This window comes from Arthrobacter sp. 10T419, from assembly GCF_056394105.1.
This window is the reverse complement of the sequence record NZ_JBFTHF010000002.1, coordinates 1-459,595: the sequence shown is the minus strand read 5'-3', so window position 1 is coordinate 459,595 and position 459,595 is coordinate 1. Positions and strand designations below refer to the sequence as shown.

The following is a 459,595-nucleotide window of genomic DNA, read 5'->3' as shown; positions in this document are numbered from 1 at the left end:
CTGATCCGGGCGGGATCGACGGTTTCGGTCCCGAAAGTCTCCACGTAGGTGCCCACGGGGCGGGCCTGCCCGATCGCGTAGGCGATCTGGATTTCCGCACGCTTGGCGAGGCCGGCGGCCACCACGTTCTTGGCAACCCAGCGCATCGCGTAAGCAGCGGAGCGGTCCACCTTGGACGGATCCTTGCCGGAGAAGGCGCCGCCGCCGTGCCGGGCCATGCCGCCGTAGGTGTCGACGATGATCTTGCGGCCGGTCAGGCCGGCGTCACCCACCGGACCGCCGATCACGAAGGCGCCGGCCGGGTTGAGGATGTTGCGGGACCGGGAGATGTCCAGGTTGGACAGCGCCATGACCGGGTCGACGACGTGCTCGGCGAGGTCGGCGCGGAGCTGGTCCAGGCTGGCGCCTTCCGCGTGCTGGCTGGAGATCACGACGGTCTCGACCGAGACGGGACGGTCGCCGTCGTAGCCCACCGTGACCTGGGTCTTGCCGTCGGGGCGCAGGTAGCCCAGCTGGCCCGACTTGCGGACCTCGGTGAGCCGTTCGGAAAGCCGGTGCGCGAGCCAGATCGGGACCGGCATGTAGGACGGGGTCTCGTCGCTGGCGTAGCCGAACATGATGCCCTGGTCGCCGGCGCCCTGGAGGTCGTAATCGTCTTCCTGGCGGCCTTCGCGTGCCTCGAGGGAATTGAACACGCCGCCGGCGATGTCGTTGGACTGCTGGCCGATGGAGACCGACACGCCGCAGCGGGCGCCGTCGAAGCCGTTCGCGGAAGAGTCGTAGCCGATCCCGAGGATGGTCTCGCGGACGATCTGCGGGATTTCGACGTAGGCGTCCGTGGTGACTTCACCGGCCACGTGCACGAGGCCCGTGGTGGCCAGGGTCTCGACGGCGACGCGGGACTCCGGGTCCTTGGCCAGCAGGGCGTCGAGGATCGCATCGCTGATCTGGTCACAGATCTTGTCGGGGTGTCCTTCGGTCACCGACTCGGACGTGAAGAGCCGGAGCGAGGCGGGCGTGGACCCATGGAAGTCTGGGATGTGCAGCGGTAAAGTCACTCAACTACCTTACTGGTTGGGAAACGGACGTCCGGCGGCGTGTGTCCCCCTGCTAAGGAGACCTTGATTACGCCAGCGCTTATGCGGGCGGGACAACCCGGCTTAGCTCGGCGCTGATGCGGTCAATGACGGCAGCCGCGACGTCGGATTTGGAACCCGACGCCTCTTGGGGTTCGGAGCCGGACCGCGAAAGGATGACTACGGCGTTGCTGTCCTGGCCAAAGACCTGGTTCTGGCCCACCTGGTTGACCACCAGCAGGTCGCAGGCCTTGCGGCGCAACTTGGCCTGCGCGTATTCGAGGACGTCCCCGTCGGCGTCGCCGGTTTCGGCAGCGAAACCCACGATCAGCTGGTTCCGGGACGCAGCATCACGGACCTCGACGAGTTCCCGGAGAATGTCCGGGTTGCGGACCAACGAAATCACGGGATCGGCGACGTCGTCGCGCTTCTTGATTTTGGTTCCGGAGACATCCGCCGGGCGGAAGTCCGCCACCGCGGCGGCCATGATGACGACGTCGGAATCGGCGGCGGCGTGCAGGGCCGCCTTGCGCAGTTCCAGTGCGGTCTCAACCTGCACCACCTCGACGCCGTCGGGGGCCGGGACGTCCATGTGGGCTGCCAGCAGCCGAACGCGGGCGCCGGCCTCGCGGGCGGCGACGGCCAGCGCCACGCCCTGTTTGCCGGAGGAACGGTTGCCGAGGAAGCGGACCGGGTCCAGGGGTTCGCGGGTGCCGCCGGCGCTGATGGTGACAGTGAGTCCGGCCAGCGGCCTGGCTGCGGCGGCTGGAAGGGCCGCGTCCGACGTCGACAGGCCGGGGGTGTTGGGCACGGCCGGAGCGCCGGCCAGGGCCAGCGCGGCAGCGAAGATTGCCTCGGGTTCGGGCAGCCGGCCCGGGCCGGAATCCGCCCCGGTCAGCCGGCCGGTGGCGGGTTCGAGCACGGTGATGCCACGGCTGCGCAGGGTTTCGACGTTGGCCTGGGTAGCCGGGTGCCGCCACATTTCGGTGTGCATGGCCGGGGCCATCAGCACCGGCCCGCCGGCCATCAGCAGCGTGTTGGTTAGCAGGTCGTTGGCCTGGCCGGTGGCGGCGCGGGCCAGCAGGTCCGCCGTGGCCGGTGCCACCACGATCAGCTCAGCCTCGTGGCCGAGCCGGACATGGTTGACGGTGTGCACCTCGTCGAAGACGCTGTTGCTCACCGGGTGCCCGGAGAGGGCCTCCCAGGTGGCCACGCCGACGAACCGGGTGGCGGCCTCGGTGGGAATGACGGTAACGTCATGGCCGGCTTCAGTAAAAAGCCGGAGGAGCGACGCCACCTTGTAGGCGGCAATCCCTCCCCCGACTCCGAGGACTATGCGCACGTGACCTCCGTCAGGCAGCAGAGATATTACTCTGCGGCGGCTTCGATCGGCGTGGAAACGAGCTTGCCTTCGTTGATTTCGCGCAGGGCGATGGAAAGCGACTTTTCGTTCAGCTTGGTGTCGACCAGCGGGCCGACGTACTCGAACAGGCCCTCGTGCAGCTGGGCGTAGTAGGCGTTGATCTGCCGGGCGCGCTTGGCACCGAAAATCACCAGTCCGTACTTCGAATCGGCAGCCTTCAGCAGCTCGTCGATCGGCGGGTTGATGATGCCTTCAAGGTTCGTGGACACGAATTCTCCAAATTCTAACGGGCCAATCCGACCCTGCGGTTAGTGCGGGTGCGGCGTTAGCCCCATGAGTGAAACAAGCTCATCCGCTGCCCGACGTACGTCATCATTGATGACTGTGTGATCGAACTCCGGTTCAGCGGCTAGTTCTACTTTACCGGTTTCCAGCCGTCGCTGCTGTTCCTCGGCGGATTCAGTGCCGCGGCCCACCAGTCGGCGCACCAATTCTTCCCAGCTTGGCGGGGCGAGGAAGACGAATTGCGCGTCCGGGACGGCCTGCTTCACCTGGCGTGCGCCCTGCAGGTCAATCTCCAAAAGCACCGAGCGACCCTCAGCAATCGCCGCGTCTACAGTGCTCTTGAGGGTGCCGTAAGTATTTTGTCCGTGCACCACAGCCCACTCCAGGAGTTCCCCTGCCGCGATGAGGGCATCAAACTCTTCCTTGGACTTGAAGTAGTAATGCACACCATCGATCTCACCGGGCCGTGGCGGGCGGGTGGTTGCCGACACTGAAAGCCAGACCTCGGGATAGTTGTCCCGAATATAGGTGGACACGGTGCCTTTGCCGACAGCCGTCGGACCGGCGAGGACTGTCAGTCCGGGTTTCTTGCTCACGTATTCCTTTGGGCGGTGGTGGAAGCTCGGCGGGCCAAGCTATTTCTCGTCTATAAAATCTACCAGCGCCCGGCGCTGGTGGATTCCCAGGCCACGAACCCGCCGGGAGGCTGCGATGCCGAACCGGTCCATGATCGCCGCGGCCCGTACGCGCCCGATTCCCGGCAGCGCTTCCAGCAGCTCCACGACCCGCATCCGGGCGATCGCATCGTCCGTCTCCCCCGCGCTGAGCAGTTCCGCGATCGACAGTTCCCCCGACTTCAGCCGCTCCTTCGCGGCCGCCCGGGCCAGCCTGGCCGCGGCGGCCTTGTGCAGGGCGTCGGCACGCTCCTGCGGCGTGAGGGGTCGCAAGCTCACTGAGGTCCTCCCTGCATTGTCAGCCGGGCCCACGCAAACGGCCCACGCAAACGTCCTGGTCAGACGTGACCGTGAGACGGGCCGCAGACAGCGCCCCGGCCGGTACCGCGGACTTGTCCTGAACTTACAGTCTGAAGTCGCCGGAAAGCAATGGATCGCGTCCGGCGCTAAACCTGCGGCCGACGCCATTGGAGCCAGGCGGCGGACGTGGGGTTCAGCCCGGGCCCAGCACGCCGGAGATGTGGCTGCGGGGCCTGGCGGACAGGCTGGCGGGACGGCAGGCGCCTCGGTTGCCACAGATGGCCGCAATGCCTCGTCCACAGCGGCCTTCTGTGACCAACCGACGCAGCAAACCCGGGGCCGGCCCCGCGGGCGGTTTTCCGCCGAGCCGGGAAGGCCTAGGCTGCGCGGAGTTCGTCGAGCGTGCGCTGCGCGGCGTCCCGGAGCCCTGCAGGCTGCGGCCCGGCGCCGAGGATGTCCCGGCTTGAGGTGCCAAGCACCTGACCGTAAGCGCTGCCGAAGGTGCTCCGCAGATCGGCGGCCGTGGCCCCCTGCGCGCCCAGCCCCGGCGCCAGGATCGGGCCGCGTACCGCCGACAGGTCCAGGTCAAGGTCCGCCAGCGCGGAGCCAACGGTCGCGCCCACGACGAGTCCGACGGAGCCCAGTTTCCCGTCGCCCTGCTCAACACCGTACCGCCGGTTCTCCGCGGCGGCGGCCCGGGCAATCCGCCGCGCCACCGAGTCCGCGCCACCGACATGCTGCACGGAGGCGCCCTCCGGGTTGGACGTCAGCGCCAGGACGAAGACGCCGCGCCCGGACTCCGCCGCGAGGTCAAGCGCTGGCCGGAGCGATTCGAAGCCGAGGTAGGGGCTCAACGTCACCGAGTCCGCGGCCAGGGCCGAGCCGTCCCGCAGCCAGGCGTCGGCGTAGGCAGCCATGGTGGAGCCGATGTCGCCGCGCTTGGCGTCGGCGATGCTGAGCACGCCCGCCTCCGCGCACCCTGCCAGGGTTCGTTCCAGCACAGCCATCCCGGCCGAGCCGTGGCGTTCATACAGCGCCACCTGCGGTTTCACGGCGGCAGCGAGCGGGGCCACGGCCTCGAGCACTGTGAGCGAGAAGCGCTCCAGCCCTGCGACGTCGTCGTTCAGGCCCCAGCGCTGCAACAGCGCCGGATGCGGGTCGATGCCCACGCAGAGCGGGCCGCGCTCCGCCATGGCCCGGCCGAGCCGGGAGCCAAAGGACTCCCGGCCGGACGTCTCAGCTGTGGCAGCCTCAGGCATGCGCTTTCGCTTCCTGCGCGACCCGCTCCTGGGAAGCAGCCAGGGCCGCGGCGTGCTCCTGCAGGCTGGTAACGGACCACTCGTAGGTCCGCATCGCCTCGATGGCCTGGACGGCGGCGTTGAACTCGGCCACCGTGGTGATGCACGGGATGCCGATCGAAGTGGCCGCGGCACGGATTTCGTAGCCGTCGCCGCGGGCTTCGCCGCCGGACGGGGTGTTGAAGACCATGTCGATTTCCCCGGCGATGATCAGGTCCGCGATGGTGCCTTCACCCTCGGCGCTGGAGCCCTCGGCGACCTTGCGGACCGTGGTGGCCTGCAGGCCGTTGCGCCGCAGCACGTCGGCGGTGCCGCCGGTGGAGACGATCTCGAAGCCGAGGTCGGAGAGGCGCTTGACGGCCATGATGACGGCGCGCTTGTCCCGGTTGGCGACCGAGACGAAGACCTTGCCCTCGGTGGGCAGCGCGTTGTTGGCCGCGGCCTGGCTCTTGGCGAAGGCCGTGTCGAAGTGCTTGTCGATGCCCATGACCTCGCCGGTGGAGCGCATTTCCGGGCCAAGCAGGGAGTCAACCACCTTGCCCTCAAGGGTGCGGAAGCGGCTGAACGGCAGCACCGCTTCCTTGACCGCCACCGGGGCGTCCAGCGGCAGCGTGGAGCCGTCGCCGGATTCCGGCAGCATTTTGTAGGCAGTGCGGAGCTGGTTGATGGTGACGCCGGTGCCGATCAGTGCTGCCGCCTTGGCCATCTGCACACCGGTCGCCTTGGAGACGAAGGGCACGGTGCGGGAGGCGCGCGGGTTGGCCTCGAGCACGTAGAGCACGTCGGAGGCGAGGGCGAACTGGATGTTGATCAGGCCGCGGACGCCGACGCCTTCGGCGATGGCCCGTGTGGCGGTCCGGACCCGGTCGATCACGTTGTTGCCCAGGGTGATCGGGGGCAGCACGCAGGCGGAGTCGCCGGAGTGGATTCCAGCTTCCTCGATGTGTTCCATGATGCCGCCGAGGTACATGTCCTTCCCGTCGTAGAGGGCGTCGACGTCGATTTCGACGGCGTCCTCGAGGAAGCGGTCAATCAGCACCGGGTGGTCCGGGGTGATTTCGGTGGCGTTGGCGATGTAGCGGGAGAGGTTCGCTTCGTCGTAGACGATCTCCATGCCGCGGCCGCCGAGCACGTAGGACGGGCGGACCAGGACCGGGTAGCCGATCTCGTCGGCGATCTTCTTGGCGTCCTCGAAGGAGACGGCGGTGCCGTTCTTCGGGGAGATCAGCCCGGCTTCATCAAGCACCCGGGAGAAGGCGCCGCGGTGCTCGGCCAGGTCGATGGCCTCCGGGGAGGTGCCGAGGATCGGCACGCCGGCGTCGGCGAGCTGCTGGGCGAGCTTGAGCGGGGTCTGGCCGCCGAGCTGGACGAACACGCCCATCACACCGCCGGTCCGCTCTTCGGCTGCAATGACCTCGAGGACGTCCTCGAGGGTGAGCGGCTCGAAGTAGAGCCGGGTGGAGACGTCGTAGTCGGTGGAGACAGTCTCCGGGTTGCAGTTGACCATCACGGTCTCGTAACCGGCCTTGCGCAGCGCCATCGAGGCATGCACGCAGGAGTAGTCAAACTCGATGCCCTGGCCGATCCGGTTCGGCCCGGAGCCGAGGATGATGATGGACGGCTTGGCGTGCAGCGCCACCTCGTCCTCCTCGTCGTAGGACGAGTAGTGGTACGGCGTGTACGCGGCGAACTCCGCGGCGCAGGTGTCCACGGTCTTGTAGACCGGGCGGATGCCGAGGGCCTGCCGGACGCCGCGGACGACGTCCTCGGAGTTGTGCGTCAGGGCCCCGATCTGCGCGTCGGAGAAGCCGTGCCGCTTGGCGCGCTGCAGCATCTCCTGGGTCAGGGCGGTGGAGTGGCGGATTTCCTGCGAGATCTCGTTCAGCAGCTGGAGCTGGTCCAGGTACCAAGGGTCGATCTTGGTGGCCTCGAACAGCTGTTCCAGGGTGGCCCCGCCGAGCAGCGCGCGCTGGACCTGGTGCAGGCGTTCGGTGCTGGGGCGCTTGGCCTTCTCGATCAGTTCCGGGACTTCCCATTCCGGGACCGGGCTGAAGTCCAGCTGGGAGCCTTTCTGTTCCAGGGACCGCAGCGCCTTCTGCAGCGCCTCGGTGAAGTTCCGGCCCATGGCCATGGCCTCGCCCACCGACTTCATGGTGGTGGTCAGCGTGGAGTCCGCGGCGGGGAACTTCTCGAAGGCGAAGCGCGGGACCTTGACGACAACGTAGTCGAGGGTCGGCTCGAAGGAGGCCGGCGTCTTCTGCGTGATGTCGTTCGGGATCTCGTCCAGGGTGTAGCCGAGCGAGAGCTTGGTGGCGATCTTGGCGATCGCGAAGCCGGTGGCCTTGGAGGCCAGGGCCGAGGAGCGGGAGACGCGGGGGTTCATCTCGATCACCACGACGCGGCCGGTGTCCGGCTCGACGGCGAACTGGATGTTGCAGCCTCCGGTGTCGACGCCGACTTCGCGGATGACGGCGATCGAGATGTCGCGCAGCCGCTGGTACTCCCGGTCCGTCAGGGTCAGCGCCGGGGCGACGGTGATGGAGTCGCCGGTGTGCACGCCCACCGGGTCGAAGTTCTCGATGGAGCAGACCACTACGACGTTGTCGTTCTTGTCCCGCATCATCTCGAGTTCGTATTCCTTCCACCCGAGGATGCTCTCTTCGAGCAGCACCTCGGACGTGGGGCTGTACTGCAGGCCCTGGCCGACGATCCGGCGCAGGTCCTGCTCGTTGTAGGCCAGGCCGGAGCCGAGGCCGCCCATCGTGAAGGAGGGCCGGACCACCATCGGGTAGCCCAGGTCCTGGGCCGCGGTGAGGGCCTCGTCCATGCTGTGGATGATGTGGCTGCGCGCGGACTCGGCGCCGCAGCGCTCCACGACGCCCTTGAACTTCTCGCGGTCCTCACCGAGCTCGATCGCGGCGATGTTGGCGCCGATCAGCTCGACGTTGTACTTCTCCAGCACACCGTTCTTGTCCAGGGCGATCGCCGTGTTCAGTGCGGTCTGGCCGCCCAGGGTGGGCAGCAGTGCGTCCGGGCGTTCCTTGGCGATGATCTTCTCGACCACCTCGGGCGTGATCGGCTCGATGTACGTGGCGTCGGCGAACTCCGGGTCGGTCATGATCGTGGCCGGGTTGGAGTTGACGAGGATGACGCGCAGGCCTTCCTCCTTGAGGACGCGCAGTGCCTGGGTGCCGGAGTAGTCGAATTCGGCCGCCTGGCCGATGACGATCGGGCCGGAACCGATGACCAGGACGCTCTTAAGGTCAGTTCTCTTGGGCATTACTTCTTGTCCTCAGTCTTGGAGTCGGTGGCAGTCTTGGTGTCGGCAGTCTTGGTGTCGGCGTTCTTGGTGTCCGCCATCAGCTCGATGAAGCGGTCGAAGAGGTAGGCGGCGTCGTGCGGGCCGGAAGCCGCCTCGGGGTGGTACTGGACCGAGAAGGCGGGAATGTCGAGGCAGTACAGGCCCTCGACGACGTCGTCGTTGAGGCTGACGTGGCTGACCTCGACGCGGCCGAAGCGCTCCTCCGGAGCCTGGGTGGCGCCTTCGAGCGGGGCGTCGACGGCGAAGCCGTGGTTCTGCGAGGTGATTTCGACCTTGCCGGTGCGGCGGTCCATGACGGGCTGGTTGATGCCGCGGTGGCCGTAGCGGAGCTTGTAGGTGCCGAAGCCGAGGGCGCGGCCCAGGATCTGGTTGCCGAAGCAGATGCCGAAGTAGGGCAGCTTGGCGTCCAGAACGGAGCGCAGCAGGTTTACCTGGCTGTCGGCGGTGGCGGGGTCGCCGGGGCCGTTGGACATGAAGACGCCGTCGGGGTTGACGGCTTTGACGTCTTCGAGCGTGGCGGTGGCCGGCAGGACGTGGACCCGGACGCCGCGTTCGGCGAAGCGGATCGGGGTCATGCGCTTGATGCCAAGGTCGATCGCGGCGATGCTGAACCGCGGCTCGCCCTCCCAGCCCCAGTCGGCGGGCTCGACGGTGTACGCCTCGTCGACGCTGACTTCCTCAGCCAGCCGGGAGCCTTCCATCGGCGCGCTGGCCAGCACGGTGTCCACCAGCTCCTTGTCCGTGGCGCCGGCGGCCTCGCCGGAGAAAATCCCGGCGCGCATGGTCTTGTGTTCGCGCAGGTGCCGGGTGATGGCGCGGGTGTCGACGCCCTGGATTCCCACGATGCCCTGGTCGACGAGTTCCTCGTCGAGGCTGCGCTCCGAGCGCCAGTTCGACGCGCGGCGTGCGGCGTCGCGGACGATGTAGCCGGCCACCCAGATGCGGCGGGATTCGGCGTCGTCCTTGTTCACACCGGTGTTGCCGATGTGCGGCGCGGTCTGCACCACCAGCTGGCGGGCGTAGGACGGGTCGGTGATGGTTTCCTGGTAGCCGGTCATGCCGGTCGCGAAGACCGCCTCGCCCAGCGCGGTGCCGGTCGCCCCATAGCTGCGGCCGCGGAAGATCCGGCCGTCTTCGAGCACGAGCACGGCGGGGGTAGAGGCTGCTGCAGCGGGTGCAGAGTCGTTTGCTGTCACTGTTTCTTCAATCACTTCTGTTGCTGACACTTCTGTTCCTGACACTGCTGCTTCTGACACTGCTGTCTCTGACACTGCGTGGGAGTCTGTCACGTCGTTACTTTCCACTATCGGCTTCTGCCTGAGGGGCTGCGGAGATCAAATCTTGGAGGGTGGACAGGAGCAGGGACTTGTCCTCGGCACGGCGGGTGCGGAAGCCGGTGTCCAGCTCCTTGGCGCCGAGCATCCAGCTGAGAACCAGGAGACCGTCCTTTTCGACGAACTTCCCGGCCATGCCGCTTTCCTGCCGGACGCCGGTGAGGCTGGCGGCCGGGATGAACACGGGGGCGGCGCCGGAGCGGTCGAACAACACGCCTTCGGGGTGGACGCTGAGTTCGGCGTTGGTGCGCAGGCCCAACTGGTGGACGGCGATCCGGTCCAGCCAGTCGCCGGCGGTGGTGGAGGCGACGTACTGGCCCTCGGCGGCTGCCAGTGTTCCGCCCAGTTCGGCGGGAACGGCCGGGAGCGGATCGACGTCGGCCTGGCGTCGCAGCCGATTGCGCCAGCCGATCCAGATCAGGACCAGCGCGACGCCGATCAGGACCAGCGTGAAGAGCAGGGAGAGTTCCTTGACCATCAGGGGCGGACCGCCGTGTCCGGCACGTCTGTGCTGTCGGGGAGCCACCGGTACGGGGTGTTGAGTTCCCCGTCCAGGACGGTCGGATGACCCTTGAAGAAGGTGGCCACCACCTTGCCCGGGAGTTCCCGGCCGGCAAACGGAGAGTTACGGCCCATGGTTGCCATCTTAGAAGGGTCCACGGTCCAGCGCGCAGCCGGGTCCACGAGTATGACGTTGGCGGGTTCACCGGTCTCCAGCGGCCGGCCCTGGTCCTCCAGCCGGCCGATCGCGGCAGGCGTGGTGGAGGTCACGCGGGCGAAGTCGGCCCACGTCATCAGCCCGGTCTCGATCATGGTGTGCTGCACCACCGACAGGGCGGTTTCCAGCCCGGTCATGCCCATCGCGGCCTGCGCCCATTCGCATTCCTTGTGTTCGCTCGGGTGCGGGGCGTGGTCGGTGCCGACGACGTCGATTGTGCCGTCCGCCAGGGCGGCGCGCAGGGCCTGGACGTCCTCGTCGGTGCGCAGCGGCGGGTTGACCTTGTAGACCGGGTCGTAGCTGCGGACCAGCTCGTCGGTCAGCCACAGGTGGTGCGGCGTGACCTCGGCAGTGACGTTGATGCCGCGTGACTTGGCCCAGCGCACGATTTCCACCGAGCCCGCGGTGGAGACATGGCAGACGTGCAGCCGGGATCCGACATGCTGGGCGAGCAGGACGTCGCGGGCGATGATGCTCTCCTCGGCGACGGCGGGCCAGCCGGTGAGGCCGAGGACCGCGGAGACGACGCCCTCGTTCATCTGCGCTCCCGCGGTGAGGCGGGGCTCCTGCGCGTGCTGGGCGACGACGCCGTCGAACGCCTTGACGTATTCGAGGGCACGGCGCATCAGCACGGGGTCGCTGACGCAGATGCCGTCGTCGGAAAAGACCCGGACCCGGGCGCGGGAGTCGGCCATGGCGCCGAGCTCGGCGAGCTGCTCGCCGGCCAGGCCGACGGTGACGGCACCGACCGGGCGGACGTCCACCCAGCCGGCCGTGCGGCCCAGGGTGAGGACCTGCTCGACGACACCGGCGGTGTCCGCCACCGGCGTGCTGTTGGCCATCGCGTGCACGGCGGTGTATCCGCCCAGGGCTGCGGCGCGGGTGCCGGTCTCGACCGTTTCGGCGTCCTCGCGGCCGGGCTCGCGCAGGTGGGTGTGGATGTCCACCATGCCGGGCAGGGCGACGAGGCCGGCGGCATCGATGACCGTTGCGTTCCCGGCGTCGAGGTCCAGGCCGCGGGCTGCGATGACGCCGTCGCGGATCAGCAGGTCTTCAGCGGCCCCGCCGAGGATCGAGGCTCCCCGGATGAGGTAGGCGCCGGTGCTGCCTGTGTCCTGTTGCTGTGATGCCATCAGTGGCTCTCCTTGGAATAGGCGGCGGTGGAGGTTGCTGGTTCGCGGGTGTCCCCGGAGAGCAGCAGGTACAGTGCGGCCATCCGGATCGACACGCCGTTGCGCACCTGTGCCAGCACGGTGGAGCGGGGCGAGTCGGCGGCGGCCGAGGAAATTTCCAGCCCGCGGTTCATCGGACCGGGGTGCATGATGATCGTGTCCTTCAGGCCCAGGCTGTCGAGGGCGCGGAGGCGGTTGTCGTCGAAGCCCCAGCGCCGTGAGTACTCGCGGGTGGTCGGGAAGAACGAGGCGTTCATCCGCTCGCCCTGTACGCGCAGCATCATCATCGCGTCAACGCCCCGGGCGAGGGTCTCGTCGAGGTCGTAGCTGACCGTGCAGGGCCACTCTTCGACGCCGATGGGCAGCAGCGTGGGCGGGGCCACGAGGGTGACTTCCGCCCCCAGGGTGCGCAGCAGCCAGACGTTGGAACGGGCCACGCGGGAGTGCAGCACGTCGCCGGCGATCGCGACGCGCATGCCTTTCAGGTCCGCGCCGGCGGACGGGCTGCCGGCGAGCTGCGACCAGTGCCGGCGCATGGTGAAGGCGTCCAGCAGCGCCTGGGTGGGGTGCTCATGGGTGCCGTCGCCGGCGTTGATGACGGCGGCGTCGATCCAGTCGGTCGCCGCCAGCCGGTGCGGGGCACCGGAGGCCCAGTGCCGGATGACGACGGCGTCGGCTCCCATGGCGGCGAGCGTCTGGGCGGTGTCCTTGAGGGATTCGCCCTTGGAGACGGAGGAACCCTTCGCAGCGAAGTTGATGACGTCCGCGGAGAGCCGTTTGGCGGCTGCTTCGAAGGAGATGCGGGTGCGGGTGGAGTCCTCGAAGAAAAGGTTGACCACGGTGCGGCCGCGCAGCGCCGGCAGCTTCTTGACCTCGCGCTCCCCCACCGCGGCCATCTCTTCGGCGGTGTCGAGGATGCGGATGGCGTTGGCGTAGCTGAGGTCTTCGGTGGAGAGCAGGTGCTTCATGCGGTGGCCTCGATAACAACTTCGTTCACGGCTTCGCCGTCGGTTGAGTCGGTTTCTTCCAGCCGGACGCGGACCTTCTCCGCGGAGGAGGTGGGGAGGTTCTTGCCGACGTGGTCGGCGCGGATGGGCAGCTCCCGGTGGCCGCGGTCGATCAGGACGGCCAGCCGGACGATCCGGGGACGGCCCAGGTCGATGATCGCGTCCAGCGCGGCGCGGATGGTACGGCCGGAGTAGAGGACGTCGTCGATCAGCACCACTACCTTGTTGTCGATCCCGGTGCGGGGCAACTGGGTGGGGTACGGGGGCCGGGTCGGCTGGTGCGAGAGGTCGTCGCGGAACATGGTGACGTCCAACTGGCCCACGATCGCGGCCGGGTCCACGTTGGGATCGGCGGCGGCAATCTTGGCGGCGAGCCGGACGGCGAGCGGATAGCCCCGCCGCGGGATGCCCAGCAGGACCAGGTCCTGGGAGCCCTTGTTGGACTCAAGAATTTCATGGGCGATACGAGTGAGTGCACGGTCGATGTCAGCCTGGTTGAGGACAACCCTGCTGAGCTGGACCTTGGCCGGAACCGGTGCTTCTGGAACAGAAGTCAACGCTCGTCTCCCCTTTCCCCGCCTCACGGGACGGAATTAAAAAAGGATCATTTGCTCCTTCAAATTACCACACGGGCCGCCGCCTCCCGGCCCCGGAGCAGGCGGCGTGCGTCACACCGGCACGGGCCGTATTGGGCCGCCCGGCGGCGCGCGGCTTAGGCTCATGGCATGACGAGCTTCGATCCTCCCCCCGCCCGGCAGCCGCCCGGAGCGACCCGGCAGCCGCAGCAGGCGAACCCAAGCTGGATGGGCCAGGTCCAGCCGGAGAACTACCGTCCGGCGCCGGGCTTCGGGCAGGCACCGCTGCCGGCGCAGACGTCAGCGCAGGCTCCGGCGCAGCGCCATCCGGTACTGCCGGCAGCCTACGCCGCGGCACCCCGTGCGCGGGCCTCTGCGGGTATGGCGGCCCTCGTGCTGGGCGGCGCGGTTCTCGCCTTTGTGAGCCTGTTCCTGGTGCTGCCGTTCGTGCTGGAGAACACCGGGCCGGGCGGCTTCGTCGTGGGCTTCATCGCGTCGCTGCTGCCGCTCAGCTCGGTCCTGCTGGCCGTCCGCTACATTGACCGCTGGGAGCCCGAACCGAAACGGCTGCTGTTCTTCGCGTTCGCGTGGGGCGCGCTCGTTTCGATTGCCGTGACGATGCTGATCCAACCGTTCTTCTCGCTCGCCGCGGGTCCCGCGTCCGGGCTGGACTACCGGACGTTCGCCGTCACGGTACAGGCCCCGGTGGTGGAGGAATTCGCGAAGTCACTCGGTCTCTTGCTGCTCCTGCTCTTCGCGCGCAAACAATTCGACGGTCCGGTCGACGGCGTCGTCTTTGCGTTCACGGTTGCCGGCGGTTTCGCTTTCACCGAGAACATCCTGTACTTCGGCCGGGCCATCGCCGAGTCCAGCACTCCGGGCACGGACCTGGCGGTCGTGTTCTTCCTGCGCGGCGTGATGTCCCCGTTCGCGCATGCCATTTTCACCGGCACGACCGGGCTCATCCTGGGCTTCGCGGCGCGGCGCTGGCACTCCGGCCTGACGCTGCTCGCCTTCCCGGTGGGTCTGGTCCCCGCCATGTTGCTGCATAGCGGCTGGAACTCAATGGGCCAGAATTTCCTGGCGCAGTACATCCTGGTCCAGGTGCCGATCTTCCTGCTCGCCGTCCTGATCGTGGTGCTGCTGCGCGTGGCGGAACGCCGGCTGACCCGCCAACGGCTGCAGGAGTACGCGGCGGCCGGCTGGTTCACCGGCCAGGAGGTGGCCATGCTGGCGACTCCCGCCGGGCGCCGCTCGGCCCTGCGCTGGGCCAGGACGATCGGCCGGGCCCCGCAGATGAAGGCTTTCCTGCAGGCCGCCACCCGGCTGGCCATCATCCGGCAGCGGATCCTCAGCGGCCGGGACGTGGCGGCGCATCAGCTTGACGAACAGCACCAGCTCGGCGAGATTCTGGCCTTGCGCGACGCCGTCCTGCGCTAACCCCCGGAGGGCAAGCCTAGAGGGAAAGCGGGCCGGGATACGCCAAGGGCCGGTGTCCGCCGTGGGGCGGGCACCGGCCCTTTATGGAACGGCCATCAGGCCAGCAGCGACGGCTTCAGCTGCTGCAGGCGGCCCAGCAGGCCGTTGATGAACGACGGCGACTCGTCCGTGGACAGCGTCTTGGCCAGCGCCACGGCCTCGCTCACGGCGACGCCGTCGGGAACGTCGTCGTTGTAGAGCAGTTCCCAGGTCCCGATCCGCAGGATGATGCGGTCTACCGAGGGCATCCGCTCCAGCGACCAGCCCTGCGAATAGGTTTCGAGGAATTCGTCGATCGCGGCCTGGTGGGACACGACCCCCTCAACGATTTCCAGGGTGTAGGGGTTGATGATCTGATCCGTCTGTTCACGACGGGAACGCAGCACATCGAATGCGGAGACGGAGCGCTGCTCCGCCTCGAAGAGAACATCCAGGGCCCGGTTACGGGCCTTACCGCGTGCACTCACTAGTCGTTGACCCGGCCAAGGTAGCTGCCGTCGCGGGTGTCGACCTTGACCTTGGTGTTGTTCTCGACGAACAGCGGCACCTGGATCTCGTAGCCGGTCTCGAGGGTCGCGGGCTTGGTGCCGGCCGAGGAGCGGTCGCCCTGCAGGCCCGGCTCGGTGTAGGTGATTTCCAGCACGACGCTCGGCGGCAGTTCGATGTAAAGCGGGTTGCCCTCGTGGATGGCGATGTTGACCATCTGGTTCTCGAGCATGAAGTTGGTGGCGTCGCCGACGGTAGCGGCGGACACGGTGAGCTGGTCGAAGTCCGAGGTGTCCATGAACACGAAGTCGGCCCCGTCCTGGTACAGGTACTGGTAGTCGCGGCGGTCAACCGTGGCGGTCTCGATCTTGAGCCCGGCGTTGAAGGTCTTGTCGACGACCTTGCCGGACATCACGTTGCGCATCTTGGTGCGGACGAAAGCGCCGCCCTTGCCGGGCTTGACGTGCTGGAACTCGATGATGTTCCAAAGCTGGCCCTCAAGCTTCAGCACGGTTCCGTTCTTGATGTCGTTAGTGGTTGCCACAGTATCCTCAGGTTTCTTTGTTGACTGGTTCTAGCCGCCAGCCGCTTATGCCAGGCAGGCATGCCGATCCGGCCCGCCAGCGCGTATTTATCAAAAATCCAAAAACCATTCTACCGGTTTTGCCGGTGCGCTGCCGGACGGGCCAGGAACGGCCCCTAGCAGGCCAGGTCCAGCACGTCCCGGGCGCGCTGCAGCGCCACGGTCGAGGAGTAGATCAGCGCGGCATCAGCCGAGCCCGCCACCCGCAGGTCCAGCGCCTTGGCGAAGGACTCGACGGCGGCCGCGATGTTGCCGGCGGCGAAGTAGGACCGGCCAAGGTGCTGCCGGACCACGGCCTCGTCAGGAGTGCCCTGGGCTTCGGCGAGGAGCTGGCGGTAAAGCTCTACGGCGCGGTCGAAGCGGTGCGACACCCGCAGGACTTCCGCCTCGAACATCCGCAGCCGGAACGAATCCGGGTCCTTGTACCGGGCCTCGGCGAGCAGCTCGGCGGCCTCGCCCGGGTGCCCTTCCACGAGGCGCACGAAGATCAGGTCCGTGGCGTCCGTTGAGGCCGCCAGCGCCGCGGCGCAGGCTTCCCCGTTGACCACCTGCGGCATGAGGGTTTCCGGGTTGATCCGGATGCCGGGGAACCCGCCGTCGGGCCACTCGCTCGTGCCACCGCTGTCGCTGATCATCAGGACGCGATTTCCTGGTACGCCGCGAAGAGCAGCGAGGTGTCCGGCACGTCCAGGATGCCCGGGCGCCCGACGCCGTCGAGCACCACGAAGCGCAGCAGGTCGCCGCGGGACTTCTTGTCCCGCCGCATGCCGTCCAGCAACGCCTGCCAGCGGTCGCGCCGGTAGGTGATGGGCAGACCGAGGCTCTCCAGGATGCTCCGATGCCGGTCGGCGTCGGCGTCGCTGAGCCGGCCGACGCTGCGGGCCAGTTCCGCGGCGAACATCATGCCCACCGAGACGGCGGCGCCGTGCCGCCAGGAGTAGCGCTCGGCGAGTTCAATCGCGTGGCCCAGGGTGTGGCCGTAGTTGAGGATCTCGCGCTGTCCGGTTTCCTTCAGGTCCTCGGAGACGACCCGGGCCTTGACCGCGATGGCGCGTTCGATCAGTTCGCGCACGGTTTCGGAGCGCGGGTCCGAGACCGCGGCGGGGTCCTTTTCAATCAGGTCGAGGATGGCCGGGTCGGCGATGAAGCCGCACTTGATGACCTCGGCCATGCCGGAGATCATCTCGTTCTTCGGCAGCGTGTCCAGCGTGTCCAGGTCGGCGAGGACGCCCGCCGGCGGGTGGAAGACGCCCACCAGGTTCTTCCCCTCGGCGGTATTGATGCCGGTCTTGCCGCCGACGGCGGCGTCCACCATGCCGAGCAGGCTCGTGGGCATGTGGATGACCTTCACGCCGCGCAGCCAGGTCGCCGCGACGAAGCCGGCGAGGTCGGTCACCGCTCCCCCGCCGACGGCGACGATTGCGTCCGAGCGGGTGAAGTCGTTCTGGCCCAGCACCTGCCAGCAGAACGACGCCACCTCGATGTGCTTGCCTTCTTCGGCGTCCGGAATTTCGGCCGTCAGCGCCGTGAAGCCGGCGGTGGCGAGCTCCTCGCGGACGGCGTCACCGGTGAGCCGCAGGGCGCGCGGGTGGACGACGAGGACGCGCTTGACGCGCTCCCCCAGCAGCCCGGGCAGCTTAGCCAGCAATCCGCGCCCGACGACGACGTCGTAGTTCTCCGCCGGAGCGTGTCCGGTGACTTTGATGACGGTTGATTCGGTGCTCACTTTTCAACTTTCCTTGTGGCTGCGGGGGTGCGCGTTGCCGCGGTTGCGGCGGCGGCGAGCTGCTCCAGCGCATCTTCAAGCCGGCGCGCGAGCTCCTGGACGGAACCGCTCCGGACATCGAGGGTCAGGTCCGCGAGGCGTTCATAGACCGGCTGGCGGGTGGCGAACAGCGTCCGCCAGCGTTCCATCGCGTCGCCTGCCAGGAGGGGACGCCCGGAGTTCCGGGCAATCCGCTCGGAGACGGTGTCGGCATCGCATTCGAGGTAGACCACGGTGCAGCTGGCCAGCAGCTGCTGCGTTCCGGAGTCCAGCACAGCCCCGCCGCCGAGGGAGATGACGGTGTTGGTGCCTGCGGTGTTGGTGCCTGCGGCCTCCTCGATCGCCTTGGCGACGGCCCGGGCTTCCAGTTCGCGGAACGCGTTTTCGCCGCGGCAGGCGAAAATGTCCGCGATGGTGCCGTGCTGGGCGACCACTTCGACGTCGGTGTCGACGAAGCGGGCGCCGAGCTGCTGGGCGAGCTGCTGCCCGATAGCGGACTTGCCGACCGCCATCGGGCCGATCAGGGCGACCGGGCGGTCCAGTGACTTACGCGCTGCGTGACGACCCGGCACTAGTGCCCGATCGAGTCCAGGGACGCCGGAATGTTGTCCAGGTAACCCTTGATGTTGCGGGCGGTCTCCTGCACGGAGTCGCCGCCGAACTTTTCCGTGACCGCTTCGGCGAGGACCAGCGCCACCATGGCCTCCGCCACCACGCCGGCGGCCGGGACGGCACAGACGTCCGAGCGCTGGTGGTGTGCCTTGGCGGCCTCGCCGGTGCTGATGTCGACAGTCTTGAGCGCGCGCGGCACCGTCGCGATCGGCTTCATGGCGGCGCGGACGCGGAGCACGTCGCCGATGCTCATGCCGCCTTCGATGCCGCCGGCCCGGTTGGACGTGCGGATGATCCTGCCGTCGGCGTCCTTGACGATTTCATCATGGGCAGCCGAGCCGCGACGCGCAGCGGTGAGGAAGCCATCGCCGACCTCCACGCCCTTGATTGCCTGGATGCCCATGAGGGCGGCAGCGAGGCGCGAGTCGAGGCGCCGGTCCCAGTGGACGTAGCTGCCCAATCCGGGGGGCAGGCCGTAGGCGAGGACTTCGACGACGCCGCCGAGGGTTTCGCCTTCCTTGTGCGCCATGTCCACCTCCGCGACCATGGCGTCCGAGGTCTCGCGGTCGAAACAGCGCAGCGGGTCGGCGTCGAGGGCCAGCACGTTGTCCGGCAGCGGCAGCGGCCGGCCCTCCGGGACGGAAACGCTGGCAATGGACACCGTGTGGGAGACGAGTTCGATGCCGAGCTGATTGAGGAACGCGGAAGCGACGGCGCCCAGGGCCACGCGGGTGGCGGTCTCCCGGGCGCTGGCGCGCTCCAGGACCGGGCGGGCCTCGTCAAAGCCGTACTTCTGCATGCCGGTGAAGTCGGCGTGGCCCGGCCGAGGCCGGGTCAGCGGTGCGTTGCGGGCCTGGTCCGCGAGGGCCTCGGGGTCCACCGGGTCCGCAGACATGATCTGCTCCCATTTGGGCCACTCGGTGTTGCCGACCTGGATCGCGACGGGGCCGCCCTGGGTCAGGCCATGGCGCACACCGCCCAGGACCGTCACCGCGTCCTGTTCGAACTTCATCCGGGCGCCGCGGCCGTAACCGAGGCGCCGGCGGGCCAGCGCTTCGACGATCCGGTCGCTGGTGAGTTCAACACCTGCGGGGACGCCTTCGATAATTCCGACCAGGGCCGGACCATGGGATTCTCCGGCAGTCAACCAACGCAACATAAAATCCATCCTGCCATGCAAGGCACTTAGAACACCCGTCGGGGTACCCCGACTGCGTCACACATCACATCTATGACCTCCGCCGGCACGGGTCCTTGGAGGCCGGTGAAATGGCGGACCTGCTCCACCGCCTGGTACAGCAGCATTTCCAGGCCGGGGACCACCCGACCGCCCGCGTCCGCCCAGGCCGCGGCGATCCGGCTCGGCCACGGGTCGTAGGCCACGTCGAGGAGCACCCCGGCGACTGTACCGCCCTTCGCGTCCAATGCTGCGGCGAGTTCCTCCGCGAGGCCGTCAGCGGCGCGGGGCGGCAGGGTGGAGATCACGATGTCCGCTGCTGCGACCGCGGGCGCTGCAGCCGTCAGCGGCAGCACCTGCAGCGGAAGTCCGACGGCGGCGGCCGCTGCCCGGGCTTCGACGGCGCGGCCGACGTCCCGGACGTAAACGGCAGCATCCGGGGCGCCGAGCTCCTTCAGCGCGGCAATGGCGGCCGCGGCGGTTCCGCCGCCGCCGAGGATGACGGCGGACGGCTCAGCGGCCACGCCGGCGTAGCGGACGGCGTTGACGATCCCGGCGACGTCGGTGTTGTACCCCACCAGGCGGACCGGCGCACCGGCGGCAGCGCCCGGCCGCTCAAAGGCCACGGTGTTGATGACGCCCAACTGCCGGGCGACGCCGCGGACCTCGTCCACCTCGGCGGCCATCGCGGCCTTGAGCGGCATGGTCACCGACAGCCCGCGCCAGCCTTCGTCCCCGCGTACGCCCGCCATGAAGGCCGGGAGGGCCTCCTCGGTGACGTCGACGGCGTCATAGGCCACTTCCACGCCGATCTTGGCGTAGGCGGCGCGATGCAGGGCCGGCGACTTTGAGTGGCTGATGGGATGCCCGAGGACGGCGGCCCGCAGCGTCACACGCAACGTCCGGGATTGGCCTCGCACCAGGCGTTGTACTTGGCCACGTAGCCGTTGTGCTCGGCCAGGGTCTTGGAGAACTTCGTCTCCTTGGTGTCCAGGTTGATGGTGACCCAGTAGAGGTAGTCGTTCTTCTTCGGCTTGGCGGCCGCGTCGATAGCCCGCTTGCCCGGCGAACCGATCGGGCCCGCCGGCAGGCCGGCGTTGGCGTACGTGTTGTATTTGTTCGACTTGTCGGCCTTCTGGTCCTCGTCGATGTGGAAGCTCCGGATGCCCAGCCCGTAGGTCACCGTGGCGTCGGACTGGATCAAGCCGTTCGTCTCGGTGTTGTTGGGCTTGAGCCGGTTGTAGATCGCGCCGGCGACGTCTCCGTATTCCGCCTGGCCACCTTCGGCCTGCACGATGCTCGCGACCGTGATGGCGTCGTACTGCTTGGCCGGATCGGTCACGCCCTGTGACTTGAGTTCCTCCAGCGTGCTGCCGACCAGTTTCTGCAGTACGTCCTTCCCGGACGTACCCAGCGGGAAGCGGTACTCGCCCGGGAACAGGAACCCTTCGAGGTTCTTGGCCTTGGACGGCACACCGAACTGCTTCGGGGAGTCGCTGAGTGCCTTGAGCTCCGCCACCGGGATTCCGGTGCCCTCGGATATGGCCTGCAGCGATTCGCTGATCCTCAAACCGGCGCTCAGGGCAACGTACATGACCTTTTCCTGGCCCTTGTTCAACAGGACGGCCACGGCATCGGAGTTGTTCATTTCGTTGCGCATCGTGAATGTTCCCGGGCTCAGGGCGCCGCCCGAGGCGGCGAACTGCTTGACGAAGGAATCGGCGTTCGCAATGACCTTTTTGGATTCCATCTCCGCCGCCACGGACCGGGGTCCGGCACCCGGCGGAACGGTAATCGTCACCGAGCCGGTTCCCGGGCCCGGGTAGTCGGCGACCTTGTCGCCGCCGAGCAGGGGTTTGATGACCTGCGCGCCGACCACGATTGCGACCACGAACACGGCCAACGTCAGGACGAGGGCGAGGAAGCGGCGGCGCCGGCGGACCTTCTTGGAGGGGCCCTTGGCGGTGGGAATGCTGGCGGCGCCGGCCATCAGATCGTGGCCGGGCTCGTCGTCGTAGACATGGTGGGCCTCATCGTCGGGCTGGTCCGCGTAGGCCTGGTGGAAATCCGCCCCGTCATGAAGGCCGTGGCCGTACTGCAGCGCGTCGGCCCGGCGCAGGGTCTCCTCGCGGGACATCCCGCCGGCGTACTCGTGGACCGGCTCCTCGAGCGCGGGTTCCTCGTGCTGCGGTTGATCATGGTGCGGTTCATCGTGACCGGAGTAGCCGTGGACCGGCTCCCCCTGCGCGGGGTCCTCGTGCACAGGCTGTTCCGGCTGGGGTGTGGCGTGCCCGGGCTGTTCAAGCACCGGCTCCGCGCGCACAGGTTCTGCGTGTATGGGTACTGCGTGTGCGGGATCCTCGTGCACGCGCGCGGCGGGGCTCTCGTTCACGGGTTCGTGCACGCGCGCTGCGGGGCTCTCGTTCACGGGTTCGTGCACGGTCGGCGCAGCCTCCGGGGGTTCCGGGGCGTCTGCGGAGGGTTCACGGGGTGCATCAGCCGTGGCCGAAGCGTCGGCTGGCGGCACGGCCGGAGCTTCCGGCCCCGTCTCGAAGGCCTGCGGCGGGATGACGTCGTGACCCTGGGTGGCCAGGAACTTCTCCTGGGCCCTGATCTCTTTGCGCGTCAGCGGTCGGCCGGCGCCGCTCTTGGCAACACCAGAGGAGTCGTCATTGTTGACCGGGCTCACTGTAGCCTTCCATTTTGGGCAGAATGCGTTGTGCAGAATGCGTGTGTACTGCCGGGACGGCCTGAGCGCCGTCACCGGGTGGCCCCGGAGGGAGGTCCGCGCTGACGCGGTTTCCTACATCCGTTCCCCTGGCCTTTTGCATATCGATCGCATGCTGCAGGATACCTGCGGCCGCGACCTGATCAACTACTTTACGGTGGTCCCTGCTGCTCATGCCAGCTTGGTGCAGGTCGCGGTGGGCTGACACGGTGCTCAGCCGTTCGTCAACCAACCTCACCGGCACGCCGGATCCGGCCTCCAATAGTTTACTGACCAGTAGCTTTGCATATTCGGTGGCCATTCGGGCGGAAGCGTGCTCCTCACCTTTCATGGTGCGCGGCAGGCCCACAAAAATTTCCACCGCTCCGAGCTCCACGGCAAGATCCGCGAGGATCCGGACGTCGGTGTTCTTCTTGGCATTGCGGGCCAGCGTACGCAGGGGCGTGGCCAGGATGCCGTCGCGGTCGCACACCGCGACGCCCACCCTGACGGTGCCGACGTCTACCCCGAGTTTCACGCCCTGGGGGTAGGCGCCGGGCACGGCCGATTCAGTCATCCAAGGTCCTGGGTTAGCGCCTGGTAATGGCGTCCACGACGGCGGAGAGGGCCGCGCCGACCTTGGTAGCGTCGGTGCCGCCGCCCTGTGCAACGTCGTCCTTGCCGCCGCCGCCGCCGCCGAGGATACCGGCGGCGAGGCGGACCAGCGCACCGGCCTTGACGCCGGCGGACCGGGCAGCCTCGTTGGTGGCGATCAGGATGACCGGGCGGTCGTTGCTGACACCGGCGACCGCGACGGCGGCCGGCTCGGAGCCCAGCCGGGTCCGGAGGTCAAGGGCGAGGCCGCGAAGGTCGTCGGCTCCGCTGACCAGGCCGGCATCGTGGGCGATCACCTTGACGCCGGCGGCGTCCTTGGCGGTGCCGACCAACTGCGCTGCGGCAGCCGTGAGCTGTTCCTTGCGGAGCCGCTCGAGTTCCTTTTCCGCCGTCTTCAGCTTGTTCAGGGTGCTGGCGATCCGCTCGGTGAGCAGGCCGGAAGGAACCTTGAGCATCTCGGTGAGTTCGGTGACCAGGGCGCGTTCAGCAGCGAGGTGCCGGAACGCGTCCATGCCGACGAAGGCCTCCACGCGGCGGTTTCCCGAACCAACGGACTGTTCGCCGAGCAGCGACAGGCTGCCGATCAGCGAGGTGTTGGACACGTGCGTTCCGCCACAAAGCTCACGGGACCAGGCGCCGTCGATCTCCACGACGCGGACCTCGTTGCCGTAGTTCTCGCCGAACAGCGCCATAGCGCCGAGGGCCTTCGCTTCGGCCAGGCCCATGACCTTGGTCTGCACCTGGAAGTTGTTCCGGATGGCGATGTTGGACACTTCTTCGATCTCGGAGCGGGTGGCGGCGCTGAGGCCCTCACCCCAGGCGAAGTCGAAGCGGAGGTAGCCGGCCTTGTTGAACGAACCGCGCTGCGTAGCCTCCGGCCCGAGGATCTGGTGCAGGGCCGCGTGCACGATGTGCGTACCGGTGTGCGCCTGCTCGGCGGCGTGGCGGCGTTCCCGGTCCACGGCGGCCTGGACCAGTGAGTCGGCTCCGATTTCGCCCTCGCGGACGATTGCCTTGTGCACGCTCAGGCCCTTGATGGGCCGCTGCACGTCAAGGACCTCGACGACGAAGCCGTCTCCGGTGATCAGCCCGGTGTCGGCGGCCTGGCCGCCGGCTTCGGCGTAGAACGGGGTCTCGGCCAGGACCAGTTCGATTTCCTCGCCGGTGGAGGCCTGCGAGACCTTCCGGCCGCCGGCCAGGATGCCGCGCACCTTGGATTCACCGGCAAGCTCGGTGTAGCCGGTGAAGACGGTCTCCCCCGCGGCCAGCAGCTCCTGGAAGGCGCTGAGGTCCGCGTGGGCGCCCTTCTTGCCCTTGGCGTCCGCCTGGGCGCGCTGACGCTGTTCCAGCATGAGTTTGCGGAACTCCGGCTCGTCGACCTTGAGCCCGGCTTCCTCGGCCATTTCAAGGGTGAGGTCGATCGGGAAGCCGTAGGTGTCGTGCAGCGCGAAGGCGTCGGCGCCGGAGAGCGGCTGGCCGGCGGCCTTGGATTCCTTCACGGCGTCCTCGAGCCGCGCGGTGCCGGAGGCGATGGTGCGCAGGAACGCCTTCTCCTCGGCGTAGGCGATCCGGCTGATCCGGTCGAAGTCGGTCTCCACGATCGGGTAGACACCCTTCATGGCGTCGCGGGAGGCGGGCAGCAGCTCGGGCAGGCAGGCCTTTTCGACGCCGAGGAGCCGCATCGAGCGCACCGCCCGGCGGATCAGGCGGCGCAGCACGTAGCCGCGGCCCTCGTTGGAGGGGGTAACGCCGTCGGCGATCAGCATCAAGGCAGAGCGGATGTGGTCTGCCACCACGCGCATCCTGACGTCGTCCGTGTGGTGGGGGTCCGCCGGGGTTTCCGCGGAGGTGTATTCCTTGCCGGAGAGCGCGGCGGCCTTGTCGATCACCGGACGGACCTGATCCGTCTCGTACATGTTCTCGACGCCCTGCAGGATCATTGCGAGGCGTTCCATGCCGAGGCCGGTGTCGATGTTCTTCTTCGGCAGTTCGCCGGTGATGTCGAAGTCCACCTTGGAGCGGACGTTGTCGATCTGGTACTGCATGAAGACGAGGTTCCAGATTTCGATGTACCGGGTCTCGTCGGCCAGCGGGCCGCCCTCGATGCCGTAGGCCGGGCCGCGGTCGTAGTAGATCTCGGAGCAGGGGCCGGCCGGGCCGGGCTGGCCGGTGGACCAGTAGTTGTCCGCCTTGCCCATCCGCTGGATCCGCTCGGCCGGGACGCCGGTGTTCTTGAGCCAGAGTTCCTTGGCCTCGTCGTCCTCTTCGTAGACGGTGACCCAGAGGCGCTCGGGCGGCAGGCCGTAGCCGCCGTCGTCGACGCTCGTGGTGAGCAGTTCCCAGGCGAACTTGATGGCGTCTTCCTTGAAGTAGTCGCCGAAGGAGAAGTTGCCGCACATCTGGAAGAACGTGCCGTGCCGCGCGGTCTTGCCGACTTCTTCGATGTCGCCGGTGCGGATGCACTTCTGCACGCTGGTGGCGCGGGAGTAGGGGGCTTCCTCACGCGCGGTGAGGTAGGGGATGAAGGGGACCATGCCGGCCACGGTGAACAGCAGGGAGGGGTCGCTGGAGACCAGGGAGGCGGAGGGCACGGCGGTGTGGCCCTTGCTGACAAAAAAGTCGATCCAGCGCTTGGTGATCTCCTGCGACTTCATAACCTGGTTACTTACCCTTCAATATGCACTGCGTAGTTGGTTCCGGGCTGGTTGCCTGCCACCGGTTTCTGCCAGCGGTGTGTGCCAGCATGTGGGCGCGGGGCGCCGTGCTGCCAGCCTTCGGAAAATTCTTTGATGCGCCGGCCTGGTTCCGGCAGGCGCCCCGCGGGGCGCCGTTGTTTCCCATTCTCCCCCGGCTAGCGCCGGAGCGCATCCCGGCCGGTGACGGCGCCGTCTGCGCTGGCGTCCACCCCGAGGGCGGTGCGGAGTTCGGTTTCCCGCTCGAGCATCCCGACGCGGACGGCGTCGGCGAAGTCGTACACGCCGTCGGCGAGCCGGCCGACGGCACGGTTCAGGCCTTCGGGGCCAAGGGTCGACTGCGCCTCGGTGAGCTTGCGGAAAGCGATGACACCGATCGCGACGCCGATGCCCATCCAGATGATTCTGTTCATGTCAGATCCTGTCAGCGTGATCGGTTTGGTCAGCGGCTACGGCGGCCGGTGGCGGGCTTCTTGCGGGCTGAGAAGGCGGACCGCACACCGTAGCTGAAGGCGGCAACCTTGATCAGCGGCGAGCCGACGGTCGCGGCGACCAGCGAGGACAGCGCCGAGATGTTGGCGGAGGCGTCTGAGACGTTGGAGGCGATCCCGTCGACCTTCTTCAGCTGCTGGTTGGTGGTGGAGACGGTGGCGGTGACCTCATCCATGAGCGGGGTGGCGCCGTCGCTGATCGAGCGGATGGTGCTGCGGACCTCGTCGAACACACCACCGAGCTTGAGGATCGGTACGGCGAGCAGCAGGACCAGCAGTGCAAACACTCCGGCCGCGATCAGGCCGGCAATATCGCCACCAGACATAGACGTTCATCTCCTTGAAACTACGTGGATTCCTGCGTGGTCCTCCACTGGCCGGGCATGGCAAGCGGAGAACTCCCCCAAGTACCTTACATACAAAGAAGCCCGCGGCGCTTGCCACGGGCTTCTTTGTAAGGTGTCGCGTTGGATCTAGCGTGCGTAGAATTCCACGACGAGCTGCTCTTCGCAGGTCACGGGGATCTCGGAGCGCTTCGGGCGACGGACCAGGCGTGCCTGCAGGGCGTCAAGCTTGACGTCCAGGTAGGCCGGAACCATCGGCAGCACGTCGCGGTGCGCGCCGGCTGCTGCCACCTGGAACGGAGGCATGGTCTCGCTGCGGCTGTGGACGTGGACCAGCTGGCCCTCACCGACGCGGAAAGACGGGCGGTCAACGCGGATGCCGTCAACCAGGATGTGGCGGTGCACAACCAGCTGGCGGGCCTGGGCGATGGTGCGGGCGAAGCCGGCACGCAGCACGAGGGCGTCGAGACGCATTTCGAGCAGTTCGATCAGGTTTTCACCGGTCAGGCCCTTGGTGCGGCGTGCTTCTTCGAAGGCACGGGTCATCTGGGCTTCGCGGATGCCGTACTGGGCGCGCAGGCGCTGCTTTTCGCGCAGACGTACGGCGTAGTCGGAGTCCTGCTTCTTGCGGGCACGGCCATGCTCACCGGGGCCGTACGGGCGGCGCTCCATGTACTTGGCGGCCTTGGGGGTCAGAGCGATGCCGAGTGCACGCGAGAGGCGTGCGGTACGGCGAGCACGAGTGTTGTTAGCCACTTGTGTCCTTCCAATATCTGCGGTGTGTCAGTGTTACTGGCCTCCACGATGGAGAGCATCGGCCAACCGCTGCCTTTTGCTACTGGGCACAGGGCGAACCCATCAAATCAGCAGGAACTGCCGAGAACTGGTGGATTGTGCGTCCGTGCCTTGCCAGACAACGATCAATCCTACCAGAGGTTCACTTGCCCCGGATGATCTTCCGCAGCCGTTCCAGCCGGGTGGAGATGTCGCGTTCGGCGCCGTTGCCGGTGGGTTCGTAGTAGTTCCGGCCAACGAGGTCGTCCGGCGGGTACTGCTGGGTGGCCACCGCATGCGGCGCGTCGTGCGCGTACTTGTAGCCCTTGCCGTGCCCCAGCTGCTTGGATCCGGGATAGTGGGCGTCGCGCAGGTGCGCCGGGATGCCGTTGCCGAGGCCGGCACGGACGTCGGCGATCGCCTGGTTGATGCCCATGTACGCGGCGTTGGATTTCGGTGCGGTGGCAAGGTGGACCACGGCCTCGGCCAGGATGATGCGCCCCTCGGGCATGCCGATCAGCTGCACCGCCTGGGCCGCCGCCACCGCGGTCTGCAGCGCGGTGGGGTCGGCCATGCCGACGTCCTCGGCCGCGGAGATGACGATCCGGCGGGCCACGAAGCGGGGATCCTCCCCTGCCTCAAGCATCCGGGCCAGGTAGTGCAGCGCTGCGTCGACGTCGGATCCGCGGATGGACTTGATGAACGCGCTGGCGACGTCGTAGTGCTGGTCGCCGGCGCGGTCGTAGCGCACCGATGCGACGTCGAGGGCACGTTCGGTGTGCTTGAGCTCGATCCTGACGGGTGCATCTCCGCCCGCCCCGGCGATCCCGTCAGTGTCGTCCGCGTCCCCGAAGGCGACGCCGGCGGCGGCCTCCAGCGCCGTGAGCGCCCGGCGCGCGTCCCCGCCGGAGAGCCGGACCAGGTGGGCGAGTGCTTCCTCGTCCAGTTCCACCTTGCCGTTCAGGCCCCGCGCGTCCGTGGCGGCCCGGCGCAGGAGTCCTTCGACGTCGGCGTCGGTCAGCGGTTTAAGCGTCAGCAGCAGCGAGCGGGACAGCAGCGGCGACACCACGGAGAACGAGGGATTTTCCGTGGTGGCCGCGACCAGGACCACCCAGCGGTTTTCGACGCCGGGCAGCAGCGCATCCTGCTGGGCCTTGTTGAAGCGGTGGATCTCGTCGAGGAAGAGCACGGTGGTGGTCTTGTACAGGTCCCGCGCGGTGAGGGCCTCATCCATGACCCGGCGGACGTCCTTCACGCCGGCGGTGATGGCGGAGAGCTCGACGAACTTCCGGCCCGGGCCCTTGGCAATGACGTGTGCCAGCGTGGTCTTGCCGGTGCCGGGCGGGCCCCAGAGGATCAGCGAGCTCGGTCCGGCCGGTCCGGTGGCGTCGCTGCCGGCCGCCAGCTGGCGCAGCGGCGATCCCTGGCCCAGGAGGTGTTGCTGGCCCACAACGTCGTCGAGGCTGCGCGGCCGCATCCGGACGGCCAGCGGGCTGCGCGGAGTGGAGCGGGCTGTTGTGCCGCTCGGGGAGCTGGCACCTCCGGACTCTTCGGCGTCGACGTCGTTGGTCGCCGACGCGTTGTCCTGCCCTGAGCCAAAGAGATCATCCACATAGATAGGCTACTTCTAGTTCCTGCCCGCCCCGACACGGCGGCCGCCCCTGCACCCTCACAACGGAGATCCGCGCCATGGCCAGCCCCGACACCCGTGTGGCGTTCGTCTCCGGCGGAAGGCTGCCCGGCTGGGTGGAGCGGTTCCGCGCCAGCCACGGGGAGTTGCGGGAGGAGCACGACGATGCCGGCCTGCGGCTGCTCGCGGCCGACGGCGCCACCGCCCTGCTGCTCCCGCCCTGGCCCGACGGCGGACGGCCCGGCCGCGGGAACGATCCCGTGGCCCGGCTGGCGTCGCTGGCCTCTCAGCCTCGCCGGCTCGGCCTGGTGCTGGTGCGCCGCGGCGGCTACTCGGTGGCGGTGGTGTCCGAGGGCCGGGTGCTCGCCGCCAAAACCGGGACCCGGCATGTGCAGTCCCGCACCGCGGCGGGCGGCTGGTCCCAGCAGCGTTTCGCCCGGCGCCGCGCCAACCAGGCCGACGCCCTGGTGGAGGCCGTGGCCGAGCATGCCGCCCGGATTTTCGCGGACCACAGCGTCGAATACCTCGCCCCGGGCGGGGACCGCACCCTGGCCGAGCAGGTACTCGCCGAACCCGTGCTCAAGCGTTACGCGGCGCTGGTCCGGCTGCCGTTCCTGGACGTCCCGGACCCGCGGGCGGCCGTGCTGAAGAAGGCCGCGGCCGACGTGTGTGCGGTGCGGATCATGGTCACAGACCCGCCGGCGTAGGGCGCAGGCTCTCCCTACCCGGCCGTTTCGACGGTTCCGTGCCCGTTCGACGCTGCGAAACACCTTGGTCGCAGGGAACCGTCGAAACGGCCCGAGGGATCCGCGGTCAGCAGCCGGTCAGGTGTCGCTTGGGGCGCTCCTGCCGGTACAGATACCGGCCGGACTCCTCGAAGCCGGCGCGGGCGTAGAGTTCCTGGGCTCCGGTGTTGGCCGCCGTGACGAGCAGCCAGTAGCCGGCCAGGTCCCGGCGCGTTCCCTCACCCAGCAAGGCGTGCAGCACCCTGGCGGCGTAACCCCGCCGGCGCGCGTCGGGACGGGTCGCCATGCAGTAGAGACCACCCCACCGGGCGCTGCCAGGTTCCGCGAGGGGCAGGGCAAGGCGTCCGACGGCGGCGGGGGCGCCGTCGGCGTCCCGCACGAGGGCGTAGAGCGAGGGACAACCGGTCAGGATGCCGCGGGCCACGTCCAGGGCCGGCTCGTCGCCGCGGCCGTCGACGCTCCACCACAGCTGCAGCCACTCGTCGGAGGGTTCCGTGGAGAGCTCGACGCCGCGGGCCGAACCCGGAGCCGGCCTACCTCCGGCCCGGACCAGGACGAGGGTTTCCGACTGGCGGGTGAAACCTTCGGTATCGAGGAGGGCGTTGAGCGGCGCGGAGCGCGGGTCGTCGAAGACCTGGAAGATCAGCGGCTGGCGGCGGTCCCGGTACCAGAGCCGGGCGTCCCGGAGCGCGGCGAGCTGCGCGTTCGGGTCAGCTCCCGGCTGGCGGGGCCACACCGAGTTGGCCCGCTGCGTCACGCCCGAGGCAGCCCGAAGCTCCCAGCCGCCGCAGTCCTCGCGGTCGGCGGCTGGCCACGCGGCGTCCATCAGGGCCTCAAGGCCGGGCACTGCTTCCATGTTCGTGACCTCCGCAAAAGAAATGACCACCGGTTTGAACGGCAAAGGCCCCCCGGTTGCCCGGGGAGCCTTTGCTGCTGATCGGGTCAGGCTACTTTGAGCCCTCGTCCTTCTTGGCTTCCGGCTTGAAGTCGACGCCGGCCTCCTTGCGCTGCTGCGCCGTGATGGGCGCGGGCGCCTGGGTCAGCGGGTCGTAGCCGCCGCCGGACTTCGGGAAGGCAATGACGTCGCGGATGGAGTCCACGCCGGCGAGCAGCGAGACCACGCGGTCCCAGCCGAACGCGATGCCGCCGTGCGGGGGCGCGCCGAACTTGAAGCCCTCGAGCAGGAAGCCGAACTTCTCCTGGGCGTCCTCGTGCGAGAGGCCCATGACCTTGAAGACCCGCTCCTGGATGTCGCCCTGGTGGATACGGATGGAGCCGCCGCCGATTTCGTTGCCGTTGCAGACAATGTCGTAGGCGTAGGCCAGCGCGGTTTCCGGGTCCGTGTCGAAGCTGTCCATGAATTCCGGTTTGGGCGAGGTGAATGCGTGGTGCACGGCCGTCCACTTGCCGCCGCCGACGGCGACGTCGCCGGACGCGACGGCCGCTGCCGCCGGTTCGAACATCGGCGCGTCGACCACCCAGCAGAACGCCCAGTCGCTCGGGTTGATCAGGCCGGTGCGGTGGCCGATCTCGACCCGGGCGGCGCCGAGCAGCGCACGGGACGGGGTCTTCTCACCGGCGGCGAAGAAGATGCAGTCCCCGGGCTTGGCGCCGACGGCGTCGGCGAGGCCGGCGCGTTCGGTCTCGGTCAGGTTCTTGGCCACCGGACCGGCAAGCTCGCCGTCTTCCTTGAAGAGCACGTAGGCGAGGCCCTTGGCGCCGCGCTGCTTGGCCCATTCCTGCCAGGCATCCAGGGCCCGGCGGGCCTGCGAGGCGCCGCCCGGCATCACGACGGCACCAACGTAGGGCGCCTTGAAGACGCCGAAGTTCGTGTCCTTGAAGAACTCGGTGAGCTCGGTCAGCTCCAGGCCGAAGCGCAGGTCCGGCTTGTCCGAGCCGTAGCGGGCCATCGCATCGTTGTAGGTGATGCGCTGGATAGGGGTGGGGATCTCGACGTCGATCAGCTTCCACAGCGCCTTCACGATGCTCTCGCCGAGGCCGATGATGTCATCCTGCTCCACGAAGCTGGCTTCGATGTCGAGCTGGGTGAACTCAGGCTGGCGGTCGGCGCGGAAGTCCTCGTCGCGGTAGCAGCGGGCGATCTGGTAGTACTTCTCGAAGCCGCCGACCTGCAAGAGCTGCTTGAAGAGCTGCGGCGACTGCGGCAGCGCATACCAGGAACCCGGTGCGAGGCGGGCGGGGACGACGAAGTCGCGGGCGCCTTCCGGCGTCGAGCGGGTCAGCGTGGGCGTCTCGATCTCGACGTAGCCGTCCTGGTGCAGCAGTTCGCGGGCCACCCGGTTGGCTTCGGAGCGCAGGCGAAGGTTGCGGGCCGGGCCCGGGCGGCGCAGGTCCAGGTAGCGGTGCTTGAGGCGGGCTTCCTCGCCCACCTCAACGTGCTCGTCGATCTGGAACGGCAGCGGGTCGGAGGTGTTGAGGATGGTGACCTTCTCGGCCATGACCTCGATCTCGCCGGTGGCCAGCGCCGGGTTCTCGTTGCCCTCGGGACGCTTGGCGACGGTGCCGATTACCTGCAGCACGAACTCGTTGCGGAGGCCGTGGAAGACCTCTTCTTCGCGGACGACCACCTGGGCGACGCCCGAAGCGTCGCGCAGGTCCACGAATGCGACACCACCGTGGTCACGACGCCGGCCGACCCAGCCGGCGAGGGTTACGGTTTGTCCAATGTGCTCGGAGCGAAGGGATCCGAGGTCGTGTGTGCGCAGCACAGCTCGCCTTTCAGAAGGAAAACAGGGTGGTGTTAAATGGGACCGCTACGGGAACGATCCCGTTCGAGTTTACCCGTTGGAAAGGCCCCACCCGCCATGGCTAGCCATCCGCCCGTGCCGGGGCAGCTGAAGCGCCGACTCGGCGTCGTCGATTCCACCGCGATCGGTCTCGGCTCAATGCTGGGCGCCGGCGTGTTCGTGGTCTTCTCCCCCGCCGCAGCCCTCGCCGGGCCGCTGCTCACCGTCGCAGTGGCCCTGGCCGGCCTGGTGGCCTACTGCAACGCGGTGGCGTCGGCACAGCTGGCCGCCAGATATCCGTCCAGCGGCGGCACCTACGTGTACGGCCGCCGGCAGCTGGGCGAATGGCCCGGCTTCATCGCCGGGTGGGGTTTCGTGACCGGCAAGACGGCTTCCTGCGCGGCCATGGCTCTAACTTTCGGGCATTACTTGGCGCCCGGCTTCGCTACGCCGGTGGCGGTTGCCGCCGTCGTCGTGCTGACCGGCGTAAACCTGCTGGGCATCACCCGTACGGCGCTGCTGACCAAGATCCTGCTCGCCGTCGTGCTGGCCACGCTCGCGTTCGTTTCCGTGGCCTCGGTTATCGGCCCGCACCCGGAAGGCGCCGGCGCGGCGCTGGGCGGACCGTTCGGGGCAATACCACTCCAGGCGCTACAGCCCGGTGCCACCGGCGGGGCGTGGGGCGTGTTGCCTGCGGCGGGGCTGATGTTCTTCGCCTTCGCCGGGTACGCACGGATCGCCACCCTGGGCGAAGAGGTCAAGGATCCAGCCACCACCATCCCGCGGGCCATCCTCGCCGCCCTCGCCGCGGCCTTCCTGATCTACCTCGGACTCGCGGCCCTGCTGCAGTGGCACCTGCCGGCGGACCAACTGGCCGGCTCATCCGCCCCGCTGCTCGACGCCGTGACCAACTCGTCGCTGCGCGCCGGCGCCCCCTTCGTACAGGCCGGGGCCGCCGCCGCGTGCCTCGGCGCCCTGCTGGCGCTGATCACCGGCGTGGGCCGGACCACCATGGCGATGGCGCGGGAAAGGGACCTGCCCGCCCCGCTGGCCCGGGTCGGCGGGGCGCACACTGTTCCGGTCGTGGCCGAGCTGACCGTCGCCGCGGCCGTGATCGTGCTGTTGCTGACCACGAGCGTGCTGACGGTGGTGGGCTTCTCCAGTTTCGGTGTGCTGATCTACTACGCCGTGACGAATGCCGCCGCGTTCACCCTCACGGGCCCCCGCCGCCTCGCCCCGCGCTGGCTCAATGCCCTCGGATTCGCCGGCTGCCTGGTCCTGGCCGTGACACTGCCGCCCGCCTCGGTGCTGGGCATGGCGGCGGTGCTGGCTGTGGGCGTCGCCGGACGGTTCCTGGTGCTGGCGCACCGAAGGCGCAGCGGACGCTGAAACGGTGCGCGCCGCGGAAGGGCTTAGGCCCTGGTCACGCGGACGTGCAGGTCCTCCTCGGCCGGCGCCCAGCCGGCCGGATCGGCGTCGCCCTGCTCGCCGGTGCGGATGTCCTTGACCTGGTGCTTGCCGTCGTCGTCGGTGAACCAGACGAACGGGATGCCGCGGCGGTCCGCGAACTTGATTTGCTTGCCGAACTTCTCTGCCTTTGCCGCGACCTCCGTGGCGATCCCGCGGGCGCGCAGCTGCGCCGCGACGTCCTGCGCCGCGCCCCAGCTCTCGTCGTTGGTCAGCGCCACCAGAACGGCGGTGGGCACGGCCCGGGACGCCTTGGCCAGCTCCTGGCTGAGCATGCGCGACACCAGCCGGGTCACGCCGATCGACAGTCCGACGCCGGGGAACTTCCGGTTGCCCTTGCTCGCCAGCGCGTCGTACCGGCCGCCGGAGCAGATCGAACCCAGCTGCTCGTGGCCCACCAGGACGGTTTCCACCACGGTGCCGGTGTAGTAGTCCAGGCCACGGGCGATGCTGAGGTCCGCGACCACCTTGCCCGGCGCGCGCTGGACGGCGGCGGCTATGACCTGCTCCAGCTCGTTGAGGCCTTCCTCGAGCAGCTCGTTGCTCACGCCGAGCGCCCGGACCTGCTGCACGAACGAGGTGTCCCCGGTTCGGATTCCGGCCAGCTTGAGCGCTGCCTGCGCCTGCTCCTCGGTGGCGCCGAGCTCGGTCTGGAGCAGCTCAGCGACCTTGGCCGCGCCGATCTTCTCGAGCTTGTCGATGCTGCGCAGGACCCCTGCCGTGTCGGTCAGGCCGATGCCGTTGTAGAAGCCCTCGGCCAGTTTGCGGTTGTTGACCCGGAGCAGGAAGTCCGGGATCGGCAGGGCACCCAGCGCCTCAGCGATCACGAGCGCGATTTCGACGTCGTAGCGGAACGGCAGCTCGCCGTCGCCGACGATGTCGATGTCCGCCTGGGTGAACTCGCGGGCGCGGCCCTCCTGCGGACGCTCACCGCGCCAGACTTTCTGGATCTGGTAGCGCCGGAACGGGAACGCCAGGTAACCGGCGTTCTCCACCACGTAGCGCGCGAACGGCACGGTGAGGTCGTAGTGCAGGGCCAGGGCGTGCGGATCGGCCTTGTGGGACGCGGCTGGGTCGCTCGCAGCGCCGCCGGCCCCCTCGTCGTCCTGCAGCCGGCTGAGGCCGTAGACCTCTTTGTCGATTTCGCCCTTGCGGAGCAGCTGTCCCACCGTCTCCACGGCGCGCGTCTCAATGGAGGAGAAGCCGTGCAGTTCAAAGGTCCGCCGCAGGGTGTCCAGCACATGCAGTTCCACCAGCCGCTCCTCGGGAAGCCACTCGGGGAATCCGGACAGGGAGGCGGTGCGTGCCATGGTGGAATTTTCTCCTCTGATAACGACGGCGGCTGCAACGGCCGCGGCGTCGCGCGCTGACCGGCCAGTCGTGCATAAACTGTGTGCGGCAGTCAGTTTATGCTTTCGGCGCGCGCATCTCTAATGCGCGGCTCTGAAAGGGTTGCCGCCGGCAGTACTGCCGGAAGCTTGCGTGTTGCACCCGGATCGGCGCCGACGGCGCGGCCCGGGGTGCGGCCCTACAACCAGGAGGACTTTTGGCGGCCAGTTCACGGAGCGCCCGCGAAGCCAAGCGGCGCGTCCAGCAGATGGAGGCGAAGCGCGAGCTGCGCCGGGAGCAGGACAAACGCCGGAAACGCGACAATGTCCTCGCGACCGCCGGCGGCGCCGCCGCCCTCGTCCTCGCCGTCGTGCTGCAGCTGACGGTGTTTTCCAGCAATCCCAGCGAGGACGAGTTCAAGGCCGCGGAAGCCGGGCTGCAGAGCCCGTCGGCCTCCGCCACCCCGTCCCCCGCCGCGAGCAACGGCGCGAACATTCCGAAGCCGGAGACCGCGTCCGGCAAGACCTTCACCGGCACCCTGGCCCTCAACCGCGGCAGCCTGGGGGTCACGTTGGACGGCAGCAAGGCTCCGCAGGCGGCCGCCGTGTTCAAGTCCCTCGCGGACAAAAACTTCTACAAGGGCCTCAGCTGCCACCGGCTTACCACCGCCGCGTCCTTCGGCGTGCTGCAGTGCGGTTCCAAGTCCGGGGACGGCAGCGGCGACCCCGCGTACACCTGGGGTCCGCTGGAAAACACCCCTGCCGACAACAAGTACCCGGCCGGCACCATCGCTGTGGCACGGACCGGCGGCAACGCGTACGGCAATGGAACCCAGTTCTTCATCGTTTACAAGGACACCGTGATCCCCGCCGACGCCGCCGGCGGTTACACGGTGGTCGGCAAGGTCACGTCCGGGCTGGACGTGGTCAAGAAGATTGCGGCGGCCGGCGTCAAACCCGGCGCCAGCGCCACGGACGGCGCACCTGTGGAACCAGTCACGATAGACTCGTTCTCTCTGAAGTAACCAGCCGGGGCCCTCGCGGCCGCGGTGCCGGTATTTCCCTCCAAGCGAAAGACTTCTAGCGGTGACAGACAGTCAGAAATCCGACGAAACAGTGGCAGCAGCTGCCAACGAGACCGAAGCCGAGGTTACGGTGACCGAGACGGCCAACGAGCCCGGCGGCGCCAACCCGGCCACGCCGGAAGTACAGGAGACGGGAGCCCCGGAGCCCGCGGCAACGGAGGCCGACGCCGCATCCGCAGAGGCGGACGTGCAGGCCGAGGCCGAGGAAGCAGTCAAGCCCGAGGCCGCCGCCGCCGCAGAATCCGCACCGGATTCCCGCCCGGCCCCGGCTCCCGCGCCCCGTCCGGCCCCGTCACCCGCCGCCTTTGCCGCACGCCCGAAGGCAACGCCATCGCTGGCCGCGCCCGCAGCCACCCCCTCCTCGAGTGCCACATCGCTTGCCGAGGCAGCACGCTGGGGCCGCGTCGAGGGCGACGGCCACGTGTTCCTGACCATCGATGGCGAGGAACACCCCGTCGGCCAGTACCCCGGCGTCAGCGATGATGAGGCCCTCGGCTACTTCGCCCGCAAGTACGACGACGTCGTGGCCCAGATCGTCCTGCTCGAGCAGCGGGTTGCCTCCAAGGCTCCCGCGACTGACATGCAGAAGACGGTCACGCACCTGCGCGAGCTGCTGGCCGAGCGCAACATGGTGGGCGACCTCCGTGCCGCGGAGGGTCGCCTGGACACGCTGTCGGGCCAGATCACCGAACTCGAAAAGACCGAGAAGGCGGAGCACGACGCCGTCCGCGCCGCCGAGCTGGCAGCCCGCGAAGCGATCGTGGCCGAGGCCGAGGAAATCGCCGGGCACGATCCCGCGCAGATCCAGTGGAAGACCTCCAGCGCCCGGATGAACGAACTCTTCGAGAGCTGGAAGACCGCCCAGAAGAGCGGCGTCCGGCTTGGCCGCAGCAACGAGGACGCGCTGTGGAAGCGGTTCCGCGCCGCCCGCACCGTCTTCGACCGCCACCGCCGCGCGTACTTCTCGCAGCTGGACAGCAACAACTCCGCGGCCAAGGCGGCCAAGGAGAAGCTGATCACCGAGGCCGAAGCGCTGTCCTCCTCGACCGACTGGGGCTTCGCTGCCGGCGAATACCGCCGCCTGATGGATCAGTGGAAGGCCTCGCCGCGCGCCAGCCGCAAGGACGACGACGCCCTGTGGGCACGTTTCCGCGCGGCGCAGGACGTCTTCTTCACCAATCGCCAGGCCGCCAACGAGGAGATCGACCAGGAGTACGGGGCGAACCTCAAGGTGAAGGAAGCCCTGCTGGTGGAGGCCAACGAACTGCTCCCGATCAAGGACCTCGCCGCGGCCAAGAAGGCGCTGCAGTCCATCCGTGACCGCTGGGAGGAAGCCGGCAAGGTTCCCCGCGCGGACATGGGCCGGATCGAAGCCGGCCTGCGGAAGGTGGAGGACGCCGTCCGCCACGCCGAGGACGAGAACTGGAAGCGGTCGAACCCGGAAACGAAGGCCCGCACCAACAGCGCCCTCTCGCAGCTGGAGTCTGCCATCGCGGGGCTGAAGGACGATCTGGCCAAGGCCGAGAAAGCCGGCGACGAGCGCAAGATCAAGGCAGCCAAGGAGGCCCTGGAGGCCCGCCAGGCCTGGCTTGAGCAACTCGAGCGGTCCGCCAGCGAACTCTCCTAGGAACAGCTAGCAGCGACAGGCCCCTCCCGGTTATCCACATGACCGGGACGGGGCCTGTTTCGCGTCCGGGGCCACCCGGCACGATGGCTGAATGACCCTGCGCCCCGGCTACCCCGCCGCCAGTTCCCCGGGTGCCGGCCCCGCGGCTGGCAGCCAGCCGGCGTCCGCTCCGGGCCTGCCCGGCGGTGCGCCGTCGGTGCTCTACTCCCCCGGGACGCTGTTCTCATGGGCGGAGCTGCAGGCCATGGCGTCCGACGGCGTGCTGACGCAACTCTCCCAGCGCGGCTACCTCCCGCCCGGCGCCGCGTCCACCCCGCAGCTGCGCGCCCGGGCGGCGGCCTGCACTATTCCGCCGCCAATCCGGCAGCGCGTGGTCGCGGGACGGATGACGGCGGCGTGGATCTACGGCTGCGCCGGGGAACCGGACCGGACGGCCCTGCTCGTGGACGCCAACCGGCGCGTTTCGAGCCTCCGGGCCACCCGCGGCTGCACCTTCCATGAGGTGCGGCTGGGGCCGTTCGACGTCGTCAGCCTCGGCGGGCTCATGGTCTCCAGTCCGCTGCGGACGGCAGTGGACATCGCCCTGCATGTGGACGCAGAGCGGGCAGTGCCCGCCCTCGGAGCCTTCCTGGCCGCGCCGGAGCTGAACGTGCGGCTGCGGTTGCTCATCCGCGCGGTGGAGGCCACGCCCCGGCTGCCGTACCGGAGGTCGGCCCTGGCGAAACTCGCGGCCTTGCTGCCGGAGCAGGACCGCGGCACTGTCCCGGATTGTTAGCCGGTCCGGGATGCTAGCTGCGGCGGCGGTTGCCCGTGGTGCGATAGACGTCGAAGACACCGTCGATGCGCCGGACGGCACTGAGCACGTGGCTCAGGTACTTTGGATCGCCCATCTCGAACGCGAACTTGGAGATCGCCACCCGGTCGGTGGAGGTGTGCACGCTAGCGGCCAGGATGTTGACGTGGTTCTCCGAGAGGATCCGGGTGACGTCGGAGAGCAGGGACTTGCGGTCCAGGGCCTCCACCTGGATTTCCACCAGGAAGACGCTGGACTGGGTCGGCGCCCACTCCACCTCGACGATCCGGTCCGGCTGGTCCATCAGGCCGGACACGTTGGTGCAGTCGGTCCGGTGCACGGAGACGCCGGAACCGCGTGTGACGAAGCCCAGGATCGGGTCCGGCGGCACCGGGGTGCAGCAGCGTGCCAGTTTCACCCAGACGTCATCGACGCCGCGGACCACGACGCCGGAGTCCGAGTACCGCGTCTTGGTGACCTGCGTGGGGATCGAGATTTCGGTGAGGTCGTCCTCGGGAGTTTCGTTCCCTCCGAGGCTCTCGACGAGCCGCTCCATCACGGACTGGGCCGAGGTGTGGCCGTCGCCCACGCCCGCGTAGAGCCCGGAGATGTCCGCGTACTTGAAGTCCTCGGCAATCGCGGCGAGGGCGTCGTGCGTCATCAGGCGCTGCAGCGGAAGGTTCTGCTTGCGCATTGCCTTGGTGAGCAGTTCCTTGCCGCGGTCGATCGCCTCTTCGCGGCGTTCCTTGCTGAACCACTGCCGGATCTTGTTCCGCGCACGGGCACTCTTGACGAAGTGCTGCCAGTCCTGGCTGGGGCCGGCGCCTTCGGCCTTGGAGGTGAAGATCTCCACCCAGTCGCCGTGGTTGAGTTCGCTGTTGAGCGGCACGAGTTTGCCGTTGACGCGCGCGCCGATGGTCCGGTGCCCGACTTCGGTGTGGACCGCGTACGCAAAGTCCACCGGCGTCGAACCGGCCGGGAGGGCCATGACCTCGCCCTTGGGCGTGAACACGAACACTTCGCGGGCGTTGATCTCGAAGCGCAGCGAATCGAGGAACTCGCCGGGGTCGGAGGTTTCCTGCTGCCAGTCCACGAGCGACCGCAGCCAGCCCATGTCCCCGTCGCGCGGGCTCCCCGGACCGGCCGCCGTGCGGTTGGGCTGGTCCTTGTACTTCCAGTGCGCGGCGACGCCGTATTCGGCGCGGCGGTGCATCTCGTGGGTCCTGATCTGGATTTCCACCGGCTTGCCGCCCGGGCCGATCACCGTGGTGTGCAGCGACTGGTACATGTTGAACTTCGGCATCGCGATGTAGTCCTTGAACCGGCCCGGGAGCGGGTTCCAGCGCGAGTGCATGGCACCGAGGGCTGCATAACAGTCGCGCACCGAGTCGACGAGAACCCGGACACCCATCAGGTCGTTGATGTCGTCGAAGTCCTTATCACGGACGATCATCTTCTGGTAGATCGAGTAATAGTGCTTGGGCCGGCCGGTGATCGTGGCCTTGATCTTGGCCGCCCGCAGATCCTCGGTGATCTGGTTGCGGATGACGGCGAGGTTCTTCTCCCGCTCTGGGGTGCGGTCCCCCACCATCCGCACGATTTCCTCGTAGACCTTCGGGTACAGCGCAGCGAAGGAGAGGTCCTCGAGTTCCCACTTGATCGTGTTCATGCCGAGCCGGTGGGCCAGCGGCGCAAAGATCTCCAGGGTTTCGCGGGCTTTGCGGGCCGAGGACTCGGCCGAGACAAAACGCCAGGTGCGGGCGTTGTGCAGCCGGTCCGCAAGCTTGATCATGAGCACGCGGATGTCCTTGGCCATGGCCACGACCATCTTGCGCACGGTCTCGGACTGGGCGGCCTCGCCGAAGCTGACCTTGTCCAGCTTGGTCACGCCGTCGACCAGCATGGCGACCTCCGGACCGAACTCTCCCTTGAGATCATCCAGGGTGTACGAGGTGTCCTCGACGGTGTCGTGCAGCAGCGCGGCGGCCAGCGTCGTCCCGCTCAATCCCAGCTCGGCCAGGATCGTCGCCACGGCCACCGGGTGCGTGATGTACGGGTCGCCGCTCTTGCGCTTTTGTCCGCGGTGGCATCGTTCCGCCACGACGAAGGCGCGCTGGATCAGTTCGAAGTCGTCCTTGGGGTTGTTGGCGCGCACGGTGCGCAGCAACGGCTCGAGAATCGGCGAGTACGACGGCGTTCCGCGGCCGGTCAGGCGCGCCAGCCGGGAGCGGGTGCGTTCGCGGCGTCCGGGGAAGGTGGGCCGGGTTCCGGAGTTGTCGACGGGCACGGCCGTGTCCGGGCGTCCGGCAGCGACCACGCCAGTCTGGGGCCCCTGGCCGGTAACCTTATCCGCCGGGGCTGCAGGCACCGGCGTCGAACGTTCTTCCAATGAAGCACCTCTCACAACCCGTTAATTATTCAAGTCTATTCCCGCAGCAGGACACTTCGATAACCGGGACCAACGGCCACGGGCCGGAGAACGTCGCGGGGACGTTCTCCGGCCCGTCGGGCGGTCTTCTGCGGGCCTGCCGGCTAGGCCGTGGCCGGTGCCGCCTTGGCGGCATTCTCGGTGCGGCGCTGCTGCACGCGCTTGGCCTGCTTGATCAGGTCCGGCTCCCCCTGGCGCAGCCAGGCGTACAGCGGGGCGGCGACGAAGATGGTCGCCGCGGTGCCGATCAGGATGCCTACGAACAGCGCCAGCGAGAGATCCCGAAGGGTGCCCGCGCCCAGCAGTCCGGCCCCGATGAAGAGGATCGCGCCGACCGGGAGGATGGCGACCATCATGGTGTTGATGGAACGCACCAGCGTCTGGTTGACGGCGAGGTTCACTTCTTCGGCGAACGTGCGCCTGGTGGATGCCTGCAGGTCCGAGGTGTTTTCACGGATCTTGTCGAACACCACCACGGTGTCGTAGAGCGAGTAGCTGAGCACCGTGAGGAAGCCGATGATGGCCGAGGGGGTGACCTCGAAGTCGCTCAGCGAATACACCCCGGCCGTGACGAACATCGTTACCGCCATGCCGGCGAGGGCGGACAGGGACATTTTCCAGGTCCGGAAGTACAGCGCCATCAGGACTGCGGCAAGTCCCACGAAGATGGCGAGGCCGAGCAGCGCCTGCTTGGTCACGTCAGCGCCCCAGGTGGGCCCCACGAACGTCGAAGTGACCTCGTTGTCGGTCACGCCATAGGCCTTGGTGAGGCCTTCCTTGACCTTGATCACCTCGTCGTCGCTGAGCTTGTCCGTCTGGATGCGCATGGTGTTGCCGGCGACGTTGGCGACGCGCGGCAGGCTCCCGGAGACGACTTCCTGGACGGCCTTCTCGCCGAGGGCGGCGTCGCGGTCCTTGACGTTGGAGACCGTGAACTCCGAGCCGCCGCGGAATTCGATGCCCAGGTTGAAGCCGCCCTTGGCGATCGGCAGCAGGATGGAAAGCGCGACGGCGGCCGCGGCGATCAGGAACCATATCTTCTTGGAACCGACAAAGTCGTACGAGCGCTTGCCCGTGTAAAGCTCGTTACCGAAAGTGGCGAAGCTGGCCATTTACTTGCCCTCCTTGGACGCGCTCTTGGAGGAACCAGCAAGCTGTTCCTGCTTTTCCGCGAGGCGTCGTTCTGCAATGGTCATCCGGCGTTCGGCCTCGGCCGCGGCACCGGTGTTCTTGGCGCGCGGGGCCGCAACCGGCCGGTCCTCCGGCGTGCGGATGCGTCCGGCTCCCCGGTACAGGGGCACGGCGCCGAGCCGCTTCGGGTCAAGGCCCGAGAACTTGTGGCCTTCGCCGAAGAACTTGGTGCGGGCCAGGACCTGCAGGGTCGGATGGGTGAACATGAAGACCACGATCAGGTCGGCGATTGCGGTCAGGCCCAGGGTGAAGGCGAAGCCGCGGACGTTGCCCACCGCCACGAAGTAGAGCACGAGGGCTGCCAGCAGGTTGACGGCCTTGGACGCCAGCACGGTCCGTTTGGCCCGCTTCCAGCCGTTTTCCACGGCCGAGACCAGGCCGCGGCCTTCGCGCAGCTCATCACGGATGCGTTCGAAGTAGACGATGAACGAGTCCGCCGTCTGGCCGATTGCCACGATGATGCCGGCCACACCGGCGAGCGAGAGGCGGTAGTTCTCGGTCCAGCCGAGGATTGCGATGGCCAGGTAGGTCAGCGCACCGGCGACGACGAGCGAGGCGACGGTGACAAAGCCGAGCGCCCGGTACTGGAACAGCGAGTAGACCACAACCAGCAGCAGGCCGATCAAACCGGCCAGCATGCCCATCCGCAGCTGCTCACCGCCGAGGGTGGCGGAGATCTGCTGGTCGCTCTGGATCTCGAAGCTGATCGGCAGGGCGCCGAAGCGCAGCTGGTCGGAGAGGGCCTTGGCTGACTGCTCGGTGAAACCGCCGGTGATCTGCGGGCGGCCATCGGTAATGACGGCCTGGGCCCGCGGGGCGGAAATGACCTGGTCGTCCAGGACGATGGCAAACTGCGCCTTCGGGTCCGAACCGGTCTCGCCGCCGGCAGCGACGTAGAACTTGTTCAGCCGCTCGGTGACCGTCTTGAACTTGGCGGTGCCCTCGTCGTTGAACTGGATGTCGACGGCCCACTGGTTGGTCACCGCGCCCTGCGCGCCGCGCTGCAGCTGGAAGGAAGAGGTCGTGATGTCCGAGCCCTTTACCTCAACCGGCCCGAGGATGTACTTGATTGCGGGCCTGCCGTCGGAGGCGGGTTCGCAGGTAACCAGCGGCTTGGCCGGATCGGAGCGTTCCTGCTTGTCCTGGGACGGGTTGTCGCAGTCGAGCGCCTCAAACTTCTTGTAGACGTCCGCGGTGACCCAGTTCTCGTCGCTGCTGTTCTTGGGCGCGGCGGTCGGCTTGGGCAGCTTGTTCGCGGGGGTCCGGGACGCGACCGGGACGGCTGCGCCGGCGCCGGCCTGGATGACCGGGCGGAAGTTCATGTCGGCCGACGCCTGGATCAGCGCACGGGTCTCCTTCGACGGAGTGCCCGGAAGGCTGACGACGACGTTGCGGCCGGACTGCGTGCTGATTTCAGCTTCCGCGACGCCGGAGCCGTCCACACGCTGGCGGATGATCGCCACGGCCTGGTTGAGCTGTTCTTCGTTGATGTCCGAACCGCCCTCCACCTTGGGCGCCAGGATCATCTGGGTGCCGCCTTCAAGGTCCAGTGCCAGCTTGGGAGCCCAGCTCGCCTGCCCGGCCATGGTGCCGCCCGCCAGGACGGCAGTCAAGACGGCGAGAATTACGCCAAGCCAGACCAGCACCCTGAGGGCTGAGTTTTTGGGGCCAGTTCGTGCCATTGTCGATCTTTCTATTGTTTACGGAGGAACCGCCGGTGCGGCCTGTCAGGCCTGCACCGGCGGATGCCCGCGCACCGTAGCTTCGCGGGATAGCTCAGGAGGCAGACTAGCTGTCTTTCTTGCCTTCGTCGTTCAGGCGGCGCAGGGTTTCGTCCGGCGTTTCGTGGCGGGGCGCCTCACCGGCGGTGGCGGCGCCGTCGATGGTGGCATCGGTCTTCCCGAGGGTCAGCGAGGAGGCATCGTCGGGAACAACCGTCGGTTCCTCGGCGGCAACAACCGGCTCAACGATCTTGGTGACGGCCTGGCGGTGCACGGTGGCGGTGTTGCCCGGGGAGAGCTCCAAAACAACCTTGTTCTCGGCTTCGTCGATCTCAACGATGCGGCCGAACAGCCCGAAGCTGGTCATGACGTCAACGCCGGTGCCGAACTTCGACTGGAGCTCTGCCTGCTGCTGCTGCGTCTTCTTGTTGCGGCGGAACATCATGAAGACGAACACGCCGAGCATGACGAACAGGAGAATAGTCATTGGATCCAAGGGGAAAGTTCCGTTCTGTACTTGCAAGCTGGTTTCACAGCAACGTCCGTTCCGTTCCGGGGCCGCCTGGTGTGGGCCCTGGCAGTAGACCTGGCAGAAAATCATGCCCGGCCGGCAGCGGCTAGCGGTAGCCGCACACGGAAACAATGGCCCGAACGTGCCGAGCGTCATACCAGTCTAAAGGGAAAAGGTCACTAGCGAGTGCTATTGACTATTACGGATCCATTCCGGATCGACTTCGCCCTCGGCATCCACGCCGAAGCCGGCCGGTCCACTATCGGGGGTGCCGGCCTGGAACAGGTCCAGCGGGTCCTGCCCGAAGGCGCCGGCGGGCACCGCAAAACCCAGGTGGGTCCACGCCGGGGCCAGGGCAATCCGACCGCGCGGTGTCCGGCCCAGCAGACCCTCCCGGACCAGATATGGTTCGGCGACGGTTTCCACCGTTTCGGTTTCCTCGCCGACGGCGATCGCCAGGGTGGACAGGCCCACCGGTCCGCCGCCGAATTTGGTGATCAGCGCCTCCAGGACGGCACGGTCCAGGCGGTCCAGGCCGCGTTTGTCCACTTCGTACATGTCGAGGGCAGCGGACGCCGTCCGGGCGTCGATTTGATCCACGCCGTGCACCAGGGCCCAGTCCCGGACGCGGCGGAGCAGGCGGTTGGCAATTCGGGGCGTGCCCCGGGACCGGCCGGCGATCTCGCTGAACCCGGCCGAATTCACCTTCAGGTCCAGCAGGCCGGCGGAGCGCCGCAGCACCAGTTCGAGCTCCTCGACGGAGTAGAACTCGAGGTGGCCGGTGAAACCGAACCGGTCCCGCAGCGGCCCCGGCAGCAGCCCGGCGCGGGTGGTGGCGCCGACCAGGGTGAAGGGCGGGAGCTCGAGCGGGATGGCGGTGGCCCCGGCGCCCTTGCCGACGACGATGTCGACGCGGAAGTCCTCCATGGCCATGTAGAGCATCTCCTCGGCCGGGCGGGACATCCGGTGGATCTCGTCGAGGAAGAGGACTTCGCCCTCGGACAGCGAGGAGAGGATGGCGGCCAGGTCTCCGGCGTGCTGGATGGCAGGACCGCTGCTGATCCGCAGCGGGGCGTTCATCTCGGCGGCGATGATCATGGACAGCGTGGTCTTGCCCAGGCCGGGCGGCCCGGACAGCAGCACGTGGTCGGCGCTGCGGCCGCGCATCCGGGAGGCCTCCAGGACGAGGGAGAGTTGTTTGCGGACCCGGTGCTGGCCCACGAAGTCGTGCAGGTTCTTGGGCCGGAGGGCGGCCTCGATCGCGCGCTCCTCGGGTTCCTCGCCCCCGGCGACGAGCGACGGCTCAGCCACGGGCGCCTACCCTGTTGCCGGCGCGGGCGCCGTCCTGGCCCAGCCAGCGCAGCGTGGCGCGGAGGATTTCCGCGACGTTGCCCTTCTCGGCGAGCTCCGGGGAATCGGCCAGCGACTTGTCGATGCTGGCGGTGGCGTCCTTCTCGGACCAGCCCAGGCTCGTCATCGCGGCAACCACCTGCGGCTTCCACACGGCTTCGGCGGACACGGCCGGAGCGGAGCCTCCGGGCGTGCCGTGCGGGACCAGCTTGCCGGCCAGTTCCAGCACGATCCGGCCGGCGACCTTGGGGCCGATTCCGGGAACCTTGGTGAAGGCCTTGCCGTCACCGGAATGCGCGGCGACCCGGATCGCCTCGGGCTCATGGACGGCCAGGACGGCCAGGGCCAGGCGCGGGCCGACGCCGCTGACGCTGAGCAGCACGTCGAATACCTCACGTTCGTCGTCGCTGGAGAAGCCGAAAAGGGTCAGCGAGTCTTCGCGCACGATCAGGGAAGTAAAGAGCCTGCCCTCGTCCCCGACGCGGAGCTTGCTGAGGGTCTGCGGCGTCGCGTTGACGCTCATGCCGGCGCCGTTGAGGTCGATCACTGCCGAGGACAGGCCAACGTGCGCTACGGTTCCGCGGAGAAAACTGATCAAGGCCTGGCTCCTGGGTCTACGGCTGGGTTGGCAGCCGGCTATCCGAACATATCTACGAATACCCTAGCAAGCGCCCCGGACATTCAGCGCGCGCGGCGCGCCTTGGCCTCCGCGTTGGCCCAGGCGCGCTGGGCCGGGGTAAGGGACTGGCTTCCCGGCCCTGTGGTGGCCACCGCGGCACCACTGCCGGCCCGCCACGCGTGTGTGATGGCCAGTGCCAGCGCATCGGCGGCATCGGCTGGCCGCGGCGGGGCATCCAGCCGCAGGATCTTGGTGACGAGCTTGGTGACAGCGTCCTTGTTGGACGTTCCACTGCCGGTCACGGCGGCCTTGACCTCCGAGGGCGTATGCAACGCCACCGGGATGCCGCGGCGCGCGGCGGCCGCGATCACGACGCCGGAGGCCTGTGCCACACCCATGACCGTGCTGACGTTGAGCTGGGAGAAGACACGTTCGACGGCGAGGACCTGCGGCTCATACTTGTCCAGCCAGTCGTCGATCGAGGTGGCGATGACAAGCAGCCGCTGGTCCAGGCTCTCCTCCGGGGAGGTGCCGACGACGCCGAACGCCACCATCGTGGCGCGGCGGTTTTTCTCGACGTCCACGACGCCGATGCCGCAGCGGGTGAGGCCCGGATCGACGCCGAGGACGCGAAGGGTCACTCGGCTTCCAGTGCGGCCTGCACTTCGTCGCTGAGGTCTGCGTTGCTGTAGACGTTCTGCACGTCGTCGAGCTCTTCCAGGGCATCCACGAGCTTCATGAACTTCTTGGCGGCGTCGAGGTCCAGCGGCACCTGCATGGAGGGCACGAACTCGGCCTCATCGGTGTCGTAGTCGATTCCGGCTTCCTTGAGCGCATCGCGGATGGCCTGCAGGTCAGTCGGTTCGGAGTGGATCTCGAAGCTGTCGCCGTTGTCCTTGACTTCCTCGGCGCCGGCGTCGAGGACGGCCATCAGCACGTCGTCCTCGCTCAGGCCGTTCTTGGGCAGCGAGACGACGCCCTTGCGGGAGAACAGGTAGCTGACCGAACCGGGATCGGCGATCGTGCCGCCGTTGCGGGAGATGGCGAGCCGGACCTCGGAGGCTGCGCGGTTCTTGTTGTCCGTAAGGCACTCGATCAGCAGGGCCGAACCCTGCGGTCCGCGGCATTCGTACATGATTTCGGTGTAGTCCACGACCTCGCCGGTGAGGCCGGCGCCGCGCTTGATGGCGCGGTCGATGTTGTCAGCGGGGACCGAGGTCTTCTTGGCCTTGGTGACGGCGAGTTCCAGGCTCGGGTTGCCGGCGAGGTCGGGTCCGCCCATGCGCGCGGCAACTTCGATGTTCTTGATCAGCTTGGCGAACGACTTGGCCCGGCGGCTGTCCAGGATGGCCTTCTTGTGCTTGGTCGTCGCCCATTTGGAGTGGCCTGACATGCTTTACGCTTCTCCTCTGATCATTCGAATAAACAATTCGTGCACGCGCTTCTCCCCCGTGACTTCCGGGTGGAAGGAGGTGGCCAGCAGCTTGCCGGAACGCACTGCAACAATTCTAGCCGTCCCGTCGAGGGATTCCGGGTGGCCGGCCTTGGACGGTTCCACCTGGGCCAGGACCTCAACGCCCGCGCCGACGCGCTCCACCCAGGGTCCGCGGATGAACACGGCGTGCACCGGGGCCACGCCGGATTCATCGGCGCTGAACTCCAGCCCCTTGAACTCAAGGTCGGTCTCGAACGATTCCCGCTGCCGGCCGAAGGCGTTGCGGCGGACCGAGATGTCCAGGCCGCCGAAGGTCTGCTGGGGGTTGCCGGAAAGGTCCAGGGCCGGGTCTGCGATGTCCGCCGCCAGCAGGATCATGCCGGCGCAGGAACCATAGACCGGCAGGCCGGCCTGAATGCGTTCGCGCAGCGGATCCCGCAGTTCGAACATCCGGGCGAGCTTGTCGATGGTCGTCGATTCCCCGCCGGGAATGATGAGGCCGTCAAGGCCGTCCAGCTCGGCGGGGCGGCGGACGCCGATGCCCGTGGCGCCGGCTGCCTCCACGGCGTGCAGGTGTTCACGGAAGTCGCCCTGGAGCGCCAGGACGCCGATCCGGAGGCCTGATCCCGCGCCGGAACCAGGCAAAGAAAGGGGGGTGGTCATGGTGCCAGCATAATGCGCCGCGCTCCCCGGGGCCGCACCGGAGCGCGCCCCCGGACCGGGTTCCATGCCGCCGCTGGGATATATTACAAAGCATGCTCTACTTCAGCGTTCCGCTCGGCAAGCTCGTCCGCCGGGTCTCCCGGCTCCGGGGCGGAGGCTCAGCCCTCCCCGGCCTGGTGGTCGAAAAAATCGACCCCGGCTTCATGCAACGGACGCTCTCCACGCTGCCGCTGGGCGTCGCCGTCGTCAGCGGCACGAACGGCAAGACCACCACCACCAAGATGGTCGTGGAACTGCTGGAGAGCCAGGGCCTGAAGGTCTTCACCAACCGCACCGGCAGCAACTTCACCCGGGGCGTGGCCGCGGCGCTGCTCGGCGAGGTGGACTGGCGCGGCCGGCTCGACGCCGACGTCGCCGTCCTGGAACTCGACGAGGCCCACGCCGTGCACTTCGTCAACAAGGTCCCGCCGCGCTACTGCCTGCTGCTGAATGTCCTGCGCGACCAGCTGGACCGCTTCGGCGAGATCGACAAGACTGCCGAGCTGCTGCAGCACATCGCCGCCAAGACCTCAGGGACCGTCGTCCTGAACCGCGAGGACCCACGCGTGGCCCGCATCGCCGACACGCTCAACGGCCCGGCGGCCGGCGGTCCCGAGGTCCGCTACTTCGGCCTCGATGATTCGCTGCTCAGCACGTTCCCCAACGACGACGAAATGCGTGCCACGCCGGGCAGCCCGGTGCCTCCGGCCCCCGCCAAGCCGGGTGCCGACGTCGTCCTCCGCCGGGTGGGCGCGGACGACGCCGACTTCGAGTACGACGGCGCGACGGTCAGCACCGGGATGAAGCTCCGCGGCGTCTACAACATCTTCAACGCTGCGGCTGCCCTGACCCTGGCGCGGGCCATCACTGGCGCCCGCGGCACGGGCACCGACCACGCCGGCCTGCTGACGGCGCTTTCCAACGTTGCCCCTGCCTTCGGACGCGGCGAAAGCCTCGTCGTCGACGGACTGCCGCTGGAACTGGTCCTGGTCAAGAACCCCAGCGGCTTCCGCCTCGGCCTGAAGTCCTTCCCGGCCGCCGGCTACGCCACGATGATCGCCATCAATGACAACTACGCGGACGGCCGGGACATGTCCTGGCTGTGGGACGTCGAATTCGACACCCTGCGCGACGGCGGCGTGGACCAGCTCTCCGGCTCGCGCGCCTACGACATGGCGCTCCGGCTGCAATACGACGACGTGGCGATCGGCGCCGTCGACACGGACATCGCCGCCGCCCTTGCCGCCTTCATCCGCGGCTCCAAGGACAAGCCGAAGCGGATTTTCTGCACCTACACGGCCATGCTGGCCATCCGCCGCGAGCTGTCCAAAATCACCACAGTGGAGGTGGTCTCATGACCCCTGCGTCCCCCGAAACCCCGAACGGGCTCTCCTTCGGGCACGAACTGCCCCCCGAGGACACCCCGGCCCCCAGCAAGGGCAGCATCCGCGTGCTGCAGCTCTATCCACGGGACATGAACATCTACGGCGACTGGGGCAACGCCCTGGTCCTGGCCCAACGCCTGCGCTGGCACGGGTACACCCCGGAACTGCTCGAGTACAACGTCGGGGACGAGTTCCCCGCAGGCGTCGACCTGATCGTGGGCGGCGGCGGCCAGGACAGCGGCCAGCTGGTGATCCAGGATGACCTGCTCTCCCGCGAGACCGTCCTGAAGGAACTCGCCGAGGCCGGCACGCCGATGCTGGTGATCTGCGGGCTGTACCAGCTGTTCGGGAAGTTCTTCAAGACCAGGACCGGCTCCGTCATCCCGGGCATCGGCATCCTGGACGTCGAGACGCACGGCACGGACGAACGGCTGATCGGCAACGTCTCGGTGGCCTCCCCCGAATTCGGCACCGTGCTGGGCTACGAAAACCACAGCGGCCAGACCACGCTGGGCCCGGGCGTCGCGCCGCTGGGAACCACGGCCAAGGGCACCGGCAACAACAGCAGCGACGGCCAGGAAGGCGCCCGCTACCGCAACATCGTCGCCAGCTACCTGCACGGCTCGCTGCTGCCCAAGAACCCCGCGCTGGCAGACTTCCTGATCAAAACCGCCGTCGAGCGCAAGTACGGCAGCTTCTCACCGGGCACCCCGGATGACTCGTACGCCGTCCTGGCCCGCGATCACGCGGCCCGCCGGCCCCGCTGACGCGCGCCGCATGATCAAGGTTGCCCGCGACAACCCGGCGCGCCCGGACGTCCGGCGCCTCCTGGAAGAACACCTCGCGGACATGTATGCGACCTCACCGGCCGAGAGCGTGCACGCCCTGGACCCGGACGCGCTGGCCGGTCCGGAGATCGCCTTCTGGACCGCGCGCGACGGCGGCGGCGCGCTGCTTGGCTGCGGAGCGCTGAAGGACGTCGGCGCGGGCGAGGGCGAGATCAAGTCGATGCGGACAGCGCTCCACGCCCGCGGCCGTGGCATCGCCGCACTCCTCCTGGCCCGGATCCTCGACGAGGCACGGAACCGCGGCTACGGCCGGGTGTGCCTGGAAACAGGGTCGGAGGACTTCTTCGCACCGGCACGGCGGCTCTATGAACGGCACGGATTTGTCCTTTGCCAGCCGTTCGCCGATTACCTGCCCGACCCCAACAGCGTCTTTATGGCCTGCAACCTGTCGGGTTCGCTGACGAACTGAGAAGCGCCGGACGCCGCGGTCAGTTGCCCGCCACCCGGAGGATCTCCAGCCCCTCCGACTCCCCCGGCTCCTCGAAGATTGCCGCCAGGTGCCGGACCCCGGAGTCCTCCAACGCATGGGAACCCGGTTCTTCCGCCAGGGTCCGCCGGCGGACACGCTCAAGGGCGGTGTCCAAGGGCGTCTGGAGATAATGCAGCACGACGTCGAACCCGGCCGCGGTCGCCTTCCCATGCCACAGCGCCCGCCGGGCGCGGCTCCACTGGTTCCAGTCGAGGACCACATCCGTCCCGGCGCGCAGGACCTGCGCAGCCGTGTCCCAGATGAGCAGTTTGCAGCTCTCTGCGCGGCCGCCGTACTCCTCGGCCGCGTAGTGCAAGCCCGGATACAGCCGCAGCATCCAGTCGTCGAGGCTGAACCGCACGGCCGGCAAGGTTGCCTCAAGTTCCCGGGCCAGCGTCGTTTTGCCCGCACCGTTGAGCCCGCAGAGCAAATGGACCGCGGGCGCCGCCGTCGTCGTCATCCTCCGGCTCCGCTGTTCCTGAGCAGCGCCGCGAGCTCGGCCGGCCGGGTAGCCGGCCACCAGTGGCCGCTGTCCACCCTCACCACGCGCAGGTCATCCACCCACGCCTCAAGCCCCTCCACCAGGTACGGGGACAGGAAGGGGTCCCGCAACGGGACCACCACCTGCACCGGCATCGCCACCCGCGCGGGTGCAGGCCAGTTCCGGGCGGACCGGAAGATGCTGCGGTACAGGGCCAGCCCGCGGACCGGGTCGTTGCCGACGCTGCGCTTGGCGCCCCGCTCGTAGCGCCCGGTCAGGAACAGCCGCCAGGCAGCCTCCGGCAGCACCGGGACCAGGAACGCCGCGATGTACCAGCTGCGCAGCAACTGCCCGGCCGCTTGCCGCCAGGACCGGGGGTCCCGGAGCCGTGAGCGCACCCAGCGCGAGAAGTGGCGCAGGTCCGGGCCGGAGATGCTCGTGTAGCGGCGGATCACACCGGCGGCACGCGGATCCTGCACCGCTGCCCAGCCCTGGATCGACCCCCAGTCGTGGCCAACCAGATGCACCCCGGCGGCTCCGACGGCGTCGAGCACGGCAAAAAGATCGTCCACCAGCGTGGCCAGGCTGAAGTCGCCGGGGCTCCCGACGACGACGGAGGCGCCCGCATTGCGGGTGTCGTACGCGACCACGTGGTGCGTTGCGGCAAGCTCCCGGATGACGGGCAGGAACACCCGGTGGTCATCGGGATACCCGTGCACCAGCAGCAACGTCGGAACGTCCGGACCCGGCTGCCGGCCGTATTCGACGACGGCCAGCTCGGCACCGTGCGCGCCGACAGTCCGCCGTCGTTCGCTCAGTGTGTCCAGGGCTACCGCTCCTTCGTGATCAGCAGTTCATGGGCGCCTGCCGCGGCAGCGCCCATCGATTCCACCACGGTTCGGGTCCGGAGCCGGGTGGCCGCGTCCGCGGCGGCACCGGCGCAGGGACCCTGCGGGGCGTCGGAGGCGACCGAACACCAGCGGTAAGGCCCGCGCACAATGACCGAGGGCGCCCAGGCCAGGTCCGAGGCGGACCACTTGCCCGCGGCGTCCTGGCTGAACTGCGCCCGCACCAGCAGCCCCTCGTTGTTCACCACGTACCAGGGCGAGAGTTCGGTGACGCCGTTGCCCAGCCCGTACACGATCCAGGTCCCCTTGTAGCGCTCAATCGGGAGCACCGAGTGGGTGTGGTGGCCGTAGATCATGGTGAACTGGCCGCTGTCCACCAGCGCGTGGGCCACGGTGCGCTGCTGCTCGTTCGGCACGTTGGCGTACTCGTCCCCGGCATGCATGACGCCCAGCACGATGTCCGCCCCGAGTGCCCTCGCCTTGCGGGCCTTGGCGATCATCGCGGCGGGATCGAGCATGTCCACCTGCCAGGCGTGCTCCGGGGTCTGCCCGTTCAAACCGTAGGCGCCCTCGATCACGGCCACCGTGGCGGCGGCGGTATTCAGGATCATCACGCCGCGGGAGTCGGCTTGGCTGCGGTAGGAGCCGGTGTGCTGCAGTCCGGCCGCGTCGAGGGCGTCGAGGGTGCGGACCAGGCCCGCGGTGCCCTGGTCGATGGTGTGGTTGCTGGCGGTGGTGCACGCCTGGTAGCCCACCTGCTGGGCGGCGGTGATGATCTGCGGCGGCACGTTGAACGACGGGTAGGCGGAGAACGGCCCGGTGGGTCCGGAGACCGGCGTTTCCTGATGGCAGACCGCGAGGTCGCTCTTTTCGATGTACTTGCGCTGGCCCGCCAGCAGCGGTTCGAAGTCCAGGCCCTTGGCACCGGTAGCGAGGGCGTCGGCACGGGCCTGCTCCCAGAGCTGGGCGTGGACCAGCATGTCCCCGGTGACCAGGACAGTGGTGCAGCGGATGGCGGCGCAGGCCGGCCCCTTCCCCGGCGTCGGCGTCGGGGTGGGTGTCGGCGTCGCGTCCGGCGTGGATCCCGGGGTTCCAGAGGCAGTGGTCCCGGCAGTACTGGCGGCAGCCGCCGAGGACGGTCCCGCGCTGGAGTCCGGGCGGGCGACGAGGCCGCAGGACGCCAGGGAGACCGCCAGGAGAGCCGCGGCGGACCCGGCCAGCAGCCGTCCGCGCAGCGTGGGGGTGATGATTCGCATTTTGTCATCGTACGGTGGCCCGGGTCACAACACGCCTAGCGGTCCATTGAGAACCGGCGCTGTGCATGAAAGAGTTATTTCATGACCAATCCCCTCCTGAGCCCCAGCACCCTGCCCTACGGACTGCCGCCATTCGCGGACATCGAGGTCCAGCACTACTCCGAGGCCGTCGAGGCCGGCCTCGCCGAACACTTGGCCGAGATCCAGGCCATCGTGGCGGACCCGGAGCCTGCGACCTTCGAGAACACGGCGCTGGCGATGGAACGCTCCGGACAGCTGCTGCAGCGTGCCGCGGCGTCGTTCTTCACGCTGGTGTCCGCGGACGCCTCGGAGGCCATCCGGGAGCTCGAGACCCGCCTCTCCCCCAGCTTCTCGGCCCACCAGGACGCGGTGTACCTGAACCGGGGGCTGTTCGAGCGCTTCGCCGCCATCAACACCGACCGGCTGGACGCGGAATCAAACCGGCTCGTGGAGGAATACCTCAAAGAGTTCCGCCAGACCGGCATCCAGCTCGACGCGGCCGGCCAGGAACGGCTCAAGGCCATCAACGCCGAGCTGTCCACCCTCGGGACCGAGTTCGGCCAACGGGTCAAGGAGGGCATGAAGTCCGCCTCGTTGCTGCTGGACGACGCCGCCGAGCTCGCCGGTCTCCCGGCGGACGACGTCGCCAGCGCCGCCGAAGCCGCGCGCACCGCGGGGCACGAGGGGAAATTCCTGCTCACCCTGATCCAGCCCAGCAACCAGCCCGCGCTGGCCGCCCTGGAGAACCGGGAGGTGCGGCGCCGGCTTTTCGAGGCGTCGGTTGGCCGTGGCAGCGGTGGTGGCGACCTCGATGTGCTGGACCTGGTCAAGGACATGGTCCGGCTCCGCGCGGAGAAGGCCGGCCTCCTTGGCTTCGCCAACTTTGCCGAGCTCAGTGTGGACCAGCAGACCGCCCCCGATTTCGAGGCCGTGCAGGCCATGATGAACCGGCTCGCCCCGGCCGCCGTCCGGAACGCCGACGCCGAGGCGGAGGCGCTGGCGGAGGTCGCCGGCCACCCCCTTGAGGCCTGGGACTGGGCCTACTACTCGGCGCAGGTGAAGCGTGAACGGTACTCGGTGGACGAGCAGGCCCTGCGGCCGTACTTCGAGCTGGACCGGGTGCTCCGGGATGGAGTTTTCTTCGCCGCCACCGCCCTGTACGGCATCACCTTCCACGAACGCACCGACCTTGAGGGCTATCACCCCGATGTCCGGGTCTGGGAGGTAAAGAACTCCGACGGCACCGACCTCGGCCTGTTCCTGGGCGACTATTACACCCGGGATTCGAAGCGCGGCGGGGCCTGGATGAACTCCCTCGTGGAGCAATCCGGACTGCTGAACACCCGGCCCGTGGTGATCAACAACCTCAACATTTCCAAGCCGCCGGCCGGCGAGCCGACTCTGCTGACCCTGGACGAGCTGCGGACCACCTTCCACGAGTTCGGCCACGCCCTGCATGGGCTGTTCTCCTCGGTCACCTACCCGAGGTTCGCCGGCGCCTCGGTGCCGCGTGACTTCGTCGAGTACCCCTCGCAGGTCAATGAAATGTGGATCATGTGGCCGGAGGTGCTCGCCAACTACGCCCGGCACCACGCCACCGGCGAGCCGCTGCCGCAGGAAGCGGTGGACAAGCTCAACGAAGCCGCCCTCTGGGGCGAGGGCTTCGGCACCACCGAGTACCTTGGCGCCGCGCTGCTGGACCTCGCCTGGCACGTGCTCGACGGTACCGAGATCCCCGAGGACGCGCTGGAGTTCGAGGCCAAGGCCCTGGCCGCCGCCGGCGTCGCGCACAGCCTGATCCCGCCGCGCTACCGCACCGGCTACTTCCAGCACATCTTTGCCGGCGGCTGGTACGCCGCGGGGTACTACTCCTACATCTGGAGCGAGGTGCTCGACGCCGAGACGGTCGAATGGTTCAAGGAAAACGGCGGCCTGACCCGGGCGAACGGTGACTTCTTCCGGGCCGAGCTGCTCTCCCGGGGCAACAGCCGCGACCCGCTGGAATCCTTCCGCTCCTTCCGGGGCCGGGAAGCCCGGCTCGAACCGCTGCTCAAGCGCCGCGGCCTCGACTGACCCCCAGAACACAAACGACGGCGGCGGGTCACCTCAGAAAGGTGACCCGCCGCCGTCGTTCAATCAGAAGCGCAAGGCGCGGGGCGGTGTGATCCGGCAACGCGCGTAAAAGGGCCCCCGCCGCCGTCGTCGATCAAAAATCAGGCGACAGACGCGCCTAACTCTCTTGGCTTAATAAGAGAGACTGCAGAGGCTCCATGGACGAGGCGCCTTGGCGCCGAGTCTGTGGAGAAGCAGTCGAACGCTACCAGCCGCGCTCGGCGAGCCGGTGCGGCTGGGGGATTTCGTCGACGTTGATGCCGACCATCGCCTCGCCCAGGCCGCGGGAGGCCTTGGCGATGACGTCCGGGTCGTCGAAGAAGGTGGTGGCCTTCACGACGGCGGCGGCGCGCTGGGCCGGGTTGCCGGACTTGAAGATGCCGGAGCCGACGAAGACGCCGTCGGCGCCGAGCTGCATCATCATGGCGGCGTCGGCCGGGGTGGCGATGCCGCCGGCGGTGAACAGCACCACCGGAAGCTTGCCGGTCGCGGCAACTTCCTTGACCAGGTCGTACGGGGCCTGCAGCTCCTTGGCGGCGACGTAGAGCTCGTCCTCGGGCAGGGCGGCGAGCTTGAGGATCTCGGCGCGGATCTGGCGCATGTGGGTGGTGGCGTTGGAGACATCTCCGGTGCCGGCCTCGCCCTTGGAACGGATCATGGCCGCGCCCTCGTTGATGCGGCGCAGCGCTTCGCCGAGGTTCGTGGCACCACAGACGAACGGAACGGTGAAGTTCCACTTGTCGATGTGGTTGGTGTAGTCGGCCGGGGTCAGGACCTCGGACTCGTCGATGTAGTCCACGCCGAGCGACTGCAGGACCTGGGCTTCGACGAAGTGGCCGATCCGGGCCTTCGCCATAACCGGCACGGAGACGGCGTCGATGATCTTGTCGATCATGTCCGGATCGCTCATCCGGGACACGCCGCCCTGCGCGCGGATGTCGGCGGGAACGCGTTCCAGCGCCATCACGGCCACGGCACCGGCGTCCTCGGCGATGCGGGCCTGCTCGACGTTGACGACGTCCATGATGACGCCGCCCTTGAGCATCTCCGCCATGCCGCGCTTGACGCGGCTGCTGCCCGTAACGTTCTTGGCGGACGCGCCGGCTTCGCTGCTTACATCAGGTGTAGACACAAAAACCCCTATGGGTAGATAGATGACCTCGCCGGGGCGCGGACGGCACGCAGATGACAATCTCGCATACACCGGCTCGCACACACCGGATTACCGGGAACCATTGGCCGGTAAGCCTAATACTAGTCCCCCGCCGCGGCGGGGTTGAATTCCGATTACGGGCTCAGGCGGCCTGTTCCGTGGCGCTTCCCGTATTTTCCTCCAGCGACTGGCGGTGCACGGAGGCGATGCGCTGCACGACCGTCACGAAACTGGCCAGGGCGAGCAGGCAGAGGGTGGCAAACAGGACCACGGTGGGGAGGCCTATCCCGGTGAAGCCGGTGACCACCAGGACCGACACCAGCCGTTCGGCCCGCTCCGCGATGCCCACGTTCGCGTGGTAGCCGAGCGCCTCGGCCTTGGCCCGCGCGTAGGACACCACCATGCCCAGTACGAGGCAGACGACGGCGGCGATGGCGATGGGGATATCGGCGCCGCCGGTGAAAAACCAGATGGCGACGCCGGCGAAGAGGGCGCCGTCGGCGACCCGGTCCAGGGTGGAGTCCAGGAAGTTGCCCCAGCGTCCGCCGCGTTCCTGCATCCGGGCCATGATGCCGTCGATGACATCGGAGAAAATAAACGCCGTGATGAACAGCGTTCCCCACCAGAGCTGGCCCAGCGGATAGAACACGAGCGCTCCGACGACGACGCCGGCGGTGCCGATGATCGTGACGGCGTCGGGCGAGACACCCACCCGCAGCAGCCAGCGGGCCAGCGGCGAGAACAGCGCGGTGAAGAAACCGCGGGCGTGCTTATTCAGCATCCGACGTCCCGGAGGGCCGCTGCCCCGTAGGGCCGGCCTGGTCGCTGCCCTCGTCATTGGCCTGGTCATTGGCCTGGGGCCAGGCCTCGGCGACCTGCTGTCGGACCTCGCCCAGGGTTTGGGTGATCGCCTTGGTCTGCGCGATGATCGGGAAGAAATTGCCGTCCCCGCCCCAGCGCGGCACCACATGCTGGTGCAGGTGGCCCGCGATGCCGGCCCCGCCGGTCACGCCCTGGTTCATCCCTAAGTTGAAGCCGGTGGGGTTCGCGACCTTGCGCAGCACCCGCATCGCCGTCTGGGTCAGCTCGGCGAACTCCGCGGTCTCCTCGACAGTCAGGTCCGTGTAATCGGGGATATGCCGGTAGGGGCAGACCAGGAGGTGGCCCGGGTTATAGGGGAAGAGGTTGAGCACGACGTAGCAGGACCGGCCGCGGAACACGATGAGGGAGTCGTCGTCCTCGCGCTCGGGAGCGACGCAGAAGGGGCAGTCATCCGGGTTCTTGAACTGGTGCTGGCCGCCCTTGATGTACGCCATGCGGTGCGGAGTCCACAGGCGCTGGAAGGCGTCCGGCACCCCGGCCAGGCCAAAGTCGTCGGTTACGCCGTCGTCACCCGGGTAGCCCGGGACAGCGCCTGTGGTCTCCTGCACGTGCTGCTCCCCTAGCTGGTCCGGTTGCGGACGGCGTCGACGATCCGCCGGACGGCCTCGGCAACGGGCACGCCGTTGTCCTGGCTGCCGTCGCGGAAGCGGAAGGACACGGCGCCGGCCTCGGCGTCGTCCCCGCCGGCGATCAGCACGAACGGGATCTTGTCCTTGCTGGCGGTGCGGATCTTCTTCGGGAAACGGTCCGAGGAGATGTCCACCTCGGCGCGGATCCCGGCGGCCTTGAGCTGGTCGACGACGTCGAACATGTAGTCGTTGAACGCCTCGGCCACGGGGATGCCGACCACCTGCACCGGGGCCAGCCAGGCCGGGAAGGCGCCGGCGTAGTGCTCGGTCAGGACGCCCATGAAGCGTTCAATCGAGCCGAAAAGGGCGCGGTGGATCATGACCGGGCGCTGGCGGGTGCCGTCCGCGGCCTGGAACTCGAGTTCGAAACGCTCCGGCAGGTTGAAGTCCAGCTGGATGGTGGACATCTGCCAGGTCCGGCCGATGGCGTCGCGGGCCTGCACCGAGATCTTCGGGCCGTAGAAGGCGGCTCCGCCCGGATCAGGGACCAGTTCCAGTCCGGACTCCTGCGCCACCTCGGCGAGGGTCTGGGTGGCTTCCTCCCAGACCTCGTCCGAACCCACGGACTTCTCCGGGTCCTTGGTGGAGAGTTCCAGGTAGAAGTCCTCCAGGCCGTAGTCCTTGAGCAGGCCGAGGACGAAGTTGAGCGTCTTGGTGAGCTCGTCCTTCATCTGCTCGCGGGTGCAGTAGATGTGGGCGTCGTCCTGGGTCATGCCCCGGACGCGGGTGAGGCCGTGCACGACGCCGGACTTCTCGTAGCGGTACACCGAGCCGAATTCGAAGAGCCGGAGCGGAAGTTCGCGGTAGGAGCGTCCGCGGGAGCGGAAGATGAGGTTGTGCATCGGGCAGTTCATCGGCTTCAGGTAGTAGTCCTGGCCGGGCTTGCGCACGGTGCCGTCCTCGTTCAGTTCCGCGTCGATGTGCATCGGGGGGAACATGCCCTCGCGGTACCAGTCCAGGTGTCCGGAGACCTCGTAGAGGTGGCCCTTGGTGATGTGCGGGGTGTAGACGAACTCGTAGCCCGCGTCGACGTGGCGCTGGCGGGAGTAGTCCTCCATAGCCTTGCGGATGATGCCGCCCTTGGGGTGGAACACCGGCAGGCCGGAGCCCAGCTCGTCCGGGAAGGAGAACAGGTCCAGTTCGGCGCCGAGCTTGCGGTGGTCGCGGCGCTCGGCCTCGGCGATCCGCTCCTGGTAGGCCTTGAGGGCTTCCTTGGTGGGCCAGGCGGTGCCGTAGATGCGCTGCAGCTGCTTGTTCTTCTCGCTGCCGCGCCAGTAGGCGGCCGACGAGCGGGTCAAGGCGAAGGCGTTGGAGATCAGCTTGGTGTTGGGCAGGTGCGGGCCGCGGCACAGGTCGCACCAGACGGTGGTGCCTTCCTTGCGCTCCACGTTGTCGTAGATGCTCAGCTCGCCGCCGCCAACCTCCACGCTGGAGCCGTCGGCGTCCGAGCCGGCGCCCTTGAGGCCGATCAGTTCCAGCTTGTAGGGCTCGTCCTTCATGGCTTCGCGGGCCTCGTCCTCGGAGACGACGCGGCGGACGAACTTCTGGTTCTGGTTGATGATCTTTTGCATCATCTTTTCCAGCTGGCGCAGGTCTTCCGGGGTGAACGGCTCCTCGACGTCGAAATCGAAGTAGAAGCCGTCGGTGATGTACGGGCCGATGCCGAGCTTGGCGTCGGGGCGCAACTGCTGCACGGCCTGGGCCATGACGTGGGCGGTGGAGTGGCGCAGGACGTTGAGGCCGTCCGGGGAATCGATGGTGACGCCTTCAATCGCTGCACCCTCGGGCAGCGGCTGGTCCAGGTCTTTCAGCTCGCCGTTGACGCGGGCCACAACGACGTCGCGGCGCTCAAAAAAGAGTTCCGCGCCGGTGGTCCCGGTAGTCACCTTGGTCTCTTCGCCGTCGACGATAAGGGTGATCTGCTGGGCATCTGACACGGGTGTCTCCTATTCAAAGTTAAGGCTTCGTAGCTTGTGGCGTACGGGGACCACAGCCAGCCTCGTCCATGCTATCGGGTTCCGGATAGGCCAACCAACGCGGCAGGCCGCCGGCCGACAGGCGTTTTGCCGCCGCTTAGCCGGAGAACCCGGTGATGGCCAGGGTCCGGCGGATCCCGTCCAGCGGGCCCTGGACCGGGTGCTCAGGACGGCCCTGCGCGGGGGCGGCAGCTCCGCCGGCGCCAGGCTCGGCAGCAGCCGTCCGGTTGGCGGCGGGCGCCGGGAAGGGCAGCGTCTCGGTCCGACTGAGGTCCCAGGCCATCGAGGCGCTGACGCTGATGCCCCGCGGCCCGGTCCGCCGGGTGGTACCGCGGATCAACAGCAGCCGGGTGCCGAACAGCAGCGGACCGGACTGTTCCTGGGCCTCATGGAAGAAGACCGAGTCCACGCAGCCGGTGCCGTCATCGATGCTGATGAACACCACCCGCCTGCCGCCGCGCATCGGCGGGGTCTGGGTGGCCACCCGCACCCCGGCCACCAGCACCTCGGTACCGTTGCGCAGTCCCAGCAGCTTGTCCGCCGTCGTAACGCCCAGCCGGTCCAGCAAGGGGCGGTGGCTGTCCATCAGGTGTCCGCTGACATCCAGGGCCAACAGGTCCAGTTCGGCGCGCACTGTTTCCACCAGCGTAGGGGCCGGCAGGCCGCCCTTCAGGTTTTTGAGCTCGACGTCGCCCAGCGGCAAGGCCAACTGCCCCTCGATGACCTCGACCCCCTTGCGCTGCGGCCTGCCCTGCAGCTGCTGCAGGTGCTGGACCAGGTCGGCCCGGTTGGCGGTGCTGCCGGAGGAGCGGTGCAGCGAGTCGAAGGCGCCCAGTTGCGCCAGGCGCTGGATGCTCGGCTTGCTGAGCCGGGTGCGGGCACGCAGATCCGCGAGGGAATCATAGGGCTGGCCGGCCACAATCCGTTTCAGCTCGGCCCCGGAAAGCCCGAAAATGCCGTTCAGGCTCAGCCGGATGCCGAGCTTGCCCCGGTTCGGGCCGGTGTCCACCCGTTCCACCCGGTATTCGGCGTGGCTGCGGTTGATGTCCAGCGGCAGGATGGGGATCCCCAGCCGCCGGGCTTCGGCCACCAGCAGCCGCTTGGGGTACATCCCCGGGTCGTGTTCCCAGAGCCCGGCCAGGAAGGCTTCGGGGTGGTGGGTCTTGAGCCAGGCGGACTGGTAGGTGGGCACGGCGAAGGCGGCGCCGTGGGCCTTGCAGAAGCCGAAGCTGCCAAAGGCTTTCAGCGTCCCCCAGACCTTGTCCACCACCTCGGGGGTGTAGTTCCGGGCCCGGGCTTCGCGGCGGAAGAATTCCTCCACCCGTCCCTCGAGCACCTCGTTGCCGAGGGCCCGCCGGAATTCATCGGCCCGGGCCAGCCCGCAGCCGGTCATGACGTCGAAGGTTTTGAGGATCTGCTCATGGAAGACGGTGACGCCGTGCGTCTCCTGCAGCACCGGCTTGAGGTCCGGGTGCGGGTAGACCTCCGGCGCGAAGCCGTGCCGGTGTTCCAGGAAGGGCCGGACCATGTCCGACTTCATCGGCCCCGGCCGGAACAGCGAGATGTCGATGATGAGGTCGTTGAATTCCCGGGGCGCCAGCTTGCCGATGAGTTCCCGCTGGCCCGGGGATTCGATCTGGAAGCAGCCCAGGGTGTGGGTGCTGCGGATCAGCTCATAGGTGGGTTCGTCGTCGAGCGGGACGGCGTTGAGGTCGATGCGGCCGTCGGCTGCGATGTAGCCCGGGCCGGAGCCGTCCGGGCCTGCGGGGTGGCGGCCGGCCGCCACCACCTCGGCCTTGGACGGGTGCAGCCGGATCACCTCCCGGACCGCGAACGCCATGGCACTCTGCATCCGGACGCCAAGGACATCGAGCTTGAGCATGCCCATCGGATCCATGTCGTGCTTGTCGAACTGGCTCATCGGCAGGCCCAGGCCGCTGGGCTGCACGGGGGTGCGGTCCAGCAGTGTCGCATCGCCCAGGATGACCCCGCAGGGATGCATCGAGATGTGCCGCGGCAGCCGGTCCAGCCGTTCGGTCAGGTCCACCAACAGGTCCAGCTGCTGGTTTTCGGTGAAGTCCCGCTGCTCCACCCGGCCGGCGAATTCCTTCAGCTCCGGCTTCTCCACCAGGGCCTCACGGAAGTTCCGGGCCGAAAACCGCCACAGCTGTTTGGCGATCTCGTCGATGTCGCCGCCGTCCATGCCGAGGGCCAGGCCGGCGTCGCGGACGGCCCCGCGGGCGCGGTAGCCGTTCTGCATGCTCATCAGCGTGACGCGTTCGGAGCCGAAGCGCTCAAAGATCCTCCGGTAGACGTTGTGCCGTTCGGCGCTTTCGACGTCGATGTCGATGTCCGGCAGGGTGGCGCGGTCCCGGGACAAGAATCGTTCAAAGATGAGGTCGTGCTGCAGCGGGTTGACCTGGCTGACATCGATCAGGAAGTTGACCAGGCTGGAGGCGCCCGAGCCGCGGGCTGCCGCCCGGACCCCCATGTCCAGGATCATCCGGGACACTTCGGCCACCGTCAGGAAATAGGAGGCAAAACCAAGACTGTCGATGATCCGCAGTTCGTGCTCCAGCCGGGCGCGCATTTCTTCGGCTGGCTTGCCGGCGATCCCGGGGAAGCGCCGGCTGATGCCGGCCTCGCAGCGCTGCGTGAGTTCCACGAGCGGGTCCCCCGCAATTCCGATCACCGAGGCCTCCGGGACCACGGGCTGCTTCCATCCCATGTCCGTGACCGGATCCATCCGGCAGCGGTCCGCGAGCGCCTCGGTGTGTGCCAGCAGGCTCTTGAGGTCCGCGGCGCCGTAGCCGGCGGCGTGCATGATTTCCTGGCCCAGCCGCAGCATCTGCGCGGAGGATTTCAGCCAGGCCTGCCCGTTGGGTTGCAGCTGCGGCGCGGCGGAGAGCTCGGGAAGGGATTTCAGTGTCCGGGCGGAGTCCAGCACGTCCGCCGTCGCGGCACCGTCCTCGGCACAGTAGCGCACGGCGTTGCTCAGCACCGCGGGGACTGCGTGTTCCGCGGCGAGCTTGAGCATTCGCACCGCGTGGGCCGTGCTCAGCGGCTCGCCGGGCGGGCTGAGCTGCGAGACGACCTCAGCGGCGAGAGTTCCCGCCGGCATGGCGTCCAGCCAGCGCTTGAAGAGCGTGCGGGGCCGGAGGTAGCGCCGGCCGCCCATCGCGCGGCCGACGTCGGAGTCCGGGCCGATCAGCACGGTCAGCACCGGTTCGAGGGTCTGCGGGTCGAGGGCACGGGAGGCCAGTTCCGCCCTGGTCACGGCGACGGGCACCGTTCCTCCGGCCTTGCCCGTGGTGCGGGCGTGGGCGTCGGAGACCAGCCGGCACAGCGCCCGGTAGCCGGCGCCGCGGTTGTGCCCGTGCGCCAGTACGACGACGCGGCCGCCGAGCTGGGTTCGGAGGTCGCCGTCGTCGTCGAAGACTGCCAGGTCCACCCCCACGACTGGGTCAAGCCCTGCCGCCATGCAGGCTTTCAGGTGCTTGACCGTGCCGTAAAGCCCGTCACGGTCCGTGCAGGCGAGCGCCGTGGCCCCGTCCGCGGCGGCGGCAGCAGCCAGTTCCTCCGGCCAGGACACCCCGTAATGGGCGCTGAAGGCGGTGGCAACGTGCAGGTGGGTGAAGCTCATGCCGACTCGGGCTTCCTGATAGTGCGCAGGGCATCGTGGATCCGCAGCAGCCGCCAGCGACCGCTGCCCAGATGACGGCTCAGGTCCAGGGTGAGGGTGTCCTCCGGGTTACCGGCGTCCCGGACCTGGATCCGCCAGATCTCGTGGTCCACCAGTCCCGGGCCGCTGCCCAGCGGAGCCCGCTGCTCCTCGGCCCACCACTGCCGCCGCTCAAACCAGCGGACCGGTTCGGCGCAGACGTCGTAGTGCCGGCCGCCCCAGGCAAGGGACAGCGGCTGGCCGGACGGGGTGCACGCGACGTCCACCGACTCGCTGAACATCCCCATGGTGCCTCCCGGAATACGCTGACCTCTGGCAAGAATCTTGAGAGGGTATTCGAATATATCTTCGAACAATTCAAGTCTACGCCGGGCCCGGGACAAAACCTAGATGGGGGTGGACGGACGCAAGCGCAGGTAGCAGGATTGAGCTATGAGCTCCCATAGCGCACTCCTGAAGCACGTAAGCATCGCCGCCAAGGATTCAACCTTGGTGGCGAAGTTCGATATAGACGGGAATATCCCGAGTTCCGGGGCCTATGTGGTGGGGCTCGTGGCGGCCACCCCGGACCATTCGCACCAGCGCCGGATGGAAATCGAGTTCATGAACGGCGAGGCAGTTTCTTTCTTCTGTTTCAGCCATGACGGCACGGAAGAGAACTTCGACCTCAAGGGTGTGGAGCACTCCGGCAACACCATCACCGGCAACTTTCCGCTGAGCACGGTGATGGGGCTGGCCAAGGGCCATCTGATGACGGCCTACAGCGATTGTGAGGGCCGGGAGTACCAGGCCAACGTGCCCGTCGAAGAGTCGCTCTAGCTGAGTCGACCAGCCCTAGCTGGAAGCTTTGTAGACGTCCAGCTCAAGCCGGATGAAGGCATCGATCATGGCCCGGTAGGTCTGTTCGACGATCTCGGTGTCGATGTCCTTCTGCTCAGCCGTCGCCTTGACGTGTTCTAGGACCCGCTCCACGCGGCCGGGCGCCCGCACCTCGGCACTGTCCGCCTTCAGGGTGCCGGCAATCCGGATAAGCCGTTCGCGCCGGCCGATCAGCGCGACGATCTGTTCGTCCACCTCGTCGACCGCCACCCGCACGGCGGCGAGTTGTTCCTTATCGGCCTGGGCGTCTTTGGCGTCACGGTGATGTGTGGACATGTGCATGACAGTATCGAACGATGCAACCACGAGTCGACTTCATCTCATTGGGTGTCCGCAGCGTTGACGCCTCGCGCCGCTTCTACGTGGAGGGCCTCGGGTGGCCGGTCCACCGGGAGGTTTCCGGCGAGGTGCTCTTCCTGCAGGTCAACCACGGGCTTATCCTCTCGCTCTGGGACGCCGGGCAGATGCAGGCCGAGGCCGCCACCGATCCCCCGGCCGGCATCCCCTGCATCACCCTGAGCCACAACGTGGGCAGCGCTGACGAGGTGGACCAGGCGATGCGCCAGGCGGAGGCCGCCGGCGCCGTCGTCGTGGCCGCGCCGAAGACCCAGCCCTGGGGCGGCTATACGGGCTACTTCGCGGACCCGGACGGTTTCCGCTGGGAGGTCGCCTTCAACCCCACTTGGACGGTCGACGCCGGCGGCAAGGTCACGGTCTAGTCGCCGCCGATGACCTGGCTCGAAAACACTTCTGCAGACGGGCCGCCCGCTGCGACGAATTCTTTCAAAAGGGCAAGCCCCACTGAAAGCGGCAGGGAGAGTCTTCCCCGGTACTGGGGCTCGAGCATTGTTTCCGGCGACGATCCCCATTCGCTCGGTTCACCCACAAGCCTGGTGAATGTCCGTCCGCGAACGAACGGTCTCTCGAGTTTCCCCGTCATCCGCTGTTCCAGAACGTGCGAGTCCACGGAGAGCAAACTCAATGTCATGAGTTCGGGACGCGCCGCCTTTTCAAGCCAGCGTCCGAAGCCTAGGAAGTAGCTCTCTTGGATCTCACTGGCCAGAACTCCAGCTTCTTCCTGCAACTCACGGTTGGCCCCGTTGGCCGCCAGTTCCGCCAAGGGAAGCGAAGCGCGGCCCTGAAAATCCTTGGGCTCCAGCGCACCCGAGCCACTCGGAGCCAACTGACCGCCGCTGTTTAGGTTATGAATTCCTTGATCCACTATGAGCAGCTTGCCATCGCTCGTGAATGCCATGACTGAGGTCCCAACCACGTTTACAAGCCATGAGTCGTGGAAGTCCCTGAGCGCCCCGCGTCGGGTAATGAAAAGCCTTCGTCCGTGGTCTTCGGTGAAACGACCGGCCTGGCTTACGTCGTGTAGCGCAAGCTGGTCCGTTGCGATGTGCTGAAAGTAGGTTGCGGGCTGAAAATCTATCCAGCGAGGCAGCTCAGACGCAGCCGGCCCTACCCCAACGTTCGAGTTCCATCCAAGGATAGGCCCGTCAAAGACATGCCTAACTTTGATCTTGTCGTCGAGAAAGCGTTGGCCGAGGGCGCTCAGGGACGGGGGCATCGTGAACGGCTTGGATTCCAGTCGCGCCTCCAGTCCGTCCTGTATGGCCGAGCTCACCAAGTTGTCCGAGAGGAAGGATCCGTGCGGGAACTTGCGATAGGTGAACCGGCCGTGGCTGCTAGTCGTCGGCACGAAACTTTCGAAGGAATCGCTAATGCGCGGTTCAAACACCGTCGAGGCAACGGAACGACGGTGGGCGCGCACCTCCATGTACAACAAGGCAAATGAGATTGCCGCCAGGAGCACGTTGATCCATTCCGGGATGGTAATCCATACGCCGAGAAGGCCCATCACAGCGAGTACGGTGCTTAGGATGATCCACCGCAGCCCACTCGCTTTTCGCCTTATTCGAAAGACCGCGGTAGCCGACTCACGACCCAAAATTGTCACCATTGCCCCCCATGGCAGAACCAGATTCTAATCGAGTCAAATGTACCTTTGTCCCGGCCCTGCAGAGCCAAACATGGCCGGGAACGGAGCCAAGCCTGCCGGCCCGTCCGCTAAAACAGGCTGCCGACCGGCTCGATCAGCTCCGGGGAGTCATTCTTGACGTTCCCGACGGCGGTGCCGACGGCGTCGATCCTCCAGCCCTCGGCGACGTCGTGCGCGCCGGCGCGGACCAGCCCGACCAGCGCGGCGGCGTCTTCCGCCTGCGGATCCAGCCAGGTCTCCATGGTCCTGCGGTCCATCGGCAGCGGGACGCGGTCGTGCAGGGCCGTCAGTTCCGCCAGCATGCCGTCCGCGTAGCCCTCCGGCGGAGAATCGGTGGTGAGGATCGACGTCGAGAGCAGCCAGCGCCCCGGGTCCCCCTCGGTCTTTGACGGGTCCTTCCACCATTCATAGAGGCCTGCGAAGACCACCGGGCTGCCGTCCTTTGGGTGCACGTAGTACGGCTGTTTGCCGCGGCCCTCGCCCTTCCACTCGTAATAGCCGTCGGCCGGCACGGCGCAGCGGCGGGTGCGGGTGGCCTTGCGGAAGGCCGGCTTCTCCAGCACGCTCTCGCTGCGGGCGTTGATCATCTTCGAGCCGATGCCGGGGTCCTTGGCCCAGGACGGCACCAGTCCCCAGCGGGCAATGTGGAGCTGCCGCACGGGTTCACCGTCCACCAGCCGCTCAAGCAGGATCGGCACGTCCGCGGTCGGCGCGACGTTCCAGGACGGCGGAATCACCACCTCTTCCTCGAGTTCGGCGTCGAATTCTGCCAGCAGGTCCCCGACGGCCCGGGCCATCACGTAGCGTCCACACATGGCACCAGCATGCCACCGCGGGCCGCCCAGCGGGAATAGAGCAGGGAATAGCGGGCCCCGGGTTACCGTTATTGGGAGTGACATACGACTTTTGTCGGCAACGGCGATGCCACTCATCATCGCCAACCAGTGCCGTCAACCTGCCTTGAGGAGAACTTCGTGGACTTCACCCCCGATTCCGGCACCATCACCATGTTTTCGACCACCTGGTGTGGCTACTGCAACCGGCTGAAGAAGCAGCTGGACGCGCAGGGCATCGGATACACCGAGATCAACATCGAGGAAGTCGAAGGCACCGCCGAACTCGTGGAGCAGCTCAACGGAGGCAACCGCACGGTCCCCACCGTGCTCTTCCCGGACGGCACCGCCGCCACCAACCCCTCCGCGGCCGAGGTCAAGAGCCGCCTCGCGGCCTAACGCCACCTTTTCAGGACACCCCCCAAACCACTTACGGCGCGGACTCCCGGCTCACCCCAGGGGCCCGCGCCGTGCCGCTTCCCGCCACGGAAGCGGTGATGAAAGGAGCCCACCCCATGGTCCACGAAGTCAAAGGCGCAGTAGTCCGTTCCAAGAACGCACCCGTCACCCTGGAGACCATCCTGGTCCCTGACCCCGGACCCGGCGAGGCCCTGGTGGACATCCTCACCTGCGGTGTCTGCCACACCGACCTGCACTACAAGCAGGGCGCCATTAACGACGACTTCCCGTTCCTGCTCGGCCATGAGGCCACCGGCGTGGTTAGCGCCGTCGGCCCCGACGTCACCGAGGTGGCCCCCGGCGACCGGGTGGTGCTGAACTGGCGAGCCGTCTGCGGCGAGTGCCGGGCGTGCCGCCGCGGCGAGCCGCAGTACTGCTTCAACACGCACAACGCGACGCAGAAGATGACGCTGGCGGACGGCACCGAGCTCACCGCCGCGCTCGGCATCGGCGCCTTCGCCGAGAAGACCCTCGTCGCCGCCGGCCAGTGCACCAAGGTGGACCCCGACGCCGACCCCGCCGCGATCGGCCTGCTCGGCTGCGGCGTCATGGCGGGCCTCGGCGCCGCGATCAACACCGGCAACGTCCAGCGCGGTGATTCCGTCGCCGTGATCGGCTGCGGCGGCGTGGGCGTGGCGGCCGTCGCCGGTGCCGCGCTCGCCGGCGCCACCACCGTCATCGCGGTGGACATCGACGCCAAAAAGCTCGAACGTGCCAAGGAACTCGGCGCCACCCACACGGTGGACTCTTCCGCCGTCGACCCGGTGGAGGCGATCCGCGAACTGACCGGCGGTTTCGGCGCCGACGTCGTGATCGACGCCGTGGGACGGCCCGAGACGTACAAGGAGGCCTTCTATGCCCGCGACCTCGCCGGCACCGTGGTCCTCGTGGGTGTCCCCAGCCCGGACATGACCCTGGAACTGCCGCTGCTGGACGTGTTCGGCCGGGGCGGCTCGCTGAAGTCCTCCTGGTACGGCGACTGCCTGCCGTCGCGCGACTTCCCCATGCTTATCGACCTGTACCAGCAAGGCCGGCTGGACCTGGACGCCTTCGTCACGGAGCGGATCACCATCGACCAGATCGAAGACGCCTTCGAGAAGATGCACTCCGGGGCCGTCCTCCGCTCGGTGGTGGAACTGTGAGCGCCGGTTCCGGAACCGGACTGAGGATCGAGCGGCTGGTCACCTCGGGCACGTTTTCGCTCGACGGCGGCACCTGGGACGTGGACAACAACGTCTGGCTCGTCGGTAATGACCAGGAGTGCGTGGTGATCGATCCGGCCCACGACGCCGCCGCCATCGCGGCCGCCGTCGCCGGCCGGAAAGTCACAGCCATCCTGCTCACCCACGGCCACGACGACCACATCGCCGCGGTGGGCGAGTTCCGCGGCCTGGTCAACGCGCCGGTCTACCTCAACCGGAACGATTGGATGCTCTGGGACCGGGTCTTCACGGGAACCGAGCCGGATCACGGCATCGACGACGGCGACACCTTCGACGTCGGCGGCGCGCGGCTGGTGGCGCTCCACACCCCGGGCCACTCGCCCGGCTCCGTGAGCTTCTACCTGGCCGCCGAGGGCACGGTCTTCACCGGCGACACGCTCTTCCAGGGCGGCCCGGGCGCCACCGGCCGGTCCTTCAGCGACTTCCCCACCATTGTCGAGTCGATCAAGTCCAGGTTGCTGACGCTTCCCGCGGACACGGTGGTCCGCACCGGCCATGGGGACTCGACCAGTGTGGGCGCCGAAGCGCCGCAACTTGAGGATTGGATCGCGCGGGGGCACTGACGTCCCGGTGTTCCGTCATGGGCTGGCCCCGTCCGAAGTCGCGGACGGGGCCAGCCCATGGTGGGGGTGGATGCGGTAAGGGCAGGCCTGCGGGCGCCCGGCGGCAGGGTATTAGGCTGTGGACCCATGAGCACATTCCCCAGCATGGATCCCGGCATCTTCGCGGCCGACCTTCGGGCGCAGTTCGACGCCTTCCTGGACGAGCACCGGACCTCACTGCACGACTGCCTGGATGGGATGAGCGAGCACGAGGCCCGGGCCTCCCTGGTCCCCTCGCGCACCACGCTGCTGGGGCTGGTCAAGCACGCCACGTTCGTGGAAAAGGTCTGGTTCGACGAAGCCATCACGCGCCGTAGCCGCCAGGAGATCGGCATACCAGCCACCCCGGACGAGTCCTTCATCCTGGACGACGGCGACACCATCGCAAGCGTCCAGGCCGCGTACCGGCTGGCCTGCGCTGGGTCGCGCGAAAGGACCCGGCCGCTGGGGCTGGACGACCTGGTCACCGGAAACCGGCGCGGGCCGCTCCCGCTGCGGTGGGTGTATCTGCACATGCTCCGGGAACTCGCCCAGCACTGCGGGCACGCCGACATCCTGCGCGAGCAACTCCTCGCGGCGCGCGCCCCAGTCTAATCCAGCAGGCTGTCGAAGTCGCCGTAGGCCAGGGTGGCGTAGCGGCCGTACGCGCCCAGCACGGCGGCCTCGATAGCGTCCACGCCCAGGTGCGGGACAAGATCGTTGACCGCCCCCGCCGTCGCAGGGTCCCAGTCCAGGCCCAGGGCCGCGTAGCTGGCCTCGAGCACGGCCTTGATCGGCGCTGAGTTCTCCACGATGATCACCGAGCTGAACAGCCAGCCGCCGGAGACCACGCGCTGGGCGGTGCCAATGAGTTTGAGCCGGCGCTCAGGAGCCAGCGGGTCCTGGCCGTGCACGCTGAACTCGCCGGGGCAGTATTCGCCGGGGATCTCCCCGACGGCGGCCTCCACCCCGGCGTCGCGCAGTGCCTGCGCCAGCAGTTCGCCGAAGAAGGAAAAGCGTCCCTTCGCGCCCGCGATCGCATCGGCGTCCGGCTCGAGATGGTCGATCACCAGCGTTCCCCCGTGGTACGCGGCAGCCCGTCCGCCTGCCTTCCGGACCAACGGCTCGAACCCGAGCTCGCGGCAGGCCCGCGCCGCGGCGTCGAAGCCCGGCAGGTGCGTGTCACGCTGACCGAAGGCCACGGTGGGCGCGGGCCGGTAAAGCCGCAGCATGGGTCCCACCGCGCCGGTCTTCACCCGCTGCAGCAGCTCCAAGGCGAGGTCCAGATCCTCCGCGGCGCCGAGGGAGTGCTCCTGCCGGAACGCCGTCAGGCTCCGGGGTCCGGCCGCGGCCTGCTGCATGTTGTTATGCTCCCTTATGGTCATTCTGCAATTCCTAGTGGTAGCCGCCGCGTTCGCCGTCATCGACGCCGTCTGGCTCAAGTCGATGAACAAGTTCTACCGCCGGCACCTGGGCCACCTGATGGCCGACAAACCCCATCTAGGGTACGCCGTGGTGTTCTACGTGCTCTACATTGCCGGGATCGTCTTCTTCGCCCTCCGCCCGGCCCTCGACGGCGGCACCTGGCTGACCGCGCTGGGATACGGCGCCGCCCTCGGCGGGTTCGCCTACGCCACTTACGACCTCACCAACGCCGCGACGCTGAAGAACTGGCCGCTGGCGATCGTCGTGGCGGACATCCTTTGGGGCGCGTTCCTGACTGGCCTGGCCACAACCGTCGGCTGGCTCGTCTTCCACTGACCGGACAGTTTCCCTGCCGGGGCACTCGACTAGCTTTTGCGCAGCGTCAGGATCTGCTCGGCCCGCCCGAAGGGGCCCTGCAGATCGTGCAGCACCGTGGAGGTCAGGCCGATGCCGTCCGTGCCGAAGGACACCTCGTTGTCCAGACCCAGCCACTCCCCCTCCGGGCGCCGGTACATGTGGATCTGCAGGTCCAAGTTGGGAAAGGCATAGCTGCCCTTGCCCGGCGGAACCCGGGCGGCAATCCCGTTGGCTGTGTCCACGAGGCCGATCAGACGGGCCAGGTCGCTGCTGTCCGCCCGGTCCGTGAGCGGGTGGTCGGTGTGCAGCCAGACGGTCCCGGAGCCGGCGCGGTGGCCCTCGGCGATGCGCATCTTGAGCGAGGCGATGTACCCGCCCGGCCAGACCGTTGCGGCGTCATAGGGCTCACAGTCGTCCGGTGCCGGGATCCTCGGGTCTTCGAAGGCGGCAATGGCCGAGGTGTCGGAGGTGATCATGCGCCACGCCGTCGCCCGGATCGCCACGCGGCCGCCGGCCACGAGTTCGGCCTGCAGCAGTTCAATGGTCCGGCCCGGGCGCAGCGTGGTGGTGGTGACCTCAAATTCGCCGCCGGGGATGAGGCCCAGGATCTCGTAGCTGATCCGCGCCATCCGCATGTCGTCCCGCGGTTCGTGCCGGGCCAGGCAATCGGCCATGATGCCGGACGCCGGCGCCATGTGCTGTTCGTGCACGTTCCACGCGCCCTGGGCGTGGATGGTGGAGCGGAAACGCCCGTCCCCCAGCACCTCGTAGTAGAAATCGCCCTCGGCCAGCACGGGTAGTTCAGCAGTCAACGTCGACCCTTTCGCAGCAACAATCAGAGAATCCCAACCACCTTATCGCCTCGGGCCACCACCGCTTCAGCGCGCCATTGCGGCGGCGGTTCCACGGAGCGGCCCGGGCAGTCACCCGGCCAGTCTGGTCCCGTCCGATCCGCCGGACTGGGTAGACTCGGGAGCAGGTTTACCCCGACTATTGCGCGAAGAGGTGCTCCCCCTGATCCGAGTTATCAGCTACAACCTCCGCAAACACAAGGCCAGCGGCGAACTGGAGGCTTTGGCCAGCGGCTATGAGATCGATGCGCTCTGCCTCCAGGAGTGCGACACCGAAGACCTGCCCGAAACCATCGGCGACCTTCACCTCGCGGATGCCACGAGAGGCAACCGGCTGGGCCTGGCCATCTACTACCGCAAGGACCGTTTCACCGCGTACGAGACCAAGACGTTCGCACTGAAGAAGTCGATGCATGATCGGGTGCTGGCACCCGCGCACGAGCGGCTCATCGGCACCCGGGTGGTCGACAACGAGACGGACCACGACCTCGTCATCGCATCCTTCCACGCGGCGCCCCTGACGGCGTCGAACTCGCTGCGCCGGAACCAGATCCACGCCGCGCACGCGGAACTGCTCAGCATGGGCGGCGGGCTGATGACACTCATGGTGGGCGACTTCAACTACCCGTTCTTCACCAAGTACCTCACGGAACAGATGAAGGACGCCGGCTACGAGCTCTCCCTCAGCGACCGGCGGACGTACACCCGGTACAAGGTCTTCAAGGGCCACTTCGACTTCGCCACGTCCCAGGGCCTCATGATCGAGAACGTCGAAACGCTGCCGCGCGGCGCCTCCGACCACCTGCCCATCCTGATCTCGGCGGAGTACGGCCAGAACGCGCCCGGGATGCCAGGCGGCACCGCGCCGGCCTGACCGTTGCCCGGCGGAAGTCCGGGGTCCTGCCCGGATTTCCGCGGCGGTACTGGACCGCCAACACACGGTGAACAGTTCGTGAACCAGCCCCGAAACGGGCCGGGGCCGTAATCTTTCCGTGATCTACTTCTGGGCGTGAACTTAACACGACGTAACTTCATGACCGCCGCCGGCACGGCCCTGGCCGCCAGCACCGCCACGGCCCTGGCCGCCGGCAACGCTTCCCGGGCCGCAGCCGCGGCGACGCTGCCTGCACCCGGTGCCTCCGGCATCGATCACATGATCGTGGTGATGATGGAGAACCGCTCCTTCGACCACTTCCTCGGCTGGATGCCGGGGGCCGACGGGAAACAGTCCGGGCTGAGCTTCACCGACCGCTACGGCATCCCGCACTCCACCCACCACCTGACAGACTTCCAGGGCTGCGGCCACCCGGACCCTGACCACTCCTACGAGGGCGGCCGGATCCAGTTCAACAACGGGAAGAACAACGGCTGGCTCCAGGCCGGGGAGAACGACGAGTTCGCCGTCGGATACTACGACGCCGCCGACCTGGACTTCTGGCGGCAGGCCGGCCCCGACTGGACGGTCTGCGACCAGTACTTCGCCGCGACCATGGCAGAGACCTACCCCAACCGGTTCTACCAGCACGCCGCAGCCACCGACCGGGTCCATAACTCCACGGTCACCAGCACCCTGCCGACCATCTGGGACCGGCTCGCCGCCGCAGGCGTATCCGGCAAGTACTACTACGGCGACATCCCCTTCACCGCGCTCTGGGGGGCCAAATACCAGGGCATCTCGCACCATTACTCCGAGTTCCTTACGGACTGCTCCGCCGGGACCCTGCCCGCGGTGTCCTTCGTGGACCCGCGGTTCACCGACGAGGGCTCCGGCACCTCGGGCGATGACCACCCGCACGCTGACATCCGCTCCGGCGAAACGTTCCTGGCCGAGGTTTACAACGCGGTCACCTCCGGTCCCGGCTGGGCCAACACCCTGCTGGTGGTCAACTACGACGAATGGGGCGGCTTCTACGACCACGTCGCACCGACGACGGCCCCGGACACCGGTGCCGCCACGGCCCTGCGCGGCTTCCGGGTCCCCTCCCTGGTGGTCTCTCCCCGCGCACGACGCCGCTACGTCGCCCACGACGTCTACGACCACACCTCGGTCCTCAAGGCCATCGAATGGCGCTGGAACCTCCCGCCACTGACGCCGCGGGACAGGGCCGCCCGCAACATCGCCGAAGTCCTGGACTTCGCCACACCGGCAAACCTGGCCGCGCCCAAATACCTTGTCCCGCCCTTCGTGGCCGGACCGGCCTGCACCCCCGTCGGCCCGCCGCCGGCCGAGGAATGGTCCGGACTGAAAGAGAAAGCACTCGCCGACGGATGGAAGCTCCCGTGAACCCCACCACCCCTACCGCATCCGCACCCCGGCCGCGTAGCCGCCGCACGCTCAAGCGCTTCGCCGCCGCCGCGCTGCTCGTACTGGCCGCCGCGGCGCTCAGCTACGGCCCCCAGGCCGGCACGGCGGCCACGCCGGCCAACGCTGCCCCGGCCGGCACCACCGCCGGCCAGGGTTACCTGCCCGGGGCCCAGCACGTCTTCGTCATCAACCTTGAAAACAAGGGCTATGACAAGACCTGGGGCCCGGCGTCGGCAGCACCGTATCTCTCCCAGACGCTGCGCAGCCAGGGAGTCCTGCTGAACCAGTACTTCGGAACCGCGCACAACTCGCAGCCCAACTACGTGGCGCAGATTTCGGGGCAGGGACCGAACCCCCAGATGCAAGCCGACTGCCAGAGCTACACCCCCTTTGCCGGCAGCGGAACGGCCAGCCCGGGCCAGGCCGTCGGGGACGGCTGCGTCTTCCCGGCCAGCGTCCCCACCGTCGCCGGCCAGCTGACGGCCGCCGGGAAGACCTGGAAGGGTTACATGGAGGACATGGGCACGCCGTGCCGGCACCCGGCGCTCGGCGCCGTCGATGACACCCAGAAAGCCAAGGTCGGCGACCAGTACGCGGCTCGCCACAACCCGTTCGTATACTTCGCCGGGATCACCGGCTCGCCCGACTGCGCCAAGAACGACGTCGACCTGGCCGCCCTGAAGACGGACCTCGCCTCCGCCGCCACCACCCCCAACCTGTCCATGATCACTCCCAACCTCTGCCACGACGGACACGATTCCCCGTGCGTGGACGGGCAGCCGGGCGGCCTCGCCAGCGCCGACGAGTGGCTCAAGCAATGGGTTCCGGCCATCACCTCCTCCCCCGCGTTCAAGCAGGACGGGGTCCTGGTCATCACCTTCGACGAGTCCGACGGGCCGCAGAGCGACGCCAGCGCCTGCTGCGGCGAAGGCCCCGGGCCGAATGCGCCGCTGCCGGGCATCACCGGCATGGGCGGAGGCCGGGTCGGTGCCCTGGTCCTCTCGCCGTTCACCAAGGGCGGCACCTGGTCCACCACGCCGTACAACCACTACAGCCTGCTCGCCAGCATCGAAGACACCTTCGGGCTGCCCTACCTGGGCTATGCCGGGACACCGGGCCTGAACCGCTTCGGCCTGGACGTCTACAACGCCGGGTCCTAGGACACCCGCGGCCAGTTCTTAAGCGTTTCTTAAGAGCCCCGCGGAAGAGTTGATCAGGACGCGTGACCGCGCGCCGCCGACTCGAGCCGAAGGATTCCATGACTGGGCCCGCCACTGACGACCGCACTGCACCGTCCCGCCTGCCCGACAATCGGGCCGCTGCCGGACCAGGTTTTTGGACCCTCCCCCAGGCCAGGCACTGGCTGGTGGTGGGCGCGCTGCTGTGCGCGGCCGTCATCGCGCTGGGCCTGGCGGTGCAGCTGGTGCCCGGCGAAACCTCCGCCGAGCTGGGCGTGGACCAGGGTCTCAGCCGGCACCACGGCGCGGCGCTGACCGCCGTCGCGATGGGCATCAACGTATTGTTCGGTCCGCTGGTAGGGCTCATGCTGGTCGGCGTCGTCTCCGTTTACCTCTGGCTGGTCCGCCGTGACCTGGTCAAGGCCGTGGCCTTTGGCTTGGTCGCCTGCTCCGGCTGGGTGGCCAGCGAAGCCTTCAAGCTCCTCATCGCCCGGCAACGGCCGGATCCGAAGCTGCTCTTCGACCCGCTGGCGCCGGAGACGGGCTCCAACAGCTTCCCCTCGGGCCACGTCTCCTTCGCCGTCGCGCTCGCCTTCGCCCTGTATTTCCTGGCCCGCGGAACCCGCTGGTCCAAGGCCGCCGCCGTCGCGGGTGCGGCCATGGCGCTGGTCGTGGCCTGGTCGAGGCTCTATGTCGGCGTCCACTACCCCACCGACGTCGCGGCCAGCTTCCTGGCCGCGAGTGCCGCGGTGGTCCTGCTCACCGGACTGTGGAACCGGTTCGCGCCCCGGATCGTGGAGCGCCTGCCGGCCGCCCCATTCCTCCCTTCACACCGACCCTAAGGACGTGACCGTGCACAGCATCCTGTCTTCGGGACTGGCCCCTGCCCTGGCCGCCGCGGCCGGAACCCCCTCCCTGCTGGACCCGGCCAGCCTGCTCGCGGGGCTCGGACCGGCCGCGCTGGGCGTCATTGCCGCCATGGTGTTCGTTGAGTCCGGGGTCCTGTTCCCGTTCCTGCCCGGCGATTCCCTGCTCTTCACGGCGGGGCTGCTGCATCAGCAGCTGCACCTGACGTTGCCGGCGCTGATCGGCGTCGTGACCGGGGCCGCCATCGCCGGTGACCAGGTTGGCTACATGCTGGGACGCACCTTTGGCCGGAGATGGTTCAAGGATGACGCCAGGGTGCTGAAGACGGCCCACCTGACCACCACGGAGGACTTCTTCCGCCGCCACGGGGGCGCCGCCGTCGTGCTGGCCCGCTTCGTGCCGATGGTCAGGACCTTCGCGCCGCTCACCGCAGGCATCGGCCGCTATGGGTACAAGTCCTTCACCCTCTGGAACATCGTCGGAGCCCTCGCGTGGGCCACGTCCGTGACTTTGCTGGGCACCTGGCTGGGACACTACGAGATCATCGCCAAGAACATCGACGTCATCGCCGTTGTCATGGTCCTCGTCTCGGTGGTGCCCTGGGTGATCCAGTTCCTCAAGCGCCGGCGGAGCAACCGCCGCACCGCTGCTGCGGCCGCTCCGGACGAAGCAGCCGGTGTAGACGGAACTGGACACGACACGGCCGGGGGCGTGCTGGCCGGGAAGACCGCCACGGAAGAATAGGCTCCATGACCACCGCTGACCGGCCGTCCCTGCTGCTCGTCGAGGATGACCCCGTCCTGGGCCCGATGATCGCCGAGCTGCTGGAACCGGACTACCGGGTCCGGCTGGTCGCCAACGGCCAGGACGGCCTGCATCTGGGGCTGACGGAGCCCTGGGACGTCATGGTCATCGACCGGGGACTGCCCGTGATGGACGGGATCAGCGTGATCGCTGCCTTGCGGTCCAAGGGCATCGCCGCGCCGATCCTGATTCTGACGGCGCTGGGCGACCCGGACGAAAAGGTCCGGGGGCTCGACGCCGGCGCCAACGATTACGTCACCAAGCCGTTCGACGCCGGCGAACTGGCGGCACGGCTGCGCGCGCTGACGCGCACCTTCGCCCGGCCCGCCGGCCCGGTGAGCATCGGCGACTGGGAACTCGATCCGGCGTCGCGCTCGGTCCGCTCTGTGTACGGAGGCCAGGTGTCCCTCACCGCGAAGGAGGCCGAGGTGCTCGGGGCACTCGCCGCCGAGCCCGGCAGGGTCTTCACCCGTGACGAACTGCTTGCAGGCTTCTTCCACGCCACCGACCAGCCCGGCGTGATCGACACCTACGTCCACCACCTGCGCCGGAAGATCGCCAAGACCGTCATCCGCACCGTCCACGGCGTCGGCTACCAGATCGGCGACGCCAATGACTAGGAAGCCAATGACCAAGGAAACCGTGCCGGGGGGAACGCCGGACCAGTCCACCCTTCGCAGTGCCTCACTCAAGGTGGCGGTGCGGATCAGCGCCGCCTGCGCGGTGATGGTGGTCTGCCTCCTCGCCGTCGCCGCCGTATATCTCATGAACAAACTGGCCCATCCGGAGTTGCCGCCCGCCGCGGCTGCCGGGACTTACGCCTACCTGGATTCCAGGGACCTGCTGGAGGCGATGATCATCGCCGGGGTGGCCGGAATCGCACTCGCCGGCCTCGTGGGCTGGCTCAGTGCCCGCAGCGCCATCCGCCCGCTGGGCGAGGCGCTGGCCCTGCAGCGCCGCTTCGTCCAGGACGCCAGCCACGAACTGCGCACGCCGCTGGCCATCCTGGACACTAGGATCCAGCTCGCGCAGCGCGATGCCGCGCCGGACTCCCAGCCGGGCCGGAACCTGGCCCGGATCCGCGAGGACGCGGCCACGCTGACCGGAATCGTCAACGAACTGCTGCTGGCCGCTACGGCCGCGGCACCCGATCCCGGCGCGGAGCCCGTCGAACTGGCCGACGTCGCCGCTTCAGTCGCTGAGAGCCTCCAGCAGCTGGCGTCGGCGAACGGGGTGCGCCTGGACTTCGCCGCTCTCGGCCGGCCACAGGCCAGGATTGAGCAGAACGCCCTGCGACGCGCGGTGCTGGCGCTCGCGGACAACGCCCTCGCCCACACGCCGCCCGGCGGGCGCATCACCATTTCAACGGGTGCGGAGCAGGACCGGGCCGTCATTACCGTCGCAGACACGGGGACCGGGATCAGCGGCGTAGAGCAGGACCGGATCTTCGAGCGCTTCGTCAGGACCCCCAACGCCGGCGGTGCCCGAAGCCAGCGCAGCTTCGGTATCGGTTTGTCCCTGGTCCGTGAGATTGCCATGGCCGCCGGCGGCACGGTTGAGGTGGCCCGCACCGGGGCCGAAGGAACCGTCATGAAGATCGTCCTTCCCGCCGCCGGCCGCTGAGCCCCGGGGCGCTGGCGTCTCATTCGGGGGCGCCGGACCTCCGACGGACTAGTCTCATTCCATGGCGAAACACCCCAGAATGAGGGCCGCGGCGGCTTCCGTCATCTGGCTGCCTGAACCGGCGGCACAGGCGCCCGCCGCACAGGTGCCGGGGGCGCTTGCGCCGTCAGCGCCGCCCGCCGGGTTGCGTCCACGGTGACGTTCCTGTCCCTGGCGCTGATCGCCGTCGTCGCCCTCGCCGGGCCCGTGCTCGCACTGCCGGTCCGCTGGCGCCTGCCGGTGGTCCTGGGCGAGCTGCTGGCCGGCGTCGTGATCGGCCGGACGGGGCTCTCGCTGGTCGATCCGGGTGATCCCACCTTCAGTCTGCTGGCAAACATCGGCTTTGCGCTGATGATGTTCGTGGCCGGAACGCATGTGCCCGTCAGGGACCCACAGATCCGCTCCGCCTTGGGAAAGGGATCGGGCAGGGCCGCGGTGGCTGCCGGCGCGGCCGTGGTCATCGGAACCGGCATGGGCCTGGCCTTCGGTACCGGCCATGCTCCGCTCTATGTGGTGCTCCTGGCGTCATCGTCAGCCGCACTGGTCCTCCCGATCGTCGACTCCCTGCGCCTGGGCGGACCGAAGGTGGTGGCAATGACGGCCCAGGTTGCGATTGCCGACATCGCCTGCATCGTCGCGCTGCCACTGGCCGTGGATCCGCCGAACGCCGGCCGCGCCGCGCTGGGGGCGCTCGCGGTGGGGGTCGCGGCCATGGCGCTCTTCTTCGCGTTGCGCGCCCTGGAGCGGAGCGGCACCCGGCAGCGCATGCACCGGCTCTCCGAGGAGCGCAAATTTGCCCTGGAGCTGCGAATCCAGCTGACCCTGCTTTTCGCGCTGGCCGGAGTGGCCAACTTCGGCCATGTCTCCGTGATGCTGGCAGGCTTCTCGTTCGGTCTGGTGGTGGCCGCCGTCGGCGAACCGCGGCGCCTGGCCCGTCAGCTTTTCGCCGTCAGCGACGGATTTCTCGGCCCGATTTTCTTTGTCTGGCTGGGCGCGTCCCTGAATCTGCGCGATCTCGGCGGCCACCCGGACATGGTGGTCCTGGGACTCTCCCTGGGGATCGGGACGGTGCTGCTCCATGCCGGCCTGAGAGTGGTCGGACTTCCCCTTCCGCTGGGCGTTCTATCGGCGGCCCAGCTGGGGGTGCCGGTGGCAGCTGCCAGCATCGGCACGCAGCTGAACGTGCTGCTGCCCGGCGAGGACGCCGCCCTGCTCCTCGGTGCCTTGGTGACCATAGCCGCCAGCAGCCTGGCCGGATCGCAGGCGGCCAAGACCTTCGCCCAACCTTTGAAAGCCGGAGACTGAAGCCGGAGACGGCAAGAGCAGTAGCAGCCAGCGGCACTGGGCCAGGGCCGGAGAGGCGCATATGTGCAGCCGCGCTGTCCTGTTACCGGGAAGTACCCTCATGCGGCGAGAAACCGCTGCACAAACGTGCGGAAAAGTCCGCACGTCGGGAAAAGCTATCTAGCGTGAAGGGGTGGACGTGAGCCGGATCGCAAGGGGGCGGTCCCTAACTCACCTCCATCTACACAGACCCCTCAGTGCCGAGGGGCCCAATCGAAGAGGTACTTCCGTGTCCCAGCCCAGCACATCTGCCCGAACCAAGCGCGCCAAGGCCATGTCCGCCGCGGTGGGTGCAATCGCCCTCCTCTGCGGATCCCTGGCGGCTGCACCCGCGGCTAACGCCGACACCGTCGACGTCTCCCCTCCCGGTGCAAACGACTGGTCGTGCAAGCCCACGACGGCGCATCCCTACCCGGTGATTCTGGTACCCGGCACCTTCGAAAGCATGGCAAAGAACTGGGCGACCATGGCGCCGGCCCTCAAGAGTGAGGGCTACTGCGTCTACGCGCTCAACTACGGTTCGACCAACGGCATCGACGCCACCGGCCCGATCGCCGACTCCGCGGCGCAGCTTGCCCCGTTTGTCGACGCCGTACTGGCCTCGACCGGGGCGAAGAAGGCCGACCTGGTGGGACACAGCCAGGGCGGCATGATGCCTCGTTACTACATGGGATTCCTGGACGGCGCGGAAAAGGTCAACCATCTGGTCGGCATCGCCCCGTCCAACCACGGCACCCAGGGGCTGATAGCTCCGGCGCCGGACTCCGTGCCGCCCGCTACCTCCCTGGGCGGCTCCAACTGCCAGGCCTGCGCTGACCAGCAGGCGGGCTCGCCGTTCCTGGCCAAGCTGAACTCGATCGGGGATACCGTGGCGGGGCCGGCATACACGGTCATCTCAACGACGCACGATGAGGTGGTGACGCCGTATCAGAGCCAGTTCCTGGCCGGGTCAGCGCAGCAGGTCACCAACATCACCATCCAGGACAAGTGCCCGGCGGATGTGATTGAGCACGACCAGACGCCCAACGATCCGGTCGTTCAGCGGCTCGTCTCCAACGCGCTCGGGCGCCCGGCCGGTCAGCCGGCCGACCCCGCCTACCAGCCAAGCTGCGTTTAGGTGGGGGTCCGGCCGGCCGGCCGACGTAGAATCGAGCATGAAGCGCGCCCGCTCGTCACCGGCCTGGAACTGAGCCGGCCGCCGTGCGCCGCCGCTGGATCGGAAGTGTGCCGCCCGGCCTCAAGATTGTCCTCGGCTACCGGCGCTCCTGGCTGAAGTCCGACCTGGCTTCGGGCGCGGCCCTGAGCGCGGCATTGATCCCGGCCGGCATGGCCTACGCCGAGGCCTCGGGCCTGCCCGCCGTCACCGGTCTCTACGCCTCGGTGGTCCCCCTGCTCGCGTACGCCGTGTTCGGCCCCTCGCGGGTGTTGATCGTCGGGCCGGACTCCTCCCTCGCACCGATGATCGCCGCGGCGATCCTCCCACTGGCGGGCGGGGCGTCCGGCCACGCCGTGGCCCTGGCCGGGGTGCTTTCGCTGCTGATAGGGGCGATGCTGATCGTTGGCCGGTTCCTCAAACTCGGTTTTGTCACCGGCCTGCTGTCCAAGCCCATCCGCGTGGGCTACCTGAACGGCATAGCGCTCGTCGTAATCGCCAGCCAGCTGCCCAAGCTGTTCGGCATCCCGGCCGACGCCGGTTCACTCGCCGGCAGCCTTGGCGGTACGGGGCGGGCACTGCTCCAGGGCGCCGCTAATCCGCTGGCACTGTTGTTCGGCGCCGGCACCATCGCGGTCATCCTCGGCTGCCGGGCGCTGCCGTGGAAAGTCCCCGGTGTGCTGCTGGCGGTGCTGGCTTCCATGGCTGTCACCGCCGCGGCCGGGCTGGGCGGGGCCGTTCCGGTGGTTGGCGCCCTCCCGGCAGAGCCTTCGGTGCCCGCGCTTGGCAGCGTCCAGCCGGAGGAAGTCCTTGCCCTGCTGGGGCCCGCGGCCGGCATCGCACTGATCGCCTTCGCGGACACCTCAGTGCTCTCGACGAGCCTCGCGCGCCGGCGCGGCACCCGCGTGAATGGGAACCAGGAAATGGGCGCACTCGGCTTCGCCAATGCGGCCTGCGGACTGTTCGGCGGTTTTCCGGTTTCCGGCAGCGCGTCCCGCACCCCGATCGCGCTTGAGGCCGGGGCGCGCAGTCCGCTCAGCGGCGTCATCGCGGCAGCCCTTGTGGTGCTGTTCATGATCTCCGCGCCCGGGATCACGGCGTTCCTGCCCTCCAGCACCCTGGCCGCCGTCGTGATCCTTGCGGCGGCCTCGATCGTTGACGTCAAGACCCTCGTGCGGCTGATCAGGATGAGCCGGACCGAAACGGCGCTGCTCGTCACGACGTTCCTCGGCGTCGCCTTCGTGGGCGTCCTCGAGGGCATCATGGTCGCAATCGGCCTGTCCCTGATCGCTTTCGTCCTGCGCGCCTGGGACCCTTACCGCACGGAGCTGGCCAGTGTTGAGGACCTGCCCGGATACCACGACCTCAGCCGGCACCCGGAAGGCCACCGGGTGCCGGGGCTGGTGATTGCCCGCTTCGACGCCCCGCTGTTTTTCGCCAACGGCGCGGTGTTTGCCGAGCACATCCGCACGCTCGTGGCGCAGGCCCCCGGACCCGTACGGTGGGTGGTGGTGGCGTCGGAGGCCATCACGGACCTCGACACGACTGCCCTGGATGACCTCGTGGAACTCGACGACGAACTCGCCCGGAAAGGCATCAGCCTGGTGTTCGCCGAGATGAAGGGGCCGATCAAGGACCGGCTCATCCGCTTCGGCGTCAGCAGCCGGTTCGGCCCGGACCACTTTTTTCCCACGGTGCACAACGCCGTGCGTTCCTACCGCAGGGAATTCGGACTTCCGTGATCCGGGCCGGCGGGTCCTGGCCTAGCCGGCTACCCCGGTGATGCTGCCTGCGGGCTCTTCGGTGAGGTCAACGACGTCGGCCCCGGCGTTCTTCTTGACGGATTCGACTCCGCCCATGGCGCTGGCCTTGGACTTGTAGCTCTGCGAAGACGCCACTACCTCGCCGTTGGCAGCCTTGAGCCGGAACCGGAACCCACCGGACTTGTCCTTGTACACTTCGAATTTTCCAGCCATGTCGCACCCCGACTTCTTCGTCGATATCCACGGCCGGGCGGCCGTTAATCGACAGGCTACTGCTAACCCTGGAGGACCGGCCAGAGACCCGCCGGGCGGTGTCGCCGGCTGCCCATAACCGGCTCAGCCGCGCAGCGGTATGACGTCCACGCTGCCGCCGGGACCCGTGATCACGAGCACGCGCTTGGCGCTTACCCCGGCGAGGGCTTCGGCCAACCGGCCGCCGGGATCCCCCGCGGACACGCCGGCCTCGGACAGGCCGACGCCGGGCGCGCCGGCGGCAGGCACGGCGCCCGCCGGCACGGGCACGGCGATGTCGTCCCGGCTCCAGACAGTCACCGCGGCCCCCGTGAGCTCCTCGAGGGCGCGGCGCAGCGGCTCCGGGTCGGGGCCGGCCACAAGGATCACGTGCCCAATCGTCCGTTTCCGGCCGAGCCCCGCGGCTGCCGGCCGGGACCTGTCCTGCCGCCAGACGGCAAAGTGGTAGCCGGCGGCCAGGCCCGTGGCCACCAGCAGGCCCAGCGGTGCGCGGATCCGGTCCACCAGGCTGCCGCCGGTTACGTCGCCCAGAAAATATTCGAAGACCCGGTAACCGACCACCAGGAGGGCAATCAGGGCCACCACGGCGCTGAGGCCAAACACCGCGATGAGATAGACGCGCCGCCCGAGCGGGACCGCGCCTTCAAGCCGGTGCTGCCTCGCCGGCCGCCACGCAAGCCACCAGACGCAGCCGCCCACGGCGAGGGAACTGATGCCGCCGAGCAGCAGGGTGCGGGCGTTGCCTCCGGCCAACGGCGACACCGCGATGGAGAGGGCCGCGTTTACGATCACGCCGACGCCGGTGGCGGCAGCCGCCAGGGCCACACCCGAGGTCACCAGCGCCCCTGCTTGACGGGTCCGTTCGGCGCGGCTGACCGCAATGGTCCGGTAATAGCGCCAGACCAGCGAGCCGACGGCGGCCGACGCGATCGCGACGCCGAGGGGCGCAAGCAATTCCATCAGGGCGTCCTGCCGGTCAAACGCCAGTCGCAGCAGGACAAAAAGGACGGTCCCGGCCCCGCCCAGGGCAAGCAGGCCCGCCGCCAGCACACCGACGACGACAAGCCCCACATCGGCGAACCCGCCCCGGAGCCGGCGCGCACCACCCCGGACCCAGTGCCACCACCAAACCAGGCCCCCGCCGGCCGCCCAGACCAGATCCTGCAGGGTGGACTGCCACCACGGGTCAACGGTCGACGTGAGCTCCATCGATCCGCGGATGGCGACGTCCAGCAGGCCGCCAAAGGCCGCCACCGCGGCGCCCACTCCGACGCCCAGCCCGAAATACGTGCCGATGACGGCCGGCACGTTCGCAAGCTCGAGCGGGCTCCGCGCCCGATGCCGCCACATCCAGCGGTGCCACACCCACACCAGGGCCCAGACCAGGCCGACGGAGAGCGGCGACCGCCACTCCGGATTCGCGTCGGCGATGAACGAGGCCGCCATCGCCAGCAGGGACGTCACAAAGAGGATCAGCGAAATCGTGTAAACCGCGGCGACGTAAAGACCCCACGACGTGGCCGCCCGCTCCGCTTCCTCGTCCAGCCGCCGCCAGACGAACCACCAGAGCAGCGCGGCGAGCGGGCCGCCGATCAGCGTGAACGCCAGCGACAACGCCAGCCCCGCGACCCCTTCTCCGGCCAGCACCTGGCCGGAGCGCAGCAGCCGTTCCAGCAGGCCGCTGAGCCCGTTGGCGGCGATCACCACGAGGGCAAAGAGCAACACGAAGACCACCAGGCGGCGGACCTTCGCCTGCGCCGACCCCGCCGCTGGGCCGGTGGGCACCCTGGTGGCGCTCACTTTTTCAACACCCCGCCGGCGCAGGTCTGGAGGCTGTATGGCAGATCGTTGATCATCCACTTGCCGGCATCCTTCACCAGGCCGATGACGGCTTCCTCGGCGTATTCCGAGGGGCCGAACGGCCCCTCCGACGCCGAGTGCACCACCGAGACCTTCACCGTGGCGGTGTCCCCCCGCTCCGAGGTGGAGATCAGGACCACCCGGCTGGCCTGGGCACTGCCGTAGAAGTTGGCGCAGCGGGACCGGGCGGCGTCGGTGAGGTAGGCGTCCGCGGCGGCGGTATCCGCGTCGATGACGGCCCTGCTGTAGCGCTGCACCACTCCGGCCGGGGACGACTCATCCAGCGGCTGCGGCTCCCCGCGAAGAAAGACAACGGCCAGCGCGACCACCACCAGCACGGCGATCGCAGCAACGATGCCCAGCAGCACCCGGTCGGGCCGGTGCCGCTCCGGGACCGGTGCCTCGGCTGCGGCGGGTCCCGGAACCGGATCCTTGCCGCGCGGGCCGTCGCTGCGTGCTGTGGCCGGTCGTTCGGGGCCGTTCGGCGGTTGGCTCATGCCGTCAGTATGGAGGGGCCGCGATGGCCCGTCATGGTGTCTTTAGGCCCTTTCAGCGCCTCCGCGGCTCGACGACGCTGGCAGCAGACACTACTCTCAGGCGATGGGGATCATGCGGAAAATCATTGGCCCGAAACTGGCGGGCGCCCTGCTGTTGCTCATCGCCCCGTTGGCCATCCTGCTGGGCGCCGCGCCGGCGGCGCTCGCCGTCCCGCCGGCCGACGTCGTCGTGGAGGACCGGGCGGGGGTCCTGGACCGCAACACGCTGATCCCTGCGGTGCAGAAGATCGAGTTCTACGAGCCCACCAAGGTCGCCGTCTACACGTACAAAGGCAGCGCGGCGGACAACCTCAACGAAGAGGTGCTGCGCTTCGCCCGCGCCGAGCACCCGGACTGGATCAGCAAGGACGGGCAGAAATGGGCGGACGGCCTCTTCATCTTTGCGCTGGATCCGGTGGGCCGGCACGTCGGAACGTACATGGGCGAGGACCGGAAGGTATCCCTCGAGCAGCGCTCTGACATCCAGGACGCCGCCAAGGAACTGCTGCGCGACGCCCAGTGGACGGAAGGGACCATTGCGGGCATTCGGCGCGGCGCGGAGCTGATCAACCAGCCGTGGTATCGCTCCACCGCCTTCCTGGTCACGGCCTGGGGCGCTGTGGGGGCCGCGGTGGCCGCTGCGGGCACCTGGTTGCTGTTGCGCTGGCGGACCCGAGTGGGCAGCCGCAAAGAGATCGCCCGCGGCGACGCGAACTATGCCAACGTGAGCATGGATCTGCAGGTGACGGAACTCAATGCCAGCACCATCCCCGAGTCGTCGCGGTACGGCAGCACCGTGCTGGAGAAGCACCGCACCTTCCTGAGCCGCTACAACACGGCCACCGGGCTCTCAAACCAGGTGCATGCCCTGACGCCGCGGCAGCTGGGGCGCCGTTCCAGCCTGTCGCTGGCCCGGCAGTACGCCGATGCAGCCGCCGAACTCGATGCCCTGGATGACGTCATCGCCGACACGAACGCACTGCTGAACCGCGGGTCCATCTGGGCGACGGCGTGGGATCGGCAGCTCGCCCCCTTCCGCAGCGACCTGGCGGGGATCGAGGGCATGCTCGCCAAGAGCCACGGTGAGGGCGATTCCGCCACTGCCGCCGCACTCCGTTCCTTCCGCGACCGCAGCCAGCGGGACATAGAACGCTGGACCGCGGAACTTTCCGACGGCAGCATCACCCCAGAAACCGCGCTGGACCGGCTGCGCGACGCCAGGACCGAGCTCTCAGAGCTGCTCAAGAGCCACGCGGACACCGTGATCGCCGGCTTCGCCCGGAACGAGCGCGAGGCCAAGCTCATGCGCAAGGAAATGGAGGAGGCCCAGGCGGGGACCGGCAAGAAGCAACGGCACAGCTATGAGCCCAGCATCCTGGGCACGGTGTATCCCTCTTATTACTTCTTCTCGGTCCCCACTTTCAACAGTGGTTTCAGCACCGGCGTCAGCAGCGTCAGCTCCGCCAGGGGCGGTTCCACCACAGGATACGGCGGCAGCGGCGGCAGCTTTTCCGGCTCCGGGAGCTCGTCCAGCTTCTAAGAAATGTGTATCGACAACGGGCGGCCAAGCGAGGACGCTTGGCTCCGTAAGCAGTTAAATTCCCTGATAGGGAAGAGGGAGTGCCATGACCACAAATGTTGTAACCCAGCTGCAGGTGAAGTCCCACAACTCGCCCGATGAGAAGCGCCGTCCGGACAAGACCGAGGTCGACATCGTGTCCGTCGGCGACTACACGATCGGCCGATTCAGCTTTGAGCCGGGATGGCGCTGGTCCGAATGCATCAAACCCGTGGTGCACACTGATACGTGCGAGAACAGCCACGTGGGGTTCTGCGTGTCCGGCAAGCTGACCGTCGAGACCACCGACGGCGGCCGCATCGACATCGCCGCGGGAGATTCCTACACCATTCCCCCGGGCCACGACGCCTGGGTTGAAGGCGGAGACCCGTTTGTCGGGGTCGAGTTCCTGAGCGCGGCCACCTTCGCCAAAGGCACGGAATAGGGCGCGGCCGGGCCTAGACCTTCCATGTCCTGGTTCAGGCGTTGATCTCCTGGCGCCTGAACCGCAATTCCCGCTGCGCTCCGCGCAGCGGGGAACCCGAGAACGGCAAGTCTTCGAGGCGGATGGCGTCCGCCGCCGCAAGCGCAGTGCGGTTGGCGCTCTCCGCGGCCCGGCGCGGCAACCCGAGTGTGTCCGCGAATTCGGCCCAGTGCCTGGCCTTGAGGTTCCGGGTCTTGCCGGCGACGGGGAGGGCCAGCGTCTCGTCACCGTACAGCAGGGTGCAGGGAACGTCGTAGACGGGGGCCATCGCGAAACCGGCGGGACCGCCCAGGATGGCCAGGTTCTTGGCGTGAAGGTCGCCGTTTCCGGTCAGCCACGCGAAGAGGAACTGGAGGTACAGGTTGCGGCTGGCAACCACCGGCGCCTTGCACATCCGGGCCAGCGCGGCCGCAACATCCTCCGACGCCACGCCGTACTTGGACGCCGGCGGGAGGCCCAGCACCTGGGTGCCGTCTTCGAGCGGCAGCCGGTGCCATGCGCCGTCGGCCGTCTTGACCCGGTCAAACCTTTCGACGAGGAGTCCGGGCAGGCCGTTCCGGTCGGCAATGACGGAGCTTTTTGCGACGGCGATCTTCAGCGCCTTCGCACCTTTCAGGTGGGCGGCCTCGTTTTCCACCAGGTGCGGGTGTTCCGGCGGATCGAGTTTCAGCAGGTAGCGGTGTCCCCGCAGGGCCAGCGGAGTGGTCAGCATGGAGGCGCTGGTCTTGCGCTGTACCCCCGGGATGCCGTGCAGGTCCACGGTGTTGGCGAGGAAGGAGAAATCCAGTTCTTCGGGCCGTGAGGTATCGGCCAGGGCCGCCGGTTCCGCCGGGGGCTCTCCGGCCGGAACCACCTGCACGTCGCCGGGAACGTCCGCCCCGACGGCGAGCAGCAGGGTCAACTCGTCGTCGAAACTCGTTTTGGTGGCGTTCTTCAGCACGGTGAGCCGGTGGCCCTCGGGGAGGAGTCCGGCAAAGAAGGCGGGCAGCGCCCCGGCGGGGGCTTCCACTGCCACCTCGGACGGGGGAAGGGAGATGGCGACGGCGGGGTGGCCGCCTGCGAGGTAGTCGGGCCGGTAGGAGAACCGCACTCCCCCGGTGCCGGTCCGTGCGAGGTGGCCGGCCAGGCGGCCGTTCTTGTAGACGTCGGCCGCCCTGACGAACCTCAGGTCCTGGAGTTCGGCCGGCATCAGCCCACCGCGAGTTTCAGGCCGAGCACGTTCGCCACCGCCACCACAGCCTGCAGCGACGGGTTGCCGCTCCCGGTCTCGATGGCGCGGACGGTACGCTCCGAGGTGCCGGCCAGGTGCGCCAGGTCCTCCTGGGTCAGCCCGGCCTCCTTGCGGGTCCGGCGGATCCCCTCGGCAATCGCCGCCACGTCGCTCACTGGCACTCCCCTTCGCTGCGCGCACACCATGCCGCGGTCTGATGTCCCGGCTTCGCCATATCGGCATCATTTTGCCGATCCCTCAGCAGGGCTCTCCTAATAGTGCCCGAATATTGCCCATTCGGCAACATACTGCCGAAATTGGTTTGTCGCGAGCCTACGGCACGAGCTTGGAGCCCAAAGCGGCAGGATGTTGCCGTCCACCGGGGACGAGCGCCGCCTTCCCGCAACGCTTCGTCCGGGCGTAGGCTCTGGCCCATGCGAAAGATCATTCTGGCCCTCCAGGTCTCCCTCGACGGTTTTTTCGAGGGGCCGAACGGAGAGATTGACTGGCACATGGTGGACGAGGAGCTCCACAGCCACTTCAACGAGCAACTGGCCTCTATGGGCGCCTTCCTGGACGGCCGCGTGACCTACGAACTGATGGCCGACTTCTGGCCGACGGCGGACCAGGATCCGTCCAGTACACCGGCTATGGTCGAGTTCGCCAAAATTTGGCGGGACATGCCGAAGATTGTCTACTCCAGGACGCTGGAACGGGCCGACTGGAACACTACGGTGGTGCGCGACGTCGTCGCCGATGACGTGCTGGCACTGAAGGCGAAGCCCGGCGGCGACTTGGCACTGGGCGGGGCTGACCTCGCCGATACCTTCCGCCGGCTCGGGCTCATTGACGAGTACTGGATTTATGTCCACCCGGTGCTGATCGGGCGGGGGAATCCCTTGTTCAAGTCAGCAGACGACAGGACCGCGCTCACGCTCGCCGGCACCCGCGCGTTTGGCAACGGCGTCGTCCTGCTGCGGTACGCCGGCTGAGCTCACCGGCCGGCGTAAACGTGCGCAAAAGCCGGTGGCCAGCTGCCGTTTAGCAGCCGACCACCGGCCCTGGAAAGAGGTTCTTACGCTTTTTGCTATGCGCTGGCGCGGACGAAGGTCACGCCACCCGTGGCGGTCAGCCAGGACAGCGGGTGCTTGATCGTCTGGTTGCTGCCGTTCATGCCACCGCTGATGGCCATGCCGTCACCGGCGTAGATGGCGACGTGGCCGGACTGGACGATCATGTCGCCGGGCTGCGGGGCACCCACAACCTTGCCGTAGCCCATGAACTGCTGGGGACCGAGGTCGCCCACGTGGATACCGGCCGCACCGAGGGCCTTCTCAACCATGGCGGTGCAGTCCTGGGTGATGCCGATCTGGCTGTAGGCGGCCGAAAGCATCGCGGCGTTGGCTCCGCCGGCTGCCGAGGCAGGTGCCACGGCCGCCTTCGCCTGAACGCTGACCTGCGGCGCTGCCGGCGCGAGCACCGGAGCAGGGGCAGGCGCGACAGCCGGAGCGGCGGCAACCGCAGGGGCGGTGACGGGCTTGGGCTGCTCGATCACGGGCGCCGGCGTGGTAGCGACTGCCGGGCGGGCGAAGCTGATCTGAACTGCGGAATCAGCGGTAACCGGCGCGGAGACCTTGCTGCCGACGTCAACCGACGAAGCCGGGGCGGTCTTGTTTTCGGCCGGGGCAACGGCTGCATTGGCTGCCATTCCGCTCGTGAGGACGAGGCCGGAGGCTGCGAAGATTACTGCGGCCTGACGACCGATGGTGCCTGATTTGCCCGAGAATGCTGAGGCCCGTCCGGCGGATGCGTCGGAACGATGGCGCGCAGAAGTAATGCTTGAAGTCATGTTTGTAGCCTCTCCCAATGCCTGCGAGGTGAGCTGTCGGATTCGGATGGGAGGCACCCGGCCGCGGGCCCGTCAATGCGGGCGCTGTGCGGCTTCACCCCAAGACCTGCTAAAACTGCAGGTCAAAAGTGGTTTCCCCGTCTCTGCCAGAAAGGTAGCATTCGGATCCCAGGCCGCGGCAGAGTTAGGCAATCGGCTCGGGAGCGCCCGTATCGGAAACAAACAGGCACCCATCTACGGTAACGGGCCCGGGCGGGAATGTCACATTCAGATAACGGAGCCGTGTCCTGGCGCGGAAGAAAGCCTAGGACGCTGCTACCCGCCAGCCATAGGATGAGGGCACCCAGCATTCCCAGAGCGGAGGCCCCGTTATGAACAGCCACTGTGTCGCAATTTGCCAGCTCAGCGATCAGCCGCAGGAGGATTTCGACGTCAACACAGAGCTGCTGGTTCTCGAGGGAAAGGAAATCCACGTAGCCACGTGGGACGCGGAACCGCGCGACGGCGGCTTCGATATCCACGTCCTGAATGACCGCGTGGACGCGCTCGGTTTTATGGTGGTGACCGACTGGCAGTTCCTCGACGGAAAGGCGTATGCCGTCGTGGAGCGCCGGCCCGGCAAGTAGCGCTACTTCGCCATCCCGGAGGTGACGGCAGCGATCGCCTCCCTCACCAGACCGGCGTCGTCCGGGGTGCCCGACTCCGCCAGCCCGGCCTGGCGCCGGTAACGGTCCCAATCCCCTCCCCCGGCCCGTAGCTCGCGGAGCGGCGCCATCAGGGCCGCCCGCCGCAGCCAATCGTCCGGGTCCTGCAGCCAGCGGCCCAGCACGGTTTCCGCGCGGGAACGGTTTTGGCCGTCCAGTCCCGCAATCAGCGGCCCGACGACATCGGTCGCCAGCGGATCGGCCAGCTCGCGCAGGCGCGCAGTCCGCAGGAAACCCTCGATCCGGGTCAGGTCCGAATTGTCCAGCAGGGCCAGGCTGGACTGCAGCAGGACGACGGCGGCAAGGCGGCGTTCGAAGACGGGCACCTCCCACAACTCCGAGCTGAGGGCGGTGACATCGTCGCGGCCGAGTGACCGGTACCGGCGCAGCGCGTCGCGGACAGTGCCGCGGACGGCGCCAACCGAGGAGCCATAGCTCCCCAGGCCCGGGCCGTATCGCGCCTGCGCTTCCTCGGCCCGCTGCCACGAGCTCTCACGCAGCAGCGCCGCGTCAATGAAGTCACCGGCCTCGCTCATGGATCCATTCTGTCGTGCGGGGGCCGGCTAGGCCTAAGCAGCTGCGTCCTCCCGCGGGAAACCGTCGGCGAGCGCAGTGTCCTACGCGGACCGCTGGGGCCCGGGGGCCCGCACGCGCTAGCCGGTCACCAGTCGGGTTGTGCTATTCCAGGTCAACCGCCCGTGCTGGAAGTCCGACGCCCGGCCCACGGACACTGCGTACTCGTCCCGGGTCGGATATCCCAGACGTCCCCTTTCCCTGCCGAGGGCCGTCCACTTGGCACGGATCGCACCGAGGACATAGTGCGACCCGGTCTTCGCCGACCAGTAGATCGATGAACCGCCCGAGCCTGTGAAGTGGCTGTAACGTCCCACGCCATCGGGGGTGCGCGTCTCGTCTGACGTCGGATAGCCCAGCAGCCCCCGTTCCCTGCCCAGGGCCGACCACTTGGCACGGACCGCGCCCGTGATGAAGTGCGCCCCGGTGCGTGGCGTCCAGTAGATCGATGAACGGCTCGAACCTGTGAAGTGGCTGTAGCGTCCCACGCCATCAGGGGTGCGCGCCTCGTCCGACGTCGGATAGCCCAGCAGCCCCCGTTCCCTGCCCAGGGCCGACCACTTGGCACGGACCGCGCCCGTGATGAGGTGCGCACCGGTGCTTGGCGTCCAGTAAATGGATGCCCCGCCGGAGCCGGCGAAGTGTTCATACCGCCCGATCGTGTCCGGGGTTGTCAGCTGGTCGGTGGTGGGGAACCCCAGGACGCCGGCAGCGCCGCCCGCGGCCTTGTAGCGGGCATAGATCGCGCCTGCGACCCAATGGGCCCCGGTGGACGGGGACCAGCAGATCACGCCCTTGGTGTAGTCCTGGCATTTCCCTGCCCCCACCGGGTACTCCAAGGTCAGCGACCTGCCGAGGACAGACCGCGGGTCACCGGCATTGGTCTGGTACGCCTTCAGGCCGATGGGATCGTCGACGCCCATTCCGGTGAGCATTACTTTCTGTGCTCCTTGGCCGTCGTCCGCGGTCAGCAGATAGTAGGTGTCGGCGGTTCCGGCCTGACCGACCACCGTCGGCTTGAACGTCACGCTCTGATGTGCGGACTCTCCAGGCGGGATCACCAGGCCTTCCGAGATTGGAACGGTGGTGGAGAATACACCCTCCGGCGCCTTGGCCTTGGTGATCGTCAGGGGGATGTTGCCAGTGTTAGTAATGGTGAAATCCCGGGTGGCCGCAGCGCCGGCAGGCACATCACCAAAGTCCAGGGATGCCGGCAGCTGCAGATGCGCTACGCCCGACACGGCGGTCGCCGTCACCGGTACCGTGAGTGATCCTCGGTCGCTCGTGATGAGGAGCTGATCAGCCACCGGGGTTGCCGTCGTCGGACTGAAGGTGACGGACACCGGAACGGAAGTAAGGGGTTGAATCTTCTGTCCCACGGCCGGCAGCGTGGCCGGGTCGACCGCAAGCTGGGCGTTGCCCGGCAAGGTGACGCCGGTGATCGTGGCGACGCTCGTGCCGGTGTTGACCACGTTTACGGTCTGGCGACTGCTGGTCTGGGTCGGCACGTCGGTGAATACCAGGGTGGGCGGCGTTGCCCCCAGCCCGTCCTTGGTGCCGACGCCGTGAACCCCCAGAAGGTCCGTCTCGCCGTCGGAGGTTTTGACGGTCAACGTCCCGTCGACCTGTCCGGCTACGGTCGGCGAGAAGGTGACCGGGACCGTCATGGTTCCGCCTTTGGCAAGCGTCCGGGGCAGTGTGAGGGCCTCGATCCCGAACGGCGCAGGTGCTGCGACGGAACTGACCGTAACAGCCCTGCTGGCGGTGATGATCAGGTTCCCTTTCACGGTGGTGCCTACCGCGGCGGTTCCCAGGTCCGTGTTTGTCGCCCCAACCGCTGAGGTCGTCGGGGCACCGAAGCCGATCACGTGCCCGTCCCGGGTTCCCACGTAGACGCGCCCGTTGTCAGTGGCAACCGTGGAAAACTTGGCGGCGGTGCCCAGCGGGGCCGCGAAAACCTGCTGAAGCTTACCGGTGCTGTCCGGCATTGCGCGGTAGGCACGGAGTTCCGCGCCGGTACCGGTGGGTCCCGTTACGTACACGGCCCAGACCAGGGCGGTGGAGGCGTTTGTACCGTTGGAGGTCACCGTGGGCGCCCCGGAGGTGTACCCGAAGGTACCAATGGACGTACCGACGGAGGCCAGCTGGATGCCGCCGGTGCTGCTGGCCAACAGCTTGTGCGCACGCAGGTAGCCCTTGTTCTCCACGGTGTAGATGTACCCGCCGTTTGTGGTCCCGAGGAACGCGGGCCTGCCCCAGACGCCACTGTACGGCCCGGCGCCGTCGAGGACGGCGTCCGTTCCGCCGCTCCCCTGCCCCATACCGCCCAGGTTGTCCCGGTCCAGCAGGTAGACCCGGCCGTCCTTGCCGACCTGGACCATCAGGCGAGGGTGGGCCGTGGTGCCGTAGCCGGTGGGGATGGCGATCGGGGCACCGGAACCCAGGTCGGCATCGTTCTGATCCAACTTGGCGTTGTTGGCCGGGCTGAAGAAGTCCGTGGCCCTGAGGTTTCCGTCGGCTCCGACGCTGACCCGAACGACTGACTCTGCGAGGGTCGCCGGAGGGGTCTTGCCCGGTCCCGGCTTAGGGGAAATCCCGTTCCCGGTGGAAAACAGGATCTGGCCGGTGCCGTCGGAGACCAGGCCGCCGCCGGATTGCCAGATTCCGCCCTCCGCACTGCTGTTGCCGGACTCGGTGGCCCACATCGTGGTCTGCCGGCCTGCGGTGGACACCCCGACGACGTAGCCGACAAACGGTGCCCAGTCGCAGTGGCTGGCGAAACCGGCGTAGACCACGCCATCCAGCAGGAGAAGCCCGGGCCGCTGCATCGCAGTCATCGCGTTGAACGGCCGTGTCGGGTCGTTAGTGGGCGCGCCGCTGATGAGCACCGGGAAACCTGGCCTCTCGGCCCCCGTGACCCTGTCCAGCGAATGCATGTACCAGTGCGGGAGCTGCGGCGTCGCTCCGTCGTTCGTCTTCGCCATCAGGAAGACGCTGTTGGTCGCGGCGTCGAAGACCGGAGTGGACGTGACTCCGATGTTGGGGGTGAGGTCACCGCAGCTTACGGTCGCTGCCGGCCAGGCCGGACCGAGGTTGCGCTGCCACTTCACCGCTCCGGTGCCGCCGTCCAGGCCGTAGACGTTGTTGTTCTCCGTCGCGGCTATGACGGTGCCGCCCACCACGAGCGGCTGGGCGTACACCTGGCCGTCCACGGCGGTGGAAAAAAGCTTGCCGAAATTTGATGACGCGACCGACGTCGGCGAAAGCGCAGTCTCGTTGCTGTCCCACCCTGTCCGTAGCAAATCGTGCGCGATCGTGCCGACGTCGGCAGAGGCCGGACCGCTGACGGATAGCCCGGCCAGGGCGAGCGATGACGCCACGAAGATCGCCCACGCGCGTCGGGTCCGCGACCGTCGCCGGGAGGGAGCCTGGGACCATCCGGCAGCCCGCTTCCGCTTGAAATGGGATGCCCCGGCCGCGCCCCCACAGCGACCAGGAAAATGTCCGGACAAAGCACGAAGTGCCGCTTGTTCACGCATGGCTGAGACCCGTTTCTGAACATTCAATTGACTAACTCCACCCAGTACTCCGGAGCCTAGAAGCGCCGAAAGAGCAGCGCGCGAGTGGCGCCTACCCGTCTTCTGGAAGGGGCTTCTTGCTTTCCGGCCGGTCCTACTTGGTTGGTTGTTAGGGACACTTGGTCGCCTACTTGCTTCCGGTCATCCGCCGGACTTGGTCCCCGGCATTGAGTAACCTCCGGCGCGGCCCGGGGGCATAAATCCTCTGGTGCCCCCGGTCCCTGCGCCGGATCATGGGCTCAGCACATCTTTCGACGGCAGGGAGTCCAGTCGTGTGTCCAGGTGCTGCAACAACACGGAACACCAGCGGTCCCCGCTCGCGGACCCAGCGCTGGCTCCTGGCCTGCGCTGCCGCTGTTCTGGCGGTGACCGGCTGCACGCCGGGCTCACCCTCACCGCCCGCGGGCAGCGGATCGTCTCCCGCAACCGGGACCCTCCCGTCGGCGACGGCGGAGAAGGTGCTTTCCGATGAGGAACTGATGGTCCTCGTGGACAGGGCGATCAACAGCGGCCAGGAAGGCACCGGGCGGGTCTCCAGAAGCTCGGACCTGCGCACCCGCCTGCAGGGACGACCGGAGCCCGCCGATAAGCCGGCCGTCGAGCCCGGCGAGTGCAGCGTGTTCCGGCCGCACAGTTCGCCGACCAGCGGAGCGGACCTGGCAATGCACTTCGCCGCGGGCGTCCTGACGCTGACCGGCGTGTGGTCACGCGAGGCCCTGGCGTTTGTCTTTGCCCGAAGCGCACCGCGCAGCGACGTGCTCGCTGCGGATTTCGCCTACACCGACGACCTGGCCCAAAGGTGTTCAACGTTCCGGCAGACGGTGGGGAATGATCCAACGTCCACGGTCAGGCTGCTTAGGACGCCGGCCGTGGGCGAGAAGGCCTACGCCACGGTTTTGAGCACACCGGCAACCGCCGGCACTCCCCCGGGCGGCGCCACCGTTGCACTGCAGGTACTCAAGGGAACCCTGACGATCGGGCTGAGCCGGCAGGCACCCACCGCCAGGTCCGACGCGGAACTCAGGACCGCCCTCGAGCCGCTGGTCCGGCTGGCCCAAAAACTGGTCGGGCAGACCGACTCCGGCACGGCACCGTCAGCCGCACCGCCGTCTGGTCCGCCCGCTACCCCACAGCCCCCCGAACAACGGACGCCGCAGCAACTGGCCAGGCTGCTGCAGGGCGTTACCGGCCCCACTGGAAGGCCGGCCCAGGTGCTGGAGGGACGCTACACCCGGAGCGGCCCTGCCACGGCGCCGGCCGTTTCCGGATGCATTTACGACGACGCCGCCTATCTTGCCTCGTTCTCCGGGGCGGCCACCGTGGTGGCTGAGATCGCCGGTGGGCCGCAGGTGCTGGACCAGATCAGCTTGCGGCTCGTCAGCTTGCCGCCCCCGCCGGCCGGGCCGTCCCCTTTTGACAGTCGGGCAGCCGACCTCAGCCGCTGCAGTTCGATCCGGGAGCGCCTGCCGGGCGGCGGCTCGCGCACCTGGACCGCCATCAAACACCCGACCGTCAACACCGGCGGCGAAGCGGGCTACGCCGTGGTTTATGAGCTTCCCGACGGGACCGGAGTCCGGCACATCCAGGTGGGTGCCCGGAAGGGCAGGCTGTGCGTGGAAACGGAAACGAAAGCCCTGTCCGACGCCGGCGTCCTTCAGGCCGCGCGCGGGCTCGCGGCGACCATCAACAAGGTGCTGGCCAGGATCGGCAACTGAAGCCTCCGGGCGACGTCGGCGGCACCGCAGGACCGGTCCGGCGCCGCTTGCGCGATACCCCCGGGGGTATTACTGTTGAATGTAGAGGAGGAAGGAATCCCTTCCCCGTCCACCTCAAGAAGGAGTTCTCCCGAATGCTTATCGAGCGCATCTACGACGAAGACCTTGCCCAGGCGAGCTATTTCATCGGCTGCCAGGCCAAGGGCGAGGCCCTTGTGGTTGATCCCCGGCGTGATATCGCCGTGTACCGGGACCTCGCTGCCGCGAACGGCATGAAGATCGTGGCCGTTACCGAGACGCACATCCACGCGGACTTCCTCTCCGGCACCCGGGAACTGGCCGCCGCGACCGGCGCCACCGCCTATGTCTCGGGCGAGGGCGGCGCGGACTGGCAGTACGGTTTTGAGGCCGAGCGGCTCAACGACAACGATGAGATCGTGCTGGGCAACATCACGGTCAAGGCCCTCCACACCCCCGGGCACACCCCGGAGCACCTGTCCTTTTTGATCACCGACGGCGCATTCGCAGACAAGCCGGGCTACCTGCTCTCGGGTGACTTCGTGTTCTCCGGCGACCTGGGCCGGCCGGACCTGCTGGATGAGGCCGCCGGCGGCGTCGACACCCGCTTCGCAGGCGCCAAGCAGCTGTTCGCCAGCCTGCGGGACAAGTTCCTGACCCTGCCGGACCACGTCCAGGTCCACCCGGGCCACGGCGCCGGCAGCGCCTGCGGCAAGGCCCTGGGCGCGATCCCGTCCTCGACCGTCGGCTACGAACGGCTCTACGCCTGGTGGGGCCCCTACCTGGCCGCAAACGACGAGCAGGGCTTCATTGATGAACTCCTCGACGGCCAGCCGGACGCGCACGCCTACTTCGCCCGGATGAAACGCGAAAACCGTGAAGGCCCCGCCGTCATGGGCGAACGCGCCCCGCTCCCCGAGCTGGGCACCGCCGATGTCGCCCGCGACCTCGCCGCGGACAAGGTCATTTTCGTTGACACCCGCCCGAACAACGAGGTCCACGAAGGCACCGTCACCGGCTCCGTCAACGTCCCGGCCGGTAAGTCCACCGCCAGCTTCGGCGCCTGGGTCGTAAACCCGGAAACCGACACCAACCCGCTGGTCCTCCTCGCTTCCAGCCAGGCGGACGCGCAGGAAATGTGGGACCACCTCGTCCGGGTCGGCATCGACAAAGTCGCCGGCTACGTCACCAGCCTCGAGGGCCTGCCGGTCAGCGTCCCGAAGCTGATCCAGCCCGAGGAACTCGACGGCTTTGACGCCGCCATGGTCCTGGACGTCCGCAACCGCACCGAACATGCAGCCGGCCACATCCCCGGCTCCTACCAGCTCAGCGGCGGCCGCGTGATGTGGCACCTGGATGAACTCCCCACCGAAGGCACCATCGTGTCCTACTGCCAGAGCGGCGTCCGGAACTCCGTCGCGGCCAGCGCGCTGCGCCGCGCCGGCTACGACGTCGTCGAACTCGACGGCAGCTACTCCGCGTGGAACGCAATGGAACAGGCCGCCCGCCGGCAGGCACCGGAAACCGTTCCGGCCAGCTAAGCAGGACAACCAGTAAGGCAACACAGTGACAGCGTGGCGGCGCCCCGGGTACCCGGGTCGCCGCCACAGCTGTGTCCGCGACAAGTTCCAATCCCTGCCGTCAGGCGGCGACGGGAGCCGGCACCGGGGCTACGCCTTGTGCAGGCCCGTTCCCTCCCCCGCGGCGAGCTCCGGAAGCTGGAGGCCCTCCAGCCACTCCAGCGCCTCCGTGCGTGAGGTGAAATACGCGTGCGGGCAAAAGCTGTGGCGGCCGAGTGCCGCCGCAACGACGGTGTCCACCACGCTGGAACCCAGCAGGGCCACCGCGGTCACTGCCTTGGCACGTTCGTAGGTATGTCTTGCCGTCGAGCGCATCGTTACACCGGATATTTCCACGAGTAAGGGCAACTCCCGGCCGCCGCCAAGGGCCCGCATCGCTTCAATCGAAGCGGCCGCGTCCCGGGCGTCGACAAGCGTCCCCGGCGCCCAAACCAGGTGAAAATGAGGCCCGCAGATTCCGAGCCGTCCTTTCCCGCCTGCGATCAAGATCTCTTCCATTCATCCCCCTAAGCACCAAAGGTACCCTCCACCAACCGACTTGAGCAGAACCCGGGCAACGAAAAAGCGCCGGAGGACATGTCCTCCGGCGCTTTACCGCCGTGCTGTTTTCCCCCGGGCTGTCCGGCTCAGGAGAGCAGTGCCTGTACGCTCACGTAGGCCGCGACCAGCAGGACCAGGATGCCGAAACCGCGTTTGAGCACCTTGTCCGGGATCCTGGTGCCGAGCCGGCCCGCGATCAGGGAGGCAACCATTGCTGCCCCCGCGAACGCTGCCGTCACGGCCCAGTCGATCTGCAGGTCACCGAGGTGCGCCGCGAAGCCGGCCATCGAGTTGATCACAATAATGACCAGCGAGGTACCGACGGTCACCGCCATCGGCAGGCCCAGGACCAGGGTCAGGGCCGGGACGATCAGGAAGCCGCCGCCGACGCCGAGCAGCCCGGTGAGGAAACCCACGACGGCACCCGTCGCGATGGCCTTGGGCAGGCAGCTGCGCCAGTTCACGCCGCCGCTAGGCAGGGCGCAGGAGCCGCCGGAGGCCTTGGCCGGAAGCATCATCCGGATGCCGGCGAACACCATGATGGCGGCGAAAGCCAGCAGCAGCACCTTCGGGTCGAGCAACCGGTTCACGTAAGCGCCCAGGTAGGCAGTTGCCGTGCCGGCCGCACCGATAATGAGGGCCAGCCGCCAGTTCACACCACCCCGCAGGCGGGGCAGCACCGCGACGGCGGAGGAGGCGCCGACAACGACCAGCGACGTCGGGATCGCCGCAGCCAGCGGAAGCCCCACGCCGTAGACGAGGGCGGGGACGGCGAGAATGGACCCGCCGCCTCCAACCAGGCCCAGCAGGCCGCCGACGACCAGCCCGAACGCCGCCGCGGTGAGGATCATGCCTTGGAGCCCAGGTTCTGCAGCGCCTGGTGGGCGGTGGGCTCGTTGGCGGAACGGTTCCACGGCATCTTGGAGAGCATCTGGCCCATGGCGCAGCTGTTCGTCGCCGCGGAGAAGGTCAGGCCGGCGCCGATGCCGCCGGCAACCAGGCCGAGCTTCGGCGAGAGCAGCTTGCTGCCCACGATGCTGGCCAGGACCAGGGAGCCGGCCGTCATGCGGACCTGGCGTTCCAAGGCCCAGGTGTTGCGGCCCTTCACCACGTTGCCGCCGGCGGCAGCATAGGCAGGAACGCCGCCGGCCAGCACGCTCGCGCTGCCCAGGCCGACTGCGTCCAGGTGCTTGCGGGCCTGCTCGGCCCGATTCCCGGACTGGCATACGAGGACAACGCGGGTGCCCATCTTGGCGGCGAATTCCTCGGTGTGTTCGCTCAGCATGGGGAGCGGGACATGGTACGAGCCCTTGATGTGCATCGAATCAAACTCGGCACCGCTGCGTACGTCGATCACCATCAGGTCATCGTGGTTGTCCTCCCAGGCCTTGAGCGTGGCGGCGTCAATGGACTGGGGTGCGGACTCGGTCGTAGTGGTCTTGTTTGAGGTAGTCATAGTCTCTTTCGGTCTAGCTTGGGTGGTTCTGGCGGCACCCCTGCGGATGCGGGCCGCCGTCCACCGGCCTGAAGCCCGTTAGGGCGCAGTCAGGACAGGTGGAGGCCCGGGCGGCGCATGGGGGGAGGCGCCGCCCGGGCAGTCCATGGGGAGTGTCAGCCGGCGGGCAGCCCGGCGTCGGACCAGTCGAGCATCCCGCCGGTCATCGTGTAGGCGGTGAAGCCGGCGGCGGCGAGCTGGTCGGCGGCTGCGGCGCTGCGGCGGCCGCTGCGGCAGACGGCGACGACGGGACGGGTCTTGTCCAGTTCCCCCAAGCGGGCCGGGAGCTGCGCCAGCGGGATGTGGCGGGCGCCGGCAATCATGCCGGAAGCAATCTCGTCGGATTCGCGAACGTCCACGACCTGGGCGTCGCTGCCGCTCTTGAGCTGTTCGTTGAGTTGCTGGGCGGTAATGTCCATTGATGTGCACCTTTCGGGAGGCGTTCGGCAGGGGCATGTGGCCGATCCAGCCACTCATAAATATACCCCCAGGGGTATCGAGGTTCAAAATCTGCCGCTGTTCGCCCGGAGTCGCCGGGGGCGCCGCTCAAGCCGCGGGGCGTCAGGTCAGGCGCAGGAAGAGGGTACGGATTTCGTCGAGAGTTAGCCTCTGTACCTCGGCGCCTGGGGGTATTTGATCAAGACCCCGCGCCATCCACCTCCCCCGTGGAGCACGCTTGCACCAATACCCCCGGGGGTATATATTTGGAGCATGGCAACCATCGACATTTCTGAAAAGACCTTCAACGACACCATTTCCGGCAACGACATCGTCCTGGTGGACTTCTGGGCAGCCTGGTGCGGTCCGTGCCGCATGTTTGCCCCCACATTCAGCAAAGCTTCCGAAGCCCACCCCGACGTCGTCTTCGCGAAGGTGGACACGGAGGCTGAGCCGGGGCTCTCCGCGGCAGCACGCATCACCTCGATCCCCACCCTGATGGCCTTCCGAGAGGGTATCCTCGTCTTCTCGCAGCCCGGCGCCATGAACACCAGCGGGCTCGACGGACTCATCACCGCCGTCAAGGGACTGGACATGGAAGAAATCCGGGCCAAGATGGCCGCCGCGCCCGCGTCCTAACCGCCAGCAATACCAAACCAACGCAGCACCCAACCAGCAGCACCCACTTAAGGAGAAAACAATGTGCAGTCCCGTCCGTTGCAATAGCTGTGGAAAGATCACCTGGGCCGGCTGCGGCGAGCACGTCGACTCCGTCATGGCCGAGGTGCCCACCGAACAGCGCTGCACCTGCAAGTGACTCGTCCCCGGCCGGCTCCGCGGCCGGGCTAGCATGCTCAGACGGCGTCGTTGCGATCCGTACGCAGCGACGCCGACCTGACCGCCAGCCCAAGGAGAACCGAAGCCATGTCAGACACCGCTGCGACGCGCGCCCCCAAAAGCTCCGACTCCCCCGGCGGCGTCCGCTGGGGAATCCTCGGCACCGGATTAATCGCCGGGCTGCAGACTTCGGACCTGGTGGAACACGGCTTCAACGTCCAGGCGGTGGGCTCCCGGAACCTCGCGACGGCCCGCGAGTTCGCCGGCAGGTTCCGGCTGCCCGCGGCCCATGGCAGCTACGAAGCGCTGGTGAACGACCCCGAGGTGGACGTCGTCTATATCTCCTCGCCGCACCCGTTCCATTACGAGAACGCACTGCTGGCCCTCAACGCCGGCAAGCATGTGCTGGTGGAGAAGCCGTTCGCCATGAACGAGTGGCAGGCGCAGGAAATCCTGGACCTCGCCGCATCGAAGGGGCTGGTGGCCCTCGAGGCGATGTGGACGCGCTACCTCCCGCACATGGTCCGGGTGCGGGAACTGATCCGCTCGGGTGCCCTGGGGGAGGTCCGGACCGTCATTGCGGACCACAACCAGAACCTGCCCAAGGATCCGGCGCACCGGCTCAACGACCCCGCCCTGGGCGGCGGAGCCCTCCTTGACCTGGGGATCTACCCGGTCTCCTTCGCCTTCGACGTGTTCGGCGAGCCAGCCCGGATCCAGGCAGCCGCCAGCATGACGGCCACCGGCGTCGACCGCCAGACCGCGATTATCTTCGAATACGCGGACGGACAGCAGGCTGTGCTGCACTGCGCACTGGACACCGCTGGGCCCAACCGCGCCGCGGTGATCGGCACCGAAGGCAGCATCGAGATGGACCCGGTCTGGTACACGCCCACCGGTTTCACCCGGTACGACGACGGCGGCAACGTCGTTGAGCGCTTTGACCAGCCGGCCACCGGCCGCGGCATGCAGTACCAGGCGTGGGAAGTCGAGCGGCTCATTGCCGACGGCGCGGTGGCCAACGACGTGCTGTCACCCGGCGAGACGGTCCAGGTCATGGCCGCGCTGGACACTGTCCGAAGCCAGATCGGGCTCAGCTACGCCAGCGACGAACGGTAGGGGCGCGGCAGTTCGGCCCCAGCCGGCCTACCCTCCCAGGTCCGGGCGCCGCTCACGGCGTGCGCGTTCGACGTCACGGGCACTGGCTGTGTGCCCGCACCCCGCGAGTCCGGCCACGACGCCGTCGACGTCTTGATCGGAGCGGTTTTGGCTGAGCTTGGTCTTCGCCTCGATCCTGCTGATCAGCAGTTCGACGCCGACAATGGCGCGCAGTTGGCCGGCAATGTACCGCTCCGGCGCATCGTCGACGGACCAGGGCCGGGCTGAACCGGCTTCGTTGAGGTCGGTGAGCCGCCTGACGTGGCCGACGAGCCAGGCCGGATCATCGTGGATGACCAGGGTGCCGTAGACGTGGGCCGTGGAGTAGTTCCAGGTCGGGACCACGCGCCCGTGTTCGGCCTTTGATGCATACCAGCCCGGTGAAATATAGGCGTCGGCGCCCTGCATGATGACCAGGGCCTCGCCGAGAGCCGGCTCGGACCACTGCGGGTTATTCCGGGCCAGATGGCCGTGCAGGGCCCCGTGCTCGCCGATTGAGGGATCGTAAACCAAGGGCAGCAAGGTGGCGAGCATGCCGTGCGCGGTCGTCGTGACCAGGTTGGCGGCCGCCGGGGTGGTGAGCAGGTCACGGACGGCGCCGGGGCCCGCCGCGAAGTGCGCTGGGATGTACATGGGATTGTCCTTTGCCGTTGGGTGGGGTGCGGGAAAAGTCAGGGCCGCGGTGGCGGCGGTGTTGGCCTCAGCCGGACGCGGACGGCGATGCCCGCGCAGGCAATTACCGCGGCCCCGCCAACCAGGGTGGTCGGCGTCAAGGTTTCACCAAGGAGCAGCGCGGCCCAGGCGATGCTCAGCACCGGCTGGATCAGCTGGATCTGGCTGACTTGGGTCATGGGGCCGATGGCGAGGCCGCGGTACCAGGCGAAGAAGCCGAGAAACATGCTGACGACGCCGAGGTAGGCGAAGGCGGCCCACTGCGCCGGAGTACCCGACGGGGGCTGCTGGATCATCGTCCACGCGGCCAGAAACAGCATCAACGGCGCGGCGAGCACGAGCGCCCACGAGACGGTCTGCCACGCACCGAGCTCCCGGGCGAGGAAGCCCCCTTCGGCGTAGCCGATGGCTGCGGCGACGACCGCGCCCAGCAGCAGCAGGTCCGACCAGTGCAGTTGCCCGAAGCCCCCGGGCTGCGCGAAGGCGAAGCCGAGGGCCGCCGCGGCGCCGGCAGCCGTAGCGAACCAGAAAGCCGCGCGCGGACGTTCGTGGCCGCGGAGGACGACGGCGGTGGCGGTAGCGGCCGGGAGCAGGGCGATAACGACTGCGCCGTGGCTGGCGGGCACACTGGTCAGCGCGAACGAGGTGAGCAGCGGGAAGCCGACGACGATCCCGCCGCCGACCACCGCGAGACGGGCCCACTGAAGGCCCAGCGGAAACCGCTGACGGGTCAGCACCAGGGCGGTGGCAGCCAGGGCCGCGGCAACGACCGCCCGGCCGGAGCCGATGAACAAGGGCGACAGTCCCGCCACCGCCACCCGGGTGAAGGGAACGGTGAAGGAGAACGCCGCAACTCCGAGCAGTCCCCACCCGAGGCCGCCGCCGGAACGGCCGGACCGAGGGGTCGGTATCACTGGGCGAAAAAGTACAGTAGCGCTACTATTGTCTCTCATGAACCACGATAGCAGTTCACGGATTGTGACGCAGCTCAAAGAGTGGATCGCACGTGCCGCCCCCGGAGCCCGGCTGCCGTCTACGCGGTCGCTGGTGGCCGAACACCAGGCCAGTCCCGTCACGGTGCAGAAGGCGCTGCAGGTCCTTGCCGCCCAGGGGCTCATCGAGAGCCGGCCCGGCGTCGGGACCTTCGTCCGGGAGATCCGGACGGCGCGCCCCTCCGACTACGGCTGGCAGACCGCGGCGCTGCGGACGCCGCACGCGCAGCTTCGTCCGGCATCCACCGCGATGCGCAGCGCGGCGAACGATGTCATCGCCCTGCACTCCGGCTACCCGGCCCGCGAACTGCTGCCCGAACGGCTGGTCCGGGCGGCCCTGACCAGGGCCGCCCGGGGCGACGCGGCGCTGTCCCGCGCACCGGCAGCGGGGCTCCCGGAGTTGCAGTCCTGGTTCGCGCACGAGCTGGGTGCCTCGATGCAGGCCGGCGTCACCCCGCCGGCTGCGAGCGACGTCGTCGTACTGCCCGGAACCCAAAGCGGACTCAGCTCGATCTTCAGGTCGCTGGTGGGCAGCGGGCAGCCGCTGCTTATGGAATCCCCAAGCTACTGGGGCGCGATTCTCGCTGCCGCCCAGGCCGGCGTGAGCGTCGTTCCCGTTCCGAGCGGACCCGACGGCCCGGAGCCGGACGGGTTGGACCGCGCGTTCCAGGAGACCGGCGCACGCCTGTTCTACGCGCAGGCCAACTACGCCAACCCCACCGGGGCGCAGTGGACGGGCCGGCGCGGCGAAGAGGTCCTGGAGGTCGTGCGCCGGCACGGAGCGTTCTTGGTGGAGGATGACTGGGCCCACGACTTCGGCATCACTTCGGCCCCCTCCCCCGTCGCCGCGCGTGACGATTCCGGCCACGTCGTATACCTGCGGTCCCTGACGAAGAGTGTCTCGCCGGCCATGCGGGTGGGGGCCGTGATCGCGCGCGGCCCGGCTCGGGACCGCATCCTCGCGGACCGCGGGGCCGAGTCGATGTACGTCAGCGGCGTCCTCCAGGCCGCCGCCCTCGACGTCGTCACCCAGCCGGCCTGGCAGACGCACCTGCGCAGCGTCCGCCACCAGCTCCAGTCACGCCGCGACCTGCTGGTCACGAGCCTTCGCGAGCATGCCCCGCAGGCCCATCTGACCCTGGTCCCCAAGGGCGGGCTGAACCTCTGGGCCCGCCTGCCTGACGGGACCGAGGTCGACCGGCTCAGCGCCGACTGCGAGCGCGCCGGGGTGCTGATCGCCGCCGGCACGGAATGGTTCCCTGCCGAACCCGCGGGTCCCTTCATCCGGCTCAACTACGCCGGGCCGAACCCGGGTGACTTCCCGGAGGGCGCCCGGGTCCTGGGCCAGGCGATCGAGCGGAACGGGCAGTAGCGGATGATGCGGCAGCGGACGCTACGCTGGCGGCCGCTGGTAGGGTCTGCGCATGGATGAAAATTTGGGGAAGTTCATCGACGATTTTGCGCAGCTTGTGCAACTTGCGCAGTCCGGCCAGCACCGGGCGCCGGCGGGACCACAGTTGCTGTCGACGCTTACCGAACATTTGGGCGCGCCGGCCGGGTCGGTTTCTGTCGTGGTGGAGGAGATTCCGCCGCACCGGTTCGTCGACGCAGACATCCAAATGGCCGAGCTGGCGGGCGAGGATCCGAAGTCCCGGCTGGTCGGCATCGGTGGCGGCGACCAGCGACACCATCATTCCTTGAGCGACATGCTGCAGCAGGCGCAGGTCTTTCCCCAATTCCCGCTCTCCCAGCCGGACTACGCCAACCTCGCGGTGGGCCCTGACGAGCAGCGGCAGGCCGTGGCGCTGGGGCTCTGGCTGTTCAGTCACGGCGGACATCCGATCGTGGTGCTGCAACGGGATGCCAACCCCCGGTACGGTCGGCAAACGGCGTCCCTGGAAGTCCTGGCCGGCGCTACCGATACTGCCGCAAGCTTCCTCGCGGAGTTCCGACGTCGGATGCAGCGCCACAGCATCTTGAAGGGACAGGTCATCTCCCTTGTCATGGGCGAGTACGGACCCAGCGCGGCAGGCGTGACCTTCCACGCCCGGCCGGATCTGGCCGCGTCCGAGGTCATCCTGCCGGACGGTCTGCTGCAGAAAGTGTCTGACCATGCCCTCGGCATCGCCGAGCACCGGGACACCCTCAACCGGTACGGGCAGCACCTGAAGCGGGGCATCCTGCTCTACGGGCGGCCGGGCACCGGAAAGACCCACACGGTGCGGTATCTGCTGAGCCGGAGCCAAGGTGCCACTGCCATCCTGTTGTCCGGCGGATCGCTTGCCCGGATTTCCGAGGCGGCCTCCATGGCCAGGGCGCTGCAGCCCTCCATCGTGGTGCTCGAGGACTGTGACCTCATTGCCGAGGACCGCAGCTTCGGACATGGTCCCCAGCCGCTGCTATTCGAGGTGCTCGACGCGATGGATGGCCTGGCCAGCGACGCCGACGTGGCGTTCGTCCTCACCACCAACCGGGTGGACATGCTGGAACGCGCCCTCGCGCAACGCCCCGGGCGGGTGGATCTGGCCGTGGAGATTCCCCTGCCCGCGCAGCCCGAGCGCGTGGCGTTGCTCAAGCTGTATTCACGCGGGATCCCCTTCAGTGCGGCCGCCCTTGATGAGGCGGCTGCCCGCACCGAAGGAACCACGGCCTCCTTTGCCCGCGAACTGATCCGCCGTGCCGTCGTGGCGGCCGCCCTGGCCGGCGTCCCGGTCGCGGACGGCCACCTTCAGACGTCCGTGGGCCAGCTGATGGCCGACGGCGAGGCGCTCACCCGCAGTTTGCTGGGCAGCGGGGTCGGAGAGGGCGCTGGTGGTGGCCCTGCCGGAGGCGGATTCCGGGGTTCAGCTGCTTTCTGACTCAACGAGACGTTTCAGATTTGAGAACTGGCGGGTCTGCATGACCCAGTGCGAGGGCTCCAACACCAAGATACTCAGCGCGGGTTGAAGCCATTGGGGCCGGAACGACCAATAGCCGCTGACCACCAGCCTGGTGCGGCCGCCTGCCGCGTCCTTCAGCTCGAACCCCCACAGCGAGTCGGTGAAGTGACGGGGCCGCTCTCCCGCTGGGTCGAACGGACGCCCGCGCAAATCGATCGACATGCGCAGACCCAGAAACTTCTCGGGTTCCAGCGCCGCGACCTCCCACCACTGGCTGCCGTCCGGCGTGGCCGCCAGCCGGTCCCCAACGGCGACATCCTGCCACTCAGGATGGATTGTCCCGGCACTGCGGCGCCCGAAGTTATCCAGGCGGTCCCAGCTGTACCAGCCGCCCTGCCTGGTTCCCATCTGCACCAGCCAGGGCCACACGCGCGAACGGGGCGCGTCAACGGTCACGGCCATCGTGGCGCTTCGGGTCCCGTCCGGGATAAGCCCGGCACCCGGGTAGGGTCCGTGAACTTCACCGTCGGTCGCACCGGCGCGTAGCAGGCGCGGGCGCACAACCATCAGATAAGCGGCGGTGAGAAACGCGGCAACTCCGCCGGCCATTCCCCCCATCCGGTGCGAGGTCATCGTGGCACCCCCTCAGGTTTCAGATGCGTCCGGAAGAACGCCAGGATCCGCCGTCGGGCGTCTTCGGCCGAGGGCTCGTGGTAACCGGCGGCCACCAGTTTCGCCAGCAACTTGTCGCCGAACGTCAGGTCTGACGGGCCATGCCGGTTGAGGAAGCCGTGGCCCGCGCCGGGATAGACCTTGATGTCGTGGTCTATCCCCGCGTCAGCCAGCAGCGGTTCCAGCCGGGCGGGCACCCGGCGCACCCCCGGCCAGCGGTCTCTTGCTCCGTAGCTCGCCACGATTGGGCAGGCCCGCGGCATGGCCCGGGCCGTGGCGTCGTCGAGTCCGCCGTAGTTCACGCTGGCCGCGGCAAAGTCGTGATCCGGTGCGAGCATGAGGGCGAAGCCACCACCCATGCAGAAGCCGATCACCCCGACGCGGCCTGTGCAGTCGCCGCGTGCCACCAGCCAGGCGCGGGTGAGGTCCAGGTCGCCGAGGGGCCGCCAGCCGCGGATAAGGGACCAGAGGCAGGCTGCCCTGGTGTCCCAGTAGAACAGGTCCGGTGCCACTGCGAGGAACCCCTCGCGGGCCAGCCAGTCGGCCTGCCCCCGGGTGTCTCGACTCAGGCCCAGCGCGTCATGGATAACCACGACGCCGGGCCAGGGACCTTCGCCGGACGGCGTGGCCACGTAGGCCGGCATTTCGCCGCGGGAAGTGCCAATGATTACCTCGGCCATGGGGCCTCCCGGACGACTGGAACAATCAGGACCTGATTACCGGCCTACCAGCGACACGCCCCTCGCGGGAAGAGTCATTGGCCACCGACCGGGGCGCCGGCACACGGGAGAGCTCCTGCACGAGGGCTCGGGTTCGCCGGCGTAGCTGCGCCCGAAGCGGTCAAGGCCGCCGTCGAGGTACCCCATCTGGTCCCGGGCATCCGCCTGGGCCCGGGAGTCCTCCTCGGCCATATAGAGCGGGTTCTCGAAGCGCATGTCAATCACGCCGGTGCCGAGTTCGATGCGCGAGGTGCGGCGGCGATTGCGGCGAGCAGCGGAAACGGCGAGGCCTGCTGCTCGGCAAAGAATGTTGAACTCTCACAGGGACTCGGGCTCCCGGAAGCGGACGGGTGTCGTGCCTCCCGGATGCCGGCAGCGGGAAGGCCTTCCGGCACTGGTCCTTCGGGGGCGGCCCGGCCTAATCTGGGCACAGATTTTGAGCGTGATAGCTGGACAGAAAATGGCGCAGAAAAAGCGATTCGGAGCTGGGCTGGCCGCGGCCTTTAGGAGGGTCCTCGGGTTCTTGATAGTGAGCGCGTTCTGCGGTGTTCTGGCCGCCAGCCTGGTGGTCCCCGGTGTGGCGGCGGCCGGCGTCGCCGTCAGCAGATCAATCACGTTCTTCAATAACCTTCCCTCCGAGCTGGCCGTGACTGCGCCGTCGCAGTCAACCAAAGTCCTGAGCGCGGACGGGAAACCGATTGCCACCTTCTTCGCGGAGAACCGTGTGAAGGTGAGGCTGGACCAGATGTCCCCGTACATCAAGGATGCGATTGTCGCCATCGAGGACAGCCGCTTCTACGAACACGGCGGCGTCGACCCGCAGGGCATTCTCCGGGCGCTCACCTCCAACCTGACCGGCGGCGCGAGACAGGGAGCATCCACGCTCACCCAGCAGTACGTCACGAACGTAATCAACGAGTCCCTGCTGTCGGCGGACCGGAGCGATCAGGTCATCCTCAGCGGGCAGAAAAACATCGGCGACAAGGTACGCGAGATGAAGCTCGCCATCGAGCTGGAAAAGAAGTACACCAAGGCACAGATCCTGGAGGGCTATCTCAATATCGTGTTCTTCAGCCGCGACGCATACGGCATTGAGGCCGCAGCCAGGCATTTCTTCAGCACCACCGCCAAGGCTCTCACCCTGCCCCAGGCTGCCCTGCTGGCCGGCCTGGTCAACAGTCCCAGCTTCTACGACCCCGCCGTCCATCCGGAAAACTCCATCAAGCGGCGCAACCAGGTCCTGGACAAGATGCTCAGCGAGGAAAAAATTACCCAGGCTGCCCATGACGCCGCCGTCGCCAGCGGTGTCAGGCTGAAAATCGCCGCCGCAAAGCAGGGCTGCTCCGCGGCGGACATGGCCCCGTACTTCTGCGACTATGTCTCCCACCTGATCCTCAACAACCCGGCCTACGGCGCCGACACCACGGAACGCGAAAGGAGGCTGTACCGCGGCGGCCTGACCATCACCACCACGCTGGACAGCAGGCTGCAGGCGGCCGCCCAGGTGCAGGTCGACGCCACAGCCGGGGCCAACCCGGACAAATGGGGCGCGTCCCTGGTCTCTATCCAGCCGGGCACCGGCAAGATCCTCGCCATGGCGCAAAACACCGTGTTTCTGCCCGCCCCCGGAAAGTTCGACACCCAGCTGAACTTCAACGTCGATTCCAAGGACGCCAACGGCAAGGACCTGAACGGCGCCGGCGGATTCCAGCCCGGGTCCACAATGAAACCGTTCACTTTCGCGGAGTGGCTCAATGAAGGCAAATCCATGCTCACCAAGGTGGATGCTTCCCGGCGGGTCTATCCGCTGGACTTCCCCTGGAAGTCCAGCTGTGGCAAGGTCCTCGGCGCCTACAACACAGCGCAGAGGGCCCTCGGTGCCGCCGACGACTTGAAGAACAATGATGAGGGCTACTACCGCAAGATGCCCGTCAATTACGGGCTCTACAACTCCATCAACACGGCAACCTTCGCCGAGGCCGCCCAGCTGGACTTCTGCGGCATCCAGAAAATGGTGGACACGGTGGGCCTCCACAGCGGCGTGGACAACGCCCGGGTGAACATGCACCAGCTGGGCAACTTGCTCGGGGCCATCGGGGTGGCGCCGCTCCATCTGGCGAATGCCTTTGCCACCTTCGCCGCCGATGGCAAGTACTGCGCCCCCATCGCGATCACCGCGGTGACCGATGCCGCCGGACGGGAGCTTCCGGCCCAGGCCAGCGACTGCCGGAGCGCGGTCAGGCCCGAAGTGGCCCGCGGCGTGAATGCCGTGCTGCAGGACGTGCTGAAACGGGGGTCGGGAATCTACATTGAACCCAAGGTCCAGGCCCGAGTTCCGGTGGCTGCCAAGACCGGCACCTCCAACAACAATGGCGCGACCTGGGTGGTTGGCTACACCACCGGCCTGGCCACCGCATCATTCTTCGGCGACACCCTGGCGGGCCAGAAACGGCCAGGCCAGAACGTCACCATCAACGGCAAGTTCTACCGGAACATTGACGGTTACATGCTCGCCGGCCCGCAGTGGGCCAACTACATGCAGCAGGTGGCCCCGCTCTACCCCGCCGCACCCTTCCCGCCGCCGCCCAAGTCGATGACCAAGCCTTGAGCCTCGTTCCACCCCGGCACGGAGTCCGATGACAACTCTTGCTCTCCGCGGCCGCTGCGCGTATGAGAGAAGCATGAGTTCGCAACGGGACGTCCTCCACGGACGCGTGGCGGTCGTGACCGGCTCGACACGCGGTTTGGGTTTTGCCATGGCGCGGCTGCTGGGGCACCAGGGGGCGACGGTGGTGCTGGCGTCAAGATCCGACGCCGACGTCGCCGCCGCCGTGGAGCGGCTGAGAACGGAAGGGATCGCGGCGTCCGGACGTCGCTGCGACACCGGGGAGCTCGCCGACGTGGAGGCCCTTCGCGACGAGGCGCAAAGCCGCGGGACGCTCGACATCTGGGTCAACAACGCCGGAGTCTCCGGCGTCTTCGGGCCCACGGCGTCCACACCGGTCGACGACTTCACGCGGGTGGTGCGCACAAACATCCTCGGCACGTTCCACGGATCGAGAGTCGCGTTGCCTGTGTTCCTCTGCCAGGGCCGCGGCGACCTCGTCAACGTCTACGGCCAAGGCGACCGGGGGCCCGTCGCGCTGCAGAATGCCTACGCGTCAAGCAAGCGCTGGGTCCGGCAGTTCACCGAGACGTTGCGGCTGGAGACCCGAGGCACCGGCGTCCGGGTGCATGGCATGAACCCGGGGCTGGTGGTGACGGACCTGCTGGGGCACATCACGTCCCAGCCGGGGTACGACCATCGGCTGGGCGCGTTGCAGGTCGTCGTCGGATTGTGGGGGCAGACCCCCGACGACGCCGTGCGCCCCCTCCTGGATCTCGTAACGTCGGACGCGGCCGAGTTCCGGTATCTGACGAAGACCACCATGGTGACCCGTGGAGTGCGCAACGTGCTGGCCGGGCGGCTCCGCCGGGCCAACCGGATGCCCCTGAGCGTCACGGTCCTGGACACGAACGGCCGGGGCTGACACCCGGGACGCACGTGGCGCCGGCATGGCTCAGTACCGGTAAAAGCCCTCGCCCGTCGCGACACCGAGCTTGCCCATGTCGATGTAATTGTCCTTCAGATACTTAGCGAATGCCTGAGACCCGGCGTCCGGCGAGGAGGCGGCGATGTTGTACGCGGTGCCCAGGCCGACGACGTCGAAAATCTGGAACGGTCCGCTCGGCGCCCCGGTGGCAATGCGCCAGGTCTTGTCGATTGTCTCCGGGCTGGCGATGCCCTGCAGCAGCAGGCCGGCGGCCGCGTTCAGCAACGGAACCAGCAGCGAGTTCAGCACGTAGCCGGCCTTCTCCTTCTTGATCTCGATCGGCTCCAGGCCGCCGTTCCGCGCGAACTCGACGACGGCGTCGAACACTTCCGGGTCGGTGTCGGCGGTGCCCATCACCTCGGCGATGTTTTGCGCCCAAATGTTGTTGGCGTAATGGATGGCGAGGAAGCGGTCGGGGCGGCCGGTGGACTCCTTGAGGTCGCTGGGCAGCAGGGTTGAGGAGTTGGTGGCGAAGATGGTCCTGGCGGGGGCCAGCTCCGCGAGTTTGCGGTACACGTCCCGCTTGAGCTCGAGCAGTTCGGGTACGGCCTCGATCACGAGGTCCGCCTCGGAGACGGCGCCCCGGAGGTCGGCGGTGAGGCGAAGGTTGCCGAGAGCCGCCTCGGCCTTGCCCTCCCCGGCGCCGGCAATGTTCGCCGCCCGGTAGATGCCGGCGAGCTGCGCGAAGCGGGAGCGGGCCTTGTCGAGGGCCTCATCGTCGAGGTCGTAGGCGGTGACGGCGAACCCGTGGAACGCGGCCTGGTAGGCGATTTGGGAGCCGAGTACTCCGGTGCCAAGCACGGTGAGGGTCTTGATTTCTGCCATTTGCGTTCTTCCTTTCGGCGCGGACGTTACCGTCGGCCGGGGTTGTCGGAGCCGTAGATGCTGCGGATCCAGATGGTCGATAACACGTGCAGGGCGCTGGACTCCGGGATGGCGGGACTCTCCTGGTTGAGGACCGCGGTGATCACCCGTTCGTTCATCAGGTTGAGGCTTACGGCCAGGTCGTGGGCGTCGACGCCCTCCGGCGCAGCGCCTCGTGCCTGCTCGGACCGGATCACGTCGCTGGAGAAGTCGACCCATGACTGCATCGACTTGGACCAGAGCGCACGCACCTCCTCGTTGCGGGCGCGCGCCGCGATCGCCGCCGTGGAAACACCCCGGTGGGCCGCGAACACCTCGACGAACATGCCAATGGAACGGGTCCAGGCTACCGCGGGGTCGCTCTCGAAATCGCGCGGCAGGTCACCGATCCGGTGCTCAACCTCGGTGATGACACGGTCCAGCAGGGCCAGCAGCACCTCGTCCTTGGACCCGAAGTAGAAATAGAAGGTAGGGCGTGAAATGCCGGCGCCGCGGGCCAGCTCCTCAATCGAAATATCGTCGAAGGCCCGCTCGGCCAGGAGGGCCTCGGCGGTAATCAGGATTGTGTCCTGGCGCTCATCACCCGAGACCTTTGCGGAGCGTCTTCCTCGCTGAACCATGCCGCCCATCCTAATCCAACTTTCCGACGCCGTGTTGACTCTCTCAACACTAAGTCGATAACTTGGCGGTATGAGCGAACACGTGGATGTGTTGATTGTCGGCGCCGGGCTGAGCGGCATAGGCTTCGCCAGCCGGCTGAAACGCGAGATGCCCGGGAAGTCGTTCGCGATCCTGGAATCCCGCAGCGCCGTCGGAGGCACCTGGGACCTCTTCCGGTACCCCGGCATCCGCTCCGACAGCGACATGTACACGCTCGGCTACTCCTTCCGGCCCTGGGCCGGCGCCAAGGCCATCGCCGACGGCGATTCGATTCGCGAGTACATCCAGGCGACGGTCGCGGACGAGGGTCTCGAATCGCGGATCCGGCTGAATTACCGGGTCGTCTCGGCCGAGTGGTCAAGCGAAACCGCGCTGTGGACGGTGACGGCGGTCCCGACGTCGGGCGGCGAGTACCGCCAGGACGCTGCGGCATCCCGTCCCGGCAAGCCCGCCACCTTTACCTGCTCGTTCCTGTCCGTCTGCTCGGGTTACTACCGCTATGACGAGGGCTTCACCCCGGCCATCGAGGGCGCCGACACCTTCACCGGATCGATCGTCCACCCGCAGCACTGGCCGGCCGACCTCGATTACGAGGGCAAGCAGGTGGTGGTCATCGGCAGCGGCGCCACCGCGGTGACGCTCGTGCCGTCGATGGCGAAGACGGCCGCCAGGGTCACCATGCTGCAGCGCTCCCCCACCTACATCGCCCCCGTGCCCTCCCGGGACCACCTGGCCGACCGCCTCCGAGGCAAGATGCCCGCCCAACTGGCTTACGACGTCGTCCGGGCCAAGAACGTTCTCTTTTCGATGTTCACGTACCAGCTCAGCCGGTGGCGGCCGGAAACGATGAAGGCGATCCTCCGGAAATCAGCCGTCGCCAAACTGCCGGCCGGCTTTCCGGTCGACACGCACCTGGCCCCGTCGTATCAGCCCTGGGACCAGCGGGTCTGCGCCATCCCCAATGGGGACCTTTACCGGGCGATCAGCGCCGGCACTGCCGACATCGTGACCGACGAGATCTCCCGGATCACCCCGGACGGGATTGACCTGGTTTCCGGCGGATCGATTCCTGCCGACGTGATTGTCACGGCGACCGGGCTGAACCTGCTGGTGATTGGCGGAATGACCCTCACCGTGGACGGCGAGCCCGTGGACGTCGGCAAGACCTTGACCTACAAGGGCATGATGCTCGACGGCGTACCCAACTTTGCGCTCACCATCGGCTACACGAACGCGTCATGGACGCTCAAGGCCGATCTGGTCGCGGGTTATATCTGCCGGCTGCTCAAGCACCTCGACCGCCGGAACCTGCAGTGGGTTGCACCCGCGGCGCCCGGCGAGGTTGCGGACGCGGGGCTGACTTCGCTGATCGACCTGAAAGCCGGGTACATCCTGCGCGGCGAGGACAAGCTCCCCCGGCAGGGCGCCGGCTCACCCTGGCGGCTGCACCAGAATTATCTGCGCGACTTCGCCCTGCTCAGGGCCGGCCGGGTCACGGACCACGTCCGTTTCGGCCGGCGCGGGCAGCAGGTGCGCGCGTTCGGACGTACGACGGCGGCGCTTGGCCCTCTTGAGCTTCCTGGAACGGGATACGTCAACGTCGGCGGTGCGCGGCTGCGCTTCCGGAAGACCGGCAGCGGGGATCCCGTGCTGCTCCTGCACGGCATCGGCCAGAGCCTGGAGGATTGGAACGAGCAGCACGATCGTCTCGCGGCACGGCACACGGTCATCAGCGTGGACCTGCCCGGGTTCGCGTACTCTGCCCGCCTCTCCGGGCCGGCGACGTTGGCAAAGCTTGCCGACGCCCTGCCGGCCTTCCTCGACGCCGTCGGGGTGCACGAGCCGCTGCCCGTGATCGGCAACTCGCTCGGCGGGGCCGTCGCCATGAAACTGGCGGCCGACCATCCGGACCGCGTCTCCGCCCTGGTTCTTGCCAACAGCGCCGGATTCGGCAAGGAGGTTGCGCTGGTCCTGCGCCTGCTTACCATTCGGCCGCTCGCGGCCCTGCTCATGCGTCCCGCTGCGGCGACCTCCCGCCGCACGGTCGAGTCGATCTTCTATGACAAGAGGCTGGTGACCGACGACCGGGTTGGCCACGCTTTCGCCCTGTCGCGACGGGCCACGCACCGCAGGGCGCTGCTGGACGTCGCCCGCGACCTTGGCACAGTCTCCGGCGTTCGGGCCGAATGGCGGACGTCCCTGCTTGGTGCTTTGGCGACGTCGGAGATACCCGCCCTGGTGTTGTGGGGCTCCCACGACCACATCCTGCCGTTTAGCCATCTGGCGGCGGCGACGGCGGCACTGCCGCACGCCGAGTCACATGTCTTCGCTAAGACGGGGCACATGCCGCAGATCGAGCGGCCTGACGAGTTCGCCGCAGTGGTGGAGGAGTTCCTCTCCGCGCGAGGCTGCCAACATCTGATCCGACCGGCGTTGCCGTTGCGTTGCCGTTGCCGTTGGAGTCTGCCGCGAGCATGATGACTTGATGGAGGAAACGGTGTGAACAAGAACCGCTTGGAGGCGTTCAGCGACGGCGTGCTGGCCATCATCATCACGATCATGGTCCTGGAGCTGAGGGTGCCGGAGGAACCGACCTGGCATGGCCTGGCTGATGTCCTGCCAACCTTCCTCAGCTACCTGCTCAGCTTCGTTTACGTTGGAATCTACTGGAACAACCACCACCACATGATCCACCTGGCCGACCACGTCAACGGGTCAATCCTCTGGGCGAACCTGCACCTGTTGTTCTGGCTTTCGCTGTTCCCCTTCACGACCCGCTGGATGGATGAAACCGGCTTCGTCCAGGTACCGGTGCTGGTCTACGGGATGAACTTGTTCTGTGCAGCCATCGCCTACTTCATTTTGCAGCAGGCACTGATCCGCCAGCAGGGCAGAGACGGCGCCCTGGCACGCGCTGTCGGCCGGGACTGGAAGGGCAAGGCGTCGCCGCTGATTTACCTCACCGGGATTGCCGTGGGCGTCGTACAACCGCTGCTCGGGCTTGCCGTGTACACCGTGGTGGCCCTGATCTGGCTGGTGCCGGACCGCCGGGTTGAGCACTTTGTCACCCAGGCGGGCCGTGGCTAGTCAGCCCTGAGGCCCGAACCACCTGGCCAGCGCCTCGGCCAGCCCCCGCGAGGTTCCGTCTCCCGTCCACGCCACATACCCGTCCGGACGGATCAACACGGCAGCCGGGGCGCTCACCGGACCGATCACCGGAAGCTCGCATCCACCGTCGTACATGGCGTCCACCGGCTGCACCCGGTCCGCCCACGGCCCCGGGTCGACGCTGCCTGGCGCCCCGAGGTTGAGCAGCACCGCGCGGGCGTTGTGCAGGAAGCTGAACACGCGCAGCGGACCGCTGGCGGTGACGACGTCGAGATCGGGCATCCGGCGCCCGAGCAGCGGATGCCCCTCCCCCAGGTCGTAGCGGACGTCGAGGCCGGAGATGAGGCCGCCAAGCCGTTTCCGGGCCTCATCGATCGTCAGCAGGCCGGCCACAGTGTCGGCCAATGCGCCGATGCGCGGGTCGGACCGCTGCATAACGGACTGTGCCATCGTGTGCTGTAGCGCGCGTGCCCCGGCGGGGTGCCGCTCGGCGTGATAGCTGTCCAGCAGGCCCTCCGGCGCCTGTCCCTTGACCACCTGGGCGAGTTTCCAGCCGAGGTTCACGGCGTCCTGGATCCCAAGGCCGATCCCCTGGCCACCCGACGGAGAGTGGATATGCGCGGCGTCCCCGGCGAGCAGCACACGGCCGCTGCGGTAGGCCGCGGCCTGGCGTGTGGCGTCGGTGAACCGCGAGATCCAGGTCGGAGTATGGACCCCGAAGTCCGTGCCGTAGACCTCGACCAGCGCCCTGGCGAGGTCAGCCAGGGTCGGCTCCGTGGCCGGTCCGAGATGCTTCTCGGTCACGACCACCCGCATGGTTCGCCCGTCCTCCATCGGGTGCAGCCCGTGGACCCCCACCTCGTCGATGCGCATGCCCGTTGGCGTCTCCTCCGTCACCTCCACCTCGGCGATCAGGCTGCTCCTCGTCGCATCCCAGCCGGGGAACTCGATGCCGGCCGCCTTCCGGACGGCACTCCGGCCGCCGTCGGCGCCTATGAGGTACAGCGCGCGCCTCGCACCGCCGTCGGCGAGCTGGACGGTGACACCGCCGCTGTCCTGGGCAAAGCCGGCAACGTCGAGCCCCCGATGAACCGGCACACCCAGCTCTTCCACCCAGCCTGCCAGGATCCGCTCGATGTGGTTCTGCCACAAGCCGAGCGTGTACGGATACCGGGTAGGAAAGTCACCCAGGTCCAGGGCCGTCGTGCCGAAGAATGCCGCCTGGACGGCCTTGCCCTCGGCGAGGAACCGGTCTGCAATCCCGCGCTGGTCGAGGAGTTCGATCGTCCGCGAGTGGAACCCGCCCGCTCTCGAGCCCACCAGTTCCGGCGTCGGTCGGCGTTCCACAATCGCCACATCTATCCCGGCCAAGGCGAGCTCGCCGGCCACCATCAACCCCGTCGGACCGCCGCCCGCAACAATCACATCAACCACCAATACCCCCGCCTCTCCGCGCCTTCTACAGGCTGGCTTCCCCGGCACCGCTTCCGGCACCACCGAGCCAGTTTGAAGCATGAAGGGGGCCTTGCCGCAAGCCCTTTAGGGCGCGGTAGATTGGAAGAAGGGCGGGACACCCGGAGAACGGACCGGAGGAAGTCCCGCAGCCGGTTTCTTGGCTTAGGTCAGGGTCCAGGAGCGCTTCGACAGGCCGAACCAGAACCCGTCGATGGCGGTCTTGGCCTGCAGGTCGCCGGACTCGTAGGCCGCGCCAAGCGCCACATACAGCGGTGCCCAGTGCTCGCTGCGGGGGTGCGCCTCGCGGGCTGCCGGGGCCTTGTGCAGGAAGTCCAGGATAGAGTCGACGTCGCCGCGCGCCATCGCTTCCTCGGCCCACTGGTCGAACTCACGGGAGACCGACGGCGGGGTGCTGTCGGGTCCCCCGGCGGGGTTGAACCAGCGCAGGTTGTGTGTGGTGAAGCCGGATCCGACGATCAGCGTGCCGCGGTCCCGCAACGGCGCCAGCGACTTGCCCAGATCGAACAGGCCCTGCGGATCAAGGGTGGGCATCGACATCTGCACCACCGGTACATCCGCGTCCGGGAACATCTCCTTGAGCGGGACGTAGGCGCCATGGTCCAGGCCGCGGCTCTCGTCCCGCTCGACGTGATGGCCATGGCCGACCACAAGCTTCTCCACCTCGGCGGCCAGCCCGGGAGCCTGCGGGGCGTCGTACGTGACGTCGTAGTACTTCTGGGCGAACCCGCCGAAGTCGTAGACCAGTCCCGGGTTGCGCCCGGTGGCACTGAGGGTGACCGGGGCGTTCTCCCAGTGGGCGGACACCATCAGGATGTCTTTGGGCTTGTCAAAGGTGGCGGACCAATTCTTGAGTTCACCCGTCCACGTCGCGTCGTCAGCCAGCGGCGGCGCGCCATGGCTGAGGAAAAGAACCGGAGGGCGGTCGAGTGTCGAAGTCATGCCTTCAGCTTAGTCGGCTTTACTTGAAGGTTCAAGCTTCGTGAATCACATAGTGAGGGCTAGCTTCCCCGGACCGGCGCCGCAAACTCGACTGCTGCGGCCGATGCCTGCCGGTGATGTTTAGGGCAGACTGGTGGCGTGGACGGAATCCGGTGGGTGCTGCACGTCGATCTCGACCAGTTCATCGCCGCCGTCGAAGTGCTCCGGCGGCCGGAGCTTGCGGGCAAGCCGATCATCGTCGGCGGCCGCGGCGATCCCACGGAACGGGCGGTGGTCTCCACCGCGTCCTACGAAGCCAGGGCGTTCGGGGTGGGATCCGGAATGCCCTTGCGCATTGCGGCCCGGAAAGTGCCCGACGCCGTGATCCTGCCCGTCGATCACGAGGCATACCTCGCGGCGTCTGAAACGGTGATGGCTACCCTGCGCGCGCAGCCGGGCGCCACCGTCCAGGTGCTGGGTTGGGATGAAGCCTTTGTCGGCATCGAGTCAGAGGATCCGGAAGCCTACGCCCGGCAGGTGCAGGCCGCCGTCCTGGAGCAAACGCAGCTGCATTGCAGCGTGGGCATCGGCGACACCCTGGTCCGTGCCAAGGTGGCCACCGGTTTCGGCAAGCCGGCCGGCGTCTTCCGCCTCACTTCCGAGAACTGGCTCGAGGTCATGGGCAGCCTGCCCACCAAGGAGCTGTGGGGCGTCGGAACCAAGGTGTCCGGCCGGCTGGCCAAGCTCGGCATCAACACTGTCGCCGAGCTCGCCGCCGCCGACCCTCAGGACCTGGTCCCGGAGTTCGGCCCCAGAATGGGTCCCTGGTACGCGGAGCTGGCACGTGGCGACGGCACCAGCGTGGTGGACGCCACCCCGTGGGTTGCCCGCGGTCACAGCAGGGAGACCACCTTCCAGCACGACCTGACCGAGGCAGCCCAGGTGGCCGGCGCTGTCAGGGAGCTGACAGCGCGCGTCCTCGAGGATGTTGCGGCCGAAGGACGACCCGTCATTGGGCTGACCTTGAAGGTTCGGTACGCGCCGTTCGTCACCAAGACCCACGCAAGGAAGATTCCCGAGACGTTCGACCGGGACGAGATCCTCGCGCAGGCGTTGGACCTTGCGGCCGCCATCGAAGCGGGCCGGCCCATCCGGCTCCTGGGCCTGCGGGCCGAAATGCCGATGCCCGACGACGCCCGGAAGGGTCACACCCCAACGCGCGGCGGCTGGTGACGCCGTCGTGCGGCGGCCGCAGCTAGCGGGCAGATCCGCGGGCGGATCAACTCGTCGGACCGTCGCAGGCGCTGGTCGCAGCCCGGCGACCGACCGTCGGCGCGCTGACGCCGCCGGGAATAGTGTCGTCACAACGGGTCCGTTCCAGCCATACTCCGATACTCTGGAAGAGGTCAGGCAGTGGCCTCCGTTCTTTTCCAGAGGACACACTGTATGCCCGCGAAACTCTCCGTAACTGTCGCCGTCGACATGGACGCCGCCGCCGTTACCCTTCGACCCACCGGCCGGTTGACCCCCAGGAACGTTTAAGGCCTCCTTGCTGTGGTGCGACGCGCGACGCGCGTCCTGCCCGGCTTTGACGTCCTGCTTGATCTTGACCAGCTCCTCGTGGATTGCCCTGAAACGCTCCCCGCCCTTAGCCAGGCCGGGGCCCGGACCATTCGCAGCCATCACCCACGCGCCGGGTGCCGCCCCAGTGCCCCAACGCGGACGGCCGCGTGATGGAACTAAGCAGCTCCGGCTACCACGAGCGGATATTCCACCATTTCGGGAGATGGCCGTTCGTGCCCGCTGAAGACCTGTTGAAGTTGCGCCAATCACTGCGTCAGGCGCAGAGCCTCGGCGGCCGGACCGGCGCCAGCGAGCTCCTTCTCCTTGTCGATGAGGAAGTAGTCAGGCGCCGGGGCGGCGCACCGCGCGACGATGAGCCCTCCGGGGACGGGGCAGGCGCGAACTGACGATCTGCCGCGGCACTGCCCTACTTTGGACGCGGAGGTATTTCGGTCGACATTTCTCCGCTACTGGTCAGGTTTTCTGCCACCTCACGCAGTTTCGTGTTGGAAGTGGTGCTGGCGCGGGAGAGGACCAGAAAGGCCTGCTGGGCGGTTAGTTTGTAACGCTCCATGAGGATGCCTTCGGCCTGGCCGATGAGCTGGCGGGAGACCAGCGCCTCATTGAGCTGGCTGATTTTCTGGGAGTCGGCGAAGGCCACCGCTGCGTGGGCAGCGACGAGCAGCCCAATTTGCTCCGACTCTAGGTCGAAAGCGTTCGGACTGGCGCCATACAGGTTCAACGCATCCAGCCGGTCGCCTTCGACGAACAACTGGATTGAAAGCATGCTGCGCGCCCCAAGCTCAACGGCGCCGCGGGAGAAGGCCGGCCAACGGGTCTCACTGCTGAGGTCGGGCACCCGCACAATCCGGTCTTCGTAGGCCGCGTCCAGGCACGGCCCCTGTCCGGATGTGCTTTGCAGAGCGTCAACCCTGCGGGGAAGGTCTCCCGAAGCGACCGGTGAATCGACCTTCTTCCGGCCAGTGACCACGCTGATGGACGCATCGGCGGCGCCGGGTATGAGCTGGACGGCGGCCTGCACTATCCCGGCAAGCACCCTGTCCGGATCATGTTCGTGCTGCAGCTCCCTGGCCAGGTCGCTGAGCCGTGTGGCCAGTCCGCCGCTGCCACTCCCGCCCTGTCCTGGCTGCCCGGAAGGGCCGTCCATCTGTGACGCGTCGGTGTTCATCTGCTCACCTCAGTTCTTCCGTATGCGCTGATACTACGTCCGGAATCTCCTGCCGGACCCTCTCGGCAGGGGTTTTCTTCCGGCACCCGACGGCCAAGCATTAGCTCGGACTTCGGCCCACAATGTCCGGCCCGCGGGTCCCGGCGCCGCGATGCGGACAAGCCGTACTTATCCAGGACTTCTCCGGATTTGTTCGACGGCTCGCCTGGATAACGGCGGCCGTGCACTCCAACGGCCCGCTGAAACGTCGAAGGCGAGGGGCAGCACGGAACGCTTCATCGACACCCTGTCGTTGGGGCCCCGGATTGTGTAGGCTCCTGCCATGGCTCGGCGCAGTTTTCTTCAGTGGCCGGTCGTCCGGCAGTTCAGTACGGGCGATCTGCTGGGACGCGGCCCGGCGGTAACCTCCCCGCGGACGAGGGAGATCACCCCGCGCACGGCCACTGCAGACCGCGTCGTGCAGAGCGTGTGCCCGTATTGTGCCGTGGGCTGTGGACAGCGGGTCTACGTCAAGGACGAAAAGGTCGTTCAGATCGAAGGCGATCCCGATTCGCCGATTTCCCGTGGCCGGTTGTGCCCCAAGGGCTCTGCGAGCGAGCAGTTGGTCAACTCGCCGGGCCGGCAGACCGAAGTGCTCTACCGTGCGCCACGCTCCACCCAGTGGCAGCATTTGGATCTGGAAACTGCCATCGACATGGTGGCGGACCGCTTCGTGGACTCCCGCCGCCGGACCTGGCAGCAAGAAGACGAAAAAGGCCGGCTGCTTCGACGCACCATGGGCATAGCCTCGCTCGGCGGGGCAACTCTGGACAACGAAGAGAACTACCTGATCAAGAAACTCTTCACGGCTGCCGGAGCAGTGCAAATCGAGAACCAAGCCCGCATTTGACACTCCTCCACGGTTCCCAGTTTGGGAGCCTCGTTTGGACGCGGTGGTGCGACGCAATCACTGCAAGACATGGCCAACGCCGACTGCATCATCATTCAGGGTTCCAATATGGCCGAATGCCATCCTGTGGGATACCAGTGGGTTGCGGAGGCCAAGGCCCGCGGAGCGAAGGTCATCCACGTCGACCCCAGGTTCACGCGCACCTCGGCCGTCGCGGATAAGCACATCCCCATCCGGGCCGGCTCTGACGTTGTCCTCCTGGGCGCGCTGATTAACTACGTGATCACCAACGACCTGTGGTTCAAGGAGTACGTCAGCGCCTATACGAACGCGGCCACGCTGGTTCACGCCGATTACCGCGACGCCGAGGACCTTGGCGGCCTGTTCTCCGGCTATGATCCCGAAACCGGAGCATACGACATGGCGTCATGGTCGTACGCGGAACAGGGCGGAGGCACCATCGGGGACGCTGGGGCGGGCACCGAGCACGGCTCCCACGCGTCGGATCGGGCCGCGGGAGACCAGTTCGGCAGCGGCGGCCCCGCCCTGGAACACGCCCAAGTGCAACGTGACGATACCCTGCAGGACCCCCGGACCGTCTTCCAGATCCTGAAGCGCCATTACGCCCGTTACACCCCGGAGATGGTCCAGGACATGTGTGGCATCAACGCCAAGGACTTCGAGTATCTGGCCCACGCCATCACGGAAAACTCGGGGCGCGAACGGACAACGTGCTTTGCCTACGCCGTCGGCTGGACCCAGCACACGCTCGGAGCGCAGTTCATCCGGGCCGCCGCTATCCTGCAGCTTCTGCTCGGCAACGTGGGCCGCCCGGGCAGCGGAATTATGGCCCTGCGCGGGCATGCAAGCATCCAAGGCTCCACGGATATTCCAACCCTGTTCAACCTGCTGCCCGGTTACCTGCCGATGCCCAGCGCCGGACGCCACGACACCTTCAGCGAATACCTGGATGCGATCGCGTCGAAGAAGCAGAAGGGCTTCTGGGCGGACGCCGACTCCTACGTCATCAGCCTGCTGAAGGCCTGGTGGGGCGACGCCGCGACCGCGGAGAACGACTGGGCCTACGATTACCTTCCCAGACTGACCGGAGCGCACGGCACGTACCAGACGGTGATGGACATGCTCGAGGACAAGGTGGAGGGCTACTTCCTGCTCGGACAGAACCCCGCCGTAGGCTCGTCTAACGGCCGGATGCAACGCCTTGGCATGTCGCACTTGAAGTGGCTGGTGGTGCGCGACCTGAACCTCATCGAGTCGGCGACCTGGTGGAAGGACGGCCCGGAGATCGAATCGGGAGAACTGCGCACCGAAGACATCGAGACCGAAGTGTTCTTCCTGCCTGCAGCAAGCCACGTCGAAAAGGCCGGCTCGTTCACGCAGACCCAACGGCTGCTGCAGTGGCGGCACCAGGCGGTGGCACCGCCTGGTGCGTGTCAAAGTGAATTGCAGTTTTTCTTTGAGCTGGGCCAGCGGATCCGCGAAAAACTGGCGGGTTCGGAGGATGAACGCGACCGTCCGCTGCTCGACCTCACCTGGGATTACCCCACCGACGAACACGGCGAGCCCGACGGCGAGGCGGTGCTGGCCGAGATCAACGGCCGCCACCTCAGCGGCCCGGACGCAGGCAAACCGCTCTCCGCGTATACAGAGCTGCGCGCCGACGGTTCCACGTCGGCGGGCTGCTGGATCTACACCGGCGTCTACGCCGACGGCATCAACCATGCCGCCAACCGGAAACCGGGCCATGAGCAAGGGCCTGCCGCCTCGGAATGGGGCTGGGCCTGGCCGGCCAACCGCCGGATCCTCTACAACCGGGCGTCGGCCGACCCGGCCGGTAAACCGTGGAGCGAGCGGAAGAAATACATCTGGTGGGACCAGGAGCAGGGACGGTGGGTCGGAGACGACGTTCCCGACTTCCCGGTTGACCTTGCTCCGGGCAGCCAACCCGACCCGGATCTCGGTGGTCCGGCCGCCCTGACAGGAGATGATCCCTTCATCATGCAGTCAGACGGCAAGGGATGGTTGTTCGCGCCGAAGGGCGTCGTCGACGGTCCCCTTCCCACCCACTACGAACCGCAGGAATCGCCGGTGGCCAATGGCCTTTACCCGCAGCAGCAAAATCCGGCCCGGCTGGTGTACCCCCGCGCAGACAACCTCAGTGCACCAAGCGCCGGTACCAGTGGCGCGGGCGTCTATCCCTACGTCTTCACCACGTACCGGCTGACCGAGCACCACACGGCCGGCGGAATGAGCCGCTGGTTGCCGTACCTCTCGGAGCTGCAGCCGGAAATGTTCTGCGAGGTCTCTCCCGAGCTGGCCGCTGAGCGCGGGCTTGAGCCGTACGGGTGGGCCACCATCATTTCGGCCCGCTCCGCCATCGAGGCGAAGGTGCTCGTCACCGAGCGGATGAAACCGCTGGCCGTCGGCGGCCACACCGTCCATCAGATCGGGTTGCCGTACCACTGGGGCGTCGGAGCGGATGCTGTGGTCAGCGGTGACGCGGCCAATGACCTGTTGGGCGTGACGCTGGACCCCAACGTCCAGATCCAGGAATCCAAGGCCGCCTCCTGTGACATCCGTCCGGGCCGCCGGCCCCGCGGGGCGGAGCTGCTTGCCCTGGTTGCTGAGTACCAGGCCCGGGCCGGAGCGACGACCGAGACCGGGAACCGACTCGTTACCGATCCGGGCGGCACCGTTCCGGATGCCGACTCGATGTTGGAGGATTAGATGGGCCAGCTGTCCGGACCGACCGACCCCGCCGCCGATGCCCGGTGGGAGGACCAGCAGCCGCGCAAGGGGTTCTTCACAGACACCTCCATCTGCATCGGCTGCAAGGCCTGCGAAGTGGCCTGCAAGGAGTGGAACCACAACCCCCACGACGGGAACCTGGAGCTGCTGGGATCCTCCTATGACAACACCGGAGGACTCGGCGCCAGCACCTGGCGGCATGTTGCCTTCGTTGAACAGGGCCAGGAACGCATTACCGAGGCGCGGGAATCCGGGCGCGCGCTGGTCAACCTCGGCATGCCCCGCATCGGGCCTCCCCCGACGGCGGCGTCCGCCGGGGCGGACCTGGCGAATGTGGATACGACGCCGCCGGACACGGCAGACTTCCGTTGGTTGATGTCCTCCGATGTCTGCAAGCACTGCACGCACGCCGGGTGCCTTGATGTCTGCCCGACCGGAGCGCTGTTCCGCACCGAGTTCGGCACGGTGGTGGTCCAGGACGATGTGTGCAACGGCTGCGGCACCTGCGTGGCCGGGTGTCCCTTCGGCGTGATTGAACGCCGCAGCGACGGCATGGTGGCGGTGGCCGCCCAGCGGGAGGAGCCGCACGCCAAGCAGCCCGCCGACCCCAACGTCGGCGTCGCCCAGAAGTGCACGCTGTGCTACGACCGGCTGGTCGACGATGAGACGCCCGCTTGCGCTAAAGCCTGCCCGACGACGTCCATCAAGTACGGCAACCATGACGACATGGTGGAGACGGCCCGGGAACGGGTCGCCGCCCTGCACCAGCAGGGACTCACGGAAGCCAGGCTCTATGGTGCGAACGAGCTCGACGGCGTCGGCGGAACCGGAGCGGTCTTCCTCCTGCTCGACGAACCGGAAGTGTACGGGCTTCCGCCGGATCCGAGAGTGCCAACCGCCGATCTGCCGCAGATGTACCGGCGGGCCGGCATGGCCGTCGCCGGCATGGCCGCCGCTGCGGCGCTGGCTTTCCTGGGAGGGCGCGCGTGACCCACTCTGAGTTCGACAGCTTTCGGCCGCCCGAACCTGCCCGCCGGCGTCGGGCTGGCGGCAAGCGCGGCACCGGCCGCCGCGACGGCGGTGACGGTTCCCGAGAAATGCCTATGGTCCCGGAGCCGGAATTCACCTCGTACTACGGCCGTCCCGTGGTCAAACCGGCACCCTGGACCGAAGATGTGGCCGCCTACCTGTTCCTTGGCGGCGTGGCGGCCGGCTCTGCACTGCTCGGTCTCGGCGGCCAGCTGACCGGGCGGCCGACGCTGCGCCGGAATGCCCGGCTGAGTGCCCTGACGGCAGTAAGCATGGGCACCATTGCGCTGTTGAAGGATCTGGGCAGGCCGGAGCGCTTCCTGAACATGCTGCGGACCATCAAACTGACCTCGCCGATGAGTGTGGGCTCGTGGATTCTCAGCGCATTCAGCGTGGGCGCGGCGGTCTCGGCGGCAGCGGAGGTCGATCGGATGACCGGAGCGCGGTTGCCGCTGGGGCCGTTGCGGAACCTGCTGTACGCGGTCGAGGGACCGGCCGGCTTCGAGGCCGCGTTTTTCGCCGGACCGCTGGCGGCGTACACGGCGGTCCTGCTCGGTGACACGGCCACCCCCACCTGGAACGCCGCGCACGAGGAACTGCCCTTCGTTTTCGTGAGTTCCGCGGCCCTCGCTTCTGCCGGGCTCGCGATGATCACGACTCCGGTACAGGAGGCGGGCCCGGCCCGGAAACTTGCGGTGCTGGGCGTGATGGGTGACGTGGTGGCCATGCGGGTGATGGAGCACCGGATGGACCCGGTGGTCGCCGAGCCCCTGCATCAGGGCAAGGCCGGTGTCATGCTGAAATGGAGCGAGCGGCTAGCCGCTGCGGGCGGACTGGGGGCACTGTTGGGCGGACGCAACCGGGCGGTGGCCGCGGCCTCGGGACTGGCACTGCTGGCCGCCTCGGGGCTGACCCGGTTCGGGGTGTTCGAGGCCGGCCTTGCCTCGGCTCGGGACCCGCGGTATACGATCGAACCGCAGAAGAACCGTCTCGCCGCCCGCCGCGCCGCCGGCATCACCGGAGACTCGATCACCACTGCCGGCTGACGAGTCCGCTGTGCTCTAGGGGATGCTGATCTAGAGGACCGTGGGTTCAGGAGATCCCGGGTTCAGCGGATTTCGATGCCCTGACCGACGACGGTATGCCCGATCACTGGATAGCCTGGCACCTCGCCGACCACGAGCAAGCCGCCGGAAGTCTGCGCATCGGCAAGCAGCAGCAGATCGTCTTCAGTGACGCCCGCCTCGGTCTGCAGGTGCGGTCGAACCCAATCGAGGTTGCGCCGCGTCCCGCCGGAGACAAAGCCGTCCCGCAACGCCTCCCGGGCGCCCTCGACGAGTGGCAGCGCCGCCCGGTCGATCACTGCCCCCACTCCGGAGGCGCGGCACATCTTGTACAAATGTCCAAGCAGCCCGAAACCCGTCACGTCCGTGGCCGCCCGCACGCCGGCCGCCACCGCGGACTCGGCGGCGTCGCGGTTGAGGCGCGTCATCGTCGCCACGGCTTCCGCGAACACTTCACCGGTCTGCTTGTGCCGGTTATTGAGCAGTCCGACGCCGATCGGCTTCGTGAGGGTGAGCGGCAGCCCGGGCCGGGCGGCGTCGTTGCGCAGCAACCGGTCCGGATGGGCGACGCCGGTGACCGCCATGCCGTATTTCGGCTCGGGATCGTCAATCGAATGCCCGCCAATCACCGGGCACCCCGCCTCGGAGGCGACGCTCAGGCCGCCGCGGAGCACTTCAGTCATCAACTCGAGCGGCAGCACGCCGCGGGGCCAACCGACGAGGTTGATTGCCATGATCGGGCGGCCGCCCATGGCGTAAATGTCAGAGAGCGCGTTGGCGGCAGCAATCCGGCCCCAGTCAAAGGCGTCGTCGACCACGGGAGTGAAGAAGTCGGCGGTGGACAATACCGCCAGGTCGCCGCGCACCAGGACGGCGGCTGCGTCGTCGCCGCTGTCAAGACCCACCAGCACGTCCGCTCCTGGCTGGCCGGTAAGGCCGCGCACCGCTTCTTCGAGTTCGCCGGGCGGAATCTTGCACGCGCAGCCCCCACCGTGGGCATAGCCGGTGAGCCGGACTGCGCCGACGCCGTCGTTTTTGAGCTGCGGAATAGACGTCTCGGTCTCTTTCACACCCCTAGGCTACCCCCGGGGGCAATCTGCTACATTGAACGCGGTGGCGTCCGGGTCCTGGTGGGCCCCCCGGTCTTCAAAACCGGTGAGGCTGAGTATCTCGGCCTGGCGGGTTCGATTCCCGTCCGCCTCCGCCAACCACCGTCACGCAATGCCGCGGAAGGAAGAGGGACTGTGTGGACCAGGTCGATCCCCGCCGCCTGATTCCGCGCACCGACGATCTGCTGGCATTGCCGGCCGTCCGCGCGGCCCGGAGTCGTCTGAGTGCACAACTCATCGGTGAACTCGTCCGGCAAACCCAGGAGCGGGCGCGGCGCGGTGAACTCGCTCCCGGCCAGGTGGAACCGGCCCTGCTCACCGCCGTCGCCGCACGCAGGGCGACCACCCTGCGCCCGGTGCTCAACGCAACCGGCGTAGTCGTCCACACCAACCTCGGCCGCGCCCCGCTGTCCGCGGCCGCGGTCGAAGCTCTTGTCGCAGCCAGCGGCTACGTCGACGTGGAGCTCGACCTGGCAACCGGCAGCCGCGCCCGCCGCGGCGCCGGTGCCCGGGCCGCATTGCTCGCCGCCTGTCCCGCTGCCGAGGACGCTCTGGTGGTCAACAACGGGGCTGCGGCGCTGGTGCTGGCCACCACGGCCCTCGCCGCGGGCCGGGAGGTGGTGGTGAGCCGCGGCGAACTGGTTGAGATCGGTGCCGGCTTCCGGCTTCCCGACCTGATCGAATCAACGGGCGCGACACTGCACGAGGTGGGCACGACCAACCGCACACACCTGCGGGACTACGCCGACGCCATCGGACCAGCCACCGGCTGCCTCCTCAAGGTCCACCCGAGCAACTTCCGGGTGGACGGATTCACCTCCGCTGTTCCATTGGACGAACTGAGCAGGCTCGCCGCGGCGCACGGGGTCGCCCTCGTGGCCGATCTCGGCAGTGGACTGCTGGCGCCCGATCCGCTTCTTCCCGCAGAACCGGACGCTGCCACCGCGCTGGCAAGCGGGGCCGACGTCGTGATCGCCAGCGGCGACAAACTCCTGGGCGGACCACAGGCCGGTCTGCTGCTCGGCCGGACGGAGATCATCTCCCGGCTGGCACGCCACCCGCTGGCCCGAGCAGTGCGGGCCGATAAACTGGCCCTCGCGGCGCTGGAGGCGACGGTCGCGGGTGAAGCACCGCCGGTTGTCCGGGCCCTGCACGCGGACCCGGAGTGGTTGCGGAACCGTACCGGCCGACTCGCCGCGGCACTCGGGGTACCGGTCGTCGCGCACGACGGCCGGGTCGGCGGCGGCGGAGCGCCCGGCGTGGCACTGCAGGGGTGGGCGCTCCGGCTACCCGAAGCGCTCGCGGCGCCCCTGCGAACCGGCGACCCGGCCGTGCTCCCGCGCGTCCATGACGGCTCCTGCCTGCTCGATCTGCGCTGCGTGCCCGAAGAGGACGATGACCGGATACTCGACGCGGTGCGCCAGGCGCTGGCGACCCTCACGGATTCGGATGCAGGCAGGGCGGGCTGAACCGTGCATGTCGTTGCCACGGCCGGACACGTCGATTGCGGCAAGAGCACGCTGGTGCGCGCGCTTACCGGCATGGAACCGGATCGCTGGGAGGAAGAGCGGCGCCGTGGGCTGACCATTGACCTGGGCTACGCCTGGACCACGTTGCCTTCGGGGCAGGATGTTGCCTTCGTGGACGTACCGGGCCACGAACGATTCCTCGGGAACATGCTCGCCGGAATCGGACCCGCTCCCGTCGTCTGCTTCGTCGTCGCTGCCGATGAAGGCTGGCAGGCGCAGTCAAGCGACCACCGGGACGCCGTCGCGGCGCTGGGCATCGAGTACGGCGTCGTAGTCATCAGCCGCACCGACCGGGCACCCGGGCAGGTTGGTGAAGTGCTTGCCCGGACGCGCAGAGAGCTGGCCGGGACAGGCCTGGCGGATGCGCCCGCAGTGGCTGTGTCTGCCATCGAGGGCACCGGGCTGACCGAACTGCGTGCCACGCTCGACGGCGTTCTGGCCGGGGTGCCCGCCCCCGCCACTACAGGCCGGCTCCGGCTGTGGGTGGACCGCTCGTTTACCATCAAGGGTGCCGGAACCGTGGTAACCGGAACTTTGGCAGCGGGAACACTTGCTCAAGGTGACCGGCTGCAGCTGCTTGGCCACGATGGTTCACGGTCCGTCGTGGTCCGCGGCCTGCAAAGCCGCGACACGTCGTACTCCTCGCTGGGGCCGGTCAACCGGGTGGCACTGAACCTGCGCGATGTTTCCGCCGCCGACGTCCGACGGGGAGACGCGTTGCTGACCCCCGACGCGTGGCCCGTCACGGGCGTCCTGGGCATCCGGCGCACAACCGGCGTGGCCTACACGGACGTACCGGAGCAGCTCATGGTGCATGCCGGAACCGCTGCCGTGCCGGCCCGGCTGCGTCCCTTCGGTGCCGACCACGCCCGGCTTGTCCTGGACCGGCGCCTGCCGCTCGTTCTCGGAGACCGTCTGGTGCTGAGGGACCCCGGGACCCGCTCGGTGCTTGGCGGCGCGCAGGTGCTCGACGCCGATCCGCCAGCCTTGCGGCGGCGCGGGGACGGCGTCCACTGGGCTGAGCGGCTCGCAGGCATGGACGCCGCCGGAGACGTGCTTGGGGAAGTGGCAGGCCGCGGGGCCGTGCAGGAAGAGCACCTGCGTCGGCTCGGGCTATTGTCTGCGCACGAGGCGGCACCACCCGGCGTCCAGGTTCTCGGCGACTGGTGGGTGCACGCTCCCCTCTTCGAGGCATGGCAGCGTCGGCTGCGTACGGCGCTCGGGGAACTGCAGGAGCGCGAGCCTCTCGCCCCGGGCCTTTCCCGGGGCGCGGCCCGGGACCTTCTCCAACTGCCCGATGAGCGGCTTCTTGACCCGGTCATCCGCGAAGCAGGTCTCGAACAGGAGGGCGGCCACGTCCGGCTGCCAGGGACCCAAGGCAACCTTGGCGCCGCCGGGCCGGCGGTGGCGGAGCTGGAGCGCAGGCTCACTGCAAACGCCTTCCATGCCCCGGAAACCGATGAGCTGGCCGCGCTGGGCCTGGGCGCCCGGGAGCTCGCTGCCGGCGAGCGCACCGGGCGGCTCTTGCGGTTGCGCGACGGGGTGGTGCTGCTGCCTACGGCCCCGGCCCTGGCGATGCGCGAACTGGCCCGCTTGGAGCAGCCCTTCACCACCAGCCAGGCACGCCAGGCCCTCGGGACGACTCGACGGGTCGCGGTTCCGTTGCTTGAATATCTGGACTCGCGCGGCTGGACCCGGCGTCTGGATGCCGGTCACCGCACCGTGGTGCGGTGACCCCCGGGCTTTTAGCCTCTCGCCCCCAAAGGCGGCGAGTCCTACTGTGGAACCATGGACGCCGCAGCCGCCAACGCCTTGGCCATTCCGCAGGTCTCAGTGCACCGTCCCACGACGGTCGCTGAAGACACCATCACCCTCGCCGCCGGGGTCTGGCTCCTCGGCGGGACGTACGTGGACGGCTGGGCCCACAACAACCTCCACGACCTTGAGACCTTCTTCACGCCCTGGCACGCGGTCCTCTACTCGGGCTTTGCTGCCTGCGCCCTCTGGCTCGCCGCCCTGACGTGGCGCCGGCACGCACCGGGCATGCGGTGGACGGAAGCGATCCCGGCCGGCTACGGACCCGCCGCTGCAGGCGTCTTCCTCTTCCTTGCCTCCGGGGTGGCCGACTTCGCCTGGCATTCGGTCTTCGGAATTGAGCAGAACCTCAAGGCGCTGTTCAGCCCGTCCCATCTGGGACTTGCTGCGGGCGCATTCCTGATCCTCAGCGCGCCGTTTTCCGCCGCATGGCACGCGCCAGAGCGGTCACGGCCACAGCTGGTGCCGGCCGTCGTGAGCGCGATGCTTTCGGGCATGGTTGCGGCGTTCATCCTGCAGGAATTCGCTGTCTTCGCGCGCCATGGCCTCGTCCAGACGTACACCGGCTCCGCAGCCCAGCCCGCGGTGACGGCTCCGACGTCGTCGGCCATCCTGGTCGCCTTGGGATCGTTCTTCGTCTCAACGGCCGTGCTCTTCGTGCCCGTCCTGTTGCTGTCGCTACGCTGGCACATGAACGCAGCGGTGCCCGCGGCCACGGCACTCGTACCCTCCGTAGCGATGCAGCTTATGGTCGCGATGCGGGACGCCTGGCTCGTGCCGGTGGCCCTCGTCGGTTCCCTGCTCGTGGGAGTGGTGTGGGCGGCGGTCCGCCCGGCCCCGGGCCACCAGGCAAGGCTCATGACCGCGGCAGCACTCTCGCCCGTCGTGTTCTGGGCCGCCTACTTCGCCGGTGTGGCACTCCACGATGGGGCCCTCAGCTTCTCCGCCGAGATTTGGGGCGGGACGCTCGCCTGGACTGGGCTCGAGATGCTGGGGCTGGCCTTGCTCGCGCTCAAAGGGGGCGCTCCGGCACGCGTACAGCACCAGCCAACCACGCCACTAATTCAGCAGTCTCCCAGGGGGAAGCTGCCACGCGGGGTCAGCGCCAGCCGAGCTGCGGCGCCACATACTTCAGAATCGACTCGATGACGTGGGCGTTGTAGTCGACACCGAGCTGGTTCGGGACCGTGAGCAGTAGGGTGTCTGCCGTGGCGACCGCCTCGTCCTCCGCCAGCTTCGCGGCCAGCTCATCCGGGGCACCCGCATAGGACCGGCCAAATACCGCGCGCGTATTCTCGTCGATGTTGCCCACCTGGTCCGAGCTGCGGCGGTCGCGGCCGAAGTATTGCCAGTCGCGCTCGTCCGTCAGGGCGAAGATGCTACGGCTGACCGAAACGCGCGGCTCCCGCTCGTGCCCCGCCTCCTTCCAGGCCTGCCGGTAGAGCTCGATCTGCTCGGCCTGCTGGACGTGGAAGGGCTTGCCGCTCTCGTCATCCTTGAGCGTGGAGCTCTGCAGGTTCATTCCGAGCTTCGCCGCCCAGATAGCCGTGGCGTTCGAGCCGGAACCCCACCAGATGCGCTCACGCAGGCCCTCCGAATGCGGCTCCACGCGCAGCAGGCCCGGAGGGTTCGGGAACATCGGGCGGGGGCTCGGCGCCGCGAAGCCCTCGCCAGTGAGCACCTCGAGCAGCCGCTCGGTGTGCCTGCGGCCCATATCGGCGTCCGACTCGCCCTCGGCGGGGGCGAAGCCGAAGTGACGCCACCCGTCGATGACCTGCTCGGGTGAACCCCTACTTATGCCCAGCTGCAGCCGGCCGCCCGAGATCAGATCGGCCGCACCGGCGTCCTCCGCCATGTAGAGCGGGTTCTCGTAGCGCATGTCGATCACGCCGGTACCAATCTCGATGCGGCTGGTCCGTGCCCCGATGGCGGCGAGCAACGGGAATGGGGAGGCGTACTGCCGCGCGAAGTGGTGGACGCGGAAGTACGCGCCGTCCGCCCCCAGCTCCTCGGCCGCGACCGCAAGATCGATCGCCTGCAACAGCGCGTCCGACGCGCTGCGCGTGCCGGACTCCGGGTGGTCGGTCCAATGGCCAAAGGACAGGAATCCGATGTTTTTCACACCACGGTCCAACCTCTTGTTAGGGGTTCTTATTCCCGCGGGGCCCCAGCCTCGCACCTCATCCCGCGGCACGGGCCGACTCCGCCGAGAGAGGCCGGGCATGGCCGTATTGCATGACTGACGTGTATTGACATGATTCCCTCCATGCCCTTGGATTGATGACCAAAATAGCTCATGGTTCCGCTTGGGGTGGAACGACAGACGGATCAGCAGGCAGAGCGAGGAAAACCGTGACGCAGTGTGAAATCTCCGATGACGGCGTTCCGATCTGCCAACGGGTCCTAGATCCGAGCGCTTCCCCTGCAACGCTTACGATCAACGAATTACTACTTGAGAGCCGCATGGGGCTCGAGCGTGTTCACGCTTCGGATCTTGAGCGAGAGATGGCAGCGGGCGCCCTCGTTGTCGACACGCGGCCGGTCGATCAGCGAGACCGCGACGGTGATCTTCCGGGAGCGGTCGTTATTGACCGAAACGTTCTCGAGTGGCGGCTGGACCCTTCCAGCCCCCACCGGCTCCCGATCGCTGACAACCCCGCACGGCGGATCGTGGTGGTCTGCAATGAAGGTTACAGCTCCAGTCTCGCTGCACACACCCTGCGACGGCTGGGACTGACCCGCGCGACCGACCTTATCGGCGGTTTCCAAGCCTGGGCAGCGTTGCGCAAATAGTCCCCTAAACAAGCTGCCGGCGTCGGGAGTCGGCAGGGCTGATGACCACCGCGCATCGCGCGGTAGCTCTTCGTCCTCAGGTTGGAGCAGCGCGCCGTTGGTGGTCTACCACGCGGAGCCCGGTAGCGCGTCGGCTGATGCTCACCCGAAGCGCGCGCTCCTGCGGCTCATCCGGAGGGCTCGAGCGCGCCGTTCCGCCGGTCCTTGCTGGACCCGGCTTGGTGGCCGCGTCCTTGCTCCCACACGGAGGTCAGTGCCCGCAGGGGATCGACCAAGCCCTCGATGGCCCAGGCCGGGGCTTCGGCGAGTAGGGCATCTTCGAGGGCGAGCTGGGCGGGAATCACCTCGTCCACGAGCGCGGCGCCAGTGTCGGTGAGGACGAGCAGGGACGAGCGGCCGTCGGCCGGGTTGGCTGTCCGGCTCAGCAGTCCCCGAGCCTGGAGGGCGTTCAGCCGCATGGTGATCGCGGAGCGGGGGGCGAGCAGCGTCTGGGCCAGCGTCGTTGGGCTCAGAGGTTCGCCAGTACGGCGCAGCGCGGAAAGCACGTCCAGCTCGCCGCGGGTGAGCCCGTAGTCGGCGAGGAAGGCGTCGCTGGCTTCGAGGATGAGGCGCGAAGCGCGCAGCACGCGGTGGATCACCCCGAGGCTGGTGAAGTTCAGGTCCGGGCGCAGCCGGGCCCACTCACGCTGCATCCGGTCCACGGCGTCGCCATGAGCGGGCAGGCCGTCTGCGTCCTGATCCATCCGGCTCCTCCGCGCCCCCGTGGCGGTCGCCTCGGTCAACCACAATAGTAGTTCATAGGTGTAGTAACCTTGAGGTACTTCATTCCTGTACCACCTTGGAAGGTTAAAATGACGCAGGCCACCCCCACGCAGTCCTGGTGGGCGGCAGTCTTCGACCTGGGCCCGCATGCCGGCGCCCATTGGACCGCCCTGCGCGCAAGCCTGGCTATCTTCGTGCCGCTGGTGGCTTGCTTGGCGTCCGGTCGCGGCGACCTGCTGCTGTATGCGGCGATCGGTGCCTTCGCCGCCCTGTACGGCCGACACGAGCCGGCTCGGGTACGCCTAGCCATGCAGGCGCAGGCGGGTCTGGTGATGGTGGTCGGCGTCATCGTCGGCGCCCTAGTGGCGACCGTCCCGTTCCGGCTCTGGCTGCTCGTCCCGGTCGCGGCCGCCTGGGCCGGCGTCGCGGTAGTGCTAGCCGAGCTGGGCCGATGGCATCCGGCCGGAGCTCTCAACCCGGTCTTCGCCCTTACAGCCTCGGCCACGGTCCCGATCGCGCTGAGCACGGTGCCCGCAGCCGCCCTCGCTGCGACTGGCGCGGCCGTCTTCGCACTGCTGCTCGCCCTCCCGGGTCGCACCGCCCGCGACGGCGGCGACCCGGTGCGGTATCGGCTGTCGTGGCGCGGCCTACGCCCGTCCGACCCGGTGGGCCGCCACGCCGCCCGCTATCTGCTCGGTATCGCCGCCGCCGCCCTCGCCGTCGCGACCAGCGGCATCGGCCACCCCTACTGGACCTTCGTCACGGCATCCGTCCCCATGTCGGCACCCGACCTGCACGCCAGCCTCACGCGCGCTGCCCAGCGGGTGATCGGCACCGCCGCCGGCCTCGGCGTCGCAGCCCTCGTCCTGGCCGCCCACCCCAGCAGCTATGCCGCGATCATCGTGATCGCCGTGCTCCAGGCGTGCACCGAGCTGACAACCGGGCGCAACTACAGCCTCGGCCTGGTCTTCTTCACCCCGATGGCCCTTCTGCTCGGCGATCTCATGCTGCCCGCCTCGATCGGCACCCTCCTGACTCAGCGGGCCCTCGAGACCGTCGTTGGCCTCAGCATCGCCTTAGCCGCCACTGTCATCACCCACGAAAGGCGCACTCGTACGAGCCAGACCCCACCGCGCGATCATCTGCTCGACCACGTGTAAAGGCGGCCGCGTGGAGGCGAACCTGCCCACAGCCGCGGGGCTCCTTGTCGCGGGCGTGTTCAGTAGAGGCTCGATCAACGGCAGATGAGTGCACTCACAACCCGAATAGGGACACACCCAGTAAGACTGCGAAGCGAACTGGCTCTTTACGGATGGGACAGCTACTTCTGGAGGGAGTCGGGTGGACGGCTGTTCCACCCTGCTTAGCTCCCAATCTTGGATGCTGTCCCCTGGCCCGCTAGATATGGCCAGATGATGATGAGCCCCCCGTAAGGCCGCCCGCGACGGCACCACGTGCGGGTGCGGTTCCGAATGAGAACGCAAGGATGACCGCTGGAATGATGAGGGCGAGTGCTGTCGAGCAAAGCCCATGCCGCGCTCGCCGCATTCCCTTCCGCCGGACCGGGTGCGGGGTCGTCCTTTGCTGACCAGAGGGTAGAAGAATAAGAATCGTCCCCGGTTGTGGACAGCGCACAGGATCCAGGGGCCGTATGCGCTGCTTCTTCGGCGCCGTCGTGTCCTCCGTCAATATTGCATCGATCGCCCTCGTCCGGGCAGCCCAATACACACTGCCGGGGTGCGCATTGACCCTATCCCTCTCCAGCGCTCCTTAAAGTCGCCCGGCCGCGTCCGGGTCATACCTGAGCTGCCGGGCATACGCTGAGGTGATTGAGGCTTTACGAAAGGATGAACCAATGACCGGCAGCAGCGAAGACAGCTTCAACGGCTTTATAGTTCCGAACCCGTCAAAGTTCAGCGAGGACGTCCCGGGCGACGTCGGCGACGAAGCGAACGAGATCCGCTTCAGCGAAGAGGAAGCCCTGATCGAGGAACAAGCCCACGGCATCTTTCCGGATACTTACAGCGTCCCCGGAATGCCCAATATGTCCGAGGCGATCGGGAACATCGACCTGCCCCCGGAGGACCTCGGCGCAACACCAGACAGCGACGCCAGCAACGACCCCCTGCACGGCGGCGCCGAGCAGTAGCTCCTCCACCAGAGCGCATTTACAGGACCGGGCCGGGCCGGAATGGCTGCTCGCGCTGGGAGGGCGCTAGGCGGCGTCAAGTCAGGTGGGCGTCAGTGGGATGCCGCGAATCCACGGCGGTCGTCCATGCTGCGGCGCTCGTCTTGGGGGAAAAGCCCGGCCAGGATCCGGTCGGATTCCGCCTGTGCCGCGACATCGAAGGCTCCGCCTGTGATCAGCAACTCGTTGGCTCCGGAGGTCGCGAGCAGGTGCTGGACTTGGGTCCGCACCTCGGAGGCCGTGCCGTAGAGCGATGTGGACAGGCTCCTTTCGACCGCTTCCTTTTCCCGGGGAGTCAGCCCGGCCCACTCGGTCGGACCCACGGGCGCCAAGGCAGCGAATTCGCCGGTGGTCCTGGAGCGGGCCTGCGCGACGGCTTCGGGCAGAAGCAGTTCCCTCGCTGCCTGGCGGGTGGCGGCCACTGCTACGTTGGCGGAAACCAGGATATAGGGCCGCTCGAACCAGCGTGATGGACGGAACTGTGAGCGGTACCTTTCCAGCGCCGGGAGTGTGCCGTTCTGATCCGTCCGGAACACGGCCGGCCCGCCCAGCACCACAGCCAGGCCCGCACGGGCTGCAATATCGATTCCCGAACCAGTGGCCAGCACGAATACCGGTGTAGCCGAATCGTTCCGCGGCCGGGCAGTGATGGGCGCGGCTCCGGACAGGTAAGCCAGCAGTTGGGCCAGCTGCTCTTCAAACCGCTCCGCGTCCTGTTTCCCGGCGCCCAGCGCATTCCGGACTGCCGGGGTGAAACCGACAGACCGGCCGACGCCCAGGTCGATCCGTGCGGGATGCAGAGCCTCCAGCGTGGCCGCCTGTTCGGCCACCACGAGTGGTTGGTGGTTGGGGAGCATGATGCCTCCTGAACCGACCCTGATGGAATGCGTCCGGGCAGCAACGGCGGCCATCAGCACGGCCGGAACGGAACCGGCAATGCCTGGCACCGCGTGGTGCTCTGCAACCCAGAAGCGGTGGTAACCCCATTCCTCGGCCCGCTGGGCCCGTTCCAGCACCCGGTTCAGGGCGTCCGCAGCAGGAAACCCGTCCCGTGCGTTGGCACGGTCGAGAATGGAAATCCGGAGAAGGGGAAGGGCCATACTCTTGGAACCACTCCGGGCGAGGAAGAATTCCGCTCCGGGACGCGGGTTCGGAGTCCGGGTCCCGGCACTGTCCAACCTCATGTGTGCGGACGGCCGAGGGCAGGTCCCCGGGTGCCTCGTTCTCGTGTTCTAAGTCGAAGCTGCGGTACCCACGGCCGAGGGGGGCGGAGCGCGTGTGGATGTCTCGTCCCCTGGCCATTCTCATCGTCCAGGACTCACCCAGGGAATGGACCTCTGGCTCGGCCTGGAGTCCTGTCTGCAGGGGAACGAAGCCGACGACGGCCGGCAACTAGTCGTTTTCGCGGGCCCGATCTTCGGTGACACCAACCCGTCTACCGCGGCTCCAGCTTTGAGGGCCACCGGAAATAGGACGATGATCCAAGCGGCATTCATTGCCGGCTCGAGGAGATGCTGGCTGCAACGAACATGACCCTGCGTGGGCGTGTCCGTGGCAAATCTTTTTCCGTGGTGAAAGACGACCGCGCCACTGCTACAAACCATGGACGAAGCTCACGAAGCGAGCCCTGCACGATCCACCGTGCAGGGCTCGCTTCAGTGGCACCTACTTGGAGGAACGCCAACTAGCTTCCGATCTCACAAGGACGACTGTAGATGGACAGGCTTCTTGGTCCTGAGGACCGTTTCCCTGTCTCCTATGTTCGCGGCGGCTGTGGCCTGGTCCCGTCTCCCCACGGACAGGCAAGATGGTCCTTTTTAACACCCGAAGGAATGACCCGAAGATCAGTCCACGCGGGGCTCGCGGAAAGTCTCCACATGCCGCTGGTAATTTGGTGCCGCGCGAAGGGAGGCCGCTGAGTCGGCGCCTGACCCACGTGTCACTAGGCGACATCCAAGATCAGCGGCATGTGGTCGCTATGCCCCAACCAGTCTTCGGATACTCCGACTCGGAGATCGGCCGGGATGCCGTCGCTCAGGAACGCGTAGTCGATGTGATGCCCGAAGCGGAGGTTCCGGGTGTGAAAGTACGTTTTCGTCGGCTCCGCCCCTTGATCGTTCACCCCGTCGCGGTGGTACACGCTGCTAAGCCCAAGCCCAGTGAGCTTTCCGACCAGCATGCTGTGGTTCCTCCCCGGATGCGCCCTGTCCCAGACCGTGTTGCTGTTGAAGTCCCCCATGAGCAACGCGTTGCCGCCGGAAAGGAATTCGGCGTGGCGGTCTACGATCTCATGAGTCACGCGAACGTACCTCAGCTCACGATCCAACTGATGCGCCCAAAGGGCAATGACGTTGAGGCCATCAATCGAAAAGGGAAGATGCCAAGGCAAGTTAGGATCCGCGTGTTCTGAAATCTTGTAGCGAGCGTTGGCGAATCCAACAACTCCGAGACCCTTGTTCAGATTGCTGCCAGTCCATGCAGCGAAGGGGTGTTCAGCCGCGGAAATGTCTTTCTTGGCGACCTCTTGGAGAATGACGACGTCAGGCTGCAGCGCCTCAATCAGGTGGCGTTTCTTGTAGTACGCCATAGAACAGTTCCACGAGACGATTCGCACTGGGTTCCTTTGTGCTCGGCGAAAGTGCTGATGGCATCATACCGGCGCCACTTGCTGGCTGAGTTCTGGCAATGGGGGCAGGCAGTCCTCCCGGTATCGGCGCGGACCTTTGCCTGCAATACCTGGCGCAGCCAGCCCCGCATGTCATGGCGTGCGGCCCCGGCTGGAACGCACCGGCGGGAGGACCTTCGGCCAGGCGGCTTCTCTGGGAGGGAGGCGACAGTCACGGCAGCGTGTTTCTCCAGTCTTCCCTCCAGTTTCCATAGAGCTCATACGCGAGGTTGGCTGAAGGCTCAGTCCATCGCCTGCCGCTCGTTGGCAAGCAAGGCAGTCGATCATCTTCGTAGACGGAATTCCACGTGCATTGGTTTCGAGCAGCGCCGGAAGGTGCTTTCCATGCCCCGGCGGCCAGCGTACCTGCCTGTTGCTGAGGAGGGCTAGCGACCGACGTTAGTGGCCATACGAGTTGCTCCTGAAGTTTCAGCAACTCAAACACAAGACCCACATACTTGAAGTCGGTCTTGTCTTTCCGAAGCTGGCTGAGGTCAAGGCGACGACGTTCGTCCACGTATCGGGTAACCATGACAGTTCCCCCCGGGAATCCGGATCCTGGCAACGCCACGAGGGCGTTGCCCCAGTCGGCCAGGAGTTCAAGCCGGTTCACTTCGAGTTCTGATGGCGTGGTGACTCGACCGTAAACATCGGCCATTGCGGCCCACGTACGGAGCAGGCCGTTGAGGCAGTCGTCGTCTAGAGCTTTGCTCAGGGGCGAATTTTCTAGCTCGATGATGTCCAGGACGAGTGAATTCGGCAGTGTGTCATCGCCCGAATGTCCCAGCTTCAGGAACCTGTCAATGCGGGCGGCCGTCACACCGAAGGATCGGATCCACGCCATGGTGGGCTTGGGTATATCCAGATCGGGCCACGAGCCCCTGAAGTAGCTAAAGGCAGCCCACTGGACAAAAGGCGTGTAGGGATGTGCTGTCATGATTCCCCTCCCAGGGTTTGTGAGGCGTCGCGGACGCCGGATAGATGATGAACCTTCGAACGACGGGTTAAAAACAAAAGGACCGCCCACTGGACCGTCCTTTGAACAACAACTTCCTGGTCTGCGCAAACGGCACAATCTGCCCTAGCGAACTCCCCCAAAATACTTAAAACAAAAACCCCGCGGCAACCCGTGGGGATCCAATATTCCTTCCATCAATTAGAGGACGTGAAGCGTAACGAATTCAACTCAAGCCGCTCATCTTTTGCCCTGCGTTGAACGACTACCCGGTGTGCGGGCCAAGAACTGCTGTTGAGATCGGGTCGTCGTGATTCAGACGCCGGCTTGGCTGAATGCGCCGGCGATAATCATTTCGAAGGCCTCGCACGTCCGACGATTCTCCGCATTCTCGGCGACGCGAGGGACAAGTTCGGCATGCATTGCCTGAATCGCCATGTGGAGGTCGTCGCTGTCGGCGTCAAGGCTTCGGTACGGCGCCGCGTGGACGTCCATATTGATGAATTCCGAGAGTAGTGCTTCCGTCAACACCTGGAGTACCAGGACGGCTGCCTGCGCTCCGAACTCGGCCTCGATTCTTGCGGCGGCAAGGCCGGGTCCCCCACCCGCGGACAGAGCTTGCCGTCCACGCACGCACCAAAAAGCCCCGCATGCGACTGCACGCGGGGCTTTTTAGTCGGTCCAAAGAGAAGACAGATGTGAAACCCAAGTTTATTTGGCGGAAAGCGCCAAATGCGGACCCCCATGGTTCCGCGATTTTAGTGGACTACTGCCGATGTTGGCTGACTAACCTAGTTGGCGAAATCAAGAGGTGATGTTGGGTCACCACCTGGCAGCCCACTTCGTGCCGCCGCTGTTATGGAGCCTCCTGCGACTGCGAGACCCGAACCGGGTCAATCGGCTCGGACGGCCTCGTCCAGGATCCCCGCAGAATGGATGTCAACATCGTAGCCAGCCTCACGTAGATCCTCTCGGAGCACGTTCACCATTGCCCGGTCGTGCTGGCGAATTGCCATCTTGTCCCATGTGGTTCCGCTCTTGACCAAGTCTGACATGAGTCGAAGTTTGGTGCTCTGCCTGACCATCTCTGTCTTGTTCGCCTTGTAGGGGGGCAGGTTGTTGCTGAATTTGGAGTTCGTGCTGACACTGACTAGCGCGAGGTTTCCGAACATGTGGAGCTCCTTATCATCAGGCGTCACTAGTTCCCAGCCGTCATCGTCTCGGTTGGCGTACTGAGGGAAGAAGTGCTCCACGGAGTTCCGGTACACGAAAGTGAAGTTGGGGTCGGCCGGGGAGGCGGGACCGGCACCCTCCGTTGCCAAGAGGTAGTCAAGGTAGGTGAACACGATCCGCTCAATATTGAATCCGGCTGGTTGGGACCCGACAAAAAATGCCTGCTGCACCTTCTGGCGCGCGTGTGTCCTCAAGACGGCGAGGATCGATTGAGCCGCGTCCTGCTGCGTCAAGCCGATGATCGGTTCGCGTAGGATTCTCGTGATCCAGTGCATTGTCCGCGGAGAGGTGTAAGTGACTCGGAACATTGATTGGAGCAGCAGCACGTCGCGTGTTGCATCGTCAACGGGGGTGTCTTCCCACTCCGCCCTGTCGGGCGAGAAGGCGTTGGGAAAGCGCGCATTGACCGTAGTGCGTTTGCCTCGTTGAGACGCTGACTCTCCCCGGGTCAGGCGTTTAAGAGACCACGCGCCGTCGTCAGCGTTGGATGCCGTGAACTCACGCTTGAGAACGTAATTGTCCAGCACGAACTTGCATCGCAGAAGGACCTCGACGAACCGCTTGACCCGGTCCGACCGCTGAGTCTCGGAAAGAGGTTTGAAATCGCTTTCGAAAAGCTTGATCAACTTGCCGTCGTCGAGGTGGCCATCGACGTCGTCCTCGCCGTCCGTTTCCCGCAGAACCTTTAGCGCGTGAAGGAGCAGAGTCGGGAACTTGATGGGCGACTCGAACCGGCGACTTCCGGAGTCTTCCTCGGTTGGCTCCGCAGGGGTTCTGGCGTAGAGCTGGAGCGCTTCGCCCATGCTCACGCCGGCACTCCGGCTCACGCCACTCCGGGCGTGACCCTGCGGCCTTTTGAGGATCAGGTCATCGAATGTCGAAACCTCAAGGCGGTCCCATCTCGGACTAAAAATTTCGTCTCGCAAGTCCGTGTTGCTTGGAGTCAGCGCCATCTGGATGTACGAGTTCATCTCAGCGCAGGCGTCCCAGACCCAAGCGAGGCAAGCCCTATCGTCCTCGACCTCCCCCGCCTCGTTGCGCAGGTAACTCATTAGTCGCGCCTTGATAATGTCGACCTGCTCCAGCTGCTGGCCACGGGTGTTCATGATCTCGAAGTACTTATTCAAGTCGGTCTGTACAGGGAGGATCGCTCGCACGAGCTGCACGTTATCCTCTAGGAATCTCTGAAAAGTGTCTCGTTCTTCGTGGGTCTTGAACTTCGCCATGCGCGACTTGATCACCTGAAAGCCCAGGTGGATGCCGGCACCTTCGTCATCGTCCGAAGTCGTGAGGCGCGTCAGCGCTTGGGTCGCGTTCCTCCGTGATTGATACGTGAGTTGCGCCATCGGAGCGACTCCGAGGTGCGTCAATAGCATCAACAGGGTTGTCAGTCGTTGCTGACCATCGACGACCTCGAAGGTCACACCATCCCTCCTGAGCCCGGGAGGCTTCCGGGCCACTATCAAGTTACCTAGGAAGTAATCGTCAGCTTCCGCCTGTGCTGCCGCCCACACGTCGTCGATGAGTTGCTCGATCTGCTCAACGCCCCAGGCGTAGTTGCGCTGATAAATTGGGATTTCGTAGTGCGTTTTCACCTCATCAAAGAGCTCGCCGACCGTATACAAATTCGCTGCTAAGTTTTCGATCATCAACCGGCCAACCTATCCAAGAGGCGCATCAAATCCTGCTCATGCTTTGGGGTGTCGTCTCGTCCTTTGACCTCGACGCGTAACCGCCGAAGTTCGGTCGCGGTCTCCGCGCTCCGAAGAAGAACGAAAGCCGATTGACCGTGGTCTAACGAGCTGGCGTAGTTGTTCACGGTGACTAGCTGAAGCCGCTGATACCTCGTCCGGAGGGTGTAGGCCCACCTGAACAACCGGCTCTTTGCCTCGCGAATCTCAACGTCGCCGAATCTGTTTGTGTAGTAGAGCAGTGCTGCGAGGTACAGCTCAGAAACGTATCGGTATCTTGCCCGCGATGGAAGCTCGCGAAAGTCGTCGTCCGTGGAGGCGAAGTGGCCCCAAGACATTTCCTTGCCCTCGTTCCCGTCCTGTTCATCGAAGCCCTCATCGCGGAGTCTTCGTAATTCCGCCAACATGAACGTAACCATCTCGAAGAAGGACCGTCCTGCGACCACGGGTGCGTCGATTTGGAAGCGCGTTCGTTTGGCCATCCGGTTCGCTTCATCGGAGTGCTCACCCCAGGCCGCGAGCATAGGCACGGCGGTTTGAGCAGCAAGGTGGTAGCGCGCGGCGGGCGTGCTTGCCGATTTGGGTGTCAAGCCCTTAAAGGAGTCGATGTGCCGCACGGCAAAGGTCGGTGCGGAAAGTCCACGCGTCCACCGCTTGATACGCCAAAGGTACGTTGAGAAGAGCCGGTCGAGCTCCGCGTCCGGGACATTCTGCCAACCCTCGACGAGGGCTTCTCGCATAGCGTCAGACTCGCCGCTCATCTCGCGCAGGTGGTATGCCTTCAGCAAATCGTGTGGCAGCAGGGGCTTGCCCCGATAGTTCTGCGAATCGAAAACCCGAAAAGCCTCGTCCGCGTCATCCGTCTCCACACGGATGATCTCGCAGTTTCTACGGATGAAGCCAGCGAAAGCCTTAGCTGGCTCCTCCAGGTGTCTGACACGACGGGCCAACTCCCTACGGACCCGAACTACACGAGCGGCTGGGTCCTCCTGCTCGATCGGCAGGACCTCGGTGTCGCCTTCGCTCGGCTCATCAAGTAGATCCAGCAGTATTGTCAGGGTCAAGAGACGCTGCTGGCCGTCGACGACGTGGATCTGAACATTCTCGTTGTCCCGATGGAGGATAACGGCGCCGAGCACATACGAAGGCCATTGGGTCTGGTCCGCATTTGGCAAAGCGTTCGGCGCAGCGTTTTCTGCCCTGAATGCCTCACGGATGTCGTCGAAAAGTTGGAGCGCGGTGGCAGGTTCCCAGCTATAGGGCCTTTGATAGGACGGGATCGTTAGTCCTTCATCTAATAGCTCACCAACGGTGACGACTCTGACGCCCTTCTCGCGTTCAATAGCCACACGACACCCCTCTCGCAGATTGGGCGACCAACCAGCAGCCCGTCATTGAGACTCTAAGCGACTAGCTGCCCTACACAGTGCTTCGCGTGTCGATCTACAGCGCGTGTTCTATGGGAGCTCTGCTTCGCGGCACGGGTAGACCTATACCAAAGATGAACTGGCAAAGCTGAAGAGCTACCAGAAAGCTCACCTCCCGATCGTCGATATAGCAGCCGCCGTGGAACGAACCGTGCTCGGGACCGGGAGGCGAATGATTGACCTTCAGGTGCCCTAAGCCTGGGCACCAGGACCCGCTTATAGTTCCAGTCCTAAGACGGAACAAGTGTCGGAACAAGGAGGACAGGCCGTAAACTTCAGGGACGGAATTTTGAAATTGGGGGGAACAATCATGCCAGAAGCTACCTACGGTTCGGCTGCGGTGAGGCCTGCTGCCTCGACCCCTCAGCTTGGTGCGCTAACGGATGTATTGCACAAGCTGAGGATCTTGGCCGGCCAGAACAAGCTGCCGACGGGTGCACAGCCCTTGCGACGCAATTTCGTTGCCTTGCGCGCAGTTTGCCGCGATAAACCTAGGAACCTTCTGTCTCGTCTCACGGAGTCGCCCCATGCGGGCCTAGCGGCACTGACCTCGACGTTGCTTCTCACGAAGGGCTAGGCCATGCTGATCAAGCCCGTGTCGCTCCTCCGAGACCTGCATTTATTGGACACTCCTGTGGCCTACGTCCGCAGATCAGATGTCCATCTGCTTACCGCCAGGCGGAACGCCTGGAACAGCAAAATGCTTAATCGATACACGACTACCGCACCCGCTTTCAGTACCGTAATGTCGGCGCGGAAATCAGCGGAGGGGCGAAGGGGGCCTGGAACCTATTTCGAGATTGACGAGATACCGTCGTTGGTGTTCGATCTTGACGGGTTTAGCTTGGTCGTAATCCACATTAATGCTTCTCAGGTGTTCAAATCTTGGAAGATTCCTGCGGCACTGGCCCCCCGTGATTCCCCGATGACGGGTCTTGAGGTCCTCAGATTGTTTTCCGGCGGTCATTACAGGGAAGCATCGTCAGGTTGGCGAATTTCTGACGGAGAACCTCACGTCATCCTTGGAATCGTGGAAAGCGCCGCAGTGGCCACTTCCTATGGCGAGACTCACGTTCTTTTGAGGCGCTCATCACCTAAGTCCGGAAAGCTGACCTTCAACATTGCGCAAAGGACTGGCGCCAATGCTGCGCATCTGGAACGCATAATTGAAGAGTTAGGCCACCTGACTCTTCAAAAATACCCCGTACACGACATCCACCAGTGGGGCGGCGAGTATTTCTGCAAAACGGACACCAGGAAGCTCTATAACACAGAACCGCAGCGCCTGAACGACTACGGATTTCCGGTCCCCCTCACCGCAGCTCACGAGCCCCCGGCGTTCTGCGCGGCGTGCCTCCTATGGTTTAACGGCAGGCGCCCCGAAGGGGGCGGATAACACCGAGCCCTGGGCTTGCGTTGAAAGCTCTGATTGGCACCTAGTTCAGCGCGTAGTGGTCGGTGCGGCAGGCTAGCTCCCGGCGAGAATCGCCAGATACGGACCAGCGTGATTCCGCGGTTTGTTGGACTACTGCTCAGCGGTCGCAAAACCGGCAGGGCTATCGACTTGAGTGGCTTGAAAAGGACTCTCCCGGTTACAGTCCTGGCGCAAACGACGCAACGGCCCGTCAACGTCCTCGGGAACAACACCGTGGCCACACTTTGGGGTCAACCAGGACCGCCTGAGCCGGTAGGCGCCCACAGGGAAGCTTTGGTTCCCCGCCCCAAAAGATCAGCCTATTGGCACACTGACCCGGATAGGTGGGCGGGTCAGGGACACCCGCTGCTCGATCGCGACCGGCACGTGACCTGCGGACTAGGTAAGTTCCTGGAATGCAGTTTGGAGCTTGCCTGTCACATCTAGGCCGGAAGTTCGAGCCGCGGCCATCCGTATCCGCCATCCTTGGCTGTGGGGTTTAGCTATTGACTCTGCTTCATCCCTGGATAGCTCGCGCGCCCAATCAATCATCCAAGTCGCCCGATCTATGGCCACAACGATGGCAGCATCAAATTCAAAGTCCTTGAAGGCCCAGTGCCTGAGGTCTCCTTTCGGAAGCGATCTCATCTTGACCTGGAGCCCCCGGTCGTCACTAGTAATCACATCCACGGATTTCGTCCCAACCGGCGCCAGCCGCCCGTTGTATGCCACGGCGACGGTCCGCTCAATAAGCTCGCCAGCAAGTGATGAAGACGTTCGCACATGGCCGCGGCTTGTAATCTCTTCGTCGATTCCGCTCCGTAGCACGAGCAAGTCACCCAAGGACATTTGGTGTAAATGGATGTTCATGCACCCATGTAATCAGTTAGAAGCTAATTCTCGACGCAGTCGCGGCTTTGTTTACAAGACCTAGTGGAGATCTAAGGAATCCGAGCTTTGTTCCGGCTCGGTAACTAAAGCGCCTCAAGCTGCACGACTCGGGCAGTACACGACCGACGCTCCTTCTCGCGTCTTTCATCAACGCCTGCCCTGCGCAGGGGCCAGGATCGGGACTGATCGCGTCTCAAGCTCGGCTGGACGCACCCATTGGCTGGCTATTGTTGCCTATGGAGTGAGCTTCCTTGAAATTCGTACTGGCAGCGAGCGGCCCATAGGCGGAAGCTCGGCGTCGCAGCCCAGGCTGATCCGCGCGCTATTGCCGAGTGCGTGGCCAGGCGGAAGATCACCGTCACGAACGCCTCGATTGGACCTACGAGCCCGCCGGAGACCAGAACTACATGGGGAAACTCCTCTTCATCGCCGAAATACAGGCCTGACGGGCTCTGAACCGCTGAACGTTGCGCCATGCTTCGGGCTCGTAAGCCGAGGTTCTGTCATGCCGCAAGTTCGGTGGCCCAGTTGGGTTTGTATTGTGCAAGTCCTTTCAGACGCCCCGGTGCGGTGTGCGACGTCAGGCCCGAACCTAATGAAGGAAGTCGTGCTCGCCTACCTCGCCGCGCCTCTGCGCGACTTTCATGGCGACCCGCACTGCTTTAACTCGGATGTAATTGAACGTCCTGACGACTTCTCCCGGCGACGCGTTGCTTGGCTCCAAGGACCACCGGACCAGGCGGTCGTACTCCTGGCGCTCCCCAAGGTCCTCAGGCAGGGAGTTTTCGGGCAAGGACGCCATGTAAGCGTCGGCAAGGCTGTGGCAGTGCTCCCCTGTGTAGTAGTTTTTTACGAAGCTGGCCTCCATGGCCGCGGCCAGTTCTGCGCTGTATGCGTTGGCTTTCATTGTGCACTCCTCTGTTGTTGAGGCTCGTCATCCGACCGCACCCTTCCGGGCCGCATAGCCCCGAGGGGCGTTCTTTCCACAATTCGGAAAATGACGTCGACTGCCAGTTTTTCCCATGATCCCATTTCGATGAATCTAACGGCCATGCACCCGCCCTCGCCGCTACGGCCGCCCACGGGAGCGTCGTACGTATAGGCGTCCTGCTTCCGCTCCTTCAGTCGTCAGAAGCGTCCACCTCGGGAGGGAAGATTGCTAAATGCCAGCGCAGCAGTCGACCGTCCCGGCATTCCCGGCCGATCCGCAGCCCGTCCAGGAGTTTCTTAGCAGCGGACTCCCTTGGCACATCGGTGATGTGCCAGTTCGGGTTCTCGCCAGTCGGGGCTTCCCATCCTGCTGAAACGAGAAAATGCGCGTTGAGCGGCCAGACTTCGGCAGAGAGAAATTCCTCAGAAACGAGTTCCAAGGACAATCCCGATTTACGCGGAGTGGCCTGCGCGTAAGGTGCACAGTCCTCTCCCGTTCCGTACCCGTATTCGACGCTGAGGAAGTCGTCATCTTTGAGCCACAGCAACTCGACCGCCAGCGACTCCACTGCGTCGGCCCACAGAAGCACTTGCCCGGGCTCTTCCCCGGCCAGGCTCTGCCATTCGCCTTGGTCAGCGGACGGGCCGCTCGGATCGCACTCCCCGGAAGGGCGTTTCACAGACCACGTCAGTTGTACAGGATCCGTGACGCCGCGGCATTCCCGCAACCCCTCGAGGAGAGTTGACGCGACGTCCTTAACCGGGACGGACTCCTTGATCCACACGTCATGGGCATCTCGGACCGGTGCCCAGCCAAGTTCGAGCATCCGCCGGACGTCTTGGGGCCAGTCCTTCGTCTCAACTACCAGGTTTGAAGGGAACGAGCATTCGGCTCCGTCTTCTGTGATCGTCGCAGTTGCGAACAGTGGAATGTCCAGGTCGTCGCCTTGTTCCATGACCCGGAGTTCAAGTGAGGCGCCCTCTGGGGTTCGGGACACAGTTTCGGCGAGCAAGTGTTGGACTCGGTGCCATTCGTCCTCGGAGTCTACGGCGGCGTCCTCCCGCGTGAGGTCTGTGCTCCCCGCTACCAGCCTGAGTCCGTTACTCAAGACACCGAATTCGGCGTGCATGCTGAGCAGCGATGGTCGTTCCACTCCCCACACGACCTGCTGTTTCACCCAGTCGTCGTATGCGAATCCAGTCTCGGGAGAATGGTCTAGCTCCGATGCCGTTTCTGAAAAGTCGAGCGCAGCGCGGATGAAGTCCTGTCCCTGCCAGTTCAGTGCCTGCAAGATCGGGGGAAGGCCTACCGCAGTTAGGGCCCCATTCCACGACCCTCCGCCGAGCAGAGCGGACACAGTTTCAGCTGGGACCGGCCAGTCCAGGTAGCCGGATTCATCAAGAAGTTCTCGGAACCGGGCCCGGCCCAGATCGTACTCCCGCGCGTAGAGCTGCCTATCCGGTGCACCATTTAGCTGCCTCCGTGCTCCCAGAACGAAACACACTGCACTTCGCCGCGCTGAGGCAGGCGCACCGGACAAAAAGCGTTCAAGGTCCTCCACGACGCGTGCTTCCGCCGGTGAAAGCGGTTCAGCCAGGTCTGCGCTGAGCCCCTCGAGCATGCCGTAAACCGCGAACACGCCATAGTCGAGATAGGGGGAATAGCAGCTCATCGGGTAGTCGACGTTAAGGATTACTTCGGGGCAGATTTCCTTGTAGATGTCGGCCGACAAGCTGTGCAACCAGTGAAACCTGTGCTTTAGGACCATTGATCTGACCAACGAATCTGGTGCTGGACCGCCGTCGACGAGTCCGCCATCCACGTCGCACTGAATCAGTTGACGCAACGAGCGGATTTCACTCGCGATGGCGTCTGCACGACGCTGTTCGTCCTCGACCGTAACGGCTGTTCGGAGGTGGCCGAGGAACTCTTTCGGGGCTCCGGCGTCCACATAAAGGTGGGCAATCCGCTCCCCCTTGGCGTAGGCATCCACGATCTCTGCCCAATGGCGGGACAAGCCGGTCGAACTTCCTTCAGATTCGTCCTTCTGCCGCGTCGAATTTTCCTGGAGCAGGCGCAGGGAGGCCTCGACGTCGGTCCCGGCGTTCACGACTCCCCGCATGACCCCGCTGGCCCAATTGGCCAACGACGCTTCTGCCTTTTCACCGCCCGGAGCCGGGAGCCGGCCGAACCGCGACAGGAACTCCGTGTAGTCGACAAGCCGTTGTTCGTGTCGGATTTCGCGCGCCGACTTCAAGGTGTCGGCATACTCAAGCACTCGCGAGATCTCGTTGGAGATTGATGCTCCTGCAGCCCGGAGCTTCCGGTGTTTGACCAACCACGCATAGAGCGGCGACGCGGATCCCGGGATGTGGCCCGCTTCGGTTAACGCCGCCATAACCTCTGCGCACTCCGCGTTCTCCCGGTCAAGGTTGGCCTGCCTCTTTCTGATGGGCTCAACGGTCTTAGCGGCCTCTGCGATTCTGCTGCACTCGGCTATGAGTTCAGTGATTTTCTCATTGACTTCAACACCGCCGGTTGTCCGGGAACCGTCGAGCCGCCGCTTTACCCAGAAGGCGAGGTTTTTTTCTTCCTTCGGCGCCAACTTCGCGAAGCCGGGCATGCGTCCGTTGACCTTGACGAATTCATTCAACTGCTCAAGTCGAGCATCGCGTTTGTGCTCGGTGTGGGCTTTGAGTTGATCCGCGAGTGCCAGCACCTCCAGGGTTTCCGGCGCCATTTCGGTGCCGGCGGCACGAAGCCGGCGCGCGTTCGCGATCCAGCCGTGGGTCTGGCTGTCTTCGGTGCTTGAAGGGACGTGGTCGGCGCACTCAAGCACCTTTCGTACTCTCTCCCTTGCCACGATCTCGTTGAATTCCGTTCGCGATGGGTACTTGTCGTAGAGATCGAGGATGCTCTGCCGGCGCTCGGCGTACTCGCTGGGCTCGTACGCGCGGGTGCTTTCGCGAGCGTGGTTACGCATCCAAGCCGCAATCGTCCGCTCTTTCTCCTCGTCCAGACTGAGCGCACCGGTGTCGGCGAAGCTGGCCCGAGGAATGTGCCCGTGTTGGGCGCACCATTCCTGAGCCTCCAGCAGCATTGCATCAGGATCGGCGTTCTTCCTGGTCGCCAGTGCGCCGGGAACTGCGCTAAGCAATTTGATGTCATCCTGAGGCATGGTGCCATCTTTGAACGACATTCGCTTGTTGATGAGCCACAGGGCGAGCCCGCGCTCTTCTTCCCGCGTGCTCAGTGGCATTCGCCCGTGCTCGGCGTGGAATGCCTCTAGGTCCGCAACCCATTCTGCGAGTGGGCGGATTCTTCGCGTTGAACTTGCCGGCACCAAGGGCTCAAGCAACTCCAAGCGTTCGGCAGAGAGTTCTCCCTTATTGCGTGCGATAACTTGAAAATTTAGCCATGCAGCGAGACTGCGTTCGGATGTATTTACGGCCCCGTAAAGCGGGCGCCTTCCGTTTKAGCGAATGAATTCTGCGAGCTCCGTAATCCGGTCAACATACGTCTGCCGCGGAGTAAGCGCGTCCCCAAGATCCTCGATCAGCTTCAGACGATTCTCGGCCAGGTTTCCGGCGTTCCTCAACGTCTGCTGCGAAATAACCCACCGCCCCAAGGCTGCTTCGACCGCTTCCTTAGACTCTGCCCTTGGGCGACGCCCGTTTTGCTCAATGAATGCCTTCACTTCACCGTAGCGCTCCATGAACCGGTGCTCTTGCTTTTCGCCTGACATAGCCGTCCTAGTCTTTATGTCTACTAGCATTTCGGACGGCCTACTGCATGCGAGTGCGTGCAGCGGGCCGTTGGTTCCCCGGATACCGTAGCGGCATGGATCCCCGTTTGTGAGTCGCAACCTCAAGTTTTGAATAACAGGAGGACAACGAATCCCCGTGCCCCGCCCTACCCCGGAATCTGGATCCGTCCGGCTTCCTGCATCAACGGGGTGGAGATCATCACGGTCGAAGCACCGGGCGCAATGTCGAAGGCAATGAATCCTCGAGTCTTGTCACCCGGCAGAACGTCGCCGGAGCCAAGCTGGTTGTCCGCGAAGAGGTTCAAATCGGCTTTGCGCCCATTAGCGTCCTTGGCCGAGAAGTAGAAAGGGTTGGAGCTGGTCTTCCCCGCTTCGGTCTCCCACAACACATCGAGAAGCAGATAGCTCCCGTTTTTGGCGGGCGTCGCGAAAGCTGTGGTCGTGACCGCGTCAGTTCGTACGGCGGAGACAATAGTGATCCTCGCGATGTCGCCGTTGCCCATCTTGACGCTGAAAGGTTTCCCGACGACGGGTCCGGCCGCAACCGTCGGTTGCGGCGCCGGAGCGGCGACCGCCGGAGCAGCAGTAGCAACCGGGACGGCCGCTCCAGCAGCGGCGGAAGACGGCACCGCCACCGGGCTCACGTCACCAGCCTGTTTGGCGCCGCCGGAGCAGGAGCCCAGGGCGATGCCGAGCACCAGGACGCCGACGGGGATGAGGAAGCGCTTCTTCTTGAAGAACGGCCGGGGCTCAGGTGCTGCCATCGCAGCGGGGAAGGGCTGGGAGTAATTCTCGTGGGACATGTGGTGCCTCTCTACAGGTGGATTAGTGGTGTGAGTGAGTGGGGTTACTACTGCTTTTCCCATGTACCGCAGCGGCTGGACTTGAAGTCCTGGCCTCCGGACAGGGCAACTGAGGGCCGGCCGCCGCCGGGGAGATCGTTGTCGATGATGTTGCTGCCGTTGCTCCCGGTGGCATAGATGCCCCAGTAGCACGAGGAGCCCACGTCTGCCGCCGCCCGATACGTTCCCGGTTCAATGTCCGTACCGACGGTCCACGTGCCATCACCGATGGTGTTGGCGGCCTTCGTTTTCTCGGCGCGGGTTACTGCCTCTTCGCGCTTCTTGACCTCGGCTTCGGCAGTCTTGACCGCTGCATCAGCCTTCCCGACCTCGGTCTCCCGGGCACTAACCTTGGCTTCGCGGTCCGCGATGCCGTTCTGCAGGGTGTCGTACTTCGCTTTCATCGACTCGTAGCTGGACTTGGCCGCGTCGCGCTCAGACTCCGCGGACGCCTTCTCCCCAGCCAACGCAACATAGGCTTCGCTGGACTTCGGGTCCGGCAACGTGGTGCCGACTGCGGCCGCGCCGGCCAGCAGGGCCAGGACTGCGACTGCGGTGAAGATCCGCTTCTTCCGTCCGGGCTTGACCCTGACCGTTGAGGGCTCTGCCCCATCGGAGGGGGGCCTTGCTTCGTTCATAACGTCTTTGATGTGCGCGGCCGGTGCCGGCACGGTCTCGAAGTTGGACATGATCTCTTCCTCTGTTCGCGGATGGCTGCTGAGCGGCGGCGGGATACCGATCCCCCAATGCGTGGTTCCCCGCCGCCGCCGCCGCAGCTCCGGAGGATTCCTTCGTAGCTGCAGAACGAAGGTATGGCGGCCGGGCCTATTAGTGTCTAAAGAACATTGATAACCCCTGTTATCAGCACCTCACAGGAACTGCCCCCGGTCCCAGTTAGGCTGGGGGTCGACGTCGTAAGGAGGCGGAAAGTGAACGAAGCAGAAGCCCTGCGCATGACCCTCTCGGACGTTGCCGCCCTCGCTCAGGTCCAGCGCCCCGTCGTTTCCATCTGGCGCCAACGGAGCGCCGAGTCTGCCCACCCGTTTCCAGAACCCACCGCTCTCGAAGGCGGGCGTGAACTCTTCGACGCCGACCAGGTTGCCGGCTGGCTGGCCGCGACCGGTCGGGGCAACAATCCGGAGGCCGCCAACGACGTCGCCGCCTTCGCCCGGATGCCCGGCACTGCTGCAGGCGGCGCTCCGGGAAACACATTCGACGTCCTCACCGCCCTACTGACACTCACGGCAATGAGCGGCAGCGCGGTGGGGCAGCTGACCCCGGATGAACTGCTGGACCTCGCAGACGAGTGCGATCCGGACGACACGTTCCTTTATTCGGAACTGGAAGCCCAGGGAGCGTCACTTGCTTCCACAGCGGCATTCGCGGACCGGCTGGTGGACAGCGCCTACAACGCGGCCGCCGCCTTCGAGCAACTGCTGGCCGCGAGGTTCCGAGCGGGGCTGCGGGAGCACTCGGATACCGCCCTCACCGAATCTGCCGTGCGGCTGGTTGCCGCTGCGGCCGTCGAACTGGCCGCGGCCCTTGGTGACAACCCCGTGTTTGCCGACCCCACACGTGGCGGCAGCGACCTTCTGATAGGCGTTGCGAACGCTGCCGGCGAAGGTGCTCCCGTCACCTTTCTGACGGACGACGACAGCGGCGGCGCAGGCCGCCTGGTGCGCCGCCGCCTGCGTGTGCACGGTGTGAACGGCGGCCAGATCCGTGCCGATGCAAGTGGCGAGTTCGCCGTCCATGGACCTGTAGTTCACGTGGCGCAGTACCCTTCCCCCGGTAAACCCGGAATGGACGCGACGCAGATTCTCTCGGCGGTGGAACACCTTGTCCTGCAGATGGACGATCGGCAGCGGGCTGTCATCGTCGCGCCGGCACGGGCTCTATGCGATGTGCCACTGGCCGCCGCGGCCGCCGGCCTCCGGTCCGGACTGCTGCGCACCGGCCGGGTGCGTGCCATCGTGCGGCTGCCGCAGGGACTGCTGCGTACCAAGCCACGCGAAGCCCAGGCGCTGTGGGTGCTGGGGCCGTCGTTCGCTGAAGTTCCCATTGCGGAGCGGTGGACCATGGTGGCGGATCTCAGCACCCGCGTCCTCGCTGAAGACGTCAGCCAGGACCTCATCAGCGACATCGTCGCGTCGATGGGCGACCGCGCCACCGTCCGCGCCCATTCCTTCCGCTTCGCCCGGCTGGTACAGACCAGACTCCTGCTGGCCAGCAGGAAGTCGTTGGTGGCCGTGCCATCCCACGGCTCGGCTCCGAGTCCCTCCGGCACCGAGGCAGCCCTTCGGGCGGAGGAACTCGTGCGCATGCTGCAGACCGGCAGAACCGGACAGTCAGTTGCGCCGGCGGTGCTCCCAGCTGATCCGAACACGAAGGCCCAGCCCACCTCGGTCCAGGAACTCATCGCCGCCGGCAACCTCAAATACATCAAAGGGAACAGGGTCGAGGATGCGGACCTGACGCCAAACAGCGGAACACGAGTCTTGGGGACGGCCGAACTGATCCACCCGCACAGCGCACCGTCCCGTCACCTCAGCCTTCTGGACTTCGCCGCCAACAATCCTTCCGGCCGGCTCACCCAGCCCGACGACGTCGTCTTCTGTACCAGCCCGCGGCCCGCCGCACTGGTGGATACAGAAGGTGGCTCCGCCGTCGTCTTCCCTGCCCGCGTGTTGCGGATCGACGCCGGAGACCCGGGCGGGCTGCTGCCCGACGTCGTCGCAGCAGACATCAACAAACTCCCCGCAGCGGACAAGTCATGGCGCCAGTGGGGCCTGCGCCGTGTTCCGGACGCCCAACGCAGAAAACTGGTCGAATCCCTCGCCCGGCTGCAACACGGGCAGGAGCTGGCCCGCGAACGCCTCAAACATCTGGAGGAACTCGCTACCCTGATTACGGACGGCGTAGCGGGCGGAAGCCTCACCCTGACAGACCCCAGCACTACGCTCTCCGAACCACAGACCGAAGGAACCCGTTAATGCCCCCGAAGATGAAGGTGGACCTCGCCCCGTCCACCATGAAGGAACTCAAGGACACCCTCTGGAAGGCCGCGGACAAACTGCGCGGCTCCATGGATGCCTCCCAGTACAAGGACGTGATCCTGGGCCTGGTATTCCTGAAGTACGTCTCGGACGCCTTCGAGGAACGCCGCGGACAGATCCAGGCCGAGCTGGAGGCCGACGGCCTCAACGAGGAACAGATCGCCCAGCTGATCGACGACGTCGACGAGTACTCCGGCCGCGGCGTGTTCTGGGTGTCGGAACGCGCACGCTGGACCTACCTGGCCGAGAACGCCAAAGGCCTGCCGGCGATGGACGGCGAGCAGGGTAAGTCGATCGGCCAGCTCATCGATGAAGCCATGGAGCTCGTCATGGCGGACAACAAGAGCCTTGCCGCCACGCTCCCCCGCATCTACAACCGCGACAACGTGGACCAGCGCCGCCTCGGCGAACTGCTGGACCTGTTCAACTCGGCCCGTTTCACCGGCCAGGGCGCCAGCAAGGCCCGCGACCTGCTCGGCGAGGTGTACGAGTACTTCCTGGAGAAGTTCGCCAAGGCCGAGGGCAAGCGCGGCGGCGAGTTCTACACCCCTGCCGGCGTGGTCCGCGTCCTGGTCGAGGTCCTCGAACCGCACAGCGGTCGGGTCTACGATCCCTGCTGCGGCTCCGGTGGCATGTTCGTCCAGGCCGAGAAGTTCCTCGCGGCCCACAACATGGAGGGCTCGGACATCTCCGTGTACGGCCAGGAGCTCAATGAGCGCACCTGGCGGATGGCCAAGATGAACCTCGCCATCCACGGCCTCAACGCCAACCTCGCCTCCCGCTGGGGCGACACCTTCGCCCGGGACCAGCACCCGGAGCTGAGCGGCAACAAAGGCGCGGACTTCATCATGGCCAACCCGCCCTTCAACATCAAGGACTGGGCCCGCTCCGAATCCGACCCCCGCTGGAAGTACGGCGTGCCCCCTGCCGGCAACGCCAACTACGCCTGGATCCAGCACATCATCTCCAAGCTCGCCCCCGGCGGCAGCGCCGGCGTGGTCATGGCCAACGGCTCCATGTCCTCCAACACCGGCGGCGAGGGCGAGATCCGCGCCCAGCTGGTCGAGGCGGACCTCGTCTCCTGCATGGTCGCCCTGCCCACCCAGCTCTTCCGCAGCACCGGCATCCCCGTCTGTACCTGGTTCTTGGCCAAGGACAAGACCGCCGGCAAGAACGGCTCCGTGGACCGCACCGGGCAGGTGCTCTTCATCGACGCCCGGAACCTCGGCTATATGGTGGACAGGGCCGAACGCGCGCTGTCCGACGAGGACATCGCCAAGATTGCCAACACCTATCACGCATGGCGCGGGACTGCTTCGGCGGTCGAGTCAGGATTGACGTACGACGACGAGGCCGGCTTCTGCTATTCGGCAAGCCTTGCGGAAATCAAGGCTGCCGATTATGCGCTGACGCCGGGACGGTACGTCGGCGCGGCCGATGTGGAGGACGACGGCGAACCGATCGAGGAGAAAATCGCGAGGCTGTCGAAGGAGCTGTTCGAGCAGTTCGAGGAGTCCGAGCGGCTGGCAGCTGTTGTGCGCGAACAGCTGAGGAGGGTTTCTTGAGACGCGCTCGAGTCATAGACCTCGTGTCCGAGGGAGTGCTTCGTGTCGAAGACGGTAATCACGGAAATGATCGACCTCGACCCGAAGAGTTCGAATCCGCGGGGGTTTCGTTCATCCGTGCGGCAGACATGACCAGCGGTGTCGTTAACTTTACGACGGCTGGACGCATCAATTCGGTGGCGAGGGCACGCATCCGCAAGGGAGTTGGGGCTCCGGGGGATGTGATCCTCTCTCACAAAGGTACGGTTGGGAAAGTTGCCGTAGCTCCCGCCGATTCACCAGAATTTGTCTGCTCGCCTCAAACGACTTTCTGGCGCAGTCTGGACGAATCCGTGATCAATCAAGCGTATTTGCGTTATGTATTGATGTCCACGGATTTCACACGCCAGCTCGATCTGTTGAAGGGTCAGACTGATATGGCGCCTTATGTGAGTTTGACCGACCAACGGTCAATGACTCTAACTCTTCCTGACATTACACATCAGCGAGCAATTGCCGAGGTGCTAGGTTCCCTCGACACCAAAATTGTCGCCAACACAAAACTCATATCTAGAACCAGCGAGATCTTAGAAGCGTCTTTCGCTCTGTTGTGCGGACGACCCAAGGAGACCATCCCGTTCAGCGAATTGGCGACGGTCACAAAGGGGGTTTCCTACAGGAGCGCTGATCTCCGTAAGTCGTCGACTGCGCTTGTCACGCTGAAGTCTTTCGACAGAGGTGGAGGTTACTCGCTGAGGGGACTCAAGGACTATGCCGGCCCGTTCAAGGTTGGTCAACAGATCGCTCCTGGAGAATTGGTCGTTGCTCTCACCGACCTGACTCAGGCTGCAGAGGTAGTTGGTCGAGCAGTCCGCGTGCCCGGAGCCCCTGGCTACCAAAAGCTCGTCGCAAGCTTGGACCTAGCCATCGTGCGTCCGAGGCACGACTCGCCAGTTGAATTCTTGCTCGGCGTGATGCTGCAGGGGCGCTTCAGAGCGCACTGCAGAAGCAGGACAAGCGGCACGACAGTCCTGCACCTCGCATCTGATGCAATCCCGTCGTTCGACGCCCCGTTCGTTTCGAAAGCCGTACAGGAAAATTATGCTGAGGTGGCGCGTCCAATGCTGCAGCTTCGCGACTCGCTCGAGTACGAGATGGACTCGCTGGCATCAACCCGCGATGCTCTCTTGCCCCAACTCATGTGCGGCAAACTCCGGGTCAGGGATGCCGAGAAAGTGCTGGAGGACGCGGGAGTAGGAAGTCGGACGAGTTGATCTGAGCCAGCGTCTCCGACCTCGAAGCAAGATTTGCACAGACATTTCAGAATGAAATCCGGTCCATCAGGGGGAACCACCGTGACAGCAGCAGCCGCAGTAGCCCGTTCCGTCGCCGACGGGCGGGGGAACAACTGATGCCATACGAATTGGAGAATCGCCTCGTCGTTGGGGTGGCTTCGAGCGCGCTATTTGACCTTGCTGAATCTGACGCCTACTTTCGGAAAAACGGCGAAGATGATTACCGCCGTTACCAGGACGAGCACATCGATGATTGCCTGCAGCCCGGCGTTGCGTTCCCCTTCATCCAAAGACTGTTAGGACTCAACGACCTTCGAGCCGGTACCGATCCCGTCGTAGAGGTCATCGTGCTTTCGAAGAATGATCCCTCAACTGGTCTTCGAGTGCTTCGGTCGGTCAAGTCCCATAATCTGGACATTTCGCGCGCGGTCTTCACTCAGGGACAGGCGCCGTATCAGTACATTCAGGCCTTCGACATGTCGCTGTTCCTGTCGGCAAACCGGGCGGACGTGGATGCCGCAACGAAACTCGGCTACCCCGCGGGGCATGTTCTGCCCTCGACAGCCGTCTACGACGCTTCCGACACATCACTTCGAGTGGCCTTCGACTTCGACGGCGTTCTCGGCGATGACGAAGCGGAGCGCGTCTTCAAGGAATCAGGCAGCCTAGCGGACTTCCAAGCCCACGAAACCAAACATCAGGACCGCGCACTCATCCCCGGGCCGCTGAAGAACCTCTTGCGGGATCTGAACATGATTCAGAATCTGGAAACGGCGAAGCGCAACAGCGAGCCATCCTACGAACCTCGGTTGCGTATTTCACTCATCACAGCGCGTAATGCTCCTGCGCACGAACGCGCCGTTCACTCCCTCGCCGAATGGAATGTGGCAGTCAACGACGCCTTCTTCCTAGGAGGCATCGAAAAGTCTCGGGTGCTGGAAGTTATGAAGCCGCACATCTTCTTCGATGACCAAGCGAGCCATCTAGTTCCCGCCTCATCCTTCGTCGCCGGGGTTCACATCCCGTACGGAGTAGCGAACGAACCAGCACGGTCCACGACAGGTGTCGCCGACATGGTCACTGCTTCTCCATCCGTAGAGACCCTAGAACTTTCGCAGCACTTGCCTGAAACTCAAGATCAGGTGACCCAGTGACTGCAGCGCCCGCAGTAGCCTTTTCCGAAGCCGATTGGGAGGGCGTAGCCCTGGAACTGCTGGCCGAGCCGCTCGGCTGGCGGCCGGCATCAGGGCAGGACATCGCGCCCGGTAGGGGCGAGCGCGATTCCTGGAACGAGCTGCTGATCCGGCCCCGGCTCCTCGCGGCTCTGCAGCGGTTCAACCCGACGGTTCCGGCCCAGTACCTGCAACAGGCCCTCGCCGAAATCGCCTCGCCCAAATCAAACGACGCCATCACCGAGAACCACCGCATTCACAACTACCTCGTGGACGGCTACCGGCTTAGCTATATCGACTCGGACGGCAACGAGGCCAGTCCCACCATTCACCTGCTCAGCTCGGATCCGGACCAGAACGACTGGCTCGCGGTCAACCAGGTCACCCTGGTGCAGGGCGACTACAAACGCCGCTTCGACGTCGTGCTCTACTGCAACGGCATGCCGGTGAGCGTCATCGAACTCAAGAAGGCCGGCAGCGCCACCGCCGACGTCGCCTCGGCTCACGCCCAGCTGCAGACCTACCTGCGCGAGTTCCCCATGGCATTCCGCTTCTGCGTGTTCACGCTGGCCTCCGACGGGATCCAAGCCAAGTACGGCACACCGTTCACTCCCCTCAACCACTTCTCACCCTGGAACGTCGACGACGACGGCGTGCCCGTGGCGCCGGGATACATGGAAGACGGCGAAGCTGTGACAGCTCTGGAGACCGCGCTCAACGGCCTCTACAACGTGGATCGTTTCCTGCAACTGACCCGCAATTTCACCGCGTTTGATCAGAGCTCGGACGGACTCAGCAAGCGGATCGCCAAGCCGCACCAGTATTTCGCCGTGACCAAGGCTGTCGGCAGCACCATTACTGCAGTGGAGAGCAACGGCAAGGCCGGCGTCGTTTGGCACACGCAGGGTTCCGGCAAGTCCATGGAGATGGAGCTCTACGCCAACTTGGTGGCCCGGAGCCCCAAGATGAAGAACCCGACCGTCGTGGTCATCACGGACCGCAACGAACTCGACGGCCAGCTGTTCGAAGGCTTCTCGCGCAGCCTTCTGCTCGCGGAATACCCCAAGCAGATCAAGAAACGCTCCGAACTCCGCGACGAATTGAGCAACCGCACCACCGGCGGCATCTACTTCACCACCCTGCAGAAGTTCGGCCGCAGCAAGTCGGAGAAGGAGGCAGGCGCCGAGCATCCGTTGCTGTCGGACCGGCGCAACATCATCGTGGTGGTGGACGAGGCGCACCGCTCGCACTACGACGATCTGGACGGCTACGCCCGGCACCTGCGCGACGCCTTGCCGCACGCCACGCTGATCGCCTTCACAGGAACACCGATCTCCTTCGACGACCGCAACACCCAAGACGTGTTCGGTGAGTACATCGACATTTACGACCTCTCCCGGGCGGTAGAGGACGGCGCCACAGTCCCGGTGTACTTCGAGCCGCGGCTCATCAAGGTGGGGCTGGCCTCGGACGTCACCGAGGAGATCTTGGACCAGGCGGCCGATGAAGCCACCATGGGGCTGGATGACACCGAGCGGGCACGCATCGAGGCGAGCGTCGCCGTCGTGAATGCGGTCTACGGTGCGCCGCAGCGGATCGCGGCGCTGGCCGCGGACCTGGTGGCGCACTGGGAGAACCGCAGCGCCCGGATGGGCAAGTTCATCGAGGCGCCGGGCAAGGCGATGATCGTGGGCGGGACGCGGGAAATCTGCGCGAAGCTGTACACGGCGATCGTGGAGCTGCGGCCAGAGTGGCACTCCGATGACCTGGCCAAGGGCAAAATCAAAGTGGTTTACTCCGGGACCGCGTCCGACGTGCCGCCGGTCTCCGACCACGTGCGCCGCGACTCCGCGAACGCCGTGGTGAAGGAGCGGCTCAAGGACGTGGACGACGAGCTGGAGCTGGTGATCGTCAAGGACATGATGCTCACCGGCTTCGACGCCCCGCCGCTGCACACCTTGTACTTGGACCGGCCGCTCAAGGGTGCGCTGCTGATGCAGACCCTGGCCCGGGTGAACCGTACGTTCCGTGGCAAGGAGGACGGTTTGCTGGTGGCCTACGCTCCGCTGGCAGAGAACTTGGCCAAGGCGCTGGGCGAGTACACGCAGTCAGACCGGGTGAACAAGCCGGTCGGCAAGAACATTGACGAGGCTGTTGTGGCTGCACGCGGACTGGTGGAGACCCTGCGGGGGCTACTCGCCGGTTACGACTGGAAGGCCGTGCTGATGAAGGGGGGCCCCAAGGCGTTCGTGTCCGCGGCGACGGGCGCGGCCAACTACCTGCGCAGCCCGGAGACGCCGGGGAACCAGCCGGTCCCCAGCGAGCAGACGCTCGCCTCGAAGTACCGGCGGTTTTCCAGCCAGCTCTCCCGGGCGTGGGCGCTGTGTTCGGGGTCAGAGACACTGGCGGAGCTGCGGCCAGAGATCAAGGTCTACGAAGAGACCCGCGTGTACATGGCCAAGTTCGACGCCGCCGACCGGCAAGCCACCGGCGAGCCCGTGCCGGAGGAAATCCAGCGGCTGCTGGGCAATCTGATCGCTTCGGCGACTTCCTCCGGCGAAGTGCTGGACATCTACGAAGCCGCCGGCATGCCCAAGCCGTCCCTAGATGACCTGACGCCAGAGTTCATCGCTAAGACCCAGCAGGCAAGAAATCCACAACTGGCCATCGAAGCGTTGCGGAAGCTAATAGCCGACGAATCAGCGAAGACGACCCGCAACAACGTGATCCGCCAGCGTGCCTTCTCCGAGCGGATCACCGAGTTGTTGAAGAAGTACACCAACCAGCAGCTCACTTCGGCAGAGGTCATAGCCGAGCTGGTGGAGCTGGCGCGTGAAGTGGCCGCCGAAGGGAACCGCGGGGCGCAGTTCACTCCCCCACTAAATACAGACGAACTAGCCTTCTACGACGCTGTAGCTTCCAATGAATCGGCGGTGGAGGTCCAGGGCGAGGGCGTCCTGGCCGATATCGCCCGCGAGCTGGTGTCCGTGATGCGGCGGGACGTCCGCACGGACTGGACGGTGCGAGACGATGTCCGGGCCAAGCTACGCTCATCGATCAAACGACTCTTGGTCCGCTTCGGCTACCCGCCGGACAAACAGCCCGAGGCTATCAAGCTGGTCATGGAGCAGATGGAATCCATGGCGCCCCGGTTTGCAGAGACACGTGCATACGGATTGTGAACATAAGATAATCCGAGACGTGCGAAGGAGCTTCTGATGTCAGATTTCATCCACCGCCTCCAAGCGGAACCATTCGTATTGCGAAACGAGGACACGCTTCGCTACGTCAAACGTATGTGCAAGGACTACCCAGCCGCAGAGTTCCATCGCTCGGTAATGGAAGTCCTCGGATGCGATTACTCTTACGCTAAGAGGGATGACCAGACCGGTGTTTGGCATGCTGTGATGGAACTCAACGCGTCTCTACAACTCATGCTTGGTCTGAGTTCAGGTATACATGTCGCTTTCACCCGCTACCACGAGCTCCAGAGTCGAACTATAGACACCATGAGATCAAAGGATATAGATAGGCCTCGCAATAAATCGATCTATTTGTTGCACACAAAAGATATTTATGCGCAGCGGAAACTAGACGACTGGACGTTCCGGGAGACATATTCTGTATTGACCTTGGACACTACCGGTAGTCCACAACAAGCAGCGGAGGACCTGTTAGCCAGGATTGTTTCAGCGTCCGCGAGAAATAATCCTTATGACAGAACAACGCCCGTATCAGGCGATGAGTTCTTTGGAAGACATGAAACTCTGCGAGGACTCGTTACAGAGCTTAGATCTGGACGTGTCTGTGGCGTATTTGGGCTGCGGAAGACGGGGAAGACCAGCCTGTTGAGTGAGCTGGGAAGGTTGTTTGTTTTGGGAGATCCGGAGAATAGCCTTTATATACTTCAGGATCTAGAGGTCCTGCCAGGCTCCGCCGAGCAGAAGATTCCGCAACTAATTTCGGACGTCGCTAACCAACTAAAGATCGCTTTCGGAAAACACGGCATGCGTACTCACGAGCTTGCCTCAATAACGTCCAGCTCAAGTGTGGGGGATCTCAGGCAAGCAATAGGTGCGGCTCTCAGGCGCGGTCAGGGCCCCCAAAAATCTGTGGTCCTTGCTCTGGACGAGGTCGAGTCACTAGTTGGTTCCGAGACTCAATCTACGGAGAGCCAAACCGGCGTTCCAGAGTTCTTCGGAGCCCTTCGGGCTCTGGTCCAAGAGAACAAGAACTTCAATGTGGTTCTCTCCGGTATAACGACAGCTCCCATTATGTACCCGACTCTATACGGCAGGGAGAACCCTCTCTTTGCTTGGGCGAAGCCGACTTTTATGGCCGAAATCTCCAGGACTGAGTCAGATCGAATGATTCAGGCGCTCGGCTCAAGAATGGCCGCGCGCTGGACTCACGATGCTTTGAGTCGCGTATACACGGAGACGGGGGGACAAGTGTTTCTCACTAGATCTCTTTCAGGCTTCGTGGCGGCGAAACTGTCTAATGATATCGCAAGCCGTGAAATTTCTGGCGACCTCGTTCAGGAGAGTTTTAGGCATTGGCGAAGAACTGCCGTTAGCCTTGTAGACGGCATGATCGACAGTCTTGATCGCTTTTATTCGGACGAACTCTCCGTGCTGGAGCTTGGAATTGAAATTTCAGATTTCAATGTTCTTGACGACCAATTCTCGAACGAAATATCAAACTTGATTAATCTCGGGGTCTTGATAGACGACGGAAATGATATCGTTCTCGCGCCGTGGACCCAGCTAGGATCAAAATTAAGGAACAAGGCTTGATGGACATTCCTTGGTACCGTCCCCTCCTCGAAGCAGTTGAAATTAAGCGGCATATCTTTTGGCATTGCTCCGCATTGAATAGGACTGATGATCTACTTGGCGACTTTGAGCGCTCGAAGATTCAGGACAACGTAATCGATTTCGTTGATTGTGCAAAATTGCCAATCAAGGTCAACAACGATCTAGATGTCGATGAAATTGAATCCCTTGAAGTAGACATACTCGTCGTCGTAAATTTTGACTGCCTATTGAAAATAAATCACGGTAGAACTTGGATGAGGCAGCTACGGCCGGCAGTAGTGCGACACTTGATGCGAGGTACACGTTTGATCGTTGCCAGCAACGCGCCTCAAAGTCACTATCCCGCAATCGACGGCTCCAGTCTGGCTACTGATTGCGTGCAGTACATCGGAGGACCGTGGCGATACGAGCAACTTCTCGAACACAGCTCGCCTGAGAACGCCAAACGACTCGTATCGCTTTCAGCAGGTATGCCGGGACCCGCGGCCGAATTGATCTCGATCTTCCCCGATCTGTCTCTGGCTAAAGGTAAGGATGCGGTAGCTTGTCTCACGAAGCGAATCAGCGCGACGATGATCGAATGTGGATCCGAGAGCATCTCATGGCTGGAGTCCTCAGTTCTTCTTAGAGGCGAACGCAAAGTCCCCTATGATGAAATCCCAGCGAACCTGGCCGCCACGCTCCACGCTTCAGGCCTTGGTCGTCTCGATCTTCAATCTGATTGCCTAGAGATCCTGCCTGGCGTTTCTGAGACGATCGTGAAAACTTGCGTAGAAATGGCGGAACGCAGTTTTCTCGATGCTCCGACACAGTGGACGAAAATCGCTTCGTCGCTGTTCACATTCGAAAGAACAGCCAGAGCGATTCTCGCGGACTCCACCGCGACGCAAGAAGCCTTGGTGACCTTGTTAAATGGGCACGCCAACAAGATCCGACGAAATTTCACGGCGGAGAACGGCATCCCTGCTCCTGACCTAGGTTCGCTGCCCAATCCCGCCCGATGGATCGACTTGTCCGATTTACTCGATTTGCTTATCAACATCTCCGAGAATTCGCGGGTTGGAGGACTCACATCGAAGCAATGGACTACCGCAAAGTCGGAGGTCCTTCCGATTCGAAATAAGATTCAACACATGAGACTCCCTTCCGCAGGAGACAGACAGGCAATTGAGCGACACGTTCGATCCATAACGCGTTAGCGGCCCCGCAGTATTCCCTGCGTCAACCGCTGCCATTCCACGAAACGGCCCCGCACGAGTCAGCGTACGGGGCCGTTCGAGGCTCACCCAGTTAGCGATTTCTACCGACCAGCCGGCTCAAACCAGGCAGGGACCTAACTGCTACTAGAAGTCCCAGTCATCATCCTCAGTGTTAACAGCCTTGCCGATCACATACGACGACCCCGACCCGGAGAAGAAGTCGTGGTTCTCGTCCGCGTTGGGTGACAGGGCCGACAGGATCGCCGGGTTCACGTCGGTGACGGAGGCCGGGAACATGGCCTCGTAGCCCAGGTTCATCAGCGCCTTGTTGGCGTTGTAGTGCAGGAACTTCTTGACGTCCTCGGCCAGGCCGACGGAGTCGTAAAGGTCGTGCGTGTACTGGACTTCGTTCTCGTACAGCTCGAAGAGGAGCTCGAACGTGTAGTCCTTGATCTCCTGCTTGCGCTCCTCGGCGAGACCTTCCAGGCCCTTCTGGAACTTGTAGCCGATGTAGTAGCCGTGCACGGCCTCGTCGCGGATGATCAGGCGGATCAGGTCGGCCGTGTTCGTGAGCTTGGCCCGCGAGGACCAGTACATCGGAAGATAGAAGCCGGAGTAGAACAGGAAGCTCTCCAGCAGCGTGGAAGCCACCTTGCGCTTCAGCGGGTCGTCGCCCTGGTAGTAGTCCATGACGATCTGGGCCTTCTTCTGAAGGTTCTCGTTCTCGGTGGACCAGCGGAACGCCTCGTCGATCTCCTTGGTGGAGGCCAGCGTGGAGAAGATGGAGGAGTAGCTCTTGGCGTGCACGGACTCCATGAACGCGATGTTCGTGTAGACAGCCTCTTCGTGCGGGGTAAGGGCGTCCGGAATGAGCGAGACGGCGCCGACGGTGCCCTGGATGGTGTCCAGCAGGGTCAGGCCGGTAAACACGCGCATGGTGAGCTGCTGCTCGTCCGGGGTGAGCGTCGCCCACGACTGCACGTCGTTGGACAGCGGCACCTTCTCCGGCAGCCAGAAGTTGTTGACCAGGCGGTTCCAGACGTCAACGTCCTTGTCGTCCTGGATCCGGTTCCAGTTGATCGCCTCGACGTGGCTAAGCAGCTTGACCTTCTCGGTCATGTCATCCCCTCAATGTTGGGTTGTTCTCTAAGTTAAAGCGTACGACGGCGGGCAGGCGCCCGCCGTCGTACTCACGCCTTCAGCGGCTGGTTACAGCATGCAGCTGACGCAGCCCTCTACCTCGGTCCCTTCCAGCGCGAGCTGGCGTAGACGGATGTAGTAGATGGTCTTGATGCCCTTCTTCCAGGCGTAGATCTGGGCCTTGTTAATGTCGCGCGTGGTGGCGGTGTCCTTGAAGAACAGCGTCAGGGACAGGCCCTGGTCCACGTGCTGCGTGGCGGCGGCGTAGGTGTCGATGACCTTCTCGTAGCCGATCTCGTACGCGTCCTGGTAGTACTCGAGGTTGTCGTTGGTCAGGTACGGCGCCGGGTAGTACACGCGGCCCAGCTTGCCTTCCTTGCGGATTTCGATCTTGGACGCCACCGGGTGGATCGAGGAGGTGGAGTTGTTGATGTAGGAGATCGAGCCGGTCGGCGGGACGGCCTGCAGGTTCTGGTTGTAGATGCCGTGCTCCATGACGGAAGCCTTCAGCTCGCGCCAGTCATCCTGGGTGGGGATGTGGATGTGCGCGAACAGTTCGGCGACCTTCGCCGTCTGCGGGACCCATTCCCGGTCCGTGTACTTGTCGAAGAACTCCCCGGACGCGTACTTGGACTTCTCGAAGCCGCCGAAGGTCTGGCCGGTCTGGATGGCCAGCAGGTTCGAGGCCCGGACAGCGTGGTAGACCACCGAGTAGAAGTAGATGTTGGTGAAGTCCAGGCCCTCTTCGGACCCGTAGTGGACCCGCTCGCGGGCCAGGTAGCCGTGCAGGTTCATCTGGCCGAGGCCGATCGCGTGGCTCTGGTCGTTGCCGCGGGCAATCGAGGGCACCGAGGTGATGTTGGACATGTCCGAGACTGCCGAGAGCGAGCGGATGGCCGTCTCGATGGTCAGGCCGAAGTCCGGCGAGTCCATCGCCTTGGCGATGTTCATCGAACCCAGGTTGCAGGAGATGTCCTTGCCGGTCTGGTCGTAGGACAGGTCATCGTGGTACGTCGTCGGCTGGGAGACCTGGAGGATCTCCGAGCACAGGTTGGACATGATGATCTTGCCGTCGATCGGGTTTTCCCGGTTCACGGTGTCCTCGAACATGATGTACGGGTAGCCGGATTCGAACTGGATCTCGGCGAGGGTCTGGAAGAACTCGCGGGCCTTGATCTTGGTCTTCTTGATCCGGGAATCGTCCACCATCTCGTAGTACTTCTCGGTGACCGAGACGTCGGAGAACGGCATGCCGTAGACCTTTTCGACGTCGTACGGCGAGAACAGGTACATGTCCTCGTCCTTCTTGGCCAGCTCGAAGGTGATGTCCGGGATGACGACACCCAGGGAGAGGGTCTTGATGCGGATCTTCTCGTCCGCGTTCTCGCGCTTGGTGTCCAGGAAGCGGTAGATGTCCGGGTGGTGGGCGTGCAGGTACACCGCGCCGGCACCCTGGCGGGCACCGAGCTGGTTGGCGTAGGAGAAGCTGTCCTCGAGGAGCTTCATCACGGGGATGACGCCGGAGGACTGGTTCTCGATCTGCTTGATCGGCGCGCCGACCTCGCGGATGTTGGTCAGTGCGAACGCGACGCCGCCGCCGCGCTTGGAGAGCTGCAGCGCGGAGTTGATGGACCGGCCGATCGACTCCATGTTGTCTTCGATGCGGAGCAGGAAGCAGGAGACCAGCTCGCCGCGCTGCTTCTTGCCCGCGTTCAGGAACGTGGGGGTGGCCGGCTGGAAGCGGCCTTCGATGATCTCGTCCACCATCTGCAGGGCAAGCTTCTCGTCGCCGCGGGCCAGGTGCAGGGCCACCATGCAGACGCGGTCCTCGTAGCGCTCCAGGAAGCGCTTTCCATCGAACGTCTTGAGCGTGTAGGAGGTATAGAACTTGAACGCGCCAAGGAAGGTCTCGAAGCGGAACTTCTTCTTGTAGGCGCGGTTGAACAGCTCGCGGATGAAGTTCATCGTGTACTGGTCGAGGGTTTCCCGCTCGTAGTACTCGTTCTTGACGAGGTAGTCGAGCTTTTCCTCGAGGTCGTGGAAGAACACGGTGTTGTTGTTCACGTGCTGCAGGAAGTACTGGTGGGCAGCCTCGCGGTCGGCCTCGAACTGGATCTCGCCGTTGGGGCCGTAGAGGTTCAGCATGGCGTTGAGCTCGTGGTAGCCCAGGCCCTGGTAGGCGGCCGGCATGGCCGGCTTCTCGCCAGCTACGGTGTGCTTCTCGACGGCGGTATTGCTGGCCGTACCGGCGGTGCCGTGGGAGTCCCCGGTCACTTCGGTGTCTGCGACAGTCGTGTCCAAAATTCTTCCAATCCTTGTTGTACTCGGCTGACGTCTTCCGGCGTCCCCATGAGTTCGAAACGATATAGGTGCGGGACCTGGCACTTGGCGGCGACGATGTCCCCGGCCATGCAGTAGTTGTCCCCAAAGTTCGTGTTGCCCGCCCCGATCACTCCACGGAGCTGTTGCCGGTTCCTCGGATCGTTCAGAAAGCGGATGACCTGCTTCGGAACCGATCCTTCTCCCCCGGTCCCCCCGTAGGTGGGAAGCACCAGCACGTAGGGCTCGGTCGCCACCAGCCCCGGTTCCCTCGCGTGGAGGGGGATGCGGGCGGCGTCGACACCCAGCTTCGCAACGAAGCGTTTGGTGTTCTCGGAGGTGGAGGAAAAGTAGATGAGGTGGCTGCTGGTGGTTCGGACCGGGTCCGGATCTCCGGCGCCTGCTGCCAGCGGCGTGTCAGCTGTTGCCGCTGTAACCGGTGCCATCGGAGTCACCTCATCTGACGTGCTTGTGCCGTGTGTTGGCTTTCAGGCGACCGCGACGGCGGCAGCCTGTGCCAGTTCTTCGATCTTGTCCGGGCGAAATCCGGACCAGTGATCCTGGTCGGTGACGACGACCGGGGCCTGCATGTAGCCCAGGGACTTGAGGCGCTCAAGGGCCTCGGCATCCTGGGAGATGTCGACGCTCTGGTAGGCGATGCCCTTCTTGTCGAGAGCGCGGTAGGTGGCGTTGCACTGCACGCAAGCCGGCTTCGTGTAAACCGTAACGGTCATGTCCTTCAGTCCCCTTTGTTGAAATCTGTGGTTCGTGTCCGGTGGGGCCTGACCGGAACAGGAATCCTTATCCGTTACTGGCCTCGCCTGGCGGTCTGCAACCGCTCCGCTCGAACTGTATGTCGATACTACATGTAGTGCAAGAGTCCCGCGCGGACCCCAAGATGATGTATTACAAGTATGTCATTTAACCCACTTTTAATCCACAGCCCAGGGCCTTCAAAATGTCCGGATTTCAGCCGTTTTCGAGGACGAAATCCACACCCTGTGGAGTACTTAGCCACAATTAACCGCCCCGCGTGTCGCATTTTGGACGGCGTGTCGCAGGTGCGTCGCAGCAGGCCGCGGAGTGGCACGAAGCACCACATCCAGTGGGCGAAGGCACAGCAAGAGCCACCCCGAGTGTCCGGACCGGGATGGACGGGTTTGGACCCGAGGCGGCGGCGCGCTGCCCTCGGCAGGTGGCGCCCGGCCGGGTCTAGTCCGCCGGACGCAGCGAGGTGATCATCTGCCGTAGCGAGTCGTACTCCTCGGTTCCCGTATAGGACTCCGGAGTGTCGACGTCGGGCGTGTCCCCCGGTGTCGTAAGGAGCGGATCGTAGACGCCGCTGAAGGCCGCCACGCCCGGCGGCCAGTTGAAGAACTGGAAAATCGGGCAGGCGCTGGGGCCGGCCGGCAGCGGTGCGGAGGTGATCCCGTAGGACAACGGGGCCGGCCTTGAGGGGTAGGACTCATGGTCGTCCCGGCCCTCGAACACAAAGCGCGGCTTTACACCGTTCCGGGCAAGCGCCGGCAACTCCTGTGAGTCCATCAGGGCATAGGGCAACTTCCGGGTGCAGTTCGCCTTGGTCACAATGTTGGTCCGCAGGGTGGCGATCGACTTGCGGGCGCCGGTGAGGACTTCGATGAAGACTCCCCCGGGCGCTGCCTCGCGGGCCCGGTCCTTGACGGTCCAGTCCGGCGGGTAGTCGAACATAAGCGTGCCATCCGGCGTCGTGTAGGTCTTCCAGTCGGCCTGCCCTGTCGGCCGGGGTGAAGCCTGGGCCAACGGTTTCAGGCCCGGCTTCGAGCTTGCGGACGAGGCGGCCTGCGACGGCGTAGCTGTCCCGGTACCCGTTGGCGGGCCACTGGGGGAAGAACAGGACGCCAGCAGAAAAGCGACGCAAAACCCTACTGAAACTGCCCTGACGGACTGTGCGGACCGACGCATGGCGCCCTCCCCTTTTGGGTGCGACTACTCCATCCAAGTCTGCGTTGTCCCAGGCCAGGAACAAGGGTCTTTGGGCCTCCGGAGCGGAACGGGGCGGCCCAACACCGGCCCCGCCAACAGAAAACGGGGGCCGGCGAAGTCTCGCCAGCCCCCGCAGGGCCTCCGGCCGAAGCCGGAGGTCAATCTCCCGAAAGCTACCGCTTCAGGAGCGTGTTGCCATAGCCGGCGTCGCACTTGCCGTCGTGGATCACGCCCGTGCCCGGGGCAACCGCGTAGTTGCTTGCAGGGTTGAAGACGGCCGTACGGACGTTCGTCACCCGGCTGGCGCAGTTGTCGGCACCGTCAGCGCTCATGCTCTGGCCGCCGATCCACATGTCGATCCAGATGGTGGAGTTGGTCCCCTCCACGTTGGTGCCCTGGTGGCAGGGGCCGCCCTGGGGGTCGTCGCCGTCGCCGCAGCTGTCCTCGACGATAAAGTAGCGGCGCACGTCCGGAAGATAGATCCGGGTGCCGGCCGGGAAGTCCAGCACGTCCTTACCGGTGGCAGTGGAATGACCCACGGCGATGGTGATCGGGTCGTTGTAGGTGCCGGTGCCCCCGGCCGTGCTGTGCAGAATGGGGTGGCTGATCGTGGCTGAGCCCACCGGTGTGTTGTCGTACCAGGTGTACGCCGTCGTGTACGTGGTGTGGACAACCCGCTCGGAGGACGACGCCGGCACAACGGGTGCCGGGGCCGGCTTCGGAGCCACGGCCGGCACGGCGGGTGCGGCGGGAACAGTTACCGGAGTCTTTACTGCGGCTGCCGTTTTGGCTGCTGCAGCGGCTGCGGCTTTCTGAGCCGCGGCCTTCTGCGCTGCTGCCGCCTTGGCCTTCTTGGCGGCTACAGCTGCAACCTTGGCCTTCTCGGCAGCGGCCCGCTGCGAGGCGCCGACCTMGGCGGACGGCTTGTCGGCAGCGGCCGAAACCTCAACGCCGGCGTTTGCCGCTCCGGAAGACTGGGCGGATGAATTGGAGGCGCCGGTTTCGGCGCCACACGCCGAGGTGGCGAGGAGGACCGAGAGCATGCCGGCGGCCAGCAGAGTATTTCTGCGCATGGAAAATAAAGCCTTTTCATGGGGTGCGGAAAACGGGCAGTCCCTGGGGATGGTTCCTGCCCGGAGTTGGTCACGGCATGCGGAGCGCTAAGACGCCTCGCCGAGGGGATTACCACACGCAAGAGCATTCTGGATGTTCTGTCGGGCGTGTGTACCAACCGGTAACCCAAACGTTACCTTGGCAAGCGCGGAGAGGCCAATCGACAGGGTCCTTTGACCTGTTTTCAAACTCGGCGCAGGAAATCAGCGGGCCTTCGGGGACGGTGACGTGGTGACGAGCTGATTGCCGTAGCCGCTATCGCACTTGCCGTCGTGGATCACACCCACCCCGGAAGCCACGACGTAGTTGTCCGCAGGGTGGAAGACGGCGGCCCGGACACCGGTTACCTGGTCCGCGCAGCGCCTGGCAAATGACTCGCTCTCCCCCTCGCCGCCAATCCAGACATCAAGCCAGCTGGATGCACCCCCGTGCCTGGCCGCCAGTGCGTGGCAGGGCCCGTCCTCCGGGGTGGGGCCGTCCCCGCAGGTGTCCTCCACGATGAAGTACCGGCGGACGTCGGGTAAGTAGATCCGGGTGCCGGCCGGGAAATCAAGGACATCCTGGCCTGTCTCCAGGGAGTGCCCGACGGCGATCGTCACCGGATCCGCGTAGGTCCCTGCCCCGCCCGCCTTCTTGTGCAGCACCGGGTGGCTGATGTCCGGGGAGCCCTCGGGCGTGTTGTCGAACCAGGTATAGGCCGTGATGTACGTGTCCGGGACGGCCGAGAGCCCCGATGACGAAGGAGAAGGCGGTGGCGACGGCGGCGCGCCCTCGCACGCGGCGGCAGCCAGGACAACCGACAGCAAGCCCGCGGCCAGTCCCATCTCTCTGCGCATTCGGCATCTGCCTCCACTAATTCGGACCACGTACCTAGAACGCTACCCGTCGGCCCGGCTGCGGCGATAGACGCAAGCTTCACCCGTCTCTCAGAGTCCGGCGGCACCCCAGTTGTGCCCCTCCGCGCTTACTCGACTCGTCGCCACCAATCGCGGTAGTCGGCCCCTCAAACCAAGTAGAACCACTCTTAAAACGCGGGTGTTTCCTACGCGTGTGTGACCCCATCGGGCGCTCCTAACCTCGAAGGCATAGGGGGACGCCGCGAACCGGCGGCTCCCGCGGCTTCAAGGGAGAGATCAGATGAGCGCCGATTTTTCCCTCCGCGAGTTGGTCGCCAATTCCGGGTTTGACCCCCGGGCACGAGCGCTGGCGCTCACGCCCTGACTCCGGTCGGGACTTCATCACACCAGATTCCCTGTCGAGGCAATCCATGAAGAAAATATCCCCAGTTTCCGGCACTGCACCGGTCTTCTTCGATCCCAGTGGAAAACGGTGGCGACGCATCCTCGTCGCCCTGGTGGCGAGCGTGCTGTTGATCGTCCTGTCGGTCGTGTGGATCCTGCCCGCTGCCAGCGCCCCGGTATGGAAAGCAGCGGAGAACCAGTCCGTGGAGTATCCCCGGAAATTGCTGTCCACCCAGGATCTGCGCAACATTCCCCGAATCGGCCCTGAAGGCGGCTTCGCCTTCGACCGGATAGCGCTCATCGAGCGGCGAGGCGGCAAAGTCTTCCTCAAGGATCCCTTCAGCAACACCATCTGGAGGGAGGCCACCGCCGAGGAAATTGAGCTGATCGGCAACAGCCCCTACGCCATGGAAACTTTTGGGAAGCCGGCGGACCACACATTGATGTTGACCTTCGATGATGGGCCGGACCCGCGGAATACGCCGCAAATTCTGGATTTGCTGTCCAAAGAAGGCGTGCCGGCGACGTTCTTCACGGTTGGCGACAACATCGTGAAGTACCCGGATATCTTCCGCCGCATGACCCAGGAAGGTCATATGGTCGGAAACCACACGATGTCCCACATCGATTTCTGGGCTCACGACGACCCGTTTAACCGCCAGCAAATTATCGGGGCGGACCGGGTTATGCGTGCCGCAGACAACTATGGAACACGGCTGTTCCGGATCCCCACCGGAGACCCGGAAAACAACACATTGGCCCTCCTGCAATCCCAGCAGTTGGGGTTCCTCCACATCAACATGGACTTTGATACGCGTGACTGGTCCTACGCCCCCGGCGTTCCGATCAAGGCGCAGAAACTGGACGGACAAGGGCACATTGTCCTGGTTCACGACGGCGGCGGTGATCGCAGCGCAACGATCGAAATGCTGAAGACTTTCATCCCGCAGGCAAAAGCTATGGGTTACACCTTCACCACGGTCGAGCCGCTGCTTCCGCCCGAATACATTCCCCAGTCGGACGCCAAGGCCGCCGTGGAGGACGATGCGACCCTGGCCGCGATGACGACGTATCTAGTGACTCCGAACGTGGTCCTCACCTGGCTTTTCTGGTTCGGAATCGGCTCGCTGACCGTCCTGACGTTCCTCTACGTGGTCCTCGCCGTCATCAACAATCAGCGGCAGAAGAAACGTCTTTGGGCGGACGTCAAGGAGGAAGAGTGGCCGTTCGTCAGCGTCGTCCTGCCGGTGTTCAACGAAGAACTTGTCGTGGCCAAAACATTGGATGCCCTTAGAGCCAGCGACTACCCCCGGATGGAAGTCGTCGCCATTAATGACGGCTCTACCGACGGCACCTTGGCGGTTCTTTCCGAATACGCCCAGACCTGGCCGCAACTGCGCGTCATCGACCAGCCCAACGGCGGAAAGTCCGCCGCCAGTAACCACGGAATAGCCCAGTCCCGCGGAGAAATTGTGGTCACCCTCGACGGTGACACGCTGTTTGAACCCCAGACCATCAAGATGTTTGCCCGCCATTTCCTGGCGCCGCGCAACGGCAAGATCGTCGGAGCAGTCGCCGGGCACGTGAAAGTCGGAAACCGCCGCAATCTCCTGACTGCCTGGCAAAGCCTTGAATATCTCTCCGGCATCTGCGTCACCCGAATGGCGGAGGGCCTGATGGGAGCGATCTCGATTGTCCCGGGCGCCTGCGCAGCCTGGCGGCGGGAGGCACTCATCCAGGCAGGCGGCTACTCCCACGACACGCTCGCAGAGGATGCTGACCTCACCCTCTCCCTGCAGCGGCTCGGCTACAGCATCGTGCAGGAGAACTCCGCCGTGGCATGGACGGAAGCGCCCATGACCCTGCGGGGATTGTTCAAGCAGCGGCTCCGCTGGACTTATGGCAACATCCAGACGCTCTACAAGCACCGCTCGATGCTCTTCAATCCCCGGTTCGGCGCCCTCGGCATGCTGACCATGCCCTACGCCCTGATCTCGGTGCTGGTTCCGCTGGTCTTCATGCCCCTGACGGTCATTGTGGCTGTGACCAGCCTGGCCCGCGGCGAATGGCAGGCCGTCGCCGCGTTCTCGGTGTTCGTCGCCGCAACCCACATGATCATCTCGATAGTGGCCGTGCTGATGGTCCATGAGAGCCCGATGCACCTCCTCATGGTCCCCATCTACCGGCTCATCTACGAACCCCTCCGCGCCTACGTGGTGTTCGGGTCCGCGATTCTGGCCCTGCGGGGCACCGCCGTCGGCTGGTACAGGCCCGAACGCACCAACAGCGTCCTGATGCCGACGGGCCAGGCAAAACTGGGTGCCCTCGCCCCGGCGCATGCGGACCAGCTGGCCCCGTTGTAGCCTAGGGCCGTTGGCGGGATCCGTGGCGAAGAAAGGGACGGCCCTCGTGGCGGACGGAGGAAGCATTCATGCAACGACGGAATAGGCCCCGCTCCCGCAGCCGGAGCGGGGTCCTCGCCACCTCCGCCGTAGTGTTGGCGGTTGCCGCTTGTTCTCCGGCACCGCCGACCAACTACGGACAGGAGCCGCGCAGGAGCCAGTCCGCGCCGGCCCCTCAGTGGTTCGGCGGCTACCTCGACGTCACGCTCCTCCCGAGCCTGCGCCTACAGGACACGGCACTTCACGGAGCCGCCACCACGGTTCTGTCCTTTGTTGGCGCACATCCGAAAAATACCTGCCAACCCTCCTGGGACGGCGTACACACGCTTGACCAGGCCGGCGCCAAGCTGAGCGTGGACGACCAGATCAAATCATTCCGCAAGGCCGGCAATGACATAGCTGTCTCTTTCGGAGGACAGCTCGGCAAGGAGCTCGCCGAAACCTGCACCGACCTCGGCGCGCTGGTGAAGGCCTACGCGGCGGTCATCACCAAGTACGGACTCGACACCCTGGACTTCGACATAGAAGGCGCGGGCTTGAGCGATCAGGCCGCGGCAACACGACGTGCCGCGGCCGCCGCGAAGCTTCAGGCCGACAGTCCTGCCGTCAACCCGTTGAAGGTCTGGCTGACCCTTCCCGTGTCGATGCAGGGCCTGACGACAGACGGCGAAAAGTCCGTGACAGCCATGCTGGATGCCGGAGTCGAACTCGCCGGCGTCAACATCATGGTGATGGACTTTGAACCGCTCGCGCCTGGCCAGACGATGCTCGCCGCGGCAAAAAGCGCTGCCGAGGCTACCCACCAGACTCTGGGTGCACTGTACAAGCAAGCCGGCAAGCCGCTCGACGATGCGGCGTTGTGGCAGCGGATCGGGCTCACCCCGATGATCGGGGTGAACGATGTGAAAGGCCAGGTCTTCACCCTCGCGGACGCCGAAGGCCTGAACAGCTTCGCCGCGGAACGCGGCATCGCGCGGATGTCCATGTGGTCGCTGAACCGGGACATCGCCTGCACTTCCGCCAGCCGGCCCGAAGAAGGCAGCAGCGCTTCCAGCAACTGCAGCGGCGTGCAGCAGGCGCCCGGGATGTTCGCGAAGCTGCTGGCCAAGTCCTTCTAGGGTGGAGCTTCCGGAACTGTTAGTCCGGCCGGCTGCAGAGGATCTGTTCCACGCCCATCCGGCCCTCCGCGAAGCTGCGCAGTGCGCCCACCAGGTACAGCCGCCATACCCGGGCGATCTCCTCACCCATCATCGCGACGGCGGCGTCGTGGTTCTGCTCGAACCGCGCGTACCAGGCCTCAAGGGTGCGGACGTAGTCGCGGCGCATCGCCTCGACGGCCTCGACCTCAAGACCGGCGCCCTCCAGGAACCCCAGCGTCTCCCCGACCGGGCGCATATGCATGTCCGGGGCGATGAACGACTCGATGAACGGCCCTCCCCCGGGGTGCTTGCCGCGACGGGACATCTGCTGCACCAGGACGCGGCCGCCGGGGACCACGTTGTTGAACAGCGCGGCGGCGTAGATGGGGTAGTTACGCTGCCCCACGTGCTCGCCCATCTCGAGCGATGCCACGGCGTCGAACGGGCCGTCCGGGATCTCGCGGTAGTCCTGCACCCGGATGTCTGCCCGGCCCTCCAGCCCTCGCTCCTTGATCCGCGCGTCGATGAACGCCTTCTGCTCGACCGACAGGGTGACACCGACGACGTCGACGCCGTAGTGCTGCGCCGCATGCAGGCTCAGCGATCCCCAGCCGCAGCCGATATCGAGCAGCCGCATCCCCGGCTTCAGCCCGATCTTGCGGCAGACCAGATCCAGCTTGTCCCGCTGGGCGTCCTCGAGCCCATACCCTGGGGCGGCGTTCCCGCGGGAATCCATCCAGTAGCCGCTGGAATACGCCATCTGCGGGTCCAGGATCAGCGCGTAAAAGTCGTTGCTGAGGTCGTAGTGGTGGCTGATGGCGGCGCGGTCACGGATCAGGCTGTGCAGCCGGCCCTTCACCCGGGCCTGGCTGGCCGGCGGTTCGGGCGGCGCGCCCAAGGCGCCGGCAGCCTTAGCGATCCGGCCGACGCCGGCCAGAATGGACGGGGTGGGCCGGACGCCGGACAGACCGCGGTCCCGGACCACCTTCCAGAGGTGCTCAAGCGCCGAGTTCAGGTCGCCGTCGACGTCGAGTTCTCCGGTGACGTAAGCCTGCGCGGCACCCAGCTCCCCCGGCGCCCAGAGCAGCCGGCGGATGGCATCCGGGGAGTTGAGCCGCACCACCGGAGCCCCGGCCGGACCAGCCTCGCTGCCGTCCCACACGACGAGCCGGACGGGGAGTTCACCGCCGACCACCGGGCGAAGGACGTCAGCGATCATGGTTGCAAGCGCCGCCGTCATCCTGCGGTCCGCTCGCTGGAAACCTTGGCCGCTGCCTTACCGGCGGCAGTCTTGCTGGAAACCTTGTCCAGCACGATCTGCTGCACGTCCAGGTAACCGGTCTCAAAGCCGGCGCGGGAGTAGCACAGGTAGAACAGCCACATCCGCTGGAAGATTTCGTCGAACCCGAGGGCGCGGACCTCCTCCGCGCGGGCCATGAAGCGTTCCTCCCAGAGCCGCAGGGTCTGGGCGTAGTGTTCGCCCATGGCGAGGCGTTCGCGGACCCGGAGCCCGGTCTGCTTCTCGGTGATCTCCTCGATCGCCCGGACCGAGGGGATGACGCCGCCCGGGAAGATGTACTTGTGCACCCAGGTGTAGCTGGTCCGGGTGGCGATCAACCGGTCGTGGCCGATAGTGATGGCCTGGATGGCGACCTTGCCGCCGGGGGCCAGGACGCGCTCGATCGTCTGGAAGTAGGTGGCCCAGTACTCGTAGCCGACCGCCTCGATCATCTCCACGGAGACGACGGCGTCGTACTCGCCTTCCACGGCGCGGTAATCCTTGAGCTCGATCGTGACGGCGTCGGCGTAGCCTGCTTCGGCCACGCGCTGTCGCGCCAGTTCCTGCTGCTCGCTGGAGAGGGTCACGGAGTAGACCGTCGCCCCGCGGGCCGCGGCCCGGAGGGCAAGTTCACCCCAGCCGGTGCCGATTTCCAGCACGCGGGTTCCCTCCGTGACACCGGCCTTGTCCAGCAGCCGGTCGATCTTCGCCTGCTGCGCGGCGGCCAGGCCGTCCCAGGCAACATTCCGCAACGCGTCGCCGCTCTCCGGGAAGAGGGCGCTGGAGTAGGTCATGGTGCTGTCCAGGAACGTGGCAAAGAGCTCGTTGGACAGGTCGTAGTGCCGGGAGATGTTGGAGCGGGTGTTCTGCTCCGTGTTCCGCTCGGTGCGCGGCGTCCGGGGCAGGTACAGGCCGCGGAGCTTCTGCAACGGCTCAGGTACGAGTGTTCCGGCCCGGGCCGCGAAGACCTCCATCACGGCGGTCAGGTCGTCCGCGTCCCAGTCCCCGGCCATGTAGGACTCACCAAGGCCGATCAGCCCGCCGTCGCCGAGCCGGGCAGCGAATGCCTCCGGACGGTTCATCGTCATCACCGGGAAGGACTGGCCCGGCCCGGCCTGGCCGGATGCCGCCCTCCCGAGGACGGAGCCGTCGGGGTAGCGCACCTCCAGCGGGAGGCGGCGCACCGCGGCACGGAAGATCGCATCGGCGGCCTTCCCCGCCAGCCGGGCCTTGAGGCTGGAGGGCACGGCCGCGATGCTGGGCCAGATCGTGGCGTCGATAGCCGCCGGCGGCTGCGGAACCGTGTAGGGCACCGACGGGTTCGCGGATGTGTTCGTCTGTGCCGTGTTCGCCTGCGTGGTGTTCGTCTGCGCAGGCTGGGACCCGGTCGCTTCGGTCATGGTCACTGGACTGCCTCCTGTGAGGGGTGGTGTGGTCTTTTGATGATGGGCAACCGACGTGCCCAAAGCTTGATTCCCTGCCAGCGGATCTGCGCGGCCACCCGCAGCGGCGCCAGCGGGACGGCGAGCGCCGCGGCCAGGATGTTCGGCACGGTGGCGTCGCGGCGGCTGCCGTCCACCGTCGCGACGAACGGCTTCTGCCCGTCCCGCTCCAGGACAATCGAGACGGCGAGCCGCTCGGCGGGTTCCGGCAGCTTCATCCGGTACTGGCCGTCGACGTCGTTGAACGGCGAGACGTAGAACGCCTTGGGTACGGTGGCCCGTCCGGCGTCGTCGGTCTCCAGCAGGTAGCAGTGTCGTTCCCCGTACGTGTTGTGGACCTCGGCGACGACGCAGCGCAGCTCCCCCGCGGCGTCGTGGCACCAGAACAGGCTGAGCGGGTTGAAGACGTGGCCGAAGACGCGCGCGCTGGCTAGCATGGTGATGCGCCCGCCGTCGAGCTCAATGTTCTGGGTGGCGAGATAACGTTCCACGTTGCCGCGCAGCGTTCCGTCCGGGTCACCGAGGTGGTCCGCCACGCAGAAGCCGGCCAGCGGGGCGAGCCAGCGCGGCAGGCTGGGGAGGGAATCGACGTCGACATACCAGCTGTAGCTGCGGTAAGTGAAGGCATTGTGCAGCGGGGTGCGGCGCACGTGCGCGATCGACGTGCGGTAAATGGCTGCCTGACTGCTCATGCACCCTCCTGGGCAGCCGCCTGCAAGGAAGCCGCCTTCACTTCGGCAACACCGGCGGGTTCCCACTCGCGTCCCAGCTTCCCTGCGGCGCGGACGCCGGAGAGGGCGCCGTCCTCATGGAAGCCCCAGCCGTGGTAGGCGCCGGCGAACGCCAGGCTGCCGTCGCCAAGGCCCAGGATCTGCTGCTGGGCGCGCAGTGAATCCGGCGTGTACTGCGGGTGTTCGTAGACCATCCGCTCCAGGACGGTGCCGTCTCCAATCAGCTCCGACTCGCCCAGGCTGACGATGTAACGCTTACCGTCCGCCGGTTCCAGACGCTGCAGGCGGGTCATGTCGTAGCTGACCAGGACCCGGTCGGGGCGGGCGTCGCACGAGGGCAGCCGGTAGTTCCAGGACGCCTTGGCATTGTCGCTGGCGGGCAGCACGGCGTCGTCGCGGTGGAAGACCGTGTGGTTGACCGAGTAGGGCATGCCGGCCAGGGCTTCGCGCTCGGCGGCAGTGGCGTCCTCGAGCATCCGCAGCGCCTGCGCCGGATGGGTGGCGATCACGACGGCGTCGAACTGCTCGGTGCTCTCCCCGGTGGTGACTTCCACCCCGCCGGCGTGGCGGCGGACCCGTGTGACCGGGCTGGAGAGGCGGATGTCCGGCAGTGTMGCGGCGACTTTATCCACGTAGCTGCGCGAGCCGCCGGTGACCGTGCGCCATTGCGGGGAGCCCTTCACGCCGAGCAGCCCGTGGTGGCCGAGGAAGGTGAAGAGGTAGCGGGCCGGGTAGGCCAGGGCGGTGGTGGGGTCGCAGGACCACACTGCGCTGACCACGGGGGTCATGAAGTGGACGACGAAGTAGCTGCTGAACTTCTCCCGGTCCAGGAACTCGCCGAGGGTCAGCTCGGGCGCAGCCGTGCCGGTGCCGGTGGCGGCGTCGGCCTCGGCCAGCAGGGCCCGGGCCCGGCGGTAGAAGCGGGTGACCTCCAGCAGCATCAGCAGGTAGCTGCCGCGCAGCAGGGTGGAGGGCCTCGGGATGATGCCCCGCGCGCCGCCCCGGGCGCCCGCGTATTCCAGTCCGCAGCCGTCGCAGCGGATGGACATGCTCATTTCCGATTCCTGGGTCTGCACGCCCAGTTCCTTGAACAGCCGCAGCAGGGTGGGGTAGGTCCGGTTGTTGTGGACGATGAAGCCGGTGTCGATCCCCAGGACGGAGCCGTCGGCCTGGCCGACGTCGTGCGTGTGGGCGTGGCCCCCAAGCCGTGCATCCGCTTCGAACACCGTCACGTGGTCGCGCCGGTTCAGGACGTAGGCGGCGGTCAGTCCGGCAACCCCGCTTCCGATCACGGCGACGCGCCGTCCGTCCGGGATGCTTGATGCTTGCTGCACTGGTCTGCTCCTGTTGCTTCGCCTGAATCGTCCTGGTGGACCGTCTTATGGGCAATTCGTAACCGCGGGGCGGCCGGATGAGTCCGATTTCCCAGCGGCTGCCTGCACACCAATGTGCCAGAATGAAGCGGGATTTCGCTCCCGCCTCACCGTAACCACCGAAGGGCCGCCCTTGATCAACCCCGTGCACCTCCGAACGCTCGTGGAAGTGGTCCGGCTGGGCTCGTTCGCGGCGGCCGCCACGCGGCTGGGCTACACCGCCTCGGCGGTGTCGCAGCAGATGTCAGCCCTGGAGCGGGACACCGGGGTGGCCCTGTTTCAGCGCTCGGCCCGCAGCATCAACCCGACGGAGGCCGCTGTCGTGATGACCCGGCATGCGGCCAAGGTCCTCACCGACATCGACGCGCTGATGGCGGCGGCGGCCCGGACCCACGACAGTGCCAGCCAGGAACTCCGGCTCGGCATCTTCCCCAGCCTGGCCACGTACGTCCTCCCCCGGATCCTGCAGAATCCGGCGTGGAAGAAGCTGGGCATCGAACTGCGGGTCTCCGTGGCCGAGCCGGGCCAGACCATCCAGGGGCTGCGCACCGGCGGCGAGCTCGACGTCGCGCTGGTCTACCAGGTGGGCCAGTCCGGCCTCGCCTGGCCGCATACGGTGAACCGGCAGTGGATCGGCGACGACGACTTCCGGGTGGTGCTGCCCGCGGCCTGGGGCATCGGCCCCGAATCCAAGGTGGCGGCCGACCACCTGTCCGACATGCCCTGGATCATGCACCACCCCGGCACCTCCGACGCCACGGTGATCGAACGGCTCTTCGCCAGCTGCAACCTGCACCCGCGCGTAGTGGCCTACAGCGACGATTTCCACGCCAGCCTGGAAATGGCCGCTGCCGGCCTGGGCGCGGCCTTGGTCCCCGAGCTGGCCTTGCTGCACCGGCCGGCCGGGGTGGTGGTGCTGGATGTCCCCGAGATCCGGCTGGCCCGCAACGTCTTCGCGCTGCTGCCCAAGGAGAAGCAGACGGCCCAGGTCCAGCTGTTCGTGGAACTGCTGGCCGACACGCTCCACAAACTCGGAACCACGCGCCGGGACTGAGCGCTAGGACCGGCCCGGCTTCTCCGCCGGCTTCCGGGACTTCCGGGACTTTCCGGTCTTCCCGGCCGGCGCCACGAGCGTGCTGATGATCCGGTGCTTCGCCCTTGTGTACGGCGGATAGATCAGCGCCAGGGTGTCCGGCCAGAGCGGTTTGGAGAGCGTGGAGCGCTCGTGCGAGAACGTCCGCAGCGAGTGTTCGCCGTGGTAGGCGCCCATGCCGCTGCCGCCCACCCCGCCGAAGGGCAGCCCGGGAACGGTCAGGTGCGCGGCCGGCACGTCGAAGCACAGCGCCCCCGAGGAGGTCTGTTCGGCGAACGCCCGGCGCGTGTCGGCGTCGTTGCTGAACACATACAGGGCCAGCGGCTTGGCTCCGGCGTTGATCGTCCGAATCGCCTCGTCCCGGCCGCTGATCGGCACCAGCGGCAACAGCGGGCCGAAGATCTCCTCCCCCATCACGGCATCCCCGGGCGCCGGGCGCAGCAGCGTCGGAGCGAAGTGCCGGCTGCCGGCGTCGCGCTCACCGCCGTGGACCACCGTGCTGCTGTCCGCGAGCGCGGCGAGCCGGGCAAAGTGCCGGTCGTTGACGATCCGGCCGTAGGACTCGCTCCGCGCGGAATCCGTGCCGAACAGCGCCTTGATGGCCTTGACCAGCTCGCGTTCCAGCGGCACCAGGACGTCCTCCGTGGCCAGAATGTAGTCGGGAGCGACACACGTCTGCCCGGCATTCATGAACCTGCCCCAGGCGATCCGTTTGGCGGCGCCGGCCAGGTCCGTGGAGGCATCCACATACACCGGGGACTTGCCGCCCAGTTCCAGGGTCACCGGCGTCAGGTGCTCGGCTGCGGCGCGGAGCACCACCTTGGCCGCGGCCTCGCCCCCGGTGAAGAAGATGTGGTCGAAGCGCTCCGCCAGCAGCGCCGTGGTCTCGGGGATGCCGCCCTCGACCACCTGGGCCGCGCCGGGCAGGTATTCCGGAATCCAGCGGGCCAGGGCGGCGGAGGTGGCGGGGGCGTGCTCACTGGGCTTGAGCACCACGGCGTTGCCCGCGGCCAGGGCGCCGGCCAGCGGGGCGAGCAGCAGCTGCAGCGGATAGTTCCATGGGCCGATCACCAGGACCACGCCCAGCGGGGTGAGTTCGGTCCAGGCCTTCGCCGGCTGGACCGCCAGCGGGACGGACACCGGCCGCCGCCGCAGCCAGGCTTCGAGGTGCTTCTCCAGGTGCGCGGCTTCCGCCGTGACAAACCCGATTTCCGTTAGCTGCGCCTCGGTTTCGTGTTTGCCCAGGTCGCGGGCCAGTGCGGCGGCAAACTCCCGGCGCCGCTCGATGAGCATCCGCCGCAGGTTGCCGAGCTGCTCCAGCCGCCACGCCAGCGGGCGGGTGGTTCCGCTGTCAAAAAAATCTCGGGCGCGGGCGACGGTGGCGGCAACTGTTTGCATCCGATCAATGTACCGTTCCCCTGCCGGAGTTCAGGGGCGGTATCGGATAAATGCCGGCCAATGCTGGAACGGACCAGTATTCAGGACTATGTTGAAGACATGAGCAAGGTAGCGAGCCAGCACTTTGGAGAGATCGAGCTCAACCACGGGCGTGACCATAATTTCGCTGCGAAGCACGAACTTGCCGGCCAGCCCCTGGAGCTTGACCTGAATGTCAACGCGCATGACCATTTCGACGAGGCGGCCATGCACAAGGTTGACTACCGGCTGCGCTTCCTGCCCGAGCTTGTGGACCAGGTCCGCGAAATGATTGCCGAGGAGTTGGAGCAGGAAGGCACCAGCCCGCAGGAATACCTCCGCTTCCACTGCAACGCCATCAAGCCCGAGCACCTGCAGCAGGTCTTCGGCGTCACGGACAAGTCAGAGCTGACCAACCAGGTCTTCCTCAAGGCCCTGAAGCTCGGCCATGTCGGCATCTACCCGGGCCAGCCGGAGCGCTACTTCGTCCTCGACTTCACCTTGGGCGCGCACTTCTCCGACGAGGTACTGGTGGCCTCCGCGGACGAGGACGGCGTGGTTGACGACGAGATCCTCTGGGAATCCTGAATCTATTGTTCCGCAGCGGCCCTTCTGAGCGCTGACAGGGGCCCCTGCTCAGCAGCCGATGGGACAAACGTACGACGGCGGCCGGCCACCTAGGAAGGTGACCGGCCGCCGTCGTCGGTTAAGCCGCCGACCGTTCAGCGACCGCCGGGCCAGCTGCGTGCTACTTGGCCGCTTCGAGCACTTCCGCGCGGACCGTCCTGGTGGCCGTGACCAGGTTGCGCAGCGACTCCTCGGTCTCGGCGTAGCCGCGGGTCTTCAGGCCGCAGTCCGGGTTGACCCAGAGCTGGCGGGACGGGACGTGCTTGACCGCGGTGCTGAGCAGTTCGGTGACTTCCTGCTCGCCCGGGACGCGCGGCGAGTGGATGTCGTAGACGCCCGGGCCCACGCCGCGGCCGAAGCCGTGCGATTCGAGGTCGTGCACAACCTCCATGCGGGAGCGGGCGGCCTCGATCGAGGTCACGTCGGCGTCCAGGCCGTCGATCGCTTCGATGATGGCGCCGAACTCGGAGTAGCACAGGTGCGTGTGGACCTGGGTGGCGTCCGCGGCGCCGGCGGTGGCGAGGCGGAAGGACTTCACGGACCAGTCCAGGTAAGCGGCCTGGTCCGCCTTGCGCAGCGGCAGGAGCTCGCGCAGGGCCGGCTCGTCGACCTGGATGACCTTGATACCGGCCGCTTCCAGGTCCGCGATCTCGTCGCGGAGCGCGAGGGCCACCTGGTTGGCGGTCTCGCCGAGGGGCTGGTCGTCGCGGACGAAGGACCAGGCGAGGATGGTGACCGGCCCGGTGAGCATGCCCTTCATCGGCTTGCTGGTCAGCGACTGCGCGTAGCGGGCCCATTCCACCGTGATCGGGGCGCTGCGGGTGACGTCGCCCCAGAGGATGGACGGGCGGGTGCAGCGCGAGCCGTAGGACTGAACCCAGCCGTGCACGGTGACGTCGAAGCCTTCGAGGTTCTCCGCGAAGTACTGCACCATGTCGTTGCGCTCGGGTTCGCCGTGGACCAGGACGTCGAAGCCGAGCCCCTCCTGCAGCTCCACGACGCGCTTGATCTCATCCTTCATGAGCTGCTCGTACTGTTCGGTGCTGAGCTCGCCCTTGTTGGCGCGGGCCCGGGCGGTGCGGATCTCGGAGGTCTGCGGGAAGGAGCCGATGGTGGTGGTGGGCAGCGGCGGCAGGTGCAGCGCCTCGGTCTGCGCGGCTTCGCGGATCGCGTAGGCGGAGCGGCTGAAGTCCGCGTCGGTCAGGGCAGCGGTGCGGGCACGGACCTCGGCACGGCGGACACCCTCGGCCTCCGCGCGGGAGGCGATGATGCGGGTGGCCTCCTCGATGGCCGGGCGGACGGCGTCGGCATCGCTCAGCAGCCCGGCGAGGGTGATGACCTCGGTGGCCTTCTGGTCGGCGAAGGCCAGCCAGCTGCGCAGCTGCGCGGAGAGCTGGACTTCCTCGTCGACGTCGTGCGGGACGTGCTGGGTGGACGTGGAGGTGCTGATGGCGAGCTTCGCCACCGACTTCTGCAGCTCGGCGATCTTCGCGGCCGAGGCCGACAGGTCATTGCGCCAGATATTGTGGCCGTCCACGACGCCGGCCACGAGGGTCTTGTCGCCCAGCGCGGCGAGGGCGGCGGCGGACGGGACGTCGCCCTTGAAGACGTCCAGGTGCAGGGCATCGATGGCGGTCGCCGCGAGGGTGCCGAGCTGGCCGTTGAGCGCACCGTAGGGGGTGGAGACGAACAGCTGCGGACGGTCCGCGGCGGCGGCGAGCACCTCGTAGGAGCGGGCGACGGCGGCCTGGATCTCGTCGGCGGGGGTGTCCTGGTCCACCACGAGGGCGGGCTCGTCGAGCTGGACCCAGCTGGCGCCGGCCGCGGCGAGCTTTTCCAGCAGTGCGGTGTAGACGGGGAGGACGTCCTCGAGGCGGGACAGCGGGTTGAACCCGGCCGGAGCGTCGTCGGAGGCCTTGCTCAGCAGCAGGAAGGTGACCGGGCCGACGATGTACGGGCGGGTCTCCACCCCGTTGGCCAGGACGTATTCGAATTCTTCGACGATCCGGTTGGACGTCAGCGCGAAGCTGGTCTCGGGGCCGATTTCCGGGACGAGGTAGTGGTAATTGGTGTCGAACCACTTGGTCATTTCCAGCGGCTGCTGGTCCTTGGTGCCGCGGGCCAGGGTGAAGTAGCCGTCGATGTCCAGCTGGCCCTCGGCGTCGAGGAGGTTTCCGAAGCGGGCCGGAACGGCGCCGAGGTGGGCGGCGGCATCGAGCACCTGGTCATAGTAGGAGAAAGTGCCGGGGACGGCGGCGGCTTCGGTCAGGCCGAGGCCCTGGAGGCGCTTGGCGGTGCCCAGCTGGATCTCCTTGGCGGCGGCGTCCAGGGCGGCAGCGTCGATCTTGCCGGCCCAGTAGGCCTCGACGGCCTTCTTGAGCTCGCGGCGGCGGCCGATGCGCGGGTAGCCCAGGATCGAGGCGGCCGGGAACGGGGTGGGGACAGCGGTGTTGTGGTCAGTCATGGGAAGTCCTAAGAGTTGGTGGTGCGGTGCAGAGGAAAGTTGTGTCTACCGGCGCCGTCAGCTGGCGAGCTGGCGGCGGCCAGCCGGGCGCTGGTGGCTACTGTGCCGGTTGCCGCTTCGAGGGCGGGGAAGCGCGAGCTTGTCCAGCACCTCGAGGGCACTGGCGTGCTCGTTGAACGTGTACAGGTGCAGGCCCGGGGCCCCGGCGTCCAGGGCCGCGTTGGCCAGGTCCACGGTGGCGCTTACCCCGATCCGGTTGCGTTCGGCGTCGGTATCGGCGGCGGCCAGCCGCTCAATCAGCTCCGGCGCCGGTTCGACGCCGGTCAGTTCGCCCAGCCGGGTGAGCCGCCGGATGCTGGTCAGCGGCATGACCCCGGGGACGATCGGGATGGTGACGCCGGCCCGGCGTGCCCGGGACAGCAGCTTGGCGTACTGCTCGGTGTGGAAGAAGACCTGGGTGATGGCGAAGTCCGCGCCGGAGCGCTGCTTGGCCAGCAGCACCTCGACGTCGTGCGCCTCACTCGGGGATTCGGGGTGCCGCGTGGGGTAGGCCGCGACGCCGACCGCCACCTTGCCGGCGCAGAGCAGAGCCGAGCGTCGCTGCTCGACGCGGCGGATGAGCTCGATCAGGTCCTGGGCGTAGCGCAGCGAGCCATCGGCCGGCGCGCCGCCGTCCCTGGGCTGGTCGCCGCGCAGGGCGAGAATGCCGCGCACGCCGACGTCGAGCAGTTCGCCGATGATTTCGGCCAGCTCCTGGGGGGTGTTGCCTACGCAGGTCAGGTGCGCCAGCGGGCGCAGCGTGGTTTCCTGCACCAGGCGGTTGATGAGTTCGACGGCGGTGTTCCGGTTCGAGCCGCTCGCGCCGTAGGTGACGGACACGTAGTCGGGGCTGGTGGCTTCCAGTTCCCCGATGGTGGCCCAGAGCGACTCAGCAGCCGCTGGCGAACGTGGCGGGAAGAGTTCGTAGGACAGGGCGACGGGGGCCGCACCGGCGAGATTTGGATGTGCGTCAATAAGGCTTGGTGGAGACATTTGCGTCCTTGGCTGTGGGCCATTGGTGCCAGCTGGGCCGGAGTCCGGCCGGCGCTGCCGCCAATGAGTTGAGTTTGGGGAACACGGAGGAAACTTCAGCAGGACGCAGCCGCGACTGTTACGCCTGATACGAAGTTGTCCGTGAGCAAATGTCAGGCCCACATGGGGGCACCCACACCCTCCTAGGCCGCCCGTGAATAATTCGCATGGAATTCTTCCAAGAGCCGGCCCGCAGCGGAGGATCGCTGACACGTTACCGCGGTAACTTGTCTACGACTCTAAGGTGCCTGGGAAGGGCATTCAAGTTTTCCGCCGAATTAAGACGCGACTTTACGCCCTCGCGAAGCCTTCCACGGAAGATTCTTCGCCTATCAGGCCGATTATGTTGGCTGACGTTGTCCCGGAACCGGGGCCCTATCGGCCCTCCCCATGTCCGCGGCGCAGGTCTATCCTGAGGGCATGATCCAGCTTCCAGCCAGTTACCAGGAGTATCTCGCCGGCAAGAGCGAGAGCGTCATCAACACCGTCCGCCCGATCCTGATGCAGTCGGCGGCTGACAAGTTGCACGGGGTCCGGGTGGTGGTGCACCCGCACGACCACCAGGCGCATCTTGATGACACCATCCCGTTCGGGACCGTCATCGAGGACATCGACTGACGGCTCCGGCTCACGGCTGACGGCAAGGCACCCGGACGGCTCCCGGCTACCCCTCCAGCAGGAGGCGCTGGGAGCGCGGAGCCAGGGTGTGCTCCAGGACCAGGCAGGCGGCGCCGACGGCGCCCACATCCTCACCCACGCCGGTGCCGACGACCTCGATCCCGTGGATCTTCCGGGTGGCGCTGTTGTCCCCGACGAGTCCCGGGATCAGCTCCAGGTAGGCCGGCGCGAGGCAGGTCCAGAACGGGCCGCCGAAGACGACGCGGTCCACGTCCAGGGCGTTGGTGACGGCCGAGATGGCCCGTCCCACCAGCACGGCGGACCTCCGCAGGATGCCCTGGGCCTCCTCGTTCCCGCCGTAGGCCAGTGCGCAGAGTTCCGCGAAGCGTTCCTGCACCGCCGGAGCGCTCCGGTCCGCGAGGGCGCCGTCCAGCACGCCGGCCGCCTCGGCCTGGGCCACGAGGACCTGGGGGATGGCGGAGGACTTCACGCAGCCGTGCTGCCCGCAGTCGCACAGCGGGCCGTCGGGGTCGACGATGATATGCCCGATTTCGCCGGCGTTGCCGGAGGTCCCGCGGATGACCTCGTCGTTGAGGACCACCCCGCAGCCGATTCCGGTGCCCATGTACATAAAGACGAAGCTGCCGGCGCCACTGGGGCCGCCGGCCCAGGTTTCGGCCACGGCGGCGCTGGTGACGTCCTTGTCCAGGAGCGTGGACAGCCCGGTGGCTTCAGCGAGCCGGTCGCGCAGCGGAACGCGTTCCCAGCCCGGCAGCAGCGGCGGGTCCACCACGGCGCCTTCCTCGAGGTCGATCGGCCCCGGCGAGGCGATGCCCAGCCCGGCGACCTTGGCCCGGTCCACCCCGGAGTCCTCGATCAGCTGCTTGATCTCGGCGGCAATGGTGTCGATGATGGACCCCGGATCCGCGCCCGAGGGTGTCTTGATCCGGGAGTGCTTCACCACGGCGCCGACGAGGTCCAGCAGCACGAACGTCAGCACGGCGGGATCGAGGTGGACGCCGACGGCGTACATTCCGCCCGGATGAAGCCGGAGCATGGTCCGCGGCTTTCCGGGACCGGTACCCTCCTTGCCCGCCTCGACGATCAGGTTCTGGTCCAGCAGCCGGCGGGAGATGTTGGAGATGGTCTGCGGCGAGAGTCCGACGAGCTGCGCGAGTTCCACCCGGCTAAGGCCGCCCGGGGCGCGCCGGATCGCATCCAGGATAACCGTGAGGTTGAAATCCCCCATCCGTGGGAGGTTCGTTCCGCGCCGCGGCGAGGGTGTTCGGATCTCAGTCACTGATACCTCTAAACGTCTTCGGCCAAGCACTGCTGATGTCAGAATCGTACGTTACCCGCGGCCCCACGCCCCCACCTTCGGCCGTCACAGTCGGTCAGATTTCGCCCGAACGGCCTACCGTTACCGGCGCGGGCTCCTACGGCCGTGGCCTGCGGACACTCGCGGTGACGGTAAATTTCGGATTGCGGCCCACCTCCCGCGTGCGGCCGACCAGCCGTTCCAGCGCGGGCTGGTAGTGAAGATGGCTGTTGAACACCGTCCAGAGTTCACCGCCGGGGGCCAGGACCCGGGCCGCGGCTTCGATCAGTTTGATCCCGGCTCCGGCGTGCACCGCGGCGCCGAGATGGAAGGGCGGGTTGAGTAGGACCAGCTCGGCGCATCCGTCCGGCAGGGTGCTCATGGCGTCGTCCTGCAGGACCTCGATCCGGCGGTCCAGGCCGTTGGCGCGGGCCGTCGCCCGGGCGGAATCGACGGCCGCCGCGGACCGGTCGGTGGCGGTGACCCGGGCCTCCGGATGGCTGCGGGCGTACAGTGCGGCCAGGATGCCGGTGCCGCAGCCGAGGTCGACGGCGTGCCGGACGCCGGGGATCTCCGGCAGGAAATCCAGCAGGAAGCGGGTTCCGATGTCCAGCCCGGTGCCGGCGAACACGGCGCCGCGGGCGCAGACCGTGAGCTCCAGCCCGGTGTTCCGCTCAGAGACGGGGAACGGCGGTGGCCCGTCCATTGCTTTCGCGGCCCGGGCCAGCAGGATCCGTGATTTTTGCCGCGCCAGCTGCGGCTGCACCTCCCCGAAGTAGCGCTCCAGCACAGCGTTCATGCCCAGGCTCATGTGCTTGACCCGGCCGCCGGCGAGCAGCACCACCCCGGGTGCGGCGTACCGCGCGACGGCGTCGGCGATCTCCTCCAGCTCGGCCAGGGACCGCGGCAGCTGGAGCAGGACCAGGGCGGCGCCCTCCACGGCGTCGGCCAGCGGGAGCTGCTCGAACCCCTCGGTGAGCCCCGTGGCGGCGGCGTTATGCCGCAGCGCGCGTTCGCCCGTGATCAGGTCTTCGTGCACCCGGACCGGGCCGGCGTCGTGCCACCCCAGCGCGAGCACACCGAGGGTCAGTGCACCGTAGCGGTCCCCCACGACGGCGATCCTGCCGCCGGATGCCACCTGGCCGGCGGCCCGCAGTTCGGCGGCGGTGTCCAGCAACAAACGGTCGGTGGCGTCCCAGGCCTGCAGGTTGGCGGCCTCGACGTCGGGGAACCTCCGGAGCCGGGGGAAGAGGGATTCAAGATTGTTGGTAACGGGCACCGCTTTACGTTATCCCGAACCGGCCAGCAGTTTAACGATCCCTGCCACGGCGGCCCGGCCGGCGCGGTTGGCCCCGATGGTGGAGGACGACGGCCCGTAGCCGACGAGGTGCACCCGGGGCTCCGCGGCGACCCGGGTGCCGTCCATCGCGATGCCGCCGCCGGGTCCGCGCAGGTGCAGGGGCGCGAGATGTTCCAGCTCGGCGCGGAAGCCCGTTGCCCAGAGGATGACGTCGGCGGACCGGAAGCTGCCGTCCGCCATCCGCACTCCCCCGGGTTCAATGCCGGTGAACATTGGGTGTCGCTTGAGCACGCCGCGGTCCGCGGCGGCGCGCAGGGCCGGTGTCCAGATCAGTCCGGTCGCAGCGACGACGCTCTGCGGCGGCAGCCCCTGCCGGACCCTCTCCTCGACCAGGGCGACGGCGTCGTGGCCTGCCTGCCGGTCGAAGGCGGCGTCGCGCCAGACCGGCTCCCGCCGGGTGAACCAGGTGGTGCCGGTGACCTTGGAGATCTCGTCGAGCAGTCCGACGGCGGAAATGCCGCCGCCCACCACGATCACGTGCTGGCCGCGGAATTCCTCCGCGGACACGTAGTCCGCGACGTGCAGCTGCCTGCCGCGGAAACTGGCCTGGCCCGGATAGATGGGCCAGAACGGGCGCGTCCAGGTGCCGGTGGCGTTGATCAGGGCCCGGGCGGACCAGGCCCCGCGGGAGGTCTTAATGCGCAGGCGTCCGGCCGGGTTGCTGTCCTCGCGGGTGACGGCGTGGACCTTCACGGGCCGCTCGATGGCCAGGCCCAGCCGGGATTCGTAGCCGCCGAAATAGCGGCTCAGGAAACTCGAACTGGGCTCCTGCGGGTCCACCTGCGGCTGCGCGATGCCGGGGAGGTCGCTGATGCCGTTGACGGTGTCCATCAGCAGGCTTTTCCAACGGTGCCGCCAGGCGCCGCCGGGGCCGTCCTCGGCGTCGAGCACCACGTAGCTCAGCGGGTCGGCGGCGCTGTCCGCACCGGCGTTGCCGGAGACGCCGGCCGGGACGAAGCCGCGGCGCTGCAGATGGTAGGCGGCGGACAGCCCCGCTTGGCCAGCACCGATGACCACGACGTCGGCGGAGATTACGGGCGCTTCCGGTTGGCCCGGACGCGGTTCAGGAATGGCGGGTCCCCCGCTTAGCTCTTCTTGACGACGCTGGACTTGAGTTGCATGGGTCCGACGCCGTCGACCTTGCAGTCGATGTCATGGTCTCCAACGCCGTCCATGAGGCGGATTCCGCGTACTTTGGTCCCGACCTTGATGACAGTGGAGCTGCCCTTGATTTTCAGGTCCTTGATGACCGTTACGGTGTCACCATCGGCCAGCACGTTGCCCACCGCGTCCTTGATGACTCGCGCGGCCCGGGCACCGGCTTCGGCCTCCGCCGCATCGGCAGTAGCGGACCACTCATGGCCGCATTCGGGGCAGACCAGCAGGACACCCAGCTCGTAGCTGTATGTACTGGAGCATTCGGGGCACGGCGGCAGGGAGTCGTCCACGGTCCCCATCCTAATTGAGCGTTAACTAAGCGAGGCCCCGCTCAGAGAGCGGGACCTCGTTCGGTGGAGCTGAGGGGACTCGAACCCCTGACCCCCTGCATGCCATGCAGGTGCGCTACCAGCTGCGCCACAGCCCCGAAACTGCCGCTGACCGGGACCTTCAAAGAGCCGGTTCGATCAAGCAACCTGATTAGCTTAATCTACATTTGCCGCCGACGCTAATCGGCGTGCGGCGTGTCGGGCCGGACCGCTGTCCGCACGCCTCCGGGCGGAGCGGGCGCAAAAAAATCCGCCGGAATCTTTCGATTCCGGCGGATTATCCGGTGGAGCTGAGGGGACTCGAACCCCTGACCCCCTGCATGCCATGCAGGTGCGCTACCAGCTGCGCCACAGCCCCGAATTTTCGCTGCTCCGACTTCGTTCTCTCCGAAGCAACTCAAATATCTTAGATCAGCACTTCTGAAAATTCCAAATCGGGCATATTCAGGGTTTTGCGCTGCTGGCTGCCGCGCCGCCTACTCGGATTCGGTGGCGGCAGTGGCCTTCGCCGAGGCGTCGTCACCGAGCTGGAGGTCCACGACGGGGCAGTCCTTCCAGAGGCGCTCCAGGGCGTAGAACACGCGGTCTTCCTCGTGCTGGACGTGGATGACGACGTCGGCGTAGTCCAGCAGCACCCAGCGTCCGCCGGAGCGTCCTTCGCGGCGCACGGGCTTGAGGTCGAACTTGGACAGTTCATCCTCGATGCCGTCGACGATCGCGTTGACCTGTCGCTCCGACGGTGCCGAGGCGATCAGGAAGACGTCGGCGAGGGCAAGCCGCTCGCTGACGTCGAGGGCCACAATGTCCTCGGCCAATTTTTCCGCGGCAGCACGGGCTGCGTGGCGAGCTGTGGCGATGGATGAATCGGTTGCAGTCACGGGACTCCTTGTTGAATGTAAAAGCATTGAATGTCGAAAGCTGTTGGAATGAAAAGCTGTGTGCTGGAACCGCTGCTGGGACCGGAAGGCTACCGAAGCAGCCTGGCGCCGCCGCGGCGGAGCGGCTAGTGCGCCAGTCCGGTGACGATCAGGATGATGCCGGCAATCAGCGCCAGCACGCCGAGGGCCAGAACGCCGAGCTGAAGGGCTCGCAGACGCCGCGCCCGGCCCAATCCGGCCGTGGCCGCGTCGAGCGGATCGAGGCCGTAGGCGGCGTTGGCAGCGACCGGCGGACGTGCCGCAAAATCTTCCTCCACCGCCGGGGCACTGGGATTTTCGGGGGCGGCTGCCGCAGCCGGGCGGCGGACCTGTGCGGCCTGCGCGGCCGCCTCCGCGCGTGCCAGGACACCGGAGCGGCCGTTGACCGGAGCGGCATCCCGCTTGCGGGCCTGGCCGGGACGGCGCGAGGTGCGTGGAGGCTGGACCTTCGGGCTGGAGTTGGTGACCAGCGGGACATACGACGTGGCAGGGCGCTTCATTACTGGCCGCTCCACGCCGGGGACCTCGACAAATTCCAGCGGCGTCACCATGGCGAGGTTGCTGGCGGTCGAGGGATCGTTCTTAGGCTGTTCGCTGCGCGGCTGGGCGGGCCGGTTGTTCTGCTCGGCCAGCTTTTGCTTCGCGGCCGCGCGACGGTTGAGCACCGCCGCCCGCTCGGCGAGGGCAATCTGCTCGGCCAGAATCTCCGGATCGACGGCGTCCGGATCGGTGGCGGCAATGTGCTCCATCTTCGCCATCTGGTTGCGGGCCTGCTCGGCGAGCAGTTCGCGCGCGGCGAGGGCCTGCTCGACGCTCATTCCCTCCGGCAGCTTTCCGCCGCGGCCGGGACCGGGCTCGCCGTCGCCCTGGTTCGGGGCGGCGGCAGCCTCCGCCGGCGTCGAGACCGCGTCAGCGGACGTTTCCGCGCCGGCCGGCGGCTTGGCAGCCGCTCCCACTGCCGGGTGCGAGCGGGTTCGCGGGCTGGGCATCGGCACGATCGGATTGGCCGAGGTGGCAGGTGCGGTCTCCTCGGCAAGCTGCTGGAGCCGGAGCTGGCGGCGCGTGGGCGCACCGCCGGGCGACAGCTGCCCCTCTTTTTCCGCAAGTTCCTTGATGGTCCGCAGCGCGGCACGGTCGCGGGCGCGGATCTGGGAGGACCGTTCGGCGGCGGAAGTAGTCCGGACGGAATCCACCGGGCCTGGGACGCGGCGGCGGCCGGTGGTCTCGGCCTCGGTCGGTTCCTCGGGACGTCCGGAGAAGGAGGGATCCGCGCCGGCCTGCCGGGAGCCGGAACCCCCGCCGTCCTGATTCCGGGCAGCCTGATCCGCGCCAGCACCCGCGGTACCGGCGCCGGGGTTCACTTCCTGGCGTTCATCCCTGGCCTGGCGCAATTCGCGGCGGCTGCGGATGGGAGGCTGTTCCTGACTCATTGAAGGCTCATTCGGTGCTGGCGGTTTGGTTTATTTCGAGGTCAGCCCGGGATTCCCGGAAATCCGGCCCGGGATCGGGCTGGCCGTCGTACAGGTCGTACTTGGCGATGTACTGGACCACGCCGTCCGGCACGAGGTACCAGACAGGGTTTCCCGCGGCGACGCGTGCCCGGCAGTCCGTGGAGGAGATCGCCATGGCCGGGACCTCGAGCAGGCTGACATCATCGCGGCCCATGCCGTCCAGCACGTGCCCGGGCCGGGTCACACCGACGAAGTGCGCCAAGGACCACAGTTCGTCAATGTCTTTCCAGGACAGGATCTGCGCCAGCGCGTCCGCGCCGGTGATGAAGAACAGATCGGCGTCCGGCCGCAGCGTGCGCAGGTCGCGCAGGGTGTCGATGGTGTAGGTGGGACCCGGGCGGTCGACGTCGACCCGGCTCACCGTGAACCGGGGGTTCGAAGCCGTGGCGATGACCGTCATCAGGTACCGGTGCTCGGCCTCGCTGACCTTCTTGCTGCTCTTCTGCCAGGGCTGGCCGGTGGGAACGAACACCACCTCGTCGAGGCCGAACTTCGCCGCGACCTCACTGGCCGCGACGAGGTGACCATGATGGATCGGATCAAACGTGCCGCCCATCACACCCAGCCGCAGGCGGCGCTTCGCGCCATGCTGCTTCACTTTGGCGGAAATATTAGTGGCCCTGGCCGTGGTCGTGCTTGTTCGGGTGCTGGCGGTGCGGATCCGCGTGCTCCTCGACGGCTTCGTGGCGCTTGCCGAGGTTGCCGTAGGACAGCGTGATGAACATCAGGACCAGCAGGATCACGAACATGGAGCCGCCAATGACGAACGGCGGCGCAATGAGCGGCGCGAGCTCCTCATGTTCAACGGCTGCGGCGATGGACGTGGTGATCTGCTGCAACAGCATGTTCTCCCCTAGTGACTTCACAAATTAATTGCGGTTTTGCGACGACGGAGGTCCCCGCCGTTCCTGGCTTCTGTTCCATGTTACCGCGTTGCTAGGCCCGGACCTGGCCTTCGCCCTGCACGATCCACTTCGTGGTGGTGAGCTCGGTCAGCCCCATCGGACCGCGGGCATGCAGCTTTTGCGTCGAAATGCCCACTTCGGCGCCGAGGCCCAGCTCCCCGCCATCGGTGAACCGCGTTGAGGCGTTCACGATTACCGCAGCCGAGTCCACTTCCGCGATGAAGCGCTCGGCATTGGCGAGGTCGTTGGTGAGGATCGCCTCGGTATGCCCGGTGGACCAGGTGCGGATGTGTTCCACGGCCTCGTCGAGGCTGTCCACCATGGCCACCGCCAGGTCCAGGTCCATGTATTCGGTAGCCCAATCCACCTCGGTGGCCGGCACGGACTCCACCGCGGCCGGGAGCGCGGCGCGGATCCGGTCGTCTGTGTGCAGAGTCACGCCGGCGGCGCGCAGGGCGGCGGCGACGGCGGGCAGCACGGTGGAAGCGGAATGGACCAGCAGCGTCTCCACGGTGTTGCACACGCTGGGCCGCTGGGTCTTGGCGTTGAGCAGGATCTCGACGGCCATCTCCTCGTCCGCGGAGGCGTCGAGGAAGATGTGCACGTTGCCTTCGCCGGTTTCGATGACCGGCACCGAGGAGTTCGTCACCACGGTCTGGATCAGCTCGCGTCCGCCGCGGGGAATGAGCACGTCGACACGGCCGCGGGCACGCATCAGGACGTTTGCGCCGTCGCGGCCGTACTGGTCAACGCTCTGGACGGCGTCCGCCGGCAGGCCCACGGACTCCAGCGCCTCGCGGAGGATGCCGACAAGGGCCTCGTTGGTGGCGGCGGCGGCACTTCCGCCCCGCAGGATTACGGCGTTGCCGCTCTTGAGGGCCAGTCCGGCAATGTCCACGGTGACGTTGGGACGCGCCTCGTAGATCGCGGCAACCACGCCCATCGGCACGTTGACCTGGCGCAGGCGCAACCCGTTCGGGAGGGTTTGGCCGCGCACCACGTTGCCTACCGGGTCGGGCAGGTTGGCGAGGTTTTCCAGTGCGGCGGCCAGGCCCTGCACCCGGGTTTCGTTGAGCGTGAGGCGGTCCAGCAGCGCCGCGGAGGTGCCATTGGCCCGGCCGGCGGCGACGTCCGTGGCGTTGGCGGCCAGGATCCGGTCCTTGTGCTCCAGCAGTGCGGCGCCGATGGCGCGCAGCCCCCGGTCCTTCCAGGCCCGGTTGGCGCGGGCCATCCGGCGGGAGGCGGTCCGGGAGCGGTCTGCGACGGCGTGCACGGCGGCTTCGACGTCCGTTGCGGCCGGCGGCAGGCCCCCGGAGTGCGCGTCGTGAACCGGCAGGTCGGGGTGCGAAGTCAGGGCCTCAGTCATGCTCCAAGTTTAGGCGAGGCGGCAGCTCAGACCAGCACCAGGTCGTCAACATGAACAACTTCACGGTCATAGCCGCGGCCCAGCGTCTTGCCGAGTTCACGGGTGGAGCGGCCGAGCATCTGGGGCAGCTCGGCGGCCCCGTAGTTCACCAGGCCGCGGGCGATCACGGTCCCGTCGGTGCCGACCATCTCCACGGCGTCGCCGGCTTCGAAGTCCCCGTGCACGGCCGTAATCCCGGCGGGCAGCAGCGAGGTGTGGCGGTCGCGCACGGCGCGGACGGCGCCGTCGTCGAGTACCAAAGTGCCTTGCACGGACGCCAAGTGGGCAAGCCAGAGCAGCCGGATTGGCTTGCGGGCGCCGTTGACGGAGAACCAGGTTCCCACGTCCTCCCCCGCCAGCGCGGCGGCGGCGTTCGCGGTGGAGGTCACGAGGGCGCTGATCCCGGAGCCGGCGGCGATGGATGCGGCCTCGACCTTGGTGACCATTCCGCCGGTGCCGACTCCGGCCTTGCCGGTGCTGCCGATCGAGATGCCTTCGAGGTCGTGCGGGCCGGAGACGTGGGCAATCCGCTTGGCGCCGTGCGAGGGCGGCCCGTCGTAGAGCGAATCGACGTCGGAGAGGAGCACGAGGGCGTCGGCACGGACCAGGTGCGCCACGAGGGCCGCGAGCCGGTCGTTGTCGCCGAAGCGGATCTCGTGGGTCGCGACAGTGTCGTTTTCGTTGACCACGGGGACGACGCCAAGGTTCAGCAGCCGGTCCAGGGCGCGGAAGGCGTTGGTGTGCTGGCTGCGGCGCATGAAATCGTCCGCGGTCAGCAGCACCTGGCTCACCGTGACGCCGTGTGCGCCGAAAGCGTGGGTGTAGCGGGCCATCAACAGGCCCTGGCCCACGCTCGCGGCGGCCTGCTGGGTGGCGAGGTCGCGTGGGCGCTTTTCGAGCCCCAGCGGTGCCAGCCCGGCGGCGATCGCCCCGGAGGAGACCAGGATGATCTCGGTGCCCGCGTTGCGCTTGTGCGCGAGGGCGTCGGCTAGGTCGCTCAGGGCTTCCTCGGCGATGCCGCCCTTGATGGACGTCAGCGAGGAAGACCCGACCTTGACCACGATTCGGCGGGCGCGGGAGAGCAGGGTGCGGCTGGGGACCGCCGCCGCTCCGGGCACGACGACGGCGTTACTCGTCATCGGCTTCGCCGAGTCCACTCTCCTTGAGCGGCTGCGGGGCGCGGCGGGCACTGACCGATTCGGTCCAGATGCCGGCCTTGCGCTCGGCCTCCAGCTCGGCCCGGGCGGCGGCCTTCGCGTCGCGGCGTTCCTGCTGCTCGTCGCGCTTCTGGCCACGGGTGGGGCGGTCGCCGATGTCCGCGAAGCGCACGTCGGTACCGCGCGGGGAGGCCAGCAGTTCGGCGCCGGCCATCATGGTCGGCTCCCAGTCGAAGACGACGCCGTCGTCCTCGCCGATGACCACCATATCGCCGGGCTTGGCGCCCTGCTTGAACAGTTCGTTCTCGACGCCGAGCTTAGCGAGGCGGTCAGCGAGGTAGCCGATGGCTTCCTCGTTGGTGAAGTCGGTCTGCTTGACCCAGCGCACGGGCTTCTCGCCGAGCACGCGGAACAGCGGCTCCAGGTTCTTTTCCTCGCGGCGGATCGTGAAGCCGCTCTCGTTGACGGCGCGCGGGCGCAGCACGGGGGCCTGGACCTTCGGCGGCGTGGCGGCCACGGCGTCGCGGGCGGCCTTGACGATCTCGGCCATGGCGAAGCCCAGCTGGCGGAGTCCCTCGTGGCTCGTGGCGGAGATTTCGAAGACCTTGTAGCCGCGCTTTTCGAGTTCCGGGCGGACGAACTCGGCCATGTCCTTGCCGTCCGGCAGGTCGACCTTGTTCAGGGCGATCAGGCGGGGGCGGTGGTTCAGCGGCACGACTTCACCGTCGGTGCCGGCGTAGCTCATGTCCACGGCGTACTTTTCGAGCTCGGCTTCGATCACGGCGAGGTCCGAGAGCGGGTCACGGTCCGATTCCAGCGTGCCGCAGTCCAGCACGTGCACGAGCGCGGCGCAGCGTTCGACGTGGCGCAGGAAGTGATGGCCCAGGCCCTTGCCTTCGCTGGCGCCTTCGATCAGGCCCGGGACGTCGGCGATGGTGAAGCGCACGTCGCCGGCTTGGACGACGCCGAGGTTGGGGATCAGGGTGGTGAACGGGTAGTCGGCAATCTTGGGCCGCGCGGCGGACATCGCGGCGATCAGGCTGGACTTGCCGGCGGACGGGAAGCCGACCAGGGCGATGTCCGCGATGGACTTCAGCTCCAGGACGATGTCGCTGGATTCGCCCTCGATGCCCAGCAGCGCGAAGCCGGGGGCCCGGCGCTTCTGCGAGGACAGCGAGGCGTTGCCGAGGCCGCCGATGCCGCCGGCAGCGGCGACGTACTCGGTGCCTTCGCCCACCATGTCGGCCAGGACGGTGCCGTCCTTGCTCTTGACGACCGTGCCCTCGGGTACGGGCAGGACCAGGGTCTCGCCGTTCTTGCCGCCGCGCCAGTCACCCATGCCGGGGCCGCCGTTGGTGGCGTGCCGGTGCGGGGCGTGGTGGTAGTCGAGCAGGGTGGTGGTCTGGGGATCCACGCGCAGGATGACATCGCCGCCGTTGCCGCCGTTGCCGCCGTCGGGACCGCCGAGGGGCTTGAACTTCTCGCGGTGGACGGAGACACAGCCATGGCCGCCGGTACCGCCGGATACGTGCAGTACTACCCGGTCTACAAAGCTCGCCACGTGGATCTCCTCAGTGCTGTTCCTCGGGCCCGCAAGGGGCCCAAGATGATTGTAATGCGGTTAAAACACCGGTGGAGCGGACCTACTGGTCCGCCCCACCGATTTAGAACTTGTTGTTACTCTGCAGCTGCAGCAGCCACGATGTTCACAACGCGACGACCACGGCGGGTGCCGAACTCGACAGCACCGGGGGTCAGTGCGAACAGGGTGTCGTCGCCGCCGCGGCCAACGCCGGCGCCCGGGTGGAAGTGGGTGCCACGCTGGCGGACAATGATCTCGCCTGCGGAAACTACCTGGCCGCCGAAGCGCTTGACGCCGAGGTACTGGGCGTTGGAGTCACGACCGTTGCGAGTGGAGCTCGCGCCTTTTTTATGTGCCATTTGAAATGCCTGCCTTTAAAATTCTGGGGAATCTGCTGAAAACCTGAACAGTAACGTTAGTTACTTGATACCGGTGATCTTGACCTTGGTCAGTTCCTGACGGTGACCCTGGCGCTTCTTGTAACCGGTCTTGTTCTTGAACTTCTGGATGACGATCTTCGGACCACGGAGGTCTTCGAGGATCTCAGCCGTAACCGTTACCTTGGCCAGGTCCTTGGCTGCAGACGTGACCTTGTCACCGTCCACCAGAAGCAGTGCGGGCAACTCAAAGGTGCTGCCGGCTCCACCGGGGACGCGGTTCAGGGTAACGAAGTCTCCAACGGAAACCTTCTCTTGGCGGCCGCCTGCGCGGACAATCGCGTACACCACTGGGGAACTCACTTCTCTCGACGTTTATTACTAGATTTGCGTGCGGAACCTGGGGCCCAAATGCTTGGACCGGCTCACGCTGTGCCTCAACGCCGGTGGATTCCCCGGGGGAACCCATGAGCTATCCTGCGGAAAAGTCCTGCCCGTAATACGGGTGAACTGTTCCTCAAGGTCATAACCCAAGTGTTGGCGTAAGCACCGAAGATCTAGACTACGCTAATTTTGCCTTCGGCCGCAAACGAGGCTGGTCCCGGCAGGTAGTGCGTGACGGACGCCACACCCTGCGCCCGGGGGCCAAAGTTATGGTGCCGCAGCGACTTCCGGAACCGCGCCCAACTATCCTACCGGCTGCTTCGCGTAGCGCGGCTCAGGCGTGCAGCCTCGGCGCGTCGAAGAACTCCACCTCGTAGCGGGAGGACTGCCTGAACGCCACCGCCATGGCGCTGCGTTCCGCCTCGGAGCCTCTACGGGCCGCCGCGTCCGTGTACCTGATCGCCTGCCGCGTCGCCTCCGCGAAGGCCTCGTCCGCATAGGTGCGCAGCCACTCCGCGTAGGGATGCGTTGCCGGTGCGCCGGCAGCGAGGAACTCGCGATGCAGCGTGGCGCCGACCTCCGCGTAGAGCCAGAAGCACGGCAGCGCCGCGGCCACGAGCACGCCGTAGCTGCCGGCGAGCGATGCCGCGTGCAGATGGTCCACGTACGCCTTGGTCACCGGTCCCAGCTGGGTCTCGACGGCGCGGCCGGCCAGCCAGTTCCGGTGCAGTTCGGATTCGACTTCGAGGCACTGCTGCGCCGAGCGGGACCAGAAGAGCTGTTCGGCTTCCGACGGCGCCAGGGCCGCCGCGCGGGACAGCACCCGGGAGTAGCCGTTGAGGTACAGGGCGTCCTGGCCGAGGTAGTAGGCGAACTCGGGTTCCGGCAAGGTACCGTCCGCGAGCCCCCGAATGAAGTCCAGGCCGTAGATCGCGTCCAGCCCGTCCGCCGCGTGCCCTGCCAGCAGCGTGGCGAACTCGCCCTCGGCAGGAAGCTGGGGTGCCGCAGCGTGCTGCCGGTGGTGGAAGTGGTGCACGGGGCCGTTGCCGGATCCGACCTCCAGGCGTCCGGCTTCCCGCAATGCACCCAGCAGCCACGGCTTGACCTCCCGTAGCGCTGCCTCCCAGTCCCCCGTCCGGGCCTGGACCGTGGCCAGAGCAGAGGACAAGGAGCAGCCGGTGCCGTGGCTGTTGCGGGTGTCGATCCGCTCGCCCGGCACCACCACCGTCTCCTGGCCGAGCACTCCCCCGGTGTTGACGAGCGCGTCCGGGCAACCGCCGTCGTTCTGGCTTCCGCCGGCCGGCAGGTGGCCTCCCTTGACCAGCACCGTGGTGCCGGCAAGGGCCGCGAGCCGCTTGCCCTGTTCCAGCGCACTGGCCCAGTCCGCGGCGGGCGGCTCCCCCAGCAGCATGCCCAGCTCGGCCAGGTTCGGTGTGATGAGGTCCGCAAGTGGCAAGAGGGCCCGCAGCGCGGTTTCGGCCGATTCCTGGAGCAGCCGGTCGCCGCTCGTCGCCACCATCACCGGGTCCAGGACCACGACGCCGGGGCGCACCTTTTCGAGCCAGGCCCGGACGGCGTCGATCACCGAGTCGTCGCCGAGCATACCGATCTTGACGGCGTCGATGGTGATGTCGTCGCTGATGGCCTCCAGCTGGGCGGTCAGGAACGCCGCCGGCGGTACATGCACCGACCGGACGCCCTGGGTGTTCTGGGCGGTCAGTGCCGTGATGGCAGCCATCCCGTAGCCGCCGTTCGCGGCAATGCTCTTCAGGTCGGCCTGGATGCCGGCGCCGCCGGAGGGGTCCGAGCCCGCGATGGCCAGCACCCGCGGAATCCGCGGCGGCGTGGGGACTCCGGCGTCCGGTGCCGGGAAGACGGACTGCAGGAAGGCTGAGGTTCGGCTAGATGCAGGCTGGGTTGTTGAAGACAAGAGACATCCCTTCGCCGGTGCTAACCGGACAGGTTCAACGGGTCTGGATCTCAGCCGGCTCGATGCGCGGCACCCCGTGTCAGTCCCCCAGCCTAGCGTTCCTCGCCGGCAACCCCGCTAAATTTCAGCCCGTCCCCTTAACGCACTCGCGGGTTCCGTCCGGGGTCGACGTGATGTTACGTCGATCCCGGACGGAACCCGCGAGTGGTGGTGCCTGCTGGGTCCTAGAGCTCCGACGCCGGGACGCCGACGCCGAGGATGATCGGCTCGTTGGCGGCGGGCTTGGCGGCCACCTTTGCCGGCTCCGGGGCCTTGGCCTCATGGACCGAGACGGCCTCAACCGACGGAGCGGTCTCGCGCTGCTGCACGGACGTCTCGTTGGCGGCGCCCTGGGCTCGGCTGGCGCTCCGGTTCCGGCGCACCCGTCGGGGTCCGGTGGTGTCCGGGGCCTGGGCCGCAGGGGCCTTGCGGGCTTCCTGGCGTACCGGGGCCTGGGCCGCAGGAGCCTTGCCGGCTTCCTGGCGGGCCGGCGCCTGGGCCGCAGGGGCCTTCGCAGCTTCCTGGCGGGCCGGGGCCTGGGCCTCGGCGGTACGTACACTCGGCGGCTGGATCCGCGCCGTCCTGGCGCGGCCGCGGCCCCGGGTGGCACGGGACGGCGCTGCAGCTGCAGGCGCAGCGTGCTCCGCCGCGTGCTCGGCCGTGGGAACCTCGGCTGCGGGCGTCTCCGCAACCGGAGCCGCGGCGGCTGGCTTGCCGGTCTCGGCGTCGCCCAGGTGGGCGAACGCTTCGGTCAGCAGGTCCAGGGTCAGCGCGGGCTGCGGGGTTTCCTCGGCGTGCTCGACGAAGGGCAAGGCAACCTGTTCGCCGCCGAAGGTCAGCACGGCCGCGGGACGACCCGCTGCCTCCTCCGACGAAGCGAGTTCCACGGCGGCGTCGAGCGCGGCCTGGCGGGTTTCGGCGTCGGGAGCTGCTGTCGCTTCACCGTCGTGCAGGTGGGCAGCGTGCGCCGCGGCGGCGATGTTGGCCAGCGCGGCGCGCGTCGCCTCTGCCTTGGCGTGGCGCTCCGCCTCGGTGGGCTCGGCGTGCACGGCGACGGGTGCGGACGGCATGGCTTCGCCGCCCTGGCCGCCCTTGCCGCGGCGACGCTTGCGCTCACTGCGTGCGGCGGGCTGGTGCTCGGTCCGCGGGACGTGGTGTTCTGCGGCGACGGTGTTGGCACGGCGGTGTTCCACGGGCTCGTCGTGGGTGACGATGCCGCGGCCGGCGCAGGCCTCGCACTGTTCGCCGAAGACTTCGAGCAGCCCGGTGCCCATCCGCTTGCGGGTCATCTGCACGAGCCCCAGCGAGGTCACCTCTGCAACCTGGTGCTTGGTCCGGTCCCGGCCCAGGCACTCCACCATGCGTCGCAGCACGAGGTCGCGGTTGGATTCCAGCACCATGTCGATGAAGTCGATCACGATGATGCCGCCGATGTCACGCAGCCTCAGCTGCCGGACGACTTCCTCGGCCGCTTCGAGGTTGTTCTTGGTGACGGTTTCCTCGAGGTTGCCGCCGCTGCCGGTGAACTTGCCGGTGTTGACGTCCACCACGGTCATGGCTTCGGTGCGGTCGATCACGAGCGAGCCGCCGGAGGGCAGGAAGACCTTACGGTCCAGTGCTTTGTGGATCTGCTCGTCGATGCGCCACGCAGCGAAGATGTCTGTGTCCTTGGTCCACTTCTCGAGCCGGCCCACCAGGTCCGGTGCCACGTAGGTGACGTAGGCCTCGATGGTGTCCCAGGCTTCTTCGCCGGAGACGATCAGCTTGGAGAAGTCCTCGTTGAAGACGTCGCGGACCACCTTGATGGTCAGGTCAGGTTCGCCGTAGAGCAGCTCGGGGGCGAGGATCTTGGTGGACGTGGACTGGCTTTCGATGCCCTCCCACTGGGCTCGCAGCCGGTTGATGTCATGCGTCAGCTCTTCTTCCGAAGCGCCCTCGGCCGCGGTGCGGACAATGACACCGGCGTCTTCCGGCAGGCGGTCCTTGAGGATCCGCTTGAGCCGGTTGCGTTCGACGTCGGGCAGCTTGCGGGAGATGCCGGTCATGGAACCGCCGGGCACGTACACCAGGTAACGGCCGGGCAGCGAGATCTGGCTGGTCAGGCGGGCACCCTTGTGGCCGACCGGGTCCTTGGTGACCTGGACGAGCACGGAGTCGCCGGACTTGAGCGCATTTTCGATCCGCCGCTGCTTGCCTTCGAGGTTGACGGAGTCCCAGTTGACTTCGCCGGCGTACAGCACGGCGTTGCGGCCGCGTCCGATATCGACGAACGCGGCTTCCATGGACGGCAGCACGTTCTGGACCTTGCCCAGGTAGACGTTGCCGATCAAGGAATCCTGCTGGGTCTTGGAGACGAAGTGCTCGGCCAGCACGCCGTCTTCCAAGACGCCGATCTGGATTCTGTCGTCGCGCTGGCGGACGATCATCTGGCGGTCCACGGATTCGCGGCGGGCCAGGAACTCGGCCTCGGTGATGACGGTGCGGCGGCGGCCGGTGTCGCGGGACTCGCGTCGGCGCTGCTTCTTGGCCTCCAGGCGGGTGGAGCCCTTGACGGAGGTGACGCGGTTGTTGACCGGGGCCTCGCTGACCGAGCGCGGCGCCCGGACGCGGGTTACCGTGTTGGGCGGATCGTCGTCCCCGCCGCCGGTCAGTTCGAGATCCTGGTCGCCGCGGCGGCGACGGCGACGGCGGCGCGAGGTCACGCCGTCTTCGAGGGTGCCCTCGGAGTCCTCGCCGGACTCCGCTGCATCTTCGGCTGCGCCGTCTGCGTCGGTGTCGGCTTCGCCGGTCCGGCTGCGGCCACGGCGTCCACGGCTGCGGCGGCGACGGCGGCTGCCGGCATCCTCGCCCTCGGCTTCTTCGTCTTCTTCTTCTTCGGCTTCCTCGGCAACAGCAGCGGGGGCCGGGGCGGGGCGGATGACGGTGCTCAGATCCGGGGCCTGGAAGATCATCGAGGTGACGGCACCGGGTGCGAGGAAGAGCGAGGGGGCTCCGGATGTTTCTACAGACGCCTCGGCAGCGGGTGCAGCGTCGGCCGGGGCCTCGACGGGTGCGGCCTCAGGAGCCGGCGCGTCGGAAGCCACGGCGGCGGGAGCCTCGGCCGGGGCCGGGGCTTCTTCCGTCGCTGCAGGCGTCACGGCTGTCTTGGCGCGGGAGGCACGGCGGCGGACCGGTTTCTCCGGTGCCGCCTCGGCGGCCGGCAGCTCGGCAGGTGCTTCATCGGCGGGAACCGCAGTTTCCGTGCTGGCGGCTGAGTCAGCGAAGGCGGGCAGCACCTCGGGTTCGACCTTCTTCCGCGACCGGGTCCGGCGGGCCGGGGCCTTCGCTTCCGGGGCCGTTTCGGGATTGTCGACGGCGGGGGCGTCAGCAACGACGTCGGACGCGACGGCTGCTTCGGCGGCCTCCGCCTTTGGGGCCGCCTTGCGGCGGGACCGGGTGGCCTTCTTGGGCGCCTCCGCGGCGGCGGCTTCCGGTGCTACTTCGGCAACAGCGGCTTCGTCGTTACCGGCTACAAGCTGGTCATTATCCATATGTGGCGACACTCCTGCCCCTGATGTACCGCCACATCCGGCACCCGTGGGGCAAATATTTGTCAACACCCGCAGGCATTGACAGAAGTCAATTGGATACCTCCAGGTTCGCACCGGCAGTGGGGTGCGGCAGCCCTGGAAGGCCGGCAAGATTGCTCTGAACCCGTTGATCTCTCTGTCACAACCAGGTGCCGTCCAATGGCATTGCGGGATAGGCCGGATCGAGGGATCCGAAGTATGCCCTGCTCATCATTGGCGGTCTTGAAAGCAAAGTCGCCGGACCGAAACCCGAATGTGGATCGGGCCCCAGCCAGGTTCATTGTCTCACAGGAGCCGCCAAAGCAGGGCTAAGCGGGACATCCAGTCCGCGCCGTGGACCGAATCACCGGTGAGGGCACGACTCCTACCCGGTTACATCCAGCCTCCGGCGATAGAATCGGCCCAAGAGCACCCGACGCAAAGGACTGAAATCCCATGCCCAGCATCTCCCACGCCCCCGGCGACGTGACCGCCCATGAGCGCGGTACCGGCGCGGCAGCTGCGGAGCGCCCGCTGCCCCCGATGACGCGTGACCGGCCCTTCGCCTGGCTCCTGCTGATCACCGGCGTCGTCGGCTGGCTCGCGTCCGGCACGCTGGTGCTGGAGAAACTGGCTGTCCTCAAGGACCCCAACCACGCCACGGTGTGCGACGTGAACCCGTGGATCTCCTGCGGCCAGGTAATGCAGACCTGGCAGAGTTCGGTCTTCGGTTTCCCGAACATGTTCATCGGCATTGTCGCGTTCGCGGTCATCATCACCACGGCCATGGGAATCCTCGCCGGGGCCACGTTTGCCCGCTGGTACTGGATCGGGCTGCAGGCCGGTGTGACGCTGGGCTTCGCCTTCGTGGTGTGGCTGTGGTCCCAGGCGCTGTACTCGATCCACATTCTCTGCCCGTTCTGCATGATCGTCTGGGCCGCGATGATTCCGCTGTTCGTCTGGGTGACGGTCCGCAACGTGAGCCACGGCGTCATCCGGGTGCCCGCCGCTGCCGCCCGCATCCTGGCGGACTCCGGCTGGATCCTCACGGCCCTGCTCTACGTCGCCGTCGTCGCCACGATCTTCTTCGCCTTCATTCAGGTGTTCATCGGAACGTCCGGCTACTGAGCGTTCCGCAAACGCCTCGAGGTGACAGTTAAGGCCAATGTTCAACGCGAACATTGGCCTTATCTGTCACCTCGGTGCGGTGCTGCGGGTTCTTAGAACCAGATCTTGATCTCGCGTTCGGCGGACTCCGCCGAGTCTGAGCCGTGGACCAGGTTCTGCTGCACCTTGAGGCCCCAGTCGCGGCCGAAGTCGCCACGGATGGTGCCGGGCGCCGCCGTCGTCGGGTCCGTGGTGCCGGCGAGCGAGCGGAAGCCCTCAATCACGCGGTGGCCTTCGAAGATCGCGGCAACGACGGGCCCGCTGAGCATGAACTCGACGAGGGGCTCGTAGAACGGCTTGCCTACGTGCTCCTCGTAGTGCTGTTCGAGGAGTTCGCGGCTGGCGTTGACCTTCTTGAGTTCGGCCAGGGTGTAGCCCTTGGCTTCGATCCGGGCGATGATGCTGCCGGTCAGGTTGCGGGCGACGCCGTCGGGCTTGATCAGGACTAGGGTGCGCTCAGTGCTCACAGCTGCTCCAATGTGTTGGGGTGGGGTTCGGGACAAGTCTAGTTGCTTTGGCCCTCGGGGTTCGCGGCCTCCCAGGCCGCCTGCTCGCGTTCGCGTTCGGCGGCTTCGCGGTCGATCCGGATGCCGGTGCGGATGCCGTACCACCACGTGATCGCGAAGAGGCCGCCCACCACGAACATCGTGGGCTCCACAATCCCGGTGAGGACCAGCACCAGCTGCAGGATCCAGCCCAAGGCCACGCCCCACGGCTTGGAAAGCACCGCGCAGGTCAGCACAAGCACCGCACTGAGTCCGATCCCTACCCCGAAGACCAGCAGCGGCGGGAACTCGCCGCGCCGGAGGCCGAAGACCGCCAGGGTGCCGAAGAGGGCCACGAAGGCCTCCAGCAGGAGCACCGTGGAGGCGAACATGACCTTGGTGGAACGGCGTTTCTTGGGCATGCCCGGACGCCATTCGCGCTGGGCTTTGGTGAGTCTGGCCATGGGTTACGCCTCGGTCTTTCCGAGCAGGATCCGGGCCTCGGCAACGAGCGTGATGGACCCCGTGACCAGGATCCCGGCAGCAAGGTCGTCGTTGGACTCGGCCCGCTCCACGGCCCATTCCAGGGCGTCGTCGAGCTTCTCGGCCACGTGGACGTTGTCCTCGCCGAAGCCCAGGTCCAGCGCCAGCTCCGCGAGGTCCTCGGCCGGTACGGCGCGGGGCGAGTTGGACTGGGTGAAGCAGTAGTCCGAGGCGAGGTCGCCCAGGGATTCCTTGAGCTGGCGGAGGATTTCCTCGGAATCCTTCTCCTTCAGGACGCCCACCACCACCACGAGCTTGCTAAAGCTGAAGGCCTCGTGGATCGCCTCGGCGGAGACCCGGATGCCCTCCGGGTTGTGCGCGGCGTCCACGATGATGGTCGGCGCGGTGCGGAGCACCTCCAGCCGGCCCGGGGAGGTGACAGAGGCGAAGGCCTCCTGCAGCACCTCGGGGTCGAGCGGCTTTTCGGCGCCGAAGAAGGCTTCCAGCGCGGCGACGGCGACGGCGGCGTTCTCCGCCTGGTGTGCGCCGTGCAGGGGCAGCAGCAGGTCTTCGTAGCGACCCGCAATGCCTTGGATGTTCACCATCTGGCCGCCGACGGCGACGGTGCGGGACTCGACGCCGAACTCCACGCCCTCGAAGCGGAACGGCACGTTTGCTTCCTTGGCCTTTTCCAGCAGCACCTGGGCCGCGTCGACGGGCTGCGCGGCGCTGATGAGGAACCCGCCGGGCTTGATGATGCCGGCCTTTTCGTAGGCGATCTCCTCGGTGGTCTCGCCGAGCAGCTCCGTGTGGTCCAGCGAAATCGGGGTGACCACGGCAACCTGGCCGTCGCCGACGTTGGTCGCGTCTGTGATGCCGCCGAGTCCCACCTCGATCACGGCGACATTGACCGGCTGGTCCGCGAACACCGCGAAGCCGAGGATGGTCAGGCATTCGAAGTAGGTCAGCCGCGGCTGGCCCTCGGCGACGAGCTCGCTGTCCACGATTTCCAGGTACGGGCGGATCTCGTCCCAGATCCGGACGAACGTCTCATCCGGCACCGGTTCGCCGTCGATGCTGATCCGCTCGGTGACCTTGGACAGGTGCGGGCTCGTGTACCGGCCGGTGCTCAGCCCGTAGGCGCGCAGGCCGGCCTCGATCATCCGGGCCGTGGAGGTCTTGCCGTTGGTGCCGGTGACGTGGATGATCGGGAACGCCTTGTTCGGCTCCCCCAGGATGTCCATGGCCCGGTGCAGCGGAGCCAGCCTCGGCTCCATCTTGTTTTCCGGCGCCCGGCCCAGCAGCTCGGCGTAGACGCTCTCTACGGAAAATTCGTCGCTCATGAATTATGCCCCTGCTTCAACGGTTACTTTTTCGACGCTGACCTGAGGTTCCTTGACCTCGGCGGGAACGGTGTCCAGCTCCACGGTCAGGGTCTCGGTCTTGACCAGCGCGGCGTGGGCCAGCAGCGCCTCGACGGTGTCCTGCGCCGCGGTGACGGTGGTGCGGATCCGGTCGCTGACGTTCAGCCCGGCGTCCTTGCGGGCCTGCTGGATGGCGCGGACCAGGTCGCGGGCGGTCCCTTCGGCTTCCAGCTCCGGGGTGACCTCGGTGTTGAGCACCACGAAGCCGCCGCCCGGCAGCACTGCCGCTGCGCGGGAGCCCTCGCCTTCGGCTGCTTCTGCCACCACGGTTTCCAGCGTGTATTCCTGCGGCTCGAGGGCGAGGCCACCGGCGGTGACCACACCGGCGTCGTCCACGGACCAGTCGCCGGACTTGGAGCCCTTGATCGCCTGCTGGACGTTTTTGCCCAGCCGCGGGCCGGCCGCGCGGGCGTTGACCACGAGCTTCTGCTCGATGCCGAACTCCTCCGGGGAGGCGCTCTCGGCGTCGAGCAGGCGCACCGAGCGCAGGTTCAGTTCATCGGCGACGACGGCGGCGAAGCCTGCCAGCGCGTCCGCGCCGGGTGCCACGACCGTGAGTTCCTGCAGCGGCAGTCGCACGCGGAGGTTGGCGGCCTTGCGCAGCGAGGAGCCGGTGGAGCAGATCTGCTGGACCCGGTCCATCGCCTCAACCAGGCCGGCGTTGGCCGGGAACAGGTCCGCGTCCGGCCAGTCGGCCAGGTGCACGGAGCGCCCGCCGGTGAGGCCGCGCCAGATTTCCTCGGAGACCAGCGGCAGCAGCGATGCAGCGACCCGGCAGACGGTCTCCAGCGCGGTGTAGAGCGCGTCGAAGGCGTCGACGTTCTCGTCGAAGAAGCGCTGGCGGCTGCGGCGGACGTACCAGTTGGTGAGCATGTCCAGGTAGCCGCGCAGTTCGTCGCAGGCTCCGGAGATGTCGTAGCTGTCCAGCTGCGCGGTCATGTTCCGGACCAGGTCCCCGGTGTTGGCCATCAGGTACTGATCCAGGGTGTCGGCGTAACCGTCGTAGCGCAGCTTCGCGTCGTACCCGTCCCCGCCGTTCGCGGCGTTCGTGTACAGCGTGAAGAAGCTGTAGACGTTCCACAGCGGCAGGAGGACCTGGCGGACGCCGTCCCGGATGCCCTGCTCGGTGACCACGAGGTTGCCGCCGCGCAGGATCGGGCTGGACATCAGGAACCAGCGCATCGCGTCGGAGCCGTCGCGGTCCAGGACCTCGGAGACGTCCGGGTAGTTGCGCAGGCTCTTGGACATCTTCTGCCCGTCGGAGCCGAGCACGATGCCGTGGCTGATGACGTTGCGGAAGGCCGGCCGGTCGAACAGCGCGGTGGAGAGGATGTGCAGCATGTAGAACCAGCCGCGGGTCTGTCCGATGTACTCGACGATGAAGTCCGCCGGGTTGTGGGTGTCGAACCACTCCTCGTTCTGGAACGGGTAGTGGACCTGGCCGTACGGCATGGAGCCGGAATCGAACCAGACGTCCAGGACGTCCTCGACGCGGCGCATCACGGACTGGCCCTCTTCCGGGGTGCGGGGGTCGTCCGGGTTCGGGCGGGTGAGCTCGTCGATGAACGGCCGGTGCAGGTCCACCTGGCCGTCGTTGTTCAGCGGCAGCCGGCCAAATTCGGCTTCGATCTCGGCGAGTGAGCCGTAGACATCGGTGCGCGGGTAGTCCGGGTCGGTGGACTGCCAGACCGGGATGGGGCTGCCCCAGTAGCGGTTGCGGCTGATGGACCAGTCGCGGGCGTTGGCGAGCCACTTGCCGAACTGGCCGTCCTTGACGTTGCCCGGGATCCAGATGATCTCCTGGTTCAGCTCGGACATGCGGTCCTTGAACTTGGTGACCTCGACGTACCAGGAGGACACCGCGCGGTAGATCAGCGGGTTGCGGCAGCGCCAGCAGTGCGGGTAGGAGTGCTCGTAGCTGGCCTGGCGGACCAGGCGGCCCTGGGCGCGGAGCACCTGGGTGATGGGCTTGTTGGCTTCGAAGACCTGGAGTCCGGCGATTTCGGCGAGGTCGCCGTGGCCGAAAAGTGGCAGGAACTTCGCGCCCTCGTCGACCGAGAGGACCACCGGGATCCCGGCCTCTTCACAGACCTTCTGGTCGTCTTCACCGTAGGCCGGCGCCTGGTGGACAATGCCGGTGCCGTCGGTGGTGGTGACATAGTCCGCCACGAGGACGCGCCAGGCGTTCTCGGTGCCGTACTTCTCGGCGTCGTGGAAGTAGTCCCAGAGCGGTTCGTAGCTCAGGCCTTCCAACTCGGCGCCGGTGTGGCGGGACGTGACGGCGGCCTCGGCCGCTGCGGCACCCTCGGCGCCGTCGCCGTAGCCGAGGTCCTTGGCGTAGGCGCCCAGCAGGTCCGCGGCGAGCAGGAAGCTGCCCGTGACGGGGGCCTCGGCCGAGGCGGCCTTGATCCCGTGCGGGCCGGCCGGCAGCACGACGTAGTTGATCGCGGGCCCGACGGCGAGCGCCAGGTTGGTGGGCAGCGTCCAGGGCGTGGTGGTCCAGGCGAGCGCCTGCACCCCGGCCAGCTGCCGGGACAGCGCCGACTCCCCCGCGGTGATCGGGAAGGTGACGGTGACGGTCTGGTCCTGGCGGTTCTTGTAGACATCGTCATCCATGCGCAGTTCATGGTTGGACAGCGGCGTCTCGTCCTTCCAGCAGTACGGCAGCACGCGGTAGCCGTTGTAGGTCAGGCCCTTTTCGTGCAGCTGCTTGAAAGCCCAGAGCACGGACTCCATGTACTCGACGTTGAGCGTCTTATAGTCGTTCTCGAAGTCCACCCAGCGCGCCTGGCGGGTGACGTAGCTCTTCCACTCGTCGGCGTACTTCATCACCGAGGCGCGGCAGGCGTCGTTGAACTTGTCGATGCCCATGGCCTCGATCTGGGTCTTGTCCGTCATGCCGAGCTGCTTCATGGCTTCCAGTTCGGCGGGCAGGCCGTGGGTGTCCCAGCCGAAGCGGCGCTCGACGCGGCGGCCGCGCTGGGTCTGGTAGCGGCCCACGAGGTCCTTGGCGTAGCCGGTCAGCAGGTGGCCGTAGTGCGGCAGGCCGTTGGCGAAGGGCGGGCCGTCATAGAAGACGAATTCGTTGGACCCGTCTTTACCCGCATCCCGCTGGTCGATGCTGGCCTGGAAGGTGCCGTCCTGGTCCCAGTACTTGAGGATGCGCTCTTCGATCTCCGGGAACTTCACGGAAGCGGACACGCCTGAGGTGTTGGAAGCGGAGGTGCTGGCGCCTGACGGTGCGGCTGAGGCCTTGGGGTAATGGGTCATCTCGACATCCTGGGTTGAGCTGGTGAACAACGGGATTCATTCAGGATGCGAGGACGGCCCGTGTGTTGTCGGAACAACACCGGCACCGCGGTACCACCTCACTTACCGGCACCGGTCCCGCCCTTTCCCTAAGAATCCAAGGAAAGCGCTGCACCGGCGGCGGCCGCTCGTTGACTGCTGTGACGGGCTTACCCGTCCGGTTCTACCGGCCCCGGCGCACAATGCTGCTGCGCCGGGGCGTTCTTCCGGAAGCTCACCGGTGATGGCCGGGTCAAAGCTGATACGTCGATGTTACCGGAAACTCCCAGCGGCTACCCGACGGACGGCGCGGGCTTGGGCAGTTTCATGCCGGACTCGGCCATGACGTCGCGCAACAGGTTCGGGTAGTCGGTGATGAGGCCGTCGACGCCGGCGCCGATCAGGGCGCGCATGGTGGGCTTGTCGTCGACAGTCCATGGAATGACCTGCATGCCCGCCGCGTGGGCGCTCCGGACCATGTCCGGGGTGACGTAGGGGACGTAGTCCGGGTCGGTGACCTTGCCGTTCTGCGGCGTGCCGTGCACCGGCGAGATGGCACTGAAGCCGAGCGACGCGGCCGAAGCGACCAGGTCGCCGCCAAAGTCGTCAGCGTCGATGCCGCCAAGCCAAGGGGACTTCCCCGGCTGGCCTGCCTGCAGGAAGTCCTTGTTGGTCAGTGCCACGGTCGGGATCTGCGGCGCGCGCTGCTGCACCAGCCGCAGTGCACCCCAGTCGAAGCTCTCGATCGAGACGCGGTGCTGCATGTGGGCCTTGGTGATCTCACGCAGGGCCACGTCAATGAACTGCTCGCGCGGAGCGGTTTCCTGGGGAGCACCGGCTTCGACCTTGGTCTCGATATTGAACTTCACCTGGCTGGCCCGGTGCGCGTTCGTCATGGCGAACACCTCGGCAAGGGTCGGCATTTTGGCGCCCGGGGCGGCCTGCTGGCCGGGGAACTCGGGCTGGGTGAGTGAGCCGCAGTCCAGGCTGCGGACCTGCGCGAAGGTCAGGTCCTTGATGTACTTGCCCACGTACGGGTACTGAGGGTCGTTCGGCGTGACCGGCGCGGTGTCCAGGCATTTCTTGCCGCTGATCTTCCGGTCATGGGTGATGACTTCACGGCCGTCCTTGGTGATCTGGAGGTCCAGCTCGAGGGTGGAGACGCCGGTCTCGATGCCCTTGGCAAAGGAAGCCAGGGTGGACTCGACGGTCAGGCCGATGCCGCCGCGGTGGGCCTGGAGGTCGAAGTGGTTGTCGCCGCCGTTCGGGTTGGTGTCGGCAGCATGGGCCTGGACGGAAGTGGCAAGGAGCAGGGCCGCGCCGAGTGCGGCGGCGCTGACAATCGAACCAGCGGGCTTCGTGGGGGTGCGCATGGGAAGGAGTCTCCACTCTGGTGGTGTGCAGTTGCCCACCCACGGTGTCCTCCGCCGGCCAACTCCCAGCCACCCCTGTCCGACTACCGTGCAACGCATGGGTGAACGTCCGGGGGTGGCCCGCTGGGCCCCGACGACGGAGCCCGGTGCGCCCCGGCGGTTGCCGCTAGCCCTTGCGGATCACCTTGAAGTTGGAGGCCTGCGCCACCGGGCGGATCACGATCTGGTCCAGGTTGACGTGGTGCGGCGCGGCGACCGCAAAGCGGACGACGTCGGCGACGTCGGCGGCCGTCAGCGGCTTCTCGACGCCGGCGTAGACCTTTTCCGCCGCGCCCTGGTCACCGAGCCGGTTGAGTGAGAACTCCTCGGTCTGCACCATGCCGGGGGCCACCTCGATCACCCGCAGGTTGTGCTCGGCCTCTTCCAAGCGCAGGGCGCCGGTGAGGGCGTGCTGGGCGAACTTCGCGGCGTTGTAGCCGCCGCCGCCCTCGTAGGCGGACAGCCCCGCCGTCGAGGTCAGGTTCAGGACGGTGCCTTCGCCGCAGGCACGCAGCATCGGCAGGAACGCGCGGGTGAGCTTCATGGTGCCGAGCACGTTGACCTCGTACATCCACGCCCAGTCCTCGGTCTTGGCCTCGGCCACCTTGTCCGCGCCGCGGGCACCGCCAGCGATGTTGATCAGGGTGTCGATGCCGCCGGCGCGGGTCACCTCATCCACCAGCCGCGCGACGTCGGCGTCGTCTGTCACATCGGCGGGGACCGCGACGGCGCCGGTCTCGGCGGCGAGCGCCTCCAGCCGTTCGGCACGGCGGGCGACGGCGAAGACGGTCCAGCCTTCCTGCCGGAGCGCGCGCACGGTGGCCTGCCCGATACCGGTGCTGGCGCCGGTGACGACGGCGGCTTTTGCTGTAGTTGCAGTTCCTGCGTTGTGGATTCCCTCAGTCATGGCACCACCCTATGGGAATCGGCGGCTCAATTCCTGCCCCGCCCGAGGAACTCCAGCAGCACCCGGGCGTGGTTGGTCTCCGGGTCCCGGGCGCCGAACAGCAGGGTCACCTTCCCGTGTTCGGCGGCCAGTTCCCGCAGGGTGCCAACGGCGGGGTTGGATTCGAGCTCCGCCTCGTAGGCGGCGCGGAAGTCCGCGAAGCGTTCCTGCATGTGCGCAAATTCGGTGCGCAGCGGCGGCGAGGGCGCCACTTCCTTGAGCCACAAGTCCAGTTGCGCCCGTTCTTTGCTGACTCCGCGCGGCCAGAGCCGGTCCACCAAAACCCGGCAACCGTCGTCGTCGGCGGTCTCGTCGTAGATGCGCTTGATCGCGAAACTTCCGGTGTTTTCTTCCATAGTGGTGCAGGTTATTGCACTTAGATTCGCGAAACTAGCGAAGGGCGGTGAAGCGAAGTGTAAAGAACTGCAAGAATTGACCCATGGCTGAAGACACTCAGGGTACAGACACGCCCACCACTGCCCCCATCAACGTTCCGGACAAGCCCGCCCTCGAGGGGCTCGAAGTCGCCCTCACCCGGCGCTGGCTTGACGAAGGGACCTACAAGTTCGACCGGGAGACCACCCGGGAGCAGGTCTACTCGATCGACACTCCCCCGCCCACCGCGTCGGGGTCCCTGCACGTGGGGCACATGTTCTCCTACACCCAGACCGACGTCCTGGCCCGCTACCAGCGGATGACCGGCAAGAACGTCTTCTACCCGATGGGCTGGGACGACAACGGCCTGCCCACCGAGCGCCGGGTGCAGAACTACTACGGCGTGCGCTGCGATCCGGCCATCCCCTACGACGCCGGGTACCGGCCGCCGGCGGAGCCCGCCAAGAACCAGCGCGACTTCGACGTCGTCTCGCGCCGGAACTTCATCGAACTCTGCGAGGAACTCGCCGTCGAGGACGAAAAGGTCTTCGAGAACCTCTTCCAGACCCTCGGCCTGTCGGTCGACTGGGACCTGACCTACCGCACCATCGACGACAAGTCCCGCGCCATCTCGCAGCGGGCGTTCCTGGCCAACCTGACCGCCGGGGATGCCTACATGGCCGAGGCGCCCACGCTGTGGGACGTCACCTTCCGCACCGCAGTGGCCCAGGCCGAGCTGGAGGACCGCGAGGTCGCCGGCGCGTACTACCGCTACCCGTTCTTCACCGCCGAGGGCGAGAAGATCTACATCGAGACCACCCGCCCCGAGCTGCTCGCCGCGTGTGCCGCCCTGGTGGCGAATCCCGACGACGAGCGTTACCAGCCGCTCTTCGGCAAGACGGTGACCTCTCCCCTGTTCGGCGTCGAGGTGGAGGTCAAGGCCCACCCGCTCGCGAAGGCGGACAAGGGTTCCGGCATCGCCATGGTCTGCACCTTCGGCGACCTCACTGACGTCACCTGGTGGCGCGAGCTGCAGCTGCCAACCCGCGCGATCGTCGGCCGCGACGGACGCATCATCGGCGAAACCCCGGACTGGATCACGTCCGCGGAAGGCCGGGCCGCGTTCGAGGCGATCGCCGGCAAGACGGTCTTCAGCGCCAAGGAAGGCGTGGTGGAGCTGCTCGCCGCCGCGGACCTGCTCGACGGCGAACCGAAGAAAATCATGCACCCGGTCAACTTCTTCGAAAAGGGCGACAAGCCCCTCGAGGTCGTCACCTCCCGCCAGTGGTACATCCGCAACGGCGGCCGTGACGAGGAGCGGCGCGAACGCCTGGTCGGCCGCGGCAACGAGATCGAATTCCACCCGCCCTTTATGAGGTCCCGCTACGAGAACTGGATCACCGGTCTGAACGGGGACTGGCTGGTCTCCCGCCAGCGGTTCTTCGGCGTGCCGGTGCCGGTCTGGTACCCGCTCGACGCCGACGGCAACCCGGACTACGACGCGCCCATCCTGCCCGCCGACGGGCAGCTGCCGGTGGACCCCGCCGCGGACGCGGCCCCCGGCTACGAGGAGGCCCAGCGCGATGTGCCGGGCGGCTTCACCGGCGACGCGGACGTCCTGGACACCTGGGCCACCTCGTCGCTGACCCCGCAGATCGTGGGCGGTTGGAGCACCGATGAGGCACTCTTCGCCAAGGTCTTCCCGTTCGACGTGCGCCCGCAGGCGCACGACATCATCCGGACCTGGCTGTTCTCCACTGCCGTCCGCGCCGATGCCCTGCAGGACGTCGCACCGTGGAAGCACGCGGCGATCTCCGGCTGGATCCTGGACCCGGACCGCAAGAAGATGTCCAAGTCCAAGGGCAACGTGATCGTCCCGACCGACGTGCTCAACGAATACGGCTCGGACGCCGTCCGCTACTGGGCGGCCTCGGCCAAGCTCGGCGCGGACACCGCCTACGAGATCGCGCAGATGAAGATTGGCCGTCGTCTGGCGATCAAGCTCCTCAATGCGTCCAAGTTCGTGCTGAACCTCGGCGCCACCGAGGACTCGGTGGTCTCTTCCGACCTCTCGGTCCTCACCAATCCCCTGGACCGCGCCGTGCTTGCCCAGCTCTCAGACGTGGTCCAGCAGGCCACCAAAGCGTTCGAGAATTACGACTACGCCCGGGCGCTGCAGATCACCGAGAGCTTCTTCTGGCACTTCACCGATGACTACGTGGAGCTGATCAAGGACCGCGCCTACGGTGCCGCCGGTGAGGCCCAGCAGGCGTCCGTGCTGGCCGCGCTGGCGACGAGCCTGGACACCCTGCTGCGGCTTTTCGCGCCGTTCCTGCCGTTCGCCACGGAGGAAGTCTGGGGCTGGTGGCGGACCGGCTCGGTGCACCGCGCGCAGTGGCCGGCCGCCGTGGACATCGACGGCGACACCACCCTGCTCGCCACCGTGGGCGCGGCGCTGGGCGGCATCCGCAAGGCCAAGTCCGAGGCCAAGGTCAAGCAGCGTACCGAGGTGCTCTCCGCGACCATCACGGCGTCGGAGTCCCTGACCACGCAGCTGAAGGCCGGACTGGGCGACCTTAAGGCCGCGGCCAACGCGCGTGAGCTGGCGCTGGTGGCCGGCGAGGGCGAACTGACCGTGAGCGACGTCGTGCTGGCCCCCGCAGAGGAGCCCGCCCAGGCGTAACCCACGCAAAGCGACAACAAGGAAGAGGGCCCTCCGGCCGGCTCACGCCGGGCGGAGGGCCCTCTTCTGTTCTGGATCTTCTGTTCTGGGTCTTCTGTTCTAGGTCTTCTGCTCTGGGTCTTCCGGGCTCAGATCCCGGTGGTGGCCTCGAAGTGCGTCAGGACCGGCGGGGCGGCCAGGAGGTCTCCCAGCCCGCTGGCTCCCTCGCCCGCCCGCCAGGCGCGGTAGGCGGAGTCGTGCTCCAGGGACGCCCACTGTTCCACGACAAGGATGTGCGCCGGATCCGCATTGTCGACCAGCACATCGACGCCAAGGCAGCCGTCGAACGCCCGGGTGTCGGCGAGAATGTCGCGGAGCACGGCCGGCGCCGTGGGCAGGGATTCCGCTTTGAGGGTCAGGTCAAGGTGGGCTGTGATGGGCATGGCACTCCAATGGTCGCGTGGTCAGCTTGCTCACTGGAGGCAACAGCGGCGCTTCCGGACTTGTTCCCTCGACGCCGTGCCGGTCCTCTGCCGCCCTTAGGTGGCAGAACCCCGGCCTCGCCGTTCCGCCTCGCTGATGGCCCAGGCCGCGTTGACCAGTCCGATGTGGCTGAACGCCTGCGGGAAGTTGCCCAGCAGCTCACTGCTGTCCGGGGCCACCTCCTCGGCCATCAGTCCGAGGCCGGTGGCGAATCCGGCGGCCCGCGCGAAGACCGCCCTGGCCCGTTCCGTCAGCCCGGCCAGGGCAAGGGCGTGTGCGAGCCAAAACGTGCACAGCAAAAACGCGCCCTCCTCGCCCGGGAGCCCGTCGTCGCCGTGGTACCGGTAGACCAGCCCGCGGGTGTCGGTGAGCCGGTGCTCGATGGCCTCGATGGTGGCCAGGAACCGGGGGTCGCCGGCCGGCAGGAATCCGACGATCGCCAGCATGAGGGCAGAGGCGTCGAGTTGCTCGCTCCCGTACGCCTGGGTGTACGCGCCCGCGGCCTCGCTCCAGCCGTTGTCGCGGATGGAGGCGGCGATCTGTTCCCGGGCGTCCGTCCAGCGGGGCACCCGGTCGCTCGCCTGCAGCATCCCGGCGAGGGTAATCGCACGGTCCACCGCCACCCAGCACATCAGCTTGGAATACAGGTAGTGCCGGGGGTCGCCGCGGACCTCCCAGATCCCCTGGTCCTGATTCTGCCAGCGGGCCATGGCGGCGTCGGCCGCGTCGGCGAGGAAGCGCAGGGTTTCCGGTGCCAGCTCCGCCAGGAATTCCGGCATGGTGGCTGCGGCGTCCAGCAGTTCGCCATAGACATCGAGCTGCCGCTGGTTCCAGGCGCCGTTGCCGACGCGCACCGGTGCACTGGACCGCCAGCCGGGGAGGTGGTGCAGCACCCGTTCGGGCAGGTCCCGTTCTCCCCCGATCCCGTACATGATTTGCAGCTCTTCGCCGCCGGCGAGCTGGCGGGCGGCGGCCGTGGCGAGGAACTGGAAGAACTTGCCCGCCTCGTCCGGACAGGCCGCCACCCACAGGGCCTGCAGCGTCATGCTGGCGTCCCGGACCCAGGTGTAGCGGTAGTCCCAGTTGCGCGTGCCGCCGGCAACCTCGGGCAGCGAGGTGGTCGGTGCGGCCACGATCGCACCGCTCGGGTAGTAGCTCAGGGCCTGCAGGACCCGGCCGCTGCCTGCCACCAGCTCCTGCCACGGACCGCTGTAGCTCTGGTGGATTCCGGACCAGCTTGTCCAGCCCTCGACGGTGTCCGTAAGCCGGCCGGACATCTCCTGCTGGCTCCAGAACGACGGCGCTTCGTCCTGGCCGCGCTGGCGGTGCAGGGCGAAGCCAACAGCGTCACCGGCGCGGAGGCGCAGGACGGCGCGCGCCGTGCCGCCGTCGAGCTCGAACGGCACCGGGGAGGAAAGGGCGAGTTCCTCGGCGTCGGCGCGTGCCAGGACGCCGCCGTCGACGTTGTGAAGCATTGGACGGATGAGGCCGTAGCCGGGCCGCGGCGCGAAACTGACCTCAACCTCCACGGTCCCCGCGGTGCAGGCCAGCCGGCGCAGCAACGTTCCGGGGGACGCCTGGCCGAGGTCGTGGCCGCGCCGGCCGGAGCCGAGGACCAGGGCGTCGCTCACCGTCAGTCGCCCGCGGGCGGTGGTGTGGAGCGACTCCAGCACCATGGACGGGCCCACGTACCGCCGGGTGGTTGTGTACTCGCCGGCAGGCCGGATGGACCAAAAGCCGGCCTCCTCGCCCAGCAGCCGGCCGAAGACCGAGGGGCTGTCGAAGCGGGGGAAACAAAGCCAGTCCACGGAACCTGCGGCGCTGACCAGCGCGGCGGACCAGCAGTCGGACAGCAGGGCGTAGTCCGCGATGGGCTCGGTGCTCATGGCACCAATCTGAGGCCATTTTTGGGCAAAGGGGAAGCCCCATCAGCTTTTTGCGGTTGGTGGGGCTTCGACTTTTCGATCACCACGTGACGTCTTAGGTAATCTGGCGGGATCCTTGGAATTTCAGGTCTTCCTACCTCGTCACTGGTAGCCATCATCTGACTTTGCCGAAGGCTGCGTCGGATGAGTGTCACTGAATCTTTGGTTCCTGCGTCCCGCTTCTTTCGAAGTGGGTAAGTTCTATTGTTCTCCCGAGGTTGTGGATGCACAAGGGCCCCGGCGAAACTACATGGGAGTAGTTCTTCCAGGGCCCTCGCGGTCGCTGCCGGGGGCTGCCTAGCTGAAAACGGGGCTCTCGGTGCGGCTGCGCTTGAGTTCGAAGAAGTACGGGAAGGAGGCGAGGGCGACGGTGGCGTCCCACAGCTTGCCAGCGTCCTCGCCGCGCGGGATGCGGGTGAGCACGGGGCCGAAGAACGCCGTGCCGTTGAACGCCACCACCGGGGTGCCGACGTCCTGGCCGACCAGGGAGATGCCGCCTTCGTGGCTGGCGCGCAGCTGGGCGTCGAACTCGTCGCTCTGGCCGGCGGCCGCGAGCTCGGCCGGCAGTCCTGCCTCGGCCAACGACTTGGCGATGACCTCGGCGATGTCCTTGTTGCCCTCGTTGTGGATCTTGGTGCCCATGGCGTCATAAAGCGGCTTGATGTACTCGGCGCCATGCTTCTCGGCGGCGGCCACGATCACCCGCACCGGGGCCCAGGCCTTGACCAGGAATTCCTTGTACTCAGCCGGCAGCTCGTCCCGGCCTTCGTTCAAGACGGCCAGGCTCATCACGTGCCATTCGGTCTTGATGTCGCGGACATCTTCCACTTCGCTGATCCAGCGCGACGTCACCCAGGCGAAGGGGCACATGGGGTCAAACCAGAAGTCAGCTTTATTCGTCATGGTCTCAGGCACAGGAGTTCTCCTTTGGAAGTCAACGGGGACGCGGAACCGCGGCGGGCCGGCGGAAATGGCCGCGGACGGCACGGAGCATCAGTTAGTCATAGCGAAGCTGCCGGCGGATTTATTCCGGAACTTCCCCGGCGCGCTGCGCGGTTCGGATCAGGCGGACTTACGGCGTTTGACGTCGTGGGCGATCAAGGTGGGCGGGGCCTTCTTGGCCACAACGTCCTCGGTGATGACCACGCTGGCGACGTCGTCGCGACTCGGCAGGTCGAACATCACCGGGAGCAGGACTTCCTCCATGATGGCCCGGAGGCCGCGGGCACCGGTGCCGCGTTCCAGGGCCTGGTCAGCGATCAGGTCCAGGGCCTCGTCCTCGAACACCAGCTCGACGCCGTCGAGCTGGAACATCTTCTGGTACTGCTTGACCAGCGCGTTCTTGGGCGTGGAGAGGATCTGGATCAGCGCCGGCCGGTCCAGGTTCGAGACCGTGGTGATGACCGGGAGCCGGCCGATGAATTCGGGGATGAGGCCGAACTTCAGCAGATCCTCGGGCATGACTTCGCCGTAGGAGTCCGCGTTGTTCTTGACCTCGTTCAGCGGGGCGCCGAAGCCGATGCCCTTGCGGCCCGAGCGCGACCCGATGATCTCCTCCAGGCCGGCGAAGGCGCCGGCCACGATGAAGAGCACGTTGGTGGTGTCGATCTGGATGAATTCCTGGTGCGGGTGCTTGCGGCCGCCCTGCGGCGGGACGGAGGCGACCGTGCCTTCGAGGATCTTCAGCAGCGCCTGCTGCACGCCCTCGCCCGAGACATCCCGGGTGATGGAGGGGTTCTCGCTCTTGCGCGAAATCTTGTCGATCTCATCGATGTAGATGATGCCCTGTTCAGCCTTCTTGACGTCGTAGTCCGCGGCCTGGATCAGCTTGAGCAGGATGTTTTCGACGTCCTCACCCACGTAGCCCGCCTCGGTCAGGGCGGTGGCGTCAGCCACGGCGAAGGGGACGTTGAGGCGCCGGGCGAGGGTCTGCGCGAGGTAGGTCTTGCCGCAGCCGGTGGGTCCGATCAGCAGGATGTTGGACTTGGCGATCTCGACGTCGTCGTGGTGGCCGCCCTCGGCAAGGGTGCCGCTCTTGGGTGCGTGGCCGGCCTGGATCCGCTTGTAGTGGTTGTAGACGGCGACGGCGAGGGACCGCTTGGCGGGCTCCTGGCCGATGACGTATTCCTGCAGGAAGTCGAAGATCTCGCGGGGCTTGGGCAGCTCGAAGCTCCCCAGGTCAGCTACTTCGGCGAGTTCTTCTTCAATGATCTCGTTGCAGAGTTCAATGCACTCGTCGCAGATGTAGACGCCGGGCCCGGCAATGAGCTTGCGGACCTGCTTCTGGCTCTTTCCGCAGAAAGAACACTTCAGCAGATCGGTGCTCTCGCCAATCCGAGCCATATGTGAACCCCTTAGTATCTTGCTGCCGGCTGGGTCGTGCTCCTGTGCAGCGCTGCACCCGTTACTGGAATCACGGACGTTCCTCGCGGGACGTGAGGCCGTGACAACTTCCACTCTAGGTCACTTTCGGCCTGATGGGTGGAAAGGAGACGCCGGTGCGGCCCATTTCTGTCTGAGCTGCACCGGCGTCGTGGTTGAACTGCCGTGTTGCTACTTGGCGATCGCCTGCGGCTTGATCTTGCGGGAGTCAAGCACCTGGTCGATCAGGCCGTAGCTCATGGCCTCGGCGGCCGTGAGGATCTTGTCGCGTTCGATGTCGTTGTTGACCTGCTCCGAGGTGCGGCCGGAGTGCTTGGCCAGGGTGTCCTCCAGCCAGGAGCGCATCCGCATGACCTCGGCGGCCTGGATCTCCAGGTCGGAGGCCTGTCCGCCCTGGCCGCCGGAGAGGGCCGGCTGGTGGATCAGGACTCGTGCGTTCGGCAGGGCCAGGCGCTTGCCCGGGGTGCCCGCGGCGAGCAGCACGGCGGCCGCACTCGCGGCCTGGCCCAGGCAGACCGTCTGGATCTCCGGGCGGATGTACTGCATCGTGTCGTAGATCGCCGTCATGGCGGTGAAGGAGCCGCCCGGGGAGTTGATGTAAAGCGTGATGTCGCGGTCCGGGTCGGTGGACTCGAGCACCAGCAGCTGCGCCATCACGTCGTCGGCGGAGGCGTCGTCGACCTGGACGCCCAGGAAGATGATGCGGTCCTCGAACAGCTTGGTGTAGGGGTCCTGGCGCTTGAAGCCGTAGGGGGTCCGCTCTTCAAACTGCGGCAGCACGTAGCGGCTGGTCGGCAGGTTACCGGCAGTCGATCCGAAGTTGTAGTCCATGTTCATTGCTCCTGAAGTCGGTTCTGTCTGCGTGCCGGTTAGTTTTCGGTGCCGGCGTCGGCGTTGGTTCCGCCGCCGCCTGCCACGGACCCGGCGTGCGCCGCGATCTTGTCGAAGAAGCCGTATTCGAGGGCTTCGGGCGCCGTGAACCACTTGTCGCGGTCGTTGTCCTTGAGGATGGTCTCCACGGTCTGTCCGGTCTGCTCGGCGGTCAGTTCGGCCATGACCTTCTTCATGTGCAGGATCAGCTCGGCCTGGATCTTGATGTCCGAGGCGGTGCCGCCGATGCCGCCGGAGGGCTGGTGCATCAGGATGCGGGCGTTCGGAGTGGCGTAGCGCTTGCCCTTGGTGCCGGAGGAGAGCAGGAACTGGCCCATCGAGGCGGCCAGGCCGGTGGCGACGGTGACGACGTCGTTCGGGATGAACTGCATCGTGTCGTAGATGGCCATGCCGGCGGTGACGGAGCCGCCGGGCGAGTTGATGTACAGGTAGATGTCCTTCTCGGGGTTTTCGGCCGAGAGCAGCAGCAGCTGCGAGCAGATCGCGTTGGCGTTCTCGTCGCGGACCTCGGAGCCGAGCCAGATAATGCGCTCTTTCAGCAGGCGGTTGTAAATGTAGTTATCCTGGGCTGACGGATCGACGGTAGCCATCCGGGGTGCCCCTGCTTGCTGTGACATGTGTACTTACCTCTCGCTGGCGACGGTGACGCCACTGGACGGCATCACTGAACTTTCCTACATGGACACTAACGGTTTTCGCGGCTGCTTTGTGCTCAGGCGCAGGGCTGTTCGCTGACGGCGCACGATTGCCCGGAAGGGTTCATTGCAGGCTTAAAAAGCCGCACCCCCGGATCAGTGATCCGGGGGTGCGGGCAGGAACTGCGGGAACCGTGGGTGCTAGAACTTCACGGCCGCGGGGTCGTCGTTCTTGGGCGCTTCGGCAGCTGCCGCGTCGTCGGTGGACTCGGCGGGTGCTTCGGCTGCGGCTGCCTCATCGGTGGCGTCGGCTTCGAAGGAGGCCTCTTCGCCGCCGGGGCGGACGAAGTCGCTCAGGTCAACCTTGTTGCCCTCGGAGTCGGTGACCTCGGCCTGGCCCAGGACCACGGCGAGTGCCTTGCGGCGGCGCACCTCGGAAACCATCATGGGAACCTGGCCGCTCTGATCGATGATCTGCGCGAACTGGTTCGGATCCATGCCGTACTGGCCGGCGGTGGTGACGATGTAGTCGATCAGCTCGTTCTGAGTGACGTTGACTTCTTCCTTTTCGGCGATTGCGTCAAGGATGATCTCGTTCTGGAAGGCACGCTCCGTGTTGGCCTTGACCTCGGCGCGGTGTTCCTCGGTGTCGTGCTCGCCTTCGCCGTGGGAGTTCTCGGCGCTGAAGTGCTGCTCAAGCTGCTCCTCGACGACGGATTCCGGAACCGGCACCTCTACGAGCTCGACGAGCTTGTCCAGGACCTTGTCGCGGGCCTCTACGCCCTGCTCGACCGTCTTGGAGTCGGCGGCCTGCTTGGCGAGGTCCTCGCGGAGCTCCGCCAGAGTGTCGAACTCGGACGCCAGCTGGGCGAAGTCGTCGTTGGCCTCGGGAAGCTCGCGCTCCTTGACGGCCTTGACGACAACCTTGACCTGCGCGGCCTCGCCGGCGTGGTCGCCGCCCACGAGGGTGGTGTCAAAGATGGCGTCTTCGTCGGCGCTCAGGCCGGTGACGGCTTCGTCGAGGCCTTCGAGCATGGTGCCGGCGCCGACCTGGTAGGACAGGCCTGACGCAGAGTCGACCTCGGCGCCGTCGATCGAGGCGGTGATGTCGATCGTGAGGAAGTCACCGTCGGCGGCGGGGCGGTCAACGGACTTGAGCGTGCCGAAGCGGCCGCGCAGCTCGTCGAGGGCCTTGTCGACGTCGGCGTCGGACGACTCGGCAGCCGCGACCTCGACCTTGATGCCGGAGTAGTCCGGGAGTTCGATTTCGGGGCGAACGTCGACCTCGGCGTGGAACTTCAGTTCGCCGTCGGTGGCGGACGGATCCGGCACCTCGGTGATTTCGACCTCGGGACGGCTCAGCGGGCGGATGCCGGTTTCCTGCACGGCAGCCTGGTACCAGCCGTTGAGGCCTTCGTTGATGGCCGTTTCCAGGACGTAGCCGCGGCCAACGCGCTGGTCAATGAGCTTGGAGGGGACTTTGCCCTTGCGGAACCCGGGAACCTGGATCTGCGAAGCAACAGTCTTGTATGCCTCTGCGATGCTGGGCTTCAATTCCTCAAAGGGGACCTCAACATTGAGCTTGACCCGCGTAGGGGTGAGGTTCTCGACAGCGCTCTTCACAGTCTAAGTACTCCTGGTTTTGGGGGATGGGGTTCTGCAACGCCACATATCTGGCAGTTGCTGCAGAGTCGGGGTGACAGGATTTGAACCTGCGACTTCCTGCTCCCAAAGCAGGCGCTCTAGCCAAGCTGAGCTACACCCCGTAAGTGCACAGAACAGTCTACGGTCATACTGTGCTGATTTGCACATTTGACACTGGGGGCCTGAATTGGGTTTAGTTGTATCCGGCTTCAACAGCCGCCCGGAAGTTTTGCTGAAGTTCCAGCAAATTCCCGGGGACGTAGCTTAATGGTAAAGCCTCAGTCTTCCAAACTGATTACGCGGGTTCGATTMCCGTCGTCCCCTCCGAATATGACGAAGCTTGGGCCCCTCCCCGGAGGGGCTTTTTTCGTGTCCACCCCGCCATGATCCGTCACGGGGACGCGGTGCACCGGCCGGTTCAGGCCCGCTGGCAGGCCGGGCACCAGTAGAGCTTCCGGGCGGCGTGCTCGGTCAGTGCCACGGCTGCGCCGCAGTCCCGGCAGTCCAGGCCCTGCCGGCGGTAGACGAAGTGCGCTTCCTCAGGCTCCGGCAGCCTGTCGCCCTGCCCTTTCCCGTCGCCCTGCCCTGCCCCGTCGCCCCGCCCTGTCCAATAGCTTGCCGGGGTGGTGATGATCCGGCCGTCGCGGACGCCGTCGGACATCATCGCCACGGTGTCATCCCAGAGCAGCCCGGCGGATTCTGCCGGCAGGGCGCTCCCGGGCAGCCAGGGGTCCAGCCGCTGCCGGAACAGCAGCTCGGCGCGGTATACGTTGCCGACGCCGGCAATCACCTTTTGGTCCATCAGCAGGGTGGCCAGCGGCGTGCGCTTTTTCGCCAGGGCGGCGATGAAGTCCTCCCGGTCCCCCGGGAGGTTCCGCAGCGGATCCGGGCCCAGCCGTGCCGTGACGGCTTCGGCCTCGGTTTCGGTCAGCGTCTCGCAGGTGGTCGCCCCGCGCAGGTCCGCCCACCCGTGCGTGCCGGCCAGCCGGACCCGGACCGCGCCCACCGGAGCCGGTGGGCCCGCGTACACGGGATCCGCGCCGCCGTCACTGTAGACCTCCCGCTCCCCTACTTTCCGGGGCGCGCCAATGCTGGAGGCCCCGCGGAAGTCCGCATCGCCGCCGAAGTCCCACGCGCCGTACAGCCCAAGGTGGACATGCAGGACCAGCCCGTGGTCGAAGTCGAGGAACAGGTGCTTCCCGTGCGCCACGGACCCGGTGAGGACGTGGCCGTCCAGCAGGGCGGCACCGTGCACAAAACGTCCCTGCGGGCTGGACACGGCGAGCCGCTCCCCCGCGAAGACGTCCGCGAACTGGCGCGCCAGCCGATGGACCGAATGCCCCTCCGGCACTACTCGACGACCTGGCCGGTGGTTTCGTAGCTGGCGATCTTGCCGATCCGGCGGACGTGGCGCTCATCGTTGCTGAAGGGCTCGGTCAGGAAGGCCTCGATGATGGCGGTGGCCTCGTCGACGCTGTGCTGGCGGCCGCCCACGGCCACGACGTTGGCGTCGTTGTGCTCACGGGCCAGCTTTGCCGTGGAGAGGTTCCAGGCCAGGGCGGCCCGGACGCCTTTGACCTTGTTGGCGGCGATCTGCTCGCCGTTGCCGGAACCACCCAGGACGATTCCCAGCGCGGGGGTGCCGGCTTCCTGGTCGGCCACAACGGCGCGGGCGGCGTTGATGCAGAACGAGGGGTAGTCGTCCAGGGCGTCGTAAACCTTCGGCCCATGGTCCACCACGTCGTAGCCCTTCGCGCGGAGGTGGGCCACCAGATGGGCACTGAGCTCCATGCCGGCGTGGTCGGTGGCGATGTGGACGCGCGGGAAATCCGGGGCAGTGGTCACGGCGTATCCGTTCTGTGGGGCGCCGGTGGACTCTCGGCGCGGCTGATCAGGGCTCGTCCCAGCCTACTAGGGCTACGCCGCGGGCGCCCCGCCGTTGCGGCGAGCCCGCGCCGCCACGCGGGAGAGCACCTGCGCGACGTTGTCCGCCGTCGTCGCGCTGCCCCCGCTCACCGCCAGCCGTCGGCCGTCGGAGCGGTCGACGACGACGGCGGGGCCGCTGCTGACCAGCATCGCCGTCGTGGCGCCGTGGCTCCGGTAGCCCCAGCCGCCGTAGTCGGCGGCCTTGACCTCTTTCGGCGTCGCCGAATCGATGGCCGCCGCTGGAACATCCATGACCCGGACGAACCCGGCCGCAAACACCCGCAGGCCGCTCCGGTCCACCCGGATGCGGGCGAAGAGGAACACGGCGGCCAGCAGAGCGACCGCCACGAGCAACGCGGCCAGCCACGGCACGGCAACGGTGAGCAGGGCAGCGGGGAACAGCGTGGCAATCCCGAGCATCACAAACACCGAGCTGCGGGCGTGGACCCAGAGGCTCACGGAATCGCCGGCCAGTTCGGGGTCCAGCTCCCGTTCCAGCGCGGCCTGCGCGGCTCTTTCGTCCTCGGTGGACCACCGCTCGTCCGCCTTGAAGACGAAGCCCATCACCACCCCGAGGCCCAGGGCCGCGCCGCTGCCCATGGCCAGGACGGCCACGTCCACGCGGGACTCCCGCGCATCGGCCAGCCCCAGCTGGCCCACCAGTACGGCGGCAAGGACGGTGGTGACGAAAAGGCTTACCGCCAGCCCGGCGCCCATCATGAACCGGCGCATCAGGGCCGGCCGGGACAGCGGCGCCGCCTGCAGCAGGACGGCCCAGCCGACCAGGACGATCATTGCCGCACCAACCCCCACCACTGCTCCAAAGGGCGCAAAATCGGCGGCGCCGGCGCCGGTCCAGCGGACGGCCAGCGGCTCGGGCAGGTCCACACGGATCAGCAGCGCGCACACCACGAAGGCGACGGCCAGCATGAGCGGGAAACCCACGGCGAAACGCAGGGCCCTGGCGTCAACGGAATCCCGGATCTTTCCCATGAACCCAACGCTACCCCTGCCGGGCCCGCCGGAGGGGACGCGCTGTGAGGTGGACAACTTGCCAACGCACCACAACGTGAAAGAATAATTTCACAGTATCGTTTCCACCGTTCCCACCACTTCTGGAGGCACCTCTTGCCCGGTATGAACCTCACACGCGCCGAAGCCCGCGAGCGCGCCGAACTGATCGCCGTCGACTCCTACGAGGTCAGCCTCGACCTGACCCGTGGCGAAAAGGTCTTTGGCTCCACCACCGCCGTGAAGTTCACGGCCAAGCCGGGGTCCTCGACTTTCATCGACGCCGTGACCCGCACGGTGCACAGCGTCACGCTCAACGGCCGCGAGCTGGATCCCGCGGAGGTCTCCGACGGCATCCGGATCCAGCTGACGGACCTGGCCGCCGAGAACGAGCTCCTGGTGGTCGCGGACGCGCCCTACATGAACACGGGCGAGGGACTGCACCGCTTCGTGGACCCGGTGGACAACGAGGTCTACCTGTACACCCAGTTCGAGGTTCCGGATTCCCGGCGCATGTTCGCCGTCTTCGAGCAGCCAGACCTCAAGGCCAGCTTCAGCTTCACGGTCACCGCGCCCTCCCACTGGGACGTCGTCTCCAACTCCCCTACCCCGGTGCCGGTGGAAACCATCCCCGGCGAGGACGGCGGTGCGCGCTCGGTCTGGGAGTTCGCCCCCACCCCGCGGCTCTCCTCCTACGTCACCGCCCTGATCGCCGGTCCGTACCAGTCGGTCCGCAGCGAAGTGAAGTCCGCGGACGGAAAAGTCACCCCGCTGGGCGTTTTCGCCCGCAAGTCCCTCATGCAGTACCTCGACGCGGACAACATCTTCGACCTGACCCGCCAGGGCTTCGAGTTCTTCGAGGCCCAGTTCGGCTGCCCCTACCCGTTCGAGAAGTACGACCAGCTCTTCGTCCCGGAGTTCAACGCCGGGGCCATGGAGAACGCCGGGGCCGTGACCATCCTGGAGGGCTATGTCTTCCGCAGCAAGGTCACCGACGCACAGGTGGAACGCCGCGCCATCACCGTGCTGCACGAGCTGGCCCACATGTGGTTCGGCGACCTCGTGACCATGCGCTGGTGGAACGACCTCTGGCTCAACGAGTCCTTCGCCGAGTACATGTCCCACCTCGCCGCCGTCGAGAACACAAAATTCGACCACGCCTGGACCACCTTCGCTTCGGTGGAAAAGTCCTGGGCCTACCGCCAGGACCAGCTCCCCACCACGCACCCGATCTTCGCCGAGATCAACGACCTGCAGGACGTCGAGGTGAACTTCGACGGCATCACCTACGCCAAGGGTGCCTCGGTGCTGCGGCAGCTGGTGGCCTGGGTGGGCCCGGAAGAGTTCATGGCCGGCGTCCGCGAGTACTTCCGCAAGCACTCCTGGCAGAACACCGAGCTCAGTGACCTGATGGTCGAGCTGGAAAAGGCCAGCGGCCGCGACCTGGACCACTGGGGACGGCTCTGGCTGGAGACCGCCGGCGTCAACACGCTCAAGCCGGAGCTGTCCGTCGGCGAGGACGGGAGCATTTCCTCGTTCGCCATCCTGCAGTCCGCCACCGAGGCGCAGCCGACCATCCGCCCGCACCGGCTCGCCGTCGGCTTCTACAACCTGGACGGCGCCGGGAAGCTGGAGCGCGTCCACCGCGAGGAGCTCGACGTCGACGGCGAGCGCACCGAGGTTCCCGCCCTGGCGGGCCTGGCGCAGCCGGACCTCATCCTGCTCAACGACGACGACCTCGCCTACGCCAAGGTCCGGCTGGATCCCAAGTCCCTCGCCACCGCAACGGCGCACCTGAAGGACTTCGGCCAGAGCCTCCCCCGCACGCTGGTCTGGGGTTCGGCCTGGGACGCGGCGCGCGACGGCGAAACCCCGGCCCGCGGCTACGTGGAACTGATCCTGGCCAACATCGCCGAGGAATCCGATTCCTCCGTGATCCTGGTCCAGCTCCGCCAGCTCGCCACCACGCTGAACTTCTACGTGGCCGCCGAGCACAAGGACGCCACCGCCACCGCCACCGCGGACCGGCTCTGGGAGCTTGCCTCCCGCGTCCCGGCCGGGTCGGACGCGCAGCTGCAGTTTGTGAAGTCCTACGCCCTGCTGGCCCGCAGCGCGACCCAGCTGGACACCGTCGCCGGCCTGCTGGACGGCTCGCGCGAGCTGCCCGGCCTCGCCGTCGACCAGGACCTGCGCTGGGAGCTGATCGCGTCCCTCGTGGTGGGCGGTCGCGCCGGGCAGGAGCAGATTGACGCCGAACTGGAGCACGACAACACCGCCACCGGACAGAACGCCGCGGCCCTTGCCAAGGCGGCCATCCCCACCGCCGAGGCCAAGGCCGCGGCTTGGGAATCGATTGTGGTCAAGGGCGAGCTGTCCAACGCCCTGCAGGGTTCGGCGGTGGCCGGCTTCACCCGCGTGCTGGACACCGCGCTGCTGGAACCCTACGCCGAAAAGTACTTCGAGGCCGTGCCGGGCATCGTCAGGGACCGCACCCACGCCCTGGCCCAGCAGATCGTCGTCGGACTCTACCCGGCGCAGCTGACCACGCAGGCCACGGTGGACCGCACCGACGCGTTCCTCACCTCGCTGCCGGAAGACAGCGCGGCACTGCGCCGGATGATGTTGGAAAACCGCGACGGCGTCGCCCGCGCCCTGCGCGCACGTGCGGCTGACGTCTAGGCCCGGCGGAAACTAGCCCGCACTTCAGGACCAGCAGTTCAGGACCCCGGCACCGCTCTCGGCGGCGCCGGGGTCCTGCCGTTCCTGCGCCGTTAGACTGGCCGCATGAACCTCGACGAGCACCACTACGCCCTGACGGTTCGCTGGACCGGGAACCTGGGCAGCGGGACGTCCTCCTACCGGGGCTACTCGCGCGACCACGACGTCGAGATCCCCGGGCTGCCGGTCCTGAAGGGCTCTGCGGACCCCACGTTCCACGGCGACCGGGAGCGGTACAACCCGGAGCAGCTGCTGCTGGCGGCGCTCTCGCAGTGCCACATGCTGTCCTTTTTGCACGTCGCCGTGAAGCACGGCGTGGTGGTGACCGGCTATGAGGACCGTGCCGAGGGCGTGATGCGGACCAACCGCGACGGCAGCGGCCAGTTCGAATCGGTCACGCTCAAACCCCGGGTCACGACGGCGGCCCCGGTGGCCGGGGAACTTTTCGAGGAACTGCACCGCGGAGCGAACGCGGTGTGCTTCATCGCCCGGAGCGTCAACTTCCCGGTCCGGCACGAGGCCTCAGCCGCCGTGGAACCGGTTCCCGGTGCACCGGATCCGGCCGCAGATGCTCAGGCGGACTGAAACTCGGTCTGGAACTCGAGTAGCAGCCGGCGCTCGACGTCCGGGCTGAGCCCCGCCTGGCGCTCCCGGTGGAGTCCGCGGCGGCGCTCGTCCGCCAGCGTGTCCCGCAGCGTCCGGGTCCACGGCCGCAACTGCAGTCCCGCGGCGCGGGCCGCCGCGTTGCTGCGGGCCGCAAAGCCCTCGTGGCCGGGCGGAAGCCACAACGGAAGCGAGTCCGGACCGGCCCAGTAGTTCACCCCGCGTTCGGCGAGCCAGTCGGCCGGGGCGGCCACCACCTCCGCAGCTCCCCCCGACAGCTGCCGTGACTCTTCGAGGTACTCGGCGAACGGCACCGGTTCGCCGACCGCGTTCAGCGCCCCGGTGACGCCGGCCTCCGCCGCCAGCAGCAGCCAGGCGGCGAGGTCCCGGACATCGATGATCTGGGTGGGATCCGCCGGAATGTCCGGAGCCAGCACCGGCCCCGGGTCCCGGGCGAAACGGGCGGGCCAGTAGCCGTAGCGGTCCGAGCCATCCCCCGGCCCTCCGATCAGCCCGGCCCGGCAAAGGTGCGCCCGGTCCCCGGCTAGTTCCGTTGTCAGTTGTTCGATGGCCGACTTTGCCTCGCCGTAGTTCTCCATGGTCGCCTCGATTCCCGCCGCCAGCGGGGCGAGCACGGCGGCGTCCTCGGCCGTGCCCGGGACGGAAGGGTCCGCGTAGACCGAACAGCTCGAAACGAAGGTCCAGTGGCGGGCGGTTCCGGCCAAGGTTTCGAGTGCCTCCCGCGCCTGGCGGGGGTCCCGGGCGACGTCGATGACGGCGTCCCAGTCCCCAGCGCCGGCGGCGCCGGCGTAGGCGGCAGGGCCCAGCGAGCGGTCCGCTTTCAGCCAGCTGGCGCCCTCCGGCGGGGCCGACCGACTCCCGCGGGCCAGGCACATGACGTCGTGCCCGGCGGCGACGGCCTGCCGGGCGATTTCTGCTGACAGGAAGGCGGTGCCGCCGAGGACCAGGATGCGCATGGGGCCACGCTACGGCGCTAATGTGGAAGCTGAACAGAGTGTTATGCGCCCGGCGAACGCGGGCGCCCCTAAGGAGTAAACCCTGCTGATGTACAGCCTGACCACCGCCGAGCCCCTCACGCCGCCGGACATCTCGGCAGTCAACCTGCCGGGCGTCCTGATCAGCATCGGCGTAGGCGTCGCCACCTGGCTGGTGGCGTCCTTCGTGATCGCGGGCATCACGAAGCGGGTTGCCGCCGGAACCACGTTCTTCAAGAAACCGCATTTCCGCTGGGTGGCACCCGCGCTTCGTGCCCTGGACCATCAGCGGCGCGAGCAGCGCGCCAACACGATCGGTTCGCTGCTCAACAGCGTGGTCAGCGTGCTCGTCGTCGTCATCACGGTGATGTACGTCCTGCAGAACCTCAACGTGAACATCGCCCCATTGCTGACCAGCGTCGGCATCCTCGGCGTCGCGATCGGTTTCGGCGCCCAGCAGCTGATCCGCGATTTCCTGGCCGGCATCTTCATCACCATCGAGGACCAGTACGGTATCGGCGACATCATCGAAACGTCCGAAGTGGTGGGAACGGTCGAGTCCATGGGCCTGCGCATCACCCGGGTCAGGGCCGAGGACGGCACCGTCTGGTACCTGCGCAACGGCGAAATCCTGCGGGTGGGCAACCGTTCGCAGGGCAGCTACGTGGCGCCCGACAGCGGGCTGGCGGACGACGCCGGCTCCTCAACCCAGCAACAGGCCGGAGAATAAAATGTCGATCCCCATTTCCGGCGAACCCCGCCAGCCCAAGATGCTGATGCAGAACGATCCGTTCAGCCAGCCCGGTTACACCGACAACTTCTATGACGCCGTGGGCGGCCACGACACGTTCGTGAAGCTGATCGATGTGTTTTACGACGGCGTCGCGACCGACCCGCTGCTGCGCCCGATGTATCCGGAAGAGGACCTCGGGCCGGCCAAGCGGCGGTTCCTGATGTTCCTGGAACAGTACTGGGGCGGCCCCACCACGTATGGCGAGGAGCGCGGCCACCCGCGGCTGCGGATGCGGCACCAGCCGTTCCGCGTCACGCCCGAGGCGAAGGATGCTTGGCTGCACCACATGCGCACCGCCGTCGATGCGCTGGACCTGCCGCCGCTCTACGAGGGGACCCTCTGGGACTACATGGAGCGGGCCGCGCTCTCGATGGTCAACAGCCCTTCCGGGGCCTAGGACCGGACGTGGAAAGACCCCGGAGGCACTTGGGGGAATGCCTCCGGGGTCTTTCTGCGTCCAGAATACCCTGCCGGGTATGGGTCGGCAAGTATTCCGTCCCAGGATCATCGCGGGGATTAGTAAGGTACTTCCCATGCCAATAATCCGCGACGAATGGCCCGGGGACCGCCCCGCCCTTGCAGCGCTCAGGGCCACATGGGCCGCGGAACAGGAGCCGGAACCGCAGGACGGTCACGGCTTCGAAGAGATCTACGGCGACTGGATGGACGCCAACCCGCGGAAGTTCTTTGTCGCCGAGGTGGACGGCCGACTGGTCGGGATGCTCAACCTCCTGGTCTTCGAGCGGATGCCCAAACCGGGGAAACCGCCCTCCTGCTGGGTCTACCTCGGCAACGTCTATGTGCTGCCGGATTTCCGGAACGCCGGCATCGGAGCACAGTTGGTCCAGGCGGCGGTTGAGTTCTCGCGGGGCCTCAACGCGGGCCGGATGGTGCTTTCGCCATCGCCTGCGTCCCGGAACTTCTACGCCCGGCTGGGGTTCCAGCCTGCCGAAGAACTCAGCGTCCTCCGGTTCTGACCGGGACGGCACCCCGGTCCGGCTAGGCTGACGATCATGGCGATCATTCATCAGGCTGAGCTGCAGCCCACAAAACTTGAACTCCTCCAGGGCTGGCTGCCGCGCCAACCCTGGTTCACGGCAACCGCCGCGGCGCTGGGGAAGGTGGGCGCCTTCCGGTTCGACGACCCGGAAGGCGAAGTTGGCATCGAGACGATCCTCGTCGCCGCTGACGGTAGCGTGTTCCAGGTGCCGCTGAGCTACCGGGGATCGCCCCTGCAAGGCGCCGAAGCGTCCTTGATCGGCACCATGCAGCACTCGGTCCTCGGCGAACGGTGGGTTTACGACGCCGTCGGCGATCCCTGCTACCTGGACGCCTTGGCTGCCGCCATCCTGACGGGCCAGTCACAGGCGGAGCACTTTTTGGACGTCGATGGCAGGCTTGAGCCGATGCCGGAGTCCGTTCTCGTTGGCAGCACCGGGCCGCTACGTTCCGCGGCGCCGGCCCTCGGCCCCGGCACAGCCTCCAGCACGGACGCGGAAACGGTGGTCCGGACCGGAGCGCTGGAGCTGCTGGTCATCCGCCGGCTTCAACTGGCGGAACAGACCGCTGGCCCTGAGTCCCTCACCGCTACCTGGGCCGGACAGCGGATCCCGGTCAAGCTCGCGTCCGTCACGGCGGACTGAGCAGGTAGTCCGCCAGCCGGCCGCCCCTCTGGACCTGGCGGCACTAAAGTCCCGAGCCGGCGCGGACCAGGACGTGGCCGCGGGGGCTGCTGAGCCGGAACCACCGGCCCGAACAGAAGAGGCTTTGTTCGCCGTCGGCCAGGAAACCCAGCGTCAGCGCGGCGAACGCGGCCCCGGCGGGCAGTCCGCCGGCGTCGGGCAACTCCCGGCCCCAGACGGTCGCCCGGGCGTTGTTCACGATCAGGGCGCCGGGCTTGTCCGGGATGATGGCTGCGATCTCGGTGATGCCTGCCTCCGCGGCCTGCCGCAGGACAGTGTCCGGCAGCGCGCCGAGCGGCTCCCAGCCGGTGCGGGGTGCGCCGACGCCGGCCCACGGTTCGGTGACGGCCATCGGCGGCACCGGGAGTTCGACGTCGTCGGCGCCCGCGCGGGCCAGACGGTCCAGCACGGCAGAGAGCGGGACGGTCACATCGAGCTCGGCCGGCGCTGCCAGCGCCACGGTCCGGAGCCCCAGGATGGTGGGGGTTGCCTCCCCCAGCAGCCGCGGCCGGAGCACGCAGACGTACGCGGCCAGGACCGGCCCGCTGGCGTTCAGCCGGATGGCGCCGTCCTCGACGGCCCGGGCGCGGGTGGCGAAGGTGCGCAGATCGGCGAGGTCGCGGGGATCGGTGAACTGCAGGGGCTGGGTTAGGACGTCAGACACAATCTTGACTCTACCGGCTGTGCCTCTTTTGAGCCGTGCCGGGGTGCCGTCTAGAGTCAAACCATGACTGAAGCCGAAGCCGGATTGCAGGCGATGCCCACCGAGGACCCCACCTCCTCGCTCATCCAACTCCTGACCCTCGGCGAGCTGGAGGGCGTACGGACCGACGAGGACATCTTCATGGGCCCCTCGCAGAAGCAGCCGCGGCAGCGCGTCTTCGGCGGCCAGGTGCTGGCCCAGTCCCTCGTGGCGGGCAGCCGCACTGTTCCGGACGGCCGCGGGGTCCACTCCATGCATGGCTATTTCCTCCGGCCGGGCGACGCCAACAAGCCCATCACCTTCGGCGTCCAGAGGTTGCGCGACGGCCGCTCCTTTTCCGCGCGCCGGGTCCACGCGTACCAGGAGGGCATGCCCATCCTGTCGATGATCGCGTCCTTCCAGGACGAGGATGAAGGAATCGAGCACCAGACCCAGATGCCCGCCGGGATTCCGGACCCGGAGTCGCTGCCGAGCACGGCTGACCTGCTGGGCAAGTACGACCACCCGGTGGCCCGCCACTGGGCCTACGAGCGCCCCTTCGACATCCGCCATGTGGATCCAGCCCTGTACGTCTCCGCGAAAGGCCCGAAGGAAGCCCGGAACGCGGTCTGGATGCGTACCTTCGGCCCGATGCCCGATGACCCGGAGATGCACCGCGCCGCACTGGCCTATGCCAGCGACTACACGCTGCTGGAATCCGTCCTGCGCAAGCACGGCATGAGCTGGATTACCCCGGGAATGTCCGTCGCCAGCCTGGACCACGCCATGTGGTGGCACCGGCCCGTCCGCGTGGACGAGTGGTTGCTCTACGTCCAGGAATCCCCCAGCGCCCAGGGTGCCCGCGGCCTGGCTACCGGCAAGATCTTCAGCCGCGACGGCCGGCACGTCGCGACGGTGGCCCAGGAAGGCATGATCCGGGTGCCGACCGACTTCAAGAACAAGGTCAAGGGCGCCGTCCAGACCAAGGTGCTGGAGCACCAGATGCGCAAGGCCGACCGCGGCTGACGCGGACACGCGAAAGGCCCGGCTCCCCACGGGGAGCCGGGCCTTTCGCGTAGGCCCTGGCGGGACCGCTTTGCGGACTTAGTCGCGGGTCAGGCGGCGGTGCGTCACCCGGTGCGGCTTGGCCGCGTCGGGGCCGAGGCGCTCGATCTTGTTCTCCTCGTAGGATTCGAAGTTGCCCTCGAACCAGTACCACTTGGAGGGGTTCTCCTCGTCGCCTTCGTAGGCGAGGATGTGCGTGGCCACCCGGTCCAGGAACCAGCGGTCGTGCGAGACCACGACGGCGCAACCCGGGAATTCGAGCAGGGCGTTTTCGAGGCTGCTGAGAGTCTCGACGTCGAGGTCGTTGGTCGGTTCGTCGAGGAGCAGCAGGTTACCGCCCTGCTTGAGGGTGAGGGCCAGGTTCAGGCGGTTGCGCTCACCACCGGAAAGCACGCCGGCCTTCTTCTGCTGGTCCGGGCCCTTGAAGCCGAACGCGGCAACGTAGGCGCGGGACGGCATCTCGACCTGGCCGACCTGGATGAAGTCGAGGCCGTCGGAAACGACCTCCCACAGGGTCTTGTTCGGGTCGATTCCGCCACGGCTCTGGTCAGCGTAGGAGATCTTGACGGAGTCGCCGATCTTCAGTTCGCCGCCGTCGAGGGGCTCCAGCCCGACGATCGTCTTGAACAGGGTGGTCTTGCCGACACCGTTCGGGCCGATGACGCCGACGATGCCGTTGCGCGGCAGCGTGAAGGACAGGCCGTCGATCAGGGTGCGGTCCTCGAAGCCCTTCTGGAGGTTCTTGGCCTCCAGGACCAGGCCGCCCAGCCGCGGTCCCGGCGGGATCTGGATCTCTTCGAAGTCTAGCTTGCGGGTACGGTCCGCCTCGGCGGCCATTTCCTCGTAGCGTGCCAGACGGGCCTTGGACTTGGTCTGGCGGCCCTTGGCGTTGGAGCGGACCCACTCGAGTTCCTCGGAGAGGCGCTTGGCCTGCTTGGCGTCCTTCTTGCCCTGGACCTCCAGGCGGGCACGCTTCTTCTCGAGGTAGGTGGAGTAGTTGCCCTCGTACGGGTACAGGTGGCCGCGGTCCACCTCGGCGATCCACTCGGCCACATGGTCCAGGAAGTACCGGTCGTGGGTGACGGCGAGGACTGCGCCCGGGTAGGAGGACAGGTGCTGTTCAAGCCACAACACGCTCTCGGCATCGAGGTGGTTGGTGGGCTCGTCAAGGAGCAGCAGGTCCGGCTTCTGCAGCAGGAGCTTGCAGAGGGCGACGCGTCGGCGCTCACCACCGGAGAGGAGCGTGACATCGGCGTCGGCCGGCGGGCAGCGCAGGGCATCCATGGCCTGCTCGAGCTGGGAGTCGAGATCCCAGGCGTCGGCGGCGTCGATGGCTTCCTGCAACTGGCCCATTTCCTCAAGGAGAGCGTCGTAGTCAGCGTCGGGGTTGGCCATCTCTTCGGAGATCTCGTTGAAGCGCTGGATCTTGCCGTAGATCTCGCCGACGCCTTCCTGGACGTTGCCCAGAACGGTCTTGTCCTCGTTCAACGGCGGCTCCTGCAGCAGGATGCCGACGGTGTAGCCGGGGCTCAGCCGGGCCTCGCCGTTGGAGGGAGTGTCCAGGCCGGCCATGATCTTGAGAATGGTGGACTTACCGGCACCATTCGGGCCAACAACACCAATCTTGGCCCCCGGGAAGAAGGACATGCTCACGTCGTCGAGGATAAGTTTTTCGCCAACGGCCTTGCGGGCCTTGGTCATTGTGTAGATAAATTCCGCCATGCCTACAAATCTAGTGGCTTGACGCGGATAACTCACATTCCGGTCCCCCGGCCAGCCGGCGGCCCGGCACCTGGTCTGCCGACGGTCTCTAGGCCGGTCTGCCCGCGAAACAGCGGCCATCCGCCAAGACTGTCAACACGGTCACTGCCACCGTACCGTTGCGCAGTTGGGCAACGACGCAGTCCCGGTCTTGCCGGACCGCAGCCTCTACAGCGTCAGCCTGCAGCCCGGTAGGGGTTCGGCTCGCCGTGACTTCGATGCCGTCCCGCGGGAATCCGGCTTCGACGAGGGCCGCCCGGATCTGTTCCGTTCCGGGCTCGGCCTCCCTGGCCAGCTTCGCCAAAGCCGCCTCAAGCCGGGCGGCGGCCGCGGAGGTGGCAGGGCGCGCTGTCGCTGCCGCGGAAGGGATCCGGGCGGGTGCGGGCCGGGCCGTGCCCGGCGGTGTTTCCGCGGAGAGGACGCCCCCCGGCGCTCCCCCATTGCCCCCAGCGGCCGCCGAACAACCCGCCGTTGATGCAAGCAGCAGGATAAGCGCCCCGAGCACCGGCAGCACCGCCTGGTCTTGAGAGTTCGTCCGGGCTCGCTTCACCCGGCAATTCTGCCATGGGCGGCCGTCCGGCGGCCTCAGGCGGCGGCCCCCTTCAATTCGCCGGTCTCTGCGTCAAAATCCTGCTCGTCGTCGTCCGACCCGGCATCGTCGGCCCCTGCATCGTCCGCGTCGGCGTCCACGTCGCGGTCGTCGTCATGGGCGTCGTGGCCGCTCCCGGTGCGTTCGGGGGCTGCGGCGTCCTGTCCGGGCACCGGGCCATTGGCGGCGGTGCGCGTGAAGTTGGCGGACCCCCACATCAGGTCGTGGCCGACAGACTCGGCGTCGATTTCTGCCACGTGATAAACGCGGCCGTCCTTTTCCCAGCTGCGCATCTTGAGCCGGCCCACGATGATGACGCGCTGGCCCTTTTTGATGCTGCAGCCCATGTTTCCGGCCAACTGGCGGTATCCCTGCACCGTGAACCAGTTGGTGTTTCCGTCCACCCATGCGTTTGCGGAGCGGTCAAAGCGCCGCTCCGTCGAGCCCAGCCGGAAGGACGCGGTGGCGACCCCGCCCGGCGTCGTCGTGCTCCTGATCTCCGAGGCGACGAAGCCGCGGACCGTGATGCTGTCGTTCATTGGTCTGTCCTGTCTTGAGTAGTCGCTGTCCTGAACAAGCCCTGTCTTGAGTACGCTCGCTCGATTTGGTCTTGCCCCACCGAGCAGTTCCAGCTTTACGCGCGGGCGCGTCGGACGGCAGTGCGGGATTCCGCTATGTGGAAAACCTGGTCGGCCGGGCACAGGCATTTGCGGGCACGCTTGACTGGCGGAGCGCGCGGGGCCCTGTAAACTTCTTGAGGCGTCCCCGGCAGTAGCCCGTCGGCACGCCGAACGTGCCCCAGTAGCTCAGGGGATAGAGCAGCGGCCTTCTAATCCGCCGGTCGGGGGTTCGATTCCCTCCTGGGGCACAACGTGCGGCCCTGGTCGCGGCTTATCCGCCGCCCAGGGCCGCACCCCTGCCGCCCCGAAGCGCGCTCTGACGCGAAGCCCGGCCCCTTCAGATCCATTTGTTGTGCCGGAAGGTCAGGTAAAGGGCCACGCCCATCACCAGCATCAGCCCGAGCGCCATCGGATAGCCAAATACCCAGTCGAGCTCCGGGATCAGGCGGAAGTTCATCCCGTAGATCGACGCGATCAACGTGGGCGCGAAGAGAATGGCGGCCCAGGACGAGATCCGCTTGGTCTGTTCGTTCTGGGCGATGCTCGACTCCGTGAGGAGCCGCATTTCATCGTTCTGTCGCTGCGCCACGAGGGCGGCGTTGACCGCGAGAGCGTTCTGGAGCAGGGCGCGGAACGCAGTGATCCGTTCACTCAGGCGCAGCACATGGTCCAGCACATCGCGGAAGTGGTCCTGCAGTTCCGGGCCCGGCACGTGGTTGGGGGCGCCGGCCCGGAGAGCCTGCAGGATGCCGGTGAGCGGCGCCGTAGCGCGCTGGAACATGATCACCTGCCGCGAGAGTTCGTAGATCCTGCGGGAGACTCCCGGATCTGCTGCGAACAGCTCGTCTTCAATCTCGTCGACGTCGTTCTCCAGGCCGGCGGCAACGGGCTCGTACTCATCGACCACCTGGTCGAGGATGGCGTACAGCACGGCATCCGGCCCAAGGGCCAGGAAGTCCGGCTGGGACTCCATCCGACGGCGCACCCGGGCCAGGTCCGGTGATTCCGCGTGGCGGACGGTGACCACAAAATCGGGACCGGTGAAAATATGGATCTCGCCGAACTGGACCTTCTCCACCTCATCCAGGTACCGGGCCGGGCGCAGCACCAGGAAGTGGGTGTCGCCGTAGTGTTCCAGCTTGGCGCGCTGATGGCCGGCGAGCGCGTCTTCCACCGCCAGATGGTTCAGGTCGAATTCCTCGGCCACCGAGCGAAGCTCCGCTGCGTCCGGACGGTAGAGCCCGATCCAGGCCATGCCCTGGCGCTGCCGCAACAGGAAATACGTCTCGTCCAGGTCCTCAGGGTCCGCGGTCCGGTACCCGTCCACGTAGACGGCGTTGTCGACGATCGTCACGGCCATGCCTCCTCGCCTGAACCGCCCGCTCCGGGCGCCCCTTTGGCTGTGACGCTATACCCCCGCCCGCCCGGTGCCAACAGCCTGCCTTCCTGCGTTTGCCGCGGCCCGACTGAGCCGCAACGCACCCCTAGGCTGCAAGCCTCCCGAGCCATGAGCACGCTTAGTATTGAGGTGACAGGCGGGGCACCAGGGAAAGCCTGAGCGACCCGCCAGCAATCGAAAGGTACGGCCGCCATGACCCAGACACCCCACGGATTCGATCCCCAGGATCCGCGCAACGCCGCCCCCGCGCAGTACCCGGTGACTTCTGAGGCCCCGTCCGGCTCCGTTGAGGGCTACCCCGCCGGCGGCACGGCAGACAGCACCGACCCCGGCGCCGGGGCCCCCGTCGACGCCATAGCCGTTCCGCGCGAAGAAGCTCCCCCTGCCGGTACGCCGGAACCGACGGCCGCCGCACCGGAACCCCGCCGGGTCACCCGCGCGGGCATGGTGTGGACTGCGGTTGCCAGCGCGCTGGTGGTGCTGATCCTGCTGATCGTCTTCATCCTGCAAAACCAGGTCTATGTCCAGGTGAAGTTCTTCGGCCTGGAGGGCTCCGTCCCGCTCGGCGTTGCCCTCTTCATCGCGGCGGTCGGCGGCGGTGTGCTGGTCGCCATCGCCGGGGCGGCCCGCATCATCCAGCTGCGGCTCGCAACGCACCGCCAGCGCATCCGACTGGCTGGCCAGGCCACGCGGAGCCGCTGACCACCAGCGGGCGCGGCGCCGCCCGCCGGCCCTAGGGCAGCGTCAATATGACCGGGCCCTCCGCGGTGATCGCCACGGTGTGCTCGCTGTGGGCGGCGCGGCGTCCGTTGGCCGATCGGAGGGTCCATTCGTCGTCGTCGTGGTAGTAGTCGCCGTTGCCGCCGAGGATCAGCATGGGTTCGATCGCGATGACCAGACCTTCGGTCAGCTTGATGCCCCGGCCCGGCCGGCCGTCGTTGGGCACGGGCGGCTCCGCGTGCATGGTCCGACCAATGCCGTGGCCGCCGTGGTCGGCGAGCAGCCCGTAGCCGGCCCGGCGCGCGGCCCCGCCGATCGCGTACGCCACGTCGCCCATCTTGTTGCCGATCCGCGCCGCTTCAATGCCGCGGGCCAGGGCTTCGTCGGTGGCGTCGATCAGCGCCTGGTCCACCGGGTCTGCCGTGCCCACAATGAAGCTGACGGCGGCATCCCCGCACCAGCCCGCCAGGAAGGCACCGCAGTCCACACTGAGCAGGTCGCCGTCCTCGAGCCGGTATTCGTTGGGGATGCCATGCACCACGGCGTCGTTGACCGAGGTGCAGATCACGCCGGGGAAAGGGACGGAAGCCCAGCGGGGACGGTAGTTCAGGAACGCCGGCGTGGCGCCCGCCTCGGCCATCACTTGCGCGGCCACGCCGTCGAGCTCCTTGAGGGACACGCCGACGGCGGCAGCCTCGCGTACCTGCGCCAGCGCGTTAGCCACCACCCGTCCGGCCTCGCGCATCAGGGCGATCTCTTCGGGGCTCTTGATCATGGACATGGGGCTTCCTTCCGACGCGGGAGCAGGTGGCTCCGGCGGCTCAGATGACGGGCCGGGTGGTCACCGGTTCCGATGGCTTGCTGAACAGCTGTTTGGTTTTCGGGTCGAGGAAGATCAGGTACAGCGCGAACAGCAGGGCGATGATGGCAGCGGCGTTGCGGGCCAGGGCGAGCGCGAGGCCCAGGTCGTCGGTCTGCAGGTAGGGGAAGACTTCCAGCTGGTCCGAAATGGCGTAGACCATGAAGAAGGACACTATGAAGTACACCGCCTTGACCTGCCAGTCGTCCCGGATGCCGGTCACCGCAAAGAGCGGGATGAGCCAGACGACGTACCAGGACTGGATCATCGGTGCCAGGAAGACGACGGCGGCGAAGGCCAGGGTGAGCCGGCGCATCAGCCGGTCGAAGTCGCCGCGGAAGATCTGCCAGCCGACGATGCCGAGCGCCAGCAGCTTCCCGGCGTCATAAACCCACTTGGCCATCCCCCAGCCGTCCAGGCTGAAGGCGTTGAAGATCGAGGCGACAATGAGCCCCAGCAGGCCGACCGGTGCGTACCAGATCCAGATGCTGCCCGGGGCGGAGAGCCCGTTGATCCAGCCGAAGCCGAAGCCGTTTACCAGGCTCATCGCGTACAGCAGCGCCAGGCTGAGGCCGGCGGTGAGCGCCCAGAAGACGAACTTGCGCGGCCAGCTGGCGTTCTTGCCGGCCCACAGCAGGCCAATGAACGGCAGGAACACGATCGTGATGGGTTTGACCGAGATGGAAAGCGTGACCAGGACCAGGCCCAGCAGCACGCGTTTGGTGGCGCAGTAGTAGAGGCCGGCGAGGGCCAGGCCGATCATCAGGGCATCGTTGTGCACACTGGCGATGAAGTTGGTCAGGAACAGCGGGTTGGCGGCGGTGAGCCAGAGGGCACGGTGCGGGTTGACGCCGTGCAGCTCGGCCAGTTTCGGCACGTAGATCACGCAGAGCACGATTCCGAGCAGGGCCGCGAGCCGGAACAGCATGATGCTGGCCTCGGGGTGGACGTTCGTGGACCAGACCACGAACTGTTCGATCCAGAGGAAGAGCTGTCCGTACGGCACGGGAGCCTCGGTCCACATCTTGTCCGCGCCCAGCTGGAAGTAGTTCGACAGCGCCGAGATGCCGTTCTCGTAGGGGTTGAACCCTTCGACCATCAGCCGGCCCTGGCCGATATAGGCGTAGACATCGCGGCTGAACAAGGGGACGGAGAACATCATCGGCAGCCCCCACGCAGCCACCGCCAGCAGCGTCGCCTTGCGGGCCCCGGGGCCCCAGCTCCGCACGCGCTGCCCCAGCCGGAGCCAGGCGCGGACCAGGAGCATTCCGCCGACCGCCAGGAGCACAATGCTCAGCCCGACACCCACCGCCTCGGTCCGCATCCAGATGAACAAGGGTAGGCGCCGCAGTTCGGACACCGGAGCGAGCCAGCCGACGCCCAGCGAGCCGACGGCCATGAACACGGAGCCAAGGAATCCGGCAAGGATCGGCGACCTGGCATTATCCACATCGGCAACAACGGCCTTCGGAGACTGGCGGGAGGTACCGGCAGCCGTTTCCCCCGCCGCAGGTACAGGCGCCGTCATCTCAGGATCGTCCAATCTCTTGTGGGGCTCGTTTTGGCCCGCAACGGACCGACAAGCCGGCCATGGGGCACGCCGCGATGACGAAAATCTTCGACGGCCGCGTACCCGAAATCCTAGCACCGGACCGCTCAGCGGCGGCGGAACGGTAGGCTGGGCGGGTGCCTATATCTAATGAACGCATCGTGTGGATCGACTGCGAAATGACCGGCCTGGACTCCAAAAACGACGCCCTCATCGAGGTCGCGGCCCTGGTGACGGACTCGGAACTCAACATCCTCGGCGACGGCGTGGACGTCGTGATCAAGCCGGACGACTCCGCGCTGGCCCAAATGAACGACTTCGTGCGTGACATGCACACCCGGTCCGGGCTGCTGGCGGAACTCCCCCACGGCAAGACCATGGCCGAAGCCCAGGCCGCCGTGCTCGAGTACATCAAGAAGTGGGTGCCGGACCCGAAGAAGGCCCCGCTGGGCGGCAACTCGGTGGGCACCGACCGCGTGTTCCTGGTCCGCGACATGCCGGAACTGGTGGAGCACCTGCACTACCGCGTGATCGATGTCAGCACCATCAAGGAACTCTCCCGGCGCTGGTACGCCCGGGCGTACTTCCAGTCCCCCGCCAAGCTCGGCGGCCACCGTGCCCTGGGCGACATCAAGGATTCCATCGACGAGCTCCGCTACTACCGGGAGGCGGTCTTTGTGCCCGCACCGGGTCCGGACAGCGCCACGGCGCAGCGGATCGCGAAGTCGATCATGGCCCCTGCGGACGCCCCCGCCGACGCGCCGGCAGCAGCACCCGCGGAGTAATCTCCACCACGTTTAGGGAAAATTTCGTCGAATTCGAGGAAAGTGGCAAAACCACCCCCAAACAGCAGGTAAGCTATTTGTCGTTGCCTTTTCAGCCAGCCGGTTCGCCGGAAGGCATGACGGGGCACATGGTGGGCGTAGCTCAGTTGGCAGAGCGCCTGGTTGTGGTCCAGGAGGTCGCGGGTTCAACCCCCGTCGCTCACCCTCACAAAGGACGGCAGAATTGTCCGACCTTTTCCAAAGGCCGCACCGGATATCCGGTGCGGCCTTTGTTGTCTGTCCAGTCTCGTCCGTGCGTGGAAGGAACCGCGATGAAGCGCCAGCTCTTTGAAGAAGACCACGAGATGTTCCGTGAGATGGCTGCGGAGTTCAACGCGCGGGCGGTGGCCCCGCATTACGGCCAGTGGGACCAGGACCACATGATGCCCCGTTCGCTCTGGACCGCGGCCGGCGAGCAGGGCCTGCTGGGGCTCGCCGTTCCCGAAGAATTCGGCGGCCTGGGCATGGACGACTACCGCTTCCGTGCCGTGCTCGACGAGGAGTTCGCCAAAAGCAACCACCTTGCCGTGGGGCTGGCCTTCCACCTGCACGATGACATGGTCCTCCCCCACCTGCTGGCCTACGGCTCCGACGATCTCAAAGCGCGCTGGCTGCCCGGCATGGTCTCCGGCGAGACGGTCACCTCGGTCGCCTGGACCGAGCCCGGCGCCGGATCGGACCTCCGCGGCATCCGCACCAAGGCCGTGCGCGACGGCGACGACTGGCTCATCACCGGCCAGAAGACCTTCATCGGCAACGGCATCTCCGGCGACGCGTCCCTGGTCCTGGCCCGCACCGACGGCAGCACCGGGCGGGGCGGCCGCGACTCCTTCACGCTGTTCATGGTGCGCAAGTCCGAGGGCTACAACACCGGCAACCAGCTGGACAAAATGGGGCTGAAGGCCTCCGACACCGCTGAGCTGTTCTTCGACAACGTCCGGGTACCGCACGCGGACCTGGTCGGCGAAGAAGGCAACGGGCTGCAGTACGCCGCCGAGCAGCTCCCCCAGGGCCGGCTGGCCATCGCCGTCGCCAGTTCCGCCGTCGTCCGCGCCGTCTACGAGGCGACCGTGACGTACACAAAGGACCGCAACGCGTTCGGCGAGCGGATCATCGATTTCCAGAACAGCCGCTTCGAACTGGCCGACATCCTCACCGAGGTCGAGGTCACTGAAACCTACGTGGACCAGGCCATCCGGGCTTTCAACGCGGGTGAACTCGACGCCGCCTCGGCGGCGCGGGCCAAGCTCTGGGCCTCCGAACGGGCCAAGTCCATCACCGACCGGTGCCTGCAGCTGCATGGCGGCTACGGCTACATCCTGGAGTACCCGGTGGCGCAGGCCTTCCTCGCGGCACGGTTGCTCACGATCTTCGGCGGCACGAACGAAATCATGCGCGACGTCGTCGGCCGCACCATTGCCGGCTGACCGTCGCAGCACCAGCAGCCAACAGCACTAAAGGAACTTTTTCGACATGACAGTCCTACCCATCACGATCTGGGGCGAACCCGTGCTGCACCGCCGGGCCGCCGAAGTTGAAGTCTTCGACGACGAACTCCGCACCCTGATCGCGGACATGTTCGAGACCAATGACGCCGCCAACGGCGTCGGCCTGGCCGCGCCCCAGGTCGGTGTGGGCAAGCGGCTTTTCGTGTACAAGTACGCCAACGACGACGGCGCCCCGCCCTCCGGCGTCGTCGTCAACCCGGTGCTGACCCTCTCCAAAGTCTCCGGGGCGCTGCCGGACCCGGACGAGGAAGAGGAAGGCTGCCTGTCCTTCCCGGGCGGGCAGTACCCGCTCAAACGCGCCGAATGGGCCCGGGTGCAGGGCTTCGACGGCGACGGCAAACCCGTCGAGTTCGAGGCAACGGGCTGGTTCGCGCGCGTGATCCAGCACGAGTACGACCACCTGGACGGCAAGCTGTACGTCAATCGGCTGATCGACCGCTACGCCCGTAAGGCGATGAAGCAGGCCAAGAAGAGCGGCTGGGGCGTCCCCGGTTTGACCTGGATGCCGGGTGTGGACCCGGATCCCTTCGGCCACTAGCCCCGGCGGGCTAGTCCTCGTTCGGACTGCGCCCGCAGGCGCGGAGTCTCCCCACCTTTGACGCCAACACGCAGGAAATCGCCGCGAATTTCGCGGGACGCGCCGGCGGCCGCCCCCAAAAGTGGGGAATTTCCGCCGTGGAGTTACGCCCCGGCGGGGCTAGTCCTCGTTCGGTTTCAGCAGCTGGGCGGCATGGTCCGGGACGTAGCGGAAGAGATCCCGCGGCGGCCGGGTGTAATTGACGGCGCGCGGCCTCTGCGGGAGGGTAACCGGCTCCGTCCTGACTTCGGTGTAGTCGATGCTGGAGAGCAGGTGGGCGATCATGTTGATCCGGGCCCGGCGTTTGTCCTCTGCCTCCACCACAAACCACGGCGATTCCGCGGTATCCGTCTGCATGAACATGTCGTCCTTGGCCCGCGAGTAGTCCTCCCACCGCAGGATCGCCTCCCGATCCATCGGCGAGAGCTTCCATTGACGCAGCGGATCCTCCAGCCGGGACCTGAACCGCCGTTCCTGCTCCGCGTGGCTGATCGAGAACCAGTATTTGAACAGCAGGATCCCGTCCTGGATCAGCAGCCGTTCAAAGACCGGGCACTGGGACATAAAGCGTTTGTGTTCCGCGGGCGTGCAGAATCCCATCACCCGTTCGACGCCGGCGCGGTTGTACCAGGAGCGGTCCATCAGGACGATTTCCCCGGCTGCCGGCAGATGCTGGACGTAGCGCTGGAAGTACCATTCACCGCGCTCCCGCTCGGTCGGTGCCGGCAGCGCCACGATCCGGGCAACGCGGGGATTCAGGTACTCGGTGACCCGCTTGATGGCGCTGCCCTTGCCGGCGGCGTCGCGCCCTTCAAAGATCACCAGCACCCGTGCGCCCGTGCTGCGGACCCATTCCTGCAGCGCAACCAGCTCCGCCTGGAGCCGCGCCAGTTCCGCGGCGTAGACGCCGAGGGGCAGCCGGCCAGGCTGCCCCGGCTCCTCCCCCGGGCCGTCCTTATGGCGCGTGGGCTCCCGCCCGGCGCTACCCTTGCCCGTGTTTCTCTTGCGATGTGCCATGCGTCCCGCCCGGTCGTGGCGGCTGAATTCCAGCCTCCTGTCCTGCCGCGCCCATTCTTGCGGAGCGCCCCACTGCCCACAAGGGGATCTAGGCCCGGGGACAGTGTGAACGCCGTGCTCTTATGCTTGGCCCCATGGAAGCCACCACGCCGGCACAGCCCATCCTCACGGTCACCGTGAATCCAGCATTGGACATCAGCACCACCACCGGGGTGGTCACCAGCGGTCATAAGCTCCGTTGCGGACCCAGCCGCCTGGATCCGGGCGGCGGCGGCGTGAACGTGGCCCGGGTGGTCCAACGGCTCGGCGGACGTCCCCTGGCCATCTACACGGCGGGCGGCCCCACGGGCGAGGCCTACCGGAGACTGATCGAAGCGGAGCGGCTCCCCACACTGGTGGTTCCGATCCAGGGCAGCACCCGGCAGGACTTCACTGTCGATGAGACCTCCACCGGCAAGCAGTTCCGCTTTGTCCTGCAGGGACCCGAGCTGAGTGAACCCGAGTGGCGGCTGTGCCTGGCGCTCGTGGCGGATTCCATCCAGCCCGGCGGGTACGTGGTGGCCAGCGGCAGCCTGCCCCCCGGTGTACCGGATAACTTCTACGCCGAGGTGGCCAGGCTCGCGCGCGAGCAGAATGCGCGCTGCGTCGTCGACGCCTCAGGACCGGCCCTGGCCGCCGCCTTGTCCGAGGGGGTCTTCCTGGTCAAACCGAGCCGGCGGGAGCTCGGGCTGCATTTCGGCACGACCCTGGAGACCGAGCAAAGCGAGCTCGACGCCGCCATGGCGCTGGTGGCCGACGGATCCGCCGAACATGTCGCGCTGACCCTGGGCGGCCAGGGAGCAGTCCTGGCGTCCCAGGGCGGCACGCTCCGTCTGGCCGTGCCGCCGGTACGGGTGCAGAGCACGGTCGGTGCCGGCGACAGTTTCCTGGCAGCCTTCGTGCTCCGGCTGGCGCAGGGGCGAACCCTGGCTGATGCATTCCGTTCGGCGGTCGCTGCCGGCAGCGCGACTGTCACCACACGCGCCACCGAGCTCTGCCACCGGGCCGACGTCGAGCGGCTGGAAGCAGAACTCGCGGAACAAGCCTCCCGGGCCTAGCCGGGAAACCGGCACTCCGCTGGCATGATGTGGCGCATGGGGGAAACCGAAACAAGCTCAAGACCGAGGCCGCGCACCTTCAAGGAGCCATCCGGCCGGGTGGTAGCGCTCCTGCTCTGGGCCGGCAGCGCTGCCGGCATTGGCTGGCTGATGCTCGCGGGAAGGGGCGGGGCTGCCGTGGCGGCCGCGCCGTGGCTGGCAGCCGCGGCCCTGCTGGTCTATCTGACGCAGTGGCAGCCGAGGCTGATCGTGGGAGCCGACAAGTTTGACGTGGTCAACGGGCTCCGACGGCACCGGATCCCGTTCGCCGCCGTGGACGACGTCGAGGTCCGCTACTCCGTCACGGTGAGGGCTGCCGGTAGGAAGTATGTCAGCTGGGGTGCCCCGACGCCGCCCAGCGCCTTTGGCGCCGGGTTCGAACAGGCCCGGGACTGGAAGGAACGCCCCTTCGGGATGCTGCCGTCCAATGAGCGCATGGGCCAGCCTCCGACGTCGGGCGGACGGGATGCGATTGTCCGGGCCTGGCAGGATGCCAGGCAGCCGGGCGCAACCAGCGGCCCCGGCCAGAGTTCGGCCGAGCGCACGGTCGTGTCCGAGTGGAACGTCCCGATGCTGGTCGTGGGGCTGCTCGTGGCCGGCTGGTGCCTCGTCTCATTGCTGTTCTGACTGCCGGACGGCCCGTGTCCTATGGCATCACCCTGTAAAGCTCAATGACGGTCTCTTCCGGCGGGGATGTGAAGCCGCCCTCGATGCCGGCCTGCATTTTGGGCATCAGGATGCCGTCACGGAATTTCTCCCAGCTCTCCTGGGAATCGTGGACCGCCATGATTGTCCACCCACCGGCCGATGCGCCGCCGGCATGAAAGACCTGCCCCTCCGGCAAGCGGCCTTCGCCGGGATGAACCGCGGCAATGGACGCCTCGTACTGTTCCTTGGTTCCTCCCGGAAAAAAGTGCACAACTCCGTAGGCCATTTCTACTCCTCGAGTGGTGGGCCGTAGCTGACGATTCCAGTCCTAGACCTGGCAGTGTCGGGTGTCAATGAGCCGGGAATCGTTCCGTTCCCAACCGCGCAGACAGCAGCGCGAATCAGCCCGGACATCAGCGCGGCACGATGGTCTGCTGCCCCGGGCAGGCACCGAGAACCCGTTTCATCGCGTCCTTTTCGGCCGGCGTTACCCACAGCCCGTAGGCGGCCTTCACCGAGATCTGCCGGGCGACGTAGTGGCAGCGGAACGCCTTGTTCGGCGGCAGCCAGGTGGCGGCGTCGGACGCGCTCTTGTCCTGGTTGGCCTGCCCGTCCACGGCAATGAGGTTCAGCGGATCGTTGGCGAAGTGCTGGCGCTGCAGCGGACTCAGCTGCTGGGCCCCCTTTTGCCAGGCGTCCCCCAGCGCCACGACGTGGTCGATCTGCACGGCTTTGCTGGACGCCGCACCGCGCTGGAAGGCGATGGTCCGCCCGGTGTAGGGCTCCTGGAAGGTCCCGGATCCGACCCGGCAGCGGGAGCCTTCGGTGAACATGGCGCCGGCCAGGTCTCGGCGGAGGATGTCGTTGCGGGTGTCACAGCCGTTACGGTCGACGTCGAGCCACGCCTGGCCAAAGGCACTGCGGTTGTAGTTGCCGCTGGCTGCGCGGCCCTTGACCGGCAGCACCGACAGGAGGTCCACGGCGAGACCGGACGGCACGGCCCGAACCGGCGCGACCGGTTTCATCCAACCCGCCGCCAGCACGGGAGCCTCGGTGGGCCCCGCCACCCTCGGCTCTGCGATCGCAAATTGGCCGGCGGTGAAGAACCAGCCGAGGCCAGCCAGCAACGCCAGCATCGTGGCGCCCAGCAATGCCCAGGCCTGGCGCGACCGGCGCCGGGCGCGCCTGAAGTCGCGCCAGGTGACCGTCACGGAAGTTCCCGGGAGGGATGGGGCTGCTGCACCTCATCAGCCTAGGCCGGGGCACCGACAGCGGCCCGGTTGTCCACAGTGTGCAGGACAGGACAGGCTATGCCCCGGGGCTGGCGGCCGCACGGCCGCCGGCTGGTCAGTGCCGAGCGGTCACTGTTCCTTGGTGACCCGGCGGAGGTCCTCCTCGGCGAGATTCAGCAGCGCTTCCAACTGGCTGACCCGCGCGTCGTCGATCTCGCCGGCCTCGCGTTTGGCTCGGGCGTCGTCGAGGAGGCGCTTGGCTTCCTTGGCGTTCCGCCGGGCTACGTCGAGGGCATGTTCCAGGGTGGTTTCGTGCTCCACAGCCGAGTTCTGTTCCATGGCTCCATTGTGGTTCCCTTTCCCGGCCGATTCCAGCGAACCGGCCGGGAAGGTCCAAAGTGGGGCTACCCGACCTCGACCGGCAGCCCGGCAGCTTCGAGGGTCGCGGCCGCGTCCTTGGCCGGGAACGACGGCGGGTTCACGCCGGCCATTTCCTCCATCACGCGGACCACCTGGCAGCTGTAACCGAATTCGTTGTCGTACCAGACGTAGAGGACAAGGTTCTTCTCGTTGCTGATGGTGGCGAGGCCATCGACGATGCCGGCGCGGCGGGAGCCGACGAAGTCGGTGGAGACAACCTCGGGCGAATCGATGTAGTCGACCTGCTTGCGCAGTTCCGAGTGCAGCGACATCTCGCGCAGGTAGTCGTTGACCTCATCCTTGGTGGTGCCGTTTTCCAGGCTCAGGTTCAGGATGGCCAGGGAGACATCCGGGGTGGGGACGCGGATGGAGCTGCCGGTCAGTTTGCCCAGGAGCTCGGGCAGGGCCTTGGCGACAGCCTTGGCGGCACCGGTCTCAGTGATGACCATGTTCAGCGCGGCGGAGCGGCCGCGGCGGTCACCCTTGTGGAAGTTGTCGATCAGGTTCTGGTCGTTGGTGAAGGAGTGGACCGTCTCTACGTGGCCGTGCACGACGCCGTAGCGGTCGTTGATCGCCTTTAGTACCGGCGTGATGGCGTTGGTGGTGCAGGACGCCGCCGAAACAATCTTGTCCGAATCCGTGATGGTGGCGTGGTTGATGCCGTGCACGATGTTTTTCAGCTCGCCCTTGCCCGGGGCGGTGAGCAGAACGCGGGAAACGCCCTTGCTCTGCAGGTGCTGGGAGAGGCCCTCGGCGTCGCGCCAGCGGCCGGTGTTGTCGACCACCAGTGCGTCGTGGATGCCGTAGGCGGTGTAGTCCACCGTGGCCGGGTTGTCCGAGTAGATGACCTGGATCTGGACGCCGTTGGCAGTGATGGTGTCGTTCTCGAGGTCCACCTTGATGGTGCCTTCGAAGGACCCGTGCACCGAGTCGCGGCGCAGCAGGCTGGCGCGCTTGGTGAGGTCGTTGTCCGACCCGCGGCGCACCACGATCGCGCGCAGCCGCAGGCCGTGCCCGCCGCCGGCCTTCTCGATCAGGAGGCGGGCCAGGAGCCGGCCGATGCGGCCAAAGCCGTAGAGGACGACGTCGGTGCTGGTGCGGTCGTCGCCGCCGCGCTTGCCGACCACTTCGGCCAGCTCCTCGCGCAGGAAGTCGTCCAGGCTGATGCCGTTGCCTTCTACGCGGTACTTTTCGGTCAGGCGGGCAATGTCGATGGCTGCCGCGCCGAGGTCCAGCTTGGTGAGGGCGTCGAGCAGGGGCGCGGTCTCTTCGAGGCGCAGCTCTTCCTTGCTCATCCGGCGGGCAAAACGGTGCGCCTTGAGGATGTTCATGGTGGACTTATTGATCAGGCTCCGGCCGTGGATGGACGTCACCACGTTGTTTTCGCGGTACAGCCGGCCGATCACCGGAATCATGGCCTCGGCGAGCGCCTCCCGGCCCATCCACGTATCAAGACAAGAATCTGACGTCTGGCTCACAGAACTACCTTCCTAAAATCCACCACATACGTCCTCGTATGCGGAAGTCGGCTGCCGGCGGATCTCCGGAACCTGGACGCGGCGGGGATTCGGTCCACCCCGGGCGCCTGCATGGAGCGCAAAGAAAAAGCCACCGGCGGCGAACGCAGACCCGGTGGCAGAACATCTACGTTCGCTATCCATTCTAGAGCGGGGCGCCGGTCCAGGGGGCCGGAGGCGGCGTGAAATCACTCACACGAGCGGGGTCCGCCGCGTCACGCAGCCCTTGACGTAGGATGTCCAGATGGGACTCATAGTTGCACTACTTGTCATCTGGCTCATTCTTTCGATCCTGGGCTTCGTCGTGAAGGGCCTGCTTTGGCTGGCCGTCATCGGCCTGGTCCTGTTCGTCGCCACGGCGGCGTGGGGCTGGGTGAAGCGGAAGGCCAAGGCCTGATCCGAAACCTACACCTCGATCCAAACGGCAAGGACCGGCACCACACGGTGCCGGTCCTTTTCGTTTGGTTGGATGGGTTGACCGATACGCCGGGTTCTGTGTTCCCGCGCTGTTGCCGGCGCGGGAGTAGCGGCCATCCATCTACGGACGCCGTTGCCGACGCCCTCCAGCGGCCTACCCGGACACTCGGGCGGGCAGCCCTCAAACGTGTCCTGTCTGGCCTTGCTCCGGGTGGGGTTTACCTAGCCTTCCCGGTCACCCGGGAAGCTGGTGGTCTCTTACACCACCGTTTCACCCTTACCTGCTCCCCCGACCGTGCGGACACGGCCCTGGGGCAGGCGGTCTATTCTCTGTGGCACTGGCCTGCGGGTTACCCCGAGTGGGCGTTACCCACCACCCTGCCCTGCGGAGCCCGGACGTTCCTCGAGCCACTTGCGTGACGCGCGGCCGCCTGGTCAACCCATCCGGTTCTCATTCTACGGGCTGCCCCCGCAGGCTCACCGCACCGGCGCCTTTTGGGCCTGCCGGTGGGAGAATGAAAGCAGCAACCCCGCCAGGCAAGGAAGCGATTCGGATGGATTTCACCGCCGTCGTCATTTGGCTGATCATCGCCGCGCTCGTGCTCATCCTGGCCCGGGCCTCGATCCGGATTGTGCGCCAGTATGAGCAGGGCGTGCTGTTCCGGCTGGGCCGGGTGATCGGAGTCCGGATGCCCGGGCTGCGCTTTATCATCCCGGTGATCGACCGGCTGCAGCTGGTCAGCCTGCGGATCGTGACCATGCCGATCCAGTCGCAGGGCATCATCACCCAGGACAACGTCAGCGTGGATATCTCCGCGGTGGCCTACTACCGGGTGATCGACGCCGTGAAGTCGGTGGTGGCGATCGAAAATGTGGCTGCCGCGATCAACCAGATCGCCCAGACGACGCTCCGCAAGGTGGTCGGCCGGCACAGCCTGGACCAGACCCTGTCCGAAACGGAACACATCAACAGCGACATCCGCGAAATCCTGGACGCACTCACCCTGGAGTGGGGCGTCGAAGTCACGCTCGTGGAGCTGAAGGACATCCAGCTTCCCGAAAGCATGAAGCGCGCCATGGCCCGGCAGGCGGAGGCCGAGCGGGAGAAGCGGGCCAAGATCATTGCCGCCGAGGGCGAGTCGATCGCGGCGGCGGCGCTCGGTGAGGCTTCTGACATGATGATGGCGCATCCGCTGGCCCTGCAGCTGCGGAACCTGCAGTCCCTCGTCGAGATTGCGGTGGACAAGAACTCCACCGTGGTCTTCCCGGCGCCGCTGATGAGCACCATCGGCGAGCTGTCCGCGTTCCTGGCCCGGGAGACCAAGGCCGCCCAGGCAGCGGTAGCGGCGCCGGCCCAGGCCGCCGGCCCCACCCCCGTGGCGGTCACGGCGCCTCCCCCTGTCCCGGCGGCGCCAACGAAGGTAGCCTGACCGCATGGAACTGTTGCTCCTTGCCGTCGGCGCCGGACTGCTGGTCGTCGCGTCCGTCGTGCGTGACCTCCTGACCCGCCGGAAGCACGCGCGGCTGGGCAGCGACCCGGAATCCGAGCGGGCACGGCGGGACATCCAGCGGGCCAAGACAGTCGGCCAGTCGAATTTCGTGGGCCTCGACAACACCGGACACCGGCGCTAGCCCGACGCCGGGCCGCGCGCGGCTGCAGCCGCCTGGCCGCCGGTAGGATCGTACGGTGCTAATTCTGCTGCCGCCCTCCGAAGGCAAGACCCCCGCGACCGGCGGTGACGCCGTCGACGCGGCTTCGCTCAGCTTCCCCGGCCTCAACGCCTACCGCGCAAAGGTGCTCGAGGCGCTCGGCACCGTCAGCGCGCACGAGGACGCCCTGGCGCTGCTGGGCGTCGGCGCCTCGCTGAAGGCCGACGTCGAACGCAACACCCGCTTGCACGCCGAGCCTGCCGCGCCCGCCCACCAGGTGTATTCCGGCGTCCTCTACGACGCCCTGGACTACCGCTCGCTGACTCCGGCGCAGCGGAAGAAGGCGGACGCAAACGTGCTGGTGATCTCCGCGCTCTGGGGCGCGATCCGGTTTGCGGACCGGGTGCCGGCGTACCGGCTATCGATGGGCACGTCCCTACCCGACGTTGGACGGCTGGCCTCGTTCTGGAAGCCGCAGCTGACTGAGGCCCTGGCCGCCGCAACGGACGGCGAGCTGCTGGTCGACTGCCGCTCCAGCACCTACGCCGCGGCCTGGGCTCCCCCGCCCGAGCGGACCGTGGCGGTGAACGTCTTCACGGAGGTCAACGGCGTCCGAAAGGTGGTGAGCCACTTCGCCAAGCACACCCGCGGGGAGCTTGCCCGGCACCTGCTGGCCCGCCGCGGCAAGACCCCGCAGACCCCGGCGCAGCTGCACAAGGCCGCCGCCGAGAAATGGTCCGCGGAGCTGGTCGAGGGCACGGCCCGGAAGCCGCACACCCTCAACCTCATCCTGCCCAACTAGCTGGCAGTTGTTGTCGTTTACACGCCTCTAAACGACAACAACTGCGAGTCACTTGGGGACTAGGCCCACTCGGCGGAGCGGACCAGGATGCACCCGGAATCCGGGCAGAAGACGATGTCGTCCTCGGCGGCGGCCTTGATCTCGGCGAGGTCACCGGGGCTCAGCTGCATACCGGATCCTTCGGAGGTGCCGTGGAAGAGCCGGGCCGCGCCGACGCCGCGCTTGGCGAGCGTCTTCTCGTAGACGGCGAGCATTCCCGCGTCCAGTCCCTCGGCGAACTCGGCGCGCTGGCCGCGCACCACGGTCATCTCCGCGGCCACTTCGGCGAGCTGTTCGTCCAGTTCGGCGCGGATGGTGCCAAAGGAACCCTGGATATCGTCAACGATCTGCTGCTGGCTGGCCTGGCGCAGGCGCAGCGAATCCAGCCGCTCCAGGACCTCGAGTTCAACGTCCTCAAGATCCGAGCGGCGCTTGTTCAGGGACGCGATGTCGCGCTGCAGTGCCACGAGGTCCTTGGACAGCCCGGTGCCGCTGTTGAGCCTGGCCTCGTCGCGTTCGATCCGGGAGGCGACCTGCTCGACGTCGGCCTCGGCGCGCTTGAGTTCCAGTTCGGCGTCGTGCACCGCCACCTTCGCGGCCCCGAGTTCTCCGTTGGCCACACTGAGGGCAGCCTCCAGGTCGGTGATCCGGGAGTCGCTTTCAAGGCTGCGGCGGCGGTTGGACAGGGACTTGAGCCTGGCATCGAGTCCCTGCAATTCGAGCAACTTCAACTGTTCCGCCGGTGCTGCCTTGGCCACTATTTCCTCCGCTTGTTCACTTACCGGCCGGAGCCGGGCACCGTACCGGCGCTCCCTAGACTCTAGTCGCCGCCCGGAGTCAGAATGAAGTCCCAGGGGTCGCTGTTGGTGCTGCTGACCCGGATTTCAATGTCGTGGCCCTGGTCGGTCAGCACATTCCCCAAGGCCTCGGCGGCCGCCGGCAGCCACAGCCACTCGCTCGCAAAGTGCGAGACGTCGATCAGGTACGGCCGGTCATTGACGGCAGCCTCGCGGGCCTCCGACGCCGGATGGTGGCGCAGGTCCGCGGTCAGGTAGACGTCGGCGTTGCTCGCGCGGACCTCGTTGAACAGCGAGTCGCCCGCGCCGCCGCACAGGGCCACACGTCGCACCAGGCCGTCCCGGTCGCCGGAAACACGGACGCCGCCGGCCACGGAGGGAAGGATGCCGAAGACCCGCGCGGCGAAGTCCCCCAGCGTCTGGACGTCGGCGAGGTCCCCGACCCGGCCGATCCCTTCCTCCGGAAGGCCGTTCGCGGCCGGCGTCAGCGGCACCACGTCCTGCAGGCCCAGCGCGTCGGCCAGTACGTCGGAGACGCCTCCGACGGCGGAATCACCGTTGGTGTGCACTGTCAGCAGTGCGGTCCCGGACTCGATCAGCCGGTGCACCGCCTTGCCCTTGGGGGTGTTGGCGGCAACGGAGGTGACGCCCTTGAGCAGCAGAGGATGGTGCGTAATGAGCAGTTCGGCGCCCCAGGCGACGGCTTCCTCGATGACTTCGAGGGTGGGGTCCACGGCGAAGAGAATCCTGCTCACCTCGGCGGACGGGTGCCCGGCCACCAGGCCTACCTCGTCCCACTCCTCCGCCAGCGATTCGGGCCAGAGCTCCTCGACGGCCAGCAGGATCATGCCCAGCGTGGCAGCCTCGCCGGTGCGGGTAGCTTCGTCGGGCTGCGCTGAAACGTCGGTGTTCTCAGGTTCCATAACCTCATTTTTACCCTATCCGCGGTGCCAGCCACCCCTGCCGGGAGTCCCGGATGCTGGCCGAATGCCGGGTTCGGGAATGATCCGGGCCCTTCGTCCATTGAACAGGACATGAGAACTTTCGTCCTCGGCGGGGGCTGCTTCTGGTGCCTCGACGCCGTCTATCAAAAGACCAAGGGTGTCAGCTCGGTCGTCTCCGGCTACACCGGAGGCCACGACCGCAACCCCGACTACTACAGCGTGTGCTCCGGCACCACCGGCCATGCCGAGGTGGTGGCGGTGACCTTCGACGAGGAGGTGATCCCGGCCGAGGTCATCCTGGACATGTTCTTCGCCCTGCACGATCCCACGACGCTGAACCGGCAGGGTTACGACGTCGGCACCCAGTACCGGTCCTCGATGTTCTACGAGACCACTGAGGAGAAGATCCTTTTCGAGGAAGCGATCGGCCGGAACCAGGAGCTGTGGTCGGATCCGATCGTCACCGAGGTGAGCCGCCTGCCGGTCTTCCACGTGGCGGAGGATTTCCACCAGGACTACTACGCGAAGTACCCCGAACAGGGCTACTGCCAGGTGATCATCAACCCGAAGCTGGCGAAGGCCAGGAAATATTACTCTGCATGGCTTAATGCTTAGCTAGGGCCTGAGCGCCCTCGTTACGCTGACCTTAGAATTCCTCCTCACAGATAGGCACACCTACCCATGGCACGGATCTATGACGATGTTACCCAGCTGGTCGGCGGCACCCCGCTGGTCCGCCTCAACCGGCTGAGCGAAGGCCTGGACGCCACGGTGGCGGTCAAGCTGGAGTTCTACAACCCGGCCAACAGCGTCAAGGACCGGATCGGCGTCGCCATCATCGACGCCGCGGAGAAGTCCGGTGCACTCAAGCCCGGCGGGACCATCGTCGAGGGAACCTCCGGCAACACGGGCATCGCCCTGGCCATGGTCGGCGCCGCCCGCGGCTACAAGGTCATCCTCACCATGCCCGAGACCATGTCCACGGAACGCCGCGTCATGCTCCGCGCCTACGGCGCAGAAATTGTGCTGACCCCCGGTTCCGAGGGCATGCGCGGAGCCGTGGAGAAGGCCCAGGAGATCGTCGCGAACACGGAGAACTCCATCTGGGCGCAGCAGTTCGCCAACGAGGCCAACCCCGAGGTGCACCGCCGCACCACCGCCGAGGAAATCTGGTCGGACACCGACGGCAAGGTGGACATCTTCGTCGCCGGCGTCGGCACCGGCGGAACCGTCACCGGTGTCGGCCAGGTACTCAAGGAGCGCAAGCCCGACGTGCAGATCATCGCCGTCGAGCCCAAGGACTCCCCCATCCTCAACGGCGGCGCCCCGGGCCCGCACAAGATCCAGGGCCTCGGCGCCAACTTCGTGCCGGAAATCCTGGACACCAACGTCTATGACGAGGTCATTGACGCCACCCTGGAGGACTCGGTCCGCGTGGCCCGCGAGCTGGGCGTCAAGGAAGGCATCCTCGGCGGCATCTCCTCCGGCGCGATCGTCTGGGCGGCCCTGGAGCTCGCGAAGCGCCCGGAGAACGCCGGTAAGCTGATTGTTGCCATTGTCTGCGACTTCGGGGAGCGCTACATCTCCACCGTGCTGTACGACGACATCCGCGGCTAAGCCCAGCCCTGTCCCAAGATTTCGTAGAAAGGTCTTTGTGAGCTTCTTCGCAAGACTGAAGGAAGACCTCGACGCCGCCCGGTCCCACGACCCGGCGGCGCGCGGTTCTTTCGAAAACTTCTTTGCCTACTCCGGCCTGCACGCGATCTGGGCGCACCGCCTGACGCACCGGCTCTGGCAGAACCCTTCGCTGCGCTTCCCTGCGCGGCTGATCTCCCAGCTGGCCCGCTTCCTGACCGGCATCGAAATCCACCCCGGCGCCACGATCGGCCGCCGCTTCTTCATCGACCATGGCATGGGGGTTGTGATCGGCGAAACCGCCGAGATCGGCGAGGATGTCATGATCTACCACGGTGTCACGCTCGGCGGCCGTTCGCTCGCAAAGATCAAGCGGCACCCCACCATCGAGGACCGCGTCGTCATCGGCGCCGGAGCCAAGGTCTTGGGCCCCATCACGATCGGCCGGGACAGCGCCATCGGCGCCAACGCCGTCGTAGTCAAGGACGCCCCGGCCGAATCGATCCTGACCGGAGTGCCCGCCACCTGGCGGCACCGCGACGCCCAGCGCGAAACCAAACCCGCCGTCGACCCGGCCGAGTACCTGATCGAGTACCGCATCTAAAGCACGCAGTCATAAAGACAGCGGCCGGCGGCCCCAAAACGGGGCCGCCGGCCGCTGTCGTTAACCGGTCTGGATTAGTGCGTGTCCACTGCCGAGATCTCGGACTTGTCCTCGCCCCAGAGGGTGTGGAAGGTGCCCTCGGTGTCGATGCGGCCGTAGGTGTGTGCACCGAAGAGGTCGCGCTGGCCCTGGATCACGGCGGCCGGGAGGCGCTTGCGCCGCAGGCCGTCGTAGTACGCCAGCGAGGAGGAGAACACCGGCACCGGGATGCCCAGCTGCACCGCGGTGGCCACCACGCGCCGCCAGGCCGGGAGGACCTCGGCGATCGCCTTGGTGAAGGCCGGCGCGAACAGCAGGTTCGCCGGCTTCTCGTCCGCGGCGTAGGCCTTGGTGATCTCCTTCAGCAGCTCTGCGCGGATGATGCAGCCGCCGCGCCACAGCGAGGCGATCTCGTCCAGCTTGAGGTCCCAACCGTATTCCTTGGCGGCGGAGGTGAGCATGTCCAGGCCCTGCGCGTAGGAGACCAGCTTGGAGGCGTACAGTGCCTGCCGGACGTCCTCGACGAAAGTCTCGGGGACCTCGACGGCGGCCTCGCCGCCGGCCAGCAGTTCCTGGGCCAGCTTGCGCTGCTCCGCCTGCGAGGACAACGCGCGGGCGAAGACCGATTCGGCGATGCCGGAAGTCGGGGAACCCAGTTCAAGGGCGGAGATGACCGTCCAGCGGCCGGTGCCCTTCTGGCCGGCGGCATCCACCACGACGTCGACGAACGGCTTGCCGGTCTTGGCATCGACGTGGCCGAGGACTTCGGCGGAGATTTCGATCAGGAAGGAAGCGAGCTCGCCCTTGTTCCATTCGGCGAAAATCTTTGCCTGCTCGGCCGGCTCAATGCCCGCGCCGGAGCGCAGCAGGTCGAAGGCCTCGCCGATGACCTGCATGTCGGCGTATTCGATGCCGTTGTGCACCATCTTGACGAAGTGGCCGGCGCCGTCGGTGCCGATCCAGGCGCAGCAGGGCTGGCCGTCGACGTGGGCTGCGATCTTTTCCAGCAGCGGGCCGAGCGCCTCGTAGGACTCCTTGGAGCCGCCGGGCATGATCGAGGGGCCGTTGAGCGCGCCTTCCTCGCCGCCGGAGACGCCGATGCCGACGAAGTGGAGGTCCTTCTTCGCGAGGGCGGCCTCGCGGCGGCGGGTGTCCTCGTAGTGCGAGTTGCCGGCATCGATGATGATGTCGCCGGCCTCCAGCAGCGGCTCGAGCTGTTCGATCACGGAGTCCACCGGCTTGCCGGCCTTGACCATGATCAGCACGCGGCGCGGCTTCTCCAGCGAGTCGACGAGTTCCTGCAGCGTTTCGGTGCGGACGAAGTCGCCGTCCTGGCCGTGCTTTTCGAGGAGCGCGTCGGTTTTCTCCACGGAACGGTTGTGCAGGGCAACGGTGAAGCCGTTACGGGCCAGGTTCCGGGCCAGGTTGGCCCCCATCACCGCAAGGCCGGTGACACCGATGTGTGCTGACATCAAAACTCCAATTCATTCTGTGCATCGAGTGCAGTTCGTCCCGCAGTTGCTGCGGAACACGCTTCTTGGGATCAGTGGCTGTCAATAAACCATATGTATTTCCGCTGACTGCAGGAAAGCAGCGCCCACGTGGCGGAATACGGCGCGTCACAAACAGTCTATGATTTTCGGCGGCCACTGCGCCTGTAGCCCCGGGATTGCGGCCTGCGCCACTATGCTTACGACTATGTCGACCAGCCTGCATCACCGCGCCATCGAGCATCTGGGAGCCCGCATCGTCGCCGGCGAGCTCCCCGCCGGCCATGTCATGCTGGCCGAGCACCTCGAGGATGAGCTGAAGGTCTCTCGCTCGGTGGTCCGCGAGGCGGTGCGCGTGCTGCAGTCCCTGGGGCTGGTCGAGACCATCAAACGTGTCGGCATCCGGGTGCTCCCCGCCAGCCGCTGGAATCCCTTCGATCCGCTCGTGATCCGCTGGCGCCTGGCCGGCGAGGGCCGCGGCGCCCAGCTGCGCTCCCTGGCCGAGCTGCGGACCGCGGTGGAGCCGGTGGCGGCCGAACTGGCGGCCGGCAACGCCCCGGATGAACTCCGCAGCCAGCTGGTGGAAATCTCCCACGCCATGCGGGAGGCCGGTGTGGCCGGCGACGTGCCTCGGTTCCTCGAGCTGGATATCCAGTTCCATTCCCTGCTGTTGACCGGTTCCGGCAACGAAATGTTCGCCAACATGGTGGGCCAGGTGGCCGAGACGCTGACCGGCCGCACCGTCCACGGTCTGATGCCGGACCATCCGCGGGCCTCCGCGCTGCAGTGGCACGTGGACGTGGCGGAGGCGATTGCGGCCGGCGACGGCGTGGCCGCCCGCGAGGCCTCCAACAAGATCATGCGCGAGACAATCGCGGACATGGAACCCAGCTGGAAGGACCAGCCCCGCGTCTTCGTCCCGGTCCAGCCCCGCTAGTCCGCCCGCACGGCAGCGGCACGGCTTCCGATAGACAGCCGCGGGGCCCGGATTAGTCCCGTCGATGGTCAAATTCAACCGCTAGGCGTTTCACATTTGGACGCATTCACGGTATATTTCTAACAAGCCTTCCACCGCGGCATCCCCCAATAGTCGCGGTGGAAGGCTTTTCCATTGCCCGCAGGCTTTTCCATTGCCCGGAGGCTTTTCCATTGCCCTCAGGCTTTTCCATTGCGCGGAAGCTTTTGCCGCGGGTGACCGCTGGTCAGGCGGCGTCCGCCACCGCGTCCCGGAGCCGCCAGCCTCCGCCGAGGCCGTCCCGGATGATTTCCATCGTAGTTAGGGCCGATCCGCTGTTCCGGCCCAGCCTGGCCTGGACCTGCCACACCTCGACATCGACCCGGCTCAGTCCCTTCGGCATCCGGCGCTCGGCCTCCCACCAGCTCACGCGCTCAAACCACCGCACGGGTTCCGCGCCAACCACCCATTCGCGGCCACCGCGGACCACGGCCCGCGGATGTCCGTCAGGGCCGGTTTTTACGATCACATGTTCCATGCCGGTGACGGTACGGACAGGCACCGACATTTTGGTGCAGTCCGGACTTGGATGGCCGACAGCGCATGGGCAGCGGGGCCGCGCTCCACTACCAGGCGTTTGCGGATTCGAACTCCGTCTGGTGCTGCTCCTTGCAGTAAGGGACCCGGGAATCCGGAACAGGAATCCCGCATAGCCGGCATTTTGTAGCCCAAAACCTGGCAAAAAAAGAACGTAAACCTAACAAGTCGCCCCCCAAATAAGTAAGATAACAATATCACTTAGCTTATTATCGGTTCGGAATCCCCCACTCCCTGCTCGGCCGGGGCGCCCCCTGCCGACCCCCGCGGCGAGCAGTGGCCCTCGGGGCCAGCAGCGTAGCGCCCGCGCGTTGCCAACCGATATGTGAGCACACAGATAGTTCCGGCTACTTTTAGGCGCGGGAATAGTGCAGGACACAGCACATGGAGAGCAAAAAACCCCGCCGCGGCGGGCGTTTAGGCCTGCCGCGACGGGGTTTTCCTTGGTGGGTCCTACCGGGATCGAACCGATGACATCCACGGTGTAAACGTGGCGCTCTACCAGCTGAGCTAAAGACCCAAGATGCTGTTTCCGCACTTCAGTGCGTCCACCAACGAACAATGACTCTACCCGAAACGGCGCCGGAAACGCCAATCGCCGGCCGGACCGGAACGCCTCACAGTGAGGGGAGCTCCGCGGCGAGCCAGGTCAGCGATTCGCTGACGCCTGCCTCCAGCTTGATGGTGGCCAGGTCATCGCCGCGGGTCTGCCCACGATTGATGATCACCACCGCCTTGCCTTGCTTGGCGGCGTGCCGGACGAACCGCAGTCCGCTCATCACGGTCAGGGAGGAACCGGCCACCAGCAGGGCCGCGGCGTCGTCCACCATGGCGTAGGAGCGCTCAACCCGGTCCTTGGGCACGTTCTCGCCAAAGTAGACAAAGTCGGGTTTCAGTGTGCCGCCGCAGGCCGGGCAGTTGGCGACGACGAAACCCGCGATCAGCTCCGAATCTTCCACGGTGGCGTCGGCGTCGGGGGCCATTTCCACGACACCGGCGGCGAGTGCTTCCGTCAGGAAGTCAGGGTTGAGTTCCTCCAGCACGCCGGCCAGCAACGAGCGGCTGTAGCGGCGATGGCAGGCCAGGCAGACCACCCGGTCGAAGCGGCCATGCAGGTCCACCACGTTGACGCTTCCGGCGTCCTCGTGCAGCCGGTCCACGTTCTGCGTGATCAGGCCTGTGAGGAGCCCGCGGTGCTCCAGCCGGGCGGCGGCCGCGTGGCCGTCGTTAGGATCGGCGCGGCGCAGATGCGACCAGCCGATGTGGTTCCGCGCCCAGTAGCGACGGCGGTTCTCGGGGTCGCCAATGAATTCCTGGTAGGTCATGGGCGCCCGCGGAGCCGCCCCGGGGCCCCGGTAATCCGGGATGCCCGAATCCGTGCTGAGCCCGGCGCCGGTGAGCAACGCGAAGCGCTCCCCCGCGAGGACGCCGTGGATTTCCCGCAGGACCTCGAGTTCGCTCCGCGCCGGTTCGGCGGCAACGACCGGCGGCAGGCTGGCAAAGCCAGTCATGCCGACGCCGGGCCTCCGCTGCCGCATCACGCCTGTCCCCGCCGTCAGTTCCCTGCGAGCCCCGCCAGGGCGGCGCGGTACTCGGTGAAATCTCGGGCCTGGCCGCGGGGGTTCACCACGACGTAGCGGACCATACCGCGGGCGTCGATGATGAAGGTGCCGCGCTTGGCCATGCCACTGTCGGGGTCAAAGACGCCATAGCGCTCGGCCACGGCACCGTGCGGCCAGAAGTCCGCAAGGAGGTCGAAGGAGTAGCCTTCCTTTTCCGCGTAGGCGCGCTGCGCGAACTTGCTGTCCACCGAAACCCCCAGCACGGCGGCGTCGGCGTCCTCGAAGAGCGCAAGGTTGTCCCGGATTTCGCAAAGTTCGCCCGTACAAATGCCGGAGAACGCGAACGGGAAGAACACGAGGACCACATTGCGTCCGCGCAGTTCCGACAGCCGGACCGGCTCGCCGAACTGGTTGACCAGCTCAAAGTCGGGGGCGGGCTGGCCGACCGCCGGCACGGCGGTTGCCAGCGCCACTCCTGCGCCGGGTTGGGTCACTTGTTTTTCCGCGTGACCAGCCGGGTGGCGCTCCACTCCTTGGAGACGCCAGCGGACGTGGTGTAGTGCAGGCCTGCGGTGGGCGCGGCATCCTGGATGTCGGCCGGTGAGACGTAGCCCACCCGGCCGTTCTTCGGGGTGAGCACCCAGACCACGCCGCCCTCGGTCAGGGTGGTGCGCGAGCCGACCAGGGTGTCAACGAGGTCCCCGTCGTCGGACCGCCACCAGAGGATCACGGCGTCGACCACCTCATGGTCGTCCTCGTCGAAGAGTTCCGAGCCGGTGAGGTCCTCGATGTCGTCGCGCAAGTCGAAGTCGACGTCGTCGTCATAACCGAATTCTTGAATCAGATCTCCATTTTTGAAACCCAATTTTTCCGCCACATTTACCGAAGTGGCGGCGTCGGCCTCGCTCACGTGTTGCTCCTATGCTGTTTGTACTTCTTGGTGTACTGCTTGGTGGACCCAATGGTGCTAGTGATTTCCATTACTACAAGCCAACACCCTTTGGGCCTTTGCTTCAAGCTGCTAACGCCGCGATCCGCCATATTCTGCGTCACACCGGCCGTTCCGCGGGCCCCGGAGGGGGTCCACGTCACAGAACCAGTATGCCCGTGAAATACGGCGGTGGCCCCATAGGACAGCTACGCATCCGCGGACTGACACGGCTAGAGTGGCTGATGACGACTTTGCCTGCGCGGACAACCGACCGCTAATACAGGCAGGCATGGTTGTGATTGGACCTAGCCCGGCGTACAGGACCGGGCTGCTGTTACCGATATGTCGCACACGTCGCGTTCACGCCAGGCAGTTACCCTGCCGGAGCTGAGGGTGCCGATGAATGCGCTCAAAGAGAGGTTGGACGTGGCTGCAGGAGAAGATACCTCCCATATCCTCAGCGGGTTGACTAACCAGCTGCCTGATCGTGATCCGGAAGAGACCGCCGAATGGCTGGAGTCCCTGGACACCCTGATTCAGGAACAGGGCACCGAGCGTGCCCAATACATCATGCGGAGCCTGCTCCAGCGGGCCGGCGCGCAGAGCGTGGGCGTGCCGATGGTGACCACCACCGACTACGTCAACACCATCCCGGTGGACCAGGAAGCGCCGTTCCCCGGCGATGAAGAGATCGAACGTAAGTACCGCGCCTGGTTGCGCTGGAACGCCGCCGTCATGGTGCACCGCTCCCAGCGTCCCGAGATCGGCGTCGGTGGCCACATTTCCACCTACGCCGGTGCGGCGACCCTCTACGAGGTCGGCTTCAACCACTTCTTCCGCGGCAAGGACCACCCCGGCGGCGGCGACCAGGTCTTCTTCCAGGGCCACGCCTCCCCCGGCATGTACGCCCGCGCCTTCATGGAAGGCCGGCTGACCGAGGAGGACCTGGACGGCTTCCGCCAGGAGAAGTCCAAGGAAGGCCACGCCCTCTCCAGCTACCCGCACCCGCGCCTCATGCCGGAGTTCTGGGAGTTCCCCACCGTGTCCATGGGCATCGGCCCGATGAACGCCATCTACCAGGCGCAGTCGAACCGCTACCTGCACAACCGCGGCATCAAGGACACCTCGGACCAGCAGGTCTGGGCGTTCCTGGGCGACGGCGAAATGGACGAGCCGGAGTCCCGCGGCCTGCTGCAGCTCGCCGCGAACGACAAGCTGGACAACCTCAACTTCGTCATCAACTGCAACCTGCAGCGCCTCGACGGCCCGGTCCGCGGCAACGGCAAGATCATGCAGGAGCTCGAGGCGTTCTTCCGCGGCGCCGGCTGGAACGTCATCAAGGTCGTCTGGGGCCGCGAGTGGGACAACCTGCTCGCCAAGGACGAAGACGGCTCGCTCGTGAAGATCATGAATGAGACGGTCGACGGCGACTACCAGACGTACAAGGCCGAATCCGGCGGGTTCGTCCGCGAGCACTTCTTCGGCAAGACCCCGCAGACCAAGGACATGGTCGCGGACATGACGGACCAGGAGATCTGGAACCTCAAGCGCGGCGGCCACGACTACAACAAGGTCTACGCCGCGTACAAGGCCGCCACCGAGTTCAAGGGCAAGCCGACGGTCATCCTGGCCCACACGGTCAAGGGCTACGGCCTGGGCACCCACTTCGAGGGCCGCAACGCGACCCACCAGATGAAGAAGCTCACGCTGGCGGACCTGAAGGCCTTCCGCGACCACCTGCGCATTCCGGTCACGGACGAGCAGCTCGAGGCCGACCCGTACCAGCCGCCGTACTACCACCCCGGCGCCGACGCCCCGGAGATCCAGTACCTGATGGAACGCCGCCGCGCCCTCGGCGGGTTCGTCCCCGAACGCCGCTCCAAGCACACCGACGTCACCCTGCCGGGCGACAAGGCGTACGAGGTCGCCAACCGCGGTTCCGGCAAGCAGCAGGCCGCCACCACCATGGCGTTCGTCCGGCTGCTCAAGGACCTGATGCGGGACAAGGACTTCGGCTCCCGGATCGTGCCGATCATCCCCGATGAGGCACGCACCTTCGGCATGGACGCGTTCTTCCCGACGGCGAAGATCTACAACCCGAACGGCCAGAACTACCTGTCCGTGGACCGCGACCTCGTCCTGGCCTACAAGGAATCCATTGCAGGCCAGATCGTGCACGCCGGCATCAACGAGGCCGGTTCGGTCGCCGCCTTCACCGCGGCGGGCACGTCCTACGCCACGCACGGCGAACCGCTGATCCCGATCTATGTTTTCTACTCGATGTTCGGTTTCCAGCGCACCGGCGACTCCTTCTGGGCCGCCGCCGACCAGATGACCCGCGGGTTCATCATCGGCGCGACCGCCGGACGGACCACGCTGACCGGCGAGGGCCTGCAGCACGCCGACGGCCACTCCCCGATCCTGGCCTCGACCAACCCGGCCGTCGTCACCTACGACCCGGCCTACGGTTACGAGATCGGCGTCATCATGCGTGATGGCCTGAACCGGATGTATGGTCCGGGCCCGGCGGACAACGACCCGGCCCGGAACCTGATGTACTACATCACGGTTTACAACGAGCCGATCGTCCAGCCGCCGGCACCCGCCGAGCTCGACGTCGAGGGCATCATCAAGGGCATCTACCTGCTGGCACCGGCCAAGATCGACGGCCCGCGCACGCAGATCCTGGCCTCCGGTGTGTCCGTCCCCTGGGCCCTCGAAGCCCAGCGGCTCCTCGCCGAGGACTGGGGCGTCTCCGCCGATGTCTGGTCCGTGACCTCCTGGACCGAACTGCGCCGCGACGCCATGGCCGCCGAGGAAGACGCCTTCCTCAACCCGGGCCAGCCGGCCCGCGTCCCGTTCGTCACCGAACAGCTCGCCGGCGCCACCGGCCCGATCGTGGCGGTCTCGGACTACATGAAGGCCGTTCCGGACCAGATCCGCCAGTTCATCCCGAACGAGTTCGCCTCGCTCGGCGCTGACGGCTTCGGCTTCTCGGACACCCGCGCCGCCGCTCGCCGCTTCTTCAAGAACGACATCCACTCGATCGTGGTCCGTTCCCTGCAGATGCTGGCCCGCCGCGGCGAGGTCGACGCCCAGGCCCCGGCCCAGGCAATCGAGAAGTACCGCCTGCTCAACGTCAACGCCGGCACCACCGGCAACGCGGGCGGCGACTCTTAGTCACCAAAGCGAACGCACGACGGCGGTTCCCACCTTCGGGTGGGGGCCGCCGTCGGGCGTTTAAGCCTGTGACGCAGCCCAAAGGGACTTGTAGCCTTTGCACAAATGGAGCTTGGACGGCGGGCACCGTATGCTCGATGCATGGCAGAGCCCACCACCACTCCCGCAAAACGCAAGCCGTCCGTGCGGGCGCTCACCCCGGAGAAGGCCGAGACGCTGAAGAAGCTCCGGGCCAGCGTGGGCCAGCTGTCCACCACGACCCTGCGGCAGCTGGAAAAATCACTGCCCTGGTACAGCCGACTGAACTCCGATGAGCGCTCCGCCCTAGGCATGGTCGCGCAGAACGGCATTGCCGCTTTCGTCACCTGGTTCGAGCGGCCCAGCTCTCCGTCCTGGATCCTCTCCGATGTCTTTGGCACCGCCCCCACCGAGCTCACCCGCTCGATCAGCCTGCAGAAGGCGCTGCAGCTGATCCGGATCGTCGTGGAGGTGGTCGAGGAGCAGGTGCCGATCATCGCCCCGGAAGCCGACCAGGCCGGCCTGCGCGAGGCCGTGCTGCGCTACTCCCGCGAGGTGGCCTTCGCCGCGGCCGACGTCTACGCCCGCGCCGCCGAAACCCGCGGGTCCTGGGACACCCGGCTGGAGGCGCTGATTGTCGACGCGATCCTGCGCGGCGAAAACACCGACGCGCTGCGCTCCCGGATCGCCGCCCTGGGCTGGAAAGCCCAGGAACGCTTCACCGTGATGGTGGGGAATTCCCCGTCGGAACCCAGCGCCAGCTACGTCAGCGAACTCCGCCGCACGGCCGGGCGCTTCGCCGAGGACGCCCTCGTCGGGATCCAGGGCGACCGGCTGATCCTGATCCTGGGCGGCGTGCAGGACCGCGAAACGGCCTGCCAGAAACTCAGCGAGCTCTTCGCCCCGGGGCCGGTGGTCTACGGCGCCGAGGCCGGATCCCTGCTGGAGGCCAGCAGCTCCGCTCAGTCCGCCTTCGCCGGCCTGACCGCAGCCAAGGCGTGGCCCTCCGCGCCGCGTCCCGTGGCTGCCGATGACCTCCTGCCCGAGCGCGTGATCTCCGGTGACGACGCGGCCCGGCGTTCCCTGGTCAAGAACATTTACCGGCCGCTGGTCGCGGCGTCCAACGGCCTCGTGGAGACCCTCGGGACCTACCTCGAACTCGGCCACTCGCTTGAAGCGACCGCCCGCGAGCTTTTCGTCCACGCCAACACCGTGCGCTACCGGCTCAAGCGTGTCTGCGACGTCACGGGCTGGGATCCGTTGATCCCCCGGGAGGCTTTTGTGCTCCAGGCGGCGCTCGTGGTGGGCCGGCTCTCGGCCCCGCCCAGGCCCTCCGCGGAACGCCAGCCGTCGCGCAACAACTCCTGACCCGTTGTAGACTTCCTACAATCTGACCCAGTGAGCTTGGTGCATGAGAGTACCGATGAATCACGCGGCAATTTGGAAAGCTGGATACGTGCTTGCAATCGTTTGCCCTGGACAGGGCTCCCAGACCCCTGGTTTTCTAGCCCCCTGGCTGGAATTGCCTCCCGTCGCAGGCCATTTGGCCTCCCTTAGCGAAATAGCAGGTATCGACCTCACCGCCCACGGAACCACCTCCGATGAGGAGACCATCAAGGACACCGCCGTCGCGCAGCCCCTGATCGTCGCCGCCGGACTCGTGGCCGCCAAGTCGCTCTTCGACGTCGAACTGGGCACCCTCCCGGTCATCCTCGCCGGACACTCGGTCGGCGAAATCACCGCCTCCGCCCTGGCCGGTGTCCTGACCGAGACCGAAGCGATGACCTTTGTCCGCGAACGCGCCAACGGCATGGCCGCGGCCGCCGCGGCCACCCCCACCGGCATGAGCGCAGTCGTGGGCGGGGACCCCGCCGAAGTCCTGGCCGCGATCGAGGCCTGCGGCCTCACCCCCGCCAACGTCAACGGCGCCGGCCAGACCGTCGCGGCCGGCACCCTGGAGCAGCTGAAGGCCCTCGCCGACAATCCCCCGGCCAAGGCCCGAGTGATCCCGCTGAAAGTCGCCGGCGCGTTCCACACCTCGCACATGTCCCCCGCGGTCGCCGCGCTGAAGGCCCTCCGGCCCTCGCTGCACCCGCGGAACCCGCAGGTCCCGCTGCTGTCCAACTTCGACGGCGCGGAGGTCACCGACGGCGGTGCCGCCGTCGACAGCCTGATTGCCCAGGTCTCCCGCCCGGTCCGCTGGGATCTCTGCATGGAGACCCTCGTGAAGCGCGGCGTGACCGGAGTGATCGAACTGGCCCCGGCCGGGACGCTGGCCGGCCTGGCCAAGCGCGGCATGCCCGGCGTGAAGACCGTCACCGTCAAGACCCCGGATGACCTTTCCGCCGCCTTGGCCCTATTCGCAGAACTGGAGGGAGGGGAATGAGCGCTCCTACTCTGAAGCAGGCTCCCCTGCAGGAAAACACCCGGGTGATGGGCGTCGGCGCGTACCGGCCCAGCATGATCGTCACCAACGAGGACGTTTGCCAGTGGATCGACTCCTCGGACGAGTGGATCCGGCAGCGCACCGGCATCATCACGCGCCACCGGGCCCCCGCCGACGTCAGCGTGATCGACATGGCCGAGGGCGCGTCCCGCGAGGCCCTGGAAAAGGCCGGCATTGAGGCCTCCGAGCTCGGCGCGGTAATCGTCTCCACCGTCACCCACCCGTATGCGACGCCCTCGGCCGCCGCAAGCCTGGCCGACCGTCTCGGCGCCACCCCGGCACCGGCGTTCGACATCTCCGCCGCCTGCGCCGGCTACTGCTACGGCATCGCCCAGGCCGACGCGCTGGTCCGCTCCGGCGCGGCCAAGTACGTGCTCGTGGTCGGTGCGGAGAAACTCTCCGACGTCATCGACAACACCGAGCGCACCATCTCCTTCCTGCTCGGCGACGGCGCCGGCGCCGTCGTCATCGGACCCTCAGACACCCCGGGCATCGGCCCCTCGGTATGGGGTTCGGACGGCAGCAAGTGGGACGCCATCGGCATGACCCACTCGATGCTGGACATCCGCGACTTCGCCGCCGCCGGCAAGCGTGACACCGCCCTCAGCGAGGGCGAGGCCGCCGTCACCGAGGCGGCCCTGTGGCCCACGCTGCGGCAGGACGGCCAGACGGTGTTCCGTTGGGCGGTCTGGGAAATGGCCAAGGTGGCCCAGCAGGCCCTCGACGCCGCCGGGATCAAGGCCGAGGACCTCGCGGCCTTCATCCCGCACCAGGCCAACATGCGGATCATCGATGAGATGGCCAAGAAGCTCAAGCTTCCGGAGACCGTCAAGGTCGCCCGGGATATCGCCGAAGCAGGCAACACCTCGGCAGCCTCCATCCCCCTCGCCACCCACCGCTTGCTTCAGGAAAACCCTGAATTGAGCGGCGGACTGGCCCTGCAGATCGGGTTCGGAGCCGGACTTGTCTTCGGCGCCCAGGTGATTGTGCTTCCGTAGGCGGCCACCGCACTTCCCAAGCTGAACGCATTCCTCAACAGCACGGATTCCCAACCAAGCCGAACCCTCGGTTTGAATCATTTCGCCCGACGTTCCCGGCACAACCACCGGAAGCCGACGGCAACAACAAGAAAAGGAGCCATCAATGGCTAACAACGAAGAGATCCTGGCCGGCCTGGCCGAAATCGTCAACGAAGAGACCGGCCTGGCCCCCGAGGCTGTCGAGCTGGACAAGTCCTTCACCGAGGACCTGGACATCGACTCCATCTCCATGATGACCATCGTGGTCAACGCCGAGGAAAAGTTCGGCGTGCGCATCCCGGACGAAGAGGTCAAGAACCTCAAGACCGTCGGCGACGCCGTCAGCTTCATCGCCAACGCCCAGGCCTAATTTCGCCTGCGCCTTGGCTCCGGCCGGCAACGACCGGACCTGTGGCCGGCAACGGCCGGACCTGTGGCCGGTCCGGGACGCTTCGACAGCGTCCCGGACCGGAACACCACAGCTCAATCCCTGATTTCTGCATGACCACCGAGTTTTCCCTACGCAGGCCCCGGCCGCCTTCACCAGGTTCCGGATACGGCAGGCGCACCGACAGAGAGTGATCCCATGGCACGCAAAGTAGTCATTACCGGTCTGGGTGCCACCACACCCATTGGCGGCGATGTCCCCACGATGTGGAAGAACGCGCTGAAGGGCGTCTCCGGCGCGCACACGCTTGAGGACGACTGGGTGGCCAAGTACGAGCTGCCCGTGCACTTCGCTGCTCGGGCCTCCACCCCCGCCACCGAGGTCCTGAGCCGCGTCGAGGCCAAGCGCATGGACCCGTCCACGCAGTTCGCCGTTGTCGCCTCCCGCGAGGCATGGGCCGACGCCGGCATCACCGACATCGACCATGACCGCCTGGCCGTCGCCTTCGCCACCGGCATCGGCGGCGTCTGGACCCTCCTGGACGCCTGGGACACCCTGCGCGAAAAGGGGCCCCGCCGTGTCCTCCCCATGACCGTGCCCATGCTGATGCCCAACGGCCCCGCCGCGGCCGTCAGCCTGGACCTCGGCGCCCGTGCCGGCGCCCACACCCCCGTCTCCGCCTGCGCGTCCGGCACCGAAGCCGTGCACATGGGCCTGGACCTGATCCGCTCCGGCAAGGCCGACGTCGTCGTCTGCGGCGGCGCCGAAGCCGCCATCCACCCGATGCCGATCGCCGCGTTCGCCTCGATGCAGGCGCTGTCCCGCCGCAACGACGATCCCGAGCATGCCTCGCGCCCCTACGACCGCGACCGCGACGGCTTCGTGATGGGCGAAGGCGCCGGCGCTCTGGTGCTCGAGGCCGAGGAGCACGCCCTCGCCCGCGGCGCCCGAATCTACGCCGAACTCGCCGGCACCTCGGTAACCGCCGACGCGTACCACATCACGGCCCCGGACCCGGAGGGCCTCGGCGCCACCCGCGCCCTGAAGGCGGCCATGTTCGACGGCCGCATCCAGGCCGAGGACGTGGTGCACGTCAATGCGCACGCCACCTCCACCCCGGTCGGCGACAAGCCCGAGTACACCGCCCTCAAGGCCGCCCTCGGCAGCCAAGTGGATAACGTGGCCGTCTCCGCCACCAAGTCGCAGATGGGCCACCTGCTGGGTGCCTCCGGTGCGGTGGAAGCCGTACTGACCGTCATGGCCGTATACGACCGCAAGGCGCCCGTGACGATCAACCTCGAGAACCAGGATCCGGAGATCCCGCTCGACATCGTCACCTCCGAGCGCGCCCTGCCCGGCGGCAGCATCGTGGCACTGAGCAACTCGTTCGGCTTCGGCGGCCACAACGCCGTCATCGCCGTCCGCAGCGTCTAACCCGCCGGGCCCGCTCAGCTGGGCCGCACGCCGAAATGACAGATGGCGGCAATGTTCCTGGTGAACATTGCCGCCATCTGTCATTTGGCGTTGCTATGGAGTGTGGTGCGGTACGTCCAGGGTCGTGGGAAGAGCCCCCGGGTGGCTAGCCGACCTGGTGGAGCCAGCGTACGGGGGCGCCTTCGGCGGCGTGCCGGAAGGGTTCGAGTTCCTCGTCCCAGGCCTCGCCGAGGGCCAGCGAGAGCTCATGGTAGACCGCGGAAGGGTCGCCGGCGCCGGATTCGTAGGCGTAGCGGATGCGGTCCTCGGAGACCATGATGTTGCCGTGCACGTCCGTGACGGCGTGGAAGATGCCGAGTTCCGGGGTGTGCGACCAGCGGCCGCCGTCGACGCCCTGGCTGGGCTCCTCGGTGACCTCGTAGCGCAGGTGAGCCCAGCCGCGCAGCGCAGACGCCAACTGAGCCCCCGTGCCCGGTGTTCCGGTCCACGACAGCTCGGCCCGGAACATTCCGGGCGCAGCGGGCTGGGCAGTCCACTCAAGGTCCGTGCGCTTGTCCACGACAGACCCAATGGCCCACTCAACGTGGGGGCACAGGGCGGTCGGGGCCGAGTGTACGAACAGGACACCGCGGGTTAGTGCAACAGACATTCCATCCTCCATAGCTATAGGTACGTCTTCCCCAACGACCTCTGCCTGGATGCCTCTCTGCTGCGTGGATCCGCGTGCGGGGCTCTCGCCCCTGCCAGACTATTCAGTTTCTTCGAAACAACAATACGCAAAAAATATGTCCGGATCTCAGGTGGTAAATCGATGCTTAAGCGGTTCAAGCACCACTTGAAAGTTGCCGGGCGTGAGTCTCATTGTGCCGTACCCCGCCTAATTACGCCAGTGCAATTCGGCGCGTCGCTCCCGGCGAGTCGTTCCGGCTTTGCTAATGGTCCACAGGTGCCCTTGACACGCCCCGGAGGGGCCCCCGAGAGCCCTGATGGCCCAGGTCGCGGCGCCGTGCCGGACGGCGGCCGGTCAAGCCCGCGGATGCGCCTGCTGGTAGCTTTTCCGGAGCCGGTCTACGGAGACGTGGGTGTAGATCTGGGTGGTTGCCAGGCTGCTGTGCCCCAGGATTTCCTGCACCGCGCGGAGGTCCGCCCCGCCGTCGAGCAGGTGGGTTGCCGCCGAGTGCCGCAGTGCGTGCGGACCCGTGGCCGAGGTGTCCCCCAGCCCGTCCAGCAGCCCCTTGACGACGCTACGGACCTGCCGCTGGTCCACCCGCTTTCCGCGCGCCCCGAGGAAGAGCGCGGGGCCGGAGCCGTCCGCCGCCAGGGCCGGGCGTCCACGGCGCAGCCAGTCGTCGACGGCGACCGCGGCCGGGAGGCCGTAGGGAACCGTCCGCTCCTTGTTGCCCTTGCCGAGCACCCGCAGGGTCCGGCGGTCCGGGTCGAGATCGTCGATGTCCAGGCCGGCCAGCTCGCCGACGCGGACGCCCGTGGCGTAGAGCAGCTCCAGCATGGCACGGTTGCGCAGGGCCAGCGGCTCCCCTTCCGCGGCGGCCGACTCGGCTCCGGCCACCAGCCGCTGCACCTGCCCCTGCTGCAGCACGCCGGGCAGGGACTTCTCCCGTTTCGGGGCCTTCAGCCGCAGGGCGGGGTCGGCGGCGATGAGCTCCTCGCGGACGGCCCACGCGGTGAAGGCCCGCGCGGTGGCTGCGCGCCGGGCCAGCGTGGCCCGTGACATCCCGGCTTCGCTCTGGGTGCCAAGCCAGCGCCGCAGTGTGCCGAGTTCGAGGTGTGCCAGATCCTCCGCGCCCTCCGAGACCGCATGCGCCAACAGGCTTCCGACGTCGGAAAGGTAGGCGCGGACGGTGTGGGCGGAGCGGCCCCGCTCAGCCTCCAGATACCGGCCGAAGCCATGGGCGGCTGCAGCGAGCGCTGGGGGAAGTTGCTGTGTTGACACCCTCCCACTCTCCCAGCAATTTGGCCGGCGCCAGCGCAGCCCGGCGGCGCGCCGCCAACGCCCGCGTGCTTGCTCCGCACCATGCTGGAAGTCGCGGCCTGGGGGCGGCATGGCAGTTTGCCCCCGGGAGATGTGCACCGCCGAGCAGGTGCGTCGCGTCAGCCCGCCTTGGCGGAGCGTTTCCAGCCGCCACGGTGGGATTCGGCCAAGCCCAGCAGTCCGAGCCGCCCAAGACCAGCCCTGACCGATTCCGGGCTCAGCCCGGCGACCACGGAAAGCTTCTCAACCGTGCTGGTGATCCGCAGCGGAAGGGCGTCCAGGAGAATGAGGTCCTCAAGGGTCAGCCCGTCGTGGGCCTCGGCCCGGCCCACCTTGACCTCCGGCAGCGCCTCGCCGCTCGGCGAGGCCAGTTCCGCGATCTCGGCCGCGTCCGTGACGCACACCGCGCCGCCTTCGCGCAGCAACCGGTGGCAGCCGGCCGAGTTGGCACTGTGCACCGAGCCCGGCACCGCGCCGACCGCCCTGCCCAGGGTCTCGGCATGGTGGGCGGTGTTGAGCGCCCCGGATCTCCACCGGGCTTCGACCACCACCGTGACGGCGGCCAGCGCAGCGATGAGCCTGTTGCGTTGCAGGAAGCGGTACCGTGTGGGGGCAGAACCCGGTGGGACCTCGGCCAGCACGGCGCCCTGGTTGGCCACCGCACGGAGCAGATCCTCGTTGCCCGCGGGGTAGAACCGGTCCACTCCCCCGGCCATGACGGCGATAGTTGGCAGGCCCGCGGCGGCCCCGGCCAGGGCGGCCCGATGGGCGTGGGCGTCAATCCCGTAGGCTCCGCCGGAGATAATCGTGAAGCCCCGCTGGGCCAGCCCATAAGCGAGGTCGCCCGTTACTGCAGAGCCGTAGGCTGTGCTGTCGCGGGAGCCCACCAGCGCAATGGCTTTGTGGACTGGCGGCAACTCCTGTTCCACGCCCCGCCACCAGAGGCAGAGCGGCTCCTGCAGCCCCAGGTCCGCGAGCTGGCCGGGCCACAGGTTGTCCGCCGGGATAATCAGGCGGCCGCCGAGGCGCTGCATGGTCGCCAGGTCGCGCTCCGGCGCCAGGTCGGGTACCCGCGGTGCCCAGCGCTTCAGTGCCATGCCCAGGCCGGTCCAGCCGCCGCCGGCGCCGTTCTGCTCCAGCACCTGGGAAAGTTCCTGCTCCAGCCTCGGGCCGGCCGGCAGTTGCCCGGTGGCGATCCGCAGCGCATCCTCGGCGCCGGCAACCCGTACGAGCGCCAGGCCGGCGGCGTCCTGGGGTTCCAGAAGCCTGGACAGCGCCGCCCGGGCGGTCCTTTCGTTCTGTGTCATGGTGCTGCTCTCTCCTCTTCCGGTGCTGCTGTGGTGCTGATAGCGGGGCGTGGCGGGATGGGACATCTCGGCGCCGTCACGCGGCAGCCGATGCGGATTGCCGAAGATTGAGCGCTTGACCGATGTCGTCCGCGTCCGGCCCGTCGCGGCCGGAGAGATCCGCAAGGGTCCACGCCAGACGCAGCACCCGGTCATAGCCGCGGGCCGTCAGGGCGCCGCGTTCCAGCGCATGGTCGAGGATCCGCGTTGTAGGTCCCGAGAGCCGCAGGGGGCCGCGGAGCACCCGTCCGGGAACCTGCGAGTTGGTTTCCAGTCCGAGCGGCCGGAGCCGGTCCAGCTGGCGCTCCCGGGCGGCGCGCACCCTGGCGGCGATGTCGGCCGTGGCCTCTTCGGCCCGGGGCTGGCCGAAGTCTGCGAGTGCGACGCGCTCGACCTCCAACTGGATGTCGACCCGGTCCAGCAGCGGCCCCGACATCCGAGCGAGATAACGGCGCCGCATCATCGGGGTGCAGGTGCAGTCCACGCCCTTTCCGGAGGCTTTGCCGCAGGGACAGGGGTTGGCGGCGAGGACCAGCTGGAACCGGGCTGGGTAGGCAGCGGTGCCCGCCGAGCGGTGGATGACCAGTTCGCCGCTTTCGAGTGGCTGCCGGAGTGCGTCGAGGACCCGGCGCTCGTATTCGGGGGCTTCATCGAGAAACAACACGCCGCGGTGAGCCCTGGACGCCGCGCCGGGCCGAGGCAATCCGGATCCTCCGCCGATAATGGCAGCCGCGGTGGCGGTGTGGTGCGGATTCTCGTAGGGCGGCCGCCGCAGCAGCGTGACGGAAGCCGAGGTGAGCGAACTGAGGGAATGAATGGCCGTCACCTCCATGGCTTCCCGGTCACCGAGATCAGGGAGCAACCCGGGCAGGCGCTCTGCCAGCATGGTCTTGCCTGCCCCGGGCGGGCCGGTGAACAGCACGTGATGCGCTCCGGCGGCGGCCACTTCCAGGGCCCGGCGACCGTCAGACTGGCCAGAGACGTCGCACATATCCGGCGCCAGGCCGGCCGGGGCCGTCCCGTCGACGTCGTCGGCATCCGCGGTGTCCGGCTCGAAGTCCAGGGCAAGGTCCTGCGGGTCCGCGCCGAAATCGAACGCCAGCCTGGCCAGGGTACGGTAGCCGCGGACCCTGGCGCCGGGCACCAGCTCTGCTTCGGCGGCGTTGGCTTGGGCCACCACAACGTCGGGATACCCCGCCTGAACAGCCGCCATCACGGCCGGCAGAATGCCGCGGACCGGACGCAGCCGCCCGTCCAGGCCAAGTTCGGCGATGAAGACATGGCGTCCGGTGGAGCGCACGTCGTTGGCGGCCAGCAGCACCGCCATGGCGATGGAGAGGTCGAATCCGGAGCCGCGCTTGGGCAGCGACGCCGGAATGAGGTTCGCGGTGATCTTCCGGCGGCTGAGCGGGATACCGGAGTTTTGCGCCGCAGACCGAATCCGTTCCTTGGCCTCATTGAGCGAGGCATCCGGCAGGCCGAGGATCACGAACGCAGGCAGGGTCTGCCCGATGTCGGCCTCGACCTCGACGATGTATCCGTTCAGGCCGACCAGCGCCACCGAATAGGTCCGTCCCAGCGCCATCTACCCCACCCCTCTGAGGTGTTCGATGGCCGGGGAACCGGTCCCGTCGTCGACCACGGCGATGACGTCTACGCGGCGCAGCGGCATCTGCAGCTCATGGTCCCGGCACCACGCCGAGGCCAGCCGGTGCAGCCGGGCGAGCTTGTCCACGCCCACGGCTTCGAACGGGTGCCCGTAGGCGAGGGATCTTCGGGTCTTGACCTCGGCGATGACCAGGGCGTCGCCGTCGAGCGCGACGATATCGATTTCACCCTCGGGGCAACGCCAGTTACGGTCAACAATCCGCATCCCCTGGGCTTCGATAAAGCCGGCGGCGAGTTCCTCGCCGCGCCGGCCCAGCATGTCCTTAGCTCTCATGCCTCCAGCGTGGATCGCAGGGCGGCCAGCACGCGGACAAAAATTCGGCTATGTGGGTAACTTCAGGTCACGCGAGGCAGGAATCAGTTGCCCAGGCCCTCGACCTTGGGCAGGGCGAGCTCCTCGCTGCGCGGGAGCTCCTCGACGTTGACGTCTTTGAAAGTGATAACGCGGACGCTCTTGACGAACCGGGCGGAGCGGTAGACATCCCACACCCAGGCGTCCTGCAGGGTCAGGTCGAAGTAGACCTCGCCGTCGGCGCTGCGCGCTTGCAGGTCCACGTGGTTGGCCAGGTAGAAACGCCGTTCGGTCTCGACCACATAGCTGAACAGCCCGACGACGTCGCGGTATTCGCGGTAGAGCTGTAGCTCCATGTCGGTCTCATAGTTTTCAAGGTCCTCGGCACTCATGGTTCCATCTTGCACCATCGGGCGCCGGGCGCGCGCCACCGCTCAGTCGCCGAGTAGTTGCCAGCTCACCCGGTGGTACGGCGTGGGGCCGGCGGCGCGGAGGGCCTCCTTGTGCGCAGCGGTGCCGTAGCCCTTGTTCTCGTTCCAGCCGAACGCCGGGTACTCGGTGTGCAGGACAGCCATCTGCCGGTCACGTTCGACCTTGGCCAGCACGGATGCGGCGGCCACGCTAAGGCACTGCATGTCGGCCTTGACCAGGGTGTGGACCGGGGCGTCACAGCCCGGCTCCTCGGGGCCCTCGTCGAAGAGCGAGGCCTGCGCCACGGGTGAGAGCCAGTTGTGGCTGCCGTCCAGGAGCACTACGTCCGGTGTCACACCGGCGGCCAGCACCGCGAACCAGGCACGGTTGCCGGCGAGCCGGAGCGCGCCGATGATCCCCAGCGCGTCGATTTCCGCCGCGCTGGCGTGCCCCACGGCCGAGGCGACGCTCCAGCTGCGCACCAGCGGTTCGAGCCGTTCCCGGTCCGCGACCTTGAGCAGCTTGCTGTCCCGCACGTCGGCGAGCAGCTTCTGCTTATGCAGGTCCACGACGGCGATTCCGACGCTGACGGGTCCGGCCAGGGCCCCACGTCCCACCTCGTCGATCCCGGCGAGCAGCCGCGCGCCGGAGCCACGGAAGCGGCGCTCGTAGTCGAGGGTTGGAGCTTCGGACACTGCTGTCCCTACTTCTTCACCGGAGTCGGGACGCCGCGGAACACGTCCGGATAGTTGTCCAGCGACGTGATCCGGTTCAACGGCCACGCGATCACGGCCGCCTTGCCTTCGATGTCGGCCACGTCGATGAAGCCGCCGTTGCTTTCCATGTGGGCGCGCGAGTCGGCGGAGTGGTTCCGGTTGTCGCCCATGACCCAGACCTTGCCGGCGGGGACGACGACGTCGAAGTCGCGCACCTGCGGGACCTCGGCGCTGTTGACGTATTTCTCGTTCAGGGGAGCCCCGTTGACGGTGAGCCGGCCGCTGCCGTCGCAGCAGACGACGTGGTCGCCCGGCAGGCCGATAACGCGCTTGACCAGGTGCTGCTCGGAGTTGTCGGGGAGCAGGCCCACAAACGTCAGCGCATCCTGGACACCGGTCAACGGACCGGCCGGCTTCACGGCGCTCGGGACAAGCCATCCCTTGGTGTCCCGGAACACCACGACGTCCCCGCGCTCCAAGGCGATCGGCTCCGGCACCAGCAAGTTGACGAAGATCCGGTCGTTGACGTCCAGCGTGTTCATCATGGACTCGGACGGAATATAGAAAGCCCGGAACAGGAAGGTCTTGATCAGGAAAGACAGTACGACGGCGATCACCACCACCGTGGCGATCTCCTTAAGCCAGAGAAGCATCGGGTTGCGGCCCTCGCGGGCTTTAGCCTTTCGGGCCCGCGCCGACGACGGTCCGGCATGTGAGGGACCGGCCAATGGGGCGCCCTCGGCCCGCTCGGGCTGCGCGGGCGCCGCGGGCGCCGCGTGCACCGGTTCAGCGTGCACCGATTCAGCCTGAACCGGTTCAGCCTGCACCGGCCGAGGGTCCGGCGCGTGTTCGGGCCTCGGCGCGGCGGGCAGCCGCGTCGTCGGGTGTTCGGCGCCGGGGATGGGCGAGGAGGTCACTCGGGGCTCGTCGTGCCCCCGCGGATCAGGAGTCCGGGGTCCGGTCTCGGGCATCTACTGTCCGTTCTTCATCGTCGTGGCGGCCTCGTTGGGCCGCGGAATTGCTGCAAATCTATCAAGCGGCCAGATGATCTGTACCGGGCGGCCGATCACGCGCTCCAGCGGGACCATACCGCCTCCCGGCGCGCCCAGCAGGCTGCGCGAATCGGCCGATTTCGAACGGTGGTCTCCCATCAGCCAGAGCCTGCCGTCCGGGACAATCACGTCGAACTTCAACTTACTCGGGGCGTCGCCTTCATACAGATAGCGTTCCTCAAGTTGCTGGCCGTTAACTGTGAGCCGGCCGTCCGCGCCGCAGCACACCACGCGGTCGCCAGGTAGCCCGATGACGCGCTTGACATAGGTGGTGTCGCTGCCGGTCAGGCCCAGCCAGTGGCCAGCGCCGGTCAGGACGTCAGCCGCAGGTCCTTTGCCGCTGCTGAGCGGGGCAAAAGAGCCGCGGCCGTCGAAGACCACGACGTCGCCGCGGCGGACCGGGTCGAACGCGAAGTCGGTGCGGGACACCAGGATCCTGTCACCGTCGCGGAGCAGCGGCTCCATCGACGCGGACGGGATGAAGTAAACATCCAGCCACAGTGACCGGACCAGGCCGCTGATTGCCACGGCCAGCACCAGGCCCAGAAGCGCAAAACGCCAGCCCAGTTTCCTGGGCCGGCGTCTTGTCTGTTCCATGATCCGTGTCCTCTAACGCTTTTCTAATTGAACGGCGCAGTGGGGACGGTTCCGGCAAACGCCGGAGCCCTCCGTGGACCCGCTGGAAAGTCCGAAGGACTTACTTGGCGGTCTGGAAGTCGCGCTTTTCCTTGATCTTCGCAGCCTTACCGCGCAGTGCACGCATGTAGTAAAGCTTGGCGCGGCGCACGTCACCCTTGGAGACGAGCTCGATCTTGTCGATGATCGGGGAGTGTACCGGGAAGGTACGCTCCACGCCGACGCCGAAAGAGACCTTGCGGACGGTGAAGGTTTCGCGGACGCCGTCGCCCTGGCGGCCCAGGACGAAGCCCTGGAAGACCTGGACACGGGAGTTCTTGCCTTCGATGATGTTCACGTGCACCTTGATGGTGTCACCCGCGCGGAACTCGGGAACATCGTTGCGCAGCGAAGCTGCATCTACGGAATCGAGGATATGCATTGATCCACTCCTGGTGAACGCCACAGGTCATTCACGTTGGGTCACGGCGGCCAAGCCCGGGTGCTGTGCGCACCGGAAATTCCCGCCGAAAGTATTGTCGTTCCGGCTCCGTCAGGAATTGACGGGACCGGGGTGCCGCGCTGTTGGTGACGCTCCCCCTGTGGCAGGTTCGCACCCAGCAGGCACAAGGACTAATTTTGCCACATTCCGGCACGTTTTGGTGAATTGGCCAAGCGAATGGGCTTCGCGAATCGGCTCAGCTCAGGCGTCGGGGCGGCGCCGGAGCCGGCCGTCCACGACGTCGTAGCCCAGTTCCCCGAAAGCGGTGCGGTCCGCGCGTGGCAGCTTGCCGGCGTCGAACGCGTCGAGCAGGTCCGGCCGGCGTTCGGCGGTGCGCCGGTACTGTTCGTGACGCCGCCACTGCGCGATCTTGCCGTGGTTGCCGCTCAGCAGCACGGGCGGAACCTCGCGGTCCCGCCAGCTGGAGGGCTTGGTGTACACGGGGTACTCGAGCAGGCCGTCGGAGTGGGATTCCTCCACGAGCGATTCGGGGTTTCCGACGACGCCGGGCAACAGCCGCCCCACGGCTTCGACCATGGCCAGCACGGCCACCTCGCCGCCGTTCAGCACGTAGTCCCCGAGGCTCATGGGCCGGACGGTGAAGTGTTCCGCGGCCCACTCCAGGACGCGTTCGTCGATACCCTCGTAGCGTCCGCAGGCAAAGACGAGCTGCTCTTCTTCCGCGAGTTCGTGGGCAATCGCCTGGCTGAAGCGCTCCCCCGCCGGCGATGGGACGATCAGTACGGGCTTGCGAACGGCCTCCGCCCCAGGCGCTTTCGGGCCGGCCTCGGCAATGGCGGTCAGGGCTTGGGCCCACGGTTCGGGCTTCATCACCATGCCGGCGCCGCCGCCATACGGGGTGTCGTCCACGGTGCGGTGCCGGTCCGTGGTGAAGTCGCGGAGGTCGTGGACGTTGAGGTCCAGCAGCCCGTCCTGGCGGGCCTTTCCGATCAGCGAGAGTTCCAGCGGTGCCAGGTATTCGGGGAAGATGCTGACGACGTCGATCCGCATCTTAGGCGTTGTCCCCCGCGCCACGTTCGGCGTCGCTGGCTCCCTCGGCGTCGGCGTCTGTTTCGGTGCCGCCGTCGTCGGGGGTCCCGCCGGCCTCGGTGTTGACCTCGAAAAGGCCGGCTGGCGGGGTGACGAGGACGTACTTGTCCGCGACATTAACCTCAGGCACGATCTGCTCCACGAACGGGATCAGGATTTCCTTGCCGTCCCGGTCAGTCACCACGAGCAGGTCCTGGACCGGCATGGTGTGCAGACCGGAGACCTTGCCGACCACCTGGTCGCCGACGCGGACGTCCAGGCCCACCAGCTCGTGCTCGTACCAGCCCTCGTCGTCGTCCTCGTCCAGTTCTTCGGTCTCGACGTAGAGCTTGGCTCCGCGGAGGGCTTCCGCCTCGTTGCGGGTCTCCACCTCCTCGAACGCCAGCAGCAGGATGTCCTTGTTCCAGCGGGCGCTCTCAACGGTCAGCGGCCCGGCCGACGCCGGTTCCACCACGAACTGGGTGCCGGGAACAAAGCGGTCACCGGGGGCGTCCGTCAGCACCTGGACGGTCACTTCGCCGCGGATGCCATGGGGCTTGCCGATTCGTGCCACCTGAAGCTGCATCTGTTCCTCTGTTCGGGTTCTCGTAAAGTCTGGGATTTGTTGGTGCATGTGCTGCGCAAAACAGTCCGGCCCCTCCACCATAAGCTGGTGAAGGGGCCGGACTAAAGACAAATAATGCTGGTCGCGCTACCGGCGGCGGTCGGTGTCGACGACGTCGACCCTGACCGGCTCGCCGTCGGCCAGCGCCGCCACCACAGTGCGCAAAGCGCGTGCGGTGCGGCCCTGGCGTCCGATCACCCGTCCCAGATCGTCCTGATGAACGCGCACCTCGAGGGTGTCCCCGCGGCGGTTGTTCTTCGCACTGACCTTGACGTCCTCGGGGCTGTCAACAATCCCGCGGACCAGGTGTTCGAGCGCTTCTGCCAGCAATTTACTCAGCCTCGGTGGTCTCTGCTTCGGCGTCGGCGGGAGCCTCAGCTGCGTCGTCCTTCTTAGCCTTCTTGGTGATGGCTTCCGGGATGATCACGGAACCCTTTTCCGGGGTGACGAAGGCTTCCTTGGGAGCCTTGGTCTTCAAGGTGCCCTCCTGGCCCGGGAGACCCTTGAACTTCTGCCAGTCACCGGTGATCTTCAGGATCGCGGCAACCTGCTCGGACGGCTGTGCGCCGACGCCGAGCCAGTACTGGGCACGGTCCGTGTCGACCTCGATGTACGAGGGCTCTTCGGTCGGGTGGTACTTGCCGATCTCTTCGATGGCACGGCCATCACGCTTGGAGCGTGCGTCCATGACGACGATGCGGTAGTACGGTGCGCGCATCTTGCCGAAGCGCTTAAGGCGAATCTTTACGGCCACTTTTGTGGTCACTCCTGTTTCTGAAACGGGGTCGAGCCCGGCGTTCTGCACCCGTGGGGCGGGCCGTACTAGGGGGTTCTAAAAGGACAAGATCCGGACGCGGAGAGAGGGGCCACGCAGATCGAGTACCTGTTCATTGTGCCAGATCACCGCTCGGATTTCGACTTGACGCCCTAGGGCTGCGTGTCCGGGCACTTTTTCGAGCCGTCGGCTTGGGCGCGTCAGGAGGTCCAGACGTAGAGCCCGGCCTTGGTGGCGGGGTCAACGCCGGCAGCGAGTTCGGCGAGCTGGCGGACATAGCGGGCGGCCTGGTCGGCACCGAAGGGCATGTCCTCCTCCGCGGCCCAGCCTTCGGCGACGTCCGCTAGGACATCACCCTCGCCCTCGGTCTCGTAGCTGAGCAACTCGGCCAGGGCACGGACCATGGCGGCCGGCACGCCCAGCAGGGAGTCGCTGGCCACGTCCACCATGGCCAGCTCATAGTCGGCCCCGGCGGCATGCACGGCAGTCCCGGCCAGGTCACCCAGGCGTTCGACTTCGAAGTCGCTGATGTCCGGAATCCGGACCGCGCCGGGGGCGACCGCGGCGCCGCCGTCGAGGGCCGCTGCACGCTTGAGGGCGGCGTCATGGGTGGCGACGAAGATTTCAGTAAATCCCAAGGAAGTGCTCCTCATGAGGGTTGGCGGCGCTGGCCGCGTTTTTGGCGTCGCTTTCAGCCTATCCGCTCCAGCCCGGCCGCGCCCGGACCGGACATGCCCTGCCCCGGCCGCGAGCAATGGACATAATCCCACTATGTCCATCCCTGACCGCGGCGGATGGACATGCCCGGCGTCCCGATCGGCGGACGGACATGGCCGAGGGACCCCATGCCGCGCCCCGCCTCGCGCACTCCCGCCAACGGACATGCGCACCCCCGGACGCGAGCAATGGACATAATCCCACTATGTCCATTCCCCGAAGCGCACGCGGGACATGTCCGCGGACCCAAGCATCAGGAGGTGGACATGCCCAACGCGGGCCTCGAAGGTTGGACATGTCCAGTCCTGGCGCTGCAGGCTGGGCATGTCCGGATGATCAGCGGACGGCGACGCGGATGCTGTTGCGCCACGGATCCTCGAAGCGCAGCTCGGCTCCGGTGTGGTGCGACTGGACGCCCGCGGTCTTGAGGCGGTCGGCGAGGGCGCCAACGTCGTCGCCGGACGGTACTTCAACCAGCACTTCGCCGAGGCCGAGGGTGTCACGGCGGGGGCCGGCGCCGCGGCTGTTCCAAACGTTCATGGCCATGTGGTGGTGGTAGCCGCCGGCTGAGACGAAGAGCGCCTGGCCGTGCCAGCCCGCGGTCTCCTCAAAGCCGAGGGTGCCGACGTAGAAGTCGTGCGCGGACTGCACGTCGCCGACCTGCAGGTGGACGTGCCCGACGCCGGCGTCGGCCTCGCGCTGCCCGGCGAGCGACGCCTCGGTGAGGTGCTGCTCGAGGTAGCGCTGCGGCGGCAGGGCCAGGCTGTCCATCACGACGTTCTTGCCGTCCCAGGACCAGGCTTCGCGGGGGCGGTCCCAGTAGAGCTCGATACCGTTGCCCTCCGGGTCATTGAAGTAGAAGGCCTCGCTGACAAGGTGGTCGGCGCTGCCGGTGAAGGATTGCGGCTCATACTGCGCGGCGGACGCGACGGTGGCGGCCAGCGAGGGCTGGTCCTCAAAGAGAAGGGCGGTGTGGAAGAGGCCGGCTTCGCCGCGGGAGGGCAGGTTCAGCCCGGGTGCCGGTGCCAGGTGGACCAGCGGCTTGAGCTTGCGTCCGAGGTAGAGCCCGCCGTCCTGCTCGGCAACGATGTCGAGGCCGAGGGCGCGCTGGTAGTAGTCCGTCATCAGCTTCATGTCGCCGACCTTGAGCATCACGGTGCCCATGGTGAGTTCGGCAGGAAGGAGATCCTGGGTGCTGGCTTCTACGGTCATTGAAACGCTCCGGTGGTTCTGTGGCCCCCGACCTTCGGCGACCCTCGTAGAGTTAAATTACTTGAAGCTTCAATTTATTCCTAATGGCCGGGGATGCTCCCCTGTACCAGTTCGCCGCGGAGCACGATGCCCCTGAGCTCGCGCAGGGTGCCGAGATTCCCGCGCGGATCCTCGGCGCAGACCAGGACGTCGGCACTGGCACCTTCTGTGATCGCGTCGGCTCCGAGCCAGTCGCGGGCGGCCCAGGCCCCTGCGTCGAGGGCGGCGCCGGCGGGGAGCCCGGCGTCGTGCAGGGCCTCAAGTTCGTCGACGATGCGCCCGTGCTTGATCACACTCCCCGCGTCCGTCCCGGCGTAGATGGCGACCCCGGCCTCGTACGCCTCGAGGATCCGTTCGGCGCGGCGTTCCCAGAGCCCCAGCATGTGCGCCGCGTAGCGGGGGAACTTTGCCTTGGCCTGGGCCGCAATGTCGGGGAAAGTGGCGATGTTGATCAGGGTGGGGACAATCGGGACACCCTGTTCGACGAAGCGGGGCAAGTGCCGGGGAAGCAGCCCGGTTCCGTGTTCGATGCAGTCGATGCCGGCGTCGAGCATGTCATCGAGGGTGTCCTCCGCGAAGCAGTGCGCCGTGACGCGGGCGCCTTCGTCGTGGGCGGCCCGGACCGCGTCCCTGACGCTCCGGGCCGGGAAACTCGCAGCGAGGTCGCGGGCGTCGCGGTCGATCCAGTCCCCCACCAGCTTGACCCAGCCGTCCCCCGCGCGGGCCTGCTTGCGTACGGCCTCCACGAGGTCCTCGGGTTCCACCTCGACGGCGAAGCCCCGCAGGTACCGCCGCGTCCTGGCGATGTGCCGCCCGGCGCGGAGGATGCGTGGCAGCTCGCGCCGTTGCTGGATCCAGCGGGTGTCGTGAACGGCGCCGGCGTCGCGGACCAGCAGGGTACCGCCGTCGCGATCAGTCAGGGCCTGCCGCTCGGCAACTTCCTCGGGGACATCCCCGCCGGGCCCGAGCCCGATGTGGCAGTGCGCATCGACCAGCCCGGGGATCACCCAGCCGTCCAGGACCAGGTCCGGCGCGGCCGCGGGGCGCCGGAAGGTCAGGCGGCCGTCCACGGCCCACAGCCCGCGCCGCTCTTGGTCGGCTCCGGTGAGGACCGGGCCGCTGAACTCGATGATGCCGCTCATGGCCTAAAGCCTAATCCGCATCGCGATCCGCGGGCCAAGCCCGTCCAGCCCCCACGGCCCCTCGACGGCTTCCCGTCGGCCTGTGGTAGCTTCGTCTACGACCACACGGGTGCCCTTGCAGGGGCTGAGATCGGGCTGATGCAGCCTGCGACCGTTGAACCTGTCCGGGTAATGCCGGCGAAGGAAGTGAGTATCTCTTTGAGCGCAACAAATCCACAGCAGAGCCCTGCCCAGAATGGGAACAGCGCCGCAGCATCTACCGTGACGCAGTCCCTGAAGTCGCATGCCCTCGCGTACGTCGAGGACGGCGGGATCCGCGTCCCGGTAACCGAAATCGCCCTGGCACCGTCCCCTGGCGGCGTCGGGAATCCTCCGTTCCGGGTCTACCGCACCGCGGGCCCGGGCAGCGACCCGATGGTGGGACTCGCCGCTTTCCGCCGTGACTGGATCGCCGGGCGCGCGGACACGGAGCCGTACAGCGGCCGGGAACGCACTCTGCTCGACGACGGCAAGTCCGCGGTCAGGCGCGGCGCCGCCTCGGCTGAATGGCGGGGCGCACCGCCCGAGCCGCGTCGCGCCGTCGAAGGCCGAACGGTCACCCAGATGCATTATGCGCGGCACGGCATCGTGACACCGGAGATGCGTTTCGTCGCGCTGCGGGAGAACTGCGACGTCGAGCTTGTCCGCGGCGAAGTCGCCGCCGGCCGGGCCATCATCCCCAGCAACATCAACCACCCGGAGTCCGAGCCGATGATCATCGGGAAGGCGTTCCTGGTGAAGATCAACGCGAACATCGGCAACTCCGCGGTAAGCAGTTCCATCGCCGAGGAGGTCGACAAGCTCCAATGGGCCACGCAATGGGGGGCGGACACGGTGATGGACCTTTCGACCGGGGACGACATCCATACGACCCGCGAATGGATCATCCGCAACTCGCCCGTCCCCATCGGCACCGTCCCGATCTATCAGGCACTGGAGAAGGTGAACGGCGAAGCAAACGCCCTGACCTGGGAGATTTTCCGTGACACGGTGATCGAACAGTGCGAGCAGGGCGTCGACTACATGACGATCCACGCCGGGGTGCTGCTGCGGTACGTCCCGTTGACCGCCAACCGGGTCACCGGCATCGTGTCCCGCGGAGGTTCCATCATGGCTGGATGGTGCCTTGCACACCATCAGGAGAACTTTCTCTACACGCATTTCGACGAGTTGTGCGAAATTTTCGCCCGCTACGACGTCGCCTTCTCACTCGGCGACGGCCTGCGACCGGGGTCGACGGCGGACGCCAACGACGCTGCCCAGTTCGCCGAACTGGACACCTTGGCGGAGCTCACGCAACGGGCCTGGGACTTCGATGTCCAGGTCATGGTGGAGGGCCCGGGACACGTGCCGTTCCACCTCGTCCGGGAAAACGTGGAGCGCCAGCAGGAACTCTGCAAGGGCGCGCCCTTCTACACGCTGGGGCCGCTGGTCACGGATATCGCACCGGGCTATGACCACATCACTTCCGCGATCGGCGCTACCGAGATCGCCCGCTACGGGACCGCCATGCTGTGCTACGTCACGCCGAAGGAGCACCTCGGTCTGCCCAACAAGGACGACGTGAAGACCGGCGTGATCACTTACAAGATCGCCGCCCACGCCGCCGATCTTGCCAAGGGCCACCCCGGAGCGCACGAACGTGACGATGCCCTATCCAAGGCCCGGTTTGAATTCCGTTGGTGGGACCAGTTCGCGCTGTCCCTGGACCCGGTGACGGCTGAGGCATTCCACGACGAGACTTTGCCGGCGGAGCCGGCTAAGACAGCCCATTTCTGTTCGATGTGCGGGCCGAAGTTCTGCTCCATGCGGATCAGCCAGGACATCCGGGACGAATACGGTTCGGCGGATCCCCGGGCAGCCTTGGCACAGCTGGCGGACGGAATGCGGAGGAAAAGCGACGAATTTCTGGCGGCCGGAGGCAAGGTCTACCTGCCCGAGCCCACCGTGGGCGCACAGTCAGCGGCACAGGCACAGGCACAGGCACAGGCCTAGGCACAGGCACAGCCCTAGGCCGCGGCCGGGCGCCTGCCCTGCGGGGTAGGCGTCCGGCCGGCCACTCCTACGACGCGTGGGCGTGCCGGCTGCGGTTGACGTCGGCGATGAACGTGCGGATGGCGCGGTCGCCCTCTTTTGAGTCCTGCGGCCGGTGCCCTCCGGGTGCGGTGCGGTGCAGGGCGCCCGTCTCCCTCAGGTAGCCGGCGATTTCCTCGTAGAGCGGCTCCCAGCCACCGGTAAGGACCAGGGTGGGCACGCCGGGAACGATGTGCAGCGGCGCTTCCCACGGCGGTGCCTGCAGCCGCAGCCGGCGCGCCGCCCGGAGGGCCTCCGGCGTCATGGCTCCCGGGGCGCCGGCGGCGAAGGCACGGCGGACGAATTCCCGCTGGAAGTCGTCGTCGCTGAGGCTGTGCCGGACGTCGAAGAGCGGCTTCATGAGCGCCCGGTGCGCAGCGCTGGCCGGGAGCTCCGCGGTCAAGGACAGGCAGGCCGGCTCCACCAGGGTCAGCGACTGCACCAGGTCGGGGCGTTCGACGGCCGCCATCATCGCCGCGATCGCACCCTGCGAATGGGCCACCACGTGGCCGCCGGCAGCGCCGCGGCCGTCGTCGGCCAGGGCCCGCAGCACAATTGCGGCGTCGGCGGCGAAGTCCGTCTCCTGCGGCTCGGCGACGGCGTCAAAGCCGTGCCGCCGCAGGAACAAGGCGTCGTAGCTCAGCGCCATGCCGTGCTGCTTCGGCCACGCCGCGGCGCCAAAACTGCCGGCCCCGTGGACGAAAACTACGCGCTGCTTGAACATGCCCTAAGCCTATGGCACTGGTCCGTCATCGAAGCCGACGACATCCTGACCGCCGAGATACCGGGCCCCGAGGTACTGCCAGCGCCAAGGTGGCTTCCGCTACTTGCTGCCGCCGAGGAACTTGTCGAAACCCTTGGGCAGGTTCAGCTGGGACGGGTCGAATTCCCCGCCCTGCTGGCCGAAGGCCGCACCGGTGGGCACAGCCTTGGGGCCAGCGGCGCGCCGTGCCTCCGCGTCCTTGAGCTCCTGCGCGGCCTTGGCCGGGTTGCCGGAGCGGGCTTTCTTCTTCGGTGCGTTCTTGGCCCCCTTGCGGGCTCCGCCGCCGCCCATGCCGGGCATCCCCGGCATCCCCGGCATACCTCCGCCGGCGGCCATCTTCTTCATCATCTTCTGTGCCTGCGCGAAGCGTTCCAGCAGGCCGTTGACCTCGGAGACGTGCACGCCGGAACCGCGGGCGATGCGGGCGCGGCGGGAGCCGTTGATGATTTTCGGGGCCACCCGCTCGTGCGGGGTCATGGACCGGACAATCGCCTCGACCCGGTCAATCTCACGCTCGTCGAACTGCTCCAGCTGCTGCCGGATGTTCTGCGCGCCCGGCATCATCATGAGCATTTTCTTCATCGAGCCCATGTTGCGGATCTGCTGCATCTGGGCGAGGAAGTCCTCGAGGGTGAAGTCTTCCTGGTCGGCGAACTTCTTCGCCATCCGGGCCGCTTCGTCCTTGTCCCAGGACTTCTCGGCCTGTTCGATCAGGGTGAGCACGTCGCCCATGTCGAGGATGCGCGAGGCCATCCGGTCCGGGTGGAAGAGCTCGAAGTCGTCCAGGCCTTCGCCGGTGGACGCAAACATGACCGGCTTCCCGGTGACCGACGCGACGGACAGCGCGGCACCGCCGCGGGCGTCGCCGTCGAGCTTGGAGAGCACGATGCCGGTGAAGTTGACGCCTTCATCGAAGGCCATCGCCGTGTTGACGGCGTCCTGGCCGATCATCGAGTCGATCACGAACAGGACTTCGTTGGGGACGATGGCCCGGCGGATCTGGCGGGCCTGTTCCATCATTTCGGCGTCGACGCCAAGCCGGCCGGCAGTGTCCACGATCACGACGTCGTGCAGCGTGCGCTTGGCTTCCTCGACGCCGGCACGGGCGACGGCGACCGGGTCACCGGCAGGGTGGTCCAGCTCGGAGGAGGTGGCCCCCGGGTGCGGGGCAAAGACGGGAACGCCGGCGCGCTGGCCGACAACCTGCAGCTGCGTCACGGCATTGGGGCGCTGCAGGTCGCAGGCGACCAGCATGGGGCTGTGGCCCTGCGCCTTGAGGAACTTGGAAAGCTTGCCGGCGAGGGTGGTCTTACCGGCACCCTGGAGGCCGGCGAGCATGATGATGGTCGGCCCGGTCTTGGCCAGCCGGATCCGGCGGGTCTCGCCGCCGAGGATCTCGACGAGTTCCTCGTTGACGATCTTCACGATCTGCTGGCTCGGGTTCAGCGCACCGGAGACCTCGACGCCGAGGGCCCGCTCGCGCACGCGGGCGGTGAACTCCCTGACCACCGGGACGGCAACGTCGGCGTCCAGCAGGGCACGCCGGATCTCGCGGACCGTGGCGTCAACGTCCGCCTCGGTGAGGCGGCCCTTGCCACGGAGGTTCTTGAAGGTTGCTGTCAACCGGTCAGAGAGTGAATTGAACACGCGCCGTGCACTTCTTTCAGTGGATCTACAGCTGGCGGCCAGTGCGGCACGCCAGAGTCGTGACTGTTTCGCCGGAACGAACTGCCTCGACAACGGGACTCGACTATCTAGGGTACCAAGACCCGCCTTCAAGATGGCATGCTGGCTTAGGTGACCAGTCAACCAACAGTAAAAACCCTGCTCATCCTCGGCGCCTCGGGCGACCTTACCGGCAGGCTGCTGCTGCCGGGACTGGCCCGGCTGGTGGCGAGGGGCCACGCATCCGGCCTCACCCTGGTGGGCGCGGGCTCGGACGACTGGACTTCGGAACAGTGGCTGGAACGCCTTGAGACCTCCTTCGCCGACGCCAACTCCCAGGCCGACTCCAGCGGCAAGCGGGAGCTGAAACGGATCCGCGAAAGCACCAGCTACCACCAGCTGGACGTCACCGCCGAAGGGCAGCTGGCCAGCCTCTTGGCCACGCTGGAAGGACCGGTGGCTGTCTATTTCGCCCTGCCGCCGAAGATCAGCCAGCTGGCCTGCGAAGCCCTGACCCCGGAGCAGGTCCCCGCCGGGACCCGGCTGGTGATGGAGAAGCCGTTCGGGTCCAGCGAAGAATCGGCCCGGGACCTGAACAAGACCCTGGCTGCACTGGTCCCGGAGGACCACATCCACCGGGTGGATCACTTTCTGGGCAAGGCCACGGTACTGAACATCCTGGGCCTGCGCTTTGCGAACACCTTCCTGGAGCCGGTGTGGAACCGGGGCTACGTCGAGAAGGTGGAGATCATCTTCGATGAGGACCTCGCGCTGGAAGGCCGGGCCCGCTACTACGACGGCGCCGGCGCCCTGCGCGACATGATCCAGAGCCACCTGCTGCAAATCATGGCCCTGATGGCAATAGAACCGCCCGCCTCGGTGGACGAGCGGGACCTGCGCGACGCCGTCGCCACGCTCCTGCGGGCCAGCAGCATCAAGGCGCCGTACGCCAAGAACACCCGCCGCGCCCGGTACACGGCAGGCTCCATCGACGGCCGGAAGGTCCCGGACTACGCCAAGGAAGAGGGCGTGGACGCGTCCCGCAACACCGAGACCCTTGCCGAGGTGCAGGTGGACATCGACAACTGGCGCTGGCAGGGCGTGCCGTTCATCCTCCGCTCAGGCAAGGCGCTGGGCGCCATGCGCAAGGAAGCCGTGGTCACGTTCCGGCCGGTGCCGCACCTGCCCAAGGGCTTCACCGGGGTGGACTCCCCCAACCAGCTGCGCATCGGCTTCGGCCCGGACACGCTGCAGTTCGACGTCGACGTGAACGGCCCCGGCAACGTGCTCAGCCTGGACCGGGCCACCCTGAAGGCGGAACTCAGCGCCTCCGAGCTGCTCCCCTACGGTGAAGTGCTTGAAGGGGTGCTCACCGGCGACCCGCTGCTGTCCGTGCGCGGCGACACTGCGGAAGACTGCTGGCGCATCCTCGAACCCGTGCTCAAGGCCTGGGCCCGGGACAGCGTCCCGCTGGAGGAATATGCCGCCGGCACGCCCGGTCCGGAGGGCTGGCCGTCGTAAGGCAGGCGGCGCCCGACGTCGGGCGCTCCCGCAGGCGCTAGCGGCCCCAACGCACGCAACAAAAAATGCGGGCCGGGCACCTTTCCAGGTGCCCGGCCCGCCGTCGCAACCCCCGATCGCGGTCCGCTCGCGCGGCAGCGGCTGGAGGGCTGCAGCCTAGATGGCTGCCGCGCCGCGTTCACCGGTTCGGACGCGGACCGCCTCGAACACGTCCATCGTCCAGACCTTTCCGTCGCCGGCCCGGCCGGTGTTCGAGCTGGCGATGATGACGTCCAGGATGTCGTCCGCCTGTTCGTCGGTGGCCAGGACCTCGACCCGGATCTTGGGCAGCAGGTCCACGTTGTACTCGGCGCCGCGGTACACCTCGGTGTAGCCGCGCTGCCGGCCGTAGCCGCTGGCCGCGCTGACCGTGAGGCCCTGCACGCCGTAGGCCTCCAGGCCTTCCCTGATGGTGTCGAGCTTTTCCGGACGGACGATTGCGGTAATCAGTTTCATGCTTCCACGCTTTCCTTGCCAGCTGCTGACTTCTTGCCGTTCGACTTGACGTCCACGGCCTCGGCTGCCGGTACTTCAGCACTGTCGCCCAGCGACTTGCCGGTGATCAGTTCGTGCAGCGGCTGGAAGCTTCCGCCGTGGCCGCCGACGCCGAACTCGTAGGCAGTCTCGGCGTGCAGGCTCAGGTCCACACCCACGACTTCCTGCTCCTGGGACACCCGGAAGCCCATCAGCTTGTGGATCGGGAAGGCGATGATGAAGGTCATGATTGCGGTGAAGGCTACGGCGAGCAGCGCTGCGAGAACCTGCGCCACGAGCTGCGTCGTGCCGCCGCCGTAGAACAGACCCGCGGTGCCCTGGGCCGGGGTGGCCAGGAAGCCGATCGCCACGGTGCCGACGACACCCGAAACCAGGTGCACGCCGACGACGTCGAGCGAGTCGTCGTAGCCGAACTTGAACTTCAGGCCGACGGCGAGGGCCGAGGCCACACCGGCGACGACGCCCAGGGCGATCGCGCCGAGCGGGGAGACGTTGGCGCAGGCCGGGGTGATCGCGACCAGGCCGGCCACCACACCGGAAGCGGCGCCCAGGGAGGTCGGGTGGCCGTCGCGGAAGCGTTCGACAGCGAGCCAGCCGAGCATCGCGGCGGCCGGAGCAGCGAGGGTGTTGATCCAGATCAGGCCGGCCTGCTCAACCGTGGCGGCGGCACCGGCGTTGAAGCCGAACCAGCCGAACCAAAGGATTGCGGCGCCCAGCATGACGAACGGGACATTGTGGGGGCGGTGGTTCGGGTCCTTGCCGAAGCCCTTGCGGTTGCCAATGATCAGAACCAGGATGAGCCCGGCGACGCCGGCGTTGATGTGCACCACGGTTCCGCCGGCGAAGTCGATCACCGGGGCAAAAGTCTGGCCGAACCAGCCGTCCTTGGAGAAGAGGCCCCCGCCCCAGACCATGAAGGCCAGCGGCGCGTAGACGAGGGTGGCCCAGATGGGGGTGAAGATGACCCATGCGGAGAACTTGGCCCGGTCAGCGACCGCGCCGGAGATCAGTGCCACCGTGATGATGGCGAAGGTCGCCGCGTAGCCCACCTTGAGCAGGTCCGCCGGCTCCGTGAAGTTGTGCAACCCGAAGTGGCTGAAAGGGTTAGCGAAGATCTGGAAGAAGTTGTCGGTGTTGCTCGTAGCCATCGAAGCGCCCCACAGGACCCACATGATGCCAACGGTTCCAATGGCAACGAAGCTCATCATCATCATGTTCAAAGCCGACTTGGCGCGTGTCATGCCGCCATAGAAGAATGCCAGGCCCGGGGTCATGAACAGCACGAGGGCTGATGCGACCAGGAGCCAAACGAGACCTGCGGTGAGTTCCATGGTCTGCGTCCTCTCTTGCTCTTAGGTGCGGACTTGTCCGCCAGTCCAACGCATTTTTGCGTTCTAAGAAAAGTTTGCAGTTGCCGTGTTTCACCGGCTGAGGATTTACATTGCCGGGTTGTTACAAGAACCTCCCGGAAGTAAATGGTGCGTCTCGCGCTTGTTACGGTTATGTTTCACGCGTTCCATCACGCCCCTGCCTGCCCTTGGGCATCAGAAGCAGCACCGAAAGCAGCACCATGAGCAAAGCGTCCCGTTCCGCCAACGGAATCCGGCCCCCTGCCGGACTCCGCCGCCCCGGCGGCCCCCGCCTGCCCCGGGACATCAAGGTGATGCTGGTTGCCGCCTTCCTCATCGCGCTGGGCTTTGGCCTCGTCGCGCCGGTGCTCCCCCAGTTCGCCACCACTTTCGACGTCGGCGCCACAGCGGCGGCCGTGATTGTCAGTATCTTCGCGTTCATGCGGCTCGTCTTCGCTCCGGCCGGCGGGGCGCTGATCGTGCGGCTGGGCGAACGGCCGGTGTACGTGGCCGGGCTGCTGATCGTGGCGGCGTCCACGGCGGCCTGCGCCTTCGCCCAGGACTACTGGCAACTGCTGGTCTTCCGCGGACTGGGCGGCGTGGGATCGGTGATGTTCACGGTGGCGTCGATGGCCCTCGTGGTGCGGCTGGCGCCCCCGGAAAGCCGGGGGCGCGTCTCGGGTGCCTACGCCTCGGCCTTCCTGATCGGCAACGTGTGCGGCCCGATCGTCGGCGGGCTGCTGGCCAGCTTCGGACTTCGGGTGCCGTTCCTGGCCTACGCGGCCGCGCTGGTGCTCGCCGCCGCCGTCGTGCAGACCCAGCTCAGCCATGTCCCGGCAGGTTCCCGTGAGGCGGGTGCGGCGGCCCCGGCCATGCTGCTCCGGGAAGCGCTGAGGGACAGCGCCTACCGGGCCGGGCTGGCCTCCAGCTTCGCCAACGGCTGGGCCACCTTCGGCGTCCGGATGGCCACCGTGCCGCTTTTCGCCGTCGCGGCGCTCGGAGCGGGGTCCTCGTCCGCGGGCTGGGCGCTGGCCGTGTTCGCCGCCGGCAACGCCGCGGCGCTGACCTTTTCCGGGCGGCTCGCGGACAACCTGGGCCGGAAGCCGATGATGCTCGCCGGGCTCGTCGTCACCGGCCTCGCCACCGCCGCCATCGGCTTCACTCACGAGCTGCCCTGGTTCCTGCTGGCCTCGACCGTCGCCGGCATCGGGTCCGGCCTGCTCGGGCCCGCGCAGCAGGCGGCGATTGCCGACGTCGTGGGCAACGAGCGCTCCGGCGGCCGGGTGCTTGCCGTGTTCCAGATGACCGCGGACAGCGGCGCGATCGTGGGGCCCGTGATCGCGGGGCTGCTGGCGGACCGGCTGGGCTACGGCTGGGCGTTCGGCGTGACCGGCGGGGTGCTGCTCGCGGCGGCCGCGGGCTGGCTGCTGGCCCGGGAGACCTTCCAGCGCACCCCCGCCCGGGGCTAGCCGAGATGCCCCGGACCGACCACCCGGCACTCGATGCGGAACCAGTCTCCCGCAGACGCCGCCCTTCCCGAAAAATCACACGCCTCCTCGCGACAATTGCGGTCCTTGCCGCCGTCGCGCTCGTTGCCGGCATGCCCACCGTGTCGTCGAACCCCAGTGCGACATCGGAACCCAATGCGACGTCGGAAAAGGCCGAACCCACGCCCCGGGACAGCCCTAGGCAGCCTGCCCAGAAGGACAAGAGCGCAGACGCCACCTTCTATAAGCAGATCCCGCCCCCGCCGGGCTCCCCCTTGATGAAAGTGGCTCCGCTGACGCTGGCGGTAACGGACGTGCCGGTCGGAACGAGCCTGAACAAGGGCACCGTCGGAATTTCCCTGGAAGCGACCGACCTCGCGGATCCCGCTTTGGGCGCGGAGAATGCCTCGATGGTGAAGCTCCTCAAAGGCTCGGACGGCACCGTCCTGCGGTTTGGGGGTAACTCCGTTGACCGTCGATTCTTCTGGACGTCCTCAGGCGAAGCACTGCCAAAGAACTACAAAGGAGACAAAGCCCACCCGGCCAAGGTAGTCACGCCGGCCGACCTGCAGCGGGTGGCGGCTCTCCTGAATGCGACCAATGCCAGGATCAGCCTCACGGTGGACCTGGGACACTACAACCCCCGGCGGGCAGCGGACATGATCAAGAACGCGTCCCGGATCTTCGGCCCGCGGCTGCTGAGCTTTACCGTCGGGAACGAACCGAACGGGTTTGCCGCCACGAAACTGCGGCCGGCCAGCTACGGCGTCGAGGAGTACGTCGCTCAGCTCAAAGCCTATGCAAAAGCCATACATGCGGTCGCCCCCGGCGTCACCATTTCAGGGCCCGGCGTCTACGACCAGAAATGGTGGAAGCCCTTTGTCGACGCCAAGCTGCCGCAGAAGAAAGTCCTGTCTTTCCACAACTACCGGCTCTCCAGCTGCAAGGACACGAAGTCTCCGGACTTCCCCACAATCTCCAACCTTCTGGGACGGCTCAACCGCCAGCGCGCCGCAACTTACCAGGAGAGTGCCCTTAAGGTGGCCAAAGCCGCCCGAGTAGAGACCTGGCTCGCGGAGACCGGCATGTCAGCCTGCCCAGGGTCCAACCAGACCACCAAGACGCATGCGGCGGCGCTGTGGGCCGCGGACTACGCGCTCAATGCCGCCCGCCTGGGCGTCACCCGGCTGGGCTTCCACAGTTCCCTGTCGACCTGCAAGGGTGGGCCTCCCATGTCCGTATTGTGCAGCGGCGGGCCCTACCTCAAGCCCAACGGCCAGATGGTCCCTCGAGCGAACTACTTCGGGATGGCGATGGTCGCTGACCTGGCGCCAGGGAAGTTCCTGCAACTCGAGAGCAAGGGCGGAGGCTTGACCAACAGTTATGCACTGCGCAACGCGGACGGAAGCACCACTGTGGTCATCGTCAACGAAAACGACCCCGCGAAGTACGGCCAGACCGAAGTTTCGCTGAAGCTGCCCGGCCGTGCCCGACGCGGAACCATGACACAGCTCAGCGGGCCCCGCTTGAACGCGCAGGACAGCACGGTGATCGACGGGGCCAAGGATTCGCCGGTCCCGGCCGCCAAGCGTCTGACGGTGCCGGGCTTCGCCTACGGCTCGGCTACGCAGAAGTTAAAGCTGACGGCCGGCACCGTCACGGTGCTGAACTTCAGCTACTGACCGGACGCTACGGATTAACCCAAACTAGCTCGCACGAGTTGTCGTTTTGAGCGCTGAAAACGACAACAAGTGCGAGCTAGTTGGACTGCTGAGTTGCTAGTTCAGCAGCGCGTCCACGAAGCTTTCGGCGTCGAAGGGCGCCAGGTCGTCCGCGCCCTCGCCGAGGCCGATCAGTTTGACCGGCACCCCGAGCGACTTCTGGATCGCGACGACGATGCCGCCCTTGGCGGTGCCGTCCAGCTTGGTCAGCACGATGCCGGTGATGTTCACGACCTCGGCGAAGACGCGGGCCTGGTTCAGTCCGTTCTGGCCGGTGGTCGCGTCCAGGACCAGGAGCACCTCGTCCACCTCGGCGAGCTTTTCGATCACGCGCTTGACCTTGCCGAGCTCGTCCATCAGGCCGACCTTGTTCTGCAGCCGGCCCGCGGTGTCGATCATGACGACGTCGACTTCCTGGTCGATGCCGGCTTTGACCGCCTCGTAGGCGACGGACGCCGGGTCCGCGCCGTCGATGTCGGACTTGACCGTGGGGACGCCGACGCGCTGGCCCCAGGTGGCGAGCTGCTCAGCCGCGGCGGCACGGAAGGTGTCGGCGGCACCAAGCAGCACGTCCTTGTCCTCGGCAACAAGCACGCGGGCGAGCTTGCCGACCGTGGTGGTCTTACCCACGCCGTTGACGCCGACCACCATCATCACGGCGGGCTTATCCGCGTGCCGCTCGACGTTCAGGCTGCGGTCCATCGTGGGGTCCACGAGCTTGATGAGTTCCTCGCGCAGCAGGGCCTTGACCTGCTCGGGCGAACGGGTACCGAGCACCTTGACACGTTCGCGGAGGGCGTCCACGAGCTGCATCGTCGGTTCCGTACCGAGGTCCGCCAGCAGCAGGGTCTCCTCGACCTCGTCCCAGACGTTTTCGTCGATTTTGTCCGCGGAGAGCAGGGCGAGCAGGCCCTTGCCGAGGATGTTGTTGGACTTGACCAGGCGTTCGCGCAGTCGGGTCAGGCGGCCTGCCACCGGCAGCGGGGTCTCGACCGGAACGGTCTCGAGGCCCGCGACGTTGTCCGGCACCTCGACGGTTTCGAGGCCTTCGAGGTCGACGGCGTCCGGCGCCGTGGCCCCGCGGGGCGGAGCGGGACGGTCCTCCAGCAGCGTGCCGCCGCCGGTACCCTGCACGGGGTCGTTCGCGTCGCGCTGCGACGGGTAGTTGGTGATGTTCTTCCGGGTCTTCATGAGCACCGGAATCAGCGCACCGAGGACCACCAGGGCAACGAGGATGGGCAGGATGATGGGGAGGATGTCGTTCACTCCCCTAGCTTCTCACAAACCCCAAACGCCCCGGTTGCAGCCCCGGCTCCGTCCGGAGCAGGCCTTCAGGCGCCCGGACCTCAGACCTCGGCCCCCAGCCGCTGGCTGATCACGGTGGAGACGCCGTCGCCGCGCATCGTGACGCCGTAGAGTGCGTCCGCGACCTCCATGGTGCGTTTCTGGTGCGTGATGACAATCAGCTGGCTGGACTCGCGCAGTTCCTCGAAGATGGTGATCAGGCGGCCCAGGTTGGTGTCGTCCAGGGCGGCCTCCACCTCGTCCATGACGTAGAACGGCGAGGGCCGGGCCTTGAAGATCGCCACCAGCAGGGCCACCGCCGTCAGCGACCGTTCACCGCCGGACAGCAGGGAAAGCCGCTTGATCTTCTTGCCGGCGGGGCGCGCCTCCACCTCGATGCCGGTGGTGAGCATGTCCGAGGGGTCGGTCAGCACCAGCCGGCCTTCGCCGCCCGGGAATAGCCGGGCGAAGACGCGGACGAACTGCGCCGCGGTGTCCTCGAAGGCCTCGGCGAAGACCTTCTGCACGCGTTCGTCGACTTCCTTGATGATGTCCAGCAGGTCCTTGCGGCTGGACTTGAGGTCCTCCAGCTGCGTGCTCAGGAACTGGTGGCGCTCCTCGAGGGCCGCGAACTCCTCCAGCGCGAGCGGGTTGACCCGGCCCAGGGCGGAGAGGTCGCGTTCGGCCTTGCGGAGCCGCTTTTCCTGCTCCTCGCGGACGAAGGGTTTGCCGTCGACGATCTCGTGTCCGTCCTCGTCCACGGGGGCGCGGAGGGCCGCCCACTTGTCCGCCGACTCGCCGGCCGGCAGCGGTACGGGCTGGTCGGGGCCGAAGTCGGCGACCAGCTGGTCCGCGGTCAGTCCGAGTTCCTCGACGCTGCGCAGCTCAAGGGCTTCGATCCGCAGGCGCTGCTGCGCGCGGGCCAGTTCGTCCCGGTGCACAGAGTCGGTCAGCTCAGCCAGTTCACGGGCGAGGGCGTCGTTGCCGGCGCGGACCGCGGACAGTTCACGCTCCATATGCTCGCGGCGCTCCTCGGCGCGGTCGCGTTCGCGGCGGGCCAGTTCCACCGACACGTCGATGAAGCCGATCACTCGCCCGACGGCTGCGGCCACGGCTGCGGCGCGGCCGGCCTGGAGCCGGCGGCGGCGGGCCCGTTCGGCGGCCTCCTCGCGGGCGCGGCGTTCGGTGGCGGCGGCCCGTTCCAGCGACGCGGCCCGGTTGCGGAGGGCGGTCAGTTGCTCCTCCGCGCTGCGCAGCGTGAGGCGGGCCTCCATTTCAGCCGCGCGGGCCGCGGACGCCGCGAGGGCGAGGGCATCGCGGTGTTCCGGCGAGGGCTCGTCGTCGGTGGGTGCCTCCTGGGCCGCGGCCAGCCGGGCGGCGACAGCTTCCAGCGACTCCTGCTCCGCCTGGATGTTCGCCTCCGCCCGGGCCAGCGACGCGGCGAGGCGTTCGCTTTCCCCGACGGCGCTGCGCAGCACCGAGTTCAGGTGGCCCAGCCGTTCGGCCACGGCGGCCAGCCGGGCGTCCGAGTCGTGCAGCTTTTCAAGGGCGGCGTCGGCGCGGTCCTGGGCGGCGGCGCGGCGGGATTCGGCGGCGGCCAGGGCGAAGCGGTTGCGTTCCAGCCCGGCCGCCACGCCGGCGAGCCGGGCGGCGGCGTCGTCGACGGCGGCCTGGACTTCCAGCAGCGACGGCGCCGTGGCGGAGCCGCCGCTGACGCTCAGTGCAGTGAACACGTCCCCGGTGCGGGTCACCGCAGTCAGTTCCGGCCGGGCGGCTATGAGCCGGGCCGCGGCGTCGAGGTCCTCGACGACAGCGGTGCCTTCGAGCAACTGCCCCAGCGGCAGGCCGGTGCCGCCGTTCTTGTCGCCGGCCGGGCTGACGAGTCCTGCGGCCCAGCGGGCCTCCGCGGGCAATTCTCCCTCCGGGGCTTTCGCGGCTGTCCCGGATCCGTCGGCGAGCAGCAGTGCGGCGCGGCCGGCGTCGTCGTCCTTCAGCAGCTGCACGGCCGCGGCGGCCGCGGCGGCGTCGCGGACAACGACGGCGTCGGAGCAGCTGCCCAGCGCGGCGGCGATGGCGGCCTCGTAGCCGGTCTCCACGCTCAGCATGCCCGCGAGCGGACCCAGCACGCCGGGCAGCCCCGCGGCAACCACATGTTCGGAGCCGTCCTTGCGGTTCAGGCCAAGCTGCAGGGCGTCCCGGCGGGCCACGAGGGCGTCGCGTTCCCGCTCGCCTTCGCGTTCGGCGCCCTTGAGGGCGTCGATTTCGGCTACGACGGCGTCGAGGGCATCGCTTGCGGCTTCATATTCGGCGTCGAGGGTTTCCTCGCCGTCCTCGACGCCGGCCACCTGGGATTCGAGGGCGGTGAACTCGCTTTGGGCGAGGCGGCGCCGTTCCTCACCGGACTTCTGCGATTCCCTCAGCCGGCCGAGTTCGGCCTGGGCGGATTCGACCCGGGACCTCGCGGCACCCACCTGGCCGGCGAGCCGGGCAAGGCCCTCGCGGCGGTCGGCGGCGGCCCGGAGCAGGGTGGCGAGGCGTTTGTCCTCCGCCGCGGCTGCGCTTTCGGCGTCCTGCTTGGCGGCGGTGGCGGCGTCGAGGGCGGTTCGCTGCTCGACAATCTGCTCTTCCAGCCCGGCCTGTTCCGCGCGGACCCGGGCTGCCTGCTTGTCGAGTTGCTCGGGGTCGCGGCCGGTGTCCGGGGCCGCATCGGAGGTCCCGAGCAAGCGGCGGCGTTCCTCGGCGAGCGATCCGAGGGAGCGCAGCCGTTCGCGTCCGGAGGAGAGCTGGTACCAGTTGTCCCGGGCGGCGTTGAGCTTTGGCGTGGCCTCTGCGGCGAGCTGCTCCAAGCCGGCCTGGCGCTGGCGGCCGCTTTCGAGTTCCCGTTCGACGACGCCGCGGCGGGCCTTCAGCGCGCTCTCATCCGCGACGTCCTGGGCCAGCACCGACTGCAGCTGGACCAGGTCGTCGGCCAGGAGCCGGGAGCGGGCATCGCGGACCTCGAACTGGACGGTCTGGGCGCGGCGGGCCACCTCGGCCTGCTTGCCCAGCGGGGTGAGCTGGCGCCGGATTTCCCCGGTGAGGTCGCTGAGCCGGGCGAGGTTGGCCTGCATGGCTTCGAGTTTGCGGACCGTCTTTTCCTTGCGGCGGCGGTGCTTGAGGATGCCGGCGGCCTCCTCGATGAAGCCGCGGCGGTCCTCCGGGGTGGCGTGCAGGACCTTGTCCAGCTGCCCCTGCCCGACGATGACGTGCATCTCACGGCCCAGGCCGGAGTCGGATAGCAGTTCCTGGATGTCCAGCAGCCGGCAGCTTGCGCCGTTGATGGCATATTCCGAGCCGCCGGTGCGGAACAGCGTGCGGGAGATCGTGACTTCGCTGTAGTCGATCGGCAGCGCGCCGTCGCTGTTGTCGATGGTCAGCGAGACGTGGGCGCGGCCCAGCGGCGGCCGGCCGGAGGTTCCGGCGAAAATGACGTCTTCCATCTTGCCGCCGCGGAGCGTCTTGGCCCCTTGTTCGCCCATCACCCAGGACAGTGCGTCGACCACGTTGGACTTGCCCGAGCCGTTGGGTCCGACCACGGCGGTGACGCCGGGTTCGAATTCGAACGTCGTCGCGGAGGCGAACGACTTGAATCCGCGGACGGTCAGGCTTTTGAGATGCAAGGTGTTTCGGGTCTCCTGTATGGCGGACGCGGGGGTGTTTCCTGCCCTAAATCTACTGGCACCACAACGAATTCAGCGGATTTACGCTGCCTTCAGGGTTACCAGCGTCCGTTCCGCGGCCGCGGCTGGCAGACCGGGCAGGTGTAGGAGGAGCGGTTCATGAACTGTTCGCGCTTCATCAGGCTCACGATGCCCGCCTCCGCGCAGCGCCGGCATTCCTGGCCCTCGCGGCCGTACGCGTTCAGGGACCGCTCGAAGTAGCCGGAGGCGCCGTTGACGTTGACGTAGAGCGAATCGAAGCTGGTTCCGCCGGCGGCGAGGGCGTCCGTCATGACCTGCCGGGCCGCGTCGAGCACCCGCAGCGCCTCGGACCGGCGGAGGGTATCTGTGGGCCGGGCGTAGTGCAGTTTGGCCAGCCAGAGCGCCTCGTCCGCGTAGATGTTGCCGATCCCGGAAACCAGCGCCTGGTCCAGGAGCGCCCGCTTGAGGCCGGTCTTGCGTGCCCGGATCCGCCGGTAGAAGACGTCGAAGGAAAAGTGCGGGTCCAGCGGGTCCCGGGCAATGTGCGAGGCTTCCTCGGCGATCAGCGGCAATGGCGTCTCCGCGAGGCCGCCGGGACCGCCGTCGGGCGTGGGGATCAGGGCGGTGAGGAACAGCCCGCCGAAGATGCGCTGGTCCACGAAGCGCAGCTGTTCGGGCATGCCTGCTGCGGGACTGAGCCTCAGCCGGATCTTCAGGTGCTTCTCGTCCGCGACGGCGGCGTCCTGCATCAGGAGCTGCCCGGACATGCCCAGGTGGGCCATCAGCGCGACGGCGGGGGCAGGCCCTGCAGCCGCGCCTTCGCTGCCCGGGGCCGCACTGCCGGCACCCGCGGGGGTGTCCGCCAGCGGCAGCCACAGGAACTTTCCGCGACGGACGACGTCGAGTACCCGGGCACCTTCAAGGTTTCCGGCAAAGTCCTCGACGCCAAGCGCGTGCCGGCGGATGGAGCGCGGATCCAGCACCTCCACGGAAGTGATGGTCCGGCCGCGCACCCAGTTCACCAGGCCGCGCCGGACCACCTCGACCTCGGGCAGTTCAGGCAAGGGTGGCGCCTAGCTGCCGGTCTGGGTCTTGAACGGCGCGGCGTCGGCCGGTGCCTCGGCCGGCGCGTCCGAGGCCTCGGCCTGAGCGGCGTCCGCGGTCCGGGCGGGCGCGGAGAGCCGGCGCCAGGCGTCAGCGGCTGCTTCCTGTTCGGCTTCCTTCTTGGAATTTCCCGAGCCGGTGCCGTAGTCGTTGCCACCGATCCGCAGCACGGCGTCGAAGGACCGCGCATGGTCCGGGCCGGAGCCCTCCACGGCATAGTTGATCGTGCCGAGCTGCCGGCTGGCCGCGAGCTCCTGGATGCTGGTCTTCCAGTCCGTGCCGGCGCCCAGCGCGGCAGCGTCCTGGAGCAGCGGGCCGACCAGCCGCATGACGAGCTGGCGCGCGGTCTCCAGGTCGTTGGACAGGTAGGTGGCGCCGATCAGCGCCTCCATGGTGTCCGCCAGGATGGAGGCCTTGTTCTTGCCCTCGGTGAGCTTCTCGCCCTGGCCGAGGTAGATGTACTCCCCCAGCCCGATGCTGCGGCCGATGCCGGCCAGCGCCCGGGTGCTGACGACGGCGGAACGGCGCTTGGCCAGGTCACCTTCGGGCAGCTCGGGGTTGTCGCGGTACAGCGCATCTGTGACGGAGAAGCCCAGGATGGAGTCGCCGAGGAACTCAAGCCGTTCGTTGGTGGGGATCCCGCCGTTTTCGTAGGCGTAGGAACGGTGTGTCAGAGCAAGACGAAGCGTCCCGGCGTCAATAGAGACACCGAGACGCTTCAGAAGCTCTTCAGTTGAAGACATCTTAGTCAGCCTGTTGGCGGATTAGACGTCTGCGACCTTGCGGCCCTTGTACTCAAGGAACAGCGCGGTGCCAGCCGAGTCGGTAACGACCTTTGCCTGGTGCGGCAGGCTGTAAACAACCTGTCCGTTTTCCACGGTCTTCACCAGGTGGGGGGCAGTTGCCTTCCACTGGGAGCGGCGGGCGCGGGTATTCGAGCGAGACATTTTCCGCTTCGGGACAGCCACGGCTAACTCATTTCTCTCTAGTCCAACACTTACAAATCAGTTTTGCCGGTCAGGCTTAGCCAGATCAGCTAGGGCAGCCCAGCGAGGATCTACGACCTCGTGGTGGTGCCCCGGCTCGTCTTCCAGGCGAACTCCGCATTCGGAGCAAAGGCCCTGGCAGTCTTCCCGGCACACCGGCTGGAACGGCAGCATAGTGACAACTGCGTCCCGCAACACCGGCTCAAGATCGATCAGATCGTGCTCGACTCGACGTTGCTCTTGTTCGTCTTCTTCGTCCGGGAATTCAGCATCCCCGTAGAAGAAAAGTTCTTGCACATTGACCTCAAGGTCATACGCAAGGGGATCCAGGCATCGACCGCATTCGCCGGTTACTTCGACGTTTGCGGTGCCCGATACCAGAATTCCTTCGTGTACGGCCTCCAAGCGCAGATCCAACTCGACGTCCGAGCCTTCCTGCACACCAATGAGCGCCACACCAAGGTCACTTGGTGCGGGTACATGTTCCGTCAGTGTCCGCATGCTTCCCGGACTGCGTCCGAGGTCCTTGACGTCGAACGCCAGGGGCGAACTAGCATCTCGCTTAATGAGAACTCCTGTTGAACATATGACCGACGTACCATCTTAGCCTGATCTTCCGGACGGACTCAAACCGGGCGGCAGCGCGCGGAACAGCTCCGCACACGAGGCCCGGTCAGGGCCGCGCAACCGGCAGCAGGCCGCCGAGTACCGATCAAGCTTACCCTCTGCGGGGCGGATCCTGGACCGGCTCGCCGGACCTCAGCCGTTTCAGCACGGACTTCGGCACGAAGTCCGCGACGTCGCCGCCGAGGGTGAAGACTTCCTTGATCAGCGTGGAGGACAGGTGCAGGTAGTGGCCCTCGGCCGGAATGAACACGGTCTCCACGCCGGTCAGCTGCCGGTTCATGGTGGCCATCGGCAGCTCGTAGTCGAAGTCCGAGGAGGAGCGCAGGCCCTTCACGATCGCATTGGCTCCCCGCTGCCGGCAGTACTCGGCGAGCAGCCCCTCCCCCACGGGTTCCACCACGATCCCGCGCAGCGAGGCCAGGGTTTCCCGGGCCATGTCGAGCCGCTCCTCGAGCCCGAAACGGTATTTCTTGGCGTAGTTGGTGGATACGGCCACGATGACCTCGTCGAAGAGGCTGGCCGCCCGGGCTATGACTTCCAGGTGGCCGTTGTGAATAGGGTCAAAGGAGCCAGGGCATACGGCGCGTCTCATGCTCCGAACCTACCGCATGGGCCTTGCGGGCCGGGATAGCATGGCGGAATGTCAGCATCTAAGAGTTCCACCGCCGAGCCCACGCCTGAACCGTTCACCGTTGCCGGCGGGGTCGTCCTCGTGACCGGAGCCGCCATGGGCATGGGGCGGCTCTACGCCCTTCGCGCCGCCCGGGAGGGGGCCGGCGTCGTCATTCTCTGGGACGTCGACGCCGACGGACTGGCCAGCACCGCCGCCGAGGTCACGGCGCTTGGCGCGCGCGCCGTCGTCCGCCGGGTTGACCTGGCCAGCCGGGAGGCGATCGCGGAGGCCGCCGCGGAGACGCAGTCCGAAGGCCCGCTGACGCTGTTGGTCAACAACGCCGGGATCGTGCGAGGCGCCCTGTTCTGGGACCACGAACCGGCCCGCGACATCGCCCTGACCATGGACATCAATGCCCTCGCCCCGATGTATGTCACCCACGCCTTCCTCCCGGCCATGATGGCCGACGCCGGCCGGCCGCGCCGGATCCTGAATATCGCCTCCGCCGCGGGCACCGTGTCCAACCCGCGGATGAGCGTCTATGCCGCCTCCAAGTGGGCGGTCATCGGCTGGAGCGACTCGCTGCGGCTGGAGCTCGAACAGCAGGGCTACGGCCACCTCAAGGTGACCACGTTCTGCCCCAGCTACATCTCCACCGGCATGTTCGCCGGCGCCCGGGGCCCGCTCTTCACCCCGCTGATGACCCCGGACGACGCCGTCAACCGCGCCTGGCGCGCCACCGTGGCCGGCCAGCCGCAGCTGATCGCCCCGGCGACGGCGCAGCTCGGCAAGGTGCTGCGCGGGGTGCTGCCGGTCCGGGCCTGGGACTTCGTCGGCGGGAAGATCTTCGGCATTTACACCACCATGGACAAGTTCACCGGCCGCACGGCCAGTGCCTCCAACGGCGCCGGCGACGGTGCCGGTGAAAACCCCAGCCAGGCGGGAACCCGGTGAGCGCGCAGCCGCTGGCCCCCTGGCAGCGTGCGGCGACAGGCGCCAACCTGCTCTCCCCCGGAGGGGACCTGGGCGTCACCATCTTCGAGGAAATGACCACGCTGGCGCTCAGGACCGGTGCCATCAACCTCGGCCAGGGTTTCCCGGATGAGGACGGCCCGGCGGAGATCAAGGACGCGGCCCAGGCCGCGATCGCCGCGGGTGCCAACCAGTACGCCCCCGGCAAGGGCATCCTTGAGCTGCGCGAGGCCATCTCCCTGCACCAAGAACGGTTCTATGGGCTGACCCCGGATCCGCAGACGGAAATCATCGTCACCACCGGCGCCACGGAAGCCATCGCCGCAGCCCTCCTTGCCCTGGTCGGGCCCGGCGACGAGGTCCTCACCTTTGAACCGTTCTATGACTCCTACGGCGCCATCATCGGGCTCTCCGGCGCCACGCACGTCACCGCCCCGCTGCTGGCTCCCGATTTCATGCCCGACCTCGATGCCCTGGCCGCGGCCTTCAGCGACCGCACCAAGGTGGTGCTGGTCAACAACCCGCACAACCCCACCGGCGCGGTCTTCCCGCGCGAAGTGCTGGAACGGGTCGTCGAGCTCGCCATCAAGCACGACGCCGTCATCATCACCGACGAGGTCTACGAGCACCTCACCTTCGACGTCGCGCACCTGCCGATCGCCACGCTGCCCGGCGCGGCCGACCGCACCCTGACCATTTCGTCCGCCGGAAAGACGTTCTCCTTCACCGGCTGGAAGATCGGCTGGCTCAGCGGCCCGGAAAACCTTGTTGCCGCGGCCCGGACGGTCAAGCAGTTCCTGAGCTACAGTTCCGGCACCCCGTTCCAGAGCGCCATTGCGGTGGGGCTGGGCCTGCCGGATGAGTTCTACGCCGGCATCGCCGACACCCTGCGGCTCAAGCGGGACATTCTCAGCGAAGGTCTGCGTGCGGCGGGGCTGGAGGTCTTCACCCCGCAGGGCACCTATTTCGTGAACGTGGACACCGCCCCGCTGGGGATCTCCGATTCGGTGGACCTCGCCCGCCGACTGCCGGAACTGGTGGGCGTTGCCGCCATCCCGGTCCCGGTCTTCTGCCACGCCGAGGGAGCCGAGCGGACCCGGAGCCTGCTCCGCTTCGCGTTCTGCAAGAAGACCTATGTGCTGGAGGAAGCGGCCGAGCGGCTCTCCACGCTCCGGGACAGGCTGTGAGCACAGAGGGCAGCCCTGCGGCCACGCGGTTCCTGCGGACCACCAGCCAGCACGCTGTGATCGAGGCAGACGAATTCACCGAGGGCGGGTTCGTGCTGAGCATCGGCGGGGCCGAACAGTCCCACGTCAACCTGGCCGACCCCGGCGACATTTTCTACGAGTACCTGCGCCGGATCGGCCACGTGGTGGACCTCGCGGCGCCGTGGGGCGAACCCATCACCGCCCTCCATCTGGGCGCCGGGGCGCTGACGCTGGCGCGCTATATCCAGGCGACCCGTCCGGGTTCCGTGCAGTACGCCGTGGAGCTGGAGCGGGAATTGCTGGACTTCGTGCTGCAGCAGCTGCCGATGCCCGACGGGACCGAACTGCACACCGTCATCGGCGACGCCCGCGAATCCCTGGCGACGCTGCCCGCGGAACTGCGCTTCGACGTCGTGATCCTGGACATCTTCTCCGGCCCGGAGGCACCCGAACACATCGCCTGCACCGGGTTCTACCGGGAAGCGGCCGCCAGGCTGACCCCGCGGGGCGTACTGATCGTCAATGTCGGCGACGAGCCGGGCCTGACACTGGTCCGCAGCCAAGTCGCGGCGCTGCGCCGGGCGATGGCCGATGTGTCCGCGTTCGCAGAGACCGGCATGTTCGCCGGCCGGCACCCTGGGAATATCATCCTGACCGGCACCCAGGGACCGTGGCCCGAGGTCTGGACCGCGGCGCTGACGGCCCGCGGCCCGCACCCGGCCAAGGTGCTCTCCGGCGTCGAGCTGGACGTCCTCTCGGACTAGTCCACGGCCCGGGGCAGCGGTACGGAACTCAGCTGAACGCGATCTTCCGCAGCAGGACCCGAAGCTGATCCCGTTCCGGACCGTCGAGCGATGCCAGGGACGCATCTTCAGCCACCCGGACGGCCGCCGCCGCACGTTGATGCAGCTCCGCGCCGGCTGCCGTCGCGCGGATGACCTTGGACCGCCGGTCGCGTGGGTCGGGCGCGCGGAACACGAGCCCACGCTGTTCCAGGGCGTCAACCAGGGAGACAATCTGGCTCGGGTCCAAGCGCAGGAAATCGGCGAGCTCGCGCTGCGACGGCTCGGTGTCGCTGCAGGCCATCGCCAGGACCGAGTAGGACCGCACCTTCAGATCCAGCGAGGCGAGCATGGCATTTGCGTGCGCGCTGCCCAGGGCTCGCGCCCGCGCTGCCAGGAATTCAATTTCGTCCACCAGATCGCTGGCGAGAAAGCGGTCGGGGACGGCCGGAATCGCGGCGCCTTCAAACAAATCCTCGCCGTGCTGGGTTGATTCGGCCACAGATCCTCGCAGCTTCTGGTTGGCGCCTCGGAACGCTTGACAGCGTCAACGATACCGCCGCCGGCCCTCACCCTGGAAAATAGTTGAGGAAATTATCATTGACTTTGTCAATTATATGGGTTGTCATTTATGTAGCTTTGGGGCCGGCCGCCGGGTGGTCTGCCCGGCAAGTGTCCCGACCGCCTAATAACTCACCCCAAGGAAGTGGACTGTTATGAAGAGACTCACATTTGCCGCCGTCGGAGTTGCCGCGGCGTTGCTGCTCACCGGTTGCGGCGCCGGGTCGCCGTCCGGGTCGGCCTCGAACTCCTCGGCCGCCGGTGGCGATGGTGTCCGCAACATCAGTGTGGGTGTGATCTCGATTGCGCCGTCTGCCGCTGTGCAGCTGGGCATCGACGAGGGGATCTTTGCCAAGCACAAGCTCAAGGTCGAGTTGCAGAGCGGGCAGGGCGGGGCGGCAATGCTCCCCGCCGTCTCCACCGGAACCATGAACTTCTCCGTGGGAAACCCGCTGTCCGTGCTCCTGGCCAAGAACAAGGGCCTGGACATGAAGATCGTCTCCGGGTACTCAAACTCGCTCCCCACCGGGGATGACATCAATGGCGTCGTCGCCAAGGCGGGCTCGGGCATCACCTCGGCCAAGGACCTGGTCGGCAAGAAGGTCGCAGTCAACACCCTCAATGCGCAGGGAGACCTGACCATCAAGGAGGTCGTGTCCAAGCAGGGCGGCGACCCGAACGCGGTCCAGTTCCTCGAACTGCCCTTCCAGGACATGGGTGCCCAGCTCGCCAAGGGGAACGCCGACGCCGTCTGGGTTCCCGAACCGTTCCTCTCCAAGCTGCTGGCGGAAGGCAACAAGCTGGTGACGTACAACAACCAGGCGGCACTGCCGGGTCTTCCCACCATGGTCACCTTCACCAGCGGCGGCTATGCCCAGCAGAATCCGCAGGTGGTTGCCGACTTCAAGGCGGCCATGACGGAGACCCTGGCCCTGGCGCAGAGCAACCCGGACAAGGTCCGGGCACTACTGCCTGCGTTCATGAAGATGCCGGAGGCCGTGGCCAAGAAGCTGCGGCTGGAGGAATTCAACGGCAAGCTCGATGAACCCACCCTCGGCAAACTGGGCGAGCTGATGGCCAAGTACGGAATTGTGCCCTCGACGCCGGATGTCTCGGGCACGATCCTGAAATAGCGGCACTCGCCACACCGGACGAGGACGACGGCGGAAGGTTCCGCCGTCGCCCTCGTCCGCGGGGCTACTCCCTCGCGTCCGCGGCCCCCGCCTCCGCAGGCTCCACGCCGGGCTCGGCGAACCAGAGCCGGGTTTCGCCGTACTTCTTCTCCGCGAACCGCTCCAGGCCGTCCGGCCAGGTCGGTTCCGGGGTGCGGGCGGAGCGTTCCACCACGACGACGGCGCCCTCGGCCAGGTGCGGCAGCAGCTTGGCCAGGACGGCGGCCAGTGCGACCTCGTCCAGCGGGTAGGGCGGGTCCAGGAACACCAGGTCCCAGCGGGTCCCCTCGGCGGCCCGGTCCAGGAACGATTCCACTTTGGAGCGGTGCACGGCAACGACCTTGCGCCGCGCCACGGTGTTGACCAGGTCCGCGTTGCGCTGGCAGACCTCGCTGGCCTTGCCGTCGAATTCCACCAGGTCCACGGTGAGGGCGCCGCGGCTGGCGCTTTCCACGCCGAGTGAACCGGAACCCGCGTAGAGGTCCAGCACCCGCGCGTCCGCGATGACCTCGAAGGCGTCCAGCCGGGAGAAGAGGGCCTCCTTCACCCGGTCCGTGGTGGGGCGGGTCAGGGATCCGGGGACGCTCACCAGCGGCGTGCCGCCGGCGGCTCCGGCGATGATCCGGCTCATGGTTTAGCCGTGCCTGATGTTCTAGCCGCGTTCAAGGAACGCCTCCTTTTCAGGGTTGAGGTAGTCGTCAATGGCCGCGGCGAGGCCGGCGTGGCGGGCCAGGTCCGGGTCAGCGCCCACGATCGCCTGGGCGTCCTGCCGGGCCCGGGCGATCACGTCCTCGTGTTCCAGCACCCGCAGCAGCTTCAACGTCGAGCGGCCGCCGGACTGGGAGGCGCCCAGGATGTCGCCTTCGCGGCGGAGCTTCAGGTCCTCCTGCGAGAGTTCGAAGCCGTCGGTGGTCGCCGCCACGGCATCCAGCCGGCGCCGGCTGGGATGCCCCGGTTCCAGGGTGGTGACCAGCAGGCAGGTTCCCGGCAGCCCGCCGCGGCCCACCCGGCCGCGCAGCTGGTGCAGCTGCGAAATGCCGAACCGGTCGGCATCCAGGATCACCATGAGCGTGGCGTTGTGCACGTCCACGCCAACTTCGATCACCGTGGTGGAGACCAGCAGCTTGGTCTGGTTGGCCGTGAACGAGGCCATGGTCTCCGACTTCAGCACGGGGTCCTGCCGGCCGTGCAGGGGCGCCACGGGCACGCCGGCCAGTGACTGTTCGTCCCGCAGCTGTTCGATGACGCCGGTCACCGAGGCGAGCTCCCGGGCGCCGGTCTCCGCCAGGTCGGCGTCGGTGGGTTCGGCCTCGCCCGGGGTGAAGTCGCCGTCGTCGTCGGTGCCGATCTTGGGGCAGACGACGTAGACCTGGTGGCCGGCGTCGATCTCTTCGCGCGCGCGGGACCAGATCCGGGTGGCCCAGGCCGGGTGCTCGGCAAGGCCCACCACGTGGGTGGAGATCGGGGCGCGGCCTGCCGGCAGTTCGTCCAGCACCGAGGTCTCCAGGTCGCCGAACACCGTCATCGCCACGGTGCGCGGGATGGGGGTGGCGGTCATGACCAGCAGGTGGGGCGGCTTGCTGGCCTTGGACCGGAGCGCGTCGCGCTGTTCGACGCCGAAGCGGTGCTGTTCGTCCACCACGATCAGTCCGAGGTCGTAGAAGGAGACGTTCTCACTGAGCAGGGCGTGGGTGCCGATCACGATCCCGGCGGTCCCGGAAGCGGCGTCCAGCATGGCTTGTTTCCGGGCTGCGGTGGGCATGGAGCCGGTCAGCAGGGTGACCTGGACGGAATCCGGACCCAGGCCGCCCAGCAGCCCGTCCCGGGAGAGCGGTCCGAGGGTGCGCCGGATGGAGTCGAAGTGCTGCGCCGCGAGCACCTCGGTGGGGGCCAGCAGCGCGGCCTGCCCCCCGGCGTCGACCACCTGCAGCATGGCGCGCAGGGCCACGATCGTCTTGCCCGAGCCCACCTCGCCCTGCAGCAGCCGGTTCATCGGCGAGTCCAGGGCCAGCTCCTCGGAGAGGGTCTTGCCGACGGCGGCCTGGCCGGCAGTCAGGGTGAAGGGCAGTTGCCGGTCGAACGCCGCCAGCAGGCCGTCGGCGGCGGGACGGCGCGCCGTTGCCTCCTCCGCTGCGAGCTGGGCGCGGCGCCGGGCCAGTGCAGACTGCAACACCAGCGCTTCCTGGTAGCGGAAACGGTCCCGGGCACGCTGCCAGTCCGCGGGGGTCTGCGGGGCATGGATCAGCCGGTAGGCGTCCGCGACGGGCAGGAACTTCTCCCGGGACGCGATCTCGTCGGGAAGCGGGTCCTCCAGGCTGTCCAGCTCGAGCGTGTCCAGCAGTGTGGAGATGACCTTCTGAATGGACCAGCTGGTCAGCTTGGCGGTGGCCGGGTACACGGGGATGGGCATCGCGGCGAGCTTTTCCGGGTCCATCCCGGGCGTGTCCGGATCCTCGTCGAGGAGCAGGAAGTCGGGGTTGGTCAGGCCGAGCGATCCGCCGTAGCGGGTGACCTTGCCGGAGAACATGGCGCGCCGGCCCGGCTGGAGCTCGGCCTTGGCCCGGAAGCCGTTGAAGAAGCTCACCTTGAGGGTGCCGGGAAGGCCGGTAGCCGGGGAACCGGCGTCGTCGGTAATCACGACGTCGGTCAGCGAACCCCGGCGGGCGCGCATGGACCGGGTGCTGTTGGAGATAACCCGCGCAATCAGGGTCACCTCCTCGTCCAGCGGGACCTCGCTGATCGGGGTCAGCTCGCCGCGGCTCAGGTAGCGGCGCGGGAAGTAGTTCAGCAGGCCGCCGACGGTGGTGATGCCGAGGTGCTTTTCGATGCCGGCCGCGGACCGTTTACCGATCCGGCGTTCGAGGCCCAGTTCAAGTTCAGCGTTCATGTCCGTCGAGGTCCGTGGTGCGGGGGCCTGCGTCGGGAACTGCTTCCAAGGGAAGGTCATCCGGGTTACGCGGCAGGGCCAGCTCACTGACGTTGATGTCCGAGGGTTCGCCGAGCGAGCGGATCAGGGCGACGGCGGGCGCGGGGTCGGGCACGTGGACGTGGACCCGCCACCGGTAGGCGCCTTCTTCGTTGGCTTCGCCGCCCACCTGGCTCATGATCACGGACTCGCCCATCTCGTCGAGCCGCTGCCGCATGGTGGCCGCGTCCAGCGGCGAGAGCGTGATGGTGCACATAACTTCCACGCCGTCGTCCCGCGGCATGTCCACGTGGATGTGCGGGGCCTGGACGTCATAGCCGTGCAGCCCGTCGAGCAGCTGGTCCTGCAGCTCCTCGCCGAGCACGGCGGAGCGAAGGCAGTCCAGGATCAGGAGCATCCCGACACCGCCGGCGTCCACCACGTGGGCGGTATGCAGGGCCTCGAGCTGGTCCTCGGTGTGCACCACGGCGGCCAGGGCGGCCTCGACGGCGGCGTCGAGCGCCAGGCCCAGGGTGTGGTTGCTGTCGTCTCCGTCGTGCTCGGCGTCGACGGCGGCAGCGGCGCGGGCTGCCGCTTCCATGACGGAGAGCATGGTGCCGGGCACCGGGTCGCTCAGCGCGGACCAGGCCCGGATCTGGGCCCGGTTCAGGGCGGTGGCGAGCAGGGGTGAACTGAGCCGGGGGTGCCCGGCCAGCGGTTCCGCGGCGGCGCACAGGAAGACGGCGAAGAGCGTGCCGGAGTTGCCGCGCGCCTGCTCCATGGCGGCCTGGCCGGCTTTGGCCAGGACGGCCCCGACGTCGTTCTGGGCCGGGTTGGGCGGGCCCACCACGTGCAGCGCCGCGTCTGCGTCCAGCTGCGGCAGGGCGGCGGTGTCGGTGGCGACATTCTGTAGCGCCCGGGCGGCGGCGCGGACCGTGAGGTAGAGGTTGGTGCCGGTGTCGCCGTCGGCTACCGGAAAGATGTTGATGGCGTTCAGGCGGTCGCTGTGGTTTCCAAGCGTTGTTTCCGCCTTGCCCAACCACCGCTTCATCGCTTGCGCGTTGGCGGCAATCTTAGTCTGCAAAGTGATCCCATCCCACAGTGTCAGCGGGCCTGCCCGCTATGGTGACGCCTGTGCTGTCCGTTGGTGCAGAGGCCTCTACCGAGCCTATCGCAGTGAAACCGTGAGGCAGCTGAACGCCGGCCGGGAAGGCTGCGAGCAGGCCGTGGTCCTCGCCACCGCCAAGGACCCAGTCCATCGGCTCCGCGCCCAGCAGGGAGGCGGCCGGCTGCAGCGGCACGCCGAGCTCCTTGAGGGCCACTGGGTCCAAGTCCAGCACGGCGTGGCTGGCCGCGGCCATCCGCGCGCCGTCCCGGACCAGGCCGTCGGAAATATCCATCAGGGCGGTGGCGCCGGCTTCCCGGGCCAGCGGCCCTGCCGCGAGCGGCGGCCGGGGGCGGCACTGGGTGTCCATCAGGATGCGCTGTTCCGAGTTCAGGGCGTCCACGGGGGTACCGGATTCCAGCAGCGCCAGGCCGGCCGCAGCGTATCCGGCGGTGCCTGCGAGCGCCAGGGTGTCCCCTGGACGGGCGCCGGAGCGCAGTACCGGGGCCTGGCCGTCCAGCGTGCCGAGGATGGCTACGCTGACGGCGAGTTCGCGTCCGCGGCCGAGGTCCCCGCCCGCCACGGCGCAGTCCGGTGCGCCCAGCTCGCGAATCCCGGAGCTCATCCCGTCGGCGAAGTCCTCCACCCAGGACACAAGGGTGTCCGGGGGCATGGTCAGGCTGACCACCATCGAGGTGGCCCGGGCGCCCATGGCGTTGATGTCGCTGAGGTTCTGGGCCGCGGCCTTCCAGCCGACGTCATAGCCGGTGGTCCGGTAGCCGTTGTTCCATTCCAACCGGAAATCCTGGTCCACCACCTGCGTGTCGATGCTCACCACCGTGCGGCCGTCCGGCGCCGCCACGATCGCGGCGTCGTCGCCCGGCCCCAGCAGGAGGGCACTGCTGTCCCCGCCGTGGAGCCGCGGAAAGATCCGGGCAAGGAGTTCGGACTCGGAGAGTTCACCCACGGTCAGGGACTCCGGTTTTTGGGGCACGGGCTGCAGCGTTTCAGGCACAGCCCTACGCTACCGCGCAAGGGTGACAACGGCGGCGGGACGGCTGAAACCCGCGGGCCACGCGGCGGTCGCGTGCCTGTTTCGTGGTTGCAAAGCCCCATGCCAAACTCATAGGCATGCCTCGACCGATGCCCAGCGTGCCGCCCGCTCTGGTGCAGGCCCTTGGCTTCACTATTGGGGCGGTCATTCTGTGGCTGATCATCTCGGTCCAGCTCTTCGTCAATGTTGATCCGCTCAGTGTCCACCGCACCGACGCCGTCATCGTCCTCGGCGGAGCCAGTGCAGAGCGGCTGCCGGCGGCACAGAAGTTCCAGCGGGACGTCGGCATCCCCGTGCTGGTGCTTTCCCACACGGACACCCCCGGCAACAAAGCGGCCGACGAGCTGTGCAACACGGCACAATTCCCCAATCCGGACCTCATCTGTTTCCGCCCCGGCGACTACGACACGCGCGGCGAGGCTGAGGCCATCGGCAAGCTCGTGTCCCTCAACAGCTGGAAGTCCATCACGGTGGTGACATCCAGCTACCACCTCGCCAGGGCGGGCCGCCTGATGGAGCAGTGCACGACGGCGGACGTGCAGATGGTTGCCTCGCATCCGGACTTCTCGCCCGGACAGTGGTTGCGGCGCTTTGTTATCGAAACCGGCGGACTGCTGGATGTGTCGCTCCGGCCGGAATGCTCCCCCGCCGCTCAGTGATGTAAGAATTGGGGGATGCCCTATGGACGCCGTCCGTCGGAGCCTGACAGACGGAGCGAGGAAAATTGACGTTGGAGCGTGACGCCGAGCAGACTCCGCCGCTGGTTGCCGCGCCCAGGCACCTCCGCCGCCGGCGCTTTCGCGAGGACGTACCCGACCCGCTGCTGGTTCCGGATGCGGTGCCGTTCGCTCTGACGCGAGCGGCGCCTTCGACGTCCGAGCGCACCGCCAAGGGGCCCAGTTCTCGCGAATCCGTTCACGGCCGTAAGCGCATGGTCGCATTGCTGGTCGTTATTACGGTCTCTTTGAGCATCCCTCTTCTGGTTGTCGTGCTTATTTTCGCGAGCTGACGCCAGCGTCTCGGCGCCAGCTACCCACGCTTCTCGAATCGAGACAGCACCTGCTTTGAATGGGCCACCGCCCCTAATCACACGACCGTAGATTGGACTATCCGCCGAGCAGGCGGCTAGTCACGGTACCTTGGTCCTTTGGTGTGATGGCCGTGGAAGCGGACCCCTAAGTCGATTCACTCGTACGGCTGCTTGTCCCGTAGTATTCACTGGTCCGCGGTCTATATATCCTTGGGGGAACCACTGTGCCCACTATCATGCCAATCTTCGGCACCCGCCCTGAAGCCATCAAAATGGCCCCTATCGTTTTAGCCTTGCAGCAATCAGAGCGCCTCGACTGTGTGGTCACGGTAACCGGTCAGCACCGGGAAATGCTGGATCAAGTCAACGACCTCTTCGGGATCGCCCCCGATCATGATCTAAATATCCTCCAGCAGCGCCAATCGCTCTCTGCCATCATGACCCGGACCGTCGACGGTCTCGACAAGCTTTTCGCCGCCGACAAGCCCGACGCGGTCATTGTGCAGGGGGACACGACCACGTCCACTGCCGGCGCAATTGCTGCCTTTTACCACGGAATTCCCGTCGTGCACGTTGAAGCTGGACTTCGCAGTGGCGACCTCTTCTCTCCGTTCCCGGAGGAAGCCAACCGTAAGATGACAAGTCAGATCGCCAGCCTTCACCTCGCCCCGACGAGCGTGAGCAAGTCCAACCTTATTGCCGAGGGTATCGATGCAGCGGACATAGTTATTACCGGCAACTCCGTCATAGATGCCCTCCTCACGACAGTGGGCAAGAAGGTCCCATTCACGGATCCGCAGCTCGAAGAACTGGCCGACAGCGGCAAAACTATCCTCCTCGTCACTACGCACAGGCGTGAGAACCAAGGCGGCGCAATGCAGGGGGTGGGGCGGGCCCTAGCCCGAATTGCCGAGGCCGAACCGAACCTTGTGATTGTCCTGCCCGCCCACAAGAATCCGGTGGTACGCGAGGCGGTGCTCCCAGCACTCGAAGGCAAAGCGAATGTCATAGTGACCGAACCCCTTGCCTACGGTGAATTCACTCGCTTGCTTTCTCTCGCCCACATTGTTCTGACGGATTCCGGCGGAGTGCAGGAAGAAGCTCCCAGCCTGGGCAAACCTGTCCTCGTTATGCGGGACAACACCGAACGCCCCGAGGCCGTCGATGCGGGTACCGTAACTCTCATCGGCACCGATGAAGGACGAATTGTTCGCGAGGTCGACAGACTGCTCCACGACCAAGAGCACTACGACTCCATGGCCAATGCTGTAAATCCATACGGGGACGGCATGGCCGCAGAACGAACGGTCGCTGCGATCGAAGCCATGCTCGGACTCGGACACCGCATTCCCGAGTTTGAACCGCGGGAGCTCGCAGCAACGTAATGGAGCACCAGGGCTTAGCGGGTTGCCTCCTGGTTCTGGCCCTGAGCTTCCCTAACTTCGTTTTCCCCGAAGCACGCCCGATACTCGCCTCAGTATCGAACCCACGCGAGCTCGTGGCAAGGTCCGTGGGCGGGACGACGCCTCACCGGCCGAAGTTTGGGGTCGAAGACCGGTCTTTGCTTGCGTGATCCGATCGTCGACGTGCTGGAGGTTCGGCGAGGTATGAAAACCTAAGGCTTTCAATTTCGTCCAATCACCGAAGCTATTCACTGCGGTGACGATAAGGGCCTGAAGGAACTCTTTGTCGGGGGCGACGTGCCCTTGACCCCAATCGCCTATATACAGCATTAGGCGGGAATGGTTCGAAACGTCGCGAACGAACCTCTTCAAATGCCGCCCTATATGCGAGCTATCGCTAGCATTCTGCACATATGCGACCGTATTGGGAAATTCTTTTTTGTACTCGCGGGTCAGGTCGGTAACAATTCTGTAATTCGACAGCGTGCGCGGGTCCGAGCCTGGCTTCGCACCAAGCCCGAACTCCAGGTAGTCTTTTACAGATTTCTCGCCATAGAATCGGATATTCGTTTGAGGATTGATGGCAATAGCGAGCGATCCCGGAAAGTGGCGGGAAAAATACATGGCCGCGAACCCGCCACCGGAAGCGCCGAAAAAGATGGCGTGTTTGCTACCGTGGACGGCGAGAAGCTTGCGGACGACGTCCGTCAGAACCGCCTGAACGTCCATCTTGTGGTTGCCGGCAAACCAGGACAAATTCAACCTGTCGTCAACGTAAAGTGTGGGGTCCTGAATCCAGACACGGTTCGCCGGCGCGCCCTTCGTTACCGTTTGCCCGCTGAAGAAAGGCAGCGTGTCTACCGCTTCAGTGACAGCTGGGTGGAACACGAATATGGTTGAAGCTGCCCCCGGGGCAGGCCGGTTCAAGATGTCAACCGGAAGGCCATTCACTTCAAAGGTAAGACATCCGCCGGGAAGCTCTTCCGCACCCACGAAGTCGGCCAGACTCTCGAATGAAGTTACGGAGTACTTCGACTCATCAAGGCGCCGTAGCCTTCCGCTCACCAGCTCTTCCTTCCACCGCGAAATCTGACCCAACGAGCCTACATCAACGCAGACGGGGTGGTCGCGCCAGCATTAGTGAAAGGCGCAGCTGTATCCAGATAAGCGTCAGCCAGCTGGTGGCTGCAGGGTAAGGAAGGCAGCAACGCCGCGACGGTGCCCGCACGCTGCGCCTGGGATCGTATAGAGTTCGTTGCGGTTACAAGAGCTAGCAGGAAAGAGAATCCGAGATGCACGACATTGGCACTTCCGCTTCTCGACCCGCGACGGAGGGGCCCGCGGACGCGCATGTCGCAGCAGAGTGCACAGGAGACCCGGAACCGGGCTTGTTCCCAAGACCGACCATCCCCGTTATTTTCTATACAAGGATGGGCATAGGGGTTTTCGATCCGCGCTGGTGGGATTACCGACTCCGGTTGTTTGCCGCCACGACACTCCCCTCGGTGGGACGGTTTTGCAGGCCAGGCACAGAGTGGATCATCTTCATAGACAAAGACATGGACTCCGAGACCCTGAAGATTCTTAGGGCACTCGTCACCTCGGTCGGCCTGGAACACCTTGTGACATTCGCGCCGGTTCAGTTCCACTTCGACGCATTCGCCGAGCTGGAAGCTTTTGCGTCTGCTCGGGCCGCGGAGGGACAGAAAGTTGGCCTCATCAGAATCGATGACGATGACGCCCTGGCATCTGACTTCCTTGACCGTTGTCTTTCGTTAGTGGCCCGAGTGGACTACAATGCGTCACTGGTTACGTTGCCGGGGGGCTGGGAAGTTTCTTTGGCGGACAGAAAAATGCGTCCGATTAGTCATGAGTTCATGTCCATGAATACTTTTTTCTATGGCCCGGCTTCTTTGGTTCAGTCTTATGCGCAGGTAGGGCACCACAGATTGGCTGAGTGGGCACAGAAAAATGCGTTGAATGTCATTGTAGATAATGAGCCAAGCCGCTCGTATATGTACATGCGGCACAAGCAGTCTGACACAAGTTTCGGTGCACGACGGACAGCGATTCTCGAGGATGAAGGCTGCAGGTTCATGACGCAGGCTTCCTACTCAACTTTCGGGATTGACCAGGAAAACCTCGGTCAATGGAGAGAGCACGCCAAGAATGCGCCGTCTACAGGCTCCAACAAGACCTGGGAAATTTCAGCGTCGATTGTGGATGAAGCAGCCAAGCTAAGGAAGGAACTCCTCAGCATGAAACTTCAACTTCGTCAGCTGACGACAGACGTATTCCAGTAGGACAGGCCGGCCATGGGCCAGGTCTGAGGGAGAAGGAAGCCGCGGGGTTCAGGGATGCCAGGAAACGGATCCGGGTACTGGAGCGCGAGAATGAGAGGCTTCGCCGGGCAGCGGCGTTCTTCGCCCGGGAGCTGTTCCCAGAATGCAGTTTCCGCTGGTCCTTGGTCTTGCCACGGACGGGATTTCCGTCGCAGCGGCCTCGCGGGTGCTGTGGTGCTATAAAGAGTCGTTCTACGCATGGAAGGCCGTCGCCGACCGAGCGTGACCGGTCCGATGCGCCACCTTATCAAAGCGGCGTTTTTCAGGTAGGCGGTCTCGGCCCGCAGCTCTTGAACTTCGCGCTCGAACTCGGCTTGGACGTGTTGATCACCTCGCGGCCCAACTCGTCCTTGAATTCGCGGGTAGATCGCCTGCGTGATGCGGTCATGCCGATCTCTGCTTTCGGTAGACCCCCATTTCAAGAGGCCCCACTGCCCGAGTTCTCTGCGGCAGCCCATACCTCCACGTAGGAGTCCAGTGCTTGTGTAAGTTCCGTGCGACGGCCGCCCGATGATCGACGTCGTCAAGGAGGTCAGCACATGAGCTCCGCTACCCTGCCACCAGTGTTTTTGAACTGCCCGCGAATCTGCAGCCGAGCTCGCCCTGCGCTCCCCTTCGGGTCATGCCCAAGGCCTCAACTGTCTGGGGAGCTGCCCGCCGAACTGCGGCTCATGTCCACGCTTTGCTTTAGGAACTGGATAGTGGGGGCCGAGCCCAAGGGGCGCGCCAAGCCGAACCCGCGGGCCAAAGACGATAGGCATTGAAGTGGGGCAAAAACTGGATCCCGCCGTGGCATACGCCCCTCTTAGCCTGCGAGCGGGAGATCTTGACGACGCTCCTGGCACGGACTATACAACTTAGTAATTGGCTTTCGTCCTGCACGAGGAGGACGCCATGACTGAAAAGCCGGGTGTTGCGACGCTTCATACGCCAGATGTCGGCGCGACTGAGTTGCGGGAAATGAAGGTGGACGAACTCCACCACGAGACCTATGACAAAAACATTAGCGTTGCATCCGGCATGCGCAAAGAGGAGCTGGTGAAGGAAGTCGCCAACGTCCGATCCAAAGGTGTCGTGGGCGCCGGCGGCGGCGATTCGCATGCCGACGCTGAGAATTTGAGTGCGCGCCCCGAAGCGGGCAAAATCCCGCACGGCGACAGTGCAGCCAACTCCCTGAAGAACTCGCAGGAGGTCACGTCAACGGAGGACGAGCCTGAGAACGAAGGCCTTAGCTTGGCGACGACACATAATGAAGTCATCACGCAGAGGGCAGAAGAACGCGGCGGAGTGCTGGCGGCTGTAGAGGGATGAGGTCATGACCACGCCCGGAGCCGAACGCACCCCGGCTCAGAAGCGCAAGTACGCGAAGACGCGCAAGCTTGTCACACCACTCTCGTCCACGCCCATGCGAGGGCATGAAGAGATCACCGGTCGCGCTGTGCGAAATCCTCCCGATGGGCAACAAGCCACGACGTGGGATCATGCCCGAGGCGCACTGCAAGAGTCGCGCGTACAAGCGCTCTACTGCAATGAAGCTTCTTGGGCGAAGACCGGAACTACTGCTGCTCGCACCTCATTTACAGCGAGACGCACAATGACCAGCCCGAGTGGGAGGCCTCCGAATGGTGGGCCAAACGCAATGTCGAGCTGTGGAAGCAGTGTGTGAAGGAGGCTCGAAGGTGATCTTCAATCGAGGCAGCATCGCGGGCATGGTGGCAGCTGCCCTCATGCTTGCGCCCACGGTCAGCGCGTCAGCGCATGGCCATACAAACTACGGGCCCATGGCCGCACCCAACGGCGTGGGTCAGCCCGCGTGGTACACCGCCTCGGAGTGGAACGGCATGAAGCCCGGGCAATACGAGGCGACCGACTGGTGGATCACCGGCGCACCCGCTGATGCGTCGCCTGACCTCAAGCGCCGCAGTGAGATCAAGGTCGGCGCGTCGCAGGCGGCTGCGACGCTGTCCGCGCCCGGGAAGACAACGCGGTGGAAGGGCTGGCTCAAGCCGGTCCTCGGCCCTGCGAAGAACGACGGGAGGTCATGGCACTCCCTGGTCCAGCTGCACGGTCCCGACAAGGATGGTGGTTGGCGCTACGCCCAGGTCGCGCTCCGGGTGGAGAACGGATACTGGCGCCTGTGGGGCGACGACGGCTCCAGTCTCAAGGCATGGAGCATTCCGCTCTTGCCGTTCGTGGACGGTTCCGCAACGTACGCGACGGTGACGTATCGTGCTGACGCGGTGAAGTCCCTTGCGTGCGTCAGCCTCGACCCTGAGGGCGCTGAGATTGGAAAGCGGACGTGGTGTCACGCCGCCGAAGCGTGGGACTCCCAGTGGGTCGTCTGGCACAGCGGACTCTACCGCGGCTCGGGTAGCAGCACACTCCAGCCGACCTACGAGCAGCGCGTCTACATCAAGGAACCGATGGTCACCATCTACTGACCTCAGTCGTACTCGACGACGGCTTCAACATCGGTGATGGTGCGTCGCCCGCGTCTCCAGGCCCATCCAGCTCGATGACGACGTCTCGCATCACCCCCGAGGGGACCATAAACTGTGGCGACGACCACTGAACTCGGCTGCCGTCACAATTGCTCATTTTCCGACCGGCAGTGACACACAGCCGCCCGCCCCGGTCACCAAAGGGACCCCGTCCGACGGCAGCGCCGGAACTTTGCCCTCCATGTCAACCGCCGCCACGGGCAGGGCAAGATCGGCTACTGCTGTGGATCCTCCTCCACTGTGCACAAAGCTGTCTCCGGTGCCTCTGACCTGGCTCTCCCTGCTGGAGCGGGCCGCGGGCATGGTTGATATGTAAGTCTGATCGCAACCCACTTGGATGGATCGATCGCAACGACCTCAATTCCCAGGCGCCAGGCCACGCGTCGGGGAAATGCCAAATCCCCGACGCCCTGGTCGTCACGCCCCCTCCATCAGCGTTCGCGAACCCGAATTCGCCGTCTACCCTTCGTCCCCGCCTAAAATAGTGGCCACCAGTTCCGGGATCACTTTGGTGCTTTCGAAGCGCGTATCGACAATATCCTTTGCACGCGCGCCTGCTATTCTCCACGAATCCTCGTTCAAACCAGACAAGAAGACCGCCATCGCGCGTTCGTCGGCGTGCAACCAATCGGTTGGGTAGATTTGGTCAGCACCGGGCCAGGCGAGGCTTGCGGGGACGGCTCCGGAAGCAGCCCCGTCGGCAAGCGTTAAATGGAATGACTCAAAATCGCTTACGGAGAGAACGATTCCGATTTTTCTGTACCACTCGGCCATGTCGTCGCCCTGCGCATCAAAAGTGACCGCCCCCGCCAGCAACGGGTCCGCTCCTATTCGCGCGTACTGCTCTTCGTAGAAGAACATCTCGTCTGGCCTGTTGGCCATCCAAGGAAAGTCCTCGGGACGTTTACCTTTGATGAAGAGGTGATAGCGATCGTCATTCATTCGCAGGAGTCGCAGAACATCGAGCGCCTTGTCGAGACGCTTTCTAGCTGGAACAATGCCGACAAATCCGAGGTTGAATCTGGCACCTTCGGCCTTGTCCAGGTCGAGCGAAGTGACGTCTACCGGGTTGGGAATGACCAGGCTCTGTTTTGCCGGAACCCCGTGGTCCCTTACCGCAACATCCAGAATGTGCTTTCCGACAAAAATGACTTTGTCGACTGCAGAGTATGCAACGTCCCTCACGTAGGGACGCGAGATTTCCTGAAGATGGAGCCGCGTGACCAACCGCTGGTGTGGCGAGACATTCCTTGAATACCAGACGGCGTTGCCCAGTGTCCATTCGCAGAACACCACGTCCGCTTCGGCCAGCAAGGTCTGGCTTTGCTCCTCATCATGCCGGGTGTGGTCCTGCCATTTGTCGATGGTGACGTTATGTCCACGCGAAGCCAGTTCCCCGATTATTCCCGTCGCGAATTTCAAGTCATGTCCCGCAATCAGTACGTTCTTCGGTTCGTTGCTTCTAGAGTTCGTGGGCCTTGTCGGTGAGGCCTCTACTTCCCGCCTAAGGCGTAGTGGGTTCGCTGGCAGCATTCCGGAGATGTTTCGGAGCAGGGGTTCATGGCCGTTGCCTTCGCCCAGTTGCGCCAGACCGAGACCAGGGGTATCAAGTTCCTCGCTTGAGATGGAGATCGAACTCCAGGCTCCAAAGGTCGTGGGCGTAAGCAAATCTTCAAAGATCGTGCGGTCCGAGTGTCCTGTCCCCGGTTCGCCCATGAACGAAATTCCGGCGGCTTCCGCGAGCCGTCGTGCCGCATCGCGATCGCTTACGACTGTAACTGGGAGTCGCGATTCGGTGCTGGCCAAGGCGCAATAGACGTGAGCGGGCTGAACTGTCTGCATGCCCAAAACTGAGGCGACCTCCGCTGTCAGTTCCGGCACGTAGACAGCGTAGGAGGGCAGTTCGGGTGCCGCGACGGTAAGGCCTGCGGTCCGAAGTAAGTAAGCAAGTCGGTGGGCGGCTGTGTGGCCGCGATGTACATATCGGTAGGCCAACCACGCATCGCGGTTACGGGATCGTTCGTTACTCATCCATTCCTGGATAAGTAGCCCCGCCTCGTCGGCACCCCGGACGACGGGCACTAGCCCGTTCATGATCTGCTCGACGCCGAGCCCCTTTCCGCTGACTACAGCTGAACCGGAAGCGGCAAGTTCCATGACGCGACGCGAAAACATCGTGGGTGATGCATCCACTGAGTTCACGTTTATATGCACCGGGTGAGCCTTGTATGCCTCAACCATTTCCGGGTAGGCAAGCCCGCCACGGACGAAACGACTCAAGTTTGCTGGGAAACGATACGGGCTTTCGGGGTTCAGATGTTGGCGGTCGTAAACAGCTAGTCCGTGGTTCTTAGCGACGCCGAGTATGGTTGCCAGCTCTTCTGAGCGGTTCTTGTACCGGTCACCGTAATAGGAGCCCGCGTAGGCGACCGTGTGATCGTAGGGGCGGTTGGCCGGGATGATGTTGTGTAGGCGGGGTTGGGCGTAAAAGGTCAGTGAGGCGACGGTCTTCTGGCGGGGGCCAGCGTTCTCCTTGTATCGGCGAATGCAATCCGAATCCGAGGTGAATACGTGGTCGAAATGGCGCGATGTTTCGCGGAAGCGGTTGAAGTGCACCGGATCTTCCTTGTTCCAAAAGATCGTCGGCACGTCCCGCGTGTTGCAGTCTTCCAGAATCTCTTTCAGTGTCGAGAAGCGCGCTTCATCGTAGTACCCGACTTTCTGCTTCCAGAGTCCGTTGAGGCCTTCCCAGGCAGACTCCACGAACAGCGCATCAAGCGGCTGAGCAGCGATTTGCTCCCGCCAGCAGTCAGGACGGAGTTCCACCAGGTTTACCTCTCCGCGCAAACCCTCCAGGGTGAACTCGTCCGAAATAATTCCGATGGTCAGTTCGTTGAGATTTCGCGCGGACGTCGCCGCACTGGCGGCCTTGGCACGGTCGTGGGCGCGAACAGCTGTACTGCCGGCAGCCCTCCACGTTCGTTGGTCTATAGCCCAAAGCCTTGCCCGTCGCCCCATGGAAGTCCGCGCCTCGGGATCCCCGGTCAATTTGATTATAGCGGCGGCTAGGGATTCGGGACTTCCGGCCTCGCACAGCAGTGCCCGCTCCTGGTTCGGGCCGGCAAGGTCGCGCATCGGCGCGAGGTCACTCAAGATCAGTGCCTTGGCGCTGGCCATTGCCTCCAAAGGCTTTAACGGCGACACCAGCTCAGTTACAGGCAATCGGCGTCGGGGGCAGGGCATGATATCGAACAAGCTAAGGTAGCCAGGGACATCTGCTGCTGCGACGCGGCCGGCGAAGATTACTTTGTCGCGAATTCCAAATTCTGTCGCCTGCCGCTTCAGTGCCGCTAGTTCCGCTCCGTCTCCAACTACAACCACAGTGATGTCCACGCCCGCGTCGAGGACGAATTTTGCCGCCTCCAGGAGGTCCTCCAGTCCCTCATAGGGCACGATGCTTCCCGCATATCCCACCACAGTGGTATCGCTGGCCAATCCTAGTTTCTTGCGTAGAGATTCCAGAGGCGGCATTGGAGTAAATGCGTCAGTGTCAACCGCGTTAGGCAAGAGGCTGATCGCGTGCCCACTTACGCCCCGAGACACCAGTTCATCCCGCACCTGGCTCGTAATCGCCAGTACGGAATCAGCTTCCTTGGCAACCAGCGTGTCGAGACTCATTGCGAGGCGGAACCGGTCAGTATTACGCCATGCGGGCTTGCTAGAGGCTTGCGTTATCTCCCACAGTCCCCTGACTTCATATACGAAAGGTATACCAAGTCGTCGGGCGGCCAGGAGCGCCGGAAGCGCCGTCACGTAGTTCGAGGCAGCATGTATGACTGAGGCGCGGTGGCGCTGGGCTTCTCTTACATAGACGTCTGTGGCTTCCGCCAGATAGTAGTCGAGGCGGTCACCGGTCCAGCTGGGACCTGGATTGAAGACGTGCTGCACGCCGCTTATTTCCCGGACAAATCTTTCAGCCGCGGCGACGGGCACATCGACTTTGGAGTCCCACGGGTAGCCCGGTCGGGCAACAACTACAACGTCTTCGCCGTTGCTTCTTAGCCCACCGACAACCCCTGCGGTCCTAGTCGAGTAACCATTACTGTTGAAGTGGCCCGTGCTATGAGCGCAGTACATTATGCGGCCGTGTTCCGCCAAGTACCCAGCATTCGGCTGTCGCTGGGCAATGAAGGGAGGGGCCGTCAACAGCTCATATTGGCCCAAGATATTTTGCAGCAGTACGAGCTCACTCCCGCCGACGTCCTCCAGCAACGCTGCATGCTGTCGGATGAAGTCCGCCGGCTGAAGGATGGCTCCCCTGTCGAAGTAATCGTGCGAAATCAGCTTCAGCGCGGCGGCTTTCGACGGATGTGTTGCAAAGTCGTTTAGAAGTTGGTGGCGAGTGGGACGTGCCGGAACCGTCGCCTTTGCAGATGGCGTCTTCCCGGGGATTGACCGCGTCGCTTCGGCGGCAGTACGGCCGCCTAATGCAGACGGCGAGATTGAACCGTTTCCTGCACTCCTGCGTGGCGCGACCGCTGCGCGGGAAAGCCATCGTGCGGGAACGCCGATCGCACGTGCTAACCGGAAACTTTTCGAGGACCGCAGAGCCTTCAGGACAGACTTGAGCTCATTGTTGCTTCGATTGGCAGCGTCCAGTTGCGCCATCGCCTTGTCTCTGGCCCTCCGCATGGCGCGAAGATCCTTGTCCAGGCTTTCGGCCCGACGGCGGTATTTCCCTTCAGCAACGACAAGACGCTCGTAGTCACGTATCAGGGAGTCGATATCCTGCATGTACCGTTTGCGCTTGGCAAGCTGAACGGTGCTTAGCCGTGCAACTTCATCTGAATACGTCATAGTCTCGCTTCGCGTTTCTTTAGACACCCGCAGCGATACTGCGGGAATCCTCCTGCCAGATGCCTCGGGTGTCCACTACCGCTTTGCCGTCTAGCATGACCGGGTCGATCTCCTTGAAGACATCGTGATCGACCAAGAGGACCACCGCATCCGCAACGTGCAGCGAAGACTCAAGTTCCTCGAGCGAGACGTTCCGAAGACCGGACAGCTGCCGCGGAAGGCTGTCGACATGGGGCTCCACGACTAGGATGCTGGCACCCTCAAGCTTGACGCTTAGCTGCTGAACGATGTTCACAGCCGGGGATTCACGCAAGTCGTCGATGTTGGCCTTGAAGGCCAGCCCCAATACGGCTACCTTCGGGGATACCTTGTTACCGATGGCTTCTTGGACTTTCTGAATGACCCAGGCCGGCTTTGAATCATTGGTTTCGCGGGCCTGCCGGATAAGCCGGGCTTCCTCGGGTGCCGCCGCTACTATGAACCAAGGATCCACAGCAATGCAGTGTCCGCCTACGCCAGGCCCGGGCTGCAGTATGTTGACACGCGGATGATGGTTGGCCAGCTTGATGAGTTCCCAGACATTAATGCCAAGCTTGTCGCTGATCACAGAGAGCTCGTTCGCAAAAGCGATATTGACGTCGCGGTAGGAGTTTTCCACGAGTTTCGCCATCTCAGCGGTGGCAGCGTCCGTCACCAAAATGTCCCCTTGGCAGAAAACGGCATACAGCGCCTTCGCCAAATTCGCGGCCTCAGTAGTCAGCCCCCCAACGATGCGGTCGTTGGTCACGAGCTCAATCATAATTCGGCCCGGCAGGACGCGTTCTGGGCAGTGAGCCACATGAATAGCAGGTCTGCCTTCGGCCCCGTCCAAGCTCAAGTCCGGTCGTAGGCTGATGAGGTAGTCACCAAGCAGCTTCGTCGTCCCGGGAGGTGAGGTGGATTCAAGGATGACGAGTTCACCTCCGACCAGCTGCGGGGCGATTCCCTCTGCTGCGGCCTTGATGTAGCTGACATCGGCAGTGTGGTCCGCGTTGAACGGGGTCGGAACAGCCACGATGTACGCCTGTGCCTTGGGCGTTTCAGTCGACGCGAGGAGCTTCTGCTGGCTCACGGCCCCGGCCACGTAGGAAGCCAAGTCCGGCTCCACAAACGGGACCTCGCCTCGGTTGACAGATTCTACGGTGTCAGGGTTCACGTCCACGCCGACGACGTGCACGCCGTTGCCTGCCAAAATCGCTGCAGTCGGAAGTCCGATATAGCCCAGACCGACGACCGCTACGCTTTCAATGGTATTCATAAGGTGATTCCCCCATTCAGACAGAGACTTCGTCCCTGTAGTTTCCAAAAAATTTCAATGACCCTGTAGCCAACAGTTCTGCTTCGCTGGCCGTCCAGGTATGACCCGAACCAGACCGCAACTGACAATAGTTAAACCTGTCGGAGGAATAGACACTCGCTTCATCCCTGGCGATGTCCCGAAGGAACAGACTGTCCTCCCCCTTGCCGATCGCAGCAAACGGAAAACGGCGGAAGATGTCTGCAGTACCCATGATGGTCGGACCCATGACCGTCCGAGTATACCGATGCTCCCACTCCGGAAAGCGCAGCAGCGTTGCATTGAGCACGGAGAGGTACATGTAGTGGGCCTGTTTTCCGACAACGTCGGCACCAGAGTAATCAAGCGCATACAACTGGTCACTCAGGTAGTTACTAGCGTAGTAGTCGTCGTCGTCCATTTTGGTCAGAACCTCACCTGATGCCGCTTCAACGCACATGTTGAGGCACGTTCCTAGGGGAACTGAACTAGGAGCCGCGAGCAAAATCACGTTAGAAACACCGTGCTTTCGCTGAAGGCTGTCGATCGCGGCGGCGTCCGGCTCGAATCCGTGTGTCAGCAGCACCAGCTCGACTTCAACATGGCACTGACGACCGAGAGTTTCAAACACGTGTTCAATTTGCCAAGGTCGGAACGTCGAGACCAACGCCGAGACGAATGGCCGGCCCGCGGCTGCCTGTAGGGCGGGGACGACGGCTGCCAGCACCTGTTTACTTCGTATGCTGTATGTGTGGTCCCGCCAGATGCGTCGTTGCCCGCGGTGGAGCTGGCGATCCCCCATTTCAGGATTCCGGTGCAGCGCCCTAAGCAACTGCTCCGCTTCCGCCTCAGTCTGAACACTGAAGATTTCGTCGGGTCCAAAGTATGTGTCGATGGCCGGGCTCGGGGTTGTGACGAGGTTGGAACCGGACGCCACAACCTCGAAGACCCGCCTGGAGCACATCGTGGGTGAATCCACTACAGAGTTCACGTTAAGAAATGTCTTGTAGGCTTTGTAGGCCGTCAGCATCTCGGCATATCCGAGGCCGCCCACCACGCGGCCCTCAAATTCTTCCGGGAACTGATATTTCGCCTCGCCGCCTATCTGGCGTGAAAATATCTCCAGCCCGGTGCTCATGGAGGAAGACGCTTTGACGGCAGCGGTGAGCAGAAGGTCCAACTGCTCGCGACGCTCGGGGTATTTTTCGGTAAAATACATTCCTCCGAAAGCAACGTCACGCTCGTGCCAGCCGAATTTCGGTCGCACAGGGTTGTGCAATGCTGGCTGGGCCGCGAATGGCAGCACCGCTACTCTCTCGTGGCCCAGTTCGCGTCTGTAGTCCTCGAGCTTGCCCGAATCGCTCGTGAAGACGTGGTCGAAGAGCTTGGCTGCCGACAGAAAATCCTGAAAGTGGGGCGGGTCTTCCTTATTCCAGAAAACAGTTGGTATCTGCCGTTCATTACACCAGGTTGTCAGTTCCTGAAGAACGGATAATTCAGCCGGGTGCTTGGCCGCTATTTTGCCGGTCCAGGCCCCGCTGTTGCCAGTCCAGGCCGATTCCACAAACAAGAAGTCTATGCGCCTGTCCTCCAGCTGAGCCCGCCAAGTCGCTGGCACTACCGGAACACAATCCCATTCCATACTGAAGGCGGTCAGTGAGAAGTCGTCCAATATTACGGCCACCCGAACAGCCGGTTGGACGGACTTTCGCGTCGGACTAATTGTGGATGGCTTGAACCTGAGCCGGCGCTTTTTGCCCCGCCCCGTCCAGGCGCCTTCCGCGTCCCGCACAGATTCGAGTCTCCGGTGCCCTGCTTCGACCGCTTTGCGTGCCAGCCATTGCCGTACCTGCTCCGGCCCTCCAGACCTGAGGTGCCAAACGAACTCCCGTGCTGACCTAATCGCGGCCCTCACGCCTTCGACCGCCGAGCGGAGTTCCGGTCGCTGACGTCAGCAACCTCCAGATCATGGATCATACGACGCCGGAGCTTCATAGCACCGATACGATCCCCAGCAGCTAGCTTCTGTGTAAACATGCGGTACCACTTGACGACTTTCTCCGGGTCGCCGTCTGCTACCAACTCCCCTTGATCGATCCAGATGGCCCGATTGCACAGATCCAGAACGGTCGACATGCTGTGACTCACCAAGAATACTGTTCCCGCTTGATCAAGTAGCTCCAGCATGCGCTCGCGGGTTTTGTCCTTGAACTGGGCATCGCCGGTATTCAAGGCTTCATCGATGATAAGGATTTCAGGGTCGATGCTCGCTGCGATCGCGAAGCGCAGTCTTGAACTCATACCTGATGAATACGACTTCATCGGCATACGGATGGCGTCTTCCAAGCCAGAGAGATCCACGATGTCATCGAACTTTTCATCAATCCGCCGATGGCTCATTCCCATGGCAAGGCAACCCAGCACAATATTCTGCTCACCGGAAAGTCCCGGCAACAATGCTGCATTGACACCCAACATCACCGGTGTGGAAGTAGCGTAAACCGCGCCTGACGTAGGCGGTATTTGACCGCCCACGAGCTTGAGGAGAGTGCTTTTGCCGGAGCCGTTCCGGCCAATTACAGCTACGGACTCCCCGTGTTCCACGACCAAAGACAGGCCCTTGAGGGCAGTGACCTCCACAGGCTTGGCCCTCTTGACCGCACGCCTGAGACCGGCCCAACCGGCGGGAGACGACGAAGCTCCGCCATTTGTCCGTGAGGTGGTCTGGTACACCATGCTCACCTTGTCGATGACGACGGCGGGCGTGCCTTGAACAAAATGAAGATCAGAGTTCTCTGCCATACGTTTCTTCTCCCTTCCAGAAGAATACGATTCCAGCCGCCGCGGCAGAAACTGACCACAGCGCCAGGATGGCCCACGCCCGCAAGGAACCGACGTTTCCGTACAGGAGACATTCCCGCGCCAAGTGGAGAACGTTATAGAGCGGGTTAAACTCCATAATCGCCTTGATAATGGGAACACGGTCAAATCGATCAATGGAAAAGAACATACAAGACGCGTACATCCACAACCGCATTGCATAAGTAATCAACTGGCTGATGTCATTGACGATCGACACCAATCTTGCGAGGATAAGCCCGAGTCCGAGGTTGAAAAGGAGCTGGAGGCCCACTATCGGGATCAATAGCAACCAGCGCCAAGAGATTTCCTCAGCTGGGGGGAGGACGATAATAAGAATGAGCATAACGATTATAACCGGAATGTTCGACAGTAGCTCTCGAACATTGGCGGCCAGGACCAAGCTTGCACGGGGAAACTGAAATGCGTGGATGATGTTCTTATTCGAGGCGATAACCCGCGATGAGCTTGAAATTGCGCGTGTGCTCATTTGAAAAAGGAACACACCGATGATGAGAAATGCAACGAAGTTTTCGGTGCCACCGCCTGAGTTCAGGAGCAACCCCATTATCAGGTAGAACATCAACCCGTTGAGCAGAGGGCCAAGAACCAGCCACGCAAGCCCGAGCTTATCTTGCTCGTTCCCGGTTTGAACGCGTGATCTTGCATCGTAAAATATGAAGTGCCTGTAATCCCAAAGTGAGACAAGGTAATCCAGCAGCGACGGTCGCGCCCCTACTCGGCGCAGCCCGCGCAAATTCACGGATGTTGTTACCGCTGTGGGCTGCGGCGCTGCCGGGCCAGACCGCGTTTCGGCACTCAACGACTTTCCTTAGTAAGTCTTTCATAGGCGTCAGCCATCGCTTTCGCGTTGGCCTTCCACGTGCGACTCTTCAAGACGCTCTGTCTCCCTGCTTGTCCATAACGCGTCCTTAGCTCCTCGGAACGAAGAAGCCGCCCCAGCTTATTGCTGAACTCGAAGCAGTCACCCGCTCGGAACAAAAGTCCGCTCTCGCCTTCTCTTACAATCTCCTCGAGCGCCGGCAGCCTGCTCGCTACGACAGGACGCGCGCACGCCAATGCTTCCACCGGCTTGAGCGGGGTCACGGACCGGGTCACTTCCAGATCCCTGCGTGGCACCACAAAGACATCCAAAGCCTGGTGATAGCGCACCGCTTGCTCGCGCGGTACCCGCCCGGTGAAAATGATGCGGTCGCCATAGCCTGACTGGCGGGCTTGGACCTCGAGTGCGGGGCGGGACACGCCGTCTCCCACAATGAGCAGCTTCAAGTCCGGCAGGCGCGGGGCGAGCAGTACAAATGCCTCGATCAAGCAATCGAGGCCTTCATAGGCTACCAAACTGCTGACCGTACCGATGTACTGCCCGCTCTCGTTGAGCCCTAGCTCACGGCGGGCGCTGCTGGCATCGAGCGGCTCCTTAAGGAAGTCACCACCGACAGCGTTTGGCGCAATCAGCACCTTTGCTTCCGGGATTCCGGCGGCCACAATGTTGGCCTTCATGGCACCACCCAAGGTCACCACGAGGTCGGCATCCCGCATGACCTCGGCCTCCCGTTCCTGGAACAGCCGGTAGCGTTCGCTTTCCTTGGCCGCCGGGCCACGCGTCGAAGCCCAGGTGTCGGCAAGTTGCCCGCGCACCTCATACACCCAGGGAATGCCCACGGCCCGGGCCACGGCGCGGACCACTAAGGCGTTGACGTAGTGCGTGGTGGTGTGCAGCACGCTGGGCTTGAATTCCAGCACGATGTCCAGCAGCTCTTCGGCTTGCTGCTGCAGCCGCGAATCCATGGTTGCTGCCAGCTTTGCCGGAAGGAGTCGTCGATAACGGACACCGTCCACCACATCGGACGGCTTCGCGGAGATCTTGCCGATCTGGACCGGGTACCCCAACCTGGTCACGGCCAGCACGTCCCAGCCCGCAGCCTGCTGAGCGGCAAGGATGGAGTGTGACCGCTGCGCGTACCCGCTGGCTGTGTGGGGCAGGGAGTTGGTTAGCAGGTGCAGCACGCGGCCCGGGACGGGACTGTAGTCCACGCCGTCGAGTACCGGAGCCGCGCCGCTGAGGACGCTCAGCTCGGCTGCCAGCCGGGACCGCTGACCACGGCGTGCCCGACCGTCACCCGCCAGGACCTCGACGGCGTCGCTGACTGCGCCGTCGTACCAGAAGCGGCGGGCACGGGAACCGTCCAGACCCGGCGCGCCTTCCGCGCGGCCGAGGAAAGCATCGGCCACGGCAGGCAGCTGGGCGGCGAGGGCGACGTCGGCGAGCCGGCGGGCGCGCTCCCCCGTCGCTGCGGTTGCGGCGGCGAGGGAGAGCCGCCGCTCAACCTCTGCGTCGTCGCCTTTTACCAGCATGGCGAGGAGGACGGGAATAGCGGTGGAATCACGATGCGCGTGGCGGACGACCGCCGCCGCAGGCGGGCCCACCAGACGCGGCGGCAAGCGTCGGCTCAGCTGCAACAGCAGTAGAAGCGGATCGTCGGTCAGGTGGCTGCCGGCCACGGCTGCGGCCAGCCGGATATTGCGGAGGAACCGGGTCATCGGGACGAGACCGTCTCCCGGTTGAGCAGTTTCTCGATCAGCCCCATGTAGCGGTCCGCCAGCAGGGAATAGTCGGCATGTTCCTTGACCCACTGCCGGCTGGTGTCGTCCCGCACCAGTCGGGAGCGGTCTGCCGCCAACTTGCGCCACAGTTCGGCCACCGCCTCCGGGCTGCTGGGCACGATGTCGCCCGCCTCTGCATCTGCGATGATTCGGGCGGCTTCGCCAATCACGATTGCCGTGACGTGGCGCCCAAGGGACAAGACCTCATAGGTCTTCGACGGCACGGTCGTTTCAAACGACTTCCAGTCGTCCCTGAGCGAGACGATGCACGTGTCGGCCGAGGCATAGCGCGCCATCACGGCCGGCCCGTGCAGGGACGGGTGGAAGGTCACAGGCGCGTTCAGCTCACGTGCCAACTTCTGGAGCGCCGGCTTTCGTGTCCCGTCACCCACCAGGTGCAGGTGCATGGAGTCCCCCACCAGCGCACTGGCACGGATCACCACCTCCAGCCGCTGGCTCGCACCGTGGTTGCCGAGGTACAGGGCTTCAAGAGTTTCGCGCTCCGGCTCCGGTGGGGACAGCACCGGTATGGTGTCCACATGCAACCCATTGCTGACCGTTGCGACGTTCTTGATACCGCGCCCGCGCAGCGTATCGGCAAATCCGTCGGTGACAGTTACCACAAGGTCGGCACGGTGCTGGATGAAATCAACGGCCACCTCAACCACACTCTTGACGCGACCCTTCACCATGCGCGAATCGCGGGCTAGGTCCGGCCATGCGTCGCGCATTTCGACGATCAGAGGAGCCCTGCGGAGGCGGGCCAGGAGATACCCCGCGGCAAGAATCGGCAGGCTCGGTGCGGTGGCGATGACGACGTCGGGCCGCGGCGTTAACAGTCCGAGCGGCACCGTCATAACGGCAGAGAAACAATGATCGATAAAGCGTGCCAGCTGCGAGTTGCCATGCGGCAGGAAGGGGACGCGCCGGATCTGCTCAGAGAACTGGCCCTTCTGTCGCCGGAACGCACGGCCTGCCAACTTGGCAGGAAGGTCCCGCCGTCCAGCCGGGGCGTGGGCAACCGGCGTGATCACATCGACATCCCAGCCGGAGGCGCAGAATTCCTTCAGCAGGGCCGTCCAGCGGCGCTGGGGAGGGCTGCTCTCGGGCCAATAGGAATGCACCAACAGGCTGACGCGAACCGGTCGGTCCGCTCTCTCAGGAGTTTCGGACGGGTTCGGGCGGACTTCCTGAGCCACCTTAGCGTGCGCCCTTCGAGGTCGCCCGGCCCCTCGCGCCCAAGGCGCGGAAGTAAGCAAAGCCGGCCGCCAGCAGGACCAGGACGGTTATGAGCTGCACCCCGAAAGGGCTGCCGGTCGCCGCGGTCACTGCGGCCTGGATCACCGGGGAGGACTGGATCACCGGGTCCGCCTTTTCAGGCTCCGGTGCCGGCGTCTCGGAAGGTGCAGCCGACGCCGGCGCGGCTGAAGCGCTGGCCGACGGAGTCGCCGTCGGCGTTGGAGTGCTTTCCCCGACTGTTGGTGCCGGGTCCGCTGGCGGAACAACCGGAGCCTCCGGAACGGGCACTTGAACCGCCGGCGCGGGTGGCGGGATGATCGGTGCTGCCGGTGCCGGGCCGGCTGGCGGACGTACCGGCGCCGCCGGGGCGGGCGCCTGCGACGACGGCGCCGGAACGGGAGCCGGCGCCGGCGCGGGATCCGGCGCGGGGGCGGGATCCGGTGCCGGAGCGGGCTCGGAAGGCGCCGGATCCACGATCACGATGGGATCAGGGGCGGGCGTGCCATCACCTTCCGCGTGGGCGGGGGCGGAACCCAGGCTGAGGAGAAGCGCCGCGGCGGCGCCGAAAGCCGCAGTCTTCAGAGTGGTCCGGTAACCACCGCAGCGTGAAGTGTTCAAGTGTTCCCCCAAAGCAAAATCCTGTTCGGTACGTCGTAAGTTCAGCGCCGTACTTTACGTCGGGGCCGCGGTTCATAAAATCGGCACCGAGAGCATCCTACCGGTTTCCCGGCAATTCCCTGAACAATGGCGCGTTGTTAGGAACCCGATCCGATGGACTTGACGAAACTGCCAAGAGTGTCCCCGCGCAGGGCGGCGGCGACCTTGGCGATGGCGGCATCGTCCCGCAACACGATGGATTGGCCGTCCGCAGAGGTCCCGATTCCCGAGGTCGGCAGGGTGAAACTGGCCACGTCTGCAGTCCGGACATCGCGCAGCCCCACCGCTAGGGAGGCTACGGCAGCCGCGTCGAGAGACTTGTCCACGCTGACGTACGGCGAGACGGTATCCACCAGGCTGCTGATCCGGACCGGATTGGTTAGCGTCTCCGCTGTGAGGAACTTTGACATGAGTGCCTTCAGGAATAGCTGCTGGTTCTTGACGCGCTGGTAGTCGCCGTCGCTGAAGGCTTTGCGCTCACGAACGAAGGCCAGCGCCTGTTCGCCGCTGAGCTGCTGCTTTCCGGCGGCAAACGAGAACTGCTTGGTGTTGAAAGCCGTTGGCACGTTGACGTTGACGCCGCCCAGGGCATCAGTCATTGCCTTGAATCCTTCAAAGTCGACCACGGCGACGTGGTCGAGCCGGGTGTCGAACATGCCTTCCAGAGTCTGGACGACCAGGGGAATGCCGCCCAGTGCCATGGCGGCGTTCATCTTTGCTTCCCCGTGTCCGGGAATCTCCACCCAGGTGTCGCGCATGATGGACATCATGTAGATGTTCTTGCGGTCTGCGGGGATATGCACCCACATCATGGTGTCCGAGCGCTGGTCCGAGGGACCGCCGGCTTCCGCGTCGCCGAGAGTTGCGGCGCGGCTGTCGCTGCCGAGCAGCAGCAGGTTTACGGCATCGGTCTTAGTCTCGGCCGGGCGCGCAGATTCCGCCGGAAAGGCCTGCTCGATCTTTTGCGACTTGGAGTTGAAGCTGTTCGCCAGATTGTAGGCGTAAACCCCGGCACCAACGGCTACGACGAGAAAGAACGCCACGACGCCCAACAGCACGTTGCGCGCAGTCTTCTTCTTTTTGGTTTTCGTCCGGGACCCCTGGGCGTCCTCGTAGGGAACCTGGTCTTCAGTTTCAACGGGCATGAATGCGTCCCCAACTCTTGTAACAGCGAACAGAAATAGCTCGGCCCATTGTGCCACGGACTCATGAATGTTCCGGTCTTGATGGGCGCTCGGGCCGGGATAGGCTGGATGGATGCAGCAGCTCCGCCCGCACGGTTCCCCACGTCCGCTTCGCCTTCTGGCAACCGCCGCCGCAGCCGGGCTCGTGCTCAGCGCCTGCTCCCCCGTCGTCGACGTCACGCCTGCCAAGGATGCAGCGAACGCCGCCTGCGCACCCATGATGCTGGCGCTACCGGACAGCCTTGGCGATGCGAAACTGCGGAAGACCAACAGCCAGGCGACGGCGGCGTGGGGCGACCCGTCCCTCGTGGTCCTGCGCTGCGGCGTCAACGTCCCCGGCCCCACCACCGACCGCTGCGTCAGCGTCAACGGCGTCGACTGGGTTATTAAGGAAGGCAACCCGGTGTGGACGCTGACGACGTTCGGTCGTGAACCTGCCACGGAAATCCTGATGGACCCCAACAAGATCAGCTCAGCCACCGTGCTGGCGGAGCTCGCCGCCCCGGCCGCGAAAATCAAGGCAAGCCGGAAATGCGTCGGCCAAGAGGACCTGCAGAACCTGCCTGCCGGAAAGTAGCGACCCAGGCGCTGGGCCCACGCCGGCAGGGTTCCCTGGCCGAAGCGGAGCGAGGTTAGGGCGCCGGTGGGGACTAGCGCAGGCCGGTCTTGCGGTGCAGAGCCAGGTAGATCAGCTCGTCGATCAGCTCCGCATAGCCCAGCCCCGAGGCCTTCCACATCTGCGGATACATGCTCTTCGGCGTGAAGCCGGGCATGGTGTTGATCTCGTTGATGATCAGTTCGCCCTCGGGCGTGTAGAAGAAGTCCACCCGGCTGAGGCCTTCGGCGCCGACGGCGTCGAAAGCGACCGCAGCGAGTTCGCGGACCCGGGCGATGGCCTCGTCGGGGAGGTCGGCCGGGCAGCTGAGCGCGGCGGCGTCGTCCTCCACGTACTTGGCATTGAAGTCGTAGAAGTCGTGGCCGCCGCCGGCAACCGAGATCTCGCCCGGCATGGACGTGCGCGGCGCATCGGTCCCGCGGCCTTCCAGCACGGCGCATTCGATCTCGCGGCCGACGATGCCGGCCTCGATCACCAGCTTGGGATCGTGTTCCCGGGCAGCCTCAATCGCGGCGTCCAGTTGCTCGAGCGAATCCACCTTGGAGATGCCCATCGAGGAGCCGGCCCGGGCGGGCTTGACGAAAACCGGGAAGCCGAGCTGGTCCACGCGCTTGCGCACCAGCTCAGGGTCGGTGAGCCACTGCCGGTCCGTCACCGTGATGTAGGGACCCACCCGCAGTCCGGCGGATTCGAAAACCACCTTCATGTAGTGCTTGTCCATCCCCACGGCCGAAGCCAGCACGCCGGCGCCCACGTAGCGGGTGTCGGAGAGCTCCAGGAGACCCTGGATGGTGCCGTCCTCGCCGAACGGCCCGTGCAGCAGCGGGAAGACCACGTCCACTGAGCCCAGCTCCTGCGGGACCTGGTTCGGAGAGGCCACAATCAGCTGGTGTTCTCCGCTGATCTCGGCCAGCGTCACGGTCTGGTCCGACGGCGCCACTTCCGGCAGCGAGGAGGCGGAGAGCGACCAATCCTTGGTGTCTCCCGGGGCCAGCACCCACTGGCCGGTCTTGGCGATCCCGATCGGGATCACCTCGTACTTGGTCTGGTCAATCGCGCCGAGGACACCGGCCGCCGTGACGCAGCTGACCGCGTGTTCACTGGAACGGCCGCCGAACAGCACCGCCACCCGGGGCCTGGACCGGCCGGACCGGGCTTCTGGAGTCAAGTTCATTTCCGACACTCTTAGTAATCGCCTTCGGATTTCAGGTCCCGGGACAGCAGCAGCGGTCCCAGTTCGTCTACGGACAGTTTTCCGGCCAGCACCGCGACGACGGCGGCGGTGATGGGCATCTCGACGCCCAGCTTGCCGGCAAGCTCGTGCACGGCCTGCGCCGACTTGATGCCTTCGGCGGTCTGCGTCATTTCGGCCGTGACCTGCTCCAGGCTCAGGCCGGTGCCCAGCAGCCGTCCGGCTGTGTGGTTCCGCGACAGCGCGGAGGAACAGGTGGCGACGAGGTCGCCCAGACCGGCAAGACCCGCCATGGTCCGGGCTTCGCCGCCGAGGGCCAGCGTCAGCCGGGACGTTTCGGCGAGGCCGCGGGTGATCACGGAAGCCTTGGTGTTGTCGCCCATCTGCTTGCCTTCGCAGATGCCGACGGCCAGCGCAATGATGTTCTTGACGATGCCGCCGATTTCGACGCCCACCACATCCGACGTCGTGTAGGGCCGGAAGTAGGGTGCCGTGCAGCTGCGGGCCATCCAGCCCGCCGCCGCAGCGTTGGCGCACGCGACGACGGACGCCGTCGGCTCCTCCCGGGCAATCTCCATGGCCAGGTTGGGGCCGGAAACCACGGCGACGCGCTCGGCGGGGATGTCCAGTTCCTCGCAGATCACCTCGCTCATGCGGGCGTCCGAGTGCAGTTCCAGGCCCTTCATCAGGGAAACCACCAGCGTGCCGGGTCCGATCAGGTCCTTCCATTCGCGCAGCTGGAGCCGCAGGGTCTGGGCGGGGACGGCGAGGACCACAAGGTCGGCGCCGCTAAGGACCTCGGCGACGTCGGTGGAGGCGGTGATGCTGGCGGGCAGGGCGATGCCCTTGAGGTACTGCTCGTTGCGGTGCTCGCTGATGATCTGGTCCACGACGGCGGCACGGCGGCCCCAGAGGCGGATGCTGCGCTCGACGCCGGAGGCGGTGGCCGCGTCGGCGAGGATTTTCGCGAAGGTAGTCCCCCAGGACCCGGCGCCGAGCACGGCAACGCACGTGGCCGAGTCAGTGGCTTCCTGGGTGGGGAGCTCCACCGTCACTTGGCACCGCCCGTGGCAGTGCCACTGTCCGGGGTAGTTTCCGGGGCCGCGCCGGGCTTCCCGCCGCGTTCGATGAAGCGCCCGTGGGTGGACTGGTTGTGCGCCGAGGGGTCCCAGCGCACCAGCGGCGGCTGTCCCCCGCGCAGCGTTGCCAGCAACTCTGTGATGGCGTCCATGATCACGGTGGTCGCTTCGCTGAGCGTCGCCTTGTCAAGGGGCCGTCCGGCGAAGGCACTCAGGTCCACCGGGTCGCCCACCAGCACGCGCGAGGTCTTCCGGGGAAACACGTGGAAGCGCTTGGCATAGCGCGGAAAGACTTCATGCGCTCCCCAATGGGCCATCGGGACCACCGGGATGCCGCTTTCCAGCGCCATCCGGGCAGCACCGGTGTGGCCCTTCATTGGCCACAGCTCCGGATCGCGCGTCAGCGTGCCCTCGGGGTAGATGATGATGGCGCCGCCCTCGTCCACGACTTCCTTGGCGACCTGCAGCGAACGGTTGGCACCCGCCGTCGACCGCTCCACCGGCACCTGCTTGGTGTTGCGCAGCACCGAACCCAGTACCGGGACCTTGAACAGGCTGCCCTTGGCCAGGAAGTGCGGCATCCGGTTCTGGTTATAGAGCATGTGCCCGATCACCAGCGGATCGATCTCGGTGCAGTGGTTGGGCGCGGCAATGAAACCGCCGGCGGGAAGTTTCTCCAGCCCCTCCCACTTCTTGTTCATCAGCAGATTCATGACGGGCCGGACAATTCCGGCCACGATGACAAAGGTGATGTGGCTCTTGGCCGTTTCCTTCACGTGGTCCCCGCTACCGGGCCGACGTGATGTCGAAATCGGCGCCCAGGCCCGCGAGCTTCTCGGTGAAACGCTCGTAGCCGCGGTTGATGATGTCGATGCCGGTGACCCGCGAGGTGCCGGTGGCGGCCAGGGCCGCGATGAGGTGGCTGAAGCCGCCGCGCAGGTCGGGCACGTCGATGTCGGCGCCCTTGAGCTGCGTGGGGCCGGAGATGACGGCGGAATGCAGGAAGTTGCGCTGGCCGAACCGGCAGGGGACACTGCCAAGGCATTCGCGGTGGACCTGGATGCTGGCGCCCATCCGGATCAGGGCGTCGGTGAAGCCGAAGCGGTTCTCGTACACGGTCTCGTGCACGATCGAGACGCCCTCGGCCTGGGTGAGTGCCACCACCAGGGGCTGCTGCCAGTCGGTCATGAAGCCGGGGTGCACATCGGTTTCCAGCACCAGCGGGTTGAGCTTTCCGCCGGGGTGGTAGAAACGGATGCCGTCCTCGCCGATGTCCATGCCGCCGCCCACCTTGCGGTAGGTGTTCAGGAACGTCATCATGTCGCGCTGGGTGGCGCCTTCGACGAAGATGTCGCCGCGGGTCACCAGGGCGGCGGAGGCCCAGGACGCGGATTCGTTCCGGTCGGAGAGGGCCCGGTGGTTGTAGCCGCCAAGATCCTGCACTCCCTCGATCCGGATGGTGCGGTCGGTCTGGACGCTGATGATGGCGCCCATCTTCTGCAGCACGGCGATGAGGTCCACAATTTCCGGTTCGGTGGCCGCACCCGAGAGTTCGGTGATGCCCTCGGCCCGGGTTGCGCTGAGCAAGACCTGTTCAGTGGCCCCAACCGACGGGTAGGGCAGCGCGATCTTGGCGCCCTTGAGGCCGTTCGGGGCGGAGATGTGGATGCCGCCCGGGCGCTTCTCCACGACGGCGCCGAACTGGCGCAGCACGTTGAGGTGGTAGTCGATCGGACGGTCGCCGATCTTGCAGCCGCCAAGGTCCGGGATGAAGGCCTCGCCGATGGCGTGGATCAGGGGTCCGCAGAGCAGGATCGGGATGCGCGAGTCGCCGGCGTGCGCGTCGATGGCCGTGTGCGAGGCCGTCTTGGCGTTGGTCGGGTCCAACGTCAGGTCCCCGGTGACCGGGTCCTTGTCCACCGTGACGCCGTGGAGCTGGAGCAGGCTGGTGACAACCTCAACGTCCTTAATTTCGGGGACGTTGCGCAACACGGACGGCTCATTGCCCAGCAGGGCAGCAACCATCGCCTTGGGGACAAGATTCTTGGCCCCCCGAACGGTGACGCGGCCGGTCAGCGGGACGCCTCCGCGGATTGTCAGAACACTACTCATTTACCAGTTTCCTCACGACTACTCGCCCCCAAATCCTTACAAAGGCTCCAGCTAAGCATAGGAGCTAGCGTTACCGATCTGAAATACGGCGCGGTTCAGGGCGGCTTGATCCACTCGTCCGCGGCTGACTGCCCTTCGCTCAGTTCGCCGTCGTTCCGGCATTGAGACGCGCTACTGCCGTCGACAACGCTGTGGCAAAACCGCACCACGCGGCATAGGGGGCAAGAGCCACTCCTGCGCGGCGGTCCAGGCGGTATGTCCGCCGCACCAGATCGACGCTGCTCGCCGTCAGGACGGCGCACTCCGCCGCTGCCAACCATGGCCGGCGGGCGCGCCAGAATAGCCAGCTCCACGACGCATTGAGGACGAGATTGGCTGCCAAAGCGGAGCGGTATGCAGTTAGTTCCTGTTGCCTCGTGGCGCTGCCGGCGCCATCGGCCCCGTCGCTGCTATCCAGGGCGACGGCGGAGCTCACGGCGAGGTCCGCATAGAGTGCTGTCCACACGACTGGAAACGCGATGGCGGGCGGCTGCCAATCAGGTTTGCGGAGCCTCCTGTACCAGGCACCATCGGGGTCAGTCGCCACTCCACCGGCTGCCGCCGTCGCGGCCGTCGCAGCCGCCGTCCACACCACGGTCATGAGTTTCATAGCTACTCCTTCTTGCTCCGGGTCGCTTTCTGCGGGATGACCTCTCCGGGGCAAGGTCTCCCCCGGGCACGGTCTTCCCGTATGGCCGATGATACGTCCCTTGCAGGGACCGCTGGCCTGGCCACCGACCACTCTGCACTAAAAGTGTCAGAGGTGGCCGATAGCGTGTTCTTATGGACGGCAAGCAAGGGCCTGACGTGGCTCTGACGGACAGCGTAACGGTCGCGGACCTTGCGCGGATCCTGGCCGGAATCCCCGCCCCGGCCAGCGCCGCGGCCCTCATCGACGAAACACGCGAGCTGGAGGACCTGAAGTCCGCCCTGGCCGCCCGGCAGGCCCGGGACGCCGTCGCCTTCGACCTGTCCCAGCGCCGCGAACAATCCCTGGCCGGCGTTCCCGCCGACCAACTCGGCGCCGGCGTCGGCGCGCAGCTCGCCCTCGCCCGCCGCGAATCCCCCGCCAAAGGCGGGAGACTCCTGGGCCTGGCCAAAGCACTCGTCACCGAAATGCCGCACACCCTCGCCGCCCTGGAAACCGGCCAGCTCAACGAATGGCGCGCCACGCTCCTGGCCCGCGAAACCGCCGGCCTGTCCCCCGCCGACCGGGCCGCCGTCGACGATGAACTCGCCCCCGACGCCGGGACCTTCACCGGCGCCGGGGACCGCGCCATCATCGCCGCGGCCCGTGCCGCCGCGTACCGGCGGGACCCGCGCTCCATCACCGGGCGCGCCGGCCACGCCGAAACCGAACGCCACGTCAGCCTCCGCCCGGCCCCCGACACCATGTGCTACCTGACGGCGTTGTTGTCGGTCGGCCAGGGCGTGGCCGTGCACGCCGCGCTCACCCGGCACGCAGACGCTGCCCGGGCCGCCGGGGATCCCCGTTCCCGGGGCCAGCTGATGGCCGACGCCCTGGTCGAACGCACCACCGGCAAAGCCGGCGGGATCAGCGGCATCGACATCCAGCTCATCATGACCGACCGCACCCTCTTCCAGGCCGACAGCGAACCCGCCCGGCTCCCCGGCTACGGCATCGTCCCCGCCGGGTGGGCCCGGACCCTGCTCAGGGACGCGGGCACCGGCACTGCGGGCGGCTCCGGCACCGCAGGTGCAGCACGCGGGACGGGCGGTAAGCCGACTTCAGGCACCGGCGACCCAGGCCGCCCGGCCGACGAACGCGCCTTCGCCCTCTGGGTCCGCAGGCTCTACACCGCGCCGGCCACCGGCGAACTCGTGGCCATGGATTCCCGCGCCAGGCTCTTCCCGCCCGGGCTGCGCCGGTTCCTCCAGGCCCGGGACGACACCTGCCGGACCCCCTACTGCGACGCACCCATCCGCCACCTGGACCACATCATCCCCTGGCACACCGGCGGCGCAACCACAGCAGCCAACGGCGCCGGACTCTGCGAAGCCTGCAACCACACCAAAGAAACCCCCGGCTGGAACGCACACCCACGCCCCGGACCCCGGCACACCCTCCAACTCACCACACCCACCGGCCACAGCTACCACTCCACCGCCCCGCCGCTGCCGGGAACCGGCGTCCCCTGCCGGCCGCAACCGCGCTCCGGCGAGGTCAGGGACACCAACGACCTTCCAAAGCCTCCGCTCCAGAACAGAATGCTCAGGCACCGGGCCAAGGCCATCATGGTCGTCCGCCTTGCGACGCGACCGGCTGCATAACCATGCCGCCCGGCCACGGCGTTGTCTGGTCATTTGCGTCCGTGGTTGGTCGAAGGCCCCCTTGTCCACGGCAGGGGGTGCTGGGCTATCGTGGGGCCATGCCAAGCCAACTAGCCACCATTGCAATCGACGCCGTCCGGCCAAAGGTGGTGGCCGACTTCTGGTGCGCCGTCCTCGACTGGCATGTTGTCGAAGACGATAGCGACATAATCAGCATCGCGCCCCGGGACAAGTCCCGGCCTTCCATCGATGTGATCGCAGTGCCCGAGAGCAAGACGGTCAAGAACCGGCTGCACTTCGACCTGCGGGCTGACGGTGTATCCACCGCCGAGGAGCTGGAACGCCTGCTCGCCCTCGGGGCTCGGCGCACGGACGTGGGCCAGGGCCCGGACGTGAGCTGGGTGGTACTGGCTGATCCCGAGGGCAACGAGTTCTGCCTGCTGTCCAGAACAGTCCAGGACGTCGAAGACTGAGGAATCGTGAGTGAGCCCTGGGCCGCTTACAGCAACGCAAAAGTGCCGCCGTCGGGTCTCACAACCCGACGGCGGCACTCGTATAACTGCAGCAACCGCCCCTAGGACAGCTTGGCTGGCAGCGTCGTGGGCTTGAACGCCGGCCTCGTGGCCTCGTAGGCCGTGATGTCTTCCTCGTGCTGGAGGGTCAGGCCGATGTCGTCCAGTCCCTCGAGAAGGCGCCAGCGGGTGTAGTCGTCGATTTCGAACGGCGCGACCACGTTGCCGCATTCGACCGTTTTGGAGACCAGGTCAACCCTGACCTCGGTGCCGGGAGCGTTTTCCAGCACTTTCCAGATCAGTTCGATGTCGTCCTGCGCCAGTTCGGCGGCCAGTAATCCCTGCTTGCCCGAGTTGCCGCGGAAGATGTCCGCGAAGCGGGAGGACAGCACGGCCTTGAAGCCGTAGTCCTTCAGCGCCCAGACGGCGTGCTCGCGTGAGGAGCCCGTGCCGAAGTCCGGTCCGGCGACCAGCACGGAGCCGGCGCTGAACGGTTCCTGGTTCAGGATGAACGCCGGGTCCTTGCGCCAGGCCGAGAACAGTGCGTCCTCGAACCCTGTCCGGGTGATGCGCTTGAGGTAGACGGCGGGGATGATCTGGTCGGTGTCGACGTTGCTCTGGCGCAGCGGGACACCGATTCCGGTGTGGGTGGTGAACTTTTCCATGGCGGATCCTTCGTGGCTGTGTGGATCGGTGCAGTCGGGGTGGGCGCTACACCGAGGCGGAACGGCGGCCAGCGGATTCGGACACAGGGTCCAGGTCCGACGGCGAGCTCAGCGTGCCGCGGACCGCCGTCGCCGCTGCCACGACGGGCGAGACGAGGTGGGTGCGTCCGCCCTTGCCCTGGCGTCCTTCGAAGTTGCGGTTGGATGTGGAGGCGCAACGCTCCCCCACCTCCAGCTGGTCCGGGTTCATGCCCAGGCACATTGAGCAGCCGGCAAAGCGCCACTCCGCACCGAAGTCGGTGAAGACCTTGTCCAGTCCCTCGGCCTCTGCCTCGAGCCGGACGCGGGCGGAACCGGGCACCACCAGCATCCGGATGTCCGGGTCCTTGGTTCGGCCGCGGATGATGTCCGCCGCGGCCCGGAGGTCCTCCATCCGGGAGTTGGTGCAGGAGCCCAGGAATACGGTGTCGACCCGGATGTCCTTCATTGGCGTGCCGGCTTCAAGGCCCATGTACTGCAGCGCGCGTTCCGCGGCGGCCTTGGCGTTCTCGTCGCCGAAGTCAGCGGGCGAGGGCACCTTGGCGGACAGGGACACACCCTGGCCCGGGTTGGTCCCCCACGTCACGAACGGTTCCAGCGTGTCGGCGTCGAGGTCCACCTCGGCGTCGAACGTCGCGTCGTCGTCGGTGCGCAGCGTGTTCCAGTATTCGACGGCGGCGTCCCAGTCCGCGCCCTGGGGCGCGTGCGGGCGGCCTTGCATGTAGTCGTAGGTGGTCTGGTCCGGGGCGACCAGTCCGGCGCGGGCGCCGGCCTCGATGGACATGTTGCAGATGGTCATCCGGGCTTCCATGGACAGTGCCCGGATGGCGGAACCTCGGTATTCCAGGACGTAGCCCTGCCCGCCGCCGGTGCCGATCTTGGCGATGACGGCCAGGATGATGTCCTTGGCGCTCACGCCGGGGCGCAGCGTGCCCTCAACGTTGATCGCCATGGTCTTGAAGGGCTTGAGCGAGAGCGTCTGGGTGGCCATGACGTGCTCCACCTCGGAGGTGCCGATGCCCATGGCGAGCGCCCCGAAAGCCCCATGCGTGGACGTGTGCGAGTCGCCGCAGACCACGGTCATGCCGGGCTGGGTGAGGCCCAGCTGCGGGCCGACCACGTGCACGATCCCCTGCTCGGCGTCACCCAGGGAGTGCAGGCGGACGCCGAACTCCTTGCAGTTGTTCCGCAGGGTCTCGATTTGGGTCCGGCTGGTGAGGTCCGCGATTGGCTTGTCGATGGCCAGCGTGGGAGTGTTGTGGTCCTCGGTGGCGATGGTGAGGTCCGGCCGGCGCAGCTTGCGGCCGGCGAGGCGCAGGCCCTCGAAAGCCTGCGGGGACGTCACCTCATGCACGAGGTGGAGGTCAATGAAGAGGAGATCCGGCTGGGCGTTGGCGCCTTCGCCGTCCCCCTTGCGCACCACGTGTGCGTCCCAGACTTTCTCGGCCAATGTCTTTGCCACGGCCTGCTCCCTTCACTGCTGTTTTGCCGCGTGACTGTCTCTGTCGCTTCGCGACGGTCCCGTTCCGGCTGGTTGTTGATCTCCACTGAATCAGCACTGCCGTCAAATATGCCAGCGCAATGATTTGCATCTCAGATATTGAGACGGCAATATCATTACATGGACAATTCTAGTGGCGTCGGCGTCATCGATAAAGCGGCCCATGTACTCGACGCGCTCGAGGCAGGCCCCACCACCCTGGCGCAGCTCGTTGCGGCCACCGGGCTCGCGCGGCCTACGGTGCACCGCCTCGCGCTGGCGCTCGTCCACCACCGCCTGGTGAGCCGCGACATCCAGGGCCGCTTCGTGCTCGGCAGCCGGCTGGTCGAACTCGCCTCCGCAGCAGGCGAAGACCGGCTGATCGCTTCCGCCGGTCCGGTGCTGATGCAGCTGCGCGACGCCACCGGCGAGAGCGCCCAGATCTTCCGCCGCCAGGGCGACTGGCGCGTCTGCGTCGCCTCCGCCGAGCGGCCCATCGGCCTCAGGGACACTATCCCGGTCGGAACCCAGCTCTCCATGAAGGCAGGCTCCGCCGCCCAGGTACTGCTCGCCTGGGAAGACCACGACCGCCTGCTCGAAGGCCTCCAGGCCGCCCGCTTCACCCCCACCGTCCTGGCCGGAGTACGACGCCGGGGCTGGGCACAGAGCCTCGGCGAACGCGAGCCGGGGGTCGCCTCCGTTTCGGCGCCGGTCCGGGGCCCGTCCGGACGCGTGATCGCCGCCGTCTCTATTTCCGGCCCGATCGAACGCCTGACCCGCCAGCCCGGCCGCCTGCACGCCGAGGTGGTCTGCAACGCCGCCCGGGTCCTGACCGAGGCGCTGCGCAAGACCAACGACTAACGCCCCCCTGCGCGGGGGAACGCTGGACATCGCAGTTAGGCTGTGGCCATGAACAGCTATGCGGTCTTCCTCCGCGGCGTCAACGTGGGCGGAATCAATATCAAGATGGCCGAGCTCAAAGAGGCCCTCAAGTCACGTCCTTTTTCGGCCGTGAAAACGCTTTTGGCCAGCGGCAACGTGGTGCTGGCGAGTGAGCTTCCGGCGGCCGGCGTGAAAGCCGAGTTCGAGGCCTGCCTCCGGGAGACTTTCGGCTACGACGCCTGGGTGGTGGTGCTGGAAGCCTCCCGGGTTGCCGAACTCGTCGACGCCTGCCCCTACCCGGCGGACGACACCGCGACGCACAGCTATGTCACCCTCTCCTCGGATACCGGGATACTTTCCGAGCTGTTCGACGCCGGCAGCACCCTCGACGGGGTGGAGCTGACGCGGCTGGGGCCTGAGGCCGTGGCCTGGCTGGCTCCCGCCGGCGGCACCCTCGACAGCCCCTTCAGCAAGCTCTCCGCCAAGGCCAAGTACAAGGCCAGCACCACGACGCGTAACCTGCGGACCCTGGTCAAGGTGCGCGACGCCGCCTCGGAGTTGTAACGGGGACAGGCCACAAAGACTAGCTGCTGGCGAACTTGTAACTCTGCATCAAGAATGGGTAGTTGACCGGCACACCAACGGAACTAGTCATCACGTCCGAGTATCGGACGGTGCCTGTTGCGTCGATACCCACGATCCCGTTTTTTGCTGATCTGTGCTCAACGACTGTCGAGAATGCAGTCATGGCTTCATACCCCCCTGCAGTGAGCCGCACCGGTGCGGTCGAAACCGTCCCATTTCCCGTCCTCGCGTAGAGATAGAGGGATCCAGCGTTGTTAACGAGCAACGCGGACGAGGTGGACCCTGATGGGACGACCAACACCATCTGCTTGTTTGCCCAGCCAGAGCCGATTGGAATCGGTTCGCTCAGCGCGCCCGATGGCAGCACATTCCATGCCGAAAGTTGTCCGCCGTATCTCTCCGCTGAAAGGACCGCGAGTCCACTGCCCCAGATGCCGACAGCGAGTTTCCGGTTGTTCCAGCCACTCGCCCCAATCGTCACTGGCGCAGAAAAACCACCTTTTGACAATCCCCGGTGCAGTTGCAGTGTCCCGTCACCATGGCTGGTGAGCACATCTAAGAGACCGTCTCCGTTCCAATCCACCACGTGGCAGGACTTCACGTAGGTCGCGAAGCCCGAGTCAGCCCGAATCGGCGTGGCAAATTTGCCATCGCCAAGAGACCGTGCCACGTAGAGCCAACCGTTTGTCCCGACAGTCACTAGGTCGGCCTTTGATCGGATGGTCGGCTTCTGAACTGTGTCAACGTCAACGATGTTTGTGCCGTTCTCGGCGAAGTACAGCCGGCCCCTGCTGGTAACGACCATGTCGGTATAGTTGCCGCGGAGTATCTCTTTTCGTGTCCGAGACTCTGTATCCAACAACGTAACGGTGCCCCCAGCGAGGTGCAGGATGGAGTTGGCCTTCGGAAGGTAGGAGATGCTACTCGTCCTGTATCCCGGAGCGGCACTTCGGTTAAGTAATCGGTAGGTGAATACCGGACTTCCACTGTTCGGGTTAATCCTAATGACGCCGTTGTTCGTGCTCACGTATAGACGTCCGCGAATCATCCTGGGACTATTAATTTCCACTTCGCCGAGCAACTCGCGCTTCCAGAGAAGCCGGCCGGTACTAACATTCCACGCGAACACATGCGCGGACTTGGTGTCGTCCACCGAGCCATATCCGCCTTTTATGCCAGTGGTGCCGTAAACGACGTCACCGTCTCCTACTAGGCCCAGGACGGATTGGCCGGGTACGGGACCGCTGATTACCTTTATGTCTGCGTCGTTCGCGGGGTTGAGAATAACCAGCGCTCCAGTGTTGTGCCCGTACTCCGCGACGGTGCCGGCAACGACCCTGCCCCCGGCGGCTGCCCAGGCAAACGCTCTGGACTGAAGATACTTATCTCGAAGTTCGATAAGCCTCGTTACACTCTTCGTCGCTGGATTGAATCTAAACAGGCGACCGCCAGCATACGAACCCACATAAATGGTGCTTGCGTCGTACTGGAACATTCCTTCTATCTGGGCGATCCCGGTGTCAGTCGCGGACCGCCAGGTATCCCGGGAGACCAGATCAACCGATCCGATGCCGTCCCCCATGTAGGCGCCCAGGTACATGGTGTAGCCGGCAGTCTCACCCATGAGGGCCTGGACTTTAAAGGGCGATGCAGCCAGTACAATTTTAGTGGATTGCACCACAACTTTTCTCGCAGTAGAGACACTCACGAATTCGTAGTTCTGCCCCTCCCCGCAGAGCATGTTGACACGGGTTTCGCCGCTGCCACTCTCCACGCTCAGGGCGCACGGCGTACCAGGAACCAGACACACGAATTCCGCGGCCAGTGTGCCCGGGGCGATGCGCATCAGTTTGTGGCTTCCCAACGTGTTCCAGACTGCATAGATGTCGCCGGTGCCGCCCAGAGCTGAAGAGACTCGGCCGGCCGGAGCCCAGTCCCAAGGCGGCGTTTTCCACTCGCCGGTCCCAAGGTCCAAGACCTTGAAAGCCGTCTTTCCGTCGGCGCCGTCGAAGTAGACAAAAAGAAAACCCGAGTGCGCCTCGATGCTGTTAACAAACCCTTTGGCCGCTGCGCCGGGAAGGGAAATTTCACGCAATTTTGAAGGCGTATCAGTGTGCCAGGTCACAATTCTTGGGCCTTCAACGCCGGACCCAGCGTAGACGTTGTCGCTGCTGTCGATGGTCAGACTTCGGACGTACTGCGCACCGGCATGAATCTGGGGGGAATGGATCGTGACGCCCGTGGACGGGTCGTAGCGGGTCGCGTTCCCGGTCGGGTAATTGCCGTTCCAAATTCTCCCCCTGGAGTCAACCGCGCGGCTGAAGGAGACGTCCGTCGCCCCAGGAGCAGCCTTATAAGCATCTGTGACTGTCCCGGCGGAGTCGATTCTCTTTACAGTGGCGCCGTAAGCGAGGACTGACTTGGTGAGTGGCTCATAGACGACATTTCTCGCACCACCTCCCCCGGCCGTAAACGGCGTGGCCGACAATTCCTTCTTCCCGGTCGACACGTCGAAGACTTGCACCTGGTCAGTCAGTCCCTGGCAGCCTGCTGCCATTTTCAACGCGCCTCCGGACGTCCGGTAAAAGGTCGCGCTGGGATCAGGGATGCTTTTGAAGACGTTGCTGTAGCGGCGAAGCACAGCTGAAGGCTCGGTTCCGACCAGAGTCAGCGGGACCTCGGTGCTGCTGAGGGCGTCCAGTGAATTTGTCGGCAGACCGGCAGCTGTGGCGCTCTGAGTGCCGTTGGCGGACAACGCTGCTCCCGCCCCGACCGCGACGGCCCACGACAGGACGCTTCTCCGGGGAACGATTCTGGGTTGGTCTGTCACTGATGGAACCTACATTTCGCTGAAGGCGCGCCGCACTGGCATCTCGCCTGGGGAGCTGACAAGCCAGGATTGGATCGGCCATCTACCTTGGCCGATCGCTGATAAGCACCCGGTCATGACATCAAAACCTATCATCGGCTACCGCAGCGCAACCGCTGGAAATCTGCTGCTTTATGCAAGCATTTCAACGGTTTTTCCTAGTGCGGAGCTGCCGCGGATTTCAAGGCGGCGTTGAAGGACTTGAGCCTGCTGATCTCCAGTTCCACCGGATCCACCACCAGTTCCTCCGCGACGGCGGCGACCGCGGTCTGGAGCCGCTTCCTGGCGTCCGCCGCACGGGCGCGCGCCGCGGCGCCGGCAACGAATCTTGCCGCGAGGGCCAGCACGATGCCCAGCAGCACTCCCCCGGCCACCATGATGGTGGGGACGGGCCAGCCCTCGATTCGCGGAATCTCCGGCACCGGCAGCTGGAAGTAGCCCAGCGCGGCCAGCACCCCCAGCCAGCCCAGGCCGCCGAGCGCGACGAGAAGCCCCAGCCACTGGACCACATTAAAGGCGGTCCACCACCAGGAGCTGCGCCCGGCTTTGAGATCGGTGCCGGCAATCGCCTGATCCAGTGCGTCCGGGAGCTGCTCCCTGCCCTCGCGGGCGGCACCGCGGATGACGGCGCGCCAGGGCCCCGGGGCGCCGTCGGACGCGGCGTCGGCAAATTCCCGCACAGCAGCGTCGGTGCGGGCCCGCTCCGGCGCGCCGGCCGGAGGCAGCGAGGTCCGGTTGAGCTCCGGCCGCGCCTGGGTCCGGCGTAGGTTCAGCCGCCGCAGCGGGTCGGGCCGGAACCGGACCAGCCACCGCGTCACCGGCCAGCCGGTGCGGCGCGTGGCCTCCTGCCGATAGGAGCGCGCCACGGCGTCCACCACCAGCGGCACGTTCGCGGCGACGGCCAACTCCCCGGCCAGCCGCTCCCGGGTGGTTCCCTTGACGCCCGCAGCCTCGCCGGCACCCGAAGCCTCGGCAAGCCGCGCGGAGGCCCGGTCGACATCCGCGGCGAGCCGTTGCGAGAGCGCCAGCCGCTGCATGACCACCTGGCGGATGGCGGCCCGGACCTTGTCCACCCCGGTGCCGACAACCGCCGAGGCGCCCAGCACCTGTACTTTGCCCAGGCCGTCCCGCGCCAGGATGCCTTTCAGGGATTCCAGCACCGGCCGGACCTCATGTTCGGGCAGGCGGTCCACCTGGTTGAGCACCACGAGTGTGACGGCTGCGTGCGAGGCCAGTGGGGTTAGGAAGTCATTGTGCACCGCGGCGTCGGCGTACTTTTGCGGATCCAGCACCCACACCAGGACATCCACGAGGCCCACCATGCGCTGCACGATCTCCCGGTTTTCCGCGCGGGTCGAGTCGAAGTCCGGCAGGTCCAGCAGAATCAGCCCGGTGGTCTCGTCGGCGAATCCGGGGACCGCCGCGGCGTGGTGCCGGGTACGGACGTCCAGCCAGTCGAGCAGTCCGTCGCTGCCCTCGGCGCCCCAGATGCCGGCCAGCGGCTCGGAGGTGGTGGGTCGCCGTGCCGCTGCGGTCGCAATTTCCGCGCCGCTGACGGCATTGAAGAGCGATGATTTGCCGCTGCCGGTCGCGCCGAAGAAGCCCACCACGGTGTGCTCCGCCGAGAGCGAGCGCCGGGAACTCGCCCGCTCCAGGACCCCGAGCACCTCGTCCAGGGTCTCCTCGGGCAGGGCGCCGGCGGCGAGTTCCCGGGCCTCGTTGAGGGCTTCCAGCCGGCGGTGCAGCTGCGAGGCCTGCTTGGCTGCGGTGTGCCGGTTCATGCCGAGGCCGCCAGTCGGCCGAGCGCAGCGGCCTGCTCCGCGAGGACCGCCGGTGGCACTCCGTCAGGCACCTCCAGCCGCGCCAGGAAACGCTGCTGTTCTGCCTGCAACAGCCGCCGGCAGCGTACCTGCAGGTCTTCGCGCGCAGTCTTGGCCAGCCGGCGCACGGCATCCTCGCCAAAGACGGCTTCGAGCACGCGCTGGCCCACGACGGCGGTGCCGCCGGCCACACCGATCTCCAGCCCGGTCAGGCCCGCGGTCATTGAGAAGACCACGATCATCAGTGCCGCGCCGAGGCCGTTGATGCCGAAGGAGAGCCAGCGGGCCTGGCTGCGTTTGCCTTGGCCTTCGGTCCGGATCAGCTCCATCAGGCTGCCCTGCCACACCCGGATCTCGGCGGCCACGGCGTCGGCGAAGCCCTCGCTGGTGCCGGAGAGGTCATCGGTGCCTAGAAGTTGGCGGCCGGCCGGGTCGGAACGCCAGCGCTGGTCGGCGTCTTCGGCGGCATTGGCGGCCTCGTCAAGGATGACAGCCTGCAGGCCTGTTTCGATCGCAGTTTCCACCCGCACGGCCGGGGTGGGTTCGCCCCGGAAGAAGGCGCCCATCCGGTCCCGCAGCCGGCCGATGTTCTGCTCCATGACGCGGAAGAACTCGCCCGTCCCCACGAAGTCCTGCCAGCGGGCCAGAACTTCACCGCGCAGCAGGGCGCCGTCCCGGGTTGCGTCGAGGATCCGGCCGACGGCGTCCTCGTAGGCGCTGCTGGCGTCCTTGGCAAGCAACCCGGCAGCGCGGTGCTGGGCCGCAGCAGCGTCCGCAACGGCGTCGACCCGGCCGCCCAGCGCCTTGACCGCGCCGTTGAGCGTCCGGCGGGCAATCGCCGCGCGGCCGGGCGCGTCGGCGGCAAGTTCCTGGAGCCAGCCGCGCAGCGGCGCCACGGCATCAACGGGCAGCATCCCCATGGCGTCCAGCGCCACTTCAGGCACGACGAAGAGCCGCGCGGCGCCCAGGCCCTCGCGGCTGAGCATGGCCTGGAGGTCCGCACTGACCTCCTCCTCTGCCGCCGCCGGCACGCGGTCAAGCACCACGGCCACCATGATGTCGCGCGAGGCGGCGTCCAGCAGCAGGCGCCAAGGCACGGCGTCGGCGTAGCGGTTGGCGGTGGTGACGAACACCCACAGGTCGGCGGCCGCGAGGAGCTGGCCGGCGAGCCGGCGGTTGTCATCCGAGATGGAGTCGACGTCGGGGGCATCCAGCAGGGCGATGCCCTGCGGTACGGCCGGGTCCGCGGCGAGCACCAGGGAGGTGATGGCGGCGGCGTCCGGGGTGGGGCCTGCCTGGTGCGCGGGCAAGGGCGCGGCGACCACCGTTCCGCGGATTCGACTCAGGCTCGGCAGCACCCGCTGGTCCTCGAACCATGCAGCGTCGCCGGGGTAGTGCAACAAAATAGGCTGGCGGGTGGTCGGGCGGATCGCCCCTGCCCGGGTTACCGGGTGGCCCACCAGGCCGTTGACCAGCGTGGACTTGCCGGCGCCGGTTGAACCGCCGACGACGGCGAGCAACGGCGCATCCAGGCTGCGGTAGCGGGGCAAGATGTAGTCATCCAGCTGGGCCAGGACCTGGCGGATGTCGAGCCGCGCGGTATCGGCCCCGGGCAGCGCCAGAGGCAGCGACACCGCGGACAGTTCCCGCCGGACCGCCTCGAGGAGCTCGACGGCGGCGCCCTGGCGTGCGGCGGGGGTCTGCTGTCCGGCAGGGCTCTGTGCTTCAATGCCGGGTTTTTCGTTAGAGCTCACAGCCTCATCATGCCATTCGGGCCGACCTGCACTGGGTTTCCGGGTCCGCAGCGGCCGGCGGACCTCCGCCGGCTCTTCGGGACGACACCAAAACTGCACCTGGCTGAGCCCGAAACCGTCGCATTTGTGAGCCGAATGGTGTGTGACCTCGGGAAACAGCGACACATGTCGCGGGTAATTCACAACAGCTGGGACGCGACCCGTGTCTCGGACATTTGCGACGGTCTTGGGCGAGTCAGCGCAAGACCCAACGCTTCCACCAGACTTTCAAAGACGGCTCATGCATCAGCCCGAGGCCCGCACAATCACCGACGTGAACGAGGACCTAGCCATGTTCCGAAACATCTAAAACCACGAACTTGCCGCTCTGCGCCCTCACGCGCCGCACCCCATCCGAGGCCTACGAAGCAACCCCAAGACCGCGACAGCCTTCGCCGCCCACGAATAGGATTGGCGGATCCGCACTAGCCGTGGCGACGCCGCCAGCAAAGTCACAGTGCACCACGCCGGACGCCTCCGACACCTCGGCATCGGCAGGGACCACAATCACAAACGCATCATCCTGCTCGTGCGATGGCCGACGTCTCGGCCGTCGCTCATGGCCCCCGCGAAGTCCTCGCAGAGGTCGCCATCAATCGTGCCGCCGCTACCGGCCGTAAACAAAGCACTTCCGGTCCCAAGACCTGGGTGCAATCGATGTCACGGGATATCAGTCGTCGATGACGCGAATATGGTCAAATCCCCCGGGACGTCGAAAGCCCAAGCTCCTTTGACAGCAACGGGAACGCGCCGATTCCGGAGAAGCCCACCGGAGGCAAAACGGCTGCTCGGGTTGTAACACCGGGCCCGGGCCACAGGCGCTTCGGCTTGCGCACGACAGGAACTGGCTCGTTCCCACTTCGGGTCCGGACTCGTAAAAGACCTAAGTCCCTGACCTACCCGAGGTTCCGGCAAGCAGACCGTCTTCCTGACAACCGACCTACCGCGGCTATCGTCCCAGCGCGGTAACCGGGCCTACGGTGTGAATTCCGCGGACTTCCTCGTGGCAGCCAGGGTCTTGCGCGTCAGCAAACGCAGCCAGGGTAGAGGTCGAAAAGACGCCCTTCCGTGGTTATCCGGAGGGACCCTACAAGCTCCCTAACTACTAACCAGCGCGGCGCTGTTCAGAGAAATCACCGTGTCTGACTTCTTCCACCGCCGGAGCCATATCTCCTTGCAGACCACTCCTTCAGGCAAGCCAACCCGATAGGACACTTGGTTCGGGCCGGCCGCTGTATGAATGTATCGGAAGAATCCAATCGCTCGATTCCCCGAAAGCGCAACGCCTTGGGCTGCAAGTAGGTCCTTGATCTGGGCAGGGTCTAGAGTCGTTCCGTCCGCACGCTCAAGGTCCAGGCTGAAGAGGGCATTGCCCGGAACCGCGTCCGGGGAGCAATCTATGTCGATGCCGAGCTCGAACTGCCCGGACAAATTGGGGACAGGCAGCCGGACTCCACGATCGTCCAACTCGGTCGGCTCGCTGACTAGGACGTTCCGCTTCATCCCTGGTCTTGGTTCTAGAGATACTTTGCCTTGGAGCACGGGAAACTCTTCATGGAGGATTCCGAAGTCCCGCAGGAGAGGAAACCGCCTCATGTCGGCCAGGACCTGCTCCATCACCTCCGCCACGGAGTGGCTACCATAAGCGAGTGCGGTGTCCTGACTGGCATGCCGCGTCCAAAAGAAACCCACCGCTCGTGAATCGAGGATCACCGGGTTAGTTCTGTCTGATGTGTTGTGTGGCGCGTTCTTGGGACCGATCAGTCGACCCTCGTCATCAAAGCGGCATACGTTCATTAGCCCGGCCGAAAACATCGGCCAATAGCTCTTCCGCGCGTTCCAGAAGCTACCGTCTATGAAGAGCGCCGTCATCCCCTCCCCCAGAGAGATTTGCATCCCAACATTATCAAGACGCACGTACGCAGACATCTGGTCGAAGTAGCTCACTGGCAGTAGATCATCATCATCGAGTCGATAGATCCCGAACGCTTGCTGAGGGTCACCCTGCGTGTGACGCAAGACCTGCTCCGCAACATGGCTGGGCTCGGTCGGCGGCTTATCCGACGACCGACAATCCAACACCAGAAATGGGTACTCGTCTGCGGCCCGCTCCAGCGCTCGCTGATACTTGCGAGGAAGACTTTCGGAGTACATCACGAGGTGCCGAACCTCGTGCCCTTTGGAGGCCAAGGCAATCTGGGGGAGAGACTGGTTGACAAAAATGTCCGTCCGCAGATCAAGGCGCTCCGGATCGTAGAGGTGACTCTTGTATTGCTCTCGGTCTGTGAAAGTCGAACCGTTCGACGCCTTCCAAGAGGGCGAATCCGGGTTGAAGAGACTGAAACGGGTGTGGCCGACAAAAAGCAATGCATACCCCTACTAGAGTTGGACAGCCAACCGGTACAGGCCGGCAGACACACATATCGCCATTGATACTATCGGCTGGTGCCTATTATCCAGAACCTGATCCCCCAGACCGACGGCAGGGGCAACCGAATCGTCGGCTCCCCCGTCAACCCTCCTGGCAAATCATCTATCACGTTTAATGCCAGCAACTGCACCGTCATCTTCGAGGAAGATGCCCAGTTCTTCGGCGGCATGACGTTTTCACACGACGGCAGCGTCGTCCGTATCGGTAAGCGGTCGATCATACGCGGCGCAATGGGCGTCGGCGAGGGATCGATAACCTTCGGAGAAGATGTGGCGTGTGCCGGGAACATTGAGGTAGTGGTTTTCGATGGTGCAACGGTCACAGTGGGCGACGACTGCCTGTTCGCGTCCGGAACCCAACTGCGTACATGGGACCAGCACCCTATCTATGATTTGAGGACCCGGAAGCGCATCAATTTCGGGCGCGACATTCGAGTGGGAAACCGCGTGTGGATGGCTAAGGATGCCGTAGCACTACCTGGTTCCAGGATTGGCGACGGCTCCATTGTCGGATTGAGGTCCATGGTTACTGCCAGCACGCCTGTCCCGCCGCATTGCGTTGCCGTCGGCCAGCCCGCCAAGGTGGTAAAGAAGTACGTGGCCTGGGCCAAGGGCCCGGCGGTCCCCGAACTTCCAAACGCAGGGTCTTACCCCGGGCCAGAGTCTATGCCGTATTTCAAGACCGACAAGGCCTGGCCGCTTGATGTGCGGGCGGTCACTACGAATCTTCTGGCTCGGCTTGGTATATGCCGCTAGACCGGACAGACACCCCCGCCATTTTGGTGGGGGCACCTCGTACCGCGGCTAATGCTTGGCGGGCGGGGTCACGACACGCGCTCCCGACACTTAGGTACGAATGACGCTCTACCCAATCTGCACCGAGGACGTCGCCCTCAAAAATCATCCGCACCTCCACAGTCTCGAGGACCGCAGGATGGTGGCGGCAGGATGACGGCGGCAGGATCCGGCTCAACGGGACGCCGTTGCCGTCCTAAAGCGCTGGCCGAGTCAAGTCACATTCGGATCGCTGATACAACTTCTGATCCCGATCACCTGCGGGCCGATGGGGTCAACGAAAAAACGCCACCTACTCAGAGCGGGACACCGACGAGTACCGCCGCACTGTCCGGAAAAGCCAGGTGCCGTCCAAGGTGGAAACTGTGCGCCCGGCTTCCTTCGCACCTAAACTGCAGTCGACGATTCGTCGATACTCACTCACGGACAGCAGGGTTATTCATGAGCAACGCAGTCGTTTAGGAACCCGAGCTGGCCCGATGCTTCGTAGCAGGACGGCACAGCATTCTAGGGGGAGGACGAAACCCCGCGGCCGTGCGTATTTCCGGATACGTGTGCGTTCGTGGATGAACCGATCAGGACTGCTGCGCCCCCGCCGTAGACTGCGTTGTTCACGATGTTCGGGGATCTGGTCCATTTGAGATAGATGCTGGCTGCTTTCTTCGTAGCCTTCTGTCGCACAACGTTGCCTCGTATTTCGATACCGCGAAGGGGTGCTGTGGAAGATCCGTTGACAGCAATTCCACTGCCTACGAGGTTGGGGTTTATTTGGTTACCGATCACCTGGACGTAATCGGACTGGATCACGTCGATTGCCGAGCTAGGGTTGGCGGGCACTTCGGCCAGATCGAAACTAAGCCTGTTGCGCTCAACAACTACGTCTGATGCCTGAACCTTGATGAAGCGCCGAGAGACGTTGCGGATTTGGTTATCCCTGATCGACACTTTGCCCGATTCGAATGGAAGCCTGCCGTCGACGAACAGCACGTGGATTGCATCACCTTCCTCGCCGGCGATGTTCTCTATCCGGTTACTAGAGATGACCGAAACGGCGGTTGCCGCCGACCTTGCGTTGAGTCCGATGCCTCGGGCGAAACCCGGGCCGTTGCCGATCCTGTTGTCGCCGATGCTGACAACATTGCGGACTACGTTGTTGCGGACCGTGACGCCGCCTGTGGTGGTCACGTCTATTGCCCGTGCGGACTGGTTTGCTGATCGGAAGTTCTCGTAACGGCCATCTTCGACAACCGCCCCGGCGCCAGTCACCTTCAGGCCGAAGGCTGCCTTGTTGTTGCCGTCGATATTGGCGCGAATAGTGGTGTTCTTGCCGGTCACCGTAAGCGCCGTGATGTTGGTTCCCACAGCGAGGATCTTCGCGTTAGTGGCCAAGAAGTGCCTATTGTCGCCCGCCAACGTAAGACCCCGACTGATGCGGTACGTGCCGTCTGCGAGACGCACACCGCCGGCATTGAGCCAGGCCTGGAGTGCGGCGGTGTCGTCTGTCACCCCGTCGCCCATTGCTTCAAAGGGCGAATCCTTCGGGTTCAGCGCGAAGGAGTCCCTGTCTGCCGGGGCAATCCCTTCTAGGCCAAGCCCTTTGGCCACCGCCGAGCTAACTGCAGTCCACGTCCCCGTGACCGCCATTCCAAATTGCTGACCGCCGACGAGCAGGCCAAGACAAACGGTGAGGATGCACAACACACCTGTCACTCGCCGTACCACTAACTTGTTTGCCATGGCGGCTCCAATCCGCAAGAGACCGCGCAAATACGTCCCAACTCACCCCACTAGTATGGCCAGATAGTCCCAGGGCTCTCCCTCGTCATCGGTTCCATAGTCCGCGCCCGAGAACGTCTAATTCATGAGGACTCTCTCCGAATCGCGCCAATTGGGTGGTTGCGGGGAGCTACCCCTGGCGATTTCGCGAGTTCGGATTCTAATCACAGTTCGAATCTTCCCACAGCTTTCGCTGAACCGCGACGGGCAAGCAGCGCTACCGGTGTCTGGATTGCAGGGCCGCCCTACCGGGCGACCGCTGCCCGGGATGTGAGCCGGCGTGCAGAGTGATGCGTTTCTGGGCTGGTGGTTGGTGCTGCCTAGCGCTTTCCAAAGAGCAGATCTGCGATTCAGGCCAACTTAGGCGAGCCTGCGACCTGAGATATTACCTGGCCAACCGCATCTGCGACCTCTGCCGGGCCCAGATAGGTAATCGTGCTTAGGCTACTCAAGGCGGGCCAGAAGGTTCCTCGCGAAGTCCTCGCTCACTAGATCTGGATCAAGCCGTTGAATATGTGCGGCAAGAGACTCCTGGACGTGGGTGCTGCCTCTGAGACGTACGGAGGCTATCATCGCTCGCGCAAACGAATCGGCCGAGCCGTCCTCAACGAATTCCGTGGACTTTGTGTCCAAGCCCTCGCGGAATGTGGGTGTATCGGCTGCCACCACGGGCAGGTCAAAGGTTCCGTAGAGGAGGGCGGCCCCGCTATTGAGCGTGCGTTCGTAGTTGACAAGGCCAATGTCCGCAGCACGGAGGAAGTACTGTGCCCTGTCGTTCGGGATCTTGTTGCTTTCGATAAGTACATTCGGGTGAACGAGTGCCCGCTTGATGAAGTCTCTAACGGGAGGGCTGTTATCCGACCCCCCAGCGACTAATAGTCGAAATCTAAAACCCGGAGACGACGATGCCATGATGTCCACAGCATTCATTAGCCGTTCCAGGCCTTTGTAGGCCTTCAGGGCACCAAATAACAGGAACACCACCTCATCAGGGCCCAGACCGAGCATGGCCCGGGCTTCTTCCCGGGTGACGACATCCACGTAGGCGCCCTTATAGCTGGGATGGGGAGCCACGACGATCTTTTCGCGGTCGAGCTTCAAATATCCGTCCATGGCATCTACCGTGCTCTCCGACATCACGTGCACGATGTTGGCCGCATCCGCCACACGCTGCTGGACCTCAAGCTCGACATCTACGTGAATGGCATCATGAGGGTAGACGTTGTGGACTGTCCATATGACATTGGCGCCCTTTTCGCGTAGCCGCTCCAGACGGCCCGCCATCCCTAGGCCGATAGCACGGGCGCGGTCTTCCTCGACCGCACCCAGGGTCATCCAGGAGTTCCAGTGAAGGTGCAGGGTGGTGGTGCGCGCCATCCTGCTGAAATCCAGTAGGCCGCGAAAACTCTCCGGCTTGAGAATTGGTGCCACGGCAATCCCAGCTGTACCGAATCGACGATAGAGCAGTGCTTGGTAGGGATTCATACGAGCAACTGGGGTGTAACCCAGCAAATGTGGCTTTTCTTCGCCGTTTGCCAAGGACGAATATGCGGCCAGCAGCTCTGATGCCGGTGACTGTGGGTTCGCAGTAAAACTCCGGTATTCAATTTTCACGTGACGCGGCTCCTTCATACAGACCTGCGAATTCATTGACGTAGCGTTCCCCGTTGCTATCCCAAGTCCTGTGAGAGCGAACCCAGTCGAGGCCGGCGGTTGCCATACGTTCGCAGTCAGCAGGGTCGTCAAACAAGCCAAGGAGCAAGGTTGACAGCGCGCGGGCATCGCCGGCAGGGAACGTTACTCCTCTCAGCGGGGGTTCGACGATTTCGAGGAGAGCAGGCAGGTCGCTCACTACTACCGGTTTCCGAAGGGCCATGGCTTCAAATGGCTTAAGCGGAGTCACATACGTTGCTGCGCGCTCGGCAATCCGCGGTACCACGAAAATGTCTATCAGGGAGTAGTAGTCGGCTATGGCGTTGTGGTCCACCGGCCCGGTGAAAATTACACGGTCAGACACGCCCAGTTTCGCCGCCAATTCAATAAGCGTCTCCTTCCGGGGGCCTCCCCCTACCAGCACGCACCGAGCTTCGGAGCCGGCGTCCTTGAGGAACCGACAGGCCTGGATGAGCGTCTCCTGGGATTCCCTGTAGTGGTCCATGTTTGATACGTATCCGAAGGTGGGGTGGCTACCGATGCCGTAGCGATCGGACAGTTCAATCGAACGCTCGCGGGGACTAAACCCATCAGCGTCCACCGCGTTTGGTATTATCCCGATTTTGGCAGCTGGGATTCCACGGCTGATCAATTCGTCTTTCATTGCCTCGCCAATCGTCAGCACTCGATCGGCGCGGTGCATACACATCTCTTCGACCCACATACGGCGCGCAAACGTTTCCCCTTGAGACTCCCACTCCAAGTCTCCGGTCCAATTTCCTTCGAAAAACGAACGAACCTCGTAAACCAGCGGCAGGCCGGTCTTCTCCTGCAGGGCCAGGCCGACTAGCGCTGTGTCATAGCCTCTTCGGCCTGAGCTCGCGTGGATAACCGAAGGACGGTATCGGAGGACCTCTTCGTATGCGAGTTGGGCAAACATCTGCAAAAATTCATCAACGGGCATCCCGGCGTAGTCGATCTCGCCCACGTCCAGACGGACGTGCCGTACACCATCAACGTGCTCGGAACTTTGGAATCGCCCGACATCGAGCGTCCGTGGGAATCCGGGTTCGGTGACAACAATCGGCTCGAGGCCAGCCTTCGACTCAGCAACGAAGTTCCGGTGGCTGCGCGATGTAAAACCATTCGAGAGATATGGCCGGCTTTCCTTGACGAGGTGGAGGATGCGGCCCTCAATGGGGTCCGTTACCGGTACCCGTCCACCAGGAATGGCCGGTGTCCATCCGGACAGCTCCCTGAGCCTTCCCTCAAGCCTGCGGATACCTCTCGGATCAACGCTCCGGTCCAACCTTGCAGCTTCATAGGTGAGGAGGAGCGCGTCGCTTATTTCGCCCCGCTTTCCCTGGAGGTCCCGTAGCGCCCGAATGAATGGCGCGTTCTCCTTCAGACGCTTCCGCAAGGCGGTAGCCCAGACGAACGCCGTGTCGTAGTCCTTAGTAGCCATGGGACGGGTCAAGGCGTTCAAGCCGGCGAACGGTGAAGTCAACTGGACGATTTGCGGGGGCGGCGTATGGGTGCCGGGCCTCGAATCTACAAAGTCCGACACTGCTGCGGCGTTTGCCTTGTGGAGTCTTAGAAGTCTGGAAATATCCGCATGAGCCTTGTCGAGCTCCTCCAAGGCGACTTCCAACATCTCCCCGTCGGACATGATCCGAGAGTGAGTGTTCATTTAATTTCTTCCCCCTATGCCTAGCAAACTCGTGCGCGCGAGAAAGCTGTGACGGACTAAAATCTTCACTCGTGTTTCGGGTGGGCCGGCGCGCATACCGGCTTCGACGGGCAACGCGAGCTTAGGAGACATCCAACATCGGGACTCGGCCAGCAGCTGGAACGCCGCGCTCATGACCGGAAGCCAGCAGCGCCAGATTCGGACCGTCGCATGAACGGGCGGTACCCAACCCAGCAACCCTCCCGCAAGAGAATCTCCGCCACATCGCCATCAACAGCGACCTCTTGGCCCAGCCTAGCCTAATTCACTAGCGACCCCCTCCGCGGACCGCCCTGCGTTACCTATTCCGCCAACGGTTGTGCCTTTTCCGCCAGTGGTGGTGCCTTCGCCTTGGCGGCCGACGTTGGGACTTCGATAGACGGTGACTTCCAAGGCGCCGGAGTGGCAACGAAAAACGGCCCCGGGCTGATGCCCGGGACCGTTTCAATGGTGACCCCAGCGGGATTCGAACCCGCGTTACCGCCGTGAGAGGGCAGCGTACTAGGCCGCTATACGATGGGGCCAGGTACTTCCAAACAGCATCTCTGCCATTCAAGCCAAGTCAGTATTTCATAAACTCGGCGCGTGTTCCAAATCGGCCAGGCCGCTTCGGAACCCCTGATTCACCGCGGAAATCCGCGGATTATTCAGAGCTGGGATACCAGGACTCGAACCTAGAATGACGGTACCAGAAACCGTAGTGTTGCCAATTACACCATATCCCAATGGAACTTTCGGGCCGGTTCCGCAGGTCGAAACCCGCGCTCCCGGCGCCTCAGCACGAGTAATTACTTTACCCGAGAGTTTTCCCTTGCACAAATCGGGCCAACCGCCTCGGCTGGCACCCCGCCAGCACCCCCTCCCGACCCTTCCAAGCCTCGCTTTTTGGGATTCCTCCGCAAAAACCCTTGCCAATCCGGCTCCGCCAAGTTTACGCTCGGTAAGTTACCAACGAGTAACAACCCTCTCCCCCACTCAATTGCGGGCAGAATAACGGCCAATTTTGGATGTTAGCTGCATCACAGTTGCGGGGGGCCGGCAGCAGAGCCGTTGCCGGCGAGATCGTCGAGAGGAACAACCCGTGTCACAGAGTCGTGCCGCTACCGTCCCAACCCGCACCCGGGCGCAACAGATCGCCATCGCCATCCTGGCCCTCCTGCTGATCGCGCTACTGGGGTTCTACACCCTGGTAACCGGACGCATCACGGACGGATCCGCAAGGCTCAATGACGGGGCCGGACTGGCCTCTGCCGGGGCACAGCAGTTGAAGGATGGCGCAGGCAAACTTGCCACCGGCGCCGGACAGGCCGACGTTGGCGCCGGCAAACTCTCGGACGGCGCCGCGAAGATCCAGGTCGGGATCGCGGACAAGCTCGCCCCCGGCGCGGAGAAGCTGCAGGCCGGCGCCCAAAGCCTCGCCACCGGGGCCGTCAAGATCCAGACGGACGTCAACAACAAACTGGCACCCGGCGTCTACAAGGTGGACGACGGCGCGCAGAAGCTTGCCGCCGGGGCGGTGCAGCTCTCCGCCGCCCTGACTCCCACCGCTTCCGGCACGGCGCCGAACAACCTCGCCGACGGCGCCACCCAGCTCGACGCCGGGGCGGCCAAACTGGCCGACGGGACAGGCCGCCTCGCTGCCGGCGCCACTCAGTTGAAAGCCGGGACCGACCAGCTGAAGGCCGGTACCAACCAGCTGAAGGGCTACCGCGGAGCGAACAACAATCCTGAAGCCGGCACCGGAACCGCCGCGCTGGCCCAGGCGCTTGAGCTGCTGCAGGCGGCCGCCAACGACCCGGTCCAGGGGCTCGTGCCGCTGGCAGTGGTCAAGGACAAGATTGCGAAGATCCTCGCCGGCGCCCAGCGACTGGATGCCGGCGCGTCCCAGCTCCAAGGCGGCGCGGGCCAGCTCCAGTCCGGCGCCGGCCAGCTGGAGGCCGGGAGCGCCCAGTTGAACACCGGAGCGGGCCAGCTCCACGCCGGAACCGGGAAGCTGACGGCCGGATTCGCCACCCTGGCCGGCAAACTCAACAGCCGCGATCCCAACAGCCCCGGCGTCGTCCTGGGCACCGAACTGCTGGCCGCCGGCACAGCCAAGATCCGGGTCGGCATGGACGGCGTTCCGGGCGATCCCGAACACCCCGGCCTGCTCAAGGCCACCGCCAGGATGACTGATGGAACCTCCCGGCTGGCGGACGGCACGCAGGCGCTGCACACCGGAATTGCCGGGGACCCCGCGGATCCGGCCAACCCCGGCCTGCTGAAGGGCTCCACGGCCCTCGCCAGCGGAGCATCGCAGCTCTCCGAGGGCAGCACCAAGCTGGCCTCGGGCTCCACCCAGCTGTCCACCGGCGCCGGCAAGCTCGCCGACGGGAACGCCCGGCTGGCGGCAGGCACCGGAACGCTGTACTCCAGCGCAGCTGCGGTGTCGCCGTCGAACATGATCAAGGCTGACGTGGCAGTGGCCCTGGGTCTCGTGGCGCTCCTCGGACTGGGCGCCGTGGGCGCCTACCTGGCGCTGCGGAACCGGCGACTGGCACAAGAACGGCGTCTCGCGCAGGAAGCGGCTTAGCCCGTCACGCAGACGGCCCCGCCGGAGGATTGGATCCTCCGGCGGGGCCGTTTTGTTGTGGCGACAGGCGCCGGCAAGCTCACGCCAGCAGCTCCAGCAGCGAACCGATCTCGCGCCCGGAGAAGCCTGCGGCGGGCTCCCCGCCGCGGTTCAGCCACACGCCCAGCAGGCCCGCCGCCGTCGAGCCTTCCGCGTCGAGAAGCCGGTTGTCGCCGACATACAGCGTTTCGCCGGCGCCGGTTCCGAGCCGGCGCACCCCTTCGAGGTAGATCGCGGGATCCGGCTTGGGCACGCCGACCGTGTCCGTGCCCACGAGGACGCCGATGCGCCCCAGCCCGGCGGCGTCAAGCTTCACCCGCTGGTAGTCGTGCACATTGTTGCTCACCGCCCCGTACGGAACGCCGGCGGCGTCGAGCGCGTCCAGCAGCGGCGCCACGTCGTCAAAGGCACGGATGTAGCTGTGCTGGCGGCTGGCGTAGGAGCTCACCCAGTGGTGGGCCTGCTCGCCCTCCTCGAGTTCGACGCCGAAGTGCCCCAGCGCGGCCCGGCCGCGCAGCAGCCGTTGTTCGTTGAAGCTCAGTTCGCCGGCCAGGTAGCGGTCGTAGAAATGGGTCGTCTCCCGCGTGAAGATGCGCCCGAACCGCTCCCAGCCGGCCTCATCGAGACCGGGAAGGAGGTGTTCGCTGACATCCCGCAGGGCGGTCGTCATCGCGAACTCGAGGTCCACGAGGGTGTCGTCGATGTCGAACAGCACCCCGCGGATGCCGTCCAGACCGGCGGCGAGGATCCCGCTGCCGGACCCGGACCCGCCGTTCATCAGCCGCGGAACGCGCGCAGGCGGGCCAGGGACGAATCCTTGCCCAGGATGACCATGGACTCGAACAGCGGCGGCGAGATCCGGCGCCCGGAGATGGCCGTGCGGACCGGGCCGAACGCCAGGCGCGGTTTCACGCCCAGGCCTTCCACCAGGGCCTCCTTGAGGGCGGCCTGGATGTTGTCCGCGGTCCAGTCGGCCACGGGTTCCAGCGCCGCGAGGGCCGCGTCGAGCACCTCGGTCAGGTTCTCCGGGAGGCCCTTGCGGGCGTCGTCGGCGACGTCGATCGCGTCGTCGGCCTTGAACAGGAAGGCCAGCATCTCAGGCGCTTCGCCGAGCAGCGAGATGCGCTCCTGGATCAGCGGCGCTGCTTCCGCGAGGATCTCCTCCTCACGGGCGCTCAGCTGCTCCCCGACCAGGCTGGCGGACTGCAGGTAGGGAACCAGGCGGCCGCGGAAGTCCTCCGGGTCCAGCATGCGGATGTGCGTGCCGTTAATCGCTTCGGCCTTCTTGATGTCGAAGCGGGCCGGGTTGGCCAGCACGTCATTGACGTCGAAGTTTTCGATCAGCTGTTCAACGGTGAAGATGTCCTCGTCCGCGGAGAGGCTCCAGCCCAGCAGGGACAGGTAGTTCAGCAGGCCTTCGGGAATGAAGCCGCGGTCCCGGAGCAGGAAGAGGTTGGACTGTGGGTCGCGCTTGGAGAGCTTCTTGTTGCCCTCCCCCATGACGTACGGCAGGTGCCCGAAGACCGGCAGGTAGCTGGCGACGCCGATCTCCATGAGCGCGCGGATCAGGACGACCTGGCGGGGCGTGGAGGAGAGCAGGTCCTCGCCGCGCAACACGTGCGTGATGCCCATCAGGGCGTCGTCGACCGGGTTGACCAGGGTGTAGAGCGGCGAACCGTCGGCACGGACGATCACGTAGTCGGGGATGCTGCCGGCCTTGAAGGTGATCTCGCCACGGACCATGTCGGTGAAGGTGACGTCCTCGTCGGGCATCCGCACGCGCAGCACGGGCTTGCGGCCCTCGGCCTTGAACGCAGCGAGCTGTTCCTCGGATAGGTTCCGGTCGAAGTTGTCGTAGCCCAGCTTGGGGTCGCGGCCGGCGGCGCGGTGGCGGGCTTCGACTTCCTCCGGGGACGAGTAGCACTCGTAGGCGTAGCCGGTCTCCAGGAGCTTGGCCACGACGTCCTTGTAGAGGTCCAGGCGCTGGGACTGGCGGTACGGCTCGTGCGGGCCGCCCACTTCCACGCCCTCTTCCCAGCTGATGCCGAGCCACTTGAGCGCCTCGAGCAGCTGCTGGTAGCTCTCCTCCGAGTCGCGTGCCGCGTCCGTGTCCTCGATGCGGAACACGAAGGTGCCCTTGGTGTGCTTCGCGTGGGCCCAGTTGAAGAGGGCCGTGCGGATCAAGCCGACGTGCGGGGTGCCGGTCGGCGACGGGCAGAACCGGACGCGGACCGGGGTTTCGGCGGTGACTTCACGGGTCATTTCCGTGGTGGCGGTGCTGGAGGCGGCGTCGGGCGCAGAAGGAGTAGTCATAGTGGTACCAACTTTACCGCGTGCCCGCCGTCGGATTCCGCTGCGGAAACGGACAGCCGCACCGTGGGTCCACGGTGCGGCTGTCCGAAATCGGCGCGGTTTTGTTCCGCGCTGGGCGGTTAGCGGCGGACCACCGGGTTGGAGAGGCGGCCGATGCCCTCGATCTCGACCTCGAACCGGTCTCCTGCCTTGACCAGGCCGACGCCGGCCGGGGTGCCGGTCATGATGACGTCGCCGGGGAGCAGGGTGAAGGCCTGCGAGACGATGGAAACGAGTTCGCGGACGCCGCGGATCATCTGGCTGGTGCTGCCGTCCTGGCGGAGCTCGCCGTTAAGCCGGCCCTGGATCTGCAGGTCCTCGGTGTCCAGTTCGGTCTCGATCCACGGGCCCAGCGGCGCCGAGGTGTCGAAGCCTTTCGCCCGTGCCCACTGCAGGTCGGTCTTCTGGACGTCCCGGGCGGTGAGGTCGTTGCCGCAGGTGTAGCCGAAGACGACGTCGTCGACGCGCTCCTCCGGGACGTCCTTGCAGATCCGGCCGATCACGACACACAGCTCGGCTTCGAAGGAGACCTCCTCGGAGAACTCCGGCAGGATGATCGGATCGTTGGGGCCGATCACCGAGGTGTTGGGCTTGAGGAAGAGCAGCGGCTGCGCCGGCACCTCGTTGCCGAGCTCGCGGGCGTGTTCCACAAAGTTGCGCCCGACGCCGATGACCTTGCTGCGCGGGATGATCGGGGCGAGGAGGCGGACGTCCTCCAGCTTGTGCTTGACGGCGGTCCGCTCCACACCGTGGAAGAAGGGGTCGCCATTGATGACAGTGACTTCCTCACTGCCGGGCTGGCCCTCAACAATGCCGTACATGGGATCAGAATCGACTACAAACCGGGCGATACGCATGGTTCCTAGCGTACCGTCTCAGGCGGCAAGGCCCGGGCTGCTCGTTTCAGGAGGGGCCATGTGAGCGCAGGTAATCGAGTTGTGCGGCGACGGACAGTTCCGCCGCGGGCCGGACAGCCGGGTCGACGGCGGCGTAGACGGCGTCGGCCACTTCTTCGACGCCCGCCTCCGCTCCGAGCCCGGCGAGGGCGGCGCGGATCTGGGCCAAGCGGTCCTGCCGGTGGTCCCGGTAGGCGCGAACGATGCTGTCCAGCGCCGGAAGCATGGGGCCGTGGGCGGGCAGGACGGTGGCCGGACCCAGGCTTTCCAGCCGGTCCAAGGACTCGAGGTAGTCCCCCAGCTTGCCGTCGGGGTAATCCAGGACGGTGGTGCCGACGCCTAAGATCGTGTCCCCGGTGAGGACGGCGCCGTGGGCTCCGTCCTGGGGCAGGTGGAAGCAAACCGAGTCGGAGGTGTGGCCAGGGGTCGCCAGCACACGGATTTCCACCCCGGCGGCATGCAGCACCTCGCCCTCCCGAAGCGGCTCTCCCCCGTGGCAGTGTGCGGGGTCTGCGGCGCGGACGGGGGCTCCGGTGAGTTCGGCGAAGCGTGCCGCGGCCGCGGTGTGGTCGGCGTGGCGGTGCGTAATGAGGATCAGTTCGACGGCGCCGTACTGGGTCAGTTCGCGCAGGTGGTCTTCGTCGAGGGGTCCCGGATCCACCACCACGACGCCGGCCGAGCCAGGTGCCGCCACCACGTAGGAGTTGGTGCCGTGCAGGCTCATCGGGCCCGGGTTCGGGGCAAGGCGGAACCGCGTCAGCTCGGTGCTGCGGACCAGGGCGCGGGCATCATCGGGAATCACTCTTCCATCTTCCCACCGGGGACGCTCAAAGGAGCAGCAGGACGACAATGACGGCGGGCAGAAGGGCCTCGGCGATGGCGCTGGCCCAGAGCCGGCGCTCGGACAGGACCAGAATGATGCCCAGCAGGACGTGGCCGACGGCGGTGAATAACAGGAGGGTTCGGCCGGCCGCCGGCTCCGCACCGGTCAGCATGAGCGCACCGATAATCGCGCCCACGCCCCAGATCATGTTGTAGAAGCCGAGGTTGAAGGTCCACATCCGCACCGCCGCGACGTCTTCCGGTTCGATCAGGAAGAGCCGGTAGAACCGCTGGTCACGGAAGAAAAACGACTCCAGGATGCCGACGGCGATCAGGACGATCCCGAAAACGATGCCCAGAACCTGTATCAGCCCAGTCATGGCTCCAGTGTGGCGCTGCGGCCGGCAGGAAAACAGGGACTTCCGGACCTTAAGGGTGTGTTGGCTGGCGGCCGCAAACTGCGGCGGCCCGCACCCGAAGGTGCGGACCGCCGTCGTACTTGTTGCTGCGGGCTACGCCAGGCGGGTCAGCCAGCCGTGCGTGTCCTCCACGGTCCCGGTCTGGATGCCGAGCAGCTGCTGGCGGATGGCCATGGTGGTCTCGCCGGCCTTGGCGTCCTCGGAGCCGATGAACTCGGTATCGTCCTTGAGCACGCCGATCGGGGTGATGACGGCTGCGGTGCCGCAGGCGAAGACCTCGGTGATCTCGCCGGAGGCGACGCCGTCGCGCCACTCATCCAGGGTGATCTTGCGCTCGGTGACCTCGCGGCCCATGTCCCGGGCGACCTGCATCACGGAGGAGCGGGTGACGCCCTCCAGGATGGTCCCGGACAGCGCGGGGGTCACCAGCGAGCCGTCCTTCATCACGAAGAAGACGTTCATTCCGCCGAGTTCCTCGACGGCGTTGTCGTTGAACTGGTCCAGGAACAGGACCTGCTTGCAGCCGTGCGCCTCGGCTTCCTGCTGCGCAATGAGGGAGGCCGCATAGTTGCCGCCGCACTTGGCGGCGCCGGTGCCGCCGCGGCCGGCACGGGCGTATTCGCGGGAGATCCAGATGGAAACCGGCTTCAGTTCGCCGCCGAAGTAGTTGCCGGCCGGAGAGGCGATGACGCGGAACGACACTTCGCGGGCAGCCCGGACGCCCAGGAAGGCCTCGGTAGCGATCATGAAGGGGCGCAGGTAGAGGGCCTCGCCGTCGCCGGAAGGAACCCATTCCCGGTCCACGGACACGAGCTCGCGGATGGCGGTAAGGAAGTATTCCTCCGGCAGCTCCGGGAGGGCGAGCCGGCGCGCAGATTTGTTCAGGCGCGCGGCGTTGGCTTCGGGCCGGAACGTCCAGATGGAGCCGTCGGCGTGGCGGTAGGCCTTGAGCCCTTCGAAGATCTCCTGGCCGTAGTGAAGGACTGCTGCGGAAGGATCAAGCATGATGGGACCGTAGGGTTCGATCCGCGGATCGTGCCAGCCGCCTTTGCCCTCGGCGTCGACGCTGTAGTCGACGATCGCGGTGTGGTCGGTGAAATGGTCGCCGAATCCCGGGTTGGCCAGGATGGCTGCACGTTCTTCAGCGGACTTCGGGGTTGCCGAGAGCCGCTGGCTGAATTCGACGCCATGGGCAGTCTGGGTCATGGTTCCTCCACGGTCGGCTGCCTGGTGTATGAACGTGGTTCATCCTCGGACCACGGCAGCATTTTGGTGATTCGCAACAAGCTTACGCCCGGGTGTCAGAGGGCGGCGGCGATCGCGTCGCCGATGGCGGCGGTGCTCCGGTAACTGCCGTCCCGGCTTTCGACGTCGGCGGCGACGGCCGCCTCGATCTTCCGTGCCGCAGTTGCGTAGCCCAGGTGGTCCAGCAACAGCGCTGCGGACAGGATGGCCGCGCTGGGGTCGGCCTTCTGCTGGCCGGCAATGTCCGGCGCCGATCCGTGGACCGGCTCGAACATGGACGGCGCGGTGCGGTCCATGTTGATGTTGCCCGAGGCTGCGAGGCCGATGCCGCCGGTGATAGCGGCGGCAAGGTCAGTGAGGATGTCACCGAAGAGGTTGTCCGTGACGATGACGTCGAAGCGCGCCGGGTCGGTGACCATGAAGATCGTGGCAGCATCCACGTGCAGGTAGTCGTGGCTGACCTCGGGGAATTCCTGCGCCACTGCTTCCACGGTCCGCTTCCAGAGGTGCCCGGCGAAGACCAGGACGTTGTGCTTGTGCACCAGGGTCAGCTTCTTGCGCGGGCGCTCGTTGGCGCGGCGGAAGGCATCCCGGACCACACGCTCCACACCGTGGGCGGTGTTCAGCGAGACCTCGGTGGCCACCTCGTGCGGGGTGCCGGCCCGCAGCGTCCCGCCGTTGCCGACGTACGGCCCCTCGGTGCCTTCACGGACCACGATGAAGTCGATGTTGCCCGAGTTCGCGAGCGGGCTGCCGACGCCGGCGTACAGCCGGGAGGGGCGCAGATTCACGAAGTGGTCCAGGCTAAAGCGCAGCTTGAGCAGCAGTTCGCGTTCGATGATCCCGGAGGGGATCCGGGTGTCGCCGGGGGCGGCTCCCACCGCGCCAAAGAGAATGGCGTCCCGGGTACGGAGGTCGGCGAGGGTTTCTGCCGGCAGCGTCTCCCCCGTCTCCAGCCAGTGCTGGGCGCCGAGCTTGTAGTGGGTCTGCTTCAGGTCGATGCCTTCGGCGGCGGCGGCCTTCTCCAGGACCTTTAGCGCCTCGGCCGTAACTTCCGGGCCGATGCCGTCGCCGGGGATGACTGCGAGATCAATCGTGGATGCGCTCATGTTTTCAGGGTAGCCAAGGCATCCACATGCTGGTCAAATTGTCTCAATATTCGGAAGGGCGGCGGGGGATCTTCAGCCGGCCGCAACCGGGGACGCGACCACGGTCACGTTCTTTCCCCAGAGGTCCCCGGTATAGCAGGAAATCAGGACCAGTCGATTGGGGACGACGGACCAGATGGGGCTGTCCTTCAGGCCCGACTTGAGGTAGGTGGTCACGGAATCCACCTTGTAGGTGATGACGCCGGTGGCCGTCTGTACAGTCAATTTGTCGCCGGGTGCGGCCATGGTGCTCAGGTGGTTGAAAGGCGCGTCGACGCCCTGCCAGCTGTGGCCGACGATGTAGGTGGTGTTTGTCGACCCGACACCTGGCACGCCGAAGGGGGTGAGCCAGTAGCCGTCCATTGTTTCGGGAGGAACGATGCTCTGGCTTGCAGCTTCACTCTGGCTGGGCTGCAGGGGATGAATCACGACGTCCATCCGTGCTGCGGGATAGGAAATGCGCTGCGGGGCGGCCGCAGCCGGGCCCGGCACCGGCGGGGCGGTGCGTCGGACGGCCGCCTTGGGGGCTGCTTTTTGTGGAGCGGAGGAGGTGGGACCAGGGGCGGACGGAACCGGGCTTTGCGCTGCTGCGGTGGCCGTAGGAATGGGTCCCGCTGCGGGCCCGGCGGCGCCGCTACCTCCGGCATTGAGACCGAAGGCCGCGTAGACGAGCCACGCCGCCAGCAGCCCAACGATGCAGGCGACCAGCACCAGTTTGTCCCGGCCACCCAGCAGCAGTCCACGCGGTGCCGTCTCGACGGAATGATCGGCATTACGGCGAAGGGCCATGAGAGCTCCTGGTGCAGTGCTTGCTCGAGGGCAGTAGCTGTGCGGGCCGGCTGCACAACGGCAACCGGCCCGCATCTTTCCTAGCTGTTGGCGTTACCGCTCCGGACCATGCCCCGGAGCAGGGCCGTTGCGGCCCCCGCTGTCAGGAGTCCGGTCAGCACGGAGAGCCAAAGCGGAATTCCGGCACTGGGAGTGCCGGCCACCGCCGTCTGGACGTTGAAGCCCATGTTGACCACGGGAGCACCCTGGGCCGCGCCGGTCGGCGGTGCCACAGGCTTCGCTGCGGGCGGCGCTGCGGGCTTCACAGCCGGCGGGTTCTTGGGCTCGTGTGCCGGCGGATCCTCACACTCGTCCTTGTCCCACTTGCCCGGCCAGTCGCAGTCATCGCCGTGGTGATGACCCTTGTCGCCCTTGTCCCACTTGTTCGGCCAGTCGGCGCGGTCTCCCCTGTCTCCATGGTCGCCCTTGTCACCGCGGTCGCCCTTGTCCCACTTGTTCGGCCAGTCGGCGCGGTCGGCCGTGTCGCCATGGTCGCCCCTATCCCACCTGCCCGGCCAGCCGGCGTGGTTTCCCTTGTCGCCACGGTCACCCGGCTCGCACTTATCGTCCTTGCCGGGCCAGTTTGCGTGGTCGCCATGGTCGCCCTTGTCGCCGTGCTCGCCGTGCTCGCCATGGTCGCCCTTGTCGCCGTGCTCGCCGTGCTCGCCATGGTCGCCCTTGTCGCCGTGCTCGCCGTGCTCGCCCTTGTCCCCATGGTCGCCCTTGTCACCCGGCTTGTGCGAGCCGTCCGGCTTGTCACCCGGCTTGTCACCCGGCTTGTGCGAACCGTCCGGCTTGTCACCCGGCTTGTGCGAGCCGTCCGGCTTGTCACCCGGCTGGTGCGAAGTGTCTGGCGTTCCGCCGTTTGCCGGCGGGTTGGTCACCGGAACGGTCGGAGTCTCTGGAGTCCCGCCGTTGGCCGGCGGATCGGCCACTGGCGGGATCGTCACGGGCCCCGGCAGGGGATCCGGCTTCTCCGAGTTGTCCGGCGTACCCGAAGCCACGGGCGGGATGGTCACCGGACCCGGCAGCGCATCCGGCGCCCCCGCGTTGTCCGGTGCCCCCGCGATGTCCGGTGCGCCCGGGTTGCCGGGCTGGCCGGAGCCAGGCGCCTGGCCAGGGCCGCCCGTGCCGGGCGAGGATGTCACTTCCCCGCTCCCGGTGTCACCGCCGCCGACAGCAGCGGCGTTGGCCGTGCCCGCTGAACCCAGCAGTGCCAGACCTAAAATCCCCATTGTTGCGATAGTTCGTCTCATTTTTGGTTGCTCCATCACGAGTCGACTTTCGACCTGACGGCACCCAGCGGAGCAACATCGGCGACCGGGTGTGCGAGTCCCCGGCCTGGAACATTGAGGGTGAGTGATGAGTTACTCCCCCAAGGGCTTCATCAGACCGCTAACGCCGTAACCGTATGCCGGGGCAACTCGGAGAGTCCCGAGTAATCTCTGCCCGCTTTCACTCCCGGAGCACCCGTTACGAAAGGGAAACTACTTGGGCGCAAAAAAGCGAGGTGACAGTTCACCGCGGTGTTCCGGGCGAACACTGCCGTGAACTGTCACCTCGCGGGGTGGTGCGGGGGATCAGTTGGGGCTACGCCTCTGCGGGCTCCTCGTACTTGGGAAACACCGGGGCCGGGGCAGGCAACGGCGTCCCGGCCTCGATCGGGGTCTCCAGCGCAGCGAAGTCGCGGGCTTCCCCTTCGGACTGGCCGAGGCTGTCAAGGATGGCCGCGGCCGCCGTCGGCATGACCGGCTGGGCGAGGATGGCGACGATCCGCAACACTTCGAGGGTGACGTACAGAACGGTGTTCATGCGTTCGACGTCGGTCTTCCGCAGCACCCACGGAGCCTGCTCGGCGAAGTAGGCGTTGGTGTCGCCGAGCACGTTCCAGATGGCTTCGAGCGCGCGGCTGAATTCCTGCTTCTCGAACGCTGCGCGGGCGATGCCCAGCAGGCCCATGGCCTGGCCCAGCAGTGCGGCGTCCTCTGCGCTGAAGCCGGCCGGGACCGGGACGCGGCCCTCGCAGTTCTTCGCCACCATGGACAGGGAACGCTGCGCCAGGTTGCCGAAGTTGTTCGCCAGGTCCGAGTTCATCCGACCGACAATCGCGTCGTGGCTGTAGTTGCCGTCAGCGCCGAACGGCACCTCGCGGAGCAGGAAGAAGCGGACCTGGTCCAGTCCGTACTGCGCCACCCAGTCAGCGGGCGCCACCACGTTGCCCAGCGACTTGGACATCTTGATGCCCTGGTTGTGCAGGTGGCCATGGATCATCACACGCTTGGGCAGTTCCAGCCCGGCGGACATCAGGAATGCCGGCCAGTACACGGCGTGGAACCGGGAGATGTCCTTGCCGATCACGTGGACGTCGGCGGGCCAGTACTTCCGGAAGCTCTCCGAGTCCGTGTCCGGGAAGCCGACACCGGTCAGGTAGTTGGTCAGCGCGTCGACCCAGACGTACATCACGTGGTCCGGGTTGCCCGGCACCGGCACACCCCATTTGAAGGACGTCCGGCTGATCGAGAGGTCCTCGAGGCCGCCCTTGACGAAACTGATGACCTCGTTGAAGCGGCTGTGCGGGGCGCCGAAGTCCGGGTGGTCCGCGTAGAGGGCCAGCAGCCTGTCCTGATAGGCCGAGAGCTTGAAGAAGTAGCTCTCCTCCTCGGTCCAGGTCACCTCGGTGCCGGTTTCGGAGGCGTAGCGGAGGCCGTCTTCACGGACCTCGGTCTCGTCCTCGACGAAGTAGCGCTCGTCGCGGACCGAGTACCAGCCGGCGTACTTGGAGAGGTAGATGTCTCCGTTGGCTTCCATCCGCTGCCAGAGCGCCTTGGCCGCCTCGTAGTGGTCCGGGTCCGTGGTGCGGATGAAGCGGCTGAGCGAGATGCCCAGATCATCGCTCATCTGGCGGAACGCGGCCGAGTTGCGGTCGGCAAGCTCCTTGACCGGGATGCCTTCCTTTTCCGCCGTCTGCTGCATCTTCAGGCCGTGCTCGTCGGTGCCGGTCATGAAGAACACGTCATAGCCGTCCAGCCGCTTGAACCGCGCCATCGCGTCGGTGGCGATGACCTCGTAGGCGTGGCCGATGTGCGGCACGCCGTTGGGGTAGCTGATGGCCGTGGTGATGTAGAACGGGGTTTTTTCGGAAGGCGTCACGTTATTAACCTAGATCAGTTCGGTCAGGGTATCGCTCTGGCGGACAAGTTCGTGGTCGTGTGAAGCGACCAGGACGGCGATGCCGTCCGACGTCGTGTCCTTGAGGATGCTGATGATGCGGTTGGCCGAGGTGCGGTCCAGGCTCGCGGTGGGCTCGTCGACCACCAGCACGCGGGTGCCGAGGATCAAGGCCCGGGCGATTGCGACGCGCTGGCGTTCGCCGCCGGAGAGCTGGGCGGGACGGTGGCGCATGCGCCGGCCCAGGCCGACGAGGTCCAGGAGGTCCTTGGCCATGTCGCGGCGCTGTTCCACTTCGCCGTCGGGGACGGCCGGAAGCAGCACGTTCTCCAGCGCGCTCATGCCGTCAATCAGGGCGCCGCCCTGGTCGACGTACCCGATCAGCGCACGGCGGCGGTCGGCGATTTCGTCGTCGCCCATGGTTTCGAGCGAGTCGCCTTCCCAGAACACCCGGCCCGACGTCGGCAGGGTCAGGCCCGCGCCGACGGTCAGGATGCTGGTCTTGCCCGAGCCGGAGCGGCCGGCGACACAGTGCATTTCGCCGGCGTGCAGCGTCATGTTGAAGTCGTCGACGACGTTGACCGCCTCCGCGCCGCCCTTGCCGCCGCCGTAGTGGATGGTGATGTTGCTCAGTTCCAGCGGTGTGGCGTGGTCCGTGGCCTTCACGATCGTGTTGGCGCGGGTCTGGTGGCCGCCGTTCCCGGTGCTCTCCGGCATCCGGTTCCGGGCCGCCCTGGTCAGGTTCAGCTCGTTAGTCATTGGACCACTTTCGTTGCAATCGGAATCCAGCAAAGTACAGCCACGAGTCCGGCGATTCCGGCCCAGAGTGCGGCATAGGGGGCGAGGAGCAAGCCAATGCCCAGGGCGCCAAGGACACCCAGCGGCACGGCGATGGCTCCCACCATGGCATTTTCGAAGAAGCGGACCTGGCCCAGCATGTCCGGGTTCCAGCCCATCGCCTGCAGGATCCCGAGATACTGGCGCTTGGCCCCCAGTTCGAAGCGTCCGGTGACCATGGTCAACAGCAGGCCCACGGCGACGCCGGACACGCCCAGGATGATGCTCGGCATCGCGATACTGGCCGCGGCCAGTCCGCTGAGGGCACTGGCGCCCGCGGCACGCGGAATGTCGATCAGCAGCGCGGCGAGTCCACCCACCGCGGCACCGAAGACGCCGACGGCGACGGCGAGGGAGCCGGTGTTGAACTTGTTGGTGCTCAGCTGCCGGCTGGCGAAGGTCAGCGGCGAATCGACGGGGATGAGCCGTTCATCGTGCTGCGGTTCCTGGTCGATGACCTCCCGGTGCCGCAGCTGCTGCGCGGCGAAGTAGGCGGCGCCGCAGTAGAGGACCAGGACCGAAGCGGAGACGACCGCGGTGGCAGGGTTCCAGCTGAGCAGGCTCAGGGCGATCCCGGCGACGGCCAGCAGTGCCGCGCCGACGCCGAACTCGGCGAGCACCCAGGACCGGATCTTGCGTTGCGTCCAGCCCATGGCCCGGAGCGTTCCGGCCTCGCGGCGGCGCTTGCGGACATAGCTGACGGTGGAGGCGCCGGTGAGCAGGGCGGCCCCGCACAGGGTCAGGAAGAGCAGGGTGAGGTTGGTGCCGGTCAGCGAGCCGGAGACCGCGTCGGCGGCGTCCTGGCGAACCCAGGACTGCTGCACGGTGCCCAGCGGCGACTCCTTGCCGGCGTCGTCCTTGGAGTAGCCGGGCACGAAGATGCTGGCGTCCTCGCGGGCCGAGCCTGCAACCACGGTCGCCTGCAGGCCCATGTCGCGGATCTCGCTGGCAAGCTTCTCGACCTCGGGCTGGGCCTGCTTCCAGCTGCCGTCGACCTTGGCACGGACGCGCACGGCGTCGATCACGGAGGCGTTCTTCTCGTAGCCGCGGGCCGCGGCCAGGCCGTAGTAGTCGGTGATGGCGCCGGCCGACTGGCTGACCAGGCCGGTACCGCTGAGTGAAGGCTTGAGGGCGGTCTTTTCGACGTCCTTGCCGTCGGCGTCCTTGGTCAGGGTGAACGGGGTCGGGTCATAGCCGCCGAGCGGAAGCCGGTTGACGTCGCCGGCCGCTTCCTGGACCTTGGCTGGATCGAAGGTGCCGTAGACCATGGCCAGCGGGGTGGCGGGCTTCTTCCCGGTCGCAAGGTTTTCGCGGTAGGAGCGCTCGTCGACCGGGGTGCGCTGCGTCTGGTCCACCGGGGCGTCGTTGGCGCCCTTCTCCGGCAGCCGGTTGACGGTGACCCAGTCGCCCGGGACCGCGGACTTGTCGACGGCGCCGTTGCCGGCCGTCTTTCCGTCCTTGTACTTGGGCGCGGCGGCGAAGTCGGTGCTCCAGGTCGCGGGGTTGTAGAGGCCCTGGCCGAAGCTGCCGGTGTCGCCGAGCAGCTTGGAGAGGTCCTTGGATCCGGGCCACTCCAGGGCGAACGGGGACTTGGAGACGAAGGGAAGGTAGTCCTTGTCCAGTGAGCGGGTCACGGTGCCGACGTTCTTGGTGACGTTGCCGGCGTCGTCGATTTCCTCGATCTTGACGGAGTACTTGAGGTCAAGGGAGGTGCCGGACCGGACGATCAGCGGAATCGCCTGCGAATCGTCGGTCAGCTGACCGGCGCGCTTGGCCTGCTGGTACTGCGTCATCAGCGGGGCCCAGTACTTCAGCTTGACGCCAAGGAAGTCGGGGCCTTCCTTGAGCTGTTCCATGCTGATGCCGCTGGTGAAGAGGCTTTCGAAGTGGCGGCCGATCGCGCCGGCGTTGCGGGCGTCGGCCGGGGGCGCCTTCTCCAGCGGCGCGAGGAAGTCGCCGGAGCCGCCCAGGAGCGCGCGCTCCGAGACCGGATCGACGGCGACGACGGACTCGGTCACCTGCGGGGCCAGCGGCAGCGAAACCGAGAGGTTGAACAGGTTGTGCTCCGAGCCGCCGGCCGGGGCGGGGAACTTGATTCCGGTCTCGCCTTCCGGGCCCGCGATCCGGACGTTCTTGCCGCCGGCCACTTCCTCTTCGATGAGCTTGGCCTTGCCGAGGGAGCCCTCGGCGGTCGTCTTGAACAGGGTCTGATCGGACGTGCCGTCCGACTTCACGGCACTGGCGGTGAGGCGGTATTTCTTGGCCGTGTCGCTCAGGACAGACTCGGCGGCGGGCCACTTGGACGGATCAGTGGCGCTGGGGTCACCGGCGGTGCCGGCCAGTCCGGCGTTGTAGCCGAGGTAGTCGGTAGCGTCGAGGCGCGGGGTTTCGAGGTTCTGCGAGACCCGGGAAACGAGGCTGATCGGAGCCGCGACCGAGGTGCCGGAAAGCTTGCGGATGGAGTCCAGCTGTTCGAAGCTGATGCCGCCCTGGCCGGTGGCGATTTCGGGCTGCATGAGCCCGCCGTTGTCGTCGGCCTTGGCCTGGACGAGGACGTCGTAGAGCCCCCGGGAGTTCTGGTCAACGGTGCGGTTCAGCGCGGCCTGCGACTGGCCCTGCACCAGCACGGACAGGCACATGGCCACGATCAAAATGGACGCGGTCAGCAAAAGCACTCTGCTTCTGATGAACCTCTGGACGGCGTTCATTGGGCTCCTGAAAGCTGGATTGCGTGCGCACACCGCTGTTCATTCCGCGCGGAAATGAAGGCGTCCCCGGCCGGGTGTGCAAAAGTAAAGGCCGGTCTGCCGGCCAAATCCGAAATTCGGACCTAGCCATTGTACGCAGACCGGCCGCTCATTCGTGGCCGCCTGCGACGGTGTTGCCGCCGCAGGCGCCCACGCTGGGGACCTAGTCCTCGAGGTCGACCTCGCGGACCATATCGGCGCCGATTCCGGCCTTGATCGCTTCCAGCACCTGCTGCGGCACGGAGCTGTCGATGGTCAGGAGCGCAAGCACCTGGCCGCCCTCCGCCTGCCGCGCCACCTGCATGCCGGCGATGTTGATGTTGTTCATGCCGAGGATGTGCCCGATCGTGCCGATCACGCCCGGACGGTCCGAATAAGCCACCACCACGAGGTGTTCGCTGATCGGGATTTCGACCTCGAAACCGTTGATTCCGACGAGCTTCTGGATCTGCTTGGGCCCGGTCAGCGTGCCGGCCACCGAGATCTGGCTGCCGTCGCTCAGGGCCCCCCGCAGGGTCAGGACGTTGCGGTAGGACTCCGTGTCCGGGGTGGTGATGAGCCGGACGTTGATCCCCCGCTGCTCGGCGATCACGGGCGCGTTGACGTACGAGACCTGTTCGGTCACGACGTCGGCGAAGATGCCCTTGAGGGCCGCGAGTTCGAGGACCTTGACGTCCAGCGAGGAGATTTCGCCGGCCACCTCCACGTCGAACTGGGTCAGCGAAGCGTGGGTCATTGCGGTGAAGATCCGGCCCAGCTTCTCGATCAGCGGGATCCCGGGGCGCACGTCCGGGGCAATGACGCCGCCGGCTACGTTCACGGCGTCTGGCACCAATTCGCCGGCGAGGGCCTGGCGGACGGACTTGGCAACGGAGACGCCTGCCTTTTCCTGGGCCTCGTCGGTGGACGCGCCCAGGTGCGGGGTCACCACGACGTTGTCGAGCTTGAAGAAAGGCAGGTCGGTGCTGGGCTCCTTGACGAACACGTCGACGCCGGCGCCGGCGATCTCGCCGGACTCCAGTGCCGCGTACAGGGCTTCCTCATCCACCAGGCCGCCGCGGGCGACGTTGACGACGTACGCGCTGCTCTTCATCTTCTTGAAGGCCTCCGCGCCGAGCATGCCGACAGTCTCGGGCGTCTTGGGCATGTGGATGGTGATGAAGTCCGACTGGGCCAGGAGCTCGTCCAAGGTCACCAGCTGCACGCCGAGCTGGGCGGCGCGGGCGGAGGTGATGTAGGGGTCGTACGCGAGGATCTTCGTGTCGAAGCCCTTCAGGCGGGCCGCGACGAGGGCGCCGATCCGGCCGAGGCCGATGATGCCGATCTTCTTCTCGAAGAGCTCCGTGCCGGTGTACTTGGAGCGCTTCCACTCGCCGTCCTTGAGCGCGGCGGAGGCCTGCGGGATGTGGCGGGCGAGGCTGAGGATGTGGCCGACGGTGAGTTCGGCGGCAGAGACGATGTTCGACGTCGGGGCGTTGACCACCATGACGCCGGCCTGGGTGGCGGCCTTGATGTCGACGTTGTCCAGGCCCACGCCGGCGCGGGCGATCACCTTGAGGTTCTTCGCGGCGGCGATGGCCTCGGCGTCCACCTGGGTGGCGGAGCGGATCAGGATCGCGTCGACGTCGGCGATCGCGGAGAGCAGCTGGGAACGGTCGGCTCCGTCGGTCTGGCGGATTTCAAAGTCCGGGCCGAGGGCCTCGACTGTGGCGGGCGAAAGTTCCTCAGCGAGGAGTACGACAGGTTTGGTGCTTGTCACCGGTGACCTCTTTAGCTCTCTTGTATTCAGGTGGGGATTTTGGTGAAACGTCGGTGGTGCAGATGTTGCGGGTGGTGCTGAACGCAGGGAAGCCGGACCCCGGTGCGGGTGTCCGGCTCCCCCTGCCGGCCAGTTGCCTTAGCGGGCCACTGATCCTTCGGTGTAGTCGTCTTCGTTCTTGATCCAGGAGAACAGCTTGCGCAGTTCGCGGCCGGTGGCCTCGATCGGGTGGTCTTCACCCTTCTTGCGCAGGGCCTTGAACTCGGGGGCTCCGGCGTCCTGGTCGTCGATGAAGCGCTTGGCGAAGGTGCCGTCCTGGATGTCCTTGAGGACGGCCTTCATGTTTTCCTTCACCTCGGGGGTGATAACGCGCGGGCCGGAAACGTAGTCGCCGTATTCCGCCGTGTCAGAGACGCTCCAGCGCTGCTTGGCGATGCCGCCCTCGACCATCAGGTCGACGATCAGCTTGAGCTCGTGCAGCACCTCGAAGTAGGCAACCTCGGGCTTGTAGCCGGCCTCGGTGAGGGTCTCGAAGCCGTACATGATCAGCTGCGAGGCGCCGCCGCAGAGCACAGCCTGCTCGCCGAAGAGATCGGTTTCGGTCTCTTCGGTGAAGGTGGTCTCGATGACGCCGGCGCGGGTGCCGCCGATCGCTTTGGCGTAGGACAGGGCCAGTTCCTTGGCCTTGCCGGACGCGTTCTGCTCGACGGCGATCAGGTCCGGCACGCCGCGGCCGGCTTCGAACTCGCGGCGCACGATGTGGCCCGGTCCCTTGGGTGCGACGAGGGCGACGTCGACGTCGGCCGGCGGCTTGATGTAGCCGTAGCGGATGTTGAAGCCGTGTCCGAAGAACAGGGCGTCGCCGGCCTGCAGGTTCGGGGCGATGTCCTCGGCGTAGACGTGGCGCTGGACCTGGTCCGGGGTGAGGATCATGATGAGGTCTGCTTCGGCGACGGCGTCGGCGACGTTGAGAACGCGCAGGCCCTCGGCCTCGGCCTTGGCGCGGGACTTGGAGTCTTCCTTCAGGCCGACGCGGACGTCAACACCGGAATCGCGCAGGCTAAGGGCGTGGGCGTGGCCCTGGGAGCCGTAACCGATAACGGCGACGGTGCGGCCCTGGATGATCGACAGGTCGGCGTCGTCGTCGTAGAACATTTCAGTCACTGGGGTGTCTCCTTTGAATGGATTCTTTGGTGTTGTCTGGGGAAATTCAGGGTATTGCTGTGTTGCTGCAGGCTTGGCACGGCCGCTTAGGCGGAGCGCAGGGCCCGGTCGCTCATGGAACGGGACCCTCGGCCGACGGCCAGGGTGCCGGACTGCACGATTTCGCGGACGCCGAAGGGCTCCAGCACCGAAAGCAGTGCGGTGAGCTTGTCGGGGTGGCCCGTCGCCTCAATGACCACCGACTCTGTGGAGACGTCGACCACTGAGGCACGGAACAAGTCGGCTGCCTGGGTTACCTGCAGCCGGGTTGCGGCATCCGCACGTACCTTGACCAGGATGTGGTCGCGCTGTACGGAAGATTCGGGGGTGAGCTCGACGATCTTAATCACGTTGATCAGCTTGTTCAGCTGCTTGGTGACCTGTTCGATCAGCTCGCCGTCGGCGTCGACGACGACCGTCATCCGGGAGATGCCCGGAACCTCGGTCGGGCCGACGGCCAGGGAGTTGATGTTGAAGGCGCGCCGGGCGAAGAGGCTGGCGACGCGGGTCAGCACACCGGGTTTGTCTTCGACCAGAACGGAGAGTGTGTGGCGGGTCATGTTCAGTCCTCTTCTTCCCAGTCCGGGGTCATGTTGCGGGCAACCTGGATCTGGTCGTTGCTGACTCCGGCGGGAACCATCGGCCACACCATGGAGTTGGGGCTGACGACGAAGTCGATCACGACCGGGCGGTCATTGATTGCCAGTGCCTTTTGGATGGTGGCGTCGATGTCCTCGTCCCGTTCGCAGCGGAAGGAGGCGCAGCCGTAGGCGTCCGCCAGCTTGACGAAGTCCGGGATCCGGACGGTGTCATGGCCGGTGTTCAGGTCGGTGTTGGAGTAGCGGCCCTCGTAAAAGAGGGTCTGCCACTGGCGCACCATGCCCAGCGAGGAGTTGTTGATGACCGCCACCTTGATCGGGATCTTGTTGATGGCGCAGGTGGCGAGTTCCTGGTTGGTCATCTGGAAGCAGCCGTCGCCGTCGATCGCCCAGACCACGCGGTCCGGCTCCCCCACCTTGGCGCCCATCGCGGCCGGCACGGCGTAACCCATGGTGCCGGCGCCGCCGGAGTTCAGCCAGGCGTGCGGGCGTTCGTACTTGATGAACTGCGAGGCCCACATCTGGTGCTGGCCGACGCCGGCGACATAGACGCCCTCGGGGCCGGTGAGGGCACCGATCCGCTCGATCACGCGCTGCGGTGCGCTGAGGCCGTCCTCGGGTTCGGTCCAGCCGAGCGGGTAGGTCTCCTTGAGGTTGTTCAGGAAGGCCCACCAGTTGCCGAGGTCCGGGGTGCCGGAGGCTTCGAACTGGAGGCGCAGGGCATCACTGAGCTCCGGGATGATCTCCTTGACTGAGCCCACGATCGGCACGTCGGCGGTGCGGTTCTTGGAGATCTCCGCCGGGTCGATGTCCGCGTGGATGACCTTGGCGTTCGGGGCGAAGGACTTCAGGATGCCGGTGACCCGGTCATCGAAGCGCGCACCGAGCGTGATCAGCAGATCGGATTGCTGCAGCGCGGTCACGGCGGACACCGTGCCGTGCATGCCTGGCATGCCGACGTGCTGCGGGTGTGAGTCCGGGAAGACGCCTCTGGCCATCAGCGTCGTAACCACGGGGGCGCCGGAGAGTTCGGCGAGTTCCCGCAGTTCCGCGGATGCGTGGGCCTTGACCACGCCGCCGCCGACGTACAGCACCGGCTTTTTGGCGGCCGCGATCAGCCTGGCGGCTTCACGGACCTGCTTGCTGTGGCCGCGGACCACCGGCCGGTAGCCGGGCAGGTCGATCTTGGGCGGCCAGGAGAAGGTCATCTGGCCCTGCTGGGCGTCCTTGGCCACGTCCACGAGGACGGGGCCGGGACGGCCGGTCGAGGCGAGGTGGAACGCCTCGGCCATCACGTGCGGGATGTCGTTGGGGTCGGTCACCAGGAAGGAGTGCTTGGTGATCGGCATGGTGATGCCGACGATGTCCGCCTCCTGGAAGGCATCGGTGCCGATGACTCCGCTGGAGACCTGCCCGGTGATGGCCACCATCGGCACGGAGTCCATGTGGGCGTCCATGATGGCGGTAACGAGGTTGGTGGCACCGGGGCCCGAGGTGGCGATGCAGACGCCAACCCGCCCGGTGACCATGGCATAGCCTTGCGCGGCGTGGCCGGCTCCCTGTTCGTGACGGACCAGAATGTGGTTCATTTTGGAGGCCATCAAGGGGTCATAGGTGGGCAGGATCGCGCCACCGGGCAAACCGAAAATGTCCTGGACGCCGAGTTCTTCGAGCGAGCGGACGATTGCCTGCGAGCCGGTCATCACCGTCGGGGGTACGACGTTGTTCGGCCCAAGGACGGGAGAGGCAGCAGCATGCTCGACGCCGGCGTCTGCCGGGCGTTCGATGCGTTCCGGAGCCTTGTGGGCTCCAGCGGACTTTGTGGCCATCAGCGAGGGGCTGATCGGCGATCCTTTGCTCATCGGACTCTTCCTTTGGTGGATCTACTGTGATCGTGGAACTACGGGTAATAAAAAAACCCCTCAGCCTTGGCGGCTCTTCGAGGGGTTTGCGCGTGACGGTTCGTTACCAGTCGGGCTATGGAGCCACGCGCTTGGTAAGTACGACGGAGACGCCTGAAGTGACGCCAGCGGTAACGATCTCGATCATGAGTTCAGTTTTCCCTCTGAGCAAGACAGGTGTCAACGAGCCAAGCCCCTGTCTCACGATGTGGACTCCATTGTCCACTTTTTGAACGCCTCTCCCAAGTAGCTCGCATTAGTTGTCGTTATGGGGCCCCATAACGACAACTAATGCGAGCCAGTTGGGCAGGTATTACCCGCAGTAGGCGCCCGTGGAGGCGCTGTGGACGAGCTTGGCGTACTTGGCAAGCACGCCCTTGGTGAACTTGGCCGGCAGCGGCTCCCAGCCCACCTTGCGCGCTTCGAGCTCGGCGTCGTCCACCAGGAGGTCGAACGTCCGGGCCCCGATGTCCACCCGGATCCGGTCGCCGTCCTTGACGAAGGCGATGGGGCCGCCGTCGACCGCTTCCGGTGCGACGTGGCCGATGCACAGGCCCGTGGTTCCGCCGGAGAAGCGGCCGTCCGTGAGCAGCAGGACATCCTTGCCGAGGCCTGCGCCCTTGATCGCGCCCGTGATGGCGAGCATCTCGCGCATGCCCGGGCCGCCCTTGGGGCCCTCGTAGCGGATCACGACGACGTCGCCGGCCTTGATCTGGCCCTTGTCCAGTGCGTCCAGGGCGCCCTGTTCGCGCTCGAAAACGCGGGCGGTGCCTTCGAAGACGTCGGCGTCGAAGCCGGCGCTCTTCACGACGGCGCCTTCCGGAGCCATCGAACCGTGCAGGATGGTGATGCCGCCGGTCTTGTGGATCGGGTTGTCCATGGCGCGGAGCACCTTGCCGTCCGGGTCCGGCGGGTTGATCGAGGCGAGGTTCTCGGCCACGGTCTTGCCGGTCACGGTGAGGCAGTCGCCGTGCAGCAGGCCGGCGTCGAGCAGGGCCTTCATGATGACCGGGACGCCGCCGATCTTGTCGACGTCGGTCATCACGTAGCGGCCAAAGGGCTTGAGGTCGCCCAGGTGCGGGATCCTGTCGCCGATCCGGTTGAAGTCCTCAAGGCTCAGCTCGACCTCGGCCTCGCGGGCGATGGCCAGCAGGTGCAGCACCGCGTTTGTGGAGCCGCCGAAGGCCATGGTCACGGCGATCGCGTTCTCGAACGCCTTCTTGGTCATGATGTCGCGGGCGGTGATGCCAAGGCGCAACAGGTTGACGACGGCCTCGCCGGACTTGTGCGCGAAGACATCGCGGCGGCGGTCGGCCGAGGGCGGGGCGGCGGAACCCGGAAGGGACATGCCCAGGGCCTCGCCGATGCAGGCCATGGTGTTGGCGGTGTACATGCCGCCACAGGCGCCTTCGCCCGGGCAGATGGCCCTTTCGATGCGGTCGAGGTCCTCGCGGCTCATCTTGCCCGCGGCGCAGGCGCCCACAGCCTCGAAGGCGTCAATCAGCGTGACTTCCTTCTCGGAGCCGTCTTCGAGCTTGACCCAGCCGGGCATGATCGAGCCGGCGTACAGAAAGACGCTGGACAGGTCCAGGCGGGCGGCCGCCATCAGCATGCCCGGCAGGGACTTGTCGCAGCCGGCCAGCAGTACCGAGCCGTCGATCCGTTCGGCCTGCATGACGGTCTCGACCGAGTCCGCAATGACTTCGCGGGACACCAAGGAGAAGTGCATGCCCTCGTGGCCCATGGAGATGCCGTCGGAGACGGAGATGGTGCCGAACTGCATCGGGAACCCGCCGCCGGCGAAGACGCCTTCCTTGGCGCCCTGGGCGAGCCGGTTCAGCGAAAGGTTGCAGGGAGTGATTTCGTTCCACGAACTCGCCACGCCCACCTGGGGCTTTGCGAAGTCGTCGTCGCCCATGCCGACCGCCCGGAACATGCCGCGCGCGGGCGCGGCGTGGATTCCGTCGGTAACGACCCGGCTGCGGGGCTTGATGTCCGGCTTGGTCTCTGTCGCTGTTTGGGTGTCCTCACTCATGGCTCAAAGTCTAGGGCTCCGCCGTCGGCAGCAACGAGCCGGACTGGCTCATTAAGCGTAAAACCGGGAATATTTCGCCCAAATAGTGGACGGTTGTCTCACCCCTTGGACTCCGCGGCTCGTTCGGCTCAGATGCTGTGAGCCGCGTCACGCAGCTCGGGGGCTTCGGCGACCGCCTGGGCCTCCGCCTTCAGCAGCATGAGTACCTGCTGGATGGTGGTCCGGGCGGCGGCCTCGGGACGAGCCAGGGCCACGATGCTTCGGCTGGCCTTGACGCCGCGGAGCGGGCGGAGCACAAAGCCTCGCCCCTGGTTCTTCAGGGCGGTGTAGCGCGGCAGGAGGCTCAGCCCGTGCCCGGCACTGACCAGCGCCTCCAGCACCCGCAGGTCCGGGAAGAGCTGCGCCCGCAGGGCAGGGGAATCGGCCTGCATCTCGATTTGCCGCAGGACGGTATCAAAGGGGAAACCGTCGGGCACGCCCATCCAGGGGAACCCGACGACGTCCTCGGCGCTGAGCGTCGCCTTGCCGGCCAGTTCGTGGTCCGCCGGCACCGCCACGTCCAGCGGTTCCTCTATCAGGGGGATCACCTGGAGGCCCTGGCGGGCGAAGACCTCGGGTCCGTCCACGCTGTGGGCCAGGACAATGTCGTAGTCCGCGGCCAGCGCGGCGAAGCCGGCGACGCCGGGGTCCTCGAAATGCGCCTCGAAGCGCAGTCCGTCGATCTCCTTCACGCGGTGCAACAGTCCCGGCAGGAACATTTCCGCGGCACTCGGAAAGAACGCCGCCTTGATGTGCGTCTGCCAGCCGAGGCGGTAGGTGTCGATGGTTGCCTCAGCGCGGGCCATGGCCGTGGAGACCTCCGCAGCGGCGCCGGCCATGGCCAGCCCTGCCTCAGTCAGCCGCACTCCCCTGCCGGACTTCTCCACAAGCACTACACCGAGTTCGTCCTGCAGGGTCTTGAGCTGTTGTGAGACTGCGGAAGGCGTTACCCGCATGGCCTCGGCGGTGGCCCCCACGGTGCCGCGGTCCGCCAGCTCGCGAAGAATCCGCAGTCGCTTGAAGTCCATGATGCGAGGCTACACGGGGCCGGTCCGGAACGCTGGACAGCCGCGTCGGGCCGGACGTAACGTCAAACAGCGGCAACCTTGCCGCCTGGACAGAAGGATTCGGCTATGGATTGGATTATCTGGCTCATCGTCATCGTGGTGATTGTCGGCGTCGTGTGGTGGCAGCTGAACCGCAACAATGCCCGCAGTGGCGCTGGAACCCCGACGTCCACCGGGTCCGGAGCCTCGTCGAGGGCTGCCGAGGACCGGGCAAGCCACGACGGCGCCCTGTCCGGCGGGACCGCCGCCGCATCGGCCGCCGCGGCCGCGACCACGGGAATGCCGTCCGCCGCCGGATTCAGCAACGCCGAGCCGGAGCCGCCGACCACCGCCGACGACGACGTGGCGGTTGCGCAGGCGGGGAGCACCACCGCCGAGGACGCACCCAAGGAAAGCGCCGTCGCCAGCGGCGGCACCGCAGCGGGCGTCGCTGCAACGGCCAGCACCGCAACGGGCGGCACCGCAGCGGGCAGCTCCGAGTGGGAGACCCAGTGGTCGGAGACGCCGCCGGCCGAGGCACATGCCGCCACGCACCACGACCTTTCGCACGGGGGCCACGGCGAACACCTGGCCCACGGCGCCCACGCCGAAGCGTCGGAAGCACACACCCCCGTGCACCACGCCGAATACACCGAGCCACACGCCCCCACCCTCCCCGGCGCGGAGTCCGCCGCGGCCGAGGCTGCGGAGCTGGAGACGGCGCAGGCAGCATCATCGGCCGCACTCACCGAGGGCTCAGCCAGCCACACCGCTGCGCCCTCCGGGCATCTGGCCGTTGAACAGCCGTACGGCGAGGGATCTGCCGCGCCGGCCGCGGATGGAAGTGGCCCGGAGGGCTTCACCGTCAAGGGCAACGCCTCCTCGATGATCTACCACGACGAGACCAGCCCCTCCTACGAGGAGACCCGCGCAGAAGTCTGGTTCCTTTCCGCCGCCCATGCGGAAGCAGCGGGCTTCCGGCCGCCCCGCCGCTCCCGGCTGTAGCAATGCAGCGGCGGTCGCAGCGGCGGGCGGCCCGGGCAGCGGCGGTGGCGGTACTGGCTGCGTCCCTGGCCGCGGCCGGCTGCACCGGCAGTCCCACCGCGCCCTCCACCGCTCCCCCGCCGCCCGCCAGCAGCCCGGCCGCCAGCAGCCCGCCCGCCAGCAGCGAGCCGGCTGCGGGCGTCCTGAGAGTTGCCGGCCGCATCGACGCCGGGCTGACGCTGCCCTGGTCGGTGGTCTTCCTGCCGGACGGCACTGCCCTTATCTCGGAACGGGACAGCGCGCTGCTAAAGTCCGTGCCGCCAGGCGGCGGTCCCGCAGCGACGGTCGGCAAAGTGCCCGGCGTCGTCCCCGGCGGCGAGGGCGGACTGCTGGGGCTGGCCCTTTCTCCTCAGCTTGCGGCCGGCCGGTATCTGTACGCGTATTTCACGGCCGGGCCGGACAACCGGATCGCCCGCTTCCGGCTCGCTGGGAACGGCCTCCCGGATCTGGGCGCCCCCGAAACCATCTTCACCGGAATTCCCAAGGCCTCCACACACAACGGAGGCCGCATCCGGTTCGGCCCCGACGGGTACCTCTACGTCGGAACCGGCGACTCCCAGCGCCGCGACCAACCCCAGGACCGCAACGCCCTCGGCGGCAAGATCCTGCGCCTCACCCCGGACGGGAGACCCGCTCCCGGCAACCCCTTCGGCTCGAACCCCGTCTACAGCCTCGGGCACCGGAACGTCCAAGGGCTCGACTGGGACAGCGCGGGCCGGCTGTGGGCGAGCGAATTCGGTCCGGACAGAGACGACGAACTGAACCTGATCGTCCCCGGCGGCAACTACGGCTGGCCCGAGGTGACGGGAGCCCCGCACCGCGAAGGGTTCCTTGACGCCAAAGTGGTGTGGCCCTCGACGGCGGACTCCTCGCCCAGCGGGCTCGAAATCGTTGGCGACACGGCCTACCTCGGCGCCCTGCGTGGCCAGCGGCTTTGGGCGGTACCGCTGCGCGGCGAATTTGCCGGCGATCCTGTGGCCTATTTCACAGGCAAATATGGTCGGATCCGCGACGTTTCGCTCGCCCCGGACGGACGCCTCTGGGCGCTCAGCAACGGCCAAAACCCTGATTTTGTGCTGGTTTTGGGGCTGTCCAACTAGCCGGGGAGCCCCGTCGGCCGCTCGATTTCACACTGCACTAAAACTCGTGTAGAGTTTCATGTCGTTGCGGAGAACACCGCGGGTAATAAAAAGCCCGGGGCGAACGAAAACAACAGCTGCACCTCTAGCTCAACTGGCAGAGCAATTGACTCTTAATCAATGGGTTCCGGGTTCGAGTCCCGGGGGGTGCACAAGCCAAAACCCCGTCTTTTCGGTCTGACCGGAAAGACGGGGTTTTTTGTTTGCATGGATCGGCGGCCCTGACATCCAGGGCCGCCGGGAGCGTACACACATGCGACGCCGGCGGCGACCCGGTCAGGCGTTGCTGTCAGGCGTTGCTGTCAGGCATCGCGGTACTTCGCCGACGCGAGTCCGCCGCCCACTGCGGCTGCCGTCCAGGCAAGCACAACAAGGCCGCCCTGGACCGGGGTTAGCCGCTCGGGCGAGGTCCGGATGGCGACCATGTCGCCCCCGGCGGACGCGGGCAGGAACAAGCCGACGTCCTGGAAGGCGTCCCCCAGGCCCGACAAGATGGCAACGATGACCGGAAGAATCATGAGGATGCCCAGCGTGGCGACAAGGCCGCCGGCGCTGTTGCGCAGCATGGCACCAATGCCAAGGCCCAGGACGGCGATCAGAGCCAGGAAGACGGCGGCGTTGAGAATGCTCCGGACCACACCGTCGGCGGTAAGTGCGTAGCCCAGACCCTGCGGCTGCAGTATCGGCTGGGCCACAGCGTACGAGATGAGAGCTCCGAGGATGCCGGTGGCGAAGGCGGTTGCGGCGATGACGAGCGTTTTCGACAGCACGGCGGTCATCCGGCGTGGCACGGCGGTGAGCGTCGTGGTGATCATGCCGGTGCTGTATTCGGAGCCGATCTGGATGACGGCCAAGGAGGCGATCAGGAACTGGGCGACCATGATCCCGGTTGCGGGGACCTCGCGGGCAAATATGCTGAATTCCTTCAGGATGCCCTCCCGCTCAGCTCCAGCGGGCCCGCCGTAGACGGCGAACGAGGCAGCCATGTCTGCCACGGAGAAGGCTTTGAGCATGCCGACCCCGACCATGCCGAGCAGCGCGACGGCGAGGATGACGTAGCTGGAACGCAGCGAGGTCAGCTTGATCCACTCGGCGTGCACGGCCCGGAGGAAGGTGAGCCTGGTCCCGCTGTCCCGGCGAGGGACGGCAGTGGCACCGTTGCTCGAGGTTACTGTGGTGCTCATCGGGTTCCCTCTCCGGCCCCGGCCAATGCGGCAGAGCGGTATTCGACGTCGTCGCGGGTCAGTTCCATGAAGGCCTCTTCGAGCGTCGCCCGGACCGGGGTCAACTCGTGAATCAGTGCATCGCATTCCCGCGCTATCCAGGCGATCTTCCGCGGTTCGGCACCGGAGACTTCCAGGAGGCCCGGTTCAAGTTCGCGAAAGAGGATCCCGCTGGCTGCCAGCCCCGCCTGCAACCGGGTTGATTGGTCGCTGCGCACCAGCGCCCTGTCCTGCCCCTGGGCAAGGATCTCGGCTACGGGCGCGTCCGCGATGATCCGGCCCCGGCCGATGACGATCAGGTGGTCGGCAGTCTGCGCCATCTCGCTCATCAGGTGCGAGGAAAGGAAGACCGTCCGGCCCTCGGCGGCGAGGCCTTTGGCCAGGTTGCGGACCCACTGGACGCCTTCCGGATCGAGTCCGTTGACAGGCTCGTCGAAGATGACCGTCCGGGGATCCCCCAGCAGTGCGGCAGCAATGCCGAGGCGCTGGCCCATGCCGAGAGAGAACCCTTTGACGCGCTTGCGGGCCGTCTCCGAGATCCCGGTCATCGCCATGACTTCCTCGACGCGGCTGCGGCTTATGCCGTGTGTGGCTGCCAGAACGGACAGGTGTTTGAAAGCGCTGCGGGCCGGGTGAACAGACTTGGCATCCAGGAGGGCACCGACTTCGTGCAGCGGCGCCGCGTGCCCGGCATACGGCCGTCCGTTCACCAGCACCCGCCCCGCGGTGGGCCGGTCCAGTCCCAGGATCATGCGCATGGTGGTGGTCTTGCCGGCCCCGTTCGGGCCCAGGAAGCCGGTCACCTGCCCTGGCCGGACGGTGAACGTGACGCCGTCAACGGCGGTGCGCTTCCCGTAGGTCTTGGTAAGGCCGAATGCCTCGATCATGGTCCAGCTTTCTTCTCGACGAGTCTGGCGGCTGACGTTCCGTTCGGAGCCAGCACACAACTCACCGCCCCCGCTACCAGTAAACATGCGGGGGTGCCGCCTGCGCGGGATTCAGGCGCCGTTTTCTGCATTTCTTCTGCCGCGGGTTCTTGCGGCACGCGGGGGTTTACGGGACGCGGGCGCTGTACCCCGAGTACCGGGCCAGGCTGGTGTAGCCGGCCTTCGAGCCCACAACGCGCACACTCATGACGTCGTAGCGGTCGGCCCAGATTATCCGGTAGTAGCGGCCGGTGGCACCGGAGATTGCCGCGCCGGACCGGTACCACTGGTAGCGGAAAGCAGTGCCGGCGGTCCAGGTGCCCGTGTTGGCGGTCAGCGTGTACCCGTAGCGGGCGGAACCGGAGATCCAGGGCCGCGTGGAAACAAGTGTTCCCGCCGCGATGGCACCGGTCGTGGCGGAATCCTTCACGATGGTGGTGTACCCCGCCTTGATCCCGCCGACCCGCAGCCGCATGATTTTCCCCTGATCGGCGGCCCCGAGGGTGTACTTGGGCCCGGTGGCCCGGCTGATGGGAAGACCGGAGCGGTACCACTGGTACTTCAGGAACGTGCCGGCAGTCCAGGTGCCCGGTACCGCTGTGAGCGTGTAGCCCACCTTGCGGGTGCCGCTGATCATTGGTGTCGGGCCGGTAAGGGTACCGCGCGCCACGGCAGCCGACGAAGGCGAGTCAAGGGTGGCCGATCTCTGGTCGGGCCACGATGCCGTCACCCGGACCTTCAGGGTCTGGCCAAGGTCGCCGGCTCCGAGGGTGTAATGGGTCCCGGTAGCCCCGCTGACCGCTACGCCGGACCGGACCCACTGGTACTGGCGTGCCACGTCGGCCGGCCAGTCCTGGGGGCCGGCCGCCAGTGTCGAGCCGACCCTGGCCGTCCCCGAGAGGGAAGGCTGCGGGACCACTGCGACGGGACTGGTGGTGGCCGCACTCGGGTTGTAGCCGTCGGCGGAGCCGGTCACCGTGACGCTCAACAGGGCGCCTGCGTCCGTGGCCGCGGCCGGGTAGGTCCCGGCCGTGGCGCCGGGGATCGCGACGCCGTCGCGCCTCCACTGGTAGCTCAGTGAGGCTCCTTCGGGCGACCACGTTCCCGCCGAAACCGTAAGCGCGTGTCCGACGACGGCGTCCCCGTCGATCCGCGGCACGCCGGCCGTGATGTAGGGGACGGCACTTGGCAGTACGGAGCCGACGGCGGCGGCCGCGTCCACTAGACCGTTGCCGCAGCCTCCTGTGCTGCAGGTGCCCGGCAGCGGCCTGGCCGTCTCCTTGAGGATTGTCTCGACCTGGGCCGGGGTGAGGGCCGGGTCCGCGGACAGCATGAGGGCCGCGACGCCGGCCACGTGCGGGGCGGCCATCGACGTGCCCTGCATGTAGCCGTACGTTTCGGAGCCCTGCACGGTGGTGCCATTGTTCCAGGTCGAGAGGATGGTGTTGGCCCGGCCGGTGGAGCTGTCGCCGCCGGGGGCGCTGACGTCGACCTCGGGACCGTAGTTGGAGTAGTAGGCCTTGTTGCCTTCACGTCCGGTCGCGCCGACGGTGATGATGTTGTTGCAGTTGGCCGGGGTGGAGCCGGAGGCGGGTGAATTCTCGTTGCCGGCGGCGGCGACGACGGTGACGCCCTGCGCGGCGGCGTAGTCGAGTGCGGACTGGAAGTAGCTGCCGCACTGGCCGGATCCGCCCAGGGACATGTTGATGACCCTGGCGGGGTTCGCGTTGGCCGGGACTCCCGTAACGGTTCCGCCGGCGGCCCAGATGACGGCGTCGGCGATGTCGCTTAGGTAGCCGCCACAGGTGCCGAGGGCCCGGACCGGGAGGATTTTGGCGGAATAGGCGACGCCGGCGATGCCGATGCCGTTGTTGGCCGCCGCCCCGATCGTCCCGGCGACGTGGGTTCCGTGCCAGGACGACGATGAGCCGTTGCAGGAGTCCCCTGCGTCGCTGGCGTCGCCGTCGCGGCCGTCCCCGTCGTTCGACTTAGTGCTGTCGGAGATGAAGTCGTAGCCCGGGAGGACGTTCGTCAGGTCGCTGTGGGGCGTGATGCCGGTATCGATGACGGCCACAACGGCGCCCAGGCCGGAAGTGGTGTCCCAGGCCGCGGGCACGCGCATCCCTGCAGTGTCTTCGGACAGGTCCCATTGCTGCGGGTACAGCGGATCGTTCGGGGTTGATGCCGGGCGGACGAAGGTGTCTGGCTCGGCGTATTCGACGTTGGACTGGACGCGCAGGGAGGCGAGGACTTTGTCGCTCCCCCGAGGGGTCAGCGCGCCGTCGGCCTGGACGACGGCCGCCCCGCGTGCCGTGGCGTGCAGCTCCTTGACGGAGACGCCCGAGCTCCTGGCCGCCTGGCCGTAAGCCTTGGCCCGGGCGTTGGCCGTTCCGGCGGTTCCGGTCTTGAACTTCACGACGAAGCGGCCGCTGGCCCCCGCGGGGGGCGCCGAGGCAGTCAAGGGGGAAGCGACCGGGCGTGAATCGATGGCTGGATCCGTAGCCGCTGCGGCCGGGAAGGCGAAGAGGGTGCCGAGCAGGACAGCGCCCGCGCTCAGTGATGCGACGGCCGTGGAAAGACGCCTTGTGGTCATGCGGGTCCTCAGGGCATGGCCGGCGTCGGCCGGCGGACGGGCGAGAGCGGGAAACGTACGCGCTCAACCAGCCCCGGGTCTCCGAAAGAACTTTAACCCAGAAGCATCGGGTCTCGCCGCAAATTGCGGGAGCCCTTGGTCTTTCCTGCGCGTTTCCTGCCGGTGCAGACAGCAACGTCCTAACCTGTGAGCGGGGCGCGCGACGCTGTCCGGGGCCTTTTTAGGGAGCCCGGTCCCCGCGGCGCCTGAGCCCCAAAAGTGCCCAGGCTGACAGGAGCAGGCCTCCGGCCGCCAGCAGGAACGCCCCCGCGCGCAGTTCAGGACCGCGGCCCTGTGAAACCTGCGCAACGACCGCGGGGGCCTCCGAAACGGCGGATTGCGGCGACGACGGCGTTCCCTCCGCCGCAGAGGGCGTAGCAGTGGCCCCGGCCGGGACCGAGGCCGCGCCCGATCCCTGGACCGGGGCCTTGGAGGGCGCCGCCCGGACGGCGGTTTTCGCGGAGGGGGCCGGTGTCGGGCTGGAGGGTGCGGCGGACGATGGTGCCGGAGCGGCCGGCGGTGCCGACGGTGCTGCCGGAGCCGTAGCCGGGGGCTTGACGGTGCTCGACGGCGTCGGGGTGGGGGTGGCCGAGGGCTCGCATCGGCCCAGGGGGATCAACACGACCGGACCGCAGGGTTCGGCGTCGGCCGGGGCGGCGACAGCGAGGGCAGTGGCGGCAACCAGGGCAAGGACGGCCAGGGCCGTGACAGCCCAAGAGGCACTCTTACGCGTTCGCATCCTAGACATCCTACGTTCCACGGATCGGCGCCTCGGGATTTCCGGACAGCTCGCGCCCTTACGGCGCTGGCCCGGGCCTAGCGCCGACCGGCTGCCGCCAGCTGGAAATGGATGGGCAACGCGAGCTGGATCGGTTCAGTGCCCAGCGGCTCGTCGAGCAGCTCGTTGATCGAGGTCTGCCCTTCCAGCTCAGGCGGTGGCACCGTTTCCATAGGAAAACCTTATGCGAGCCTCCACCCGGCGAGGGGTCAGGACACGGGGTGGGCTGGATCAGGGAACAGCCCAATGCAGCCCCGCGTCAAACGCGGGACTCACGTTGCGACGGGACCGGCTGCCGGCGAACAGCGGCTAGGATTTCGCCGGCGCCTCTTCGTGAGGGTCGCAGCCCTCACAGAAAACAGTTGTGGCGTATTCGCCGCAGCACTGGCAGTGATGTTCCAGGGACCTGGCTTCGAGGACGTACCTTGTCATGACCTCATGCTCGCCCAGCAGGGCTGGCTTGAACCCAGTAGTGGCTACTTGTTTCCCGCGCCGGGCTATCGGGGTCCGGAGCAAGCGCCGGCAGTGCCCTAACTAGTCGGCGCCAGTGGGCGACCGCGGCCTAGTTGGCTTCGGCGGACACAGTAGGCTCCACCGCTGTGACGATCGCCTTCGCTTCCGTCGTGGACATGCGGTTGGCCAGTTCCCGGACCACGGACTGCAGCTCGTGCCGCAGGGAGTCGGGATCGATCGAAGCGGCGGCGAGCACCGAGCGCTCCATGTCCGCGGCCGCAACGACGGCTTCGCGGCCGCGGTCCGTCAGGGTGACGACGTGGCTGCGGCGGTCCGAGGCGCTGCGCTCCCTGGAGATGTGACCGTGGGCTTCAAGCCGGCTCAGGGTTTTGCCCATGGTCTGGGCTTGGACGCGGACCAATTGCGCCAATTGCGCTTGGGTCATGGGTCCTTGAGCGGAGAGCACTTCCATCGCAATGACCCCGGCATGGGTCAGGCCAATGGCCCCCAGCTTCTCATTCCAGGAGTGTTCTACAAGGCGTGCTGCCGTGGACAATAGGCGGCCCGTGGGCCAGCGATCCATATCAGGCATACCAAAGAGTATAGCGATTGTGCGATTCGTGGGCCGCGCCCGGGCTCACTAGGCTGGAATTCCCTAAAATTGTCAAGGAGATAAACATGCCTGAACGACTCGTTCCCGGAGACGACGCGCCGGACTTCCAGCTGTTGGACTCGGCCGGACGCGAGGTCGGCCTGCAGGACTTCCGCGGCCGGAACACGGTGGTCTACTTCTATCCGGCGGCTGCCACGCCGGGCTGCACCAAGCAGGCCTGCGACTTCCGAGACTCACTGGCGGCCCTGCAGGGTGCGGGCTATGACGTCGTCGGCATCTCCCCCGATCCGGTCGCGAAGCTCGCGGGCTTCGCGGCGGCCGAAGGACTCAGCTTCCCGCTGCTCTCCGATCCGGACCACGCGGTGGCCGAGGCGTACGCGGCATGGGGTGAGAAGAAAAACTACGGCCGCACCTATGAGGGCCTGATCCGTTCCACCGTGGTGGTCGGTCCGGACGGCAAAGTCACCCTGGCGCAGTACAACGTGCGCGCTACCGGCCACGTCGCCAAGCTGCTCCGCGACCTGAAGCTGGACGCCTAGCTGCCCTGCCCCGCAGCCCGGCCCCGGCGCCGGGCTGCGGGGCAGAACTGTAGACTGGTGCCTGGCATCCGCCGTCGAGGGTCTTTCGGGCCCGCGAACGACGGCGCCGCGCGCGAGTGGTGAAATTGGCAGACACGCAGGATTTAGGTTCCTGTGCCTTCGGGCGTGGGGGTTCAAGTCCCCCCTTGCGCACAATGCAAAACCCCGGTCGTCGGACCGGGGTTTTGCTGTTTAACTCTGGAACTAGACCGGGGACCGCCCTTCCCGCACCCGCCAAAAAGCCCGGAATCCCGGCGAAGCCGCCCGCCCGCCCCGCCGCCCTGAACCGGTTCCGAAAAAGAATTTCGATTCCCACCCATCTCTTTCCGCCAAGCCCGCGAATACCCATTGAGACACCAACCAAGGGTCGGTGCCCGACAGTCGGAGAAAGGCCACAGCGGCAAAAACGTCGCTGAAGGCAATGAAATCGGCACAACAAAGGAGAATCGAAATGCAGACCATCAAGCGCACGACTTTCGCCGTTGCAGGTATCGCTGCTGCAGCCATGCTCAGCCTCACTGCCTGCGGCGGTTCCAGCACGGGATCCAGCTCCTCGGCTCCCGCTTCCACGCCGTCGGAGTCCGCCATGTCTTCCAGCATGGCCCCGTCACCGTCCATGAGCTCCTCCGCCGCAGCGATGGACCCGGCAGCGGACCTCGTCGGCTCCGGTTGCGCCGCCTACGCCTCGCAGGTTCCCGACGGTAAGGGTTCCGTCGCCGGCATGGCGCTGGACCCGGTGGCCGTAGCCGCCTCCAACAACCCGATTCTGACCACCCTGACGGCCGCCGTCTCGGGCAAGCTCAACCCCAAGGTCAACCTGGTGGACACCCTGAACGGCAGCGAATTCACTGTCTTCGCTCCGACGGATGACGCGTTCAAGAAGATCGACGCCGCCACCATCAACAAGCTCAAGACGGACGATGCCCTGCTGAGCAAGATCCTCACCTACCACGTAGTTCCCGGCAAGATCAGCCCGTCTGAAATCGTGGGCACCCACAAGACCGTCCAGGGCGGTTCCGTGACCGTCACCGGCAGCAAGGACGCTCTCAAGGTCGACGGCGCCAACGTGGTCTGCGGTGGCGTCAAGACCGCCAACGCCACGGTCTACATGGTCGACTCGGTCCTGATGCCCAAGTAGGCATCACCAAGACCTCCTGACCCGGATCCAGCCTGACTCCCTGGATCCACCTGGAGAAACGAAGGCCCGCACCGGACGGTGCGGGCCTTCGCCTGTTCCCTCCGGGCGGGTCAACTAGACTGGGGCTGTTCCGCAGCCGGCGGCCAACAAGTTCCCAGAGGTGATTCCTTCAGTGCCCAGCAGTACCGCGCCCATCAGTACCGGCCCCCGCAGGGCGTTGCGCCGCATCGCGGCCGGCTTCGGCGCCGTCCTGCTCCTGCTGCCGCTGGCCTCGTGCACCGGAGCGCCGGGCCCCGCACCCTCGCCCACCTCCGCCAGCGCGTCCGACGCCGGGCCCACCGCCACTTTCACCTTTGGCACCGCCTCGCGCCCGCTCGGCCTGGATCCGGCCCTGGTGTCCGACGTCGACTCCTACCGCATCACCCGCCAGATCCTCGAGGGCCTGATCGGCGTCGACCAGACCAGCGGCAAGCCAACACCCCTGCTGGCTACCGAATGGACGACCAGCGACGACGGCCGCGCCTACACCTTCAAGCTCCGCGAGAACGTGAAGTTCCAGGACGGCACGGCCTTTAATGCGGCGGCCGTGTGCACCAATTTCAAGCGCTGGTTCAACTTCCCCGCCGCCCTCCGCAAGCAGGCACCCGGCAGCACCTTCAAGGGTGTGTTTATGGCGCACGCGGACCAGGCGTCGCTGTCCATCTACAAGGGCTGCACCGCGCTGGCGGCAAACAGCGTCCGGATCGATCTCACCCAGCCCTTCACCGGTTTCCTCCAGGCGCTCACCCTGCCCGCCTTCGCGATCTCCTCGCCGCACGCCCTGGCCGCACAGTCGGCCGACGTGCTGAACCAGAAGCGCGAAGGCCAGCCGGTGTCCGCCTACGCCCTGCACCCTGTGGGCACCGGCCCCTACGTCTTCGACTCCTGGGACAACAACACCGTCACCCTGAACAGCAACAGGCGCTACTGGGGCGACAAGGGCCAGATCGGGACCATCAACTTCGTCACCTACGACCACCCGCAGGCCCGGCTTCAGGCCCTGCTTGACGGGAAAATCGATGCCTACGATTCCGTGACCGTGGGCAACTTCGACCAGCTGGTCAAGCGCGGCAAACAGATCATCCAGCGCGATCCCTTCTCCGTCATGTACCTGGGCATGAACCAGGAAGTCCCGGTGCTGCGGAAGCTCAAGGTCCGCCAGGCGATCGAGATGGCCCTGGACAAGGACACCTTGATCCGGAAGTTCTTCATTGACAACACCGCCGCGGCCTCGCAATTCGTCCCGCCGAAGCTGAGCGGCTTCAACAACAACGCACCCTCCCTGGGCTACGACCAGAACAAGGCCAAGGAGCTCCTCGCCGAGTCCGGCTACAAGGGTGAGGAACTGAAGTTCTACTACCCGCTCAACGTCACCCGGCCCTACCTGCCGACCCCGGAAAAGGTCTACGCGGAGATCAGCCGCCAGCTCACCGCCGTCGGGCTCAACATCAAACCCGTTCCGGTCGAATGGTCCGACGGCTACCTCCAGAAGGTGACCTCCCCCGGCGACCACGCACTGCATCTGCTCGGCTGGAACGGGTCCTACGCGGATCCCGATAACTTCGTGGGCCCGCTTTTTGGTGAAAATACCGGTGAGTTCGGCTACCAGGACCCCCAGGTGTTCTCGAAAATCTCCCGCGCCCGGGGCCTGCCGGACGGCAAGGACCGGACAGAGCAGTACCAGACCATCAATGCGCAGATTGCCGCGACCGTGCCCGCCGTGCCGATTGCGTTCCCAATCTCGGCACTGGCTCTGTCAGACCGGGTGCTGAAGTACCCAGCGTCGCCGGTCCTGAACGAAGTTTTCACGAACGTCGAACTAAAGCCTTGACGGGACGGCCCAATTTCAGTTAGTGGGCCGTGCGGGGATATTCTGTGACAGCCAGAGCCGCTGCTATCGGAGACTGATTGTGACTTTCATTTCCAAGACCCAACATGCCGACGTCGTCCTGATTGGCGGCGGCATCATGAGCGCCACGCTGGGCGCCTTCCTGAAGCAGCTTGAGCCGAACTGGACCATTTCGCTCTTCGAGCGCCTGGACCAGCCGGGGCTTGAAAGCTCCGATCCGTGGAACAACGCCGGCACCGGCCACGCCGCCCTGTGTGAGCTTAACTACTCCCCCGCAGCCAAAGACGGTTCGGTGGACCCGGCGAAGGCCCTGCACATCAACGAGCAGTTCCAGCTTTCCCGCCAGTTCTGGTCCCACCTGGTCACCAACAACCTGATCGGTTCCCCCAAGGGCTTCATCAACACCGTGCCGCACATGAGCTTCGTGGTCGGCGACGCCAACGTCAAGTTCCTGCGCACCCGCTACGAGGCGCTCAAGCCGAACCCCCTGTTCCGCTCGATGGAGTACTCCGAGGACCACGCCCAGATCGCCAAGTGGGCACCGTTGATCGTCAAGGGCCGCGATCCGAAGCAGCACATCGCCGCCACCCGCGCCGCCGAAGGCACCGACGTCGATTTCGGCGCCCTGACCCGCGAACTGACCGGCTACCTCGCCAACAACGGTGTGGAAACCAACTACGGCCACGACGTCACCGGCATCAAGCGTGCCTCCGACGGCGGCTGGGACCTTGCACTCAAGCACCCGCGCTCCGGCGAGCACGGCTCGATCCACGCGAAGTTCGTCTTTGTCGGCGCCGGCGGCGGTGCGCTGCACCTGTTGCAGGCCTCCGGCATCCCGGAAAGCAAGGGCTTCGGCGGCTTCCCGGTCTCGGGCCAGTTCTTCCGCTGCACGGACGAGACCCTCGCCGGCCAGCACAGCGCCAAGGTTTACGGCCAGGCCTCCGTCGGCGCCCCGCCCATGTCCGTCCCGCACTTGGACACCCGGTTCGTCAACGGCAAGCGCTCACTGCTGTTCGGCCCGTACGCCGGTTTCTCCACGAACTTCCTGAAGAACGGCTCCTACCTGGACCTGCCGCTGTCCATCCGGCCCTCCAACATCATTCCGATGCTGGCCGTGGCCAAGGACAACATGGATCTCACCGCATACCTGGTTAAGGAAGTCGCCAAGCGGCACGGAGCCAAGGTCGAGGCCCTGCGGGAGTACTACCCGGAGGCCAAGGACGGCGACTGGGAGCTCATCACCGCCGGCCAGCGGGTGCAGATCATCAAGAAGGATCCGAAGAAGGGCGGCGTGCTGCAGTTCGGCACCGAGGTCATCGCCGGCCGCGACGGCACCATCGGCGCCCTGCTTGGCGCCTCCCCGGGTGCCTCCACGGCCGTGCCGATCATGATCGAGCTGCTCCAGAAGTCCTTCCCCAAGAACTTCAAGGGCTGGCAGTCCAAGCTCAAGGAGATGATGCCGGGCTACGGCATCAAGCTCAACGAGAACCCGGACCTCGCCGCCAAGCTCGAGGCCGAGACGGCCGCGGCACTCCAGCTGGAGCCGGTCAGCGCCACCCGCTGAAACTCTTCCGGGTTGCGGCACGTTCAATCCCTGTGACGTCACGCTGTGACGTACCTCCGTCGACCCATCAGGAGACCATGAGATGTTCCGGCTGGCCAAGCTTTCGCTAGGAAACCGGGCGCTGATCGCGCTGATCACCGTCTTCGCGTCGGTCTTCGGCGTAATCACGATGACCTCGCTCAAGCAGGAGCTCATCCCATCCATCGAGTTCCCGCAGATCACGGTCATCACCTCGATGCCCGGGGCCTCTCCGGAAGTCGTAGACAAGCAGGTCAGCGGGCCGCTGGAGACGGCGCTCAACGGCGTCGAGGGGCTGGAGTCGACGTCGTCGACGTCGCGCAACGGCGTTTCGCAGATCACCCTGGCGTTCACCTACGGCTCCAACCTGGACCGCGCCCGGAACCAGATCGACCGCGCCATCTCCAACGCGAAGCAGGCGCTGCCGAAGGACGTCCAGCCGCAGGCGATCGCCGGCAGCATCAGTGACTTCCCGATCGTCTATCTTGCGGTCTCCTCGGACAAGCCGTTGAGCGAACTCAACGCGGACCTGGCCCGCCTGAGTGTGCCGCGGCTGCAGAAGCTCGACGGCGTGCGCGGCGCCGAAGTGACCGGCGGGGCCACCCAGCACATCAAGATCCTGCCGCGGCCGACGGCCATGGCAGCCTCCGGCACCACCATCGCGTCCATCTCCGAGGCGCTGAAGAACAACGGCAGCCTGGTTCCGGCCGGCAGCATCGAGGAGCAGGGCAAGACGCTCTCGCTGCAGATCGGCAGTCCGGTGGATTCCCTTGACGCGATCAAGGCCCTGCCGCTGGGAGGCGCCCGCGACGCCGCGACAATCGGCAGCGTGGCGGACGTCAGCATCACCGAGGACGCCCGCACCTCGATCACCCGCACCAACGGCAAGGAAACGCTGGCCGTCTCGGTCACCAAGAAGCCCGAGGGCGACACGGTGGGCATCTCCCACGCGGTCAAGGACGCCATCCCGCAGCTTGAGGCCGAACTGGGGTCCAACGCCAAGTTCACCCCGGTGTTCGACCAGGCGCCGTTCATCGAGAAGTCCATCAAGGACCTCACCACGGAGGGCCTGCTGGGTCTGGGCTTCGCCGTCGCCGTCATCTTGCTGTTCCTGCTCTCGGTGCGCTCCACGCTGGTCACGGCCGTGTCCATCCCGCTGTCCCTGCTGATCACCTTCATCGGGCTCTCCGCGACCGGCTACTCGCTGAACATCCTGACCCTCGGCGCGCTGACGATCGCGATCGGCCGCGTGGTGGACGACTCGATCGTGGTGATCGAGAACATCAAGCGGCACCTCAGTTATGGCGAGCAGAAAATCACCGCCATCCTGACCTCCATCCGCGAGGTCGCCGGCGCAATCACCGCGTCCACCCTCACCACGGTGGCGGTCTTCCTGCCGATCGCGTTCGTCGCCGGACTCGCCGGTGAGCTGTTCCGGCCCTTCGCCCTCACCGTCACGATTGCTTTGGTCTCCTCGCTGCTGGTCTCGCTGACCATCGTTCCGGTGCTGGCTTACTGGTTCCTGCGGACCCCGGCGGACAAGGCCGGCGCGTACGTTTCCGAAGCCTCAGCCCGCGAGACCGCCGCGAAGGCCCACGAGGCCGAGCAGCGCAGCTTCCTGCAGCGCGGCTACCTCCCGATCCTGACCAAGACCCAGCGGCACCCCGTCATCACCCTGGTGGCGGCCGTTTTGGTCCTCGGCGGCACCGCAGCGATGTCGCCGCTGCTCGCAACCGACCTGCTGGGCCGTTCCGGCGAAAACAGCATGACCGTGCGGCAGGCCCTTCCGGCCGGCACCAGCCTGGCGGAGGGCAGCGCCGCGGCCGTCAAGGTCGAGAAGACCCTGCGCGGCATCGACGGAATCAAGGACGTCCAGGTCACCACCGGCAACGCTCAGTCCGGCTTCTCAGCCCTGCAGTCCACCGGGGCGGCGAACTCCAGCTTCACCGTCGTGACCGAGGAGAAGGCCAACCAGGGCAAGCTGCAGGACATTGTCCGCAAGGAGCTCGCCAAGATCTCCGACGCCGGCAAGATCACGGTGGGTTCGCAGCAGGGCGGATTCGGCACGACGTCGACTGTCGACATCACGCTCAAGGCCGCCAGTTCCGCCGACCTCAAGACCGCCAGCGACGCCATGGTCAAGGCCATGGACGGGGTTCCCGGCTCGTCCGAGGTCAGCACCAACCTGGCCGCGAGCCAGCCCGTGGTCCAGGTCAAGGTGGACCGCGCCAAGGCCGTTGCGGCGGGCCTGAACGAACAGCAGGTCGCCGGCGTCCTGGCCGCCAGGATCAGTCCGGTCCCGGCCGGCACCGTCCGCATCGGCACAAACGACTTCCCGGTCCGGATCGGCGAAGGCACCCGTTTCACCAGCATCGGCGCCGTGCGCGACCTCCCGCTGCCGACGGCGCGGGGCCCGGTCCCGCTGTCCTCGATCGCTTCCGTGGAACAGGTGGAGGTTCCGGTCTCGATTACGGCCAGCAACGGCCAGCGGACCGCTCGCGTCTCCGTCACGCCGTCGGGCGGAAACCTGGGTGCGGTAAGCACCGAGGTGCAGGCCCGGCTCAAGTCGGTCCAGCTGCCGCCGGGCGTCACGGCAGAGATCGGCGGCGCCACCACGCAGCAGGCTGAGTCCTTCGGCCAGCTGGGGCTGGCACTGCTGGCCGCCATCGCGATCGTTTACGTGATCATGGTCGCCGCGTTCAAATCCCTCGTGCAGCCACTGATCCTGCTGGTCTCCATCCCGTTCGCAGCCACCGGCGCCATCGCGCTGCTGCTGGTGACGGGCGTCCCGCTGGGGCTGCCTTCGCTGATCGGCATGCTGATGCTGGTGGGAATTGTGGTGACCAACGCGATTGTGCTGATCGACCTGATCAACCAGTACCGCCAGCCGCGCAACGGCGAGCCCGGCATGAGCGTGGCGGACGCGATCACGCACGGCGCACGCCAGCGCCTCCGGCCGATCCTGATGACCGCGCTGGCCACCGTGTTCGCGCTGACCCCGATGGCTCTGGGACTGACCGGCGGCGGGGGCTTCATCTCGCAGCCGCTGGCCATTGTGGTGATCGGCGGCCTCATTTCCTCCACCGCCCTGACGCTGGTCCTGGTGCCCGTGCTGTACCGCTTGGTGGAGGGCCGGCGCGAACGGAAGGCGCTGCAGAAGGCCAACGGCGGCAAGGCCACCCACGGGCGCCGGGCCCAGCCCGCGCCGTCGGACGCCGCGGACGCCATCGACCGGCTCGATGAGCAGGACGAGGCCGACGAACCGGACGAGGCACCGGCGCTCCGCAACTAAATTCCGCCCCCGCCCCTCCCCTCCCCAACTAGCTCGCAATAGTTGTCGTTTTGCCCGCTCAAAACGACAACTACTGCGAGCTAGTTGGGTTCGTGCGAGCCGGGCCTGTGGATAACCGCCTGGGTGCCGCCGGAATTCGCCAGCATGGGGCCATGAAGACGCCGCAGCCCCTGCCGGACCCGGTTGCCCGTGCGCCCTTCACCTTCCAGGAGGCGCTCGACGCCGGGGTCAGCTACCGCCGGCTCCGGCACCGCGGGCTAGCATCGCCGAGCCGTGGCATCCGGATTCCTTGCGCCGCGGAAACGCCGCCCGACCTGGAGCCGCTGGTACGGCCCTTCACCCGGATTACGGAATTCACGGCCGCCTCGCACGCCACGGCATTCCGGCTCTGGGAGATGCCTGGATTCCTACCGGGGGCGGATGATCCGGGCATCCACCTGTCGCGGCCTGACTCCATGGCCATCCCCCGGCGGACTGGCGTGATCGGCCACGTCGGTCAGTTCTTCCCCGATGAGATCGTGAGTATCGGCGGACTCCTCGTGACGACGCGGGTCCGTACCTGGCTCGATGTGTCCCGGTTGATGGGGGTGGACGAACTCACCGTGGTGGCCGACCATCTGATCCGTGTGCCGCGGGCTGACCTGGAGGGCCGCAGTGATCCCCACGCCAGCATCGCGGACCTGGCCGAGATGCTGGACCGGCACAAGGGCACTCCCGGAATCCGGAAGGCCCGGCTCGCCTTGGAGCAGGCCCGGGTCGGCGCGGACTCGGCTCCAGAGACCCGGCTGCGCCTTGCACTGACGCGGGCCGGTCTGCCCGAACCCGAGGTGAACCCGCGCACGGAGTTGCTCAACGGCGTCGTGCGTCAACCCGATCTGGCGTATCCGGAATTTCTGGTGGCGGTGGAATACGAAGGCGACGGGCACTCCGAGGCCTGGCAGGTGATCCGGGACATCACCCGCGAGGAAGACTTCAGCCGGGGCGGCTGGACACTGGTCCGGTTGTCCAAACGCCACATGGCCAACGACGCCCGCTCTGCGGTGTCGAAGGTCCGCGCCGCGCTCCTGGACCGGGGCTGGAGGCCGCGTTGACCTTCCCAACTGGCTGGCAGTTGTTGTCGTTTTGGGCCCTCAAAACGACAACAGCTGCGAGCTAGTTGGGGGCGGAAGCCGATTCGGCGGTGTGTGCGGGGGCGGGGTCCGGGTCGGAGAATGCCAGCTTGGGTACCAGCATCAGGGCTGCGGCCGCAGCCAGTCCGGTGACCCCGCAGATGGTCCACACCGTGAGGTAGCCCGCCAGCGGCGCCGCGGTCTGCCCGGCGGCGGCAGAACCAGCGTCGGCCAGCACGTGGTCGAGCAGTGCAATGCCGAACACCGCCGACGCGAAGGCCCCGCCGATGGTCTTGGTCGTGTTGGTCAGGCCCGTGGCCATCGCCGTCCGGTTCAGCGGCGCCGCAGCGGCCGCCGCCGAGGGCAGCGCCGCCACGAGCGCCCCGGAGCCGACGCCGGCCACCGCCATGTTGACCAGGGCCTCGGCCAGGCTGCCGTGGAAGGGCAGGAAGAGCAGGTAGCCCAGCCCCACCAAGGTCGCCGCGCCCACCAGGGTCCAGCGCGGGGTCAGCCGGCGCGTCACCACGGGGTACAGCAAAGCCCCCACCAGCAACGCCAGCACGTACACGCCGATGATGATCGAGACCTGGCCGGCGCGCAGCCCCAGCCCGTAGCCGTGTAGTGCAGGATCGGTCCGGGCGAAGGTGGAAAGCGGGGCCTGGGCGCCCAGCACGGATACCCCGAACAGCCCCGCGGTCAGCTGCACCGGCCACATGGACTTGGACCGCAGCATCCGGATATCCACCAGCGGATCCCCGCGGCCCAGCTCGACGCGGGTGAACGGAACGAAGACCAGCAGGCCGGCCGCGACCAGCGCCCAGGCCCACCAGGCCCCGGGGCCGCCCAGCCGCATGAAGGTCAGTCCGGACGTGATCAGCAGGAGCCCGACGGCGAGCAACGCGAAGCCGCGGGTATCCACCCGGCCGCCGCTGCGCTCGGTGGATTCCGGCACCCCGAAGCGGATCGCGAACCAGCACGCCGTCACTGCCAGGGCAGGAAGCATCAGCACCAACTGCAGTTGCCCTGCGAAGGCTTCCACGAGGGCACCGGCCGCGAGGGCACCGGCGATGACGCCGAATTCCAGCGCGCCGACAAGGGCCCCGGCCGCGCGGCGGGTGCGGGCGGCGCCGTCGGGCAGCCCGTGCACCCGGCTGAAGACGAGGGCGATTTCCAGCGGCAGCCAGACCACATAGAAGCCCTGCAGCGACCACGCCGCGAGGAACGTCCAGAAATCCGGCGCCAGCGCCACGCCCCAAGAAGCGGCGGCGGTGAGCACGGTGGAGACGAGCAGGATCCTGCGATGTCCGTACAGGTCTCCCAGTTTCGCGAGCACCGGCACGGCCAGGGCACTGACCGTCAGCTGGGCGGCCTCGAACCAGTTGACGTCGGCGTCGTGGATCCCCAGGTGCCGGGCGATGTCGGTGAGGATGGGGGTGTAGTAGCCCTGCAGGATTCCGCTGGTGAGTTCCACCAGGCACAGAAAAGCGACAACGCGGCGCATGGCGCGACCTTCCGGGCGGGCTGGGCATCTGGCGGCCAGCCGATTGATTGCATCCTAGGGCCGGGCCCCGCGCGCTCCCCGCAGGACGTGGAATATCCCGGCGTGGCGGACGTTATAGAGGGTGATAGATGCAAATGCATGTAAATCGGTTATAGTAGAAACAGCTCCCGGAAGTCTCCGGTCACGGAAAGGCACATCATGCAGATCGGCGTATTCAGCGTCAGCGATATCACCACCGACCCCACCACGGGGCGCACCCCCACGGAACACGAGCGCATCAAGGCCTCGGTTGCGATCGCCAAGAAGGTCGAAGAAATCGGCATGGATGTCTACGCCATCGGCGAGCACCACAACCGGCCGTTCTTCTCCTCCTCCCCCACCACCACGCTCGCCTACATCGCGGCGCAGACCGAGCGGATCATCCTCTCCACGGCCACCACGCTGATCACCACCAATGACCCGGTGAAGATCGCCGAGGACTTCGCGATGCTCCAGCACCTCGCCGACGGCCGGGTGGACCTGGTCCTGGGCCGCGGCAACACCGCCCCGGTCTACCCCTGGTTCGGCAAGAACATCCAGGACGGGATCGAACTCGCGATCGAGAACTACTCCCTGCTGCGCCGGCTCTGGGATGAGGACACGGTCAACTGGTCCGGCAAGCACCGCACCCCGCTGCAGAACTTCACGTCCACGCCGCGCCCGCTCGATGGCGTTGCTCCCTTCGTCTGGCACGGCTCCATCCGCACGCCGCAGATCGCTGAGGTGGCGGCGTACTACGGCGACGGCTTCTTTGCCAACAACATCTTCTGGCCCAAGGAGCACTACCAGCAGCTGATCGGCCTCTACCGCGAACGCTACGAGCACTACGGCCACGGCAAGGCGGACCAGGCGATTGTGGGTCTCGGCGGCCAGTTCTTCATGCGGAAGAACTCGCAGGACGCCGTGAAGGAGTTCCGCCCGTACTTCGACAACGCCCCCGTCTACGGCCACGGCCCCTCGCTCGAAGACTTCACCTCGCAGACCCCGCTGACGGTCGGCAGCCCGCAGGAAGTCATCGAGAAGACCCTGACCTTCCGCGAGTACTTCGGCGACTACCAGCGCCAGCTGTTCCTGATCGACCACGCCGGCCTGCCGTTGAAGACCGTCCTGGAGCAACTGGACCTGTTCGGCGAGGAAGTCCTGCCGGTGCTCCGCAAGGAATACGCCGAGAAGACTCCGGCCCACGTTCCCGAGCCGCCCACCCACGCCGGTCGCGTGGCCGCCTCGCTGGCGGCCCGTGAGGCCGCCCCGCAGGACGCCTGATGTCCGCCAAGGCTGCGCCGGCGGAAGCCGGCCGGGCCGGGGCACCGGCGGAGCCGGGCACCAGCCCGGCCTCCCCGGTGCGGCTCGCCGCGCAGACCTGGGAGTCCCTGTTCCGGGCCCAGGTCGCGGTGATGCGCCGGCTGCAGGCAGGACCTGCCTTCAAGTCCCTGGCCCTCAACGAGTACGACGTGCTGTTCACGCTCTCACGCTGCCCGTCCGGCTGGCTCCGCCAGAATGAGCTCAACGACCATGTGCTGCTGAGCCAGTCGAGCCTGAGCCGGCTGGTGGAGCGGCTGGAAAAGCGCGGCCTCGTGGAGCGCAGGCCCGCCCCCGACGACGGCCGCGGCGTCCTCATCCGGCTCACCGAAGCCGGGCGGGAACTGCAAAAGGCGATCGGGCGGGAGCATGTCCGCGACATCGCCTCCCTGGTGGGCCCGGCGCTCACCGCCGAGGAACAGCGCGAGCTGCTGCGCCTGACGGAGAAGCTGCGGGCCTCGGTGGCGTCGCGCTAGCTGTCCTGCTCCGCCGTCGGCCCCTGGGCGAGCCCAGCGGAACGGCTGCTAGCGGATGGCGAGCAGCGCCGCCGGGTCCTCGACCGGCAGCTCGCCGGTGACGGTGGCGGTGACCTTCAGTTCCTTCAGCAGGAGGCTGCCGCCCACCGTGGACAGGAAGGCCGTGTCCGAGGAGTCCCGGCCGGCCGTAATCCGGAGCATGCTCTCCCGCGGCGCCAGGCCGGTCGGATCGATGACGTGCCAGGCGCCGTTGACGTGGGCTTCGGCCACGGCATGGAAATCCATCGGGCTCAGCCCCGGAGCATAGACCGCGGCCAGCCGCGCCGGGACGTTCTTGGACCGCAGCAGCGAGATGGCCAGGTGGGCAAAGTCCCGGCAAACACCGCGCCGGTGCAGCAGGGTCTCGACGGCGCCGTCCGTCCCACGCGAGGACCCGCTGACATAGCGCAGTTCGCTGAAGACCCAGTTCCGCACGGCGTGCAGGAGCTCCCCGCCGTCGAGGCCGCCAAACTCGGCGTACGCCGTCGGGAGGAGCCGGTCGGATTCGGCGTAGCGGCTGGGCCGGACGTAGCGGATGAGCTCCATCAGTCCGGGTTCCTCCGGAACGGCGGATCCGGTGACGGTGGCGCCATACTCCACCAGCACCTCGGTGGGTTCGGCGAACTCCATGTAGTGGAAGCGACCGCCGTGGTGGTCCGAGAGCTCGGTCAGGGGCACGTCTTCGCCTCCGGCCGTCACGGACAGCGACTCCTCGAATCCGCTGTAGCCCGGGTTGCGGGCTACAGCGACCGCCATCGCGACCTTGGTATCGGCCACGGTCTTGAAGGCCAGGCGTGCGGACACGATGCGTTCCATGAATCTCCGGAGGGTGCGAGCGAAGCCGCTGGATTGTCAGCGGGAGGGCAATGTCCCCGGGCCGCCATGGTGCCGGCGGGGGGACTAGTTTTTGATCTTCAGCGACATTAGCATCCGCTGGACATTGGCGAATTCCGAGCCCTCGTTGACGTATTTGTCCGCCTCGCCCAGAGTGTCAAAGGACTGGGCCGGGGCGACTTTCTGGTCCGGAGCGAACGCCTTGAGCTCAAGCAGGTCGCCGAAGGAGTAATCGCCCTTGCCTTCGGGGCCGCGCACGACGTTCCGCAGGGCGCAGGCTTTGCCGCCCGCCCCGCCGACCACGTTGGTGATGCCGTACGAGCCGAAGTACTTGTAGCCCTGGATCACGCGGAACACCACATGCGGGTCGATGGTTCCTTCCCCGCCGAGGTGCGGCAGTTCCACCGGAACGCTGCTGACCACCACGTACGGCTTGGCCGTCCCCGGCTTGCAGACGGCCGCAGCCTGCGACCGGAGTCCGGTCTGCAGCGTGGCCAGGTACCGGCCGTCCGCGTCCTTGACCTCGATCTTGAGCGCCCCCGGCAGTGAGCCCTGCGCCGGGGTGACGGACTGGGCAATCCACTCCTGCGGCAGGTCGAAACTCACGTTCTTGCCGGGATCGGAGTACGTTTTCCAGGCCGCCGCCGTGGCACCAGCCGTCGCGGAGGCGGTTGCGGTACCAGAGGCGCCCGCGGAGGCCGAGCCGCCTGACGCGGCGGCCGGGGACGACGCACCGGTGGAGGAAGCCGCCGTCGAGCCGGCACCCGGGCTCCCTGCCGTCCAGGCCGGCGTGCCCTTGCCTTCGCTGCTGCAACCGGCGAGCGCCCCGGCGGTGAGCGCCAGCGCGGCGGCTATCCGGAGTCCGCGGGTAAGAACCGTGCCAGTCATGCTGCCAGCGTAGCCGGGCACCCGCGCGGTTCAGAGCCTCCGGAGCAGCGTTTCGTAGAAGCGGACGCCGTGGCCCAGGGTCTCGAGCGAGATTTTTTCGTCGGCGGCGTGGATCGAGCCGCGGTCCGCGGCGTCCATCGCGAAGGGCGCGAACCGGTACACGGAGTCGCAGATCGCGGTGAAACGGCGCGAGTCCGTGCCACCCATCATGATGTACGGCGTGATGATCGTCTCCGGGAAGGTCTCTGAGATGCAGTCCTCCAGCAGCTGCCACTGCGGACCGGTGGAGGCGGACACCGGCGTGGGCTCGTTGCCCTCCACTACCCGCAGTTCCACCTTCGGATCCCGGATGACTTTCCGCAGCCGCTCCACGGTTCCGGCCACGGTATCTCCCACGGCCACCCGGATGTTGGCGTTCGCCTTGGCCGTGGCGGCGAGCACGTTGGCGCCCGCGCTACCTTCCAGGGTGGTGATGGCCACGGTGGTCCGGGTCATCGCGTTGGTTTCGTTCCCCAGCCGGCCGAAGAGCCACGTCATCGGGACCCTGAGCAGGGACAGGTTCGCGAAAGCTACCCGCAGCGGGGCCGGGGCGTGCGGTCCGAAGCGCCGGAGCATCTCCGCGGTCACCTCCGGGAGTCGCTGCGGGAAGGGATTTTGCTCGATCCGGGTGATCGCCCGCGCCAGCCGCGCTGTCGCTCCCATCCGGGGCGGCGTCGAGGCGTGTCCCCCCGGATCCCGAGTCAGCAGCTCCACGTCCAGGATCCCCTTTTCGGCCACGCCGACGACGGCGGCCGGCCGGCTCACGCCGGGGAACGCCCCGCCCGCCACGGCTCCGCCCTCGTCCAGCACAAGCCAGGGCCGCACCCCACGGCCGGCCAGCAGCTCCACGGCCGCTGCGGCACTGTCTCCGGCAGTCTCCTCGTTGTTGCCGAAGGAGAAGTAGACGTCGTGCGCCGGGGCAAAACCCTCGCCCAGCAGGGCCTCCGCGGCCTCCAGGATGGCGACCAGCTGGCCCTTGTCGTCCAGCGTGCCGCGGCCCCAGAGATGGGTTGCGTCGCTGTGGCCGGAGAACGGCGGATGGGTCCACGCCTGTTCGTCCCCCGCCGGCACAACGTCGTAGTGGGCCATCAGCACCGTAGGGCGGCTGCCAGGATCCTCCGAGGTACCGGGCCAGCGGAACAGCAGGGCCGCCCCGTTGACGCGTTCCACCTCGAGGGCTGCGTGGACCGAGGGGTAGAGCCGGGGCAGGGCCGCCAAGAAGGCCTCGAACTCTTCGGCGTCCACCTCTGCCGGAACCCGGGAGGAGACGGTGCGGAACCGGACGAGTTCGGCCAGCGAGGCGGCGGCGCGGTTGGCGGACCCGGCGGGGGCGGAGTTGTGCATGCGCGAAGTCTACGGGCCCCCAGCGGCGCTCCGAGGGCACGGCCCGCCGCGTTTCCGGCGGCGAAACAAGGCTAGGCTGGGGGGATGGCTGAACAGCATTTTGATGGAGCGGACGTTGACGGCCCGGACGGCGTCTCGCGAATGTCCGCCGTCGACATCGCGGACTGGCGGCTTCGGACCTTTGCGCTCTACGCCGCCGTGCGTAAGATCGCCGCGGATAACCCGGCCGAAGCCCACTCCTACTGGCGGCAGGAGCGCGACCGGATGTTCGGCACGCACCCCGCCTCGCCGCTGACCGACGACGCCAAGGCGAACTTCGGCGGCCTGAAGACCGCGGACTACGATCCGATCTATCGCTTCCACGTCCCCATCACGAAAGAAGGCGCCGGACGGGAGATGAACGTCGAAACCGGTACCGACGGCCTCGTTCGTTTTGTCCGGCTGGGTACCTTCGACCTGCCGGAGATGGGCCAGCTCGCCGTCTGGAAGCTCAACGGCTACGGCGGCGGCATCTTCGTGCCGTTCCGCGACGCCACCGCCGGCCAGCCCGGCGGCAGCTACGGCGCGGGCCGCTACCTGCTGGACACCATCAAGGGCGCCTTCCACGGCGTGACGGGCTCGGGGCCGGACGCCGAGTTCGTGCTGGACTTCAACTTCGCTTACAACCCGTCCTGCGCCTACAACGAGGCGTGGGCCTGCCCGCTGGCCGGGCCGTCGAACCGCCTCGCCGTGGACATCCCGGTCGGCGAGCTGTACTAGACGGATGGAGTCGCAGCTACAACAAGCGCAGCCCTCCCGGCAGTACCCGCCGGACACCACCGCGGCCTCCCCAACTTCTTCCCCCTCTGCTTCACCGCGCCGCCGCCACCGGGGCGTGCTCCGCTATCCGTTGGTCCGCCAGCTGCTGCGCTTCACCGGCGTCGGCGTCGTTTGCACCGTGTCTTCGCTGGCACTGTATGCCTTCCTGCGGCCGTGGATCGGGCCCCAGCCGGCCAACGCGGCCGCGTTGATCCTCACGTCACTGATGAACACCGCGCTGAACCGGCGACTGACGTTCAAGATCACCGAGCGCCACCGGATGAAGCGCGACCATCTCAACGGGCTGATCGTAATCGCCGTCGCCCTGCTGATCACGGGCGGCAGCCTCGGCATCCTCCACTGGATCAACCCGGACGCCACCGTGGCCGACGAGCTCTGGACCACCACCCTGTCCGGCTTCCTGGCCACGGCCGTAAGGTTCACGATGCTGCGGCACTGGATCTTCCGCCGCGCCCGGCACCGCTAGCATCCAGCGGGCCGCCTAGCCGAGGGCGCGGATGCTGCCGACGGCGGTGCGCACCGCGGCTGCTGCTTCCCGCAGCTCGGTGGCGGTAATGGACGAATCGAAGCTGAAGCGCACGGCGGTCTGGGCCACTTCGGCGCTGATTCCCATCGCCAGCAACACGGGCGACGGCTCGTCGGAGCCCGCGGCGCAGGCCGAACCGCTGGAGCAGACCACACCCTGCCGCTCGAGTTCCAGCAGCACAGACTCGCCGCTGGTTCCCGGGAAGCAGAACGAGGCCACCGAGGGCAGCCGCTCGACCGGATGGCCGGTCAGCACGGCGCCGGGCACTCCGGCCAGGACGCCGCCGATGAAGTCATCACGCAGGGCAGCAACCCGCGAGGAGACTTCCTGCTGCGAGGTCCCGGCCAGGCTCAGCGCCGTTGCGAGGGCCACCGCGCCGGCAACGTTCTCGGTGCCCGAGCGGCGGCCGCGTTCCTGGCCGCCACCGTGGACCAGCGGTTCCAGCCGGGTCCGGCCGCGCACGAACAAAGCTCCGCAGCCCTTCGGGGCGCCCAGCTTGTGGCCGGAAATGCTCAGGGCATCGACGCCCAGGCCACGAGTGTCGAGCGGCAGCCAGCCCGCGGCCTGCACGGCGTCGCTGTGGAACGGGATGCCGCGACCGCGGGCCAGTGCAGCCAGCCGGGCTACGGGCTGGATGGTCCCGACCTCGTTGTTGGCGTACATGACGCTGGCGAGCGCGGTTTCCGGCCGGAGCACGGCCGCGAACGCTTCCTCGGTCACCTGCCCGTAGCGGTCCACCGGGACCACGTCGACCGCGAAGCCGTGGACACGTTCGAGGTACCTGGCGGATTCCTCCACCGCGGGATGTTCGACGGCGCTGATCGCCACCCGGTCCAGGCGCGGGTCCGCAGCGCGGCGGGCCAGGGCGATGCCCTTGACGGCGAGGTTGTCCGCTTCCGTGCCGCCGGAGGTGAAGACGACCTCGCCGGTCCGGCAGCCCAGGGCCTTGGCCGTCGTTTCCCGGGCTCCCGCGAGCGCCGCGGCGGCGGCTTCGCCGAGCGAATGGTGGCTTGAGGGGTTGCCGAACTCGCCGCTGAGGTACGGCCACATGGCCTCGAGCACCTCGCGGCGGACCGGCGTGGTGGCGGCGGCATCCAGGAAGATCACGGCATTCCTCAGTCGAGCGCCGGCCCGGCGGCCTGGGCCATAGCCCCGGCGGCAGGTTCCAATTCGATGTCGAGGCCCAGGTCCAGGGCGGTGACACTGTGGGTGAGCGCACCGATCGAGATGACGTCCACCCCGGTGGCGGCGATGCCGGCCACGGTCGCGAGGCTGACGTTGCCGCTGGCCTCGACCCGTGCCCGCCCCGCGACGAGTTCGACGCCGTCGGCGAGTTCGATCAGTGAGAAGTTGTCCAGCATGATGGTGTCCACGCCGGCGGCCAGCACGGGCTCGATCTGCTCCATGCTGTCCACCTCCACCTCGAAATGCGTGGTGTGCCCCAGCCGCGCCTTGGCGTCGCGCAGCACCGCGGTGAGCTTTGCCGGGTCACCACCGGTGAGCACCGCCAGGTGGTTGTCCTTGGCCAGGACCGCGTCCGAGAGGCTGAAGCGGTGGTTTGCTCCGCCGCCGCAGCGCACCGCGTAGCGCTCCAGCACGCGAAGCCCCGGCGTCGTCTTCCGGGTGTCGGTGATCCGCGCACGGGTGCCGGCAACCAACGCGACGAACTCCGCGGTCCGGGTAGCGATCGCGCTCATCCGCTGCACCAGGTTCAGCGCCACCCGTTCGGCCAGCAGCACGCCGCGGGCGTTGCCGGTCACCCTGGCCAGCGCCGCGCCGGCCTCGAAGGCATCGCCGTCGGCCACGAGCAGTTCGACGACGGCGGCCGGGTCCGCCAGCTTCATCGCCGCGGCGAACACCTCCCCGCCGCTGAGCACCCCCGGCACCCGGGCTGCCAGCACCGCAGTGGCGCGGGCGTCGGCGGGGATGAGGGTCTGCGAGGTGATGTCGCCGTACGGGGAGTCCTCCTGCAGGGCGGCGCGCAGCACGGCCTCCACGGCGGCCGCGGGGAGGGTGCCGGCGAGGGCAGTCACCGGGAGGGCGCCCGGTCGGGCTGTGGCGGGTGCTGTCATGACGAAATCCTTTGTTTCGGGCGGGATGCGGCGGCATACCGGTGGCCGTGGGTTAGGGCGGCCGGGGCGGAACGGGCCGGGGCTGCGAGCATTGCGGGGACGACGGCGTCGCCGTCACGGGAGGCGGGGTCTGCGTCCGCCCGGAAGTGGGCGCCCACCGAGCCGGTCCTGGCCCGCGCGGCTTCCACCAGCAGGCGTGCGGCCAGCAGCAGATTCCGATCCTCGTGCCCGGACTGATCCAGGCCCGCGTCCGTCACCCTCTCGGGCCGGACCACGCCAGCCCAGGCAGCAAGCTGCGCAGCCGCAGCATCGAGGTCAGCCCCCGTACGCAGCACCCCGGCAGCCGCAGTCATCAACCGCCCCAAAGCCTCCCGACAAAACACCCCGGGACCAGGCCCAGACCCGGTTTTCACAACACCCTCGTGCAAGCCGGCCGGGCGATACTCCCGGGCGGCACCCGGGGCCGGCTGCCCACCGTCGTTCGACGGTGTTCCGGAAGCGTGCGTCAAGGCGAGGCCGCCCGCGGCCGAGACAGCACGCGGAGGAACGGCGTCGTACGACGCCCAAGCTGACGCACAGCCATGTCCCGCACCAAGGAAGTCCTCCACGGCCCGTCGCCCGAACACCAGCCCTTCGAGCAGCGAATTGCTGGCAAGCCGGTTGGCGCCCTGGGCCCCCGTGCACGCGACCTCCCCTGCAGCGTAGAGCCCCGGTACCGAGGTGCGCCCGCGCAGGTCGGTGGCGACCCCGCCCATCCAGTAGTGCGCCGCCGGGGACACGGGCAGCGGTTCGGCGGTCCAGTCGTACCCGGCGGCGCGTGTCGCTGCCGTGATGGAGGGGAACCGCCGGGCCAGGAAGCCCGGCCCGCGGCTGGCTTCAATTCCCCGGGCATCCAGGTAGACCGGGCTGTCCGCCGGGAGCCCGGCGGCCGCAAGGTGCAGCGCGATACTGCGGGAGACGACGTCGCGCGGGGCCAGCTCCGCGTCCGGGTGGTAGTCGGGCATGAAGCGGTAGCCGGCGGCATCCAGCAGCACGGCACCCTCGCCGCGCACCGCCTCCGAGATCAGCAGCGCGGGCGGCCCGCCCGGCACCTCGGCTGCGGCCAGCGTGGTCGGGTGGAATTGGAAGAACTCCAGATCGCGGACCGCGGCCCCCGCGCGCCAGGCCAGGGCGAGGCCGTCGGCGGTGGCGACGGATGGGTTGCTGGTGCGGGCGAACAGCCGCCCGGCGCCGCCGGTGGCGAGCAGCACGGCGTCGGCGTCGAGTCGCTTCGGCTCCGCGCCGGCCAGGTAGGCGACACCGGTGACGGCGCCCGGATTTGCTCCTGACGGACCGCCGCCCTCGGTGAGGAGCTCGGTCACCAAGGCGCCGGTTTCGACCCGGACTCCACCCTGGACGGCGCGCTCGAGCACAGCGGCCACGAGCGCACGCGCGATGCGGGCCCCGGTCGCATCGCCGCCGGCGTGAAGGATGCGGGCGGCCGAATGCGCAGCCTCGAGCCCCAGCGCCGGGCCGCCGTCGGCACGGACGTCGAAGTCCACACCGAAGCGGCGCAGCCCGGCGATGTCCCGGACGGCCTCCGTGCACAGGATCCGCACCGCCTCGGGATTGTTCAGCCCGGCCCCGGCGGCGAGGGTATCGGCGATATGCGCCGCCACGGAGTCACCCGGTGCGGCCTCCCCCGGCGCCAGCACGGCGGACACGCCGCCCTGGGCGTAAAAGGTGTTGCTCTCCTCGAGCGCGCCCTTGGTCAGGAGCACCACCTCAGAGGCGTACGCTTCCGAGGCGAGCAGCGCCGCGTACAGCCCGGCGATCCCGCTGCCGACGACGATGAGCCGCCTGGTCACGGCCGGGCCGCCAGCATGCGTTCGAGCGCCACGCGGGCCGGAGCCGCGACGTCGTCCGCCACCGTGATGCGGTTGACCACCTCGCCGCGGACCAGGGACTCCAGCACCCAGGCCAGGTAGCCCGGGTGGATGCGGTACATGGTGGAGCAGGGGCAGATCACCGGGTCCAGGCAGAAAATGGTGTGCTGCGGGTTTTCGGCGGCCAGCCGGTTGACCAGGTTGATCTCGGTGCCGACCGCGAAGACGGTGGGCTCGGTGGCGGCGGCAATGGCCTTGCGGATGAAGTCGGTGGATCCGGCAGCATCGGCAGCGTCGACCACCTCCATGGGGCACTCCGGGTGCACAATGACCTGCACGCCCGGGAACTCGGCGCGCGCCTTCTCGATCTGGGCCACGTTGAAGCGCTTGTGGACGGAGCAGAAGCCGTGCCAGAGGATCACGCGGGAATCCTGCAGGGACTGTTCGTCGTTGCCGCCGAGCTCCTTGCGCGGATTCCACATCGGCATCTGCTCCAGCGGCACACCCATGGCCTTGGCGGTGTTGCGGCCCAGGTGCTGGTCCGGGAAGAACAGCACGCGCTGGCCCCGCTCGAACGCCCACTCCAGCACGGTGGCGGCGTTCGAGGAAGTGCAGACAATGCCGCCGTGCTCGCCGCAAAAGCCCTTGAGCGCTGCCGAGGAGTTCATGTAGGTGACCGGGATGACGGGCACCCGGCCGTCGGCGTCGGGGTCGGTGCCGAACAGCTCCTCCAGCTGTTCCCAGCACTCGGTGACCGAGTCGATGTCCGCCATGTCCGCCATCGAGCAGCCCGCGGCGAGGTTGGGCAGGATCACGGCCTGCTCCGGCCGGGACAGGATGTCCGCGGTTTCGGCCATGAAGTGCACACCGCAGAAAATGATCGCCTCGGCGTCGGGCCGGGTCAGGGCCGCATTGGCGAGCTGGAAGGAGTCGCCCACGAAGTCGGCGTATTCCACCACCTCGTCGCGCTGGTAGAAGTGCCCCAGGATGACGGCCCGGTCCCCCAGCGCTGCCTTGGCGGCCCTGATGCGGGCGTCCAGTTCGGCGTCGCCGGCCAGGCGGTACTCCTCCGGGAGCTGGCCCTGGCGGGGGGTGGACGGCGGGGCCACGTCGGCCACAGAAGCTCCGGGGCCGTAGGCGGGCACACCGGCAAGGGCCTCGGCGAGGTCGTAGTCCCAGGGACCCCGGGCGAGCGCGGGGCTGCAGGTGGACCCCGCGGTGCTGCCTTCAGCCTGTTCGCGCGTGATCAGCTGGATCGCCGTGTTGACGCTGCTCATGGTGTGCTCCTGTTGTCTGGATCGAGGCCTGGGCGGCCGGTAAAGCGGTAGAGGCGGGGCGGGCGGTGCTTGCCGCCTTGGAGGTATTCGTCGGTTTCTTCGATTTCGGGGGCGGCTTTGATCTGGCGGCGGAAGTTGGCCGGATCCAGCTCGCGGTCCAGGACTGCCTCATAGACTTCCCGGACCTGGGCGAGGGTGAAGTACTCGCCCAGCAGGTGGTAGGCGATGGAGCCGTAGGCCATCTTGTTCCGCAGCCGCCAGAGCGCGTACTCGATGATGGTGTTGTGGTCGAACGCCAGTTCGCCGAGCCGGTCGGCCCGGAACCAGCGGACGTTTTCGGATTCGTCCGCGAGCGCGGCCTCGGTCGGCTGGACCAGGGCCCAGTAGACGATCGAGACCACCCGCTGGGTGGGCGAGCGGTGCAGGCCGCCAAAGGCGTAAAGCTGCTCGAGGTAGCTTGGCGCCAGTCCGGTGGTTTCGCGCAGGTTCCGGGAGGCGGCGTCCTGCAGCGACTCAGCATGCGTCAGCGGCCCGCCCGGCAGCGCCCACAGCCCCTTGAATGGCTCCCTGATCCGGCGCACCAGCGGGATCCACAGCGTGGGGCGGCCCGAGCGCTCACTCGGGCGCAAGGCGAAGATTACCGTGGAGATGGCCAGCGACGGCGGCGCGAGCTGGCGCTCCGAGACGTTGGCTGGAGAGGTGTAGACGGTGATCAACCCCCGCATTCCGGGGTCCGGACCGGTCCCGTGGAGACTGCCCGGACGGTTCCGGCCCTACCGCCGGAATAGTTATAGTCAAAGTGACTAGAACTAATTCTACGACGACGCCGGTCCGGCGCAAAATGTTGCGGTCCCCGGGCTGGCCGCGCGGCTACTCCCGCTGCGCGGCGGCTTCCAGCAGCGGCAGGGTCCGGCCCTCGAAGTGGGTGTTGAGCACGATCACCGAGGAGGAACGGAGCACGGTCCGGGTGGCGATCATCGCGTCCAGCACCCGCTGCAGGTCCGGGTTGGAGCGGGCCGCAATCCGGGCCATCAGGTCCGAGCTGCCGGACACGGTGTGGATCTCGATCAGCTCCGGAATGCGCGCCAGGGCCTCCACGACGGCGTCATGGCCCAGGTCCTGGTTGATGGTCAGGGAGCAGAAGGCGACCACCGGGTAGCCGAAGCGGGCGGGATCCGGTTGCGGCACCCAGGAGCCGATGACGCCGCTGTCCTGCATCCGGTCCAGCCGCGACTGCACGGTGGCCCGGGCGACCTTCAGCACCCGGGACGCCTCCAGCACGGAGGCCCGAGGGGCGTCCGTGAAGAATCGGACAATCTTGGCGTCCAGCGGGTCCACGTTCACGTCAGTTTCCTTGCCTGCAGGGATTCAACCGCACAAATCGTCGTGATTCGGGGCGGCTATTCAACAAACTGCAACCATGCTCTCACGCCGCCCGCGCGCGAGGGCACCCCGGGGACGGTAAATTCGAATGGTCCCAAAAGGACGCATCCACCACCGTAAGAAGGTTCGCCAGCATGACAACGAAGTCCACCGCGGAGCGCCCGGCCGTGAAGCTCGGCCACAGCATGAAGCCCCGCCAGCTCACCATGATGGGACTCGGCAGCGCCATCGGCGCCGGCTTGTTCCTCGGATCGGGGGCCGGAATCCAGGCCGCCGGCCCGGCCGTCCTGATCTCCTACCTGGTCGCGGGCACCCTGATCATCATCGTGATGTGGGCCCTCGGCGAGATGGCCGCCGCAAACCCGAACAGCGGCGCGTTCTCCGTCTACGCCGAGAAAGCCATGGGAAAGACCGCCGGCGCCACCGTGGGCTGGCTCTGGTGGCTGCAGCTCGTCGTCGTCATCGCAGCCGAGGCGCTCGGTGCGGCCGGGCTGCTCTTCACGATCTGGCCCGTTGTTCCGGTGTGGGGACTCGCCCTGATCTTCATGGCCGTCTTCACGGCCATCAACCTCGCCGGGGTAAAGAACTTCGGCGAGTTCGAATTCTGGTTCGCGATCCTCAAGGTCGCCGCCATCCTGCTGTTCCTGGCCATCGGCGCCGCCCTGCTGTTCGGCTGGCTGCCGGAGGTTGCCAGCCCGGGACTGAGCAACATCACCTCCAACTTCGCCCCGGCGGGCCTGGGCGGAATCGCGGCGGCCTTGTTCGTGGTCATCTTCGCCTTCGGCGGCACGGAAATCGTCAGCGTCGCCGCGGCAGAGACGGAGAACCCCGAACGCAGCGTGGGCCACGCGATCCGCACCGTCGTCTGGCGCATCCTGGTGTTCTACATCGGCTCCGTGTTCGTCATCGCCGCCGTGCTGCCTTCGACGTCGGCAGCACTGAAGTCGCCGTTCGCGGGCGTCCTGGACCTGGCCCGCATCCCCGGCGCCGGCGCGGCAATCACCCTGGTCGCCGTCGTCGCCCTGCTCTCGGCCCTCAACGCGAACCTTTACGGCGCCTCCCGGATGGCCTACTCGCTGTCCGTGCGCGGCGAAGCTCCCGCCTTCCTTTCGCGGCTCAACACGGCCCGGGTCCCGGTCATCGCCGTCAGCATCTCGGTGGCCTTCGGCTTCCTGGCCGCCGTGCTCGAACTGCTGTTCCCGGAAAAGATCCTCCCGGCGCTCTTCCAGCTGGTGGGCTCGACCTGCCTCGTGGTGTGGGGCTCCGCCCTGGTATCCCAGCTGATCCTGCGGCGCCGGGCGGACCGTGCGGGCACCGCCCTTCCGCTGCGCATGAAGGGCTTCCCGGGGCTCACGGTGTTCGGTCTGGTTCTCCTGGCCCTGATCTTCGCCGTCGGCTTCAGCAGCCCGGAGAGCAGCAAACAGCTCTTCAGCACCATGGCGCTGATCGCCGGCATCGCCGCCGCCTGCTGGATCGGCGCCCGGCTCGGCCGTGCACGCCGCGCCGACTGAGGCTCCCCGCTGCAGCCTTTCGGGACTAAATTTGGGGATGCATGTCGAGAAGTCTTGACCGGCTCCGCTCACTAAGTGGAAGACCACGACAGGCGTGGCCCCAAAATAGGAGATCATCATGCCGAAGTATCTGCTCCTCAAGCATTACCGCGGCGGCCCCGTGCCGCACCGTCCAGTGCCCCCGATGGACCAGTGGGCCCCGGCGGACGTAGAGGCACATATGGCTTTCCTCAGGCGGGTCAGCGAGGTGCTTGAGGAGAACGGCGAGTACGTCGATGCGCAGGCGCTCACCCCTGAGCGCACCTGGGTTCGCTACGGAGGCCCGGGCGCCGCACCCGTCACCACAGATGGCCCGCTTCCTGAGACCAGCGATCTGGTTGCCGGATGGTACATGATCGACGTCGATTCACGCGAACGGGCAGTCGAACTCGCGGCCTTCGTCTCCTCCGAGCCGGGCCCGGGCGGCGAGCCCCTCTACGAGTGGATCGACATCCGTGAAGTCATGTCCGGGGCACCCTCGCACGACTAACCGGGCGTGATCATCGATCCGATGCGAACACTGGACGAGGGCACCCTGCGTGCCCTCGTCCGGCGGGTGCTCGCAGGTCTGGTCCGGCGAGGCGAGGACTTCGACGAAGCTGAGGATGCGGTCCAGGAGGCGCTGCTCGAAGCGCTGCGCGTCTGGCCGGAACACCCACCGCGCGAACCGCATGCCTGGCTGACCACTGTCGCCATCCGCCGGCTTGTCGACGCCCGACGCAGCCAGGCAGCCCGTCACAGACGAGAAGAGGCCACTCGCGACGAGCCGCAGTCCCCTCTGACAGACGAGGGCGATGACACGCTCTTTCTACTTTTCTGCTGCTGCCACCGTAGCCTTGCACCTGCCTCCCAAGTGGCTCTGACCCTCCGCGCTGTCTGCGGCCTCACTACCCGCGAGATCGCCGACGCCTTCTTCGTTCCGGAAGCGACAATGGCGCAACGGATCAGCCGCGCCAAGCGCTCCCTGCAGGGGCGCCGCCTGGACCAGCCCGGCGACCTCAGCGTCGTACTGCATGTGCTCTACCTGGTCTACACGCGCGGCCACGCTGGCCGCCTCGACCTGGCACAGGAAGCCATCCGACTCGCTCGCCAGCTCACCCTCGTGACTGAAGAACCGGAGGCGCGCGGGTTGCTGGCCCTCATGCTCCTCAACCACGCTCGGCTCCCGGCACGGCTCGATCCCGAGGGCCGGATTGTCACCCTCGACCGGCAGGACCGCGGCCTGTGGGACGGACGAGAGATCGCGGAGGGCGTTCGCGTCCTGCAATCAGCGCTGGCCGCTCAGCGCTTCGGCAGATACCAGATCGAGGCTGCAATCGCAGCACTTCATGACGATGCCGCGACCGCCGAAGAGACCGATTGGCCGCAAATTCTTGCCTGGTACGACGACCTCGTCGCGCTCACCGACGACCCGGCGCGTCATAACCCGGCCGCAGCACTCGGGCGCGCGGTCGCAGTCGGCCACGTTCACGGCGCATCTGCAGGGCTGCAAGAGACCTACCTGCTACGGGACGTGATCGGCGAGCGGCACCGCTGGCATGCAGTCCTGGGCTATCTGCACGAGTTGGGCGGCTGTTTCTCCGCCGCTGCTGCCGCCTACGCCGAAGCTGCCCGCCGGGCGACGAACGTCGCCGAACGCGACCACCTTGTCCGGCAGGCCTCCCGCGCACGGACCAGGGACGAGTAATTACACTGTACAAACTGCCAAGCGGGATGAGGCCGGGAACGGCAGCTTTTGACAGAATGGTCAGTGTTACCTGAGCTGATTGCCTAGAGCTCGGCCCGTGACTAGGGTCACAGGCATGGACACACTCCCCCTCGCGGTTACCGGCGACGACGCCGGTCCCCTCACCCCCGCCCAGCTGCGCGAGCTCTACTCGCTGATGGTCGCGGTCCGGCACCTCGACACCTCCGCGATCGCCTGGCAGCGGCAGGGCATCATCCCCGGCTACGCCCCGGAGCTCGGCCAGGAGGCTGCCCAGGTGGGCAGCGGCTACGCCGTCGACACCAGCCGCGACTTCGTCTTCCCCACCTACCGCGAGATGGGCGTCGCCCGGACCATGGGCGTGGACATGGTGGGCTACATGTCCACCCACAAGGCCACCTGGCACGGCGGCCTGTACGACCCGATGGAGTCCCGGCTCGCCCCGATCCAGGCCGTCGTCGCCGGATCCGTGCTGCACGCGGTCGGCTGGGCCCACGGCCAGACCCTGGACCAAAAGGACGGCGTGGCGCTGACGTACTTCGGCGACGGAGCCTCATCGCAGGGCGACGTCCACGAGGCGATGAACTTCGCCGCCGTGATGAAGGCACCCGTGGTCTTTTTCGTGCAGAACAACGGCTGGGCCATCTCGGTCCCCACCGACCGCCAGGTGGCCGGCGGCTCCGTCGCCGCACGCGCGGCCGGCTACGGCATGCCGGCGCTGCAGATCGACGGCAACGACGTCGTCGCCGTCGTCGAGGCGACCCGCCGCGCCTTCGCGCACGCCCGCTCCGGCAACGGCCCCGTGCTGATCGAGGCGATGACCTACCGTCGCGGGCCGCACTCGACCTCCGATGACCCGGGCCGCTACCGCTCCCTTGACGAGGAGCGCGACGGCGCCGGCGAGGATCCGCTGGAGCGGCTCAAGCAGCGGCTGCTGGCGGACGGATCCGCCGACGCGGCGTTCTTCGCCGAGGCGCTGGCCGCCGCCAAGGCCGAAGAGGAGCAGATCCGGACGGGCATCCAGGCCCTTGGCCCGCGCCCCGGAACCGAAATGTTTGACCTGGTCTTCCAGGAAACCACCCCTGCCCTGCAGGCCCAGGCCGCCAACTGGCGCGAGGAGTCCGAACATGTCTAACTCGATTCTCGAAAACAGTGCCGCTGCAAGCACGAGCGCAGACGCCCCCGCCTCCACCACGGTGATGTCCATGCAGCAGGCGCTCAACCGCGCCCTCGACGAGGTGCTCGCGGAAAACCCCAAGGCTGTGATCTTCGGCGAGGACTGCGGCCGGCTTGGCGGCGTCTTCCGGATCACCGACGGACTGCAGGCCAAGCACGGCGCGCAGCGGGTCTTCGACACCCCGCTGGCGGAGTCCGGCATCCTCGGCATGTCCGTGGGCCTGGCGATGGCCGGCTTCCACCCCATCCCCGAGGTCCAGTTCGACGGCTTCGCCTACCCGGCCATCAACCAGATCGTCTGCCAGATCGCCCGGATGAACTACCGCAGCCGCGGCACCATGCCGATGCCGATCACCCTGCGGGTGCCCAGCTTCGGCGGCATCCGGGCCCCCGAACACCACGGCGAAAGCCTCGAGGCGCTCTTCGCCCACGTGCCCGGGCTCAAGGTGGTTTCGCCGTCGAACCCGCACGAGGCCTACCACCTGCTCAAGTACGCCGCCACGCGGCCGGATCCGGTGATCTTCATGGAGCCGAAGTCCCGCTACTGGCAGAAGGGCGAGGTCGATCCCGGCAACGCCGATCCCTCCGGCGGCGCGCCCGAAGGCGCCAAGGTCATGCGCGAGGGCAGGCACCTGACGCTCGTGGCCTGGGGCGCCATGGTGGCCCGCTGCCTGCAGGTGGCCGAACTCGCCGCCGAGGACGGAATCGACGTCGAGGTCCTGGATCTGCGCTGGCTCAAGCCGATCGACGCCGCGGCGCTGGCCGCCTCCGTGCGCAAGACGCGCCGCGCCGTCGTCGTCCACGAAGCGCCGCTGACCTCCGGGCTGGGCGCCGAGGTGGCGCAGCTGATTACGCAAAGCTGCTTCGACACCCTCAAGGCACCGGTGGAGCGCGTGACCGGCTTCGACGTCCCGTACCCCTCCGGCGACCTCGAAGATGAATACATCCCGAACATTGACCGGATCCTCTTCGGCATCCAGCGAGTATTGGAGTACAAACGTGGCTGAAATTTCCTTCCCGCTGCCGGATCTTGGCGAGGGCCTGATCGAGGCGACCGTGCTGGAATGGCTGGTCTCGCCGGGCGAGCAGGTGGAGCGGAACCAGCCGCTGGTGGAGGTCGAAACCACCAAGTCGGCCGTCGAATTGCCCAGCCCACAGGCAGGTAAGGTAGTGCGTATCTACGGCGGGCCCGGCGACAAGATCAATGTCGGCGAGCCCCTGATCGTGTTCGAGGTGCCGGACAACACCGCCGGCATCGTGGGCACGGTCCCGAAGGAAGAGGCACCGAAGCGCCGGGTTCGCCTGAGCGCCGTACTTGATGAGGACTGACACCATGAGCGGCAGGCACACCGGCGAGCAGCATTCCCACACGGTCGAGGGCACCGACCCCCAGCTTTACGTCGGGGTGCACGATCCGAAGGACGACGCCGGGCTGCGTCCGGTCCTGCTGCTGCACGGCTTCTCCTCCTCCTCCAAGCTCAACTGGGAGGACACCGGCTGGATCACCGCCCTCACCGACGCCGGCCGACGCGTCATCACCGTGGACCTGCCCGGCCACGGCCGCAGCGGCGCCCCGGAGGACCGGGATTCCTACTCCCCCAGCAAGATCCGCGCGGATCTGCTCCAGATTGCGTTCGACGCCGGCGCGCGTCCGCTGCGCGACGGCGATCCGGCCAGCGGCCTGGACGTGATCGGCTACTCGCTGGGGTCCCGGCTGGCCTGGGAATTCGGCGCCACCCAGCACGAACTCGTCCACCGGCTGGTGCTCGGCGGGCCCAACGTGGCGGATCCGCTGGCGGAGTTCGACCTAGTCGCCGCGCAGCGCTACCTGGCGGACGGAACGCCGATCGCGGACGCGTCCACCGCCGGGCTGCTGAAGATGGCGCAACTGCTGCCCAGCAACAACATCTTTGCCCTGCTGTCCCTGATCGAGGCGATCAAGGACGAGCCGTTCGACCCCGCCGAGGCGGTTCCGCAGATGCCGGTGCTGCTGGTGGCCGGGGAGAAGGACGAACGGGCCGCGTCCATGCCAGAACTTGCCGCTCTCGGCGCCAAGGCCGGGGCGATGGTGGAACAGCTCATCCTGCCGGCGCGGAACCACACGAACGCCGTGACCAGCCGGGCCTTCAAGCAGGTTGCCATCAGCTTCCTGGGCGTCTAAGCACTCGCTTAAACAGCAACGCGGGGTCACTTTCGGCCCATCCGGGGGTTCCGGATGGGCCGTAAGTGACCCCGCGTTGTTTTTGGCTGCCTAGTGGTGGCGGCTGACGCCCAGCGGACGGCCGCGGGTTTCCTTGGCCAGGATGACGCCGACGGCGGAGATGACGCAGAGGATCATGATGTAGATGCCGATGGAGCCGGTCCAGTGCGTGCCCTGCAGCAGGGCCTCGGCGATGGTCGCCGCGAAGGCGCCGCCCAGGATGGCGCCGAAGGCGTAGCCGATGGAGATGCCCGAGTAGCGTACGTTCGCCGGGAACATCTCGGCGTACATCGCGGACATCGGGCCGTAGGACAAGCCCAGGCCGATGGTCAGGACGAACAGCGCCGTGCCGTAGAGAACGATGTCCTTGGTGTCGATCAGGGCGAACATCGGGATCATCCAGGCAAAGACGATCCCGTAGCCGATCAGGAAGGTCTTGACGCGGCCAATCTTGTCCGAGAGCCAGCCGCCGACCAGGGTGAAGATGAGCCAGCCGAAGGACGCCAGTGTGGTGGCCAGCAGGATCTGCGGGGTGGGCATCTTCAGCGTCTTGGTGGCGTAGGAGATGAAGAAGGCGATCAGCAGGTAGCCGGCAGCGTTGTTGCCGATGAAGATCATCGTCGAGTAGAGGACAGCCTTCTTGTGCTTGCGGATCAGCTCGCCCAGGGGCGCCCTGCTTTCTTCCTTGCGCTCCTGCATTTCCTTGAAGACCGGGCTCTCAGCCACGGCGCGCCGGATGAGGTAACCGACCACGATCAGGACGATCGAGAGCAGGAACGGCACCCGCCAGCCCCAGCTGCCGAAGTCTTCCTTGGACATCGACGTGTTGAGGAAGTAGAGCAGGCCGGTGGCGAGGATCATGCCCACCGGGACGCCGATCTGCGGGTAGGCGCCAAACAGGCCGCGCTTGCTCATCGGTGCGTGCTCGACGGCCATCAGGGCAGCGCCGCCCCACTCACCGCCGGCGGAGAAGCCCTGGATGATGCGGAGCAGGATCAGGAGAATCGGGGCCCAGACGCCGATCTGCGCATAGGTCGGCAGCATGCCGATCAGTGCCGTCGCGGCGCCCATCATGACCAGGGTGAAGACAAGCATGGCCTTGCGGCCCAGGCGGTCGCCGAGGTGGCCGGCAACGATGGCGCCCAGCGGGCGGAACAGGAAGCTGATGCCGATCAGGGCGAAGGACAGGATCTGCGCCAGGCCCGGGTTGGAGGCATTCAGCGGCGCGAGGAAGAGCGGGGACAGCAGCGTTGCTGTCAGTTGGGCGAAGATGAAGAAGTCGTACCACTCGATCGTGGTACCGACCAGCGTCCCGGCGAGGACCTTGCGTTCCTCATGCTTGCTGCTGGGGCCCGTCTCTGAATCGACGGTTGAAGTTGCGGTCATTGGAACTCCGTTGCTGGGGGCAGAGGTGCTGCCCGGGTGGGTGCAAGTGAAAAACTAAATGCCTACAGAATTACTGATCGAACGGTCAGTTAGTAACTGTGATACTACTATGAAATGTGTGATCAGGCACACATTTCCGCCAAAAAGCTTCGCCGCCCCGGAAAGTGACGGGGAAACCCGCTGGCAGAACTCCCGGTCGGCGTCGGCCGGCGACTCCCGGCCGCGGGCCCGGGAAGGCGCTTGTTAGCCCTCGCCGCGTGTTCTATAATCGAACAAGCAGTTCACATATAGAACGCTACTTCACTGTGAGCCGGAACACAAGACTCCCCCGCCCGCCTCTAGGATGGACTCCATGACCCCGAACGCCGGCAGCACCCAGGCCCCGCCGTCCCAGACGCTGTCCCGGGGCATCCGGGCCCTGGAGATCCTGGCCGACGCCCCGGAGCCGCTCACCATCGCCGAGCTCGCCGACGCCATGGGTGTCCACCGTTCGGTCGCCTACCGCATCCTGCGCACCCTCGAGGACCACTCGCTGCTGGTCCGGGACGACGCGGGCAGGGTCCAGCCCGGCCCCGGCCTGGCCGTCCTCGCCCGCGGCGTCGCCCGCAATCTCCAGACCGCCGCGCTGCCTGAGCTGACCCAACTGGCCAACACCCTGACCATGAGCGCCTTCGTGGCCGTCTGGGACCGCGAGGACTGCGTCACCCTCGTCACCGTCGATCCGCGCCACACGGGGGCGGCCGTGGTCCAGCACCCGGGCTCCCGGCACCCGGTCAGTGCCGGAGCGCCCGGCATCGCAATCCAGTCGGCGCTTTCGGAGCAGGAATGGCACCGCCTCGCCCCGGGCATCCCCTACCGGTCGGAGGCGGCCGAGGCGCGCCGCCGCGGCTTCGCGGCCAGCCATGACGAGGTCATCCCCGGCGTCTCCTCGCTGGCCGTGCCGGTCAGGGTTCCCGGCGGGCGCCCGGCCGCCCTGGCGGTGGTCTACATCCGCGCCGCACAAGACCCGGATGAGGTTGCGGCCGCCCTGTCGGCGAGCGCCGCGCGGATCGAGGCGCAGCTGGCCTGAGGCCCCGGCCCGGGCTCTCTCTTGACAAGCCGGTCCAGTTCGGGCAGTTTTGTATCGTATACGATTTCATACTCAATGAGGAGATGCGATGGAGCAGCTTTCGCAGGACGCCCTGGCCGCCACCGGCAAGGTCATCGCGGTGCACATCAACTACCCGAGCCGCGCCGCCCAGCGCGGCCGCACCCCGGAGCAGCCCTCCTACTTCCTGAAGCCGTCCTCCTCGCTGAGCCTCTCCGGCGGCACCGTCGAACGCCCCGCCGGCTGCGAACTCCTGGCCTTTGAGGGCGAGGTGGCGCTGGTGATCGGCAGCCGGGCCCGCCGCGTTGCCCCGGACGAGGCCTGGCGCCACGTCGGCTTCGTCACCGCCTCCAACGACCTCGGCGTCTACGACCTGCGCTATGCGGACAAGGGCTCCAACCTGCGTTCCAAGGGCGGGGACGGTTTCACCCCCGTGGGCCCGGGCCTCCTCCCGGCCGCCGAGGTCGACCCGGCAGGCCTCCGCATCCGCACCTGGCTCAACGGCGAACTGGTGCAGGAGGACACCACCGGCACGCTGCTGTTCCCCTTCGCCCGGCTCGTCGCGGACCTCTCCCAGCTCCTCACCCTGGAGCCGGGCGACATCATCCTGACCGGGACGCCCGCCGGTGCCTCCGTAGCCCAGCCGGGCGACGTGATGGAGGTCGAGGTGGACGCCCCGGCGTCGGGGCTCACCACCGGCCGGCTGACGACGACGGCGGCCCAGGGCACCGTGCCGCTCGCCGACTACGGCGCGCAGCCGCGCAGCGACGAGGCCCAGCGCGCCGAGGCGTACGGCACGGCGGCAGCCGCCGCCGAACCTACGGCAGCGGCGGAACCGGCCGCGCCGAAGAATGCTCTGACCCCCGAGCTGAAGGCGAAGCTCGAGTCCGTCGCCACCGCCACCTTGAGCTCCCAGCTGCGCAAGCGCGGCCTGAACAACGTCAGCATCGACGGCCTGCATTCGACCCGGCCGGACCGCACCGTCGTCGGGGTGGCCCGGACCCTGCGCTACGTGCCCAACCGCGAGGACCTCTTCAAGACCCACGGCGGCGGCTTCAACGCCCAGAAACGCGCCATCGACTCGCTCCGGGAAGGCGAGATCCTCGTTATGGAGGCCCGCGGCGAAAAGGGCACCGGGACGGTCGGGGACATCCTGGCCCTGCGCGCCCAGGTCAACGGTGCCGTGGCTGTCATCACCGACGGCGGCGTCCGCGACGTCACCGCCGTCGGCGCCCTGGAGATGCCCACGTTCTTCGCGAACGCGCACCCCGCAGTCCTGGGCCGGCGCCATATCCCCTGGGACGTGGACCTCACCATTTCCTGCGGCGGCGCCACGGTTCAGCCCGGGGACATCATCGTGGGCGACGCGGACGGCATCCTTGTGATCCCGCCGGCACTCGCCGAGGAAGTGGCCGACGACGCCCTGGTCCAGGAGTCTGAAGAGACGTTCATCGCCGAGATGGTCGCCGCCGGGCACAGCGTGGACGGCCTGTACCCGATGAACGCCCAGTGGCAGGAAAAGTACAAGGCGTGGGCCGCGGACCGCGGGCAGTCCCGGCCATGACCAGCACCGTGAGCACGGCCGGCCCGGCTGGCGCCACCTCGAGCAAGTCGGAGCAGGCGTACGCGGCGGTCAAGGCCAGCATCCTCAGCGGCGAATACTCCCCCGGCTACCGGCTGGTGCTGGCCAAGATCGCCGAGGAGCTGGGCTTCAGCGTCGTCCCGGTCCGCGAAGCCATCCGCCGGCTCGAGGCGGAAAACCTCGTGGTGTTCGAACGCAACGTCGGCGCCACCGTGGCCGGCATCGATCCCACAGAATACCTCTACACAATGCAGACCCTGGGGATCGTCGAAGGCGCCGCGACGGCGTTGTCCGCGCCGCTGATCTCCACCGCGGACATCGCCCGGGCCCGCGCGGTGAACGAACTTATGCGCGAGTGCCTGGAAAACTTCGACCCGGTCCGTTTCACCAGCCTGAACCGCGACTTCCACAGCGTCCTGTTCGAGCACTGCCCCAACCCGCACATCCTCGACCTGGTGCACCGCGGCTGGAACCGGCTGCAGGCGCTGCGTTCCTCCACCTTCAGCTACGTGCCCGGCCGGGCCCGGCAGTCGGTCGAGGAACACGAGTCACTGCTGCGGCTGCTGGAGGCGGGCGCCCCGGCGGACGACGTCGAACGCGCGGCCCGCGCGCACCGCGCCGCCACCCTCGATGCCTACCTCGCCCACCGGGCTCCGTCCCCCTGACCCCAGCGGGCCGGCCCCGGCCGCCCCTCCCCCGAACGATAAGGAAAAAACAATGAAGTTCCGTTCCGATCCCCAGCAGCACCTCAAAGGCTCCCTCGCCGCGATGTTCACCCCGTTCACGGCGTCCGGCGATGTCGACCACGACAGCCTGCGGAACATGGTCCAGTGGCAGATCGCCAGCGGATCCTCCGGCATCACGATCGGCGGGTCCACAGGCGAGCCCAGCGCCCAGTCCGTCGAGGAACGCGCCACCGCCATCCGCGCCACCGCCGAGGCGATCGGCGACCGCGTGCCGTTCATGGCCGGCACCGGCACCGCAAAACTGCAGGAGACGCTGGAGCTGACCCAGGCCGCCGTCGACGCCGGCGCGGACGCGTCGATGATCATCACGCCCTACTACTCCCGGCCCACGCAGGAGGCCCTCTACCGCTGGTACGCCACGATCGCCACCGAGTTCCCGCAGATGCCGTTCGTGATCTACAACGTGCCGTCCCGCACCGCGGTGGACATGGCCCCCGAAACCGTGGCGCGGCTGTTCCGTGACTTCGACAACATCGTCGGGATCAAGGAGACCACGAAGGACTTCGAGCACTTCTCCCGTGTCATGCACCTGGCCGGCAAGGACCTGCTGGTCTGGTCCGGCATCGAACTGCTGTGCCTGCCGCTGATGGCGATCGGCGGCGTCGGTTTCATCTCGGCGCTGGCAAACATCGCCCCGAAGGCCTCCGCGGACATGTACAAGGCCTGGGTCGAGGGTGACTTCGAGACCGCCCGGAAGATCCACTACGGCGTCCACCCGCTCGTGGACCTGTTGTTCGTCGAGACCAACCCGGCGCCCAGCAAGTGGCTGATGGCCGAGGCGGGGCTGATCTCCTCCGACTACGTCCGCCCGCCGCTGATCACGCCCACCGACGCCGGGCTGAAGAAAATCACCGAACTGATGGAGGCCGGCCGGGACTACCTCACCCCGGTGGACGGCTTCCGGATCACCAAATAACACTCCCCACCACTTCAACGCCGAAGCAAAGGATTGACCCATGGCTGAGCACTACATCCCGGACGATTTGCCCACCCGCATCCAGCACTACATCAACGGCGAGTTCGTCGACTCCGTCAGCGGCAAGACCTTCGATGTCCTGGACCCGGTGTCGAACGAAACCTACGCCACCGCGGCCGCCGGGCAAAAGGAGGACGTCGACCTCGCCGTCGCCGCCGCCCGCACGGCCTTCACCCAGGGTCCCTGGCCCCGGATGAAGCCGCGCGAACGCGCCCGCGTCCTGAACAAGATCGCCGACGCCGTCGAGGCCCAGGAGACCCGGCTGGCGCAGCTGGAGACCTTCGACACCGGCCTGCCGATCACCCAGGCCAAGGGCCAGGCGCTGCGGGCCGCAGAGAACTTCCGCTTCTTCGCCGACCTGATCGTGGCCCAGTTCGACGACGCCATGAAGGTCCCCGGCGCGCAGATCAACTACGTCAACCGCAAGCCGATCGGCGTCGCGGGCCTGATCACGCCGTGGAACACGCCGTTCATGCTCGAGTCCTGGAAGCTCGCACCGGCGCTGGCCACCGGCAACTGCGTGGTGCTCAAGCCGGCCGAATTCACACCGCTCTCCGCCTCGCTCTGGGCAAAGATCTTCAAGGACGCAGGCCTGCCCGACGGCGTCTTCAACCTGGTCAACGGCCTCGGCGAGGAAGCCGGCGACGCCCTGGTCAAGCACCCGGACGTGCCGCTGATTTCCTTTACCGGCGAAACCACCACCGGCAAGACGATCTTCCGCAACGCCGCGGAGAACCTCAAGGGCCTGTCGATGGAACTCGGCGGCAAGAGCCCGGCGATCATCTTCGACGACGCCGACCTCGACGCCGCGATCGACTCCACCCTCTTCGGCGTCTTCTCGCTCAACGGTGAGCGCTGCACGGCCGGCTCCCGGATCCTGGTCCAGCGCGGCATCTACGAGGAGTTCTGCGAGAAGTACGCCGCCCGCGCGAAGAACATCGTGGTCGGTGACCCGCACGACCCGAAAACCGAGGTTGGCGCGCTGGTGCACCCGGAGCACTACGAGAAGGTCGCCCGGTACGTGGAAATCGGCAAGTCCGAGGGCCGGCTGCTGGCCGGCGGCGGGCGTCCGGAGGGACTTCCGACCGGCAACTACATTGCCCCGACGGTGTTCGCCGACGTCGCCGCGGACGCCAGGATCTTCCAGGAGGAGATCTTCGGCCCGGTCGTGGCAATCACCCCGTTCGAGGACGACGCCGAGGCGCTGGCCCTGGCGAACAACACGAAGTACGGGCTGGCCGGCTACGTCTGGACCAACGACCTGACCCGGGCGCACAACTTCTCGCAGAACCTGGAGGCCGGCATGGTCTGGCTCAACAGCCACAACGTCCGGGACCTGCGCACCCCCTTCGGCGGCGTCAAGGCCTCCGGGCTGGGCCACGAGGGCGGCTACCGCTCCATCGATTTCTACACCGACCAGCAGGCCGTCCACATCACCCTGGGCAGCGTCCACACCCCGAAGTTTGGTGCCACGGCCCGCTGACGGCTCACCGCCTGTCCGCCACCCGCCACCGCACCCGCCAGCTCAAAGAGGAGTCACATCATGGCCAACGACATCATCACCCCCACGGTCCCCGCGCCGGACATTGTCCGCTGCGCCTACATGGACCTCGTGGTCACCGACCTGGAAAAATCCCGGGCGTTCTACGTGGACCTGCTGGGCCTGCACGTCACCTATGAGGACGAGGACGCGATCTACCTGCGTTCCTTCGAGGAGTTCATCCACCACAACCTGGTGCTGCGCAAGGGCCCCGTGGCCGCAGCCGCCGCATTCGCCTACCGGGTCCGCACCCCCGAGGATGTGGACAAGGCCGAGGCCTACTTTGCCGAAATGGGCTGCCGCACGGAACGCCGCAAGGACGGCTTCGCCCGCGGGATCGGCGACGCGGTCCGGGTGGAGGACCCGCTGGGCTTCCCCTATGAGTTCTTCTACGAGGTGGAGCACGTGGAACGCCTCACCCAGCGCTACGACCTCTACAGCGCCGGCGAACTGGTCCGGCTGGACCACTTCAACCAGGTCACCCCCGACGTCCCGCGCGGCCGGAAGTACCTGGAGGACCTGGGCTTCCGGGTCTCCGAGGACATCAAGGACTCCGACGGCGTCACCTACGCGGCCTGGATGCACCGCAAGCAGACCGTGCACGACACCGCCCTCACCGGCGGCGACGGGCCGCGGATGCACCACATCGCCTTCTCCACCCACGAGAAGCACAACATCATCCAGATCTGCGACAAGATGGGCGCGCTGCGGATCTCGGACCGGATCGAGCGCGGACCCGGGCGGCACGGCGTGTCCAACGCCTTCTACCTCTACATCCTGGACCCCGACGGCCACCGCGTGGAGATCTACACCCAGGACTACTACACCGGCGATCCGGACAACCCCACGGTGACCTGGGACGTGCACGACAACCAGCGCCGCGACTGGTGGGGCAACCCCGTGGTCCCGAGCTGGTACACCGAGGCCTCCCTGGTCCTGGACCTCGACGGCAAGCCGCAGCCGCTCGTGATCCGCACCGACAGCAGCGAAATGGCCGTCACCGTTGGCGCCGACGGTTTCGCCTACACCCGTGAACCAGGCGAGGAGCGCGGCTTCAAACTCGGCTCCCAGCTCTAGATCACCTAACTGACTCGCAGTCGTTGTCGTTTCAGCCCGCGAAACGACCACCCCTGCGAGTCAGTTGGGGTTATGCGGCCGCCCGGTTTCGGCGCTGGAGGACGACGGCGGCTGCCGCGCCGAGCAGGAACAGCGCCGCCGCGGCGCAGACCGGAACGAGGAACGCGGCCGAATAGCCGGAGTTCTGTGCCAGCTGGCCGGCGATGGAGGAGCCCAGCGCTGTGCCGGCGACAATGCCGCTGGCCAGCGCCGTCATCACCGTGCCGAGTTTCCCCTCCGGGGCCACGACGCCGCCGATCGCGAATACGGTGACCATCAGCGGACCCACCGGCAGGCCCAGGACCAGCAGCACCAGGATCATCGGCAGCGCCGTCGAGGGCAGGAGCAACAGGGCCGCGAGCCCGGTCATCAGCGCCGCGCAGGCCAGCCAGCGGGCGTTGACGCTGAACCGCCGCGGCCAGTACGCCACGGAGAGCGCCGCGGCAGCGGAGCTCAGGCCCATCACCGCGTAGAGCAGTCCGGCCAGCTCGGACGTGGCGAAGCTCGCCGAGAAGGAACTGAGGGAGGTCTGGGTCGAGCCGAAGAAGGTGCCCATGCAGACCATGGCCAGGACCGGCAGCCCGACGGCGGCGAAGGTTGCCGCGCGCTGCCCGGTGGTGAGGGCTCTCCGTTGCTGCCGGGCGGCGGCAGCGGCCGCGCGGCTCCGTGCCGGGGTGCGCGGCACCGCGCGGTGCGTCGGGTGCACGGCGAACGCGGGAACCAGGGTGAGGGTGAGCGCGGCGGCCAGCGCGAGCGGCAACCAGGGGCTGAGGAGGCTGGCGAGGATGCCCACCAGCGCCGGGCCCAGCACAAAGGTCAGCTCGTCGGCGGTGCTCTCATAGGACAGGGCCGTGTCCAGGTCTTCCGCGTGTCCGCCGCCGCGGGAGCTCAGCGCCATCCAGCGGACCCGTGCCAGCGGGCCGACCTGCGGGCAGCTGGCGCCCGCCACGAAAGCCGCGGCAAGCACCGGCACGGCGGCGGCCAGCTCCCGGCCGCCCGGGACCAGGTATGCGGCGAGGATCAGGGCGGTCACGGCGACCGCGTTGAAGACGGCGGAGAAGAGCAGGACGGGGCGCTGGCCCAGCCGGTCGGCGAGGGCGCCCAGCACCGGGGCCCCGAGTGCCGAGCCGATGCCGACGGCGCCGGCCGCGGCGCCGCCCACGGCATAGGAGTCGGTGACTGCGGTGACGAGGGTGAGGGCGCCGACGGTCAGCATGGCCAGCGGGAGACGGGCGAAAAGCCCAAGCGGGATGAAACTCCGGCCGGCGAGCAGGGGCAGCCGGGCAAAGCGGCCGCCGCTGCGGGCTGCCGCGGGCGCAGCGGAAAGGGACGTCGTGGAAGACGGTGAAGGGTTCATGATTCCGGGTTCGTTCGATAGTGCGCATCGTCCCTCCTCCCGATGCGCGCGACCCGGTAACCCTCCGATTATACCCGAGCCGGCGGGCCTCAGGCCGGGGTGTCGTCGGAGATGTGCAGGGTGGATCCGTTCCGGCCCTTGACCACCTGGAGCTGGGTGGTGATCCGCTGCTTCATTTCCGCGACGTGGCTCACGAGGCCCACGACCCGGCCGCCGTCGCGGAGCCCTTCGAGCGCGTCCATGACCTGTTCGAGGGACTGTTCGTCGAGGCTGCCGAAGCCCTCGTCCACGAAGAGGGTCTCAATGTCCACCCCGCCGGATTCCATTTGCACCACGTCCGCGAGGCCGAGGGCCAGGGCGAGCGACGCCATAAAGGACTCGCCGCCGGAGAGCGTGGCGGTGTCGCGGCGCTGGCCGGTCCACTGGTCCACGACTTCGAGGCCCAAACCGGATTTTTGCCCGCGGGCTGCCTTGGCGTCGGTGTGTTGCAGGGTGTAGCGGCCGTCGCTCATGCCGATCAGCCGCTCCGAGGCCGCAGCCGCCACCTGTTCCAACCTGGCCGCGAGCACGTAGCTGTTCAGGCTCATCCGGTAGTTGTTGTCTCCGCCGCCGCGGGCCGCCTCGGCCACGGCGGTCCACAGCGCTGCCCGATCCCGGGGCTCCCGGCCGGCAGCCGCGTGCTCCGCATACTCGGCGGAGATCCGGCCCAGGGTCTGCACCGACTTCCCGGCGAGCCCGGAGGCCAGTACAGCCTCCCGGGCCTTGCGTTCCGCCGACGCACACTCGGCCCGGAGCTGATCGAGAACGGCGCCGTCCACAGGGCCGTCCGCGGCCAGCTCCCGGGCGGCCAAGGCGAGTTCCTCACCGGCAAAGAGTTCCGTAAGCCGGGCGGCTTCGTCCTGCCCGGCACGGACGGCGGCCTCCAACCCGGCCGCATCCGGTGCCGGCAGGAGCACCGAACGGGCCGCGTCCGCCGACTCGAAGCCGGCGTCCGGGAGGGCCCGCTCAAGCTGGGCACGCGCATCGGTAGTCCGCGCGCGGGCCTGTTCAAGGCTGCCGGCGGCCGCGTCGGCGCGTTCGAGCAGGGCCGTCGTTCCGCGAACGGAGACGAGGCGCCTGCCGAGGCTCGCGTGCCCGGCGCGCAGGCCCGCCAAGGCGGTCTCAAGGCCCTCGACCTGTCCGAGGACCTCGCTGATGGTGGATTCGGTCTGGGCGATCCCGGAAGCGGCCGCCGTCCGGGCCTGTTCCGCGGCCAGGATCTCCTCGTCCAGCTCCGAACGCCGGGCCCGGTTGGCCGCCAGCTCTGCGGCGGCGCGGGTGGCTTCGGCCGACCGCTCTTTCGCCAGTGTGGCCTCTCTGCGGGCCACGTCAGGCTCGGTGTCGCCGCCCTGGGCTGCCAGCACGGCGAGGTCCTGCTGGGCTTCGCCGAGTTCACGCTCCAGCGCCGACAGCACAGCCTCGGCCGCCTCGGCGTCCTCCTGCGCGGTCTTTTCAGCCTCGGCGATGGCCAAGGCGGACGCCGCGGCCGGGGCGGGGGCGGGGTGCTCGGCGCTGCCGCAGACCGGGCACGGCTGGTCCGGGAGCAGCTGGGCCGCGAGTTCAGCGGCGGCATTGGCGAGCCGCTCTTCCCGGAGGTCCAGCCAGCGCTGCCGTCGGTCCTGGTGGCTGTCGCGGGCCACGCGGTGGCGGTCGGTGATCCGTGCGCAGTTCTCCGCGGCGGAAGCGTGGCGGGCCACGATGGCGACCAGCTCTTCCGCGGCGGCGGCTTCCTTGGTGCGCAACTGGACTTCGGCGGCAAGTTCTTCGAGCGGAGCCAGGGCGGCAAGGAGTTCGGCGGATTCGGCGCGCAGGGCGTCGAGGGTTGCGGCGCCGGATCGGCTGGCCGTGTGCAGTCCGTCCAGGGTGAGCTGCAGTTCGGCGCGGCGGCCGATCAGGACGGCAAGACGGTCCTCGTCCGGCAGCCGTTCCTCCAGGACGGCACGGAGGGAGCGCAGCCGGCCGAGCTCGCTCCGCAGCACTGATCCTTCGAGAAGCGGCTCGCCGGCCGGTCCGTCGGAACCCGGAGGCGCGGCAGGCAGCGCGGCCAGCTCCGGGTCGGTGAGCGCCGCGGCCCGCAGTTCCGCAGCCGCGCCGGCGGCGGCCGCGGCCGCGCGTTCCTCGGCCATCTCGGCACTGTCTACCGCCTGCAGCTGGCCGCCAAGCACTTCGGCTTTCCGGTGCTGTTCCAGTAATGCGGTCTTCTTCCGCAGCTCCGGGACTGCCGCTTCGGCGGCGGCGCGGCGGCGCTCGGCCGCCGCAAGTTTTGCCTGCCGCGCGGCGCGCGCCGCCGTGCCCTCGAGAAGGGCGGCCAACTCGGCGCCGACCCGCTCGGACTCGACCGCGGCGGCCTGGCGTTCCCCGGCGGCCGAGCCGGCGCTGGCCTCAAGCCAGGCCAGCAGCTGGTCGGCGTCGTCGCGGCGGGGTGCCCCGTCCAGCTCGACGCCCAGGCCCGCGGTTTCCGCTTCGGCCTGGGCCAGCAGCAGTTCGAGCTTGTTGTTGAGGCTTTCCACTTCGGTGCGGGCCGCGGCGGCGCGCCGCCCCAGTTCCTGTTCCACCGCTTCGAAGCGCTGGGTGCCGAAGAGGCTTTGGAGCAGCACCAGCCGGTCGGAGGCCTTGGAGCGCAGGAAGGCAGCGAAGTCGCCCTGGGGCAGCATCACCACCCGGGTGAACTGCTCCCGGTCCATGCCCAGCAGTGCGGTGATTTCCGCACCTGCCTCGTCGTTGCGGCCGGACTTTTCCAGCCACTCGCCGTCGATCCGTTCCCGCAGCAGGGTGTTGGCCTTCTGCTCGGTGAACCCGTTCTTGCCCCGGGCGCTGGGCTTGTTCCAGGCGGGCGTCCGGGAAACTTCGAAGTGCCTGCCCTGGGCCGAGAACTCGCAGGTGACTCGCGGCTCGGCGGCGGGGTCCGCGTGGTCGCTGCGCAGCCGCTTGCCCTCCTGCCGGGCGCCGGGCACGGAGCCGTAGAGGGCAAAGCAGATGGCGTCCAGGACGCTGGTCTTTCCCGCGCCGGTGGCGCCGTTGAGCAGGAAGAGACCGTGCGTGCTGAGCCGGTCGAAGTCGATGTGCTCCGTGCCGGCGAAGGGGCCGAACGCGGAAATTTCCAGGCGGTGGATCCTCACCGGGAAACCCCTTCCAGTCGGACGGCTTCGAGGGCTTCGGCCAGGACTCCGGACTCGGCCTCGTCGGCGGCGCGGCCGCGGACATGTTCCAGGAACCCGCAGCAGATCGAGAGGTCGTCCCCGGCCTGGGCCAGCCGGCTGCTGTAGCTGGTCTTGGCCGAGGCTTCGGCGCCCTCGGGGTCGAAGCCCAGGACGAGGGTGTCGGGAAAACGCGCCCGCAGCCGTTCCATGGCCTGTTTCGGGCGCTGCGCGTCGGTCAGCGTGATCTGGCAGTAGGCGCCTTCGGCCCAGGCGAACGCCTCGTCGGTGAGCAGCTCGTCCAGTTTGCCGCGCAACGTGGCGAGGCGGCGGGGCGCTTCCCACAGGACTTCCGTGACGGCGGTGACGCCGGTGGCGTCGACGTCGATCAGCCAGCCGCCCTTCTGGTGCTTCGCTTCGGAGAACGAGTAGGCCAGCGGTGAGCCCGAATAGCGGACCGCGGACGAGAGTGACTGCCGGCCGTGCAGGTGGCCCAGCGCGGTGTAGCTGAAGCCGTCGAAGAGGTCCAGCGGCACCGCGCCGACCCCGCCGATGCTCAGGTCCCGTTCACTGTCGGAGCTGATGCCGCCGCTGGCGAAGGTGTGGGCGAGCACCACCGAATGGACGGTCCGGGTCTTGGACCGGGCCGCGATGTCGGCGCGGACCAGCCCGGTGGCGGCGCGGGTCACCTCGAAGTGGCTGGCGGTCTCGACGCCCAGTTGCGCGGCGACCAGCCGCGGCTCCAGCCAGGGGATGCCGTAGATCGCCAGCACCGGTCCGTTGTCCTCGTCCGCGCCGGCGCCATTCGCCCCGGCGTCGTTCGAGAGCGGGAGCAGCAGCGGGGTGTCCAGCTCGGCAAGCCGGGTGCGCAGGTGCACTCCCCCGCGTTCGAGCAGGCGGGAGGCAAAGCCGAGCCGGATGGCCGAGTCGTGGTTGCCGCTGGTCAAAACCACCTTCGCCCCGGCGCCGCTGAGCCGCACCAGTGCGTCGTCGAGCAGGCCCACGACGTCGACGCCGGGCAGCGCACGGTCGTACACATCACCCGCGATGAGGACGACGTCGACCGACTCTTCGCGGACGACGCCGACGAGTTGGTCGATAAAGGCGCGCTGGGCGTCAAGCATCCCGACGCCGTGGAACGACCGGCCCAGGTGCCAGTCCGAGGTGTGCAATAACCGCATGCCACTACGCTATCGGCTGCCACCGACACTATTGCGCACCGGCCCGGCGCCAGGGGTGACAGACGTTACAGGGTGCGCTTGTCGAAGAAGTCGCGGGCCTCATCCGCGGACGTCGCGGAAGTCGCCGGCGCTGCCGGTACGGCGTCCCCCGCGTCGGCCGCGTTGTTGGGCTCGCCGGGCTCGTCAAGACTGTCGTCGTCGACGTCGGCATACCCGCGGGTCCGCTCCGGGCCGCCGGAAACCGCGCCGGCCCGCACCGAGGTGCTCGCGAACCCCCGGAACACCAGCCCGGCAACCGCAGCGCCGACCAGCGGGGCCACCCAGAAGAGCCACAGCTGGCCCAGGGCGTCCGGGCTGCTGAAGAGCGCGGAAGCCGTGGCACGCGCCGGGTTGAAAGGGGCGTTCCCGATGCTCTGGCCCAGCTGCAGCAGCACGGCCATGCTCAGGCCGACGGCGAAAGGCGCAGCGGCCTTTGCCGGGTTGCGTCCCGCGGTGGTGCCGAGATAGACCGCCACCAGCAGGGCGGCACCGAGCACCTCGAGCAGCAGTACACCGGCCATCGGAGCCTGGATGACCGAGCGGCTGTCAAAACCCGCCGCGACCGTGTCGAAGGCCGTCTGCGTGCCGTTGAGTTTGGGAACCGTGCGCAGCACGCCGAACAGCGTCAGCGCCCCGAGCACGGCGCCCACCAGCTGCGCGCCAAGGTAGGCCGCGGCGTCGAGCGGCCTGATCCGGCCGGCGATCGCGTTACCCACCGTGACCGCGGGGTTGAAATGGCCGCCGGACAGGTAGCCGAAGGCCAGCATGGCCGCCGTGAGGGCCAGGCCCGCCGCCAGCGAGGCGGACATCGGGTTGTACTGAGGAACGGCGAACAGCGGCACGCCCAGGCCCACCACCACGACGAACAGGGTCCCCAGTGCCTCGGCGGACAGCCGGGCGATGAGGCCCGGCTGTCGGTCATCGGGTACGAGGGCCGGCTGGGCGACGTCCGGCTCGGAGGCGTGCACTGGCTTGGTCATGGCGCGGAAATCCTTTGGCTGGGGGCCATGGTCTGCTTGGAGTCTGCCAGCGGGGGCTGGGTGTTCGCTGGAGTCCCGCCGTGCCGGGCGGCGGCTACGTCCCGAGCGCAATCGCCGCCACCGTACTCGCGGCGAGCGCCAGGACAGCCGCCGTCGCGCTGATCATCAGCGCCGCCGGGGCCGCGTCGGTGGAGCTGCGCAGCTGCCGGGAGCGCACCCGGACGCAGACAAAGAGGACCACCGTGGACCCGAGCGCCGCTGCGGCACACAGGCCGAGGGAGTCGAAGCGGCCGGCGGCCTGGTCCCCCGGGCCGGACAGCGCCCAGGTGCGCCAGATGAACAAATCCGCGACGACGAGGGCCAGCAGCGTCCGGCCCCAGGCCAAAGTCGTGCGTTCCGGCTGCAGCCCGGGGCCCTGCGGCGGTACGGTCACCGTGCGATCAAGATCAGGATGGCGATAGTGAGCGCGGCGATGGCGACGCCGACGGTCATGACCAGCATCAGCCCGGAGTAGGGCAACTCCCGGTTGTTGCGCATCGCGGCTTCCATTCGGCCCCAGCGGTGGTAGGCCAGCGCGGCCAGTCCGGCGCCGAGGACCGCCAGCACGACGCAGATGGCGATGCGCACCGGCCCCGGGGCGATGTTGGGCGCCAGCTGATCGATGGCGAGCGCGCCGGCGATCAGGGCCAGAGAGGTCCGTACCCAGGCCAGGAAGGTCCGCTCGTTGGCCAGCGTAAACCTGTAGTCGGGCGTGCTGCCGGTCTTCCGCCACGCTGGTTCGCGCATCACTCTCCCTTGTCCGTCCTTTGTCCGGGGCCGCGGCCATGACGAACCTGGCACCACCAGCACCCTACCCGTCTCAGCCGGGCGCCGCGTTCCCGTACGGGCCGGGCACCGGGGTAAATTTGGAGGTATGAGCATTGAGCCCGGCAGCACCCCGGCGGCCGCCCCGGCGCCGTCCCATGAGTCCCGCATCCACGGCTGCCTGCTGGGCGGCGCGCTCGGGGATTCGCTGGGCTACGCCGTCGAATTCGCGAAAATCGACGAGATCCGCGCCACCTACGGCCCGGAAGGACTGCGGGACTTCACCGGGCTCGACGGCGTCAGCCACTTCTCCGACGACACCCAGATGACTCTGTACACGGTGGACGGCCTGCTGGAGGCACTCGAGTGGGCCAACTCGGGCGTGGCGGCGGACACGAATGCCTGCCTCTGGCTTGCCTACCTGCGCTGGCTCGGCAGCCAGGGCGAGGCACTCCCGGACTCCGCCCCCTTCCAGCCGCCGCGCTGGATAGACAGCCACGCTGTGCTCCGGCACCGCCGCGCCCCGGGCAATGCCTGCCTCAGCGGCCTCGCCACCGGGGAAATGGGAACCGTGTACCGGCCGGTCAACCCGGAGTCCAAGGGTTGCGGCACGGTGATGCGCTCGGCGCCGTTCGGACTCATCCCCTACGTCCCGGCGGACGCGGTCTACAAGATGAGTGCGGACGCGGCGTCGCTGACCCACGGGCACCCCGCGGCCCGGCAGAGCGCCGGCGTGTTCAGCCTGCTGATCCATGCGCTGGTCAGCGGCAAGGACCTGCATGAGGCGGCTGGCGCCGCGCTCTCGCAGCTCCAGGACGGCCCGCTGCCGAAGGGTGAGGAGCCCGATCCGGCCCTGGTCGACCGCTTGACGGCGTCCCTGCGCCTGGCCGCGGCGGCAGCGCCCGGGGCCGGAAGCGGAGGTTCCGGGGACCTGCTCGGCGCGGAGGAACTGGTGCGGGAACTGGGCGAAGGCTGGGTTGCCGAGGAGGCACTCGCCGTCGGCGTGTATGCCGTGCTGGCCACCGCACCGGCGACGACGGCGGCGGCCGCCAGCCCCGAGGGGCACTTCCGGGCAGCGATCGCTGTGGCGGTGAACCACAGCGGCGACAGCGATTCGACCGCCTCGATCGCCGGGAACATCCTGGGCGCGCACTACGGAGAGGAATGCCTGCCGGCGGACTGGCTGGCGGCCCTCGAGGCCCCCGACGTCATTCGGGGCATGGCCGCACGGCTGGCGGCGGTTACGGGCGCCTGAGCGAAATGTTGTTGCAGGCTTCGCAGACATCCTCGGGGATGAGTCCGCGGCGCTGCAGCAGCCCGAAGATCGCACAGCCGAGGCAGAAGCCGGCGAAGGCCTCCAGCGAGGCGGCGGCGATCAGGGCCACGAGCAGGACCCAGGCCACCGGCGCCAGGCCCGCGGCGAAAAGGATGGCAGCCGCCGTGGACAGGGCCGCTCCGATGCCTTGGGCGAAGCGCTTCGGTGGCCCGGGAACCAGCCGCTTCTTGCCCAGCAGCGGAGTCAGGACCTTGACCGAGAGCACGCCGAAGGGCGAAATCCGCGGCCCGAACAGCACCCGCAGCCAGAATCCGGCGGCGATGACCGCCAGCCCCCAGCCGGAGCCGGTCAGGAGCGTCACGAGGGACAGCAGCACCACGAGAGCCGCGGTAATCCGCGCGGAGTACTCGTTCACCGGATTGGGGAAGGCAAAGACCTTGGCCCAGTCGATTCCGCCGCGCGGGTCAGCGGCGGGAGCCTCTGCTGCGCGGGCGGGTGAAGAGATCAGTTTGCTCATCGTTCAAGGCTAGGAGCGGACCGATCCCGGGCGAAATGATTGTTGCGCCGTATGACCTAGCGCCTACGTCAGGGAGTGAACGTGGCCGCCCACCATCTGCAGGAACTCCCCCTCCGAGAGCACCTCGATCCGCTGGCCGCGGTCATGCAGTTCCAGGACCCGACGCGCCTTGCCGGTCAGCCGGCCCGAACGCAGGTCGGCCGCGACGAAGCCGTCCCCCACCACCAGCACCGTGGTGCGGGCGGTGACGCGGCTCTCGGGCCGGGCCCCCAGTTCGGCGGAGCGCAGTTTTGCCTCGGGCCGCGGAATCGCGAGTTCTCCGGTGAACACCACGGTCTGTCCGAACAGCGGGTGGTCCGGTTCGGCCCCGGCGTTGGGCACGGGGTTGGCGCCCTCGTCCGGCCAGCCGGGACGGAACGGCCGGGTGGCCGGAGCCGCGCCCTGTCCGGCGGCGAGCGCCTCGAGGGCGGACCTAGTGGCCTTGGAGAGCGGGTCGCGCCGCGGATCGAAGGCAGGCTGGCGGGACACGGCCAGCCCCAGCGAGAGGTACAGTTCCGCGATGCTGGCGGCGCCGTTGCGGGCCGCGATGTCGATCAGGATGCCGGCGCAGGCCCGGGCGTCCTCGGCGGCGTCGTGGTGGTTGAGCAACGGCACGCCGGCCTCCTCCGCGGCGTACGGCAGCGAGTTCGACACCAGCGAGTAGCAGCGCCGGGACAGCATCACGGTGCAGACGTAGTCGTAGGCGGGGCCGGGCAGCCCGGAGACCTCCAGCCCGGAACGGATCACGCCCAGGTCGAAGGCGGCGTTGTGGGCGGCCAGCACGTCGTCGCCGATGAAGGCACCGATCTCGGGGAACAGTTCACCGAAGCGCGGCAGGCCGGCGACCTGCTCGGGCCGGATGCCGTGGATGCGGACGTTGTGGTGGTCGAAGGCGTCGTGGTTCGCGGGCGGCCGCATCAGCCAGGAGGCCTCCTCGACGACGACGCCGCCGCGCACCTTACTCAGGCCGACGGCGCACGGCGAACCGCGGAAGCCGTTCGCAGTCTCGAAGTCGATCGCTGTAAAGTCCAAACCCACGCTCCAACTTTAGCGCCGGAACCGGCTGCACCCGGTCAAGTACCCTAGATAGGTGAACCCTTACACCCTGCACGACTTCGCCGTGACCACCTTCGGAGGCGCCGGACCGGTCCAGCCGCACCTGGCCTCGTTCCTGCCCGACTGGCTTAACCCCCAGGTTTTCCTGGCCGACCCTGCCCTCGCGCCGTGGGTCGTGGTCCTGGTCTGCGGCATCATCTTCGCCGAAACCGGGCTGCTGATCGGCTTCTTCCTGCCCGGTGACTCGATGTTGTTCACCGCCGGGCTGCTCGTCGCGACGGACACCATCAAGTTCAACATCTGGGCGTTTGCCGCGCTGATCGTCGTTGCCGCGATCATCGGCAACCAGGCCGGTTACCTGATCGGTTCCAAGGCCGGTCCGGCCATCTTCAACAAGCCAGATTCCAAGCTGTTCAAGCGCGAGAACGTCGAGAGCGCCCACGCATTCTTCGAGAAGCACGGCGGCAAGGCGCTCATCCTGGCCCGTTTCGTCCCCATCATCCGGACCTTTGTCCCGGTGATCGTCGGCGTGGCCCAGATGAGCAAGCGCAAGTTCTTCATCTACAACGTGATCGGCGCCGTGCTGTGGGGCGGCGGCGTGACCCTGCTGGGCTACCTGCTGGGCGACAAGGTGCCGTGGGTCCGGGACAACCTGGACATCATCTTCATCGCGATCGTGCTGCTCTCGGTCATCCCGATCGGCATTGAAGTGATCCGTGGCCTCATCGCCAGGCGCCAGGCCGAAAAGTACGGCACCGGGCTGGTCGAGGAATTCATCGAGGAGCACGAGCCCGAGGAAGAGCGCAAGACCCCGTAGCCCCCGGTTCTCCCCGGCCGCTGCGCTCCCCCGCCGCGGCCCAAAAGGATGGCGCCCCACACTGTGGGGCGCCATCCTTTTACGTTGTCCAGCGCAGATGCTATCCAGCGCAGAGACACTACCGGCCGGCCAGGGCCTCCACGATCGCCGGCAGCAGCGCCCGGAACGCATGGCCGCGGTGGCTGATCGCGTTTTTCTCCGCCGGGCTGAGTTCGGCGCAGCTGCGGTCCAGGCCGCTTGGCTGGAGCACCGGATCGTAGCCGAAGCCGCCCGCCCCGCGCGGTTCCCGCAGCAGCGTGCCTTCCAGCTGGCCGTACTCCACCACTTCGCGCGCTTCCTCGCCGGCCAGGCCAGGCACGGCGAGTGCCGCCGCGCAGACAAAGGCCGCGCCGCGGTATTCGTCAGGCACGTCGGAAAGCTGGTCCAGCAGCAGCTGCAGGTTCGCGGCGTCGTCCCCGTGCCGGCCTGCCCAGCGGGCGGAGAAGATGCCCGGGGCGCCGCCCAGGACGTCGACCGCCAGGCCGGAGTCATCGGCGATCGCGACGAGGCCCGTGGCCTCCGCCACCGCCCGGGCCTTGAGCAGCGAATTCTCCGCGAAGGTCACGCCGGTCTCGACGACGTCGGGGGCACCGACGGCGCCCGCGTCCACCACCTGCGTGTCGACGTCGAGTCCGGGAAGCTGGCCGCGCAGCAGTTCGCGCAGTTCCCGCAGTTTGCCCTGGTTGTGGGTCGCGAGGACCAGGACCGGCGGGTTCGGCTGGTTGCCTGACGGGGCGCCGCTCACGGGGCCTCGGCCAGGGTTTCGCGCTGGATGGCGGCGAGCTGCTCCGTGCCGAGCAGGGCCAGGTCCAGCAGCTTGTTGAGCTCGTCGCGGTCGAATGGCGCGCCCTCGGCGGTGCCTTGGACCTCGACGAACTTGCCCGATCCCGTGACCACGACGTTCATGTCGGTCTCGGCGCGGACATCCTCCACGTACGGCAGGTCCAGCATCGGCACGCCGTCAATGATGCCCACCGAGACGGCCGCGATGGTGTCCACCAGCGGCTGGGCGTTGCGGGCGATCAGCTTGTTCTCGCGTGCGTAGCGGATGGCTTCGGCGAGGGCGACGTATGCGCCGGTGATGGCGGCCGTGCGGGTGCCGCCGTCCGCCTGCAGGACATCGCAGTCCAGCACGATGGTGTTTTCGCCGAGGGCCTTGGTGTCGATGATGGAGCGCAGCGAGCGGCCGATCAGGCGGGAAATCTCGTGCGTGCGGCCGCCGATCTTGCCCTTGACGGACTCGCGGGCGGAGCGGGTGTTGGTGGCCCGCGGCAGCATGGCGTATTCGGCGGTGACCCAGCCGCGGCCCTCGCCCTTGAGCCAGCGCGGCACGCCCTCGGTCAGCGACGCCGTGCAGAGCACCCGGGTGTTGCCGAACTCGATCAGGGCGGAACCTTCGGCCTGCTTGGACCAGCCACGGGTGATGCTGATCGGGCGGAGCTGGTCGGGCGTGCGGCCATCGGCGCGGATGACGGGGGCAGTAAGGGCTTCGGAAGTCATGCCTTCCAGCATATCGACTTGGCGGTGCGCGCCGCCCACGGCGTCAGTTCAGACGGTGTAGTGCACGCCCGCGACGGCGACGGCCACGTGCTGGCCGAAGACCTCCTTGGCCTCCGCCATCACCTTTGTCGGGGAGGTCCAGACCGGGATGTGGGTCAGCAGTAGCCTGCGCGCCCCGGCAGCCACGGCCGCTTCGCCGGCTCGCTTGCCGGTCAGGTGCACATCCTTGATGCCGTCGTCGCGGCCTTCCTCGAACGCTGCCTCACAGAGGAACAGGTCCGCGTCCCGGGCCGCGTCCTCGAGGCCGCCGCAGGAGTCGGTGTCCCCCGAGTAGCCCAGCACCCGGGTAACCGGGGTGCCGTCCTTGTCCGGTTCGGTGACCTCCACCCGCAGGGCGTAGGCCTCCTCGACCGGGTGGTTCACCGCGAACGGGGTCACGGTGAACGGGCCCATGGTCACGGGCTTGCGCTCGGACCAGTTGCTGAAGTCGAACTCCTCGTGCATGCCCGGGTCCAGATCCAGGCCGTAGGCCGTGGCCATCCGGTCCGCAGTGGCGGCGGGCCCCCAGACGGGGATCCGGCCGCGTCCCCAGCCGCCCGGCTTCCAGCGAACCGCGACGTGCAGCCCGCACAGGTCCATGCAGTGGTCCGGGTGCAGGTGCGTCAGGAAGATCCCGTCGATGTCCTCAAGGTCGGTGTACCGCTGGATGGCGCCAAGTGCTCCGCTGCCCAGGTCCAGCACAATCTTCCAGCTCCGCTCGCCGTCGTGCGCGGTCAGCAGGTAGCACGACGCCGGCGAGCCGGGTCCGGGAAAGGACCCGGTGCAGCCCACGATGGTCAGCTTCACAGGCCGGACCTCCGGAGGCCGGTCAGCGGCGGCGCGTCGGAGGCGACAAAATCGGTGGAGACGAAGTTGGAGATCCGCGGCCGGCCGGCGCCGGCCTGCGCGGCGGCGATCATTTCCGGGGTGATCCGGGCGAGGCTGCCGGTGGGGTACTGCGCGGCCACGTGGTCCACGTGGCGGACGCTGAGGACCTCGGGGCCGAGGAAACGGCGGGCGAGGTGCTCGAACTGCGCGGCGTCGCCGGTGGCGATGAAGTTGTACTCCGGGGCGGTCGTGCCGGTGCGCTCGAGGCCGCGCGAAGCGAGCGCACGGTACACGTCTTTGGCGGTTTCTTCCGCGCTGGAGACGAGCGTGACGTCCTCACCGAGGACGAAGGAGATCACACCGGTAAGCAGCGGGTAGTGGGTGCAGCCCAGCACCACGGTGTCCACGCCTGCCGCCGTGAGCGGGGCCAGGTATTCGCGGGCGACGGCGAGCAGTTCCGGCCCGGTGGTGATGCCGGCCTCCACGTAGGAGACGAAGGCCGGGCAGGCCACCGAGGTGATGTCCAGGTCCGGTGCTGCCGCAAAGGTGTCCTCGTAGGCGCGGGAGCCCACCGTGGCCGAGGTGCCGATCACGCCGATCCGGCCGTTGCGGGTGGCCGCGACCGCACGACGGACGGCCGGCTGGATCACTTCGATCACCGGGATCCCGTAGCGGGCGGTGTACCGTTCTCGCGCGTCGCGGAGCACGGCGGCGGACGCCGAGTTGCAGGCGATGGTGAGCAGCTTGACGCCGGAATCGACCAGTTCGTCCATCACGCCGAGCGCATTGGCGCGGACCTCGGCGATGGGCAGCGGACCGTACGGCCCGTGGGCGGTGTCACCAACGTACAGGATGGATTCGTTGGGCAGCTGGTCGATGATGGACCGTGCCACCGTGAGGCCGCCGACGCCGGAATCGAAGACGCCGATCGGGCGCTCCCCCGGCCGGGCATCCCCGGTGCTGCCCGCTGCGGTCTCCGCCGCAGCTTCCGCTGCCGGATCCGTGCTCGATGCTGAAGTCATGATTATTCGAGGATAGGGCTTTGCCATAGGCGCGGCCATCACATTGTGTCGAGCGACTCGTGTCTAATGGGTCACACGGGCCTAGGCTTCGAGCGAAGCCAGCATCGCCTGGACCAGGGACTCCTGCAGCCAGGTAGTGAAGTTGTAGACCAGGGCCAGGTAGCTTTCGACGTCCTCAGCCTGCGACCAGTCCTGCATCCGGTGGACGTGCTCGGCGTCAGCGTCGTCCCGGATGTCGAGCCGCTCGGCGAGCACCAGCCGGACGTCGTTGAGCGCGGTGGACCAGTGCCGGGCGTCCGCGGGCGTCAGCACCAGCTCGTCCTTGTCCAGGCCAAGGGCTGCAGCCTTCAACGCGCCGATCTTGCTCTCCCGCAGCGAACGCTCGGTGTACCGGCGGAACTCCAGGGAGGCCTTGTCGTCGTCCTTCATGACATTGGGCAGCAGCCGGCGCAGGGCGCGGTCCGACGGCTCGCGGGCCTCTGTGTCCAGCCCGACGAGCGCGGCCAGCGGATCCTGGTTGGCCCGTTCCTCCGGCTCCAGCATGGAAACGACGTCGTCGAAAAGACTGCGCAGCAGATCCCGCTCGGCCGGCTCCAGGTAGCCCGTGATGCCCTTGAGTCCGTACTTGAACGCCTTAGCCACGTTTTCCCTTGCCCTTGCCTGATCCGTTGCCGCCGTGGCCGCTGCTTGCCTTCTCCACGGTGGCCCACAGGCCGTAGCCGTGCATCGCCACCGCGTGCTGCTCGACCTGCTCCTTGCTGCCGTGCGCCACGATGGAGCGGCCCTTTTTATGGACCTCCAGCATGAGTTTGTTGGCCTTCGCCTCGGAATAGCCGAAGTAGCTGCGGAAGACGTAGCTCACGTAGCTCATCAGGTTTACCGGATCATTCCAGATCACGAGGTTCCAAGGGATGTCCGGGGCGGTCAGGACGTCGGCCGACGACGCCGTTCCGGTCTGGGTGCTCTCCTGGGTGTCAGGGCCGAGCGCAACACTGAGGGTCATCTGTCCATTCTATGGGGAGGGTGGGCCCACACCGGCGAGGGCCCCGCGGCGAAGCGAAGCGAGACGTGGGAGCCGGTGGGTGGGCCCACACCGGCGAGGGCCCCGCGGCGAAGCGAAGCGAGACGTGGGAGCCGGTGGGTGGGCCCACACCG

400 protein-coding genes, 12 tRNA genes, 1 other RNA gene, 1 pseudogene and 3 riboswitches (1 of these 417 cut by a window edge) are annotated in these 459,595 nt (G+C 66.8%); of the genes and pseudogenes, 148 read left to right on the top strand and 266 right to left on the bottom strand.

Annotated elements, in window-relative coordinates; translation table 11 throughout:
* From metK to pyrR, 12 genes are all read right to left on the bottom strand, one after another.
* Positions 1–1,058 carry the 5' portion of a methionine adenosyltransferase gene (gene metK / locus AC1DBD_RS05720; protein ID WP_441417723.1) on the bottom strand. It extends 178 nt beyond the left edge of the window, so only the first 1,058 of its 1,236 coding nucleotides appear in the window; its start codon is at positions 1,056–1,058; its stop codon lies beyond the left edge, outside the window.
* Between the two features lie 79 nt (positions 1,059–1,137).
* Entirely contained in the window at positions 1,138–2,418 is a 1,281-nt protein-coding gene (locus AC1DBD_RS05715) for a bifunctional phosphopantothenoylcysteine decarboxylase/phosphopantothenate synthase (protein ID WP_476908794.1), read from the bottom strand.
* A gap of 26 nt (positions 2,419–2,444) precedes the next feature.
* Positions 2,445–2,708: a DNA-directed RNA polymerase subunit omega gene (rpoZ, locus tag AC1DBD_RS05710; RefSeq protein WP_138769242.1), complete on the bottom strand. Its 264-nt coding sequence runs from the start codon at positions 2,706–2,708 to the stop codon at positions 2,445–2,447.
* 39 nt (positions 2,709–2,747) lie between these two features.
* Entirely contained in the window at positions 2,748–3,320 is a 573-nt protein-coding gene (gmk, locus tag AC1DBD_RS05705; RefSeq protein WP_441417721.1) for a guanylate kinase, read from the bottom strand.
* A gap of 39 nt (positions 3,321–3,359) precedes the next feature.
* Positions 3,360–3,677: an integration host factor, actinobacterial type gene (gene mihF, locus AC1DBD_RS05700; protein WP_476981608.1), complete on the bottom strand. Its 318-nt coding sequence runs from the start codon at positions 3,675–3,677 to the stop codon at positions 3,360–3,362.
* 398 nt (positions 3,678–4,075) lie between these two features.
* Positions 4,076–4,957, bottom strand: coding sequence for an orotidine-5'-phosphate decarboxylase (gene pyrF / locus AC1DBD_RS05695; RefSeq protein WP_476892476.1), 882 nt, complete (start codon positions 4,955–4,957; stop codon positions 4,076–4,078).
* On the bottom strand, positions 4,950–8,276 hold the full coding sequence (gene carB, locus AC1DBD_RS05690; RefSeq protein ID WP_441417718.1) for a carbamoyl-phosphate synthase large subunit: 3,327 nt from the start codon (positions 8,274–8,276) through the stop codon (positions 4,950–4,952). The genes pyrF and carB overlap by 8 nt, the downstream gene beginning before the upstream one ends.
* Complete coding sequence (gene carA, locus AC1DBD_RS05685) at positions 8,276–9,514, bottom strand: glutamine-hydrolyzing carbamoyl-phosphate synthase small subunit (RefSeq protein ID WP_441417717.1); 1,239 nt, start codon at positions 9,512–9,514, stop codon at positions 8,276–8,278. The genes carB and carA overlap by 1 nt, the downstream gene beginning before the upstream one ends.
* Before the next feature lie 97 nt (positions 9,515–9,611).
* Positions 9,612–10,130, bottom strand: coding sequence for a PH-like domain-containing protein (locus AC1DBD_RS05680; protein ID WP_476892475.1), 519 nt, complete (start codon positions 10,128–10,130; stop codon positions 9,612–9,614).
* Positions 10,130–11,503 (bottom strand): dihydroorotase, encoded by a 1,374-nt coding sequence (locus tag AC1DBD_RS05675; protein WP_476981607.1) that lies wholly within the window; start codon positions 11,501–11,503, stop codon positions 10,130–10,132. The genes AC1DBD_RS05680 and AC1DBD_RS05675 overlap by 1 nt, the downstream gene beginning before the upstream one ends.
* Positions 11,503–12,510, bottom strand: a complete 1,008-nt coding sequence (locus AC1DBD_RS05670) for an aspartate carbamoyltransferase catalytic subunit (protein ID WP_476892473.1) — start codon at positions 12,508–12,510, stop codon at positions 11,503–11,505. Before AC1DBD_RS05670 ends, AC1DBD_RS05675 begins: the two co-directional genes overlap by 1 nt.
* Positions 12,507–13,106, bottom strand: a complete 600-nt coding sequence (gene pyrR / locus AC1DBD_RS05665; protein ID WP_441417713.1) for a bifunctional pyr operon transcriptional regulator/uracil phosphoribosyltransferase PyrR — start codon at positions 13,104–13,106, stop codon at positions 12,507–12,509. Before pyrR ends, AC1DBD_RS05670 begins: the two co-directional genes overlap by 4 nt.
* Before the next feature lie 168 nt (positions 13,107–13,274).
* On the opposite strand from pyrR, the gene AC1DBD_RS05660 reads away from it, so the two are divergent.
* Positions 13,275–14,564, top strand: a complete 1,290-nt coding sequence (locus AC1DBD_RS05660) for a PrsW family intramembrane metalloprotease (protein WP_476981606.1) — start codon at positions 13,275–13,277, stop codon at positions 14,562–14,564.
* A gap of 95 nt (positions 14,565–14,659) precedes the next feature.
* Here the strand turns inward: AC1DBD_RS05660 and nusB are convergent, their stop codons facing one another.
* The 14 genes from nusB to AC1DBD_RS05590 form a co-directional block, all read right to left on the bottom strand.
* Positions 14,660–15,070 (bottom strand): transcription antitermination factor NusB, encoded by a 411-nt coding sequence (gene nusB / locus AC1DBD_RS05655; protein WP_441417711.1) that lies wholly within the window; start codon positions 15,068–15,070, stop codon positions 14,660–14,662.
* Entirely contained in the window at positions 15,070–15,633 is a 564-nt protein-coding gene (gene efp, locus AC1DBD_RS05650; RefSeq protein ID WP_018773146.1) for an elongation factor P, read from the bottom strand. Before efp ends, nusB begins: the two co-directional genes overlap by 1 nt.
* Before the next feature lie 155 nt (positions 15,634–15,788).
* Positions 15,789–16,307 (bottom strand): tetratricopeptide repeat protein, encoded by a 519-nt coding sequence (locus tag AC1DBD_RS05645; protein WP_476908790.1) that lies wholly within the window; start codon positions 16,305–16,307, stop codon positions 15,789–15,791.
* The gene (gene aroB / locus AC1DBD_RS05640; protein ID WP_476916774.1) at positions 16,307–17,398 is read right to left on the bottom strand and encodes a 3-dehydroquinate synthase; all 1,092 of its coding nucleotides are present in this window, start codon (positions 17,396–17,398) and stop codon (positions 16,307–16,309) included. Before aroB ends, AC1DBD_RS05645 begins: the two co-directional genes overlap by 1 nt.
* On the bottom strand, positions 17,395–18,009 hold the full coding sequence (locus AC1DBD_RS05635) for a shikimate kinase (protein WP_476981605.1): 615 nt from the start codon (positions 18,007–18,009) through the stop codon (positions 17,395–17,397). Before AC1DBD_RS05635 ends, aroB begins: the two co-directional genes overlap by 4 nt.
* Positions 18,009–19,208: a chorismate synthase gene (aroC, locus tag AC1DBD_RS05630; protein ID WP_441417708.1), complete on the bottom strand. Its 1,200-nt coding sequence runs from the start codon at positions 19,206–19,208 to the stop codon at positions 18,009–18,011. Before aroC ends, AC1DBD_RS05635 begins: the two co-directional genes overlap by 1 nt.
* 26 nt (positions 19,209–19,234) lie before the next feature.
* Positions 19,235–20,119, bottom strand: a complete 885-nt coding sequence (locus AC1DBD_RS05625; protein ID WP_476981655.1) for a shikimate dehydrogenase — start codon at positions 20,117–20,119, stop codon at positions 19,235–19,237.
* Positions 20,116–21,915 (bottom strand): endolytic transglycosylase MltG, encoded by a 1,800-nt coding sequence (gene mltG / locus AC1DBD_RS05620; protein WP_476981604.1) that lies wholly within the window; start codon positions 21,913–21,915, stop codon positions 20,116–20,118. Before mltG ends, AC1DBD_RS05625 begins: the two co-directional genes overlap by 4 nt.
* On the bottom strand, positions 21,896–22,510 hold the full coding sequence (ruvX, locus tag AC1DBD_RS05615; RefSeq protein ID WP_441417706.1) for a Holliday junction resolvase RuvX: 615 nt from the start codon (positions 22,508–22,510) through the stop codon (positions 21,896–21,898). The genes mltG and ruvX overlap by 20 nt, the downstream gene beginning before the upstream one ends.
* 13 nt (positions 22,511–22,523) lie before the next feature.
* The gene (gene alaS / locus AC1DBD_RS05610) at positions 22,524–25,202 is read right to left on the bottom strand and encodes an alanine--tRNA ligase (protein WP_476925669.1); all 2,679 of its coding nucleotides are present in this window, start codon (positions 25,200–25,202) and stop codon (positions 22,524–22,526) included.
* Between the two features lie 197 nt (positions 25,203–25,399).
* Positions 25,400–25,654: a DUF6167 family protein gene (locus AC1DBD_RS05605; RefSeq protein ID WP_441417704.1), complete on the bottom strand. Its 255-nt coding sequence runs from the start codon at positions 25,652–25,654 to the stop codon at positions 25,400–25,402.
* Between the two features lie 29 nt (positions 25,655–25,683).
* On the bottom strand, positions 25,684–26,058 hold the full coding sequence (locus tag AC1DBD_RS05600) for a DUF948 domain-containing protein (RefSeq protein WP_175321020.1): 375 nt from the start codon (positions 26,056–26,058) through the stop codon (positions 25,684–25,686).
* Between the two features lie 147 nt (positions 26,059–26,205).
* Entirely contained in the window at positions 26,206–26,832 is a 627-nt protein-coding gene (gene rpsD / locus AC1DBD_RS05595; RefSeq protein ID WP_091251848.1) for a 30S ribosomal protein S4, read from the bottom strand.
* Positions 26,833–27,013: 181 nt separating this feature from the next.
* A complete protein-coding gene (locus AC1DBD_RS05590) occupies positions 27,014–28,327 on the bottom strand; it encodes a replication-associated recombination protein A (protein ID WP_441417879.1) in 1,314 nt (437 codons plus the stop codon).
* Between the two features lie 212 nt (positions 28,328–28,539).
* Here AC1DBD_RS05590 and AC1DBD_RS05585 point away from each other — a divergent pair, with 212 nt between their 5' ends.
* On the top strand, positions 28,540–29,187 hold the full coding sequence (locus AC1DBD_RS05585) for an acVLRF1 family peptidyl-tRNA hydrolase (RefSeq protein ID WP_441417703.1): 648 nt from the start codon (positions 28,540–28,542) through the stop codon (positions 29,185–29,187).
* Between the two features lie 106 nt (positions 29,188–29,293).
* On the opposite strand, the gene AC1DBD_RS05580 is transcribed toward AC1DBD_RS05585, so the two are convergent.
* Both AC1DBD_RS05580 and aspS read right to left on the bottom strand, forming a co-directional pair.
* Positions 29,294–30,082 carry a GNAT family N-acetyltransferase gene (locus AC1DBD_RS05580; protein WP_441417702.1) on the bottom strand — a complete coding sequence of 263 codons (789 nt, stop codon included), beginning with the start codon at positions 30,080–30,082 and terminating at the stop codon, positions 29,294–29,296.
* Between the two features lie 91 nt (positions 30,083–30,173).
* A complete protein-coding gene (gene aspS, locus AC1DBD_RS05575) occupies positions 30,174–31,955 on the bottom strand; it encodes an aspartate--tRNA ligase (protein WP_441417701.1) in 1,782 nt (593 codons plus the stop codon).
* Between the two features lie 96 nt (positions 31,956–32,051).
* Here aspS and AC1DBD_RS05570 point away from each other — a divergent pair, with 96 nt between their 5' ends.
* On the top strand, positions 32,052–33,362 hold the full coding sequence (locus AC1DBD_RS05570; RefSeq protein ID WP_476981603.1) for an APC family permease: 1,311 nt from the start codon (positions 32,052–32,054) through the stop codon (positions 33,360–33,362).
* A 23-nt stretch (positions 33,363–33,385) separates the two neighbouring features.
* Here AC1DBD_RS05570 and hisS read toward each other — a convergent pair whose 3' ends face one another.
* The gene (gene hisS / locus AC1DBD_RS05565; RefSeq protein ID WP_476892464.1) at positions 33,386–34,750 is read right to left on the bottom strand and encodes a histidine--tRNA ligase; all 1,365 of its coding nucleotides are present in this window, start codon (positions 34,748–34,750) and stop codon (positions 33,386–33,388) included.
* A gap of 236 nt (positions 34,751–34,986) precedes the next feature.
* On the opposite strand from hisS, the gene AC1DBD_RS05560 reads away from it, so the two are divergent.
* The 3 genes from AC1DBD_RS05560 (at position 34,987) to AC1DBD_RS05550 (ending at position 38,255) form a co-directional block, all read left to right on the top strand.
* Positions 34,987–35,793 (top strand): peptidylprolyl isomerase, encoded by an 807-nt coding sequence (locus AC1DBD_RS05560; protein ID WP_441417698.1) that lies wholly within the window; start codon positions 34,987–34,989, stop codon positions 35,791–35,793.
* Between the two features lie 61 nt (positions 35,794–35,854).
* Positions 35,855–37,480 (top strand): DUF349 domain-containing protein, encoded by a 1,626-nt coding sequence (locus tag AC1DBD_RS05555; RefSeq protein WP_476981602.1) that lies wholly within the window; start codon positions 35,855–35,857, stop codon positions 37,478–37,480.
* Between the two features lie 91 nt (positions 37,481–37,571).
* Positions 37,572–38,255 carry a hypothetical protein gene (locus AC1DBD_RS05550; RefSeq protein ID WP_476981601.1) on the top strand — a complete coding sequence of 228 codons (684 nt, stop codon included), beginning with the start codon at positions 37,572–37,574 and terminating at the stop codon, positions 38,253–38,255.
* A 13-nt stretch (positions 38,256–38,268) separates the two neighbouring features.
* Here AC1DBD_RS05550 and AC1DBD_RS05545 read toward each other — a convergent pair whose 3' ends face one another.
* The 9 genes from AC1DBD_RS05545 to pdxT form a co-directional block, all read right to left on the bottom strand.
* Positions 38,269–40,662 (bottom strand): RelA/SpoT family protein, encoded by a 2,394-nt coding sequence (locus tag AC1DBD_RS05545; protein ID WP_476981600.1) that lies wholly within the window; start codon positions 40,660–40,662, stop codon positions 38,269–38,271.
* A 143-nt stretch (positions 40,663–40,805) separates the two neighbouring features.
* Positions 40,806–41,813, bottom strand: a complete 1,008-nt coding sequence (gene secF / locus AC1DBD_RS05540; protein ID WP_476892460.1) for a protein translocase subunit SecF — start codon at positions 41,811–41,813, stop codon at positions 40,806–40,808.
* Positions 41,814–43,574, bottom strand: coding sequence for a protein translocase subunit SecD (gene secD / locus AC1DBD_RS05535; RefSeq protein ID WP_441417693.1), 1,761 nt, complete (start codon positions 43,572–43,574; stop codon positions 41,814–41,816).
* A 106-nt stretch (positions 43,575–43,680) separates the two neighbouring features.
* Complete coding sequence (yajC, locus tag AC1DBD_RS05530; RefSeq protein ID WP_476981599.1) at positions 43,681–44,100, bottom strand: preprotein translocase subunit YajC; 420 nt, start codon at positions 44,098–44,100, stop codon at positions 43,681–43,683.
* A gap of 213 nt (positions 44,101–44,313) precedes the next feature.
* Positions 44,314–45,435 (bottom strand): Holliday junction branch migration DNA helicase RuvB, encoded by a 1,122-nt coding sequence (gene ruvB / locus AC1DBD_RS05525; RefSeq protein WP_441417691.1) that lies wholly within the window; start codon positions 45,433–45,435, stop codon positions 44,314–44,316.
* Positions 45,428–46,072 (bottom strand): Holliday junction branch migration protein RuvA, encoded by a 645-nt coding sequence (gene ruvA, locus AC1DBD_RS05520; RefSeq protein WP_441417690.1) that lies wholly within the window; start codon positions 46,070–46,072, stop codon positions 45,428–45,430. The genes ruvB and ruvA overlap by 8 nt, the downstream gene beginning before the upstream one ends.
* A gap of 83 nt (positions 46,073–46,155) precedes the next feature.
* Positions 46,156–46,734 (bottom strand): crossover junction endodeoxyribonuclease RuvC, encoded by a 579-nt coding sequence (gene ruvC / locus AC1DBD_RS05515; protein ID WP_441417689.1) that lies wholly within the window; start codon positions 46,732–46,734, stop codon positions 46,156–46,158.
* Positions 46,731–47,486: a YebC/PmpR family DNA-binding transcriptional regulator gene (locus tag AC1DBD_RS05510; RefSeq protein WP_441417688.1), complete on the bottom strand. Its 756-nt coding sequence runs from the start codon at positions 47,484–47,486 to the stop codon at positions 46,731–46,733. Before AC1DBD_RS05510 ends, ruvC begins: the two co-directional genes overlap by 4 nt.
* A gap of 3 nt (positions 47,487–47,489) precedes the next feature.
* Positions 47,490–48,191, bottom strand: coding sequence for a pyridoxal 5'-phosphate synthase glutaminase subunit PdxT (gene pdxT / locus AC1DBD_RS05505; RefSeq protein ID WP_441417687.1), 702 nt, complete (start codon positions 48,189–48,191; stop codon positions 47,490–47,492).
* A gap of 92 nt (positions 48,192–48,283) precedes the next feature.
* Between pdxT and AC1DBD_RS05500 the strand changes: the two genes are divergently transcribed.
* The 3 genes from AC1DBD_RS05500 to AC1DBD_RS05490 are packed head-to-tail and all read left to right on the top strand — an operon-like array spanning position 48,284 to position 50,872.
* A complete protein-coding gene (locus AC1DBD_RS05500) occupies positions 48,284–49,588 on the top strand; it encodes a Mur ligase family protein (protein WP_441417686.1) in 1,305 nt (434 codons plus the stop codon).
* Positions 49,585–50,382: a type 1 glutamine amidotransferase gene (locus tag AC1DBD_RS05495; protein ID WP_476908778.1), complete on the top strand. Its 798-nt coding sequence runs from the start codon at positions 49,585–49,587 to the stop codon at positions 50,380–50,382. Before AC1DBD_RS05500 ends, AC1DBD_RS05495 begins: the two co-directional genes overlap by 4 nt.
* 10 nt (positions 50,383–50,392) lie before the next feature.
* Positions 50,393–50,872, top strand: a complete 480-nt coding sequence (locus AC1DBD_RS05490; RefSeq protein ID WP_476908777.1) for a GNAT family N-acetyltransferase — start codon at positions 50,393–50,395, stop codon at positions 50,870–50,872.
* A gap of 19 nt (positions 50,873–50,891) precedes the next feature.
* Here AC1DBD_RS05490 and AC1DBD_RS05485 read toward each other — a convergent pair whose 3' ends face one another.
* The 3 genes from AC1DBD_RS05485 to AC1DBD_RS05475 are packed head-to-tail and all read right to left on the bottom strand — an operon-like array spanning position 50,892 to position 53,517.
* A complete protein-coding gene (locus AC1DBD_RS05485; RefSeq protein ID WP_476908776.1) occupies positions 50,892–51,392 on the bottom strand; it encodes a P-loop nucleotide/nucleoside kinase family protein in 501 nt (166 codons plus the stop codon).
* Positions 51,389–52,189, bottom strand: coding sequence for an alpha/beta fold hydrolase (locus AC1DBD_RS05480; protein WP_476981654.1), 801 nt, complete (start codon positions 52,187–52,189; stop codon positions 51,389–51,391). Before AC1DBD_RS05480 ends, AC1DBD_RS05485 begins: the two co-directional genes overlap by 4 nt.
* Before the next feature lie 53 nt (positions 52,190–52,242).
* Positions 52,243–53,517 (bottom strand): CapA family protein, encoded by a 1,275-nt coding sequence (locus tag AC1DBD_RS05475; RefSeq protein ID WP_476981598.1) that lies wholly within the window; start codon positions 53,515–53,517, stop codon positions 52,243–52,245.
* Positions 53,518–53,598: 81 nt separating this feature from the next.
* On the opposite strand from AC1DBD_RS05475, the gene AC1DBD_RS05470 reads away from it, so the two are divergent.
* Positions 53,599–55,611, top strand: a complete 2,013-nt coding sequence (locus AC1DBD_RS05470) for a M3 family metallopeptidase (RefSeq protein ID WP_476981597.1) — start codon at positions 53,599–53,601, stop codon at positions 55,609–55,611.
* Between the two features lie 244 nt (positions 55,612–55,855).
* Here AC1DBD_RS05470 and pdxS read toward each other — a convergent pair whose 3' ends face one another.
* The 6 genes from pdxS to AC1DBD_RS05440 form a co-directional block, all read right to left on the bottom strand.
* Entirely contained in the window at positions 55,856–56,782 is a 927-nt protein-coding gene (gene pdxS, locus AC1DBD_RS05465; protein WP_441417680.1) for a pyridoxal 5'-phosphate synthase lyase subunit PdxS, read from the bottom strand.
* A gap of 163 nt (positions 56,783–56,945) precedes the next feature.
* Positions 56,946–57,584: a phosphatidylinositol phosphate synthase gene (gene pgsA / locus AC1DBD_RS05460; protein ID WP_441417679.1), complete on the bottom strand. Its 639-nt coding sequence runs from the start codon at positions 57,582–57,584 to the stop codon at positions 56,946–56,948.
* Positions 57,574–58,233 carry an HIT family protein gene (locus tag AC1DBD_RS05455; RefSeq protein WP_476892449.1) on the bottom strand — a complete coding sequence of 220 codons (660 nt, stop codon included), beginning with the start codon at positions 58,231–58,233 and terminating at the stop codon, positions 57,574–57,576. The genes pgsA and AC1DBD_RS05455 overlap by 11 nt, the downstream gene beginning before the upstream one ends.
* Before the next feature lie 11 nt (positions 58,234–58,244).
* Positions 58,245–60,251, bottom strand: coding sequence for a threonine--tRNA ligase (gene thrS / locus AC1DBD_RS05450; protein ID WP_441417677.1), 2,007 nt, complete (start codon positions 60,249–60,251; stop codon positions 58,245–58,247).
* A gap of 136 nt (positions 60,252–60,387) precedes the next feature.
* Entirely contained in the window at positions 60,388–63,933 is a 3,546-nt protein-coding gene (locus AC1DBD_RS05445; protein ID WP_476981596.1) for a DNA polymerase III subunit alpha, read from the bottom strand.
* Positions 63,930–64,259 carry a DUF6504 family protein gene (locus tag AC1DBD_RS05440; protein WP_476892446.1) on the bottom strand — a complete coding sequence of 110 codons (330 nt, stop codon included), beginning with the start codon at positions 64,257–64,259 and terminating at the stop codon, positions 63,930–63,932. Before AC1DBD_RS05440 ends, AC1DBD_RS05445 begins: the two co-directional genes overlap by 4 nt.
* A 145-nt stretch (positions 64,260–64,404) precedes the next feature.
* Between AC1DBD_RS05440 and AC1DBD_RS05435 the strand changes: the two genes are divergently transcribed.
* On the top strand, positions 64,405–64,791 hold the full coding sequence (locus AC1DBD_RS05435; protein ID WP_441417674.1) for a hypothetical protein: 387 nt from the start codon (positions 64,405–64,407) through the stop codon (positions 64,789–64,791).
* A 15-nt stretch (positions 64,792–64,806) separates the two neighbouring features.
* Here AC1DBD_RS05435 and AC1DBD_RS05430 read toward each other — a convergent pair whose 3' ends face one another.
* Positions 64,807–65,133 (bottom strand): chorismate mutase, encoded by a 327-nt coding sequence (locus AC1DBD_RS05430; RefSeq protein WP_441417877.1) that lies wholly within the window; start codon positions 65,131–65,133, stop codon positions 64,807–64,809.
* Between the two features lie 14 nt (positions 65,134–65,147).
* On the opposite strand from AC1DBD_RS05430, the gene AC1DBD_RS05425 reads away from it, so the two are divergent.
* A complete protein-coding gene (locus AC1DBD_RS05425) occupies positions 65,148–65,570 on the top strand; it encodes a VOC family protein (protein ID WP_441417673.1) in 423 nt (140 codons plus the stop codon).
* On the opposite strand, the gene AC1DBD_RS05420 is transcribed toward AC1DBD_RS05425, so the two are convergent.
* Positions 65,567–66,718, bottom strand: coding sequence for a hypothetical protein (locus tag AC1DBD_RS05420; protein WP_476981595.1), 1,152 nt, complete (start codon positions 66,716–66,718; stop codon positions 65,567–65,569). The genes AC1DBD_RS05425 and AC1DBD_RS05420 overlap by 4 nt on opposite strands.
* A 206-nt stretch (positions 66,719–66,924) precedes the next feature.
* Entirely contained in the window at positions 66,925–67,671 is a 747-nt protein-coding gene (locus tag AC1DBD_RS05415; protein ID WP_441417671.1) for an SOS response-associated peptidase, read from the bottom strand.
* Positions 67,672–67,830: 159 nt separating this feature from the next.
* On the opposite strand from AC1DBD_RS05415, the gene AC1DBD_RS05410 reads away from it, so the two are divergent.
* The 4 genes from AC1DBD_RS05410 (at position 67,831) to AC1DBD_RS05395 (ending at position 70,567) form a co-directional block, all read left to right on the top strand.
* Positions 67,831–68,088 carry a mycoredoxin gene (locus tag AC1DBD_RS05410; RefSeq protein ID WP_056739948.1) on the top strand — a complete coding sequence of 86 codons (258 nt, stop codon included), beginning with the start codon at positions 67,831–67,833 and terminating at the stop codon, positions 68,086–68,088.
* A gap of 116 nt (positions 68,089–68,204) precedes the next feature.
* Positions 68,205–69,290, top strand: coding sequence for an S-(hydroxymethyl)mycothiol dehydrogenase (locus AC1DBD_RS05405; RefSeq protein WP_476981594.1), 1,086 nt, complete (start codon positions 68,205–68,207; stop codon positions 69,288–69,290).
* Positions 69,287–69,934 carry an MBL fold metallo-hydrolase gene (locus AC1DBD_RS05400; protein ID WP_476981593.1) on the top strand — a complete coding sequence of 216 codons (648 nt, stop codon included), beginning with the start codon at positions 69,287–69,289 and terminating at the stop codon, positions 69,932–69,934. The genes AC1DBD_RS05405 and AC1DBD_RS05400 overlap by 4 nt, the downstream gene beginning before the upstream one ends.
* Positions 69,935–70,060: 126 nt before the next feature.
* A complete protein-coding gene (locus tag AC1DBD_RS05395) occupies positions 70,061–70,567 on the top strand; it encodes a DinB family protein (RefSeq protein ID WP_476981592.1) in 507 nt (168 codons plus the stop codon).
* On the opposite strand, the gene AC1DBD_RS05390 is transcribed toward AC1DBD_RS05395, so the two are convergent.
* Positions 70,564–71,313 carry a lipoate--protein ligase family protein gene (locus tag AC1DBD_RS05390; RefSeq protein ID WP_441417876.1) on the bottom strand — a complete coding sequence of 250 codons (750 nt, stop codon included), beginning with the start codon at positions 71,311–71,313 and terminating at the stop codon, positions 70,564–70,566. The two genes, AC1DBD_RS05395 and AC1DBD_RS05390, sit on opposite strands and share 4 nt — an antisense overlap.
* Positions 71,314–71,329: 16 nt before the next feature.
* Between AC1DBD_RS05390 and AC1DBD_RS05385 the strand changes: the two genes are divergently transcribed.
* Entirely contained in the window at positions 71,330–71,713 is a 384-nt protein-coding gene (locus tag AC1DBD_RS05385; RefSeq protein ID WP_476981591.1) for a DUF2177 family protein, read from the top strand.
* A gap of 29 nt (positions 71,714–71,742) precedes the next feature.
* On the opposite strand, the gene AC1DBD_RS05380 is transcribed toward AC1DBD_RS05385, so the two are convergent.
* Positions 71,743–72,546: a thioesterase family protein gene (locus AC1DBD_RS05380; protein WP_441417667.1), complete on the bottom strand. Its 804-nt coding sequence runs from the start codon at positions 72,544–72,546 to the stop codon at positions 71,743–71,745.
* Positions 72,547–72,751: 205 nt separating this feature from the next.
* On the opposite strand from AC1DBD_RS05380, the gene AC1DBD_RS05375 reads away from it, so the two are divergent.
* The 10 genes from AC1DBD_RS05375 (at position 72,752) to AC1DBD_RS05330 (ending at position 83,640) form a co-directional block, all read left to right on the top strand.
* Positions 72,752–73,459 carry an endonuclease/exonuclease/phosphatase family protein gene (locus AC1DBD_RS05375; RefSeq protein ID WP_441417875.1) on the top strand — a complete coding sequence of 236 codons (708 nt, stop codon included), beginning with the start codon at positions 72,752–72,754 and terminating at the stop codon, positions 73,457–73,459.
* Between the two features lie 135 nt (positions 73,460–73,594).
* Positions 73,595–74,869: an alkaline phosphatase family protein gene (locus tag AC1DBD_RS05370; RefSeq protein WP_476981590.1), complete on the top strand. Its 1,275-nt coding sequence runs from the start codon at positions 73,595–73,597 to the stop codon at positions 74,867–74,869.
* Positions 74,866–76,050 carry an alkaline phosphatase family protein gene (locus AC1DBD_RS05365; protein ID WP_476908766.1) on the top strand — a complete coding sequence of 395 codons (1,185 nt, stop codon included), beginning with the start codon at positions 74,866–74,868 and terminating at the stop codon, positions 76,048–76,050. Before AC1DBD_RS05370 ends, AC1DBD_RS05365 begins: the two co-directional genes overlap by 4 nt.
* Before the next feature lie 98 nt (positions 76,051–76,148).
* Positions 76,149–76,910 (top strand): phosphatase PAP2 family protein, encoded by a 762-nt coding sequence (locus AC1DBD_RS05360; RefSeq protein WP_476892441.1) that lies wholly within the window; start codon positions 76,149–76,151, stop codon positions 76,908–76,910.
* Between the two features lie 10 nt (positions 76,911–76,920).
* A complete protein-coding gene (locus AC1DBD_RS05355) occupies positions 76,921–77,679 on the top strand; it encodes a DedA family protein (protein WP_476892440.1) in 759 nt (252 codons plus the stop codon).
* A gap of 5 nt (positions 77,680–77,684) precedes the next feature.
* The gene (locus tag AC1DBD_RS05350; protein ID WP_476892439.1) at positions 77,685–78,359 is read left to right on the top strand and encodes a response regulator transcription factor; all 675 of its coding nucleotides are present in this window, start codon (positions 77,685–77,687) and stop codon (positions 78,357–78,359) included.
* A 7-nt stretch (positions 78,360–78,366) separates the two neighbouring features.
* On the top strand, positions 78,367–79,362 hold the full coding sequence (locus AC1DBD_RS05345; protein ID WP_476908763.1) for a sensor histidine kinase: 996 nt from the start codon (positions 78,367–78,369) through the stop codon (positions 79,360–79,362).
* A 195-nt stretch (positions 79,363–79,557) separates the two neighbouring features.
* A complete protein-coding gene (locus tag AC1DBD_RS05340; protein WP_476908762.1) occupies positions 79,558–80,706 on the top strand; it encodes a cation:proton antiporter in 1,149 nt (382 codons plus the stop codon).
* Between the two features lie 313 nt (positions 80,707–81,019).
* Positions 81,020–81,862, top strand: a complete 843-nt coding sequence (locus AC1DBD_RS05335) for an esterase/lipase family protein (protein WP_441417874.1) — start codon at positions 81,020–81,022, stop codon at positions 81,860–81,862.
* Positions 81,863–81,969: 107 nt separating this feature from the next.
* The gene (locus AC1DBD_RS05330) at positions 81,970–83,640 is read left to right on the top strand and encodes a SulP family inorganic anion transporter (RefSeq protein ID WP_476981589.1); all 1,671 of its coding nucleotides are present in this window, start codon (positions 81,970–81,972) and stop codon (positions 83,638–83,640) included.
* A 21-nt stretch (positions 83,641–83,661) separates the two neighbouring features.
* Here AC1DBD_RS05330 and AC1DBD_RS05325 read toward each other — a convergent pair whose 3' ends face one another.
* The 3 genes from AC1DBD_RS05325 to AC1DBD_RS05315 all read right to left on the bottom strand — a co-directional run bounded on the left by AC1DBD_RS05325 (position 83,662) and on the right by AC1DBD_RS05315 (position 86,270).
* Positions 83,662–83,874 carry a YegP family protein gene (locus AC1DBD_RS05325; protein WP_441417658.1) on the bottom strand — a complete coding sequence of 71 codons (213 nt, stop codon included), beginning with the start codon at positions 83,872–83,874 and terminating at the stop codon, positions 83,662–83,664.
* Positions 83,875–83,997: 123 nt separating this feature from the next.
* A complete protein-coding gene (locus tag AC1DBD_RS05320; RefSeq protein ID WP_476981588.1) occupies positions 83,998–85,713 on the bottom strand; it encodes a DUF5671 domain-containing protein in 1,716 nt (571 codons plus the stop codon).
* Complete coding sequence (locus AC1DBD_RS05315; RefSeq protein WP_476981587.1) at positions 85,710–86,270, bottom strand: LpqB family beta-propeller domain-containing protein; 561 nt, start codon at positions 86,268–86,270, stop codon at positions 85,710–85,712. The genes AC1DBD_RS05320 and AC1DBD_RS05315 overlap by 4 nt, the downstream gene beginning before the upstream one ends.
* Before the next feature lie 103 nt (positions 86,271–86,373).
* On the opposite strand from AC1DBD_RS05315, the gene AC1DBD_RS05310 reads away from it, so the two are divergent.
* Positions 86,374–87,849, top strand: coding sequence for a DUF5129 domain-containing protein (locus AC1DBD_RS05310; RefSeq protein ID WP_476981586.1), 1,476 nt, complete (start codon positions 86,374–86,376; stop codon positions 87,847–87,849).
* Positions 87,850–87,934: 85 nt separating this feature from the next.
* Positions 87,935–88,312 (top strand): cupin domain-containing protein, encoded by a 378-nt coding sequence (locus tag AC1DBD_RS05305; RefSeq protein ID WP_441417654.1) that lies wholly within the window; start codon positions 87,935–87,937, stop codon positions 88,310–88,312.
* Positions 88,313–88,346: 34 nt separating this feature from the next.
* Here AC1DBD_RS05305 and AC1DBD_RS05300 read toward each other — a convergent pair whose 3' ends face one another.
* The gene (locus AC1DBD_RS05300) at positions 88,347–89,540 is read right to left on the bottom strand and encodes a type II toxin-antitoxin system HipA family toxin (protein WP_476892435.1); all 1,194 of its coding nucleotides are present in this window, start codon (positions 89,538–89,540) and stop codon (positions 88,347–88,349) included.
* Positions 89,540–89,737: a helix-turn-helix transcriptional regulator gene (locus AC1DBD_RS05295; protein ID WP_349627135.1), complete on the bottom strand. Its 198-nt coding sequence runs from the start codon at positions 89,735–89,737 to the stop codon at positions 89,540–89,542. The genes AC1DBD_RS05300 and AC1DBD_RS05295 overlap by 1 nt, the downstream gene beginning before the upstream one ends.
* A 258-nt stretch (positions 89,738–89,995) precedes the next feature.
* On the opposite strand from AC1DBD_RS05295, the gene AC1DBD_RS05290 reads away from it, so the two are divergent.
* Positions 89,996–90,553 carry a dihydrofolate reductase family protein gene (locus AC1DBD_RS05290; protein ID WP_476981585.1) on the top strand — a complete coding sequence of 186 codons (558 nt, stop codon included), beginning with the start codon at positions 89,996–89,998 and terminating at the stop codon, positions 90,551–90,553.
* A gap of 95 nt (positions 90,554–90,648) precedes the next feature.
* Here the strand turns inward: AC1DBD_RS05290 and AC1DBD_RS05285 are convergent, their stop codons facing one another.
* Positions 90,649–91,410 (bottom strand): hypothetical protein, encoded by a 762-nt coding sequence (locus tag AC1DBD_RS05285; protein ID WP_441417651.1) that lies wholly within the window; start codon positions 91,408–91,410, stop codon positions 90,649–90,651.
* A gap of 4 nt (positions 91,411–91,414) precedes the next feature.
* Positions 91,415–91,580: riboswitch (cyclic di-AMP (ydaO/yuaA leader) on the bottom strand.
* A gap of 201 nt (positions 91,581–91,781) precedes the next feature.
* On the opposite strand from AC1DBD_RS05285, the gene AC1DBD_RS05280 reads away from it, so the two are divergent.
* The gene (locus tag AC1DBD_RS05280; protein WP_175320975.1) at positions 91,782–92,036 is read left to right on the top strand and encodes a hypothetical protein; all 255 of its coding nucleotides are present in this window, start codon (positions 91,782–91,784) and stop codon (positions 92,034–92,036) included.
* A gap of 2 nt (positions 92,037–92,038) precedes the next feature.
* Here the strand turns inward: AC1DBD_RS05280 and AC1DBD_RS05275 are convergent, their stop codons facing one another.
* Entirely contained in the window at positions 92,039–92,650 is a 612-nt protein-coding gene (locus tag AC1DBD_RS05275) for a DNA alkylation repair protein (protein ID WP_476981584.1), read from the bottom strand.
* A 117-nt stretch (positions 92,651–92,767) separates the two neighbouring features.
* Positions 92,768–96,067 (bottom strand): Ig-like domain-containing protein, encoded by a 3,300-nt coding sequence (locus tag AC1DBD_RS05270; RefSeq protein ID WP_476981583.1) that lies wholly within the window; start codon positions 96,065–96,067, stop codon positions 92,768–92,770.
* Positions 96,068–96,537: 470 nt separating this feature from the next.
* Here AC1DBD_RS05270 and AC1DBD_RS05265 point away from each other — a divergent pair, with 470 nt between their 5' ends.
* Together AC1DBD_RS05265 and AC1DBD_RS05260 are read left to right on the top strand one after the other, a co-directional pair.
* Positions 96,538–97,980 (top strand): hypothetical protein, encoded by a 1,443-nt coding sequence (locus AC1DBD_RS05265; RefSeq protein ID WP_476981582.1) that lies wholly within the window; start codon positions 96,538–96,540, stop codon positions 97,978–97,980.
* A 134-nt stretch (positions 97,981–98,114) separates the two neighbouring features.
* Positions 98,115–99,539 (top strand): MBL fold metallo-hydrolase, encoded by a 1,425-nt coding sequence (locus AC1DBD_RS05260; RefSeq protein WP_476908755.1) that lies wholly within the window; start codon positions 98,115–98,117, stop codon positions 99,537–99,539.
* 129 nt (positions 99,540–99,668) lie between these two features.
* On the opposite strand, the gene AC1DBD_RS05255 is transcribed toward AC1DBD_RS05260, so the two are convergent.
* From AC1DBD_RS05255 to AC1DBD_RS05240, 4 genes are all read right to left on the bottom strand, one after another.
* Positions 99,669–100,076 (bottom strand): DUF7793 family protein, encoded by a 408-nt coding sequence (locus AC1DBD_RS05255; RefSeq protein ID WP_441417645.1) that lies wholly within the window; start codon positions 100,074–100,076, stop codon positions 99,669–99,671.
* Positions 100,077–100,204: 128 nt separating this feature from the next.
* Positions 100,205–100,969: a sulfite exporter TauE/SafE family protein gene (locus AC1DBD_RS05250; protein ID WP_476925638.1), complete on the bottom strand. Its 765-nt coding sequence runs from the start codon at positions 100,967–100,969 to the stop codon at positions 100,205–100,207.
* Positions 100,966–101,574: a rhodanese-like domain-containing protein gene (locus AC1DBD_RS05245; protein WP_476925637.1), complete on the bottom strand. Its 609-nt coding sequence runs from the start codon at positions 101,572–101,574 to the stop codon at positions 100,966–100,968. The genes AC1DBD_RS05250 and AC1DBD_RS05245 overlap by 4 nt, the downstream gene beginning before the upstream one ends.
* A gap of 155 nt (positions 101,575–101,729) precedes the next feature.
* Positions 101,730–102,032, bottom strand: coding sequence for a rhodanese-like domain-containing protein (locus AC1DBD_RS05240; RefSeq protein ID WP_476916806.1), 303 nt, complete (start codon positions 102,030–102,032; stop codon positions 101,730–101,732).
* 292 nt (positions 102,033–102,324) lie between these two features.
* Here AC1DBD_RS05240 and trxA point away from each other — a divergent pair, with 292 nt between their 5' ends.
* Together trxA and AC1DBD_RS05230 are read left to right on the top strand one after the other, a co-directional pair.
* The gene (trxA, locus tag AC1DBD_RS05235; RefSeq protein WP_476925636.1) at positions 102,325–102,690 is read left to right on the top strand and encodes a thioredoxin; all 366 of its coding nucleotides are present in this window, start codon (positions 102,325–102,327) and stop codon (positions 102,688–102,690) included.
* Positions 102,691–102,975: 285 nt separating this feature from the next.
* Positions 102,976–104,007: a Gfo/Idh/MocA family protein gene (locus tag AC1DBD_RS05230; RefSeq protein WP_476981581.1), complete on the top strand. Its 1,032-nt coding sequence runs from the start codon at positions 102,976–102,978 to the stop codon at positions 104,005–104,007.
* A gap of 27 nt (positions 104,008–104,034) precedes the next feature.
* Here the strand turns inward: AC1DBD_RS05230 and AC1DBD_RS05225 are convergent, their stop codons facing one another.
* Together AC1DBD_RS05225 and AC1DBD_RS05220 are read right to left on the bottom strand one after the other, a co-directional pair.
* Entirely contained in the window at positions 104,035–104,679 is a 645-nt protein-coding gene (locus AC1DBD_RS05225) for an FMN-binding negative transcriptional regulator (RefSeq protein ID WP_476981580.1), read from the bottom strand.
* A gap of 38 nt (positions 104,680–104,717) precedes the next feature.
* A complete protein-coding gene (locus tag AC1DBD_RS05220) occupies positions 104,718–105,671 on the bottom strand; it encodes a DMT family transporter (protein ID WP_476981579.1) in 954 nt (317 codons plus the stop codon).
* On the opposite strand from AC1DBD_RS05220, the gene AC1DBD_RS05215 reads away from it, so the two are divergent.
* Both AC1DBD_RS05215 and AC1DBD_RS05210 read left to right on the top strand, forming a co-directional pair.
* Entirely contained in the window at positions 105,670–107,082 is a 1,413-nt protein-coding gene (locus AC1DBD_RS05215; RefSeq protein WP_476981578.1) for an aminotransferase-like domain-containing protein, read from the top strand. The two genes, AC1DBD_RS05220 and AC1DBD_RS05215, sit on opposite strands and share 2 nt — an antisense overlap.
* 52 nt (positions 107,083–107,134) lie before the next feature.
* Positions 107,135–108,568: an AAA family ATPase gene (locus tag AC1DBD_RS05210; protein WP_476981577.1), complete on the top strand. Its 1,434-nt coding sequence runs from the start codon at positions 107,135–107,137 to the stop codon at positions 108,566–108,568.
* Here AC1DBD_RS05210 and AC1DBD_RS05205 read toward each other — a convergent pair.
* From AC1DBD_RS05205 to AC1DBD_RS05195, 3 genes and pseudogenes are all read right to left on the bottom strand, one after another.
* Positions 108,554–109,222, bottom strand: a complete 669-nt coding sequence (locus AC1DBD_RS05205; RefSeq protein WP_476892422.1) for a hypothetical protein — start codon at positions 109,220–109,222, stop codon at positions 108,554–108,556. The genes AC1DBD_RS05210 and AC1DBD_RS05205 overlap by 15 nt on opposite strands.
* The gene (locus AC1DBD_RS05200; protein ID WP_476892421.1) at positions 109,219–109,941 is read right to left on the bottom strand and encodes a dienelactone hydrolase family protein; all 723 of its coding nucleotides are present in this window, start codon (positions 109,939–109,941) and stop codon (positions 109,219–109,221) included. Before AC1DBD_RS05200 ends, AC1DBD_RS05205 begins: the two co-directional genes overlap by 4 nt.
* A gap of 168 nt (positions 109,942–110,109) precedes the next feature.
* Positions 110,110–110,255, bottom strand: a pseudogene (locus tag AC1DBD_RS05195) (LLM class flavin-dependent oxidoreductase); the annotation flags it as partial.
* 185 nt (positions 110,256–110,440) lie between these two features.
* Here AC1DBD_RS05195 and AC1DBD_RS05190 point away from each other — a divergent pair.
* The gene (locus AC1DBD_RS05190; protein WP_476981576.1) at positions 110,441–112,588 is read left to right on the top strand and encodes a transglycosylase domain-containing protein; all 2,148 of its coding nucleotides are present in this window, start codon (positions 110,441–110,443) and stop codon (positions 112,586–112,588) included.
* 73 nt (positions 112,589–112,661) lie between these two features.
* Positions 112,662–113,510, top strand: a complete 849-nt coding sequence (locus AC1DBD_RS05185) for an SDR family oxidoreductase (RefSeq protein WP_476981575.1) — start codon at positions 112,662–112,664, stop codon at positions 113,508–113,510.
* Between the two features lie 30 nt (positions 113,511–113,540).
* On the opposite strand, the gene AC1DBD_RS05180 is transcribed toward AC1DBD_RS05185, so the two are convergent.
* Both AC1DBD_RS05180 and AC1DBD_RS05175 read right to left on the bottom strand, forming a co-directional pair.
* Complete coding sequence (locus AC1DBD_RS05180) at positions 113,541–114,398, bottom strand: 3-hydroxyacyl-CoA dehydrogenase (protein WP_441417633.1); 858 nt, start codon at positions 114,396–114,398, stop codon at positions 113,541–113,543.
* 26 nt (positions 114,399–114,424) lie between these two features.
* Positions 114,425–115,057 (bottom strand): TetR/AcrR family transcriptional regulator, encoded by a 633-nt coding sequence (locus tag AC1DBD_RS05175; protein ID WP_476981574.1) that lies wholly within the window; start codon positions 115,055–115,057, stop codon positions 114,425–114,427.
* 70 nt (positions 115,058–115,127) lie between these two features.
* Between AC1DBD_RS05175 and AC1DBD_RS05170 the strand changes: the two genes are divergently transcribed.
* Together AC1DBD_RS05170 and AC1DBD_RS05165 are read left to right on the top strand one after the other, a co-directional pair.
* Positions 115,128–117,575 carry an alpha/beta fold hydrolase gene (locus tag AC1DBD_RS05170; protein WP_476981573.1) on the top strand — a complete coding sequence of 816 codons (2,448 nt, stop codon included), beginning with the start codon at positions 115,128–115,130 and terminating at the stop codon, positions 117,573–117,575.
* A gap of 21 nt (positions 117,576–117,596) precedes the next feature.
* A complete protein-coding gene (locus tag AC1DBD_RS05165) occupies positions 117,597–118,184 on the top strand; it encodes a TMEM175 family protein (protein ID WP_476981572.1) in 588 nt (195 codons plus the stop codon).
* Here the strand turns inward: AC1DBD_RS05165 and AC1DBD_RS05160 are convergent, their stop codons facing one another.
* Positions 118,185–119,639: an FAD-dependent monooxygenase gene (locus tag AC1DBD_RS05160; RefSeq protein ID WP_476981571.1), complete on the bottom strand. Its 1,455-nt coding sequence runs from the start codon at positions 119,637–119,639 to the stop codon at positions 118,185–118,187.
* A gap of 183 nt (positions 119,640–119,822) precedes the next feature.
* Positions 119,823–120,620 (bottom strand): dioxygenase family protein, encoded by a 798-nt coding sequence (locus tag AC1DBD_RS05155; protein ID WP_441417629.1) that lies wholly within the window; start codon positions 120,618–120,620, stop codon positions 119,823–119,825.
* A 138-nt stretch (positions 120,621–120,758) separates the two neighbouring features.
* On the opposite strand from AC1DBD_RS05155, the gene AC1DBD_RS05150 reads away from it, so the two are divergent.
* A complete protein-coding gene (locus tag AC1DBD_RS05150; protein ID WP_476892413.1) occupies positions 120,759–121,832 on the top strand; it encodes a DNA polymerase IV in 1,074 nt (357 codons plus the stop codon).
* A 757-nt stretch (positions 121,833–122,589) separates the two neighbouring features.
* Here AC1DBD_RS05150 and AC1DBD_RS05145 read toward each other — a convergent pair.
* Positions 122,590–123,351: a GAF and ANTAR domain-containing protein gene (locus AC1DBD_RS05145; protein WP_476981570.1), complete on the bottom strand. Its 762-nt coding sequence runs from the start codon at positions 123,349–123,351 to the stop codon at positions 122,590–122,592.
* Between the two features lie 322 nt (positions 123,352–123,673).
* On the opposite strand from AC1DBD_RS05145, the gene fdh reads away from it, so the two are divergent.
* Genes fdh through nrfD form a run of 3 tightly spaced genes read left to right on the top strand, consistent with a single transcriptional unit; the run spans position 123,674 to position 129,084 of the window.
* Positions 123,674–126,988, top strand: a complete 3,315-nt coding sequence (gene fdh / locus AC1DBD_RS05140) for a formate dehydrogenase (RefSeq protein ID WP_476981569.1) — start codon at positions 123,674–123,676, stop codon at positions 126,986–126,988.
* Positions 126,989–127,999: a 4Fe-4S dicluster domain-containing protein gene (locus AC1DBD_RS05135; RefSeq protein WP_476981568.1), complete on the top strand. Its 1,011-nt coding sequence runs from the start codon at positions 126,989–126,991 to the stop codon at positions 127,997–127,999.
* Positions 127,996–129,084 carry an NrfD/PsrC family molybdoenzyme membrane anchor subunit gene (nrfD, locus tag AC1DBD_RS05130; protein WP_476981567.1) on the top strand — a complete coding sequence of 363 codons (1,089 nt, stop codon included), beginning with the start codon at positions 127,996–127,998 and terminating at the stop codon, positions 129,082–129,084. Before AC1DBD_RS05135 ends, nrfD begins: the two co-directional genes overlap by 4 nt.
* A gap of 62 nt (positions 129,085–129,146) precedes the next feature.
* Here the strand turns inward: nrfD and selD are convergent, their stop codons facing one another.
* Positions 129,147–130,172, bottom strand: a complete 1,026-nt coding sequence (gene selD, locus AC1DBD_RS05125) for a selenide, water dikinase SelD (RefSeq protein ID WP_476892408.1) — start codon at positions 130,170–130,172, stop codon at positions 129,147–129,149.
* Between the two features lie 42 nt (positions 130,173–130,214).
* Between selD and AC1DBD_RS05120 the strand changes: the two genes are divergently transcribed.
* From AC1DBD_RS05120 to AC1DBD_RS05105, 4 genes are all read left to right on the top strand, one after another.
* Positions 130,215–130,309 (top strand) — tRNA-Sec (locus AC1DBD_RS05120).
* A gap of 39 nt (positions 130,310–130,348) precedes the next feature.
* Positions 130,349–131,680, top strand: coding sequence for an L-seryl-tRNA(Sec) selenium transferase (selA, locus tag AC1DBD_RS05115; RefSeq protein ID WP_476981566.1), 1,332 nt, complete (start codon positions 130,349–130,351; stop codon positions 131,678–131,680).
* Positions 131,681–131,683: 3 nt separating this feature from the next.
* Positions 131,684–133,474, top strand: coding sequence for a selenocysteine-specific translation elongation factor (gene selB, locus AC1DBD_RS05110; RefSeq protein ID WP_476981565.1), 1,791 nt, complete (start codon positions 131,684–131,686; stop codon positions 133,472–133,474).
* 54 nt (positions 133,475–133,528) lie between these two features.
* Positions 133,529–134,704, top strand: a complete 1,176-nt coding sequence (locus AC1DBD_RS05105; RefSeq protein ID WP_476981564.1) for a hypothetical protein — start codon at positions 133,529–133,531, stop codon at positions 134,702–134,704.
* On the opposite strand, the gene AC1DBD_RS05100 is transcribed toward AC1DBD_RS05105, so the two are convergent.
* On the bottom strand, positions 134,655–135,677 hold the full coding sequence (locus AC1DBD_RS05100; RefSeq protein WP_476892404.1) for an LLM class flavin-dependent oxidoreductase: 1,023 nt from the start codon (positions 135,675–135,677) through the stop codon (positions 134,655–134,657). The two genes, AC1DBD_RS05105 and AC1DBD_RS05100, sit on opposite strands and share 50 nt — an antisense overlap.
* 158 nt (positions 135,678–135,835) lie before the next feature.
* On the opposite strand from AC1DBD_RS05100, the gene AC1DBD_RS05095 reads away from it, so the two are divergent.
* Positions 135,836–136,348, top strand: a complete 513-nt coding sequence (locus tag AC1DBD_RS05095) for a rhodanese-like domain-containing protein (protein WP_476981563.1) — start codon at positions 135,836–135,838, stop codon at positions 136,346–136,348.
* Between the two features lie 167 nt (positions 136,349–136,515).
* Here the strand turns inward: AC1DBD_RS05095 and AC1DBD_RS05090 are convergent, their stop codons facing one another.
* Positions 136,516–137,091 (bottom strand): MarR family winged helix-turn-helix transcriptional regulator, encoded by a 576-nt coding sequence (locus tag AC1DBD_RS05090; RefSeq protein WP_476981562.1) that lies wholly within the window; start codon positions 137,089–137,091, stop codon positions 136,516–136,518.
* A 69-nt stretch (positions 137,092–137,160) separates the two neighbouring features.
* Between AC1DBD_RS05090 and AC1DBD_RS05085 the strand changes: the two genes are divergently transcribed.
* Positions 137,161–138,270: an FUSC family protein gene (locus AC1DBD_RS05085; protein WP_476981561.1), complete on the top strand. Its 1,110-nt coding sequence runs from the start codon at positions 137,161–137,163 to the stop codon at positions 138,268–138,270.
* A 695-nt stretch (positions 138,271–138,965) separates the two neighbouring features.
* A complete protein-coding gene (locus tag AC1DBD_RS05080; RefSeq protein ID WP_476981560.1) occupies positions 138,966–139,259 on the top strand; it encodes a hypothetical protein in 294 nt (97 codons plus the stop codon).
* 92 nt (positions 139,260–139,351) lie between these two features.
* On the opposite strand, the gene AC1DBD_RS05075 is transcribed toward AC1DBD_RS05080, so the two are convergent.
* The 6 genes from AC1DBD_RS05075 to AC1DBD_RS05050 form a co-directional block, all read right to left on the bottom strand.
* Complete coding sequence (locus AC1DBD_RS05075) at positions 139,352–140,398, bottom strand: MsnO8 family LLM class oxidoreductase (RefSeq protein WP_476981559.1); 1,047 nt, start codon at positions 140,396–140,398, stop codon at positions 139,352–139,354.
* Positions 140,399–141,240: 842 nt separating this feature from the next.
* The gene (locus AC1DBD_RS05070; protein ID WP_476981558.1) at positions 141,241–141,912 is read right to left on the bottom strand and encodes an endonuclease/exonuclease/phosphatase family protein; all 672 of its coding nucleotides are present in this window, start codon (positions 141,910–141,912) and stop codon (positions 141,241–141,243) included.
* A gap of 223 nt (positions 141,913–142,135) precedes the next feature.
* Positions 142,136–142,900 carry a hypothetical protein gene (locus AC1DBD_RS05065; RefSeq protein WP_476981557.1) on the bottom strand — a complete coding sequence of 255 codons (765 nt, stop codon included), beginning with the start codon at positions 142,898–142,900 and terminating at the stop codon, positions 142,136–142,138.
* 333 nt (positions 142,901–143,233) lie between these two features.
* Positions 143,234–143,449: a hypothetical protein gene (locus AC1DBD_RS05060; RefSeq protein WP_476981556.1), complete on the bottom strand. Its 216-nt coding sequence runs from the start codon at positions 143,447–143,449 to the stop codon at positions 143,234–143,236.
* 362 nt (positions 143,450–143,811) lie between these two features.
* Entirely contained in the window at positions 143,812–145,800 is a 1,989-nt protein-coding gene (locus AC1DBD_RS05055; protein WP_476981653.1) for a DUF262 domain-containing protein, read from the bottom strand.
* The gene (locus AC1DBD_RS05050) at positions 145,800–147,191 is read right to left on the bottom strand and encodes a DUF262 domain-containing protein (RefSeq protein WP_476981555.1); all 1,392 of its coding nucleotides are present in this window, start codon (positions 147,189–147,191) and stop codon (positions 145,800–145,802) included. The genes AC1DBD_RS05055 and AC1DBD_RS05050 overlap by 1 nt, the downstream gene beginning before the upstream one ends.
* Before the next feature lie 658 nt (positions 147,192–147,849).
* On the opposite strand from AC1DBD_RS05050, the gene AC1DBD_RS05045 reads away from it, so the two are divergent.
* Entirely contained in the window at positions 147,850–148,665 is an 816-nt protein-coding gene (locus tag AC1DBD_RS05045) for a hypothetical protein (protein ID WP_476981554.1), read from the top strand.
* Between the two features lie 417 nt (positions 148,666–149,082).
* Here AC1DBD_RS05045 and AC1DBD_RS05040 read toward each other — a convergent pair whose 3' ends face one another.
* From AC1DBD_RS05040 to AC1DBD_RS05020, 5 genes are all read right to left on the bottom strand, one after another.
* Complete coding sequence (locus AC1DBD_RS05040; RefSeq protein WP_476981553.1) at positions 149,083–149,553, bottom strand: hypothetical protein; 471 nt, start codon at positions 149,551–149,553, stop codon at positions 149,083–149,085.
* Positions 149,554–150,166: 613 nt separating this feature from the next.
* Positions 150,167–150,481 (bottom strand): hypothetical protein, encoded by a 315-nt coding sequence (locus AC1DBD_RS05035; protein ID WP_476981552.1) that lies wholly within the window; start codon positions 150,479–150,481, stop codon positions 150,167–150,169.
* A gap of 214 nt (positions 150,482–150,695) precedes the next feature.
* Positions 150,696–154,250 (bottom strand): helicase associated domain-containing protein, encoded by a 3,555-nt coding sequence (locus AC1DBD_RS05030; RefSeq protein ID WP_476981551.1) that lies wholly within the window; start codon positions 154,248–154,250, stop codon positions 150,696–150,698.
* Between the two features lie 167 nt (positions 154,251–154,417).
* Entirely contained in the window at positions 154,418–155,074 is a 657-nt protein-coding gene (locus tag AC1DBD_RS05025; protein ID WP_476981550.1) for a DUF4352 domain-containing protein, read from the bottom strand.
* Positions 155,075–155,121: 47 nt separating this feature from the next.
* Positions 155,122–155,802 (bottom strand): hypothetical protein, encoded by a 681-nt coding sequence (locus AC1DBD_RS05020; protein WP_476981549.1) that lies wholly within the window; start codon positions 155,800–155,802, stop codon positions 155,122–155,124.
* Positions 155,803–156,042: 240 nt separating this feature from the next.
* Here AC1DBD_RS05020 and AC1DBD_RS05015 point away from each other — a divergent pair, with 240 nt between their 5' ends.
* The 7 genes from AC1DBD_RS05015 to AC1DBD_RS04985 all read left to right on the top strand — a co-directional run bounded on the left by AC1DBD_RS05015 (position 156,043) and on the right by AC1DBD_RS04985 (position 168,196).
* Positions 156,043–158,106 (top strand): hypothetical protein, encoded by a 2,064-nt coding sequence (locus AC1DBD_RS05015; protein ID WP_476981548.1) that lies wholly within the window; start codon positions 156,043–156,045, stop codon positions 158,104–158,106.
* Entirely contained in the window at positions 158,106–159,734 is a 1,629-nt protein-coding gene (locus AC1DBD_RS05010) for a class I SAM-dependent DNA methyltransferase (protein WP_476981547.1), read from the top strand. Before AC1DBD_RS05015 ends, AC1DBD_RS05010 begins: the two co-directional genes overlap by 1 nt.
* Positions 159,735–159,757: 23 nt before the next feature.
* Positions 159,758–160,987 (top strand): restriction endonuclease subunit S, encoded by a 1,230-nt coding sequence (locus AC1DBD_RS05005; RefSeq protein WP_476981546.1) that lies wholly within the window; start codon positions 159,758–159,760, stop codon positions 160,985–160,987.
* A 137-nt stretch (positions 160,988–161,124) separates the two neighbouring features.
* The gene (locus AC1DBD_RS05000; RefSeq protein WP_476981545.1) at positions 161,125–162,162 is read left to right on the top strand and encodes a 5'-nucleotidase; all 1,038 of its coding nucleotides are present in this window, start codon (positions 161,125–161,127) and stop codon (positions 162,160–162,162) included.
* Positions 162,159–165,362, top strand: a complete 3,204-nt coding sequence (locus AC1DBD_RS04995) for a type I restriction endonuclease subunit R (protein WP_476981544.1) — start codon at positions 162,159–162,161, stop codon at positions 165,360–165,362. Before AC1DBD_RS05000 ends, AC1DBD_RS04995 begins: the two co-directional genes overlap by 4 nt.
* A 36-nt stretch (positions 165,363–165,398) precedes the next feature.
* The gene (locus tag AC1DBD_RS04990) at positions 165,399–166,976 is read left to right on the top strand and encodes an ATP-binding protein (RefSeq protein WP_476981543.1); all 1,578 of its coding nucleotides are present in this window, start codon (positions 165,399–165,401) and stop codon (positions 166,974–166,976) included.
* The gene (locus tag AC1DBD_RS04985) at positions 166,973–168,196 is read left to right on the top strand and encodes a hypothetical protein (RefSeq protein ID WP_476981542.1); all 1,224 of its coding nucleotides are present in this window, start codon (positions 166,973–166,975) and stop codon (positions 168,194–168,196) included. Before AC1DBD_RS04990 ends, AC1DBD_RS04985 begins: the two co-directional genes overlap by 4 nt.
* A 144-nt stretch (positions 168,197–168,340) precedes the next feature.
* Here the strand turns inward: AC1DBD_RS04985 and nrdF are convergent, their stop codons facing one another.
* The 7 genes from nrdF to AC1DBD_RS04950 form a co-directional block, all read right to left on the bottom strand.
* A complete protein-coding gene (nrdF, locus tag AC1DBD_RS04980) occupies positions 168,341–169,315 on the bottom strand; it encodes a class 1b ribonucleoside-diphosphate reductase subunit beta (RefSeq protein WP_476981541.1) in 975 nt (324 codons plus the stop codon).
* A gap of 90 nt (positions 169,316–169,405) precedes the next feature.
* Entirely contained in the window at positions 169,406–171,526 is a 2,121-nt protein-coding gene (nrdE, locus tag AC1DBD_RS04975; RefSeq protein WP_441417869.1) for a class 1b ribonucleoside-diphosphate reductase subunit alpha, read from the bottom strand.
* Between the two features lie 80 nt (positions 171,527–171,606).
* Positions 171,607–172,101, bottom strand: coding sequence for a class Ib ribonucleoside-diphosphate reductase assembly flavoprotein NrdI (gene nrdI, locus AC1DBD_RS04970; protein ID WP_441417599.1), 495 nt, complete (start codon positions 172,099–172,101; stop codon positions 171,607–171,609).
* 42 nt (positions 172,102–172,143) lie between these two features.
* Entirely contained in the window at positions 172,144–172,389 is a 246-nt protein-coding gene (nrdH, locus tag AC1DBD_RS04965) for a glutaredoxin-like protein NrdH (RefSeq protein ID WP_018773329.1), read from the bottom strand.
* A gap of 478 nt (positions 172,390–172,867) precedes the next feature.
* The gene (locus AC1DBD_RS04960) at positions 172,868–173,365 is read right to left on the bottom strand and encodes a hypothetical protein (protein ID WP_441417598.1); all 498 of its coding nucleotides are present in this window, start codon (positions 173,363–173,365) and stop codon (positions 172,868–172,870) included.
* Positions 173,366–173,793: 428 nt separating this feature from the next.
* Positions 173,794–174,693: a hypothetical protein gene (locus AC1DBD_RS04955; RefSeq protein WP_476981540.1), complete on the bottom strand. Its 900-nt coding sequence runs from the start codon at positions 174,691–174,693 to the stop codon at positions 173,794–173,796.
* A 243-nt stretch (positions 174,694–174,936) separates the two neighbouring features.
* Positions 174,937–175,569, bottom strand: coding sequence for a hypothetical protein (locus AC1DBD_RS04950; protein ID WP_441417596.1), 633 nt, complete (start codon positions 175,567–175,569; stop codon positions 174,937–174,939).
* Positions 175,570–176,000: 431 nt separating this feature from the next.
* Between AC1DBD_RS04950 and AC1DBD_RS04945 the strand changes: the two genes are divergently transcribed.
* Positions 176,001–178,337 carry a bifunctional polysaccharide deacetylase/glycosyltransferase family 2 protein gene (locus tag AC1DBD_RS04945; RefSeq protein WP_476981539.1) on the top strand — a complete coding sequence of 779 codons (2,337 nt, stop codon included), beginning with the start codon at positions 176,001–176,003 and terminating at the stop codon, positions 178,335–178,337.
* Positions 178,338–178,405: 68 nt separating this feature from the next.
* A complete protein-coding gene (locus tag AC1DBD_RS04940) occupies positions 178,406–179,494 on the top strand; it encodes a chitinase (protein WP_476981538.1) in 1,089 nt (362 codons plus the stop codon).
* A 19-nt stretch (positions 179,495–179,513) separates the two neighbouring features.
* On the opposite strand, the gene AC1DBD_RS04935 is transcribed toward AC1DBD_RS04940, so the two are convergent.
* The 4 genes from AC1DBD_RS04935 to AC1DBD_RS04920 are packed head-to-tail and all read right to left on the bottom strand — an operon-like array spanning position 179,514 to position 184,301.
* Positions 179,514–180,755 carry a class I SAM-dependent methyltransferase gene (locus AC1DBD_RS04935; protein WP_476981537.1) on the bottom strand — a complete coding sequence of 414 codons (1,242 nt, stop codon included), beginning with the start codon at positions 180,753–180,755 and terminating at the stop codon, positions 179,514–179,516.
* On the bottom strand, positions 180,752–182,200 hold the full coding sequence (locus AC1DBD_RS04930; protein WP_476908720.1) for a class I SAM-dependent methyltransferase: 1,449 nt from the start codon (positions 182,198–182,200) through the stop codon (positions 180,752–180,754). The genes AC1DBD_RS04935 and AC1DBD_RS04930 overlap by 4 nt, the downstream gene beginning before the upstream one ends.
* Complete coding sequence (locus AC1DBD_RS04925; RefSeq protein ID WP_476981536.1) at positions 182,197–182,928, bottom strand: DUF1365 domain-containing protein; 732 nt, start codon at positions 182,926–182,928, stop codon at positions 182,197–182,199. The genes AC1DBD_RS04930 and AC1DBD_RS04925 overlap by 4 nt, the downstream gene beginning before the upstream one ends.
* Positions 182,925–184,301, bottom strand: coding sequence for an NAD(P)/FAD-dependent oxidoreductase (locus AC1DBD_RS04920; protein ID WP_476981535.1), 1,377 nt, complete (start codon positions 184,299–184,301; stop codon positions 182,925–182,927). Before AC1DBD_RS04920 ends, AC1DBD_RS04925 begins: the two co-directional genes overlap by 4 nt.
* A gap of 172 nt (positions 184,302–184,473) precedes the next feature.
* Here AC1DBD_RS04920 and AC1DBD_RS04915 point away from each other — a divergent pair, with 172 nt between their 5' ends.
* On the top strand, positions 184,474–185,394 hold the full coding sequence (locus AC1DBD_RS04915) for a LysR family transcriptional regulator (RefSeq protein WP_441417589.1): 921 nt from the start codon (positions 184,474–184,476) through the stop codon (positions 185,392–185,394).
* A 3-nt stretch (positions 185,395–185,397) separates the two neighbouring features.
* Here the strand turns inward: AC1DBD_RS04915 and AC1DBD_RS04910 are convergent, their stop codons facing one another.
* Complete coding sequence (locus AC1DBD_RS04910) at positions 185,398–186,831, bottom strand: aldehyde dehydrogenase family protein (protein WP_476981534.1); 1,434 nt, start codon at positions 186,829–186,831, stop codon at positions 185,398–185,400.
* Between the two features lie 99 nt (positions 186,832–186,930).
* On the opposite strand from AC1DBD_RS04910, the gene AC1DBD_RS04905 reads away from it, so the two are divergent.
* A complete protein-coding gene (locus AC1DBD_RS04905; RefSeq protein ID WP_476925614.1) occupies positions 186,931–187,437 on the top strand; it encodes a DUF2004 domain-containing protein in 507 nt (168 codons plus the stop codon).
* Positions 187,438–187,597: 160 nt separating this feature from the next.
* On the opposite strand, the gene metE is transcribed toward AC1DBD_RS04905, so the two are convergent.
* Positions 187,598–189,940, bottom strand: coding sequence for a 5-methyltetrahydropteroyltriglutamate--homocysteine S-methyltransferase (gene metE, locus AC1DBD_RS04900; protein ID WP_476981533.1), 2,343 nt, complete (start codon positions 189,938–189,940; stop codon positions 187,598–187,600).
* 57 nt (positions 189,941–189,997) lie between these two features.
* On the bottom strand, positions 189,998–190,972 hold the full coding sequence (locus tag AC1DBD_RS04895) for a methylenetetrahydrofolate reductase (RefSeq protein WP_476981532.1): 975 nt from the start codon (positions 190,970–190,972) through the stop codon (positions 189,998–190,000).
* Between the two features lie 459 nt (positions 190,973–191,431).
* Here AC1DBD_RS04895 and AC1DBD_RS04890 point away from each other — a divergent pair, with 459 nt between their 5' ends.
* Positions 191,432–191,629, top strand: coding sequence for a hypothetical protein (locus AC1DBD_RS04890; RefSeq protein ID WP_249777074.1), 198 nt, complete (start codon positions 191,432–191,434; stop codon positions 191,627–191,629).
* A 46-nt stretch (positions 191,630–191,675) separates the two neighbouring features.
* Here the strand turns inward: AC1DBD_RS04890 and AC1DBD_RS04885 are convergent, their stop codons facing one another.
* The 17 genes from AC1DBD_RS04885 to AC1DBD_RS04805 form a co-directional block, all read right to left on the bottom strand.
* Positions 191,676–192,878 carry an ROK family transcriptional regulator gene (locus AC1DBD_RS04885; RefSeq protein ID WP_476892388.1) on the bottom strand — a complete coding sequence of 401 codons (1,203 nt, stop codon included), beginning with the start codon at positions 192,876–192,878 and terminating at the stop codon, positions 191,676–191,678.
* Between the two features lie 187 nt (positions 192,879–193,065).
* The gene (locus tag AC1DBD_RS04880; RefSeq protein WP_441417583.1) at positions 193,066–194,226 is read right to left on the bottom strand and encodes a class I SAM-dependent methyltransferase; all 1,161 of its coding nucleotides are present in this window, start codon (positions 194,224–194,226) and stop codon (positions 193,066–193,068) included.
* A 9-nt stretch (positions 194,227–194,235) separates the two neighbouring features.
* Positions 194,236–195,324, bottom strand: coding sequence for an NAD(P)-binding domain-containing protein (locus tag AC1DBD_RS04875; RefSeq protein ID WP_476892387.1), 1,089 nt, complete (start codon positions 195,322–195,324; stop codon positions 194,236–194,238).
* Between the two features lie 68 nt (positions 195,325–195,392).
* Positions 195,393–195,755, bottom strand: a complete 363-nt coding sequence (locus tag AC1DBD_RS04870) for a zinc ribbon domain-containing protein YjdM (protein WP_476892386.1) — start codon at positions 195,753–195,755, stop codon at positions 195,393–195,395.
* A gap of 64 nt (positions 195,756–195,819) precedes the next feature.
* A tRNA-Ala gene (locus tag AC1DBD_RS04865) sits at positions 195,820–195,892 on the bottom strand.
* Positions 195,893–196,079: 187 nt separating this feature from the next.
* Positions 196,080–196,152 (bottom strand) — tRNA-Ala (locus tag AC1DBD_RS04860).
* A 118-nt stretch (positions 196,153–196,270) separates the two neighbouring features.
* Positions 196,271–196,672, bottom strand: a complete 402-nt coding sequence (gene rsfS / locus AC1DBD_RS04855; RefSeq protein ID WP_441417580.1) for a ribosome silencing factor — start codon at positions 196,670–196,672, stop codon at positions 196,271–196,273.
* A gap of 125 nt (positions 196,673–196,797) precedes the next feature.
* Positions 196,798–198,141, bottom strand: coding sequence for a hypothetical protein (locus tag AC1DBD_RS04850; protein WP_476981531.1), 1,344 nt, complete (start codon positions 198,139–198,141; stop codon positions 196,798–196,800).
* Between the two features lie 7 nt (positions 198,142–198,148).
* Complete coding sequence (gene nadD, locus AC1DBD_RS04845; protein ID WP_476981530.1) at positions 198,149–198,820, bottom strand: nicotinate-nucleotide adenylyltransferase; 672 nt, start codon at positions 198,818–198,820, stop codon at positions 198,149–198,151.
* 13 nt (positions 198,821–198,833) lie between these two features.
* Positions 198,834–199,067 carry a hypothetical protein gene (locus tag AC1DBD_RS04840; RefSeq protein ID WP_175320924.1) on the bottom strand — a complete coding sequence of 78 codons (234 nt, stop codon included), beginning with the start codon at positions 199,065–199,067 and terminating at the stop codon, positions 198,834–198,836.
* A 91-nt stretch (positions 199,068–199,158) separates the two neighbouring features.
* The gene (locus AC1DBD_RS04835) at positions 199,159–200,493 is read right to left on the bottom strand and encodes a glutamate-5-semialdehyde dehydrogenase (RefSeq protein ID WP_476908715.1); all 1,335 of its coding nucleotides are present in this window, start codon (positions 200,491–200,493) and stop codon (positions 199,159–199,161) included.
* A gap of 26 nt (positions 200,494–200,519) precedes the next feature.
* Positions 200,520–201,671 carry a glutamate 5-kinase gene (proB, locus tag AC1DBD_RS04830; protein WP_476981529.1) on the bottom strand — a complete coding sequence of 384 codons (1,152 nt, stop codon included), beginning with the start codon at positions 201,669–201,671 and terminating at the stop codon, positions 200,520–200,522.
* On the bottom strand, positions 201,661–203,250 hold the full coding sequence (gene obgE, locus AC1DBD_RS04825) for a GTPase ObgE (protein ID WP_441417575.1): 1,590 nt from the start codon (positions 203,248–203,250) through the stop codon (positions 201,661–201,663). Before obgE ends, proB begins: the two co-directional genes overlap by 11 nt.
* 116 nt (positions 203,251–203,366) lie before the next feature.
* A complete protein-coding gene (gene rpmA, locus AC1DBD_RS04820) occupies positions 203,367–203,630 on the bottom strand; it encodes a 50S ribosomal protein L27 (RefSeq protein WP_009372867.1) in 264 nt (87 codons plus the stop codon).
* 60 nt (positions 203,631–203,690) lie between these two features.
* The gene (gene rplU, locus AC1DBD_RS04815) at positions 203,691–203,999 is read right to left on the bottom strand and encodes a 50S ribosomal protein L21 (protein ID WP_175321083.1); all 309 of its coding nucleotides are present in this window, start codon (positions 203,997–203,999) and stop codon (positions 203,691–203,693) included.
* A 367-nt stretch (positions 204,000–204,366) separates the two neighbouring features.
* Entirely contained in the window at positions 204,367–205,917 is a 1,551-nt protein-coding gene (locus tag AC1DBD_RS04810; protein ID WP_476981652.1) for a bifunctional hydroxymethylpyrimidine kinase/phosphomethylpyrimidine kinase, read from the bottom strand.
* 34 nt (positions 205,918–205,951) lie between these two features.
* A riboswitch (TPP riboswitch) is annotated at positions 205,952–206,049 on the bottom strand.
* 137 nt (positions 206,050–206,186) lie between these two features.
* Positions 206,187–209,531 (bottom strand): Rne/Rng family ribonuclease, encoded by a 3,345-nt coding sequence (locus AC1DBD_RS04805; RefSeq protein ID WP_476981528.1) that lies wholly within the window; start codon positions 209,529–209,531, stop codon positions 206,187–206,189.
* Between the two features lie 474 nt (positions 209,532–210,005).
* Here AC1DBD_RS04805 and AC1DBD_RS04800 point away from each other — a divergent pair, with 474 nt between their 5' ends.
* Positions 210,006–210,677 carry a vitamin K epoxide reductase family protein gene (locus AC1DBD_RS04800; RefSeq protein WP_441417573.1) on the top strand — a complete coding sequence of 224 codons (672 nt, stop codon included), beginning with the start codon at positions 210,006–210,008 and terminating at the stop codon, positions 210,675–210,677.
* A 92-nt stretch (positions 210,678–210,769) separates the two neighbouring features.
* Here the strand turns inward: AC1DBD_RS04800 and ndk are convergent, their stop codons facing one another.
* The 7 genes from ndk to AC1DBD_RS04765 all read right to left on the bottom strand — a co-directional run bounded on the left by ndk (position 210,770) and on the right by AC1DBD_RS04765 (position 219,110).
* Positions 210,770–211,183: a nucleoside-diphosphate kinase gene (ndk, locus tag AC1DBD_RS04795; RefSeq protein ID WP_441417572.1), complete on the bottom strand. Its 414-nt coding sequence runs from the start codon at positions 211,181–211,183 to the stop codon at positions 210,770–210,772.
* A 38-nt stretch (positions 211,184–211,221) separates the two neighbouring features.
* On the bottom strand, positions 211,222–211,665 hold the full coding sequence (locus AC1DBD_RS04790; protein ID WP_441417571.1) for a DUF4233 domain-containing protein: 444 nt from the start codon (positions 211,663–211,665) through the stop codon (positions 211,222–211,224).
* Positions 211,666–211,668: 3 nt separating this feature from the next.
* Positions 211,669–213,027 carry a bifunctional folylpolyglutamate synthase/dihydrofolate synthase gene (locus AC1DBD_RS04785; protein WP_476908711.1) on the bottom strand — a complete coding sequence of 453 codons (1,359 nt, stop codon included), beginning with the start codon at positions 213,025–213,027 and terminating at the stop codon, positions 211,669–211,671.
* Positions 213,028–213,030: 3 nt separating this feature from the next.
* Positions 213,031–216,378, bottom strand: coding sequence for an isoleucine--tRNA ligase (gene ileS / locus AC1DBD_RS04780; RefSeq protein WP_476981527.1), 3,348 nt, complete (start codon positions 216,376–216,378; stop codon positions 213,031–213,033).
* Positions 216,379–216,689: 311 nt separating this feature from the next.
* Positions 216,690–217,769 carry a glycerophosphodiester phosphodiesterase family protein gene (locus AC1DBD_RS04775; protein ID WP_476981526.1) on the bottom strand — a complete coding sequence of 360 codons (1,080 nt, stop codon included), beginning with the start codon at positions 217,767–217,769 and terminating at the stop codon, positions 216,690–216,692.
* A gap of 166 nt (positions 217,770–217,935) precedes the next feature.
* Positions 217,936–218,715, bottom strand: coding sequence for an SDR family oxidoreductase (locus AC1DBD_RS04770; RefSeq protein WP_441417567.1), 780 nt, complete (start codon positions 218,713–218,715; stop codon positions 217,936–217,938).
* A 26-nt stretch (positions 218,716–218,741) separates the two neighbouring features.
* Positions 218,742–219,110, bottom strand: a complete 369-nt coding sequence (locus AC1DBD_RS04765) for a DUF488 domain-containing protein (protein WP_476981525.1) — start codon at positions 219,108–219,110, stop codon at positions 218,742–218,744.
* Positions 219,111–219,193: 83 nt separating this feature from the next.
* Between AC1DBD_RS04765 and valS the strand changes: the two genes are divergently transcribed.
* Positions 219,194–221,812 carry a valine--tRNA ligase gene (valS, locus tag AC1DBD_RS04760; RefSeq protein WP_476981524.1) on the top strand — a complete coding sequence of 873 codons (2,619 nt, stop codon included), beginning with the start codon at positions 219,194–219,196 and terminating at the stop codon, positions 221,810–221,812.
* A gap of 128 nt (positions 221,813–221,940) precedes the next feature.
* Here valS and AC1DBD_RS04755 read toward each other — a convergent pair whose 3' ends face one another.
* From AC1DBD_RS04755 to AC1DBD_RS04720, 8 genes are all read right to left on the bottom strand, one after another.
* Positions 221,941–222,234 carry a putative quinol monooxygenase gene (locus tag AC1DBD_RS04755; RefSeq protein WP_441417564.1) on the bottom strand — a complete coding sequence of 98 codons (294 nt, stop codon included), beginning with the start codon at positions 222,232–222,234 and terminating at the stop codon, positions 221,941–221,943.
* A 96-nt stretch (positions 222,235–222,330) separates the two neighbouring features.
* Positions 222,331–224,160, bottom strand: a complete 1,830-nt coding sequence (locus AC1DBD_RS04750; RefSeq protein WP_476981523.1) for a glycoside hydrolase family 15 protein — start codon at positions 224,158–224,160, stop codon at positions 222,331–222,333.
* A gap of 336 nt (positions 224,161–224,496) precedes the next feature.
* Positions 224,497–225,102 (bottom strand): mycothiol-dependent nitroreductase Rv2466c family protein, encoded by a 606-nt coding sequence (locus AC1DBD_RS04745; protein ID WP_441417562.1) that lies wholly within the window; start codon positions 225,100–225,102, stop codon positions 224,497–224,499.
* 159 nt (positions 225,103–225,261) lie between these two features.
* Positions 225,262–226,542: an ATP-dependent Clp protease ATP-binding subunit ClpX gene (clpX, locus tag AC1DBD_RS04740; RefSeq protein ID WP_441417561.1), complete on the bottom strand. Its 1,281-nt coding sequence runs from the start codon at positions 226,540–226,542 to the stop codon at positions 225,262–225,264.
* 210 nt (positions 226,543–226,752) lie between these two features.
* The gene (locus AC1DBD_RS04735; protein WP_476981651.1) at positions 226,753–227,412 is read right to left on the bottom strand and encodes an ATP-dependent Clp protease proteolytic subunit; all 660 of its coding nucleotides are present in this window, start codon (positions 227,410–227,412) and stop codon (positions 226,753–226,755) included.
* Between the two features lie 38 nt (positions 227,413–227,450).
* Entirely contained in the window at positions 227,451–228,062 is a 612-nt protein-coding gene (locus tag AC1DBD_RS04730; RefSeq protein ID WP_476981650.1) for an ATP-dependent Clp protease proteolytic subunit, read from the bottom strand.
* 246 nt (positions 228,063–228,308) lie between these two features.
* Positions 228,309–229,730, bottom strand: coding sequence for a trigger factor (tig, locus tag AC1DBD_RS04725; protein ID WP_441417560.1), 1,422 nt, complete (start codon positions 229,728–229,730; stop codon positions 228,309–228,311).
* A 68-nt stretch (positions 229,731–229,798) separates the two neighbouring features.
* Positions 229,799–229,873: transfer RNA gene (locus AC1DBD_RS04720), tRNA-Pro, on the bottom strand.
* A 131-nt stretch (positions 229,874–230,004) separates the two neighbouring features.
* Between AC1DBD_RS04720 and AC1DBD_RS04715 the strand changes: the two genes are divergently transcribed.
* A tRNA-Gly gene (locus AC1DBD_RS04715) sits at positions 230,005–230,075 on the top strand.
* A 94-nt stretch (positions 230,076–230,169) separates the two neighbouring features.
* On the opposite strand, the gene AC1DBD_RS04710 is transcribed toward AC1DBD_RS04715, so the two are convergent.
* From AC1DBD_RS04710 to AC1DBD_RS04700, 3 genes are all read right to left on the bottom strand, one after another.
* Complete coding sequence (locus AC1DBD_RS04710; RefSeq protein WP_441417559.1) at positions 230,170–231,102, bottom strand: Fpg/Nei family DNA glycosylase; 933 nt, start codon at positions 231,100–231,102, stop codon at positions 230,170–230,172.
* Positions 231,102–231,596 carry a ribose-5-phosphate isomerase gene (locus AC1DBD_RS04705; protein WP_476981522.1) on the bottom strand — a complete coding sequence of 165 codons (495 nt, stop codon included), beginning with the start codon at positions 231,594–231,596 and terminating at the stop codon, positions 231,102–231,104. The genes AC1DBD_RS04710 and AC1DBD_RS04705 overlap by 1 nt, the downstream gene beginning before the upstream one ends.
* A gap of 72 nt (positions 231,597–231,668) precedes the next feature.
* A complete protein-coding gene (locus AC1DBD_RS04700; protein WP_441417557.1) occupies positions 231,669–232,670 on the bottom strand; it encodes a hypothetical protein in 1,002 nt (333 codons plus the stop codon).
* 144 nt (positions 232,671–232,814) lie between these two features.
* Here AC1DBD_RS04700 and pepN point away from each other — a divergent pair, with 144 nt between their 5' ends.
* Together pepN and AC1DBD_RS04690 are read left to right on the top strand one after the other, a co-directional pair.
* On the top strand, positions 232,815–235,367 hold the full coding sequence (gene pepN, locus AC1DBD_RS04695; RefSeq protein WP_476981521.1) for an aminopeptidase N: 2,553 nt from the start codon (positions 232,815–232,817) through the stop codon (positions 235,365–235,367).
* 105 nt (positions 235,368–235,472) lie between these two features.
* Positions 235,473–235,991, top strand: a complete 519-nt coding sequence (locus AC1DBD_RS04690) for an OsmC family protein (protein ID WP_476908700.1) — start codon at positions 235,473–235,475, stop codon at positions 235,989–235,991.
* Here the strand turns inward: AC1DBD_RS04690 and AC1DBD_RS04685 are convergent.
* Complete coding sequence (locus tag AC1DBD_RS04685) at positions 235,979–236,986, bottom strand: NAD-dependent epimerase/dehydratase family protein (RefSeq protein ID WP_476981520.1); 1,008 nt, start codon at positions 236,984–236,986, stop codon at positions 235,979–235,981. The two genes, AC1DBD_RS04690 and AC1DBD_RS04685, sit on opposite strands and share 13 nt — an antisense overlap.
* Positions 236,987–237,074: 88 nt before the next feature.
* Between AC1DBD_RS04685 and AC1DBD_RS04680 the strand changes: the two genes are divergently transcribed.
* From AC1DBD_RS04680 to AC1DBD_RS04665, 4 genes are all read left to right on the top strand, one after another.
* Positions 237,075–237,734, top strand: a complete 660-nt coding sequence (locus AC1DBD_RS04680) for a mechanosensitive ion channel family protein (RefSeq protein ID WP_441417553.1) — start codon at positions 237,075–237,077, stop codon at positions 237,732–237,734.
* Between the two features lies 1 nt (position 237,735).
* Positions 237,736–238,194, top strand: coding sequence for a globin (locus tag AC1DBD_RS04675; RefSeq protein ID WP_441417552.1), 459 nt, complete (start codon positions 237,736–237,738; stop codon positions 238,192–238,194).
* Positions 238,195–238,330: 136 nt separating this feature from the next.
* Complete coding sequence (locus tag AC1DBD_RS04670; RefSeq protein ID WP_441417551.1) at positions 238,331–238,774, top strand: GNAT family N-acetyltransferase; 444 nt, start codon at positions 238,331–238,333, stop codon at positions 238,772–238,774.
* Positions 238,775–238,810: 36 nt separating this feature from the next.
* Positions 238,811–239,440, top strand: a complete 630-nt coding sequence (locus tag AC1DBD_RS04665; protein WP_476981519.1) for a CG0192-related protein — start codon at positions 238,811–238,813, stop codon at positions 239,438–239,440.
* Between the two features lie 43 nt (positions 239,441–239,483).
* Here AC1DBD_RS04665 and AC1DBD_RS04660 read toward each other — a convergent pair whose 3' ends face one another.
* On the bottom strand, positions 239,484–240,143 hold the full coding sequence (locus AC1DBD_RS04660) for a DUF8185 domain-containing protein (protein ID WP_476981518.1): 660 nt from the start codon (positions 240,141–240,143) through the stop codon (positions 239,484–239,486).
* A 63-nt stretch (positions 240,144–240,206) separates the two neighbouring features.
* On the opposite strand from AC1DBD_RS04660, the gene tesB reads away from it, so the two are divergent.
* Entirely contained in the window at positions 240,207–241,187 is a 981-nt protein-coding gene (gene tesB, locus AC1DBD_RS04655) for an acyl-CoA thioesterase II (protein ID WP_476981517.1), read from the top strand.
* 78 nt (positions 241,188–241,265) lie between these two features.
* Here tesB and ettA read toward each other — a convergent pair whose 3' ends face one another.
* The 3 genes from ettA to AC1DBD_RS04640 form a co-directional block, all read right to left on the bottom strand.
* Positions 241,266–242,948, bottom strand: a complete 1,683-nt coding sequence (gene ettA / locus AC1DBD_RS04650; RefSeq protein ID WP_346960802.1) for an energy-dependent translational throttle protein EttA — start codon at positions 242,946–242,948, stop codon at positions 241,266–241,268.
* 88 nt (positions 242,949–243,036) lie between these two features.
* Positions 243,037–243,492 (bottom strand): DUF6993 domain-containing protein, encoded by a 456-nt coding sequence (locus AC1DBD_RS04645; protein WP_476981649.1) that lies wholly within the window; start codon positions 243,490–243,492, stop codon positions 243,037–243,039.
* Positions 243,493–243,572: 80 nt separating this feature from the next.
* Positions 243,573–244,115, bottom strand: a complete 543-nt coding sequence (locus AC1DBD_RS04640; protein WP_476981516.1) for a single-stranded DNA-binding protein — start codon at positions 244,113–244,115, stop codon at positions 243,573–243,575.
* 256 nt (positions 244,116–244,371) lie between these two features.
* Between AC1DBD_RS04640 and AC1DBD_RS04635 the strand changes: the two genes are divergently transcribed.
* Positions 244,372–244,444: transfer RNA gene (locus AC1DBD_RS04635), tRNA-Arg, on the top strand.
* Between the two features lie 89 nt (positions 244,445–244,533).
* Here AC1DBD_RS04635 and AC1DBD_RS04630 read toward each other — a convergent pair.
* Complete coding sequence (locus AC1DBD_RS04630; RefSeq protein ID WP_441417546.1) at positions 244,534–245,550, bottom strand: magnesium and cobalt transport protein CorA; 1,017 nt, start codon at positions 245,548–245,550, stop codon at positions 244,534–244,536.
* A gap of 237 nt (positions 245,551–245,787) precedes the next feature.
* Here AC1DBD_RS04630 and AC1DBD_RS04625 point away from each other — a divergent pair, with 237 nt between their 5' ends.
* Positions 245,788–246,297: a LapA family protein gene (locus AC1DBD_RS04625; RefSeq protein WP_476981515.1), complete on the top strand. Its 510-nt coding sequence runs from the start codon at positions 245,788–245,790 to the stop codon at positions 246,295–246,297.
* 31 nt (positions 246,298–246,328) lie between these two features.
* On the opposite strand, the gene map is transcribed toward AC1DBD_RS04625, so the two are convergent.
* Complete coding sequence (gene map, locus AC1DBD_RS04620; RefSeq protein WP_476981514.1) at positions 246,329–247,096, bottom strand: type I methionyl aminopeptidase; 768 nt, start codon at positions 247,094–247,096, stop codon at positions 246,329–246,331.
* Between the two features lie 40 nt (positions 247,097–247,136).
* Complete coding sequence (gene mptB / locus AC1DBD_RS04615; RefSeq protein ID WP_476925590.1) at positions 247,137–248,702, bottom strand: polyprenol phosphomannose-dependent alpha 1,6 mannosyltransferase MptB; 1,566 nt, start codon at positions 248,700–248,702, stop codon at positions 247,137–247,139.
* Between the two features lie 158 nt (positions 248,703–248,860).
* On the opposite strand from mptB, the gene orn reads away from it, so the two are divergent.
* From orn to def, 4 genes are all read left to right on the top strand, one after another.
* Positions 248,861–249,508 carry an oligoribonuclease gene (orn, locus tag AC1DBD_RS04610; protein WP_476981513.1) on the top strand — a complete coding sequence of 216 codons (648 nt, stop codon included), beginning with the start codon at positions 248,861–248,863 and terminating at the stop codon, positions 249,506–249,508.
* Between the two features lie 131 nt (positions 249,509–249,639).
* A tRNA-His gene (locus AC1DBD_RS04605) sits at positions 249,640–249,712 on the top strand.
* Positions 249,713–249,819: 107 nt separating this feature from the next.
* The gene (locus tag AC1DBD_RS04600) at positions 249,820–250,974 is read left to right on the top strand and encodes an acyl-CoA dehydrogenase family protein (RefSeq protein ID WP_476981512.1); all 1,155 of its coding nucleotides are present in this window, start codon (positions 249,820–249,822) and stop codon (positions 250,972–250,974) included.
* A gap of 46 nt (positions 250,975–251,020) precedes the next feature.
* A complete protein-coding gene (gene def / locus AC1DBD_RS04595; protein WP_306909767.1) occupies positions 251,021–251,593 on the top strand; it encodes a peptide deformylase in 573 nt (190 codons plus the stop codon).
* Between the two features lie 159 nt (positions 251,594–251,752).
* Here the strand turns inward: def and ppk2 are convergent, their stop codons facing one another.
* Complete coding sequence (ppk2, locus tag AC1DBD_RS04590) at positions 251,753–252,550, bottom strand: polyphosphate kinase 2 (protein WP_476981648.1); 798 nt, start codon at positions 252,548–252,550, stop codon at positions 251,753–251,755.
* 233 nt (positions 252,551–252,783) lie between these two features.
* Between ppk2 and AC1DBD_RS04585 the strand changes: the two genes are divergently transcribed.
* A complete protein-coding gene (locus tag AC1DBD_RS04585; RefSeq protein ID WP_476981511.1) occupies positions 252,784–253,746 on the top strand; it encodes a 1-phosphofructokinase family hexose kinase in 963 nt (320 codons plus the stop codon).
* A gap of 99 nt (positions 253,747–253,845) precedes the next feature.
* Entirely contained in the window at positions 253,846–254,412 is a 567-nt protein-coding gene (locus AC1DBD_RS04580; RefSeq protein ID WP_476981510.1) for a hypothetical protein, read from the top strand.
* A gap of 19 nt (positions 254,413–254,431) precedes the next feature.
* On the opposite strand, the gene AC1DBD_RS04575 is transcribed toward AC1DBD_RS04580, so the two are convergent.
* The 4 genes from AC1DBD_RS04575 to AC1DBD_RS04560 form a co-directional block, all read right to left on the bottom strand.
* On the bottom strand, positions 254,432–254,719 hold the full coding sequence (locus AC1DBD_RS04575) for a hypothetical protein (RefSeq protein WP_476981509.1): 288 nt from the start codon (positions 254,717–254,719) through the stop codon (positions 254,432–254,434).
* Between the two features lie 127 nt (positions 254,720–254,846).
* Positions 254,847–255,644 carry an HNH endonuclease family protein gene (locus AC1DBD_RS04570; RefSeq protein ID WP_476981508.1) on the bottom strand — a complete coding sequence of 266 codons (798 nt, stop codon included), beginning with the start codon at positions 255,642–255,644 and terminating at the stop codon, positions 254,847–254,849.
* Positions 255,645–255,794: 150 nt separating this feature from the next.
* Entirely contained in the window at positions 255,795–256,004 is a 210-nt protein-coding gene (locus AC1DBD_RS04565; protein ID WP_175320883.1) for a hypothetical protein, read from the bottom strand.
* A 65-nt stretch (positions 256,005–256,069) separates the two neighbouring features.
* The gene (locus tag AC1DBD_RS04560) at positions 256,070–257,563 is read right to left on the bottom strand and encodes a glyceraldehyde-3-phosphate dehydrogenase (protein ID WP_441417535.1); all 1,494 of its coding nucleotides are present in this window, start codon (positions 257,561–257,563) and stop codon (positions 256,070–256,072) included.
* A 283-nt stretch (positions 257,564–257,846) separates the two neighbouring features.
* Between AC1DBD_RS04560 and AC1DBD_RS04555 the strand changes: the two genes are divergently transcribed.
* On the top strand, positions 257,847–257,999 hold the full coding sequence (locus AC1DBD_RS04555) for a hypothetical protein (protein WP_175320881.1): 153 nt from the start codon (positions 257,847–257,849) through the stop codon (positions 257,997–257,999).
* A gap of 69 nt (positions 258,000–258,068) precedes the next feature.
* Here the strand turns inward: AC1DBD_RS04555 and rnpB are convergent.
* Positions 258,069–258,462, bottom strand: an RNA gene (rnpB, locus tag AC1DBD_RS04550) — RNase P RNA component class A.
* A 111-nt stretch (positions 258,463–258,573) separates the two neighbouring features.
* On the opposite strand from rnpB, the gene AC1DBD_RS04545 reads away from it, so the two are divergent.
* From AC1DBD_RS04545 to AC1DBD_RS04535, 3 genes are read left to right on the top strand one after another with little or no spacing between them, the layout of a single operon-like run.
* A complete protein-coding gene (locus AC1DBD_RS04545) occupies positions 258,574–259,449 on the top strand; it encodes a slipin family protein (protein WP_476981507.1) in 876 nt (291 codons plus the stop codon).
* 4 nt (positions 259,450–259,453) lie between these two features.
* Positions 259,454–259,651 carry a hypothetical protein gene (locus AC1DBD_RS04540; protein WP_476981506.1) on the top strand — a complete coding sequence of 66 codons (198 nt, stop codon included), beginning with the start codon at positions 259,454–259,456 and terminating at the stop codon, positions 259,649–259,651.
* 55 nt (positions 259,652–259,706) lie between these two features.
* Entirely contained in the window at positions 259,707–260,471 is a 765-nt protein-coding gene (locus AC1DBD_RS04535) for a YaaA family protein (protein ID WP_476981505.1), read from the top strand.
* Positions 260,472–260,530: 59 nt separating this feature from the next.
* Here the strand turns inward: AC1DBD_RS04535 and AC1DBD_RS04530 are convergent, their stop codons facing one another.
* Together AC1DBD_RS04530 and AC1DBD_RS04525 are read right to left on the bottom strand one after the other, a co-directional pair.
* Positions 260,531–261,268 (bottom strand): zinc ribbon domain-containing protein, encoded by a 738-nt coding sequence (locus tag AC1DBD_RS04530; protein WP_476908682.1) that lies wholly within the window; start codon positions 261,266–261,268, stop codon positions 260,531–260,533.
* Between the two features lie 62 nt (positions 261,269–261,330).
* A complete protein-coding gene (locus tag AC1DBD_RS04525) occupies positions 261,331–262,230 on the bottom strand; it encodes a Nif3-like dinuclear metal center hexameric protein (RefSeq protein ID WP_441417530.1) in 900 nt (299 codons plus the stop codon).
* A 111-nt stretch (positions 262,231–262,341) separates the two neighbouring features.
* Between AC1DBD_RS04525 and msrA the strand changes: the two genes are divergently transcribed.
* From msrA to epsC, 3 genes are all read left to right on the top strand, one after another.
* On the top strand, positions 262,342–262,866 hold the full coding sequence (gene msrA, locus AC1DBD_RS04520; protein WP_441417529.1) for a peptide-methionine (S)-S-oxide reductase MsrA: 525 nt from the start codon (positions 262,342–262,344) through the stop codon (positions 262,864–262,866).
* A gap of 66 nt (positions 262,867–262,932) precedes the next feature.
* A complete protein-coding gene (gene cysK, locus AC1DBD_RS04515) occupies positions 262,933–263,868 on the top strand; it encodes a cysteine synthase A (protein ID WP_441417528.1) in 936 nt (311 codons plus the stop codon).
* 37 nt (positions 263,869–263,905) lie between these two features.
* Positions 263,906–264,490 carry a serine O-acetyltransferase EpsC gene (gene epsC / locus AC1DBD_RS04510; protein ID WP_138769044.1) on the top strand — a complete coding sequence of 195 codons (585 nt, stop codon included), beginning with the start codon at positions 263,906–263,908 and terminating at the stop codon, positions 264,488–264,490.
* Positions 264,491–264,564: 74 nt separating this feature from the next.
* On the opposite strand, the gene gndA is transcribed toward epsC, so the two are convergent.
* On the bottom strand, positions 264,565–266,001 hold the full coding sequence (gene gndA / locus AC1DBD_RS04505; protein WP_476892360.1) for an NADP-dependent phosphogluconate dehydrogenase: 1,437 nt from the start codon (positions 265,999–266,001) through the stop codon (positions 264,565–264,567).
* Between the two features lie 226 nt (positions 266,002–266,227).
* Between gndA and AC1DBD_RS04500 the strand changes: the two genes are divergently transcribed.
* Positions 266,228–266,956 (top strand): FadR/GntR family transcriptional regulator, encoded by a 729-nt coding sequence (locus tag AC1DBD_RS04500; RefSeq protein WP_476892359.1) that lies wholly within the window; start codon positions 266,228–266,230, stop codon positions 266,954–266,956.
* A gap of 265 nt (positions 266,957–267,221) precedes the next feature.
* Here AC1DBD_RS04500 and AC1DBD_RS04495 read toward each other — a convergent pair whose 3' ends face one another.
* From AC1DBD_RS04495 to AC1DBD_RS04475, 5 genes are all read right to left on the bottom strand, one after another.
* Positions 267,222–267,512, bottom strand: coding sequence for a hypothetical protein (locus tag AC1DBD_RS04495; protein WP_441417525.1), 291 nt, complete (start codon positions 267,510–267,512; stop codon positions 267,222–267,224).
* 503 nt (positions 267,513–268,015) lie between these two features.
* Positions 268,016–268,091, bottom strand: a tRNA-Val gene (locus AC1DBD_RS04490).
* 97 nt (positions 268,092–268,188) lie between these two features.
* On the bottom strand, positions 268,189–269,109 hold the full coding sequence (locus AC1DBD_RS04485) for an NAD-dependent protein deacetylase (protein ID WP_441417524.1): 921 nt from the start codon (positions 269,107–269,109) through the stop codon (positions 268,189–268,191).
* Positions 269,110–269,126: 17 nt separating this feature from the next.
* Positions 269,127–269,627 (bottom strand): peroxiredoxin, encoded by a 501-nt coding sequence (locus AC1DBD_RS04480; protein WP_476908680.1) that lies wholly within the window; start codon positions 269,625–269,627, stop codon positions 269,127–269,129.
* Entirely contained in the window at positions 269,624–270,043 is a 420-nt protein-coding gene (locus tag AC1DBD_RS04475) for a DUF3052 domain-containing protein (protein ID WP_175320867.1), read from the bottom strand. Before AC1DBD_RS04475 ends, AC1DBD_RS04480 begins: the two co-directional genes overlap by 4 nt.
* A 420-nt stretch (positions 270,044–270,463) precedes the next feature.
* On the opposite strand from AC1DBD_RS04475, the gene aceE reads away from it, so the two are divergent.
* From aceE to fabF, 6 genes are all read left to right on the top strand, one after another.
* Positions 270,464–273,244, top strand: a complete 2,781-nt coding sequence (gene aceE / locus AC1DBD_RS04470; protein WP_441417522.1) for a pyruvate dehydrogenase (acetyl-transferring), homodimeric type — start codon at positions 270,464–270,466, stop codon at positions 273,242–273,244.
* Between the two features lie 141 nt (positions 273,245–273,385).
* Complete coding sequence (locus AC1DBD_RS04465; RefSeq protein ID WP_441417521.1) at positions 273,386–274,630, top strand: PucR family transcriptional regulator; 1,245 nt, start codon at positions 273,386–273,388, stop codon at positions 274,628–274,630.
* 88 nt (positions 274,631–274,718) lie between these two features.
* On the top strand, positions 274,719–275,648 hold the full coding sequence (locus tag AC1DBD_RS04460) for an ACP S-malonyltransferase (protein ID WP_476892356.1): 930 nt from the start codon (positions 274,719–274,721) through the stop codon (positions 275,646–275,648).
* Positions 275,645–276,706, top strand: coding sequence for a beta-ketoacyl-ACP synthase III (locus tag AC1DBD_RS04455; RefSeq protein ID WP_476981504.1), 1,062 nt, complete (start codon positions 275,645–275,647; stop codon positions 276,704–276,706). The genes AC1DBD_RS04460 and AC1DBD_RS04455 overlap by 4 nt, the downstream gene beginning before the upstream one ends.
* A 145-nt stretch (positions 276,707–276,851) precedes the next feature.
* The gene (locus AC1DBD_RS04450) at positions 276,852–277,097 is read left to right on the top strand and encodes an acyl carrier protein (RefSeq protein WP_091256299.1); all 246 of its coding nucleotides are present in this window, start codon (positions 276,852–276,854) and stop codon (positions 277,095–277,097) included.
* A 216-nt stretch (positions 277,098–277,313) separates the two neighbouring features.
* The gene (fabF, locus tag AC1DBD_RS04445; protein ID WP_476981503.1) at positions 277,314–278,549 is read left to right on the top strand and encodes a beta-ketoacyl-ACP synthase II; all 1,236 of its coding nucleotides are present in this window, start codon (positions 277,314–277,316) and stop codon (positions 278,547–278,549) included.
* A 145-nt stretch (positions 278,550–278,694) separates the two neighbouring features.
* Here the strand turns inward: fabF and AC1DBD_RS04440 are convergent, their stop codons facing one another.
* From AC1DBD_RS04440 to AC1DBD_RS04360, 17 genes are all read right to left on the bottom strand, one after another.
* Positions 278,695–279,198 (bottom strand): DUF3145 domain-containing protein, encoded by a 504-nt coding sequence (locus AC1DBD_RS04440; RefSeq protein ID WP_136322385.1) that lies wholly within the window; start codon positions 279,196–279,198, stop codon positions 278,695–278,697.
* A 375-nt stretch (positions 279,199–279,573) separates the two neighbouring features.
* Positions 279,574–280,500, bottom strand: coding sequence for a tyrosine recombinase XerC (locus AC1DBD_RS04435; protein WP_441417518.1), 927 nt, complete (start codon positions 280,498–280,500; stop codon positions 279,574–279,576).
* 158 nt (positions 280,501–280,658) lie between these two features.
* The gene (gene dprA, locus AC1DBD_RS04430) at positions 280,659–281,846 is read right to left on the bottom strand and encodes a DNA-processing protein DprA (protein ID WP_476981502.1); all 1,188 of its coding nucleotides are present in this window, start codon (positions 281,844–281,846) and stop codon (positions 280,659–280,661) included.
* A 76-nt stretch (positions 281,847–281,922) separates the two neighbouring features.
* Complete coding sequence (locus tag AC1DBD_RS04425) at positions 281,923–283,470, bottom strand: YifB family Mg chelatase-like AAA ATPase (protein ID WP_476892352.1); 1,548 nt, start codon at positions 283,468–283,470, stop codon at positions 281,923–281,925.
* Positions 283,471–283,827 carry a YraN family protein gene (locus AC1DBD_RS04420; protein WP_476892351.1) on the bottom strand — a complete coding sequence of 119 codons (357 nt, stop codon included), beginning with the start codon at positions 283,825–283,827 and terminating at the stop codon, positions 283,471–283,473.
* 83 nt (positions 283,828–283,910) lie between these two features.
* Entirely contained in the window at positions 283,911–284,237 is a 327-nt protein-coding gene (locus tag AC1DBD_RS04415; protein ID WP_056426737.1) for a DUF2469 domain-containing protein, read from the bottom strand.
* 42 nt (positions 284,238–284,279) lie between these two features.
* Positions 284,280–284,951, bottom strand: coding sequence for a ribonuclease HII (locus AC1DBD_RS04410; RefSeq protein ID WP_441417514.1), 672 nt, complete (start codon positions 284,949–284,951; stop codon positions 284,280–284,282).
* Positions 284,952–284,959: 8 nt separating this feature from the next.
* Positions 284,960–285,943 (bottom strand): signal peptidase I, encoded by a 984-nt coding sequence (lepB, locus tag AC1DBD_RS04405; protein ID WP_476892350.1) that lies wholly within the window; start codon positions 285,941–285,943, stop codon positions 284,960–284,962.
* Positions 285,944–286,621, bottom strand: coding sequence for a signal peptidase I (gene lepB, locus AC1DBD_RS04400; protein WP_441417512.1), 678 nt, complete (start codon positions 286,619–286,621; stop codon positions 285,944–285,946).
* Positions 286,622–286,721: 100 nt separating this feature from the next.
* A complete protein-coding gene (rplS, locus tag AC1DBD_RS04395) occupies positions 286,722–287,081 on the bottom strand; it encodes a 50S ribosomal protein L19 (protein WP_056738299.1) in 360 nt (119 codons plus the stop codon).
* A gap of 261 nt (positions 287,082–287,342) precedes the next feature.
* A complete protein-coding gene (gene trmD, locus AC1DBD_RS04390; RefSeq protein ID WP_441417511.1) occupies positions 287,343–288,152 on the bottom strand; it encodes a tRNA (guanosine(37)-N1)-methyltransferase TrmD in 810 nt (269 codons plus the stop codon).
* Position 288,153: 1 nt separating this feature from the next.
* On the bottom strand, positions 288,154–288,756 hold the full coding sequence (gene rimM / locus AC1DBD_RS04385) for a ribosome maturation factor RimM (protein ID WP_476892348.1): 603 nt from the start codon (positions 288,754–288,756) through the stop codon (positions 288,154–288,156).
* 126 nt (positions 288,757–288,882) lie between these two features.
* Positions 288,883–289,125, bottom strand: a complete 243-nt coding sequence (locus AC1DBD_RS04380) for an RNA-binding protein (protein WP_056426755.1) — start codon at positions 289,123–289,125, stop codon at positions 288,883–288,885.
* Between the two features lies 1 nt (position 289,126).
* Positions 289,127–289,549: a 30S ribosomal protein S16 gene (gene rpsP / locus AC1DBD_RS04375; RefSeq protein WP_138769023.1), complete on the bottom strand. Its 423-nt coding sequence runs from the start codon at positions 289,547–289,549 to the stop codon at positions 289,127–289,129.
* A gap of 221 nt (positions 289,550–289,770) precedes the next feature.
* Entirely contained in the window at positions 289,771–290,208 is a 438-nt protein-coding gene (locus AC1DBD_RS04370) for a hypothetical protein (protein WP_175320852.1), read from the bottom strand.
* 415 nt (positions 290,209–290,623) lie between these two features.
* A complete protein-coding gene (locus AC1DBD_RS04365; RefSeq protein WP_476981501.1) occupies positions 290,624–291,499 on the bottom strand; it encodes a VOC family protein in 876 nt (291 codons plus the stop codon).
* 80 nt (positions 291,500–291,579) lie between these two features.
* Positions 291,580–292,680: an amidohydrolase family protein gene (locus tag AC1DBD_RS04360; RefSeq protein WP_476981500.1), complete on the bottom strand. Its 1,101-nt coding sequence runs from the start codon at positions 292,678–292,680 to the stop codon at positions 291,580–291,582.
* Positions 292,681–292,775: 95 nt separating this feature from the next.
* Positions 292,776–292,883, top strand: a riboswitch (TPP riboswitch).
* On the opposite strand from AC1DBD_RS04360, the gene thiC reads away from it, so the two are divergent.
* Entirely contained in the window at positions 292,852–294,714 is a 1,863-nt protein-coding gene (gene thiC / locus AC1DBD_RS04355) for a phosphomethylpyrimidine synthase ThiC (RefSeq protein WP_476981499.1), read from the top strand. Its footprint overlaps the riboswitch before it by 32 nt.
* Before the next feature lie 67 nt (positions 294,715–294,781).
* On the opposite strand, the gene AC1DBD_RS04350 is transcribed toward thiC, so the two are convergent.
* A complete protein-coding gene (locus tag AC1DBD_RS04350) occupies positions 294,782–295,516 on the bottom strand; it encodes an alpha/beta fold hydrolase (RefSeq protein ID WP_476981498.1) in 735 nt (244 codons plus the stop codon).
* Positions 295,517–295,615: 99 nt separating this feature from the next.
* On the bottom strand, positions 295,616–297,202 hold the full coding sequence (gene ffh / locus AC1DBD_RS04345) for a signal recognition particle protein (RefSeq protein WP_476892345.1): 1,587 nt from the start codon (positions 297,200–297,202) through the stop codon (positions 295,616–295,618).
* Between the two features lie 150 nt (positions 297,203–297,352).
* Here ffh and AC1DBD_RS04340 point away from each other — a divergent pair, with 150 nt between their 5' ends.
* On the top strand, positions 297,353–298,741 hold the full coding sequence (locus tag AC1DBD_RS04340) for a glucose-6-phosphate dehydrogenase (protein ID WP_476925578.1): 1,389 nt from the start codon (positions 297,353–297,355) through the stop codon (positions 298,739–298,741).
* Between the two features lie 156 nt (positions 298,742–298,897).
* Here the strand turns inward: AC1DBD_RS04340 and AC1DBD_RS04335 are convergent, their stop codons facing one another.
* Complete coding sequence (locus AC1DBD_RS04335; RefSeq protein WP_175320845.1) at positions 298,898–299,236, bottom strand: P-II family nitrogen regulator; 339 nt, start codon at positions 299,234–299,236, stop codon at positions 298,898–298,900.
* On the bottom strand, positions 299,233–300,606 hold the full coding sequence (locus AC1DBD_RS04330) for an ammonium transporter (RefSeq protein WP_441417503.1): 1,374 nt from the start codon (positions 300,604–300,606) through the stop codon (positions 299,233–299,235). The genes AC1DBD_RS04335 and AC1DBD_RS04330 overlap by 4 nt, the downstream gene beginning before the upstream one ends.
* 239 nt (positions 300,607–300,845) lie before the next feature.
* On the opposite strand from AC1DBD_RS04330, the gene AC1DBD_RS04325 reads away from it, so the two are divergent.
* Both AC1DBD_RS04325 and AC1DBD_RS04320 read left to right on the top strand, forming a co-directional pair.
* Complete coding sequence (locus tag AC1DBD_RS04325) at positions 300,846–302,093, top strand: MFS transporter (protein ID WP_476908672.1); 1,248 nt, start codon at positions 300,846–300,848, stop codon at positions 302,091–302,093.
* A 296-nt stretch (positions 302,094–302,389) separates the two neighbouring features.
* Positions 302,390–303,793, top strand: a complete 1,404-nt coding sequence (locus AC1DBD_RS04320; RefSeq protein ID WP_476981497.1) for a hypothetical protein — start codon at positions 302,390–302,392, stop codon at positions 303,791–303,793.
* A 96-nt stretch (positions 303,794–303,889) separates the two neighbouring features.
* Here AC1DBD_RS04320 and ftsY read toward each other — a convergent pair whose 3' ends face one another.
* The 7 genes from ftsY to coaD form a co-directional block, all read right to left on the bottom strand.
* On the bottom strand, positions 303,890–305,098 hold the full coding sequence (ftsY, locus tag AC1DBD_RS04315) for a signal recognition particle-docking protein FtsY (protein ID WP_441417500.1): 1,209 nt from the start codon (positions 305,096–305,098) through the stop codon (positions 303,890–303,892).
* 80 nt (positions 305,099–305,178) lie between these two features.
* Entirely contained in the window at positions 305,179–308,775 is a 3,597-nt protein-coding gene (gene smc, locus AC1DBD_RS04310) for a chromosome segregation protein SMC (protein WP_476981496.1), read from the bottom strand.
* A 98-nt stretch (positions 308,776–308,873) separates the two neighbouring features.
* A complete protein-coding gene (gene mutM, locus AC1DBD_RS04305; protein ID WP_476908669.1) occupies positions 308,874–309,860 on the bottom strand; it encodes a bifunctional DNA-formamidopyrimidine glycosylase/DNA-(apurinic or apyrimidinic site) lyase in 987 nt (328 codons plus the stop codon).
* A gap of 9 nt (positions 309,861–309,869) precedes the next feature.
* Positions 309,870–310,643: a ribonuclease III gene (rnc, locus tag AC1DBD_RS04300; RefSeq protein ID WP_476981495.1), complete on the bottom strand. Its 774-nt coding sequence runs from the start codon at positions 310,641–310,643 to the stop codon at positions 309,870–309,872.
* Positions 310,644–310,664: 21 nt separating this feature from the next.
* The gene (rpmF, locus tag AC1DBD_RS04295) at positions 310,665–310,868 is read right to left on the bottom strand and encodes a 50S ribosomal protein L32 (protein WP_056738282.1); all 204 of its coding nucleotides are present in this window, start codon (positions 310,866–310,868) and stop codon (positions 310,665–310,667) included.
* A gap of 36 nt (positions 310,869–310,904) precedes the next feature.
* On the bottom strand, positions 310,905–311,429 hold the full coding sequence (locus tag AC1DBD_RS04290; RefSeq protein ID WP_146337283.1) for a YceD family protein: 525 nt from the start codon (positions 311,427–311,429) through the stop codon (positions 310,905–310,907).
* 175 nt (positions 311,430–311,604) lie between these two features.
* On the bottom strand, positions 311,605–312,105 hold the full coding sequence (gene coaD, locus AC1DBD_RS04285) for a pantetheine-phosphate adenylyltransferase (RefSeq protein ID WP_441417496.1): 501 nt from the start codon (positions 312,103–312,105) through the stop codon (positions 311,605–311,607).
* A 48-nt stretch (positions 312,106–312,153) separates the two neighbouring features.
* Between coaD and AC1DBD_RS04280 the strand changes: the two genes are divergently transcribed.
* The 3 genes from AC1DBD_RS04280 to AC1DBD_RS04270 are packed head-to-tail and all read left to right on the top strand — an operon-like array spanning position 312,154 to position 315,070.
* On the top strand, positions 312,154–313,080 hold the full coding sequence (locus AC1DBD_RS04280; protein ID WP_476908668.1) for an SDR family NAD(P)-dependent oxidoreductase: 927 nt from the start codon (positions 312,154–312,156) through the stop codon (positions 313,078–313,080).
* Complete coding sequence (locus AC1DBD_RS04275; RefSeq protein WP_476981494.1) at positions 313,077–314,285, top strand: aminotransferase class I/II-fold pyridoxal phosphate-dependent enzyme; 1,209 nt, start codon at positions 313,077–313,079, stop codon at positions 314,283–314,285. Before AC1DBD_RS04280 ends, AC1DBD_RS04275 begins: the two co-directional genes overlap by 4 nt.
* The gene (locus tag AC1DBD_RS04270; RefSeq protein ID WP_476892335.1) at positions 314,282–315,070 is read left to right on the top strand and encodes a spermidine synthase; all 789 of its coding nucleotides are present in this window, start codon (positions 314,282–314,284) and stop codon (positions 315,068–315,070) included. Before AC1DBD_RS04275 ends, AC1DBD_RS04270 begins: the two co-directional genes overlap by 4 nt.
* Positions 315,071–315,098: 28 nt before the next feature.
* Here the strand turns inward: AC1DBD_RS04270 and AC1DBD_RS04265 are convergent, their stop codons facing one another.
* Positions 315,099–315,590, bottom strand: a complete 492-nt coding sequence (locus AC1DBD_RS04265; RefSeq protein ID WP_476908665.1) for a MarR family winged helix-turn-helix transcriptional regulator — start codon at positions 315,588–315,590, stop codon at positions 315,099–315,101.
* A gap of 214 nt (positions 315,591–315,804) precedes the next feature.
* Here AC1DBD_RS04265 and AC1DBD_RS04260 point away from each other — a divergent pair, with 214 nt between their 5' ends.
* Entirely contained in the window at positions 315,805–316,782 is a 978-nt protein-coding gene (locus tag AC1DBD_RS04260; protein WP_441417491.1) for an ABC transporter substrate-binding protein, read from the top strand.
* Between the two features lie 64 nt (positions 316,783–316,846).
* On the opposite strand, the gene rsmD is transcribed toward AC1DBD_RS04260, so the two are convergent.
* Genes rsmD through thiL form a run of 4 tightly spaced genes read right to left on the bottom strand, consistent with a single transcriptional unit; the run spans position 316,847 to position 321,846 of the window.
* The gene (gene rsmD, locus AC1DBD_RS04255) at positions 316,847–317,452 is read right to left on the bottom strand and encodes a 16S rRNA (guanine(966)-N(2))-methyltransferase RsmD (protein ID WP_476916857.1); all 606 of its coding nucleotides are present in this window, start codon (positions 317,450–317,452) and stop codon (positions 316,847–316,849) included.
* 21 nt (positions 317,453–317,473) lie between these two features.
* Positions 317,474–319,708: an ATP-dependent DNA helicase RecG gene (locus tag AC1DBD_RS04250; RefSeq protein ID WP_476981493.1), complete on the bottom strand. Its 2,235-nt coding sequence runs from the start codon at positions 319,706–319,708 to the stop codon at positions 317,474–317,476.
* A complete protein-coding gene (locus tag AC1DBD_RS04245) occupies positions 319,698–320,777 on the bottom strand; it encodes a DAK2 domain-containing protein (protein ID WP_476981647.1) in 1,080 nt (359 codons plus the stop codon). The genes AC1DBD_RS04250 and AC1DBD_RS04245 overlap by 11 nt, the downstream gene beginning before the upstream one ends.
* 22 nt (positions 320,778–320,799) lie before the next feature.
* Positions 320,800–321,846 carry a thiamine-phosphate kinase gene (thiL, locus tag AC1DBD_RS04240; protein ID WP_476916859.1) on the bottom strand — a complete coding sequence of 349 codons (1,047 nt, stop codon included), beginning with the start codon at positions 321,844–321,846 and terminating at the stop codon, positions 320,800–320,802.
* A 116-nt stretch (positions 321,847–321,962) separates the two neighbouring features.
* Between thiL and AC1DBD_RS04235 the strand changes: the two genes are divergently transcribed.
* The 3 genes from AC1DBD_RS04235 to wecB all read left to right on the top strand — a co-directional run bounded on the left by AC1DBD_RS04235 (position 321,963) and on the right by wecB (position 324,300).
* A complete protein-coding gene (locus AC1DBD_RS04235) occupies positions 321,963–322,544 on the top strand; it encodes a YdcF family protein (RefSeq protein WP_476916860.1) in 582 nt (193 codons plus the stop codon).
* Between the two features lie 65 nt (positions 322,545–322,609).
* Positions 322,610–322,894, top strand: a complete 285-nt coding sequence (locus AC1DBD_RS04230) for a hypothetical protein (protein WP_476981492.1) — start codon at positions 322,610–322,612, stop codon at positions 322,892–322,894.
* A gap of 257 nt (positions 322,895–323,151) precedes the next feature.
* Positions 323,152–324,300 carry a non-hydrolyzing UDP-N-acetylglucosamine 2-epimerase gene (gene wecB, locus AC1DBD_RS04225; protein WP_476916862.1) on the top strand — a complete coding sequence of 383 codons (1,149 nt, stop codon included), beginning with the start codon at positions 323,152–323,154 and terminating at the stop codon, positions 324,298–324,300.
* Between the two features lie 51 nt (positions 324,301–324,351).
* Here wecB and AC1DBD_RS04220 read toward each other — a convergent pair whose 3' ends face one another.
* The gene (locus AC1DBD_RS04220) at positions 324,352–325,383 is read right to left on the bottom strand and encodes a hypothetical protein (RefSeq protein ID WP_476916863.1); all 1,032 of its coding nucleotides are present in this window, start codon (positions 325,381–325,383) and stop codon (positions 324,352–324,354) included.
* Between the two features lie 227 nt (positions 325,384–325,610).
* On the opposite strand from AC1DBD_RS04220, the gene AC1DBD_RS04215 reads away from it, so the two are divergent.
* From AC1DBD_RS04215 to AC1DBD_RS04205, 3 genes are all read left to right on the top strand, one after another.
* Positions 325,611–326,621 (top strand): glycosyltransferase, encoded by a 1,011-nt coding sequence (locus AC1DBD_RS04215; protein ID WP_476981491.1) that lies wholly within the window; start codon positions 325,611–325,613, stop codon positions 326,619–326,621.
* A 933-nt stretch (positions 326,622–327,554) separates the two neighbouring features.
* A complete protein-coding gene (locus AC1DBD_RS04210) occupies positions 327,555–327,971 on the top strand; it encodes a hypothetical protein (protein ID WP_476916865.1) in 417 nt (138 codons plus the stop codon).
* Positions 327,972–328,339: 368 nt separating this feature from the next.
* The gene (locus tag AC1DBD_RS04205; protein WP_476916866.1) at positions 328,340–329,101 is read left to right on the top strand and encodes a hypothetical protein; all 762 of its coding nucleotides are present in this window, start codon (positions 328,340–328,342) and stop codon (positions 329,099–329,101) included.
* 519 nt (positions 329,102–329,620) lie between these two features.
* Here AC1DBD_RS04205 and AC1DBD_RS04200 read toward each other — a convergent pair.
* From AC1DBD_RS04200 to AC1DBD_RS04170, 7 genes are all read right to left on the bottom strand, one after another.
* Positions 329,621–334,018 carry a glycosyltransferase gene (locus AC1DBD_RS04200; RefSeq protein WP_476981490.1) on the bottom strand — a complete coding sequence of 1,466 codons (4,398 nt, stop codon included), beginning with the start codon at positions 334,016–334,018 and terminating at the stop codon, positions 329,621–329,623.
* 19 nt (positions 334,019–334,037) lie between these two features.
* Positions 334,038–335,315, bottom strand: a complete 1,278-nt coding sequence (wecC, locus tag AC1DBD_RS04195) for a UDP-N-acetyl-D-mannosamine dehydrogenase (RefSeq protein WP_476916868.1) — start codon at positions 335,313–335,315, stop codon at positions 334,038–334,040.
* Positions 335,316–335,331: 16 nt separating this feature from the next.
* Complete coding sequence (locus AC1DBD_RS04190) at positions 335,332–336,897, bottom strand: glycosyltransferase family protein (RefSeq protein ID WP_476916869.1); 1,566 nt, start codon at positions 336,895–336,897, stop codon at positions 335,332–335,334.
* Between the two features lie 347 nt (positions 336,898–337,244).
* Positions 337,245–338,135, bottom strand: a complete 891-nt coding sequence (locus AC1DBD_RS04185) for an ABC transporter ATP-binding protein (RefSeq protein WP_476981489.1) — start codon at positions 338,133–338,135, stop codon at positions 337,245–337,247.
* On the bottom strand, positions 338,119–339,015 hold the full coding sequence (locus tag AC1DBD_RS04180; RefSeq protein WP_476916871.1) for an ABC transporter permease: 897 nt from the start codon (positions 339,013–339,015) through the stop codon (positions 338,119–338,121). Before AC1DBD_RS04180 ends, AC1DBD_RS04185 begins: the two co-directional genes overlap by 17 nt.
* On the bottom strand, positions 339,012–340,754 hold the full coding sequence (locus AC1DBD_RS04175; protein ID WP_476916872.1) for a glycosyltransferase family 4 protein: 1,743 nt from the start codon (positions 340,752–340,754) through the stop codon (positions 339,012–339,014). The genes AC1DBD_RS04180 and AC1DBD_RS04175 overlap by 4 nt, the downstream gene beginning before the upstream one ends.
* Positions 340,751–341,941, bottom strand: a complete 1,191-nt coding sequence (locus tag AC1DBD_RS04170; RefSeq protein WP_476981646.1) for a glycosyltransferase family 4 protein — start codon at positions 341,939–341,941, stop codon at positions 340,751–340,753. The genes AC1DBD_RS04175 and AC1DBD_RS04170 overlap by 4 nt, the downstream gene beginning before the upstream one ends.
* Positions 341,942–342,105: 164 nt before the next feature.
* Between AC1DBD_RS04170 and AC1DBD_RS04165 the strand changes: the two genes are divergently transcribed.
* Positions 342,106–342,348 carry a hypothetical protein gene (locus AC1DBD_RS04165; protein ID WP_476916874.1) on the top strand — a complete coding sequence of 81 codons (243 nt, stop codon included), beginning with the start codon at positions 342,106–342,108 and terminating at the stop codon, positions 342,346–342,348.
* Between the two features lie 463 nt (positions 342,349–342,811).
* Here AC1DBD_RS04165 and AC1DBD_RS04160 read toward each other — a convergent pair whose 3' ends face one another.
* Positions 342,812–343,858, bottom strand: coding sequence for an LCP family protein (locus AC1DBD_RS04160; RefSeq protein ID WP_476916875.1), 1,047 nt, complete (start codon positions 343,856–343,858; stop codon positions 342,812–342,814).
* Positions 343,859–343,970: 112 nt separating this feature from the next.
* Between AC1DBD_RS04160 and AC1DBD_RS04155 the strand changes: the two genes are divergently transcribed.
* Positions 343,971–344,474, top strand: coding sequence for a DUF3515 family protein (locus tag AC1DBD_RS04155; protein ID WP_476916876.1), 504 nt, complete (start codon positions 343,971–343,973; stop codon positions 344,472–344,474).
* Between the two features lie 73 nt (positions 344,475–344,547).
* Here AC1DBD_RS04155 and AC1DBD_RS04150 read toward each other — a convergent pair whose 3' ends face one another.
* The 5 genes from AC1DBD_RS04150 to AC1DBD_RS04130 form a co-directional block, all read right to left on the bottom strand.
* A complete protein-coding gene (locus tag AC1DBD_RS04150) occupies positions 344,548–345,687 on the bottom strand; it encodes a D-alanine--D-alanine ligase family protein (protein ID WP_476916877.1) in 1,140 nt (379 codons plus the stop codon).
* A gap of 11 nt (positions 345,688–345,698) precedes the next feature.
* Complete coding sequence (locus AC1DBD_RS04145; RefSeq protein ID WP_476981488.1) at positions 345,699–346,760, bottom strand: NAD(P)H-dependent glycerol-3-phosphate dehydrogenase; 1,062 nt, start codon at positions 346,758–346,760, stop codon at positions 345,699–345,701.
* Complete coding sequence (locus AC1DBD_RS04140; protein WP_476981487.1) at positions 346,757–347,560, bottom strand: lysophospholipid acyltransferase family protein; 804 nt, start codon at positions 347,558–347,560, stop codon at positions 346,757–346,759. The genes AC1DBD_RS04145 and AC1DBD_RS04140 overlap by 4 nt, the downstream gene beginning before the upstream one ends.
* 10 nt (positions 347,561–347,570) lie before the next feature.
* The gene (gene murA, locus AC1DBD_RS04135; protein ID WP_175323955.1) at positions 347,571–348,896 is read right to left on the bottom strand and encodes a UDP-N-acetylglucosamine 1-carboxyvinyltransferase; all 1,326 of its coding nucleotides are present in this window, start codon (positions 348,894–348,896) and stop codon (positions 347,571–347,573) included.
* Between the two features lie 139 nt (positions 348,897–349,035).
* A complete protein-coding gene (locus tag AC1DBD_RS04130; RefSeq protein WP_441417454.1) occupies positions 349,036–349,545 on the bottom strand; it encodes a TspO/MBR family protein in 510 nt (169 codons plus the stop codon).
* 173 nt (positions 349,546–349,718) lie between these two features.
* On the opposite strand from AC1DBD_RS04130, the gene AC1DBD_RS04125 reads away from it, so the two are divergent.
* Together AC1DBD_RS04125 and AC1DBD_RS04120 are read left to right on the top strand one after the other, a co-directional pair.
* Positions 349,719–351,227: an HNH endonuclease gene (locus AC1DBD_RS04125; RefSeq protein ID WP_476981486.1), complete on the top strand. Its 1,509-nt coding sequence runs from the start codon at positions 349,719–349,721 to the stop codon at positions 351,225–351,227.
* A gap of 98 nt (positions 351,228–351,325) precedes the next feature.
* Positions 351,326–351,700, top strand: coding sequence for a VOC family protein (locus AC1DBD_RS04120; RefSeq protein WP_476917214.1), 375 nt, complete (start codon positions 351,326–351,328; stop codon positions 351,698–351,700).
* Between the two features lie 101 nt (positions 351,701–351,801).
* Here the strand turns inward: AC1DBD_RS04120 and leuD are convergent, their stop codons facing one another.
* Positions 351,802–352,404: a 3-isopropylmalate dehydratase small subunit gene (leuD, locus tag AC1DBD_RS04115; protein WP_476917213.1), complete on the bottom strand. Its 603-nt coding sequence runs from the start codon at positions 352,402–352,404 to the stop codon at positions 351,802–351,804.
* Positions 352,405–352,450: 46 nt separating this feature from the next.
* Positions 352,451–353,905, bottom strand: a complete 1,455-nt coding sequence (gene leuC, locus AC1DBD_RS04110) for a 3-isopropylmalate dehydratase large subunit (RefSeq protein ID WP_476917212.1) — start codon at positions 353,903–353,905, stop codon at positions 352,451–352,453.
* A gap of 159 nt (positions 353,906–354,064) precedes the next feature.
* Between leuC and AC1DBD_RS04105 the strand changes: the two genes are divergently transcribed.
* Both AC1DBD_RS04105 and AC1DBD_RS04100 read left to right on the top strand, forming a co-directional pair.
* Complete coding sequence (locus AC1DBD_RS04105) at positions 354,065–354,784, top strand: IclR family transcriptional regulator (RefSeq protein ID WP_175322958.1); 720 nt, start codon at positions 354,065–354,067, stop codon at positions 354,782–354,784.
* 48 nt (positions 354,785–354,832) lie between these two features.
* Positions 354,833–355,369 carry a DUF1697 domain-containing protein gene (locus AC1DBD_RS04100; RefSeq protein ID WP_476917211.1) on the top strand — a complete coding sequence of 179 codons (537 nt, stop codon included), beginning with the start codon at positions 354,833–354,835 and terminating at the stop codon, positions 355,367–355,369.
* A 19-nt stretch (positions 355,370–355,388) separates the two neighbouring features.
* Here the strand turns inward: AC1DBD_RS04100 and AC1DBD_RS04095 are convergent, their stop codons facing one another.
* From AC1DBD_RS04095 to AC1DBD_RS04080, 4 genes are all read right to left on the bottom strand, one after another.
* Positions 355,389–358,220, bottom strand: a complete 2,832-nt coding sequence (locus tag AC1DBD_RS04095) for an FG-GAP-like repeat-containing protein (protein WP_476917210.1) — start codon at positions 358,218–358,220, stop codon at positions 355,389–355,391.
* Between the two features lie 197 nt (positions 358,221–358,417).
* The gene (locus tag AC1DBD_RS04090) at positions 358,418–360,040 is read right to left on the bottom strand and encodes a GTPase (protein WP_476917209.1); all 1,623 of its coding nucleotides are present in this window, start codon (positions 360,038–360,040) and stop codon (positions 358,418–358,420) included.
* On the bottom strand, positions 360,037–361,809 hold the full coding sequence (locus AC1DBD_RS04085; protein ID WP_476917222.1) for a dynamin family protein: 1,773 nt from the start codon (positions 361,807–361,809) through the stop codon (positions 360,037–360,039). The genes AC1DBD_RS04090 and AC1DBD_RS04085 overlap by 4 nt, the downstream gene beginning before the upstream one ends.
* 1,161 nt (positions 361,810–362,970) lie before the next feature.
* Positions 362,971–364,239, bottom strand: a complete 1,269-nt coding sequence (locus AC1DBD_RS04080; RefSeq protein ID WP_476917208.1) for a glycosyltransferase — start codon at positions 364,237–364,239, stop codon at positions 362,971–362,973.
* A gap of 78 nt (positions 364,240–364,317) precedes the next feature.
* On the opposite strand from AC1DBD_RS04080, the gene AC1DBD_RS04075 reads away from it, so the two are divergent.
* The gene (locus AC1DBD_RS04075) at positions 364,318–365,058 is read left to right on the top strand and encodes an acyltransferase (protein ID WP_476917207.1); all 741 of its coding nucleotides are present in this window, start codon (positions 364,318–364,320) and stop codon (positions 365,056–365,058) included.
* Between the two features lie 546 nt (positions 365,059–365,604).
* On the opposite strand, the gene AC1DBD_RS04070 is transcribed toward AC1DBD_RS04075, so the two are convergent.
* The 5 genes from AC1DBD_RS04070 to AC1DBD_RS04050 all read right to left on the bottom strand — a co-directional run bounded on the left by AC1DBD_RS04070 (position 365,605) and on the right by AC1DBD_RS04050 (position 370,980).
* Complete coding sequence (locus AC1DBD_RS04070) at positions 365,605–366,834, bottom strand: right-handed parallel beta-helix repeat-containing protein (RefSeq protein WP_476917206.1); 1,230 nt, start codon at positions 366,832–366,834, stop codon at positions 365,605–365,607.
* A gap of 483 nt (positions 366,835–367,317) precedes the next feature.
* On the bottom strand, positions 367,318–368,487 hold the full coding sequence (locus AC1DBD_RS04065; protein WP_476917205.1) for a glycosyltransferase: 1,170 nt from the start codon (positions 368,485–368,487) through the stop codon (positions 367,318–367,320).
* Positions 368,477–370,216: a glycosyltransferase gene (locus AC1DBD_RS04060; RefSeq protein WP_476917204.1), complete on the bottom strand. Its 1,740-nt coding sequence runs from the start codon at positions 370,214–370,216 to the stop codon at positions 368,477–368,479. Before AC1DBD_RS04060 ends, AC1DBD_RS04065 begins: the two co-directional genes overlap by 11 nt.
* Before the next feature lie 487 nt (positions 370,217–370,703).
* A tRNA-Glu gene (locus AC1DBD_RS04055) sits at positions 370,704–370,779 on the bottom strand.
* Between the two features lie 129 nt (positions 370,780–370,908).
* Positions 370,909–370,980 (bottom strand) — tRNA-Gln (locus tag AC1DBD_RS04050).
* Between the two features lie 356 nt (positions 370,981–371,336).
* On the opposite strand from AC1DBD_RS04050, the gene AC1DBD_RS04045 reads away from it, so the two are divergent.
* Positions 371,337–372,827 (top strand): hypothetical protein, encoded by a 1,491-nt coding sequence (locus AC1DBD_RS04045; protein WP_476917203.1) that lies wholly within the window; start codon positions 371,337–371,339, stop codon positions 372,825–372,827.
* 79 nt (positions 372,828–372,906) lie between these two features.
* On the opposite strand, the gene AC1DBD_RS04040 is transcribed toward AC1DBD_RS04045, so the two are convergent.
* The 18 genes from AC1DBD_RS04040 to AC1DBD_RS03955 all read right to left on the bottom strand — a co-directional run bounded on the left by AC1DBD_RS04040 (position 372,907) and on the right by AC1DBD_RS03955 (position 395,892).
* Entirely contained in the window at positions 372,907–373,644 is a 738-nt protein-coding gene (locus AC1DBD_RS04040; RefSeq protein WP_441417443.1) for an HAD family hydrolase, read from the bottom strand.
* On the bottom strand, positions 373,644–375,179 hold the full coding sequence (gene gltX, locus AC1DBD_RS04035; RefSeq protein ID WP_476981485.1) for a glutamate--tRNA ligase: 1,536 nt from the start codon (positions 375,177–375,179) through the stop codon (positions 373,644–373,646). The genes AC1DBD_RS04040 and gltX overlap by 1 nt, the downstream gene beginning before the upstream one ends.
* Before the next feature lie 119 nt (positions 375,180–375,298).
* Positions 375,299–376,075 carry a fumarylacetoacetate hydrolase family protein gene (locus AC1DBD_RS04030; RefSeq protein ID WP_441417441.1) on the bottom strand — a complete coding sequence of 259 codons (777 nt, stop codon included), beginning with the start codon at positions 376,073–376,075 and terminating at the stop codon, positions 375,299–375,301.
* 46 nt (positions 376,076–376,121) lie between these two features.
* Positions 376,122–376,916 (bottom strand): MBL fold metallo-hydrolase, encoded by a 795-nt coding sequence (locus AC1DBD_RS04025; protein WP_476908638.1) that lies wholly within the window; start codon positions 376,914–376,916, stop codon positions 376,122–376,124.
* 25 nt (positions 376,917–376,941) lie between these two features.
* Entirely contained in the window at positions 376,942–377,316 is a 375-nt protein-coding gene (locus AC1DBD_RS04020) for a DUF1304 family protein (RefSeq protein WP_476926339.1), read from the bottom strand.
* A 132-nt stretch (positions 377,317–377,448) separates the two neighbouring features.
* Positions 377,449–378,561 carry a branched-chain amino acid aminotransferase gene (locus AC1DBD_RS04015; RefSeq protein ID WP_441417438.1) on the bottom strand — a complete coding sequence of 371 codons (1,113 nt, stop codon included), beginning with the start codon at positions 378,559–378,561 and terminating at the stop codon, positions 377,449–377,451.
* A 95-nt stretch (positions 378,562–378,656) separates the two neighbouring features.
* Positions 378,657–379,709, bottom strand: a complete 1,053-nt coding sequence (locus AC1DBD_RS04010; RefSeq protein ID WP_476981484.1) for a 3-isopropylmalate dehydrogenase — start codon at positions 379,707–379,709, stop codon at positions 378,657–378,659.
* Between the two features lie 72 nt (positions 379,710–379,781).
* On the bottom strand, positions 379,782–380,537 hold the full coding sequence (locus AC1DBD_RS04005; protein ID WP_476981483.1) for a class F sortase: 756 nt from the start codon (positions 380,535–380,537) through the stop codon (positions 379,782–379,784).
* An 80-nt stretch (positions 380,538–380,617) separates the two neighbouring features.
* Positions 380,618–381,811, bottom strand: a complete 1,194-nt coding sequence (locus AC1DBD_RS04000; protein WP_476981482.1) for a hypothetical protein — start codon at positions 381,809–381,811, stop codon at positions 380,618–380,620.
* A 355-nt stretch (positions 381,812–382,166) separates the two neighbouring features.
* Entirely contained in the window at positions 382,167–383,726 is a 1,560-nt protein-coding gene (gene metG / locus AC1DBD_RS03995; protein WP_476908632.1) for a methionine--tRNA ligase, read from the bottom strand.
* A 9-nt stretch (positions 383,727–383,735) separates the two neighbouring features.
* Complete coding sequence (locus AC1DBD_RS03990; RefSeq protein ID WP_346960862.1) at positions 383,736–384,503, bottom strand: ABC transporter ATP-binding protein; 768 nt, start codon at positions 384,501–384,503, stop codon at positions 383,736–383,738.
* Positions 384,500–387,289 (bottom strand): ABC transporter permease, encoded by a 2,790-nt coding sequence (locus AC1DBD_RS03985; protein WP_476981481.1) that lies wholly within the window; start codon positions 387,287–387,289, stop codon positions 384,500–384,502. The genes AC1DBD_RS03990 and AC1DBD_RS03985 overlap by 4 nt, the downstream gene beginning before the upstream one ends.
* A 202-nt stretch (positions 387,290–387,491) precedes the next feature.
* Positions 387,492–389,087, bottom strand: a complete 1,596-nt coding sequence (gene serA / locus AC1DBD_RS03980) for a phosphoglycerate dehydrogenase (protein WP_441417432.1) — start codon at positions 389,085–389,087, stop codon at positions 387,492–387,494.
* Between the two features lie 138 nt (positions 389,088–389,225).
* A complete protein-coding gene (ilvC, locus tag AC1DBD_RS03975) occupies positions 389,226–390,251 on the bottom strand; it encodes a ketol-acid reductoisomerase (protein ID WP_441417431.1) in 1,026 nt (341 codons plus the stop codon).
* A gap of 86 nt (positions 390,252–390,337) precedes the next feature.
* Positions 390,338–390,850: an acetolactate synthase small subunit gene (ilvN, locus tag AC1DBD_RS03970; protein ID WP_138768975.1), complete on the bottom strand. Its 513-nt coding sequence runs from the start codon at positions 390,848–390,850 to the stop codon at positions 390,338–390,340.
* 2 nt (positions 390,851–390,852) lie between these two features.
* Positions 390,853–392,751, bottom strand: a complete 1,899-nt coding sequence (locus AC1DBD_RS03965) for an acetolactate synthase large subunit (protein ID WP_441417430.1) — start codon at positions 392,749–392,751, stop codon at positions 390,853–390,855.
* A gap of 352 nt (positions 392,752–393,103) precedes the next feature.
* Positions 393,104–394,825 (bottom strand): dihydroxy-acid dehydratase, encoded by a 1,722-nt coding sequence (ilvD, locus tag AC1DBD_RS03960; RefSeq protein ID WP_476908628.1) that lies wholly within the window; start codon positions 394,823–394,825, stop codon positions 393,104–393,106.
* A 128-nt stretch (positions 394,826–394,953) separates the two neighbouring features.
* The gene (locus AC1DBD_RS03955; RefSeq protein ID WP_441417428.1) at positions 394,954–395,892 is read right to left on the bottom strand and encodes a LysR family transcriptional regulator; all 939 of its coding nucleotides are present in this window, start codon (positions 395,890–395,892) and stop codon (positions 394,954–394,956) included.
* Between the two features lie 105 nt (positions 395,893–395,997).
* Between AC1DBD_RS03955 and AC1DBD_RS03950 the strand changes: the two genes are divergently transcribed.
* The 3 genes from AC1DBD_RS03950 (at position 395,998) to AC1DBD_RS03940 (ending at position 398,245) form a co-directional block, all read left to right on the top strand.
* Entirely contained in the window at positions 395,998–396,915 is a 918-nt protein-coding gene (locus AC1DBD_RS03950) for a sunset domain-containing protein (RefSeq protein WP_476981480.1), read from the top strand.
* Positions 396,916–396,917: 2 nt separating this feature from the next.
* Entirely contained in the window at positions 396,918–398,054 is a 1,137-nt protein-coding gene (locus AC1DBD_RS03945) for a PQQ-dependent sugar dehydrogenase (RefSeq protein WP_476981479.1), read from the top strand.
* Between the two features lie 118 nt (positions 398,055–398,172).
* A tRNA-Lys gene (locus tag AC1DBD_RS03940) sits at positions 398,173–398,245 on the top strand.
* 150 nt (positions 398,246–398,395) lie between these two features.
* On the opposite strand, the gene AC1DBD_RS03935 is transcribed toward AC1DBD_RS03940, so the two are convergent.
* From AC1DBD_RS03935 to AC1DBD_RS03910, 6 genes are all read right to left on the bottom strand, one after another.
* Positions 398,396–399,277, bottom strand: a complete 882-nt coding sequence (locus AC1DBD_RS03935) for an ABC transporter permease (RefSeq protein WP_476981478.1) — start codon at positions 399,275–399,277, stop codon at positions 398,396–398,398.
* Positions 399,274–400,203 carry an ABC transporter ATP-binding protein gene (locus AC1DBD_RS03930; protein ID WP_476981477.1) on the bottom strand — a complete coding sequence of 310 codons (930 nt, stop codon included), beginning with the start codon at positions 400,201–400,203 and terminating at the stop codon, positions 399,274–399,276. Before AC1DBD_RS03930 ends, AC1DBD_RS03935 begins: the two co-directional genes overlap by 4 nt.
* Positions 400,204–400,369: 166 nt before the next feature.
* Positions 400,370–402,835, bottom strand: coding sequence for a S8 family serine peptidase (locus AC1DBD_RS03925; protein WP_476981476.1), 2,466 nt, complete (start codon positions 402,833–402,835; stop codon positions 400,370–400,372).
* A gap of 220 nt (positions 402,836–403,055) precedes the next feature.
* A complete protein-coding gene (locus tag AC1DBD_RS03920) occupies positions 403,056–403,613 on the bottom strand; it encodes a hypothetical protein (RefSeq protein WP_476981475.1) in 558 nt (185 codons plus the stop codon).
* Positions 403,614–403,690: 77 nt separating this feature from the next.
* Positions 403,691–403,825, bottom strand: a complete 135-nt coding sequence (locus tag AC1DBD_RS03915) for a hypothetical protein (RefSeq protein ID WP_441417421.1) — start codon at positions 403,823–403,825, stop codon at positions 403,691–403,693.
* 389 nt (positions 403,826–404,214) lie between these two features.
* Positions 404,215–404,688 (bottom strand): MarR family winged helix-turn-helix transcriptional regulator, encoded by a 474-nt coding sequence (locus AC1DBD_RS03910; RefSeq protein ID WP_441417862.1) that lies wholly within the window; start codon positions 404,686–404,688, stop codon positions 404,215–404,217.
* A gap of 95 nt (positions 404,689–404,783) precedes the next feature.
* Here AC1DBD_RS03910 and bcp point away from each other — a divergent pair, with 95 nt between their 5' ends.
* The 7 genes from bcp to AC1DBD_RS03875 all read left to right on the top strand — a co-directional run bounded on the left by bcp (position 404,784) and on the right by AC1DBD_RS03875 (position 414,287).
* Positions 404,784–405,257, top strand: coding sequence for a thioredoxin-dependent thiol peroxidase (gene bcp, locus AC1DBD_RS03905; protein ID WP_441417420.1), 474 nt, complete (start codon positions 404,784–404,786; stop codon positions 405,255–405,257).
* Between the two features lie 110 nt (positions 405,258–405,367).
* Positions 405,368–405,449, top strand: a tRNA-Leu gene (locus AC1DBD_RS03900).
* A 298-nt stretch (positions 405,450–405,747) separates the two neighbouring features.
* On the top strand, positions 405,748–406,434 hold the full coding sequence (locus AC1DBD_RS03895) for a fasciclin domain-containing protein (RefSeq protein ID WP_441417419.1): 687 nt from the start codon (positions 405,748–405,750) through the stop codon (positions 406,432–406,434).
* Positions 406,435–406,651: 217 nt separating this feature from the next.
* Complete coding sequence (locus AC1DBD_RS03890; RefSeq protein WP_476893374.1) at positions 406,652–408,304, top strand: ABC transporter substrate-binding protein; 1,653 nt, start codon at positions 406,652–406,654, stop codon at positions 408,302–408,304.
* 79 nt (positions 408,305–408,383) lie between these two features.
* Complete coding sequence (locus tag AC1DBD_RS03885) at positions 408,384–409,886, top strand: malate:quinone oxidoreductase (protein WP_441417418.1); 1,503 nt, start codon at positions 408,384–408,386, stop codon at positions 409,884–409,886.
* Between the two features lie 82 nt (positions 409,887–409,968).
* A complete protein-coding gene (locus tag AC1DBD_RS03880) occupies positions 409,969–413,196 on the top strand; it encodes an efflux RND transporter permease subunit (RefSeq protein ID WP_476926332.1) in 3,228 nt (1,075 codons plus the stop codon).
* A gap of 152 nt (positions 413,197–413,348) precedes the next feature.
* Positions 413,349–414,287: an endonuclease domain-containing protein gene (locus AC1DBD_RS03875; RefSeq protein ID WP_476893351.1), complete on the top strand. Its 939-nt coding sequence runs from the start codon at positions 413,349–413,351 to the stop codon at positions 414,285–414,287.
* A 61-nt stretch (positions 414,288–414,348) separates the two neighbouring features.
* On the opposite strand, the gene AC1DBD_RS03870 is transcribed toward AC1DBD_RS03875, so the two are convergent.
* Positions 414,349–415,806 (bottom strand): MFS transporter, encoded by a 1,458-nt coding sequence (locus AC1DBD_RS03870; protein WP_476981474.1) that lies wholly within the window; start codon positions 415,804–415,806, stop codon positions 414,349–414,351.
* A gap of 198 nt (positions 415,807–416,004) precedes the next feature.
* Here AC1DBD_RS03870 and AC1DBD_RS03865 point away from each other — a divergent pair, with 198 nt between their 5' ends.
* On the top strand, positions 416,005–417,108 hold the full coding sequence (locus tag AC1DBD_RS03865) for an LLM class flavin-dependent oxidoreductase (RefSeq protein ID WP_175322930.1): 1,104 nt from the start codon (positions 416,005–416,007) through the stop codon (positions 417,106–417,108).
* Positions 417,108–417,620, top strand: coding sequence for a MarR family winged helix-turn-helix transcriptional regulator (locus tag AC1DBD_RS03860; protein WP_476893349.1), 513 nt, complete (start codon positions 417,108–417,110; stop codon positions 417,618–417,620). Before AC1DBD_RS03865 ends, AC1DBD_RS03860 begins: the two co-directional genes overlap by 1 nt.
* Positions 417,621–417,668: 48 nt before the next feature.
* On the opposite strand, the gene AC1DBD_RS03855 is transcribed toward AC1DBD_RS03860, so the two are convergent.
* The 3 genes from AC1DBD_RS03855 to AC1DBD_RS03845 all read right to left on the bottom strand — a co-directional run bounded on the left by AC1DBD_RS03855 (position 417,669) and on the right by AC1DBD_RS03845 (position 420,764).
* Positions 417,669–418,475 carry a transglutaminase-like domain-containing protein gene (locus tag AC1DBD_RS03855; RefSeq protein WP_441417412.1) on the bottom strand — a complete coding sequence of 269 codons (807 nt, stop codon included), beginning with the start codon at positions 418,473–418,475 and terminating at the stop codon, positions 417,669–417,671.
* An 84-nt stretch (positions 418,476–418,559) separates the two neighbouring features.
* The gene (locus AC1DBD_RS03850; RefSeq protein ID WP_476981473.1) at positions 418,560–419,381 is read right to left on the bottom strand and encodes a hypothetical protein; all 822 of its coding nucleotides are present in this window, start codon (positions 419,379–419,381) and stop codon (positions 418,560–418,562) included.
* Positions 419,382–419,411: 30 nt separating this feature from the next.
* Positions 419,412–420,764 carry a M20/M25/M40 family metallo-hydrolase gene (locus AC1DBD_RS03845; RefSeq protein WP_476981472.1) on the bottom strand — a complete coding sequence of 451 codons (1,353 nt, stop codon included), beginning with the start codon at positions 420,762–420,764 and terminating at the stop codon, positions 419,412–419,414.
* Between the two features lie 84 nt (positions 420,765–420,848).
* On the opposite strand from AC1DBD_RS03845, the gene AC1DBD_RS03840 reads away from it, so the two are divergent.
* Positions 420,849–421,523 carry a DUF1684 domain-containing protein gene (locus AC1DBD_RS03840; RefSeq protein WP_441417409.1) on the top strand — a complete coding sequence of 225 codons (675 nt, stop codon included), beginning with the start codon at positions 420,849–420,851 and terminating at the stop codon, positions 421,521–421,523.
* Between the two features lie 4 nt (positions 421,524–421,527).
* Complete coding sequence (locus tag AC1DBD_RS03835) at positions 421,528–422,049, top strand: GtrA family protein (RefSeq protein WP_476917189.1); 522 nt, start codon at positions 421,528–421,530, stop codon at positions 422,047–422,049.
* Between the two features lie 15 nt (positions 422,050–422,064).
* On the opposite strand, the gene AC1DBD_RS03830 is transcribed toward AC1DBD_RS03835, so the two are convergent.
* From AC1DBD_RS03830 to AC1DBD_RS03805, 6 genes are all read right to left on the bottom strand, one after another.
* A complete protein-coding gene (locus AC1DBD_RS03830) occupies positions 422,065–423,216 on the bottom strand; it encodes a cysteine desulfurase family protein (RefSeq protein ID WP_476981471.1) in 1,152 nt (383 codons plus the stop codon).
* 8 nt (positions 423,217–423,224) lie between these two features.
* Positions 423,225–424,181, bottom strand: coding sequence for a carboxylating nicotinate-nucleotide diphosphorylase (nadC, locus tag AC1DBD_RS03825; RefSeq protein WP_441417406.1), 957 nt, complete (start codon positions 424,179–424,181; stop codon positions 423,225–423,227).
* Entirely contained in the window at positions 424,178–426,028 is a 1,851-nt protein-coding gene (locus AC1DBD_RS03820; protein ID WP_476981470.1) for an L-aspartate oxidase, read from the bottom strand. The genes nadC and AC1DBD_RS03820 overlap by 4 nt, the downstream gene beginning before the upstream one ends.
* On the bottom strand, positions 426,025–427,323 hold the full coding sequence (gene nadA, locus AC1DBD_RS03815; RefSeq protein ID WP_476926323.1) for a quinolinate synthase NadA: 1,299 nt from the start codon (positions 427,321–427,323) through the stop codon (positions 426,025–426,027). Before nadA ends, AC1DBD_RS03820 begins: the two co-directional genes overlap by 4 nt.
* A complete protein-coding gene (locus tag AC1DBD_RS03810) occupies positions 427,320–428,048 on the bottom strand; it encodes an NUDIX hydrolase (RefSeq protein ID WP_441417403.1) in 729 nt (242 codons plus the stop codon). The genes nadA and AC1DBD_RS03810 overlap by 4 nt, the downstream gene beginning before the upstream one ends.
* Positions 428,049–428,193: 145 nt before the next feature.
* Positions 428,194–428,667: an Lrp/AsnC family transcriptional regulator gene (locus AC1DBD_RS03805; RefSeq protein WP_441417402.1), complete on the bottom strand. Its 474-nt coding sequence runs from the start codon at positions 428,665–428,667 to the stop codon at positions 428,194–428,196.
* Positions 428,668–428,840: 173 nt separating this feature from the next.
* Between AC1DBD_RS03805 and AC1DBD_RS03800 the strand changes: the two genes are divergently transcribed.
* The 7 genes from AC1DBD_RS03800 to AC1DBD_RS03770 all read left to right on the top strand — a co-directional run bounded on the left by AC1DBD_RS03800 (position 428,841) and on the right by AC1DBD_RS03770 (position 435,298).
* Positions 428,841–430,217, top strand: a complete 1,377-nt coding sequence (locus AC1DBD_RS03800) for an amino acid permease (protein ID WP_476981469.1) — start codon at positions 428,841–428,843, stop codon at positions 430,215–430,217.
* Between the two features lie 118 nt (positions 430,218–430,335).
* On the top strand, positions 430,336–430,746 hold the full coding sequence (locus AC1DBD_RS03795) for a YciI family protein (protein WP_476926321.1): 411 nt from the start codon (positions 430,336–430,338) through the stop codon (positions 430,744–430,746).
* Between the two features lie 6 nt (positions 430,747–430,752).
* Positions 430,753–431,943 carry an RNA polymerase sigma factor gene (locus AC1DBD_RS03790; protein WP_476981468.1) on the top strand — a complete coding sequence of 397 codons (1,191 nt, stop codon included), beginning with the start codon at positions 430,753–430,755 and terminating at the stop codon, positions 431,941–431,943.
* A gap of 115 nt (positions 431,944–432,058) precedes the next feature.
* Entirely contained in the window at positions 432,059–433,096 is a 1,038-nt protein-coding gene (locus AC1DBD_RS03785) for a thiamine pyrophosphate-dependent enzyme (protein WP_476981467.1), read from the top strand.
* Positions 433,089–434,144 carry an alpha-ketoacid dehydrogenase subunit beta gene (locus AC1DBD_RS03780; RefSeq protein ID WP_476908608.1) on the top strand — a complete coding sequence of 352 codons (1,056 nt, stop codon included), beginning with the start codon at positions 433,089–433,091 and terminating at the stop codon, positions 434,142–434,144. Before AC1DBD_RS03785 ends, AC1DBD_RS03780 begins: the two co-directional genes overlap by 8 nt.
* A complete protein-coding gene (locus AC1DBD_RS03775; RefSeq protein ID WP_018775751.1) occupies positions 434,137–434,466 on the top strand; it encodes a biotin/lipoyl-containing protein in 330 nt (109 codons plus the stop codon). The genes AC1DBD_RS03780 and AC1DBD_RS03775 overlap by 8 nt, the downstream gene beginning before the upstream one ends.
* Positions 434,467–434,470: 4 nt before the next feature.
* Positions 434,471–435,298 carry an alpha/beta fold hydrolase gene (locus AC1DBD_RS03770; protein ID WP_476981466.1) on the top strand — a complete coding sequence of 276 codons (828 nt, stop codon included), beginning with the start codon at positions 434,471–434,473 and terminating at the stop codon, positions 435,296–435,298.
* 90 nt (positions 435,299–435,388) lie between these two features.
* Here AC1DBD_RS03770 and AC1DBD_RS03765 read toward each other — a convergent pair whose 3' ends face one another.
* Complete coding sequence (locus AC1DBD_RS03765; RefSeq protein WP_441417395.1) at positions 435,389–436,723, bottom strand: MFS transporter; 1,335 nt, start codon at positions 436,721–436,723, stop codon at positions 435,389–435,391.
* A 352-nt stretch (positions 436,724–437,075) separates the two neighbouring features.
* On the opposite strand from AC1DBD_RS03765, the gene AC1DBD_RS03760 reads away from it, so the two are divergent.
* The 6 genes from AC1DBD_RS03760 to hpaD all read left to right on the top strand — a co-directional run bounded on the left by AC1DBD_RS03760 (position 437,076) and on the right by hpaD (position 443,731).
* A complete protein-coding gene (locus AC1DBD_RS03760) occupies positions 437,076–437,792 on the top strand; it encodes an IclR family transcriptional regulator (protein ID WP_476981465.1) in 717 nt (238 codons plus the stop codon).
* 88 nt (positions 437,793–437,880) lie between these two features.
* Positions 437,881–439,374: a fumarylacetoacetate hydrolase family protein gene (locus AC1DBD_RS03755; RefSeq protein WP_476981464.1), complete on the top strand. Its 1,494-nt coding sequence runs from the start codon at positions 437,881–437,883 to the stop codon at positions 439,372–439,374.
* On the top strand, positions 439,371–440,057 hold the full coding sequence (locus AC1DBD_RS03750; RefSeq protein ID WP_476981463.1) for a GntR family transcriptional regulator: 687 nt from the start codon (positions 439,371–439,373) through the stop codon (positions 440,055–440,057). Before AC1DBD_RS03755 ends, AC1DBD_RS03750 begins: the two co-directional genes overlap by 4 nt.
* Positions 440,058–440,109: 52 nt before the next feature.
* Positions 440,110–441,054 (top strand): 4-hydroxy-tetrahydrodipicolinate synthase, encoded by a 945-nt coding sequence (dapA, locus tag AC1DBD_RS03745; RefSeq protein WP_476908603.1) that lies wholly within the window; start codon positions 440,110–440,112, stop codon positions 441,052–441,054.
* Between the two features lie 40 nt (positions 441,055–441,094).
* A complete protein-coding gene (gene hpaE / locus AC1DBD_RS03740; protein WP_476917176.1) occupies positions 441,095–442,597 on the top strand; it encodes a 5-carboxymethyl-2-hydroxymuconate semialdehyde dehydrogenase in 1,503 nt (500 codons plus the stop codon).
* 60 nt (positions 442,598–442,657) lie between these two features.
* The gene (gene hpaD, locus AC1DBD_RS03735; protein WP_476908601.1) at positions 442,658–443,731 is read left to right on the top strand and encodes a 3,4-dihydroxyphenylacetate 2,3-dioxygenase; all 1,074 of its coding nucleotides are present in this window, start codon (positions 442,658–442,660) and stop codon (positions 443,729–443,731) included.
* Between the two features lie 70 nt (positions 443,732–443,801).
* Here hpaD and AC1DBD_RS03730 read toward each other — a convergent pair whose 3' ends face one another.
* From AC1DBD_RS03730 to AC1DBD_RS03705, 6 genes are all read right to left on the bottom strand, one after another.
* A complete protein-coding gene (locus AC1DBD_RS03730) occupies positions 443,802–445,127 on the bottom strand; it encodes an MFS transporter (protein ID WP_441417388.1) in 1,326 nt (441 codons plus the stop codon).
* Positions 445,128–445,216: 89 nt separating this feature from the next.
* Positions 445,217–448,285 (bottom strand): AAA family ATPase, encoded by a 3,069-nt coding sequence (locus AC1DBD_RS03725; RefSeq protein ID WP_476981462.1) that lies wholly within the window; start codon positions 448,283–448,285, stop codon positions 445,217–445,219.
* Positions 448,282–449,484, bottom strand: a complete 1,203-nt coding sequence (locus tag AC1DBD_RS03720; protein ID WP_476981461.1) for an exonuclease SbcCD subunit D — start codon at positions 449,482–449,484, stop codon at positions 448,282–448,284. The genes AC1DBD_RS03725 and AC1DBD_RS03720 overlap by 4 nt, the downstream gene beginning before the upstream one ends.
* Positions 449,485–449,549: 65 nt before the next feature.
* Complete coding sequence (locus tag AC1DBD_RS03715) at positions 449,550–450,503, bottom strand: MIP/aquaporin family protein (protein ID WP_476981460.1); 954 nt, start codon at positions 450,501–450,503, stop codon at positions 449,550–449,552.
* A gap of 94 nt (positions 450,504–450,597) precedes the next feature.
* Positions 450,598–450,936 carry a DUF202 domain-containing protein gene (locus AC1DBD_RS03710; RefSeq protein WP_476893325.1) on the bottom strand — a complete coding sequence of 113 codons (339 nt, stop codon included), beginning with the start codon at positions 450,934–450,936 and terminating at the stop codon, positions 450,598–450,600.
* On the bottom strand, positions 450,933–451,289 hold the full coding sequence (locus AC1DBD_RS03705) for a YidH family protein (RefSeq protein ID WP_441417383.1): 357 nt from the start codon (positions 451,287–451,289) through the stop codon (positions 450,933–450,935). The genes AC1DBD_RS03710 and AC1DBD_RS03705 overlap by 4 nt, the downstream gene beginning before the upstream one ends.
* 127 nt (positions 451,290–451,416) lie before the next feature.
* Between AC1DBD_RS03705 and AC1DBD_RS03700 the strand changes: the two genes are divergently transcribed.
* The gene (locus tag AC1DBD_RS03700; RefSeq protein ID WP_476981459.1) at positions 451,417–452,562 is read left to right on the top strand and encodes an ADP-ribosylglycohydrolase family protein; all 1,146 of its coding nucleotides are present in this window, start codon (positions 451,417–451,419) and stop codon (positions 452,560–452,562) included.
* Here AC1DBD_RS03700 and AC1DBD_RS03695 read toward each other — a convergent pair.
* Together AC1DBD_RS03695 and AC1DBD_RS03690 are read right to left on the bottom strand one after the other, a co-directional pair.
* A complete protein-coding gene (locus tag AC1DBD_RS03695; protein ID WP_476981458.1) occupies positions 452,549–453,100 on the bottom strand; it encodes a DUF4395 domain-containing protein in 552 nt (183 codons plus the stop codon). The two genes, AC1DBD_RS03700 and AC1DBD_RS03695, sit on opposite strands and share 14 nt — an antisense overlap.
* 63 nt (positions 453,101–453,163) lie before the next feature.
* A complete protein-coding gene (locus tag AC1DBD_RS03690) occupies positions 453,164–454,177 on the bottom strand; it encodes a 3'-5' exonuclease (RefSeq protein ID WP_441417380.1) in 1,014 nt (337 codons plus the stop codon).
* Between the two features lie 67 nt (positions 454,178–454,244).
* On the opposite strand from AC1DBD_RS03690, the gene AC1DBD_RS03685 reads away from it, so the two are divergent.
* A complete protein-coding gene (locus AC1DBD_RS03685) occupies positions 454,245–455,012 on the top strand; it encodes a VTT domain-containing protein (RefSeq protein ID WP_476926353.1) in 768 nt (255 codons plus the stop codon).
* A gap of 118 nt (positions 455,013–455,130) precedes the next feature.
* On the opposite strand, the gene rdgB is transcribed toward AC1DBD_RS03685, so the two are convergent.
* From rdgB to clpS, 6 genes are read right to left on the bottom strand one after another with little or no spacing between them, the layout of a single operon-like run.
* A complete protein-coding gene (gene rdgB / locus AC1DBD_RS03680) occupies positions 455,131–455,796 on the bottom strand; it encodes an RdgB/HAM1 family non-canonical purine NTP pyrophosphatase (protein ID WP_441417379.1) in 666 nt (221 codons plus the stop codon).
* The gene (rph, locus tag AC1DBD_RS03675) at positions 455,793–456,551 is read right to left on the bottom strand and encodes a ribonuclease PH (protein ID WP_138768925.1); all 759 of its coding nucleotides are present in this window, start codon (positions 456,549–456,551) and stop codon (positions 455,793–455,795) included. The genes rdgB and rph overlap by 4 nt, the downstream gene beginning before the upstream one ends.
* A gap of 48 nt (positions 456,552–456,599) precedes the next feature.
* Positions 456,600–457,397 (bottom strand): MBL fold metallo-hydrolase, encoded by a 798-nt coding sequence (locus AC1DBD_RS03670; protein ID WP_441417378.1) that lies wholly within the window; start codon positions 457,395–457,397, stop codon positions 456,600–456,602.
* Positions 457,394–458,479 (bottom strand): glutamate racemase, encoded by a 1,086-nt coding sequence (murI, locus tag AC1DBD_RS03665; protein ID WP_441417377.1) that lies wholly within the window; start codon positions 458,477–458,479, stop codon positions 457,394–457,396. The genes AC1DBD_RS03670 and murI overlap by 4 nt, the downstream gene beginning before the upstream one ends.
* Positions 458,480–458,521: 42 nt before the next feature.
* Positions 458,522–459,082 (bottom strand): DUF2017 domain-containing protein, encoded by a 561-nt coding sequence (locus AC1DBD_RS03660; RefSeq protein ID WP_441417376.1) that lies wholly within the window; start codon positions 459,080–459,082, stop codon positions 458,522–458,524.
* Positions 459,075–459,443, bottom strand: a complete 369-nt coding sequence (gene clpS, locus AC1DBD_RS03655) for an ATP-dependent Clp protease adapter ClpS (RefSeq protein WP_476981457.1) — start codon at positions 459,441–459,443, stop codon at positions 459,075–459,077. The genes AC1DBD_RS03660 and clpS overlap by 8 nt, the downstream gene beginning before the upstream one ends.
* Between the last annotated feature and the right edge of the window lie 152 nt (positions 459,444–459,595).

Coding starts and splice junctions, on each gene's coding strand:
- tesB (WP_476981517.1), top strand. CDS start 240,207: ATGACTGAAGCCGAAGCCGGATTGCAGGCGATGCCCACCGAGGACCCC.
- AC1DBD_RS04090 (WP_476917209.1), bottom strand. CDS start 360,040: ATGAACCGGCACACCGCAGCCAAGCAGGCCTCGCAGCTGCACCGCCGG.
- nadC (WP_441417406.1), bottom strand. CDS start 424,181: ATGACAGCACCCGCCACAGCCCGACCGGGCGCCCTCCCGGTGACTGCC.
- AC1DBD_RS04925 (WP_476981536.1), bottom strand. CDS start 182,928: ATGAGCAGTCAGGCAGCCATTTACCGCACGTCGATCGCGCACGTGCGC.
- AC1DBD_RS04885 (WP_476892388.1), bottom strand. CDS start 192,878: ATGGGGGATTTCAACCTCACGGTTATCCTGGATGCGATCCGGCGCGCC.
- AC1DBD_RS04790 (WP_441417571.1), bottom strand. CDS start 211,665: ATGGCCAGACTCACCAAAGCCCAGCGCGAATGGCGTCCGGGCATGCCC.
- AC1DBD_RS05000 (WP_476981545.1), top strand. CDS start 161,125: ATGCCATACGAATTGGAGAATCGCCTCGTCGTTGGGGTGGCTTCGAGC.
- hpaD (WP_476908601.1), top strand. CDS start 442,658: ATGGCCAACGACATCATCACCCCCACGGTCCCCGCGCCGGACATTGTC.
- AC1DBD_RS05395 (WP_476981592.1), top strand. CDS start 70,061: ATGAGCACATTCCCCAGCATGGATCCCGGCATCTTCGCGGCCGACCTT.
- AC1DBD_RS05600 (WP_175321020.1), bottom strand. CDS start 26,058: ATGTCTGGTGGCGATATTGCCGGCCTGATCGCGGCCGGAGTGTTTGCA.
- clpX (WP_441417561.1), bottom strand. CDS start 226,542: ATGGCTCGGATTGGCGAGAGCACCGATCTGCTGAAGTGTTCTTTCTGC.
- AC1DBD_RS03840 (WP_441417409.1), top strand. CDS start 420,849: ATGGCTGAACAGCATTTTGATGGAGCGGACGTTGACGGCCCGGACGGC.
- AC1DBD_RS04495 (WP_441417525.1), bottom strand. CDS start 267,512: ATGGAACATGTGATCGTAAAAACCGGCCCTGACGGACATCCGCGGGCC.
- wecC (WP_476916868.1), bottom strand. CDS start 335,315: ATGAATACCATTGAAAGCGTAGCGGTCGTCGGTCTGGGCTATATCGGA.
- AC1DBD_RS05240 (WP_476916806.1), bottom strand. CDS start 102,032: ATGGACATTACCGCCCAGCAACTCAACGAACAGCTCAAGAGCGGCAGC.
- AC1DBD_RS03760 (WP_476981465.1), top strand. CDS start 437,076: ATGACCCCGAACGCCGGCAGCACCCAGGCCCCGCCGTCCCAGACGCTG.
- AC1DBD_RS05230 (WP_476981581.1), top strand. CDS start 102,976: ATGTCAGACACCGCTGCGACGCGCGCCCCCAAAAGCTCCGACTCCCCC.
- murI (WP_441417377.1), bottom strand. CDS start 458,479: ATGGCCGCGCCTATGGCAAAGCCCTATCCTCGAATAATCATGACTTCA.
- AC1DBD_RS04325 (WP_476908672.1), top strand. CDS start 300,846: ATGAGCAAAGCGTCCCGTTCCGCCAACGGAATCCGGCCCCCTGCCGGA.
- AC1DBD_RS05305 (WP_441417654.1), top strand. CDS start 87,935: ATGACCACAAATGTTGTAACCCAGCTGCAGGTGAAGTCCCACAACTCG.
- AC1DBD_RS05325 (WP_441417658.1), bottom strand. CDS start 83,874: ATGGCTGGAAAATTCGAAGTGTACAAGGACAAGTCCGGTGGGTTCCGG.
- AC1DBD_RS04640 (WP_476981516.1), bottom strand. CDS start 244,115: ATGAACGACAGCATCACGGTCCGCGGCTTCGTCGCCTCGGAGATCAGG.
- AC1DBD_RS03880 (WP_476926332.1), top strand. CDS start 409,969: ATGTTCCGGCTGGCCAAGCTTTCGCTAGGAAACCGGGCGCTGATCGCG.
- AC1DBD_RS05280 (WP_175320975.1), top strand. CDS start 91,782: ATGAACAGCCACTGTGTCGCAATTTGCCAGCTCAGCGATCAGCCGCAG.
- clpS (WP_476981457.1), bottom strand. CDS start 459,443: ATGACCCTCAGTGTTGCGCTCGGCCCTGACACCCAGGAGAGCACCCAG.
- AC1DBD_RS05390 (WP_441417876.1), bottom strand. CDS start 71,313: ATGCAGCAGGCCGCGGCCGGACCCCGGAGCCTGACGGCGTTCCGGCAG.
- AC1DBD_RS05285 (WP_441417651.1), bottom strand. CDS start 91,410: ATGACTTCAAGCATTACTTCTGCGCGCCATCGTTCCGACGCATCCGCC.
- map (WP_476981514.1), bottom strand. CDS start 247,096: ATGTCCATGATCAAGAGCCCCGAAGAGATCGCCCTGATGCGCGAGGCC.
- AC1DBD_RS04670 (WP_441417551.1), top strand. CDS start 238,331: ATGCCAATAATCCGCGACGAATGGCCCGGGGACCGCCCCGCCCTTGCA.
- AC1DBD_RS03750 (WP_476981463.1), top strand. CDS start 439,371: ATGACCAGCACCGTGAGCACGGCCGGCCCGGCTGGCGCCACCTCGAGC.
- AC1DBD_RS05435 (WP_441417674.1), top strand. CDS start 64,405: ATGAGCTCCCATAGCGCACTCCTGAAGCACGTAAGCATCGCCGCCAAG.
- AC1DBD_RS05080 (WP_476981560.1), top strand. CDS start 138,966: ATGACCGGCAGCAGCGAAGACAGCTTCAACGGCTTTATAGTTCCGAAC.
- AC1DBD_RS05570 (WP_476981603.1), top strand. CDS start 32,052: ATGGCTAGCCATCCGCCCGTGCCGGGGCAGCTGAAGCGCCGACTCGGC.
- AC1DBD_RS04525 (WP_441417530.1), bottom strand. CDS start 262,230: ATGGAACCTGAGAACACCGACGTTTCAGCGCAGCCCGACGAAGCTACC.
- AC1DBD_RS03895 (WP_441417419.1), top strand. CDS start 405,748: ATGCAGACCATCAAGCGCACGACTTTCGCCGTTGCAGGTATCGCTGCT.
- AC1DBD_RS04545 (WP_476981507.1), top strand. CDS start 258,574: ATGGATTTCACCGCCGTCGTCATTTGGCTGATCATCGCCGCGCTCGTG.
- AC1DBD_RS05010 (WP_476981547.1), top strand. CDS start 158,106: ATGCCCCCGAAGATGAAGGTGGACCTCGCCCCGTCCACCATGAAGGAA.
- AC1DBD_RS05500 (WP_441417686.1), top strand. CDS start 48,284: ATGCTCTACTTCAGCGTTCCGCTCGGCAAGCTCGTCCGCCGGGTCTCC.
- pepN (WP_476981521.1), top strand. CDS start 232,815: ATGAACCTCACACGCGCCGAAGCCCGCGAGCGCGCCGAACTGATCGCC.
- trxA (WP_476925636.1), top strand. CDS start 102,325: ATGGCAACCATCGACATTTCTGAAAAGACCTTCAACGACACCATTTCC.
- AC1DBD_RS05550 (WP_476981601.1), top strand. CDS start 37,572: ATGACCCTGCGCCCCGGCTACCCCGCCGCCAGTTCCCCGGGTGCCGGC.
- AC1DBD_RS04735 (WP_476981651.1), bottom strand. CDS start 227,412: ATGGACTACAACTTCGGATCGACTGCCGGTAACCTGCCGACCAGCCGC.
- AC1DBD_RS04690 (WP_476908700.1), top strand. CDS start 235,473: ATGAACCTCGACGAGCACCACTACGCCCTGACGGTTCGCTGGACCGGG.
- rimM (WP_476892348.1), bottom strand. CDS start 288,756: ATGCAGCTTCAGGTGGCACGAATCGGCAAGCCCCATGGCATCCGCGGC.
- AC1DBD_RS04835 (WP_476908715.1), bottom strand. CDS start 200,493: ATGACTGAGGCCCTGACTTCGCACCCCGACCTGCCGGTTCACGACGCG.
- AC1DBD_RS04215 (WP_476981491.1), top strand. CDS start 325,611: ATGCACGACATTGGCACTTCCGCTTCTCGACCCGCGACGGAGGGGCCC.
- AC1DBD_RS05475 (WP_476981598.1), bottom strand. CDS start 53,517: ATGCGAATCATCACCCCCACGCTGCGCGGACGGCTGCTGGCCGGGTCC.
- AC1DBD_RS05175 (WP_476981574.1), bottom strand. CDS start 115,057: ATGGTTCAGCGAGGAAGACGCTCCGCAAAGGTCTCGGGTGATGAGCGC.
- AC1DBD_RS05065 (WP_476981557.1), bottom strand. CDS start 142,900: ATGACAGCACATCCCTACACGCCTTTTGTCCAGTGGGCTGCCTTTAGC.
- AC1DBD_RS04335 (WP_175320845.1), bottom strand. CDS start 299,236: ATGAAACTGATTACCGCAATCGTCCGTCCGGAAAAGCTCGACACCATC.
- AC1DBD_RS04755 (WP_441417564.1), bottom strand. CDS start 222,234: ATGCCCATCACAGCCCACCTTGACCTGACCCTCAAAGCGGAATCCCTG.
- AC1DBD_RS05075 (WP_476981559.1), bottom strand. CDS start 140,398: ATGGCCCTTCCCCTTCTCCGGATTTCCATTCTCGACCGTGCCAACGCA.
- AC1DBD_RS05055 (WP_476981653.1), bottom strand. CDS start 145,800: ATGATCGAAAACTTAGCAGCGAATTTGTATACGGTCGGCGAGCTCTTT.
- AC1DBD_RS05645 (WP_476908790.1), bottom strand. CDS start 16,307: ATGATCAGCGACAGCGGTGGCACGAGCGAGTGGCCCGACGGCGGGTTC.
- AC1DBD_RS04940 (WP_476981538.1), top strand. CDS start 178,406: ATGCAACGACGGAATAGGCCCCGCTCCCGCAGCCGGAGCGGGGTCCTC.
- AC1DBD_RS05360 (WP_476892441.1), top strand. CDS start 76,149: ATGACTGGGCCCGCCACTGACGACCGCACTGCACCGTCCCGCCTGCCC.
- AC1DBD_RS05670 (WP_476892473.1), bottom strand. CDS start 12,510: ATGAAGCACCTGCTCTCCACCGAAGACCTCAGCTACGCCAACGCCATC.
- AC1DBD_RS04250 (WP_476981493.1), bottom strand. CDS start 319,708: ATGAACGCTGAACTTGAACTGGGCCTCGAACGCCGGATCGGTAAACGG.
- nrdH (WP_018773329.1), bottom strand. CDS start 172,389: ATGACCGTTACGGTTTACACGAAGCCGGCTTGCGTGCAGTGCAACGCC.
- AC1DBD_RS03785 (WP_476981467.1), top strand. CDS start 432,059: ATGGACACACTCCCCCTCGCGGTTACCGGCGACGACGCCGGTCCCCTC.
- AC1DBD_RS05090 (WP_476981562.1), bottom strand. CDS start 137,091: ATGGATCAGGACGCAGACGGCCTGCCCGCTCATGGCGACGCCGTGGAC.
- AC1DBD_RS04665 (WP_476981519.1), top strand. CDS start 238,811: ATGGCGATCATTCATCAGGCTGAGCTGCAGCCCACAAAACTTGAACTC.
- AC1DBD_RS05105 (WP_476981564.1), top strand. CDS start 133,529: ATGGACGCCGCAGCCGCCAACGCCTTGGCCATTCCGCAGGTCTCAGTG.
- cysK (WP_441417528.1), top strand. CDS start 262,933: ATGGCACGGATCTATGACGATGTTACCCAGCTGGTCGGCGGCACCCCG.
- AC1DBD_RS03720 (WP_476981461.1), bottom strand. CDS start 449,484: ATGCGGTTATTGCACACCTCGGACTGGCACCTGGGCCGGTCGTTCCAC.
- AC1DBD_RS05215 (WP_476981578.1), top strand. CDS start 105,670: ATGAACCACGATAGCAGTTCACGGATTGTGACGCAGCTCAAAGAGTGG.
- AC1DBD_RS05495 (WP_476908778.1), top strand. CDS start 49,585: ATGACCCCTGCGTCCCCCGAAACCCCGAACGGGCTCTCCTTCGGGCAC.
- AC1DBD_RS04585 (WP_476981511.1), top strand. CDS start 252,784: ATGGAAGCCACCACGCCGGCACAGCCCATCCTCACGGTCACCGTGAAT.
- AC1DBD_RS03755 (WP_476981464.1), top strand. CDS start 437,881: ATGGAGCAGCTTTCGCAGGACGCCCTGGCCGCCACCGGCAAGGTCATC.
- AC1DBD_RS03845 (WP_476981472.1), bottom strand. CDS start 420,764: ATGCACAACTCCGCCCCCGCCGGGTCCGCCAACCGCGCCGCCGCCTCG.
- AC1DBD_RS04485 (WP_441417524.1), bottom strand. CDS start 269,109: ATGCGGCAGCGGAGGCCCGGCGTCGGCATGACTGGCTTTGCCAGCCTG.
- AC1DBD_RS05425 (WP_441417673.1), top strand. CDS start 65,148: ATGCAACCACGAGTCGACTTCATCTCATTGGGTGTCCGCAGCGTTGAC.
- secF (WP_476892460.1), bottom strand. CDS start 41,813: ATGGCCAGCTTCGCCACTTTCGGTAACGAGCTTTACACGGGCAAGCGC.
- AC1DBD_RS05440 (WP_476892446.1), bottom strand. CDS start 64,259: ATGGGGATGTTCAGCGAGTCGGTGGACGTCGCGTGCACCCCGTCCGGC.
- AC1DBD_RS03770 (WP_476981466.1), top strand. CDS start 434,471: ATGAGCGGCAGGCACACCGGCGAGCAGCATTCCCACACGGTCGAGGGC.
- AC1DBD_RS04680 (WP_441417553.1), top strand. CDS start 237,075: ATGTACAGCCTGACCACCGCCGAGCCCCTCACGCCGCCGGACATCTCG.
- AC1DBD_RS05205 (WP_476892422.1), bottom strand. CDS start 109,222: ATGACCTCGCACCGGATGGGGGGAATGGCCGGCGGAGTTGCCGCGTTT.
- AC1DBD_RS03925 (WP_476981476.1), bottom strand. CDS start 402,835: ATGACCACAAGGCGTCTTTCCACGGCCGTCGCATCACTGAGCGCGGGC.
- AC1DBD_RS05675 (WP_476981607.1), bottom strand. CDS start 11,503: ATGGCATCACAGCAACAGGACACAGGCAGCACCGGCGCCTACCTCATC.
- gltX (WP_476981485.1), bottom strand. CDS start 375,179: ATGACTACTCCTTCTGCGCCCGACGCCGCCTCCAGCACCGCCACCACG.
- AC1DBD_RS04120 (WP_476917214.1), top strand. CDS start 351,326: ATGCCAAGCCAACTAGCCACCATTGCAATCGACGCCGTCCGGCCAAAG.
- AC1DBD_RS04320 (WP_476981497.1), top strand. CDS start 302,390: ATGAAAGTGGCTCCGCTGACGCTGGCGGTAACGGACGTGCCGGTCGGA.
- AC1DBD_RS05385 (WP_476981591.1), top strand. CDS start 71,330: ATGGTCATTCTGCAATTCCTAGTGGTAGCCGCCGCGTTCGCCGTCATC.
- AC1DBD_RS05580 (WP_441417702.1), bottom strand. CDS start 30,082: ATGGAAGCAGTGCCCGGCCTTGAGGCCCTGATGGACGCCGCGTGGCCA.
- AC1DBD_RS05660 (WP_476981606.1), top strand. CDS start 13,275: ATGACGAGCTTCGATCCTCCCCCCGCCCGGCAGCCGCCCGGAGCGACC.
- alaS (WP_476925669.1), bottom strand. CDS start 25,202: ATGAAGTCGCAGGAGATCACCAAGCGCTGGATCGACTTTTTTGTCAGC.
- AC1DBD_RS04750 (WP_476981523.1), bottom strand. CDS start 224,160: ATGAGCACCGAGCCCATCGCGGACTACGCCCTGCTGTCCGACTGCTGG.
- AC1DBD_RS03915 (WP_441417421.1), bottom strand. CDS start 403,825: ATGGAAACGGTGCCACCGCCTGAGCTGGAAGGGCAGACCTCGATCAAC.
- lepB (WP_441417512.1), bottom strand. CDS start 286,621: ATGGAACAGACAAGACGCCGGCCCAGGAAACTGGGCTGGCGTTTTGCG.
- dprA (WP_476981502.1), bottom strand. CDS start 281,846: ATGACACAGAACGAAAGGACCGCCCGGGCGGCGCTGTCCAGGCTTCTG.
- nrdI (WP_441417599.1), bottom strand. CDS start 172,101: ATGGCACCGGTTACAGCGGCAACAGCTGACACGCCGCTGGCAGCAGGC.
- AC1DBD_RS04330 (WP_441417503.1), bottom strand. CDS start 300,606: ATGGAACTCACCGCAGGTCTCGTTTGGCTCCTGGTCGCATCAGCCCTC.
- AC1DBD_RS04555 (WP_175320881.1), top strand. CDS start 257,847: ATGGGACTCATAGTTGCACTACTTGTCATCTGGCTCATTCTTTCGATC.
- AC1DBD_RS03930 (WP_476981477.1), bottom strand. CDS start 400,203: ATGATCGAGGCATTCGGCCTTACCAAGACCTACGGGAAGCGCACCGCC.
- AC1DBD_RS04730 (WP_476981650.1), bottom strand. CDS start 228,062: ATGGCTACCGTCGATCCGTCAGCCCAGGATAACTACATTTACAACCGC.
- AC1DBD_RS05035 (WP_476981552.1), bottom strand. CDS start 150,481: ATGAAAGCCAACGCATACAGCGCAGAACTGGCCGCGGCCATGGAGGCC.
- hisS (WP_476892464.1), bottom strand. CDS start 34,750: ATGGCACGCACCGCCTCCCTGTCCGGATTCCCCGAGTGGCTTCCCGAG.
- AC1DBD_RS05415 (WP_441417671.1), bottom strand. CDS start 67,671: ATGTGTGGACGCTACGTGATGGCCCGGGCCGTCGGGGACCTGCTGGCA.
- AC1DBD_RS03860 (WP_476893349.1), top strand. CDS start 417,108: ATGTCCGCCAAGGCTGCGCCGGCGGAAGCCGGCCGGGCCGGGGCACCG.
- ilvD (WP_476908628.1), bottom strand. CDS start 394,825: ATGAGTGAGGACACCCAAACAGCGACAGAGACCAAGCCGGACATCAAG.
- metE (WP_476981533.1), bottom strand. CDS start 189,940: ATGACTGACCACAACACCGCTGTCCCCACCCCGTTCCCGGCCGCCTCG.
- AC1DBD_RS04235 (WP_476916860.1), top strand. CDS start 321,963: ATGCCTCGACCGATGCCCAGCGTGCCGCCCGCTCTGGTGCAGGCCCTT.
- AC1DBD_RS04890 (WP_249777074.1), top strand. CDS start 191,432: ATGATCCAGCTTCCAGCCAGTTACCAGGAGTATCTCGCCGGCAAGAGC.
- valS (WP_476981524.1), top strand. CDS start 219,194: ATGGCTGAAGACACTCAGGGTACAGACACGCCCACCACTGCCCCCATC.
- AC1DBD_RS04950 (WP_441417596.1), bottom strand. CDS start 175,569: ATGCGCAGAGAGATGGGACTGGCCGCGGGCTTGCTGTCGGTTGTCCTG.
- AC1DBD_RS04500 (WP_476892359.1), top strand. CDS start 266,228: ATGTCGACCAGCCTGCATCACCGCGCCATCGAGCATCTGGGAGCCCGC.
- AC1DBD_RS03695 (WP_476981458.1), bottom strand. CDS start 453,100: ATGAGCAAACTGATCTCTTCACCCGCCCGCGCAGCAGAGGCTCCCGCC.
- AC1DBD_RS05300 (WP_476892435.1), bottom strand. CDS start 89,540: ATGCCGGCCGAACTCCAGGACCTGAGGTTCGTCAGGGCGGCCGACGTC.
- ileS (WP_476981527.1), bottom strand. CDS start 216,378: ATGACCCATTACCCCAAGGCCTCAGCCGCACCGTCAGGCGCCAGCACC.
- AC1DBD_RS05255 (WP_441417645.1), bottom strand. CDS start 100,076: ATGGAAGAGATCTTGATCGCAGGCGGGAAAGGACGGCTCGGAATCTGC.
- AC1DBD_RS04150 (WP_476916877.1), bottom strand. CDS start 345,687: ATGAACTTGACTCCAGAAGCCCGGTCCGGCCGGTCCAGGCCCCGGGTG.
- AC1DBD_RS03835 (WP_476917189.1), top strand. CDS start 421,528: ATGGAGTCGCAGCTACAACAAGCGCAGCCCTCCCGGCAGTACCCGCCG.
- AC1DBD_RS04210 (WP_476916865.1), top strand. CDS start 327,555: ATGACTGAAAAGCCGGGTGTTGCGACGCTTCATACGCCAGATGTCGGC.
- coaD (WP_441417496.1), bottom strand. CDS start 312,105: ATGAGACGCGCCGTATGCCCTGGCTCCTTTGACCCTATTCACAACGGC.
- gndA (WP_476892360.1), bottom strand. CDS start 266,001: ATGTCAGCACACATCGGTGTCACCGGCCTTGCGGTGATGGGGGCCAAC.
- AC1DBD_RS04350 (WP_476981498.1), bottom strand. CDS start 295,516: ATGTTCAAGCAGCGCGTAGTTTTCGTCCACGGGGCCGGCAGTTTTGGC.
- AC1DBD_RS05185 (WP_476981575.1), top strand. CDS start 112,662: ATGAGTTCGCAACGGGACGTCCTCCACGGACGCGTGGCGGTCGTGACC.
- AC1DBD_RS05290 (WP_476981585.1), top strand. CDS start 89,996: ATGCGAAAGATCATTCTGGCCCTCCAGGTCTCCCTCGACGGTTTTTTC.
- AC1DBD_RS04040 (WP_441417443.1), bottom strand. CDS start 373,644: ATGAACGGCGGGTCCGGGTCCGGCAGCGGGATCCTCGCCGCCGGTCTG.
- AC1DBD_RS05275 (WP_476981584.1), bottom strand. CDS start 92,650: ATGAGCGAGGCCGGTGACTTCATTGACGCGGCGCTGCTGCGTGAGAGC.
- ilvN (WP_138768975.1), bottom strand. CDS start 390,850: ATGACCCGCCACACACTCTCCGTTCTGGTCGAAGACAAACCCGGTGTG.
- wecB (WP_476916862.1), top strand. CDS start 323,152: ATGCCAATCTTCGGCACCCGCCCTGAAGCCATCAAAATGGCCCCTATC.
- rpmA (WP_009372867.1), bottom strand. CDS start 203,630: ATGGCACATAAAAAAGGCGCGAGCTCCACTCGCAACGGTCGTGACTCC.
- AC1DBD_RS05045 (WP_476981554.1), top strand. CDS start 147,850: ATGCTGATCAAGCCCGTGTCGCTCCTCCGAGACCTGCATTTATTGGAC.
- AC1DBD_RS05485 (WP_476908776.1), bottom strand. CDS start 51,392: ATGACGACGACGGCGGCGCCCGCGGTCCATTTGCTCTGCGGGCTCAAC.
- AC1DBD_RS03855 (WP_441417412.1), bottom strand. CDS start 418,475: ATGGAACGCATCGTGTCCGCACGCCTGGCCTTCAAGACCGTGGCCGAT.
- AC1DBD_RS03965 (WP_441417430.1), bottom strand. CDS start 392,751: ATGAGCAAAGGATCGCCGATCAGCCCCTCGCTGATGGCCACAAAGTCC.
- AC1DBD_RS04280 (WP_476908668.1), top strand. CDS start 312,154: ATGTCAGCATCTAAGAGTTCCACCGCCGAGCCCACGCCTGAACCGTTC.
- dapA (WP_476908603.1), top strand. CDS start 440,110: ATGAAGTTCCGTTCCGATCCCCAGCAGCACCTCAAAGGCTCCCTCGCC.
- AC1DBD_RS04020 (WP_476926339.1), bottom strand. CDS start 377,316: ATGACTGGGCTGATACAGGTTCTGGGCATCGTTTTCGGGATCGTCCTG.
- AC1DBD_RS04745 (WP_441417562.1), bottom strand. CDS start 225,102: ATGACGAATAAAGCTGACTTCTGGTTTGACCCCATGTGCCCCTTCGCC.
- hpaE (WP_476917176.1), top strand. CDS start 441,095: ATGGCTGAGCACTACATCCCGGACGATTTGCCCACCCGCATCCAGCAC.
- AC1DBD_RS04175 (WP_476916872.1), bottom strand. CDS start 340,754: ATGACCCGGTTCCTCCGCAATATCCGGCTGGCCGCAGCCGTGGCCGGC.
- AC1DBD_RS04700 (WP_441417557.1), bottom strand. CDS start 232,670: ATGGGAAAGATCCGGGATTCCGTTGACGCCAGGGCCCTGCGTTTCGCC.
- AC1DBD_RS04130 (WP_441417454.1), bottom strand. CDS start 349,545: ATGAAACTCATGACCGTGGTGTGGACGGCGGCTGCGACGGCCGCGACG.
- aceE (WP_441417522.1), top strand. CDS start 270,464: ATGAATGCGCTCAAAGAGAGGTTGGACGTGGCTGCAGGAGAAGATACC.
- AC1DBD_RS04200 (WP_476981490.1), bottom strand. CDS start 334,018: ATGACGTATTCAGATGAAGTTGCACGGCTAAGCACCGTTCAGCTTGCC.
- AC1DBD_RS04840 (WP_175320924.1), bottom strand. CDS start 199,067: ATGCTGTTGCAGCAGATCACCACGTCCATCGCCGCAGCCGTTGAACAT.
- AC1DBD_RS05585 (WP_441417703.1), top strand. CDS start 28,540: ATGGCCAGCCCCGACACCCGTGTGGCGTTCGTCTCCGGCGGAAGGCTG.
- AC1DBD_RS03705 (WP_441417383.1), bottom strand. CDS start 451,289: ATGCGCGAACCAGCGTGGCGGAAGACCGGCAGCACGCCCGACTACAGG.
- AC1DBD_RS04415 (WP_056426737.1), bottom strand. CDS start 284,237: ATGAGTGCCGAGGACCTTGAAAACTATGAGACCGACATGGAGCTACAG.
- AC1DBD_RS04100 (WP_476917211.1), top strand. CDS start 354,833: ATGAACAGCTATGCGGTCTTCCTCCGCGGCGTCAACGTGGGCGGAATC.
- lepB (WP_476892350.1), bottom strand. CDS start 285,943: ATGCCCGAGACCGGACCCCGGACTCCTGATCCGCGGGGGCACGACGAG.
- AC1DBD_RS05315 (WP_476981587.1), bottom strand. CDS start 86,270: ATGAGCCAACCGCCGAACGGCCCCGAACGACCGGCCACAGCACGCAGC.
- AC1DBD_RS04945 (WP_476981539.1), top strand. CDS start 176,001: ATGAAGAAAATATCCCCAGTTTCCGGCACTGCACCGGTCTTCTTCGAT.
- AC1DBD_RS04600 (WP_476981512.1), top strand. CDS start 249,820: ATGAAGCGCCAGCTCTTTGAAGAAGACCACGAGATGTTCCGTGAGATG.
- AC1DBD_RS04450 (WP_091256299.1), top strand. CDS start 276,852: ATGGCTAACAACGAAGAGATCCTGGCCGGCCTGGCCGAAATCGTCAAC.
- AC1DBD_RS04540 (WP_476981506.1), top strand. CDS start 259,454: ATGGAACTGTTGCTCCTTGCCGTCGGCGCCGGACTGCTGGTCGTCGCG.
- AC1DBD_RS05210 (WP_476981577.1), top strand. CDS start 107,135: ATGGATGAAAATTTGGGGAAGTTCATCGACGATTTTGCGCAGCTTGTG.
- AC1DBD_RS04160 (WP_476916875.1), bottom strand. CDS start 343,858: ATGCCCGTTGAAACTGAAGACCAGGTTCCCTACGAGGACGCCCAGGGG.
- AC1DBD_RS05095 (WP_476981563.1), top strand. CDS start 135,836: ATGACCAAAATAGCTCATGGTTCCGCTTGGGGTGGAACGACAGACGGA.
- AC1DBD_RS05025 (WP_476981550.1), bottom strand. CDS start 155,074: ATGTCCCACGAGAATTACTCCCAGCCCTTCCCCGCTGCGATGGCAGCA.
- AC1DBD_RS04990 (WP_476981543.1), top strand. CDS start 165,399: ATGTCAGATTTCATCCACCGCCTCCAAGCGGAACCATTCGTATTGCGA.
- AC1DBD_RS03780 (WP_476908608.1), top strand. CDS start 433,089: ATGTCTAACTCGATTCTCGAAAACAGTGCCGCTGCAAGCACGAGCGCA.
- nadA (WP_476926323.1), bottom strand. CDS start 427,323: ATGAGCAGCGTCAACACGGCGATCCAGCTGATCACGCGCGAACAGGCT.
- AC1DBD_RS04165 (WP_476916874.1), top strand. CDS start 342,106: ATGAGCTGCACCCCGAAAGGGCTGCCGGTCGCCGCGGTCACTGCGGCC.
- AC1DBD_RS04905 (WP_476925614.1), top strand. CDS start 186,931: ATGAGCAAGGTAGCGAGCCAGCACTTTGGAGAGATCGAGCTCAACCAC.
- AC1DBD_RS05445 (WP_476981596.1), bottom strand. CDS start 63,933: ATGAGCTTCACCCACCTGCACGTTGCCACCGCCTTCAGCGCCCATTAC.
- AC1DBD_RS04125 (WP_476981486.1), top strand. CDS start 349,719: ATGGACGGCAAGCAAGGGCCTGACGTGGCTCTGACGGACAGCGTAACG.
- AC1DBD_RS04420 (WP_476892351.1), bottom strand. CDS start 283,827: ATGAGAGCTAAGGACATGCTGGGCCGGCGCGGCGAGGAACTCGCCGCC.
- AC1DBD_RS04425 (WP_476892352.1), bottom strand. CDS start 283,470: ATGGCGCTGGGACGGACCTATTCGGTGGCGCTGGTCGGCCTGAACGGA.
- trmD (WP_441417511.1), bottom strand. CDS start 288,152: ATGCGGATCGACGTCGTCAGCATCTTCCCCGAATACCTGGCACCGCTG.
- AC1DBD_RS04070 (WP_476917206.1), bottom strand. CDS start 366,834: ATGGCAAACAAGTTAGTGGTACGGCGAGTGACAGGTGTGTTGTGCATC.
- AC1DBD_RS03875 (WP_476893351.1), top strand. CDS start 413,349: ATGAAGACGCCGCAGCCCCTGCCGGACCCGGTTGCCCGTGCGCCCTTC.
- pyrF (WP_476892476.1), bottom strand. CDS start 4,957: ATGCCTGAGGCTGCCACAGCTGAGACGTCCGGCCGGGAGTCCTTTGGC.
- AC1DBD_RS04850 (WP_476981531.1), bottom strand. CDS start 198,141: ATGAGTCAGGAACAGCCTCCCATCCGCAGCCGCCGCGAATTGCGCCAG.
- ettA (WP_346960802.1), bottom strand. CDS start 242,948: ATGGCGGAATTTATCTACACAATGACCAAGGCCCGCAAGGCCGTTGGC.
- AC1DBD_RS05490 (WP_476908777.1), top strand. CDS start 50,393: ATGATCAAGGTTGCCCGCGACAACCCGGCGCGCCCGGACGTCCGGCGC.
- AC1DBD_RS03950 (WP_476981480.1), top strand. CDS start 395,998: ATGGATTGGATTATCTGGCTCATCGTCATCGTGGTGATTGTCGGCGTC.
- rnc (WP_476981495.1), bottom strand. CDS start 310,643: ATGTCTTCAACTGAAGAGCTTCTGAAGCGTCTCGGTGTCTCTATTGAC.
- AC1DBD_RS05260 (WP_476908755.1), top strand. CDS start 98,115: ATGCTTATCGAGCGCATCTACGACGAAGACCTTGCCCAGGCGAGCTAT.
- AC1DBD_RS04245 (WP_476981647.1), bottom strand. CDS start 320,777: ATGAAGCGGTGGTTGGGCAAGGCGGAAACAACGCTTGGAAACCACAGC.
- AC1DBD_RS04775 (WP_476981526.1), bottom strand. CDS start 217,769: ATGCGCACCCCCACGAAGCCCGCTGGTTCGATTGTCAGCGCCGCCGCA.
- AC1DBD_RS03985 (WP_476981481.1), bottom strand. CDS start 387,289: ATGAACGCCGTCCAGAGGTTCATCAGAAGCAGAGTGCTTTTGCTGACC.
- aroC (WP_441417708.1), bottom strand. CDS start 19,208: ATGTTGCGTTGGTTGACTGCCGGAGAATCCCATGGTCCGGCCCTGGTC.
- AC1DBD_RS05225 (WP_476981580.1), bottom strand. CDS start 104,679: ATGTACATCCCAGCGCACTTCGCGGCGGGCCCCGGCGCCGTCCGTGAC.
- murA (WP_175323955.1), bottom strand. CDS start 348,896: ATGAGTAGTGTTCTGACAATCCGCGGAGGCGTCCCGCTGACCGGCCGC.
- AC1DBD_RS05180 (WP_441417633.1), bottom strand. CDS start 114,398: ATGGCAGAAATCAAGACCCTCACCGTGCTTGGCACCGGAGTACTCGGC.
- AC1DBD_RS05135 (WP_476981568.1), top strand. CDS start 126,989: ATGGGCCAGCTGTCCGGACCGACCGACCCCGCCGCCGATGCCCGGTGG.
- AC1DBD_RS04785 (WP_476908711.1), bottom strand. CDS start 213,027: ATGAGCGACGAATTTTCCGTAGAGAGCGTCTACGCCGAGCTGCTGGGC.
- AC1DBD_RS05040 (WP_476981553.1), bottom strand. CDS start 149,553: ATGAACATCCATTTACACCAAATGTCCTTGGGTGACTTGCTCGTGCTA.
- AC1DBD_RS05190 (WP_476981576.1), top strand. CDS start 110,441: ATGGCGCAGAAAAAGCGATTCGGAGCTGGGCTGGCCGCGGCCTTTAGG.
- rph (WP_138768925.1), bottom strand. CDS start 456,551: ATGACTTCCGAAGCCCTTACTGCCCCCGTCATCCGCGCCGATGGCCGC.
- AC1DBD_RS05590 (WP_441417879.1), bottom strand. CDS start 28,327: ATGCGGCCGCGCAGCCTCGACGACGTTGTGGGCCAGCAACACCTCCTG.
- AC1DBD_RS03870 (WP_476981474.1), bottom strand. CDS start 415,806: ATGCGCCGCGTTGTCGCTTTTCTGTGCCTGGTGGAACTCACCAGCGGA.
- AC1DBD_RS03715 (WP_476981460.1), bottom strand. CDS start 450,503: ATGACCAAGCCAGTGCACGCCTCCGAGCCGGACGTCGCCCAGCCGGCC.
- AC1DBD_RS05245 (WP_476925637.1), bottom strand. CDS start 101,574: ATGACTACCTCAAACAAGACCACTACGACCGAGTCCGCACCCCAGTCC.
- AC1DBD_RS04770 (WP_441417567.1), bottom strand. CDS start 218,715: ATGACTGAGGGAATCCACAACGCAGGAACTGCAACTACAGCAAAAGCC.
- pdxT (WP_441417687.1), bottom strand. CDS start 48,191: ATGACCACCCCCCTTTCTTTGCCTGGTTCCGGCGCGGGATCAGGCCTC.
- AC1DBD_RS03865 (WP_175322930.1), top strand. CDS start 416,005: ATGCAGATCGGCGTATTCAGCGTCAGCGATATCACCACCGACCCCACC.
- AC1DBD_RS05470 (WP_476981597.1), top strand. CDS start 53,599: ATGACCAATCCCCTCCTGAGCCCCAGCACCCTGCCCTACGGACTGCCG.
- AC1DBD_RS03810 (WP_441417403.1), bottom strand. CDS start 428,048: ATGCGGGGGTTGATCACCGTCTACACCTCTCCAGCCAACGTCTCGGAG.
- AC1DBD_RS05220 (WP_476981579.1), bottom strand. CDS start 105,671: ATGAGAGACAATAGTAGCGCTACTGTACTTTTTCGCCCAGTGATACCG.
- AC1DBD_RS04675 (WP_441417552.1), top strand. CDS start 237,736: ATGTCGATCCCCATTTCCGGCGAACCCCGCCAGCCCAAGATGCTGATG.
- ruvX (WP_441417706.1), bottom strand. CDS start 22,510: ATGACTGAATCGGCCGTGCCCGGCGCCTACCCCCAGGGCGTGAAACTC.
- AC1DBD_RS05170 (WP_476981573.1), top strand. CDS start 115,128: ATGAGCGAACACGTGGATGTGTTGATTGTCGGCGCCGGGCTGAGCGGC.
- AC1DBD_RS04010 (WP_476981484.1), bottom strand. CDS start 379,709: ATGAGCGCATCCACGATTGATCTCGCAGTCATCCCCGGCGACGGCATC.
- AC1DBD_RS04625 (WP_476981515.1), top strand. CDS start 245,788: ATGACCCAGACACCCCACGGATTCGATCCCCAGGATCCGCGCAACGCC.
- AC1DBD_RS04800 (WP_441417573.1), top strand. CDS start 210,006: ATGCCCAGCATCTCCCACGCCCCCGGCGACGTGACCGCCCATGAGCGC.
- AC1DBD_RS03765 (WP_441417395.1), bottom strand. CDS start 436,723: ATGACCGCAACTTCAACCGTCGATTCAGAGACGGGCCCCAGCAGCAAG.
- AC1DBD_RS03945 (WP_476981479.1), top strand. CDS start 396,918: ATGCAGCGGCGGTCGCAGCGGCGGGCGGCCCGGGCAGCGGCGGTGGCG.
- msrA (WP_441417529.1), top strand. CDS start 262,342: ATGAGAACTTTCGTCCTCGGCGGGGGCTGCTTCTGGTGCCTCGACGCC.
- AC1DBD_RS04910 (WP_476981534.1), bottom strand. CDS start 186,831: ATGCAAACAGTTGCCGCCACCGTCGCCCGCGCCCGAGATTTTTTTGAC.
- rplS (WP_056738299.1), bottom strand. CDS start 287,081: ATGCATATCCTCGATTCCGTAGATGCAGCTTCGCTGCGCAACGATGTT.
- AC1DBD_RS03795 (WP_476926321.1), top strand. CDS start 430,336: ATGCCGAAGTATCTGCTCCTCAAGCATTACCGCGGCGGCCCCGTGCCG.
- AC1DBD_RS03850 (WP_476981473.1), bottom strand. CDS start 419,381: ATGACTGGCACGGTTCTTACCCGCGGACTCCGGATAGCCGCCGCGCTG.
- AC1DBD_RS05250 (WP_476925638.1), bottom strand. CDS start 100,969: ATGATCCTCACCGCGGCGGCGTTCGGGCTGGTCGTCGGCGGCCTGCTG.
- AC1DBD_RS04465 (WP_441417521.1), top strand. CDS start 273,386: ATGGCAGAGCCCACCACCACTCCCGCAAAACGCAAGCCGTCCGTGCGG.
- AC1DBD_RS04360 (WP_476981500.1), bottom strand. CDS start 292,680: ATGAGCGGCATCATCGAGTTCAGCGGCCCGGTCCTCACCGGAGCCGAC.
- AC1DBD_RS03730 (WP_441417388.1), bottom strand. CDS start 445,127: ATGAACCCTTCACCGTCTTCCACGACGTCCCTTTCCGCTGCGCCCGCG.
- AC1DBD_RS04575 (WP_476981509.1), bottom strand. CDS start 254,719: ATGGCCTACGGAGTTGTGCACTTTTTTCCGGGAGGAACCAAGGAACAG.
- AC1DBD_RS05155 (WP_441417629.1), bottom strand. CDS start 120,620: ATGACTTCGACACTCGACCGCCCTCCGGTTCTTTTCCTCAGCCATGGC.
- AC1DBD_RS04935 (WP_476981537.1), bottom strand. CDS start 180,755: ATGACGGCGGCGCTTGCAACCATGATCGCTGACGTCCTTCGCCCGGTG.
- AC1DBD_RS04805 (WP_476981528.1), bottom strand. CDS start 209,531: ATGGATAATGACCAGCTTGTAGCCGGTAACGACGAAGCCGCTGTTGCC.
- AC1DBD_RS04765 (WP_476981525.1), bottom strand. CDS start 219,110: ATGGAAGAAAACACCGGAAGTTTCGCGATCAAGCGCATCTACGACGAG.
- AC1DBD_RS04015 (WP_441417438.1), bottom strand. CDS start 378,561: ATGACCCAGACTGCCCATGGCGTCGAATTCAGCCAGCGGCTCTCGGCA.
- AC1DBD_RS05605 (WP_441417704.1), bottom strand. CDS start 25,654: ATGAACAGAATCATCTGGATGGGCATCGGCGTCGCGATCGGTGTCATC.
- AC1DBD_RS05200 (WP_476892421.1), bottom strand. CDS start 109,941: ATGGCCGAGGTAATCATTGGCACTTCCCGCGGCGAAATGCCGGCCTAC.
- proB (WP_476981529.1), bottom strand. CDS start 201,671: ATGACGAGTAACGCCGTCGTCGTGCCCGGAGCGGCGGCGGTCCCCAGC.
- AC1DBD_RS04260 (WP_441417491.1), top strand. CDS start 315,805: ATGAAGAGACTCACATTTGCCGCCGTCGGAGTTGCCGCGGCGTTGCTG.
- AC1DBD_RS03955 (WP_441417428.1), bottom strand. CDS start 395,892: ATGGACTTCAAGCGACTGCGGATTCTTCGCGAGCTGGCGGACCGCGGC.
- carB (WP_441417718.1), bottom strand. CDS start 8,276: ATGCCCAAGAGAACTGACCTTAAGAGCGTCCTGGTCATCGGTTCCGGC.
- AC1DBD_RS04565 (WP_175320883.1), bottom strand. CDS start 256,004: ATGGAACAGAACTCGGCTGTGGAGCACGAAACCACCCTGGAACATGCC.
- bcp (WP_441417420.1), top strand. CDS start 404,784: ATGCCTGAACGACTCGTTCCCGGAGACGACGCGCCGGACTTCCAGCTG.
- def (WP_306909767.1), top strand. CDS start 251,021: ATGACAGTCCTACCCATCACGATCTGGGGCGAACCCGTGCTGCACCGC.
- AC1DBD_RS03935 (WP_476981478.1), bottom strand. CDS start 399,277: ATGAGCACCACAGTAACCTCGAGCAACGGTGCCACTGCCGTCCCTCGC.
- AC1DBD_RS03700 (WP_476981459.1), top strand. CDS start 451,417: ATGAGCATTGAGCCCGGCAGCACCCCGGCGGCCGCCCCGGCGCCGTCC.
- AC1DBD_RS04155 (WP_476916876.1), top strand. CDS start 343,971: ATGCAGCAGCTCCGCCCGCACGGTTCCCCACGTCCGCTTCGCCTTCTG.
- AC1DBD_RS05680 (WP_476892475.1), bottom strand. CDS start 10,130: ATGGTCAAGGAACTCTCCCTGCTCTTCACGCTGGTCCTGATCGGCGTC.
- AC1DBD_RS04455 (WP_476981504.1), top strand. CDS start 275,645: ATGAGCGCTCCTACTCTGAAGCAGGCTCCCCTGCAGGAAAACACCCGG.
- AC1DBD_RS05350 (WP_476892439.1), top strand. CDS start 77,685: ATGACCACCGCTGACCGGCCGTCCCTGCTGCTCGTCGAGGATGACCCC.
- leuD (WP_476917213.1), bottom strand. CDS start 352,404: ATGGAAAAGTTCACCACCCACACCGGAATCGGTGTCCCGCTGCGCCAG.
- AC1DBD_RS05020 (WP_476981549.1), bottom strand. CDS start 155,802: ATGTCCAACTTCGAGACCGTGCCGGCACCGGCCGCGCACATCAAAGAC.
- AC1DBD_RS05145 (WP_476981570.1), bottom strand. CDS start 123,351: ATGAACACCGACGCGTCACAGATGGACGGCCCTTCCGGGCAGCCAGGA.
- AC1DBD_RS03800 (WP_476981469.1), top strand. CDS start 428,841: ATGACAACGAAGTCCACCGCGGAGCGCCCGGCCGTGAAGCTCGGCCAC.
- AC1DBD_RS05510 (WP_441417688.1), bottom strand. CDS start 47,486: ATGTCAGGCCACTCCAAATGGGCGACGACCAAGCACAAGAAGGCCATC.
- AC1DBD_RS04000 (WP_476981482.1), bottom strand. CDS start 381,811: ATGGGGATTTTAGGTCTGGCACTGCTGGGTTCAGCGGGCACGGCCAAC.
- nrdF (WP_476981541.1), bottom strand. CDS start 169,315: ATGACCGAGAAGGTCAAGCTGCTTAGCCACGTCGAGGCGATCAACTGG.
- fabF (WP_476981503.1), top strand. CDS start 277,314: ATGGCACGCAAAGTAGTCATTACCGGTCTGGGTGCCACCACACCCATT.
- AC1DBD_RS04030 (WP_441417441.1), bottom strand. CDS start 376,075: ATGCGTATCGCCCGGTTTGTAGTCGATTCTGATCCCATGTACGGCATT.
- AC1DBD_RS05405 (WP_476981594.1), top strand. CDS start 68,205: ATGGTCCACGAAGTCAAAGGCGCAGTAGTCCGTTCCAAGAACGCACCC.
- AC1DBD_RS04185 (WP_476981489.1), bottom strand. CDS start 338,135: ATGGCAGAGAACTCTGATCTTCATTTTGTTCAAGGCACGCCCGCCGTC.
- pgsA (WP_441417679.1), bottom strand. CDS start 57,584: ATGCTGAATAAGCACGCCCGCGGTTTCTTCACCGCGCTGTTCTCGCCG.
- AC1DBD_RS05310 (WP_476981586.1), top strand. CDS start 86,374: ATGGGGATCATGCGGAAAATCATTGGCCCGAAACTGGCGGGCGCCCTG.
- AC1DBD_RS03910 (WP_441417862.1), bottom strand. CDS start 404,688: ATGGATCGCTGGCCCACGGGCCGCCTATTGTCCACGGCAGCACGCCTT.
- AC1DBD_RS04005 (WP_476981483.1), bottom strand. CDS start 380,537: ATGGCCCTTCGCCGTAATGCCGATCATTCCGTCGAGACGGCACCGCGT.
- nrdE (WP_441417869.1), bottom strand. CDS start 171,526: ATGCCGGCCGCCTACCAGGGCCTGGGCTACCACGAGCTCAACGCCATG.
- mptB (WP_476925590.1), bottom strand. CDS start 248,702: ATGACGGCGCCTGTACCTGCGGCGGGGGAAACGGCTGCCGGTACCTCC.
- AC1DBD_RS04365 (WP_476981501.1), bottom strand. CDS start 291,499: ATGACCGTAGAAGCCAGCACCCAGGATCTCCTTCCTGCCGAACTCACC.
- AC1DBD_RS05335 (WP_441417874.1), top strand. CDS start 81,020: ATGTCCGCCGCGGTGGGTGCAATCGCCCTCCTCTGCGGATCCCTGGCG.
- rsmD (WP_476916857.1), bottom strand. CDS start 317,452: ATGAGCCGGATCATCGCCGGAGCCGCCGGCGGCACGCCGCTGGTGAGC.
- AC1DBD_RS05345 (WP_476908763.1), top strand. CDS start 78,367: ATGACCAAGGAAACCGTGCCGGGGGGAACGCCGGACCAGTCCACCCTT.
- AC1DBD_RS04440 (WP_136322385.1), bottom strand. CDS start 279,198: ATGTCTGTTGCACTAACCCGCGGTGTCCTGTTCGTACACTCGGCCCCG.
- AC1DBD_RS03990 (WP_346960862.1), bottom strand. CDS start 384,503: ATGACTAACGAGCTGAACCTGACCAGGGCGGCCCGGAACCGGATGCCG.
- AC1DBD_RS03920 (WP_476981475.1), bottom strand. CDS start 403,613: ATGCGAACGCGTAAGAGTGCCTCTTGGGCTGTCACGGCCCTGGCCGTC.
- yajC (WP_476981599.1), bottom strand. CDS start 44,100: ATGACTATTCTCCTGTTCGTCATGCTCGGCGTGTTCGTCTTCATGATG.
- AC1DBD_RS04105 (WP_175322958.1), top strand. CDS start 354,065: ATGGACAATTCTAGTGGCGTCGGCGTCATCGATAAAGCGGCCCATGTA.
- AC1DBD_RS04685 (WP_476981520.1), bottom strand. CDS start 236,986: ATGCGCATCCTGGTCCTCGGCGGCACCGCCTTCCTGTCAGCAGAAATC.
- AC1DBD_RS04060 (WP_476917204.1), bottom strand. CDS start 370,216: ATGAACACTCACTCTCGGATCATGTCCGACGGGGAGATGTTGGAAGTC.
- AC1DBD_RS05430 (WP_441417877.1), bottom strand. CDS start 65,133: ATGCACATGTCCACACATCACCGTGACGCCAAAGACGCCCAGGCCGAT.
- thiC (WP_476981499.1), top strand. CDS start 292,852: ATGCCGGCGAAGGAAGTGAGTATCTCTTTGAGCGCAACAAATCCACAG.
- AC1DBD_RS04960 (WP_441417598.1), bottom strand. CDS start 173,365: ATGTTCGACTACCCGCCGGACTGGACCGTCAAGGACCGGGCCCGCGAG.
- AC1DBD_RS04895 (WP_476981532.1), bottom strand. CDS start 190,972: ATGTCTCCACCAAGCCTTATTGACGCACATCCAAATCTCGCCGGTGCG.
- secD (WP_441417693.1), bottom strand. CDS start 43,574: ATGGCACGAACTGGCCCCAAAAACTCAGCCCTCAGGGTGCTGGTCTGG.